Source organism: Cellulomonas sp. PSBB021 (genome assembly GCF_002240455.1).
GTDB classification, from domain to species: domain Bacteria; phylum Actinomycetota; class Actinomycetes; order Actinomycetales; family Cellulomonadaceae; genus Cellulomonas; species Cellulomonas uda.
In genome coordinates this window covers 2,582,853-3,036,648 of the sequence record NZ_CP021430.1, presented here as the reverse complement: position 1 = coordinate 3,036,648, position 453,796 = coordinate 2,582,853, and the positions used below count along the sequence as shown (strand labels likewise).

The 453,796-nt window shown below is 73.7% G+C and carries 413 protein-coding genes, 3 tRNA genes, 12 pseudogenes and 2 riboswitches (2 of these 430 only partly in view); of the genes and pseudogenes, 226 read left to right on the top strand and 202 right to left on the bottom strand.

Annotated features, from left to right (window positions below; translation table 11 throughout):
- Window positions 1-868, top strand: the 3' portion of a protein-coding gene (locus CBP52_RS13965; protein ID WP_094181457.1) for an MATE family efflux transporter. Its footprint begins 494 nt before the window's first position; the window shows 868 of its 1,362 coding nt (coding positions 495-1,362); its start codon lies beyond the left edge, outside the window; its stop codon occupies window positions 866-868.
- A gap of 111 nt (window positions 869-979) precedes the next feature.
- Here the strand turns inward: CBP52_RS13965 and rplI are convergent, their stop codons facing one another.
- The 5 genes from rplI to CBP52_RS13940 all read right to left on the bottom strand — a co-directional run bounded on the left by rplI (window position 980) and on the right by CBP52_RS13940 (window position 5,332).
- A complete protein-coding gene (gene rplI / locus CBP52_RS13960; protein WP_094181456.1) occupies window positions 980-1,429 on the bottom strand; it encodes a 50S ribosomal protein L9 in 450 nt (149 codons plus the stop codon).
- A 15-nt stretch (window positions 1,430-1,444) separates the two neighbouring features.
- Window positions 1,445-1,681 (bottom strand): 30S ribosomal protein S18, encoded by a 237-nt coding sequence (gene rpsR, locus CBP52_RS13955; protein ID WP_013885186.1) that lies wholly within the window; start codon window positions 1,679-1,681, stop codon window positions 1,445-1,447.
- A 116-nt stretch (window positions 1,682-1,797) separates the two neighbouring features.
- Window positions 1,798-2,286, bottom strand: a complete 489-nt coding sequence (locus CBP52_RS13950) for a single-stranded DNA-binding protein (protein WP_094181455.1) — start codon at window positions 2,284-2,286, stop codon at window positions 1,798-1,800.
- Between the two features lie 81 nt (window positions 2,287-2,367).
- Entirely contained in the window at window positions 2,368-2,661 is a 294-nt protein-coding gene (gene rpsF, locus CBP52_RS13945) for a 30S ribosomal protein S6 (protein WP_094181454.1), read from the bottom strand.
- Between the two features lie 205 nt (window positions 2,662-2,866).
- Window positions 2,867-5,332, bottom strand: coding sequence for a penicillin-binding protein (locus CBP52_RS13940; protein ID WP_094181453.1), 2,466 nt, complete (start codon window positions 5,330-5,332; stop codon window positions 2,867-2,869).
- A gap of 371 nt (window positions 5,333-5,703) precedes the next feature.
- Between CBP52_RS13940 and CBP52_RS13935 the strand changes: the two genes are divergently transcribed.
- The 3 genes from CBP52_RS13935 to CBP52_RS13925 all read left to right on the top strand — a co-directional run bounded on the left by CBP52_RS13935 (window position 5,704) and on the right by CBP52_RS13925 (window position 8,690).
- Entirely contained in the window at window positions 5,704-6,354 is a 651-nt protein-coding gene (locus tag CBP52_RS13935; RefSeq protein ID WP_094181452.1) for a PadR family transcriptional regulator, read from the top strand.
- The gene (locus CBP52_RS13930; RefSeq protein WP_094181451.1) at window positions 6,351-7,445 is read left to right on the top strand and encodes an inositol-3-phosphate synthase; all 1,095 of its coding nucleotides are present in this window, start codon (window positions 6,351-6,353) and stop codon (window positions 7,443-7,445) included. Before CBP52_RS13935 ends, CBP52_RS13930 begins: the two co-directional genes overlap by 4 nt.
- A 225-nt stretch (window positions 7,446-7,670) precedes the next feature.
- Entirely contained in the window at window positions 7,671-8,690 is a 1,020-nt protein-coding gene (locus tag CBP52_RS13925; RefSeq protein ID WP_232514509.1) for a hypothetical protein, read from the top strand.
- Between the two features lie 81 nt (window positions 8,691-8,771).
- Here the strand turns inward: CBP52_RS13925 and CBP52_RS13920 are convergent, their stop codons facing one another.
- Both CBP52_RS13920 and CBP52_RS13915 read right to left on the bottom strand, forming a co-directional pair.
- Window positions 8,772-10,115 carry a hypothetical protein gene (locus CBP52_RS13920; protein WP_094181450.1) on the bottom strand — a complete coding sequence of 448 codons (1,344 nt, stop codon included), beginning with the start codon at window positions 10,113-10,115 and terminating at the stop codon, window positions 8,772-8,774.
- Window positions 10,100-10,651: a sigma factor gene (locus tag CBP52_RS13915; protein WP_232514508.1), complete on the bottom strand. Its 552-nt coding sequence runs from the start codon at window positions 10,649-10,651 to the stop codon at window positions 10,100-10,102. The genes CBP52_RS13920 and CBP52_RS13915 overlap by 16 nt, the downstream gene beginning before the upstream one ends.
- A gap of 191 nt (window positions 10,652-10,842) precedes the next feature.
- On the opposite strand from CBP52_RS13915, the gene CBP52_RS13910 reads away from it, so the two are divergent.
- Both CBP52_RS13910 and CBP52_RS13905 read left to right on the top strand, forming a co-directional pair.
- Window positions 10,843-12,144 (top strand): MFS transporter, encoded by a 1,302-nt coding sequence (locus tag CBP52_RS13910; protein ID WP_094182401.1) that lies wholly within the window; start codon window positions 10,843-10,845, stop codon window positions 12,142-12,144.
- 61 nt (window positions 12,145-12,205) lie between these two features.
- Window positions 12,206-12,640, top strand: a complete 435-nt coding sequence (locus CBP52_RS13905; RefSeq protein WP_094181449.1) for a hypothetical protein — start codon at window positions 12,206-12,208, stop codon at window positions 12,638-12,640.
- Here the strand turns inward: CBP52_RS13905 and CBP52_RS13900 are convergent.
- On the bottom strand, window positions 12,637-14,106 hold the full coding sequence (locus CBP52_RS13900; protein WP_198303463.1) for a CCA tRNA nucleotidyltransferase: 1,470 nt from the start codon (window positions 14,104-14,106) through the stop codon (window positions 12,637-12,639). The genes CBP52_RS13905 and CBP52_RS13900 overlap by 4 nt on opposite strands.
- 81 nt (window positions 14,107-14,187) lie before the next feature.
- On the opposite strand from CBP52_RS13900, the gene CBP52_RS13895 reads away from it, so the two are divergent.
- The 8 genes from CBP52_RS13895 (at window position 14,188) to CBP52_RS13860 (ending at window position 25,524) form a co-directional block, all read left to right on the top strand.
- The gene (locus tag CBP52_RS13895; protein WP_174773851.1) at window positions 14,188-14,751 is read left to right on the top strand and encodes an NUDIX hydrolase; all 564 of its coding nucleotides are present in this window, start codon (window positions 14,188-14,190) and stop codon (window positions 14,749-14,751) included.
- The gene (locus CBP52_RS13890) at window positions 14,748-17,114 is read left to right on the top strand and encodes a DUF6049 family protein (protein WP_094181448.1); all 2,367 of its coding nucleotides are present in this window, start codon (window positions 14,748-14,750) and stop codon (window positions 17,112-17,114) included. Before CBP52_RS13895 ends, CBP52_RS13890 begins: the two co-directional genes overlap by 4 nt.
- Window positions 17,111-19,228 carry a murein biosynthesis integral membrane protein MurJ gene (gene murJ, locus CBP52_RS13885; protein WP_232514507.1) on the top strand — a complete coding sequence of 706 codons (2,118 nt, stop codon included), beginning with the start codon at window positions 17,111-17,113 and terminating at the stop codon, window positions 19,226-19,228. The genes CBP52_RS13890 and murJ overlap by 4 nt, the downstream gene beginning before the upstream one ends.
- A gap of 61 nt (window positions 19,229-19,289) precedes the next feature.
- A complete protein-coding gene (locus tag CBP52_RS13880; RefSeq protein ID WP_157732640.1) occupies window positions 19,290-21,539 on the top strand; it encodes a protein kinase family protein in 2,250 nt (749 codons plus the stop codon).
- 149 nt (window positions 21,540-21,688) lie between these two features.
- Entirely contained in the window at window positions 21,689-22,684 is a 996-nt protein-coding gene (gene trxB / locus CBP52_RS13875) for a thioredoxin-disulfide reductase (protein WP_094181446.1), read from the top strand.
- Entirely contained in the window at window positions 22,681-23,001 is a 321-nt protein-coding gene (trxA, locus tag CBP52_RS13870; RefSeq protein WP_094181445.1) for a thioredoxin, read from the top strand. Before trxB ends, trxA begins: the two co-directional genes overlap by 4 nt.
- A gap of 106 nt (window positions 23,002-23,107) precedes the next feature.
- On the top strand, window positions 23,108-24,451 hold the full coding sequence (locus CBP52_RS13865) for a PLP-dependent aminotransferase family protein (protein WP_094181444.1): 1,344 nt from the start codon (window positions 23,108-23,110) through the stop codon (window positions 24,449-24,451).
- A gap of 41 nt (window positions 24,452-24,492) precedes the next feature.
- Window positions 24,493-25,524, top strand: coding sequence for a D-alanine--D-alanine ligase (locus tag CBP52_RS13860; RefSeq protein WP_094182397.1), 1,032 nt, complete (start codon window positions 24,493-24,495; stop codon window positions 25,522-25,524).
- A 31-nt stretch (window positions 25,525-25,555) separates the two neighbouring features.
- On the opposite strand, the gene CBP52_RS13855 is transcribed toward CBP52_RS13860, so the two are convergent.
- The 3 genes from CBP52_RS13855 to rsmG form a co-directional block, all read right to left on the bottom strand.
- On the bottom strand, window positions 25,556-26,782 hold the full coding sequence (locus tag CBP52_RS13855) for a ParB/RepB/Spo0J family partition protein (RefSeq protein ID WP_094181443.1): 1,227 nt from the start codon (window positions 26,780-26,782) through the stop codon (window positions 25,556-25,558).
- A complete protein-coding gene (locus tag CBP52_RS13850) occupies window positions 26,779-28,080 on the bottom strand; it encodes a ParA family protein (protein ID WP_369826231.1) in 1,302 nt (433 codons plus the stop codon). The genes CBP52_RS13855 and CBP52_RS13850 overlap by 4 nt, the downstream gene beginning before the upstream one ends.
- A 295-nt stretch (window positions 28,081-28,375) precedes the next feature.
- Window positions 28,376-29,191, bottom strand: coding sequence for a 16S rRNA (guanine(527)-N(7))-methyltransferase RsmG (gene rsmG, locus CBP52_RS18015; protein ID WP_232514506.1), 816 nt, complete (start codon window positions 29,189-29,191; stop codon window positions 28,376-28,378).
- Here rsmG and CBP52_RS18770 point away from each other — a divergent pair.
- On the top strand, window positions 29,072-29,413 hold the full coding sequence (locus CBP52_RS18770) for a pentapeptide repeat-containing protein (RefSeq protein WP_369826356.1): 342 nt from the start codon (window positions 29,072-29,074) through the stop codon (window positions 29,411-29,413). The two genes, rsmG and CBP52_RS18770, sit on opposite strands and share 120 nt — an antisense overlap.
- A 4,729-nt stretch (window positions 29,414-34,142) precedes the next feature.
- On the opposite strand, the gene CBP52_RS13840 is transcribed toward CBP52_RS18770, so the two are convergent.
- The 5 genes from CBP52_RS13840 to rpmH are packed head-to-tail and all read right to left on the bottom strand — an operon-like array spanning window position 34,143 to window position 36,674.
- A complete protein-coding gene (locus CBP52_RS13840; RefSeq protein ID WP_094181442.1) occupies window positions 34,143-34,646 on the bottom strand; it encodes a R3H domain-containing nucleic acid-binding protein in 504 nt (167 codons plus the stop codon).
- 47 nt (window positions 34,647-34,693) lie between these two features.
- Window positions 34,694-35,848, bottom strand: coding sequence for a membrane protein insertase YidC (yidC, locus tag CBP52_RS13835; protein ID WP_094181441.1), 1,155 nt, complete (start codon window positions 35,846-35,848; stop codon window positions 34,694-34,696).
- Window positions 35,849-35,872: 24 nt separating this feature from the next.
- Window positions 35,873-36,169: a membrane protein insertion efficiency factor YidD gene (gene yidD, locus CBP52_RS13830; RefSeq protein ID WP_094181440.1), complete on the bottom strand. Its 297-nt coding sequence runs from the start codon at window positions 36,167-36,169 to the stop codon at window positions 35,873-35,875.
- Window positions 36,166-36,525, bottom strand: coding sequence for a ribonuclease P protein component (gene rnpA / locus CBP52_RS13825; RefSeq protein ID WP_094181439.1), 360 nt, complete (start codon window positions 36,523-36,525; stop codon window positions 36,166-36,168). The genes yidD and rnpA overlap by 4 nt, the downstream gene beginning before the upstream one ends.
- 11 nt (window positions 36,526-36,536) lie before the next feature.
- Entirely contained in the window at window positions 36,537-36,674 is a 138-nt protein-coding gene (gene rpmH, locus CBP52_RS13820; RefSeq protein ID WP_013885212.1) for a 50S ribosomal protein L34, read from the bottom strand.
- Between the two features lie 617 nt (window positions 36,675-37,291).
- Here rpmH and dnaA point away from each other — a divergent pair.
- The 11 genes from dnaA to CBP52_RS13770 all read left to right on the top strand — a co-directional run bounded on the left by dnaA (window position 37,292) and on the right by CBP52_RS13770 (window position 49,738).
- Window positions 37,292-38,830, top strand: coding sequence for a chromosomal replication initiator protein DnaA (gene dnaA, locus CBP52_RS13815; protein ID WP_094181438.1), 1,539 nt, complete (start codon window positions 37,292-37,294; stop codon window positions 38,828-38,830).
- A gap of 700 nt (window positions 38,831-39,530) precedes the next feature.
- Window positions 39,531-40,661: a DNA polymerase III subunit beta gene (dnaN, locus tag CBP52_RS13810; protein WP_094181437.1), complete on the top strand. Its 1,131-nt coding sequence runs from the start codon at window positions 39,531-39,533 to the stop codon at window positions 40,659-40,661.
- Between the two features lie 136 nt (window positions 40,662-40,797).
- Window positions 40,798-41,748 carry a phosphogluconate dehydrogenase (NAD(+)-dependent, decarboxylating) gene (gene gnd / locus CBP52_RS13805; protein WP_094181436.1) on the top strand — a complete coding sequence of 317 codons (951 nt, stop codon included), beginning with the start codon at window positions 40,798-40,800 and terminating at the stop codon, window positions 41,746-41,748.
- A 36-nt stretch (window positions 41,749-41,784) separates the two neighbouring features.
- Window positions 41,785-42,975, top strand: a complete 1,191-nt coding sequence (gene recF, locus CBP52_RS13800) for a DNA replication/repair protein RecF (protein ID WP_094181435.1) — start codon at window positions 41,785-41,787, stop codon at window positions 42,973-42,975.
- On the top strand, window positions 42,965-43,513 hold the full coding sequence (locus CBP52_RS13795) for a DUF721 domain-containing protein (RefSeq protein ID WP_232514505.1): 549 nt from the start codon (window positions 42,965-42,967) through the stop codon (window positions 43,511-43,513). The genes recF and CBP52_RS13795 overlap by 11 nt, the downstream gene beginning before the upstream one ends.
- A gap of 211 nt (window positions 43,514-43,724) precedes the next feature.
- Window positions 43,725-45,755, top strand: a complete 2,031-nt coding sequence (gyrB, locus tag CBP52_RS13790) for a DNA topoisomerase (ATP-hydrolyzing) subunit B (RefSeq protein ID WP_094181433.1) — start codon at window positions 43,725-43,727, stop codon at window positions 45,753-45,755.
- A gap of 50 nt (window positions 45,756-45,805) precedes the next feature.
- On the top strand, window positions 45,806-48,412 hold the full coding sequence (gene gyrA / locus CBP52_RS13785; protein ID WP_094181432.1) for a DNA gyrase subunit A: 2,607 nt from the start codon (window positions 45,806-45,808) through the stop codon (window positions 48,410-48,412).
- Window positions 48,409-49,326 carry a DUF3566 domain-containing protein gene (locus CBP52_RS13780; protein ID WP_094181431.1) on the top strand — a complete coding sequence of 306 codons (918 nt, stop codon included), beginning with the start codon at window positions 48,409-48,411 and terminating at the stop codon, window positions 49,324-49,326. Before gyrA ends, CBP52_RS13780 begins: the two co-directional genes overlap by 4 nt.
- 95 nt (window positions 49,327-49,421) lie before the next feature.
- Window positions 49,422-49,495 (top strand) — tRNA-Ile (locus tag CBP52_RS13775).
- Window positions 49,496-49,518: 23 nt separating this feature from the next.
- A complete protein-coding gene (locus CBP52_RS18355; RefSeq protein ID WP_013882073.1) occupies window positions 49,519-49,638 on the top strand; it encodes a DLW-39 family protein in 120 nt (39 codons plus the stop codon).
- 27 nt (window positions 49,639-49,665) lie between these two features.
- Window positions 49,666-49,738 (top strand) — tRNA-Ala (locus CBP52_RS13770).
- Window positions 49,739-49,872: 134 nt separating this feature from the next.
- Here the strand turns inward: CBP52_RS13770 and CBP52_RS13765 are convergent.
- The 3 genes from CBP52_RS13765 to CBP52_RS13750 form a co-directional block, all read right to left on the bottom strand.
- Complete coding sequence (locus CBP52_RS13765) at window positions 49,873-51,303, bottom strand: hypothetical protein (protein WP_094181430.1); 1,431 nt, start codon at window positions 51,301-51,303, stop codon at window positions 49,873-49,875.
- Entirely contained in the window at window positions 51,296-52,474 is a 1,179-nt protein-coding gene (locus tag CBP52_RS18350) for a SigE family RNA polymerase sigma factor (RefSeq protein ID WP_232514504.1), read from the bottom strand. Before CBP52_RS18350 ends, CBP52_RS13765 begins: the two co-directional genes overlap by 8 nt.
- Before the next feature lie 127 nt (window positions 52,475-52,601).
- Window positions 52,602-52,874, bottom strand: a complete 273-nt coding sequence (locus CBP52_RS13750; RefSeq protein WP_094181428.1) for a GlsB/YeaQ/YmgE family stress response membrane protein — start codon at window positions 52,872-52,874, stop codon at window positions 52,602-52,604.
- Window positions 52,875-53,004: 130 nt separating this feature from the next.
- On the opposite strand from CBP52_RS13750, the gene CBP52_RS13745 reads away from it, so the two are divergent.
- The 3 genes from CBP52_RS13745 to CBP52_RS13735 are packed head-to-tail and all read left to right on the top strand — an operon-like array spanning window position 53,005 to window position 55,636.
- Window positions 53,005-53,946: an ABC transporter ATP-binding protein gene (locus CBP52_RS13745; RefSeq protein WP_232514503.1), complete on the top strand. Its 942-nt coding sequence runs from the start codon at window positions 53,005-53,007 to the stop codon at window positions 53,944-53,946.
- Between the two features lie 47 nt (window positions 53,947-53,993).
- Window positions 53,994-54,815: an ABC transporter permease gene (locus CBP52_RS13740; RefSeq protein ID WP_094182393.1), complete on the top strand. Its 822-nt coding sequence runs from the start codon at window positions 53,994-53,996 to the stop codon at window positions 54,813-54,815.
- Window positions 54,812-55,636 carry an ABC transporter permease gene (locus tag CBP52_RS13735; RefSeq protein ID WP_094181427.1) on the top strand — a complete coding sequence of 275 codons (825 nt, stop codon included), beginning with the start codon at window positions 54,812-54,814 and terminating at the stop codon, window positions 55,634-55,636. The genes CBP52_RS13740 and CBP52_RS13735 overlap by 4 nt, the downstream gene beginning before the upstream one ends.
- Before the next feature lie 90 nt (window positions 55,637-55,726).
- On the opposite strand, the gene CBP52_RS13730 is transcribed toward CBP52_RS13735, so the two are convergent.
- The 4 genes from CBP52_RS13730 to CBP52_RS13715 form a co-directional block, all read right to left on the bottom strand.
- On the bottom strand, window positions 55,727-56,446 hold the full coding sequence (locus CBP52_RS13730) for a hypothetical protein (protein WP_094181426.1): 720 nt from the start codon (window positions 56,444-56,446) through the stop codon (window positions 55,727-55,729).
- 71 nt (window positions 56,447-56,517) lie between these two features.
- On the bottom strand, window positions 56,518-57,177 hold the full coding sequence (locus CBP52_RS13725; RefSeq protein ID WP_232514501.1) for a GNAT family N-acetyltransferase: 660 nt from the start codon (window positions 57,175-57,177) through the stop codon (window positions 56,518-56,520).
- Between the two features lie 156 nt (window positions 57,178-57,333).
- Entirely contained in the window at window positions 57,334-60,234 is a 2,901-nt protein-coding gene (locus CBP52_RS13720) for a glycoside hydrolase family 9 protein (RefSeq protein ID WP_094181424.1), read from the bottom strand.
- Window positions 60,235-60,466: 232 nt separating this feature from the next.
- Entirely contained in the window at window positions 60,467-61,381 is a 915-nt protein-coding gene (locus CBP52_RS13715; RefSeq protein ID WP_094182392.1) for a hypothetical protein, read from the bottom strand.
- Window positions 61,382-61,480: 99 nt separating this feature from the next.
- Between CBP52_RS13715 and CBP52_RS13710 the strand changes: the two genes are divergently transcribed.
- Window positions 61,481-62,020 carry a peptidylprolyl isomerase gene (locus CBP52_RS13710; protein WP_094181423.1) on the top strand — a complete coding sequence of 180 codons (540 nt, stop codon included), beginning with the start codon at window positions 61,481-61,483 and terminating at the stop codon, window positions 62,018-62,020.
- Window positions 62,017-62,931: a rhomboid family intramembrane serine protease gene (locus CBP52_RS13705; protein WP_198303612.1), complete on the top strand. Its 915-nt coding sequence runs from the start codon at window positions 62,017-62,019 to the stop codon at window positions 62,929-62,931. The genes CBP52_RS13710 and CBP52_RS13705 overlap by 4 nt, the downstream gene beginning before the upstream one ends.
- 197 nt (window positions 62,932-63,128) lie before the next feature.
- On the opposite strand, the gene CBP52_RS13700 is transcribed toward CBP52_RS13705, so the two are convergent.
- The gene (locus tag CBP52_RS13700; protein ID WP_094182391.1) at window positions 63,129-63,383 is read right to left on the bottom strand and encodes a cell division protein CrgA; all 255 of its coding nucleotides are present in this window, start codon (window positions 63,381-63,383) and stop codon (window positions 63,129-63,131) included.
- A gap of 260 nt (window positions 63,384-63,643) precedes the next feature.
- On the opposite strand from CBP52_RS13700, the gene CBP52_RS13695 reads away from it, so the two are divergent.
- From CBP52_RS13695 to CBP52_RS13685, 4 genes are read left to right on the top strand one after another with little or no spacing between them, the layout of a single operon-like run.
- Window positions 63,644-64,519, top strand: coding sequence for a DUF881 domain-containing protein (locus CBP52_RS13695; protein WP_094181421.1), 876 nt, complete (start codon window positions 63,644-63,646; stop codon window positions 64,517-64,519).
- Entirely contained in the window at window positions 64,516-65,307 is a 792-nt protein-coding gene (locus CBP52_RS13690; RefSeq protein ID WP_094181420.1) for a class E sortase, read from the top strand. The genes CBP52_RS13695 and CBP52_RS13690 overlap by 4 nt, the downstream gene beginning before the upstream one ends.
- Window positions 65,308-65,344: 37 nt before the next feature.
- Window positions 65,345-65,503: a hypothetical protein gene (locus CBP52_RS17655; protein WP_166772060.1), complete on the top strand. Its 159-nt coding sequence runs from the start codon at window positions 65,345-65,347 to the stop codon at window positions 65,501-65,503.
- 2 nt (window positions 65,504-65,505) lie between these two features.
- Window positions 65,506-66,129 (top strand): aminodeoxychorismate/anthranilate synthase component II, encoded by a 624-nt coding sequence (locus tag CBP52_RS13685; RefSeq protein ID WP_094182390.1) that lies wholly within the window; start codon window positions 65,506-65,508, stop codon window positions 66,127-66,129.
- A gap of 57 nt (window positions 66,130-66,186) precedes the next feature.
- Here the strand turns inward: CBP52_RS13685 and pknB are convergent, their stop codons facing one another.
- From pknB to CBP52_RS13645, 8 genes are all read right to left on the bottom strand, one after another.
- Window positions 66,187-68,238 (bottom strand): Stk1 family PASTA domain-containing Ser/Thr kinase, encoded by a 2,052-nt coding sequence (pknB, locus tag CBP52_RS13680; protein WP_094181419.1) that lies wholly within the window; start codon window positions 68,236-68,238, stop codon window positions 66,187-66,189.
- Complete coding sequence (locus tag CBP52_RS13675) at window positions 68,238-69,599, bottom strand: serine/threonine-protein kinase (protein ID WP_094181418.1); 1,362 nt, start codon at window positions 69,597-69,599, stop codon at window positions 68,238-68,240. The genes pknB and CBP52_RS13675 overlap by 1 nt, the downstream gene beginning before the upstream one ends.
- Before the next feature lie 10 nt (window positions 69,600-69,609).
- Window positions 69,610-71,061, bottom strand: coding sequence for a penicillin-binding protein 2 (locus CBP52_RS13670; protein ID WP_094181417.1), 1,452 nt, complete (start codon window positions 71,059-71,061; stop codon window positions 69,610-69,612).
- Complete coding sequence (locus CBP52_RS13665) at window positions 71,058-72,560, bottom strand: FtsW/RodA/SpoVE family cell cycle protein (RefSeq protein WP_094182389.1); 1,503 nt, start codon at window positions 72,558-72,560, stop codon at window positions 71,058-71,060. The genes CBP52_RS13670 and CBP52_RS13665 overlap by 4 nt, the downstream gene beginning before the upstream one ends.
- 5 nt (window positions 72,561-72,565) lie before the next feature.
- A complete protein-coding gene (locus CBP52_RS13660) occupies window positions 72,566-74,056 on the bottom strand; it encodes a PP2C family serine/threonine-protein phosphatase (RefSeq protein ID WP_094181416.1) in 1,491 nt (496 codons plus the stop codon).
- 5 nt (window positions 74,057-74,061) lie between these two features.
- A complete protein-coding gene (locus CBP52_RS13655; protein WP_094181415.1) occupies window positions 74,062-74,622 on the bottom strand; it encodes an FHA domain-containing protein in 561 nt (186 codons plus the stop codon).
- Between the two features lie 21 nt (window positions 74,623-74,643).
- Window positions 74,644-75,351 (bottom strand): DUF3662 and FHA domain-containing protein, encoded by a 708-nt coding sequence (locus CBP52_RS13650; protein WP_094181414.1) that lies wholly within the window; start codon window positions 75,349-75,351, stop codon window positions 74,644-74,646.
- Window positions 75,352-75,520: 169 nt separating this feature from the next.
- A complete protein-coding gene (locus CBP52_RS13645) occupies window positions 75,521-75,706 on the bottom strand; it encodes an Rv0909 family putative TA system antitoxin (protein WP_094181413.1) in 186 nt (61 codons plus the stop codon).
- A gap of 277 nt (window positions 75,707-75,983) precedes the next feature.
- Between CBP52_RS13645 and CBP52_RS13640 the strand changes: the two genes are divergently transcribed.
- From CBP52_RS13640 to CBP52_RS13610, 8 genes and pseudogenes are all read left to right on the top strand, one after another.
- Window positions 75,984-76,562, top strand: a complete 579-nt coding sequence (locus CBP52_RS13640; protein ID WP_094181412.1) for a hypothetical protein — start codon at window positions 75,984-75,986, stop codon at window positions 76,560-76,562.
- 134 nt (window positions 76,563-76,696) lie between these two features.
- Window positions 76,697-77,323 (top strand): ScbR family autoregulator-binding transcription factor, encoded by a 627-nt coding sequence (locus tag CBP52_RS13635; RefSeq protein ID WP_198303461.1) that lies wholly within the window; start codon window positions 76,697-76,699, stop codon window positions 77,321-77,323.
- A 193-nt stretch (window positions 77,324-77,516) separates the two neighbouring features.
- Window positions 77,517-77,762: pseudogene (locus tag CBP52_RS18765) on the top strand (hypothetical protein); the annotation flags it as partial.
- Window positions 77,743-78,756, top strand: a pseudogene (locus tag CBP52_RS13630) (ISL3 family transposase); the annotation flags it as partial. The pseudogenes CBP52_RS18765 and CBP52_RS13630, both read left to right, overlap by 20 nt.
- A 220-nt stretch (window positions 78,757-78,976) precedes the next feature.
- Entirely contained in the window at window positions 78,977-79,420 is a 444-nt protein-coding gene (locus tag CBP52_RS13625; RefSeq protein WP_094181410.1) for an HD domain-containing protein, read from the top strand.
- A gap of 110 nt (window positions 79,421-79,530) precedes the next feature.
- The gene (locus CBP52_RS13620; protein WP_232514793.1) at window positions 79,531-80,220 is read left to right on the top strand and encodes a hypothetical protein; all 690 of its coding nucleotides are present in this window, start codon (window positions 79,531-79,533) and stop codon (window positions 80,218-80,220) included.
- Between the two features lie 57 nt (window positions 80,221-80,277).
- Window positions 80,278-80,823, top strand: coding sequence for a hypothetical protein (locus CBP52_RS13615; RefSeq protein WP_157732638.1), 546 nt, complete (start codon window positions 80,278-80,280; stop codon window positions 80,821-80,823).
- A gap of 1 nt (window position 80,824) precedes the next feature.
- Window positions 80,825-81,721: a hypothetical protein gene (locus CBP52_RS13610; RefSeq protein WP_094181407.1), complete on the top strand. Its 897-nt coding sequence runs from the start codon at window positions 80,825-80,827 to the stop codon at window positions 81,719-81,721.
- Here the strand turns inward: CBP52_RS13610 and CBP52_RS17650 are convergent.
- Complete coding sequence (locus CBP52_RS17650) at window positions 81,624-81,944, bottom strand: hypothetical protein (RefSeq protein ID WP_157732637.1); 321 nt, start codon at window positions 81,942-81,944, stop codon at window positions 81,624-81,626. The genes CBP52_RS13610 and CBP52_RS17650 overlap by 98 nt on opposite strands.
- A gap of 436 nt (window positions 81,945-82,380) precedes the next feature.
- Between CBP52_RS17650 and CBP52_RS13605 the strand changes: the two genes are divergently transcribed.
- From CBP52_RS13605 to CBP52_RS13590, 4 genes are read left to right on the top strand one after another with little or no spacing between them, the layout of a single operon-like run.
- Window positions 82,381-83,085 (top strand): SOS response-associated peptidase, encoded by a 705-nt coding sequence (locus CBP52_RS13605; RefSeq protein WP_094181406.1) that lies wholly within the window; start codon window positions 82,381-82,383, stop codon window positions 83,083-83,085.
- 50 nt (window positions 83,086-83,135) lie between these two features.
- Window positions 83,136-84,272, top strand: a complete 1,137-nt coding sequence (locus CBP52_RS13600) for a type IV toxin-antitoxin system AbiEi family antitoxin domain-containing protein (protein ID WP_094181405.1) — start codon at window positions 83,136-83,138, stop codon at window positions 84,270-84,272.
- On the top strand, window positions 84,269-85,183 hold the full coding sequence (locus tag CBP52_RS13595) for a nucleotidyl transferase AbiEii/AbiGii toxin family protein (protein WP_094181404.1): 915 nt from the start codon (window positions 84,269-84,271) through the stop codon (window positions 85,181-85,183). Before CBP52_RS13600 ends, CBP52_RS13595 begins: the two co-directional genes overlap by 4 nt.
- Before the next feature lie 33 nt (window positions 85,184-85,216).
- Window positions 85,217-86,083 carry a helix-turn-helix domain-containing protein gene (locus tag CBP52_RS13590; RefSeq protein ID WP_198303460.1) on the top strand — a complete coding sequence of 289 codons (867 nt, stop codon included), beginning with the start codon at window positions 85,217-85,219 and terminating at the stop codon, window positions 86,081-86,083.
- Between the two features lie 35 nt (window positions 86,084-86,118).
- Here CBP52_RS13590 and CBP52_RS13585 read toward each other — a convergent pair whose 3' ends face one another.
- The 4 genes and pseudogenes from CBP52_RS13585 to CBP52_RS13570 form a co-directional block, all read right to left on the bottom strand.
- Window positions 86,119-86,646: a helix-turn-helix domain-containing protein gene (locus CBP52_RS13585; protein ID WP_157732636.1), complete on the bottom strand. Its 528-nt coding sequence runs from the start codon at window positions 86,644-86,646 to the stop codon at window positions 86,119-86,121.
- Between the two features lie 84 nt (window positions 86,647-86,730).
- Window positions 86,731-87,701 (bottom strand): annotated as a pseudogene (locus CBP52_RS13580) (IS481 family transposase).
- A gap of 139 nt (window positions 87,702-87,840) precedes the next feature.
- The gene (locus tag CBP52_RS13575; protein WP_232514423.1) at window positions 87,841-89,187 is read right to left on the bottom strand and encodes an IS30 family transposase; all 1,347 of its coding nucleotides are present in this window, start codon (window positions 89,185-89,187) and stop codon (window positions 87,841-87,843) included.
- A gap of 94 nt (window positions 89,188-89,281) precedes the next feature.
- Window positions 89,282-90,501, bottom strand: a pseudogene (locus tag CBP52_RS13570) (IS3 family transposase); the annotation flags it as partial.
- A gap of 234 nt (window positions 90,502-90,735) precedes the next feature.
- On the opposite strand from CBP52_RS13570, the gene CBP52_RS13565 reads away from it, so the two are divergent.
- Entirely contained in the window at window positions 90,736-92,202 is a 1,467-nt protein-coding gene (locus tag CBP52_RS13565) for a hypothetical protein (RefSeq protein ID WP_094181401.1), read from the top strand.
- A gap of 7 nt (window positions 92,203-92,209) precedes the next feature.
- Window positions 92,210-92,665: a hypothetical protein gene (locus CBP52_RS13560; protein ID WP_094181400.1), complete on the top strand. Its 456-nt coding sequence runs from the start codon at window positions 92,210-92,212 to the stop codon at window positions 92,663-92,665.
- Between the two features lie 28 nt (window positions 92,666-92,693).
- Here the strand turns inward: CBP52_RS13560 and CBP52_RS13555 are convergent, their stop codons facing one another.
- On the bottom strand, window positions 92,694-93,599 hold the full coding sequence (locus CBP52_RS13555) for an AfsA-related hotdog domain-containing protein (RefSeq protein ID WP_094181399.1): 906 nt from the start codon (window positions 93,597-93,599) through the stop codon (window positions 92,694-92,696).
- A gap of 296 nt (window positions 93,600-93,895) precedes the next feature.
- On the opposite strand from CBP52_RS13555, the gene CBP52_RS13550 reads away from it, so the two are divergent.
- From CBP52_RS13550 to CBP52_RS13530, 5 genes are all read left to right on the top strand, one after another.
- A complete protein-coding gene (locus CBP52_RS13550) occupies window positions 93,896-95,665 on the top strand; it encodes a hypothetical protein (RefSeq protein ID WP_157732635.1) in 1,770 nt (589 codons plus the stop codon).
- Complete coding sequence (locus CBP52_RS13545) at window positions 95,656-97,407, top strand: YcaO-like family protein (protein WP_157732634.1); 1,752 nt, start codon at window positions 95,656-95,658, stop codon at window positions 97,405-97,407. The genes CBP52_RS13550 and CBP52_RS13545 overlap by 10 nt, the downstream gene beginning before the upstream one ends.
- Before the next feature lie 91 nt (window positions 97,408-97,498).
- The gene (locus tag CBP52_RS13540; protein WP_094181396.1) at window positions 97,499-98,743 is read left to right on the top strand and encodes a M20/M25/M40 family metallo-hydrolase; all 1,245 of its coding nucleotides are present in this window, start codon (window positions 97,499-97,501) and stop codon (window positions 98,741-98,743) included.
- 121 nt (window positions 98,744-98,864) lie between these two features.
- The gene (locus CBP52_RS13535; RefSeq protein ID WP_157732633.1) at window positions 98,865-99,557 is read left to right on the top strand and encodes an HAD family phosphatase; all 693 of its coding nucleotides are present in this window, start codon (window positions 98,865-98,867) and stop codon (window positions 99,555-99,557) included.
- A 384-nt stretch (window positions 99,558-99,941) separates the two neighbouring features.
- On the top strand, window positions 99,942-101,630 hold the full coding sequence (locus CBP52_RS13530; RefSeq protein WP_157732632.1) for an HNH endonuclease signature motif containing protein: 1,689 nt from the start codon (window positions 99,942-99,944) through the stop codon (window positions 101,628-101,630).
- Between the two features lie 235 nt (window positions 101,631-101,865).
- Here the strand turns inward: CBP52_RS13530 and CBP52_RS13525 are convergent, their stop codons facing one another.
- The 3 genes from CBP52_RS13525 to CBP52_RS13515 all read right to left on the bottom strand — a co-directional run bounded on the left by CBP52_RS13525 (window position 101,866) and on the right by CBP52_RS13515 (window position 106,523).
- Window positions 101,866-104,646, bottom strand: coding sequence for a cellulose-binding domain-containing protein (locus tag CBP52_RS13525; protein ID WP_094181394.1), 2,781 nt, complete (start codon window positions 104,644-104,646; stop codon window positions 101,866-101,868).
- Between the two features lie 271 nt (window positions 104,647-104,917).
- The gene (locus tag CBP52_RS13520) at window positions 104,918-105,730 is read right to left on the bottom strand and encodes a YqgE/AlgH family protein (RefSeq protein ID WP_094181393.1); all 813 of its coding nucleotides are present in this window, start codon (window positions 105,728-105,730) and stop codon (window positions 104,918-104,920) included.
- Window positions 105,731-105,797: 67 nt separating this feature from the next.
- On the bottom strand, window positions 105,798-106,523 hold the full coding sequence (locus CBP52_RS13515; protein WP_094181392.1) for a M50 family metallopeptidase: 726 nt from the start codon (window positions 106,521-106,523) through the stop codon (window positions 105,798-105,800).
- A gap of 57 nt (window positions 106,524-106,580) precedes the next feature.
- On the opposite strand from CBP52_RS13515, the gene CBP52_RS13510 reads away from it, so the two are divergent.
- A complete protein-coding gene (locus CBP52_RS13510) occupies window positions 106,581-107,378 on the top strand; it encodes a VOC family protein (protein WP_094181391.1) in 798 nt (265 codons plus the stop codon).
- Window positions 107,379-107,494: 116 nt separating this feature from the next.
- Here the strand turns inward: CBP52_RS13510 and CBP52_RS13505 are convergent, their stop codons facing one another.
- A complete protein-coding gene (locus CBP52_RS13505; protein WP_232514500.1) occupies window positions 107,495-108,325 on the bottom strand; it encodes a DUF5701 family protein in 831 nt (276 codons plus the stop codon).
- 583 nt (window positions 108,326-108,908) lie between these two features.
- Between CBP52_RS13505 and CBP52_RS13495 the strand changes: the two genes are divergently transcribed.
- From CBP52_RS13495 to CBP52_RS17645, 3 genes are all read left to right on the top strand, one after another.
- Entirely contained in the window at window positions 108,909-111,050 is a 2,142-nt protein-coding gene (locus CBP52_RS13495; RefSeq protein WP_232514499.1) for a penicillin-binding transpeptidase domain-containing protein, read from the top strand.
- A 78-nt stretch (window positions 111,051-111,128) separates the two neighbouring features.
- Window positions 111,129-112,112 (top strand): aldo/keto reductase, encoded by a 984-nt coding sequence (locus CBP52_RS13490; protein WP_094181388.1) that lies wholly within the window; start codon window positions 111,129-111,131, stop codon window positions 112,110-112,112.
- 192 nt (window positions 112,113-112,304) lie between these two features.
- Window positions 112,305-112,380, top strand: a riboswitch (cyclic di-GMP riboswitch).
- A 15-nt stretch (window positions 112,381-112,395) separates the two neighbouring features.
- Window positions 112,396-112,551, top strand: a complete 156-nt coding sequence (locus CBP52_RS17645; RefSeq protein WP_157732631.1) for a hypothetical protein — start codon at window positions 112,396-112,398, stop codon at window positions 112,549-112,551.
- A 95-nt stretch (window positions 112,552-112,646) separates the two neighbouring features.
- Here CBP52_RS17645 and CBP52_RS13485 read toward each other — a convergent pair whose 3' ends face one another.
- Window positions 112,647-115,361, bottom strand: a complete 2,715-nt coding sequence (locus CBP52_RS13485) for a flippase-like domain-containing protein (protein WP_094181387.1) — start codon at window positions 115,359-115,361, stop codon at window positions 112,647-112,649.
- A 213-nt stretch (window positions 115,362-115,574) separates the two neighbouring features.
- Between CBP52_RS13485 and CBP52_RS13480 the strand changes: the two genes are divergently transcribed.
- The gene (locus CBP52_RS13480; RefSeq protein ID WP_232514498.1) at window positions 115,575-116,159 is read left to right on the top strand and encodes an HdeD family acid-resistance protein; all 585 of its coding nucleotides are present in this window, start codon (window positions 115,575-115,577) and stop codon (window positions 116,157-116,159) included.
- Here CBP52_RS13480 and CBP52_RS13475 read toward each other — a convergent pair whose 3' ends face one another.
- Window positions 116,160-116,966, bottom strand: coding sequence for a CPBP family intramembrane glutamic endopeptidase (locus CBP52_RS13475; protein WP_094181386.1), 807 nt, complete (start codon window positions 116,964-116,966; stop codon window positions 116,160-116,162).
- A gap of 134 nt (window positions 116,967-117,100) precedes the next feature.
- On the opposite strand from CBP52_RS13475, the gene CBP52_RS13470 reads away from it, so the two are divergent.
- The 4 genes from CBP52_RS13470 to CBP52_RS13455 are packed head-to-tail and all read left to right on the top strand — an operon-like array spanning window position 117,101 to window position 119,685.
- Entirely contained in the window at window positions 117,101-117,730 is a 630-nt protein-coding gene (locus tag CBP52_RS13470) for a hypothetical protein (protein ID WP_094181385.1), read from the top strand.
- Complete coding sequence (locus CBP52_RS13465) at window positions 117,723-118,025, top strand: transcriptional regulator (RefSeq protein ID WP_094181384.1); 303 nt, start codon at window positions 117,723-117,725, stop codon at window positions 118,023-118,025. Before CBP52_RS13470 ends, CBP52_RS13465 begins: the two co-directional genes overlap by 8 nt.
- Window positions 118,022-118,981, top strand: a complete 960-nt coding sequence (locus tag CBP52_RS13460) for an ABC transporter ATP-binding protein (protein ID WP_094181383.1) — start codon at window positions 118,022-118,024, stop codon at window positions 118,979-118,981. Before CBP52_RS13465 ends, CBP52_RS13460 begins: the two co-directional genes overlap by 4 nt.
- The gene (locus CBP52_RS13455; protein WP_094181382.1) at window positions 118,978-119,685 is read left to right on the top strand and encodes an ABC transporter permease; all 708 of its coding nucleotides are present in this window, start codon (window positions 118,978-118,980) and stop codon (window positions 119,683-119,685) included. The genes CBP52_RS13460 and CBP52_RS13455 overlap by 4 nt, the downstream gene beginning before the upstream one ends.
- A 4-nt stretch (window positions 119,686-119,689) precedes the next feature.
- On the opposite strand, the gene CBP52_RS13450 is transcribed toward CBP52_RS13455, so the two are convergent.
- Window positions 119,690-120,709, bottom strand: a complete 1,020-nt coding sequence (locus CBP52_RS13450) for an IS30 family transposase (RefSeq protein WP_198303555.1) — start codon at window positions 120,707-120,709, stop codon at window positions 119,690-119,692.
- Window positions 120,710-121,117: 408 nt separating this feature from the next.
- Here CBP52_RS13450 and CBP52_RS17640 point away from each other — a divergent pair.
- Window positions 121,118-121,270: pseudogene (locus tag CBP52_RS17640) on the top strand (ABC transporter permease); the annotation flags it as partial.
- A 40-nt stretch (window positions 121,271-121,310) separates the two neighbouring features.
- Here the strand turns inward: CBP52_RS17640 and CBP52_RS13445 are convergent.
- The 3 genes from CBP52_RS13445 to CBP52_RS13435 form a co-directional block, all read right to left on the bottom strand.
- The gene (locus CBP52_RS13445) at window positions 121,311-123,914 is read right to left on the bottom strand and encodes a cation-translocating P-type ATPase (protein ID WP_094181381.1); all 2,604 of its coding nucleotides are present in this window, start codon (window positions 123,912-123,914) and stop codon (window positions 121,311-121,313) included.
- Between the two features lie 76 nt (window positions 123,915-123,990).
- Window positions 123,991-124,221 (bottom strand): heavy-metal-associated domain-containing protein, encoded by a 231-nt coding sequence (locus CBP52_RS13440; RefSeq protein ID WP_094181380.1) that lies wholly within the window; start codon window positions 124,219-124,221, stop codon window positions 123,991-123,993.
- Between the two features lie 63 nt (window positions 124,222-124,284).
- Window positions 124,285-124,566, bottom strand: coding sequence for a metal-sensitive transcriptional regulator (locus CBP52_RS13435; RefSeq protein ID WP_094181379.1), 282 nt, complete (start codon window positions 124,564-124,566; stop codon window positions 124,285-124,287).
- 90 nt (window positions 124,567-124,656) lie between these two features.
- On the opposite strand from CBP52_RS13435, the gene CBP52_RS17635 reads away from it, so the two are divergent.
- The 4 genes from CBP52_RS17635 to CBP52_RS13415 all read left to right on the top strand — a co-directional run bounded on the left by CBP52_RS17635 (window position 124,657) and on the right by CBP52_RS13415 (window position 127,891).
- Window positions 124,657-124,824 (top strand): hypothetical protein, encoded by a 168-nt coding sequence (locus tag CBP52_RS17635; RefSeq protein WP_198303459.1) that lies wholly within the window; start codon window positions 124,657-124,659, stop codon window positions 124,822-124,824.
- 64 nt (window positions 124,825-124,888) lie between these two features.
- Complete coding sequence (locus tag CBP52_RS13430) at window positions 124,889-125,347, top strand: Rrf2 family transcriptional regulator (protein ID WP_094181378.1); 459 nt, start codon at window positions 124,889-124,891, stop codon at window positions 125,345-125,347.
- A gap of 149 nt (window positions 125,348-125,496) precedes the next feature.
- Window positions 125,497-126,423, top strand: a complete 927-nt coding sequence (locus CBP52_RS13425; protein WP_094181377.1) for a sulfite exporter TauE/SafE family protein — start codon at window positions 125,497-125,499, stop codon at window positions 126,421-126,423.
- Window positions 126,424-126,649: 226 nt separating this feature from the next.
- A complete protein-coding gene (locus CBP52_RS13415) occupies window positions 126,650-127,891 on the top strand; it encodes a hypothetical protein (RefSeq protein WP_157732630.1) in 1,242 nt (413 codons plus the stop codon).
- Between the two features lie 95 nt (window positions 127,892-127,986).
- Here the strand turns inward: CBP52_RS13415 and hemL are convergent, their stop codons facing one another.
- The 7 genes and pseudogenes from hemL to hemE form a co-directional block, all read right to left on the bottom strand.
- A complete protein-coding gene (gene hemL / locus CBP52_RS13410) occupies window positions 127,987-129,309 on the bottom strand; it encodes a glutamate-1-semialdehyde 2,1-aminomutase (protein ID WP_094181374.1) in 1,323 nt (440 codons plus the stop codon).
- Window positions 129,306-130,261 (bottom strand): annotated as a pseudogene (hemB, locus tag CBP52_RS13405) (porphobilinogen synthase). The gene hemL and the pseudogene hemB overlap by 4 nt, the downstream one beginning before the upstream one ends.
- Before the next feature lie 143 nt (window positions 130,262-130,404).
- Window positions 130,405-131,439 (bottom strand): uroporphyrinogen-III synthase, encoded by a 1,035-nt coding sequence (locus tag CBP52_RS13400; protein ID WP_094181373.1) that lies wholly within the window; start codon window positions 131,437-131,439, stop codon window positions 130,405-130,407.
- On the bottom strand, window positions 131,436-132,536 hold the full coding sequence (gene hemC, locus CBP52_RS13395) for a hydroxymethylbilane synthase (RefSeq protein WP_094181372.1): 1,101 nt from the start codon (window positions 132,534-132,536) through the stop codon (window positions 131,436-131,438). The genes CBP52_RS13400 and hemC overlap by 4 nt, the downstream gene beginning before the upstream one ends.
- 234 nt (window positions 132,537-132,770) lie before the next feature.
- Window positions 132,771-133,973, bottom strand: a complete 1,203-nt coding sequence (locus CBP52_RS13390) for an NAD(P)/FAD-dependent oxidoreductase (protein WP_369826362.1) — start codon at window positions 133,971-133,973, stop codon at window positions 132,771-132,773.
- A 107-nt stretch (window positions 133,974-134,080) separates the two neighbouring features.
- Window positions 134,081-134,140 (bottom strand): annotated as a pseudogene (locus CBP52_RS18760) (hypothetical protein); the annotation flags it as partial.
- A 101-nt stretch (window positions 134,141-134,241) separates the two neighbouring features.
- Entirely contained in the window at window positions 134,242-135,300 is a 1,059-nt protein-coding gene (gene hemE, locus CBP52_RS13385; RefSeq protein ID WP_094181371.1) for a uroporphyrinogen decarboxylase, read from the bottom strand.
- A gap of 57 nt (window positions 135,301-135,357) precedes the next feature.
- On the opposite strand from hemE, the gene CBP52_RS13380 reads away from it, so the two are divergent.
- A complete protein-coding gene (locus CBP52_RS13380) occupies window positions 135,358-136,614 on the top strand; it encodes a glutamyl-tRNA reductase (protein ID WP_094181370.1) in 1,257 nt (418 codons plus the stop codon).
- Between the two features lie 326 nt (window positions 136,615-136,940).
- Here the strand turns inward: CBP52_RS13380 and CBP52_RS13375 are convergent, their stop codons facing one another.
- Both CBP52_RS13375 and purB read right to left on the bottom strand, forming a co-directional pair.
- Entirely contained in the window at window positions 136,941-137,810 is an 870-nt protein-coding gene (locus CBP52_RS13375) for a hypothetical protein (RefSeq protein ID WP_094181369.1), read from the bottom strand.
- Between the two features lie 256 nt (window positions 137,811-138,066).
- Entirely contained in the window at window positions 138,067-139,515 is a 1,449-nt protein-coding gene (gene purB / locus CBP52_RS13370) for an adenylosuccinate lyase (RefSeq protein ID WP_094182386.1), read from the bottom strand.
- 216 nt (window positions 139,516-139,731) lie between these two features.
- Here purB and CBP52_RS13365 point away from each other — a divergent pair, with 216 nt between their 5' ends.
- From CBP52_RS13365 to CBP52_RS13345, 5 genes are read left to right on the top strand one after another with little or no spacing between them, the layout of a single operon-like run.
- The gene (locus tag CBP52_RS13365; RefSeq protein WP_094181368.1) at window positions 139,732-140,493 is read left to right on the top strand and encodes a DUF4129 domain-containing protein; all 762 of its coding nucleotides are present in this window, start codon (window positions 139,732-139,734) and stop codon (window positions 140,491-140,493) included.
- Entirely contained in the window at window positions 140,490-141,131 is a 642-nt protein-coding gene (locus CBP52_RS13360; protein WP_094181367.1) for a hypothetical protein, read from the top strand. Before CBP52_RS13365 ends, CBP52_RS13360 begins: the two co-directional genes overlap by 4 nt.
- Window positions 141,128-142,114: a MoxR family ATPase gene (locus CBP52_RS13355; RefSeq protein ID WP_094181366.1), complete on the top strand. Its 987-nt coding sequence runs from the start codon at window positions 141,128-141,130 to the stop codon at window positions 142,112-142,114. The genes CBP52_RS13360 and CBP52_RS13355 overlap by 4 nt, the downstream gene beginning before the upstream one ends.
- The gene (locus tag CBP52_RS13350) at window positions 142,111-143,457 is read left to right on the top strand and encodes a DUF58 domain-containing protein (protein WP_094181365.1); all 1,347 of its coding nucleotides are present in this window, start codon (window positions 142,111-142,113) and stop codon (window positions 143,455-143,457) included. The genes CBP52_RS13355 and CBP52_RS13350 overlap by 4 nt, the downstream gene beginning before the upstream one ends.
- Entirely contained in the window at window positions 143,454-144,032 is a 579-nt protein-coding gene (locus tag CBP52_RS13345) for a hypothetical protein (protein WP_157732629.1), read from the top strand. Before CBP52_RS13350 ends, CBP52_RS13345 begins: the two co-directional genes overlap by 4 nt.
- A gap of 35 nt (window positions 144,033-144,067) precedes the next feature.
- Here CBP52_RS13345 and CBP52_RS13340 read toward each other — a convergent pair whose 3' ends face one another.
- A complete protein-coding gene (locus tag CBP52_RS13340) occupies window positions 144,068-144,451 on the bottom strand; it encodes a phage holin family protein (protein ID WP_094181363.1) in 384 nt (127 codons plus the stop codon).
- A 112-nt stretch (window positions 144,452-144,563) separates the two neighbouring features.
- On the opposite strand from CBP52_RS13340, the gene CBP52_RS13335 reads away from it, so the two are divergent.
- From CBP52_RS13335 to CBP52_RS13315, 5 genes are all read left to right on the top strand, one after another.
- Window positions 144,564-145,700 carry an endo-1,4-beta-xylanase gene (locus CBP52_RS13335; protein WP_094181362.1) on the top strand — a complete coding sequence of 379 codons (1,137 nt, stop codon included), beginning with the start codon at window positions 144,564-144,566 and terminating at the stop codon, window positions 145,698-145,700.
- Window positions 145,701-145,767: 67 nt separating this feature from the next.
- Complete coding sequence (gene hisC, locus CBP52_RS13330) at window positions 145,768-146,835, top strand: histidinol-phosphate transaminase (RefSeq protein WP_094181361.1); 1,068 nt, start codon at window positions 145,768-145,770, stop codon at window positions 146,833-146,835.
- Between the two features lie 298 nt (window positions 146,836-147,133).
- On the top strand, window positions 147,134-148,369 hold the full coding sequence (pdhA, locus tag CBP52_RS13325) for a pyruvate dehydrogenase (acetyl-transferring) E1 component subunit alpha (protein ID WP_094182385.1): 1,236 nt from the start codon (window positions 147,134-147,136) through the stop codon (window positions 148,367-148,369).
- Window positions 148,366-149,514, top strand: coding sequence for an alpha-ketoacid dehydrogenase subunit beta (locus tag CBP52_RS13320; RefSeq protein WP_232514497.1), 1,149 nt, complete (start codon window positions 148,366-148,368; stop codon window positions 149,512-149,514). Before pdhA ends, CBP52_RS13320 begins: the two co-directional genes overlap by 4 nt.
- 17 nt (window positions 149,515-149,531) lie before the next feature.
- The gene (locus CBP52_RS13315) at window positions 149,532-151,088 is read left to right on the top strand and encodes a dihydrolipoamide acetyltransferase family protein (RefSeq protein WP_094181360.1); all 1,557 of its coding nucleotides are present in this window, start codon (window positions 149,532-149,534) and stop codon (window positions 151,086-151,088) included.
- Between the two features lie 6 nt (window positions 151,089-151,094).
- On the opposite strand, the gene CBP52_RS13310 is transcribed toward CBP52_RS13315, so the two are convergent.
- From CBP52_RS13310 to CBP52_RS13300, 3 genes are all read right to left on the bottom strand, one after another.
- The gene (locus tag CBP52_RS13310; protein ID WP_094181359.1) at window positions 151,095-151,994 is read right to left on the bottom strand and encodes a hypothetical protein; all 900 of its coding nucleotides are present in this window, start codon (window positions 151,992-151,994) and stop codon (window positions 151,095-151,097) included.
- Window positions 151,995-152,091: 97 nt separating this feature from the next.
- Window positions 152,092-152,490 carry a hypothetical protein gene (locus CBP52_RS13305; protein ID WP_094182383.1) on the bottom strand — a complete coding sequence of 133 codons (399 nt, stop codon included), beginning with the start codon at window positions 152,488-152,490 and terminating at the stop codon, window positions 152,092-152,094.
- Between the two features lie 16 nt (window positions 152,491-152,506).
- Window positions 152,507-153,052 (bottom strand): ubiquinol-cytochrome c reductase iron-sulfur subunit, encoded by a 546-nt coding sequence (locus CBP52_RS13300; RefSeq protein ID WP_094181358.1) that lies wholly within the window; start codon window positions 153,050-153,052, stop codon window positions 152,507-152,509.
- Between the two features lie 329 nt (window positions 153,053-153,381).
- On the opposite strand from CBP52_RS13300, the gene CBP52_RS13295 reads away from it, so the two are divergent.
- A complete protein-coding gene (locus tag CBP52_RS13295; RefSeq protein ID WP_094181357.1) occupies window positions 153,382-155,463 on the top strand; it encodes a cytochrome c oxidase assembly protein in 2,082 nt (693 codons plus the stop codon).
- Window positions 155,464-156,039: 576 nt separating this feature from the next.
- Here the strand turns inward: CBP52_RS13295 and CBP52_RS13285 are convergent.
- The gene (locus CBP52_RS13285; RefSeq protein WP_157732627.1) at window positions 156,040-156,969 is read right to left on the bottom strand and encodes a type IV toxin-antitoxin system AbiEi family antitoxin domain-containing protein; all 930 of its coding nucleotides are present in this window, start codon (window positions 156,967-156,969) and stop codon (window positions 156,040-156,042) included.
- Between the two features lie 454 nt (window positions 156,970-157,423).
- Between CBP52_RS13285 and CBP52_RS13280 the strand changes: the two genes are divergently transcribed.
- The 4 genes from CBP52_RS13280 to CBP52_RS13265 all read left to right on the top strand — a co-directional run bounded on the left by CBP52_RS13280 (window position 157,424) and on the right by CBP52_RS13265 (window position 162,223).
- Window positions 157,424-159,514 carry an alpha/beta fold hydrolase gene (locus CBP52_RS13280; RefSeq protein WP_094181355.1) on the top strand — a complete coding sequence of 697 codons (2,091 nt, stop codon included), beginning with the start codon at window positions 157,424-157,426 and terminating at the stop codon, window positions 159,512-159,514.
- A 102-nt stretch (window positions 159,515-159,616) separates the two neighbouring features.
- Window positions 159,617-159,838: a DUF6458 family protein gene (locus CBP52_RS13275; protein ID WP_094181354.1), complete on the top strand. Its 222-nt coding sequence runs from the start codon at window positions 159,617-159,619 to the stop codon at window positions 159,836-159,838.
- Between the two features lie 184 nt (window positions 159,839-160,022).
- Window positions 160,023-160,703 (top strand): heme oxygenase (biliverdin-producing), encoded by a 681-nt coding sequence (locus tag CBP52_RS13270; RefSeq protein ID WP_232514496.1) that lies wholly within the window; start codon window positions 160,023-160,025, stop codon window positions 160,701-160,703.
- 110 nt (window positions 160,704-160,813) lie between these two features.
- Window positions 160,814-162,223 (top strand): diguanylate cyclase, encoded by a 1,410-nt coding sequence (locus tag CBP52_RS13265; RefSeq protein ID WP_232514495.1) that lies wholly within the window; start codon window positions 160,814-160,816, stop codon window positions 162,221-162,223.
- A gap of 21 nt (window positions 162,224-162,244) precedes the next feature.
- On the opposite strand, the gene CBP52_RS13260 is transcribed toward CBP52_RS13265, so the two are convergent.
- A complete protein-coding gene (locus CBP52_RS13260; protein ID WP_232514494.1) occupies window positions 162,245-164,170 on the bottom strand; it encodes an NHL domain-containing thioredoxin family protein in 1,926 nt (641 codons plus the stop codon).
- Between the two features lie 229 nt (window positions 164,171-164,399).
- Between CBP52_RS13260 and CBP52_RS13255 the strand changes: the two genes are divergently transcribed.
- The 4 genes from CBP52_RS13255 to CBP52_RS13245 all read left to right on the top strand — a co-directional run bounded on the left by CBP52_RS13255 (window position 164,400) and on the right by CBP52_RS13245 (window position 167,545).
- Window positions 164,400-165,218 carry a patatin-like phospholipase family protein gene (locus tag CBP52_RS13255; protein WP_094181352.1) on the top strand — a complete coding sequence of 273 codons (819 nt, stop codon included), beginning with the start codon at window positions 164,400-164,402 and terminating at the stop codon, window positions 165,216-165,218.
- Complete coding sequence (locus CBP52_RS18340) at window positions 165,215-165,727, top strand: hypothetical protein (RefSeq protein WP_232514493.1); 513 nt, start codon at window positions 165,215-165,217, stop codon at window positions 165,725-165,727. The genes CBP52_RS13255 and CBP52_RS18340 overlap by 4 nt, the downstream gene beginning before the upstream one ends.
- Window positions 165,673-166,260 carry a hypothetical protein gene (locus CBP52_RS18335; protein WP_369826355.1) on the top strand — a complete coding sequence of 196 codons (588 nt, stop codon included), beginning with the start codon at window positions 165,673-165,675 and terminating at the stop codon, window positions 166,258-166,260. The genes CBP52_RS18340 and CBP52_RS18335 overlap by 55 nt, the downstream gene beginning before the upstream one ends.
- 163 nt (window positions 166,261-166,423) lie before the next feature.
- Entirely contained in the window at window positions 166,424-167,545 is a 1,122-nt protein-coding gene (locus tag CBP52_RS13245; RefSeq protein WP_094181351.1) for a cutinase family protein, read from the top strand.
- Between the two features lie 13 nt (window positions 167,546-167,558).
- Here CBP52_RS13245 and CBP52_RS13240 read toward each other — a convergent pair whose 3' ends face one another.
- Both CBP52_RS13240 and CBP52_RS13235 read right to left on the bottom strand, forming a co-directional pair.
- Complete coding sequence (locus tag CBP52_RS13240) at window positions 167,559-168,770, bottom strand: RsmD family RNA methyltransferase (RefSeq protein WP_094181350.1); 1,212 nt, start codon at window positions 168,768-168,770, stop codon at window positions 167,559-167,561.
- Between the two features lie 5 nt (window positions 168,771-168,775).
- Complete coding sequence (locus CBP52_RS13235; protein WP_232514491.1) at window positions 168,776-169,465, bottom strand: TetR/AcrR family transcriptional regulator; 690 nt, start codon at window positions 169,463-169,465, stop codon at window positions 168,776-168,778.
- 169 nt (window positions 169,466-169,634) lie between these two features.
- Here CBP52_RS13235 and CBP52_RS13230 point away from each other — a divergent pair, with 169 nt between their 5' ends.
- From CBP52_RS13230 to CBP52_RS13220, 3 genes are all read left to right on the top strand, one after another.
- Window positions 169,635-170,396: a deoxyribonuclease IV gene (locus tag CBP52_RS13230; RefSeq protein ID WP_094182380.1), complete on the top strand. Its 762-nt coding sequence runs from the start codon at window positions 169,635-169,637 to the stop codon at window positions 170,394-170,396.
- A gap of 106 nt (window positions 170,397-170,502) precedes the next feature.
- Complete coding sequence (locus CBP52_RS13225; RefSeq protein WP_094181349.1) at window positions 170,503-171,033, top strand: DinB family protein; 531 nt, start codon at window positions 170,503-170,505, stop codon at window positions 171,031-171,033.
- Between the two features lie 210 nt (window positions 171,034-171,243).
- Window positions 171,244-172,122 (top strand): hypothetical protein, encoded by an 879-nt coding sequence (locus CBP52_RS13220; RefSeq protein ID WP_094181348.1) that lies wholly within the window; start codon window positions 171,244-171,246, stop codon window positions 172,120-172,122.
- Here CBP52_RS13220 and CBP52_RS13215 read toward each other — a convergent pair whose 3' ends face one another.
- From CBP52_RS13215 to CBP52_RS13150, 14 genes are all read right to left on the bottom strand, one after another.
- Complete coding sequence (locus CBP52_RS13215) at window positions 172,123-173,043, bottom strand: transglutaminase family protein (protein ID WP_094181347.1); 921 nt, start codon at window positions 173,041-173,043, stop codon at window positions 172,123-172,125.
- Window positions 173,040-175,538 (bottom strand): circularly permuted type 2 ATP-grasp protein, encoded by a 2,499-nt coding sequence (locus CBP52_RS13210; RefSeq protein ID WP_232514490.1) that lies wholly within the window; start codon window positions 175,536-175,538, stop codon window positions 173,040-173,042. Before CBP52_RS13210 ends, CBP52_RS13215 begins: the two co-directional genes overlap by 4 nt.
- Before the next feature lie 795 nt (window positions 175,539-176,333).
- Entirely contained in the window at window positions 176,334-179,069 is a 2,736-nt protein-coding gene (locus CBP52_RS13205; protein ID WP_157732626.1) for a helix-turn-helix transcriptional regulator, read from the bottom strand.
- Between the two features lie 87 nt (window positions 179,070-179,156).
- Window positions 179,157-180,077, bottom strand: coding sequence for a bifunctional 5,10-methylenetetrahydrofolate dehydrogenase/5,10-methenyltetrahydrofolate cyclohydrolase (locus tag CBP52_RS13200; protein WP_094181344.1), 921 nt, complete (start codon window positions 180,075-180,077; stop codon window positions 179,157-179,159).
- A 46-nt stretch (window positions 180,078-180,123) separates the two neighbouring features.
- The gene (locus CBP52_RS13195; RefSeq protein ID WP_094181343.1) at window positions 180,124-180,612 is read right to left on the bottom strand and encodes an HXXEE domain-containing protein; all 489 of its coding nucleotides are present in this window, start codon (window positions 180,610-180,612) and stop codon (window positions 180,124-180,126) included.
- Window positions 180,609-183,242 carry a beta-ketoacyl synthase N-terminal-like domain-containing protein gene (locus tag CBP52_RS13190; RefSeq protein ID WP_094181342.1) on the bottom strand — a complete coding sequence of 878 codons (2,634 nt, stop codon included), beginning with the start codon at window positions 183,240-183,242 and terminating at the stop codon, window positions 180,609-180,611. Before CBP52_RS13190 ends, CBP52_RS13195 begins: the two co-directional genes overlap by 4 nt.
- A 26-nt stretch (window positions 183,243-183,268) precedes the next feature.
- On the bottom strand, window positions 183,269-186,427 hold the full coding sequence (locus tag CBP52_RS13185; RefSeq protein WP_094181341.1) for a non-ribosomal peptide synthetase: 3,159 nt from the start codon (window positions 186,425-186,427) through the stop codon (window positions 183,269-183,271).
- Window positions 186,428-186,472: 45 nt separating this feature from the next.
- Window positions 186,473-188,038 (bottom strand): MFS transporter, encoded by a 1,566-nt coding sequence (locus CBP52_RS13180; RefSeq protein ID WP_094181340.1) that lies wholly within the window; start codon window positions 188,036-188,038, stop codon window positions 186,473-186,475.
- Between the two features lie 443 nt (window positions 188,039-188,481).
- Window positions 188,482-188,555: transfer RNA gene (locus CBP52_RS13175), tRNA-Gly, on the bottom strand.
- A gap of 316 nt (window positions 188,556-188,871) precedes the next feature.
- On the bottom strand, window positions 188,872-189,639 hold the full coding sequence (locus tag CBP52_RS13170) for a hypothetical protein (protein ID WP_094181339.1): 768 nt from the start codon (window positions 189,637-189,639) through the stop codon (window positions 188,872-188,874).
- A gap of 88 nt (window positions 189,640-189,727) precedes the next feature.
- On the bottom strand, window positions 189,728-191,392 hold the full coding sequence (locus tag CBP52_RS13165; protein WP_094181338.1) for a collagen binding domain-containing protein: 1,665 nt from the start codon (window positions 191,390-191,392) through the stop codon (window positions 189,728-189,730).
- 66 nt (window positions 191,393-191,458) lie between these two features.
- A complete protein-coding gene (locus CBP52_RS13160; RefSeq protein ID WP_094181337.1) occupies window positions 191,459-193,132 on the bottom strand; it encodes a collagen binding domain-containing protein in 1,674 nt (557 codons plus the stop codon).
- An 87-nt stretch (window positions 193,133-193,219) separates the two neighbouring features.
- Window positions 193,220-194,911 (bottom strand): carboxypeptidase-like regulatory domain-containing protein, encoded by a 1,692-nt coding sequence (locus CBP52_RS13155; RefSeq protein ID WP_094181336.1) that lies wholly within the window; start codon window positions 194,909-194,911, stop codon window positions 193,220-193,222.
- Window positions 194,912-194,973: 62 nt separating this feature from the next.
- On the bottom strand, window positions 194,974-196,707 hold the full coding sequence (locus tag CBP52_RS13150) for an AMP-binding protein (RefSeq protein WP_094181335.1): 1,734 nt from the start codon (window positions 196,705-196,707) through the stop codon (window positions 194,974-194,976).
- A 274-nt stretch (window positions 196,708-196,981) separates the two neighbouring features.
- Here CBP52_RS13150 and CBP52_RS13145 point away from each other — a divergent pair, with 274 nt between their 5' ends.
- A complete protein-coding gene (locus tag CBP52_RS13145) occupies window positions 196,982-197,584 on the top strand; it encodes an N-acetyltransferase (protein WP_094181334.1) in 603 nt (200 codons plus the stop codon).
- A gap of 91 nt (window positions 197,585-197,675) precedes the next feature.
- On the opposite strand, the gene CBP52_RS13140 is transcribed toward CBP52_RS13145, so the two are convergent.
- Both CBP52_RS13140 and CBP52_RS13135 read right to left on the bottom strand, forming a co-directional pair.
- Window positions 197,676-198,518, bottom strand: coding sequence for a hypothetical protein (locus CBP52_RS13140; RefSeq protein ID WP_094181333.1), 843 nt, complete (start codon window positions 198,516-198,518; stop codon window positions 197,676-197,678).
- Window positions 198,519-198,618: 100 nt separating this feature from the next.
- On the bottom strand, window positions 198,619-201,087 hold the full coding sequence (locus tag CBP52_RS13135; protein ID WP_094181332.1) for a GH36-type glycosyl hydrolase domain-containing protein: 2,469 nt from the start codon (window positions 201,085-201,087) through the stop codon (window positions 198,619-198,621).
- Window positions 201,088-201,328: 241 nt separating this feature from the next.
- On the opposite strand from CBP52_RS13135, the gene dcd reads away from it, so the two are divergent.
- The gene (dcd, locus tag CBP52_RS13130) at window positions 201,329-201,904 is read left to right on the top strand and encodes a dCTP deaminase (protein ID WP_198303458.1); all 576 of its coding nucleotides are present in this window, start codon (window positions 201,329-201,331) and stop codon (window positions 201,902-201,904) included.
- 4 nt (window positions 201,905-201,908) lie between these two features.
- Window positions 201,909-203,045: a hypothetical protein gene (locus CBP52_RS13125; RefSeq protein ID WP_094181331.1), complete on the top strand. Its 1,137-nt coding sequence runs from the start codon at window positions 201,909-201,911 to the stop codon at window positions 203,043-203,045.
- A gap of 498 nt (window positions 203,046-203,543) precedes the next feature.
- Here CBP52_RS13125 and CBP52_RS13120 read toward each other — a convergent pair whose 3' ends face one another.
- Window positions 203,544-204,401 carry a TIR domain-containing protein gene (locus CBP52_RS13120; protein WP_094181330.1) on the bottom strand — a complete coding sequence of 286 codons (858 nt, stop codon included), beginning with the start codon at window positions 204,399-204,401 and terminating at the stop codon, window positions 203,544-203,546.
- A 109-nt stretch (window positions 204,402-204,510) separates the two neighbouring features.
- Entirely contained in the window at window positions 204,511-206,700 is a 2,190-nt protein-coding gene (locus CBP52_RS13115) for a (Fe-S)-binding protein (RefSeq protein ID WP_094181329.1), read from the bottom strand.
- Window positions 206,701-206,889: 189 nt separating this feature from the next.
- Here CBP52_RS13115 and CBP52_RS13110 point away from each other — a divergent pair, with 189 nt between their 5' ends.
- From CBP52_RS13110 to mnhG, 6 genes are read left to right on the top strand one after another with little or no spacing between them, the layout of a single operon-like run.
- Window positions 206,890-209,922, top strand: coding sequence for a Na+/H+ antiporter subunit A (locus CBP52_RS13110; RefSeq protein ID WP_094182378.1), 3,033 nt, complete (start codon window positions 206,890-206,892; stop codon window positions 209,920-209,922).
- Between the two features lie 5 nt (window positions 209,923-209,927).
- Window positions 209,928-210,428 carry a Na(+)/H(+) antiporter subunit C gene (locus CBP52_RS13105; protein ID WP_094182377.1) on the top strand — a complete coding sequence of 167 codons (501 nt, stop codon included), beginning with the start codon at window positions 209,928-209,930 and terminating at the stop codon, window positions 210,426-210,428.
- The gene (locus CBP52_RS13100; RefSeq protein ID WP_094181328.1) at window positions 210,425-212,014 is read left to right on the top strand and encodes a Na+/H+ antiporter subunit D; all 1,590 of its coding nucleotides are present in this window, start codon (window positions 210,425-210,427) and stop codon (window positions 212,012-212,014) included. Before CBP52_RS13105 ends, CBP52_RS13100 begins: the two co-directional genes overlap by 4 nt.
- Window positions 212,011-212,577: a Na+/H+ antiporter subunit E gene (locus CBP52_RS13095; protein WP_094181327.1), complete on the top strand. Its 567-nt coding sequence runs from the start codon at window positions 212,011-212,013 to the stop codon at window positions 212,575-212,577. The genes CBP52_RS13100 and CBP52_RS13095 overlap by 4 nt, the downstream gene beginning before the upstream one ends.
- Complete coding sequence (locus tag CBP52_RS13090) at window positions 212,574-212,969, top strand: monovalent cation/H+ antiporter complex subunit F (protein WP_094181326.1); 396 nt, start codon at window positions 212,574-212,576, stop codon at window positions 212,967-212,969. Before CBP52_RS13095 ends, CBP52_RS13090 begins: the two co-directional genes overlap by 4 nt.
- Complete coding sequence (gene mnhG / locus CBP52_RS13085; RefSeq protein WP_094181325.1) at window positions 212,966-213,343, top strand: monovalent cation/H(+) antiporter subunit G; 378 nt, start codon at window positions 212,966-212,968, stop codon at window positions 213,341-213,343. The genes CBP52_RS13090 and mnhG overlap by 4 nt, the downstream gene beginning before the upstream one ends.
- Before the next feature lie 36 nt (window positions 213,344-213,379).
- On the opposite strand, the gene CBP52_RS13080 is transcribed toward mnhG, so the two are convergent.
- From CBP52_RS13080 to CBP52_RS13070, 3 genes are all read right to left on the bottom strand, one after another.
- The gene (locus CBP52_RS13080; protein ID WP_094181324.1) at window positions 213,380-214,066 is read right to left on the bottom strand and encodes an ABC transporter ATP-binding protein; all 687 of its coding nucleotides are present in this window, start codon (window positions 214,064-214,066) and stop codon (window positions 213,380-213,382) included.
- A gap of 132 nt (window positions 214,067-214,198) precedes the next feature.
- Window positions 214,199-215,122 carry a hypothetical protein gene (locus CBP52_RS13075; RefSeq protein ID WP_232514489.1) on the bottom strand — a complete coding sequence of 308 codons (924 nt, stop codon included), beginning with the start codon at window positions 215,120-215,122 and terminating at the stop codon, window positions 214,199-214,201.
- Window positions 215,119-215,637 carry a hypothetical protein gene (locus tag CBP52_RS13070; protein ID WP_157732625.1) on the bottom strand — a complete coding sequence of 173 codons (519 nt, stop codon included), beginning with the start codon at window positions 215,635-215,637 and terminating at the stop codon, window positions 215,119-215,121. Before CBP52_RS13070 ends, CBP52_RS13075 begins: the two co-directional genes overlap by 4 nt.
- Before the next feature lie 155 nt (window positions 215,638-215,792).
- On the opposite strand from CBP52_RS13070, the gene CBP52_RS13065 reads away from it, so the two are divergent.
- A complete protein-coding gene (locus CBP52_RS13065) occupies window positions 215,793-217,319 on the top strand; it encodes an NAD(P)/FAD-dependent oxidoreductase (protein ID WP_094181322.1) in 1,527 nt (508 codons plus the stop codon).
- Window positions 217,320-217,353: 34 nt separating this feature from the next.
- Here the strand turns inward: CBP52_RS13065 and CBP52_RS13060 are convergent, their stop codons facing one another.
- The gene (locus CBP52_RS13060) at window positions 217,354-217,623 is read right to left on the bottom strand and encodes a DUF4235 domain-containing protein (RefSeq protein ID WP_094181321.1); all 270 of its coding nucleotides are present in this window, start codon (window positions 217,621-217,623) and stop codon (window positions 217,354-217,356) included.
- Window positions 217,624-217,694: 71 nt separating this feature from the next.
- Window positions 217,695-217,809, top strand: a riboswitch (TPP riboswitch).
- 78 nt (window positions 217,810-217,887) lie between these two features.
- On the opposite strand from CBP52_RS13060, the gene CBP52_RS13055 reads away from it, so the two are divergent.
- The 3 genes from CBP52_RS13055 (at window position 217,888) to CBP52_RS13045 (ending at window position 222,045) form a co-directional block, all read left to right on the top strand.
- Window positions 217,888-219,042, top strand: coding sequence for a thiamine ABC transporter substrate binding subunit (locus tag CBP52_RS13055; RefSeq protein ID WP_094181320.1), 1,155 nt, complete (start codon window positions 217,888-217,890; stop codon window positions 219,040-219,042).
- A 1-nt stretch (window position 219,043) separates the two neighbouring features.
- Entirely contained in the window at window positions 219,044-220,825 is a 1,782-nt protein-coding gene (locus tag CBP52_RS13050) for an iron ABC transporter permease (protein WP_094181319.1), read from the top strand.
- A 119-nt stretch (window positions 220,826-220,944) separates the two neighbouring features.
- Window positions 220,945-222,045 carry an ABC transporter ATP-binding protein gene (locus CBP52_RS13045; protein WP_369826354.1) on the top strand — a complete coding sequence of 367 codons (1,101 nt, stop codon included), beginning with the start codon at window positions 220,945-220,947 and terminating at the stop codon, window positions 222,043-222,045.
- Between the two features lie 321 nt (window positions 222,046-222,366).
- Here CBP52_RS13045 and CBP52_RS18330 read toward each other — a convergent pair whose 3' ends face one another.
- The gene (locus CBP52_RS18330) at window positions 222,367-222,615 is read right to left on the bottom strand and encodes a hypothetical protein (RefSeq protein ID WP_232514488.1); all 249 of its coding nucleotides are present in this window, start codon (window positions 222,613-222,615) and stop codon (window positions 222,367-222,369) included.
- A gap of 56 nt (window positions 222,616-222,671) precedes the next feature.
- On the opposite strand from CBP52_RS18330, the gene CBP52_RS18325 reads away from it, so the two are divergent.
- The gene (locus CBP52_RS18325; protein WP_232514487.1) at window positions 222,672-222,914 is read left to right on the top strand and encodes a hypothetical protein; all 243 of its coding nucleotides are present in this window, start codon (window positions 222,672-222,674) and stop codon (window positions 222,912-222,914) included.
- A gap of 37 nt (window positions 222,915-222,951) precedes the next feature.
- Here the strand turns inward: CBP52_RS18325 and CBP52_RS13035 are convergent, their stop codons facing one another.
- On the bottom strand, window positions 222,952-223,218 hold the full coding sequence (locus tag CBP52_RS13035) for a hypothetical protein (RefSeq protein WP_157732623.1): 267 nt from the start codon (window positions 223,216-223,218) through the stop codon (window positions 222,952-222,954).
- A gap of 492 nt (window positions 223,219-223,710) precedes the next feature.
- Here CBP52_RS13035 and CBP52_RS13030 point away from each other — a divergent pair, with 492 nt between their 5' ends.
- Entirely contained in the window at window positions 223,711-224,535 is an 825-nt protein-coding gene (locus tag CBP52_RS13030) for a PadR family transcriptional regulator (RefSeq protein ID WP_094181317.1), read from the top strand.
- Window positions 224,536-224,599: 64 nt separating this feature from the next.
- Here the strand turns inward: CBP52_RS13030 and CBP52_RS13025 are convergent, their stop codons facing one another.
- Window positions 224,600-225,706, bottom strand: coding sequence for a GNAT family N-acetyltransferase (locus CBP52_RS13025; RefSeq protein ID WP_094181316.1), 1,107 nt, complete (start codon window positions 225,704-225,706; stop codon window positions 224,600-224,602).
- A gap of 62 nt (window positions 225,707-225,768) precedes the next feature.
- Between CBP52_RS13025 and CBP52_RS13020 the strand changes: the two genes are divergently transcribed.
- Both CBP52_RS13020 and CBP52_RS13015 read left to right on the top strand, forming a co-directional pair.
- Complete coding sequence (locus CBP52_RS13020; protein WP_094181315.1) at window positions 225,769-226,419, top strand: hypothetical protein; 651 nt, start codon at window positions 225,769-225,771, stop codon at window positions 226,417-226,419.
- Between the two features lie 94 nt (window positions 226,420-226,513).
- Entirely contained in the window at window positions 226,514-227,773 is a 1,260-nt protein-coding gene (locus CBP52_RS13015) for an Nramp family divalent metal transporter (RefSeq protein WP_369826352.1), read from the top strand.
- Window positions 227,774-227,820: 47 nt separating this feature from the next.
- Here the strand turns inward: CBP52_RS13015 and CBP52_RS13010 are convergent, their stop codons facing one another.
- From CBP52_RS13010 to CBP52_RS13000, 3 genes are read right to left on the bottom strand one after another with little or no spacing between them, the layout of a single operon-like run.
- Window positions 227,821-228,732 carry a hypothetical protein gene (locus tag CBP52_RS13010; protein ID WP_094181314.1) on the bottom strand — a complete coding sequence of 304 codons (912 nt, stop codon included), beginning with the start codon at window positions 228,730-228,732 and terminating at the stop codon, window positions 227,821-227,823.
- Between the two features lies 1 nt (window position 228,733).
- On the bottom strand, window positions 228,734-229,309 hold the full coding sequence (locus CBP52_RS13005; protein ID WP_094181313.1) for an RNA polymerase sigma factor: 576 nt from the start codon (window positions 229,307-229,309) through the stop codon (window positions 228,734-228,736).
- 29 nt (window positions 229,310-229,338) lie between these two features.
- Window positions 229,339-230,610, bottom strand: a complete 1,272-nt coding sequence (locus CBP52_RS13000; RefSeq protein ID WP_094182373.1) for an MFS transporter — start codon at window positions 230,608-230,610, stop codon at window positions 229,339-229,341.
- A gap of 122 nt (window positions 230,611-230,732) precedes the next feature.
- On the opposite strand from CBP52_RS13000, the gene CBP52_RS12995 reads away from it, so the two are divergent.
- Window positions 230,733-230,960, top strand: a complete 228-nt coding sequence (locus CBP52_RS12995; protein ID WP_232514485.1) for a chemotaxis protein CheW — start codon at window positions 230,733-230,735, stop codon at window positions 230,958-230,960.
- 15 nt (window positions 230,961-230,975) lie between these two features.
- On the opposite strand, the gene CBP52_RS12990 is transcribed toward CBP52_RS12995, so the two are convergent.
- The 3 genes from CBP52_RS12990 to CBP52_RS12980 all read right to left on the bottom strand — a co-directional run bounded on the left by CBP52_RS12990 (window position 230,976) and on the right by CBP52_RS12980 (window position 234,891).
- Window positions 230,976-231,653 carry a uridine kinase gene (locus tag CBP52_RS12990; RefSeq protein WP_157732622.1) on the bottom strand — a complete coding sequence of 226 codons (678 nt, stop codon included), beginning with the start codon at window positions 231,651-231,653 and terminating at the stop codon, window positions 230,976-230,978.
- Between the two features lie 145 nt (window positions 231,654-231,798).
- Window positions 231,799-232,746 carry a hypothetical protein gene (locus CBP52_RS12985; RefSeq protein ID WP_157732621.1) on the bottom strand — a complete coding sequence of 316 codons (948 nt, stop codon included), beginning with the start codon at window positions 232,744-232,746 and terminating at the stop codon, window positions 231,799-231,801.
- Between the two features lie 222 nt (window positions 232,747-232,968).
- On the bottom strand, window positions 232,969-234,891 hold the full coding sequence (locus CBP52_RS12980; RefSeq protein WP_094181310.1) for a M3 family metallopeptidase: 1,923 nt from the start codon (window positions 234,889-234,891) through the stop codon (window positions 232,969-232,971).
- A gap of 184 nt (window positions 234,892-235,075) precedes the next feature.
- Between CBP52_RS12980 and CBP52_RS12975 the strand changes: the two genes are divergently transcribed.
- From CBP52_RS12975 to CBP52_RS12945, 8 genes are all read left to right on the top strand, one after another.
- A complete protein-coding gene (locus CBP52_RS12975) occupies window positions 235,076-238,822 on the top strand; it encodes a nitrate reductase subunit alpha (protein WP_094181309.1) in 3,747 nt (1,248 codons plus the stop codon).
- A gap of 13 nt (window positions 238,823-238,835) precedes the next feature.
- Entirely contained in the window at window positions 238,836-240,581 is a 1,746-nt protein-coding gene (gene narH, locus CBP52_RS12970; protein WP_232514484.1) for a nitrate reductase subunit beta, read from the top strand.
- Window positions 240,578-241,261: a nitrate reductase molybdenum cofactor assembly chaperone gene (gene narJ / locus CBP52_RS12965; RefSeq protein ID WP_094181308.1), complete on the top strand. Its 684-nt coding sequence runs from the start codon at window positions 240,578-240,580 to the stop codon at window positions 241,259-241,261. Before narH ends, narJ begins: the two co-directional genes overlap by 4 nt.
- The gene (gene narI, locus CBP52_RS12960) at window positions 241,261-242,019 is read left to right on the top strand and encodes a respiratory nitrate reductase subunit gamma (protein WP_094181307.1); all 759 of its coding nucleotides are present in this window, start codon (window positions 241,261-241,263) and stop codon (window positions 242,017-242,019) included. Before narJ ends, narI begins: the two co-directional genes overlap by 1 nt.
- A gap of 26 nt (window positions 242,020-242,045) precedes the next feature.
- Window positions 242,046-243,269, top strand: a complete 1,224-nt coding sequence (locus tag CBP52_RS12955; protein WP_094181306.1) for a nitrate/nitrite transporter — start codon at window positions 242,046-242,048, stop codon at window positions 243,267-243,269.
- A gap of 103 nt (window positions 243,270-243,372) precedes the next feature.
- A complete protein-coding gene (locus tag CBP52_RS17630) occupies window positions 243,373-243,531 on the top strand; it encodes a hypothetical protein (RefSeq protein WP_198303457.1) in 159 nt (52 codons plus the stop codon).
- A 129-nt stretch (window positions 243,532-243,660) separates the two neighbouring features.
- Entirely contained in the window at window positions 243,661-244,164 is a 504-nt protein-coding gene (locus CBP52_RS12950) for a hypothetical protein (RefSeq protein ID WP_094181305.1), read from the top strand.
- The gene (locus CBP52_RS12945; protein WP_094181304.1) at window positions 244,155-244,952 is read left to right on the top strand and encodes a polysaccharide pyruvyl transferase family protein; all 798 of its coding nucleotides are present in this window, start codon (window positions 244,155-244,157) and stop codon (window positions 244,950-244,952) included. Before CBP52_RS12950 ends, CBP52_RS12945 begins: the two co-directional genes overlap by 10 nt.
- A 6-nt stretch (window positions 244,953-244,958) precedes the next feature.
- Here the strand turns inward: CBP52_RS12945 and CBP52_RS12940 are convergent, their stop codons facing one another.
- The 3 genes from CBP52_RS12940 to CBP52_RS12930 form a co-directional block, all read right to left on the bottom strand.
- Window positions 244,959-245,897, bottom strand: coding sequence for a cation diffusion facilitator family transporter (locus CBP52_RS12940; protein WP_094181303.1), 939 nt, complete (start codon window positions 245,895-245,897; stop codon window positions 244,959-244,961).
- Between the two features lie 64 nt (window positions 245,898-245,961).
- Window positions 245,962-246,921 (bottom strand): LLM class flavin-dependent oxidoreductase, encoded by a 960-nt coding sequence (locus CBP52_RS12935; protein WP_094181302.1) that lies wholly within the window; start codon window positions 246,919-246,921, stop codon window positions 245,962-245,964.
- A gap of 18 nt (window positions 246,922-246,939) precedes the next feature.
- Window positions 246,940-247,233, bottom strand: coding sequence for a hypothetical protein (locus CBP52_RS12930; protein ID WP_094181301.1), 294 nt, complete (start codon window positions 247,231-247,233; stop codon window positions 246,940-246,942).
- 48 nt (window positions 247,234-247,281) lie between these two features.
- On the opposite strand from CBP52_RS12930, the gene CBP52_RS12925 reads away from it, so the two are divergent.
- The 4 genes from CBP52_RS12925 to CBP52_RS12910 all read left to right on the top strand — a co-directional run bounded on the left by CBP52_RS12925 (window position 247,282) and on the right by CBP52_RS12910 (window position 250,056).
- A complete protein-coding gene (locus CBP52_RS12925) occupies window positions 247,282-247,587 on the top strand; it encodes a sulfurtransferase TusA family protein (protein ID WP_094182371.1) in 306 nt (101 codons plus the stop codon).
- Window positions 247,584-248,057 (top strand): CrcB family protein, encoded by a 474-nt coding sequence (locus CBP52_RS12920; RefSeq protein ID WP_232514483.1) that lies wholly within the window; start codon window positions 247,584-247,586, stop codon window positions 248,055-248,057. The genes CBP52_RS12925 and CBP52_RS12920 overlap by 4 nt, the downstream gene beginning before the upstream one ends.
- A complete protein-coding gene (locus tag CBP52_RS12915) occupies window positions 248,054-248,410 on the top strand; it encodes a CrcB family protein (protein ID WP_094181300.1) in 357 nt (118 codons plus the stop codon). Before CBP52_RS12920 ends, CBP52_RS12915 begins: the two co-directional genes overlap by 4 nt.
- A 158-nt stretch (window positions 248,411-248,568) precedes the next feature.
- A complete protein-coding gene (locus tag CBP52_RS12910; protein WP_094181299.1) occupies window positions 248,569-250,056 on the top strand; it encodes an AAA family ATPase in 1,488 nt (495 codons plus the stop codon).
- 228 nt (window positions 250,057-250,284) lie between these two features.
- Here CBP52_RS12910 and map read toward each other — a convergent pair whose 3' ends face one another.
- Window positions 250,285-251,061 (bottom strand): type I methionyl aminopeptidase, encoded by a 777-nt coding sequence (gene map / locus CBP52_RS12905; protein WP_094181298.1) that lies wholly within the window; start codon window positions 251,059-251,061, stop codon window positions 250,285-250,287.
- Between the two features lie 210 nt (window positions 251,062-251,271).
- Between map and CBP52_RS12900 the strand changes: the two genes are divergently transcribed.
- Entirely contained in the window at window positions 251,272-252,780 is a 1,509-nt protein-coding gene (locus CBP52_RS12900) for an aldehyde dehydrogenase family protein (protein WP_094181297.1), read from the top strand.
- A 154-nt stretch (window positions 252,781-252,934) separates the two neighbouring features.
- Here the strand turns inward: CBP52_RS12900 and CBP52_RS12895 are convergent, their stop codons facing one another.
- On the bottom strand, window positions 252,935-253,468 hold the full coding sequence (locus CBP52_RS12895) for a DinB family protein (RefSeq protein WP_232514482.1): 534 nt from the start codon (window positions 253,466-253,468) through the stop codon (window positions 252,935-252,937).
- An 89-nt stretch (window positions 253,469-253,557) separates the two neighbouring features.
- Here CBP52_RS12895 and CBP52_RS12890 point away from each other — a divergent pair, with 89 nt between their 5' ends.
- Window positions 253,558-253,758, top strand: a complete 201-nt coding sequence (locus tag CBP52_RS12890; RefSeq protein ID WP_094181295.1) for an ABC transporter ATP-binding protein/permease — start codon at window positions 253,558-253,560, stop codon at window positions 253,756-253,758.
- Window positions 253,759-253,892: 134 nt separating this feature from the next.
- Here CBP52_RS12890 and CBP52_RS12885 read toward each other — a convergent pair whose 3' ends face one another.
- The 4 genes from CBP52_RS12885 to CBP52_RS18595 all read right to left on the bottom strand — a co-directional run bounded on the left by CBP52_RS12885 (window position 253,893) and on the right by CBP52_RS18595 (window position 259,088).
- On the bottom strand, window positions 253,893-254,165 hold the full coding sequence (locus tag CBP52_RS12885) for a Rho termination factor N-terminal domain-containing protein (protein ID WP_094181294.1): 273 nt from the start codon (window positions 254,163-254,165) through the stop codon (window positions 253,893-253,895).
- Between the two features lie 66 nt (window positions 254,166-254,231).
- The gene (locus tag CBP52_RS12880) at window positions 254,232-255,284 is read right to left on the bottom strand and encodes a zinc-dependent alcohol dehydrogenase family protein (protein WP_094181293.1); all 1,053 of its coding nucleotides are present in this window, start codon (window positions 255,282-255,284) and stop codon (window positions 254,232-254,234) included.
- Window positions 255,285-255,336: 52 nt separating this feature from the next.
- A complete protein-coding gene (locus CBP52_RS18755) occupies window positions 255,337-256,500 on the bottom strand; it encodes a GNAT family N-acetyltransferase (RefSeq protein WP_094181292.1) in 1,164 nt (387 codons plus the stop codon).
- Window positions 256,501-257,183: 683 nt separating this feature from the next.
- Window positions 257,184-259,088: a glycoside hydrolase family 11 protein gene (locus CBP52_RS18595; RefSeq protein WP_304441720.1), complete on the bottom strand. Its 1,905-nt coding sequence runs from the start codon at window positions 259,086-259,088 to the stop codon at window positions 257,184-257,186.
- Between the two features lie 472 nt (window positions 259,089-259,560).
- Here CBP52_RS18595 and CBP52_RS12865 point away from each other — a divergent pair, with 472 nt between their 5' ends.
- A complete protein-coding gene (locus CBP52_RS12865) occupies window positions 259,561-259,986 on the top strand; it encodes an NUDIX domain-containing protein (protein WP_198303456.1) in 426 nt (141 codons plus the stop codon).
- 561 nt (window positions 259,987-260,547) lie between these two features.
- Window positions 260,548-261,924 (top strand): Tat pathway signal sequence domain protein, encoded by a 1,377-nt coding sequence (locus CBP52_RS12860; RefSeq protein ID WP_232514481.1) that lies wholly within the window; start codon window positions 260,548-260,550, stop codon window positions 261,922-261,924.
- A gap of 58 nt (window positions 261,925-261,982) precedes the next feature.
- Here the strand turns inward: CBP52_RS12860 and CBP52_RS12855 are convergent, their stop codons facing one another.
- Complete coding sequence (locus CBP52_RS12855; RefSeq protein ID WP_157732619.1) at window positions 261,983-262,648, bottom strand: DUF6518 family protein; 666 nt, start codon at window positions 262,646-262,648, stop codon at window positions 261,983-261,985.
- A gap of 162 nt (window positions 262,649-262,810) precedes the next feature.
- On the opposite strand from CBP52_RS12855, the gene CBP52_RS12850 reads away from it, so the two are divergent.
- Complete coding sequence (locus CBP52_RS12850) at window positions 262,811-263,647, top strand: alpha/beta fold hydrolase (protein WP_232514480.1); 837 nt, start codon at window positions 262,811-262,813, stop codon at window positions 263,645-263,647.
- Window positions 263,648-263,686: 39 nt separating this feature from the next.
- Here CBP52_RS12850 and CBP52_RS12845 read toward each other — a convergent pair whose 3' ends face one another.
- Window positions 263,687-264,859: a hypothetical protein gene (locus CBP52_RS12845; RefSeq protein ID WP_157732618.1), complete on the bottom strand. Its 1,173-nt coding sequence runs from the start codon at window positions 264,857-264,859 to the stop codon at window positions 263,687-263,689.
- Between the two features lie 278 nt (window positions 264,860-265,137).
- On the opposite strand from CBP52_RS12845, the gene CBP52_RS17625 reads away from it, so the two are divergent.
- On the top strand, window positions 265,138-265,287 hold the full coding sequence (locus CBP52_RS17625) for a hypothetical protein (protein ID WP_157732617.1): 150 nt from the start codon (window positions 265,138-265,140) through the stop codon (window positions 265,285-265,287).
- Between the two features lie 98 nt (window positions 265,288-265,385).
- Here the strand turns inward: CBP52_RS17625 and CBP52_RS12840 are convergent, their stop codons facing one another.
- Together CBP52_RS12840 and CBP52_RS12835 are read right to left on the bottom strand one after the other, a co-directional pair.
- On the bottom strand, window positions 265,386-265,580 hold the full coding sequence (locus CBP52_RS12840; protein WP_094181287.1) for a hypothetical protein: 195 nt from the start codon (window positions 265,578-265,580) through the stop codon (window positions 265,386-265,388).
- 163 nt (window positions 265,581-265,743) lie between these two features.
- The gene (locus CBP52_RS12835) at window positions 265,744-265,953 is read right to left on the bottom strand and encodes a hypothetical protein (RefSeq protein WP_094181286.1); all 210 of its coding nucleotides are present in this window, start codon (window positions 265,951-265,953) and stop codon (window positions 265,744-265,746) included.
- A 176-nt stretch (window positions 265,954-266,129) separates the two neighbouring features.
- Here CBP52_RS12835 and CBP52_RS12830 point away from each other — a divergent pair, with 176 nt between their 5' ends.
- From CBP52_RS12830 to CBP52_RS12820, 3 genes are read left to right on the top strand one after another with little or no spacing between them, the layout of a single operon-like run.
- A complete protein-coding gene (locus CBP52_RS12830) occupies window positions 266,130-266,765 on the top strand; it encodes a DUF6318 family protein (RefSeq protein ID WP_157732616.1) in 636 nt (211 codons plus the stop codon).
- 32 nt (window positions 266,766-266,797) lie between these two features.
- A complete protein-coding gene (locus CBP52_RS12825; RefSeq protein WP_157732615.1) occupies window positions 266,798-267,577 on the top strand; it encodes a hypothetical protein in 780 nt (259 codons plus the stop codon).
- Window positions 267,578-267,618: 41 nt separating this feature from the next.
- Window positions 267,619-268,125 carry an ATP-binding protein gene (locus tag CBP52_RS12820; protein WP_232514479.1) on the top strand — a complete coding sequence of 169 codons (507 nt, stop codon included), beginning with the start codon at window positions 267,619-267,621 and terminating at the stop codon, window positions 268,123-268,125.
- Between the two features lie 62 nt (window positions 268,126-268,187).
- On the opposite strand, the gene CBP52_RS12815 is transcribed toward CBP52_RS12820, so the two are convergent.
- Window positions 268,188-268,523, bottom strand: coding sequence for a type II toxin-antitoxin system PemK/MazF family toxin (locus CBP52_RS12815; RefSeq protein ID WP_094181282.1), 336 nt, complete (start codon window positions 268,521-268,523; stop codon window positions 268,188-268,190).
- A complete protein-coding gene (locus CBP52_RS12810; protein ID WP_198303455.1) occupies window positions 268,520-268,759 on the bottom strand; it encodes a hypothetical protein in 240 nt (79 codons plus the stop codon). The genes CBP52_RS12815 and CBP52_RS12810 overlap by 4 nt, the downstream gene beginning before the upstream one ends.
- Window positions 268,760-268,777: 18 nt before the next feature.
- Between CBP52_RS12810 and CBP52_RS17620 the strand changes: the two genes are divergently transcribed.
- The gene (locus CBP52_RS17620; RefSeq protein WP_157732614.1) at window positions 268,778-268,915 is read left to right on the top strand and encodes a hypothetical protein; all 138 of its coding nucleotides are present in this window, start codon (window positions 268,778-268,780) and stop codon (window positions 268,913-268,915) included.
- Window positions 268,916-268,966: 51 nt separating this feature from the next.
- On the opposite strand, the gene CBP52_RS12805 is transcribed toward CBP52_RS17620, so the two are convergent.
- Window positions 268,967-272,260, bottom strand: a complete 3,294-nt coding sequence (locus tag CBP52_RS12805; RefSeq protein WP_157732613.1) for a DEAD/DEAH box helicase — start codon at window positions 272,258-272,260, stop codon at window positions 268,967-268,969.
- A gap of 159 nt (window positions 272,261-272,419) precedes the next feature.
- Here CBP52_RS12805 and CBP52_RS12800 point away from each other — a divergent pair, with 159 nt between their 5' ends.
- From CBP52_RS12800 to CBP52_RS12775, 6 genes are all read left to right on the top strand, one after another.
- Window positions 272,420-273,019, top strand: coding sequence for a DUF6318 family protein (locus CBP52_RS12800; RefSeq protein WP_157732612.1), 600 nt, complete (start codon window positions 272,420-272,422; stop codon window positions 273,017-273,019).
- Window positions 273,001-273,834: a hypothetical protein gene (locus CBP52_RS12795; RefSeq protein ID WP_094181278.1), complete on the top strand. Its 834-nt coding sequence runs from the start codon at window positions 273,001-273,003 to the stop codon at window positions 273,832-273,834. Before CBP52_RS12800 ends, CBP52_RS12795 begins: the two co-directional genes overlap by 19 nt.
- Before the next feature lie 2 nt (window positions 273,835-273,836).
- Complete coding sequence (locus CBP52_RS12790; RefSeq protein WP_094181277.1) at window positions 273,837-274,046, top strand: hypothetical protein; 210 nt, start codon at window positions 273,837-273,839, stop codon at window positions 274,044-274,046.
- Window positions 274,047-274,100: 54 nt separating this feature from the next.
- On the top strand, window positions 274,101-275,777 hold the full coding sequence (locus CBP52_RS12785; RefSeq protein WP_094181276.1) for a nuclease-related domain-containing DEAD/DEAH box helicase: 1,677 nt from the start codon (window positions 274,101-274,103) through the stop codon (window positions 275,775-275,777).
- A gap of 180 nt (window positions 275,778-275,957) precedes the next feature.
- A complete protein-coding gene (locus tag CBP52_RS12780) occupies window positions 275,958-280,793 on the top strand; it encodes a type ISP restriction/modification enzyme (RefSeq protein WP_094181275.1) in 4,836 nt (1,611 codons plus the stop codon).
- 29 nt (window positions 280,794-280,822) lie between these two features.
- Window positions 280,823-282,853, top strand: a complete 2,031-nt coding sequence (locus CBP52_RS12775; protein ID WP_198303454.1) for a DUF262 domain-containing protein — start codon at window positions 280,823-280,825, stop codon at window positions 282,851-282,853.
- 84 nt (window positions 282,854-282,937) lie between these two features.
- On the opposite strand, the gene CBP52_RS12770 is transcribed toward CBP52_RS12775, so the two are convergent.
- The 3 genes from CBP52_RS12770 to CBP52_RS12760 all read right to left on the bottom strand — a co-directional run bounded on the left by CBP52_RS12770 (window position 282,938) and on the right by CBP52_RS12760 (window position 285,134).
- Window positions 282,938-283,336, bottom strand: a complete 399-nt coding sequence (locus CBP52_RS12770) for a hypothetical protein (protein ID WP_094181273.1) — start codon at window positions 283,334-283,336, stop codon at window positions 282,938-282,940.
- An 11-nt stretch (window positions 283,337-283,347) separates the two neighbouring features.
- Window positions 283,348-284,025 carry a DUF433 domain-containing protein gene (locus CBP52_RS12765; RefSeq protein ID WP_094181272.1) on the bottom strand — a complete coding sequence of 226 codons (678 nt, stop codon included), beginning with the start codon at window positions 284,023-284,025 and terminating at the stop codon, window positions 283,348-283,350.
- Between the two features lie 86 nt (window positions 284,026-284,111).
- On the bottom strand, window positions 284,112-285,134 hold the full coding sequence (locus CBP52_RS12760; protein ID WP_094181271.1) for a glycosyltransferase family 4 protein: 1,023 nt from the start codon (window positions 285,132-285,134) through the stop codon (window positions 284,112-284,114).
- Window positions 285,135-285,338: 204 nt separating this feature from the next.
- On the opposite strand from CBP52_RS12760, the gene CBP52_RS12755 reads away from it, so the two are divergent.
- The 7 genes from CBP52_RS12755 (at window position 285,339) to CBP52_RS12725 (ending at window position 291,625) form a co-directional block, all read left to right on the top strand.
- Window positions 285,339-286,472 (top strand): glycosyltransferase, encoded by a 1,134-nt coding sequence (locus CBP52_RS12755; protein ID WP_094181270.1) that lies wholly within the window; start codon window positions 285,339-285,341, stop codon window positions 286,470-286,472.
- The gene (locus CBP52_RS12750; protein ID WP_094181269.1) at window positions 286,472-287,530 is read left to right on the top strand and encodes a hypothetical protein; all 1,059 of its coding nucleotides are present in this window, start codon (window positions 286,472-286,474) and stop codon (window positions 287,528-287,530) included. The genes CBP52_RS12755 and CBP52_RS12750 overlap by 1 nt, the downstream gene beginning before the upstream one ends.
- Entirely contained in the window at window positions 287,527-289,065 is a 1,539-nt protein-coding gene (locus tag CBP52_RS12745; protein ID WP_198303453.1) for a glycoside hydrolase family 130 protein, read from the top strand. The genes CBP52_RS12750 and CBP52_RS12745 overlap by 4 nt, the downstream gene beginning before the upstream one ends.
- On the top strand, window positions 289,062-289,469 hold the full coding sequence (locus tag CBP52_RS12740) for a cupin domain-containing protein (protein ID WP_094181268.1): 408 nt from the start codon (window positions 289,062-289,064) through the stop codon (window positions 289,467-289,469). The genes CBP52_RS12745 and CBP52_RS12740 overlap by 4 nt, the downstream gene beginning before the upstream one ends.
- 139 nt (window positions 289,470-289,608) lie before the next feature.
- Complete coding sequence (locus tag CBP52_RS12735; protein WP_094181267.1) at window positions 289,609-290,001, top strand: lipopolysaccharide assembly LapA domain-containing protein; 393 nt, start codon at window positions 289,609-289,611, stop codon at window positions 289,999-290,001.
- Between the two features lie 55 nt (window positions 290,002-290,056).
- A complete protein-coding gene (locus tag CBP52_RS12730) occupies window positions 290,057-290,518 on the top strand; it encodes a hypothetical protein (protein WP_094181266.1) in 462 nt (153 codons plus the stop codon).
- Between the two features lie 6 nt (window positions 290,519-290,524).
- Window positions 290,525-291,625, top strand: coding sequence for an acyl-CoA desaturase (locus tag CBP52_RS12725; RefSeq protein ID WP_094181265.1), 1,101 nt, complete (start codon window positions 290,525-290,527; stop codon window positions 291,623-291,625).
- 10 nt (window positions 291,626-291,635) lie between these two features.
- Here the strand turns inward: CBP52_RS12725 and CBP52_RS12720 are convergent, their stop codons facing one another.
- A complete protein-coding gene (locus CBP52_RS12720; RefSeq protein ID WP_094181264.1) occupies window positions 291,636-292,574 on the bottom strand; it encodes a hypothetical protein in 939 nt (312 codons plus the stop codon).
- Window positions 292,575-292,640: 66 nt separating this feature from the next.
- On the opposite strand from CBP52_RS12720, the gene CBP52_RS12715 reads away from it, so the two are divergent.
- Entirely contained in the window at window positions 292,641-293,699 is a 1,059-nt protein-coding gene (locus CBP52_RS12715; RefSeq protein ID WP_094181263.1) for a hypothetical protein, read from the top strand.
- Here the strand turns inward: CBP52_RS12715 and CBP52_RS17990 are convergent.
- From CBP52_RS17990 to CBP52_RS12655, 14 genes and pseudogenes are all read right to left on the bottom strand, one after another.
- Window positions 293,687-294,088 (bottom strand): DUF2510 domain-containing protein, encoded by a 402-nt coding sequence (locus CBP52_RS17990; protein ID WP_198303452.1) that lies wholly within the window; start codon window positions 294,086-294,088, stop codon window positions 293,687-293,689. The genes CBP52_RS12715 and CBP52_RS17990 overlap by 13 nt on opposite strands.
- On the bottom strand, window positions 294,085-294,303 hold the full coding sequence (locus tag CBP52_RS18310; protein WP_232514478.1) for a hypothetical protein: 219 nt from the start codon (window positions 294,301-294,303) through the stop codon (window positions 294,085-294,087). Before CBP52_RS18310 ends, CBP52_RS17990 begins: the two co-directional genes overlap by 4 nt.
- 147 nt (window positions 294,304-294,450) lie before the next feature.
- Window positions 294,451-294,555 (bottom strand): annotated as a pseudogene (locus tag CBP52_RS18750) (DUF2510 domain-containing protein); the annotation flags it as partial.
- Window positions 294,552-295,322 (bottom strand): hypothetical protein, encoded by a 771-nt coding sequence (locus CBP52_RS17980; RefSeq protein WP_198303450.1) that lies wholly within the window; start codon window positions 295,320-295,322, stop codon window positions 294,552-294,554. The pseudogene CBP52_RS18750 and the gene CBP52_RS17980, both read right to left, overlap by 4 nt.
- Window positions 295,323-295,338: 16 nt before the next feature.
- On the bottom strand, window positions 295,339-295,653 hold the full coding sequence (locus tag CBP52_RS12700) for a hypothetical protein (RefSeq protein WP_094181262.1): 315 nt from the start codon (window positions 295,651-295,653) through the stop codon (window positions 295,339-295,341).
- A gap of 1 nt (window position 295,654) precedes the next feature.
- A complete protein-coding gene (locus tag CBP52_RS12695) occupies window positions 295,655-296,212 on the bottom strand; it encodes a hypothetical protein (protein WP_157732609.1) in 558 nt (185 codons plus the stop codon).
- Complete coding sequence (locus CBP52_RS12690; protein WP_094181260.1) at window positions 296,212-296,499, bottom strand: WXG100 family type VII secretion target; 288 nt, start codon at window positions 296,497-296,499, stop codon at window positions 296,212-296,214. The genes CBP52_RS12695 and CBP52_RS12690 overlap by 1 nt, the downstream gene beginning before the upstream one ends.
- A 79-nt stretch (window positions 296,500-296,578) precedes the next feature.
- Window positions 296,579-297,283 carry a DUF2510 domain-containing protein gene (locus tag CBP52_RS12685; protein ID WP_094181259.1) on the bottom strand — a complete coding sequence of 235 codons (705 nt, stop codon included), beginning with the start codon at window positions 297,281-297,283 and terminating at the stop codon, window positions 296,579-296,581.
- Window positions 297,280-298,221 carry a hypothetical protein gene (locus CBP52_RS12680; protein ID WP_094181258.1) on the bottom strand — a complete coding sequence of 314 codons (942 nt, stop codon included), beginning with the start codon at window positions 298,219-298,221 and terminating at the stop codon, window positions 297,280-297,282. Before CBP52_RS12680 ends, CBP52_RS12685 begins: the two co-directional genes overlap by 4 nt.
- 58 nt (window positions 298,222-298,279) lie before the next feature.
- On the bottom strand, window positions 298,280-298,981 hold the full coding sequence (locus CBP52_RS12675) for an anti-sigma factor (protein ID WP_232514477.1): 702 nt from the start codon (window positions 298,979-298,981) through the stop codon (window positions 298,280-298,282).
- Window positions 298,982-298,988: 7 nt separating this feature from the next.
- Window positions 298,989-299,669 carry an RNA polymerase sigma factor gene (locus CBP52_RS12670; RefSeq protein WP_094181256.1) on the bottom strand — a complete coding sequence of 227 codons (681 nt, stop codon included), beginning with the start codon at window positions 299,667-299,669 and terminating at the stop codon, window positions 298,989-298,991.
- On the bottom strand, window positions 299,666-300,343 hold the full coding sequence (locus tag CBP52_RS12665) for a class F sortase (protein WP_094181255.1): 678 nt from the start codon (window positions 300,341-300,343) through the stop codon (window positions 299,666-299,668). The genes CBP52_RS12670 and CBP52_RS12665 overlap by 4 nt, the downstream gene beginning before the upstream one ends.
- 3 nt (window positions 300,344-300,346) lie before the next feature.
- Entirely contained in the window at window positions 300,347-301,180 is an 834-nt protein-coding gene (locus CBP52_RS12660) for a DUF4397 domain-containing protein (protein ID WP_094181254.1), read from the bottom strand.
- A gap of 103 nt (window positions 301,181-301,283) precedes the next feature.
- Entirely contained in the window at window positions 301,284-301,907 is a 624-nt protein-coding gene (locus CBP52_RS12655; RefSeq protein WP_157732608.1) for a TetR/AcrR family transcriptional regulator, read from the bottom strand.
- 73 nt (window positions 301,908-301,980) lie between these two features.
- Between CBP52_RS12655 and CBP52_RS12650 the strand changes: the two genes are divergently transcribed.
- Window positions 301,981-302,925, top strand: coding sequence for an ABC transporter ATP-binding protein (locus CBP52_RS12650; RefSeq protein ID WP_094181252.1), 945 nt, complete (start codon window positions 301,981-301,983; stop codon window positions 302,923-302,925).
- 5 nt (window positions 302,926-302,930) lie between these two features.
- Window positions 302,931-304,535 carry an ABC transporter permease gene (locus CBP52_RS12645; RefSeq protein ID WP_369826228.1) on the top strand — a complete coding sequence of 535 codons (1,605 nt, stop codon included), beginning with the start codon at window positions 302,931-302,933 and terminating at the stop codon, window positions 304,533-304,535.
- Window positions 304,536-304,741: 206 nt separating this feature from the next.
- On the opposite strand, the gene CBP52_RS12640 is transcribed toward CBP52_RS12645, so the two are convergent.
- The 7 genes from CBP52_RS12640 to CBP52_RS12610 form a co-directional block, all read right to left on the bottom strand.
- Window positions 304,742-305,188, bottom strand: a complete 447-nt coding sequence (locus tag CBP52_RS12640) for an SRPBCC family protein (protein WP_094181250.1) — start codon at window positions 305,186-305,188, stop codon at window positions 304,742-304,744.
- A gap of 77 nt (window positions 305,189-305,265) precedes the next feature.
- Window positions 305,266-306,708, bottom strand: coding sequence for a cellulase family glycosylhydrolase (locus CBP52_RS12635; RefSeq protein WP_094181249.1), 1,443 nt, complete (start codon window positions 306,706-306,708; stop codon window positions 305,266-305,268).
- Window positions 306,709-306,853: 145 nt separating this feature from the next.
- The gene (locus CBP52_RS12630) at window positions 306,854-307,897 is read right to left on the bottom strand and encodes an NAD(P)/FAD-dependent oxidoreductase (protein ID WP_094181248.1); all 1,044 of its coding nucleotides are present in this window, start codon (window positions 307,895-307,897) and stop codon (window positions 306,854-306,856) included.
- A 3-nt stretch (window positions 307,898-307,900) separates the two neighbouring features.
- Window positions 307,901-308,425 carry an isoprenylcysteine carboxyl methyltransferase family protein gene (locus CBP52_RS12625; protein ID WP_094181247.1) on the bottom strand — a complete coding sequence of 175 codons (525 nt, stop codon included), beginning with the start codon at window positions 308,423-308,425 and terminating at the stop codon, window positions 307,901-307,903.
- A complete protein-coding gene (locus tag CBP52_RS12620; RefSeq protein WP_094181246.1) occupies window positions 308,422-309,570 on the bottom strand; it encodes a type III polyketide synthase in 1,149 nt (382 codons plus the stop codon). The genes CBP52_RS12625 and CBP52_RS12620 overlap by 4 nt, the downstream gene beginning before the upstream one ends.
- Before the next feature lie 79 nt (window positions 309,571-309,649).
- On the bottom strand, window positions 309,650-310,465 hold the full coding sequence (locus tag CBP52_RS12615) for a UbiA family prenyltransferase (RefSeq protein WP_094181245.1): 816 nt from the start codon (window positions 310,463-310,465) through the stop codon (window positions 309,650-309,652).
- A 56-nt stretch (window positions 310,466-310,521) separates the two neighbouring features.
- Window positions 310,522-311,346 carry a tryptophan-rich sensory protein gene (locus CBP52_RS12610; protein WP_094181244.1) on the bottom strand — a complete coding sequence of 275 codons (825 nt, stop codon included), beginning with the start codon at window positions 311,344-311,346 and terminating at the stop codon, window positions 310,522-310,524.
- 129 nt (window positions 311,347-311,475) lie between these two features.
- Here CBP52_RS12610 and CBP52_RS12605 point away from each other — a divergent pair, with 129 nt between their 5' ends.
- From CBP52_RS12605 to CBP52_RS12590, 4 genes are all read left to right on the top strand, one after another.
- Window positions 311,476-311,868 (top strand): cupin domain-containing protein, encoded by a 393-nt coding sequence (locus CBP52_RS12605; protein ID WP_094181243.1) that lies wholly within the window; start codon window positions 311,476-311,478, stop codon window positions 311,866-311,868.
- A gap of 108 nt (window positions 311,869-311,976) precedes the next feature.
- Window positions 311,977-312,219 (top strand): FeoA family protein, encoded by a 243-nt coding sequence (locus CBP52_RS12600; RefSeq protein ID WP_094181242.1) that lies wholly within the window; start codon window positions 311,977-311,979, stop codon window positions 312,217-312,219.
- Window positions 312,216-314,111, top strand: a complete 1,896-nt coding sequence (locus CBP52_RS12595) for a ferrous iron transporter B (protein ID WP_094181241.1) — start codon at window positions 312,216-312,218, stop codon at window positions 314,109-314,111. The genes CBP52_RS12600 and CBP52_RS12595 overlap by 4 nt, the downstream gene beginning before the upstream one ends.
- Window positions 314,108-314,347, top strand: coding sequence for a hypothetical protein (locus tag CBP52_RS12590; RefSeq protein ID WP_157732607.1), 240 nt, complete (start codon window positions 314,108-314,110; stop codon window positions 314,345-314,347). Before CBP52_RS12595 ends, CBP52_RS12590 begins: the two co-directional genes overlap by 4 nt.
- A 97-nt stretch (window positions 314,348-314,444) precedes the next feature.
- Here CBP52_RS12590 and CBP52_RS12585 read toward each other — a convergent pair whose 3' ends face one another.
- The 3 genes from CBP52_RS12585 to CBP52_RS12575 all read right to left on the bottom strand — a co-directional run bounded on the left by CBP52_RS12585 (window position 314,445) and on the right by CBP52_RS12575 (window position 317,083).
- Window positions 314,445-315,857, bottom strand: coding sequence for an endo-1,4-beta-xylanase (locus CBP52_RS12585; protein ID WP_094181239.1), 1,413 nt, complete (start codon window positions 315,855-315,857; stop codon window positions 314,445-314,447).
- A 90-nt stretch (window positions 315,858-315,947) separates the two neighbouring features.
- Window positions 315,948-316,643, bottom strand: coding sequence for a sigma factor (locus tag CBP52_RS18745; protein ID WP_369826227.1), 696 nt, complete (start codon window positions 316,641-316,643; stop codon window positions 315,948-315,950).
- 53 nt (window positions 316,644-316,696) lie between these two features.
- Window positions 316,697-317,083 (bottom strand): YciI family protein, encoded by a 387-nt coding sequence (locus CBP52_RS12575; protein WP_094181237.1) that lies wholly within the window; start codon window positions 317,081-317,083, stop codon window positions 316,697-316,699.
- Between the two features lie 159 nt (window positions 317,084-317,242).
- On the opposite strand from CBP52_RS12575, the gene CBP52_RS12570 reads away from it, so the two are divergent.
- The gene (locus tag CBP52_RS12570) at window positions 317,243-317,665 is read left to right on the top strand and encodes an NUDIX hydrolase (RefSeq protein WP_094182365.1); all 423 of its coding nucleotides are present in this window, start codon (window positions 317,243-317,245) and stop codon (window positions 317,663-317,665) included.
- 93 nt (window positions 317,666-317,758) lie between these two features.
- Here the strand turns inward: CBP52_RS12570 and CBP52_RS12565 are convergent, their stop codons facing one another.
- Window positions 317,759-318,571 (bottom strand): lipase maturation factor family protein, encoded by an 813-nt coding sequence (locus CBP52_RS12565; protein WP_094182364.1) that lies wholly within the window; start codon window positions 318,569-318,571, stop codon window positions 317,759-317,761.
- Between the two features lie 89 nt (window positions 318,572-318,660).
- Between CBP52_RS12565 and CBP52_RS12560 the strand changes: the two genes are divergently transcribed.
- The 5 genes from CBP52_RS12560 (at window position 318,661) to CBP52_RS12540 (ending at window position 324,696) form a co-directional block, all read left to right on the top strand.
- The gene (locus CBP52_RS12560; RefSeq protein ID WP_094181236.1) at window positions 318,661-319,719 is read left to right on the top strand and encodes a phosphotransferase family protein; all 1,059 of its coding nucleotides are present in this window, start codon (window positions 318,661-318,663) and stop codon (window positions 319,717-319,719) included.
- A gap of 382 nt (window positions 319,720-320,101) precedes the next feature.
- Window positions 320,102-321,259 carry a hypothetical protein gene (locus CBP52_RS12555; RefSeq protein ID WP_094181235.1) on the top strand — a complete coding sequence of 386 codons (1,158 nt, stop codon included), beginning with the start codon at window positions 320,102-320,104 and terminating at the stop codon, window positions 321,257-321,259.
- 182 nt (window positions 321,260-321,441) lie between these two features.
- The gene (locus CBP52_RS12550; RefSeq protein ID WP_198303449.1) at window positions 321,442-322,125 is read left to right on the top strand and encodes a uridine kinase; all 684 of its coding nucleotides are present in this window, start codon (window positions 321,442-321,444) and stop codon (window positions 322,123-322,125) included.
- A 38-nt stretch (window positions 322,126-322,163) separates the two neighbouring features.
- Window positions 322,164-323,375 carry an MFS transporter gene (locus CBP52_RS12545; protein ID WP_174773790.1) on the top strand — a complete coding sequence of 404 codons (1,212 nt, stop codon included), beginning with the start codon at window positions 322,164-322,166 and terminating at the stop codon, window positions 323,373-323,375.
- 64 nt (window positions 323,376-323,439) lie between these two features.
- On the top strand, window positions 323,440-324,696 hold the full coding sequence (locus tag CBP52_RS12540) for an APC family permease (RefSeq protein WP_369826226.1): 1,257 nt from the start codon (window positions 323,440-323,442) through the stop codon (window positions 324,694-324,696).
- Here CBP52_RS12540 and CBP52_RS12535 read toward each other — a convergent pair.
- The 8 genes from CBP52_RS12535 to CBP52_RS12500 all read right to left on the bottom strand — a co-directional run bounded on the left by CBP52_RS12535 (window position 324,685) and on the right by CBP52_RS12500 (window position 332,874).
- Window positions 324,685-326,583, bottom strand: a complete 1,899-nt coding sequence (locus CBP52_RS12535; protein ID WP_094181233.1) for a heavy metal translocating P-type ATPase — start codon at window positions 326,581-326,583, stop codon at window positions 324,685-324,687. The genes CBP52_RS12540 and CBP52_RS12535 overlap by 12 nt on opposite strands.
- A 70-nt stretch (window positions 326,584-326,653) precedes the next feature.
- Window positions 326,654-326,926, bottom strand: coding sequence for a metal-sensitive transcriptional regulator (locus CBP52_RS12530; RefSeq protein WP_094181232.1), 273 nt, complete (start codon window positions 326,924-326,926; stop codon window positions 326,654-326,656).
- Between the two features lie 22 nt (window positions 326,927-326,948).
- Window positions 326,949-327,080, bottom strand: a complete 132-nt coding sequence (locus CBP52_RS18520) for a hypothetical protein (protein ID WP_255407174.1) — start codon at window positions 327,078-327,080, stop codon at window positions 326,949-326,951.
- Window positions 327,081-327,114: 34 nt separating this feature from the next.
- Window positions 327,115-328,818: an FAD-dependent oxidoreductase gene (locus CBP52_RS12525; protein WP_094181231.1), complete on the bottom strand. Its 1,704-nt coding sequence runs from the start codon at window positions 328,816-328,818 to the stop codon at window positions 327,115-327,117.
- Between the two features lie 322 nt (window positions 328,819-329,140).
- Window positions 329,141-330,433, bottom strand: coding sequence for a flavin-dependent oxidoreductase (locus CBP52_RS12515; RefSeq protein WP_094181229.1), 1,293 nt, complete (start codon window positions 330,431-330,433; stop codon window positions 329,141-329,143).
- Window positions 330,434-330,471: 38 nt separating this feature from the next.
- On the bottom strand, window positions 330,472-330,936 hold the full coding sequence (locus CBP52_RS12510; RefSeq protein ID WP_094181228.1) for a DUF3237 family protein: 465 nt from the start codon (window positions 330,934-330,936) through the stop codon (window positions 330,472-330,474).
- 144 nt (window positions 330,937-331,080) lie between these two features.
- Window positions 331,081-331,923, bottom strand: coding sequence for a tetratricopeptide repeat protein (locus CBP52_RS12505; protein WP_157732606.1), 843 nt, complete (start codon window positions 331,921-331,923; stop codon window positions 331,081-331,083).
- Window positions 331,924-332,067: 144 nt separating this feature from the next.
- On the bottom strand, window positions 332,068-332,874 hold the full coding sequence (locus CBP52_RS12500) for a Nif3-like dinuclear metal center hexameric protein (protein ID WP_094182361.1): 807 nt from the start codon (window positions 332,872-332,874) through the stop codon (window positions 332,068-332,070).
- 91 nt (window positions 332,875-332,965) lie between these two features.
- Between CBP52_RS12500 and CBP52_RS18590 the strand changes: the two genes are divergently transcribed.
- Window positions 332,966-333,928 carry a cold-shock protein gene (locus CBP52_RS18590; protein WP_094181226.1) on the top strand — a complete coding sequence of 321 codons (963 nt, stop codon included), beginning with the start codon at window positions 332,966-332,968 and terminating at the stop codon, window positions 333,926-333,928.
- 8 nt (window positions 333,929-333,936) lie between these two features.
- On the opposite strand, the gene CBP52_RS12490 is transcribed toward CBP52_RS18590, so the two are convergent.
- Window positions 333,937-334,914 carry a DUF5692 family protein gene (locus CBP52_RS12490; protein ID WP_094182360.1) on the bottom strand — a complete coding sequence of 326 codons (978 nt, stop codon included), beginning with the start codon at window positions 334,912-334,914 and terminating at the stop codon, window positions 333,937-333,939.
- 203 nt (window positions 334,915-335,117) lie between these two features.
- On the opposite strand from CBP52_RS12490, the gene CBP52_RS12485 reads away from it, so the two are divergent.
- Window positions 335,118-335,792 carry a TetR/AcrR family transcriptional regulator gene (locus tag CBP52_RS12485; RefSeq protein WP_232514476.1) on the top strand — a complete coding sequence of 225 codons (675 nt, stop codon included), beginning with the start codon at window positions 335,118-335,120 and terminating at the stop codon, window positions 335,790-335,792.
- Window positions 335,793-335,847: 55 nt separating this feature from the next.
- Here the strand turns inward: CBP52_RS12485 and CBP52_RS12480 are convergent.
- The 3 genes and pseudogenes from CBP52_RS12480 to CBP52_RS12470 all read right to left on the bottom strand — a co-directional run.
- Window positions 335,848-336,039: pseudogene (locus CBP52_RS12480) on the bottom strand (AAA family ATPase); the annotation flags it as partial.
- Window positions 336,040-336,057: 18 nt separating this feature from the next.
- Window positions 336,058-336,723 carry an SDR family oxidoreductase gene (locus tag CBP52_RS12475; RefSeq protein WP_094181225.1) on the bottom strand — a complete coding sequence of 222 codons (666 nt, stop codon included), beginning with the start codon at window positions 336,721-336,723 and terminating at the stop codon, window positions 336,058-336,060.
- Window positions 336,724-336,776: 53 nt separating this feature from the next.
- On the bottom strand, window positions 336,777-337,295 hold the full coding sequence (locus CBP52_RS12470) for an AAA family ATPase (RefSeq protein ID WP_094181224.1): 519 nt from the start codon (window positions 337,293-337,295) through the stop codon (window positions 336,777-336,779).
- A gap of 67 nt (window positions 337,296-337,362) precedes the next feature.
- Between CBP52_RS12470 and CBP52_RS12465 the strand changes: the two genes are divergently transcribed.
- On the top strand, window positions 337,363-337,740 hold the full coding sequence (locus CBP52_RS12465) for an HNH endonuclease (RefSeq protein ID WP_094181223.1): 378 nt from the start codon (window positions 337,363-337,365) through the stop codon (window positions 337,738-337,740).
- Here the strand turns inward: CBP52_RS12465 and CBP52_RS12460 are convergent, their stop codons facing one another.
- Entirely contained in the window at window positions 337,741-338,217 is a 477-nt protein-coding gene (locus CBP52_RS12460) for a GNAT family N-acetyltransferase (protein ID WP_094181222.1), read from the bottom strand.
- A gap of 82 nt (window positions 338,218-338,299) precedes the next feature.
- Here CBP52_RS12460 and CBP52_RS12455 point away from each other — a divergent pair, with 82 nt between their 5' ends.
- The 3 genes from CBP52_RS12455 (at window position 338,300) to CBP52_RS12445 (ending at window position 341,931) form a co-directional block, all read left to right on the top strand.
- Window positions 338,300-339,400 carry a LacI family DNA-binding transcriptional regulator gene (locus CBP52_RS12455; protein WP_157732605.1) on the top strand — a complete coding sequence of 367 codons (1,101 nt, stop codon included), beginning with the start codon at window positions 338,300-338,302 and terminating at the stop codon, window positions 339,398-339,400.
- A gap of 117 nt (window positions 339,401-339,517) precedes the next feature.
- On the top strand, window positions 339,518-341,002 hold the full coding sequence (locus CBP52_RS18285) for a cellulose binding domain-containing protein (protein ID WP_232514475.1): 1,485 nt from the start codon (window positions 339,518-339,520) through the stop codon (window positions 341,000-341,002).
- 218 nt (window positions 341,003-341,220) lie between these two features.
- Entirely contained in the window at window positions 341,221-341,931 is a 711-nt protein-coding gene (locus tag CBP52_RS12445; RefSeq protein ID WP_369826225.1) for a VOC family protein, read from the top strand.
- Window positions 341,932-341,943: 12 nt separating this feature from the next.
- Here the strand turns inward: CBP52_RS12445 and CBP52_RS12440 are convergent, their stop codons facing one another.
- A complete protein-coding gene (locus tag CBP52_RS12440; protein WP_157732604.1) occupies window positions 341,944-342,510 on the bottom strand; it encodes a hypothetical protein in 567 nt (188 codons plus the stop codon).
- A gap of 178 nt (window positions 342,511-342,688) precedes the next feature.
- Here CBP52_RS12440 and CBP52_RS12435 point away from each other — a divergent pair, with 178 nt between their 5' ends.
- From CBP52_RS12435 to CBP52_RS12420, 4 genes are all read left to right on the top strand, one after another.
- Window positions 342,689-343,096, top strand: coding sequence for a molybdopterin-binding protein (locus CBP52_RS12435; RefSeq protein WP_094181218.1), 408 nt, complete (start codon window positions 342,689-342,691; stop codon window positions 343,094-343,096).
- 65 nt (window positions 343,097-343,161) lie between these two features.
- Complete coding sequence (modA, locus tag CBP52_RS12430) at window positions 343,162-343,920, top strand: molybdate ABC transporter substrate-binding protein (RefSeq protein ID WP_232514474.1); 759 nt, start codon at window positions 343,162-343,164, stop codon at window positions 343,918-343,920.
- A gap of 19 nt (window positions 343,921-343,939) precedes the next feature.
- The gene (locus CBP52_RS12425) at window positions 343,940-344,785 is read left to right on the top strand and encodes an ABC transporter permease (protein WP_094181216.1); all 846 of its coding nucleotides are present in this window, start codon (window positions 343,940-343,942) and stop codon (window positions 344,783-344,785) included.
- On the top strand, window positions 344,782-345,879 hold the full coding sequence (locus tag CBP52_RS12420; RefSeq protein ID WP_094181215.1) for an ABC transporter ATP-binding protein: 1,098 nt from the start codon (window positions 344,782-344,784) through the stop codon (window positions 345,877-345,879). The genes CBP52_RS12425 and CBP52_RS12420 overlap by 4 nt, the downstream gene beginning before the upstream one ends.
- 4 nt (window positions 345,880-345,883) lie before the next feature.
- On the opposite strand, the gene CBP52_RS12415 is transcribed toward CBP52_RS12420, so the two are convergent.
- The 3 genes from CBP52_RS12415 to CBP52_RS12405 form a co-directional block, all read right to left on the bottom strand.
- Entirely contained in the window at window positions 345,884-346,624 is a 741-nt protein-coding gene (locus CBP52_RS12415; protein ID WP_094181214.1) for a YqjF family protein, read from the bottom strand.
- Between the two features lie 40 nt (window positions 346,625-346,664).
- Window positions 346,665-347,456 (bottom strand): TlpA disulfide reductase family protein, encoded by a 792-nt coding sequence (locus CBP52_RS12410; RefSeq protein ID WP_094181213.1) that lies wholly within the window; start codon window positions 347,454-347,456, stop codon window positions 346,665-346,667.
- A 114-nt stretch (window positions 347,457-347,570) separates the two neighbouring features.
- The gene (locus tag CBP52_RS12405; RefSeq protein ID WP_094181212.1) at window positions 347,571-348,164 is read right to left on the bottom strand and encodes a TetR/AcrR family transcriptional regulator; all 594 of its coding nucleotides are present in this window, start codon (window positions 348,162-348,164) and stop codon (window positions 347,571-347,573) included.
- Window positions 348,165-348,287: 123 nt separating this feature from the next.
- Between CBP52_RS12405 and CBP52_RS12400 the strand changes: the two genes are divergently transcribed.
- On the top strand, window positions 348,288-348,878 hold the full coding sequence (locus CBP52_RS12400) for a maltose acetyltransferase domain-containing protein (RefSeq protein ID WP_094181211.1): 591 nt from the start codon (window positions 348,288-348,290) through the stop codon (window positions 348,876-348,878).
- Window positions 348,879-348,914: 36 nt separating this feature from the next.
- Here CBP52_RS12400 and CBP52_RS12395 read toward each other — a convergent pair whose 3' ends face one another.
- Entirely contained in the window at window positions 348,915-349,328 is a 414-nt protein-coding gene (locus CBP52_RS12395; RefSeq protein WP_094181210.1) for a GNAT family N-acetyltransferase, read from the bottom strand.
- 7 nt (window positions 349,329-349,335) lie between these two features.
- A complete protein-coding gene (locus CBP52_RS12390; protein ID WP_094181209.1) occupies window positions 349,336-349,902 on the bottom strand; it encodes a dihydrofolate reductase family protein in 567 nt (188 codons plus the stop codon).
- Between the two features lie 113 nt (window positions 349,903-350,015).
- Here CBP52_RS12390 and CBP52_RS12385 point away from each other — a divergent pair, with 113 nt between their 5' ends.
- On the top strand, window positions 350,016-350,636 hold the full coding sequence (locus CBP52_RS12385) for a GNAT family N-acetyltransferase (protein ID WP_094181208.1): 621 nt from the start codon (window positions 350,016-350,018) through the stop codon (window positions 350,634-350,636).
- An 80-nt stretch (window positions 350,637-350,716) separates the two neighbouring features.
- On the opposite strand, the gene CBP52_RS12380 is transcribed toward CBP52_RS12385, so the two are convergent.
- From CBP52_RS12380 to CBP52_RS12365, 4 genes are all read right to left on the bottom strand, one after another.
- The gene (locus CBP52_RS12380; RefSeq protein ID WP_094181207.1) at window positions 350,717-352,105 is read right to left on the bottom strand and encodes a cellulose binding domain-containing protein; all 1,389 of its coding nucleotides are present in this window, start codon (window positions 352,103-352,105) and stop codon (window positions 350,717-350,719) included.
- A 111-nt stretch (window positions 352,106-352,216) separates the two neighbouring features.
- On the bottom strand, window positions 352,217-352,588 hold the full coding sequence (locus CBP52_RS12375) for a VOC family protein (protein ID WP_094181206.1): 372 nt from the start codon (window positions 352,586-352,588) through the stop codon (window positions 352,217-352,219).
- A 94-nt stretch (window positions 352,589-352,682) separates the two neighbouring features.
- On the bottom strand, window positions 352,683-353,384 hold the full coding sequence (locus CBP52_RS12370) for a YafY family protein (protein ID WP_094181205.1): 702 nt from the start codon (window positions 353,382-353,384) through the stop codon (window positions 352,683-352,685).
- Window positions 353,381-353,836, bottom strand: coding sequence for a MarR family winged helix-turn-helix transcriptional regulator (locus CBP52_RS12365; protein WP_094181204.1), 456 nt, complete (start codon window positions 353,834-353,836; stop codon window positions 353,381-353,383). Before CBP52_RS12365 ends, CBP52_RS12370 begins: the two co-directional genes overlap by 4 nt.
- Before the next feature lie 111 nt (window positions 353,837-353,947).
- Here CBP52_RS12365 and CBP52_RS12360 point away from each other — a divergent pair, with 111 nt between their 5' ends.
- The 4 genes from CBP52_RS12360 (at window position 353,948) to CBP52_RS12345 (ending at window position 355,551) form a co-directional block, all read left to right on the top strand.
- Entirely contained in the window at window positions 353,948-354,517 is a 570-nt protein-coding gene (locus tag CBP52_RS12360) for an isochorismatase family protein (RefSeq protein ID WP_094181203.1), read from the top strand.
- Window positions 354,518-354,581: 64 nt separating this feature from the next.
- Window positions 354,582-354,950 (top strand): co-chaperone YbbN, encoded by a 369-nt coding sequence (locus CBP52_RS12355; RefSeq protein WP_094181202.1) that lies wholly within the window; start codon window positions 354,582-354,584, stop codon window positions 354,948-354,950.
- 32 nt (window positions 354,951-354,982) lie between these two features.
- Window positions 354,983-355,147: a hypothetical protein gene (locus tag CBP52_RS17975; RefSeq protein ID WP_094181201.1), complete on the top strand. Its 165-nt coding sequence runs from the start codon at window positions 354,983-354,985 to the stop codon at window positions 355,145-355,147.
- A gap of 29 nt (window positions 355,148-355,176) precedes the next feature.
- Complete coding sequence (locus CBP52_RS12345; RefSeq protein WP_232514473.1) at window positions 355,177-355,551, top strand: rhodanese-like domain-containing protein; 375 nt, start codon at window positions 355,177-355,179, stop codon at window positions 355,549-355,551.
- A gap of 27 nt (window positions 355,552-355,578) precedes the next feature.
- Here the strand turns inward: CBP52_RS12345 and CBP52_RS12340 are convergent, their stop codons facing one another.
- On the bottom strand, window positions 355,579-357,288 hold the full coding sequence (locus CBP52_RS12340) for a glycoside hydrolase family 27 protein (protein ID WP_094181200.1): 1,710 nt from the start codon (window positions 357,286-357,288) through the stop codon (window positions 355,579-355,581).
- A 198-nt stretch (window positions 357,289-357,486) separates the two neighbouring features.
- Between CBP52_RS12340 and CBP52_RS12335 the strand changes: the two are divergent.
- A pseudogene (locus CBP52_RS12335) lies at window positions 357,487-358,200 on the top strand (GyrI-like domain-containing protein); the annotation flags it as partial.
- On the opposite strand, the gene CBP52_RS12330 reads toward CBP52_RS12335, so the two are convergent.
- Together CBP52_RS12330 and CBP52_RS12325 are read right to left on the bottom strand one after the other, a co-directional pair.
- Complete coding sequence (locus tag CBP52_RS12330; protein ID WP_094181198.1) at window positions 358,180-358,986, bottom strand: SRPBCC domain-containing protein; 807 nt, start codon at window positions 358,984-358,986, stop codon at window positions 358,180-358,182. The pseudogene CBP52_RS12335 and the gene CBP52_RS12330 sit on opposite strands and share 21 nt — an antisense overlap.
- Window positions 358,983-359,561, bottom strand: a complete 579-nt coding sequence (locus CBP52_RS12325; RefSeq protein ID WP_094181197.1) for a helix-turn-helix domain-containing protein — start codon at window positions 359,559-359,561, stop codon at window positions 358,983-358,985. Before CBP52_RS12325 ends, CBP52_RS12330 begins: the two co-directional genes overlap by 4 nt.
- A gap of 135 nt (window positions 359,562-359,696) precedes the next feature.
- Between CBP52_RS12325 and CBP52_RS12320 the strand changes: the two genes are divergently transcribed.
- The 3 genes from CBP52_RS12320 to CBP52_RS12310 are packed head-to-tail and all read left to right on the top strand — an operon-like array spanning window position 359,697 to window position 362,128.
- Window positions 359,697-360,890, top strand: coding sequence for an NAD(P)/FAD-dependent oxidoreductase (locus CBP52_RS12320; RefSeq protein ID WP_094181196.1), 1,194 nt, complete (start codon window positions 359,697-359,699; stop codon window positions 360,888-360,890).
- Between the two features lie 43 nt (window positions 360,891-360,933).
- The gene (locus tag CBP52_RS12315) at window positions 360,934-361,527 is read left to right on the top strand and encodes a sugar O-acetyltransferase (protein ID WP_094181195.1); all 594 of its coding nucleotides are present in this window, start codon (window positions 360,934-360,936) and stop codon (window positions 361,525-361,527) included.
- Between the two features lies 1 nt (window position 361,528).
- Complete coding sequence (locus CBP52_RS12310) at window positions 361,529-362,128, top strand: TetR/AcrR family transcriptional regulator (protein ID WP_094181194.1); 600 nt, start codon at window positions 361,529-361,531, stop codon at window positions 362,126-362,128.
- A gap of 13 nt (window positions 362,129-362,141) precedes the next feature.
- Here CBP52_RS12310 and CBP52_RS12305 read toward each other — a convergent pair whose 3' ends face one another.
- From CBP52_RS12305 to CBP52_RS12295, 3 genes are all read right to left on the bottom strand, one after another.
- Window positions 362,142-362,741 (bottom strand): hypothetical protein, encoded by a 600-nt coding sequence (locus CBP52_RS12305; protein WP_094181193.1) that lies wholly within the window; start codon window positions 362,739-362,741, stop codon window positions 362,142-362,144.
- 91 nt (window positions 362,742-362,832) lie between these two features.
- A complete protein-coding gene (locus tag CBP52_RS12300) occupies window positions 362,833-363,036 on the bottom strand; it encodes a hypothetical protein (protein ID WP_232514472.1) in 204 nt (67 codons plus the stop codon).
- 72 nt (window positions 363,037-363,108) lie between these two features.
- Entirely contained in the window at window positions 363,109-364,287 is a 1,179-nt protein-coding gene (locus CBP52_RS12295) for an RICIN domain-containing protein (protein WP_094181192.1), read from the bottom strand.
- A 396-nt stretch (window positions 364,288-364,683) separates the two neighbouring features.
- Here CBP52_RS12295 and CBP52_RS12290 point away from each other — a divergent pair, with 396 nt between their 5' ends.
- A complete protein-coding gene (locus CBP52_RS12290) occupies window positions 364,684-366,336 on the top strand; it encodes a cellulose binding domain-containing protein (protein WP_232514471.1) in 1,653 nt (550 codons plus the stop codon).
- A 147-nt stretch (window positions 366,337-366,483) separates the two neighbouring features.
- Here CBP52_RS12290 and CBP52_RS12285 read toward each other — a convergent pair whose 3' ends face one another.
- Complete coding sequence (locus tag CBP52_RS12285; protein ID WP_094181190.1) at window positions 366,484-367,365, bottom strand: alpha/beta fold hydrolase; 882 nt, start codon at window positions 367,363-367,365, stop codon at window positions 366,484-366,486.
- A gap of 88 nt (window positions 367,366-367,453) precedes the next feature.
- On the opposite strand from CBP52_RS12285, the gene CBP52_RS12280 reads away from it, so the two are divergent.
- A complete protein-coding gene (locus CBP52_RS12280) occupies window positions 367,454-367,939 on the top strand; it encodes a MarR family winged helix-turn-helix transcriptional regulator (protein ID WP_094181189.1) in 486 nt (161 codons plus the stop codon).
- A gap of 14 nt (window positions 367,940-367,953) precedes the next feature.
- Window positions 367,954-368,622, top strand: coding sequence for a pyridoxamine 5'-phosphate oxidase (gene pdxH, locus CBP52_RS12275; RefSeq protein WP_232514470.1), 669 nt, complete (start codon window positions 367,954-367,956; stop codon window positions 368,620-368,622).
- Between the two features lie 42 nt (window positions 368,623-368,664).
- On the opposite strand, the gene CBP52_RS12270 is transcribed toward pdxH, so the two are convergent.
- Both CBP52_RS12270 and CBP52_RS12265 read right to left on the bottom strand, forming a co-directional pair.
- Window positions 368,665-369,027 (bottom strand): hypothetical protein, encoded by a 363-nt coding sequence (locus tag CBP52_RS12270; protein WP_157732603.1) that lies wholly within the window; start codon window positions 369,025-369,027, stop codon window positions 368,665-368,667.
- A gap of 72 nt (window positions 369,028-369,099) precedes the next feature.
- Window positions 369,100-369,747 carry an HAD family hydrolase gene (locus CBP52_RS12265; protein ID WP_094181186.1) on the bottom strand — a complete coding sequence of 216 codons (648 nt, stop codon included), beginning with the start codon at window positions 369,745-369,747 and terminating at the stop codon, window positions 369,100-369,102.
- A gap of 94 nt (window positions 369,748-369,841) precedes the next feature.
- Here CBP52_RS12265 and CBP52_RS17970 point away from each other — a divergent pair, with 94 nt between their 5' ends.
- Entirely contained in the window at window positions 369,842-370,408 is a 567-nt protein-coding gene (locus tag CBP52_RS17970) for a hypothetical protein (protein ID WP_198303447.1), read from the top strand.
- 439 nt (window positions 370,409-370,847) lie between these two features.
- On the opposite strand, the gene CBP52_RS12255 is transcribed toward CBP52_RS17970, so the two are convergent.
- Together CBP52_RS12255 and CBP52_RS12250 are read right to left on the bottom strand one after the other, a co-directional pair.
- Window positions 370,848-371,081: a hypothetical protein gene (locus CBP52_RS12255; RefSeq protein ID WP_094181185.1), complete on the bottom strand. Its 234-nt coding sequence runs from the start codon at window positions 371,079-371,081 to the stop codon at window positions 370,848-370,850.
- Window positions 371,082-371,201: 120 nt separating this feature from the next.
- Complete coding sequence (locus CBP52_RS12250; protein WP_157732602.1) at window positions 371,202-371,456, bottom strand: hypothetical protein; 255 nt, start codon at window positions 371,454-371,456, stop codon at window positions 371,202-371,204.
- Between the two features lie 163 nt (window positions 371,457-371,619).
- Here CBP52_RS12250 and CBP52_RS12245 point away from each other — a divergent pair, with 163 nt between their 5' ends.
- A complete protein-coding gene (locus CBP52_RS12245) occupies window positions 371,620-372,069 on the top strand; it encodes a hypothetical protein (RefSeq protein WP_157732601.1) in 450 nt (149 codons plus the stop codon).
- Between the two features lie 429 nt (window positions 372,070-372,498).
- Here the strand turns inward: CBP52_RS12245 and CBP52_RS17965 are convergent, their stop codons facing one another.
- The 5 genes from CBP52_RS17965 to CBP52_RS12220 all read right to left on the bottom strand — a co-directional run bounded on the left by CBP52_RS17965 (window position 372,499) and on the right by CBP52_RS12220 (window position 375,525).
- Window positions 372,499-373,101, bottom strand: a complete 603-nt coding sequence (locus CBP52_RS17965) for an FAD-dependent monooxygenase (protein WP_094181182.1) — start codon at window positions 373,099-373,101, stop codon at window positions 372,499-372,501.
- Entirely contained in the window at window positions 372,992-373,666 is a 675-nt protein-coding gene (locus CBP52_RS17960; RefSeq protein ID WP_198303445.1) for an NAD(P)/FAD-dependent oxidoreductase, read from the bottom strand. Before CBP52_RS17960 ends, CBP52_RS17965 begins: the two co-directional genes overlap by 110 nt.
- A 366-nt stretch (window positions 373,667-374,032) precedes the next feature.
- Entirely contained in the window at window positions 374,033-374,371 is a 339-nt protein-coding gene (locus tag CBP52_RS12230; protein ID WP_094181180.1) for a rhodanese-like domain-containing protein, read from the bottom strand.
- Window positions 374,368-374,676: a hypothetical protein gene (locus CBP52_RS12225; RefSeq protein ID WP_094181179.1), complete on the bottom strand. Its 309-nt coding sequence runs from the start codon at window positions 374,674-374,676 to the stop codon at window positions 374,368-374,370. The genes CBP52_RS12230 and CBP52_RS12225 overlap by 4 nt, the downstream gene beginning before the upstream one ends.
- An 81-nt stretch (window positions 374,677-374,757) precedes the next feature.
- On the bottom strand, window positions 374,758-375,525 hold the full coding sequence (locus tag CBP52_RS12220) for a MerR family transcriptional regulator (protein ID WP_094181178.1): 768 nt from the start codon (window positions 375,523-375,525) through the stop codon (window positions 374,758-374,760).
- A 149-nt stretch (window positions 375,526-375,674) separates the two neighbouring features.
- On the opposite strand from CBP52_RS12220, the gene CBP52_RS12215 reads away from it, so the two are divergent.
- Both CBP52_RS12215 and CBP52_RS12210 read left to right on the top strand, forming a co-directional pair.
- Window positions 375,675-376,679, top strand: coding sequence for a bile acid:sodium symporter (locus CBP52_RS12215; RefSeq protein ID WP_094181177.1), 1,005 nt, complete (start codon window positions 375,675-375,677; stop codon window positions 376,677-376,679).
- A gap of 163 nt (window positions 376,680-376,842) precedes the next feature.
- Window positions 376,843-377,442 carry an AAA family ATPase gene (locus CBP52_RS12210; RefSeq protein ID WP_232514469.1) on the top strand — a complete coding sequence of 200 codons (600 nt, stop codon included), beginning with the start codon at window positions 376,843-376,845 and terminating at the stop codon, window positions 377,440-377,442.
- Between the two features lie 139 nt (window positions 377,443-377,581).
- Here CBP52_RS12210 and CBP52_RS12205 read toward each other — a convergent pair whose 3' ends face one another.
- Window positions 377,582-378,664, bottom strand: a complete 1,083-nt coding sequence (locus CBP52_RS12205; protein ID WP_094181175.1) for a DMT family transporter — start codon at window positions 378,662-378,664, stop codon at window positions 377,582-377,584.
- A gap of 207 nt (window positions 378,665-378,871) precedes the next feature.
- Between CBP52_RS12205 and CBP52_RS12200 the strand changes: the two genes are divergently transcribed.
- Complete coding sequence (locus tag CBP52_RS12200; protein ID WP_094181174.1) at window positions 378,872-380,116, top strand: IS256 family transposase; 1,245 nt, start codon at window positions 378,872-378,874, stop codon at window positions 380,114-380,116.
- 267 nt (window positions 380,117-380,383) lie between these two features.
- Here the strand turns inward: CBP52_RS12200 and CBP52_RS12195 are convergent, their stop codons facing one another.
- The 3 genes from CBP52_RS12195 to CBP52_RS12185 form a co-directional block, all read right to left on the bottom strand.
- Window positions 380,384-381,025, bottom strand: a complete 642-nt coding sequence (locus CBP52_RS12195; RefSeq protein WP_157732600.1) for a hypothetical protein — start codon at window positions 381,023-381,025, stop codon at window positions 380,384-380,386.
- Between the two features lie 550 nt (window positions 381,026-381,575).
- Entirely contained in the window at window positions 381,576-382,064 is a 489-nt protein-coding gene (locus tag CBP52_RS12190) for a nucleotidyltransferase domain-containing protein (RefSeq protein ID WP_232514468.1), read from the bottom strand.
- A gap of 189 nt (window positions 382,065-382,253) precedes the next feature.
- Window positions 382,254-382,613: a DUF2511 domain-containing protein gene (locus CBP52_RS12185; RefSeq protein WP_157732599.1), complete on the bottom strand. Its 360-nt coding sequence runs from the start codon at window positions 382,611-382,613 to the stop codon at window positions 382,254-382,256.
- A 181-nt stretch (window positions 382,614-382,794) separates the two neighbouring features.
- Between CBP52_RS12185 and CBP52_RS12180 the strand changes: the two genes are divergently transcribed.
- Window positions 382,795-385,740, top strand: coding sequence for an NACHT domain-containing NTPase (locus tag CBP52_RS12180; protein WP_157732598.1), 2,946 nt, complete (start codon window positions 382,795-382,797; stop codon window positions 385,738-385,740).
- Window positions 385,741-385,807: 67 nt separating this feature from the next.
- Here CBP52_RS12180 and CBP52_RS12175 read toward each other — a convergent pair whose 3' ends face one another.
- Window positions 385,808-387,118 (bottom strand): ISL3 family transposase, encoded by a 1,311-nt coding sequence (locus tag CBP52_RS12175; RefSeq protein ID WP_094181170.1) that lies wholly within the window; start codon window positions 387,116-387,118, stop codon window positions 385,808-385,810.
- Window positions 387,119-387,417: 299 nt separating this feature from the next.
- Here CBP52_RS12175 and CBP52_RS12170 point away from each other — a divergent pair, with 299 nt between their 5' ends.
- The 4 genes and pseudogenes from CBP52_RS12170 to CBP52_RS12155 all read left to right on the top strand — a co-directional run.
- Window positions 387,418-387,702 carry a transposase gene (locus tag CBP52_RS12170; RefSeq protein WP_013769347.1) on the top strand — a complete coding sequence of 95 codons (285 nt, stop codon included), beginning with the start codon at window positions 387,418-387,420 and terminating at the stop codon, window positions 387,700-387,702.
- Entirely contained in the window at window positions 387,699-388,487 is a 789-nt protein-coding gene (locus CBP52_RS12165; RefSeq protein ID WP_094181169.1) for an IS3 family transposase, read from the top strand. The genes CBP52_RS12170 and CBP52_RS12165 overlap by 4 nt, the downstream gene beginning before the upstream one ends.
- An 89-nt stretch (window positions 388,488-388,576) precedes the next feature.
- Window positions 388,577-389,779, top strand: a complete 1,203-nt coding sequence (locus tag CBP52_RS12160; RefSeq protein ID WP_157732731.1) for an IS30 family transposase — start codon at window positions 388,577-388,579, stop codon at window positions 389,777-389,779.
- Window positions 389,780-389,783: 4 nt separating this feature from the next.
- A pseudogene (locus CBP52_RS12155) lies at window positions 389,784-390,080 on the top strand (integrase core domain-containing protein); the annotation flags it as partial.
- 7 nt (window positions 390,081-390,087) lie between these two features.
- On the opposite strand, the gene CBP52_RS12150 reads toward CBP52_RS12155, so the two are convergent.
- On the bottom strand, window positions 390,088-390,492 hold the full coding sequence (locus tag CBP52_RS12150; RefSeq protein ID WP_094181167.1) for a hypothetical protein: 405 nt from the start codon (window positions 390,490-390,492) through the stop codon (window positions 390,088-390,090).
- Window positions 390,493-390,540: 48 nt separating this feature from the next.
- Here CBP52_RS12150 and CBP52_RS12145 point away from each other — a divergent pair, with 48 nt between their 5' ends.
- The 6 genes from CBP52_RS12145 to CBP52_RS12120 all read left to right on the top strand — a co-directional run bounded on the left by CBP52_RS12145 (window position 390,541) and on the right by CBP52_RS12120 (window position 398,695).
- Entirely contained in the window at window positions 390,541-392,625 is a 2,085-nt protein-coding gene (locus CBP52_RS12145) for a hypothetical protein (RefSeq protein ID WP_094181166.1), read from the top strand.
- Between the two features lie 595 nt (window positions 392,626-393,220).
- Window positions 393,221-395,077: a molecular chaperone DnaK gene (gene dnaK / locus CBP52_RS12140; RefSeq protein ID WP_094181165.1), complete on the top strand. Its 1,857-nt coding sequence runs from the start codon at window positions 393,221-393,223 to the stop codon at window positions 395,075-395,077.
- On the top strand, window positions 395,074-395,706 hold the full coding sequence (locus CBP52_RS12135; RefSeq protein WP_094181164.1) for a nucleotide exchange factor GrpE: 633 nt from the start codon (window positions 395,074-395,076) through the stop codon (window positions 395,704-395,706). Before dnaK ends, CBP52_RS12135 begins: the two co-directional genes overlap by 4 nt.
- 37 nt (window positions 395,707-395,743) lie before the next feature.
- On the top strand, window positions 395,744-396,712 hold the full coding sequence (locus tag CBP52_RS12130; protein WP_094181163.1) for a DnaJ C-terminal domain-containing protein: 969 nt from the start codon (window positions 395,744-395,746) through the stop codon (window positions 396,710-396,712).
- 49 nt (window positions 396,713-396,761) lie between these two features.
- Window positions 396,762-397,172, top strand: coding sequence for a heat shock protein transcriptional repressor HspR (locus CBP52_RS12125; RefSeq protein ID WP_094182355.1), 411 nt, complete (start codon window positions 396,762-396,764; stop codon window positions 397,170-397,172).
- A 35-nt stretch (window positions 397,173-397,207) separates the two neighbouring features.
- Window positions 397,208-398,695, top strand: coding sequence for an L-fuculokinase (locus tag CBP52_RS12120; protein WP_094181162.1), 1,488 nt, complete (start codon window positions 397,208-397,210; stop codon window positions 398,693-398,695).
- 61 nt (window positions 398,696-398,756) lie between these two features.
- Here CBP52_RS12120 and CBP52_RS12115 read toward each other — a convergent pair whose 3' ends face one another.
- Window positions 398,757-399,716: a GlxA family transcriptional regulator gene (locus CBP52_RS12115; protein ID WP_094181161.1), complete on the bottom strand. Its 960-nt coding sequence runs from the start codon at window positions 399,714-399,716 to the stop codon at window positions 398,757-398,759.
- A gap of 71 nt (window positions 399,717-399,787) precedes the next feature.
- Between CBP52_RS12115 and CBP52_RS12110 the strand changes: the two genes are divergently transcribed.
- From CBP52_RS12110 to CBP52_RS12090, 5 genes are all read left to right on the top strand, one after another.
- Complete coding sequence (locus CBP52_RS12110; RefSeq protein WP_157732597.1) at window positions 399,788-401,008, top strand: MFS transporter; 1,221 nt, start codon at window positions 399,788-399,790, stop codon at window positions 401,006-401,008.
- A gap of 54 nt (window positions 401,009-401,062) precedes the next feature.
- Window positions 401,063-403,339, top strand: a complete 2,277-nt coding sequence (locus CBP52_RS12105; RefSeq protein WP_094181159.1) for a SpoIIE family protein phosphatase — start codon at window positions 401,063-401,065, stop codon at window positions 403,337-403,339.
- 92 nt (window positions 403,340-403,431) lie between these two features.
- On the top strand, window positions 403,432-403,560 hold the full coding sequence (locus CBP52_RS18515) for a hypothetical protein (protein ID WP_255407173.1): 129 nt from the start codon (window positions 403,432-403,434) through the stop codon (window positions 403,558-403,560).
- A 356-nt stretch (window positions 403,561-403,916) separates the two neighbouring features.
- Complete coding sequence (locus tag CBP52_RS12095; protein ID WP_094182354.1) at window positions 403,917-404,900, top strand: ATP-binding cassette domain-containing protein; 984 nt, start codon at window positions 403,917-403,919, stop codon at window positions 404,898-404,900.
- Window positions 404,897-405,727, top strand: coding sequence for an ABC transporter permease (locus CBP52_RS12090; RefSeq protein WP_094181157.1), 831 nt, complete (start codon window positions 404,897-404,899; stop codon window positions 405,725-405,727). The genes CBP52_RS12095 and CBP52_RS12090 overlap by 4 nt, the downstream gene beginning before the upstream one ends.
- A 4-nt stretch (window positions 405,728-405,731) precedes the next feature.
- Here the strand turns inward: CBP52_RS12090 and CBP52_RS12085 are convergent, their stop codons facing one another.
- Window positions 405,732-408,980 carry an AAA family ATPase gene (locus tag CBP52_RS12085; protein WP_094181156.1) on the bottom strand — a complete coding sequence of 1,083 codons (3,249 nt, stop codon included), beginning with the start codon at window positions 408,978-408,980 and terminating at the stop codon, window positions 405,732-405,734.
- A 173-nt stretch (window positions 408,981-409,153) separates the two neighbouring features.
- On the opposite strand from CBP52_RS12085, the gene CBP52_RS12080 reads away from it, so the two are divergent.
- The 6 genes from CBP52_RS12080 (at window position 409,154) to nrdF (ending at window position 415,111) form a co-directional block, all read left to right on the top strand.
- Window positions 409,154-410,029, top strand: coding sequence for an SDR family oxidoreductase (locus CBP52_RS12080; protein WP_094181155.1), 876 nt, complete (start codon window positions 409,154-409,156; stop codon window positions 410,027-410,029).
- Between the two features lie 419 nt (window positions 410,030-410,448).
- Window positions 410,449-410,697 carry a glutaredoxin-like protein NrdH gene (nrdH, locus tag CBP52_RS12075; RefSeq protein WP_094181154.1) on the top strand — a complete coding sequence of 83 codons (249 nt, stop codon included), beginning with the start codon at window positions 410,449-410,451 and terminating at the stop codon, window positions 410,695-410,697.
- Between the two features lie 83 nt (window positions 410,698-410,780).
- Entirely contained in the window at window positions 410,781-411,197 is a 417-nt protein-coding gene (gene nrdI / locus CBP52_RS12070; RefSeq protein WP_094181153.1) for a class Ib ribonucleoside-diphosphate reductase assembly flavoprotein NrdI, read from the top strand.
- An 11-nt stretch (window positions 411,198-411,208) separates the two neighbouring features.
- A complete protein-coding gene (nrdE, locus tag CBP52_RS12065) occupies window positions 411,209-413,314 on the top strand; it encodes a class 1b ribonucleoside-diphosphate reductase subunit alpha (protein WP_208405296.1) in 2,106 nt (701 codons plus the stop codon).
- Window positions 413,315-413,324: 10 nt separating this feature from the next.
- Window positions 413,325-414,134 carry an NUMOD3 domain-containing DNA-binding protein gene (locus tag CBP52_RS12060; RefSeq protein WP_094182353.1) on the top strand — a complete coding sequence of 270 codons (810 nt, stop codon included), beginning with the start codon at window positions 413,325-413,327 and terminating at the stop codon, window positions 414,132-414,134.
- Window positions 414,131-415,111, top strand: coding sequence for a class 1b ribonucleoside-diphosphate reductase subunit beta (gene nrdF / locus CBP52_RS12055; protein WP_094181151.1), 981 nt, complete (start codon window positions 414,131-414,133; stop codon window positions 415,109-415,111). Before CBP52_RS12060 ends, nrdF begins: the two co-directional genes overlap by 4 nt.
- A 132-nt stretch (window positions 415,112-415,243) precedes the next feature.
- Here the strand turns inward: nrdF and CBP52_RS12050 are convergent, their stop codons facing one another.
- The 3 genes from CBP52_RS12050 to CBP52_RS12040 all read right to left on the bottom strand — a co-directional run bounded on the left by CBP52_RS12050 (window position 415,244) and on the right by CBP52_RS12040 (window position 418,138).
- On the bottom strand, window positions 415,244-415,816 hold the full coding sequence (locus tag CBP52_RS12050; protein ID WP_094181150.1) for an NADPH-dependent F420 reductase: 573 nt from the start codon (window positions 415,814-415,816) through the stop codon (window positions 415,244-415,246).
- 114 nt (window positions 415,817-415,930) lie between these two features.
- Window positions 415,931-417,007 carry a hypothetical protein gene (locus tag CBP52_RS12045; protein ID WP_094181149.1) on the bottom strand — a complete coding sequence of 359 codons (1,077 nt, stop codon included), beginning with the start codon at window positions 417,005-417,007 and terminating at the stop codon, window positions 415,931-415,933.
- A gap of 108 nt (window positions 417,008-417,115) precedes the next feature.
- Window positions 417,116-418,138 (bottom strand): zinc-binding dehydrogenase, encoded by a 1,023-nt coding sequence (locus CBP52_RS12040; protein WP_094181148.1) that lies wholly within the window; start codon window positions 418,136-418,138, stop codon window positions 417,116-417,118.
- Window positions 418,139-418,314: 176 nt separating this feature from the next.
- On the opposite strand from CBP52_RS12040, the gene CBP52_RS12035 reads away from it, so the two are divergent.
- The 4 genes from CBP52_RS12035 to CBP52_RS12020 are packed head-to-tail and all read left to right on the top strand — an operon-like array spanning window position 418,315 to window position 423,044.
- On the top strand, window positions 418,315-418,872 hold the full coding sequence (locus CBP52_RS12035; RefSeq protein ID WP_094181147.1) for an SRPBCC family protein: 558 nt from the start codon (window positions 418,315-418,317) through the stop codon (window positions 418,870-418,872).
- Window positions 418,869-420,410, top strand: a complete 1,542-nt coding sequence (locus CBP52_RS12030; protein ID WP_094181146.1) for a class I adenylate-forming enzyme family protein — start codon at window positions 418,869-418,871, stop codon at window positions 420,408-420,410. Before CBP52_RS12035 ends, CBP52_RS12030 begins: the two co-directional genes overlap by 4 nt.
- 1 nt (window position 420,411) lies before the next feature.
- Window positions 420,412-421,035, top strand: a complete 624-nt coding sequence (locus CBP52_RS12025; protein WP_094181145.1) for an isochorismatase family protein — start codon at window positions 420,412-420,414, stop codon at window positions 421,033-421,035.
- Complete coding sequence (locus CBP52_RS12020; RefSeq protein WP_094181144.1) at window positions 421,032-423,044, top strand: anthranilate synthase family protein; 2,013 nt, start codon at window positions 421,032-421,034, stop codon at window positions 423,042-423,044. The genes CBP52_RS12025 and CBP52_RS12020 overlap by 4 nt, the downstream gene beginning before the upstream one ends.
- Here the strand turns inward: CBP52_RS12020 and CBP52_RS12015 are convergent.
- Window positions 422,982-424,124: a glycosyltransferase gene (locus CBP52_RS12015; RefSeq protein WP_094181143.1), complete on the bottom strand. Its 1,143-nt coding sequence runs from the start codon at window positions 424,122-424,124 to the stop codon at window positions 422,982-422,984. The two genes, CBP52_RS12020 and CBP52_RS12015, sit on opposite strands and share 63 nt — an antisense overlap.
- A 203-nt stretch (window positions 424,125-424,327) precedes the next feature.
- Between CBP52_RS12015 and CBP52_RS12010 the strand changes: the two genes are divergently transcribed.
- The 7 genes and pseudogenes from CBP52_RS12010 to CBP52_RS18740 all read left to right on the top strand — a co-directional run.
- Window positions 424,328-425,386, top strand: a complete 1,059-nt coding sequence (locus CBP52_RS12010; protein ID WP_198303444.1) for a LacI family DNA-binding transcriptional regulator — start codon at window positions 424,328-424,330, stop codon at window positions 425,384-425,386.
- A gap of 37 nt (window positions 425,387-425,423) precedes the next feature.
- A complete protein-coding gene (locus CBP52_RS12005) occupies window positions 425,424-425,984 on the top strand; it encodes an NADPH-dependent FMN reductase (RefSeq protein WP_094181141.1) in 561 nt (186 codons plus the stop codon).
- Between the two features lie 36 nt (window positions 425,985-426,020).
- Window positions 426,021-427,265 (top strand): MFS transporter, encoded by a 1,245-nt coding sequence (locus CBP52_RS12000; RefSeq protein WP_094181140.1) that lies wholly within the window; start codon window positions 426,021-426,023, stop codon window positions 427,263-427,265.
- A 14-nt stretch (window positions 427,266-427,279) separates the two neighbouring features.
- The gene (locus CBP52_RS11995) at window positions 427,280-428,176 is read left to right on the top strand and encodes a glycosyltransferase (RefSeq protein WP_198303443.1); all 897 of its coding nucleotides are present in this window, start codon (window positions 427,280-427,282) and stop codon (window positions 428,174-428,176) included.
- 77 nt (window positions 428,177-428,253) lie between these two features.
- Complete coding sequence (locus CBP52_RS11990) at window positions 428,254-429,489, top strand: transposase (protein ID WP_094181139.1); 1,236 nt, start codon at window positions 428,254-428,256, stop codon at window positions 429,487-429,489.
- A 478-nt stretch (window positions 429,490-429,967) separates the two neighbouring features.
- A complete protein-coding gene (locus CBP52_RS11985; protein ID WP_157732596.1) occupies window positions 429,968-432,088 on the top strand; it encodes a polymorphic toxin-type HINT domain-containing protein in 2,121 nt (706 codons plus the stop codon).
- Between the two features lie 277 nt (window positions 432,089-432,365).
- Window positions 432,366-432,968, top strand: a pseudogene (locus CBP52_RS18740) (barstar family protein); the annotation flags it as partial.
- Between the two features lie 92 nt (window positions 432,969-433,060).
- Here CBP52_RS18740 and CBP52_RS11970 read toward each other — a convergent pair.
- The 3 genes from CBP52_RS11970 to CBP52_RS11960 all read right to left on the bottom strand — a co-directional run bounded on the left by CBP52_RS11970 (window position 433,061) and on the right by CBP52_RS11960 (window position 435,449).
- Window positions 433,061-433,711 carry a helix-turn-helix domain-containing protein gene (locus CBP52_RS11970; RefSeq protein ID WP_094181136.1) on the bottom strand — a complete coding sequence of 217 codons (651 nt, stop codon included), beginning with the start codon at window positions 433,709-433,711 and terminating at the stop codon, window positions 433,061-433,063.
- A gap of 6 nt (window positions 433,712-433,717) precedes the next feature.
- The gene (locus tag CBP52_RS11965; RefSeq protein ID WP_094181135.1) at window positions 433,718-434,152 is read right to left on the bottom strand and encodes a VOC family protein; all 435 of its coding nucleotides are present in this window, start codon (window positions 434,150-434,152) and stop codon (window positions 433,718-433,720) included.
- Between the two features lie 115 nt (window positions 434,153-434,267).
- A complete protein-coding gene (locus tag CBP52_RS11960; protein WP_094181134.1) occupies window positions 434,268-435,449 on the bottom strand; it encodes an ROK family transcriptional regulator in 1,182 nt (393 codons plus the stop codon).
- 151 nt (window positions 435,450-435,600) lie between these two features.
- Here CBP52_RS11960 and CBP52_RS11955 point away from each other — a divergent pair, with 151 nt between their 5' ends.
- The 5 genes from CBP52_RS11955 (at window position 435,601) to CBP52_RS11935 (ending at window position 441,565) form a co-directional block, all read left to right on the top strand.
- Entirely contained in the window at window positions 435,601-437,124 is a 1,524-nt protein-coding gene (locus CBP52_RS11955; RefSeq protein WP_198303442.1) for a sugar ABC transporter ATP-binding protein, read from the top strand.
- On the top strand, window positions 437,121-438,167 hold the full coding sequence (locus tag CBP52_RS11950) for an ABC transporter permease (protein WP_094181133.1): 1,047 nt from the start codon (window positions 437,121-437,123) through the stop codon (window positions 438,165-438,167). Before CBP52_RS11955 ends, CBP52_RS11950 begins: the two co-directional genes overlap by 4 nt.
- Window positions 438,168-438,256: 89 nt before the next feature.
- Window positions 438,257-439,309 carry a substrate-binding domain-containing protein gene (locus CBP52_RS11945; RefSeq protein ID WP_094181132.1) on the top strand — a complete coding sequence of 351 codons (1,053 nt, stop codon included), beginning with the start codon at window positions 438,257-438,259 and terminating at the stop codon, window positions 439,307-439,309.
- Between the two features lie 67 nt (window positions 439,310-439,376).
- Window positions 439,377-440,567, top strand: coding sequence for a Gfo/Idh/MocA family protein (locus CBP52_RS11940; RefSeq protein WP_094182350.1), 1,191 nt, complete (start codon window positions 439,377-439,379; stop codon window positions 440,565-440,567).
- Window positions 440,564-441,565: a sugar phosphate isomerase/epimerase gene (locus tag CBP52_RS11935; protein WP_094181131.1), complete on the top strand. Its 1,002-nt coding sequence runs from the start codon at window positions 440,564-440,566 to the stop codon at window positions 441,563-441,565. The genes CBP52_RS11940 and CBP52_RS11935 overlap by 4 nt, the downstream gene beginning before the upstream one ends.
- On the opposite strand, the gene CBP52_RS11930 is transcribed toward CBP52_RS11935, so the two are convergent.
- The 5 genes from CBP52_RS11930 to CBP52_RS11910 form a co-directional block, all read right to left on the bottom strand.
- Complete coding sequence (locus CBP52_RS11930) at window positions 441,552-442,115, bottom strand: TetR-like C-terminal domain-containing protein (RefSeq protein WP_094181130.1); 564 nt, start codon at window positions 442,113-442,115, stop codon at window positions 441,552-441,554. The two genes, CBP52_RS11935 and CBP52_RS11930, sit on opposite strands and share 14 nt — an antisense overlap.
- A complete protein-coding gene (locus CBP52_RS11925; RefSeq protein ID WP_094181129.1) occupies window positions 442,108-442,950 on the bottom strand; it encodes an alpha/beta fold hydrolase in 843 nt (280 codons plus the stop codon). Before CBP52_RS11925 ends, CBP52_RS11930 begins: the two co-directional genes overlap by 8 nt.
- 64 nt (window positions 442,951-443,014) lie before the next feature.
- Entirely contained in the window at window positions 443,015-443,587 is a 573-nt protein-coding gene (locus CBP52_RS11920) for a TetR/AcrR family transcriptional regulator (RefSeq protein WP_094181128.1), read from the bottom strand.
- Window positions 443,588-443,604: 17 nt separating this feature from the next.
- Window positions 443,605-445,800 carry an RNA polymerase recycling motor ATPase HelR gene (gene helR / locus CBP52_RS11915; protein ID WP_094182349.1) on the bottom strand — a complete coding sequence of 732 codons (2,196 nt, stop codon included), beginning with the start codon at window positions 445,798-445,800 and terminating at the stop codon, window positions 443,605-443,607.
- Between the two features lie 246 nt (window positions 445,801-446,046).
- Window positions 446,047-446,511, bottom strand: a complete 465-nt coding sequence (locus CBP52_RS11910; protein WP_094181127.1) for a hypothetical protein — start codon at window positions 446,509-446,511, stop codon at window positions 446,047-446,049.
- Window positions 446,512-446,911: 400 nt separating this feature from the next.
- Here CBP52_RS11910 and CBP52_RS11905 point away from each other — a divergent pair, with 400 nt between their 5' ends.
- A complete protein-coding gene (locus tag CBP52_RS11905) occupies window positions 446,912-447,544 on the top strand; it encodes an N-acetyltransferase (RefSeq protein WP_094181126.1) in 633 nt (210 codons plus the stop codon).
- A gap of 185 nt (window positions 447,545-447,729) precedes the next feature.
- A complete protein-coding gene (locus CBP52_RS11900) occupies window positions 447,730-448,029 on the top strand; it encodes a DUF1540 domain-containing protein (RefSeq protein ID WP_094181125.1) in 300 nt (99 codons plus the stop codon).
- 10 nt (window positions 448,030-448,039) lie between these two features.
- On the opposite strand, the gene CBP52_RS11895 is transcribed toward CBP52_RS11900, so the two are convergent.
- The gene (locus CBP52_RS11895) at window positions 448,040-448,786 is read right to left on the bottom strand and encodes an aminoglycoside phosphotransferase family protein (protein ID WP_232514467.1); all 747 of its coding nucleotides are present in this window, start codon (window positions 448,784-448,786) and stop codon (window positions 448,040-448,042) included.
- 341 nt (window positions 448,787-449,127) lie between these two features.
- Window positions 449,128-449,883 (bottom strand): hypothetical protein, encoded by a 756-nt coding sequence (locus CBP52_RS11890; protein ID WP_094181123.1) that lies wholly within the window; start codon window positions 449,881-449,883, stop codon window positions 449,128-449,130.
- Between the two features lie 143 nt (window positions 449,884-450,026).
- Here CBP52_RS11890 and CBP52_RS11885 point away from each other — a divergent pair, with 143 nt between their 5' ends.
- On the top strand, window positions 450,027-453,796 hold the 5' portion of the coding sequence (locus tag CBP52_RS11885; protein WP_198303441.1) for a sigma-70 family RNA polymerase sigma factor. The gene runs 160 nt beyond the window's last position; only the first 3,770 of its 3,930 coding nucleotides appear in the window; the start codon lies at window positions 450,027-450,029; its stop codon lies off the right edge, out of view.

The window sequence follows — 453,796 nt, the reverse complement described above, 5'->3', positions numbered from 1 at the left end:
CGGGCTGCAGGACACCCGCACCCCGCTCGGCGTCGCGGTCGTCGGCGCGGTCGTCAACACGGCCCTCAACGTCACGCTCGTGTGGGGCCTGCACCTCGGGATCGCCGGCTCCGGCGCGGGCACGGCCCTGACCCAGCTCGGCATGGGCGTGGTGCTCGCCCTCGTCGTCGTGCGCGGCGCCCGTGCCGCCGGCTCGTCCCTGCGCCCGGCCGCGGGCGGCATCTGGGCCAGCGCACGGCACGGCCTGCCCCTGCTCGCGCGCACGGCCACCCTGCGCGGCGCGATCCTGCTCACCACCTGGGTCGCCACCGGGCTCGGCGCCGTGACGCTCGCGGGGCACCAGGTCGTCAGCTCCGTCTGGGGGCTCGCCGCGTTCGCGCTCGACGCCCTCGCGATCGCCGCCCAGGCGCTCGTCGGGCACGCGCTCGGCGCAGGTGACGTGCCGCGCACGCGCGGTGTCCTGCGCCGGACCCTGCAGTGGGGCGTCGGGGCCGGCGTCGTCCTGGGTGCGGCCCTCGGCGGTGCAGCCGCGCTGTACGCACCGCTGTTCACGCCGGACGACGAGGTGCGCCACGCGATCGTCGTCGGGATGCTCGTCGCGGGCGTGTGCATGCCGATCGCCGGCTGGGTGTTCGTGCTCGACGGCGTGCTGATCGGCGCGGGCGACGGGCGGTTCCTCGCGTGGGCCGGCCTCGCGACGCTCGTCGTCTACGTGCCGTTCGCCCTCGCGGTCCGCGCCTACGCCCCACCCGGTGCGCAGGGTCTGCTCTGGCTGACCGCGGCGTTCAGCGGCGTCTTCATGCTCGCCCGCGCCGTGACCACCGGCTACCGCGCGCGCGGCACCGCCTGGATGGTCACCGGCACCTGACCGTCCGGTCCGCACTCGGCGGCTGAGGGTGGCGCGGTGGGCAGGTGGGTGCGTGGGCATGCGGAAGGCCCCCGTCCCGTCGGGGACGAGGGCCTTCCGGCGAGCGTCAGCTCAGGCAGCCACGACCTTGACGGTCACCGTGGCGGCGACCTCCGGGTGGAGGCGGACCGAGACGGTGTACTCGCCCAGGGCCTTGATCGGCTGCGCGATCTCGACCTTGCGCTTGTCGATCGCCGGGGCGCCCGACGCCTTGACCGCGTCCGCGATCTCGGCGGTCGTCACGGCACCGAACAGACGACCGGCGTCGCCGGCCTTCGCCGACACGACGACCGGCTTCGACTGCAGCGAGTCGCGGATGGCCTTCGCGTCGTCGAGCGAGGCGATCTCGCGCGCCTTGCGAGCCTTGCGGATCGCCGTGATGTCCTTCTCCGCACCCTTGGTCCAGGGGGCGGCAAGGTTGCGCGGGATCAGGTAGTTACGGGCGTACCCGTCCTTGACCTCGACCACGTCGCCGGGGGCGCCGAGGCCGGTGACCTCGTGCGTGAGGATGATCTTCGCCATCGTCAGGCCTCCTTCTCAGCGCGCCGACGACGAGTACGGCAGGAGAGCCATCTCGCGGGCGTTCTTGACGGCGCGAGCGATCGCGCGCTGCTCCTGCACGGACACACCGGTCACCCGACGCGCGCGGATCTTGCCGCGGTCGGAGATGAACTTGCGCAGCAGCGCGGTGTCCTTGTAGTCGACAACCTCGATCTTGGCTGCCTTGAGCGGGTTCTGCTTCTTCTTGGGCTTACGAACAACGGCCTTGGCCATCGCGGTGCTCCTGTCTCTGGAGCCCCGGGCGTTGCCATGCCCGGGGATGTGGTGTCTGGGGGTTCGAGGGACCTCGTGCGGGACCGTGCGTCAGACGCGCGGGACCGCGGGGCCGGTCAGAACGGGGGCTCGTCCGAGTAGCCGCCGCCAGCGGGCGTGGCCCACGGGTCGTCGCCGGCCGAGCCGGACGACTGGCCGCCACCGGAGTAGCCGCCGAAGCCACCGCCGCCACCACCCGAACGCTGGGTCCGGGTGACCTTGGCCGTGGCGTAGCGCAGCGACGGGCCGACCTCGTCGACCTGCAGCTCGACGACCGTGCGCTTCTCGCCCTCACGCGTCTCGTACGAGCGCTGGACGAGGCGACCGGTCACGATGACGCGGGTGCCCTTGGTGAGCGACTCCGCCACCGACTCCGCCGCCTCCCGCCAGATCGAGCAGCGCAGGAACAGCGTCTCGCCGTCCTTCCACTCGTTGCTCTGACGGTCGAACGTGCGCGGCGTCGACGCGACGGTGAAGTTGGCCACGGCCGCACCCGACGGGGTGAAGCGCAGCTCCGGGTCCCCGGTCAGGTTCCCGATCACCGTGATGACGGTCTCACCAGCCATGCCAGCTCCTCGCTCGATTCCGAACTGCTTCGACGTAGGTCCTTCGAGGTGGTGAGCACGCTAGGCGCGCCCACCCACAGGTCACGCCTCGCGGCGGAGGACCTTGGTGCGCAGGACGACCTCGTTGAGGCCGAGCTGACGGTCGAGCTCCTTGGCCGTCGCCGGCTCCGCGGTGAAGTCGACCACCGCGTAGATGCCCTCGGACTTCTTCTTGATGTCGTACGCCAGGCGGCGGCGACCCCAGACGTCCACCTTGTCGACCGAGCCACCGTCGGTCTTGACGACCGTCAGGTACTTGTCGAGCGACGGGGCGACGGTGCGCTCCTCGATCTCGGGGTCGAGGATGATCATGATCTCGTACTGACGCAGGCTCATACCCACCTCCTCTGGTCTCAGCGGTCACGGTCGTTCCGTGACAGGAGGGTTCTCGTGCGTCGCTGCGGCGGCCCGGTCCTCGTCGGACCCGGTCGCCGTCCCGCGTCCCCGCCGATGGCGGCAGGGGTGAGCGGGCACAGCAATGTTCTAGCCTACCGGCCCGGCTCCGCGGCGGCGAAATCGTCGGGCTGTGGACGACGAGGCGTCACGCACCCCCACCGTCTCCCCCGCCCTCCTCCTCCTGCGCCGGCGGTGCCTCCGTCGGGGCAGGCGTCTGCGTCGGCGTCGGGTCCGGCTTCGGGTCCGGCTTCTTCGTCGGCTGGGGCTTCGGGCCAGACGAGACGACGAGCGTCACCTGCGACCCGACCGGCAGCCGCGTGCCCGCCGCCGGGTCGACCGAGATGACCCGGCCCGCCGCGACGTCGTCGGACGGCTTGGTCACGATCACCGGCTCCAGGCCCACCGCGAGCAGCGCGGCCGTCGCGTCGCCCTGCGTCTTGCCCTGCAGTCGGTACGGCACCTTCGCGGTCGCGTCCTGCGTCGGCTCGGTCGTCGGCGCGGTCGTCGGCGTCGGGGTGGGCGAGGGCGTCGTCGTCGGACGCTGCGTGGGCTTGTCGCCCACGTCCGCGCGCGGCGGGAAGTCCCGCTCCTTCGCGAACTGCTCCATCTGCAGCACCGGGCCCATGTAGTCGGCCCACAGGTGAGCGGGGATCGACGCACCCGTCACCTCGACGAGCTTGCCGCCCCACGGGCTCGGCCCGAACGGCGTGATGCTGTTCCACGACCTGCCGTCGTCACCGACCTGGCTGAGCGCGACCGACGTCGCGAGCGTCGGGGTGTACCCCACGAACCACGCCGAGATGTTGCCGGTCGAGGTGCCCGTCTTGCCGGCCACCGGGACGCCCAGCGGCTTGATGTACGGCTCGCCGGAGCCCCGCTCGACGACCTGCGTCATGGCGTACGTCGCGTCCGCCATGACGTCCTGCTCGAAGCGGCGCTCGGGGTTGCCGTCGGTCTCGTAGTTGACCGAGCCGTTGGCGTTGAGGACCTTCGCGACGACGTGCGCGTCGTGGTGCACGCCCTGCGCCGCGAACGTGGCGTACGCGCTCGCCATGTCGAGCGGGTGCACGGTCGCGGAGCCCAGCACGTTCGCGGGGTTGTCCTGGACGGGGGTCGTGACGCCCGCCGCGTTCGCCACCGCGGCCGTCTTGTCGGCCCCGACCTCGAGGTTGAGCTGCGCGTACACCGTGTTGACGGAGTCCGCGGTCGCGTCGACGAGGTCCATCGTGCCGTAGGACGTCCCGCCGAAGTTCGTGACCTGCTTGTCGCCGTCGCCCCAGCCGTCGAGCGTCATCGGCGAGCGGCCGGAGTAGCGCTTGTCCAGCGAGATCCCGCTCTGCAGCGCCGCGACGAGCGTGAACGGCTTGAACGTCGAGCCGGCCTGGACGCCGTCGCCGTACGTCGCCCAGTTGATCTGGTCGGTCAGGAAGTCCGGACCGCCGTACAGCGCGACGACGCCGCCCGTGGCCGGGTCGACCGACGAGGCGGCGATCTTCAGGTTCGGCGACGGCGGGGTCTCACCGTCGGTGAGCTCGCCCTTCAGGAGCCGACCGACCGACGTGAGGAGCTGGTCCTGCACGGGCTTCTGGATGGTCGTGACGACCTTGTACCCGCCGCGGTCGAGCTTCTCCTTGGAGATGTTGATGGCCTCGCCGGCCATCTCGTCCTCGACCATCTTCAGCAGGTGACCGTCGGGGCCCTCGTACTTCGACGAGCGCACGTACTCGACCGTCTCGGGGAACGCGGCCTCGTCGTGCTGCTTCTTGGTGATGTGGCCGTCCTCGAGCATCCGGTCGATGACGATCTGCCAGCGCGCCTGCGCCTGCTGCGGACGGACCGCCGGGTCCCAGTTGTTGGGCGACGGGATGATCGCGGCGAGCATCGCGGCCTGCGAGATCGTCAGGTCCTTGGCGTCGACGCCGAAGTACGACTGCGCCGCCGCCTGGATGCCGTACGAGTCGCGGCCGAAGTAGATGGTGTTGAGGTAGCGGCCGAGGATCTCCGGCTTCGACTCCTGGTTGGTGATCTTCACGGCCAGGAGGACCTCGCGGAACTTGCCGACGTAGTCCGTCGTCGTCTTGTCCACGTAGTACCGCTCGACGTACTGCTGCGTGAGCGTCGAGCCACCCTGCTTGTCGCCCCCGCGCACGTTGTTGAGGAACGCGCGCGCCATACCGGTCAGCGACACGCCCTTGTTGTCGTAGAACGTGCGGTCCTCGGCGGCGACCACCGCGTTGCCGACCCACTCCGGCAGCGTGTCGAGCTCGACGATCTCGCGCTTCTGCACGGCGAACGTGCCCAGGACGGTGGACCCGTCCGCGTAGTACACGGTCGTCGTCTGCGCCTGCACGTCCTCGCCCGGCTTGGGCACGTCGATCGTCGCGTAGGCGGCGACGACGGCACCGGCGACCAGGAACACGCCGCTGAGGAACGAGCCCAGCATGAACCGCCACGACGGCAGCCAGCGGTGCAGGCCGGTGTACCCCGAGCGCGGGTAGTCGAAGAACTTGCGCTTGCGGGTGCCTGCGGAGCCGGCGCTGGTCGAGCGGGCGCGGGAGCCACGCGGCGTGCTGCGGCGCGACCGGGAGGACGCGCGGGAGGAGCCGGCCAACGTGATGCCTTCCTGACGACGACGAGGGGCGTGCGCTGCGGCGACGCGCGTCGGCCGGGGGGCTCGACGGGGTGCGCAGCGGACGCGCCGCCCAGTATGCGCGAGAAGGCCTGGCGTGGGACGCCTCGTCGGGAGTCGTCCCAGGACCTTTCACAGGATCGGCACGCCGGCCGCGCGGCAGCGGGCCCGGGGTGCGGCCGGGGTGTGGGGCGGGTCACGCGGGGCGCCGGGCGCGGGCGACTTGTGTCCGGCGAGCGGCGCGGCATAGTCTGCGCGATGTATCGAGTTGATACATCGCTTCAGTAGATCGCCCCGGATACATCGGACGGACGTCCGTGAGCGGGAGCCCCAGCCTAGAGGAGGTGCCAGGAGTGCGCGGTCGTTCCGACGTGCTCGAGCCGGCGATCCTCGGGCTGCTGCACGAGTCGCCCATGCACGGGTACGAGCTGCGCAAGCGGCTCAACCTCGTCCTCGGCTCGTTCCGGGCGTTGTCGTACGGGTCGCTGTACCCGTGCCTGAAGTCGCTCGCCGAACGCGGCTGGATCGTGGGGACCGAGTCCCCGGCGGACCCGCACGCGGTCGGGAGCAAGCGCGCCCGGATCGTCTACCAGATCACCGCGGACGGCAAGGAGCACCTGCAGTCGGTGCTCGCCACGTCCGGCCCCGCGGCCTGGGAGGACGAGAACTTCGACGTGCGGTTCGCGTTCTTCGCGCAGACCGACGCCGAGACCCGGCTGCGGATCCTCGAAGGTCGGCGCACCCGCCTGACCGAACGCCTCGAGACGATCCGCCAGTCCGTCGCCCGCACCCGCGAGCGCATGGACGAGTACACGCTCGAGCTGCAGCGCCACGGCCTGGAGCAGGCCGAGCGCGAGGTCCGTTGGCTCGACGGGCTCATCGACAACGAGCGTGGCGTCCGCCGCGCGCGTCCCGCCGGCACCGGTCACCGCGCCGGCGCCACGTCCACCGCCGACGGCGAGCACGCCGCTCCGGCCAGATCCACCGAGAAGGAGCGAGGATGACCTCCATCCGCGTCGCCATCGTCGGCGTCGGCAACTGCGCCGCGTCGCTCGTCCAGGGCGTTCACTACTACGCCGACACGCCGGCCGACGGCAAGGTCCCCGGGCTCATGCACGTGCAGTTCGGCGACTACCACGTCAAGGACATCGAGTTCGTCGCTGCCTTCGACGTCGACGCGAAGAAGGTCGGCTTCGACCTGTCCGAGGCGATCGTCGCGTCGGAGAACAACACCATCAAGATCACGGACGTCCCGCCGCTCGGCGTGACCGTCCAGCGCGGCCACACGCTCGACGGCCTCGGCAAGTACTACTCCGAGACCATCGAGGAGTCGGACGCCGAGCCGGTCGACATCGTCCAGACGCTCAAGGACAACAAGGTCGACGTCCTGATCTGCTACCTGCCCGTCGGGTCCGAGGCCGCCGCGAAGTTCTACGCGCAGTGCGCCATCGACGCGAACGTGGCGTTCGTCAACGCGCTGCCCGTGTTCATCGCGTCCGACCCGGAGTGGGCCGCGAAGTTCGAGGCCGCCGGTGTCCCGATCGTCGGCGACGACATCAAGTCGCAGGTCGGCGCGACCATCACGCACCGCGTGCTCGCCCGCCTGTTCGAGGACCGCGGCGTCATCCTGGACCGCACGTACCAGCTGAACGTCGGCGGCAACATGGACTTCAAGAACATGCTCGAGCGCGAGCGCCTGGAGTCCAAGAAGATCTCCAAGACGCAGGCCGTGACGTCGAACCTCGAGGACGGCCCGCTGGCCGGCAAGAAGGAGGACCGCAACGTCCACATCGGCCCGTCGGACTACGTCGCGTGGCTCGACGACCGCAAGTGGGCGTACGTCCGCCTCGAGGGCCGCGCGTTCGGCGAGGTGCCCCTGAACCTCGAGTACAAGCTCGAGGTGTGGGACTCCCCGAACTCGGCCGGCATCATCATCGACGCGCTGCGCGCGGCGAAGATCGCCAAGGACCGCGGCATCGGCGGTCCCATCCTGTCCGCCGCGACGTACTTCATGAAGTCGCCGCCGGTGCAGATGGAGGACGGCAAGGGCCGTGCCCAGCTCGAGGCGTTCATCCGCGGCGAGATCGAGCGCTGACCTGCGCCTGACCTCCGCCTGACGGACCTGCGGGAGGGCCCCGACGCACCGCGTCGGGGCCCTCCCGCTGTCTGCCTCCGGTCCTCCGTGCCAGGCCGCGACGACGTCCGGGCCCTCAATGGGTGGAGAAGCGCTCGCCAGGTGAGCGTTTCTCCACCCGTTGGCGTCCCCGGGGGCTGTGGATGGGGCCGACGCGCGTGGGGTGTCGTCGGGCAGGGTCGGGGCGTGGAGCGCGGGGGGCGGGTCGCCGGGCTGCCTGCCGTGCGGGGCATGGCGCCCGAGGTGCGCCGCACCGTCGTGCGGCAGGACGCCGTGGTCACCACCGCACAGCTCGTCGGCTGGGGGTACGCGTCCGCGACCGTGCGGCGGCGGGTCGCCTCCGGGGACTGGCAGCGACCGTTCCGCGGCGTCGTCGTGCTGCAGTCGGGTCCGACGAGCTGGCGGCAACGGGCGCGCGCGGCGCTGCTGTACGCAGGGCCGGGTGCCGCCCTGACGCACCGGTCCGCCGCGTACCACCACGGTGTGGTGCGCGACCCGGGTCCCGTCGTGCACGTCGTCGTGCCGCACGCGCGCGCCGTGACCGCCCAGCGCGGGCTCGTCGTCCACCGCACGCGACGCACCCGCTGGTCCGGAGGTGTCCTGCCCGCCGTCGAGCCCGCCGAGGCCGTCCTCGACATGCTCGCCGACGCGGCCACCCCACCCGGGGCCGGGACGACAGCCGTGCGGCGGGACGTGACGGACGCGGTCGTCGGGCTGATCTGCGACGCGGTGCGCGGCGGCGTGCGGCCCGAGGCGCTGCTGTCGCACGCGCGGCGGCGCGGACGGCTGCCGGGACGGGCGCTGCTGCTCGCGATGCTCGACGAGGTGCGCGCGGGGGTCGAGTCACCGCTCGAGCACCGGTTCACGCGGGACGTGGAGCGCGCGCACGGGCTGCCGCGGGGCGTGGCGCAGCGGTGGGAACGCGTCGACGGGCGCTGGATCCGCGCGGACCGCGTGTACGTCGGGCTCGGGGTGCGGGCCGAGCTCGACGGGAGCCTGGCGCACCCCTTCGGCGCGACCGACGACGACGTGTGGCGCGACAACGCCGTGCTGCTGACCAGCGGTGACACCACGCTGCGCTACCGCTGGCGCCACGTGGCCGTGACCCCCTGCGCCACGGCCGCCCAGCTCGCCACGGCGCTGCGCGCCCGGGCCTGGCGAGGCCACCCCCGCCCCTGCTCCCCCGCCTGCCCGCTGGCGGCCTGAGGCCGGCCTGACGGCGCAACGGGTGGAGAAACGCTCGTGTGGTGAGCGTTTCTCCACCCGTCGGGGGCGCCCGGGGGTGGGTCAGCGGGCGACGATCCAGCTGAGCATGCCCGGGCGGTCGCCGCGGTTGTCGACCGGGAAGCCGAGCAGCGCCCGCGCGTCGCCCGTGGCCGGGTCGTGCACGGTCAGCGTCGAGGGGGCCTGCTCGCCGTTGCAGCCCTGCTCGCCCTTGACGTACACGAGCCCGCCCGCGACCTGCGGCGTCGTCGCGAGGAACAGCCCGCTGCGGGTCTCCTCGACCGGGGTGAGGGACCCGTCCCGCTCGCGCAGGTACGTCCCCGCGCTGCCGCACGCCTCGACGTCGCCCGGCTGGAACGTGTCGCCGACGAGCACGCCGTCGGACAGCCACTGCGGCGAGTTCAGGTACGGGTCGCGGGGGCCGACGGCGGCGGCCGCGGTCCGCTGCGGCTCGTCGCCGGACAGGTCGATCTCGACCTCGTCGAACCCGGCGTCCCAGGCGGTGCCCTCGGCGCAGCGCGCCAGCAGCGTCGACGCGTCGAGCCACGCCGCGACGTCGCAGTTCTCGTCCCCGTGGACCAGCGGGTACGGCCCGTCCACGTCGCCGGTGTCCAGGTCCACGACGTCGTACGAGTGACGCTCGGAGGACATGAGGTCGTCGCGGCTGCCGATCATGCGGTGACCGGTCGGGTCGACGAGCCGCAGGCTGTCACGCGGCGCGTCGTACACGTCCCGGCTGCCGCCGTCGTCCTCGAGCACGACGAAGCCGTCGTCGAACCAGAGCTCGCCGTCCGCGACGCGGCCCACGAAGTCGGAGTCCGGCGCCAGACCCCGGGCGTCGGCGGTGACCGTGCCGTCCGCGAGGTCGAGCAGCGCACGCTGCGCGGACCCGTCGACGACCCGCCGCACCACCGCGGTCGCGTCGGGGGCGTCCCAGTCCAGCACCTCGAGCTGCGACCCGGCCCGGACACCCGGGACCCGGTAGGAGTCGCCCTCGGGCGAGGTCAGGAGCACCACGTCGCCGCCCGGGTCGCGCACGCCCTCGGGGTCGGACGTCTCGGCGAGGTGCACGCTCAGCACCCAGCCCTCGTCGGCGTCGGACAGCACGCCCGGGGTGAGCTCGCGGTACGGCGGGATGCCGGGGGTCTCGACGAGCGGGCCCTGGGTCACGCCGTGCGTGGCCGGGTCGACCGGGCCGCCGCGGTGCGCACCCGCGAGCAGCGCACCACCCGCGAACGCGGCGACCGCGGCGACGCACAGCGCGGCGGTCTGCGTGTGCCGCACGGCGCGGCGGCGCCGGACCCCGCGCCGGGCGCGCTCGAGCGGCCCGTCGGCGGTCAGACCGTCGAGCGCACGCTCGTCGGCGTCCGCCACGGCCTGCAGGAACTCGTTCAGGTCACGCACCACGGCGCGCCTCCTTCGGCTGGACGTTCGGCTGGACGTTCGGCTGGACGACGATCGACTCGGCGTCCGCGGACGTGGTCCCGAGCGCCGCGTTGAGCAGCGAGACCCCGTCGGAGGTGTAGCGCTTCACGGCGCCCTCGGAGATGCCGAGGGACTGCGGTCTCGCGGATGGTCATGTCGTCGAGGTAGCGCAGCACCACGCACGCCCGGACCCGCGGGGCGAGCACGGACAGCGCGTCGACGAGCTCACGCGTCAGACCCGGCAGGTCGATCTCGACGACCGTGGCGCGCTCCCCCGCGAGCCGGCGGTGCACGTCACGCTCCCGGCCGAGCCGCCGTGCACGGTCGACGTACTTGGTCGCGATCGCGCGGCGCACGTAGTGCTCGGCCTCCGCGACCGACTCGAAGCGCGCGCGGCCGCCGAACGTGGCGACCAGCGCGTCCTGCACCAGGTCCTCCGCGTCGTGGCGTGTGCCGCACAGCAGCGTCGCCCGCGACAGCAGGCGCGGGTATCGCTCCCGCACCAGCTGGTCGAGCATCGGTTCCCACCGACGGATCATGGGTCCCCCCGGTCGTCTTGGTCCGTCCCTCGGACAGTGTGAAGAACGCCGGGTGCGCCGTGCGGGTTGGGGTCGAGGGTCGGCCGGTCACGTGACGTGGCCCACGGCGGCACGACGACGAGCGCGCGGGCGTCGCGACCGGCGGTCCCGCGGGTGCGAGGATGACGCGCGTGCAGGTGATCGCGGACCTCAAGGCGCTGTGGCCGCTGCGGGGGTTCCGCAGGCTCCTGTCGGTGCGGCTCGTCAGCCAGTGCGCCGACGGCATGTTCCAGGTGGGCCTCGCGACGCTGTTCTTCTTCTCCCCCGAGAACGCGACGACCGCCGGGGGCGTCGCGGCCGCGTTCGCGGTGCTGCTGGCGCCGTTCACGATCGTCGGACCGTGGGCGGGGGTGCTGCTCGACCGGTGGCCACGCCGCCAGGTGCTGCTCGTCGGGAACGTGGTGCGGCTCGTGCTGACGCTCGCGACCGCCGCCGTGATGGTGACCGCCGGCGTCGGGCCCGCGGTCTACGTGCTCGCGCTCGTCGTGCTGTCCGTCAACCGGTTCCTGCTGTCCGCGCTGTCCGCGTCGCTGCCGCACGTCGTCGAGGGGCGGCTGCTGCTCACCGCGAACTCCGTGACGCCGACGCTCGGCACCGCCGCGAACGGCGTCGGCAGCGCCGTCGGGCTGGTGCTCGGCTGGGTGCTCCCGGCGGGCTCGACGCGAGACGGTGCGGCGCTCGTCCTCGCCGCGCTCACCATGGGCGCGGCCGCCGTCGTCGCCGCCGGCTTCGCGCGGGACCGGCTCGGTCCCGACGAGGAGTCCGACGCCGCCCGGATGACGGCCGCGCTGCTCGTCCTGCTGCACGGTCTCGTCGAGGGCGCCCGCTACCTCGTCGCGCGCCGCACCCCCGGGCTGGCGCTCGGTGTCATGGCGTACCACCGGTTCCTGTACGGCGTCGTGTTCATCGCGAGCATCCTCATCTCCCGCAACCTGCTCGCCGACCCGGCCGACGCCGCGCAGGGGCTCGCCACGTTCGCGACCGTGCTCGGCGCGACAGCCGTCGGGTTCGCGCTCGCGATCGTCCTGACGCCCACGCTCTCCCCGCGCACCGGCCTGCACGTGTGGATCACCGGCTGCCTGCTGCTCGCGGCGGTCAGCCAGGGGGTGCTCGCGTTCACCTACGCCCGTGGTCCCGTGCTCGCCGCCGCCGCCCTGCTCGGCCTCGCCGCGCAGGGCACCAAGATCGCCGTCGACACCATCGTCCAGCGCGACACCGGCGACGCGTACCGCGGGCGGGCGTTCGCGCTGTACGACGTGCTCTACAACGCGGCCTTCGTCGGGGCCGCCGCGCTCGCCGCCGCGACCCTGCCCGACACCGGATGGTCCGCCGGGCTGTTCGTCGTCCTGGCGCTCGGCTACGTCGTCGGCGCGCTGGGGTACGGCCTCGCGACCCGCCGCCACCCCGTCCCCGTACCCGTCCCTGCCGCGTAGTCGCACGTCAGAACGTTTCGGACGCCCCCACGGACGTCCGGTATCGCTACGGTTGCGGTCCGTGCCCCGCAGACACCGGATCATCCCCCTCGTCCCGGTCCTCGCGACGCTCCTGGCCGCCGGCTGCGGCACCGCCGCCGCCCCCGGCTCCGCGGACATCGCCCTCACCTACGCCGACGAGAGCGGCCGGCAGCAGGAGCTCAGCATCCAGGCCGACGCGACCGTGTGCACCGACGACATCACCCCCGACCGTCGGCGCCTCGCCACCGCCGACGGCACGGTCGCCGCGCTGGTCGACCCGCTCGGCGAGGCGCAGGTCCGGGTGCGGATCGACGACGAGCTGACGTTCCAGTCGACGACCGCCGGCCGCGGCGACCGCGACGGGCTCCGGCTCGAGGACGTGGAGGGCATCGTGGTGCGCATCCCCGTGTCCGGGATCCAGAAGAAGATCAGCGAGGGCGCCCGCATCACCGGAACCCTCGACTGCCCCGCCTAGGAGCGGGCGGACCACCAGGCGCGCAGCTCGGACTCGGCGCGCTCGGGGCCGAGCGGGCCGTGCTCCATGCGCTGCGCGAGGAGGAACTTGTACGCCTCGCCGACCTCGCGCCCGGGCTTCAGACCCAGGATCGCCATGATCTGCGTGCCGTCGAGGTCGGGGCGGATGGAGTCGAGCTCCTCCTGGTCCTTCAGGCGTGCGATGCGCTCCTCGAGGTCGTCGTACGCGGCGGACAGGCGCTGCGCCTTGCGGACGTTGCGCGTGGTGCAGTCCGACCGCGTGAGCCGGTGCAGCCGCTCGAGCAGCGGGCCGGCGTCGGTGACGTAGCGGCGCACCGCGGAGTCGGTCCACCCGCCCTCGCCGTACCCGTGGAACCGCAGGTGCAGCTCGGTGAGCCGCGCGACGGCCTGCACGGTCGCCTTGTCGTAGCGCAGGGCCTTGAGCCGCTTCGCGACGAGCTTGGCGCCGACCATCTCGTGGTGGTGGAACGAGACACCGCCGCCCGGCTCGAACTTGCGGGTGCGGGGCTTGCCGATGTCGTGCAGCAGCGCGGCGAGCCGCAGCACCAGGTCCGGGCCGGGGACGGCGCCGTCGGGACCGGTCTCCAGCGCGATGGCCTTGTCGAGCACGGTCAGCGAGTGCTCGTACACGTCCTTGTGGCGGTGGTGCTCGTCGATCTCCAGGCGCAGCGCCGGCAGCTCGGGCAGCACGTGGTCGGCCAGGCCCGTCTCGACGAGCACCTGCAGGCCGAGGCGCGGCTGCGCGGACAGCAGCAGCTTGGACAGCTCGTCACGCACACGCTCGGCGGAGACGATCGCGATGCGCTCGGCCTGCTCGACGACCGCCGCGAGCGCCGCGTCGTCGACCGTGAAGCCGAGCTGGGCGGCGAACCGTGCGGCGCGCATCATGCGCAGCGGGTCGTCGTCGAACGACTGCCGCGGGTCCACCGGTGTGCGCAGCGTGCGGCGCGCGAGGTCCTCGAGCCCGCCGAACGGGTCGACGAACGTCAGCTCGGGCAGCCGCACGGCCATCGAGTTGACCGTGAAGTCGCGGCGCGACAGGTCGCCCTCGAGCGAGTCGCCGAACACGACCTCGGGCTTGCGCGACGTCGGGTCGTACGCGTCGGTGCGGTAGGTGGTGACCTCGACGACGACGTCCTCACCCCCGCGCCGCCTGCCGAACCGCCGCGCGCCGATCGTGCCGAACTCCCGGCCGATGTCCCAGTGCGCGTCACCCCAGCGCGCGAGCAGCGCCTGCGTCTCGTCGGGCGTCGCCGACGTCGTGAAGTCCAGGTCCGACGACGCGCGCCCCAGGAACGCGTCCCGCACGGGCCCCCCGACGAGCGCGAGCTCGTGACCCGCGTCCCGGAACAGCTCGCCGAGCTCGAGGGCGTCGGCCGGCAGCGTGGCGAGCACGCCGAGGGCGCGCTTCTGCAGCGCGAGGAGGGAGGGCGTGTCGTCGGGCACCCGCCCGATTCTAGGTGGCGCGAGCGCCCACCCCGCCGGTGGGTTCGGGTCCGACCGGAGCAAGTCGTTACAGTGGCACGCATGTCCGGCGCCGCGCACCCGTCCCCTCAGCGGGGCGTCCCGGCGCCGCCCGGAGGGCACCGGCTGCACGCCCCGCGGCCCGTCACGCCCCCGCGGCCGTCCGGCCCCGCCGCGGCACCGCTGCCCGTGGTGGACGAGACGTCGGCGGGCGGGCTCGTCGTGCAGCTGCGCGACGGCGTCTACCACGCGGCCGTGATCGCCCGCCGCAACCGCGGCGGACGGCTCGAGTGGTGCCTGCCGAAGGGCCACCTCGAGGGCGAGGAGACGCCCGAGGAGGCCGCGGTCCGCGAGATCGCCGAGGAGACCGGCATCCGTGGGCAGGTGCTGCGCCGGCTCGGCGTGATCGACTACTGGTTCTCCGGCGACGACCGCCGCGTCCACAAGGTGGTGCACCACTTCCTGCTCGGCGCGGTCGGCGGCACGCTGACCGTCGAGGGGGACCCGGACGGCGAGGCCGAGGACGCGGCGTGGGTGCCCGTCTCGATGCTGCCGGACCGGCTGGCGTACCCGAACGAGCGCCGGCTCGCCGAGGCCGCGCTCGTGGTGCTCGTCGGCGAGGCATGACCGGCGTCGAACCCCGGCCGGCACGCACGCGGGCGCCGTCGCCGGGCCGGGTCCGCGCGGCCCTGGCCGCGGTGCTGGCGCTCGCCGCCGCGCTCGTCGTCGCCCCCGCCGTGGCGCGCACCTCGAGCGCGCGCGCGGCCGACGAGGCGGTCGTCGACGTGCGCATCGTCTCGATCGCCCCGCAGGTGCTCGAGCCCGGTGAGGACCTGCGGGTGACGGTCGAGGTCACCAACACGACGAGCGCCCCCGTCGAGGACGCCCGCGCCGTGCTGTGGCTCAACCGGTTCCGCATGGGCTCGCGCGACGAGGTCGCCGCGTGGGCGGACCGCGGGCTCGACGAACCCGCGGGGCAGTCCGAGATCTCGGTGGACCTCACCGAGCCGCTCCTGCCCGACGCGGCGCGCACCGTGACGCTGACGCTGCCCGCGGACCAGGTCCACCTGACGAACCTGCCCGGCCTGTGGGGTGCGCGCGGCATGGCCGTCGAGGTCGCCGCGCGCGGCGACCGGCTGGGGCTCGAGCGGACGTACATCCTGTGGAACCCGACCGACGACCAGCCGCCGCGCGTGCCCGTGTCGGTCGTCCTGCCGTTCGTCGGCCCCGCGAACGCCCCCGTCGCGGCGCCCGCGCCCGACGACCTGCCCGGCAAGGACCCGTCCGACGCGCCCACCGCGACCGAGGGCGCCGCCGAGCCGACGTCCGCCGCCGCAGCCGCGGCCCGCGCGGCCGACGACGACCTCGACGCGCTCACCGCACCGGGCGGACGCCTGCGCGCGATGCTCGAGGCCGCGACCGTCGACGAGGACGTCACGGTCGTCGTCGACCCGTCGCTCCTGCCGCTCGCGGAGTCCGGCAGCGCGTCCTCGCAGCGGTTCGCGCAGCGCCTGCGCGCCGCGATCGCGAGCCACGACTCCTACGGCCTGCCCTGGGCGGACCCGGACGTCGCCGCGGTGCAGCACGCGGGCCAGGGCGCGTTGCTGCAGGTCGCCGCGGACCGCACGCAGGCCGAGCTCGAGAGCAGCGAGCACCTGCTGCTGTGGGCGGCGGACGCGGGCACGCCCGACGACGTGACGCTGGCCGCGGTCTCCGGCGCGGGCGCCGCGGCGATCCTGGCGCCGCCGGCCCCGACCGCGGGCGCGTCCGGCTCGTCGTCCGAGGTCGCGCCCGACCGCTCGTCCGCCGCGTCCGGGGTGTCGTCCGACGACGCCTCCGACTCCGTGCGGACGTTCGAGGCGGGCGTCGGGCCCGTGACGACCGTCGTGCCGGACGCGGTGCTCTCGCGGCTCGTCGTGGGCGGCACCGCCACGGGCGACGGCACGTCCGGGAGCACGTCCGGGAGCACGCCCGCGAGCATCGCGCAGCGCGTGCTCGCCGAGCTCGCGGTCGTCTCGCACGAGGAACCCTCACCCGCGGGCGTCGTCGTCGCCACCGACCGCCTGACCGCGCCCGACAGCGCGGTCCTGGGCGCCGTGACGAGCGCGCTCGGCGCCGCGCCCTGGACCCGCACCGCCACCCTGTCCGAGGTGCTCGCGGAGCCGCGCGACGCGCGCGCCGACCGCGCCCCGGCCAGCACCACCGACCGCGACGAGCTCGACCCCGCCGCCGTGACGGCCCTCGCCGACGCGCGCGAGGCCGCGCGCTCGTTCAGCGAGGTGCTCGACGACCCCGACGCGTTCCTCGCCGGCATCGACGACCAGGTGCTCGCCCCCCTCGCGGTCGCCTGGCGGGCCGCACCCCGCGAGCGCGCCGAGCTGGTCGAGCAGACCGTCGAGCAGGTGCTCGCCCGGACCACCGGGCTGTCGATCGTCGAGACCAGCGACCTCAACGTCATCGCGACGACGAGCGACCTGCGCCTCACGGTGCGCAACGAGCTCGCCGTGCCCGTGCGCGCCCGGCTCGTCGTCGACCCCCGCAAGGCGTGCCTCACGGTCGGCGGGTTCGCCACGCCCGTCCTCGAGCCCGGCGACACGTCGGTCACGGTGCCGCTGGAGGCGCACGCCAACTGCGACGTGCTCGTCGAGGTGCAGCTGGTCGGCCCCGCCGGGCAGGACGTCGCCGAGCCCATCGCGTTCTCCGCGCGCGTCTCGCCCACGATCGAGAGCGTCGGCACGGTCGTCGTCGGCATCCTGCTGGCGCTCGGGCTCGCGCTCGGCATCGCGCGCACGGTCCGGCGCGGGCAGAGCGCCCGCCGCGGGGCACGCACCGTCTCGGAGTCGACCGGTCCCGTGACGCTGCCCGTCCTGGGCGGCACCCCCGCCGACGACGAGAGCCTCGCCGAGGGCACCGGCCCCGACGACGCGCCTGCCGGGGCCGACGACGACGCGCGCGAGGGCGAGGCGTCCGACGAGGGTGCCGCACGGTGAGCGACGCACCGGCCGACGACGGGCGCATGCGCCGCGGTGCGGCGCTCATGGCGTCCGGCACCGCCGTCTCCCGCCTGCTCGGGCTCCTGCGGTCGATGGTGCTGTTCGCCGCGATCGGCGCGACCGGCCAGGCCGCGGACGCCTTCGCCGTCGCCAACAAGCTCCCCAACGTCATGTACATGCTGCTCGTCGGCGGCGTCCTCAACGCGGTCCTCGTGCCGCAGGTGGTGCGCGCCTACAAGAGCGGCGCGGGTCAGGTCTACGTCGACAAGCTGCTGACCTTCGGGTTCGTCGTCCTCGCCGGCCTCACCGCCGTGCTCACGCTCGCCGCCCCGCTGCTCGTGCGGCTCTACGCGGACGCGGCCAGCCCGGCACAGATGGACCTGGCCGTCACGTTCGCGTACTGGTGCGTGCCGCAGGTCTTCTTCTACGGCGTGTACGCGCTGCTCGGGCAGGTGCTCAACGCACGGTCCTCGTTCGGGCCGTACATGTGGGCGCCCGTCGTCAACAACGTCGTGTCGATCGTCGGGTTCCTCGTGTTCATCGTCGCGTTCGGCGCGGTGCCCGAGTCCGGGTACGGCACCGCGCAGGCGTGGGGCACCTCGCAGGTCGTCGTGCTCGCCGGCGCCGCGACCCTCGGCGTCATGGCGCAGGCGCTCGTGCTGTTCCCCGCGCTGCGCGCCGCCGGCGTGCGCTACCGGCCCCGGTGGGGCGTGCGGGACGCCGGGCTGGGCCAGGCCGGCCGGGTCGCGACGTGGACGCTCGTCGGGCTCGCCGTCGGGCAGCTCGCGTACGTCGTCGTCTCGCGCGTCGTCTCGCAGGCGCCCGGTGCCGCCGACCGCGCCACCGACGTCGCGTCCAACGCCGCGTACGACGCGGCCTTCCTCATCTTCATGCTGCCGCACTCGCTCGTCACCGTGTCGCTCGCGACCGCGCTGTTCACGCGCCTCGCCGAGCAGGCGCACGACGGGGACTCGCGCGCCGTGCGCGCCACGCTGTCCTACGGCATGCGCGTCGTCGGCGTGTTCACCGTGCTCGCCGCCGCCGTCCTCGCGGTGCTCGCGATCCCCGTCACGCAGCTGATCCTTCCCTCCGCGACCGCCCAGGCCACCGACGCGGTCGCCCAGGTCGTCGTCGCGATGGTCGTCGGGCTGCCCGCGTTCGGCGCGTGGTCCATGTGCCAGCGCGTGTACTACGCGTACGAGGACACCCGGTCGATGGTGCCCGTGCAGGTCGTCATGGCGATCGTCGTCGTGCTCGGCGCGCTCGTCGGACGCGTCGTGCTGCCCGCGACCACCTGGGTCGTCGGCGTGGGCGTCGCGATGAGCGTGTCCTACCTCGTCGGGTCCGTCGTCGCGCTGCGGCACCTGCACCAACGGCTGCACGGCGTCGACGGCGGGCGCGTGCTGCGCCTGCACCTGCGGGCCGTGCTCGCCGCGGTCCCCGCGACCGTCGTCGGCCTCGGCCTCCTGCTGCTGCTGTCCTGGCTGCTCCCGGCGGGCTTCGTCACCGCGGCCGTGAAGTGCCTGCTCGTCGGGCTCGTCATGGTCCTCGTCTACGTCAAGGTCCTGCGCGCCCTGCGCGTCCGCGAGCTCGACGACCTGCTGCGACCCGTCGTCGGGCGGCTCGCCGGCGTGCGCCCGCTGCGCCCCCTGCTGCGGATCCTCACCCCCGCCGCCCCGCCCGCCCCCGAGCCGGAGCCCGACGACGCCGGCGCCCCCGCGCGCACCCCGCGCCGCGCGACCTCCCAGCCGCACTACCCGCTCACCCCGTGGGCCGCGTGGCCCGACGGCGGCGGGGGCGTGCCGATGGTCGCCGAGGCCCCGCCCGGGGCGGCGCCGCTCGTGCCCGAGCTGCCGCCCGCTCCACGTCCCCCGCGCACCGCGCGGTCGCGCCCGCACTACCCGCCCGGGCACCCGCTGTACCGGCCGAGCCGGCCCCTGTCCGACTGGCTGGGCGAGCAGGGCGACCCGGGGTCCTTCCCCGGCCCCGACCGTGGCCCCGCCCCGGGCTCCGGGCCGGGTTCCGGGCCGGGTTCCGACCCGCAGTCCGGGCCGTGGGACGACGGGCGTCCGTCCCCAGGTGGACCGCGGACCCCCGGGGGCCCCGTCTAGAGTGCTGGCAGGGCCCCGACCAGGGGTCGATGCGACGACGACGCAGCGCACGGAGGTGCACGTGAGCGAGGTGGTCGGACCCGGCACCGTGCTGTCCGGGCGGTACCGGGTGCGCGAGCAGGGCACCTGCGACGTGCCCGGGGTGTCCGTCTGGCACGCCACCGACCAGATCCTCGACCGGCCCGTGCGGGCCGTCGTGCTCTCCTCCGGAGCGGTCTCCGCCGCGCTCGACGGCGCCCGACGCGCCGCGCTCGTCTCCGACCCGCGGCTCGCGCGCGTCCTCGACGTCGGCACGCACGACCGGCTCGGCTACATCGTCACCGAGGACGTCGCCGGCCCGACGCTCGCCGAGCTCGTCGCGCGCGCCCCCCTCACGCCCGAGCAGGCCCGCGCGGTCGTCGGCGAGGCCGCCGCCGCGCTCGAGGTCGCCCGCCGGCGCGGGCTGCACCACCTCGCGCTGCGCCCGCGCTGCCTGCACCTCGTCGGCCCCGGGCGGGTCATGATCACCGGCCTCGGCATCGACGCGGCCGTCCTCGGCGTCGCGGACGGCGACGCCCGCACGACGAGCCGGCGGGACGCCGTCGACCTCGTCCGGCTCCTCTACACCGCGCTCACCGGCCGCTGGCCGGCGACGTCGAGCGACGCGATCGCACCCGGCGTGGCCTCCGCGCCCGGGAACGCCGGCGTGCCCGTGCCGCCGGTCGAGCTCGTCGCCTCCGTCACCAACGACCTGGACACGCTGTGCGCCGTCACGCTCGGGCCGCACGACGACGGGCCGCACACGCCCGGCGACCTCGTGCGTGAGCTCGAGCCGTGGGGTGCGATCCGTGCGGTGCAGGGCGGCGCCGACGCACCGACCGTCGCCTTGCCACCGGCCGTGCCGCCTGCCGTGCCGCCTGCCGTGCCGCCCGCTGTGCGAGGCGCCGGTGCGCCAGCCGTCGCGCCCGCCGGGACGGCGGTCGAGACTGGTCCGGGACACGCCCACGAGGGAGCCGCTGTGACCGACGACCGCGACACGACGAGCACGCCGCCGACCGGCACACCGGTGGGCTCGACCGACCCGACCCAGGTGCTCGGCAGCGCTGCGGCCCTCGCCGAGGCCGCCGGGGCTGCCGCATCCGGCGACGACGCGGCGGCGCACGGCATGCGGGAGGCCACCCCCGAGGACGACCTGCAGGACACCGCGCCCATCCGCGTGCAGCGGCAGTCCGTGCGGGACGCGTTCGGCGACGACTCGTCGCCCGCCGTGAACCGGCCCGGCACTCCCCCGCCCGCCGCACCGCTGCGCACCTCGGCGTTCGGCGGCTCCGCGGTCGCCCCGCCCGTCGGCTCGGGTCCCGCGCGCATCTCGACGCGGCCGGGCGCACCCGTCACGGAGGTGTCCGGCCCGGGCGCCACGATCCCGCTCGGCTCGATCCGCGCGTCCGTGTCCCCGTCGGGTCCCGCCTCGCCTCCGCCGTCGGTGCCGCCGGGCGGCCACCAGGGTCCCGGGGCCGGGCCCGGCGGCGGAGCTGTCGGCGGGGCGGGCGCCGGCTCGGGTGGGTCGCAGCCTCCCGTCGTGCCGCCGGGTGGCGGCTCTCCGTGGCCGGGTCCGTCGTCGGGCGACGACGACTTCTCGTCCGTGATGGGCGAGGTGGGCGACGAGCCGCCGCGTCGACGCGCGTTCGACCCGACCGCGCTCGTGCTCGCGGTCGTCGGCATCGGCGTGGTGATCGGCGTGGTGCTCGCGTTCAAGGCGCTGTTCTCGTCGCTCGACACGGGTGCCCCCGAACCGCGGCCCCAGGCCACGGCGTCCGAGCAGACCACCTCGGGTGAGCAGGAGCCGACCGGCGAGGCGACGGGAGAGCCGACGGGCGAGGAGTCGACGCCGCCCGCCTCCGGGGCGAAGCCCGTGATCGCGTCCGCGCGCAGCGTCGACCCGTCCGACGACGACGGCGAGCACGAGGAGGCCGTCGGCCGCGCGTTCGACGGCGACACGTCCACGTACTGGTACACGATGACGTACCAGCAGGCGAACTTCTCCGGCTTCAAGGACGGCGTCGGGTACGTGATGAAGCTCGAGGAGCCCGCGCTGGTCTCGACCGTCACGCTCAAGACCGGCTCGGAGGGCGGGAAGTTCCAGATCACCACCGGCGGGGCCGACGACCCGAGCGGCGGCGAGGTGCTCGGCTCCGGGTCGTTCGGTCCGGAGGTGACCGTGGATCTCGACAAGCCGACGGAGACCGACGTCGTCACGCTGTGGATCAGCGAGCTGCCGGCCGCGGCGGACGGGTCGTTCCGGCTCGAGCTCAACGAGATCTCGCTCGGCTGACGTTCCGCACGCGGTGCGGTGACGCCTCGACGCACCACCTCGTCCACAGCGAGGGGCGCGGCGGTGGCGGGGAACAGATCCGGCCTACGATCGGTTGACTGCGACAGCCCGCCACACCCGGCGACCCCTGCGACCCCGAGGACCGTCCTGTGACCGACCAGCCCATCCGCGAGCTCGTCATCGTCGGCTCCGGCCCTGCCGGCTACACCGCCGCGATCTACGCCGGACGCGCCGGCCTCGCACCGCTCGTCGTCGCCGGCTCCGTCACCGCGGGCGGCGCCCTCATGAACACCACCGAGGTCGAGAACTTCCCGGGCTTCCCCGCGGGCATCCAGGGCCCCGAGCTCATGGAGAACCTCCAGGGCCAGGCCGAGCGGTTCGGCGCCGAGGTGCTGTGGGACGACGCGACGTCGCTGTCCCTGACCGGCCCGGTCAAGGAGGTCACGGTGTCCGACGGCACGACGTACCGCGCGAAGGCCGTCATCCTGGCGACCGGCTCCGCGTACCGCGAGCTCGGCCTGGACGACGAGAAGCGCCTGTCCGGCCGCGGCGTCTCGTGGTGCGCGACGTGCGACGGCTTCTTCTTCAAGGACCAGGACATCCTGGTGGTCGGCGGCGGTGACTCCGCCGTCGAGGAGGCGACGTTCCTCACGCGGTTCGGCCGCTCGGTCACGCTCGTGCACCGCCGCGACCAGCTGCGCGCCTCGAAGATCATGGCCGACCGCGCCGCGGCCGACCCCAAGATCCAGTTCGCGTGGAACAGCGAGATCGTCGGGATCCACGGCGAGGAGAAGGTGTCCGGCGTGACGCTGCGCGACACCGTCACCGGCGAGACGCGCGAGCAGGACGCGGGCGCGGTCTTCGTCGCGATCGGGCACGTGCCGCGCACCGAGCTGCTGCTCGGCCAGGTGGACCTCGACGAGAACGGCTACATCGAGGTCCAGGGCCGCAGCACGCGGACCAACCTCGAGGGCGTCTTCGCGTGCGGTGACGTGGTCGACCACACGTACCGTCAGGCGATCACGGCCGCAGGCTCCGGCTGCGCAGCCGCGCTCGACGCGCAGCACTTCCTCGCGTCGCTCGGCGACGCGGTCGACCCGATGGTGCCCACCGAGGTGCCGGTCCTGGTGGAGGATGCCCGATGATCGACGTCACCGACGAGACGTTCCGCGCCGAGGTGCTCGAGTCCGAGATCCCGGTCGTCGTCGACTTCTGGGCGCCCTGGTGCGGCCCGTGCCGCATGGTCGCGCCCGTGCTCGCCGAGCTCGCGACGCAGTACGAAGGTCGCGTCAAGATCGTCAAGGTGAACTCCGACGAGAACCCGGTCGTCGTCGGCGACTACGGCATCGTCTCGATTCCGACGCTCAACATCTACTCCGGCGGCGAGCTGGTGAAGCAGGTCATCGGCGCCCGCCCCAAGGCCGCTTACGCCCAGGAGATCGAGGCGCTGCTCGCGGGCTGACCACCCGCGAGGTCCGCCCGGCATCACCGGGGCCTTCACACGACTCGTCCGTACGCGGGCCGTTTTTCCGTCCTGGGCACCCGACCCGGCGTGCAAGACTGCCAAGATGACCTCGCAGCCCTCGCCCCGGCCGGAGACGTCGGGCACCCCCACGTCCGCCGCCGCGGGTACGCGGCTCGACCCCTGGCTCGACGCGTACGCCGACCGCACGCACGGCATGCGCGCCTCGGAGATCCGGGCACTGTTCGCCGTGGCGAACCGGCCCGAGGTCGTCTCGCTCGCCGGCGGCATGCCGTTCCTCGACGGCCTCCCGCTGGACTCGCTCGCTCAGGTCGCCGCCCAGGTGGTGGCGCAGCGCGGGCTGCAGGCCCTGCAGTACGGCTCCGGTCAGGGCGACGAGACCCTGCGCGAGCAGATCCTCGAGGTGATGGCGCTCGAGGGGATCAGCGCCCACCCCGACGACGTCGTCGTCACCACCGGGTCGCAGCAGGCGCTCGACCTGGTCACGCGCGTCTTCATCAACCCAGGCGACGTCGTCGTCGCCGAGGCCCCCTCCTACGTCGGTGCGCTCGGTGTGTTCCGCGCCTACCAGGCCGACGTCGTGCACGTGCCGATCGACGAGCACGGGCTCATCCCTGCCGCGCTCGAGGAGACGCTGACCTCACTGGCCGCCGCGGGCCGGCAGACCAAGTTCCTCTACACCGTGCCGAACTTCCACAACCCCGCCGGGGTCTCGGTGTCGCTCGAACGGCGACCGCAGATCGTCGAGATCGCCCGCCGGCACGGCGTCCTCGTCCTCGAGGACAACCCGTACGGCCTGCTCGGCTTCGACCGCGACCCGTGGCCCGCGCTGCGCTCGTACGACGAGGACGGCGTCATCTACCTCGGCTCGTTCTCCAAGACGTTCGCCCCCGGCTACCGGGTCGGCTGGGCCGTCGCGCCGCACGCCGTGCGCGAGAAGCTCGTGCTGGCCTCCGAGTCCGCGATCCTGTGCCCCTCCAACGCGTCGCAGATCGCGATCTCGTCGTACCTGTCCACGTGCGACTGGCGGTCCCAGGTCAAGAGCTACCGCGAGCTGTACCGCGAGCGACGCGACGCGATGGTCGGCGCGCTCGCCGAGCACCTGCCCGAGGCGTCCTGGACCGTCCCCGACGGCGGCTTCTACACCTGGGTGCGGCTCCCCGAGGGCCTCGACGCGAAGGACATGCTCCCGCGCGCCGTCACCGCCCGAGTCGCCTACGTGCCCGGCACCGCGTTCTACTTCGACGGCACCGGCCGCGACCACATGCGGTTGTCCTTCTGCTACCCCACGCCCGAGCGGATCCGCGAGGGCGTGCGCCGCCTCGCGTCCGTCGTCTCCGCCGAGCGCGAGCTCGTCGAGATGTTCGGCACCGGCACCACGGACGAGCCCGCCGACGACGTCGTCGCGCCCGCACCCGACGTCCTGTGACGCAGCCTCCTGCCACCGCCTCGTCCTCGGAGCACGCACCCGTGACCTCGTCGTCAGCCCCCGCCCCGTCCGCGCCCGCGCCGCTCGTCCCCGGCTCGTCGGCCGCTCCCCGCGTCGCCCTCCTCGCCGGGGGTCTCTCGCACGAGCGCGACGTGTCGATCCGCTCCGGGCGGCGCGTCGCCGAGGCGCTGCGGTCGGCCGGCGTCGAGGTGAGTCTGCACGACGTCGACGCCGACCTCGTGCCCGCGCTCACCGAGCTCGCGCCCGACCTCGTCTGGCCCCTGCTGCACGGCGCGAGCGGCGAGGACGGCTCCGTGCGCGACGTCGTCCAGCTGCTCGGCCTGCGCCTGCTCGGCACCGGACCCCGCGCGAGCCGCGTCGCGTGGAGCAAGCCCATCGCCAAGACCGTCGTGTCCCGCGCCGGCATCGTCACGCCCGAGTTCGTGACCCTCCCGCAGTCTCTGTTCCGCGAGCTCGGGGCGGGGCGGGTGCTCGACGCGATCGTCGGCCGGCTCGGGCTGCCCGTCGTCGTGAAGCCGTCGCGCGGCGGGTCCGCCCTCGGGGTGAGCGTCGTGCGGTCCGCCGACGAGCTGCCCCGCGCGATGGTCGAGTGCTTCGCCTACGGCGGCACCGCCCTCATCGAGCGAGCGGTCAACGGCGTCGAGGTCGCGGTCTCCGTGGTCGACCTCGGCGACGGACCCGTGGCACTCCCCCCGATCGAGATCGTGACCGACGGGCCCTACGACTACGACGCGCGCTACAACCCCGGTCGCGTCGAGTACTTCGCGCCCGCGCGGCTCGCGCCCGAGACGCGCGCCGCCGTCGAGGACGTCGCCATCACCGCTCACCGCGCGCTCGGCCTCGCCCGGCTCTCCCGGGCGGACCTCATCATCGACGAGGACGGTGTCGTGCACTTCCTCGAGGTCAACGTGACCCCAGGGATGACGGAGACGTCGCTGTTGCCGCAGGCAGCAGAGGCCGCCGGGCACAACCTCGGGGCCTTGTACCGCGCGCTCGTGGAGGCGTCGCTCGCCGCCGAGCCGACCGGCCTGGCGGGCGTCGCGGCCCTCTGACCCGCTCGGCGCGCCGGGCCCACGCCGGCCGTCAGCCCTTCAGGAGGCCCGGGTCGTCGGGGGCGAGCGTCGAGAGGATCCGGTTCAGGTCCTGGACCGACGCGAACTCGACCGTGAGTCGCCCGCGCGACTTGCCGAGCTGCACCTTGACCCGCGTGTCGAGCCGGTCCGAGAGCCGGGTCGCCAGCTCGTCGAGCGCCTCGTTCCGCTGACCCGCCCGCGGCGCCGCACGACGCTGCCCCGGCGCCGCGTCGTCGCCACCGAGCGCGACGATCTCCTCCACGGCACGGACCGAGAGGCCCTCGGCGACGATCCGCTGCGCCAGCCGCTCGATCGCGGCGCCGTCCGCGAGCCCGAGGAGCGCTCGCGCGTGCCCCGCGGAGAGCACGCCCGCCGCGACGCGGCGCTGGACGAGCGGCGGCAGCTTGAGCAGGCGCAACGTGTTCGAGATCTGCGGCCGCGAGCGGTGGATACGCGTCGCGAGCTGCTCGTGGGTGCAGCCGAAGTCGTCGAGCAGCTGCTGGTATGCCGCCGCCTCCTCGAGCGGGTTGAGCTGCGAGCGGTGGAGGTTCTCCAGCAGCGCATCGCGCAGCAGGTCCCCGTCCTCCGTCTCACGGATGATCGCCGGGATCGTCTCCAGGCCCGCTGCCTGCGTCGCCCGCCAGCGCCGCTCACCCATGATGAGCTCGTAGCCGTCGTCGACCTGGCGCACGACGACGGGCTGCAGCACACCGATCTCGCGGATCGACCCGACGAGCTCGTCGAGCGCCTCTTCCTCGAAGACCGTGCGCGGCTGCTTCGGGTTCGGCCGGATCGAACCGACCGGGAGCTCGGCGAACCGCGCGCCCGGCACCGGCACGAGCCCGTCCCCGTCGTCGACGGCCGGGTACGCGTCCGGCACCGCTGCGGCCGTGGCGTCCGACGCGACGCCGGCGTCCGACTCGCTCGTGCCGTCCGACGTGGCCGTGCGGTTCGACGCGGCCGGCGCGGCATCCACGGCGGCGCTCGTCACGTCGTCGGTCACGGTGCTCGCCGGGACGGTACCGGTCGGCGAGGCATCGCTCGTCGGCGTCGTGGCGACCGCGTCGTCGACCACGGCCGTCGCCGTCGCGATAGGTCCGGACTCGGCGTGCTGGTCCCCGAGGTCCGGGAAGAAGACGTCGACCGGACGGTCCTTGGGGGCGGGGCGCTGTCCGTCGAGCCCTGCGGGGATCAGCGCGCCCAGGCCGCGGCCCAGTCCACGTCGCTTCTCGCTCATCGGTCCTCCTCCGTGCCGCTGGTCGCGGTCACGCTGGTCGGTGTGGTGTCGGTGCCGGCCGCGGCGCCCCGCTCGGCGATCTCGCGCGCCGCCTCGAGGTACGCCAGCGCGCCGGACGAGCCGGCGTCGTACGTCATGACGGTCTGTCCGTAGCTCGGTGCCTCCGAGATCCGCACCGAGCGCGGCACGGTGGTCCGCAGCGTGCGCTCCGGGAAGTGCTCACGGACCTCGGCGGCCACCTGCTGTGCGAGGTTCGTGCGAGCGTCGTACATGGTGAGCAGGATCGTGGAGACATGCAGGTCCGGGTTCAGATGAGCCTGGATGAGCTGGATCGTCTTGAGCAGCTGGCTCAGACCCTCGAGCGCGTAGTACTCGCACTGGATCGGGATGAGCACCTCGCGTGCGACGACGAACGCGTTGACCGTGAGCAGGCCGAGGCTCGGGGGGCAGTCGACGAAGACGTAGTCGATGCGCTCCATGCCGTTGTCTATGCGCCACTGCAGGTACGCGTCGAGCGCACTGCGCAGCCGTGTCTCCCGAGCCACCATCGAGACGAGCTCGATCTCGGCGCCCGAGAGGTCGATGGTCGCCGGCAGGCACCACAGGCGGGGCACGTCCGGGCTCTCCTGCACCGCCTCCGCGATGGGGGCGCCCTCGACCAGCACCTCGTAGATGGAGGGAGTTCCCGCGCGGTGCTCGATGCCCAGCGCCGTCGACGCGTTCCCCTGCGGGTCGTTGTCGAGCACCAGGACGTTCAGCCCCGACTGCGCGAGTGCCGCGGCGAGGTTCACCGTGGTCGTCGTCTTGCCGACGCCACCCTTCTGGTTCGCCACTGTCACCACTCGCGTCTCGGCGGGTCGCGGGAACTGCCGACCCCGCAGCTCGATGCGCCGACGCGCGTCCAGCTGGAGCTCGGCCATCAGCGGGGTGTCGGGCGTCGCCGTCGGCAGGCTCTCCACCAGTGCCGCGCGGCGCTGCTCCTCGGGGTCCAGGTCAGCCAGCGGTGCCGGCGTCTCCGGACGCGCGAGCGACTCCCCCGCTCCCGTTTCACGTGAAACGGGAGCGGTCGGGTTCAGGGTCGAGGCGTGCTCCACGGGGGCAGCCGCTCCGTTCAGGTGGTCGTCGGCGCCGTCGTGCGTCGCCGTGTCGTCGCGGCCGTCCGACGAGTCGTCGTGGATCTCGACGCTCTCGACCAGCTCAGCCGTCGCGGTCTCCCCCTGCGCCTGGATCCCCCAGGTCGCGGCCCACGTCGCGGCGCGCCCTTCACTCTCCTGGCGCTCGTCGCCATCCGCAGGCACGTCCGGCCCGGGTCCACCGTGGTGCTCGGGAGCCAGCCCGTCCTGGGCCGCGGGAAGCTCACCGGCCGCCGTAGGCGCGGTCGCCTGCTCGTCGCGCGACTCATCCGGGACGGGCGACGGTGCGCCGTCGCTCCGCGGTGCCGACGCGGGCGCTTCCACGTGAGCGACCCGCTCGACGTCGGCCGCCGCCGGGGGCGAGGGCTGCGCCACGGGCGCCGGTTCGGCGCGTGCCGCCTCGACGGGAGTCGCGGGCCACGCCGCGGTCGCGGGAACAGGCTGGGGCGCGCGCCCCTGCTTACGCCTTCCGAACACTCTTCCGCCCTTCGTGCACGGCGACGACGACGCGGGTCGGCTCGACGCCGACCAGCGTGCTGACCTCGTGCAGCTCCACGGCCCCCACCTGCGCGCGACGCGCCGCGCGGCGGCCGTTCTCGATCTCTTCCGCGGCACGGGCGCCCTTGAGCGCCACCAACATGCCGCCGGGCCGGATGAGCGGCGTCGCCCACCCGTACAGCTTCTCCATCGCGGCGACCGCGCGGGTCGTGACCGCGTCGACCTGCAGGTCGAGAGCCTCCTGCGCCCGTGCTCTGCGCACCTCGGCGTTCGAGAGGCCGAGGTGTGCGACGACCTCGTTCAGCCAGTCGGTCCGCCGCTCCATCGGCTCGAGGAGCACCACGTGGGCATCCGGGAGCATCGCGGCGACCACGACCCCGGGCAGGCCCGCGCCGCTCCCCAGATCGACGATCGAGCCGCTCCTCGGGAGGAACGGCACAGCGGCCGCCGAGTTGAGCAGGTGCCGCTCCCAGAGCCGGCCCACCTCACGCGGACCGATCAGGCCGCGGAGGACTCCCTGCTCGGTGAGCATCGCGTGGAAGGCGTCGACCTGGTCCCACGCATCAGCGAAGAGCTCGGGAAGCCGGGGGTCGCCCTCGAGGGCGTCGCGGACCGGCTCGGACTCAGGCTCGAGGACCTGCTCTCGCTCGAGCGCCTGATCTCCTGCAACCTGATCTCCTGCAACCTGATCTCCTGCAACCTGATCTCCTGCAACCTGGTCTCCTGCAACCTGGTCTCCGTCGACCTCGTGGCTCTCGGCCGCGCCGCTCTCACCCACCGACGCCACCTCTCGTTCCACGTGAAACCCTCCTGCAGGCCGCCAGAACGCGGACCGCCGCGCGACAACCCACCGTACCGGCTGGACGGGTCCAGCCAGACGCGCCGCACGCTGATGTGCACAACCTCTCGTGCCGAGTTTCGGCAGGTCGCGCGCCGCGTCCCCCCGGCCCCACCAGTACGCAGCCACTCCCCGTCCCGGCCGCGCCGGCCTGTGCGCTGAGGATCCCGCCTCGCGCTCACACCGTTCCAGCCGTGTAGGTGCTCGCCCGCGCCGTTCTGTGTCGTCCGCGTCCGCCGTTCCAGCCGTTCGACGACCGTCCGGCGTACGCCTCCCCGGTGGCTCGCGCGCTCTGCGTTGCTCCAGGCGGTGCTGGGACGGTCCTCCCGACGTGCCCGCCAGTTCGCCCGCCCGTTGCTGCCCCGGTGTCTCTGCGCGGTGGCACTCCCATGTTCTCTGCGCGGTGGCACTCCCATGTGCCTTCGGCGAGCCGGCTGCGCCGCCCCGCCCTGCCGCCGGACCCCGCTCGCGTCGCAGGTCTGACACGCGCGCCGAGGGCGCGGACCTGCACGAGTCGGCGGTGCCCGTGTCGCTGCCGCCTGACCATGCACTTCCCGGTCGGCGACACCCACCGACCATCCGGTTCACGGCCCTGGGCCGCGCACCTGGTGAGGGCGTCACGGTGTTCCACGTGAAACAGGCCTCGTGGGGACCGGACCGTCCGTTGCTCGCTGTGGGTGCACCGACTCCTCTGCCTGCGGCGAGCCCTTTGCCGACCCCCGCCGGGGCCCTCTCCTGTGCGAGGCGGCTGACCCGCCGGAACACCGGCATTCGTGTCATCAGGCGGCGTGCCTCCACACCGGGGGGCCCCGGCGCTCGCCTCCCGTTGGGATGCGATCGTCGCGCCTGCTCGACGATCGTGCGGGTGCGGCGTCCAGGCAGCTGCGCGACCCAGACAGTGGCGCAATGCAGATCGTGGCGGCGACGCCACCGGCTGGGCCAGGCCGGGCGGGCCGCCACAGCCGTCCCCCGCGCGCCGGAGCGCAAGCCCGTCATCTCTCGGACCCCGCGCTGCGATCCGCTAGAACGGAGGTCGGTTGCACCGTACGCGGCGGCACACACCGGTGACTGTGGGTCGCCGTCGTCTGCGGCGGGTCGCGGCGCCGATACCGATCTGCAGCGGAGGCGCCCCGCGCAACTGCTTGCCGCGGAGGTGAGCGGTGCCTTCGGTCCTCAGACCTCCCTCATGGCTTCGTTTCACGTGAAACTCGTTCCACTTCCCCTAGGTGCGGGCGGCCGCCTGCCTCCGCCCCGTTGCGGGACTCAAGGCACGGGGAGATCCACCCGCCTCCACAGCCGCTCCGTCGCGCGTCCACAGCCGCTCCGTCGCGCGTCCACGGCCGCTCCATCGCGCGCGTGCCCGCCGCAGCGCGCCCACGCCCCCGCGCACGGATCCCGGACCTCTCTGCCATGCCGCGCGTCTGCGCCCGGCCTGCCGCCGCTACCGGGCGACGCATGTCTTCACTGCGCGGCGAGTGCTTGACGTCCCCGCACCTTGGTGGCCCGCACGGGGTGGCGATCAGACTGGCGCACCCTCTGAGCTCGACTGTGGCGATCCAGCCCGCGTCGCGTGAGGCCTCCCTGCCGCCTGCACCGCTGGCGCCGTTCGCGTGCACGAGGCCCGGTGCCTGACGTGGTGGGTATTTGCGTTGCGTGCGTCCGGCGCTGACCTCGGGATCGCGAGCGGATCCGCTCATGCGCCCGACCTGCCTCCCGGACGAGTCGGCGCGGCACGTGTGTGCGCTTGGGGAGGCATCCTGGCTTGGCGATGCGAGCATGCCGCTCCGGCTCGCGGGGGCCGGATTGAGCGCGCGCTCCGCAACCGCCGTTGTTTCACGTGGAACAGTGATCGCGCTCGAGCACTCGGTCCCACCGTCCTGCTCTCCGGAGGTCGCCCTCCTCACGGCGCCCCGGCGATCTGACAACCTGCTGGGCGCGCTGACGACCTGCATGACGCGCATCGATCCCTTCGCTATCGCACTGCTCGGGCGGCAGGCGGGCGGAGCATACCGGTCGGCAGTAGCTGAATGAAGGGGCTGCCGACCGCCGACACCCCCACACAGGGACCCACCCTCGCATTGGTCACCGCTGGCTGATCCGCGCCTCGGTTCCGCCGACGACGGCGATACACCGTCGGTCTACGCGGGCGCGTAACCCTCGCGCCTTCAACCCTCGCGCCTTCTGCGCTCCCACACTTCTGCTCAGCAGAGCCGCAGACCCCGCACGCGGTCTATCCGCGCCACATGCCCGCACCTGGGGCGCCCTTTCCGCTCGCAGTCCCTTCCCCCGTGCTCGCCCAGCCCACCATGCATCGCGCCTCGCCTCCCGCCGGTACCCGCGCCTCTCCTCCCCGGGTATCGCATGGCTCGCCTCCACCCGCGAGCACCGCGGGCCGCCTAACCCCGCGCACCCCGGTCCTCGCGTCCCGCCGAGAAGTCCGGCCCTCGCCACCCCCTGGACATCCCGGTCCTCGCCACCTTCGCGTACCCAGTAGGCGCCGCCCCCGCAGGTAGACCGCTCCTCGCCGCCCTGTGTGTACCGCGCTCCTCGCCACCCCACGCGCGCCGCCAAGTCCGCGGCCCCATGCGCACCGCGCATCCGCCGCGCGTCGTGCGCCGCCCAGCTCGCCGCCCCTCGCGCACTGCGCACCCCGCCACCCCACGCGCACCGCGCTCCCCGCCACCCCACGCGCACCCCGCTCCTCACCACCACCAAGCCCGAACCCCGCCTCCCTCGCGCCGGCCTTCGCCTCGCGCCGTCCGGTACTCCGGTTTCCACTCGCGCGCGTCGTGCCCGCGCCTGGTGCACCGGTCCACGGTTGATCGCGCTGTTCCACGTGAAACACGTCGCGTCTCGCGACAGACCTCGGAACGCCACGCTTCGCGCTACCCCCACTGGCGGGGCGCGTGATCGCGACCGCGATAGCGCGTGGATCATGTGCCGAGGCGCGCTGCACGCCGCGCGCCCTCGCGGGCAGCGCACCCGGCCCTCCATGGCTCGCGATGCCGGACATCACGAGCGACCGCCTCCACGCACCTGCTGGCCTACGTGGGCCCGAGTGAGTCGGCCCCGCTACCGGCTCGACGACGCTGGCACCGCGCCGTTCCACGTAAAGCACAGCGCACAGCAGGCTGCGCGGGCCGATTCCCCGCAACCCGACGACGGTGCTCGCCGGTGACGCAATCGGGGCTTGAACCCACTGGTCCTCGGCGGCCTTCGGCTGGAGACGGTCGCCGCCGCGCCCAGACCACTCAACGGACGCCCGAGTGCTTTGCGATCGCAGTCGCGGGCAGAAGTCGCGCAGCTCCGAAGAAGAGCCGTGCGCTTGGTGCCGCGTGCAGCCATCCGACCCCGGGCGGCAGACCACCGGGTGCCGCACCGCGACCAGACTCGGCGCCCGATGCTGTCGCAGCCCGGCCGCGCGCCGGAACCGTGAGCTTGCGTGCGGTGTCGAGCGCCCCGCGCCCCCGAGACGCGAGCGCGATCTGGCCTCACGGCTGGTGGAATGTCGCCGGACAATCGCGAGGCCATCGGTCTCGGCGGGGCTCGTGTTTCACGTGGAACACACCGGCCGAAATGCCACGCGGGTGGCGCCCCGGCGTAGGCGAGCAGCCGTCGCTTGTCATCTCATTGAGTCCGCTTGATGCCAGTGCGCACTCTGGGCGGCAGGACTCTTCGGGGTGGAGCCCCAGAGAGACTCACGTGGTGTGGCTCGGTCGACACGCTCCCGGCCTCGGGGCCACCGCACACGTGCTCTCTCCGCGTCTCACTCCAGCACCTCAGTCCGGCGGCCGCTGGTCGACAACCCTCAGGCGGTGCACGGTGCCACCCGGGCACTGCACACTCTTCGCTGACGCCGGTCCGGTCGGCCGGCGGGCAACTCCACCTCCTCATGGCCGCCGGGCGCCATCGCCGCCTTGAGCCCGACCCGGCGTGGGCCGAGGCCGAGTCTCGCGTGCTGCGGCTGCGACCGGCCACACCAGTGTCGGCGGTCTCGTGCAGGAACCGGCGCGCAGTGCGGCCCCCACATCGGTGGATGGTGAATCGGGCGCTCTTCCGCCGCCAGACGAAGCGCATATAGCCGCGAATCGGGCGGCCCTGCGCTCGCCGAGTCGGCCTCGGCGGGACCTCACGGTCGCGCCCCGCGACCTCATACAAAACTGCATCCTTGTGTGCGCCATGTCCGAATGGGGCGATTCTGACGCCAGCGAACATCTGCTCACCTGCGCGCCACCCGGCGAGGCGCCGAGGCTCCGAGGTCGTACCGGCGCGGGCCCCGGCGCAGCTTCGCCTACCGCACGGCTCATCGTGCGCTGCCGTCGCGTCGGGTGAGGGAAGCGGGTGAGGCGTCACGGTCACAGCGAGTTCGCCACCATCGTCATCCACTGACGCGCATGCGCGGACGCCTGCGGCGAGGCCTCACGCTCGAGGTCGGCCTTCCCCTGGACTCGGCGGGGTGCTCATCGTCCCTCCAGACGGCGACCCGCTTCCCGCCCGGGTGCCTCAACCCCTCCGGGGAGCCCGAGGCCGGCTGTAACCGGCGGGGGAAGCGCATCTGCCTACCCGACCGATAGTGTCGCACTTCGGCGCTGCGCCGATGGGCGCGTTCTGGCCCCCTGCGTGGCGCGCCGGATCCGCGTCGACAGCGCTCCGCCGTCGGCGCACGTGTTGCACGTGGAACCGCGCGCAGCCTCGGCCGGCCTCACCGACGGCCAGCTGGAGCGTGCCCACGCGGATCGTCACATGCAGTCGCGTGAGACTGCAGTTCCAGTGGCAACGGCCAAACTGGTCTCTGTTTCACGTGGAACACGCCGCCGCAGAGGCAGTTCCACACATGACGAACGGGGCGGCCCCGAGGGAACCGCCCCGTTCGTGGAACGAGTGACCGCTGTCAGGCCGGGCGCACGACCACGTAGCGGGTCGGCTCGACGCCCTCGGAGTCGCTGACGAGACCGGCAGCCGCCACGGCGTCGTGGACGACCTTCCGCTCGAACGGGTTCATGGGCTCGAGCGACACCGGCTCACCGCTCGCCTGCACCCGCGCGACCGCCTCGTTCGCGACCTCGGCCAGAGCGGCACGCCGGCCGGCGCGGTAGCCCGCCACGTCGAGCATGAGCCGGCTGCGCTCCCCCGTCTTCGCCTGCACGGCGAGGCGCGTCAGCTCCTGCAGGGCGTCGAGCACCTCACCGTCACGGCCGGCGAGCCGGCGCAGCGACCGATCGGCGGGGTCCTCGGACACGATCTCCACCGCGGCGCGCCCGTGGTCGACGTCGATGTCGATGTCACCGTCGAGGTCAGCGATGTCGAGGAGCTCCTCGAGGTAGTCCGCTGCGATCTCGCCCTCTTCCTCGAGGCGCGAGGCCGATCCGGTGTCTGCGTCGTTCTGAGTCGTCATGAGGTCTCCGTTCGAAGAGCTGCCGAAGTTCCGCGTGCGAGTCGCGATCAGTTCTTGGGGCGCGGCTTCTTGCCGCCCTGCCCGGTCTTCTTGGGCGTCCCGGACCCGCCGGCGGCCTTGGAGCCCGCGCTCGGGGTGCCGCCGGCCGGGCGGGGCTTGGCGGGGGGCGCGTCGGCGACGGGAGCGTCGGTCACGGGAGAGTCGCTGGCCGTCGCACCCACGGCACCGCTGGCGGCCGTGCCGGCAGGGCGGGTCGCCGGCTTCTGCCGGTCCTTGCGCTTCGGCTGCTGGCGCTGGCCCCGCGGCTTCTCGTCGACGACCGTCGCGGGGACCTCGATGACGGGGCCCTTGCCCTTGCGGGCGCGGCGCTCGAGCATGAGCCGCTCGGCCTCCGAGCCCGGGGCCGGCATGCGCCGGATGGTGTAGAACTGCTGGCCCATGGACCAGAGGTTCGTCGTGGTCCAGTAGACGAGGACACCGATCGGGAAGTTGACGCCCGAGAACGCGAAGATCAGCGGCAGGACGTAGAGCAGCACCTTCTGCTGCTGCGCCATGGGGCCCTCGAGAGCCGACGGCGGCATGTTCTTGCGGGTCAGCTGACGCTGGGTGAAGAACGTGGTCGCGGACATCGCGACGATGAGCAGGATCGTGACGACCTGGATGTGGATGTCGCCGCCGGCCTGCATGAACGTCCCGGACAGCGGCGCTCCGAACACCGTCGCGCCCTCGGCGGACGACGCGAGCTCCTGCGTCATGGGGCCGATGTGGTCGCCGCGGGCGTAGGTGCCCTCGGAGAGCGGCTTGAGCGAGTTGAGCACGCGGAACAGCGCGAAGAAGATCGGCGACTGCAGCAGGATCGGCAGGCAGGACGCGAACGGGTTGGTCCCGTGCTTCCGGTAGAGCTCCATCGTCTCGCGGCTCATCGCCTCGCGGGACGCGGGGTCCGTCTTGCCCTTGTACTTCTTCTGGATCGCCTGCATCTCGGGCGCGAGCAGCTGCATGCCGCGCGACGCCTTGATCTGCTTGAAGAAGAGCGGGATCAGCAGGATCCGGATCACGACCACGAGGCCGACGATGGACAGCGTCCACGCGAGACCGCCGTCCTTGTCCAGGCCCATCGCGGTCAGCAGCGAGTGGAACTGGACCATGATCCAGGCCACCGCGACCATGATCGGGTTCAGCAGGCCGTCGAACCAACCCATGAGGGCAGAGCTCCTGTCGGGGTGTCAGTGGGCGCCGTGCGCCACGTGAAGTCGGCGGGACGGGCGTGCCGGTGGCACGTCGTCGACGCCACCGGGCGTCCAAGGGTGGCAGCGCAGCAGCCGACGGCCGGCGAGCCAGGTCCCGCGCAGTGCGCCGTGGCGACGGATCGCGACCACGGCGTACTGGGAGCAGGACGGGAAGTACCGGCACGTGGCCGGGGTCAGCGGCGACACCAGGTGCTGGTACAACCAGAGAAGACCAAGAAGTACACGTCCGGGGACGCGAGCGAGACAGACCAGCACGGAACGCACGGTGCTCATCGGCCGGCCTCCGCTCGCCGCGCCGCCGTGCGCAGCGCACCGTCCAGGTCCGAGCCGAGACGGTCGTACGTGGCGGTCGCCGCCGGCACCTGCGCTCGCACGACAAGCGACGTCGAGGCAGGCAGCGCTGCGATCCGCTCCCCCACGAGCGCCCGGAGACGACGCTTGACCCGGTTGCGCACCACCGCGTTGCCCACGGCCTTGGACACGACGAAACCGACCACCGGGCCAGGGGGCCCGGGGTCGGTTCGCGTCGTCAGATGCACCACCAACGTCTCCCGCCCGGCTCGCGCACCACGTCGCACCGCCTGCTCGAAGTCGGCGGAGTGACGCATCCGGTGCGCGGCCGGCAGCACCGACGCTGGGGTCAGGCCGAGAGCTCGGAGCGACCCTTGCGCCGACGAGCGGCGAGGATCGCGCGGCCCGCGCGGGTCCGCATGCGCAGACGGAAGCCGTGCGTCTTGGCGCGGCGCCGGTTGTTCGGCTGGAACGTGCGCTTGCTCACGAGAGTTCTCCCACTGGTCCATCGGATGGGCGCGCGGAACGCGCGTCCAAGACTGTCTGCCGGGCTCGACTGCTCCTCAAGGACACACACGTACGTGCGTGCGGCGTCTGGGCGCGCCAGCAGGAGCCATCAAAAGGCTGCACAACGGTACGCCGACGACCTCGGAGCGGTCAAATGCCGACGCCGAGGCGACCGCGGGCAGTGCCGTGGCCCCGGAGACCGGGTTGTGGGGTCCGCCTGCGGTGAGGACGGCGAGGGACACGGCGCTCACACCCGGCCACCTCACGTACGAGCCCCTGACCTGCGGACGTACGAGGGCGACGGCCGGCGCCGAACCGCACGGGGGCGGCATACCTCACCCTCCAGGGCACTGCCCTCGGGCGGTCGCCGACACTAGCATCGACCCTCGTCGTCCCCTGTGGACGACACGATCCTCACCCCCGGTGCGCCGGACGGACGCGGTTCGACGAGGAACCGCGTCGTCACGCGGATCCAGGCCGCCCCGAGAGCTCGACCTCCCCCGTCGGGCGTGGCACACAGGTGTGGACAAGTGTGTGGACAGCCGGGCTCCGTGCGAGACTCGGTGGTCGAACGGACGAGACGACTCGAGGTAGGACGTGGCACAGGACGAAGAGCTGACTCGAGTCTGGGGTCACGTCGTGACGACGCTCGAGGCCAGCCCGGACATCACGCAGCGCCAGCTCGCGTTCGTCCGCCTCGCGCAGCCGCTCGGCCTGCTGGACGGCACGCTGATCCTCGCGGTCGGCAACGAGTACACCAAGGAGTACCTCGAGACGAAGGTGCGCACCGAGGTGACGGACGCGCTCACGGACGCGCTCGGGCGCGACGGGCGCTTCGCGATCACGGTCGACCCGCAGCTCGTGGACGACGCGCCGCCCGCGGTGCGCGCGATGACCTCGGCGCCGGTGTCGTCGGGCGGATTCACGACGACCGCGCACGAGCCCGGCCGCTCCGACCACGGTGGACCGGACCTCGACACGGACGTGCACGGCACCGCTCCCCTCGTCGTCGCGGACGCGCACCCGCGCGCGCACGACCTGCCCGACCAGCGCGACCAGCCGCGCCGCGAGGTGCCCTCGACGCGGCGGCAGGCGGCCGAGCCCGCCCGGCTCAACCCGCACTACCTGTTCGAGACCTTCGTCATCGGCTCGTCCAACCGGTTCGCGCACGCCGCGGCGGTCGCGGTGGCGGAGGCGCCCGCCAAGGCGTACAACCCGCTGTTCATCTACGGCGACTCGGGCCTCGGCAAGACCCACCTGCTACACGCGATCGGGCACTACGCGCAGAACCTCTACCCGAGCGTGCGGGTGCGGTACGTGAACTCGGAGGAGTTCACGAACGACTTCATCAACTCGATCTCGGAGGGCAAGGCGGGGGCGTTCCAGCGCCGCTACCGCGAGGTCGACGTGCTCCTCATCGACGACATCCAGTTCCTGCAGGGCAAGGAACAGACGATGGAGGAGTTCTTCCACACGTTCAACACGCTCCACAACGCGAACAAGCAGGTCGTGATCACGTCCGACCTGCCGCCCAAGCAGCTCAACGGCTTCGAGGACCGGATGCGTTCGCGATTCGAGTGGGGCCTGATCACCGACGTGCAGCCGCCGGACCTCGAGACCCGCATCGCGATCCTGCGCAAGAAGGCCGGCGGCGACAACATGCAGGCGCCGCCGGACGTGCTGGAGTACATCGCGTCGAAGATCTCGACGAACATCCGTGAGCTCGAGGGTGCGCTCATCCGCGTGACGGCGTTCGCGAGCCTGAACCGCCAGCAGGTCGACCTGTCACTCGCCGAGATCGTCCTGAAGGACCTCATCACCGACGACCAGACCACGGAGATCACCGCGACCCAGGTGATCGGGCAGACCGCGGCGTACTTCGGCCTGACGATCGACGACCTGTGCGGCTCGTCGCGATCGCGCGTGCTGGTGACGGCGCGGCAGATCGCCATGTACCTGTGCCGCGAGCTGACGGACCTGTCGCTGCCGAAGATCGGCCAGGCGTTCGGTGGCCGTGACCACACGACGGTCATGCACGCGAACCGCAAGATCCGCGAGCTGATGGCGGAGCGCCGGTCGATCTACAACCAGGTCACGGAGCTCACGAACCGCATCAAGCAGCAGAGCCGCAGCTGACGCGGTCCCACCTGGTGCGACGCCGGTCACATCGCTCCGTCCCCATGGTTTTCCACAGGCCGGGACGGGCGTCTGTGGACGATGTGCAGAACATCACCCGGTCGACCGCCGAGCGGTATGCCCGGTTCGCACACACGGTCCTGACCTGCGCGTTTGCGCTCAACGAGAGATCCCACCTTCCGTCGACGCCGAAGATCGGGACAGAGTCGGACATCTCGGGACCCACGGGCCCACACCTTCATCCCCAGATGGAGACATGCATGGGACGAATACACACACCTGTGCACAGTCCTGTGGACAACGGTGGACGACGGGCCGTGCGATGTGGACGGCGGACGGCGGACCGGTGGACACGGAATGACGAGAATCTGGCCGTCCACGTCCGCCCACAGCCGGCGCCTCGTCGTCCACACCCCACCTGCACACGGCCCACCGCCGCCCGACCTGCGACGAAACCGGGTTGTCCACACCGTGCACAAGGGCGATGACGACGACGACAGATTCCTATGACGATGATCCACACACCTTCGCTGCGAGCAGGACGGCGCACGACGAGGGCACGACGAGGGCACGACGAGGGCACGGACGCGCCGTGAAGGCCCACGGCGAATGACACGAACGGCGGGACTCGCCGCGTCGGACCACTCGCGTAGTGTTCGCGTGACGACTGAGCAGTGAGAACGACGAGAGGTTGTGATCCATGAGGTTCCGGGTCGAGCGGGACGTTCTCGCCGAGGCCGTCACCTGGACGGCGCGCAGCTTGCCGACCCGTCCTCCGGTGCCGGTCCTGGCGGGCGTGCGCATCGAGGCCGACGCGACCGGTGTCATCCAGCTCTCGAGCTTCGACTACGAGGTCTCCGCACGGTCGCAGATCCCCGCCGACGTCTCGGAGCCCGGCACGGTGCTGGTCTCGGGTCGTCTGCTCGCGGAGATCTCGCGCGCGCTGCCCGACAAGCCGGTCGACGTGACGCTCGACGGCACGAAGGTCGTCGTGACGTGCGGGGCGAGCCGCTTCACGCTCCTGACGATGCCGGTCGAGGACTACCCGAACCTCCCGGTGATGCCGCCGGTGACGGGCACGGTCGACGGCGACGCGCTGACGCACGCCGTCGCGCAGGTCTCGGTCGCCGCGAGCCGCGACGACACGCTCCCCCTGCTCACGGGCGTGCGCGTGGAGATCGAGGGCGAGAAGGTCACGCTGCTCGCGACCGACCGCTACCGCCTGGCGCTGCGTGAGCTCACGTGGCACCCGGCCGCGCCGGACATCTCGACCGTCGCGCTCGTGCGGGCGCGCACGCTCAACGACGCCGCGAAGTCGCTCGGCAGCGCGGGTGCGGTCACGGTGAGCCTGTCGACGGGTGCGGGCGTGGACCTCATCGGCTTCGAGGCCGGCGGGCGCCAGAGCACGAGCCTGCTGGTGGACGGCGACTACCCGCCGGTGCGTCGTCTGTTCCCCGACGAGACGCCGATCCACGCGGTCGTCGCGACGTCGCCGCTGGTCGAGGCGGCCAAGCGTGTCGCGCTCGTCGCGGAGCGCAACACCCCGATCCGGCTGACGTTCTCGCAGGGCCAGGTGGTGCTCGACGCGGGTCAGGGTGACGACGCGCAGGCGTCCGAGGCGCTCGAGGCGACGCTCGAGGGTGACGACATCTCGGTCGCGTTCAACCCGCAGTTCCTGGCCGACGGCCTGGGCGCGCTGGACACGCCGTTCGTGCGGATGTCGTTCACGCACCCGAACAAGCCGGTCGAGTTCACGGGTCAGGGCTCGCTCGAGGGCGAGGACGACAAGACGTACCGCTACCTGCTGGTGCCCATCCGCTTCGCGAGCTGAGCGGGGCCTGCGTCCCGAGAGCGTCGGACGTCCGGTCCGACGCGCACCCGCGCGCGAGGGCGGGCACAGTGGGCCTGGTGCGGTCCGGGAGTGAGGGCGCGGGCCACCGCGGCGGAGCGAGGAAAGGACGACCGTCATGAGGATCGGTCTGGTCGGGCTGGGCAAGATGGGCGCGAACATGCGCGAGCGCATCCGTCGGTCCGGGATCGAGGTCGTCGGGTACGACCGCAACGCCGACGTCACGGACGTGCCGTCGCTGGAGGCGCTCGTCGACGCGCTGCCCGCAGGTGAGCGCATCGTGTGGGTCATGGTGCCGTCGGGCGCGATCACGGACGGGGTGGTCACGGAGCTCGCGGGGCTGCTGACCGCGGGTGACCTGGTGATCGACGGTGGGAACTCGTACTACCAGGACGACGAGCCGCACGCGGCCCTGCTGCGTGAGCACGGGATCGGCTTCGTCGACGCGGGGGTCTCGGGCGGTGTCTGGGGCCTGGAGAACGGGTACGGCCTGATGGTCGGGGGTGACGCGGAGCTCGTGCAGCGCGCCATGCCGGTCTTCGACGCGCTGCGGCCGCAGGGTGACCGGGCGGACGGGTTCGTGCACGCCGGGACGGTGGGTGCGGGTCACTACTCGAAGATGGTGCACAACGGCATCGAGTACGGCCTGATGCAGGCGTACGCGGAGGGTTACGAGCTGCTCGCGGCGAAGGACCTGGTCACGGACGTGCACGGGACGATGCGCGCCTGGACGCAGGGCACGGTCGTGCGCTCGTGGTTGCTGGAGCTGCTGGTGCGCGCGCTCGAGCAGGACCCGGGCCTCGCGGCGATCGACGACTGGGTCGAGGACTCGGGTGAGGGCCGGTGGACGGTCGACGAGGCGATCGACCTCGCGGTGCCGGCGCCGGTGATCTCGGCGGCGCTGTTCGCGCGGTTCGCGTCGCGCCAGGGCGAGTCCCCGGCGATGAAGGCGGTCGCCGCGCTGCGTCAGCAGTTCGGCGGGCACGCGGTGAAGCCGGCGGGGACCACCGGGCCGATGCGCAGCGACAGCACCCCGGCGCCCCGGGCGGCCGTCCCGCCGTCCGCCTGACCGCGCACTCCCCCGGCCCCCGGACGAGACCACACGATGCACGTCGCCCACCTGCAGCTGACCGACTTCCGGTCCTACGCGCACGCGGACGTCGAGCTCGACCCCGGCATCACGGCGTTCGTCGGCCCGAACGGCCAGGGCAAGACGAACCTCGTCGAGGCGATCGGGTACGTGGCGACGCTCGCCAGCCACCGGGTCCCGACGGACGCGGCGCTCATCCGTGCGGGTCAGCAGCGCGCGGTCGTCGGCGCGAAGGTGGTGCGCGAGCTCGAGCCGGGGCGGCCGCGCGCGACGGTGGTCGAGGTCGAGATCACCGCGGGCAAGGCGAACCGTGCGCGGGTCAACGGCGGCAGTCCGGTGCGGGCGCGTGACGTGCTCGGCATCTTGCACACGGTGCTGTTCGCGCCCGAGGACCTGGCGCTGGTCAAGGGCGACCCGGACGGCCGGCGCCGGTTCCTCGACGCGCTGCTCGTGCAGCTCGCGCCGCGCACGGCTGCGACGGTGGCGGACTACGAGCGTGTGCTGCGGCAGCGCTCGGCGCTGCTGAAGTCGGCGGGCGCGGCGGCGCGGTCGCGCCAGGGCGGTGCGGACCTGCGCACGCTCGACGTGTGGGACGGCAAGCTCGCGCAGCTGGGTGCGCAGATCGTCGTGGAGCGTCGAAGGCTGGTGGCCGAGCTCGCGCCGCACGTGGCGGACGCGTACGAGCAGGTCAGCGCGGGGCAGGGGGAGGCGCGGATCGCGTACAAGGCGTCGCTCGACGGCGCGCTGGAGCAGGCCGCGGCCGCGCCGAGCACGGACGCGGCGCCGGTGGAGCTCGTCGAGGCGCAGCTCCTGGAGGCGATGGGACGCCTGCGGCCCAAGGAGATCGAGCGCGGGGTGTGCCTCGTCGGGCCGCACCGTGACGACCTGATCCTCACGTTGGCGGACCTGCCGGCGAAGGGGTACGCGAGCCACGGCGAGTCGTGGTCGTTCGCGCTCGCGCTGCGGCTCGCGTCGTGGCGCGTGCTCACGGCGGGCGGGCCGCAGGGTGGGCCGGACGACGAGCCGGTGCTCATCCTGGACGACGTGTTCGCCGAGCTCGACGCCCGCCGCCGCGAGCGGCTCGCGGAGCTCGTCGCGCCCGCGCGGCAGGTGCTCATCACGGCGGCCGTCGCGGCGGACGTGCCGCAGCCGCTGGCCGGCGGGCGGGTCGATGTCATGGCGGGCGAGGTGTCGCGTGTCCTCTGACCAGACGGCGGGGCCGGCGGGCACGCGTGCGCTGCGTGAGCTCGTGGAGCTCACCCCTGAGCGGCAGGTCGCGGCGGCGGCGCTGGGCCGCGCGAAGGAGAGCGCCCGTCGGCGCGGCCTGCGCCCCGGTGATGCGGCGCGGGTGCGTCGTGAGGTGCAGCTCGGGGACGCGCGTCCGGGCGGTCGGGACCCGCGGACGGTCGGCGAGGCGCTGGACCAGCTGATCGGGCAGCTCGCGTGGTCGCCGGGTGTCACGGCGGGCACGATCCAGGCGCGGTGGTCGCAGATCCTCGGCGACGAGGTCGCGTCGCACACGCAGTACGTGTCGTTCGACGGCGGCGTGCTGACGATGCGGGCGGACTCGACGGCGTGGGCGACCAACCTGCGCTGGGCGGTGCCGACGATGCTGCGTATGCTCGCGGAGGCGGTCGGCGAGGGTGTCGTCGTCGAGATCGAGGTCCAGGGACCGGGCGGCCCGGGGTTCGGCCGGGGTCCGCGCAGCGTCAAGGGCAGGGGCGTGCGGGACACGTACGGGTGAGCGTGCGCACGCGGTCGTCGGACCTTCACGGAACCCGCCGCCCGAGGACGGGCCGTTCAGCGGGGTCAGGGCCCCTGGTGCGGGTAGACTTCTAGGGTCATTCCTGGCGCCCTGGTGCCCGGAACTCCAACGTCACGGAGTGATCTGCCCTCCTCGCGGTCGGGCGGCCCGCTCCGGCGCGTTTCGCAGATCTCGAGGAGCACCCCCGCCCGTGGCCGAGCAGCCCAGCCCCAAGCCCGAGTCCGGCGGCAGCTACGACGCCGACGCGATCACCGTCCTCGAAGGGCTGGAGGCGGTCCGCAAGCGCCCCGGCATGTACATCGGGTCGACGGGTGAGCGCGGACTGCACCACCTCGTCTACGAGGTCGTCGACAACTCGGTCGACGAGGCCCTCGCCGGCTACTGCGACCACATCGAGGTGACGCTGCTGGCGGACGGCGGCGTGCGCGTCGTCGACAACGGCCGTGGCATCCCCGTCGCGATCCACCCGACCGAGGGCAAGCCGACGCTCGAGGTCGTGATGACGATCCTGCACGCGGGCGGCAAGTTCGGCGGCGGCGGCTACGCCGTGTCGGGCGGTCTGCACGGCGTCGGCGTGTCCGTGGTGAACGCGCTGTCGAAGCGCGTGGAGTCGGTCGTCCGGCGTGACGGCTTCACGTGGGAGATGGACTTCGAGAACGGTGGCCACCCGGTGGGCGGCATCCGCAAGGGTGAGCCGACGCAGGAGACGGGCACCCAGCAGACGTTCTGGGCGGACGACACGATCTTCGAGACGGTCGAGTACGACTTCGAGACGCTGCGCAGCCGGTTCCAGCAGATGGCGTTCCTGAACAAGGGCCTGCAGATCACGCTGACCGACGAGCGTCCGCAGCACCTGGGCACCGAGGACGAGGTCGCGGGTGAGGCGGACGCGCCCGACGCCGACGACAAGCCGGCCGCGCGCACGGTCACGTACCGGTACGACGACGGCCTGCTCGACTACGTCAAGCACCTGAACTCGGCGAAGAAGGTCGAGCTCGTGCACCCCGACGTCATCGACTTCGAGTCGGAGGACACGGACAAGCGCATCTCGGTGGAGATCGCGATGCAGTGGACCACGGCCTACTCGGAGTCGGTCCACACGTACGCGAACACGATCTCGACGACCGAGGGCGGCACGCACGAGGAGGGCTTCCGTGCGGCGATGACCGGTCTGATCAACCGGTACGCGCGGGACAAGAACCTGCTCAAGGACAAGGACGAGAACCTCACGGGTGACGACATCCGCGAGGGCCTGACGGCGGTCATCTCGGTCAAGCTGGGCGAGCCGCAGTTCGAGGGCCAGACGAAGACGAAGCTCGGCAACACCGAGGCGAAGACGTTCGTGCAGCGTGTGGTCACCGATCAGCTCGGCGACTGGCTCGACTCGCACCCGAACGAGGCGCGCGACGTGATCCGCAAGTCGATCCAGGCGTCGGCCGCGCGCATGGCGGCGCGCAAGGCGCGGGAGGCGACGCGGCGCAAGGGCCTGCTCGAGTCGGGCGGCATGCCCGGCAAGCTCAAGGACTGCCAGTCGAACCGGCCCGAGGAGTGCGAGGTCTTCATCGTCGAGGGCGACTCGGCCGGCGGCTCGGCGGTGCGCGGACGCAACCCGCGCACGCAGGCGATCCTGCCGATCCGAGGCAAGATCCTCAACGTCGAGCGCGCGCGCCTCGACCGTGCGCTCAGCAACCTCGAGGTGCAGGCGCTGATCACCGCGTTCGGCACGGGCATCGGCGAGGACTTCGACCTCGCCAAGCTGCGGTACCACAAGATCGTCCTCATGGCCGACGCCGACGTGGACGGCCAGCACATCCGCACGCTGCTGCTCACGCTGCTGTTCCGGTACATGCCGGACCTCATCAAGAACGGCCACGTGTACATGGCGCAGCCGCCGCTGTACCGGATCAAGTGGTCCAACGCGGAGCACGACTACGTGTACTCGGACCGCGAGCGGGACGCGTTCATCGTCGAGGGTCAGGCCGCGGGCAAGCGGCTGCCCAAGGAGAACTCGATCCAGCGGTACAAGGGTCTGGGCGAGATGGACTACTCGGAGCTGTGGGAGACGACCATGTCGCCCGAGCACCGCACGCTCCTGCAGGTCACGCTCGACGAGGCCGCGGCGGCCGACGAGATCTTCTCGGTCCTCATGGGCGAGGACGTCGAGGCACGCCGCTCGTTCATCCAGCGCAACGCCAAGGACGTGCGGTTCCTGGACATCTAGTCGACGACGAGCAGCGCGCACCGCACGACACGAACTGACGAAGGACTGACGTGACCGACATCCCGAACGACGACGGCATCGAGCACGGCCGGATCGACCAGGTCGACCTGCAGCTCGAGATGCAGCGGTCGTACCTGGACTACGCGATGGCGGTCATCGTCGGGCGTGCGCTGCCCGACGTGCGCGACGGCCTCAAGCCGGTGCACCGTCGCGTGCTGTACGCGATGTACGACGGCGGCTACCGCCCGGACCGCCAGTTCTCGAAGTGCAGCCGCGTCGTCGGCGACGTCATGGGCAAGTACCACCCGCACGGTGACAGCGCGATCTACGACGCGCTCGTCCGCCTGGTGCAGGACTGGTCGCTGCGCTACCCGCTGGTCGCGGGCCAGGGGAACTTCGGCTCGCCCGGTGACGACCCGGCGGCCGCGCCCCGGTACACCGAGTGCAAGATGGCCCCGCTCGCCATGGAGATGGTGCGGGACATCGACGAGGACACGGTCGAGTTCGGCGACAACTACGACGGCCGCACGCAGGAGCCGCAGGTCCTGCCGAGCCGCTTCCCGAACCTGCTGGTCAACGGCTCGGCGGGCATCGCGGTGGGCATGGCGACGAACATCCCGCCGCACAACCTGCGCGAGGTCGCCGCGGGCGTGCAGTGGCACCTGGAGCACCCGGACGCGAGCCGCGAGGAGCTGCTCGAGGCGCTCATGCAGCGCATCAAGGGCCCGGACTTCCCGACGGCGGCGACGATCCTGGGCCGCAAGGGCATCGAGGAGGCGTACCGGACGGGCCGCGGCTCGATCACGATGCGCGCGGTCGTCGAGGTCGAGGAGATCCAGGGCCGGATCTGCCTGGTCGTGACGGAGCTGCCGTACCAGGTGAACCCGGACGCGCTCGCGAAGAAGATCGCGGACCTGGTGCGCGAGAACCGCGTCGGCGGGATCGCGGACATCCGCGACGAGACGTCGGGCCGTACGGGTCAGCGCCTGGTCATCGTGCTCAAGCGCGACGCGGTCGCGAAGGTCGTGCTCAACAACCTGTACAAGCACACGCAGCTGCAGGACACGTTCGGCGCGAACATGCTGGCGCTCGTCGACGGCGTGCCGCGCACGCTCAGCATCGACGCGTTCGTGCGGCACTGGGTGACGCACCAGATCGACGTCATCCGCCGGCGCACCGCGTACCGCCTGCGCAAGGCGGAGGAGCAGATCCACATCTACCGCGGCTACCTCAAGGCGCTCGACGCGCTCGACGAGGTCATCGCGCTGATCCGCCGCTCCCCCGACGCCGACGAGGCCCGCACGGGCCTCATGGAGCTGCTGGACGTCGACGAGGTCCAGGCGAACGCGATCCTCAACCTGCAGCTGCGCCGACTGGCCGCGCTGCAGCGCCAGGAGATCCTGGACCGGTACGCGGTCCTCGAGGCGGAGATCGCCGAGTACAACGCGATCCTCGCCTCGGAGCAGCGCCAGCGCGACATCGTCTCGACCGAGCTCGCGGAGATCGTCGACAAGTACGGCGACGAGCGCCGCACGCAGATCCTGCCGTTCGACGGCGAGGTCTCCGTGGAGGACCTCATCGCCGAGGAGGAGATGGTCGTCACCATCACACGCGGCGGGTACGCGAAGCGCACGCGCAGCGACAACTACCGCGCGCAGCGACGCGGCGGCAAGGGCGTCAAGGGCGCCCAGCTGCGCGAGGACGACATCGTCGACCACTTCTTCGTCACGACGACGCACCACTGGCTGCTGTTCTTCACGAACCTCGGCCGCGTGTACCGCGCCAAGGCCTACGAGCTGCCGGAGGGCGGCCGGGACGCGAAGGGCCAGCACGTCGCGAACCTGCTGGCGTTCCAGCCCGACGAGAAGATCGCCCAGGTCCTCGCGCTGCGCGACTACGAGCAGGCCGAGTACCTGGTGCTCGCCACCAAGCGCGGCCTGGTCAAGAAGACCCGCCTGACGGACTACGACTCGAACCGGACCGGCGGTGTCATCGCGATCAACCTGCGCGAGGACGACGAGGGCCGGCCGGACGAGCTCGTCTCGGCACGCCTGGTCGACTCCGATCAGGACATGATCCTGGTCTCGCGCCAGGGCCAGTCGATCCGCTTCACGGCCGACGACGAGCAGCTGCGCCCCATGGGCCGCGCGACGAGCGGTGTCACGGGCATGAAGTTCCGCGGCGACGACGAGCTGCTGGCCGCGGACGTCGTCCGGGAGGACGCGTTCCTGTTCACGGTGACGGAGGGCGGCATCGCCAAGCGCACCGCGCTGTCGGTCGACAACTACCGTCAGCAGGGCCGCAACGGCTTCGGCATCCGGGTCGCGAACCTGCCCGAGCAGAACGGCGACCTCGTCGGCGCGCTCGTCGTCGACGCGAACGACGAGGTGCTGGTCATCATGGAACGCGGCAAGGTGGTGCGTTCCGCGGTCGCGGAGGTGCACGCCACGGGCCGCGCGACGCAGGGCGTCATCTTCGCGAAGCCCGACTCGGGTGACCGGATCATCGCGGTCGCACGCAACACCGAGCGCCAGGAGCAGGACGATGCCGGTACCGTGGTCGGCGAGAGCGACGCGTCCGGCGTCGCCACCGACCCTGACCCGGCGGCTGACGCGAGCGCGAACGACGCGCCCGAGACGCCCACGGAGGACGCATGACGGACCCCGCTCCCCCCTCGATCCCGCCCCGCAACCGTCCCGGCCAGGCGTCGTCGTCGGCGCGTACGGTGGCGTCGCCCGGCGGCCGGGACTCGAGCGGGAACGGGCCGTCGAACGGCACGGCGGTCCGGCCGGACCCCGTGCCCTCTCCCCCGCGGGACGACGAGCACGCGGCACCGGACCACACCGGCCCGGACCGTGCCACGCCGGATCCCGTGCGTGCCGAGCAGACGACCGCGGCGACGACGAGCGCGAGCTCGTCGGGCACGTCGCCCCAGGACCCGCCCACCCCGCTCATGGCGGCCGTGGACAAGACCTCCGCCTGGCTCAAGAAGGCGGCCGGCGCCACCAGCGCCAAGATCTCCACGGCTACCCGGCCCCGGAACGAGGACCTCGCCATGACGACCACCCCCACGGCGCCGCCGGCGTCCGCGGGCGCGACCGGCACCAACCCGCCGTCGGTCCCGCCGCGCACGTCCACCACCGCCCCCTCGTCGGGCACGGGTGCGCGCCCGGCGACCGGCCGGATCCCGACGGTCGCGGCCGCGGGCGGCCCGCGCCGCGTGCGGCTCGCGATCTCCCGGATCGACCCGTGGTCGGTCATGAAGCTGTCGTTCCTGCTGTCCGTGGCGTTCGGCATCCTGCTCGTCGTCGCCGTCGCGGTCGTCTGGTACACGCTCAACGGCCTGCACGTGTTCACGAACATCAACGACCTGGTCACCCAGGTCACGGGCACCGAGTCCAACGTCGACGTGCTGCAGTACGTCGAGTTCAAGCGCGTGATCTCCGGCGCGACGCTCGTGGCCGTGGTCGACGTGTTCCTGCTGACCGCGCTCGCCACGATCGGCGCGTTCCTCTACAACATCGTCGCGGCGCTCGTCGGCGGGCTGCATGTGACCATGACGGACGAGTGACCTCACGAGGCACCCCGGCGTGGCCGTCGCCGGTTTGGGCGGCGGGGCAGCGCTGGGGTAGTCTCATCCGGCGCGCTGCGCTTGCCGCGTGCGACGGGCCTATAGCTCAGACGGTTAGAGCGCTTCCCTGATAAGGAAGAGGTCACAGGTTCAAGTCCTGTTAGGCCCACTCCCGACCACGTGGGGGACCCGATGAAGAAGCTCCTGCTCCTGGCGGCCCTGGCCGCCGTCGGATACGTCGTGTACCAGAAGGTCGCCCAGGACCGCGACGAGCGGGACCTGTGGTCGGAGGTCACCGACACGTTCGAGTGACCGACCCCTCGGCCCCTGGCCGAGCCGGGGGCCATGGCGCAATTGGTAGCGCACCTGCTTTGCAAGCAGGGGGTTAGGGGTTCGAGTCCCCTTGGCTCCACCCAGCATGCCGCCGGCAGTCCAGCGGACGACCTCATCCCGCCGACCGCGGATGTCCGTGCGCGGTCGACGTGCCGGGGTGACGACGAAGGGTCCCCGACCACGTGCTGTCGGGGACCCTTCGTGCGTCCGCGGTCAGTCCGCCCACTCCACGAGCGTCCAGACCTCCTGGTCGTCGGTCGCGTCAACGACGCCCGTGCGCGTCGCCCAGGCGCGTGGGGCCGCGGCGCGGCGCAGCACGTCGTGGGCGACGTCGTAGTGCATCAGCGCCTCCTCCCCCTCGGTCGTGCTCGTCGTCCAGCCCACGTGGTCGGCGTCGGCACCGATTCCCCACGTGATGTCTGCGCCGGGGAGCGAGATCCGGCCCAGCGTGGGTTCGTCGAGGCCGAGGACGTACAGGTCGCTCTCGTGGTCGAACGCGAGGAAGCCGTCACCCAGCGCCACCTCGGCGCCGCCGTTGGCGACGACCGGCCGCAGGTGGCCGTCCTCGAGGAGCCCCACCACGAACCCCTCCACCTCGGGATCGATCATCTGCACGGCGAGACGGCCGAACCCGCCGGCGACGAGCGTGGCGCCGACCGCCTCGACGCGGATCTCGCCCGTGCCGTCGATCGCACGGGAGACGACGACCGTGTCGGTCTCGTCCGGGGTGTCGCCCGGGCGCAGGTCGGGCCGGACGGTCGACCAGTAGACGCGGCCGTCGAGGATCGCGACCGTCGAGTCGGGCACCGTCTCGTCGAGCGCGGGGTCGAGGAAGTCCTCGGAGCGTGCGACGAGGTGCAGGTCGCTGCCGTCCTCGCGGGCCGCGAACACCCGCCACCGGCCGATCCACCAGTCGTGACCGGTGCTCTCGAGCCACGCGACCCAGCCGTCCGCGACGGTGAGCGGCCCGACCATGCGGAGCTCGTCCTCGTCCACGATCGTCATGGTGCTGGTCCAGGGCCGGAACGTCGACCCGTCCCACGTGCCCACGTCGCTGCCCGGGTAGGGGTTGTCCTCGTCGCTGTCCTGGTACCGCGACGCGACGTACACGCCCTCGGTGGAGGTCGCAGCCACGTTTCCCGGACGGTCGGCGAACCCGGGCACCTGGGCGCGGAAGTCGTCGGTGCCGGCGGCGACCGGTCCGGACGCGGCGAGCTCGACGGCGTCGAGGACGGACCCGTCGGGGCCGTAGACCTGCAGTGCGGTGCCCGCGGTCGCGAGGACGGACGCCGGGTCGGCCGTCGGGACGGTGCGCGCGCCCGGGTCTGGGGTGCCGGACGGGGTCGGTGCCTGGGTCGGGGTCGGCATGGTCGGGGTGGGTGCGGGGCTCGTCGTCTCGTGCGGCGTGCCGGTCTGTGCCGGGTTCGGCTGCGGCTCGTCGCTGCCTGCCAGCGCGTACGCACCGACCGCGACGAGCCCGACGGCAGCCGCGGACGACACCGAGGTGGTAGCGGTCCGCACGACCCGGCGCCGGCGCGTGCGGCGTCGGACGTCGGTCAGCAGGTCCTCGAGGTCCAGCACCCGGGTCAGGGCGTCCTCGTCGGCGTCGAGCGCCTCGTTCACCACAGCGTCCAGCTCACGCATCGCGCACCTCCTTCATCCGCACGACGACGTGCTCGTCGTCGCCGGCCGTGGTCCCGAGCAGCGCGTTGAGCGCCTGGAGCCCGTCGGCCGTGTACCTCTTGACCGCTCCCTCGCTGAGACCCAGGGCCTCGGCGGTCGAGCGCAGGGACATGTCCTCCACGTGGCGCAGGACGACGCACGCACGCTCGCGCGCCGGGAGGGTGGCGAGCGCGTCGACGAGCTCACGCGCGACGCCCGTGGGCTCGAGCTCGACCGGTCGGACCGGTCGGGAGCCGACGACACGCAGTGCCCGCCGCTCGGAGTCGCGGCGTCGTACGGCGTCGATGTACCGAGACGTGACCGCTCGTCGTACATAGGCCTCGGCCTCGGCGACGGTCGCGAACCGCGCGCGTCCCGAGAACGTCGCGACGAGCGCGTCCTGCAGCACGTCCTGCGCGTCCGCGCGGTTGCCGGTCAGCAGCGTCGCGTGTGCGAGCAGCCGTGGGTAGCGCTCACGCACCACCCGGTCGAGCATCTGTTGCCATGCCACGGGTCCTGTCCCCCTCTGTCGGTCCGACCTGTCGCGCACAGAACGGAGCCGGGCGGGATTCGGTTGGGCGGACCGGTCGGTGGGGAGGTCAGTCGCCTGCTCGCCGGGCGCGCTCGGTGATCTCGGCCAGGACCCGGTCGGTGTAGACGGGTGCGGGCTCGGGGCGCTCGGGCCGTGCTCGAGCGTGGTCCACTGCCAGTAGGGCGTGACGGACGCGCGTCGGCCCTCGGTGTGCAGGCGCAGGTCGAGGAGCATCGCGTAGCGGTAGCCGAACCGCTGCTGCAGGGCCAGGGCGGTCTCGATGCCGGGGCCCTCGTGGGCGTCCGACGCCGAGTCGACGGCGACGTGGACGAGCAGGAGGTTGTGCTCGGGACCGAGCATGCCGCGGTGGTGGACGATCAGGTTGGGCACGTGGCCGTCGTACTGCACCGACTGCTCGAGGACCATGCCGGAGCGGTCGTACTCGGAGTCGACGTCCCAGGAGCGGTCGACGGTCTGGCGCAGGTACCAGCCGAGGTGGAACGCGATGGTCCGCTCGCTCGGTCGGCTCGTCCCGGTCGTCGGGGTGAACAGCGTCCACTCCTCGACGAGCGTGTTCGTCAGCGCGATGCGCACACGGGACTGCAGGTCGGCCAGGATCATGGCTGGACGCTACAGGCGTCCGGAGCCGGCGGGCAGGGCCCAAGGGCTCCCACCCGCCGGCTCCGGGACGTGCACGTCGTCGGGGGACGACGACGCGGCGGTGCGTGTCCGACGCGAGAGCGTCGGGTCAGAGCAGGGCGCGGCGGCGCCGGCTGCCGGACACGGCGCTGACGAACAGCACCGCGAGGCCGATCTGGAGGGCGAGCTCGATCCAGTCGACGCCGGGGGTCTCCTTGACGCCGATGAGGGAGGCGAGGAACGTGCCGACGAGTGCGGCGACGATCCCGACGAGGATCGTGCCGAGCACGCCGATGCGCTGCCGGCCGCGGGCGAAGAGCCGCCCGAGGACGCCGATGATGGCGCCGATGATGATCGCGCTGATGATGCCGGTGATGGTCATGTCGAACTCCTTGACATCGAGGGGTTCTGGCAGGTAATGGACCATACGGGCGATATGTGCGGTCCGCACGGCGAGAGCGGAGCCGAAAGGGTTCGGCAGGTGTCGGTGCGCGCGGCTACCGTGGCCGACTGTGACCGCACCGAGCTCCCTGTCCCCCGTCATCTCCGCGCGCGGGCTGACCAAGCGGTTCGGGGAGTTCTCGGCCGTCGACGGCATCGACTTCGAGGTCCCGCCGGGGGAGTCCTTCGGGCTGCTCGGGCCGAACGGCGCGGGCAAGTCGACGACGATGCGGATGATCGGGGCGGTGTCCCAGCGCACCGCCGGCGAGCTGCGGGTCGTCGGGCTGGACCCGGACACGCACGGGCCGGAGATCCGCTCGCAGCTGGGCGTGGTGCCGCAGGAGGACAACCTCGACACCGAGCTCAAGGTGCGCGACAACCTCATCGTGTACGGCCGGTACTTCGGCATCCCGCGCGCGGAGTGCGCGCGCCGGGCCGACGAGCTGCTGACGTTCGCGCAGCTCGAGGACAAGGCGAGGGCGCGGGTCGACGACCTGTCGGGCGGCATGAAGCGACGTCTGACGATCGCCCGCGCGCTCATCAACGAGCCCCGCATCCTCATGCTCGACGAGCCGACGACGGGCCTCGACCCGCAGGCGCGGCACGTGCTGTGGGACCGGCTGTTCCGGCTCAAGGAGCGCGGCACCACGCTCGTGCTGACCACGCACTACATGGACGAGGCCGAGCAGCTGTGCGACCGGCTGATCGTGGTGGACCACGGCCGGATCATGGCCGAGGGCTCTCCGTCGGCGCTGATCCGCGAGTACTCGACGCGCGAGGTGGTGGAGCTGCGGTTCGGCTCCGACCGCAACGCGTCGGCTGCCGAGCAGCTCGCGCACCTGGTAGACCGGCACGAGGTACTTCCGGACCGGGTGCTCTTGTACACCGACGACGGTGAGGCTCTCCTCGAGCGCGTGACGCTCCTCGGGCTGCACCCGACGACGAGCCTCGTGCGGCGGTCCTCGCTCGAGGACGTGTTCCTGCGCCTGACCGGGCGGAGCCTGGTCGAGTGAGCCCGAGCACGAGCGAGACGACGAGCCGCAGCCCGGGTACGGACGAGATGGTCGGCGCCGCGCGGGCCGGTGCGTCGCGGCCGCGCCGGTTCGGCGCGTGGTACATCGCCGAGCACCAGCTCAAGCAGATGCGCTCCTACGGCTGGACCGTGGTGATGACGGGCATCGGCAGCCCGCTGCTCTACCTGCTGGGCATCGGCCTCGGCCTCGCGGCGTTCCTGGACGTGCCGGTCGCGAGCGGCCCGGACGGCCCGATCGACTACCTGTGGTTCGTCGCGCCCGCGCTGCTCGCGACCGCCGCGGTCTCGGTGACGACCGAGGAGTTCACGTACACCGTCATGGGCGGCTTCCGGTGGCGCCGCGTGTTCTGGGGCATGAACGCCTCGCCGGTGTCGCCGCAGCAGATCTGCACGGGCCTGGTCATCGCGGTGACGCTGCGCATGGTGTTCGTCTCGGCCGCCTACTACCTGCTCATCGTGGCGTTCGGCGCGGTAGGGGACCCGCTCGCGGGTGCGCTCATGGTGCCGGTGGGCGTGCTCGCCGGCCTGGCCTTCGGGCTGCCGCTGCTCGCGTTCTCCGCGAGCCTGAAGGAGGACAAGGGCCAGTTCGCGATGGTCCAGCGGTTCGTCTTCACGCCGTTGTTCCTGTTCAGCGGCACGTTCTACCCGCTCGACACGCTCCCGGTCGGCCTGCAGTGGGTCGGGTGGGTCTCGCCCATCTGGCACGCGAGCGAGCTCGGCCGCCTCGCGTCGTACGGCCCGGGGCCGGGCGCATGGCCGTGGGCCGCGCACGTCGCGGTGCTGCTCGTGCTGGCCACGGTCGGCTGGTTCGTGGCGCGACGCGTGTTCACAGGGAGGTTGCGCGGATGACGACCACCACCGTCCCCACCGACGAGCGGCGTGCCGGCAGCGTGCGCGCGCTGTACGCCGGCAACGTGCGCGCGGTCGTCGAGCGAGCGCTGTCGGCCACGAAGGCGAGCAACTGGACCGTCGTCGTCTCGGGCTTCTTCGAGCCCGTGTTCTACCTGCTCGCGATGGGCTGGGGTCTCGGCTCGTTCATCGGCGACGTCACGCTGGGCACGGGGGAGCAGGTGCCGTACGCGGCGTACATCGCCCCCGCGCTGCTCGCGGTGTCCGCGATGAACGGCGCGATCTACGACTCGACGTGGAACGTCTTCTTCAAGATGCACTTCGGCAAGCTGTACGACGCGATGCTCGCCACGTCGATCGGCCCGCTGGACGTCGCGCTGGGGGAGATCGTGTACGCCCTGCTGCGCGGCGGGGTCTACGCGGTCGGGTTCATGACCGTCATGCAGGTGCTCGGGCTCAACCTGTCATGGACCGCGGTGCTCGCGATCCCCGCGGTCCTGCTGATCGCGTTCGGCTTCGCGTCGTTGGGCATGGCCGTCACGAGCTACATGAAGACCTTCCAGCAGATGGACTGGATCAACTTCGTGATGCTGCCGATGTTCCTGTTCTCGGCGACGTTCTACCCGCTGTCGGTCTACGCCGAGCCCATCCAGTGGCTCATCAAGGCGCTGCCGCTGTGGCACGCGGTCGAGCTGGTCCGCGGCCTCACCACGGGTGCGCTGCACGTCGGCATGCTCGTGCACGTGGGGTACTTCGCGGCGATGATCGCGGTCGGCGTCGCGTTCACGACGAGCCGGCTGCGCGCTCTGTTCCTGTCCTGACCGGGGGAGGGCCGACCGCTCAGGACGCGCGTCCCAGGAAGTACATCGCGACCACGCCGAGCACCACGGCGGCGACGAGCGGGACCGAGCTCAGCCACAGCCAGCGGTGCTGCGGGGTGTCGTGCTCGGCGAGCCACACGGGGTCCTCGGGACGCGCGCGGCGCGGACGATGCCGAGCGTCGTCGCACCCAGGAACAGGACGCAGCCGACGACGAGCGCGACAGGCGCCCGCACCGTGAACGCCGCCGCGGTGAGCAGGAGCGTCGGGAGCACGACGAGCAGCACGGCGACGACCATCGCGACGACCAGCGCAGAGACCAGCACAGAGACCAGCAGCCGGCGCGCGCGGGACCGCACCACCGCGCGCAGCACACGCTCGCCGTGCCGCAGGAGCAGCGCCGTCGCGCCGGTCGCCAGGAGCGCCGAGCACAGCATCCCCCAGGTCAGCACGGCGTCCTCGCCGCGACCGAGCGCGGACGCGCCCTCGAACAGCACGATCACGCCGACGATCTGCGCCGCGCTCTGCAGGACGTCGACGCCCCGGGCGTCCTGCCCGTCACCGGGCTCCACCGGCAGCGCGAGCGAGCGCGCGTAGTCGACGGGGTCGCCGAAGGCCGCCGCGGCGGCCTCACCGGTCGCGACGACGTGCACCTCGACGTCGGACAGCACGCGGGCGATGTCGGTGCCGTCGACGCCGAGCACCCTCAGCTCGACCAGCACGTCCTGGGCCCACTGCGGGTCGACGTGCGGCGCGAGCGCCCGCTCGACCGCGAACCGGCGCGCGCCACGCGCGTGGTCGGTCCTCGCCAACTCCTCACCCCCCTCGGTGGTGCGTCCCTCGCGCGGGACGCACCACGACCCCAGCCTGGCCGAACCCGCCGTCAGCGGGAAGAGCCCTCGGCCTCGTCGAGCCCGAGGAACGTCCGCAGCGCGGGCACGCCGTGCAGCACGACGTCGGGCCGCTGCTCCGGCCCGCGGCCCGCCCAGGCCGCGCGGTGCATGACGTAGCGCAGCGACCGCGCGGGTGCGCCCTCGCGTGCGACGAGCGACTCGCCGTTGGCCTCGTAGCCGAGCCTGCGGGTGACGCCGTTCGACGGGCCGTTGTCCGCGAACGCGGACGTCGTCGCACGCTCGGCGTCGAGGCCCTCGAACAGCAGGTGCAGGATCGCCAGCCGCATGCGCGTCCCCACGCCGCGGCCGTGGTGCCGCAGGCCGAGCCACGAGCCGGTCTCGGCCTCGCGCGTGACCGCGAAGTCCTGCGCGTACAGACCCTGGATGCCGAGCACCTCGCCGTCGCGCAGCACCGCGAGTTCGAGCGACCACTTCTCGCGCGAGAACGACCCGCGCAGCCCCCACTGGTGCTGCAGGATCGAGCGCCGCACCTCCTCGGGGGTGCCGCGGGTCCAGGAGCGCGTGAACGGCATCGTCGCGGGGTCGTGGATCCCCTCGCCGCCGAGCGCGGCGAGCCGGGTGAGCAGCTCGTCGTCCAGGTACCGCAGCTCCAGGTCGCCGCACTGCACGCGCACGCCCGCGGGGGCCACATCTCGACGAGGTCCATCGCCCCACCCAACCGACCCCGGCACCCCGGCGGCAAGAGCATTCTGGCCCGCCCACCTGCGCCCGGACAGGTCGGCGCCGGACACGGCGAGGGCCGGCACCCGTGGTGGGGTGCCGGCCCTCGCCGGTGCGGTGCAGCGTCAGCTGCAGGCCGTGCCGTTGACGGTGAACGTCGTCGGGCTCGGGTTCTGGCCGTTGTGCGTGCCCTGGAAGCCGATCTCGGTGCTCGCGCCCGGGGCCAGCGTCGCGTTCCACGACTGCCCGGTCGCGGTCACGGTCGTCCCCGACTGCGCCCACGTCGCGCTCCAGCCGCTGGACAGCTTCTGGCCCGCGGTCAGGTCGAACGCGAGCGACCACGTCAGGGGCGACGTGCCGGTGTTCGCGACCTTGATCGAGGCGGTGAAGCCGGTGTTCCAGCTGTTGGGCGTGTACGTGACCTTGCACGTGCCCGGGGGCGTCGTCGTCTCCTCGAGCGTCCGGAACGTGACGGCCGTGGAGGCGGCGGACGTGTTGCCCGCGGCGTCGACCGCGCGCACCGCGTACGAGTACGAGGTGTCGGGCGTCAGCCCCGTGAGCGTGAACGACGGCGTGGTGGGCGAGCCGACGAGCGTGCTCGTCGTGCCGGACACCCGCAGCACCTCGTACTTCGCGACGCCGGAGCCGGAGTCGGTCGACGCGGCCCAGGTGAGCAGCGCGCCGGTCGTCGTGACCGCGGTCGCCGCGGGCGTGCCCGGGACGGTCGGTGCGGTCGTGTCGGCCGGAGCGGTCGTCGTCGTGAACGTGACCGACGGCGACGACGCCGAGACGTTGCCCGCGGCGTCACGCGCCTTGACGGAGTACGTGTACGCCGTGCCCGCGGTCAGGCCCGTGAGCGACGTCGTCGCGGCCGTCGGGGAGGCGACGAGCGTGCTCGTCGTGCCCTGGACGCGGTAGACGTCGTAGCCCACGACGCCCGTGTCGTCGCTCGACGCGGGCCAGGTGAGCGTCGCGCTGGTCGACGTCACGGCCGAGGCGACCGGCAGGCCGGGCGCCGTGGGTGCCGTGGTGTCGTCCGGCACCTGGGTGCCCGTGGGCTCGGTGCCCCAGATGAGCGTGGTGCCGTCGTACATCGTGATGTTCTTCGTCTTGGCGAGGCCCGTCTGGGTCAGGCCGGTGAACGACGGGTCGTCGGTCGCGTCCCACCCGGCCGGGCCGGTGAGGCGGAACTGGATCTCGCGGCGGTGCTGCGACTGGCCGCCCGGGTGGATGTTCTGGCCGACGCACGACAGCTCGACGTACGCCAGGTCGCCGCCCGCGGAGACGCCCTTGCCGGACTGCGGACCGCACTCGGAGTAGTTGGCCGCGAGCGTCACGTCGGACGCGGCGAAGCCGTCGGTGCGGAACCAGTAGCGCAGCTTGCCGTTGGTGAGCGACCGTGCCGGGAACGCCGACTGGTTGCGGATCATGGCCTTGACCTCGGTGAACGTGCTTCCGGGGGCCTGGTTGAGCTGCGCCTCGACGAAGATCTCGTCACCGTCGGGCGTCTCGGCCACGGGGAAGTTCGTCAGCGCCGTGCCGCCGTACCGGTCCACCAGGTAGGCGAGCGCCGAGGTGAAGCCGGCGTTGTAGTCGGTCGCGACCTCGTTGGCGACGTAGTCCTGCCGGTCGTCCTTGTACGCGTCGTTGGCCGCGGACGGTCCGCCGACGAGCGCGCCGTACAGCACGTGGCGCGAGGCGGCGGGCGTCGTGATCGAGTCGAGCCACGAGCCGTGCGCGGTGCGGTGGTGCGGCATCGTCGGCGGGTTGGTGCCGAAGCCCACGACGTACGACGACTTGCGCGGGTTGTCGCCCAGCGCGTAGTTGATCTGCTTGACGCCGAAGTCCTGGTAGCGGGCCTTGCGCGTCGAGTCGGTGATCCAGTCGGAGTAGACGAGCGCGACGAACGAGGTGTTCGCGGCGTACCGCAGCGCGCCCCACGAGTCGAGCACGGCCATGCCGCCCGGCGAGTAGGCGATCCGCTGCCCCTCGGCGCCGACGGTCCAGTAGTCGAGCCAGCGGTTCGCGTCGTCGACGTACTTCTGCTTGCCGGTCTCCATGGCGAGCAGCGCGTACGTCGCGAACTGCTTGTTGTCCCACGCGACGGTCCACTTGAAGGACTTCGTCGTCGACTGGTTCTCGGTGCCGAGCTTGTCGTACTCGGCCTCCGCCTTGGCGAGGTACGTCGCGTCACCCGTGGCCTTGTACAGCCAGTACGCGCCCCAGACGAGCTCGTCCTGGTAGCCCGACCACGACTTGTAGTACGCCTGCGCGTCCTTGACGCAGTCGGAGTACGCGCCGCGGTACGTGTCCGCGAACGAGTACAGCTGCTTGGCGTGCGTGACGAGCGTCGCCGCGTACGACGGGTCGGAGTCCGCGAAGACGAGCGACGACGACGCCATCGCGGCGGCCGTCTCGGCCGCGGCGTCGGAGCCCGGGCAGGACGCGGTGATCTTGTACGCCGGGCGGGCCATCGTCATGACCTCGGCCGGGCCCCACCACTTGTGGTCGGCCTCGCCGCCGCCCACCTGCACGTACAGCTCGTTGGGCTTGGTGTGGGCCTTGATGAAGTAGTCGTTGACCCACTTCAGGTTGCCCTTGAGCTCGTCGAGCTGACCCGACTTGGTGTAGCCGGCGGGGGACTCGACGGCGCCCCACGCGAGCATCGTGGTCGTGAAGGCCATGGGGAAGCCGAACTTCACGTGGTCACCCGCGTCGTACCAGCCGCCCGTGAGGTCGACGCCGACGTCGGAGCCGTCCGACATGCCGGAGTCGCCGCGCCAGGAGACGGGGTAGTTCGCCGGCAGGTCGCCGGACGCCTGGGCCTGGTAGAAGAACATCGACTTCTGCAGGGCCTCCGCGTAGTTGTACGCGGGGGCGGCGCTCGCGGACGTCGCCAGGGGGACGACGAGCGCGCTCGCCGCGACGGCGAGGCTCAGACCGGCGGCGAGGCGGGTGCGCCCGCGGCCGCGGTGGGTGCCGGTGACCCGGCGGGATGGATAGGGGGACTGGGTTCGGCGACGCATGGCTCCTCTTCCCGACGCGCGGACACTGGCGGTCGCGGCCGAGACGTCGCCCCGGTGCGACACGCCAGGCGAATCGTCGGATCGGGGGACGAACCACCACAACGAACTAAACGATTCATCGCCGAGCGTCCCCCGCACGCACGACGAGGCCCGGCGCACCGTGACGGTGGCCGGGCCCCGAGGAGTCGTGCGTCGGGCTCGTGCGTCAGGCTCGAGCCTCAGCGGGTGCGGCTCACACCTCGCCGCCGGCGGGCTCGTCGGTCGTCGGCTTCTTCGGTGCCGCGCGCCGCGTCGCCTTGCGCGCCGTGCCGGCCGCCGCGTCCTTGGCCTCGCCGAGCTTCTCGCCCAGCTCCTCCTTGGCCTCGGAGAACTTCTCCCCGAGCTCCTCCTTGGCCTCGGCGATGCTGTGGCCGGCCTTGCTCGCGGCGTCGCGGCCCTTGGCGACGGCCGCACCGGCCGCCTCGCCCAGCGCGTCCGCGGCGTCACCCGCGGCGTCGGCCGTGCGCTCGCGGAGCGTGTCGCCGTGCGCGGCGGGCGCGCTCGACGAGCCGAGCCCGTCGGTCGGCTCCCACGGCTCGGCCCACGGGTCGGTGGTGTCCTGCGACCGCTTCCACGCGGCGAACGCGGCACCGAGCCCGACGAGGCCCAGGAGCGTCCAGAACACCTTCGCCCCGGTGTGCTTCTTCTCCTTCTTGGCCGCCGCGGCGGCCGCAGCGCTCGCGACGCCGGCCGCGGCCTTCGCCGACGCGGCGTCGACCGCCTTCTCCGCGGCCGCGCCCGCCCGCTCGGCGGCGTCGTTGACGGCCTGCACGAGCCGCGGCAGGACCTCGTCCACGAGCTTGTCGTGCGCGGTGTCGATGGCCGGGGAGACCTTCTCGGCGGCCTGCTCGACCTTGGGTGCCGCGGCCTTCACGCTCTCCTTGTACAGGTGGTCGACGCGCGGCAGCAGCCAGTCGACGAAGGCCTCGACGCGCGGCGCGGTCCACTCCTTGGCGAGGACGGCCGCGTCCGCGGCCTTCGACGCCGCCGTCGAGCTCGCGTCCTTGAGCGTGCCCGCCGCGGCCTTGGCCTGGTCGGCTGCCAGACCTGCCTGCTTCTTGAGCTGCTCGGTGTCGACCTCGATGTTGGGCCGGCTCTTCAAAGGCATGTCCACTCCCCACGGGTCCGGGTGCTGACCTCCCACTCTGCCACCGCGAGGGCGCGCGTGCAGCGGACCGGCGACGAGTGCCGTGCCAGACTTGGCCGCATGTTCGCGACCCTGCACACGACGGCCGGTGACATCCGGATCGAGCTCTACCCCAACCACGCACCCACGACCGTGGCGAACTTCGTCGGCCTGGCGAAGGGCACCAAGGAGTGGACGGACCCGGCGACGGGTGCCAAGCGCACCGACTCCCTCTACGCGGGAACGGTGTTCCACCGCGTCATCGAGGGCTTCATGATCCAGGGCGGTGACCCGCTCGGCACGGGCCGCGGCGGCCCGGGCTACAACTTCGACGACGAGATCCACCCGGAGCTCGGCTTCTCGGAGCCCTACCTGCTGGCCATGGCGAACGCCGGCAAGCGCCTCGACCCGGTCACGGGCAAGGTCGGCGGCACCAACGGCTCGCAGTTCTTCATCTCGGTGGCCCCGACCACGTGGCTCAACGGCAAGCACACGATCTTCGGCAAGGTCGCCGACGACGCGAGCCGCGCCGTGGTCGACGCGATCGCGACGAGCCCCACGCGTCCCGGTGACCGCCCGGTGCAGGACGTCGTGATCGAGTCGGTCGAGATCGAGGACTGACGCTGAGCGAGCAGCCAGAGCAGCCACCGGTCTGCCCGCGCCACCCGGACCGCGTCGCGTACGTGCGGTGCCAGCGGTGCGGGCGGCCGGTGTGCCCCGACTGCCAGCGTCCCGCGGCCGTCGGCGTGCAGTGCGTCGACTGCGTGCGGGACGCCGCGTCGACGCAGCGCACCGCGCGCACGCAGTTCGGCGGCGTGGTGCGCCCGGGCATCCGGCCCGTCGTGACGCTCACGATCATCGCGGTGTGCGTCGTCGCGTTCATCGCGCAACGGACGGTCCCCGACTTCACGAACCGTTGGTACTACTCGCCGTTCTGGGGCCACGAGGAGCCGTGGCGCTTCCTCACGGCCGCGTTCCTGCACTCCGAGGGCTCGTTCTTCCACATCCTGCTCAACATGGTCGCGCTGTGGGCCGTCGGCCCGTACCTCGAGCTGCAGCTCGGCCGCGCGCGGTACGTGACGCTCTACCTGCTGAGCGCGCTCGGCGGGTCGGTCGTGGTGCTGCTGTCCGCCGCGTTGGGCTGGTCGAGCTGGTACGGCGGGGTGGTGGGCGCGTCCGGGGCGATCTTCGGGCTGTTCGGGGCCGCGTTCGTCGTCATGTGGCGGTCGGGCCATCCCGCGCAGAGCATCCTCGGGATCATCGCGGTCAACATGGTGTTCAGCTTCGTGGTGCCCGGGATCTCCTGGCAGGGGCACCTGGGCGGGCTCGTCGTCGGCGCGCTCGTGGCCGCCGGGTACGCGTTCGCGCCCCGGGACCGCCGCCGCCTCGTCGCGGTCGCGCTGCCCGTGGTGACGCTCGTTCTGCTCGTCGCGGTGACGACGTGGGCGTACGGGCAGGCGCCGGCGGAGGTCCGCGAGCTGTGGACACTGCCGCGTGACGTCCTGTGGACGGCGTTCTTCGGCCAGGGCTGACGACCGCCGTGGCGCGCCTGCGGACGAGTCACACGGGTGGAACTACACGCGTGTAGTTATCCACAGCTGTGTCCACCGCTGGGGATGACGGGCGTGGTCCCGGATCCGTCGTCAGGACGCGACGAGAGACGACGAGAGGCGCCGACCCCGGTCCGGGGCGGCGCCTCTCGTACGTGCGGCGGCGTCAGGGGCGCGCGTCAGCGCCAGCGCGTCGTCATGCTGAAGCCGGCGATGATCAGCGCTGCGCCGACCGCGAGGTTCCAGCTCCCGATCGGCAGGGGGAGGTCCGCGCCGTTCGTCGAGCGGGCGATGTAGAACGTCACGATCCACACCAGGCCCACGAGCATCAGCCCCAGCATCACGGGGACCCACCAGCGCGGGCTGGGCTTGGGCGCGGCCTTCGCCGGCGGCGGCGTGTACGTGGCCTTCTTGCGCGACTTCGACTCGGGCACCGAGATCTCCTGCTCTGCGACGAGGGACGCACCCGCGGATGCGTACCCCCACCGGGTGGGGTCGGACGGGGCCTGCGCACGGGGCCGGGCTCGGCGGCCCACGGGGGACCGGGATCGAGACCAGGCCGAAACCGGACGGTCGGCACCATCGCCTAGCGTAGTGGGCGACAATACCGTGCCGGCGCGGACCGTCGGCCAGCAGGACACCAGCAGCACGCCGGCCCCGGCGACGTCCGGGGCGCAGCCCGAGGGAGGAGCGCGTGATCGAGCGCACGCACCGCGCGAACCGTCGCGTCGCGCGCGGCACCGCCTCGGTGACGATCGTGCTCGCGCTGTCCGGTGCGCTGTTCGCCGCGAACGCCAAGTTCGCGCGCGCGTCCGACGCCGAGCGCCACCCCCAGGACCTGCGCGAGCTCGCGATCGCCGAGGTCGACCGCGTCGCGGGGCTCACGTCCGAGGTCGACGCGCTGCGCGGCCAGGTGGACGCGCTCACCGAGTCGGCCGCGGCCGCCGCGGGCACCGAGATCGCCGACCCGCCGACCGCGTTCCGTGTCGAGTCGGGCGTCCTGCCCGTCGCCGGTCCCGGGCTCACCGTCACGCTCGACGACGCCCCGCAGGACCAGCCGGGCCTCGAGGACATCAGCCCCGACGTGCTCGTCGTGCACCAGCAGGACATCCAGGCCGTCATGAACGCGCTGTGGGCCGGCGGCGCCGAGGCGATGTCGCTCATGGACCAGCGGGTCATCTCGACCAGCGCGTTCCGCTGCGTCGGCAACGTGCTGCGCCTGCAGGGGCAGGTGTACTCACCGCCCTACGTCATCCGCGCCGTGGGCGACCCCGACCTCCTGCGCGCCGCTCTTGCCGACTCGCCCGAGGTCACCGCGTACCGTGCCGACGCGGCGTCGGTCGGCCTCGGCTGGTCGGTCGAGGCCGACGACGATCTGCTGATCGACGCGTACTCCGGCCCCACCGACCTGCGGCACGCAACGGTGCCCGAGGGCACGGAGGTGCTGCCCGGTCTCGACGAGGCCGCCGCGTCCGTGGCCGAGCAGAAGGTCACGTCCCTCCGCGGCACCGCCGGCACCGACGGGTCCGGCACCCGGGCGGCCGAGAGCGGGGGACCCACGCCCGGATGACCACACCGACCCATGTCCGCGCACGTCGCCGACCCTCGCGCGGTGCGCGCGTGGCGTACGGCGCGCTCGGCGTGCTGGGCGAGCTGCTCATCACCGCCGGTGTGCTCGTCCTCGCGTTCCTGGTCTGGCAGCTGTGGTGGACGGACGTCGAGGGCAACCGGGCGCAGGCCGAGGTGGTCCGGGAGCTGCCGCGCGTCGAGGTGCCCACGCCCGCGCCCAGCGCGCCCGGCGGACCGCTCGTCGCGAGCCCCCGGCGCGACGACCCGCCCGTCATGGCCGAGGTCCCGCACGCGACCACGTTCGCGACGATCCAGGTGCCGCGCTGGGACGGCGAGCCGGAGCGTCCCGTGAGCGAGGGCGTCGACCGGGCGACGGTGCTCGACGTCCTGGGCGTCGGCCACTACCCGGGGACCGCGATGCCGGGCGGTGTGGGCAACCTCGCGCTCGCCGCGCACCGCACCACGTTCGCCAAGCCGTTCAACCGGATCGCGGAGCTGCGGGAGGGTGACGCGCTCGTCGTGCGCACGGCGACCGTCGACGGCGGCCCCGGCTCGGACACCTGGTACGTGTACCGCGTGACGTCGTGGCAGGTCGTGCGCCCGTCGCAGACCGAGGTCATCGCGCCCGTGCCGGACCGGCCCGGCGAGTCGCCCACCGAGCGCTTCATCACCCTGACGACGTGCCACCCGATGTTCTCCGCGCGCGAGCGGTACGTGGTGCACGGCGTGCTCGACTACTGGGCCCCGGTCGCGGACGGCACGCCCGCCGAGCTGCTCGGGGACGCATGATGAATGCCCGCGACGTGCCGGCCGACGGGAGGCGATGATGTACGCATGGCTCTGGCGGCACCTGCCCGGGCCGGCCGCGGTGCGCGTGCTGGTGCTCGCGGTGCTCGCGGTGGCGGTGCTCGCGGCCTGCTTCGTGTGGGTCTTCCCGGCGGTCGCGCCGTACATGCCCTTCAACGACACCACGGTGGGTGAGTGACGATGACCCGGATTCTCGTGATCGACAACTACGACTCGTTCGTCTACACGATCGTCGGGTACCTCGACCAGCTCGGCGCGCAGACCGTCGTCGTGCGCAACGACGCGGTGCCGCCGCTCGAGGAGCGCACCGGGTTCGACGGCGTGCTCGTGTCGCCCGGGCCCGGGACGCCGGCCGAGGCGGGCCGCAGCATGGACGTCATCCGCGAGTGCGCGGCGACCGGCACCCCGATGCTGGGGGTGTGCCTCGGGCACCAGGCCCTCGGGGAGGTGTTCGGCGGGACCGTCACGCACGCGCCCGAGCTCATGCACGGCAAGACGAGCGAGGTCACGCACGACGGTGTGGGCGTGCTCGCGGACCTGCCGAGCCCGTTCACCGCGACGCGCTACCACTCGCTCGCGGTGGTCGACGGGACGGTGTCCGACGAGCTCGTGGTCACCGCGCGCACGGGCGACGTGATCATGGGCCTGCAGCACCGCACGCTGCCGCTGTACGGCGTCCAGTTCCACCCCGAGTCGGTGCTGACGGAGGGCGGTCACCGGCTCCTCGCGAACTGGCTGGAGCTGTGCGGCGACGAGCAGGCCGTCGCCCGGTCGGCGGGTCTGCACCCGCTCGTGCGCCTCTAGCCCCGGGCCCGCGTGCGGGCCGGCCCGTCATCGACTGCCGGGGCCGGCCCCCGCGAGTCAGCCGTCCTTGCTGCCCCGGCTGTTGCCGCCGCCGTTGCCGGGACCCGGCGACTGCGTGTCGCCCGGGTCCGGCTGCTGCGTCTGCTCCGGCGGGCCGGACGAGACGTAGATGACGATCAGGTCGTCGAGCTGCAGCTCGGTGCCCGGGCCCGGCTCGGTCCACAGGACGCTGTCGCGCTCCTCGTCGGACGCCTGCTCCTCACGACGGATGTTCGAGAAGCCGAGCGCGCCGAGCGCCTGCGTCGCCTCCGAGAACGTCATGTCGTTGATGTTGTCCGGGATGCGCGCCGTCTCCGGGGCCACGGCGACCTGGATGGTCACCTGCGTGCCCTGCGGCACCAGGCCCGCGGGACGGTCCTGCTCGAACACCTTGCCGGCCTCGTGCTCGGTCGTCGTGACCTTGTTGACCGTCGCGACGAGCTTGAGCTCGGCGAGCTTGGCGAGCGCGTCCTTCTCGCTCATGCCGACCAGGTCGGGCAGGTCGACGTTGCCCGTGGAGACGTACAGCGTCACCGAGCTGCCCGCCTTGACCTGCTCACCCGCGGGCGGGTCGGTCTTGGTGACCTGGCCCTTGGGGAAGCTCGGGTTGTTGTCCTCCTTGCGGTCCCCGTTGACCGTCAGGCCCTGGCCCTCCAGGACCTGCTCGGCCTGCGACTCGGTCCGCCCGGAGACGTCCTCGACCTCGACCGAGTCGGGCCCGGAGGACACGACGTAGTCGACGACGCTCTCGAGCTCCACCTCGGTGCCCTCGGCGGGGTTCGAGCTGATGACCTGGCCCGCGGGCACCGTGGTCGAGCCCTCCTGGGTGCGCTGGCCCGGTACCAGGTCGGCAGCCTGGAGCGCGGCCACGGCCTCGTCCTCGGTCAGCCCGACGACGGTCGGCACGGCCACGGTCTTCGGGTCGTCCGAGCCGGAGTTGGCGACGAGCAGCGCGACGATCCCGGCGACGGCGAGCACGGCGATCCCCACGAGCACCCAGATGAGCCAGGGCCGCTTGTTCTCGTCGTCGTCCTCGTCGGAGCCGGCCGCGGCGAGGTCGTTGCCGATGCCGGTCGAGCCCCAGGGCGTCGCGGGCGGGAACGCCTGCGTCGGGGCGATGGTCGTCGCGGTCGGGGACATCACCTGCGTGGCGTCGGTCGCGGGGACGGCCGACACCGCGGCCATGCCGACCGGGGGAGCGCTGACGACGCCGCCGCGCAGCACGGCCTCGAGGTCGGCGCGGAACTCCGCGGCGTTCGAGTAGCGGGCGTCGCGGTCCTTGGTGAGCGCCTTCATGGTGATGCGGTCGAGCGACTCGGGCACGTCGGACGCGAACGAGCTCGGCACGGGCGCGGCCTCGCGCACGTGCTGGTACGCCACCGACACGAGCGAGTCGCCCGTGAACGGCGGCCGCCCCGTGAGCAGCTCGAACAGCAGGCAGCCCGTGGAGTACAGGTCGGAGCGAGCGTCGACCTGCTCGCCGCGCGCCTGCTCGGGCGACAGGTACTGCGCGGTGCCGATCACGGCCTGCGTGGCCGTCATGGTCGCCGCGGAGTCGGCGACGGCGCGCGCGATGCCGAAGTCCATGACCTTGACCGCGCCCGTGGGCGTGAGCATGACGTTCGCGGGCTTGATGTCGCGGTGCACGATGCCCGCGTGGTGCGAGTACTCGAGCGCGGAGAGCACGCCGATCGTGATCTCGACGGCCTCCTCGATCGGCACCGCGGACCCGTCGCGCAGGATGTCGCGGACCGTGTGGCCCTCGACGTACTCCATGACGATGAACGGCACGTGCGCGACGACGCCCGTCGGCTCGGTGACGATGTCCTCGCCCGTGTCGTACACGGCGACGATCGCCGGGTGGTTCAGCGCGGCGGCGGCCTGCGCCTCGCGGCGGAACCGGTTCTGGAACGACGGGTCGCGGGCCAGGTCGGAGCGCAGGATCTTGATCGCGACCGTCCGGCCCAGCCGCGTGTCGTGGCCGATGTGCACCTCGGCCATGCCGCCGCGGCCGATGAGCTCACCGACCTCGTACCGGCCGGCGAGGAGGCGGGGTCCGCTGTCCACCACTAGGCGTCCTTCACTTCCGTCTGGGGTCCCTGGTCGACGCGCGCAGGGCTGACATCCGGGCCGATCATCCCACCTGGTGGGGCCTGAGCGACGGACGTCCAGGTCACGATACGGGCGAGAGCGGCACCGGAGGGTGCGGAGTCCGCCTTGGTGAGCTGTCCGGCGAGCGCCGCGCCGAGCAGCGCGCCGAGCAGGAGGACGAGCGCGAGCAGCGGCCAGCTCATCCGGCCGAACCGGCCGAGCCGGGGTCCGGACCCCTGGAGCGTGCCCCGTCCGGTGGCCGGCGGGCGCGGCGGCACCGAGTCCGGGCGCAGGTCGCGCCGCGGGGGGTAGGAGGGCGGCTGCGCGCCGGACCCCGCGGGTGCGGCGGTGCCGGGAGTGGCGGTGCCGGGAGTGGCGGTGCCGGGAGTGGCAGGGCCGGGAGTGGCAGGGCCGGGCGGTGGCGGGGTGCCCGGCGGCACGCCGACGGGGGTCGGCGCACGCGGAGGCGTGAGCGGCCGCGGGGTGGGCCGGGACACGATCACGGGCACACCGCCCGCGGGGGTGCGCGGCAGCAGCCGGTCGAGCTCGCGCGCGAGCGCGGCGCCCGAGGTCGGCCGCTGCGCGGGGTCCTTCGACAGCAGGCGCACGACGAGGTCGGCGAGCTTCGGGTCGACCGCCTTGGGCAGCGGCGGGACGGGCGTGTTGACGTGCGCGACCGCGATGTCCACCGCGGTGGGGCCGGTGAACGGGCGGTGCCCGACGAGCGACTCGTACGCGATGATCCCCAGCGAGTACAGGTCCGACAACGGGGTCGCCGGGCGCCCCACGGCCTGCTCGGGCGACAGGTACTGCGCGGTGCCCATGACCATGCCCGTGGCCGTCATGGTCATCTGGTTGCGCGCGAGCGAGACGCCGAAGTCGGTGATCTTCACGCGCCCGCCGCGGCCCAGCAGGATGTTGCCCGGCTTGACGTCACGGTGCACCACGCCGGCCTCGTGCGCGGCGTGCAGCCCCCGCGCGGTCTGGGCGAGTATCGGCAGGAGCCGACGCACGGGCAGCACGGGTTCGCGCTCGAGCAGGTCGGACAGCGGCTCGCCGGTGACGAGCTCCATGACCAGGTACGACGAGCCGTCCTGCTCGCCGTAGTCGAACAGCTGCGCGATGTTCGCGTGCGACAGCGCCGCGGAGTTGCGCGCCTCGGTGCGGAACCGCTCGAGGAAGCCCTGGTCCCCCGCGAACTCCTCCTTGAGCACCTTGACCGCCACGGGCCGCGCGAGCGACTCGTCGTACCCCTCCCACACCTCGCCCATGCCGCCGACGGCGATCTGCCGCACCAGCCGGTAGCGGTTGCCGAGCGCCTGGCCCGCCGTGGTCCTCATGACGCCGTCCTCATGAGCCGAGCACCGCCTGGATGACGGCCCTCGCGATCGGCGCGGCCACCCGCCCGCCCGTCGCCTCGGAACCGGCCGAGCCGCCGTGCTCGACGAGGACCGCGACGGCCACCTGCGGGTCGTCCGCCGGGGCGAAGGCGGTGAACCACGCGTGCGGCGCGGCGTCGTCGGAGGTCTGCGCGGTGCCGGTCTTGCCCGCGACCTGCACCCCGGGGATCTGCGCGGAGGTGCCCGAGCCGTTCGCGACGACGCCGACCATCATGTCCGTGAGCTGCGCCGCGGTGCCGGGCGAGACCGCCGTCGACAGCACCTCGGGCTTCGTCTGCGACACGACCGACAGGTTCGCGGCCCGGACCCGCTCGACGACGTACGGGCGCATGACCTTGCCGTCGTTCGCGATGCCCGCGGACACCATCGCCATCTGCAGCGGGGTCGCGGCGACGTCGAACTGCCCGATCGCGGACTGCGCGGTCTGCGGCGCGTTCGCCTCCGCGGGGAACCGGCTCGCCGTCACGGACATCGGGATCGTGAGCGACGCGTCGTCGAACCCGAACCGCTCGGCCTGCTCCCGCAGCGCGTCGTCACCCAGGTCCATGCCGAGCTGCGCGAACGCCGTGTTGCAGGAGACGCGCAGCGCGTCGGCGAGCGTGATCGGGTTCGCGCCGCACCCTCCGCCGCCGAAGTTGCCGATCGTCGCGCTCGTCTGCGGCAGGTCCAGCCGCACCGGGGCGGGCAGCGTGCTCGACGCGTCGTACTCGCCGCTCTCGAGCGCGGCCGCGGCCGTGACCAGCTTGAACGTCGAGCCCGGCGGGTAGATCTCGAGCGTCGCGTTGGAGCGCAGCGGGTTGCCGTCGGCCGCCGCGAGCTCGGCGTAGGCGGTATTGGCGGCGGACACGTCGTGCGACGCGAGCGCGTTCGGGTCGAAGCCCGGGGTCGAGACCATCGCCAGGATGCGGCCCGTGCTCGGCTCGATCGCGACCACCGCGCCCTGCTGGTCGCCCTGGCCCTCGAGCGCGGCCCGCTGCGCGGCCTCGACGATCGTCGTCTCCACGGCGGCGCCCTCGGGCTTGCGGCCGGTGACCAGGTCCCGCAGGCGGGAGAAGAACAGCTGGTCGCCGCGGCCGGTGAGCTGGTCGTTGGCGGCGCGCTCGAGCTGCGAGCTGCCGTGCACCACCGAGTAGAACCCCGTGACGGCGGAGTACAGCTCGCCGTCGGTGTACTCGCGCTGGTAGCCGAACGGGTCGTCGACCTTGACCGACCGCGCGACCGCGCCGCCCGCGACGACGATCGGCCCGCGCGCGTTGCCGAACTCGCGGTACAGCGTGCGCACGTTGCGCGAGTCGGCGTTGAGGTCGGGCGCCTGGACGAACTGCACCCACGTGGCCGAGCCCATGAGGGCCAGGAACATCACGAGCATCACGGTCGCCAGGTGGCGCAGGGGGGTGTTCACGCCAGGCCCCCGATCCGCTCGGTCGGGTGCTCGTCGTCGGGCTCGGCACCCACGCCCGCGCCCGTCCCCGGCGCACGGGTCGCGGAGGCGGCCGGGACGCGCGTCGGGCCCGCCTCGACCTCGCCTGGCAGCGGCTCGTCGGGACGCACGCCGCGCGCGGCCGGCGCGGGACGACGCGCGTCGTCGGACACGCGCAGCAGCAGGGCGACGATGATCCAGTTCGCGAGCAGGCTCGACCCGCCGTACGCGAGGAACGGCGTCGTCAGACCCGTCAGCGGGATGAGCCGCGTGACGCCGCCGACGACGACGAAGCACTGCCACGCCACGACGAACGCCAGACCGCCCGCGAGCAGCTTGCCGAACCCGTCGCGCACGCCGACCGCGGCGCGCATGCCGCGCTGCGTGAGCACCACGTACAGCATGAGGATCGCGAGCAGGCCCGTCAGGCCCAGCTCCTCGCCGAGCGACGGCACGATGAAGTCCGACTCGGCGTACGTCACCAGGTCGGGACGGCCCTGGCCCCATCCCGTGCCGAACAGACCGCCGCTCGCCATGCCGAACAACCCGCGCACGAGCTGGCCCGAGCCCCCGTACAGGCGGTCGAAGATCTCCGGGTCCATCGCGTGCAGCCACGCGTCGAACCGCGCCGCGACGTGGCTGAACACGCTGCTCGCGACCACCGCGCCGCCGACGAACATCAGCAGGCCGATGACGACCCAGCTCACGCGCTCGGTCGCGAGGTACAGCATCGCGACGAACAGGCCGAACAGCAGCAGCGACGTCCCGAGGTCCCGCTCGAACACGAGCACCGCGATCGAGCCGGCCCACACGACGAGGATCGGGCCGAGGTCCCGCGCGCGCGGCAGCTGCAGCCCCGCGAACCGCGGGCCGGCCAGCGCGAGCGTGTCGCGGTGCGTCACCAGGTACCCCGCGAAGAACACGGCCAGCGCGAGCTTGGCGAACTCCGCGGGCTGCATGCCGACCGAGCCCACGTTCACCCAGATCCGCGCGCCGTTGATCGACGTCCCCAGCACCGGCAGCAGCGGCAGGCCGAGCAGCACCAGACCGACGACCATCGCGGTGTAGGTGTAGCGGCGCAGCGTGCGGTGGTCGCGCAGGCAGACCAGGACGGCCGCGGCGAGCACCACCGAGATCGTGGTCCACAGCAGCTGGCGGCCCGCGAACCCGTGGTCCTTGCCCGCACCCTCGTACGCGACGTCGATCCGGTAGATCATCGCCAGCCCGATGCCGTTCAGCGCGACCGTCACCGGCAGGATCACCGGGTCCGCGAACGGTGCGCGCCAGCGCAGCACGAGGTGCATCCCGAGGGCGAGCGCCGCCAGCCCCGTGCCGTACCCCAGCACGTCGGCGGGGACCTCGTCGGACGTGCCCAGCCCGACCAGCGCGTACGCGCCGACGGCGAGCGCGAGCGCGAGCACCAGGAGCCCGAGCTCGACGCCCCGTCCGGCGCGCACGCGGTGCGGCTCGACGGTGGCCACCGCGCTCACCCCTGCTCGCCGGCGCCGGCCGCCTGCGTCGCGAGACGCGTGGACGTCGCAGTCGGCTCGCCGGTCGGGTCGGTCGCGGGCTGCGTGGGGTCGGGGGTGCGCGTCGGGCTCGGCTCGGCGGTCGTGCCCGGGTCGGGCTCGTCGTCGGCGTCCTCCAGCAGGACGATCTCGTCGACGAGCGTGCCGGCGGACGCGCGGTCGTCGGCGTGGATGGTCTGCACGACGCGCTCGCGGACGTACTGCGACGCGATGTCGTCGACCGCGATGCCGGTGCGCTCGACGACGGTCGACAGCGTCACGGGTCCGAGCGACTCGGGCACACCCCGGAAGATCGCGACCTCGTCGCCGTCCACGCCCACGAACCACTGCGTGCGGGTCCATGCGTAACCGCCGGCGACGAGCGCCACGACGACCGCGAGCACCCCCGCGCCCGCGACGAGCGTGCGGGTCCGGCGCGAGCGCGCTGGCTCGTCGCCGTCCTCGTCGTCGTCCTCGGCGGCGGGACGCGCGTCGTCCGCCGCGTCCCCGAGGTCCGCGTCGTCGTCCGGGTCGCCGTCGGGGCCGCTCCCGTCCGGTGCGTCGTCGTCCGCGGGCCGGGCGCCCGCCAGGCCCGCCTTCTGCGCGCGGGCCGCGGCCTGCGCGAGCCCCGCGGCGCGGGCCGCGGGCCCGTCGGCCGCGACCGTCGGGTCGTCCCGCGTCGTGGCGGCCGCGCCGACGACCTGCGGGGCCGTGCCGGGGGCCGCGCCGTCGGGCAGGTCGTCGAGCTCGACGACGTCGGCGATCACGACCGTGACGTTGTCACCGCCACCGCCGCGCAGCGCGAGCTGCACGAGCCGGTCCGCGCACGAGTCGATGTCCCCGAGCTCGCGCATCGTGGTCTCGATCGTCTCGGCGCTCACGAAGCCCGACAGTCCGTCGGAGCACAGCAGCCAGCGGTCCCCCGCGCGCGCCTCACGCACCGACAGGTCCGGCGTGAGGTCGGTGTCGAAGTCGCCCAGCACGCGCATGACGACCGAGCGCTGCGGGTGGTGCTCGGCCTCCTGCGGGGTGATCCGGCCGATGTCGACCAGGTGCTGCACGAACGTGTGGTCGGTGGTGACCTGGGTGAGCACGCCGTCGCGCAGCAGGTAGCCGCGCGAGTCGCCCAGGTGGACCATCGCGAGCTTGTTGCCCGCGCGCAGGATCGCCGTGACGGTCGTGCCCATGCCCGCGAGCTCGGGCTCGGCGCCCGAGCGGGCCTTGATCTCCTCACGCGCCTCGTCGAGCGCGGACTCGAGCTCGTCGAGCGCGTCGTCGGGCCCGTGGGACTCGTCGTCGAGCGGCGCGAACGTGGCCACCGCGACCGACGACGCGACGTCGCCGCCCGCGTGGCCGCCCATGCCGTCCGCGACCATGAGCAGGTGCGGGCCCGCGTACGCGGAGTCCTGGTTGTTGCTCCGCACGAGTCCCACGTCGGACCTGGCGGCGTAGCGCAGCGCGACCGTCATCCGCCCTACCCCTGCAGCTCGATCACGCTGCGGCCCACCCGGACCGACTGGCCGGGGGTGAGCGGCGTCGGGCCGGAGATCTTGTGGTCACCCGACTGGTCGTGCACGAACGTCCCGTTGGTGGAGCCCATGTCCTCGACGTACCAGGCGCCGCCCTGCGGGAAGATCCGCGCGTGGCGCGACGACGAGTAGTCGTCCTCGAGCACGAGCGTGCAGCCGGGCGCACGCCCGACGACGACCGCCGACTGCGTCAGGGGCAGGATCGTCCCGGTGAGCGGTCCCTGCGTCACGACGAGGCGAGCGCCGCGCTGGGCTCCGCGCTGCGCGCGCTGGCCGCGCGCCGAGCGCGGCGCGGTCACGGGCGTGGGCGCGGTCGGCGGGCCCGTGGTCGCGACGGCCGGGCCGGCGGCGGCCGGCACCGGGGCCGGCGCGCCCGTGCGCGAGCGGCGCTTGGTGATGCGGGTGCCGTACAGGTCGCGGCGCAGCACGGCGATGGACGAGAGCACGAGGACCCACAGCAGGGCCAGGTAGCCCAGCCGCAGCAGGGTGATGGTCAGCTCGCTCATCGTGTGGGCGTCACCGGCCGGTCACTCGTCGACGTCCTGGTCGCCACCCGTCCAGAACAGGATCCGCGTGCGGCCGATGGTCAGGGTGTTGCCGTCGAGCAGCGTCGCCGCGGGGACCTTGTGGCCCTCGACGAACAGCCCGTTGGTCGAGCCCATGTCGGTCGCGACGACCGAGTCGGGGCCCACCCGGATCTCGAGGTGTCGGCGGGAGACGCCGGGGTCGTCGACGATGATGTCGGCCTCCGAGCCACGGCCGATGACCGTGACGGGGCCGGTGAGCAGGTAGCGCTGGCCGTCGATGTCGAGCAGCGGGTGGCGCGGGCTCGGTGCGGCGCTCGTCGCGGGCGCGACGGCGCCGCGCACGGTCGCCGAGTGCACCTCGAAGCGACCGGCCTCGAGCTCGGTGTTCTCCGCGAAGCTCACGGTCACCGGGCCGACGAACGCGTAGCGCTGACCCGCGGCGTAGTCGGTCACGTTCGCCGCGAACTCGTCGGCGAGCGTCTCCGCACCCCAGGCCTCCACCTGGTCGTAGTCCGGGGTGGAGAGCTCGATCGTGAACTCGTTCGGCACGACGGTGCGGTCGCGCCCGACGACGGCGGCGCGCTCGTCGACCTCCCGGCGCAGCCGGCTGGCCATGTCGACGGGCTTGAGCTCGCTGCGGAACGTCTTCGCGAACACGTTGTTCACGGCTCGTTCGACCCCGTTCTCGAATCGGTCGAGGAAACCCAACACCCACCTCCTTCCGGCTCACTCGGCTCGCTCGGCGACCCGACCGCTCTCGTGGCGATCGGCGTCGGTCCGCCTCGATGGTATCCGCGCCCCGTCGTCGCACGTCGGCGCCGTGCGGGACGGACCCGCGACGGCGCCCGGCGCGACGGTGCGCGCACGCCCGGACGGGTCAGGACCGCTTCTGCTCGTCGAGGAACTCCTTGGCCTTGTCCACGACGTCGTCGACGGTCTTGTCGGCGTTGTCGTCGGTGCGCGACTTGACCACGTCCGCGGCCTTGTCGAGCGCGGCCTTCGCCTGCTCCTCGTGGCCCTCGAGGGCGCCCTTCGCCTTCGAGACCAGGTCGTCGAGACCCATGTCATGCCTCCTTCACGTTGACCTTCACGTCGACGCGCGCCCGACGAGGCGCGCGTGCTGCCCCCACTCTGGTGGCCCGACGCGTCCGTGGGTAGGACCGCCGCACGGTCAGTCTCGTCCCGCCGCACGTTCGGCGCACCCGAACCGCCACGAACCCGGGCGTGACGGGCTGGGGCGACACCGCGCGGCACCGTACGGCACGGTGCGGCACCGTGCGGATCCGCGTGGGCCCGGCGTGGACGGTGGCCCGTGTGGGTGGTGGGGTCCACCCTGGGGCATGGTGACCATCTCGTGCTCGTGCGGTGCCGTGACCACCTCCCGTCGCAACCCTCTGCGGGGGCTCCCGCTCGAGGAGCGGATGGAGACGGTGCGCACCGCGTACAGCGCGCACGACGGGTTCCTCACGCTCGAGGTGGACTGCTCGTGGCACCCGGGCGCGCACGACGAGGACGACGAGCCGGGCACCGGCTGCGTGGTGCTGGTCGACATGGACGCGCTCGACGCGTGCGAGGGCCTGCCCGACGACGAGCGGCGCGGCCTGACGGCGCTGCTGGGCATCTCGCACGTGCGCGGCCGGGTGCTGCCCGCACCCGTCGAGGTGGGGTCGGTGCGGTTCCGGGTGTCCCCGTCGTTCGGGTTCGACTCCGAGGTCACGTACGTCGTGCACGACGGCCCGACGACGCTGCTCGAGCTGACGTGCCCGTTCGGCGGCCGCGACGAGCTGCGCTCGCTCGTCGAGCTGTACCGCGCCCATGGCCCGGCCGCGGTGGTCCAGGTCGACGGCCTGGCGCCCCGGATCGGGCTCGCCGCGGCGGTCGCCGGGGTGACACGTGCTCGGACCCCGTCGGTCGCCTGACGGACACGTGTCTCGTCTTTCGGTTCTCCCTGCCAGAATCGTCCCGCCGTCCGCCTAAAAAAAGACGGATGGCCGGTATGCTTTGTCCGGTTGCGCGGGTATATTGCCGCTGCACCGACAGCAGGGAGGGCGACGTGGCGCAGCAGGCGCGCGCGGTGGCGACCAGGAATGCGATCGTCGAGGCGGCCGCGGCCGAGTTCATCGAGCACGGGTTCGCCGGCGCTAGCATCGCGGACATCGCGCAGCGCGCGGGCGCGACCAAGGGCGCGATGTACTTCCACTTCCGCTCCAAGGACCTGCTCGCGCAGGCCGTGATCGACCGGCAGCGCGAGCTCAACGACGAGCTGCAGGACAAGTTCGCCTCGAGCGACCTGTCCGCGCTCGCGATCCTCGTCTCCATGGTCCACGCGCTCGGCGACCTCATGCGCGACGACGTCGTGGCGCTCGCGGCCATGCGGCTCGCGGTCGAGGTCCCGGAGGGCGGCGACGACCGCGGCCCCACGTACGACGCGTGGGCGGCGCCCACCTCCGCCGTCATCAGCCACGCCATCGCGCAGGGCGACGTGCGCGACACGATCGACCCCGAGGTGCTGTCCCGGTTCCTGGTCGCGGCGTTCACGGGCGTCCAGACCGCGTCGTTCGCGTCCACGCGGCTCGAGGACCTCATGGACCGGCTCCACGAGATGTGGACCGTGCTCCTGCCGGGCATCGTCGCGCCCGGCCGCGAGCACGTGATCCCGGACATCCTGCAGCGGGCCTGACCGGGCAGGCGCACGCCACCCGGTCGTCCCGCACCCCTCCGTCGGTGAGCCGGGTCGTCCGTGAGCCCGGTCGTCGGTGAGCCCGGTCGTCGGTGAGCCCGGTCGTCGGTGAGCGCTAGGGCGTGTCTCCTATACCGGCTCTTCACGGTTCGTGGTGGAGCGGGTCGTCGCGTCGGTGAGACGTTGAAGGCTCGTGGCCTGCTGGGATGGGTGTTGTCGAGACATCCAGTTCCTGCGAGGACCACGAGCCGTGATCGAGCCTACGGGTTCGCGGCGTGATGCTGCGAGCACGCTGTTCAACCTGCCCGACTTCCGTGTGATCGACGCGGCCGACGACGACGCCGGTGGGCGTCGGGTGCTCGTCGAGTCGTTGGCGCCGCCGGGTTGCCCGTCGTGCGGGGTGATCGCGACGAGGGTTCATGCCCGTCGTGAGCAGGTCGTGCGTGACGTGCCGGTCGCCGGGCCGGTCACGGTGGTGTGGGCCAAGCGGCGGGTGGGTCTGCGCCGAGGCTCGCTGCGGGCGGGGCACGTTCTGGGAGCGCGCGGTGCAGGTCCCGGCCCGGGCGCGTTCGACGGCGCGTCTGAAGGACGCGCTGGTCGCGGCGGTGACCGCCTCGGGACGTTCCGCGCGGGAGACAGCCGCCGCGCACGGGGTGTCGTGGTGGCTGGTGCAGGCCGCGATCAACGCCGTCGTAGTGCTGCGGCCCGCGGTCGACGACGCCGCGGTGCGCCGCCTCGGGATCGACGAGCACCGCTACCGGTCCGTGCGCTGGTTCCGCGACGAGGACGGCGCCTGGCGGCTGTTCGAGCCGTGGATGACCACGTTCGTGGACCTGGACACCGGGATCGTGCTCGGCGTCGTCGAGGGCCGTGACAGCAGGTGCGTCGGCGACTGGCTCACGGAACGCGACCCGTCCTGGCGCGAGGGCGTCGAGGTCGTCGCGATTGACCCGTCGGCCGTGTTCCGCAAGGCGATCACCGAACACCTGCCGACCGCCGCCGTCAGCGTCGACGCGTTCCACCTCGTGCAGCTCGCCAACCAGATGCTCACCGCGGTGCGCCAGCGTCGCGCCCGCGAGGTGCACGACCGTCGCGGGCGGGCGCGCGACCCGGCCTGGGCGAACCGTCGGCTGCTGCTGCGCGCCGCGGACACAATCGGTGAGCGGGCCTGGGCGCGGCTCGAGCGCGTGTTCGCGGCCGACGACCCGACCGGGCAGCTGGAGTGGGCATGGGCCGTCAAGGAGCACCTGCGGATGCTGCTGGCCACGACCTCGCTGAACGCGGCCGCCGAGGCGATGCAGACCCTGCGCGCCGTCGCGGCCGTCGCCGCGATGCCCGAGACCGACCGGCTCGTCGCGACCCTGGAGGCCTGGTGGCCCGCCATCGAGGTCCTGGTCGTCACCGGCGTCACCAACGCCCGCACCGAAGCAGCGAACACAGGCATCAAGAACATCAAGCGCACCGGCCGCGGCTTCCGCAACGAGAACAACTCTACCGCGCTCGTATCCTGCTCACCAGCGCCGGCAAGACCGCCGCGTGAACACCCCTTACCGCGCCGTGTTCACCACGAACCGCGAAGAGCCCGGTTACTGCCGTCGAGGGGGTCGGGCGATAGCCTGATGTCAGGAAATCGGCAGATAGGACGGGCAGGCTGTGACGGATCTGGTCACCACGGCGAGGCAGATCGCGACGGCAGCGCACCGCGGCCAGGTCGACAAGTCCGGGGCTCCGTACATCGGGCACCCGACCCGGGTCGCCGAGCATGCCGCGGCCGCCGGCGGCGACGAGCGGGTCGTGGCCGCGGCCTGGCTGCACGACGTCGTCGAGGACACCACCGTCACGCCCGAGCAGCTGGGCTCCTCCGGGATCCCCGAGGAGGTCGTGGCCGCGGTCGTCGCCGTCACGAAGGTGCCCGGCGAGCCGGTCGAGGAGTACTTCGGCCGCGTCAACGCCAACCCGATCGCGGTGGCGGTCAAGACCGCGGACCTGGCGGACAACACCGACCCGCGGCGCCTGGCCCTGCTCGAGGAAGCAACTCGCACGCGGCTGCAGGCCAAGTACGCGCGCGCCCGCCAGCTGCTGGCGGCCGCGCGCTGATGTGCCAGTCGTGCGCCGAGGGCGGGCGGCGGTGTCGCGACCGCCGACAGCTCGAGGGATTCACCGTCGACGAGCTGCGCCCTGAGCAGGCCGAGGACCGGCCTGACGTCGTGTGGCCTGACGAGCCGGCTCCGGCGACCCTGTGGGACCGGTACCCGACGGCCGTCGCCGGCGAGGCGGTGGCCACGATCCTGGAGGCCTGCGCCGAGGAGTCCGGCATCACGACCGACCACCTGCAGGTCGTGCCGAACGGAGCGCGCATGCACGCGCTGGAGTTCCGGGTGAAGAGCCCGTCGTCGTTGGCCCGCAAGATCCTGTCGCGGCTGCGCCGAGACCGCGCCGCCATCGGTGAGGGCACCGCACGCGACATCGCGGTCCGGTTGACCGACGTCGTGCGCTACACCGCGGTGTGCGTGCATCACGACGACCTGGCCAGCACGGCCCGCTCGATGGTGGCGGCCCTGCAGTCGCGCTCGTACCGGCTCGTCGAGGCCGAGCATTCGTACGTCGACGGCAACCCGTACAAGGGCCTGCACCTGCTGGTCGCCGCACCCCTGGGGCGGGTGTTCGAGCTGCAGATCCACTCCGAGCTCAGCCAGACCGTCAAGGACGAGCTGCACGTCGACTACGAGCTCGAGCGGGACATGGACCTCGACTGGGAAGAGCGCGCGGCCGCGCGCGAGCGGATGGAGAAGCTCTCGGCCAGCGTGCCCGCCCCTGCCGGTCTGGATGAGCTCACCCACCTGGGCGACGTGCCGGTGCGCGCACGCGCCTACCCCAACCCTTACGCGCGTGGGTAGTCGCTGATAACCTGGAGGTGTAAGGAAAAGTGGCGATAGGACGAAGGGGTGGGCCTGATGGCGACGGAGTTCTTCCGCGTGCTTGACGAGCAGGGCCGGACCAACGCCCCCGTGGCGTGGACGGACGACCACCGCATGTTCGTCTGGGTCCCCAACACTCGCGCCTGGCACCGCTCGCGCGAGCTGGAGACCGACTTCCTCGTGGAGCGTGAGCTGACCTTCGAGCCGCTGCCCGCCGCCGACGTCCCGGACGCGATGAGCGGCGCGCAGCGCATCGACGAGCGCTCCGCCGGCTGGCTGGTCGAGGAGTACCGCAACCAGCCCGCCGACGACCGCCGCACGAGCGCCGACCTCGGCCTGCGTATCGCGGGCGAGCGCTCGACGACCTCGAGCGTGCTCGTCGAGCGCCTGGCGTCGACCTCGGGCTGGGTGGTGGTCAAGACCTACGCCAACGGCGGCCGCGCCGCCGAGCGCTCGGCCGCCTCGCTGGCTAGCGACATCCGTCGCGGTCAGCGCAAGGCGCTGTCGAAGCTCGGACCCCTCGAGGCCCGAGTCGCGCCGGCTGGCGGCGATCTGGTCGTCGAGGCCCGTCGCGCGCTCTGACGTGCAGACCGCCGTCGACCCCAGCACGGGCCGCGCCTGGTCGGCCGAGCTGTACGCCCGCACGCCGGTGGCCCGCCGCCCCGCTGCGCTCGAGTGCGACGGGACCGGCGCGGCAGGTCCCTGCCGGGCGGTGACGTTCTTCCGGCGGGCGTCGGTCGACGGGCGCCGGCCATGCTTCTTCAGCCGCGACCACGTGCCCGACTGCTCGTCTGGATCTCTGGCCACCGAGGAGGACGAGGCCGGCCTCGCCCGGCCCACCGCCGCTGTGGCCAGCCGGGTGCGGTGGGTGGCGATCAACCTCGACCCGCCCGCACCGACCCCGGGGCCCGACGGGCGCCGGCGCGCGAGCGAGGACCCGACGGCGCCGAGCACCGTGCGCCACACGCTCGCGGCCGGCACGTCGACGAGCGACGCCACGCTGCGGCCGCGGCTGCGCACGGTCCTGGCCACCCTGCAGGGCAACGGGTACCCGCTCGGGGCGATCGTGCGGCTCGACGGCTTCCCCCGGCTGCCCGTCGAGCGGTTCTTCGTGCGGCTCGACGGCGACCTCGACGTCGCGGCGATGAAGGGCTTGAGCCGCGGCTACTACGGGCGGGTGCGCAGCATCCGCGTGGACCCCAAGGACCACAGCTGGCTGGTGCGCGCGCACGACAGCAACCTCTCCGTCGCGGTCACGGGCGCCGCGATGAGCCGGTCACCCCTGGCAGCCGTGGACCCGGCCACGCTGGTCGACGGGCTGCTGCTCGTCCTGGGTCATCCGCGGCCGTCGACCCGCTCCCCGGGCCGGTTCTACGTGAAGGTCAGCGACCCGTCGCTGCTGGAGATCCAGCCGCCGGCTCGACCAGGCGCAGGTGCCCCCGTGCCGTCGCCCGGGACCCCGGCTCCCGCTCGGCCGTGATCGCCTCGACGATCAGCGAGGCCGTGCTCTGCGGCAGGTCCTGCGGTGCGTAGCGCAACGACGTGCGGGCCGTGACGCCCATCTGCGTCGCAGCCTGCTCGATGCGGTAGTTGATCACCGCATCGACCTGCTCACCGGCCACTTGCACGCCGCGCTCCTGGAGCAGCTGCTCCGTGCGCTGCGCGAGGAGCGCGAACGCCGGCGTCCGGCGGGTCAGGGCCACGTCCTCGAGCGTGCCACACCCTCAGTGACCGTTCCGCGGCGCAGGTGTCGATGCCTCCTGCCGAGGCCCCGCACATCTACCCGGTGCGGGCCGCCGGCCCACTGGAGGTGCGAGATGACCTGTCCCGAGTGCATGACCCCGCCGTCTACGACGTCGACTGCTGGAGGTGTGCTCAGGTCGACTGCCACGCGGCCAACCGGCCGATCCGCCCGGCGCGGCGGAGCTGAGATGCTGGCGCCTTCCCCCGCGCGGGGCAGAGGGGGACGACGCCGGCACCACCATCGTGCACCGCGCGGCACGCGCTCGTGGCGATCTCGGCGGGTTGTCCAGGCAACGATGCGGACGAGCGCCGCCACGGCCGCGTCCATGACCGTTGGCGCACGTCGGCGCGCTCGGGCCACCCTGGAGCCCTCGATCGAGGAGAGGTGGGAGCCAGATGTGCGGCCGGTACGCCCAGACGCGCAACGCCGACCGGATCGCGCGGGACTTCCTCGTCGACCAGGTCGTCGACGAGCTCGCCGGCCCGTCGTGGAACGTCGCACCCACCCAGGTCGTGCCCGCGGTCCTCGAGCGGGCCGAGGACGACGACGTCGCCCGCCAGCTGCGGGTGCTCCACTGGGGCCTGGTGTCCTCCTGGGCGAAGGACACCAAGGTCGGCGCCCGCATGATCAACGCCCGATCCGAGACAGTGCTCGACAAGCCCGCGTTCCGCCGCGCCGCCGCCCACCGCCGAGCCCTGGTCCCGATGGACGGCTACTACGAGTGGCAACAGCCGGCGCAGCCCGGCACCCGCAAGACCCCCTACTACCTGCACGCCGACGACCCGCTCGCCGCCGCCGGCCTGTACGAGCTGTGGCGCGATCCGAGCAAGAGCGACGACGACCCGGAGCGGTGGCTGTGGTCGCTCACGATCATCACGCGCCCCGCGCACGACGAGCTCGGCCACATCCACGACCGCTGCCCGCTGCTGCTGCCACCGGATCGCTGGGACGACTGGCTCAACCCGCGCATCACCGCCCCCGACGAGGTAGGCGCCATGCTGGCCCACGTCCCCGAGCCTCACTTGCAGCCGCGCGAGGTCTCCCCCGCCGTCGGCAACGTCCGCAACAACGGGCCGGAGCTCGCCGCCCCCTTGAGGTGACCCGGCCAAGGGCGCTGGAACTGTCACATCCAGAGCGTTACATTTGCAGCATGCGGAAGTCCGACCTGGCGAGGCTCACCGAGCTTGCCGCTGGCCAGTGGGGGCTGGTGACGGCTGCCCAGGCGCTGCAGGTCGGGATCTCTCGGATGCAACTGTCGCGCCTGGTCGAGGCCGGGCTTCTCGAGCGCGTCGCACACGGCGTCTACGCCAACCCTGCTGTCGCGGGCGACGAGCTGCTCGGAGTGCGGACCGCCTGGATCGCGCTGCAGCCAACACGGCTCGTTGAGGAGCGTCTCGCGGATCCCGTCGGAGCCGGCGTCGTCTCGCACACCTCCGCCGCACAGCTGCTTGGCGTGGGCGACCTGCTCGCCGACGTGCACGAGCTGACGCTCCCCACTCGGTACCAGTCGACCCGGACGGGCGTTCGAGTGCACCGCGGCACCCTGGTGCCGACGGACGTCACCCTCGTCGCGGGCCTTCCCACCACGACCGCAGCTCGTACCGTCGCCGATCTGCTCGCCGACGGGCACGACCCCGACCACGTGGGGCACGTCGCCGCCGACGCGGTCCGCAACGGCTCGGCCGACGGCCGCTCGCTCGTGCGCGCACTCGAGCCCCTCGCCCATCGCCACGGTGCCCCCGACGCGGCGACGCTCGCTACGCGACTGCTCCAGGACGGCGGCCTCGGGCCAAGTGAGCTCGGCCAGCGGCTCATCGGCTCCGACGCCGGCGTCGAGCTCGTCGCACGGTCCCTCGACGACCGCCTGGCCCTGTCTCCGGAGAACGCGAAGCTCGTGCAGGACCTCGTCACGCTCGTCAACGCTGCGGCCGCCAGCCCCGAGCTGCGCGCAGGCCTGGCCGCCGTCGCCGAGCGCACCCGCGCGATCGTCGGACCGATCAACGAGTCCGTCGCGCGGACGCTCACGCCAGCGCTCAACGCGGCGCGCGCCCGGATCGCCGCCGCACTGCCTGGCCCCGAGACCCGGCAGCGGATCGCGACCTGGTTCGACGACCCAGAAAACCAGGCCGCCCTGCAGCAGCTGCTGCTCACACTGCAGACCCATGCACAGGCCATCTCCGCGGCCGCGGCTGTCGACGTCGTCGACGACGACGTTGACGACGACGTCGTTGACGACGACGACGATCTGCGCGCCACCGGGGCTGAGGACCTGGAGGGGCGCTCGTGAACGTCACCGGCTACCGCGACGGCGTCGCGATGTGGCGAGCCGTCGCAGATCGCGCCCGAGCCACCGCCAAGGTGACCGGCATCCCCGCGAACGAGCTCGTGCGCAGGTTCGTCTACGACCGCTTCCTCGCGCGAGTCTTCGCCGATCCCACCTCACCCTGGGTCCTCAAGGGCGGCACCGCCGTGCTCGCTCGGGTCAACGACGCGCGCCACAGCAAGGACGTCGACCTCCTTCGCAGCCTCGGCAGCATCGATGACGCGCTCGACGCGCTGCGCACCGCCGTCGCGGTGGACCTCGCCGACTACTTCCGGTTCGCGATCGCCACGGTGCGTCCGGCCGGAGGAGCTGCCCAACAGCCGGACGTCACCGGCTACAGGATCCGGATCGACGCCTTCTGCGGCCCGCGCCGCTGCGAGACCTTCGGCGTCGACCTGGTCACGGGATCGCTGATGACGACCGAGCCCGAAGCGGTGCGCTCCACCCTCCCCCTCAAGATCCCCGGAGTACCTGGGCCGACCGTGCGGGCCTACCCGGTCGTGGACCACATCGCCGACAAGCTCGCCGCCACCGAAGCGACCTACGCCGACGGGTCGCGCTCCAGCCGAGTCCGCGACCTGGTCGACCTCATCGTGTTCGCGCGCACGCAGACCGTGAACGGTGAGGACCTGCACGCGGCGATCACCGCGGAGCGTCTGCACCGTGGCCTCCCACACACCGACAGGTTCTCCACGCCGGACGGCTGGGCGAAGTCGTACCCAGCCGTCGCGGCCACCACCACCCACTGCGAGGGCCTGCACGACCTCGAGACCGCCACCAGGTTCGTCGCGGCCTTCCTCGAGCCGGCCATGACCGGATCAGTCTCGGCGCACCGCTGGATTCCGCCCGAGGAGCGCTGGAGAGGGCGGGGCTGACGCGCTCAGTTGGCGAGTGTCACCATGCGTCATGTGAGGACTTCCGCGCCGGCACTCGTGCCGATCTTCCGCTCGGCACTACAGGCGCGCCTCCTGCTCCGCGTCCTGACCAGCACCCAGCCCCCGACGGCCGCTGACCTCGCACGAGAGCTCGACGCTCCCGAACCCACCGTCTCCCGCGAGATCCGCCGCCTCCTCGAGGCCGGGCTGATCACGGGCCGGCGCATCGGACGAGCCACCCTGCTCAGCGCGGCCGAGGACAACCCGGCGACCGCTCCCCTGCGCCAGCTGCTCGTCGTCACCTACGGCCCCACCCAGCTCCTCGAGCAAACCCTGGTCGACGTGGCAGGCATCGTCGCCGCCTACGTCCACGGCTCCTGGGCCGCCCGCTACCACGGCGAGCACGGCCGACCGCCCGGCGACGTCGACGTCCTGATCGTCGGCAGCCCTGACCGCGGCGATGTCGACGCCGCGCTCGACGGACTCGAGCGTCAGCTCGGCCGCGAGATCCACCTCACCTACGCCAGCACCGAGCGCTGGCACGACCCCACGGACCCATACATCGCGTCCCTGCGGCAGCGGCCCCTCGTCGAGCTCCGACTCCACCGACCCGACCCACCCCGCGAGCCCTGCCGGCACACTGTTCCCGGCCGGAAGGAGACCGACGTGGCGATGCGACTCGACGTCGAGGACCGCTGGCCCGAGCTGTTCGCGCAGCTCGACGAGACCCAGCGCCGGGCCGTCGTGCAGGCACTGGCCAGCGCATGGCACGAGGGCTGGGAACCGAACCGCGAGGACGTGGTGAACCTGATCGACGAGGCGCGCGGAGCGATCGACGCCGCGGAGTACCGCCGCCGCGCGCACGCGGCCGCTTACCGACGGTCGGACGCCGCCCGCTGAGCGGCGAGCCTTGCGCAATGCCGCGTTGCACACGCTCAAGCACCTCGCACACCCTGCCGACGATCTAGGAGCGGCCCGATCCCAGGCCTCCCGTCCCGCCGCGACCGCCGTGCCGGAGCGGTGAGGCGCTGGTGGTAGCGGTCGAACGCGGCGTCGAGTGCCCGCAGGGCGGACGAGACGGCGAAGCGGTTCACGCCGTGGCGCTCGGCCTGCCACCACGCGAAGCGGGACTCGAGGTCGCGGGTCTCAGCGGTGAACGCGCGGCCGAGCGCGATCGCGCGCGGGGTCCGGCCGAGTTCGGCGCGCGCCGCGGCGTACGCGCGTCGACGCCAGCCGAGATCGGCCAACAGCTCGTTGGCCGAGTCGTCGTCGATCTTCGCGACCGCCTGGCCTTGGACGTGTGCGCGCACGGCGTCCTCGTGGGCGTTGACGGCGGCCAAGGCCCAGTTCCAGACCGCGCGGGCGGTGCCGGCGTGCCGGGCGAGTAGGGCGGTCTGGTCGTCGGTGAGGGCGCGGGTGTCCAGGCACAGGCGCACGACGCGTGTCGTAGTCTGCTCCCCCACCGCGCACCCCCTCATCGTTCGGCTCGGCGTGACCGTAGCGACCCGCACCGACACTGCCCTGGAACGCCTAGGTGTACTGAGCCATCACGTTGGTGACAGTCTGCTGGTCGGTGGGAGCCGCCGAGGGCGGTGTGGCGTCGTCGAGTGTTGTAGTACTCGAGCCAGGGGGCAAGGGCGGCGGTGCGCTCGGCGGTGCTGGCGAAGACCTGCCGGTAGGCCCACTCGGTGGCCAGGGTCCTGTTGAGTCGTTCGACCTTCCCGTTCTGCCAGGGGCAGTGCGGGCGGATGAACACCTGTCGGGCGCCCAGGACGGTGGCCGCTTCGCGCAGTGACCAGCGGTAGGCCCAGGCGTTGTCGGTCATGATCCGTTCGATGCGGGCGATGCCGTGCGCGGCGAAGTAGGCCGCGCCGCGCAGCAGGAAGGCGGCGCAGGTCGGGCCCTTCTCGTCGGGCAGGACCTCGCAGTAGGCCAGCCGGGAGTGGTCGTCGACCAGGGCGTGGACGTAGTCGTAGCCGATCGGGGTCTTGTCGACGCGCGACTGGTGGTTCGCGCTCGTCCAGCCGCTCGCGCGCCAACCGCCGCCCGGTGGGATCCGTCCGATCTTCTTGACGTCCATGTGGACCAGCTCGCCGGGACGTTCGCGCTCGTAGCGGATCGCGGTGACCCGCGAGGCACGGATCGGTTGACCGGTCAGCGGGTCGCAGTCGGCCAGCCTCGGGATCTGGTGGCGGGCCAGGATCCGCGAGACGGTCCGGGCTGGAACTCCCGTGTGCTCGGCGAGCCAGTCCGGCCCGCGCCGCTCGGCCTGACGCAGCCGGACCACGGCCCGCTCGACGTCCTGGTTGGTGCGGGTCGGGCAGCGGTGCGGGCGTGAAGAACGATCGATCAGCCCGGCCGGTCCCTCGGCGCGGAACCGGTTGACCCATCGATGGGCGCACTGGCGCGAGACGCCGAGCTCCTTGGCGACGTGCGCGACCGGGCGATGGTCCTCGATCACCCGCCGGACCAGCAGGGCCCGGCCGTGGACAGTCAGACGCGCATTACCGTGAGACACGAGAACCTCCGGCGGGACGTGGGCCTTCGACAAGCCACACGGGCCCTACCCCCGGATCTTGGACACGGGGTGTGATTACGCAGCGGTGGGCAGCGTAGTGGCCCGGCGGGCCTCGTAGTTGGAGGGGGACAGACTGGGTTCAACCGGTCGATGCAACACCTGCCCGTTGGAGCGACCGTAGCTGCTCATCGAGGACCTCGGCCGGTGTTCTCCAGCCGAGGACCTTGCGGGGTCTGCTGTTGATCGCGGCCTGGACGGCCAGGAGGTCCTCGGCCGGCCAGCGGGACAGGTCGGTGCCCTTGGGGAAGTACTGGCGCAGCAGCCCGTTGGTGTTCTCGTTCGTGCCGCGCTGCCAGGGTGAGTGCGGGTCGGCGAAGTAGACGGCGATCCCGGTGTCGATCGTGAACTGCGCGTGGGCGGACAGCTCCTTGCCGCGGTCCCAAGTCAACGACCGCAACAGCTCGGACGGCATCGTGGTCATCGTCGCGGTCAGGGCGTCCTTCATCGCGATGGCGCCGTAGCCGCCAAGCGCGGGCCCGTTCTTGACCGGTGGGACTGTCCCGTAGCCCTCGAGACGTGGCAGGTGGACCAGCAGGGTGTAGCGGCTCGTGCGTTCCACGACGGTGCCGATCGCGGACCGGTTCAGCCCGATCATCAAGTCGCCCTCCCAGTGCCCGGGCACTGCCCGGTCCTCGGCCTCGGCGGGCCGCTCGGCCAGGACGACGTCAGCCGTGACGTGCCCCTGGGGCCTGTTGCGGGCCCGCTCCCGGGGCTTGCGCAGCGCCCGGCCGGTCCGCAGGCAGGCCACCAGCTCGCGCTGCAGCGCCCCGCGTCCCTGGATGTAGAGCGCCTGGTAGATCGCCTCGTGGCTGATGCGCATGTCCTCATCGTCGGGGAAGTCGATGACCAGCCGCCGCGAGATCTGCTCCGGGCTCCAGGCCGTCGCCCACCGCCGGTCGCTGCGGTGCGGCTTGTTCAGGCCCTTCCAGGTCGTCGCCGGCCCTGCCGCCAGCGTCCCGTCCGGTCGGCGCAACTGGCCGCTCAGCCGGACCTGGACGTACTCCTGCAGACGAGCGTTGATGACGAGCTTGGCTGGCTTGGGGCGCCGGGCGGCGGTCTGCGCCTTCCACTGCGCGACCGTCGCCCGGTACTCGGGCTTGCCGCCCCGGGTCGCCGCGTTGCGTCGCAGCTCCCGCGAGATCGTCCCCGGATCACGCCCCAGCTCGCGGGCGATCGCGCGAACACCAAGCCCGCGCGCTTTGAGAAGTGCGAGCTCCTCGCGCTCGTGGAACGACAGGTAGCGGCCGGTCGGCTCGGCCAGCGGCAACGGCGCCATCCCGCCAGCGTGACGAAACCACCGCGACCCGACCGGCCACGACACACCAACCCCGGCCGCGGCCTCCTCGGAACTCTTGCCCGCCGCGATCAACCGCCAGAACTCCCGCTCCACATGCCGAGCGGGAATCGGCCGCCCCGGTGAACGCATCGCCGGTCGCAACGCCCGGTCCGCCTGCTGCTGCCGTCGCACCACCTGACACCTCCGTGATCACGAGGTGTTGCGACGACCGGTTGAGTCCGCCCAGGTAGCCGCACCAGGAGTGACGGCGGCGGGTGTTGTAGCGGACGAGCCACGTGAAGACCTGTCGGCGGCAGGTCAGCTCGTCGGGCCAGCAGGCGGCGTCTTGGAGGACCTCGCGCTTGATCGTGGCGTTGAACGATTCCGCCAGTGCGTTGTCGGCCGAGGAGCCGACGGCGCCCATGGACTGGGTGAGACCGAGCTTGCGGCACAGCTTGGCGTAGGCCTTGGAGCAGTAGACCGACCCGTGGTCGCTGTGGAACACGGCGCCCTTGAGGCTGCCCCGGGTTGCGGCGGCGGCCTTCAGGGCGTCCTCGACCAGCTCGGTGCGCATGTGGTCGGCGATCGCCCAGCCGACGAGCCGTCGGCTGTAGCAGTCGATCACGGTCGCCAGGTACAGGTTCGTGCCGTCCGCGATCGGGAGGTAGGTGATGTCCCCGACGTAGCGCTCGTTGGGGCGCTCGGCGGTGAAGTCGCGGTTGACCAGGTCGGGGTACTTCTGTCCCGACGGCTCGGGGATCGTGGTCCGCGCCCGGCGCTTCTTCACATAGCCCCGGATGCCCTCGACCCGCATCACCCGCGCGACGCGCTTGTGGTTCACCCGCTCACCGCCAGGACCGCTGTCGCCGAGCTGAGCGTTGAGCTCGACGGTGATCCGCGGCGCGCCCTGGGTGTTGTCGACGGCATGAATGGCCCTGATCCGCTCGGCCAGCGCGGCGTCCGCGGCCGCCTTGGCTCCGCGGGCAGGGGCCGCCTTGAGCCAGGCGTAGTAGGACGAGCGCTCGATCTCGACGAGCTCGCACAGTCGCTTCACCTCGAAGGTGGTGGAGTTGTCGGCGACGAACTGGAAGCGACTCACCAGCGCGTCTCCCCGGCGAAATACTTGGCCGCCCGCTGCAGGATCTCCCGCTCGGTCGTGAGCTTGGTGGTCTCGACCTCGAGCTCGTTCACCCTGGCCTCGAGCCGGGCGATCTTCTGCTCCGGCGTCTCCCCGGCCGGCGCGGACGACCTCGCCGGGGACGTCTTGGACTGCAGCGGGCTGGAGGTCAACGTCCCGTCAGCGGCGGTCTTCTTGCCGGTCCCGTAGACCTCGAGCCAGTGCCGCAGCGTGCCGCGCACAATGCCGAGATCCTCGGCGATGCCGCGGACCGTGGCGCCCGGGATGGACTCGTACAAGTCGACAGCCTGACGACGGAACTCCTCGGAGTAGTTCTTCCTGGCCATGGTTCCTGAATCATCTCGCTTCCCCAGCAGATGCTGGATTCAGCGTGTCCAAGAACCGGGGTCAAGCCCCCACCCCAGCCGGAGGTTCTCCTCACGTCAACGGCCTCGGACTGTCACCAACGTCCTGGCTGAGTACACCTAGGCGCCGCCGGCGCCCCGTTGCCGTCGTCGTGCGCTGGCTATGCTCCTGGCTGGAGCGCGCCCCGGGGCCGCTGCAGCGATAGGAGTGAAGGGGTGACCGAGCGCATCGATCTCGACGGCCATGGGATGTCGGCGTCCCTGCTCGATGGCGTGTTGCAGGTGAAGGCCCGCAACTTCGCCGCGAAGGGAGCCCTGGGCGCCGCGGAGCGGTCGATCCCAGTCGAAGAGATCTCGGCCGTGGAGTTCACAGCGCCGACGATGCTGAAGAACGGCGCCGTGATCGTCCAGAGCCGGGTTGGAAAGACGATCATCCACTTCCTGCGCAAGCAGGCCGCGGCAGGTCAGGCGCTGTACCAAGCACTCCTGGAGTCCTCGGGAGCGTCGCCAGAGGCCAAGGTCACCGCGGGCTTCGCCAACGAGAAGTGGGATGCCTACGACGCCCTCGCAGCCGAACGTAGAGAGGCACTCCAGTCGCGCCTCGCACAGCGGGCCGCCGAGGCGCGAGCAGCACGGGAGCGCGCACAAGAGGAGCTAGCGGCTGCGCGTGCTGCGGCGCAGGCGGCCCGCGCGGAGACCCAGGCGGCCTGGAGCGAGACGCGTGGAGCGTGGCGCGAGCTGAAGCAGGCGATGGCTGGGGCGGGCGGTGACGCGCGCAGCTCCTGGCGTGCGGTGCTTCACGCAAGCAGCGCCGGACGCGTGACTGAGCTGTCGGCGCTCCTGGACAAGGCGGAGGCGCCGGAGGAGTTCGACGTCACGGTAGAGATCGCGGCGGTCGAAGAGCAGGTTGGCGCTGGCACGGGCGGTCCGGCCCGGACCGCCACGGACTTAGCGATGTTCGCTCTCCAGGAGGCCGAGGCTGCCGCTGAGATCGGGGACATCGCGCGAGAAGAGGAGATGCTCCTGACCGCGCTCGCCGTGGGGCGGATCAGGGCTGATCGAGCCGAACGCAAGGAGATCAACGCTCAGATCGACCGGCGCATCGCCGACGGCAAGCTCAGGCGCGGAGCCCAGATGCTCGGCAAGATCCACGGCGAAGGGGCCATCGGTCGATGGGCTCGCACCAACACACTCCTCCCGATCAGCAGCGGCGAGAAGTGGATCGAGATCTGGAGCGATCGGGTCCTCACCGCAGATGCCGCCTACCCGATCTCACCCGAGACCAGCGCACAGGTGTACATGGACGGCCAGGAAGTCGTCACCCAGCGCCCCACCCTGACGCGCATGGCGCTCCTGTCGCCCCTACCCGGCTCCGCGCTCATCCCCGGCATGGCGCTACAGAAGCAAGAGTTGCGCGACCGCCGCAACGCAGAGATACAGATCCGCGACGTCAACTGGGCGCTGAGGACGGCACTCGACCCCAACACCCTCTCCGGCCCCCGCCAGCTGGCAGAGCAGGTGAACGCCATCGCCGGCCGCACGGCCCGGCAAGCTCCTCAAACCGCCCAGGCGAACGACCTCCTGAGCCAGCTCGAGCGCCTCGCCTTCCTCATCGACAAGGGAGTGATCTCCCCCGAGGAAGCAGAGGGCATAAAGGCCGCGATGCTCACTGCACAGGGCTGAACCTCTCGTGACCACGCCCGACAGCACCACCTCCGGCGACAATCCCCGCCGACGAGGCGGCTGCCTGCCACTCGTCGGCGGCCTCACGGCGCTGATCGCGGGCTTCGGGGTGATCTCGTCGATGAGCGCCGAGGGAGAGCACCGCGACGACGGCGAGGTCATCGTCGAGGACGTGATCAAGGCTGGCGGAGACGAAACCTACGAGCTCGCCGGTCCTGCGCGGGCGCTGAATCTCACAGGCGAAGGCTGGCTCGAGATCCTCGCGCGCGACGTCGGTTGGGCCAACAACCAGACCCCCATGCTCACCGCAACGGTCCGCTACGACGAGTTCGACACGGAGACGACGTGCGAGACGCCCCGCACATGGATGTGGAGCAGCCGGTCCGAACCGATGGATCTCACCTTCGAATGTCCCTCGATCCTCCTGCTCGACTCCATCACCAGCATCACCGTGACCGACTGACGATTCCTCCTCGCCGAGTCGTACGGACCTAGACGAGTGCGTCCCGCACGGGTTCGTCGGTGCGGCTGGACGTCTCGCCCGGCTCGTCGGCCGGGAGCGTCCCGCTCGCGCACGTGATGACCGCGGCCGGGGTGCCCCCCTGCAGCACCTCGGTCCGGGTCGTCGAGCCCTCCCGCACGGCGCGCACGTCCGCGACGGTGTCGAGCTCGACGTACCGCGTGCACCGCACGTCGATCGCGGTGACGTTCTCGGCGGCGGTGAGCAGGTGGTGCGCGGTCATGGCCGCGCGCGCCAGGTGCATCGCCGGCACGTGGTCCACGCCGTGGTCGAAGACCATGCGGTCGTCGGCCTCCCAGCCGAGCCAGGCCTCGAGCGCGTCCGTCGTCGTGCGCACGTCGCCCAGCGCGGCGGGGTCGTGGCGGTGCTCGACGTCCTGCCACGCGGGTGCGCCGCCCCGCAGGCGTGCGTGCACGCGCGGGTCGACGCACTGCAGGTCGCCCGACGCGTGCGCGACGAGCTCGCCGTCGATCGTGACCTCGGCGTCGAACACGTGCCGCACGAGCGTGCCGCGGCGGTGGTCCGCGGAGCGCGTGAGGAACCTGAAACGCGCCGGGACGTCGCCGACGAACGCGGTCGGGTCGACCACCCAGCTCATCGCGACGCGCGACGCGATGAACGCGAACCCGAGCGGGACGCCGCCCGCGACGTGCGCGAGCGCGGTGCCCGCCTGCCGGAACCCCTCGAGCGCGAGCAGCACCGCGCTCTGGTGCGCGTACACGGGGTGCGGGATGCCCAGCGGGAGCACCACGTCGACGTCCCACACGGTCTGCGGGTCGAGCCGGGCGTCGTCGCCCGGTCCCGTCACGTCGGTGACGAGCATCGCCCACGGGTCGAGCTTGTGGACGTACCGCTGGTCGAAGGTGCTGCGCTGCATGGCTGCCTCCACGTCTCGGGCGTCCGGCACGCCCTCCCGTGCAAGTGAACGCTAGACCCCGGCGACGGTCATAACAAGACGGGCGGTCGGTTTCGTTTGTCACGGCAGCCGCCTTGGTCTTGCCCGTTGACGTCGTGCGGCCGGGCGGTGCATCCTGAACCAAGCCGGACGTTCGGTTTGTTTTGCACTCGCCGCCGGGTGACCACCGGCAGGTCGCCCGGCGGCGGGGTGCGGGCCCACGTCCGGTGCCGGCCGACGACCGTCGGGCGGGCGCCCGGACGGTCGAGAGGGAGCAGATGGACACGATCGCCACGCGAGACCCGCGGGGGGAGGTGCGGCTGCGCAGCGGCACCCGCTCACGCGAGCTCGACGGCCGCATCGCCGTCAGCGCGGGTGAGAGCGCGGTGATCGTCGACGGCGCCGACGAGCAGGCGTTGTGGACCGCGATCGAGCCCGTGCTGCGCGCGGGCGTGCGCCCCGACCGGCTGCTCGCGGCGGTGCCCGAGCACGGGCGCGCCGTCGTCGCACGGATCCTCGCGCGGCTCGACGAGCACCACCTGCTGCGCGAGGTCGAGGCGGCGACCGAGCCGTTGCCCGCGCTCGACCACCTCGAGACCGTGACGCGCCGGCCCGCGGCCGCCGCCCGGCTGGTGGCCACGACGACGCTGCGCGTGCGGGGCTCGGGGCCCGTCGTCCGGAGCGTCGTGGCGCACCTCAACGCCGCGGGGTACGCCCGCGTCGTCGAGCAGCGTGAGCCCGCGGCGCGCGCGCTCGCCCGGGTCGAGCGGCAGGCCGCGGACCTCACGTGGCGGCCGGTCGCGTTCGCCGCGGGCGACGCACGCACCGTCGTCGTCGGCCCGTGCGACCGGGACGCGGACGCCGAGCTCGAGGCGGCCGTGCTCGCGCGGGTCGCGCGCGGCAGCGCCCTCGAGCCGGTCGTCGAGCCGGACACCACGGCGGGTTCGGGGACGGGAACGGGTACGGGGACGGGCATCGAGACCGGCATCGAGGCAGGCACACATACAGGCACCCATCCAGGCACCGACACGGGCGTCCGCACCGGCACGGCGGACGCCGGGGGCGCACCGGTGCCGTCCGTCCCGGAGACGCTGCTCGCGGAGCTCGTCGGCGCGCAGCTCGCGCTCGCGGCCCTCGACTCGAGCGCGCGCGAGGTGGAGCCCGCGCCGCCCGCACCCGCGGCGCACTACCTGGTGACGACGAGCGGGCTCGTCAGCGAGCGGCACCCGCACGTCACGCTCCCGCGCCTGGGCCGCGACGGCCGCGTCCTGGACGTCGACGCGTGGGCCGTGCGGGACGTCGTCGCGGACCCCGTCGCGCTCGCCCGGCTCGAGCCCGTGTGGGACCCGGTGCTCGGTGTCGTCGGCGAGCCGCTCCCGCTCGACCTGTCGCAGGCCCCCGTGGGGCTCGCGGCGCTCGTCGACGACGAGGGACGCACGCTCGGCGGCGTCGGCACGACGACGGCAGCCGCGCGCGTGGACGTGCTGCTCGACGCGCTGCGCGTCGCGACGGGACCCGCAGTGCACCGCGCGGGCAGCCTCGGGCTCGGGGTCGCCGCCGCGGCCGCACGCGCCGACGCGGTCGCGCGGCTCGTCGAGCGCTCGGACCTGGGCTGGCGGCCCGCGCCGCTCGACCGCACACGGCTCGACGCGCAGGCGCACCGGCTGCACACCTCGCTCACACGTCGCCTCGGGGAGCGCGCGGCCGTGGGGCTCGCGGTGTCGGGGACCGGGCTGTGCCGCGTCGACGTGCGGGACGCGGACGGCGACCTGCTCGGGCGTGCGGTCGCGACGAGCCCGGCCGCCGCAGCGGCCGGTGCGCTGCTGCGCGCGGTGGGGCGCGTGCAGTGGCACGAGTCGCAGGTCACGCTCGTGCCGACCGACCCCGTGCTCGACGTGCTCGACACGCGCACGGCGTCCGTGCGCACCGAGGTCGACGCATGGGCGCGGGCGGCGGTCGCGGCGGGCGCGGTGCAGCTCGTCGAACCGGACCACGCCGACGGCTGGGGGGGCGTCGGCGTGCACGCGGCGGTGGCGTCATGGACGTGACGAGCGACGTCGCGGACGCCGTCGCTGTCGCGCTCGCGCAGGGGCGAGCGCGGCTCACCGCCGCGGGAGGGTCGCTCGCGGTGCGGGCGCACGGGAGCCACGTGCTCGTCGGCCCGCTCGTCGTGCCGGACGGGCAGGGCGGGTGCGCGGACTGCGCGCTCGCCTGGTGGACCGACGTGTCGCCGGGCACCGCGGGCGGCCCTCCCTGCCCCGTGGGGCTGGACTGGTCGCGCGTCGTGCGCGCGATGGTCGCGCGCGTCCTGGGCGACGAGCCCGCGGTGTGGCGGCGTGCGGTCCTCGCGCTCGACCGCGGGACGGGCCAGCTCACCGTGCACCACTTCCTGACGCATCCCGCCTGCGTGGTGTGCGCGCAGCCGCCCGGCCCGCCGGGGGCGCTCGACCTGCGTACGCCGCAGCCCGCGCTCGCCGCACCGCTGCGCACGCGCGCCGCGACGCGCGAGACGTTGCGCACGCACCTCATGGACCCGCGGTTCGGCCCCGTCACGCACGTGCAGCGCGACGAGGAGTCGCCGTTCGCGCGCGTGTCGGCGACCGCCGTCGTCCCGGGCCGCGCGCGGTTCGAGACGGGCTACGGGCGGGCCGTGTCCTACGCGGACAGCGAGGTGCCCGCGGTGCTCGAGAGCCTCGAGCGTGCGCTCGGCGGGTACCGCAGGCCGGCCGTGCCGGTCGTCGTCGCCGCGTTCGACGAGGTCGCGGCGCACGCGCTCGACCCGCGGCGGCTCGGTGAGCACGAGGTCGTCGGGCCCGGACCGGCGTACGAGCCGTTCGCGCGCGGGCGCACGACGAGCTGGGTGTGGGCGCGCTCGACGCGCGAGGACCGCGCGGTCCTGGTGCCCGAGCACGTCGCGTACGCATCCGAGCAGGGTGTGGGGGCGCGGTTCCTGCACGCGACGTCGAACGGCTGCGCGGTCGGCGCGACGCGCGAGGAGGCCGTGCTGCACGGGCTGCTCGAGGTCGTCGAGCGCGACGCGGCGCTGCTCGCCTGGTACACCCGCGCCCGGCTGGTCGAGGTGGTGCCCGCCGCGGGCGGTGCGCTCGCGGTGCAGCGCGACCAGCTCGCGCAGCGCGGCCTGCGGCTGCGGGTCCTGGACGGCACGTCCGACCTGCGGGTCCCGGCCGCGCTGGCGGTCGTCACGGCCGACGAGCAGGCGGTGCGCTCCGGCCGCGCGCCCGCGCTGGCGGTCGCCTCGGCGGTGGGCCCGGACGGGCGCACCGCGGTGCGGGTCGCGGTCGAGCGGTGCGTGACGCGGCTGCGGGAGCACAGCCCGTCGGCCGCGGAGCGTCGCCGCGCGATGCTCGACGACCTCGACCTGGTGCGCACGCGGGAGGACCACGCCGGGCTGTACGCGTTGTGGGAGGCGCGTCACCTGTGGCGCTTCCTCGACGAGCCCGCCGGCGCGGTCGCCGAGGCCGAGCACCACGCGCGGCACGCGCTGCCGACCGGGGACGTCGCCCGCACGCTGCGTCTGCTGCTCGAGCGTGCGCACGCGCTGCAGCTCGACGTCGTCGTGGTCGACCAGAGTGCGCCCGAGCTGCTGGACGGGCTCGGCGTGCACGCCGTGAAGGTGCTGGTCCCGGGCACGGTGCCGCTGACCTACGGGCACCGCAACCGTCGCGTCCTGGGCATCCCGCGCCTCGCGCGGGGCGCCGCGATCCTGGAGGGAGCACAGCCGTGGGACGACGACCCTCGACCACACCCGGCCCCGCACCCGTTCCCGTGAGCCCGCAGCCGTACCTCGGACCGGCTCGTGCGCTCGCTCGTCGCAGGGGGGCGAGCGAGCGCACGGGGCCGACGACGCGGCGGGGGCGACGGTGACCACCACGACGGCACCCGACCTGGCCACGCTGTCCGACGACCGCGCCGAGCACGCGCGCGAGCTGTACCGCTCGCTGCACGCGGCTCCCGAGCTGTCGCGGCGTGAGCGGGAGACCTCGGCGCGTGCGCTCGCGCACCTGCGGGCCGCGGGCGCGGGCGTGCGGGCGCGCGTCGGCGGGCACGGGGTGGTCGGGGTGCTGCGCAACGGCGAGGGGCCGGTGGTCGCGGTCCGGGCGGAGCTGGACGCGCTCGCGGTCCTCGAGTCCACCGGGCTGCCGTACGCGTCGAGCCGCCGCACGACGCTCGGCGGCCGGCAGGTGGGTGTGTCCCACGCGTGCGGGCACGACGTGCACGTCGCGGCGCTGCTCACCGCGGTGGAGCATCTCGCGGCGGCGCGGGACGCGTGGGCGGGCACGCTCGTCGCGATCCTGGAGCCCGACGAGGAGTCCGGCCGGGGTGCCGCGGCGATGCTCGCCGACGGGCTCGCGCGGACCGTGCCGCGCCCGGACGTGCTGCTCGCGCAGCACGTGAGCCCCGACCCGCTCGGTGCGGTCACCATCGGAGCCGGCGCGGTGCTCTCGTCGTCTGTCGCCCTCGCGCTCACGCTGCACGGCACGGGCGGGCACGTCGCGTTCGCGGACGAGGGCGTCGACACGGTCGCGGTGCTGCTCGACGTGCTCGCCGCGGCGGGGGACCTGGCGCGGGAGGCGGGCGCCGAGCTCACGGTCAGCGCGGTGCACGGCGGCGCGTCGCACAACACGTTGCCGCACGTGGTGCGGGCCGACCTCGTGCTGCGCGGCGCGGACGCGCACGTGCTGGGCGTCGTCGCCGACGAGGTGGGGGTGCTCGCGCGGCACCTCGCGGACCGCGCGGGCTGCCCGCGGCCCGCGGAGGTCGAGCGGGTTGCGTCGTTCGGCGACGTGCGCAACGAGCCGCGCGCCGCGCAGCGCGTGCACCGGGCGCTCGTCGGCCGCCGCGTGCCGACGTACGTGCTCACCCGCCCGTCGCCCGCGAGCGACGACGTGGGGGCGCTCGCGCGCGGCCTGCGCTGCCCGCTCGTGTACTGGTTCCTGGGGGTCAGCGACCCGGCGCTCGTCGCGGAGGCGGCGCTCGACCCGCGCGCGTCGGCCGCGCCCGCGCTGCCCGGCAACCACGCGCCCGACTTCGCACCGCACCCCGACGCGGTGGTCCACGCGACGCGTGCGCTGCTCGTCGCCGCGGGGGCGTGGCTCGCCCGGTGACCACCGTCACGCCGCTGCGCACCGGCTGAAATCGGGACGAACCACGCCCCCGCACGCCCCGGACCGGACTAGGTTGGCGCGCGACGCGCGTCGCACGGCGCGGGACCGGTGGGACACGGGGGTGGGCGAGCTGCACGCGATCGTGTTCGTCGACGTCGACGAGACGCTGCTGACGATCAACTCGATGTCGAGCTTCCTCGTGGCGCACCTGCGGGCGCGCGGGCGCTCGTCGGACGAGGTCCGCGCGGTCGTCGGGCACCTGGCCGCGCTCGACCGGGGCCCCGACCGTGGTGCGGTGAGCCGCGCCTACTACGCGACGTTCGCGGGCGAGAGCGCCGACGAGCTGGGCGCGCTGGGCGAGCGCTGGTTCGCGGGCCTGGGCCCGGACGTGTGGCACGCGCCGGTGGCCGACGAGGTCGCGGCGGCGCGGGACGCGGGCGCGCTCGTCGTGCTCGTGTCGGGCGCGCCACCGGCGACGGTCGCACCCGTCGCGCGGGCGGTCGGGGCGCACGCGTGGTTCGCGACCCTGCAGGAGCAGCGTGACGGCGTGCTCACCGGTGCGGCGACGGACGTGGTCGTCGGCGAGAGCAAGGCGCGCGTGGTGCGTGCGGTGCTGCGGGACCGCGGCGTGCGGGGTGAGGACTGCGTGGCGTACGGCGACCACGCGAGCGACCTGCCGATGCTCGAGGCGGTCGGCACGGGCGTCGTCGTGGGCGACGACCCGGTGCTCGCGGCCGCTGCGGCCCGGCACGGCTGGCGGCTGCTGCCGTCGGCGCGCGCGGGGGCGCTCACGTCCCCCACACCGCCGGGATGAGCGCGACCGCCACCGCGGTGCGTCGCGACCTGCGTCAGTGCGACGATGCAGCCCGCACCGCCCCCGCGCGCCACCACGTCCTCGAGCAGGTCCGCGTTCGCCGCCCCCAACGCCTGCAGCAGCGGCAGCTCCGCCGTCGCCTCCGCACGCAGCGTCGTGACCGCCGCGACCCGACCCGCCGCCTGGCCGCCCGCCCCGATGTACGTGGTGCACGCCGCCTGCAACGCCTGCAGCGCCGGGGGATGCCTGTGACGCCAGCAGCGCCGCGCCTCGTCGTCAGCGGCCTGCGTGGGGTTTGGTGCGGGTGATCCCGGGCCGCGGCGCAGGCGTCAGGGGCTGTGGACGAGCGGGGTGCATGTCGGTGCAGACCCGTACGATTCGAACATGCATTCGAACGGGGTGGCGCAGGTCGTGCGCGGTGGCGTGCCGTCCGACGAGGCGCCCCCGCCGTCCGACGAGGCCGCGGGGCTCGGCGTCGTCGCGCACCGGGTCGCGGCGCGTGCGCGGGCAGCCGAGCAGTGGTCCGCGCACGAGCGGCAGACGGTGCTCGCCCGCATCGACGAGGCCGTCGCGGTGCTCACCTCAGCCCGCGCGCACCTGCTCGGGGCCGAGGCGCGCGCGGGCTCGTGGCAGGGCCACGGGGACCGGGACGTGGTCGCCTGGCGCGGCCGCACCTCCCGCGCCGGCGTGTCCGCCGCGGGCGCGGAGCTGCGCGGCGCGCACGTCATCACCACGATGCCGTCGGTCGAGCGGGCGTTCACCGCAGCGGAGCTCTCCGCCCAGCACGTCGACGTGCTCGGCCGCGCCGTGTCCCGGGCGACGCCGAGCGTCTCCGCCGCGCTCGCGGACCCGCGCACGCAGGACGAGCTCGTGGCGCTCGGCCGGCGCCTGGACGGGCGGGAGTTCGCCAAGGCGGTGGACCGCTTCGTCGCGCAGGTCGACCCGGTGACGGTCGAGCGTGAGCACGCCGCACAGCGCGCGCGCCGGCACCTGTTCGTCACCGACCTGCCCGGTGGCACGCAGGTGCGGGGCATGCTCGACCACCGCGCGGGCCACCGCCTGCGCCTCGCGCTCGAGAGCGCGCAGGGGCGTCCCACGCAGGACGACGATCGCACCAGCGAGCAGCGCCGCGCCGACGGCCTCGTCGCGCTGGCCGAGCTGGCGCTGTCCGAGCCGGAGGCCACCACCGCTGTCGCGCGACCGCACGTGTCGGTCGTGCTGGGCGAGCAGACCTTCCGCACCCTCGTCGGAGCGCTGCGCGCAGGCGACGGGGCCGTCGGCGCTCGGCGGGTGGAGCGGCCGGCGGGTGCGCGGTCGGCGAGCGCGACTCTCCCGGACACCGGCTGGTCGTCCGCCGCTACCGGTGGCTCCGGGGACGTCGAGCGGCTCGCGGAGGCGATGCGCGGGGTCCCCGCACCGGTCGACGAGGACGGTGCACCGGTCCCGGTGAGCGAGGTGGCCCGGCTGCTGTGCGACTGCGCGCTCACGCGAGTCGTGGTCGACGCCGAGAGCCGACCGGTCGACGTCGGGCGGACGCAGCGCCTCTACTCCGGTCACCTGCGTCGCGCGGTCGTCGCACGGGACGGCGGGTGCGTCTGGCCGGGCTGCGGCCGGCCCGCCCGGTGGTGCGAGGTCCACCACATCCGCTGGTGGGACCGGGACGGCGGGGAGACGTCCGTCGAGAACGGCGTCGTGCTGTGCGGCTTCCACCACCACGTGGTGCACGAGCGGGACCTCACGATCGAGCGCCATCCACCCGCGCCGCCGCCCCGAGGGGTGTCGTCGCGCCTCGCTGCGGGGGCCCTCCCACCCGTCACGTACACCTTCCGGACGCGCGGTGGGACCGTCGTGCGGTCGGCACGCGAGCCGGCGGCGCTCGGGACTGCAGCCGTGACCGGGGACGCGGCCGCGCCGCGAGGGGGTGCGACGCAAGGGCCGGGCCCGCCGGAACGGCGCGGGGTGAGTGACCCCGGCCGCCGGGCAGGTCCCGGGTTCCCGAGCGCCGGACAGGTGCCGGGGCGGGAGCGGGAGTCGGACCAGGCGGCGTTGTTCGCGATGGCACGTCCGGGCTGAGACGCGCCGGTCGCCGGTCGGCGACGGCGAGGGGTGTGACGGCGGGGGTGCGAGGGGTGTCCGCGTCCCCCGCACCCCCGCCCGGCCGGGACATGGCCCGGCCGCCGGCCCGGCGACGCGGACGTCGCGGGCCAGGTCCGGCGTCGGGTGGGACCGAGGTGCGGCCTCAGGTCCCACCCGACGCGGTCCCACCCGACGCGGTCCCACCAGACGTGGTCACGCCGGTGTCATGGGGTCAGGACACCGTGCAGGTCGTGCCGTTGAGCGTGAAGCTCGTCGGCCTGGGGTTCGAGCCGGTGAAGGAACCGTTGAACCCGATCTCGACCGACGACCCCGCGGCGATCGAGCCGTTCCACGGCGCGTTCGTCACCGTCACGGCCTTGCCGCTCTGCGTGTACGTGCCGGACCAGCCGCTCACGACCTTCTGGTCCCCGGGGAACGAGAACCCGAGCGACCACGAGCTGACCGCGCTCGCGGACGTGAGCCTCACCGACGCCGTGAAGCCACCGGGCCAGTCGTTGGTGGCGTACTTCACCGTGCACGCCCCCGTCGGCGTCGGTGTACCGGTCGGCGTCGGGGTGGGGGTGGGCGTCGGGGTCGGCGTGGGCGTGGGTGTCACCGTCGGCGTCGGCGTCGGCGTCGGCGTGGGTGTCACCGTGGGTGTCACGGTGGGTGTGGGCGTCACCGTGGGTGTGGTGCCGGTGTTGCCGACCACGATCCCGCGGCCGTTGGTGGCCACGTACACGCGCCCGAACACGTCGGGGTCGCCGGTGATGGCGGCACCTGTCCAGGCGTACTGGTGCTCGTCGTCGTTGATGCGGGTCCAGGTGCTGCCGCCGTCGAGCGAGCGGAAGAACCCACGCACCCCCTCGTACTCGGAGGTCGAGTAGACCGCCGGGTACGACGCACCGGGCGCCGCCTTGCCGAAGCCGACGGCACCGCCGTCGGTGAAGCCCGGGAGCTTCGTGAACGTCGTGCCGTAGTCCGTCGAGCGGTACAGACCGTTCTCGGCGGCGAGCCAGACGTGGCCCGCCTTGCCGGGCACGGCGCCGAACCGGACGTTGCCGGTCGTCGGGAACCCGGAGGCCGACGACGCGGTGAAGGTGACGCCCGCGTCGCGCGAGACGTAGAGCTTCCCGGCGGAGTAGGCGTAGAACGCCTTCGGGTCCTCACGGTCGGACTCGACCTGCGCCTGGGCGGGCACGCCGGTCGAGGCGGTCCACGACGAGCCGAGCGTCGTCGAGCGGTGCACGCCGGCGCCCTCGGGCGACCAGACGATCGCGGTGCCGTCGGCGTTGACCGCCACGGTGCCGGACTTCGTCACGCCCGCGGGCTCCTGCCCGGCCCACCACGTCGAGCCGGACGAGGTCGAGATGCCGATGTGCGACTCGACGGCGCCGTCGACGGCGTGCCCGACGCGCACCATCGTCGCGGGCTTCTTCTCGGCGAAGTCGACGGAGGTCCCCGTCCCGAAGAACGGCTGGGTGAACTGCTTGGCGGGCACCTTGGTGATGTCGGTGTGCACGAACCCACCGAGGTCCCCGAGCGCGGACACGAGCTCGACGGGGCCGGGAGGTGCGGCGAGGTCCTGCACGGAGGTCTCCTCGATGCCCTGGGCCTTGACGGTGATGTCGATCGTGCCGCCGGTGTCCCACGCGGTGAGGTTGTCGGTGCCGTAGATGGTCGCGCCGGTGCCGTAGAGCATCGTGTCGGAGTCGAAGGGGTCGATCTCGAGCGACTCGGTCATCCACCCGAGCTTGACCGGCGGCTCCGGCGGCTGCGGGTTCGTCGCGTTGAAGCCGAGCCAGGGCGCTGCGGAGATGTCCTGCGTGTAGCGCAGCGTGCGGTCCGGGTAGCCGGCCCACTCCCAGATGGGCGACCAGGTGGCGCCGCGGTCGGTGGACCGGAAGATGATGACGTCGGGCCACCAGGAGACCTGCGTGGCGACCATGATCGTGTCGGGGTCCTGCCGGTCGATCGTCAGGCCGGAGTAGCCGTAGTAGAGGTCGGAGCTCGTCGACGGGACGGGCGAGATCCGGGTCCACGCGCCGGTCGTCGTGTCGAGGCGCCAGACGTCACCCTTGCCGCCGTCGTACGGGCCGCCGGTGTCGCTCGTCGCGATGTAGAGCTGCTTGCCGACCTTGTCGAACACGCCCTTGTGCGGGAGGTAGCCGGTGGGCTGGCCGGGGACGCGCGCCCACGTCGCCCCGCCGTCGGTCGAGCGGTAGACGTTGTTCTCCTTGTCGGCCACGCCGACGTAGATCGTCTTGCTGGCCACACCGGCGGAGCCGCTCGTGGGGTCGAACGTCACCCACACGACGCCCTGGTTGGACGTGAGGTAGGAGTTCGACGAGGTGGGGTCCTGCACGTAGTTGCCGGGGTTGGGGAAGCTCGTGACCTCAGCCCAGGTGGCGCCGTAGTCGGTGGAGCGCCACAGGCCGTTGCCGCCCTCGGTGCCGAGGTACAGGACGCGGTTGTCGTTGGGGTCGATCTGGAGGCGCTCACCCATGCCGCGGCCCGGCATGTTGCCGCCCACCTTGAACGGCAGCATGGTCCGCTGCCACGTCTCGCCGCGGTCCGTGGAGCGCAGGATCGCCCCGTTCTGGGGGTCCCACTCGTTGGTGTAGGTGCCGACGGCGGCGTAGACGCGGTTCGGGTCGCGCGCGTCGGTGGCGAGGGACAGCACGCCGGTGTGGGACCACTCGTCCCAGCCGATGTGGTCGAGCAGCGGGATCCAGCGCTCGGTGCGGGGGTCGAGGCGGTACGCGCCGCCGATGTCGGTGCGGGCGTAGACGAGGTCCTTCTCGCCCTGGTTGTAGATGATCCCGGGGACGAAGCCGCCGCCGACGATCTCGACGTTGCCCCAGGTGTAGCCGGCGGGCGGGTCGGCGGCGTCGGCGGGGCCGGTGGCGAGGGCGATGCCGGTCGCGGTCAGCGCGAGTGCGAGCACCCCGGCGGCGGCGCGTCTCGCGGTCGTCGTGGGACGGGGTGTCGCGAGCAGGGTCGGAACACGCATCCGCTCACTCCTTCGTGGCGTGGTGTGGGCCCGCCGCGAGGGTCGCGACGGGGCCGACGACCCGTCGCGCCGGGCTGCGGGGTGCGCGGAGGTCTAGGGCAGGCGCGACGCTAGTTGAAGCGCTTCGACGACTGAATCGGGCGAATCGTTTACGACGATCAGCGAGGCCGATCAGCCCGACAGATCAGCCCGACCGATCAGCCAGGCCGATCAGCCAGGCCGATCAACTCGGTCGATCAGCCCGGCCGCCTGCGGACCCTGGTCCGGACGGTCAGTTCAGCCGCACGTCCGGCGGGTAGTGCGCCAGCATCGCCAGGTCCCCGCCCTGCCGCTGCAGCACGCGGCTCCAGAGCGTCTCGGGGTCGTCGGTGAACACGTCCGACGGCTCGGACGGCACCACGAACCACGCACCCTCGGCGATCTCCTCCTCCAGCTGACCCAGGCCCCAGCCGGAGTGCCCCGCGAAGATCCGCAGCCCGCTGAACCGCCCGACGACGCTCGTCGGGTCCGCGTCGAGGTCGACCAGACCGTAGACGCCGGTCAGCCGGTCGACGACGGGCTCGTCGCTCCCCGGCCCGCTCGCGGCCTGACCGCTCAGGCCGTCCCGGCCGGCACCTGACGCACCGAGCACGTCACCCGCGTCCCCCGTGCCACCCCTGCCACCCGTGTCACCCGTGGCACCCGGCTCGCCCCTGTCGCCCGGCTCGCCCCTGTCTCCCGGCGAGCCCGGCCGGCCCAGGCTGCCCGGGTCGTCGAGGCCGCCGCCGCGCAGACCCTCGAGCAGCTGGTCGCGCGAGCCCGCGGGGTCGTCGCGCAGGTCGCGGCCCGGCGGGGCGGGCGCAGCGACCGCGACGCCGATCGCGCCGTCTAGCCCCACCGGGCCGCCCTGGAACAGCCCGTCCGGGCGGCTCACCACGTCCTGCCAGCCCGGCAGCACCGCGTCGACCTCCACGGGGAGCAGCCGGTTGAGCACCACGCCGAACGCACCCTCGTCGTTGTGGTCGAGCAGCAGCACGACGGTGCGGTGGAAGTTGGGGTCGAGCAGCTGTGGTGCCGCCACCAGCAGCCGTCCGCTCAGGGTCATGGCTCCATCATCGGCTCGAAGGGCCGCGCACGGCACCCCGGACGCGCATGTGTCAGACGCGCGTGGCTCAGACCTGGAGCCCGACGAGCCAGACGGCGCCCAGCGCGAGCCCGGCGACCGTGACGAGCGCGAGCACCCCCACCCAGAACGCCCCGGGCAGGTGCGTGAGCCCGCCGAGCAGCCCGGCGTCGGACGTGTCGCGGGCCCGGCGTCGGCGCGCGTCTCGTCGTCCCGCCTGCATCTCGAGCACGGCGCGCGGTGCGCCGAGCAGGAAGAACCACGTCACGGCGTACGCGAACACGGCCTGGACCTGCGCGGACGCCCACCCGGTCACGACGACGAGCACGGCGAGCGTCACGAGCACGGCCCAGAGCCCGTACCAGTTGCGGATCCCGACGAGCACGCCGACGACGAGCACGAGCAGCGCCCACAGCAGTGCGACGTCGTAGCCGCGTACCAGCAGCCACGCGGCGCCCACGCCCACGACGGTCGGCGCGGGGTACCCCGCGAACGCGGTCGCGATCATGCCCGGCCCGCGCGGGCGGCCGCGCGAGAGCGTCAGGCCCGAGGTGTCCGAGTGCACACGGATGCCCGACAGGCGCCGTCCGACGAGCACCGCGACCGTCGCGTGACCGGCCTCGTGCACGATCGTCAGCGCGTGCCGCGCGACCCGCCACGCGACCGGCACCGCCAGCACGACGAGCACGCCCAGGGCGGTCGCCACGACGACCCAGGTCTCGGGCACGGGGTTCGCCGTCGTCACGTCCGACCAGGTCTCTCGCAGCCAGTCCACGCGCGCGAGCGTACGGGTCGCGGGCGACCCGCGGGGCGGACGGGCTAGCGTCACCCCATGCCGATCCGGTGGACGACCGCGATGCTCGACCTGCCGCCCGACACGCTCGACGAGACGCTCGCGTTCTGGCTGCGCGTGACGGGCTCGACGCTCTCGCCGTGGCGCGGCGAGGACGACGAGTACGCGACGCTCGTGCCGCCCGACGGCGACGACTACCTGCGCGTGCAGCGGTTCGCCGACGGCCCGCGCGTCCACCTCGACCTGCACGTGACCGCCGAGGGGCGGGACCCGGACGAGGCGGTGCGCGCCGAGCTGGTGCGCGCGCTCGCGCTCGGGGCCGCGCTCGAGCACGACGCGGGCGGGCACGTCGTGCTCTCGTCGCCCGGCGGGTACGTGTTCTGCCTGGTCCGGCACACGGGGCACGCGCGTCGACCCGGGGCCGTCCCCGTGGCCGAGCGCGTGCGCGACGGCGACGGTGCGGCGTGCGCGCTGGTCGACCAGGTCTGCCTCGACGTCCCGGCGGACCGGTTCGACGACGAGGCCGCGTTCTGGCCCGCGTTCACCGGCTGGCCGCTCGCCCCCCGCGCGACGGGCGAGCTGGTGCCGCTCGAGCGGCCCGCGGGGATGCCGTTGCGCCTCCTGCTGCAACGGCTCGGTGCCGACGACCCGCGCCGCGAGACCAGCGCGCACCTCGACCTCGCGACGGTCGCACGCCCGGCCGTCGAGCGCGCGCACGTGCAGGCGGGGGCGCGGCTGGTCGCGCGCCGCGAGCGGTGGACGACGCTCCTCGACCCGTCGGGCTCCCCCTACTGCCTCACGGCGCGCGACCCGTCGACCGGCCGCGTCCCCGGCTGAGCCACCCCGTCTGAGCCGCCCCCGCCTGAGCATCCCGGGCCTGAGCCACCCGGGCCCGAGCGACGTCGGCCTGAGCGACGTCCGTGTGGACGACCCGGTCCCGACGACGCCGGCGCTCAGCGCGTGAGCGTCTCCCGCGACGTGGCCGAGGCGAAGCCGAGCCAGGTGTGCCGGTTGCGCGCCCAGCACCAGCCGACCTTCGGCGCGTCGCGGCGCTCGCGACCGTCGCGGCCCGTGCCGTTGGAGATCCACACCGCGGGCGTCCGCGCGTCGAGCCCGCCGCGCGGCGTGACGCGCCGTGAGCCGATCGTCATGAAGCAGTGGTTGCGCTCGAGCACGTCGGGCGCCTGCAGCACCCACTGCACGCCCTCGCTCAGGGTGAGCGGGGTCCGCGCGCGGCGCGCGAGCTCGTCGGCGGCCTCGTCGGGCGACCAGCTCGCGAGGTCGTCGCCGCGGTCGAGCCCGACGAGCACGTACGGCTCGGCGGGCACGTCGAGGCCCGCGATCGGCGCGAACTCGTCGACGTCCGTCATGTCCTCGACGACGAACCCGGCGCGCTCGCCGCGGCGCAGCAGCGGTGCGAGCGCCGAGACCGGGACGAGTGTCGGGGGCAGGACGAGCAGGCCGCCCGGCCGGGCCTCGCCGGGCTCACGGTGGCGGGAGTCATCGGGGTTGCCGGGGCTGGCGGGGCCGGTGGGTTCGGTCGGGTCGGTGCGGTCCGCGGCGTGCGCGAGCGCGCGCAGGTCGTCGGGCGCGATGCCCGCGAGGTCGGCGACGCCGAGCGCGACGAGCCGTTCGGCCTGCTCGCGGAGTGACGGCAGCTCGTGAGCCGCACGGGCCGGGTGGGCCGCGGGAGTCGCCGGGGCGGGCGATGCGGGCGGTACGGGAGATGCGGACGGGCTCGTCGGGCTCGTCGTCGGGGTCGTCGTCGGGGTGGGTGCGGGCACGGTGACCTCCACGGGACGGTCGGGCGTCCGGGGCGTCGGACGCGCGGGATGGAGAACGCGCGGGACGTCCGGTTCGTGCCCGCGTCGCGGGTGATCCCGGGCCCTTGGTCACGTCCCTCGTCGCCCGCCGGGCCGTGCGGGTGGGGAGGTCCTGTGCAGGGGAGCAATTGCCGCGCACCGTGTCAGGGCGGACGGATAGAGTGCCGACGTCCCTGCGGTGGACGCCCGTCTCACACGTTGATCTGCACGGCTGCCCCGGTGGCCTGACCGGCTGCGAGCCCGAGCGGCCGCCCGCGGGTCGGCGGACGCGTTGCCGCGGTCCGGTCGCCGGTGTCGGCGACGGGACGCGACGCCGTCCGGTCCGGGCGGGGTCGCGACCGCTCGCGCGGCCCGTGCGCCGTCCCGGTCGGCGCGTCCGCCCGGTGTACGCCGTGCGGTCGCACGAGCTCTGCGGCGACGTGCACGAGTGCCCGGCGAGGGTGCCCGGCGCGGGCGCGCGAGGGGCACGACGGTCGCGAGGCGCGACGAGACGACGACACGACGGAGGCCCGGACTGATGGACGGTGGGACGAGGCGCACGACGGTGCGGACCGCGCGTGGTGTCGCGGCGGTGGGCGTCGCGGCGCTCCTGGCGTCGGCCGGGCTGACGGCGTGCACGGCCTCGCCGCCGGGACCGCAGGACGCCGCTCAGGCGCTGGCCACCGCGCTGCAGGGCGGTGACCTGGCGGACGTCACGCTCGACGGCGCGACGCCCCAGCAGGCGCGCCAGCAGCGCGAGGAGGCGTTCGAGCAGGTGGTGGACGCGTTCGGGAAGGACGCGCTGACCGTCACGCTCGTGAGCGCGCAGGAGCACGAGGACGACGACGCGGTCGCGGACGCGGTGCTGCGATGGACGTGGCGCGCGGGCGGCCGGGCTCCCGGTGGCGAGCCGACGGGCGACGCGGACGAGCCGGACGCGGCGACCACGCCGGCCGGGCCGGACGGGCCGGACGGCGACGCGGTCGCCGGTGCGGCGCGGGACTGGACCTACGAGACGACCGCACGCCTCCAGCGCGACGACGAGGACGTCTGGCACACCACGTGGGCGCCCGCGCTGCTCGCGCCGAACCTCGCGGCCGACGAGCAGATCGTCGTGACGCGCGAGGCGCCAGAGCGGGCGGACGTCCTGGGGGCGGGCGACGAGGTTCTCGTCGAGGCCCGTGACGTCTACCGGATCGGCATCGACAAGACGTTCCTGCCGGCGGACGAGGCCGGCGCGGCGGCACGCGGCCTGGCCGCGGCGCTCGACCTCGACGCCGACGCGTACGCCGCGCGCGTCGAGTCCGCGGGCGAGCGGGCGTTCGTCGAGGCGATCGTCGTGCGCGCGGACGACGGCTACTACGACGTGTCGGCCCTGCGGGAGCTGCCGGGCGTGAACGCGGTGGCCGACTCGATCCCGCTCGCGCCGACGCGCACGTTCGCACGGCCGATCCTCGGCACGGTGGGCGCGGCGACCGCGGAGATCATCGAGAAGTCCGACGGCGCGGTCCAGGCGGGCGACCTGACGGGGCTGTCGGGCCTGCAGCGCCAGCACGAGCAGCAGCTGCGCGGCACGCCGGGGCTGCGGATCGAGGCGCGCGCGGTCGAGGGCAGCCCGCGCGAGGGGGAGGTGCGCGCGCTGTTCACCGTGCCGCCCGTGCCGGGCGAGCCGCTGCGCACGACGCTCGACTCGCTCGTGCAGCAGTCGGCGGAGAGCATCCTGGCGGACGTGGGGCCGGCGTCCGCGATCGTCGCGATCCGCCCGTCGACGGGTGAGGTGATCGCCGCCGCGAGCGGCCCGGGCGGTGGGGGCATGTCGACGGCCACGCTCGGGCAGTACGCGCCCGGGTCCACGTTCAAGGTCGTGAGCGCGCTCGCGCTGCTGCGCGCGGGGATGACCCCGAACAGCGAGTTGACCTGCGCGGACGGGGTGACCGTTGACGGTCGGCGGTTCGACAACTTTCCCGACTACCCGGCCGACGCGCTGGGCGAGGTGCCGCTGCGCACGGCGTTCGCGCACTCGTGCAACACGGCGTTCATCGGCGCGCGCGACGAGGCGCCGCAGGACGCGGTCGTCGACGCCGCGGGCTCGCTGGGCCTGCTGCCGGCGCAGTCGCTGGGCTTCGCCTCGTTCCTGGGTGCGGTCCCGTCCGAGTCGGACGGGACGGACCACGCGGCGACCATGATCGGCCAGGGCCGCGTGCTCGCGTCTCCGCTGGGGATGGCGGTCGTCGCGGCGTCGGTCGCGGCGGGGCGCACGGTCACGCCGGTGCTCGTCGTGGACGGCGCGACCGGTGCGGCAGGTGGGTCCGGCTCGGCCGACGACGCCGACACCGCGGCGGACGCGACCCACGACGAGGCGACCTCGGGTGACGAGGAGTCGGGGAGCGCGAGCGAGGAGCCGCGCCCGCACGTGGACCTCACCGCCGACGAGGGTGCCGCGCTGCGCGCGCTCATGCGCGGGGTCGTCACCGAGGGCGGTGCGGGGTTCCTCGAGGACGTGGCGGGGCCGGACGTGCTGGCCAAGACGGGCACCGCGCAGTTCGGCCCGGTCGACGCGCTCAAGAACCACGTGTGGATGATCGCGGTCCAGGGCGACCTGGCGGTCGCGGTCTTCGTCGACGAGGGCGAGTACGGCTCGACGACGGCAGGTCCGCTGCTCACCCGGTTCCTCACGTCCCCCCCGGTCGTCGCGCTCGAGCGCTGACGCCGTGTCCCGCTCGCCCGGTGGCGGGGGTGGGTGGCACGCTGCGGGCAGCCCCGACGCGCACGACCGGAGGACCTCATGACACGCCCGCCTGTACAGCCCCCCTACGCGCCCGGTGGCCCGACGTGGCTGCGTCCCCTGCCCGGTACGGACCTCACGGTGTCGGCGGTGACGCTGGGGGGCGGACCGCTGGGGAGCATGCCGGGCCTGTTCGGCCGCGAGGTGAGCGCCGAGGAGGGCGTGGCGACGGTGCTCGCGGCGTTCGACTCGCCGATCCGCACGATCGACACGTCGAACGGCTACTCGGACGGGGAGAGCGAGCGGCGGATCGGTGCCGCGATCGGCCTCGCGGACGGGCTGCCCGAGGGCGTCGTCGTGATCACGAAGGTCGACCCGCGCGGCTCCGACTACTCGGGTGCGCGGGTGCGCGCGTCGGTCGCGGAGAGCAGGCAGCGGCTCGGGCTCGACACGCTGCCGCTCGTGCACCTGCACGACCCGGAGGGGCACGACTTCGACGCGATGACGGCCCCGGGCGGCGCGGTGGACGCGCTCGTCGAGCTGCGGGAGAGCGGGCAGATCGGCCGGATCGGGCTCGCGGGCGGTCAGGTGCAGGAGATCGCGCGGTACCTGGAGCTGGGGGTGTTCGACGTCCTGCTGGTGCACAACCGGTGGACGTTGCTGGACCGCAGCGCGGGTCCGTTGGTCGACGAGGCGCGCCGGCGCGGGATGGGTGTGCTCAACGCGGCGGCGTACGGCGGGGGGATCCTCGCGGCGCAGCAGGGCGGGCCGACGACGTACGGGTACCGGCCGGCCCCGCCGGAGGCGCTCGACGCGGCGGCGCGCATGCGGGAGGCGTGCGCGGCGCACGGCACGGACATCGCGACCGCGGCGCTGCAGTTCTCGCTGCGCGACGAGCGGTTCGCCTCGACGGTCGTCGGGATGAGCCGGCCGGCGCGGGTGACGGCGACGGTCGAGGCGGCGGCGCGGGCCCTGCCGGACGCGCTGTGGCCCGAGCTCGAGGCGCTGCTGCCGCCGGCGCACGTGTGGCTGGACGCCCGGTAGGCAGCGCGCGCAGCGCCGGGTGTGCGCGCGCACGCGACACGTGACACCGGCTGCCACGGGGGACGATCCTGGACGAAGCGGGCGGACGGGGCGGCTTGCGGTGGGCCGAACGGGTGATTTATCGGTGTGCCCGTATTTTCGCGGTTCGGGGCACTTGGCCCCGGAAGTCTTCTGAACTACCTTCGGTGCTGTCAGCGATAACGGCAAACCCTCCGCGAGGAGGGGACGCAAAGCCACGGGACCCTCGACGGTCAGCCGGGCTACCGAACAGACAGGACCGCAGATGGATCAGATCGGCTTTCCCCCCGCCGAGTCCTCGCAGTCTCCCGCCCTCCAGCCCGCCACCCCCCTGGTCCGAGTCCAGGCGTGGGCCGCGCTGGCCGCCACCCGCGGGGGTCTGACGACCGTCCCGACGCAGCTCGAGCGCACCGCCGCCTGAGACGTCGACGAAGAGCCGGTACGCGCTGCTGCGTGCCGGCTCTCGTCATGCCCGGCGGTCGGCGCGAGCCCGGGTGGGCTCAGGGCTGGGTGGGCTCAGAGCTCGCCGACGCGCTGCAGGTGGCGCATCGCGACCCACCCGATCGGGATGCGCACCCAGTAGGTGACGACGCGGAACAGCACCGCGATGGACAGCGCGACACCGGGGTTGGTGCCGGTCACGGCGGACAGGGACGCGGCGAGCGCGGCCTCGATGGCCCCCATGCCGCCGGGGGTCGGGACGAGCGCACCGGCGGTGTTGCCGGTGAGGTAGATGATCGCGACCTGGATGAGGCTCGCCTGCTGCCCGAACGCGGCGAGGCAGGCGTCGAACGCGAGCACGAACCCGAGCGTCATGATGAGGTTCCCGGCGACGGCGACGGCGAGCCGCCACGGCCGGCCGAGGATGTCGACGAGGCGCGGCCAGATCTGGCGCAGCGTGGGGCGGATCTTCGCCATGACCCACTGCCGGACCTTGGGCACCAGCAGCGACGCGGCGACGAGCACGGCGACGAGCGCGACGATCAGCAGCACCTCGGGTGACACGGGCAGCGCCGACCCGCTGCTGCCGCCGGACAGCACGGACAGCACGACGAGCATCACGACGGTGACGACGAGCTGGCTGACCTGCACCATCGTCACGGTCGCGGCGGCCAGGGTCGTGGAGACGCCGCGCCTGGTGAGCATGCGCAGGTTGAGCGCGGCGGGGCCGATGCCGGCGGGGGCGGCGAGCGCGACGAAGTTGGACGCGGCCTGCACCTGCAGCGTGCGCCAGAACGGCAGGCGCACGGGGGAGAACGCGGTGAGGGCGAGCCCGGCGCCGACGATGGTCAGCAGGCCGAGCGCGAACGCGATGGCGGTCCAGCGCCAGTCGCTCGTCGAGAGCGCGCTCGTGATCTGGTCGATGTTGATGCGGGTGACGAGCAGCAGCACGACGAGGATCGGCAGGACGATCGTGAGGATCGACCGCGCGCCGAACCGGACGAGCTGCTGGGGCTCGACGTCGGCCTCGGGGATCCGCGCGACGATCGCGGCGCGCAGGTCGGACAGCACCTTGCGGTGGCGGCGCACCTGGGTGCGGGTGCGTTCGGGCAGCGTGATGCCCTGCAGCAGCGGGCCGACGGCGGCGACGTCGTCGTCGTCGAGGGAGTCGGCCGCGGACTGCAGCGCGCGCTCGACCCCGACGCGCAGGGCGAGCAGCGCGAGCATCTGGGTGAGGTCCATGCGCCGCGCGAGCTCGGACGACGCGACGTAGCCGTTCTCCCAGCCGACGACCCACACGATGGGGGTGCCGAGCAGGTCCTCGACGAGCACGGTGTCGGACGTGAGCGCGCGGTGCGCGATCCCGGCCTCGTGCGCGGTGCGCAGCTGCGCCCAGATCTCGCGGAGCACGTCGTCGGTGAGCGCCTCGTCGGGCAGCTCGGTGAGGGGCACGGCGGTGCCGGGGTGCGCCTGGACCAGGAGCATGGAGTCCTGGGCCTCGGCGACGCGCAGCAGCTCGGGGGTGCGCACGCCCGCGGCGCGGGCGGCGTAGCTGAGCAGCGCGGTGCGCTCGGCGGTCTGCCGCAGCGACTGCACGGACCGGCCCTCGAGGCCGCGCAGGCGCACGGACCGCCACACGCGCGAGACCATGCCCGCGACCTGGCGGTCGCCGTCGATGACGACGAGGTCGAGGCGGGGTCCGTCGTCGGTCGTCAGCTCGTAGGTGCGGTAGCCCGTGGAGCGGACGAGCGCACGGGCGGCCGCGTCGTCGGGTGCGGGGGGCGGCGCGACCGAGTGCACCCCGTCGGTGGTCGCGTCGGCGGACTCGGCTGCCGTCAGGCCGGCTGCCTGGTGGGCGGTCTCGTCGTCGCGCTCCGGGTCGTCGTCGGCGGCGATGCGCCGCAGCCGCACGGGCTCGTAGCCGGCCCGCCGCACGCCCGCGACGAGGCTCGCGCCGTACGCGCGCTCGCTGCGCACGCCGGAGACGTACCGCACGACGAGCCCGCACAGCCGCCCGAGCAGGAGCGCCACGGCGAGCCCCGCGAGCGAGACCTGCGCGGTGATGAGGAGCACGCCCACGGCGATCCACACGGCCCGCCACGACCACGCGACGGAGCGTCGGCGCTGGCGCGGGCCGCTGACGGTGAGCAGGCTCGCGAGCATCGCGACGTACGCGGGGATGGTGAGCTCCCACGTCCCGCCGATCCGCACGGACAGGCCGCGCACGAGCTCGTCGGACCCGACGCCCTGGACGACGAGCACGACGCCCGCGGTGACGGCGACGGCGAGGGCCGCCGCGATGATCGCCTCGATGAGCTGGCGGCCGAGCCGGCGCAGCGCGAGCTCGATGCCGACCGCGAGCGGCACGACGAGCGTCACGAACCCCTCGAGCACCTGCACGGGCACGAACAGGATGCGGCGCAGCAGCGTGGCGAACCCCTGCACGTCCTCCGCGACGCCCGTGGTGGTGTGCTGCGCGTAGGTCGCGAGCACCATGACGACGGCGACGCCGAGCGCGGACAGGATCGTGGAGATCAGGTCGCTGGGGTGGTGCACGCGGACGGTCGGCTGGTCGTCGACGACGATCGTCGCCGCCTCGGCCTCGGCGCGGGCGCGGGTCGCGCGGTCGTCGTCGGGGTCGGGCAGGCCGGGGATGCCGGGCTCGTCGTCGGGCGTCGCGGCCGGCCGGCCGGCACCGTGCGCGGTCGCGACGGGCAGCGGCGTGACGAGGTCGTCCGCCGCCGCGGCGGGTCGCGACGACGCGGACCCGGCCGACTCCCGCGAAGACATGACCGCGAGTCTAAGGCGGTGGTGCGCCGCCGCCCGCGGTTCGGGGCGGTTGTCGCCCGTTCGTCCCGGTACGGGTCTACGGTGGCGACAAGGCGGTCGGTGGCGAGGGCGGTCGGGTGGTGACCGGGACCTGCGGCGACCGGCGGCTCGACGGCCGGGGGCCGGCGGGGTGGGCCAGGTCGTGGCGCACGTCGCCACGGGAGGGGAGCGCTCGTGAGCACCGTGATCGTCCAGAGCGGCCGTTCGACGGACCCGGGGCTGCGCCGGGTCTGGTGGTTGCCCCTGCTGCGGGGTGTGGTCCTGCTCGCGCTGGGCCTGCTGATGGTGTTCCACCCGCTCGAGACGCTGACCGCAGTCGCCTGGACCATCGGGGTGTTCGCCGTGGTCGACGGCGTGCTGCTCGTCCTGCAGGCGCTCGTGGAGCGCCCGCCGGGTGCGACGGGGTGGCAGGTCCTGGTGGGGCTGGTCGTGGTGGGGCTGGGCGTCCTGGTGATGGCGTGGCCGCATCCGACGGTGCTCGTGCTGTTCTACGTGGTGACCGCGTGGATCCTCGTGGTCGGGATCGTGGGGGTGGTCGCGGCCGTGGTGCTGCGCCGGCAGGACGACGACTCCGCGTTCCCGGCGCTCGCGGTCGGCCTGGTGAACCTGGCGATCGGTCTGCTGCTCGCGTTCAACCCGCAGCAGTCGCTCGCGGTGGGCATGGTCCTGTTCGGGGTGTTCGCGCTGGTCGCGGGCGTGCTGCTGGTGGTGAGCGCGTTCGCGGTGCGCTCGTGGTCCCGCCGCGTCGTGCTCGACTAGCTAGTCGAGGCCCAGGCTCGTGAGCCATGCGCCGGGGATGAGCGCGTACCCGACGAACACGACGAGGTCCATGACGGTGTGGGCGACGACGAGCGGCATGACGCGTCGTCGGCGCCGGTAGTACTCGGCGAACACCAGGCCCATCACGACGTTGCCGACGAACGGCCCCCACCCCTGGTACAGGTGGTAGGAGCCGCGCAGGAGCGCGCTCGCGGCGACGACGAGCGGCGCGCTCCAGCGCAGCTCGCGCAGGCGCTCCATGAGGTAGGCGACGGCGACGACCTCCTCGAGCAGCGCGTTCTTGAGCGCGAGCGCGACGAGCAGCGGGATGGTCCACCAGTGGTCGTCGATCGTCGTCGGCTGGACCTGCACGGTGATGCCGACGGCGCGGCCGACGGCGTACAGCCCGAGGCCGGGGATGCCGATGAGCGCCGCGAGGCCGACCCCGACGCCGAGGTCGCGCCAGGGGCGGGCGGCCGTGAGGCCGATGCGCCGTGTCGCGGAGCGGCCGCCGGCAGAGAGCAGGTAGAGCGCGAGGGCGACGGGCACGAGCGCGAAGCCGATGGACAGCACCTGGTAGAGCACGTCGAGCCAGGGGCGTGGGTTCAGCGGTCCGTTGATGGTGGTGCTCTGGTCGGCGAGCGGGGGGCCCGCGGTCATGCGGTCGAGGATCGCGACGAGCGCGTACACCCCCGATCGGCCGAGCGAGAGACCGAGCACGATCCAGATCTCGACCGTGAGCCGGCGCCGCACCGCGCGCTCGGAGACGGGTGGCGTCCCGGGCGTCGGGGCGGTGGTGGCGGGCATGGGGGCACGGTAGCCGCCGCGGCCGTGCGGGACGACGACGAGGGGGTCTTGCGCGGATTGGCTGGATACGCGCAAACTGGTTTGCGACACAAACCACGGGTCCCGACGACGGGACCGGGCGCAGGGGAGGGGCGATGGACGACGACGACACCACCGGGACACCGCTGGGCACCGAGGAGGCGCTCGCGATCATCGCGGACCAGCGCGCGGCCGCGGCCCGCACGCAACCGTCCGCCCCGTTGCTGTTCGGCGTGTGGGGCACCGCGTGGGTGCTCGGCTACGGCCTGCTGTGGCTCCCGGTCGGCGAGGACGAGCTGTGGGCCGCGTGGGCGGCGGTCGTCGCCGGTCTGGTGATCGTCGCCGCGATGGTCGTCACGGCGTGGCACAGCGTCACGCGCACGCACGGCATCCGGGGCCGCAGCGCGCAGCAGGGCGCGATGTACGGCTGGGGCTGGTTCCTCGGCTTCCTCGGCCAGGGCGTGACCGTCGCGGCCCTGGCCGACGCCGGTGCCTCGCGCGAGGTCGTCGGCCTCGCCGCCAACGCGATCGCGTCGCTCGTCGTCGGCCTGCTCTACATCGCGGGCGGTCTGATGTGGCGCGCGACCGCGATGTACGCGCTCGGCGCCTGGATCCTCCTGGCCGGCGCGGCCAGCGCCTTCGCGGGGATCCCCGGCTCGTACGCGGTGCTCGCGCTCGCGGGCGGCGGCGGGATGCTCGTCGCGGCGCTCGTGACGCGCGTGCGGGACGGGCGGTCCCGTGCCTGACGACGAGCTCGACCCGGTCATCCACGCACCGGCCCGGCTGCGGGTCGTCGCGACCCTCGTGGGCCTCGGCGACGGCGACCGCATCTCGTTCCCCCGCCTGCGCGACATGCTCGACATGACCGCGGGGAACCTGTCCACCCACCTGCGACGCCTCGAGGAGGCGGGCTACGTGACCATCACCAAGACCTACGAGGGCCGGTCCCCCGCGACGTACGTCGCGCTCACCCCGGCCGGGCGCCTCGCGTTCGACGTCTACGCGCAGCGGCTGCGCGAGCTCCTCGGGAGCGGACGGTGACGCGCGACGAGCACGTCGTCGTCGCCGACCACGTCACGCGCCGGTTCGGCGCGGTCGTCGCGCTCGACGACGTGTCGCTGAGCGTCGGCCAGGGCGAGCTCGTCGGGCTGCTCGGCCCCAACGGTGCGGGCAAGACCACGCTGCTCAGCCTCGTGGCCGGGCTGCGCAAGCCCGACGCGGGCACGGTCCGGCTGTTCGGCGGGGACCCGCGCGACGCGCGCTCGCGGCTCTCGCTCGGCACCACGCCGCAGGAGACCGGGCTGCCGTCGACGCTGCGCGTGCAGGAGGTCGTCGCGCTCGTCGCGGGCCACTACGCCGCGCCCATGCCCACGGGTGAGCTGCTCGAGCGGTTCGGGCTCCAGGACCTCGCGCGGCGGCAGACGGGCGGGCTGTCGGGCGGGCAGAAGCGACGGCTCGCGGTCGCGCTCGCGCTCGTGGGCCGCCCCCGGCTCGTGCTGCTCGACGAGCCCACCACGGGCCTCGACGTCGAGGGCCGGCACGTGCTGTGGCAGGCGCTGCGCGACTACCACGCCGACGGCGCGACCGTGCTGCTCACGAGCCACTACCTCGAGGAGGTCGAGGCGCTCGCGCACCGCGTGGTGGTCGTCGGGCACGGGCGTGTGCTCGCGGACGGCGGGCTGGCGGACGTGGTCGCGCTCGTCGCGCGGCGCCGCGTGCTGGTGACCGTGCCGGCCGACGCGCTGCCCCGCCTCGAGCGGCTGCCCGGGGTCGAGGTGCTCGAGGCTGCGGGCCGGCCCGAGGGCGTGCGGGTCACGCTGCTCGCGGCCGATGCCGACGAGCTCGTGCGCACGCTCGTCGGGCAGGACGTGCCGTTCCGTGACCTCGAGGTGCGCGGCGCGTCCCTCGAGGAGGCGTTCCTCGCGCTCACCGCGAGCGACGGGGTGCTCGAGCCCGCACGCGCCGCCGCCGAGCCCGTCCAGGAGGTCCGGTCATGACCGTCACCCACGCCCACGCCTACGCCCACGTCCCCGGCCCGGCGCCCGTGCGCGCCGCGCGTCGGCCCGCGCTGTGGCGGCTCGTCTGGCTGCACGCACGGCTCGGCTTCGTCGAGACGGTGCGCATCCCGATCGCCGTGATCGGCAACCTGCTGTTCCCCGCGCTCGCGCTGCTGTTCTTCGTGGTCCCCCAGCGCGAGGTCGCGCAGGACCCGGTCGGCGCGCTCGTCGCGGTCGCGCAGCTCGGCACGTTCGCGGTGATGTCGACGTGCTTGTTCTCGTTCGGCGCGGGCGTCTCGGAGGACCGCGCGCAGCCGTTCGACCCGTACCTGCGCACGCTGCCGGCCGGTCCGGGGGCGCGGCTGACGGGCCGTGTGCTCAACGGTCTGCTGTGGTCGTACTGCGCGCTCGCGCCGGTCGTGCTCGTCGGGTGGCTGCTCACCGCGGCCGAGCTGCGGTGGGAGCAGGCGCTGCAGTGCGTCGCGCTCGTCGTCGGCGTCGCGGTGCCGTTCCTGCTGCTGGGCCTCGCGATCGGGTACCGGCTGTCCGCGAAGGCCGCGATCGCGGTCGTGCAGGCGGTGCTGTTCCCGCTCGCGTTCGCCGGCGGGCTGTTCATGCCGCCGCAGGTGTTCCCCGACTGGCTCGACACGCTGTCGACGGCCCTGCCGTCGCGGGCGGATTCTCGGGGTCCTCGCAACACCTGATGGCTTATGTGGTTGTCAGTAGATCACGCAGACGCTCGGCTGGGGTTCTCCAGCCGAGCGTCTTGCGTGGTCGGCCGTTGAGTTGTTGGGCGACGTGTTCGAGGTCGGCCGGGGAGTGGATCGACAGGTCTGTGCCCTTGGGGAAGTACTGGCGCAGCAGCCCGTTGGTGTTCTCGTTCGAGCCGCGCTGCCAGGGCGAGTGCGGGTCGCAGAAGTAGACCGGCACCCCGGTCGCGATCGTGAACTGCTTGTGGGCGGCCATCTCGCAGCCCTGGTCCCAGGTCAGCGATCCGCGCAGGTGGTCTGGCAGGGTTGTGATCAGCGGGACCAGGACGTCGCGGACCTCCTCGGCGCTGTGCCCGCCGGGCAGGTGCCCGAGCATCACGTAGCGGGTCGAGCGTTCGACCAGGGTCACGATCGCGGAGGCCGACCCGGTGCCGACGATCAGGTCGCCCTCCCAGTGCCCGGGCACCGCTCGGTCCTCGACCTCGGCGGGGCGTTCACAGATCATCACCATCTCGTCAACGAACCGGGACGTGCGCTGGTCCGGGCTCGTGTGGGGTTTGCGGCGGGTCCGCCCGGTGCGCAGCGCGTCGGCGACCTCACGGCGCAGCCCACCGCGGGCCTGGACGTAGATCGCCTGGTAGATCGTCTCGGTGCTCACCCGCATGCTCTCGTCGTGGGGGAAGTCCTCGACCAGAGCGTGGCAGACCTGCTCGGGTGACCACCGCTGCGCGAGCTTCGCGGCGACGAACTCACGCAGCGGACCGTCGGCGGCGAGCTTGGCCGCCTTGGGACGGGCGCGGCTCTTAGCCCACGCCCGCTGGGCGGCATACGGGCGGTAGACGCCGTCGACGGACCGCCGGTCCAGCTCTCGTTTGATCGTCGACGCCGGCCGACCCAGTTGGCGACCGATCTCACGCAGCGAGGCATTCTGCCGGCGTAGGTCGGCGATCGTCTCCCGCTCGGCCAACGTCAAGAACCGCCGATCCAGCTCGGCCTCCAGTGCCGCGAGCGACACCATCTCGTGCGCTCGGACAAGGGTGGTCACGCCCGTCTTATAGTCCACCCGGCGCCCGTCGGGGTAGATCCGAGCCCCGCGGGTCTTACGAACGCCGCCGTCCCAGTCGCGTGCGGTGCGCTCGTTGACCCCCACCTGCTCAGCAGCGCGACGCCGGGATACACCCGCACGCCGCAGCCGCTGGTACTCACCCTTGCCCGGATGCGGCCCCCACCCCCCAACGCCCACGGAACGCAGACCGGCCTGGCGCACCCACCCCGCCGCCGTGTGCCGGCTCAGGCCGACCTCCCGAGCGGCGAGCGTCGCACTCCCGACACGGTCGAAGACCTCGAAGAACCTCATCTTGAGCTCTGGTGAAAGCACGATCCCCGCAACTCCCTGAAAACAGGGCGTTGCGGGGATCGCTAGAACCCGCCGCGGGCCGTGCGGGACCTCGTCGTGCAGGTCACCGCGGGTGTCGAGGCCTACCCGCTAGCGCTGCCCGTGCTGCTCGGGTGGACCGCGCTGTTCGCGGCCCTCGCCGTGCTGGCGTACCGGGCCGACGAGGGCCGCCGGTTCCGCTGACCCGCGGTGCGGGCAGGCGGGCCGGCGGCCCGGGCGGGCGTCAGGAGAACGTGCGCAGGCGCAGCGAGTTCGTCACCACGAGCACCGACGAGGCCGCCATCGCGGCACCGGCGATCATCGGGTTGAGCAGGCCGAGCGCCGCGAGCGGGATCGCCGCGACGTTGTAGGCGAACGCCCAGAACAGGTTCTGCTTGATGATCCGCAGCGTGCGGCGCGACAGCCGGATCGCCTGCGCCGCGGACCGCAGGTCGCCGCGCACGAGCGTGACGTCCGCGGCCTCGATCGCGACGTCCGTCCCCGTGCCCATCGCGAGGCCCAGGTCGGCGGTCGCCAGGGCGGCCGCGTCGTTGACCCCGTCGCCCACCATCGCGACCTGGCGGCCCTCGGCCTGCAGGCGGCGCACCACCTCGACCTTGTCCTCGGGCAGCACGTGCGCCACCACCTCGTCGATGCCGACCTCCCGCGCGACCGCGTGGGCGGCGCCCGCGTTGTCGCCCGTGAGCAGGACGGGCCGCAGGCCGAGCGCCCGCAGCTCGTCGACCGCGTCGCGTGAGGTGTCCTTGAGCGGGTCGCGGACGACGAGCGTCGCGCGGGCGCGGCCGTCCCACGCCACCATGACGGCGGTGGCGCCGTCGGCCTCGGCCGCGTCGAAGCCCGCGGTCAGCTCGGCGGTGTCGACGCCCTGCTCGGCGAGCCACGCCGGGCGTCCGACGAGCACGCGACGCCCGAGCCCGACGCCCGCGTGGGCGGTGCGGACCACGCCCACGACGCCCCGCCCGGCGACCGCGGCGAAGTCGTACACCTCGTCCGACCCGATCTGTACACCGTCCGCGCCGACGCCCTGCGGCTGCGCGCCCAGCCCGTGCGCCCCCGCGCCCTGAGCGTCCGCGTCGCTGGGTGCCGGCGAGACCTCGCGCGCGTCCCACGCCGCCACGACCGCCTGGCCGATCGGGTGCTCGGCCTGCCGCTCGACCGCCGCGGCGAGCCGCAGCGCCTCGTCGGCCGCGCGCTCGTCGTGACCCGCCGGGAGCAGGACGTCCGTCAGCGCCATCCGGCCCTGCGTCACGGTCCCGGTCTTGTCGAGCACCACGGTGTCGACCCGACGCGTGCGCTCGAGCACCTGGGGACCCTTGATGAGGATGCCGAGCTGCGCCCCGCGGCCCGTGCCGACCAGCAGCGCGGTCGGCGTCGCGAGGCCCAGCGCGCACGGGCACGCGATGATCAGCACCGCGACCGCGGCGGTGAACGCCGCCTGGGCGCCCGCACCCGTCGCCAGCCACACCACGAGCGTGCCGAGCGCGAGCACCAGCACCACGGGCACGAACACGGCCGAGATCCGGTCCGCCAGGCGCTGCACCGGCGCCTTGCCGGTCTGCGCCTGCGCGACGAGCCGGCCGATCTGCGCGAGCCGCGTGTCCGCACCCACGCGCGTCGCCCGCACGACCAGCGCGCCCGAGGAGTTCACCGTCGCGCCCGTGACCTCGTCGCCCGGCCCGACCTCGACCGGCACGGGCTCGCCGGTGAGCAGCGACGTGTCCAGCGCGGACGTCCCGGACACGACCACGCCGTCGGTCGCGACCTTCTCGCCCGGCCGCACCGCGAACTCGTCGCCCACGCGCAGCCGGTCCACCGGCACGCGCTGCTCGGTGCGGCGCCCGTCCGGGCCGGTCACGACGAGCGCGACGTCCTTCGCGCCCAGGTCGAGCAGCGCGCGCAGCGCGTCACCGGCGCGGCGGCGCGAGCGGTGCTCGGCGAACCGACCCGCGAGCAGGAACGTCGTCACGACCGCCGCGACCTCGAAGTACAGCTCGGGCACCTCGCCCATGTCCATGCCCGAGGCCGCACGCGGCCACAGCGTCGGCGTCATCGTGATGCCGAGCTCGCCCGTGCCGCCGAGCAGCAGCGCCCACAGCGACCAGGACGTGGCCGCGATGATCCCGATGCTCACGAGCGTGTCCATGGTCGACGCGCCGTGCCGGGCCGCGCGGGCCGCGGCACGGTGGAACGGCCACGCGGCCCACGTCGCCACGGGCAGCGCGAGCGCCGCCACCACCCACTGCCAGCCGCGGAACTGCGTCACGGGGACCATCGACAGCACGACGACCGGGACGGTCAGGACCGCCGCGACGACGAGCCGTCGCCGCAGGTCCGCGCCGCGCGCGTCGGTGGGTGCCGACGTGTCCTCGTCGGCGGACATGTCGTGACCCGGCGCCATCGCGTGCGCCGACAGCGCGTGCTCGGCGAGCATCGCGTCGCTCGTCGACCCGTGCCCGTCGTGCTCGCCGGACATGTGCTCGCCGGGCGCGTGCTCGTCGGACACGCGCTCGCGGGACGGGTGCTCGTCGGGCGCGTGCCCGTGCGCCGGGTGACCCGTCACTGTCGGCGAGTCGACCGGCGACGTCACGCGCGCGTCGTAGCCCGCGGCGCGCACCGCGGCCACGAGGTCGTCGGGTGTGACGGACGGGTCGACGCCCTCGACGTGCGCGGACTCGAGCGGCAGGTTCACGCTCGCGGTGACCCCGGGCAGGCGCTGGAGACGCTTCTCGACGCGTGCGACGCACGACGCGCACGTCATGCCCTCCACGGCGAGGTCCACCACGAGGGTCGGTGCCCCGCGGGTGCCGGGCTGCTGGTCGGTGCTCATGCTCCGCCTCCGGGTTCGTGCGGTCTGTTCGTGCGGTCGGGTCGTGCGGTCGATCAGCGCCGTCGCGGCGCGGGGCTCACAGCAGCGAGCGCCGCGGGGTCAGCGCGTAGCCGGCCTCGTCGACGGCCGCGGCCACGGCCTCGTCGGGCAGCGGAGCCTCGGACGTCACGGTGACCTGCGACGAGCCGCCGACGACGAGGTCGACCGCGACGTCGCTCACGCCGGGGATGGCCTGGAGCTCGGTGGTGACGTGCTGGACGCAGTGCGCGCAGGTCATGCCGTCGACGCCGAACGTGGTGGTGGTCATGGGGTCTCTCCTCGGTGCGGTGGAGCGTGCGGTGGGGGTGGTGCGGGGGGTGCAGCCGGTGTCTCAGCTGCGCACGAGGCGGGCGATCGCGTCGGCCGCCTCCTTGACCTTGGCCTGCCCCTCGTCGGGGTCGCGCCGGGCGGCGTCGACGACGCAGTGGCCGAGGTGGTCCTCGACGAGCCCGATGCTCACGGCCTGCAGCGCCTTGGTCACGGCCGCGATCTGCGTGAGCACGTCGATGCAGTAGACGTCCTCGTCGACCATGCGGGCGATGCCCCGGACCTGCCCCTCGATGCGGCGCAGACGCTTGAGGTAGTCGTCCTTGTCAGTGGTGTAGCCGTGCATGCGTGCCTCCTCGTCGACGCCAACCACCATACCCCCATGGGGTATTCCCGAGGCGATCCGAAGGTCCCGACCTGCCCGGAATGTGGACTGGTGCGCGCGGCCCCGCCCGACCGCCTCGAGTACCGCGGCGTCGCGCAGCACCTGCCCACCCTGTGGGGCGCGATCGACGAGACGCTGCACGGCGTGCTCGACCACGTGACGCTCGCGGACCTGCTCGCGGGCCCGGTGCTCGACGTCCGCGAGGGCGCCGCGGGCTGACCGCGCAGGTGAGCCGGGCGCGGCGGCGTGCGGGCCCGGGACCCGCGGACGGCACAATGGGCGCATGCGGGTCTCGGCGAAGGCGGACTATGCGGTGCGCGCGTGCGCGGAGCTGGCGGCGAGCCCGCAGGGGCACCCGGTCGCGGTCGAGACCCTCGCGGCGGGTCAGGGGCTGCCGACGAGCTTCCTCGAGCGGATCCTGGGCGACCTGCGCCGCGGCGGCGTGGTGGTGAGCGTCCGCGGGCGCTCGGGCGGGTACCGGCTCGCGCGGCCCGCGGACCAGATCACGCTCGCGGACGTCATGCGCGCCGCCGAGGGGCCGCTCGTCACGGTGCGCGACGAGCGTCCGCCGTCGCTGACGTACGAGGGGTCGGCGGCGGCGCTGCTGGACGTGTGGGTCGCGCTGCGGGTCGCGGTGCGGGACGTGCTCGACGAGGTGACGATCGCGGCGCTCGTCGCGGGCGACCTCCCGGCGCCGGTGCGGGAGATGCTCGGCCGCGCCGACGCGTGGGAGAACCCCTGACCTGAGACGCGTGCGCGGGCGTGCCGCGGGCGTGCGACGGCGCGCGTCTTGCATGATGGACGGGTCTTGAATATCGAGTTCCCGGGTCGGGATTATCGAGATGTCGGTTCCACCCGCCTCGTCGCCTCACGCCCCGAAGGACCCCGCTCATGCCGCAGCTCCTGCTCCTGGCCGTCGTCGGCCTCGCGGCGCAGCTCGTCGACGGCGCGCTCGGCATGGCGTACGGCGTGACCTCCAGCACCCTCCTGCTCGCGATCGGCACCAACCCCGCCGCGGCGTCCGCCACCGTGCACCTCGCCGAGATCGGCACCACGCTCGCGTCGGGCGTCTCGCACTGGAAGTTCGGCAACGTCGACTGGAAGGTCGTGCGGCGCGTCGGCATCCCCGGTGCGATCGGCGCGTTCCTCGGCGCGACCGTCCTGTCCCGCGTCGCGACCGACCAGGCCGCACCCGTGATGTCGGGCATCCTGCTCGCGCTCGGCACCTACATCCTGGTGCGCTTCACGTTCAAGGGGCTGCGCAAGGACCGGCTCGGCCAGCCCGTGCGCAAGCGGTTCCTCGCACCGCTCGGCCTGTTCGCGGGCTTCGTCGACGCCACCGGCGGCGGCGGCTGGGGACCGGTCGGCACGCCCGCACTGCTCGCGTCCGGGCGCATGGAGCCGCGCAAGGTCATCGGCTCGATCGACACGTCCGAGTTCCTCGTGGCGCTCGCCGCCTCGCTCGGCTTCCTGTTCTCGCTCGGCTCGCAGGGCATCGACGTGCGCTGGGTGCTCGCGCTGCTCGTCGGCGGGCTGATCGCCGCGCCCATCGCCGCTTGGCTCGTGCGGATCATCCCGCCGCGCCTGCTCGGGTCGGCCGTCGGCGGCATGATCGTCCTGACCAACACCCGCACGATCCTGCGCTCCGACCTCGTCGGCCTCGGCGGTACCCCCGCGCAGGCGTGGGTGCTCGGTGCGATCGCCGTGGTCTGGGCCGCCGCGGTCGCGTGGTCCGTGCGCGCCTACCGCGCCGAGCGCGCGGCCGAGCGCGCCGCCGCGACCGACCCCACCCCGGCCCCCGAGCTCGTCGAGGCCTGACCCGCCCCCGCCCCCGCCCCCGCCCCCGCCCCCGCCCCCGCCCCCGCCCCCGCCCCCGCCCCCGCGCTGGCCGCGGTCCGCGGCCGTGCGCCGCAGCGTGGTACGGGTGGAGATCCGCTCACCTGGCGAGCGTTTCTCCACCCGTCGAGCAACGACCGGGCGCTCACCGGGGGAACTACCCGGGCCGTGACTCAACTGTGACCTTCGGGGTGCCGAGAACACCCGTGTGGAAGCGGTGGAGGTCGCCTTCCGGTACGCGGGGCGTTCCGGCCTCCGCGTCGACCGCACCGGCGCGCACCTCGGGCTCGCGACCGGCGAGCGCCGCACCTTCGTCGACGGCTCCGCGCAGCGCGCCGACGTCGTCGCCGCCGCCCTCCTGCTCGTCGCCCGTGTCGCCGCCTCCCGCTTCGACGAGCCCGCCGCACAGCCGGGCCCGGGCGTGCACACCGGCGCCGGGCGGACCTCGCGCGACGACCGCACCGCCCACGGCGACCTCGCCGACCTCGTCGAGCACGCCGACCCGTTCCTGACCACCGGCGACGGGCTCGTGCGGTTCGAGAGCCTCGCCGCGTGCGGGGGCGTCGCCGCGCGCCTCGACCTGCTGCCCGCCGGGCTCGACGTCACGCCGCGTGCGCCGGGCACGACGACGGTCGACCTCGGTCCCCGTGTCCGCGAGCTGCTCGCCGGCCTGCTCCCGCGTGACCCGCTGCGCGTGAGCGCGAGCGCCGCGGGGCTCGAGGAGCGCTCGATCGTCGGACGCGTGCAGGAACGCCGCGTGGTCCTGGCCGACCGGTGGGTCCGCTCGCTCACCGCGCTGCCCGTGCTTGCGTCGACCATGCAGCCCCGCGCGCGGCTGTCCGCACGCCACGCCCGCGCGTTCGTGCGGGGCGTGCCCGCCGACGGAACGGCCTGGCTGCTGCCCGCGCGCGACGGTCTGCGCACCCTGCCCGCACCGGCCGGCGACGCGTTCCGCCTCGACGGCGCGTGGCGCCTGCGCGTGCTCGAGCCGCTCGTGCGGCATGCGACCGGCCTGCGCGTGCACGAGCACCGGCCCACCGGCACGACCTGGTGGGAGCTCGAGCTGCCGCACGCCCGGCTGGGCCTCGCGCTCAGCGCGCACCCCGGCCGCGCGTTCGCGGACGAGACGCTCACGCAGGCACCGTCCGTCGCCGACGAGGAGCGGGCCGCCGACGAGCGCGCCACCGGCCAGCAAGCCGCGGACCAGCGAGCCGCCGACCAGCAAGCCGCCGACCAGCGCGCCGCCGCCGCGGCCGGTCGGCTCGCCTACGACCTGGCCGACGGCCGCTGGTTCGAGCGCACGATCCCCTTCGCCCGCGACCTGCTCACCCCTGACGACCAGGCACCCCCGGAGGACCAGACACCCCCGGAGGGCAAGGGCACGCCCGATGCCCCACCTCGTCTCGACGAGCACGGCGCCCTCGCCCCTCGCGGCCGCCTCCTGGGCTGACCGAGCGGACCGCCGGCCGGGCGGACCGCCGGCCGGGTGAAGCGCCCGCCGGGTGGTCGCCCGCCGGGCCGCGCGCCCAGCGGCGGACGGGGTGGTCAGGCGGGCGGCGTCGCCTCGGCGGCGGCCTGCGCGGCGGCCGGCAGCGCGTCCTCGATGCGCGCGAGCGCCTCGTCGTCGTGCGCGGCCGAGACGAACCATGCCTCGAACGCGGACGGCGGCGCGCTGACGCCCGCGTCGAGCAGCGCGTGGAAGAACGGGGCGTACCGCCAGTGCTCGGACCCCTGCACGTCGGCGTAGTCGCGCACGCCGTGCTCGGCGACCTCGTCGCCGAACGCGACGGAGAACAGCGAGCCCGCCCACTGCAGCGCGTGCGGCACGCCGGCGTTCGCGAGGGCCTTGGTCACGGACTCGCGCAGGCGCGCGGCGGTCTCGTCGAGGTGACGGTAGACGTCGGCGTCGGCGAGCCGCAGCGTCGCGAGTCCCGCGGCGGTCGCGACAGGGTTCCCGGACAGCGTGCCGGCCTGGTAGACGGGCCCGAGCGGCGCGAGCTGACGCATGACGTCGCGCCGGCCGCCGACCGCGGCGACGGGCAGCCCGCCGCCGACGACCTTGCCGAACGTGAACAGGTCGGGCGACCACCCCTCGCGCAGGCCCTCGAGCCCCCACCAGCCGGAGTAGCCGACGCGGAAGCCGGTGAGCACCTCGTCCTGGACCAGCAGGGCGCCGTGCTCGTGCGTGAGCGCGCGCAGCTCGGCGTTGAAGCCGGGCGCGGGCGGCACGACGCCCATGTTGGCGGGCGCGGCCTCGGTGATGACGGCCGCGATGCGGGGCCCGTGCTGGGCGAACGCGTCACGGACCGCGTCGACGTCGTTGTAGGGCAGCACGATCGTCTCGGCCGCGACGGCCGACGAGACGCCCGCGGACCCGGGCAGCGCGAGCGTCGCGACGCCGGAGCCGGCCTGCGCGAGCAGCGCGTCGACGTGCCCGTGGTAGCAGCCCGCGAACTTCACGACGAGGTCGCGCCCGGTGTAGCCGCGCGCGAGCCGCAGCGCGGTCATGGTCGCCTCGGTGCCGGTCGAGACGAGGCGGACGAGCTCGGCGGCGGGCACGCGGTAGCGGATGGCGTCGACGAGCTCGACCTCGGTCGTCGTCGGCGCCCCGAAGCTCAGGCCGCGCGCGGCGGCCTCCTGCACGGCGGCGACGACCTCGGGGTGCGCGTGGCCGAGCAGCGCCGGCCCCCACGACCCGACGAGGTCGACGTACTCGCGGCCCTCGACGTCGGTGACGTACGCGCCGCGGGCCGACGCGACGAACGGCGGCGTGCCGCCGACCGACCCGTACGCACGCACGGGCGAGCTGACCCCTCCCGGGATCACGGCCTGCGCATGCGCGAACACCTCGGCGTTCGTCGGGCTCATCGGTACTCCTCCGCCAGCCATCCGGCCAGCTCCGTCGCGTGGTACGTGAGGACAGAATCGGCACCCGCGCGGCGGATGCTGAGCACGGACTCGGCTATCGCCCGTTCGCGCTCGATCCACCCGGCCGCTGCGGCAGCCTCGATCATGGCGTACTCGCCGGACACGGCATAGGCCGCGACCGGTACGGGGCTGCTCGCCGCGACGTCGGCCAGCACATCGAGGTAGGACATCGCCGGCTTCACCATGACGACGTCGGCGCCCTCGGCCACGTCGATGGCCACCTCGCGGGCGGCCTCGCGGCGGTTCGCGGGTCCATCTGGTAGGTCCGGCGGTCGCCGACGAGCTGCGACTCGACCGCGTCACGGAAGGGCCCGTAGAACGCGCTCGCGTACTTCGCCGCGTAGGCGAGCACGGCGACCTCGTCGTACCCGGCGGCGTCGAGCGCGTCGCGCACGACCGCGACCTGGCCGTCCATCATCCCGGACAGCCCGACGAGGTGGGCGCCCGCGGCGGCCTGCGCGAGCGCCATGTCCGCATACCGCACGAGCGTCGCGTCGTTGTCGACGCGCCCGTCCGGGGTCAGCACGCCGCAGTGGCCGTGGTCGGTGAACTCGTCGAGGCACAGGTCCGCCTGCACGACGAGCGCGTCGCCCACCTCCGCCGCCGCGACCGCGATCGCGCGGTTGAGGATGCCGTCCGGGTCGGTCGCCCGGCTGCCGACCGCGTCGCGCACCTCGGGCACCGCGAACAGCATGACGCCACCCAGACGGGCGTCGGCCGCCCGGGCGAGCGCGCCCTTGAGCGAGTCGAGCGTGTGCTGCTGGACGCCCGGCATCGACGTGATCGGGCGGGGCTCGTCGAGCCCCTCGCGGACGAACACCGGCAGCACGAGGTGGCGCGGCAGCACGTCGACCTCGCGCACGAGCCGGCGGACGGCGGGCGTCGCGCGCAGCCGGCGGGGCCGGACGCGGCCGGGGCCGGCGACGGCGGCCGGGCCGGGGGGCTGCCCGGTGGATCGACCGGTCGGCTGCCGGGTGGGCTGCTGGGTGGGCTGCTCGGTGGGGTGGTGGGTGAGCTGCTCGGTGGGGTCGGGGGTCACGGGGTCTCCTGGTGTCCGGTTCGTCCATCCTCCCGGACGGGCGGGGCGGCGACGAGGCCGTCCGACGGGTGAGCGGCGGCCACGAGAGCGGCGACGAGGCCGGCCATGGTCTGCTCGTCGGCGGTCGCGGCGAGCGGCAGGCCGAGGCGGCGGACCTCGGCGGCGGTGGTCGGCCCGATCGCGACGAGCAGCGTGCCGGGCGGCGGCGGGCCGAGGTGCTCGACGAGCGCGCGCACCGTGCTCGCGGAGGTGAGCAACGCGGCGTGCAGCGCGCCCGTCCGCCACGCGTCGCGCACGTCGTCCGGCGGGGGCGGTGCCGGGACGGTGCGGTACGCGACGACCTCGTCGACCTGCCACCCGCGCGCCCGCAGGCCGTCGGCGACGGTCGACGCGGCGAGGTCGCCGCGGGCGAACAGGACGCGTGCGGGCCGGGCGCCGTCGGCGGGGTGGTCGGCGGGGTGGTCGGTGGGGTGGTCGGTGGGGTGGTCGGCGGTGGACGGGTGGCCGGCGGTCGGGGCGCGGTGCCGGGGCCCGTGCTGCAGGTACCCGTCGTGCGGGTCCGTCCACCCGTGCTGCCCGGGGGCCGGTGGCCACTGGGCAGCGAGGTTCGCGCCGGTCGACGGTCCGCGCGGCGTGAGGTCCGTGCCGACGCCCGCGTCGCGCAGCGCCCGGGCGGTGCCCGGGCCGACCGCGGCGACCTGCACCGCGCCGTCCGCGACGAGCGTCGCCAGCGGCCGTCCGCTGGCGGTGGCGCGGGTGTCGAGCACGGGCACGGCGGCACCGCTCGTCACGACGAGCCAGCGGTACCAGCCCGCGCCGAGCGCGAGCAGCGCGTCGTCGACGCGTCCGGTGTCGGCGGGCGGTTCGATCGCGATCAGGGGGACGAGCACCGGCTCGGCCCCGGCGGCGGCGAGCGCCACCGCGGCACCGGACTGCCCGGCGGTCGGGCGCGGCACGAGCACGCGCCACCCGGCGAGCGGTGCGGCGAGCGGTGCGGCGGGCGTCGCGCGCCCGTCGTCGGGCGCGGTCACGAGCGCGGGCCGACGGGGGCGAGGTCCGCGGCACCCCTCTCGAGCAGCAGGTCGGCGAGGTCCGCACCGGCGGCGGCGGCGTCCTGCTCACGGTGGCCGCCCCCGGCCGCCCCGGCCGGCTCGTCGTGCGGGCCGCTGTGCGTGCCGCCGTGCGCGCCGTCGTTCGGGGCGTCCTGCGGGCCGTCGTGCGGCTCGTCGTCGGGCTCGGCACCCTCCCGGACGACGACGGCCGTGCTCGTCAGACCGTGCCGCAGGAGCCGGGTGCCGTCGGTGCGGGCCACCACGGCCTCGAGCTCGAGGCGCGGCCCGTCGACGAGCGCGAGGGCGCCGACCGGTGCGGCGCACCCCGCCTCGAGGCGCGCGAGCAGCGCGCGCTCGGCGGCGACCGCGAGGCGCGTGGGCCGGTGGTCGAGCGCGGCGAGCGCGGTCGCGAGCGCGGCGAGCACGGGCGTGGGCGGGTCGTCGAGGTCGGCGGTGCGCACCTCGACGGCGAGCGCGCCCTGCCCGGGCGCAGGGAGCATGACGTGCGGGTCGAGCGCCTCGGTGACGGCCTCGAGCCGGCCGAGCCGGGCGAGGCCGGCCCGCGCGAGCACCACCGCGTCGAGGTCGCCGGGCCCCGACGACGAGCCCGCGACCCGGCCCAGGCGCGTGTCGACGTTGCCGCGGATGTCGACGACCTCGAGGTCGGGCCGTGCGGCGAGCAGCTGTGCCGCGCGGCGCGGCGACCCGGTGCCGACGCGTGCGCCCGCGGGCAGCTCGTGCAGCCGCAGGCCGTCGCGCGCGCACAGCACGTCCCGCGGGTCCTCGCGCAGCGGGACCGCGGCGATGGTCAGGCCCGGTGCGGGCGCGGTGGGCAGGTCCTTCAGGGAGTGCACCGCGACGTCGCAGCGGCCGTCGAGCAGCGCGTCCCGCAGCGCGGTGACGAACACGCCCGTGCCGCCGAGGGTCGCGAGGCTGCCGGTGAGCCGGTCGCCCTCGGTGCGCACGTGCACGGTCTCGACCTCGAAGCCGCCGAGGCGGGTGAGCGCGTCGGCCACGTGGCCCGTCTGCGTGCGCGCGAGCGTCGACGCTCGAGTACCGATCCGGACCACCGACATGCCAGCAGTGTCCCCCGTCGTGCGCGCGGATGTCGAAATCCGAGCGTTCGTCCGGGCGTGATGACGGAGTGTCAGAAAATGGCGCGTCGTGCATTTTCGCGCGCTCTCCAGGAATTGTCAGGACACCCTCACCGGGAGCCACGGGGAAATGTGTGACGTGGACCCGACAAAGTGTCAGAACAATGCCACAGGCGACGACCGCGACACCGCCCCGCACGGCAGCGTCCGGGGACGTCAGTGCGGCAGCGACCCCAGTGCTCGGCGGCCCGCCGCGACCGCGTCCGGGATCACCGACGCGAGCCCGTTGCCCGCGAGCCACGCCCCGCACGCCACCACCCGGGCGCCGTCGGTCCGCGGCGCGTCCAGCGCAGCCCGCACGGCCGCGACCGCCTCGCGGTGGCGCGCGCTCGGCCGCGGGAGCGCCTGCGTCCAGCGCACCACCGCCGACGCCACCACCTGCTCGTCGCGCACCGGCACCCCCAGCAGGACCGACGCGTCCACGAGCGCCTGAGCGACGAGCGCGTCGGTGTCGCCGAGCCCGGCGCGTCCGGCAGCGCGGCCCGCGCCCTCGGCCGGGTCCGACTCGTCGGCCCGGCCGTACGACAGGCGCACGACGTGCCGTCCGGCGGGCGCGCGCCCGGCCAGCCACGGCCACTTCGCCGTCGCGTGCGTCAGCGCCTTCGCGCGCACGTCGTCCGCCTCGCGCGCGACCAGCACGCCCGTGCCGCGCGGCGCGGCGTCGAGCGCCGGGGCGTCGAGCACGAGCGTCACGAGCCGCACGTCCGCGCCCTCGTCCAGCGCGACGTCGCCGAGGTCCAGCACGTGCGTGAGCAGCTCGACCTGCGGGCCCGCGACGACGAGCCGTCCGGTCCGCACGCTGCTGCCGTCGCCGAGCGTCACCACCACCGTGCCGGGCTCGTCGTCGGCGGGGCGTGCGCCCGTCGCCCGCGTCCGCGTGCGGATCGTGCCGCCACCCTGCGTGACCTGCGCGGCGAGCGTGTCGACGAGCACGTGCACACCGCCGTCGAGCCCCTGCACCGCCGAGCCCGCGGGCGCCGCGGCACGCAGCGAGCGCACCGCGCGCGCGAGCGACCGTGACGTCTTCAGCGTTCCGGGCAGGCCGGGCGCGACCGCGTCCACCGCGAGCTCGTCGGGCTCCGCCGCGTGCACGCCGCCCACGACGGGCCGTACCAGCCGGTCCACCACACGTGCCCCCATGCGCGCCCGCACGAGCGCGCCGAGCGTCGTCGCCCCCGCACCCACGCGCGCCGGCAGGACCAGGTCGAGCGCCGCGCGCGCCGCGCCGAGCACCCCGAGCGTGCGCCGCACGTCCGGCGCCCACGGCTGCGACGGGATGCCGAGCAGGCCCGTCTGCGGCAGCGGGCCGTCGCCCGACGGCAGGTGCACCCACGAGCCGAGCCCGCTCGGCGCGACCACGCGGTCCGCGATCCCCAGCTCGGCCAGGTACGCGGCGACCGTGCCCCGCGGGTCGCGAACGACTCCGCGCCCGCGTCGAGCTCGAGACCGGCGACGACGTGCCCGCGCACCGCGCCGCCGACCGCGTCGCGGCCCTCGACGACGAGCGGCCTCAGCCCGCCGCGCACCAGCTCACGCGCCGCCACCAGACCCGCGACCCCACCGCCGACGACCACGGCGTCCCAGCGCTCGTCGGCGCGCTCGGTCCCCGGACCCTCGGCGGCGGCGGTCACAGCGAGTGGACCAGCTCGACGACGCGCGTGAGCACCGCCGGGTCCGTGCTCGGCGGCACGCCGTGCCCGAGGTTCACCACGTGCGCGGGGGCCGACCGGCCGCGCTGGACGACGTCACGGACGTGCGCCTCGAGCACCGGCCACGGCGCCGCGAGCAGCGCGGGGTCGATGTTGCCCTGCAGCGGCGTGGTGCCGCCCAGCCGGCGCGAGGCCTCGTCGAGCGGGATCCGGTAGTCCACGCCGACGACGTCCGCACCCACGTCGCGCATCGCCGCGAGCAGCTCGCCCGTCCCGGTGCCGAAGTGCACGGTGCGCACGCCCAGGTCCCGCACCGCGTCCAGCGCGCGCTCCGACGAGGGTGCGACGTGCCCCGTGTAGTCAGCGAGCGACAGCGCGCCCGCCCACGAGTCGAACAGCTGCGCGGCGGACGCCCCCGCGAGCACCTGGGCCCGCAGGAACGCGCCGGTGACGTCCGCGGCCCACGTCATGAGCGCGCGCCACGTCGACGGGTCGGAGTGCATGAGCCCGCGGGCCGCCAGGTGGTCACGCGACGGCCCGCCCTCGACCAGGTACGCGGCGAGCGTGAACGGCGCCCCCGCGAAGCCGATGAGCGGCGTGCTCCCGAGCTCGGCGACCGTGCGCGCCACGCCCTCGGTGACCGGCGCGAGCGCCTCGTCGGACAGCGTCAGCTCCGCGAGCCGCGCCACGTCGTCCGCGGTGCGCACCGGCGCACCCATGACCGGCCCGACGCCCGGCTTGATCTCCACGTCGACGCCCGCGAGCCGCAGCGGCACCACGATGTCCGAGAAGAAGATCGCCGCGTCCACGCCGTGCCGCCGCACGGGCTGCAGCGTGATCTCGGACGCGAGGGCCGGGTCGAGGCACGCGTCGAGCATCGCGGTGCCCACCCGCAGCGCGCGGTACTCGGGCAGCGAGCGACCGGCCTGGCGCATGAACCACACCGGAAGGCGCTCGGGGCGCTCTTTCGAATACGCGCGGACGAGGGAGGAATGTGACGTACGCCCGTCGACGAGCGGATGACCAGCAGAAAGCACGGGTCGATTGTGCCTGACATTTCCGGGCACCGTCGGACGGGTGGTTGAATCGGGCGCGTGGTGCTGCTCTCCCTCGTCGCGTCGCACCGCGATCTCGACCTCGGGGTGCTCGAGCGTCTCTCCTCGGACGTGCACGCCGTGGGCCGCGAGCTCGTCGGCGCGTCGCCCTCGATCGCCGGTGCCGTCGTGCTCGCGACGTGCAACCGCTTCGAGCTGTACCTCGACGTCGCCGACGCCGAGCACGCACCCGAGGCCCGTGCCGCGGTCGCCGCGACCGTGGCCGCCCGCTCGGGCTACGACCCGACGCGCGTCGCCGAGCACCTCGCCGTGCACACGGGCACCGACTCGGCCGCGCACCTGTTCGCGGTCGCGAGCGGGCTCGAGTCGATGGTCGTCGGGGAGCGCGAGATCGCCGGGCAGGTGCGCCGCGCGCTCACGACGGCCCGCAAGGACGGCACGACGACGAGCGCGCTCGAGAGCCTGTTCCAGGCGGCGTCCCGCGTCTCGCGCAAGGTCGAGGGCCGCACCGGGCTCGGCGCGGCCGGCCGGTCCGTCGTCGGCGTCGCGCTGGACATCGCCGAGCGCGACCTGGTCGCGTGGCCGCAGGTGCGGTGCGTGCTCATCGGCACCGGCTCGTACGCGGGCGCGTCGCTCGCCGCGCTCAAGGCCCGCGGCTGCCGCGACGTGCGCGTCTACTCCCCGAGCGGTCGCGCGACGACGTTCGCGTCCGCACGCGGTGTCACGGCCGTGCCCGCGGGTGCCGACCTGGCCGCCGAGCTCGCCTGCGTCGACCTGGTGGTCGCGTGCTCCGGTGCTGCCGGCGCCGTCCTCACGGTCGACGCGCTCGCCGAGGCCCGCTCCGCGACGTCGCACCCGCTCACGGTCGTGGACCTTGCGCTGCGCCACGACGTCGACCCGGGCGTGCGGGAGCTGCCCGGTGTCCGCCTCGTGTCGCTGACCACCGTCGCCGAGCACGCGCCCGCCGAGCACGGTGCCGTGCTCGAGGCACGCGAGCTCGTCGGGAAGGCCGCGGCCGCGTACGAGGCCGAGCGCCGCGTGCGCGAGTGGAACCCCGCCGTGCTCGCGGAGCGGTCGCGCGTGCTCGGCGGGCTCGAGGCGGCCCTGTCCGCGCTGGCCGACGACGAGCGCGACGAGCGCACGGCGCGGGCTCTGCGCCGCCGCACCCGCGCCGCGCTGCACGGCCCGACGGTTCGTGCCCGCGAGGCCGCGCGCGCCGGGGACACGGCCGCCTACGCGGCCGCCCTCGCCGAGCTCGCGGCGATCAGCCCCCCACAGGTCCCCGTCCCCGCCTGACCCCCGTCCCCTTTCCGCCGACCCCGCGTCTCCTCCGGCTTCGGCGGCTCGTACCCGGAGCAACCGCGGTCTCGGCGGGGTGGTGGGACGTCGACCCTGCGGTTGCGCTGGGTGTGGTGGAGCAGAGCCGGAGGAAGGGCGGTGTCAGCGGGAGGAGCAGACGCGCGAACGGCCGTCCCGCGGGGGACGGCCGTTCTGTGGCGGTGGCTCGGGCGGGGAAGGGTGCCGCGAGCCGGTCAGCCCGGTGGGACTGCTCTGGCGGGACCGGGCTGGCTCGACCGCTCCGGCTCGACCGGTCTCCTGGAACTGCTCGGTGCCGGGCCGGGTCAGTAGGACTGCGTGGTGACCGGGCGGCGCAGCGCGCGGGACGGCCCGGGCGACCAGGTGTGGGGCACGACCTGGTTGGTCTGGATGTCGGTCAGCTCGGCGGCGTAGACCACGGCCTCGTAGACGCCGGCCTCGACGCGGTCGAGCCGCAGGTGCTCGGCGTGGTCGAGGTCGTCGCCGAGGTGCGAGATGCGCGCGACGACGTACCGCTGCGCGTCCTGCCACTGGTCGACGACGCGCACGGCGAGCCCGTTCCAGCGCGCGGTGAGGTCGAGCTCGAACAGCTCGGAGACGTCCTCGCGCGGGACGCGGCGGAACCAGCGGCCGGACGGCGCCTGGTGGAAGCCGGTCTCGGCGAGCGGCGGGTTGGCGAGCGCGAGGACCACGGTCTGCCCGCCGTCGACCACGTCGGCCTCGAGGTAGGCGCTGTGCCACTTGGCGACGGGGCCGACGCAGCGGGACAGCGACGCGAGCGCGGGCCGGTGGCCCAGGTGCGTGGCGGACCAGCCGGTCCCGACGTCGCCGTAGCGGGCGAGCAGCGTCGCGGAGCCGTCGGCGAACACGCGGACGAGCTCGGCGCCGGGGGTGACGCGCGAGTGGCGCAGCCACCACAGCGGCACGATGTACCCGGGGACGTCGCGGTACTGCAGCTGGGGGCCGGACTCGAAGCGGAGCAGGTCGATGTAGTGCGCGTCCGGGCGGAACGGCGAGCCGGGGTAGCCGAGGCCGTGGACCTCGAAGAGCTGCGCGGGCGTCGTCGCGAACGCGACGTCCTCGGCACGCACGACGTACCCGGCCATGCGGTCGTAGCCGTCCTCGAGGTGAGCCCGAGAGAGCGCGGGTGTGATCGCCTTCTGCATGAGGGTCATGGCGGCCTCGCCTACCGACTGGGGGGATGACGGTGCCCGTCAGAGCCCGGTCGGACCGGGCCGCAGAACGGGTAATTCGGACGGATCGGGCCCGATTCTGCAAGGAATCCGATCACATGTCCAGGTCGTCCCACCCGGAAGTGGCGGCGCGACCACGCGCGCAACCGTTTCGTTCCCCGAAAGTGTGACGATCACCACAATCCACCACACATCGGACCGCCGGGCCGCGGCCGCATGTGCCGCCCGGGCGACGGGGTCAGTCGTCGAGGTGCGCGACGAGCGCCGCGGCGAGCCCCGTGTAGGTGCCCGGCGTGAGCCGCGCGAGCCGCTCGGCCACGTCCGCGGGCAGCCCCAGTCCGCCGATGAACTCGCGCATGTCGTCGGCCGTGAGCCGGCGCCCGCGGGTGAGCTCCTTGAGCCGCTCGTACGGGTTCTCCATGCCGGTGACGCCCGCGACCGACGCCGCGCGCATCGCGGACTGCACGGGCTCGCCGAGCACCTCCCAGTTCTGGTCGAGCTCACGCTCGAGCAGCGCCGCGTCCACCGACAAGGCGCGCAGGCCTCGTCGGACGTTGTCGATCGCCAGCAGGCTGTGCCCGAACGCGGGGCCGATGTTGCGCTGCGTGGTCGAGTCCGTCAGGTCCCGCTGCAGGCGCGACGTGACCAGGGTCGAGGCGAGCGTGTCGAGCAGGGCCGACGAGATCTCGAGGTTGGCCTCGGCGTTCTCGAACCGGATCGGGTTGACCTTGTGCGGCATGGTCGACGAGCCGGTCGCACCCGCCACGGGGATCTGGATGAACACCCCGCGAGAGATGTACGTCCACACGTCGGTCGCCAGGTTGTGCAGCACGCGGTTGAAGCGCGCGACGTCGGCGTACAGCTCGGCCTGCCAGTCGTGCGACTCGATCTGCGTGGTCAGCGGGTTCCACGTCAGGCCCAGGTGCTCGACGAACGTGCGCGAGACCTCCTGCCAGTCGGCGCCCGGCACGGCGACCACGTGCGCCCCGTACGTGCCCGTCGCGCCGTTGATCTTGCCGAGGAACTCGTCGGCGCCGATGCGGCGCAGCTGGCGGCGCAGGCGGTGCGCGAGCACCGCGAGCTCCTTGCCGAGCGTGGTGGGCGTCGCGGGCTGACCGTGGGTGAGGGCCAGCAGGGGCTGCTCCGCGTGCTCGCGCGCGAGCTCCGCGACCTCGTCGGCCAGCGCGGTCGCGGCCGGGAGCCAGACCTCCTGCACCGCACCGCGCACCATGAGCGCGTACGACAGGTTGTTGACGTCCTCGCTGGTGCACGCGAAGTGCACGAGCTCGCCGACCGTCGGCAGCACCGTCTCGCCGAGCACGCCGGGCGCGGCCTCGAGCCGCCGCTTGAGGAAGTACTCGACCGCCTTCACGTCGTGCACCGTGACGCGCTCGATCTCGGCGAGCTCGGCGACCTCGTCGGGCCCGAACGTCGTCACCACGCCGCGCAGGTACGCCTGCTCCGCGTCGTTCAGCACGGGCGCGCCGGGCACCACGCGGTGCGTCGTCAGGTGGATGAGCCACTCGACCTCGACGTGCACGCGAGCCCGGTTGAGCGCGGCCTCCGACAGGTGGTCGACCAGCGGCGCGACCGTGGGACGGTAGCGGCCGTCGAGCGGGCCGAGCGCGATCGGGGGGGTGACGTCGGCGAGGCTCACGCGCGCGGGAGCCGGGGTGGCGGAGGTCATGGCGCCCATCATCCCAGCCGGTGCGCACGCTCGTCGTCGCGTCCGCGGTGCGGTCCGCAGGTCCGGTCGCGGGCCTGCGGCACGCGGGCGACCCACACCGGGGTGAACCGCCCAGCGCGCGGGCCGGTCCTCCCCACCGGGCGGGCCGGTCAGTACGGTGGTGCGGGCGCACGGCACGTGTGCGAGACGACAGACCTGCACGACGATCGGAGCCCGGTGGCACGTCAGGACGCGACGCGGGTGGCGGTCGTCGCCGGCGGCCTCGTGTCCGTGGCGGTGCTGGCCGCGGCGCTCGCCGGACCGTGGCGGCCCGCGACGCGCCCCGACTACCGCCTCGACCTCGGCCTCGACCTGCCCACCCGCACCCCCGAGCCGGAGTCGACGCCCGACGCGGTGCTGGACGGCGCGCAGCAGGCCGGCGACACGGCCACGTGGCTGAAGATCGGGTTCTTCGTGCTGCTGCTGGTCGCGCTCGCGGTGCTGGGTGCCTACCTCGCGCGGGCGGCGCGTCGATGGATGAACGCGAACCGCCCGCCGGACGTCGACCGCAGCGACCCGGGTGACGTGCTGCTCGGCGACATCGCGGACCTGGTGCGGCCCGCGCTCGCGGAGGGCGTCGAGGCGGCGGGTGACGCGCTGGACCGGCGCGTGCCGCCCGGTGACGCGGTGATCGCGGCATGGGTCGCGCTCGAGGACGCCGCCGAGGGCTCGGGCGTGGTGCGCGAGGCGGCGCAGACCGCGACGGAGTTCACGCTCGAGCTGCTCGACGCGACGCAGGCGGACGCGGACGCGAGCCGTGCGCTGCTGGGGCTGTACCTGGCCGCGCGGTTCTCGGAGCACGAGATCACGCCCGACGACGTGACGCGGGCGCGCGGCGCGCTCGAGGCGATCGGGGCGGGCGTCGGGCACCGCCGCGACGAGCACGCGGACGACGAGCACGATGACGACGAGCGCGCGCGCGGCGAGGCGGGCGCGTGAGCACCGCACGGACCCCGGGGCCGGCCGACCCGCCCGAGACCGCCGCGCCGCGGCCCGCCACCGCCCGGGCCGCGCTGCGCCGCTGGTGGGGCGTGCTGCTCGGCCTGGTGCTGGGCGGGGCGGTGGCCTACGCGGTGGGGATGGACACGTGGTCGTCGGTGGTCATGGCCGTGGGCGTCGCGGCGCTCGTCGTCGTCGCCCGCAGGCTGTCCGTGGGCATCGAGCCGGAGTGGGGCACGGAGCTGCGCCGCCGGCAGGCGGGTGCGCGCGGTGACCTGCAGGACCTCGCGTGGTCGATGGCGGGCCGCGACGGGCGTGCGGGCGAGCGGGCCATGCGCCGGCTGCGGGACGTGGCCGCGGTCCGGCTCGCCCGGCACGGCCTGGACCTGACGTCGGCCGACGACACGCCCGCGCTGCGCGCGCTGCTCGGCGACCGCGTGCTCGGGACGCTGCGCCGCCGCTCGTCGCCGCTGCCCACCGTGCGCGAGCTGCAGGACGCGCTCACCGCGCTCGAGGCGCTCGGCCCGCGCCCGGCCGACTCCCGCACCCCCGGCCTGCTGCTGCCCGAGCAGCCCGACGCCACCGCCGGGCCTGCCCCGCAGACCCACGAGAACCCCGATCCCGGGAGGAACCGATGACCGACCCGCAGCTGTCCGTCCCCGAGGTCGCGCAGCGCGGCCGGGCCGTGCTCGACGAGGTCGCCACGGCCGTCGTCGGGATGCGTGAGCCCCTGACCGTGGCGCTCGCGGCCATCCTGGCGAGCGGCCACGTGCTGTTCGAGGACGTGCCCGGCCTGGGCAAGACGCTCGCGGCGCGCTCGCTGGCGACCGCGCTGGGCCTGGACTTCCGGCGTGTGCAGTGCACGCCCGACCTGCTGCCCTCCGACATCACGGGCTCGTCGGTGTTCGACCCGGCGACGACGTCGTTCGAGTTCCGGCCCGGTCCGGTGTTCGCGGGTCTGCTGCTGGCGGACGAGATCAACCGCACCGCGCCGAAGACGCAGTCGGCGCTGCTCGAGGCGATGGCGGAGCGCCAGGTCACGGTGGACGGGGTGACGCGGCCGCTGCCGGACCCGTTCCACGTGGTCGCGACGTCGAACCCGGTGGAGTACGAGGGCACGTACCCGCTCCCGGAGGCGCAGCTCGACCGGTTCATGGTGCGGCTCGCGGTCGGGTACCCGGTCCGGGACGCGGAGGTCGACGTGCTCGCGCGGCGGCTCGAGCGGCGGCAGGAGGCCGCGCCCTTGCGCCAGGTGGTGGACCCGGCGACGCTGCGCGCGATGCAGCGCGGCGTCGAGGCGGTCGTGGTCGACGAGGACGTGCTGCGCTACTGCGTGGACCTCGCCGCGGCCACGCGCCGGCACGAGGCGGTCGAGGTCGGGGCGTCGCCGCGCGGGTCGCAGGCGCTCGTGCTGGTCGCGCGGGCGGTCGCGGTGCTCGCGGGCCGGGACTTCGTGGCGCCGGAGGACGTCAAGGCGGTCGCGGTCGCGACGCTCGCGCACCGGCTGTCGCTGACACCGCAGGCGTGGGCGTCGGGCCTCGCGCCGCAGCGTGTGGTCGAGGAGGTCCTGCGCGCGGTCGCGGGCCCGACGACGGCGAGGCGGGTGGACCCCGCGCGATGACCGGTCCGGTGCCCTCGTCGTCGGCCGGCGCGCCCGCCGTGGCCGAGCAGCCCGACGCACCCGCGTGGATGCGGGTGCGCGCGGTGACGTGGGGTGCGCTCGTGGGGCTCGTGCTCGTGCTCCTGGGCGCGTGGGCCGGGCGGGCGGACCTCGCGGTGATCGGTGCGCCGGTCGTCGTGTGGGCGGTGTGGTGCTGGACGGCGCGGCCGGTCGGGGACCTGCGGGTCGAGGTGGTCACGGACGCGACGACGACGCCGGGCGAGCTGAGCACGTCGGTGCGGGTCGCGGCGCCGGACGGCACGGCCGCAGTCGCGCTCGGGGTGCGGCGCGGGAACCGCACGCACGCGCGTGCGCTCGTCGCGGTGCGCGGCGGCGTGCGTGACGTGCCGTTCGTGGTGCGCACCGTGCGCACGGGCCCGCAGACGGTCGCCGAGGTCGACGCGCTGGGGCTCGGCGTGGGTGCCGCGAGCGTCTCGGAGGCGGCGGACCCGGCGGCGGGCGAGGCGCTCGTGCTGCCGGGCGTGCGTCCGCTCGCGGCGCTGCCCCTGCCGCCGCGCCTGCGCGGCCTGTCCGGCGGGCACGAGTCGCGGCGCCCCGGCGAGGGCGGTGGGCTGCGCGACGTGCACCCCTACACGCCCGGTGACCGGCTGCGGCGCATCGACTGGCGGGTCACGGCGCGCCGCTCGCCCCAGCTGCGCGAGCTGTACGTGCGGCGCGAGCACGCGCTCGCGGAGGCCGTGGTCATGCTCGTGGTCGACTCGCGCGACGAGGTCGGCCCCGACCCGCGCACGTGGGGCGGGTGGATGCGCCCGCGCGGCGCCGACCCGACGTCGCTCGACCTGGCGCGCACGGCCGCCTCCTCGCTCGCGCAGGCGTACCTCGACCAGGGCGACCGGGTGGGCCTCGACGACCTGGGTGCGCTGCGCCGGCCGTTGCCGCCGGGCGGAGGCCGCCGTCAGCTGGACCGGATCCGCAACGCGCTCGCGCTCACGCGGCCCGAGGGCGACCCGGTGCGCCGCACGCGCGCACCGCAGCTCCCCTCGGGGGCGCTCGTGCTGGTGTTCTCGACGTTCCTCGACGACCAGGCGGCCCACGCGGCCGCGCAGTGGCGGGCCGCGGGGCACCGGGTGGTGGCGGTGGACGTGCTGCCGACCGTGCGCGAGCACCTGCTGGACCGCCGTGAGCTGCTCGCGCTGCGGTTCGTGCGGCTCGCGCGCACGGACCGGCTCGCGGCGCTCGAGGACGCGGACGTGGAGATCGTGACGTGGCGCGACGAGCCGCAGGTCGCGCTCGCGGGCCTCGCGCGGCGCGCGCAGCGGCGGGCGGGGGCGGGGGCGCGATGAGGTCTACGACGAGGCGCCCGGGCGCGTTCGGGGCGTTCTTCCAGGGTCAGGAGCCGCCCGAGGCGGAGCCGGTGCTCGTCCGGCCGGTGCCCGGCTCGGTGCTGCAGGCCGGGTGCGCGGCGGTCGTCGCGGCGATGCTGCTGGTCGCGTGGTCCGTGGTCGGGCCGGTGTCGCTGCTCGCGGTGGGGCTGAGCGCGCTGGGCGGTGCGCTGGTCGCGGCCGTGCCGGGCGGCGCGCGGGTCGGGCTCGCGGTGCTCGCGGCGGGCGCGTTCGTGCTGGTCGGACCGCCCGCGTCGGTGGTGCAGACGATGCTGCTCGTGCTGCTGGTGCACCTCGCGGTGTGGGCGTGCGCGACGACGACGCGCGTGACGTGGCGGATGCGCGTCGAGCTCGACGTGGTGCTGGACGGGCTCGCGGGGGTCGCGCGGGTCCAGCTGCCCGCGCAGGTGCTCGTGGTGGTCGCGCTCGTCCTCGCCGGCCGGGACGTGACGAGCGACGCGTGGCGGCTGGTCGCGCTGCTCGCGGCCGCGCTGGTGGCGGCGGTGGTCCTGCCGCGCACGCGCGTGCGCGACTGACCGCGGGTCAGCGTCGGCGGGTCAGCGTCGGACGGTCAGCGTCGGCGGCTCTCCGGGATGGCGAGCGACAGCGCGAACGAGACGACCGAGACGACCAGCGCGCCGCCGACCGCCCACCAGAACCCGTCGATGCGCAGGCCCCAGTCGGTGAACTCGGTGACCCACTCGGTGAGCAGCAGCATGAGCGCGTTGACGACGAGCGTGAACAGCCCGAGCGTGAGGATGTAGAGCGGGATCGACAGCACCTGCACGATCGGCTTCACGACCGCGTTGACGACCCCGAAGATGAGCGCGATGAGCGCGATGATGCCGATCTTCTGACCCGTGGAGTCCGCGCCGACGATCTCGAGCCCGGACAGGATCACGGTCGCGAGCCAGATCGCGACGCCGTTGATGAGGACGCGCAGCAGGAAGGCCATGGGTCGATCGTGCCAGGTGCGTCGCGGGTCGGGGCCGTGACGGCGCACGGGTTCGCGCGCTAGCATCCGGCGCAGTTTCGGCGACGACGCCGAAAGCTCGATCGGAGAGTCGATGTCGCCTGCCGTCCCCGCGCGCCCCGGCCGCTCGCGCGCCACCGTGCGTCGCGCCCGCTCCCGCGCCGCCGTCCTGCTGCCGCTGCTGCTCGCCCTCCCGCTCGCCGCGTGCAGCGGCACGAGCGAGCCCGGCCCCGACGCGACCACCGCGCCAGCGCCGGCCCCGCTCGAGCCCGTGCTCGCGGAGATCGCGGGCGGGAGCGCGCTCGACATCGGCTTCGCGGTCGCGCCCGAGCGGCTCGACGAGCCCGAGTACCGCGAGATCGTCGACAAGCACGCCTCGCTCGTCGTCGCCGAGAACGTCATGAAGTGGGAGACCACGGAGGCCGCCGACGACGAGTGGGACTTCGCCGAGGGGGACCGCCTCGCCGAGTACGCGCGCAGCACGGGCAAGAAGCTGTACGGCCACACGCTCGTGTGGCACTCGCAGCTCCCCGCATGGGTCAAGGCGCTCGACGAGGACGCCATGCAGGAGGCCATGGAGGACCACGTCCGCACCCAGGCCGAGCACTTCCGCGGGCAGGTGTTCGCGTGGGACGTCGTCAACGAGGCGGTCGACGAGGACGGCTCGCGCCGCTCCGACTCGCCGTTCCAGGCCACGCTCGGCGACGACTACATCGCGGACGCGTTCGAGGTCGCGCACGAGGCCGACCCCGACGCGCAGCTCTGCTACAACGACTACGACATCGAGGGCGTCAACGCGAAGTCCGACGGCGTGTACGCGCTCGTCGAGGACCTGCTCGCCCGCGACGTGCCGATCGACTGCCTCGGCATCCAGGGGCACCTCACGGCCGGGAAGCTGCCCGACGACCTGCAGGAGAACATCCAGCGGTTCGTCGACCTCGGGCTGACCGTGCGGATCACCGAGCTCGACATCCGCGTCGAGACCCCCGCGAGCGACGAGGCCCTCGCGCAGCAGGCCGAGGACTACGCGAGCGTGGCGACCGCGTGCCTCGCGGTCGAGGGCTGCCTGGGCCTGACGGTGTGGGGCGTGACCGACCGGTACTCGTGGATCCCGATGTGGTTCGAGGGGTTCGGCGACGCGCTGCTGTGGGACGCGGACTACGAGCCGAAGCCCGCGTTCGACGCCCTGGTCGAGGCGGTCGGCAAGGGCCGGCCGGGCCGCACCGGCTGACGCGCCGACTCGGGCCGGCCGCGGACGTCCGACGGGCGAGGCGCCGGTCGGTGGCATCCTGGGCGCCGTGAGTCGCCCCGTGCTGCGCCGTGCCCTCGCCGAGCTGCCCGCCTACGTCCCCGGGGCGCGGTCCCCGGTCGGTGCCGCGGCGTTCAAGCTCTCGTCGAACGAGAATCCGTTCCCACCGCTGCCGTCCGTCATGGCGGCGATCGCGGACGCGGCGGTCGACGTCAACCGCTACCCGGACATGTACGCGACCGAGCTCACCGAGGCCGTCGCGCAGCAGCTGGGTGTCCCGGCGGAGTCGGTCGTCATGGGCTGCGGGTCCGTCGCGGTGCTCGGGCACGTGCTCACCGCGTTCTGCGAGGCGGGCGACGAGGTCGTCCTGCCGTGGCGTTCCTTCGAGGCGTACCCCATCGCGGTGACGCTCGCGGGCGCGGTGGCCGTCCCGGTCCCGGTGGCCGACGACGGGCGGCTCGACCTGCCCGCGCTCGCGGCCGCGGTCACGGACCGCACGCGCGTCGTGCTGGTGTGCACGCCCAACAACCCGACGGGCCCGGCGGTGCGCGCCGACGAGCTCGAGACGTTCCTGGACGCGGTGCCCGAGCACGTGCTCGTCGTGCTCGACGAGGCGTACGTCGAGTTCGTGCGCGACCCGCAGGCAGCCGACGGCCTCGCGGTGTTCGAGGCGCGGCGCAACGTGGTGCTGCTGCGCACGTTCTCCAAGGCGTACGGGCTCGCGGGCCTGCGCGTGGGGTACGCGGTCGCGCGGCCCCGGCACGCCGCGGGGATCCGTGCGGCGTCCACGCCGTTCGGCGTCTCGCACGTCGCTCAGCTCGCGGCGCTCGCGTCGCTGCGGGCGCGCGACGAGCTGCTGGCGCGCGTCGAGTCGATCGTCAAGGAGCGGGCGCGCATGCTCGACGGGCTGCGCGCGCAGGGCTGGACGGTGCCGGACTCGCAGGCGAACTTCGTGTGGCTGCCGGTCGGGGACCAGGCGAGCGCGCTCGCGGAGCGGTGCTCGCGCGCGGGCGTCGTCGTGCGGCCGTTCGCGGGCGACGGCGTGCGCGTGAGCGTCGGTGAGCGCGAGGCCACGGACCTGCTGCTCGGGGCGACCGCGGAGTGGCTCGCGCGCTGAGCGGGCTGGCGCCGGGTGGTGCGACGGGTGGTGCGACGGGCGGTGCACCTGGTGTGCACCGGGTGGTGCGGCGGCCGCTGTGGGGTCGCGACAAGTCGGGCGACGGATCGTTGTCGCAGGGGTTGCCTGGAACCTACGGATGCGTAGGCTACGGTGACGTAGGTTGGGCGATCCGCCCCTCCCCACGACGTCCCGGAGCGGCTGACCGCCGCCGCACGCGAAGGAGAACCGCGTGAGCTCGTCCGGCCTCCCGTACGCCTCGGCAGCCGCCCCTGCGGCCCCCTCGTCCCCCGCCGCCATCCCCGGCGGGTCGGCCGCGGCCCCCGTCCCCACCACGGACGGCCGGGCCGCGGCCCTTTCCTCGCCCGCACGGGCGTCGGCCCCCGGCGTCCTGCCCGCCGTCGAGGGCGGACCGCTCGCGGACGAGGGGCTCGTCCAGCTCCTCACGCCGTCCGGCGAGCGCGTCAGCCACCCCGAGTACGACGCGTACGTCGCGCACCTCACCGACGACGACCTGCGCGCGATGTACCGCGACATGGTGCTGACCCGCCGCTTCGACACCGAGGCCACCGCGCTGCAGCGCCAGGGCGAGCTCGCGCTGTTCGCGCAGGCGCTCGGCCAGGAGGCCGCGCAGGTCGGCTCCGGCCGCGCGCTCAAGCCGCAGGACCACGTCTTCCCGAGCTACCGCGAGCACGGCGTCGCGCACGTGCGGGGCGTCGAGCTCACGCAGGTGCTGCGCCTGTTCCGCGGCGTCGACCACGGCGGCTGGGACCCGGTCGCGCACGGCTTCCACCTGTACACGCTGGTCATCGGCTCGCACGCGCTGCACGCGACCGGCTACGCGATGGGCGTGCAGCGCGACGGCCTCGTCGGGACCGGCGACGACGAGCGGGACACCGCGGTCGTCGCGTACTTCGGCGACGGCGCGACCTCGCAGGGCGACGTGAGCGAGGCGCTCGTGTTCGCCGCGGTCAACCAGGCGCCCGTCGTCCTGTTCTGCCAGAACAACCAGTGGGCGATCTCCGAGCCGACCACGCGCCAGGCCGCCGCACCGATCGCGGCCCGCGCCCCCGGCTTCGGGATCCCCGCGGTGCGGGTCGACGGGAACGACGTGCTCGCCAGCTACGCCGTCACCGCCGCCGCGCTCGAGCGCGCACGCCGCGGCGACGGCCCGACGTTCGTCGAGGCGTTCACCTACCGGATGGGCGCGCACACCACGTCCGACGACCCGTCCCGCTACCGCAGCTCCGAGCAGGAGGAGCACTGGCGCCGACGCGACCCGATCGACCGCCTGCGCACGCACCTCGAGGCGCGCGGCGCACTGCCGGCCGCGTTCGTCGACGGCCTGCAGGCGGAGGCCGACGCGTTCGGCGAGCACCTGCGCACCGCGGTGCGCGCCATGGGCCACCCGTCGTCCGCGTCGATGTTCGAGCACGTCTACGCGACGCCGCACGCGGGCGTCGAGGCCGACCGCACGTGGTTCGAGACGTACGAGTCCTCGTTCCTGGACGCCCGCGAGGGGAGCCACCGATGACGACGACGATCTTCGACGCGATGACCGGCAGCGCGCAGCCCCGCGCCGCGGCGGCCGGGGCGTCCGCACCGGCGGCCCCCGCGGACTCGTCGGCCCCCGCGACACCCGCGCGCGCCGCCTCGTCGGCCGCACCCGTCCCCACCGGGACCCAGCGCCTGACGTTCGCCAAGGCCATCACGCTCGGCCTGCGGCGCGCGCTCGCCGACGACCCGAAGGTCCTGCTCATGGGCGAGGACATCGGGCGGCTCGGCGGCGTCTTCCGCGTGACCGACGGGCTGCAGGCCGAGTTCGGCGAGGACCGCGTGGTCGACACCCCGCTCGCCGAGTCGGGCATCGTCGGGACCGCGATCGGGCTCGCCATGCGCGGCTACCGGCCGGTCGTCGAGATCCAGTTCGACGGGTTCATCTTCCCCGCGTACGACCAGATCACGACGCAGCTCGCCAAGATGCACTACCGGTCCAAGGGCGCGCTGCAGCTGCCCGTCGTCATCCGCGTGCCCTACGGCGGCGGGATCGGCGCGGTCGAGCACCACAGCGAGTCGCCCGAGGTGCTGTTCGCGCACACCGCCGGCCTGCGCGTGGTGACGCCGTCCAGCCCCGCCGAGGCCTACGCGCTGATCCAGCAGGCCGTCGCGTCGCCCGACCCCGTGCTGTTCTTCGAGCCCAAGGGCCGCTACTGGGAGAAGGGCGACGTCGACCTCGACGCCGCCGCCCCCGCGCCGCACGGCGCCGCCGCGACCGGCATGGACCGCGCGCGCGTCGTGCGGACCGGGACCGACCTGACGCTCGTCGCGTACGGGCCGACCGTGGCGACCGCCGTCAAGGCCGCCGAGGCCGCCGCCGCCGAGGGGACCAGCATCGAGGTGGTCGACCTGCGCACGCTGTCGCCGCTCGACACCGCGACCGTCGCCGAGTCGGTGCGCCGCACCGGCCGCTGCGTCGTCGTGCACGAGGCACCCGTCACCTACGGCAGCGGCGCCGAGGTCGCGGCCCGCATCACCGAGGACTGCTTCTTCCACCTCGAGGCCCCCGTGCTGCGCGTCGGCGGGTTCCACACGCCGTACCCCGTCGCGAAGATCGAGCACGACTACCTGCCCGGCCTGGACCGCGTGCTCGACGCCGTGGACCGCGCGCTCGCGTTCTGACCCCCAGGAGACCTCACGTGCCGACGTACCAGCAGTTCCCCCTGCCCGACGCGGGCGAGGGCCTCACCGAGGCGGAGATCGTCACGTGGCTCGTCGCCGTCGGTGACACCGTCGAGGTCAACCAGACGATCGTCGAGATCGAGACCGCGAAGTCGCTCGTGGACCTGCCGAGCCCGTGGGCCGGTGTGGTGACGCGGCTGCTGGTGGAGACCGGCACGACCGTGGACGTGGGCACGCCGATCATCGAGATCGACACCGACCCCGACGGCACGGCACCGGCCGACCGGCCGGGAGGTGCGTCCGACCAGCGCGCGTCCGACGAGCGTGCGTCCGACGAGCGTGCGTCCACGCGGGCCGACGAGCCCGCGCCGACGACCGGCGCGGTCCGGCACGTCGGCGGCGGGCTGCGGCGCAGCGGCGTCGAGCCGGGCGGTGCGGACGAGATCGAGGCGGCCCGCGAGGCGCGCGCAGCCGCGTCCGAGCCCGCTGCCTCTGGACCCGCTGCCTCTGGACCCGCTGCCCCCGAGGCGCGCGAGTCGGTGCTCGTCGGGTACGGGCTCGCCGAGGGCACCGGGGCGCGCCGCGCGCGGGGTGACGCCGGCGCCGCATCGGCCGTGACACCGGCCGTCGCGCCCGCCGCGACACCCGTGGCCGCGCCGTCACGCCCCACGCACGCGCTCGCCAAGCCCCCCGTGCGCAAGCTCGCGCGCGAGCTCGGCGTCGACCTCGACTCGCTGACCCCCACCGGCCCGGGCGGGATCGTCACGCGTGAGGACGTGCTCGCGCACGCCGCACAGGCCGAGGCCCGCACGCTCGCGACCTACCCGGGCGACGACCAGCCGTGGCTCGCGTCCGGCACCGTGTCGTCCGACGGGCGCCAGACGCGCGTCCCGGTGAAGTCCGTCCGCAAGCGCACCGCGGAGGCCATGGTCACCTCGGCGTTCACGGCGCCGCACGTCACGGTGTTCCACACGGTCGACGTGACGCGCACCATGAAGCTCGTCGAGAAGCTGCGCGGCGACAAGGAGTTCGCGGACGTGCGTGTCACGCCGCTGCTGATCGCCGCGAAGGCGCTGCTGCTCGCGGTCCGCCGTCACCCGGAGATCAACGCGAGCTGGGACGAGGACTCGCGCGAGATCGTCTACAAGCACTACGTGAACCTCGGCATCGCGGCGGCCACGCCGCGCGGTCTCGTCGTGCCGAACGTCAAGGACGCGCACCGCCTCGGCCTGCACGAGCTCGCGGCCGCGCTCGGCGAGCTGACGTCCACCGCCCGCGCCGGCCGCACGTCGCCCGCGGACATGACCGACGGCACGATCACCATCACCAACGTCGGGGTGTTCGGCATCGACACGGGGACGCCGATCCTCAACCCGGGTGAGGCGGCGATCCTCGCGTTCGGCGCGATCCGCGAGCAGCCGTGGGTGCACAAGGGCAAGATCAAGGTCCGCTCCGTGACGCAGCTCGCGCTGAGCTTCGACCACCGCCTCGTCGACGGTGAGCTCGGCTCGCGCGTGCTCGCGGACGTCGCGTCCGTGCTCGCCGACCCGGCGCAGGGCCTCGTCTGGGGCTGAGCCCCGTCAGTCCCGACGCTCGGGCGACGAGCCTGCGCCCAGGTCCAGGCCGGCGAGCTCGGCGAGCTCGGTGAGGTCCGGGCGCTGGCCCCACCGCGTGAAGAACGTCGTCGACGTGCCCTGACCCGCCCCCGGGGTGGTGGACGTGATGTCGATCCGCGCGGTCGGGCCGGGCGTCGCGGTCCACACGACGAGCTCGTCGGTGGTGCTCTGCGCGAGCGACGCGAACGGTGCGTCCGCGCGGATCGCCCACAGCGTCGTCGTCGTCCCGTCGGCGAGCTCGACCTCCTCGCGGCCCGCGACGGTGAAGCCCGGTGCGAGCCGGATCATCGCGGCGAGGAACTCCGGCTCGAGGGACGTTCGCAGGATGTCGACGCCCTGCGCGACCAGCGCGGCCTCGGAGTCGCCGCCCGGGTCGCCCTCGACCCAGCCCGTCCCGTCCTGCTGCCACCCGCGGTCCGGCGTGAACGCGACACGGCCGCCCGGGTCGCGGTCCAGCACCCCGTGCAGGCCCTCCGGCGTCAGCACCCAGTCGACGAGCGTGGTGGTGCCCGCCAGGCGGATCTCCTCGTGCCCGCTGCCGGCCCAGCGCATGTGGTCGGCCAGGCACGTCGCGAGCGCGTCGCTCGTCACGGCGGTGCCCTCGACCAGCTCGATCGCGGTGCACGACGCGGGTGCGACCGGCGCCGGGTCCGCGGGGTTCGCACCCGTCGCCTCCGGGCCCGGCGGGGTGCCCGCGCCGGCGGGGCCCGTCGTGGTGACGGTCGGCGCCGGGCGGGTCGCGTCCGCCCCGTCCGGGGACGACGAGCACGCGGCCAGGAGGGAGCCCGAGCCGAGCGTGACGAGCCCGACGAGCGACGCGAGGAGCCGGGGCGCGGCGGCCGCGCGGGTCGAGGTGGAGGTCATGACGTCGAGACCCTCGACGAGAGGGGACCGAACGGTCAAACCGGGCCCGGCACCTGAGACGGCCCGGCCTGACGGGCTCGCACCCGCGGCGGACGGGTCAGACGGGCCGACGCCGCTCGGCCAGCAGCGCCGCGGCGCCCGCGACCACCGCGAGCACCTCCGTGACCGCCGACACCGTCTCGGGCCAGCCGCCCCACACCGACTGCACCCCGAACAGGCCGTCCGGCAGGTACACCGCGAGCAGGAAGCCGACGAGCGTCGACAGCCCGTACGCCACCGCGCCCAGCAGCGGCAGCGGCGAGCGCCACACCAGCACCAGCACCGCGAGCACGAGCCCGCCGACGCCCTGCAGCCAGAACGCCGTCTCGAGCCAGTTCCCCGTCCCGCCGCCGTACCCCTGCGAGCCCACCAGGTACAGGTGCACCGCGCCCGAGGCGGCCACCGCGAGCGCGGTCAGCAGCCGCCAGGGCCAGGCCACCGGGCGCGTCGCGGCCACCGGTCCGCCGGCCACCTCACGCCGTCCCGGAGAAGACCGCGCCGTCCTTGACGTGCACCGCGACCGCCGGCAGCGGCTCCTTCGCCGGACCCGAGACAGGCGTGCCGTCCAGCTGGAACGTCGAGCCGTGGCACGGGCAGTCCAGCTCACCCTCCGCAGGCTGCACCGTGCACCCCTGGTGCGTGCAGATCGCGCTCAGCGCCGTGACCGTGCCCGCCGTCTCCTGCACGAGCAGCAGCTTCTGCCCGCCGGCCTCGACGAGGAGCGCGCCCCCGACGGGCACGTCCGCGACCTGCGCGAGCGCACCGTCCGCGCCCGACCCCGTGCCTCCGCCGGCTCCCGGGGTCGTCGCGCCGCCGGCGTCCGCCGTGCCGCCGCACGCGGCGAGCACCACGACACCCGCCGCGGCCAGGGTCACGCCGCCCGCGCCGCGCAGGACCTGGCGTCGGTCGAGGCAGCCGGTACAGCCGTTCGTGTGCTCGTCGTGCGGCGCGTCCTGATGCGGTGCGTCCTGCTCGGCACCCTGCTCTGCGGGTGCGGGTCGGGTCGTCGTGCGGGTCATCTGCGCCTCCGGACGCTCGCGTGCGTGGCTCGGGACTTCCTGCCGTGCTCTGCGCGGGCTCGTGACCGGGTGCGCAGTGACGACGACCGCCGGTCGGCAGCCGCTGGTGGAGACGCTAGGGCGGATGGCTGTGCGTCACCTGCCGGTGAGCAACAATCGCTGCCCATGGATGTGTTCCCCGCCACACCGGAGTGCTCCGCGGGGGGTCCCCCGGCGCGGGTGGGGGATCCTGAGGGCGTGCAGTGCGTGAGACGTCGGAGCGTGAGCGGTCGGGCGGTGGCCGGTCGCGCCGTCGTCGGTGGTGCGGTCGTCGGTCGCAGGGGCGCGTGATGTCCGTCGGGCGTGCCGCCGGGCCCGGGCCGTGGCGGACCACCGTGCTCGTCGTCGTGGCCGTCGCCGCGGCCGTCGTCGGGATCGCGTTCTCGGGTGCCGCGCTGCCCGCGCTCGTGCTCGACCCCGGACCCGTCGTCCGGTGGGGGCTGCCCGTCGCGGAGACGCTCGGCGAGGTCCTGGCGGCGACGACGATCGGCGCGCTCGTCCTCGCGGTCTGCGTCCTGCCCCGGCGCGAGGAGCGCGCCGCCGGCGCCCGCCGCCCCGCCCGCGCGACGCCCGCCGCCGACGGAGCCGCCTACCCGCACAGCCCGCTCGTCGCCGCGTGGGCCGCGGGCGGGTGGACGCTCGCCGCGACCGCGCAGCTCGTCCTGTCCTACGCCAACGTCGCCGGGACCTCGCTCACCGACCCGCAGTTCGGCGACGAGCTGTGGCTGTTCGCCACGCAGATCGAGCTGGGCCGCACGCTCGGCACCGTCGTCGTGCTGGCCGCCGTCACCACCGCGCTCGCCATGGTCGTGCGCACCCCCACGGGCGCCGCCTGGACCCTGCTGCTCGGCGTCGTCGCGCTCTGGCAGCTCGCGCAGCTCGGGCACGCCGCCGGCGCCGCGGGGCACGACCTCGCGACCTCCGCGCTGTTCGTGCACCTCGTCGGCGCCGCCGTGTGGATCGGGGCGCTCGCCGCGCTGGCCGTGCTCGTGCGTGTCGTCGGGCGCGACCTCGCCCCGGCCGTCGCCCGGTACTCCGTGATCGCCGGGTGGTGCGTGGCCGCCGTGGCCGTGTCCGGGCTCGTGAGCGCGTGGCTGCGCATCGGGTCGCTCGCCGGGCTCGACAGCCGGTACGGCGTGCTGCTCGTGGTGAAGGTCGCCCTGCTCGCCGCGCTCGCCGGGCTGGGGCTGCTGCACCGTCGTCGGACCGTGAGCGCGCTCGCCGACCGCACCACGGCCTCGTCGGCCGGCGCATCTGCCCCCCGGCTCGGTGCGACGGGCCTGTTCTGGCGGCTCGTGCTCGTCGAGCTCGTCGTCATGGGCGCCGTGTCCGGTGTCGCGGTCGCGCTCGCGTCGAGCCCGCCGCCCGTGCCCGAGGAGCCCCCCGCCGCGCCCACGCCCGCCTACCAGGTCACCGGGCACCCGCTCCCGCCCGAGCCCACGTTCGCGCGGTGGTTCACCGAGTGGCGCTGGGACCTGCTGCTCGCGTTCGCGACCGTCGCCGGGATCGTCGTGTACCTGCGCTGGGTCCGGCGGCTGCGGCGACGCGGCGACGCGTGGCCGTGGGCGCGCACCGCCTCGTGGACCGTCGGCCTGCTGCTGTTCGGCTGGACGACGAACAGCGGACCCGCGACCTACGGGCACGTGCTGTTCAGCGCCCACATGATCCAGCACATGGTGCTCGCGATGGTCGTGCCCGTGTTCATCGCGCTCTCCGCACCCGTCACGCTCGCGCTGCGCGCCCTGCCCGTGCGCTCCGCTGCCCTCGCCGGCGACGTGTCCCGCGGACCCCGCGAGTGGCTGCTCGTGCTGGTGCACAGCCGCCTCGGCTCGTTCTTCGCGCACCCCGTCGTCGCCGCGGTGAACTTCGTCGTGTCGATGCTGCTCTTCTACTACACCGGGCTGTTCGAGTGGTCGCTGCGCAGCAGCGTCGGGCACCTGTTCATGGTCGTGCACTTCTCGCTCGCCGGGTACCTGTTCGTCAACTCGCTCGTCGGGATCGACCCCGGCCCCCGGCGCCTGGGCTACCCGCAGCGGCTGCTCACGCTGTTCGCCACCATGGCGTTCCACGCCTTCTTCGGTGTCTCGCTCGTCTCGAGCGAGTCGCTGCTCGTCGCGGACTGGTTCGGCCTGCTCGGCCGCCCCTGGGGCGCGTCCGCGATCGCCGACCAGCAGACCGGCGGTGCGATCACGTGGGGCATCGGCGAGCTCCCCACGCTCGCGCTCGCCATCGGCGTGGCCCTGGCCTGGTCCCGGGACGACGACCGCCGCGCACGTCGGCGCGACCGCCGCACGCGCGACGAGGACCCCGAGCTCGACGCGTACAACGCGATGCTCCAGTCCCTCGAGGCCCGCAACCCCACCACCCCCTGACCCCCCACCCCCTGACCCCCCACCCCCTGACCCCCCACCCCCTGACCCACCACCCCCTGACCCACCACCCCCTGACCCACCACCCCCTGACCCACCACCCCCTGACCCCCGCCCCGGCCCACCCCACCCCCGACCCCGCGGTTGCTCCGGCTCTGCCGCGCCATACCCGGACCAGCGACGGTCTCGTCGTCGACCGGACTGCCGACCCCGTCGTTGCTCCGGCTCTGCTGCCCCATACCTGGCGCAACGACGGTCTCGTCGCCCGCGCGTCTGCCGACCGTCCTCCCGTCGACCCCGTCCTCCCGTCGACCCCGTTCTCCCGTCGACCTCGTCCTCCCGTCGACCTCGCGCTCCCATCGACTTCGCGCTCCCGCCGACCCTGCGGTTGCTCCGGCTCTGGCCCGCGGTAGCCGGAGCAACGACGGTCTCGTCGTCGACCGGTCTGCCGACCCCGTGCTTGCGCCGGCTCTGCTGCGCCATACCCGGAGCTACGACGGTCTCGTCGGTCGGACGTGGGGCGCAGACCTCGGGGTGGTCGGGGCGGTCCGGGTCAGCGAGGTCTGCTCGTCCGGATGGTCAGCGGGTGAGGGCGCGGCGGACGTGGTTCGGGATGCGCAGCGTGCCGAGGTCCGGCCACGCGAAGCGCAGCAGGTCCACCCACCCGACCGACGCGATCCGGTTCTGGCGCGTGCGGTCGGCGAGCACGGCGTCCGGTGACGTGTGGAACTCCTCCCCGTCGAGCTCGACGACGAGCCACCGCCCCCCACGCAGCCGCCACGCCAGGTCGCCGCGCACCACTCCCGCGTCGTCGGGTGGGCGGATCTCGAGCTGCAGCTCGTCGGGCGCAAGACCCTCGTCGATGCACTCGAGGCGTGCGAAGCTCTCGAACGGCGACTCGGCCCGTCCGTCGACGTACGGCCACCAGGTCCGCACCCGCTGCACACCGCGGCGGCGCCCCATCCGGCCGAGCAGCGACGCGACCTCGTCGGGCTCGAGCAGGCGGCGGTGCAGGACGTCGTCCACCACCGCGAGCCCGTTCCGGCGCGGGAGCTCCGGGAGCGTCCTGACGAGGGCGTCGGCCAGGCCGGCGATCCGTCGGTCGCCGACGGGGACCGTGGCGACCGGGTCGAAGCACCGGGCACGGGCGCCGTCGCGTGCGCGTCGGGCGGACCCCTCCGGCAGCGCCGCCTCCGGGCGGATCGTCGCGGGCAGACCCCGCACGCCGTGCAGCGCGAGCGCACTCGCGCCGACCGCCACCGCCGCGTCCGGACCGTAGGCGAGCATCGCCAGCCACGCGGCTCGTCGTCGGCGTCCGTCGGGTGTGGTCGGGCTCACCGGGCTCACGTCGTAGACGCCGCGTGTCACCCGAGCCCACCGCCCGTCCGCGACGAGGCGGCTCCGGGTGTCCCGGCGCAGCCCGAGGTCGTCGCACTGGCGGCTGCTGAGCAGCCCCTCCTGCCGGAGCGCGAGCGCCCGGGCGTCGTCGGGGAGTGTGATGGTCCGCACGGTCACAGGACACCGCGTCGCGCGGCCGGGACGGTCGGCGCTGCGCGCGACCTGTGGATGCACCTGCCCCGTCGAGGGGCTGTGGTCGGGTGGCGACGAAGGCGTCACGGCCGCGACACCGGCCGATCGTGCGGCCGATCCCGCCATCCCTCCGGCTCGCGCCGCCCAGACCCTGCGCAACCGCGGGGTCGCGGAGGACGGTCCGGCCGAGACCGGGGTTGTTCCGGGTGTGGCGGGGCTGAGCCTGAGCAACCACGGGGTCGTGGGGGACGGTCCGGTCGAGACCGGGGTTGTTCCGGGTGTGGCGGGGCTGGGGCGGAGTAAGCGCGGGGTCGCGGGGAGCGGGCCGTCGAGACCGGGGTTGTTCCGGGATCCGGCGCGGTGGGGTCGGCCGAGGCGTCGGGGGCGGGATGGGGTGGGGGGTGGTGTGGGGGTGGGGTGGTAGGACGGGGGGATGAGGATCGCTGAGCTGGAGGAGTACGTCGGGATCCCGCGGGTCGGTGGGCTCGCGCTGTCACCCGACGGGGAGCGGCTCGTCGTCGGCGTCTCGACGCTCGACGCGAAGAAGACCGCGTACGTGACCGCGCTGTGGGAGGTCGACCCGGCGGGCGAGAGGCCCGCGCGCAGGCTGACCCGGTCGGCGAAGTCGGAGGGCGGGGCGGCGTTCACGGCCGCCGGTGACCTGCTGTTCACGAGCGCCCGCCCGGACCCGGCGGCGAAGGACGGGGACGACGAGAACCCGCCGGCGCTGTGGCTGCTGCCGCGGGACGGTGCGGAGGCGCGGGTGGTCGCGGCGCGCAAGGGCGGGCTCGGTGGCCCGACGACGGCGGATGCGGCTGACGTCGTGCTGCTCACGGGTGACGTGCTGACGCGCGCCGCCGACGAGGAGCAGGACGAGAGGCTGCGCAAGGACCGTAAGGAGAAGAAGGTCGGCGCGATCCTGCACGACGGGTACCCCGTGCGGTTCTGGGACCACGACCTGGGCCCCGGCTTCCCGCACCTGTTCACCGCGGACGTCTCCGCGCTGGTCACGGGCGCCGACGACGCGCCGCTGGCGGGTCAGGACGAGCCCCGGCTGACGCTCGCCGACCGCACCCCGCAGGTGGGTGCGGCGCTGGTCGAGCAGCACGCGGCGATCTCCCCGGACGGCACGACGCTCGTCACGGGCTGGAACCGGCCGCGGGCGCGCGGTGACCAGCGCAGCGTGCTCGTCGTGGTCGACGTGGCGTCCGGTGAGCGCCGCACGCTCGTCGAGGACGACGCGTTCGACGCGTTCTCGCCGGTGGTGTCGCCCGACGGCCGGTGGGTCGTGTTCGGGTACGAGACGATCTCGACGCCGCACCTGGCGCCGCGCGTCGGGCTGCGGCTGGTGCCGCTCGCGGGTGGCGACTCGCGGGTGGTCGCGGCGGACTGGGACCGGTGGCCGGGAAGCCCGGTGTGGCTCCCGGACTCGTCGGGGCTGCTGGTCGTCGCGGACGACGAGGGCCGCGCGCCGGTGTTCCGGGTGGACCTGGGCGACGCCGGTGCGCCGGACACGGTCACGCGCGTGACCAGCGACGACGCGGCGTTCACGGACGTGCGGGTGGCTCCCGACGGGCGCACGGCGTACGCGCTGCGCTCGTCGTACCTCGCGCCCGCGCACCCGGTGCGGATCGACCTGACGAGCGTCCCGACGCAGGCCGTGGCGCTGCGGTCGCCGGCGCCGACACCCGAGCTGCCGGGGCGTCTCGAGGAGGTCACGGCCACGGTCGCGGACGGGCGTCGGGTGAGGGCGTGGCTCGCGCTGCCCGAGGGTGCGGACGCCGCGAGCCCGGCGCCGCTGCTGCTGTGGATCCACGGCGGGCCGCTCGGCTCGTGGAACGCGTGGTCGTGGCGCTGGAACCCGTGGCTGCTGGTCGCCCGGGGGTACGCGGTGCTGCTGCCGGACCCGGCGCTGTCGACGGGGTACGGGCAGGACTTCGTGCAGGCGGGATGGGGTGCGTGGGGCGAGGCGCCGTTCACCGACCTCATGGCGGTCACGGACGTCGCGGAGCAGCACGAGGCGGTCGACGAGACGCGCACGGCGGCGATGGGCGGCTCGTTCGGCGGGTACATGGCGAACTGGGTCGCGGGGCACACGGACCGGTTCCGGGCGATCGTGACGCACGCGAGCCTGTGGGCGCTGGACCAGTTCGGCCCGACGACGGACGCGGCGTTCTACTGGCAGCGGGAGATGACGGAGCAGATGGCGTCGGAGGCGTCGCCGCACCGGTTCGTCGAGCGGATCCGCACGCCGATGCTCGTCATCCACGGGGACCGGGACTACCGGGTGCCCATCGGCGAGGGGCTGCGGCTGTGGTACGAGCTGCTCGCGAAGTCGGGTCTGCCGGCCGACGACGAGGGGCGCTCGCCGCACCGGTTCCTGTACTTCCCGGACGAGAACCACTGGGTGCTGCAGCCGCAGCACGCGGTGGTCTGGTACGCGACGGTCGAGGCGTTCCTGGCCGAGCACGTGCTCGCTCGGACGGGTGACGACGCGGTGGCGTACCCGGACGTCCTGGGCTGAGAACCGGGACGAAAGGGACGTTCGGCGAGCGGTTCGTGCCGGCGCGGGCGAGACTCCGAGATCTGGGCGCGGCCTGACGGCCGTCGACGAAGGGAGTCACGCATGGGTATCGGTGGCGGCATCGGGCTGCTCGTGATCGGCGCGATCCTGGCCTTCGGGGTGAGGGACGCGATCGACGGCGTCAACCTGACGGTGATCGGGTACATCTGCATGGGTGCGGGCGCGCTCATGCTCATCCTCGCGCTGGTGCTGAACTCGCAGCGCACCAGGACGTCGCACACGGCCGTGGTGGAGCACCGGGAGGTGCCGCCGCCGACGGTGTGACCAGTGCTGGTCCGACGACGGGCGCCGCGTGGCCGACGGGCTGCGCGGCGCCTTCGTCGTCCCGGGCGCGGCTCGCGTCCCGGCATCTGGACGGCGGTCGAGTGAGCATAGGCATCCTTACTTCGTGGCGTACTGTTCCTGACAGCACGTCATCACCGTGCGACCACGACCGAGAGAGACGCCCGTGACGACGACCTCCGTGCCTGGAGGCAGCACCCACCTCCCGCTGGACCAGCCGCTGTCCCACGCACTGCGCGAGGGCACCCGCGAGGTGCACGGCGAGGCCGAGGGCATGGCGTTCATCGAGGCGCTCATGGGCGGCCGGCTCGGGCAGGACGCCTACACCGCGCTCGCGGTCCAGCAGCTCGCGATCTACGCGGCGCTCGAGAACGCGGGCGCCACGCTGCGGGCGGCGGGCGGCGACCACGGCCTCGTGTTCGACGAGCTGACGCGACTGCCCGCGATCGAGTCGGACCTCGCGCACCTGATCGGCCCGGACTGGGCGGCGCGGGTCGAGCTGCTGCCCGCGACCCGGGCCTACGCTCAGCGGCTCACCGCGTGCTCGTCGGACCTCACGCTGTACGCGGCGCACGCCTACACGCGCTACCTCGGCGACCTCTCGGGCGGCCAGGTGGTCAAGCGCATGGTGCAACGCCACTACGGCGTGCCGGACCAGGGCGTCTCGTTCTACGACTTCCCCGAGATCCACCGGCTCAAGCCGTTCAAGGACGTGTACCGCGAGCGCCTCGACGCGCTGCCCCTCGACGACGAGCGGCGCGCCGCGACCGTCGCGGAGGCGCGGGTGGCCTTCCGGCTGAACCAGGCGGTCTTCGCGGGTCTCGGCGAGCGGTTCGTCGCCGCCTGACCCTCTGTCGCGGCCTCGTCGGGCGGTCCGACGCGGGCGATTTGTGCGGAACGAGTGATTCGGGTGCCGCGAGGTGTCCGCGAGGCGTCCCGGCACGCGATGATGTCCCCGTGACGCCACGGGTGACGGCCGGAGCGCGCGCGGACCGACGAGCCGCGGCGGCTCTCAGCGGTGTCCGCGGCTTCGCCATGGCCGCCCGCAGGCTCGAGCACGCGCGTTCGCTCGACGAGGTCGTGCAGACCGCGGCGGCCGTCGCGGCCGAGGTGCTCCAGGCCCGGCTGGCGGCCACGTGCCGCATCGAGCAGGAGACGCTGCACGTGCTGCACACCGAGCCGGCCACGGACCCGCGCCAGGTCTGGCGGCTGCGCGGCTCGTACCGCGCGGAGGACCGGCCCGCGCTGCGCCGGCTCATCCGGGAGCGGGAGTCGTGGATCGCGCACGCGCAGGACGTCACCGGGGCACCCACGCAGCCGGGCGACCCGGACGCGGGTGACCCGGTCGAGATCGAGATGCTGCAGCAGGTCGGCGCCGCGAGCTCGCTGGCCGCGCCGATCGTCGTGAACGGTGCCGTGTGGGGCGAGCTGTTCGCGATGCGCGGGCCGGAGAACGGGCTCTTCACGATCGACGACCTCGCCCGTGCCGAGGTCGTCGCGGCGCTGGCGGCGGGTGCGATCGCGCGTGTCGACCTCGAGGAGCAGATCCGCCACCTCGTCGCCGACGACCCGCTGACCGGGCTGTCGAACCGCCGCGTCGCCGACACGGCCGCGGAGGCCGCGCTCGAGTCGGGCGAGGAGGTCTGCATCGTCATGTGCGACGTGGACGGCCTCAAGCGCGTGAACGACGAGCTGGGCCACGACACGGGTGACGACCTGCTGCGCTCGGTCGCGGACGTGCTGCGCCGCGCCGCGGACCGTCTGCCGGGCTCGACGGCCGCCCGCCTCGGCGGCGACGAGTTCTGCCTGGTCACGGTGGGCCACCACCGGGCCGAGGTCGCGGAGGTCATGTCCAGCACCACGTCGGACTTCCCGCTGCCGCACGGCGCCGCGATCTCCTACGGCCTCGCGTCGACCGCGATCACGGGGGAGATCTCGGCGCGCAACCTGTTCCGGCGGGCGGACATCGCGCAGTACCGCGTGAAGCGCGCGCGGGCCCGGGCACGTGCGTCGGCGGTGCCGATCGCGGACCCGTCGGTCACGGCCGAGCGGGTCGTCGTCGCGGGTGCCGCCGCGATCACCGCGGCGCAGTCCGGCGCGGTGCCGCGCCTGTGCGCGATGGCCGCGGCGACCACCGAGACGCTCGGCGGGTCGGCGTGGGCCGTGCTCATGCAGCGGGACGGGGCCGCGTCCGCGATCGCGCGGGGTGGGAGCCCCGCCGACGGGGAGAGCGAGCAGCTCGTCACGCAGGTGGTGCACGGGTCGTGGCTCGTCGAGATCGGCTCGTCCCCCAACGCCGCGCAGGGTCCGGTGGTCACGACCGCGCTGCACGCCCTGACGGCGGTCGCCATCGAGGGCGCCTCCTGACGGACGGGCCGGTCCCGTGCGTCAGCCGTGCAGCGGGAGCGTCAGGGCTGCGTCGCCGTCGGCGGTGACACGGACCGGGACGCCCCAGTCCTGCGCGTTGAGGTGGCACGCCGGGTACTCCACCGCGGGGTCGTCGTCGCACGACGCGGCGTGGGCCGTGACGTGCAGGACCCCCTCGCCGACCGCCGGGTCGAGCACCAGGGTGCGCTCGAACGGCACGTCGTCGCCCGCACCCTCGAGCAGCAGCGTCGGTGGGGTCGACGAGACCTGCAGGCGCGTCGAGGGGCCGAACCGGTCGTCGTACTTCTGCCCCGTCGCGGGCGTGAACACCACGTCGAGGCGCACCCGCGGCGCGAGGTCCGTGACGGGCCGCTGCGTGCGGTGCGAGCCGCCGTCGACGGTCGCGTCGACCACGCCCGTCAGCGCGACCCGCGTGACCCGGTGGGCTGCGGACTCGACGACGAGCAGCACCGCGTCGGTACCCTCGTCCAGCACGACGAGGCCGCTCGGCTCGGCCAGGCCCGTGGCGATCGTCGTGACCTCGCCCGGCTCGTCGTCGGTGCGCGACGGGACGTAGCGGCGGACCGCGCCGTTGTACGTGTCGGCCACGGCCACCGAGCCGTCGGGCAGCACGGCGACGCCGAGCGGGTGCTGGAGCCGTGCCTCGTCGGCCCGCCCGTCGCGGTGGCCGAAGTCGAACAGGCCTTCGCCGACGACCGTGCGCACGGTGCCGTCGCCGATCGTCGCGTGCGTGGGTGTGACGACGCGCAGCGCGGAGGTCTCGGAGTCCGCGAGCCAGATCCGCCGGTCCGGGCCTACGGCGAGGCCCGACGGCTGCGCGAACCACGCCTCCGGCAGCGGGCCGTCGAGCAGGCCCTCGTTCATGGTGCCGCCGACGTGCGCGATCGAGCCCTCCTTGTCGTCGAACGCCCACAGCGTGTGGTTGCCGGCCATCGCGACGACGAACGCGCCCCACTCCTGCGACCACGCGACGTCCCACGGCGACGAGAGCCGCACGGCTCGCGCGGGCCCGGCGAAGCCCGCCCCGGTGCCGCCGCCGAGCTCCGCCGACACGTTGTCCGACGCACCGACCATCAGCTGCTCACCGGTCCCCGCGACGGTCGTCACCGTGCCGTCGTCGAGCCGCACGCCGCGCAGCGCGTGGTTGACGGTGTCCGCGACCAGCACGTCGTACCCGAGCCACGGCCGCAGCTCGTCGGGCACGAGGCACAGGCCGTTCGGCTCGCTGAACCGCGCCTCGTCGGGGCCGCCGTCGACGAGCCCGCGCTCGCCCGCGCCGATGCGCCGCACGAGCGTCTCGCCGTCGGCCTCGAGCTCGGCCAGCGAGTGGTGGCCCGCGTCGGCCACGAGCAGGTGCCCGTTCGGCAGCGCGACCGCCTTCGCGGGGAACCGCAGCGTCCCCGGCGTGGCCTGGGGCGGGACGTACGGTCCGGACCCGCGGTGCAGCGTGCCCTTCGCGTCGTGCTCCGCGACGAGCTCGCGGACCAGCACCTCGAGGTTGTGCCGGTGCCCCTCGCCCGCCATCTGCGCGACGACGTACCCCTCCGGGTCGATCACGACGAGGGTCGGCCAGGCCCGCGCGGCGTACGCCTGCCAGGTGTGCAGCTGCGGGTCGTCCAGGACGGGGTGGTGCACCTCGTACCGCTCGACCGCCGCCGCGAGCGCGACCGGGTCCGCCTCGTGCACGAACTTCGGAGAGTGCACGCCGATCACGACGAGCACGTCGGAGAACTCGGCCTCGAGCTCGCGCATCTCGTCGAGAACGTGCAGGCAGTTGATGCAGCAGAACGTCCAGAAGTCGAGGACGACGACCTTGCCGCGCAGGTCCGCGAGCGTCACGTCCCGCCCACCGGTGTTGAGCCACCCGCGGCCGACGAGCTCCGACGCACGCACCCGGGGCAGCCGCCCCGCCTTCACCTCAGTCACCCCCCCATTCTCACCGCTCCCACGGCTGCCCCCCGCCGACCCCGCCGACCCCGTCGTTCCTCCGGCTCTGACACGTCGATCCCGGAGCGACCACGGTCTCGTCGTCCGTCCCCGCCCCGACCCCGCGGTTGCTCCGGCTCAGCGGTCGCACACCCGGAGGAAGCGCGGGGTCGCGGACCACCCGTGGGGAGGGATCGCGGGGCGGGGGTGGTCTGCCACGATCGGCTGCATGAGCGTGGGCTTCGTGCTCGGCGGCGGTGGCGTGCGCGGCGCGGTGCAGGTCGGGATGCTGCGGGCGCTGTTCGAGCGCGGGATCGTTCCCCAGGTCGTCGTCGGGACGTCGATCGGCGCGATCAACGGCTCCGCGGTGGCGGCGGACCCGACGCCGGCGGTGGTCGAGCGGCTCGCGGAGGCGTGGGCGTCACCCGCGGCCGCGGCGGTCTACGGGGACTCGTGGCCCAAGCAGCTCGCGCGCCTCGCGCGCTCCCGCACGCACCTGAACGACCCGAGCCCGCTGCGTGAGCTGGTCGCGGGCATGATCGGCGCGGACACGCGGTTCGAGGACCTCACGGTGCCGCTCGCGGTCGCGGCGGCGTGCATCGAGCGGGCGGCCGAGAAGTGGTTCGACTCGGGCCCGGTGCTGCCCGCCGTGATGGCGTCCGCGTCGGTGCCGGGGATCCTGCCGGCCACCGAGATCGACGGCGAGCACTACGTCGACGGCGGGCTCGTGAACTCGATCCCCCTGTCGGAGGCGTGGCGGCGGGGTGCGACCGCGGTGTACGTGCTGCAGGTCGGGCGGATCGAGGAGCCGCTGACCAACCCGGACCGGCCGTCGGACGTCGCCCGCGTCAGCTTCGAGATCGCGCGGCGGCACCGGTTCTCCCGCGAGGTCGACGAGGCCCCGGAGGGCGTCACGGTGCACGTGCTGCCGAGCGGCGGTCCGACGAAGGGCGACGACAAGCTCTCGTCGTACAAGCGGATGGACACGGTCCGTGCGCGGATGGACGCGGCCTACGCGGCGAGCGGCGCCTACCTGGACGGGCGATGACCGACCAGGGCGGTGCGCCGATCTGGCGGCTCCCGCCCCGCTGGGTGCGCCGCGTGGTGCTCGCCCCGCTCGTCGTGCTGCTCGCGCTCGTCGTCCTGCCCGTGGGCGTCCTGCTCGCGGCGTTCGTCGGAGCGGTGATGACGTGGCTCCTGCCCGGCCGGCTGCGCCTCGTGCGGGCCGTGTGGATGGCGGTGTTCTACCTGTACTGGGACGCGGTGGCGCTCGTCGTCGCGTTCGCCCTCTGGGTGGGCAGCGGGTTCGGGTGGCAGCTGCGGGCGCCCGCGCTCCAGCGCGCGCACTACGTGTTCGCCGCGCGGATGCTCGACGTGCTGTTCTGGCAGGTGCGCTGGACGTTGCGGCTGCGCATCGTGGTCGAGGACGCGGACCTCGGGCACCTGCTCGAGGGCGGCCGGTCGTCGTCGCGAGCCGCCACGCAGGGCCGGGGGACTCGTTCATCCTCGTGCACGCCCTGCTCACCCGGTTCGACCGCGAGCCCCGCATCGTCCTGAAGGACACCCTGCAGTGGGACCCCGCGATCGACGTGCTGCTCAACCGCCTGCCCACGCAGTTCGTCACGCCCCGCAGCGCGCGCCCCGCGGCCGGACCGGGCATGTCCGACCTCGTCGGTGACCTCGCGCGCGGGCTGGACCACGACGACGCGCTGCTGATCTTCCCCGAGGGCGGCAACGTGACCCCGCGTCGCAGGCTCGGCCGCATCGAGGCGCTGCGCCGCGCCGGCCGCACCGAGCTCGCCGCGCAGGCCGAGCAGATGGCGCACGTCATGGCCCCGCACGCCGGCGGCCTGCTGTCGGCGCTCGACGCGGCCCCGCAGGCAGGTGTCGTGTTCATCGCGCACACCGGCCTCGACCGGCTCGTCACCGTCGCGGACATCTGGCGCGAGCTGCCGATGGACAAGGAGATCGTCATGAAGGGCTGGTCGGTGCAGCCGGACGACGTCCCGCGCACGACCACCGACCAGGAGGCCTGGCTGTTCGACCACTGGCGCCGCATCGACGAGTGGATTGCCGGCCGTCAGCAGTAGCGCTGCCGCGGCAGGGCAGTCCGGTCCGGTCCGTTCGAGGGACAGGTGCACGGCGGGCGTCGCACGCCCCACCCGTTCGGGCGCCCGCATCACCCGAATGCCGCCCGGCGCGGGGGTCCCAGGGCGATAACTTCCGACCAACCGACCCAACCAGGGGGAAATCATGGTCTACCGCCCACGTCTCCGCGCCGGCATCGCCGCGCTCGCCGCCACGATCCTGGGGCTGACCGTCCTCGCCTCGCCAGCTCAGGCAGCCGCTCCTGCGAAGCCGACGTCGCTGACGGTGACCCGGTCGGCGTCCGGCGGCTACCAGCTCTCGTGGCCGACGGTGTCGGGCGCCACCGGCTACACCGTGTACCGCCAGACGCCCGTGCGGCAGGAGCAGTCCGGGCATGGCTGGCTCGTGGTCGGCTCGACGTGGACGACGGTGGCGACGCTCGGGAAGGTGACGTCCTACCGCACTTCGGACCTGCTGACGTCCGAGGTCAACGCCACGTACGCGTCCGGTCAGTTCGCTGTCGCCGCGCGGAACGCGTCGGGGACGGGCGCGAAGCGCGCGGGCATCGCCGGCTGTGCGTCCGGGTACTTCATCTCGGCACGCGGCTCCAACCAGAACCCGACCTCGCCGTCGACGAACCCGTCGGCCTACGCGAGCGGTCTGGGTTCACGGGGCCTGGCGGTCTACGAGGACGCGCGCAAGCGCCTCGGCCTGACGCGCAGCCAGTTCCAGGCGAACATGGTCAACTACCCCGCGGTGAACCCCGCGAACTGGCGCTCGCTGGACCTCTCGTCGTACTACGGGACTTCGGTCACCATCGGGACGAACGACACGTCGAACCAGGTCAACCGGATCATCGGCGCGTGTCCGAGCGCGCGCATCGTCCTGTTCGGCTACTCGCAGGGCGGTCAGGTGGTCGGCAACGCGTTCCAGGGCCTCACGACCGCCGCGAAGAAGCGGGTCACGCAGGTCCATCTGTTCGCCGACGCCCGCCGCAACTCGGCGGACGCCGGGATCTTCCACCGCCCCATCATGGCGGCGGGTGACAACGGGATCGCCGGTAAGCGAACGACCTTCACGGGCCTCACCGACAAGCTGCAGGTGAACAGCTGGTGCTGGAGCGCGGACGACATCTGCAGCTGGGACAAGGTCGGGCTCACCGTCCACGGGAGCGCGTACGACTGCTACGAGGACTGGGTGGCGCACCACATCGCCGCGCGTGCGAAGAACAAGGGCTGGCGCTCCGCGGCGAGCACGACACAGCCGACCTGCTCGATGAAGATCTGAGCCGGGCGCGCCGTCAGGCGCGGTCGAGGAGCCAGATGCGGGGGTGGTGGCCCTTGGCGTAGACGCGCACCGGGGGGTGCGCGCGCCACAGGGCCGCCGCCTCGCGCACGGCGGCCTCCATGACCTTGACCTCGTGCGTGAGCACGACGAGCCGCGCGCCGGGTGCGGAGGCGGCGTGCGCGGCGCGCAGCAGGCCCGCGTGCACCGCCCGTGCGTCGGCGTGCGAGCCGTGCAGCGTGCCCCACGGCGGGTCGGCGAGCACCAGGTCGGCGGGCTCGGTCGCGGGGCCGGTGGGCCACACCGACGGGTCGAGCGCGTCGGCCCGCACGAGCGTGACCTGGCGGGTCAGCCCCGCGGCCTCGAGGTTCTCACGCGAGGCGGCCAGCGCGTGCTCGTCGAGGTCGATGCCGACGGCCCCCGCGGCTCCCCCCGCGAGCAGGCGCTCGACGAGGAGCGTCCCCGAGCCGCACATGAGGTTGAGCACGCGGTCCTCGTCCCGCACGCCCGCGAGCCGCACCATCGCGGCGGCGATGGTCGCGTTCGCGGCGCCCGGGAAGTCCGCCACGCGCCAGGACCGGGCGGACAGCGGGCGCGGGCCGACGCGCACGAGCACGTCCCAGCCCGGGTCGGTCCGCTCGTCGCGCCGCGCACCGCGCCGGACCTTGACGACGAGCTCGCCGTCGGTCGCGTCGTGCTTGAGGCCCGTCGCGCGCGCGAGCTCGTCACCGAGCCGCGCGAACACCGCCGAGTCCGCGCCCGCGGCCTCGAACCGGAATGTCGACGACCCCGCGACGCGCAGCGACGCGTACGCCGCGTCGACGATCCTCTGCAGGTGCTCGCCCGACAGCAGGGACTTGGGGCGCGGCACGTCGTGGTGCAGGACGACGAACGCCGCGACGGCGGTGCGCAGGCGGCGCACCTGGGCGAGCCGGTCGCCGGGGAGGTCGACGACGAGGGCGTCGTCCCGCCCCGGCACGGGGCGCGGGTCGACGGCGAGGACCTCGCGCACCTCGTCGGCCAGGACGTCGCCCAGCCCGCCGAGGAACGTCAGCTCGACGCGCGTGCGGCGCGGCGACGGAGGGCTCGCGACGCGCGCGGGCGCGGGACGGCGGCGGCCCGACGAGCCCGCGCGGCCCGACGAGGGTGCGCGGTCCGACGAGCCCGCGCGGCCCGACGAGCCCGCGCGGCCTGCGGAGGCGTGCGGGCGGCGGCCTTGCTGCGGCACGCGGGTCAGGCCGTGAGCGCGGCGGGCACGCGCTCGTCGGACGAGGTGGTGACGTCGTCGTCGGAGGCGGTGGCGGCCTCGTCGGCCACCGGGGTGCCCGGCAGGACCTGCACGCCGACCGCCCGCAGCACGAACGACTCGGTCTGCACGATCGCGCGCTCGCGCTCGGGCCCGTCGTCGGGGACGCCACGGCCCGACAGGCACGCGTTGACCAGCGGGACCGTGGTGTCGAGGTCCTGGTCCGGGAAGACGCCGGACGCGATGCCGTCGGAGAGGATCTCGCGCAGGATCCGCTCGACGACGACGACGTGCTCGCGCACGCGCGCCTGCGTCTGGCGGGACAGGACGCTGCGCAGCTCGGGTCCGGGCGCCAGGTGGTAGATGCGCTTGAGCTGGATCTGCTGGCTGACGTAGGTGCGCAGCCGCTCGACCGGGTCGTCCAGGTCGTCGAGCGCGCGCTGCAGCGTCGCGGCGTACTCCTCGGTCTCGTTCGTGATGAACCCGACGAGCAGCGCCTCCTTGTCGGGGAAGTGGTTGTAGACGGCGGTGCGGCCGACGCCGGCGGCCTGGGCGATCTCGGCGAGGGTGATGGCGTCGAAGCCGCGCTCGGCCATCAGGGTCGACAGCGCTGCGAACAGCTTCTGCCGGGTCTGCTCGCGGTGCTCGTGCAGGGACCCGCCGATGATCTTGGGCATGCTGACAGCATGACACAACATGTCAGATCCGCTTCACGCGCCCTGTGCGCGAGCGCGTAGCCGCGGCGTCCTGGGGTGGATGCGTGTCGGGGGTCGCATCTAGCGTCGGGGGTCGAGCGACGTGGCGCGGCACGGGCCGGCACGACGAGACGAGGACGAGGGTGACGACGTGGTGCTGATCGGTGCGCACACGCGCGGTGACGACCCGGTGGCGGCCGCCGCCGAGACCGGCGCGCAGGCGGTGCAGGTGTTCCTCGCGGACCCGCAGGGCTGGAGGAAGCCCGTCCCGCGCGAGGACGCCGACGCGATCGTCGCGAGCGGTCTCGGGGTGTACGTGCACGCTCCCTACCTGGTCAACGTCGCGTCGACCAACAACCGCATCCGGATCCCGAGCCGCACCATGATCGCGCAGCACAGCGCTGCGGCCGCGACGCTGGGCGCGCGCGGGCTGATCGTGCACGGCGGGCACGTCGGCGCGGGGGACGACCTCGCCGTGGGCGTCGAGAACTGGCGCAAGACGTTCGAGCGCGCCACGTTCCCGGTGCGCGTGCTCGTCGAGAACACCGCGGGCGGCGAGAACGCGTGCGCGCGCACGCTCGACGCCATCGCGCGGCTGTGGGACGCGATCGGGCAGTACGACGTGGGCTTCTGCCTCGACACGTGCCACGCGTGGGCGTCGGGCCTGGACCTGGAGACCGTGGTCGAGCAGGTCACCGCGATCACCGGCCGGATCGACCTGGTGCACGCGAACAGCTCGCGCGACGAGGCGGGGTCCAACCGGGACCGGCACGCGAGCTTCGCGCACGGCACCATCCCGCCGGAGCTCATCGCGCACGTGGTGCGCGAGGCGGGCTGCGACGCCGTCGTCGAGACCCCGGCCGAGGGCCAGGCCGAGGACATCGCGTTCCTCAAGGCCGCCCTCGCCGGCTGACCCGCGCGACCGACCGGGGGCGGACCGGCACCGTGGCAGAGAAGGGTGCGAGAACGGCGGTGGACCCTCTCGTCGTCGAGAGGTCGCGTTGCTAGCGTGCGGGGGCATGAGCGAACCCGACACGATCGTGCCCGACGAGAAGGACTGGACCTGGGTGCTGTACGAGCGGTGCGGCGAGTGCGGGTTCACCGCCGCGGACGTCGACCCGCGGCACATCGGGCCGACCGTGCGGGACCTGCTGCCGCGCTACGTCTCCGCGCTCAGCCGCACGGACGCGCGGGAGCGCCCGGCGCCTGCGGTGTGGTCGGTGCTCGAGTACGGCGCGCACGTGCGGGACGTGTTCCGCATCTTCGGTGAGCGCCTCGCGCTCATGCTCGAGCATGACGACCCGCTGTTCGAGAACTGGGACCAGGACGCCACGGCCCTCGCGGACCGGTACGACCTGCAGGACCCGTCGGTCGTGGCCGACGAGCTGGTCGAGGCGGGCGAGGCGACGGCGGCGGCGTTCGACGAGGTGCCGCACGACGCCTGGGAGCGGACGGGCCGCCGGTCGAACGGCTCGTTCTTCACGGTCGGGACGCTCGGGCAGTACTTTCTGCACGACGTGGTGCACCACCTGCACGACGTCCGCGCCTGACGCGCGTCGTCGCCGGGCGCGCGTTATCCACAGGCTTACCCACACCCGTGGGTATCCGCGCGTACGGGCTGTGGACGAGCGCGCGCCGACCGGTGGACGAGACGCTCCGGAGGGTGGACGGCCGGTGGACGACCGGGCGAAACGTGTCACTCGCACCAAGTGACACGGACGAAACACAAGCGCAGCATCCGTGCCCTAGCGTCCGCTCCCATGAACGTCACGCTGCCCGTCGAGCTCACCGACCAGCACGTTCTCGCCCTGCCCCAGGGCACCGACCTCCTCGCGCTCGCGCGCGCGTGGTTCGCGGACGCCGCATGGGAGCGCGAGCCCGCGACCGCGGCGCCCGTCGCCCGGCCGATGACGGGTGCGCGGTTCCGCGGGATCGTCGTGCAGGACGCCCCGAGCGCGGTGCCCGGCCGGCTCGCCGTGGGCGGCGCGGTGTTCGTCGGGCCGCGTCCCCTCACGTCCGACGAGGTGCGCGCGACCGGACTGCGCGCCGGCGAGGCGCTCGACCTCTACGGCGTCGAGGGGCCCGCCTCGCCCCAGCTGAGCGCGTGGTGCACGGCCGCCGCGCGGCACGCCGGCGGTCTGCTCGTGCCCGCGTCGCGCACCGACGTCGTCGTCCCCGACCCGCAGGGCGCCCCCGGGCTGACCCTGTGGTCGCCGGTCCCGCTCGCGCCGCGCGACGTCCTGCCGCTCGTGCGTCCGGCGATGGTCGGGGCGCGCGTCTCGCCCACGGAGGTCCCGACGCAGGTGGGCGGCGGGCCGCAGGAGTGCGCGGTCACGGCCGTCTTCGACTACGACGGCACGGTGACGCTGCGCTCGGCGCGGTCCGACGACGTGCCCGCGGTGCTCGCGACCCTCGACTGGCGCGAGTACGGGCCGTGGGCGTACCACGTGCGCTGGCGGCCCGCGGACGGCGAGGACCCCGACTCGTCGCTGTCCGCGATCGCACGTCAGCGCGTCGCACCGACGATCGCGCGCGTCACGGCGGCGCTGTGGCGTGCCGCGGGCGGGACGGTCGTCGACGAGGGGGGCTTCGTCGTGCGGTCCGACGAGGTCACCCGCCGCGCGGTCCCCCCGCGCTGATCACTCGAACGCGGGCGACCCCGCCGGCACCAGGTCGACCTGCACGGACAGCTTCGAGCCGCGACCCTCGGTGAAGATCACGCCCCGCAGCGGCGGGACGTCGTGATAGTCGCGGCCCCAGCCCAGCACCACGTAGCGGTCGTCGACGAGCTGGTCGTTCGTCGGGTCCGCGTCGACCCACCCGGCCCCCGGGACCCACACCGAGACCCACGCGTGCGACGCGTCCGCGCCGCGCAGCTTCTCGCGCCCCGGCGGCGGGAGCGTCTCGATGTACCCGCTGACGTACCGCGCGGGCACCCCGTGCAGCCGCAGCGCCGCGATCATCAGGTGCGCGAAGTCCTGGCACACGCCCGCACCCTGCGCGAGGAGCTGCCGCTGCGTGGTGTGCACGGTCGTCGACCCGGTGCGGTACGTGAGCTCGTGGCGGATCCGGTGGCACAGGTCGACGAGGACGTGCGCGAGCGGCCGACCGGGCACGAACGACGGCTCGGCCCACGCCCGCACCTCGTCGACGAACGTGACGTGCGTCGACGGGAGCACCATCTCGCGGACCTGCACGAGCACGTCGGAGGAGAACGCGGCGGCGGCCGAGCCGGTCGCCACGGCCTCGGCCGCGTCGTCCCACGCGACCTGCGGGAGCGCGCCGGCGTCGGGGCGGCCGCGCGTGATCTCGATGGTCGAACGGGCGGTCACGACGAGCGTCGTGTGCGGCTGCGTGACCGCGTAGAACGTGGTGCGGTTGCCGAAGTAGTCGTGCTGGACCGCCGTGTCCGCGGGGGCGGGGTCCACCTCGACGTGGCTGGTCAGGACGGTCTGACCGGGCAGGTCCCGGGGCGTCATGACGGTCCGGCCGTAGGAGTCCGTGACCTCCTGCGGGTAGGTGTAGGTCGTGCGGTGCACGAGGTCGTACGTGCGGCTCACGGCACCTCCTCCTCGTCGCCCGCGTCCCACGGGTCGTCGAGGGCGCGCGCCGCGACGGGCCGCGCGAAGTGCACCGCCTCGATCTCCTCGGCGAGCGCGAGCAGGCGCCAGTGCATCGAGTCGAGGAGCTCGGCGAGACGCGTGCGGCGCCCGTCGTCGTCGGTCGTGGCGGCGGCCGCCGGGTCGAGCTCGGCGACCAGGTCCCGCACCTGCGCGAGGAGCCGGTCGCGCTCGTCCGTCGGCCGCGCGCGCATCGGGATGCCCGCGAGGTCGCGCTCGAGGCGGTCGAGCTGGAACGCCAACGAGCGCGGGTTGCTCTCGTCGAGCAGCAGCAGGTCGAGCACCGCGGGGACGCCCGTGTGGTCCCCGTAGCGGCGGCGGAACGTGATCGAGGAGTCGTGCGCGAGCACCACCGAGTCGACCAGGTGCGCCTCCACGGTGCGGGTGAGGGGCCCGACGAGCGTGCGGCGCAGCGACGCGACCACGTGCTGCGCGCGCTCGAGCCGACGGCCCGCGTCGAGCAGGTGCCAGCCGACGTCGCGCACGAGCCCCTCGGCGACCGTGCCCGCGACCGCGAGCAGCCCCTCGAGCGTCCGGTCGAGCACCGGGCGCAGGCCCGCGGTGGCGGCGCGCGCGTCGTCGACACCCAGGTCGAGCCCACCCTCGGGCACCCGCTGGCGCGCACGTTCCGCGCGCAGCGCGCGCTCGATGCGCGCGAGCGGGCCGAACGTGTCCGTGGAGAGCTGGTCGCGCACCGCGGCAGCCGCCTGGCCCAGGCCGCGCACCGACGCGGCGATCGAGCCGTCGAGGCCGCGCTCGAGCGTGAGCTCCCGCAGGGTCGGTGCGGGGGCGTCCGGGTCGCGCAGCGCGACGACGAGCACGGCGAGCGCGCGGCCGCCGGCCGAGCGCGGCCGGCCGTGGAAGTCGTCCCACCGGTCGACGACGACCCGCAGGTCGCGCGCCTGGTCCTCGGCGCGCTCGGCGTAGCGGCCCATCCAGAACAGGTTCTCGGCGGTGCGGGAGGACACACCCAGTCGCGTGCGCCGCGCGGCGTCGACCTCGGTGACGCCCTCGGCCGCGTCCGGTGCCGCATCGCCCACCGAGCCGGAGAGCACCCACACGTCCTTCGCGACCGCGCCCGTGCGTGAGGACACCACCGGTCCGTGCGCCACCCGCGCGAGCCCGCCCGCCATGACCGTGTACGAGCCGCGGTGCGCGACCGCGAACGTGCGCAGCACCCCGACGCCCGGACCGTCCGGCCGCGCGACCTCGTCGGACGACACGGGCTCGACGACCGCGCCGCCGCCCACGCGCGCCTGCCCCGCCCACTGCCACGGCTCCGCGGCGATCCGCGCCGCGAGCTGCTCACGTGCCGCGGCGTCGAGCGTCCAGCCGAGCACCGCGTCCTGCTCGCGGGACAGCGGCAGCACGACGAGCTCGTCGAGGTGCGCGAGCACGTGCGACAACGACGACGCCTCGCCGCACCACCACGTGGGCGCGGACGGCAGCAGCAGGTCCTGGTCGAGCACCGTGCGCGCGAGCCGCGGCAGCGCCGCCAGCACCGCGGGGTTCTCCAGCACGCCCGAGCCCAGCGGGTTCACCACCGACAACGCACCGCCGCGCACCGCGCGGACCAGGCCGGGGACGCCGAGCCGTGAGCCGGAGCGCAGGTCGAGCGGGTCGCACCACGCGGCGTCGACGCGGCGCAGCAGCACGTCCACGGGCTCCGTGCCGCCCAGCGCGCGCACCCACAGCCGCCCGTCGCGAACCACCAGGTCGGACGCCTCGACCAGCGGCAGGCCGAGCATCGAGGCGAGGTAGGCCTGGTCGAACGCCGTCTGCGAGCCCGGTCCGGGCGTGAGCAGCGCGATGCGTGGCGCGCTCGCGGACGGCGGCGCGACGTCGTGGAGCGTCTGACGCAGCGCGCGGAAGAACGGTCCGAGCCGGGCGATCGGGGTCGCGCGGTAGACGCCGGCGAGCACCTGCGCGACGACGCGCCGTCCCTCCATCGTGTACCCCGCGCCGGAGGGCGCCTGCGTGCGGTCGGCCAGCGACAGCCACGTGCCGTCGTCGTCGCGTGCGAGGTCCGTCGAGGCGAGCACGAGCTCGCGACCGCCCGGCAGGCGCAGGCCGTCGACCGCGCGCAGGAACCCGGGGTGCGCGACGACGGCCGTGGGCGGAAGGACCGTGTCCGTCAGCAGCCGGCGTGCGCCGTACAGGTCCTGCAGCACGGCGTCGAGCAGCTCGGCGCGCTGCGTGATGCCGGCCTCGAGGCCGGCCCAGTCGTCCTCGTCGAGAACGACGGGTGCCGGGTCGAGGCGCCAGGGCTCGTGCTCGTCGGCTGCGCCGTACGTGACGCCGTGGTCCGCGAGCAGCGCCTCGGCCTCGGTGCGCGCCCGCTCCAGGTCCGCCGTCGAGGGCGCGTCGGCCTGCTCGGGCAGCCAGTGCCACGCCGGCGCGCCGGGGGGACCGGCGGAGGAGAGCGCGTCGATCACCTGTCGAGTCTGACGTACGCCCAGGCAGACCGGCCGTCGTCTCGCATCGTGAACGCGCCGAGGTGATTACTTGACTGGTTCCGTCTGGATTACGCAAGGTTGCCCCGTGGGGCCGGCCGTCGGGGGACGGGCCGGCCCCTCATCACATCCCGCCCCGCCACAGCCCCGACGCCACCGCAGCACCCCACCCACCCCCGGCCAACCCCCACCCGCCGACCCCGCGCGTGCTCCGGTCATGAGCGACCTGACCCGGAGCAACGACGGCCTCGCGGGGGCGGGGTCTGCCGACCCCGTGGTTGCTCCGGCTATGAACGGGCTGACCCGGAGTAACGACGGTCTCGCGGGGGGCGGGGCGGGTTGCGCCGACCCCACCGGCCGATCCGTGCCGGCCGACCCCGCGCTTGCTCCGGTTATGAGCGACCTGATCCGGAGCAACGACGGTCTCGCGGGGGTGGGGTGCGCCGAGCCCGTGGTTGCTCCGGCTATGAACGGGCTGACCCGGAGCGATGGCGGGCTCGCAGGGGGTGGGGTCGGCCGAGCCCGGGGTGGGATCCGCCGGCCCACACCGGCGCCGAGCCCGTGGTTGCTCCGGTTATGAACGGGCTGACGCGGAGCAATGACGGTCTCGCGGGGGTGGGGTCCGCCGACCCCGCGGTTGCTCCGGTTCTGAGCGGCCTGATCCGGAGCAATGACGGTCTCGCGGGGGTGGGGTCTGCCGAGCCGGTGGTTGCTCCGGTTATGAACGGGCTGACCCGGCGTGATGGCGGGGTCGCGGGGGGGGGGGGGGGGTGGGGGTCAGGGGTGGGGCAGGAGGGAGACGAGCTGGGCGCGGGAGCGGACGCCGACCTTGCGGTAGATCGCCGTGAGCCGCGACTCCACCGCGCGCACGGACAGGAACAGCCGCGCGGCGATCTCCCGGTTGCGCAGGCCGGCGACGACGAGCTCGACGACGTCCCGCTCGGCATCGGACAGCGCCGCGACGAGGTCGGACGAGCGTGCGTCCGACGAGCGTGCGCCCGACGAGTGTGCGCCCGACGAGTGTGCGACCGACGAGCGTGCGCCCGGCTGGCCGGGCGACGACGAGCCCGGCCCGGCGGGCGACGGGCCGGCCGGTGCGCCGGGGGCGAGGGACGCGTCGTCGTCGGCCCCGACGAGGTCCCCGGCCCACCACGGCAGACCGATGCGCCGGTAGGTCGCGGCCGCGTCGTCGCGCACGCGCTCGGCGCGCTCGCCCGCCCCCATCGCGTCGAGCCGCGCGGCGAACGCGGACAGCGTGCGGGCGAGCTCGTAGTCGCTGTCCCGCGGCCCGAACATCACGGCGGCGTCCTCGAACGCGCGCACGGCCTCGTCGTCGGGCGCGAGCAGGGCCCGGCACCTCGCGAGCGCGAGCGCGGACCAGCGGGACGACGCGGCCGCGGACCGGCGCGCGAGGTCGTCGACGATGGTGCGCGCGGCGGCGGTGTTGCCGGTGCGCACGAGCACCTCGACGAGGTCGGCGTCGCACCGGTAGAGGTGGGGGCCGGGCGGGCCGGCGGAGACCATGCGGCACCGCATGAGGGCGCGGGCGGCCTCGTCGAGGTCGCCGGCGTGCAGCGCGCGCGCCCCGAGGTAGGCGTCGACGCGCGCGGAGATCGCGGGGTTGCGGCTGCCGCGGGAGATGTCGAGCAGCTCGTCCTCGCAGGCGCGTGCGCGGTCGGGACGGCCGGTCTCGTGGAAGTACCACAGCTCGTGGAACAGCCGGTAGGGCCGGTGCACGTGGGGCAGCTCGTCCTGCTCGACGAGCGCGGCGACGGTCGCGGTCGCGGCGCGCAGGTCACCGGCGAGGCGGTCGTTGTCGGCGTCGTAGAGCCGCGTGGTGACGACCCACAGCGGGTCGACGGCCGCGGGTGACGCGAGCAGGGTGCGGAACAGGTCGCGCGCCTCGTCGTACCGCTCGGCGTAGGTCAGGGCGCGGGCGCGGGTCATGAGCGCGGTGGTCGACGACGGGTTGGGGCCCACCTGGACGGCGACGGCGGTGCTGCGCGAGCGGGCGCGCGCGCTGGACATCGCGTCGAACAGGATCGCGGCGCTCTCGGCGACGGTGTGCGCGGGCTCGTGCGCGACACCGAGGAGGGCGTCCATGCGGGCGAGGTACTCGGCGGCACGCACGAGCTCCCACCGCTCGGTGCTGTACGTCGCGAGCAGCGCGAGCAGCAGCACGGACTCGTCGGGCGCGGAGGCGCCGTGCAGCTCGAGCGCGCGCTCGGCGAGCGCGGTGAGCAGGCTCTGTGTCGCGACGTACTCGATGCGCACGCGCAGGCTCGCGACGACGAGGCGGGAGTGCGGCGACGCCTCCTCGACGGACTCGGCGATGTCGACGTAGCGCCGCGCGATCTCCAGGTGCCCGCGGTAGAAGTACGCGGCGGCGACGACGAGCAGGTGGTCGGCCGCGCGGGCGCCGGGCTGCGCGAGCAGCAGGGAGCGCTCGACGTACTCGAACGCGACGTCGGGAGAGCCCTCGGCGAGCAGCCCGAGCGCGGCGCGGCGCAGCGCCTCGGCCGCGCGCGGGCCGGGGTCGACGAAGCTCGCGTGCCAGTCGCTCGCGTACGGGTCGCTCACGTGCTCGACGGCGCGGCGGTGGTGCTCGCGGCGGCGGCGCGCGCTCGTCGAGTGGAACACCGCGGAGCGCACGGGCTCGCGCGTGAGGCTCAGCCACGCGCCGTCGCGCGCGACCCAGCCGGCCGCGACGAGCTCGTCGACGACCTCGAGCTCGTCACCGCCGCCCAGGTCGTCGGCATGCGTGCGGGGTGCGAGCGCGAGCCGCTCGACGAGCGCGGCCTGCGCGGGTGGGAGCTGCGCGAACCGGCGCACGACGTGCTCGACGCGGCCGGGCCGCAGCGGCAGCTCGAGCGGTGCGCTGCCCGCCGCCTGCGCGGGCGTGAGGCCGGCGAGCAGGTCCACCGCGTCGGCGGGTGAGCCGCCGCTGCGGTGGGCGACGACGTCCAGCACCGCGGGGTGGTGCCGCGCGGGCGCGAGGTGCCCGACGAGCGCGCGGGTGCGGCGCGCGTCGAGCGGCCCGAGCACGACCTCGTCGAGACCCCCGAGCTCGGGCGGGACGCTCTCGACGAGGAGCACGAGCCGCAGCCCGGTCCCCGCGAGCCGGCGCGCCAGGAACCCGACGACGGCACGGCTGCGCGGGTCGAGCAGGTCGGCGTCGTCGACGAGCAGCACGGTCGCGGGGGCGTCGTGCTCGTGCAGGAGCGTCAGGATGCGGTGGGCGACCACGACGACCTCGAGGTCCGGTGCGGAGCCGAGGCTCAGCGCGAGGTGCCGCCAGCGTTCGTCGTCGATCGCGTACAGCAGCGACGAGATCCCCGCGAAGGGCCACGACGACTCGGTCGGGTTCGCGCGCACGTCGAAAGCGCGCGGCAACCGCTCGACGGCCTCGCGCACGAACGTCGACCGTCCGGACCCGCGTGGGCCCCGGACGACGATCGCGATCTCCGAGGCGTCGCACGCACGTTGCACGCGCGCCAGCTCCTGCTCGCGCACGAACACGACGATCCCCCCTCGACGTCGGCCTCAGACTAGCCCGCGAAGCGGGCCCGTCCGGGGCCGACGCCGGGGTGAAACGCGTGCTCAGACCGGCACGGCGGCGGTGCGCGTGGCCGCGCGGGCGGCGTTGCGCATGAGCAGGCCGAGCATCACGGGACCGATCCCGCCGGGGACGGGCATGATCGCGCCGGCCACGCGGGCCACGTCGTCGGTGTCGACGCCGCCGCGCAGCACGGGCACCACGGTGCCGTCGTCGCGCGTGGTCGTGCCGACGAGCATCGGGTTGAAGTCGATCACGGTGGCGCCCGGGCGCACCCAGTCGGCCGTGACGACCTGCGGGTGCTCGAGGCTCACGACGAGCACGTCGGCGGTGCGGGCCAGCTCGCGCGCCTGCGGGTGGTCGACGGGCACGAGCGAGAACGGCGCGGACAGCGGCAGCAACGCGGGGGCGGCGACGCGCGCGACGACGTTCGCGACGGGGTTGCTCGCCATGAGCGGCGTCTCCGTGAGCAGCACGATGGTGCTGCCCTCGACGGGGATGTCGGACGCGGCGAGCGCGAGCAGCACGGCCTCGCCGACGAGCGGCAGCACCGCGTCGTCCTCGCGGACGTTGGACGCGAGCAGCCCCGCGGAGTGCCGCGGGTGCAGGCCCTCGAGCTCCTTCTCCGGGGCGATCGCCGGCAGCACGTCGCGCACGCCGATGTGCGCGGGCAGCGGCATGAGCACCATGATCCCGTGCACGTCCGGGTCGGCGTTGGCGAGCGAGATCGTGGCGAGCAGCGTCTCGAGCGAGGTGTCCGGGCCGAGCGTCACGTCCTCGCAGTCGATGCCGTACGCGGTCAGCGTGCGCACGTGCAGGCCGCGGTTGACGGCCAGCATGGGGTTGGGGTTCTCGACGCTGACGAGCGTGACGCGCGGCCGGACGCCGGCGGCCGCCGCGGCGGCGACGGCGGGGGCGACGAGGCTGCGCTGGAGCGAGCGCCCGTCGATGAGGGTGGCGGTCATGGGACTTCCTCTCGGTGGGTGTGGGTGGCGGGGCGACGGAGGGGCGTCAGCGGCGCAGGAGCCGGGCGAGGCGCAGCGAGCCGACGATCACGGGCAGCGTCACGACGGCGCCCGCGGCGACGCACGCCGCCGTGGTGCCGGGCCGCAGGCCGCCGGCGCGCGCGGCGGACCGGGCGGCCCGTGCGGACGCGACGAGCAGGGCGGGCGCGGTGACGAGCCCCGGGTTGTACTCGCGCAGGCGCACGGCGCGCCCGACATGGCTGGCACCGTTGAGCGCGAGCGCACCGGCCGCGGCGACCGCGGCGCCCGCCCGCACCGGTCCGGGTGAGTCCTCGAGCCCGCGGGTCAGGGCCGCGACCGCGGCGGTGATCACGGCGGTCGCGAGCGCCATCCGCCGCGGCCCGTAGTCCTCCGGCTCGAGGCCGACGCGCGCGAGCACGGCCGGGTCGAACGGTGTCCCGCGGTCGCCGAACGCGATCTCCTCGGCGTTGTGGACCGCGAACACCGCGAGCATCGTCGCGCGCTCGCCGCTCATCGGGTGCCGGCCAGGGCCGCGTCGTGGTGCGCGTCGGGTGCCGCGTCGAGCACCGACGACAGCGCGCGGGCGATCGTCGCGAGCGCGTCGTCGTCGCGGAAGATCGAGTAGTGGTCGCCGTCGACGGGCGCGTACGCGACGAGGCTGCTCGCGTACCGCTGCCACTCGCGCACGCTGGTGTGCGCGATGCCGAGCCGGTCGAGCACCTCGGGCGGCTCGGGCCGGGACGCCTCGACGACGAGCACGGGGCACGTGAGGTCCGCGTCGGGGGTCCACCGCTTGAGCGCGCGGTGGTTCTCCTGCCACATCGCGAAGAACCGCGCGAGCTCGTCGCGCACGCTCGTCGGCCACGCGGGCTCGACGACCCGCTCGAGGACCTCCCGCGGGTCGCGTGCGTGCTCGACGCCGGGCCGCAGGCGCAGGCCGGGGACGAGCGCGTGCAGCAGCGCGGGGAACGCGGCCAGGTAGTCCTCGGGGCCGCAGTCGCCCGAGGTGTACGCGTGCGGGGGGTGCGAGTCGACCATCACGAGGTGCTCGACCTGCTCGCCCGCCTGCTCGAGCTGCAGCGCCATCTCCGCCGCGAGGTTCCCGCCGAACGAGTACCCGCCGATGAGGTACGGGCCGTGCGGCTGCGCGGTGCGGATCGCGTCCAGGTACGTCGCGGCGAGCGCGCGCATGCTCGGGCCCTGCCCGACGAGCTCGGGTGGGTAGCCGATCGCGACGATGCCGAGCCGCGGGTCGACGTGCGGGGCCAGGCCGGCGTAGCAGGTCGTCGTGCCGCCCGCGGGGTGGACCAGGTAGACGGTCCGCTCGCGCGGCGCGGTGACCCGCACGAGCCCCACGGGTGCGAGCACGTCCGCGCGGGTGGCGGCGGGCGTGCGCGCCGGCGCCGCGGCGGGGGCGTCCGACGAGGCGCGGCGCGACACGACGGTCGCCGCGAGCGCCGCGACCGTGCGTGCCTGCTCGAGGTCGGCGAACTCGAGCGTCGGGTCGACGTCGTCGCGCAGCGTCGCGAGCAGGTCGACGAGCGTGAGGGAGTCGGCGCCCGCGTCGACGAGGTCGTCGTGCGGGGCGAGCGTCGGGTGCACCAGGAGCCGGCGCGCGATGGCGAGCACCTGCTCCTGCACCGGGCCGGCGAGCTCCCCGGACGGCGCGGACGGCCCGGACGTCGCGGCCACCGCCGGCGCCGGCACCGCGGCCGCCGTGGGCGCCGCGTCGTCGAGCCAGTGCCGCGTGCGCGCCAGCGTGCGTCCGCCCCACGGCGCGGGCCGCCGTGCGCGGTCGGCGCGGCGACGCAGCACCACGTGCACGTTCGTGCCGCCCATGCCGAACGAGCTGACGCCAGCGGCGTCGAGCCACGGCGCGTCCACGGCGCTCGTCGGGAACGCGAAGCCGTCCGTGGCGAGCAGCGGGTTCGGCGTCGTGAAGCCCGCGAGGGGCGGGACCACGCCGCGCTCCAGCACGAGCGCCGCCTTGATGACGCCCGTGACGCCGGCCGCGGCGTCGAGGTGGCCGAGGTTGCCCTTGACCGCGCCGAGGTAGCAGGGCGCGCTCGTCGTCCCCGTACCGGCGTCCCGGGCCAGGGCCAGCGCCCGCAGCTCGATCGGGTCGCCGATCGCGGTGCCCGTGCCGTGCGTCTCGACGTACCGCACGTCGTCGGCGGTCAGGCCCGCGTCACGCAGCGCGGCCGCGACCACGGCGCTCTGCCCGGGGACGCTGGGCGCGGGGTACCCGACCTTGTCCGCGCCGTCGTTGTTCACGGCCGAGCCCGCGACCTCGGCGTACACGCGGTCGGCGGGTGCGTGCGACGTCCGCGTGAGGACCACCGCCGCGGCACCGTGCGCCTTGACCGTCCCGTCGGCGGCCGCGTCGAACGGCCGGCACGTGCCGCGTGCGCTGAAGATGCTGCCCGCGCGGTGCAGGTACCCGCCCAGGTGCGGCAGGGACACGGACACGCCGCCGACCACCGCGACGTCGCACTCGCCCGCGAGCAGCGCGGCGCGGGCGAGGTGCACCGCGAGCAGCGAGCTCGAGCACGCGGACTGCACGACGACGGAGGGTCCGGTCAGGCCGAGCGCGTAGCTCGTCCGCGTGCACAGGAAGTCCTTGTCGTTCGCGAGCATCGCGGAGAAGTTCAGGTCGGTGGCGTCCCACAGCCCGGCGCGGGTCACGGGCCCCGGCAGGTACGTGCTGCTGCTGGACGAGCCGAACACGCCCACGCGCAGCGCGCGCAGGTCGCCGTCGAGGCCCGCGTCGTCCAGCGCCTGCCGCACGGTCTCGAGGAACACGCGCTGCTGCGGGTCCATGAGCGCGGCGTCGCGTGCGCTGATGCCGAACGCGTCGGCGTCGAACGCGGCGACGTCACGCAGCGCCGACCGCACGGGCACGAACGCGGAGTCGGCGAGCTGCTCGTCGCGGTACCCCGCCTGGTGCGAGTCCTCGCGGGGCACCTGCTCGAACGTCGTGCGCCCGTGCACGGTGAGGTCCCAGAACGCGTCGGGGTGGTCGGCGCCGGGCACGCGCAGCGCGACGCCGACGACGCTCACCGTGTCTCGGTGCTGCTCGCGGTGGTCCCGCTGCTCGGGCCGGGCGTGGTCGCGGGGTGTGGGCTGCGTGGGCTGCGTGGTCATGGCGGGCTCCCGTTCGTGTGGTCGGGTCAGCGGGTCGCGCGGCTCGAGACGAAGTCCGCGAGCTCGGCGGGCGTGGCGTGCTCGAACAGGTCGACGAGCGTGACGTCGGCGAGCCCGAGGCCGGTGCGCAGGCGCTCGTGCACCTGCATGACGTGCATCGAGGTGCCCCCGACGTCCATGAACCGGTCGTGCGGGCGCACCCGCCCGGCGCCGATGACGTCCTCCCACACGCGGGCGATGCGGTGCGCCAGGTCGTCGGCGTCCTCGTCGGCGGCCGTGCCTGTTTCAGCGCCGGCGCCCGCACCCGCCGTCCCGGGGTGTGCCGCGTCGGCGCGGGACGCGGCCGGCGCGGGCAGGCGGTCCAGGTCGGGCTTGCCGTTCTGGTTCGTCGGGATCGCCGCCACGGGCACGATCGCGGCGGGCACCATGTACGCGGGCAGGCGCTCGGCGAGCGCGCGACGCAGCACGCCGACCGCGTCGTCGTCGAGCGAGCGACCCGGCGCGGGCACCACCCACGCCGCGAGGAACGGCTCGGTGCCCGCGGGGGCGAGCAGCCGCACGACGGCCGCGCCGACGCCCGCGTCCGCGGTGAGCGCGGACGTCACCTCGCCGAGCTCGATGCGGTACCCGCGCAGCTGCACCTGGTCGTCGACGCGGCCCACGTAGACGAGCTCGCCGTCACCGTCGCGCCGCACCCGGTCGCCCGTGACGTACGCGCGCTCGCGGCGGCCGTCGACGACGACCGCGCGGAAGCGCTCCGCGGTCAGGTCGGGCCGGCCCAGGTACCCCTGCGCCAGGCCCGCGCCAGTGACCAGCAGCTCGCCGCTCACCCCGGGCGGGCACAGGCGGCCGAACGGGTCGACGACCACGGCGCCCAGGTGCGCGAGCGGCTCGCCGATGAGGCTGCGCACCTGCGTGCGCGCCTCGGTGGGGGTGATCTCCCGAGCCGTGACGTGCACGGTCGTCTCGGTGATGCCGTACATGTTGACGAACCGCGTGCCGGCGCCGACGTGGTCGAGCCACGGGCGCAGGTCCTGCGGGTACAGGGCCTCGCCGCCGAACACCGCGAGCCGCACGTCCGGCAGCGTCGTACCGGCACGGACGAGCACGTCGGACAGGCGGCGGAACGCGGACGGGGTCTGGTTGAGCACCGTGATGCGCTCGCGGGCGAGGAACGCGGCGAACGCCTCGGGGTTGGCGACCTCGTCCCCCTGCGGCACGACGAGGCACCCGCCGCGGGTCAGCGGGCCGAGCACCTCCCACACGCTGAAGTCGAACGCGAGGGAGTGGAACAGGCACCACCGGTCGCTCGGCTCGTGCGGGACGGCGTCGAGCGCCGCGTCCAGGAGCGCGGTCACGTTGTCGTGCCGCACGACGACGCCCTTCGGCTCACCCGTGGAGCCCGACGTGAAGATCACGTACGCGAGGTCGGTGCCGCGCCGGGGGGCGGGTGGCAGCTGCGCACCGTCGCCGCGGGTCAGCGCGAACCCGTCGAGCAGGTGGACGTCCGCGCGGCGCGCGAGCGTGTGCTGCGCGCCGGGCTCGGCGAGCACGGTCACGCGGCCGTCGAGCTCGCGGGCGACGCGCGCGTGGATGAGCTCGGCGCGCCGCGGCGGCGCGGCCGGGTCGACCGGCACGTACGTGCGGCCGGACGCCATGACGCCGAGCATCGCGACGACCGCCTCGACGCTGCGGGGGAGCGTCACGACGACGAACGGCGAGGCGCCGGCCGCGTCGAGCGCGGCCGCGGTGGCGCGCACCCGTGCGACGAGCGTCGCGTAGTCCACGTCGAGCCCACCGGCCCGCAGCGCGACCGCGTGCGGCGTGCGCCGCGCGACGTCCTCGAGGTCGTCGACGACCGTGCGGCGCGTGCCCGGGCTCGCGGGCTGCTCGTCGGCGTCCGTGAGGACCACGTCGCCGATCACCGGGGCGTCGGGCGTGCGGGTCAGGGCGTCGAGCGCGGCGCGCAGCAGGCCGGGTGCGTCCGCGGCCTCGAGGTGGTCGGCCACCGCGACGTCGAGCTCCATGCGCTCGCCGTCGTCGGACGCGGTGACGGTGAGCGGGTAGGGCAGCGCGTCGCGGCGCAGCGGGACGGACGTGACGCGCGTGCCGGGCAGCCGCAGCACGAGGTTCTGCTTGTAGAACGTCACGGCGTTGTCGACGCCGTGGAACGCCCCGCCCAGCAGGTCCGCGCCGTCGGGCCCGGACAGGTCCAGGCCCTGGTTCGCCTGCAGCAGCCGGATCCCGGTGCGCACCTGCGCGGCGAGCTCGCGCCACGTCGTGGTCGCGTCGATCCGCACGGGCAGCGGGAGCGTGTTGACGAAGAACCCGATCGCGTTCTTCGCGCGGTGGCCGGCGCGGCCCGCGAGGGGGACGCCCAGCGCGACGGTCTCGCGGCCCGCGAGGCGCTGCAGCGTCGCGGCGTACGCGGTGAAGAACGTCGTCGCGGCGCCGTGCTCGGTCCACGTCTCGCTCGCGCGGATGCGCGCCGCGGTCGCCGGGTCCGGGGACCAGCGGTGGTGCGTGCCCGTGACGGGCCCGTCGCCGCGCCGCGGCTCGAGCTCGGGGTGCCGCAGGTCGTCCGCGGTCGCCAGCAGCTCGCCGTACCGGGCGACCGCCCCGGGCGACGTGGGCGTGGGCGGCACCGTGCCGGGGTGGTCGCGCAGCCCGTCGAGGACCTGCGGCCAGGCCTCGCCGGGCAGCGTGCACAGCGTCGAGATCGCGTCGACGACCCGGTAGAACGAGTACGCGTCCCCGACGAGGTGGGATGCCACCAGGCTCAGGTGGTGCACGCCCTCGCCCGGGTAGACCCGGACCGTGAGCTGTTCCGGCGCGCCCGGCGGGATCGGGCCGGCCGCGATGATCGCCTCGGTCTCCAGCGCGATGCGCGCGTCGCGGTCGAGGTCGGCCACCGGGTCAGGCGCCAGCTCGACGACGCGGACCCCGGCGCTGCCCGGCCGCACGACGGCGGTCACGCCCTCGGGGCCGTGCTCGAACGACGTGCTCGCGCCGACCGCCGCGGTGAACACCGCGCGGGTCGCCTCGACGAGCAGCCCCAGGTCGACCGGCTCCTCGATGCGGAACACGAACGCGAGGTCGAACGCCGTGTCGGTGGGGTTCGCCGCGTGGTGCAGGAACATGCCGCGCTGCGCGGGGGTGGCGGGGTAGCGGGACGTCACGGTCACGGTGGTGCCTCCTGGGTCGAGGGGGGTGCGTGTGCGGACGAGAGGTCAGGCGGTGGCCTCGACGAGGTCGTCGGTGCGGCTGCCCCGGCCGCCGTGCCGGCGGTCCGCGGCGAACACGGCGACGACCGCGAGGGCGACCCCGGCGCAGATCAGCGCCAGGACGGTCAGGCCGGTGCTGTAGGCGGAGATCTCGGCGGACCGCGCGGCCTGCGCGACGAGCTGGTCGCGGATCGCCGCGGCCTGCGCGGAGCCGGGCTCGGCACCCGCGGCGGCGACGGCCGACGCGATGCTCGCGCGCAGCTCGTCGGCGCCGGAGGTCAGGGTGCGGGTCATCGCGTCGGCCGCGACGGTGGACAGGAACGCGACGCCGAGCGACGCCCCGAGCTGCTGGCTCGTGTTCGCGAACGCCGACGCGATGGACGAGTGCGCGGGCCCGATGCCGTGCGTCGCGGACGACATCGCGGGCGCCATGACGAGCCCGAGGCCGATCCCGGCGACGACCATGGGCGCCACGAGGGGGCCCGCGTCGGTCGTCGTGACGTCGACGCGCGTCGCGATCCACGCGAAGCCGGCCGCCTGCACCGCGGCGCCCGTGACGAACGTCGCGGCGAGCCCCACGCGCGGCACGAGCACGCGCGTCGAGACGACGGCCGCGACGACGAGCCCGCCGACCATCGGCAGGAACGCGACACCGGTGCGCAGCGGCGTGTACCCGAGGTCGCGCTGCAGGTAGAACGTCAGGTAGAGCGAGCTGCCCATCTGCGCGAGCCCGACGAGCCCGATCGTGAGGTACGAGCTCGCGCGGCGCGCGTCGGTCACGATCGACAGCGGCACCAGCGGCGAGGGCGCGACGCGCTCGCGGGCCAGGAACCCGGCTCCCAGCAGCACGCCCGCGCTGAGCAGGCCGACCGTGAGCGGGTGCCCCCAGCCGAGGGTCTCCGCGCGGGAGAAGCCGAGCACCACGCAGAACACGGCGCTCGACCCGAGCAGCAGACCCGCGGCGTCCTCGAGCACCACGCCGCGGCGGGCGGGTGACGTGCCGCGCAGCCCGCGCGTCGCGAGCAGCACCGTCACGAGCGCGAGCGGCACGTTGACGAAGAAGCACCAGCGCCAGCTCCCCGCCTGCGTGAGCGCACCACCGAGCACGAGCCCCAGCGCGGCACCCGCGCCGGCGACCGCGCCGAAGATCGCGAACGCCTTGGCCCGCTCGTCCTTGCCGGGGAACGCGGTGTTCATCAGCGAGAGGTTCGTCGGGGCCATGAGCGCCGCGAACACGCCCTGCGCCACGCGCGCCGCGACCAGCAGGCCGAAGCTCGTCGCGAACCCGCCCGCGAGGCTCACCGCGCCGAACCCCGCGACGCCCAGCATGAACGCGCGGCGCGCGCCGAGGACCTGCGAGATGCGCCCGCCGACGAGCAGCAGCGAGCCGAACGCGAGCGTGTACGCGGTGATCGCCCACTGCCGGTCGGCGTCGCCGAAGCCGAGCTCGGCCTGCGCGTCGGGCAGGGCCACGGCGATGATCGTCGTGTCGAGCACGACGACCACCTGGGCCAGGCAGGCGCACAGCACGAGGGACCTGGACGACGTGCGCTGCGGTGCGGTGATGCTCATGCCTCGCTCCTGGCGTCGGGACGGGTGGGAACGCCTCGACGCTAGGAGCAGGACGGACCGGACGGAACGCCCGCGGGCCCGCTCTGTGGTCGCCGTGTGGTCGGTCTGTGGGTTGCCACATCCCCGCAGTCAGCGCGTCCGCAGCGGCCTCGCGCCGACCAGCGCGTCCAGCTCGGGGGCCACGTCCACGCCGAGCTCGCGGCGCAGCAGGGTGCGGTGCTCGTCGAGAGCGCGGTGCGTGCTTCACGACTCACGCTGGCTCGATCGCGGACCGACCTCCCCCGCGGATCACGGGCACTGCGCGTAGGAGCTCCGGCAGGATGCTCGTGCGGACGTGACCTTCGTGAGAGCCAAGGACGGTGCTCCGTACGCGCGTCTCGGGCCGGCACGGGTCCAAGAGATGCCCGACAGGGCGTCTGCAAGTCTCTGACCTGCGGAGTTGATGGAGCGGGTGACGGGAATCGAACCCGCGCTGTCAGCTTGGGAAGCTGAAGTTCTACCATTGAACTACACCCGCGCGAACCGTCCTCGGACGCCCGGAGGCGCCGAGCCGCGGTCGGCATCCGACAGCATAGCGGCCGCTCGCGACGAGTCGAACCGCGTCCCGCCCGGCACCGCCGCCCCGCGGCACACCCCCGCTCCGACCTCCCCACGACGACGACCCCGCGGTTGCTCCGTCTCCGGCCGCTCATACCCGGAGCGACGACGGGGTCGTCGTCGTGGTGGCGGCCGAGACCGTGGTTGCTCCGGGTAGGGGAGAGCGGAGCCGGAGGAACCGCGGGGTCGTCGGGCGGCGGGCCGGCCGGGGGGCGCGGGTCAGGGGCCGGGACGGGTCAGGGGCGGGGGGTGAGCTCGGTGACCTCGTCCGGGGGGTCGATCCGCACCTCGGTGTTCCAGCCCGTCAGGTCGGCCTCGACTGTGCCGGCGGGCTCGGCGTAGCGGCGGACCAGACCGTCCGGGCCGATCCACAGCCGCAGCATCCAGTACGGGTTGGCGACGGCGCCGCTGGTGAACCGCTCACCGGTCGCCCCGGTCGCCCGTCGGAGGTCGACGACGACGTCGAACGGCTGCGCGGTCACGCCGTCGACGGAGATCGACGCACCACCCGGGGCGACGGACGCGACCGCGTCGCGGACCTCCTCGAACCGGCGGGACAGGTCGACCACCGCGAGGTAGTCGACGTACGCGCCGACGAGCAGGTCGGCCGGGTCCTCGCGGGACGTGCGGGCGAAGCCGTCGGTCAGGCCGGGCAGGGAGGCGTACGCGTCGTCGTCGACGAGCCGCAGCTCGCTCACCGCGCCGTCCTCGTCGATCCGCCCGACGAGGTCCCAGCGGTCGCGGTGACGCTCGGCGCCGCCGGTGACGACCGGAGCCTGCGGATCGAGCCGCAGCTCGAACGTGTACGTGTCGACCGCCCGCAGCGCGTCGGCGAGGTCGGCGACCACGTGCTCGGTGTCGTACCGCACGGCGACGTCCGGGAGCGGCCTCGGACCGCCCTCGTCGGCGAGGGCACCGCCGGCGAGCGCACCGGTGACGCCGCCCGCGAGCAGCCCGGTGACGGCGACGAGCGCCGGGACCCGGGACAGCGGCGGAAGGTGCACGGCCGAACTCTGTCAGCACCGGGCACGTTCGCGCAGCACCCCGACGAGGGACGGCGCGCGGGCAGGCGACGACGCGGCGCCGGCCCGGTCAGCGGTTCAGCACGAGCTCCACGTCACCGAGGTCGAGGTTCTTGCCCCGCTCGACGGTGATGACGCGGTAGGCGGCGGGCAGCGTGTACCAGTAGGGCACCTCGTCGTCGCGGGTGTGCCCGATGGAGGGTGAGAGCGTGAGGCGGTAGGTGCCGGGGTCGACCGCAGCCCCGGTGTAGAGCCCGTGGGCGGGGTGGTCCCACGAGGACGTGACCGAGCCGTGCTGCATCAGGTTGACGTTGCCGTCGAACGGGACGCCCCGGTAGTACAGGCGTACCCGCACGCTCCCCTGCCTCTCGGTCAGGCGCAGCGCGATCCTCGACCCCCCGTCGTCGATCTGCGTGTCGGTCTCCGTGGAGACCCACCCCTTCTGCCTGACGGTGACGCGCGCCGCTCCGGGTACGAGACCCCTCGCCACGAAGTCGCCGTTCCTCCCGACGGCAGCACCATGGGTGTAGTCGACGCAGTCGACGCCGCACACGACGACCTCCCGCCGCGGGTCCTGCCAGGTCCCCTTGTCGCCGCCCGTCACGTTGCCGGCCAGGGCCACGGCCGTCCTGTTCCCGCGCAGGTGCCCGGTGGTGGTGACCTTGCCCGCGCGGACCGTGACGGGCTTGCGGATCCAGAGGTCGCCTATCGAGTACACGTAGTACCGGCCGGGCGGGACGGTGAACCGGGACCGGAGGGGCTGGCGGATCCCCTTGGCGTTCGCGTCGGCCAGGTAGACGGTCCCGTCCGCCGAGGGGACGTAGATCGTCCCCTCGCGCGTGAGCGTCAGGTGGCGTGTCGTCGTCGCACCCGAGGTGACCTTCAGCAGCGCGGAGCCCGAGGACCAGCCGTTGTCGTCCGCGCTCTCGGCGAGGCGGTAGGTGCCCACGGGCACCCGCGTGAAGCGGTAGCGACCGGTCGCGTCGCTCGTGGTGCTCCGGAGGTAGCGGCCGTCGGCGTCGGCCGACTGCAGGGTGACCTCGACGCCGGGTCGGGGCGCGTCGGACCCGACGAGGCGGCCCGTGACCGTCCCCGGAGGTGTCGCGGGCAGGCTCGTCGTGGAGCGCTCGCCCGCCCGGACCGTCACCACGTCCGACGTGATCTCGACGCCGCTCTTGAGCCACGCCTGGATGCGGTAGCGCCCGGGGACGAGATACCGGAACTGGACCTTGCCGTCCTCGATCCCCTTGGCGTGCTGGCCGCGGATCGGCGTCCCGTCGAGCCGCTGGATCCACGCGTGGGCGCTGGTGCTCTCGGCGCCTGCGACCGTGGCGCCGACCGACCCGGTCCGGTCGAGGTCGATGTCGACGGTCGCGTCGGCCGTGGCCGCGGGGCGCAGCGGGACGCCCTGCCAGGCGCAGTCCGTCCGGCCTCCCGCCCCGACGTACGCGGGCGCGAACGTCCGCGGGTCGTCGGCGCCGGTGTTGGCGGTGAGCACCCAGGCCGTCGCGTCCGTGGGCACCGGGAGCGCGTAGGTGCCGTCGGCCGAGGTGGTCGTGGTGCCGGTCCGGCCGGTGGCGGGCTCCCGCCAGGAGACCTGCACCGGACGCGGCGGGGCCTCGCCCTCCGCGGTGACGCGTCCGCTGTAGACGACGTCGTCAGCGGCCGTGGCGGGGGTCAGCCCGCCCAGCAGGAGCGCTGTGGTGGCGAGCAGGGCGCCGGAGGGTCGCAGCATGTCAGGAGTGTGGCAGCGGCAGCACGCTCCGCGCCACCATCGTGGGGTCGACCGCGGCGGGTCCCGCTACCGGCGGAACGCGACCTCGACGGTGCCCAGGTCGAGGGTCTGGCCGGGCTTCACGGTCACCGTGGTCAGCGCGCTCGGCAGGTCGTACCAGAACGGCGCGCCGACGAGCACGTTGCCCGCGGAGGCGTTCAGCGTCATGCGGTACGTGCCGGGCGCGAGGCGTGCGGCGCCCGTGTCGAGCGTGCCGCCCGTGAGCTCGCGCATCAGACCGGGCGCGTCGTTGCGGGAGAACGTCACGGTGCCCGTGACCGGCGCACCGCGGTAGCGCAGCACGCCGCGCACCCGGGCGTTCTCGGTCGTCAGGCTCAGCTGCAGGTTCGTCGTCGACGCCGTGCCGATGCGGGCGGTGACCCGGCCGGGCTGCCAGCCGGTCTGCTCGGCCTGCACGTGCGCGATGCCGGGCACGAGCCCGGTCACCCGGTAGGTCCCGTCGGCGCGGACGGTGGCCGCGCGGCCGTCGGTGCCGCCGCACAGGACGTCGCACACGGCGACGGTCCGCTTCTTCGCGCCGTCGCCCGTGTCGCCGCCCGTGACCGCGCCACGCAGGCTGACGAACGCCTTGTCCGGCCGCATGGTCCCGGCGTCGGTGACCTTGCCCGCGCGGATCGTGACGAGCGTGCGGGTCCAGCGCAGGCCGCTCGCCGCGTACACGTAGTACGTGCCGGGCGCGGCCGTGATGCGCGTGCGGTCGAGCTCGCGCACCCGGGTGCCGTCCGCCCGCGCCAGGACGACGAGCTGGTCGGGGGCGCGCACCACCAGGGCCCCTTCGCGCTCGAGCGTGAGGTCGCGCGTCGTCGTCGCACCCACCGTCACCTTGACGAGCCCGCTGCCCGAGCGCCACCCGTTGTCCTGGCCGCTCTCCGCGACCCGGTAGGTGCCGGCCGGCAGGCCCGAGAACCGGTACCGGCCCTGGGCGTCGGTCGTCGTGTCGGCCGGGGCGCCGTCACCGCTGATGGTGACGCGCACGCCGGCGACGGGCTTGCCGAACCCGAGCAGGCGCCCGGTGACGGTGCCACCCTTCGACCCGACCATCGACAGCGTGGCCTCCTGCCCCGGCCGAACCGTCACGACGTCGGACGTCGTCGCCGTGCGACCACCGCGGCTCGGCTGCAGGATCACGCGGTAGCGGCCGGGCACGAGGTCGCGGAACTGGAACGTGCCGTCGTCCTGGACGTCGCGCTGCGCGTCGTACAGGTACCCCTTGCCGTCGGCGCGCTTGAGGTCGACCCACGCGCGTCCGGGCGTGAACCCGGCCGCGGTCCCGACGATCGAGCCGCGCAGGTCGAGGTCGATGTCGACCGTCGCGTCCTGCGCCGCGTCGGGGCGCAGGTCGAGCGGCTGCCACGCGTAGTCGCTCTGCCCGTCGGCGCCGACGAACTCCGGCGCGTACGTGCGCGGGTCGCCGTACTCGTCGTTCGCGACGAGCACCCACTCGGACGCGGTCACCGGGACCGGCAGCGAGTAGGTGCCGTCCGGCGCGGTGACCACCGAGTGGTAGTCCCCGCTCGCGGGCTCGAACCAGCCCACGTGCGTCTGACCGGTGAGGGCGGCACCGGCGGCGGTCACGCGGCCGGTGTAGGTCACGTCGTCCTCGGCCGCGGCGGCGGGCGCCGTCGCAGCCGTCACCAGGGCGAACGTGACGACGCCGACGACGGCGGACTTCGAGAGCATCCGCCGATTGTTGCACTCGTCGCGTCCGCTGCGGTGCGGTTCGGCCGGGTCTGTGGACGGGAGGGCGTCAGCACGGTCACACGCTTCCTATCGCTGCAGCACGGTCCGCACGGTGCCCAGGTCCAACCTCTCGCCCGGCCGCACGGTGAACGTGCCGGGCACGTCGAGCCAGAACGGCGTGGCCGCGCCGCGCGAGCCCAGGATCCTGTCGGACGTGATCCGGTACGTCCCGGGCGCGATCCGGCCGTCCCACGTGTCGATGGAGCCGTTCTCGAGCCAGAAGGACTCGGTCACGGTGTCGCTCGTCAGGCTGACCCAGCCGGTCAACGGGACGCCGTTCGGCGTCACCAACTTCACGCGCAGCGCGCCGCCCTGCGTGGTCAGGCGCACGTCGACCCTCGTCGACGACCCTCCCGTGACGGTCTTCTTCGTCACGGGCTGCCAGCCCTTCTGGCTCGCGGTGACCGAGACCGCCCCCGGGATGACCGAGGTGGCCACGAACGTCCCGTCCGCAGCGACGCTGACGGGCGCGGGGGTGAAGCCCGTCGGCGGGACGTCGCACATGAGGTCGCAGACGCGGACCGTCTTGGGCCGGGAGGTCGTGGACGCGCCGCCGCCCGTGATCTTCCCGCGGACGGTCACGAACGGGTGGTCCGCACGCAGCTTCCCGGTCTGCGTCAGCTTGCCGGAGCGGATCGTCACGGCGGTGCGCGACCAGCCGCTCTTCGCCTTCGTCCAGACGAGGTACTGACCGGGCGGCAGCGTCAGGCTGTGGTCGCTGAAGAGCCATCGCCGCCAGGTGCCGTCGGCGTCGGCGAGCGCGACGTCCTGCCCGCCTGCGTCGACCGTGAGCCGGCCCTCACGCACCAGCGTGAGGTCGCGGGTCGTCGTCGCGTTCGACGTGACCTTGAGCAGGCCGGAGCCCGACGTCCACCCGTTCTCGTCGCCGGACTCGCTGATGCGGTACGTGCCGGGCGGCACGTCGTCCGCGCGGTAGCGGCCCTGCGCGTCGCTCGTGAGCCTGCGGGCGAAGTACGTGCCCGCCAGGGTGACCTCGACGCCGGCGACCGGACGGCCGGACCGCAGCAGGCGACCCGTGACCGTCCCGCCGGCGCGCAGGTCGGTGCGGACCGGGATCTCGTCACCGCCGAGCACCGTCACGGTCGTCGTGTGCACCGGGGTCCAGGTCCCACCCCGGTGTACGAGGATGCGGTACCGGCCCGGGATCAGGAACCGGAACACGTAGGAGCCGTCGCGCACCCGCTTGCCGTCGACGAACGTCCGGCCGCCGTCGGCGCGCTCCAGGAAAACTTCCGTCCCCTCACCTCCGCCGGTGACCGTCCCGACGACGGTCCCCGCCGGCACGAGGTCGATGTCGACCGTGGCGTCTTCCGTGGGCGCCGGACGCAGCTCGAGGCCCTCCCAGGCGTGGTCGGTGGCGCCGTCCGCGCCCACGTACTGCGGCGCGAACGTGCGCAGGTCCTGGTAGTTGTCGTAGTACGAGCGCTCGGCCTCGTACGGGTTGGCCACCAGCACCCACTGCGACACGCGCCCCGGCACGAGGAGCGAGTACGTGCCGTCGGCCCGTGTGAGCGTCGAGGCGTTGAGCCCCGTCGCGGGCTCGTACCAGCGCACGTGCACGGGCTTGGGCAGGGCCTTGCCCGCGGCGGTGACGCGTCCGGTGTAGGTGACGGTCGTGGTGGCCGCGGTGGCGGGGGCCAGCGAGCCGGCGACGAGGGCGAGTGCGAGCGTGCCGATGACGGCGAACCTCGAGAACATCCGTGCAGTCTGGCACCCGTCCCGCCCGCCAGGGGCCGGTTGCGGCCGATCTGCGCAGAACGTCACACGGGCAGCGCGAGCACCTGGTCTCGCACGACGCGCCGGAGTACCTTGCCGACCTGCGAGCGCGGCAGGTCGGGCAGCACGACGATCCGCCGCGGCACGGCGTAGCGCGCGAGGCGCCGCCCGCACCACTCGCGCACCGCCGCGAGGTCGACCTCGTGCCCCTCGCGCAGCACGACGGCCGCGACGACGGACTCGCCCAGGTCACCGCCCGGCACGCCGACCACGGCGACGTCCGCGACGCCCGGCATGGTGCGCAGGTGGTCCTCGACCTGCGACGGGTACACCTTGAACCCGCCGGTCACGATCATCTCCTTGATGCGGTCGACGAGCAGGACGAACCCGTCGTCGTCGACGCGCACCACGTCGCCGGTCCGCAGCCAGCCGTCCGCCAGGAGCTGCCCCGCGGTCTCGTCGGGCCGGTTCCAGTAGCCCGCGAAGACCTGCGGGCCGCGCACGAGCAGCTCACCGGCCTCGCCGCGCGCGACGTCGAGCGTCGGGTCCTCCTGCGAGACGACGCGCACCTCGGTGCCCGGGAACGGCAGGCCGAGCGCACCCGGCCGCCGCGTCGCGTCGAACGGGTTGCCGAGCGCGACGGGGGACGTCTCGGTCATGCCGTAGCCCTCGACGACGAGCCCGCCGGTCGCCTCCTCCCAGCGTCGCGCGGTCGCGGCCGGCAGCGCCATCGCCCCCGAGATCGCGCGCGTGAACGAGCGCAGCGAGACGCCCTGCTGCTCGGCGGCGGTGACGAGGCGGTCGAGCATGGGCGGCACGGCCGGGATGAAGGTTCCGGGCCGGCGGCGCTGCGCCGCGAGGACGAGCGTCGGGTCGAACGACGGGAGCACGACGAGCGTCGCGGCGATCCGCATCGAGTACGTCAGGCACAGTGTCAGGCCGAACGCGTGGAAGAACGGCAGCACGCCGTAGACGACCTCGCGCCCGCGCTCGTGCCGCGTCCACGCGTGCCCCTGCTCGGCGTTCGCGACGAGGTTGGCGTGCGTGAGCACCGCGGCCTTGGGGGTCCCGGTGGTCCCGCCGGTGTACTGCAGCAGGGCGATGCCCGACGAGGTGGGCTCGGGGTGCGACGCGGGCAGCGGGTCCGCGGCGCGCACGAGCCGGTGCCACAGCGGGACCTCGTCGGGCACGGGCCCACGCATCGCGGCGGCCGTGCGGCGGGCCTTGGCGACGGGCAACCGCAGCGCGAGCCGGTCGCGCGCGCGCAGGTCGTGCGCGAGGTCCACGGCGACGACCCGCAGGTCGGCCAGGGCCGCCGTCCGCTCACGGGCATCGAGCACCGCGGGCACGGCCTTGGTCCAGGTCAGCGCGACGGTCGCGCCGGAGTCCGCGAGCTGGTGCGCGAGCTCGTCGGCGGAGTAGGTGGGGTTGTGCTCGACGACGACGCCGCCGACGCGCAGCACCGCGTAGAACGCGACGAGGTGCTGCGGGCAGTTGGGCAGCGCGATCGCGACGCGGTCCCCGGCGCGTACGCCGAGCGCGACGAGCGCACCGGCGGCGCGGGCGACCTCGTCGGCCAGGGCGCGGTACGTCGTCGTCGCGCCGAGGAAGTCGACGGCGATACGGTCGCCGTGGTCGGCGGCGGCGCGCGCGAGGCCCGCGGTGAGCGGCTCGTCGGGCAGCGGGGGGAGGGTCACGGGTGAGGTCGCGGCGGGGGCCGCGGGTCGGCGGGCCGCGTCGTCAGGCGTGCGGTCGGTCGCCGGGCCGTTCCAGGTCATGCCTCAGCGTAACCTACGCCACCGTAAGTTACTACCCCGTAACCTCCGCCGCCCATGGCGCCCCCCGCCCGCACGGCCGCCCCCGCCCCACCCTCCGTGAGCCCGTGGTTGCTCCGGGACCCGCGCCGCAGAGCCGGAGCGAGCGCGGGCTCGGCGCCGCCTACTCCCGCGAGCCCGTGGTTGCTCCGGGAACCGGGCCGTGCAGCCGGAGCGCGGGCGGGGTCAGGGGGTGGACGGGGGCGTGCGTCGCGGCGGGACGTGGTGGGATCGGGGCATGGCGCCGACGATCCGTCCGTTCCACCCGGTCGACCTCGCAGGGCTCTACCGGCTGTGCCTGCTCACCGGGGACGCCGGCGGCGACGCGAGCGCGCTGTACCGCAACCCCGACCTGCTCGGTCACGTCTACGCCGGTCCCTACCCGGTCGCCGACCCGGGCCTGACGTTCGTCCTGGCCGACGAGCACGGCGTCGGCGGGTACGTCGTCGCGACCGCCGACTCCCGCGAGTTCCTGCGCTGGCTCGACGCGCACTGGTGGCCGACGCTGCGCGCGCAGTACCCCCGCGTCCCGGACCCGGGCGACGGCACGCAGGACCACGTCCTCGTCGACCGCATCCACGGCTGGCCCACCGCACCCGAGCCGTGCTACGACGAGTTCCCCGCGCACCTGCACATCGACCTCGCACCGCGGCTGCAGGGACAGGGCTGGGGCCGCCAGCTCGTCGCGACGCTCGCCGACGCGCTGCGCAGCCGCGGCGTGCACGGCCTGCACCTGGGCGTCAGCGAGCGCAACACCGGCGGCATCGCGTTCTACGACCGTCTCGGGTTCGAGACGTACGCGCGGCACGCCTGGGGCCGCACCCTCACGCTGCGGTTCTGAGGCTCGCGCCGAGGGCGTCCACGCTCGCCGGACAGCACGAGGGCCGGGACGCGCGCTGCGTCCCGGCCCTCGTGGCGTCCGTGCCGGTGGGTCAGCCGCCGAGGCCGCCCGCGCCCGACATGAGCTCCTCCCACGTCAGCGGCGAGAGCTCGTCACCGCTCGGCGCGACGACCGTGAGGCTCGAGTCGTTCCAGTCGGTGTACGTGGTGGTCATCTTCTCGCCCGCGATGTCGATGACCATCTTGGCGGGGCGGTTCTCGTCGTCGAGCCACAGGTCGTACGCGACGTCCTCGAGCGCCGAGGCCGCGTCGGTCGGGACCGTCCCGTCGCCCATGGCGGCGACCGCGGCGGACGGGTCGACCGTCACGACGTAGTGCGTCGTCGAGACCCCGTCGAGGTCCTCCTCGCCGACCTTCTTGATGGACTCCACGGAGTCCTTGAAGCCCGCGAAGCTCTTCGACAGGTCGCCCATGTCCTCGATCGGGCCGAGCATCGCGCCGAACGGGTTCGTCTCGTCGGACAGGTCGATCTTGATGAACTTGTTGTCGCTCATCTCGCCGAGGTCCATGTAGTACGCGCCGTCGGTGAGGACGATGCGCGTCTTGGCGCCGGCGGCCTCGCTGACGATCGACATGCTGGTCTTGCCGCCCTTGACGACGACGACACCCTCGAACGTCCCCGCCGCGCCGGGCGTGGTCGAGGTCATCCGGTAGGACGTGTCCTTACCGACCTGGCTGGCCAGGGCCGAGTACAGCGTCTCGGCGGTGATCTCCTCACCGCCGTCGTCGTCCTTCTCCGGCGCGGGCGTGGCGGAGGTCCCCACGGGGGCCTTCGTCTCCTGCTCCGACGGGCCCGAGTCCGAGCCGCAGGCGGCGAGCGAGAGCGTGAGGACCGCCGCAGCCCCCGTGCCGACGATCCGTGTGATGGCGCGCATGTGTGTTCTCCCGTGGATCCGTGTTGTGGCACGCCATGGTGGCACGCGGGACGAACCGGACGGGCCGGTTGTCCACGGCGAGCCGATGGTGCGGTGCCGGCTAGAGGGTCACGTCGACGCGGACCGTCGACCCGGCGGGGGCGTACGGCACGAGGTTGCCCTCGACCGGCGTGCCGTCCACGACCAGCCGGCCGCGCGAGCCGTCGGTGCCCGAGTTCGTCACCGTGATCTCGTACGTCGCGCCGCGCGCGACGCGCGTGACGGTGAACGACGGCACGTCCGGGCCGATCTGCGGGTCGACGACGAGCCCGTCGTACTCGGGCCGCACGCCCAGCAGGTACTGCGAGACCGTGACGAAGTTCCACGCCGCCGTGCCCGTGAGCCAGGAGTTCTTGGCCTCGCCGTGACGGACGGCCTCCTTGCCCGCGATCATCTGCGCGTACACGTACGGCTCGAGGCGGTGGACGTCGGAGATGTCCTCGCGGTAGGCGGGCGTGATGCGCTTGTAGTAGTCGAACGCGCGCGCACCGCGGCCCACGACCGTCTCGGCGATGATCACCCACGGGTTGTTGTGGCAGAAGATGCCGCCGTTCTCCTTGTACCCCGGCGGGTACGTGGAGACCTCGCCCATGTGCACCTGGTACGTGGTGTACGCGGGGTACTGGAGCACCATGCCGTGGTCGGTCGCGAGCATCTCGTTGACCGAGTCGAGCGCCTTGATCGCGGGGGCGTCCGTGTCCTGCGGGCCCTCGCCGACGCCGACGCCCGCCATGACGGCGAAGCCCTGCGGCTCGATCCAGATCTTGCCCTCGTCGTGCGCGTCGGTCCCGATCGGGTTGCCGTAGTAGTCGTACGCGCGCAGGAACCAGGAGCCGTCCCAGCCGTCGGTGAGCAGCGCGTCACGCATCTCGGCGACGTGGCCGCGCGCCCGGTCGGCGACGTCGGCCAGGCCGCGGCGCGCCGCGAGCTCGGCGTACTGCTCGCCGTACAGGACGAACTGCGCGGCGATGAACGTGGACTCCGCGACCCCGCCCGCCTGGTTCTCGGTGGTCTGGAAGGACTCACCGGGCGTCGTGGAGAAGCAGTTGAGGTTGAGGCAGTCGTTCCAGTCGGCGCGGCCGATCAGCGGCAGGCCGTGCGGGCCGCGGTGCGTGACCGTGAACTCGAACGAGCGCGTCAGGTGCTCGAACAGCGGGACCTCGGAGCCGGGCTCGTTGTCGAACGGCACCGGCTCGTCGAGGATCGAGAAGTCGCCGGTCTCCTTGATGTACGCCGCGGTGCCCGCGATCAGCCACAGCGGGTCGTCGTTGAAGCCCGAGCCGATGTCGTTGTTCCCGCGCTTCGTCAGCGGCTGGTACTGGTGGTACGCCGAGCCGTCCGCGAACTGCGTCGAGGCGATGTCGATGATGCGCTCGCGCGCCCGCTCCGGGATCAGGTGGACGAAGCCCAGCAGGTCCTGGTTGGAGTCGCGGAAGCCCATGCCGCGGCCGATCCCGGTCTCGAAGAACGACGCCGAGCGGGACATGTTGAACGTGACCATGCACTGGTACTGGTTCCAGATGTTGACCATCCGGTCGAGCTTCTCGTCGTTCGAGCTCACCGAGTACGTCGACAGCAGGTCGGTCCAGTAGTCCTTGAGCGCCGCGAACGCCGCGTCCGTCTGCTCGGAGGTCGCGAACCGGGACAGCAGCGCGTGCGCGCGCTCCTTGTTGACGACCTGCTTGGCGTCGTCGGCCCACTTCTCCTCGTCGGGGTTCTCGACGTAGCCGAGGACGTAGACGAGCTCGCGCGACTCGCCGGGGGCGAGGGACACCGCGACGGAGTGCGAGCCGATCGGGTACCAGCCGGACGCGACCGAGTTCGCGGACTCGCCCTTGAGCGGCACCGCGGCCTCGCCGAGCGAGTTGTACGCGCCGACGAACGTGTCGCGGTCGGTGTCGAAGCCCTCGGCCTGGGTGTTCACGGCGAACACCGCGTAGTGGTCGCGCCGCTCGCGGTACTCGGTGCGGTGGTAGATCGCGGAGCCGTGCGGGCTCTCCTGCTCGACCTCGACCTCGCCGATCGACAGGTTGCGCTGGTAGTTCGTCTGGTCGTCCTGCGCGTTCCACAGGCAGAACTCGACGAACGAGAACAGCGTGAGCGACTTGTAGGAGTCGGACGTGTTGGTGACGGTGACCTTCTGCACCTCGGCGTTCTCGCCGACCGGCACGAAGAACAGCGTCTCGACGCGCACGCCGCCGCGCTCACCCGTGATCGTCGAGTAGCCCAGGCCGTGGCGCGCCTCGAAGTGGTCGAGGTCCGCCTTGACCGGCAGCCACGACGGGGTCCACACGTCGCCGCCGTCGTTGACGTACAGGTAGCGGCCGCCCGCGTCGGCGGGGATGTTGTTGTAGCGGTACCGCGTCAGGCGGCGCATCTTGGCGTCGCGGTAGAACGAGTACCCGCCGGCCTGGTGCGACAGCAGCGAGAAGAACTGCTCGGAGCCCAGGTAGTTGATCCACGGGTACGGGGTGTGCGGCGTCGTGATGACGTACTCGCGTGCCTCGTCGTCGAAGTGCCCGTAACGCATGGAGGTGCCTCTCGCCGTGCTGGTCGCAGTGCTCGTCGCAGTGCTGCGTGGCGGGCCGCGCGGACCGGTGCTGCCGTGCCTCCGGTGCCGCCGACGACCCGTGGATGGTCAGGTGTGGAGCGGGGTGGTGCAGGGGCGGAACGTGTGCGAGAGCGCTCCCATGCGTCTCACGAGACAGGACTATAGCGGGGCGTGCACCGCCCTGACACCATGCCCGCGCGCGGGGCACTACCGTGGGCGCGTGCTGCTCTCCGACCGCGACATCACCGCCGAGCTCGACGCAGGCCGCGTGGCACTCGAGCCCTACGAGCCCGCGATGATCCAGCCGTCGAGCATCGACGTGCGGCTCGACCGGTTCTTCCGGTTGTTCGACAACCACAAGTACCCGTACATCGACCCCGCCGCCGAGCAGCCGGACCTCACGCGCCTCGTCGAGGTGCCGGCGGGCGAGACGTTCGTCCTGCACCCCGGCGAGTTCGTCCTCGGGTCGACGTTCGAGCGGGTCACGCTGCCCGACGACATCGCGGCGCGCCTCGAGGGCAAGTCGTCGCTCGGCCGCCTCGGCCTGCTCACGCACTCCACGGCGGGCTTCGTCGACCCCGGCTTCAGCGGTCACGTGACGCTCGAGCTCTCGAACGTCGCGACCCTGCCGATCGTGCTCTACCCGGGCATGAAGATCGGCCAGCTGTGCTTCTTCCGGCTGTCGTCGGCCGCGCAGCACCCGTACGGCTCGCAGCGCTACGGCTCGCGCTACCAGGGCCAGCGCGGCCCGACGGCGTCCCGCTCCTGGCAGAGCTTCCACCGCACGGAGGTGTGACGCGATGACGCGTGACCTGCCGCGTCTTCCCCTGTCCGACGAGGGCCTGCGCGGACGCCACCTGCTCGCGCTGCCCGAGGGCGTCGAGCCCGACGAGGTCGAGGTGCTGGCCGCCAGCAGGTTCCTCAACGCGCGCTGGGAGGAGCCCGACGCGGACCCGACCGGCCAGCGCGCCCGGCCCCTGACCGCCGCGCTCGGCATCCGCATCGGCGCCGCCCGGCCGCAGGCGCGCGTCCTGCGGCTCAACCGGCACTCCACGCTGACCGGCCCGTACACCGTCACGCAGGCCGACGCGGTCGCGCTCGGCCTGCCCGTCACGACCGTCACCGCGTTCGACGTCGCGTGCCCCCGCGACCGCGGCGTCCGGCCCGCACCCGGTGGCGACCGGCACGGGCTCAAGCGCGCGTTCCCGGACGGTTACCCGAACCGCGAGGAGGAGCGCGTCCTGCTGTGGCTCGTCGCCGCCGCGCGGCGGCTCGGCGGTGCCGTGCGCACCGGCCAGAACGGTGTGGTCCTGCAGCCCGACATGGAGTCCGCGATCGACCTCACCGTGTTCTCCGACCGGTGGGTCGAGCCCGACGAGGCGCTCGCCGTGGTCCAGCGCGCCGCGCCGCGGGCGCGGCTGTCGGTCCCGACGAGCGAGTGGTCCGGTCCCATGGCGGGAGCCGGACGCGCCGAGCGGCACACCCTGGCCGGCATGCCCGAGCCGGGCGGGTCCGGGCTGCGCGACGCGCTCCTCGAGCACGGGGTCCTGGACCCCGACGAGCGTCGGCGCCTCGCGCAGGAGGCCGCCGCGTTCGACGAGCTCATGCTGGCCGCGCCGCCCGCCGCCGAGTCGTACGGCGTGCTCGTCGAGCTCGGCGTGGACGGGATGGTCGCCGTCGAGGCGTCCGAGGAGACCGCGCTGCCGCCGCTGCTCCAGGGGCTGCCGTGGACCGAGCAGGGCGTGGTGGCGTACCGCGTGCGCTGGGAGCCGATGCTCGTCGAGGAGCTCGAGCTCGAGAAGCCGTCGTTCGAGCACCGCGTCGCCCGCACCCGCAGCGCCCCGGTGGTCCAGGCGATCGCCCGCGCGCTGCACGCGGCGGTCGGCGGCGAGATCGCCGACGAGGACGACTTCCTCATCGCCCCCGACGACCTCTGACCCCGGTCTCCACCCTCACCGACCCCGCACTTCCTCCGGCTCCTACCGGCCATACCGGGAGCAGTCGCGGGCTCGCGGATGGTGCGTCCGCCGAGACCGTGGTTGCTCCGGGTGCGGGCCGTCGGAGCCGGAGGAAGGGCGGGGTCGCGGAAGGGGGCGGGACCTCGGTTGCGGTACGCGGGGTGGTCCGTGGGGGTCCGGCCGAACTGCGGCTTTGCCGTCCGCATGGCGGATCTGGTGACCGGAGAGTGGACGGTGCCGGGATGGAATGGGGCCGACCCGAGGACAGGATGAACCGCGGACCAGCAGAGCGCGCACCGCGCGACCCGCGGGCTCGCCTGCCTGCGCGCCACGAGCGCTCGCGCCGCCGTCGACGAGCGCGCGCCGAGCGGCTCGCGCCCCGCCACCTGCCTGACCTCGGCGTGCCGGATGTCGGGCGCGGCCGACGCCCCCGCGCCGAACCGCCTAGCTCGGTTCCCGGGTGGCTGGCTGACAGGCTTATGGCCGCCCAAACTCACGCCGTAGGACGGCAAGAACATCTCCGAAGGCCGCGCGAATCTGGCCGCGGGGGAAAGGTATGTGCTGTACGCCCGCCGCGTTCGAGAACTCCTCGACACCATCCTCAATGAGCAAGATGGCTCGGCTATACCCCAAGCGCCCCTGAAAAAGGCCGGCCTCGTGGACAACGTTCTGTCTGGCGCGCATTGCCCCGTCAGCCTGTTCGTCCTCCGCGGTCAACACGAGCAGCGCAAGGCTCGACACATCGAGCATCCTCTCAAGGACATCCCGGATGTGGTGTCCGGCCCTGGCGCCGGTCTCGAATGCCTCCACGGAGTAGGAGTGGAGGTGCTCGAGATGGTTTTGCAGATCCATCCACTGTTTGCTGCTACCCCCGTGCCCGATGAATACGCGAGGGGCGGGCGGTTCGACGAGCGGAGGTTTCGGCACTGCGCAGTCTGAGGCGTGCGAATCGAACACCTCCATCAGTTCAAGGACGGTGTCGACTTCGGGGGCCCTTACGAGAACGCTGGAAGCGAACTCTCCGAGATCAACTCGGAGACCGAACTTCGGGGTGTACCAACAGGTGGCTTCTAGGATGGCCGTGGATGCTGGCTTTCGTACGTCGGCAAAGAACGCGCTGAGTGAGTCATGGACCCAACGCTCCCCGCTCGCGAGTGTCACGGCCAGGTGACTGGCTGAGGTCCAGGGCCCGTTCCGGTCCTGCTCGTCCCAGTTCGTCTTGTTGACGTTGTGGTCGGACCAGTCGGCCGCCAGATGCTCGAGCTTATCGAGTGCCTCGCGCACGACTTCGGGCGTGAATCTCGCCTGCGGGAAGTCCTTCTCTAGCGTCGTCACGGCGTGAGACTAGCCGTCAAGAGCACGCGCCGTGAATGTTGCCAGGCGAAACAGGATCGGAGCACGCCATGCCGTGTCAGCGGTCGCCACCGCTGACACCTAGAGGTGTTCAGGGCGCGGGGGCGGCGAGGCGGTCGCGGAGGAGGACGGCGATGTCGGCGACCTCCGGGACGCCCACCTGGGTGCCGGACTGCGCGCCCGACGACGAGCCCGCGTCGGAGGCGCGGGCGGCGGCGACGCCGTCGGTGAGCATGACCGTGCAGTAGGGGCACGCGGTGGCGATGATGTCCGCGCCGGTGCCGAGCGCCTCGGTCGCGCGGGTGGTCGAGATGCGCGTGCCGATGGACTCCTCCATCCACACGCGCGCGCCGCCCGCGCCGCAGCAGAACGAGTCCGCACCGGAGCGCGGCATCTCCGCCACGGTGACGCCGGGGATCGCCCCGAGCAGCTCGCGCGGCGGGGAGTAGACCTGGTTGTGCCGGCCCAGGAAGCAGGGGTCGTGGTAGGTCACGGTGCGCTCGTCGTCGGCGGGCAGCAGCGTCAGGCGGCCGTCGGAGACGAGCCGGTCCAGCAGCACGGTGTGGTGCACGACCTCGTACCGGCCGCCGAGCTGCGGGTACTCGCGGCTGATGGTGTTGAAGCAGTGGGCGCAGGTCACGACGATGCGCGTCGCGCCCACCTCGTTGAGCACCTCGACGTTCTGCGCGGCGAGCATCTGGTAGAGCAGCTCGTTGCCCGCGCGCCGGGCGGGGTCGCCCGTGCAGGTCTCGCCGTCGCCGAGCACCGCGAACGACACCCCCGCGGCGTGCAGGAGCTCGACCACGGCCCTCGTCGTGCGCTTGGCGCGGTCCTCGTACGCCCCGGCGCACCCGACCCAGAACAGGTAGTCGACGTCCGCGGCGGACTCGACGTCCGCCCCGACGACGGGCACCGAGAAGTCGAGTCCCTTGGCCCAGTCGAGGCGTGCGCGGGCGGGCAGACCCCACGGGTTGCCCTGGCGCTCGAGCTTGGTGAACGTGCCGCCGAGCTCCTTGGGGAACGCGGACTCCATGAGCACCTGGTAGCGCCGCATGTCGACGATCGCGTCGACGTGCTCGATGTCCACCGGGCACTGCTGGACGCACGCGCCGCACGAGGTGCACGCCCACAGCGCGTCGGGGTCGATCACGCCCGTGCCGATGAGGTCGAGGCCCGCGTGCTCGTCGTCGGTGGTGCGCGTGCCGTCCGGTGCGCGCAGGTACGGGGCGGTCGCGGCGGCGTGGTCGCGCAGTGCGAGCGTCACGAGCTTGGGGGACAGCGGCTTGCCCGTGGCCCACGCGGGGCACTGGTCCTGGCAGCGGCCGCACTCCGTGCACGTCGAGAAGTCGAGCAGGCCCTTCCACGTGAAGTCCTCGATCGCGCCGACGCCCAGGCGCGCGTCGTCGGGCAGGTCCTCGAGGGCCGCGAGGTCCACCGGGGTGCCGTCGGCCAGCGTGAGCGGCTGCAGCGGGCCGAGCGCGGGCGTGCCGTCGGGCTCGCGGCGCGCGTACACGTTGACGAGCGCGAGGAACCGGTGCCACGCGACGCCCATGGTCGGCTGCAGGCCGATGACCACGAGCCACGCCATCGAGACCAGGATCTTCACGGTGGCCAGCACGACGACCGCGGTCTCCAGCGCGCTCGTCGACGCGCCCTGCCACAGCTGCCCGAGCCAGGCGGTGAGCGGGAAGTGCAGCGCGCTCGCCGTGCCCTCGCCGGCCGCCGCCTGCAGCGCGTACTCCAGGCCGCGCAACGCGATCACGGCGACGACGACCGCGGCGATCGTGGCCTCGACGTAGAACGCCTGCCACTGCGTCGAGCCGAAGAACCGCGAGCGACGCTGCTGGGCGAGCGGCTGCGTGGTGCGCGGCCGGATCCGCAGGCGCAGGACGAACAGCGCGACGATCCCGACGAGCGACGTCCACGCGAGCGCCTCGACCGCCCACTCGAGCGGCCACAGGTGCCCGACGAGCGGGAGCGCGCCGGAAGGGTCGACGACCTGCACGTACGCGGTCGCGACCGTCACGAACAGGACGGGGAACGAGACCATGACGACCCAGTGCGCCGCGCGCACCACGGGCCGGTGCTGGAAGCGCCCGTGCCCGAGCACCTCGCGCGCCAGGGTCACCAGGCGGGTGCCGACGGGCGCCAGGCGCCCCGGTGCGGGCCGCCCCACGCCCACCGTGCGCACGATCGTCGTGACCCCGCGCGCGAACGACCACACGCCGGCGACGGTCGCCACCACGACGACCACGACCCCCACCCACTGCACCCCGTTCACGCCGCACAACCTACCGACCGCCCCCGGGGCGCGCGGGGAGGGTCCATGTCACACGGCTGCCCGGCCGTCCGCCAGCCACTCGGGGGCGAGGCGTTGGTAGAGTCTTGACCGATCCCCTGCCCACGCACGGCGTCGTCCGAAACGATCCGGACGGCGGTGATGCGCCCCGACAGGACGGAGCCCGCCCGCGTGCTGCTGCTGCTCGTCATCCACCTCGCAGCAGCCCTCGCCGCGCCCACGCTCGTCCGGCTGTGGGGTCGCAAGGCGTTCTGGGCCCTCGCGCTCGCCCCGGCGTCCGCCGCGGTGTGGGCGCTCAGCTGGACGTCGCAGGTGCGGGCGGGCAAAGGGCCCGTGGAGAGCGTCGAGTGGGTCGGCCAGCTCGGGCTCGAGCTGACGTTCCGCCTCGACACGCTGTCCTGGCTCATGACGCTCGTCGTCGGCGGCGTCGGTGCGCTCGTGCTCGTCTACTGCGCGGCGTACTTCTCGGCGTCCGCGCAGGGGCTCGGCCGGTTCGGCGGCATGTTCCTCGCGTTCGCCGGCGCGATGCTCGGGCTCGTCACGTCCGACGACATGATCCTGCTGTTCATCTTCTGGGAGCTGACCACGGTCACCTCCTACCTGCTGATCGGGCACTACAGCGACCGCAAGGCGAGCCGTCGCGCCGCGATGCAGGCGATCGTCATCACCACCGCGGGCGGGCTCGCGATGCTCGTCGGCGTGGTCCTGCTGGGCGAGACCGCGGGGACGTACCGGCTGAGCGAGGTGATCACGGACCCGCCGGGCGGCACGGTCGCCACCGCGGCGATCGCGTGCCTGCTCGCGGGTGCCGCGACGAAGTCCGCGCTGATCCCGTTCCACTTCTGGCTGCCCGCCGCGATGGCCGCACCCACCCCCGTCTCGGCGTACCTGCACGCCGCGGCCATGGTGAAGGCCGGGGTGTACCTGGTCGCACGGTTCGCGCCCGCGTACTCCCACCACACGCTGTGGCGCTGGACGATCGTCGTGCTCGGCTGCGGCACGCTCCTGCTGGGCGGCTACCGCGCGCTGCGCCAGCACGACCTCAAGCTCGTGCTCGCGTTCGGCACCGTCTCGCAGCTCGGCCTCATCACGCTGCTCGTCGGGCTCGGCACGCAGGCGACCGCGCTCGCGGGCCTGGCGATGCTCGGCGCGCACGCGATGTTCAAGGCGACGCTGTTCCTCGTCGTCGGCGTGGTCGACGCCGCGACCGGCACGCGTGACCTGCGGCGGCTGTCCGGGGTGGGGCGCGAGCTCAAGCTCACGGCGCTCGCGGGCGCGCTCGGCACCGCGAGCATGATCGGCCTGCCGCCGTTCGCGGGGTACGTCGCCAAGGAGGCCGGGCTCGAGGGGATCGAGCACCTCGAGGACGGCACGGTCGGCGTGGTGGTGCTCGTCAGCGTCGCGATCGGCTCGGCCCTGACGGTCGCGTACGGGTTGCGGCTGTGGTGGGGCGCGTTCGCGACGAAGAAGGCCGTCATCCCCGAGTCCGCGCTCGCGGCCGCCGCCGCCGCGAAGGACGCGGACGGTGCGCGTGGGCCGGGTGCGACGAGCCGGGTCGCGACCCAGCCGGACGCCGAGCCCGCCGCGATCTCCCACCCGTCGCTGCTGCTCGTGTGGCCCGCGATGGTCCTGGCGCTGCTCGGCCTCGTCGCAGCGCTCCTGCCGCACCTCGGTGAGCACCTGCTCCAGCCGTACGCGGCGACGCTGCCCGCGGGCGAGCCGGGGCACCTCGCGCTGTGGGCCGGGTTCACACCCACGTTCGTCCTCACGCTCGTGATCCTCGGCTCGGGCGCCGCGCTGTTCGCGGTGCGCGAGCGCGTCGAGGTGCTGCAGAGCCGCCTCACCTACCGCGGCCCGGACGCGGACCACCTCTACCGACGCTCGATGCGCCGCCTCGACGACGTGGCGGCCGACGTCACCGCGACCACGCAGCGCGGGTCGCTGCCGCTCTACCTCGGCATCGTGCTGGTCGTGTTCGTCGTCGGCGTGGGCGCGAGCCTGCTCGCGGGCGGCCGGTGGCCGCAGGCCGTGCGTGCGTGGGACCACCCCGGGCAGGTCCTGTTCGCGGCGGCCGCGGTCGTGTCCGCGGTGCTCGTCGCGCGGGCGCGCCGCCGGCTCAAGGCCGTGATCCTGCTCGGCATCGGCGGCTACGCCGTCGCCGGCCTGTTCCTGCTGCAGGGTGCGCCGGACCTCGCGCTCACGCAGGTGCTCACCGAGACCGTCACGCTCGTCGTGTTCGTGCTCGTGCTGCGCCGCATCCCGCCGTACTTCTCCGACCGGCCGCTCGCCGCGTCGCGCTGGCTGCGGCTCGCGCTGGGCCTCGCGGTCGGGCTGACCGTCGCGGGTGTCGCGCTCGTCGCACCGTGGGCCCGCGTGCACGCGCCCGTGACCGAGCACTTCGCCGACGAGGCCGTCAGCTGGGGCGGCGGCAAGAACATCGTCAACGTCACGCTGGTGGACATCCGCGCGTGGGACACCATGGGCGAGATCTCGGTGCTGCTGGTGGCCGCGACGGGCGTCGCGTCGCTCGTGTTCCTCTCGCGCCGCACGGGGCAGATCTTCCGCGCCAAGGAGGCCATCAACGAGCACAAGGTGTGGGCGGGCACCGACCCGATGGCCGCGCTGCGCCGCGGCACCGACCAGGCGCGGGTCGACGCGCCCGCGACCAACCGGGTGTGGCTGAGCGCGGTCGCGACGCTCGCGCCCCAGCGCCGGTCGGTGATCTTCGAGGTCGTCGTGCGGCTGCTGTTCCACACGATGGTCGTCTACTCGGTGTTCCTGCTGTTCAGCGGGCACAACGCACCGGGTGGCGGGTTCGCCGCGGGCCTCGTGACGGGCATCGCGCTGATCGTGCGCTACCTCGCCGGCGGGCGGTACGAGCTCGGCGAGGCCGCGCCCGTGCAGCCGGGTCTGCTGCTCGGCACCGGGCTGTTCCTGTCCGCGGGCGTGGGGCTGGTCGGGCTCGTCGTCGGCGGGTCCGTGCTGCGGTCCTGGATCATCGACTTCCACGTGCCGGTGATCGGGCACGTGCACCTGGTGACCAGCCTGTTCTTCGACATCGGCGTGTACCTCGTCGTCGTCGGGCTCGTCCTGGACATCCTGCGCTCGCTCGGCGCGGAGCTGGACCGCCGGGCCGAGACCGGCGAGGACCCCGCGTTCGCCGAGGGCACGGACCTGCTCAGCGAGGCGGGTGAGCGCCGGTGATCGACATGACCCCCAACCTGACGCTCGTCGTCGCGATCGGCGTGCTGTTCGCGGCGGGCGTGTACCTGCTGCTCGAACGGTCGCTGTCGCGCGTCCTGATCGGCGTGATCCTGCTCGGCAACGGCGCGAACCTGCTGTTCCTCGTCGCGGGTGGCCGCGCGGGACGGCCGCCGATCGTGGGGACGGCCGCCGAGGGGCAGATGAGCGACCCGCTCCCGCAGGCGATGGTCCTCACCGCGATCGTCATCACGCTCGGCATGACCGCGTTCCTGCTCGCGATGGCGTACCGGTCGTGGCAGCTGCAGCGGCACGACGAGGTGCAGGACGACGTCGAGGACCGGCGCATCGCGCGCCTCGCGGCGATCGACGAACGCGCGGTCACCGACGCCGACACCGAGGCGACCGCGCAGTCGCTCGACGAGGAGGCCGAGGAGGCCCGCGACGAGACCGACGAGGGAGCCGCGCCCGGCCAGGAACCGCGCCGCGAACAGGGGGTGACACCGTGACCGACTGGACCTGGATCGTGCCGCTGCCGGTCGTCATCCCGCTGTTCAGCGCGGGCCTGACGCTCGCGATGTACCGCCGCCCGCGAGTGCAGCCCGTGGTCTCGGTGACCGCGCTCGCGCTCGTGCTCCTCGCGTCCGTCGCGCTGCTCGTGCTCGCGGACGACGGCCCGCTCGTGGTCGACGTCGGCGGGTGGGCCGCGCCCGTGGGCATCAACCTGGTGGCCGACCGGCTCTCGTCGCTCATGCTGACGATCTCGTCGGCCGTGACGCTGTGCGTCCTGCTGTACTCGCTCGCGCAGGGCCGGGACGACGACGAGGAGTCCGCACCCGTCTCGATCTACCACCCGACGTTCCTCGTGCTCGCGGCGGGCGTCGCGAACGCGTTCCTCTCGGGCGACCTGTTCAACATCTACGTCGGCTTCGAGATCCTGCTCGCGGCGTCGTTCGTGCTCATCACGCTCGGCGGCACGCGCGACCGGATCCGCGCGGGCACCATCTACGTCGTCGTCGCGCTGCTGTCGTCGGTGCTGTTCCTCGTCGCGCTCGCGGCGATCTACGCCGCGACGGGCACCGTCAACCTCGCGCAGCTGTCGCTGCGCCTGCCGCACATCGACCCGGACGTGCGCCTCACGCTGCAGGTGCTGCTGCTGCTCGCGTTCGCGGTCAAGGCGGCCGTGTTCCCGCTCTCGGCCTGGCTGCCGGACTCGTACCCGACCGCGCCCGCACCGGTCACCGCGGTGTTCGCGGGCCTGCTCACCAAGGTCGGCGTGTACGCGATCATCCGCACGCAGACGCTGCTGTTCCCGGGCGGCAGGCTCGACGACGTCCTCATGTGGGCGGCGCTCGCGACGATGGTCGTCGGGATCCTGGGCGCGGTCGCGCAGGACGACATCAAACGTCTGCTGTCGTTCACGCTCGTCAGCCACATCGGCTACATGATCTTCGGCATCGCGCTGTCCACCGAGGCGGGGTGGACCGCGGCCGTGTACTACGTGGCGCACCACATCACCGTGCAGACCGCGTTGTTCCTCGTCGTCGGCCTCGTCGAGCGGGTGGGCGGGTCCACGTCGCTGACCCGGCTCGGCGGCCTGGCGAAGCTCGCCCCGGTGCTCGCGATCCTGTTCTTCGTGCCCGCGATGAACCTCGCGGGGATCCCACCGCTGTCGGGGTTCCTCGGCAAGCTCGGGCTCCTGCAGGCCGGCGTCGACGCCGGCACACCGCTCGCGTACCTGCTCGTGGTCGGGTCCGTCGTCACGTCGCTGCTCACGCTGTACGCGCTGGTCAAGGCGTGGAACAAGGCGTTCTGGCAGTCGCCGCAGGACGAGCCCCGCCCGGGGCGCCTGCCGTTCGGGATGGTCGGACCGACCGCCGCGCTCGTGCTCGTCGGGCTCGGGCTGACGTTCGCGGCCGGGCCGCTGTACGCGTACACCGAGCGCGCGGCCAACGCGTTCGCGCTGCGCACCACGTACATCCGCGCGGTGCTGCCCGACGGCGAGCGGGGCGAGGGCGAGTCCGCGGACGTGGCCGACGAGGACGCGCGACGCCAGGGCGCCGACGAGGACGCGCGGACGGGGGCGGAGCCGTGAGCCTGCACCCGCGGCGCGCGCGCCGCCTGCCCTGGGGCACGGTCGTCTGGCTGACGGTCGTGTGGGTGTTCCTGTGGGGCGACCTCAGCGCCGCGAACGTCGTCGCGGGCGGCACGCTCGCGCTGCTCGTCACGCTGGGTCTGCGCATGGCGTCGGTCGACTTCCACGGCACGGTGCACCCGTGGGGCGTGGTCCGGCTGTTCGCGCGGTTCGCGTGGGACCTGCTGCGCGCGTCGTTCGAGGTCGCGTTCCTGGCCCTGCGCCCGCGGTACACCCCGCACGGCGCGGTGATCGGCGTGCAGCTGCGCAGCCACTCGGACCTCTACCTGACGATGACCGCGGAGCTGTGCTCGCTCGTGCCCGGCTCGCTCGTCGTCGAGGCGCACCGGCTCACCGGCCGGCTGTACCTGCACGTGCTCGACGTGCGCGCGGCGGGCGGGATCGAGGCGGCGCGGCAGGCCGTGCTCGACCAGGAGGAGCGCGTGCTGCGGGCGTTCGCGTCACGTGCCGAGCTCCGGTCGGCGGGTCTGCTGGCCCCCGAGACGGCGGGGGTGCGCGGATGACGTGGGTGGTGCTCGTCTGCGCGGCCATGATCACGGTGGGTGCGGCGCTCGCGATCGTGCGGGCCGAGCGGGGTCCCTCGATGCTGAACCGGACCATCGCGCTCGACATCACGGTGACCGCGGTCATCGCGGCGTTCGCGCTGTACGCGGCCGCGCAGCGGCGCACCGACGTGGTGCCCGTGCTCGTCGTGCTGTCGCTGGTCGGCTTCGTGGGATCGGTGACGGTCGCGCGGTTCGCGGCCGTCGAGCCCGAGGGTGAGGGCCGGGTGCGCACGCGCGAGGAGGTCGCGGCCGAGGAGGCCGCCCGGCGCGAGGCCGAGGAGGCCGAGATGCGGCCCGCGGCGGAGCCCGAGGAGCACCACGGCGGCGGCGCGGAGGGAGAGGTGCGATGACCGCAGGTTCGGGCTGGGACACCCTCGCGGACGTGGTGTCGGTCGTGGCGCTGCTGGGCGGCTCGTTCCTCGTGCTCGCGGCGGGGGTGGGGGCGCTGCGGTTCCCCGACCTGCTCGCGCGGATGCACGCCGGGACCAAGCCGCAGGTGCTGGGGCTCGTCCTCGTGCTCGTCGGGCTCGGGCTGCGGCTGCGCTCGGGCGGTGCCGTGTGGGCGCTCGTGCTGGTCGCGGTGTTCGGGCTGCTCACGGCGCCCGTCGCGGCGCACATGGTGGGACGCGCGGGGTACCGGACGGGCAAGGTCCGCAACGACCTGCTGGTGGCCGACGAGCTGACCCGCGACCTGCGCGAGGCGCGCACGCGCGACGACGTCTGAGCCGCGCCTCGTCGTCGGGGTGCCGACGACGAGCGGTCAGCGCGTGTAGGTGCGGGCCACGGGACGCTCGACGAGCAGGCCGTCGCGCAGCTCGACCACGCGGTCGGCGAGGCACGCGAGCTCCGGGTCCTGCGTCGCGACGACGACCGCCGTGCCGCAGTCGCGCGCGACGGCGACGAGCAGCCCGAACAGCGCGAGCGCGCGCCACGAGTCGAGGCCCGCGGTCGGGTCCTCGGCGAGCACGACGCGGGGGCGGTGGACGAGCGCGCGCGCGACCGCGGCGCGCTGGCGCTGACCGAACGAGACGGCCTCGGGCAGGTGGTCCGCACCGGCACCGACGAAGAGCCGGCCGAGCAGGGTCGCGGCGCGCTGGCGGGCCTCGGTGCCGGGCACGCCCATGCGCAGCAGGGGCAGCTCGACGTTCTGCACGAGCGTGAGCTCGGGGAGCAGGTCGTCGTCGGGGAAGACGAGGCCGAGCGCGCTCAGCCGCGTGGCGGCGAGCTCGTGCGGGCGCAGCGTCGCGAGGTCGCGGCCGTCGAGGCGGACGCGGCCGCGCAGGGGGTGCACGAGGCCGGCGAGCGCCTGGAGCATCGTGGTGGTGCCGGAGCGGGCGGGCCCGAGCAGGGCGACGGCCTCGCCGTCGTGGACCTCGAGGTGGGCACCGCGCAGCTCGGCCGGGGATCCGGTGCGTGCGACGAGGTCGCAGGCGGACAGCACGGACATGGCGCCTCGCAGCGTTGCGTCGGGGGTGGCCGGGGATCGTGGGGAGAGCCGGCCGCGGGGTGCCGAGGTCCGGCGACCCGCTTGGGTGGCATCTTGGCGGGCGACGCGCGGAGATTTGTCCGAATGAAACGATTAACTGCGTCCGATCGCGGCGCGCACCGGTCTCACGTCCTCCAGGCGGCGGCCCGTGGCGAGGCTCATCGGCACCGCGACGGCCACCGCCGTGAGCACCCACGCCGAGTAGTCGATCCCCAGGAACAGCCAGATGCTGGCGTGCATCACCGCGACCGCGAGCGCGAACAGTGCGCGCGTGCGGCGCCACAGCAGCCACACGGGCGCGGTCAGCTCGAGCAGCAGCGCACCCGTCGCGAGCCCGCTCGCCAGCACCGCGTGGTCCGCGACCCACTGCGCGACCCCGGCCGCGTGCGGCGACGTGCCCTGCCGCAGCACCCACGTCATATTGTCGGACAGCGCCCACCCGATCCCCGAGTGCCGCAGCTTCTGCACGCCCGTGAGCCAGTAGACGAGCGCCAGCACCGCGAGCGCCGCGCGCGGCGGCCACCCCCACACCACCGCACGCTCGTCGTCCTGGTCGCGGCGCGGCACGCGCGCGAACAGCAGCGGCACCGCGACCCACACCGTCAGCACGTCGTTGTGCAGCACCTTGCCCGACGAGCCCCACGACGCGCACAGCACCGCGTAGCAGACCCACGCGAGCACGAACCCGGCGTGCGCGCGGCGCCGCGCGAGCACCAGCGCGACCCCCGCCGTGCCGAGCACCGCGAGCGTCACGGGCAGCCACGCGGGCAGCGCCGCCGGCAGCCACGACACGAACGTCAGGCCGTCGGTCAGCGCGGCCGGCCGCTCGGCGATCGCGGCCCAGTCGCGCGCGACGAGACGCAGCCCGATCACGAGCGCGACGAGCGTGTGGACCTCGCGGAGCCGGTAGCCCGGCCCGGGCGCGGTCAGCCGGGCGTCGAGCGTCCCGACGAGCGCGCGCACGCGGCCGTCACGGCTGCGCACGGCTGGACGGCGCTCCGGCGCCGAGACGCTCACAGCGTCACCTGCGCGAGCACCGTCGTCGGCCCGTGCTCGTGCCGTTCACGCGTCTCGCCGTCCATGGTCCACGCGGTCCGCTCGACCGCCGCCGAGGTGAACGCCGCGGGGTCGAGACCCGCGAGGCGCAGCCACGCGACGACCTTCTCGCGGCGGGCGCCCGTGGGCAGGTCGCGCAGCTCGGCGAGCTGGTGGGACGTCGCCGCGAGCGGCGCGTCGGCCGGCATCGGGACGGTCACGCGCACGCCGTCCGTCCCCGTCACGACGAGCCGCAGCGACGCGCCGTCCGCGGTTCGCACCGTGCTGAACAGGCGGAACGCGGTCACCGGCCACGCCTCGGCCTCCACCAGCGCACCCAGCGCGATGACGCCCAGCACGGTCCACGTGACCGCTCGGGCGCGGCGCCGTGCCCGCGCGTCCTCGCGCAGGTCCTCGCGCAGGTCCTCCCGCACCGTCGCCGCGGTGGGCTCCCGGCCCACGCCGTCCGCCGCCCCGCTCAACCCGTCCCCCCGCACGTCACCGTCCGCCCCCTCGGCCGACGGGACGAACTCTGCCAGACGCCGCGCACCGGACGGGCGGCTTTCGCGCCTCGACTTCGCGCGCCGCTCGCGCGCCCACGCGCTCGCCCTCGCGCACGCCCACCGCTCGCGGGTCGCGCCGTGGTGGTTGGATGGCGGGGTTCCTGGACGGGCGAGGCGAGGGGTCGCAGGTGCGCGGGCGCGGCGAGGGTCACACCGAGGTCGTCGTCGTGGGCGCCGGACCCAACGGCCTCGCGGCCGCGGTCACGTGCGCGCGCGCCGGGCTCCAGGTCACGGTGCTCGAGGCGCAGCCCGACGCGGGCGGTGGTGCGCGCACGCTCGACCTGGGCCTCGCGCCGGGCGTGGTGCACGACGTGTGCTCGGCGGTGCAGGCGATGGCGTGGGCGTCGCCGTTCTTCCGCGGTTTCGACCTGGCCGCGCGCGGCGTCGAGCTCCTGACCCCCGAGGTCTCGTACGCGCAGCCCCTGCCCGGCGGGCGGTCGGGCCTCGCGTACCGCGACCTGGACCGCACGGTGGAGGCGCTCGGCGAGGACGGGCCCGCGTGGCGTGCTCTCGTCGGGCGGCTGTCGGAGCACTGGCCGCACGTGGTGCGGCTCGCGCTCGGTGACAAGCGCTCGGTCCCGCCCGGCCTGCTCCCCGGCGGCGTGCCGACCGCGGCGGCGTTCGGGTTCGCCGTGCTCGAGCAGGGCACCCGTGCGTGGGACCGGCGGTTCTCCGGGGACCTCGCACCCGCGCTGCTCACGGGTGTCGCGGCGCACGCGAGCACCCCGCTGCCGTCGCTCGCCGCGGCCGGGACCGCGCTGCTGCTCGCGTCGCTCGCGCACGCCGGGTCCGGCTGGTCCATCCCGCGCGGCGGCTCGCGCGCCATCACCGACGCGCTGCGCGCCGACCTCGAGGCGCACGGCGGCCAGGTCGTCACGGACCACCCGGTGCGCACCGCGGCCGACCTGCCGGGCGCGCACGCCTACCTGTTCGACACGACGCCGCGCACGGTCGTCGAGGTGCTGGGCGACGAGCTGCCCGCTCGCGCTCGGCGGGCGTTGAGCGCGTTCCGGTACGGCGACGGCGCCAGCAAGGTCGACTTCGTGCTCTCCGGGCCGGTGCCGTGGACGGACCCCGAGGTCGCGCTCGCGGGCACCGTGCACCTGGGTGGGACGCGCCGGGAGATGGCCGACGCCGAGGCGCAGGTCGCGCGCGGGCAGCACCCCGAGCGGCCCATGACGTTGCTGAGCGACCCCGCGGTGGTCGACGAGACGCGCGTCGTCGACGGCCTGCGTCCCCTGTGGACGTACGCGCACGTGCCCGCCGGGTCGGACGTCGACGTGACCGAGGCGGTCACCGCGCACGTCGAGCGGTACGCGCCCGGGTTCCGCGACCTCGTCGTCGCGAGCCGGTGCGTCCCCGCCGCGCGGATGTCCGGCCACAACGCGAACTACGTCGGCGGGGACATCGCGTCCGGCGCGGTCACCATGTGGCAGATGGTCGCGCGGCCCACCCCGCGGCTCGACCCGTACGCCGTGGGGCTCGACGGCGTGTACCTGTGCTCGGCCTCGACCCCGCCCGGACCCGGCGTGCACGGGCTCGGCGGCTGGTTCGCGGCGCGGCGCGCGCTGCGGGACGTCTTCGGCATCACGCAGGCGCCCGACCTGCACCCCTGACGCCGGGGCGCCGGGCGACGGGACGGGGGCCGGCTCAGTCGGTGATGTCGGTCTTCACCGCGAAGCGCGCCGTGCCGCGCGTCGCGAGCGCACGAGCGACCGCGACCGCCGCACCGGACAGCGCCGCGGCCACGAGGATCTCCGCGAGCTGCGAGTCGCCCGGGTCCTCCGCCTTCGGCGGCTTGTGGCCGCGCGCGGCCTGCCAGGACTGGGTGATCACCTGGTTCGCCGCCCACGCCGCCGCGGCGGCCGCGGCGAGTCCGACGAGCTTCGCGAGGACGGGGGTCGAGGGCTTGCCTGCCATGGACGCCGACGCTACCGCCCACGGGCGGTCCGCGCGCGCCGCTCGGCGTCCGGGCGCGGGTAGCATCGACCCCTGAACGACAGGGGAGCGCCGGGCTGACACCAGGGCGCTGAGAGTGCGGGACAGCCGCAGACCCTCGAACCTGATCCGGGTGATACCGGCGTAGGGAGTCGGGACTTCTCACCTCCGCCTCGTCGTGCCGGGGTCCTCGGTGCGACGAGGCGGTGGACCCCTCCTCGCAGACGACGCCAGGAGGCAGAACGCATGACCGGTCCGACGGTGCGCGGCACCCGCGCATCCCGACCCACCCGCCGCACGGCCGCGCTGCTCGGCGGCCTGCTGGTCCCCGCGCTCGTCCTCGCGGGCTGCGCGATCGCGGACGAGAGCACGCGGCCGGGCAGCACCCCCACCGCGGGCACGACGGGGACGGCAGGCGCCGACCCGTCCGCCGAGCTCGGCGGCACCGTCACCCTCGTGACGCACGACTCGTTCGCGCTGTCCGACGGCCTGCTCGAGAAGTTCACCGACGCCACGGGCGTCGAGGTCCAGGTGGTCCAGCCCGGCGACGCCGGCGCGCTCGTCAACCAGCTCGTCCTCACCAAGGACGCGCCGCTGGGTGACCTCGTGTACGGGATCGACAACGCGTTCGCGTCCCGCGCCCTCACCGAGGGCGTGCTCGAGCCGTACCGGTCGCAGGGCGACGCGGCGGACGACGCGATCGGCTTCGCGGTCGAGGGCGACGACGCGGGCGCGCTCACCGCTGTCGACTTCGGCGACGTGTGCCTCAACGTCGACGAGCAGTGGTTCGCGAAGCACGACCTGCAGCCGCCGACGACGCTCGACGACCTCACGAAGCCCGCGTACGAGGACCTGCTCGTCGTCCCCAACGCGGTGACCTCCTCACCCGGGTTCGCCTTCCTGCTCGCGACCATCGGCGCCAAGGGCGACGAGTGGCCGCAGTACTGGCAGGCGCTCGTCGACAACGGGCTCAAGGTCGCCGACGGCTGGTCCGACGCGTACTTCACCGACTTCTCCGGCGGGGGCGGCGGCGGGCCGCGGCCCATCGTGCTGTCCTACGCGTCGTCGCCGCCGTCGACCGTCCCCGAGGGCGGCGACGAGCCGACGACCTCGGCGCTGCTCGACACGTGCTTCCGGCAGGTCGAGTACGCGGGCGTGCTCGCGGGCGCCGAGAACCCCGCGGGTGCGCGCGCGCTGCTCGACTACCTGCTGTCCTACGAGGTGCAGGTCGACATCCCCGGCTCGATGTACATGTACCCCGTGAGCTCGCAGGTCGTGCTGCCCGCGCAGTGGACGCTGTGGGCGCCGCTGGCCGAGCACCCGTTCGAGGTCGCACCGGGCGACATCGCCGCGAACCGCGACGTGTGGCTCTCGACGTGGTCGCAGACCGTGATCGGCTGACATGACCGCGACGACCGAGCTCCCGCGCCCCGTGCGCGACGCACCGACCGGCGGGCCCGCGCGCCCGACGGCCCGCGTGCGCGTGCGGGGAGCGGGGCTCGGTCGGGGCGCGGCCTGGACCGTCGCGGTCCTCGTGCCGCTCGCGTTCCTCGTCGTCTTCTTCGCCTACCCCGTCGCCGTCATGGCCGGACGGGGGTTCGTGAGCGACGGGCGGCTCGACCTGTCGGGGTTCGCGGACGTGTTCGCGCGTCCTCGCACGTGGCGGATCATCGGGCAGACGCTCGCGCAGGCCGGCCTCGCCACGACCGTCAGCGTGCTGCTCGGCGTGCCCGGTGCGTACGTGCTGTACCGGCGGCGGTTCGCGGGCCGCGCCGCGGTGCGCGCGCTCGTCACCGTGCCGTTCGTGCTGCCGACCGTCGTCGTCGGCGTCGCGTTCCGGTCGCTGCTCGTCGAGAACGGGCCGCTCGGGTTCCTGCACCTCGACGGCACGTTCGCCGCCGTCGTCGCGGCGCTCGTGTTCTTCAACTACGCGATCGTCGTGCGCGGCGTCGGCGGCATGTGGGAGCGCCTGGACCCGCGCGCCGAGCAGGCCGCGCGCGCGCTCGGCGCGACACCGTGGCGTGCCTTCCGCACCGTCACCCTGCCCGCGCTGACGCCCGCGATCGCGTCCGCCGCGTCGCTCGTCTTCCTGTTCTGCGCGACAGCGTTCGGCACCGTGCTGGTGCTCGGCGGGCTGCGCTACGGCACCGTCGAGACCGAGATCTGGGTGCAGACCACCCAGTTCCTCGACCTGCGCGCCGCCGCCGTGCTGTCCGTGGTGCAGCTCCTCGTCGTCGTGGTCGCGCTGCTCGCCGCGAACCGGGCCCGCGCACGGCGTGAGCGCGCGCTCCCGCTCGCGAGCACGGAGACCGCCGTACGGCCCCTGCGGCTGCGCCGCCGCGTCGGCGAGCCCCGCGACGACGGGCTGGGGCTCGAGCGTGCCGCGGCCCTCGTCACCGCGCTCGTCGTCGTGCTCCTCGCGCTGCCGCTGGTGAACCTCGTCGTCCGCTCGCTGCGCGTCGGCGACCGCTGGGGGCTCGACCACTACGTCGCGCTGTCCAGCGTGCGCGGCGGCGTCACCGTGACCGTCTGGCAGGCCGCGCTCACGTCGCTGCGCACCGCCGTCGACGCGACGCTCCTCGCGCTGCTCGTCGGCGGGCTCGTCGCGCTCGTCGTGTCCCGCCGCCCGCGCCGGCCGGCCGCGCGCCGCGCCGTGGCCGGGATGGACGCGCTGTTCATGCTGCCGCTCGGGGTGTCCGCCGTGACCGTCGGGTTCGGGTTCCTGCTCGCGATGCACCAGCCGTTCGGGCTGGACCTGGACCTGCGCCGGTCGCCGCTGCTCGTGCCGGTCGCGCAGGCCGTCGTCGCCGTCCCGCTCGTCGTGCGGACCGTGCTGCCCGTGCTGCGCGCCATCGACCCGCGGCTGCGCGAGGCCGCCGCGACGCTCGGCGCCGCACCCGGACGCGTGCTGCGCTCGGTCGACCTCGCCCTGGCCGGGCGGGCGCTCGGGCTCGCCGTGGGGTTCGCGTTCGCCGCATCACTCGGGGAGTTCGGCGCGACGTCGTTCCTCGCGCGGCCCGACCGGCCCACGCTGCCCGTCGTGATCTTCCGGCTCATCGGCCGGCCCGGGCCCGAGTCGTACGGTGCGGCGCTGGCCGCGTCGGTTGTGCTCGCGGTGCTGACGGCGGGCGTCGTCGCGGTGTGCGAGCGGCTGCGCCGCGCGGGAGAGGGAGGCGAGTGGTGACCACGGGGAGCACGAGGACGACGGGCGTCCCGACGACGGGCGTCCCGACGACGGGCGTCCCGACGACGGCGGCGAGCGTCGCTCCGGCGCCGGCAGCCCCGAGGCCCGCCTCGAGCGGGCTGGGCGTGCGCGACGTCGTCGTGCGCTACCCGTCCGCGCGCCGCCGGCTGCCCGGCACCACCGCCGTCGACGGGGTGAGCCTCGACGTCGCGCGCGGCGAGGTGCTCGCGCTGCTCGGCCCGTCCGGGTGCGGCAAGTCGTCGTTGCTGCGCGTGGTGGCGGGGCTCGAGCCGCTCGCGGGCGGCGACGTCACGTGGGACGGGCGGTCCGTCGCCGACGAGCCCGTGCACCGGCGCGACTTCGGCCTGATGTTCCAGGACGGCCAGCTGTTCGCGCACCGCGACGTCGCGGGGAACATCGCCTACGGGCTGGCCGGCCGGCCGCGCGCGGAGGTCGCGGCGCGGGTCGAGCGGCTGCTCGAGCTGGTCGGGCTGCCCGGTGCGGGGGCACGGTCGGTCGCGACGCTGTCCGGTGGTGAGCGTCAGCGCGTCGCCCTGGCCCGCGCGCTCGCCCCCGCACCGCGCCTGCTGCTGCTCGACGAGCCGCTGTCCGCGCTGGACCGTTCGCTGCGCGAGCGCCTCGCGCTCGACCTGCGCGCCGCACTGCTCGCCACGGGCACGACCGCGCTGTTCGTGACGCACGACCAGGACGAGGCGTTCGTCGTCGCCGACCGCGTCGCCGTGATGTCCGCCGGGCGTCTGCTGCAGGTCGCCGCGCCCGCCGAGCTGTGGCGCGCGCCGGCAAGCGAGGACGTCGCCCGGTTCCTGGGGTACGAGGCGTTCGTCGTCGCCGCGGACGCGCCGGCCACCGTGCGCGCGGCCGCCGGGGACGTGCCCGACGAGGCGTCGACGCTCGCGCTCGCGCCGGGCGCCCTCGTCGTCGTCCCGCCCGCGACGCCGTCCCCGACCTCGGCAGCCGGTTCACCCACGACCTCGCGCTCGACCGCGCCCGCTGCGCCGGTGGACGGCGTCGTGCTCGCGGTCCGCACGCGGCGCGGCACACCCGCGCTGCACGTCGAGGTCCCCGGCGTCGGCGAGGTCACCGCCACCGCACCGGCCGGTCTGCTCCCGGCTCCGGGCACCGCGGTGCACCTGCAGGCGACGCCCGGCGCGGTCGTCGTCCTCCCCCCGGCTCCTGCCCCGTCCCCGCCGGCGGGCTGACGCCCGACCCGTCCGTCGCCCGGCGGCCGGGCCGACGTGCGCGCACCTGATCGCGGGGCTAGCGTCCGAGACGACGAACCAGACGGGCAGGTGAGCGCCATGACGTTGGACCGTCGAGAGGTCGTGTCCCTCGAGATCCCCGCAGGTCTCGCCACGGTGTGGGAGCACCTACGCGAGCCCGCGCTCGTCGGCCGGTGGTACGGCCCGGACGCCGGCGGCCAGGACCCCGGTGCGCGCGCGTTCGTCGACACCGCGCTCGAGCGGTGCGACGTCGAGCACGACTCCACCACCCACACGCTCACCTGGCCCAACCACGACGTCCTACGGGTGAGCGCGGCCGCGCACGCGCCGCACCGCACGCGCGTCGTCGTCACGCGGCGCAGCCACGACGCCCTGCCCGTGCGGTTCGACGGCAACATGGACGAGGTCGACGAGCGGTGGATCGCCGACGTCCACCAGCTCCAGTTCGCGCTCACGCACCAGCCCGGCCAGGACCGCCGCACGCTCGTCGTGCAGGACGCCGACGCCGGTGAGCGCCGCACGCGCCTGCTCGACCGGCTCGGGCTGCACGGCGTGCGCGGTGTGCCCGTCGGGGGCACCTGCAGGCGCAGCGTCCGGACGGGTCGATGCTCGGCGGCACGCTGCTCTACAAGACCGACCACCAGGTGGGGGTGCGGCTGCACGGGCCGAGCGACTCGTTGCTCGTCGTGCTCGAGACGCCCATCGGGGCCCACCCGCCGCACGGCACGGTGACCGCCGTGCTGTCCGTGTACGGGGTGCAGGACGACGAGTTCGCCGAGGTCGCCGCGCGCTGGCAGGCGTGGTGGCGGTCGGTCGGCGTGCACGAGCCGCTGGTCACCACGGGCTGACGCGGCGGTCGTCGGCGACCCGGCAGTCGCCGGTCGGTCAACCGTCAGCCGGGGGTGGGGCGTCGGCGCCCGGCTGCTCGTCGGGGCGGCCCAGGATCGTCGCGACGACGAACGCGAGGACGAGCGTGAGGTACGCCGCGCGGCCCTGCTGCCAGTGCCACGCCCCGACGCCGAGCGCGACGAGGCCGACGACGAGCGCGCCCGACGTGAGCAGCAGCACGCCGCGCTCACCGCGCCGGCGCAACCGCCGCACGTGCCAGGCGGCCACCACGCCGGCGGCCAGCGCCACCCCGAACGGAATCACGCCCCCGAAGTCTAGGCCGCCCCCGCCACCGACCCCGCCCGCCTCCGACCCCGCCCGCCTCCGACCCCGCCCACCCCCACCCCGCCCGCCCCCACCCCGCCCCGCTCCACGACCCCGGGGTTGCTCCGGCTCAGCGCCGCGATACCGCGAGCGATGACGGTCTCGCGACAGGGCGACGGTCGACCCCGGGGTTGCTCCGGCTCAGCGCCGCGATACCGCGAGCGATGGCGGTCTCGCGACAGGGCGACGGTCGACCCCGGGGTTGCTCCGGGTCAGCGCCGCGATACCGCGAGCGATGGCGGTCTCGCGACAGGGCGACGGTCGACCCCGTGGTTGCTCCGGGTCAGGGGTGTGAGAGGCGGAGGAAGGGCGGGGTCGTCGTCGGTCGCGGGGGCGATGGCGCGGGAGGGGTTGTGGACGATGTATTGGCGATATATCGTTAGCGCGTCGCCGCAACACCGGCGCATCCACGAACCTCCAGGAGGCACCCCGATGCGACACGATCACGCAGGGTGCGGGCGGCGCGACGAGCGCCCCGACCCGATCGAGAACATCACCGGCCGCGAGCGCGGCGAACGGCGACGCCGTCCCGAGGGCGGGCCCTGGGCGGCCGTCCCGGACGGCTGGGACGGGCCGCGGCGCGGGCGTCGCGGCGGTCGCGGCTTCGGTCCGCGCGGCGGCTGGCCCGAGGGCCCGGGCGGGCCGGGCTTCGGCTTCGGGCCCGGCGGTCCGCACGGCTTCGGCGGCCCCCGCGGCCACCGCGGCCGGGCCGGGCGCGGCGACACGCGCGCGGCGATCCTGCTGCTCCTCGCGGAGCAGCCCATGCACGGCTACCAGCTCATCCAGGAGATCGCCCAGCGCACCGAGGGGCGGTGGCGGCCCAGCCCGGGCGCGGTCTACCCCGCGCTGTCGGCGCTCGAGGACGAGGGTCTGGTGAGCATCGAGCGTGAGTCGGGCCGCAAGCTGGCCCGGCTCACCGAGGCGGGCGGCACGTACGTGACGCAGCGCGCCGACGAGCTCGGCGACCCGTGGCAGGCCGCGAGCGAGCGGCCCGAGCACCCCGGCCGGGAGCTGCACCGCGCGGTCGGCACCCTCGCGGGCGCGGCGGAGCAGGTCGCCCGCGCGGGCACGCCGCACCAGGTGGAGCGCGCGGTCGCCGCGATCGACGCGGCCCGTCGCGAGCTCTACCGTCTGCTGGCCGACGATCCCACGGGTGAGCCCGCACGCGACCCTGGGACCGGCCCGGGCGGCAGCACCCCGACCGACGCCGGCACCGACGCCGGCACCGACGAGGGCACAGACTCCCCGCGGCCGTGACCCGGCCGGGGCAGGCGCGACGGTCGGCACGCGAACCCCGCGTCGCCGACCGTCGTCGGGAGGGTCAGCCCGACTTGAGCTGCCACTCGCCCGAGCAGCCGGCCGGCCGGAAGCCGAGCGCGACGTTGATCGCGAGCATGTGGTCGTTCTCCTCGGCGTTCCAGGTGGCGACGCGCCGGGCGTCGGGCCGGGCGGCCGCGAGCCGCTGCAGGTTCACGGCCTTGAGCAGCATGCCCAGGCGGTGCCCGCGGTGGCCCTGCGCGACGAGCGTGTCCTCCTGGTGCACGAGGTCCCGCACGGGCGGGATCTGCTGCAGCGTCGTGTAGCCGACGAGCCGGCCGGTGGGCACGTGCTGCACGGCGGTCGTCCAGGAGCGGGTGCCGCGGTCCCGGTGGGTGTCCTCGTGGTCGCGGACCCGCGCGGCGTCCCAGAGGTCCTGCTCGTAGTCCAGCCCGCCCAGGGGCGGCGCGACGCTCATCTCGGTGTAGAGCGCGGCGGCCTCGTCGAGCCACTCGTCGGGAACGCGGTCGTCCCACGTGACGACGCGGTAGTCGGCGCCCGCGGCCCGCGCGGCGTCGGCGCGGAACCGCTCGACCGTGCCGGCGGCCACGGGCAGCGCGAGCACGGAGCGTCGGGCGACCTGCTCGAGCGTCCACCCGCGCGCGGCGAGGAACCGCACGCCCGCGTCGTCGACGGGGATGCGGCCGGACCCGGTGGTGGCGGTCCGGGCACCCGGGCCCGGCGCCGGCTCGGCGCGGTGGTCGGTCTCCGCCATGAGCGTGCTGCGGCCGTCGGCGCGGGCGAGCCGCAGCGCCTCGTCGTACAGGGCGGTGCCGACCCCGTGGCGCCGGTGCGCGGGGCGCACGGTGACACCGACGTACGCCCAGGCGGTGTTGTCCTGCAGCGGCATGACGACGACGGCGCAGCCGAGCACGTCGTCGGGCCGCACGTCCTCGTCGGGCGTCCGGTGGTCCACGGCGACGAGCCGGACGACCCGCTCGTACGGCCGGGGGCGCATGCCGGCGAGCATCTCGGCGGCGTCGCGCTCGTAGTCGTCCGTGCCCCAGACGTCGCGGCTGACCTCGTTGGACGCGGCGACGTACCCGCGCAGGAGCGCGCCCGCCGGCTCCGTCGCCGTGGCCGTGACCGGTACCTCCCGGATGCTCACCACGCGTTCAGCGTGCGCGCGTCGGGTCCGGCGCGTCACGTGATTTCCCCGCTTACCCTCGGGTCATGAACTGGCTCGAGGTCATCGGGTGGATCGGCTCGGTGCTCGTCGTCGTGTCGCTGATGCAGGCGCGCGTGCTGCGCTTCCGGGTGCTGAACCTGGTGGGTGCGGCGATCGCGACGGGGTACAACGTGGCGATCGGGGTGTGGCCGTTCGCGGCGATGAACGGCGCGATCGCGGTCATCGACGTGTACTGGCTGTGGCGGCTGCTGCGCGAGCGGCACGACGAGGCCGCGTACGAGGTCGTCGAGGTCGCGCCCGACGACGCGTACCTGCAGCGTGTGCTGGACGTGCACGCGGCGGACATCGCGCGGTTCGCGTCGTCGCCGGTGGTGCGTCCGACGAGCGCGGCGGGCGCGGCGGGTGCGGGGGCGACGGCCGCGTTCCTCGTCGTGCGCGGCGACGAGACCGTGGGGGTGGTGCAGCTGCGCGACGAGGGCGCGCGCACCGCGCGGGTGCTGCTCGACTACGTGACGCCGCGGTTCCGTGACTTCACGCCGGGGGAGTTCGTGTACCGGCGCAGCGGGGTGTTCCGTGAGCGGGGGTTCGACCGGCTGGTGGTGGAGCCGCTCGCGACGAACCGGGACTACTTCCGGCGGGTGGGGTTCGCGCCGGGCGCGGACGGGACGTGGACGCGGGCGGTCGCCGCGGCGTAGCCCGTCCGGGCGGAACGCGTCGGAGTACAGGGGTGCGCGCCCGGCTGTCCGCGCTAGAGTTCGGATGACCGAACTTCTGGACGAGGAGAGCCGGATGGCCGACGCGCCCACCGTCGCGCGCACGCCGCACGAGCGGCCCCGCGTGCCGCGCCGCCGCGGCGGTGCCGTGCTCCTGGGGCCCGCGTTCGTCGCCGCCATCGCGTACGTCGACCCGGGCAACGTCGCCGCGAACCTCACCGCCGGGGCGCGCTACGGCTACGTGCTGCTGTGGGTGCTCGTCGCCGCCAACGCCATGGCGGTGCTCGTGCAGTACCAGTCCGCCAAGCTCGGCCTCGTCACCGGCCGGTCGCTGCCCGACGTGCTCGGCGCGCGCCTGCGCCGCGGACCGCGCCTCGCGTACTGGGGGCAGGCCGAGCTGGTCGCCGCCGCGACCGACGTCGCCGAGGTCGTCGGCGGCGCGATCGCGCTGCACCTGCTGTTCGGGCTCCCGCTGTGGCTCGGCGGCGTGATGGTCGGCGCCGTGTCGCTCGTCCTGCTCGCGACGCAGGACCGCTACGGGCAGCGGCGGTTCGAGCACGTCGTCGTCGCGCTGCTCGCCGTCATCACCATCGGGTTCCTCGCCGGGCTCGTCGTCTCGCCACCCGACGCGCGCGGCATGCTGTCCGGCCTCGTGCCGCGGTTCGAGGGCAGCGACTCCGTGCTGCTCGCCGCCTCGATGCTCGGCGCCACCGTCATGCCCCACGCGATCTACGTGCACTCCGCGCTCGCACGGGACCGGCACGGGCACGCCGAGCCCGGGCCGTGGCGCGACCGGCTGCTGCGCGCGACTCGCTGGGACGTCGGCATCGCGCTCGTCGTCGCCGGCATCGTCAACATCGGCCTGCTGCTGCTCGCCGCCGCGGGCCTGCGGGGCGAGCCGGGCACCGACTCGATCGAGGGTGCGCACGCCGCGATCACCGACGCGCTCGGGCCCGTCGTCGGGCTCGCGTTCGCGGTCGGGCTGCTCGCCTCCGGCCTCGCGTCCACGTCGGTGGGGGCCTACGCCGGCGCGACGATCATGGCCGGTCTCCTGCACCGGCGGATCCCCGTCCTCGTGCGGCGCGTCGTGACGATCATCCCCGCCGTGCTGCTGCTCGCGCTCGGTGCCGACCCGACGTGGACGCTCGTCGTCTCCCAGGTGGTGCTCAGCTTCGGCATCCCGTTCGCCGTGATCCCGCTCGTGCGGTTCACGCGCAGCCGTGACGTCATGGGCGAGGCGCGCACACGCACGCCGCTGCACGTGGCGCTCGTGCTGGTCGTCGCGCTCGTCGTCGTCCTCAACGCGACGCTGCTGGTGCTGCTCGTCGCGCCCTGACGGGAGGCGCGGGTCACGTCGGCCGCCCGTGACCCGCGCCCCGCGGGTCAGTCCTCCGCGACCTCCGTGACGACGTCCTCGGCGGGCGGCTCCTCGCCCGCGCGACGCACGTCCACCGTGAAGCGGTCCAGCTCCGCCGCCGTGCCGGCGGTCCCGTCCGCGAGCGTCGGTCGCACCTCCCGCGCGGTCACCTCCGACGGCCACCACGCGGCCCACACGCCGTCCGCGACGCTCGCCTCGAGCGTCGACCCGTCGCTCAGCCGCACCTCGACGGCCGCCACGTCACCCCCGACGCGCCCGAGGGCGAAGGCCCACGGCTCGTCCGACCCGACGTTCTGCACACCGCCCGAGACGAACGACGCACCGTCGTCACCCGGCGGCGTGTCCTCACCGACGAAGCCCAGCCCCACCCGCTCGCCGTCCGACGACCCCGCGCCGTCCACGAACGCCGAGCCACCCGCGTCGGTCGCGGTCACCGACGTGCGCACGCGCGGGCCGATCAGGCACGACTGGAGGCCCGCGTCGGAGCTCAGGACGGCGAACGTGGTGGCGCCCCGGCGGTCGGCGACCACGGGGCGCGCGCCGTCGAGGTTGCGCGGCAGGTCCGTACCGGAGGCACCCGCGGCGGCGTCGGTGCGCAGCGCCAGGCACGCGCCGCCCGCCGCCGCGAGCTCGTCGGGGCCGAGCGTGGCCGGCACCGCGGTCCAACCCGCGAACGCTGCGGAGTCGGTCGGGTTCGGGACGAGCAGCGGCACGGCGGCCACCGCGGCGGCCGCGACGCCGACGAGCGCCAGGCGTGCGGCGCGGGGCCGGCGGCGCGGCGCGCGGTCGGCGAGCGTGGGCACGTCGTCGGCCGCGATGCGTTCGGTCACCAGGCGGTGCGCATCGCTCAGCCCGTCCGGGTCGATCGGGTCCGTGGGGCGGAGCGCGGCGAGGCGGTCCGTGGTCGAGGAGGTCATGTCAGCCTTCCGGGGAGACGAGGGTCAGTGCGGAGCGCGCGGCGGGCCGGGGCGCCGGGTCGTCGGCGTCGCTCTGCGAGGCGAGCGAGCCGTCGAGACGGCGACGGGCGCGGTGCAGGCGCACCTTGAACGCCGAGACCGAGCAACCGGCCATGCGGGCCGCCTGCGCGGGGGACAACCCGTCCCACGCGACGAGCAGAAGGGCCTCCCGCTCGACCGGGGTGAGGGCCGCCAGGGCCCGCAGCAACGCGTCACGCTCGGAGACGACCTCGTCCGCGGAGGACGAGGCGGGGGCCACGACGGCGTGCAGACGAGCGAGCTCGTCGGACAGCACACGCGCGCGGTGGCGCGAACGGCGGTGGGACGCGACGGTGTTGCGGGCGACGACGAGGAGCCACGGGAGCGGCTCGCCGGGCACGTCCGCGAGCCGCCGCCAGGCGACCAGGAACGTCTCGGCGACGATCTCGGGCGCCTCGTCACGGTCGACGTGGCGCAGCGCGTACGCCTGGATGCGGGGGGCGTAGCGGTCCCACAGGTCGGAGAACCGCTGCGCGTCGCTCGGCTGTGCTGTGCTCACACCTGGAAGTGTCCCGGGCGGGGCCAGGGTTACGTCGGTGGGCGTCCCGGTTCCGCGTCGGCGACCGGCGCGGGCTGCTCGTCGGCGTGCGCGACGTGCCGCAGCTGCCCCCAGATGAGGACGACGAACACGGCGGACCCCACGAACGCGAACCAGAACGGCGCGGTCACGCCCCACTCGCGCGCGAGCACACCGCCGATCGCCGAGCCGATGACCAGGCCGCCGAACACGCCCACGAGGTTCACCGACCCGACGCGCCCCTGCAGCTCGGTCGGTACCGCGCGCTGGCGCACCGTGATGCTCGTCGTCCCCCACACGAACGCGTGCGCGCCGAACACGAAGAAGATGACGAGCGCGACCCACGGGGTCGACGTGAGCGCGAGCGCGAGGTGCGTGAGCGTCTCGATGACCAGGCCGATGCGCATGAGGTTCGCGAGCGACACCCGCCGCGTGATCCAGCCGTACGCCGAGGTCCCGACGAGCCCGCCGACGGCCTGCACGGTCGTGATGACGCCGAAGCCGACCGCGCCCATCCCCAGGTGCTCGCGCGCGTACAGCACGAGCACGGCCCAGGCGGCGCCGAACGTGACGTTGAAGATGAGGATCGTCAGCACGAGCGTGCGCACCGCCGCGTGGTGCACCACCCAGCGCACGCCCTCCGCGATGTCCGCGCGGATGTGCGTGCGCTCCGCCCGTGCACGCCCGTGCGGCGGGAGCCGCAGCCGCGAGATGAGCACCGCGCCCGCGAGCACCAGCACGCCGTACGCCGCGAACGGGGCCGCCTGACCGGCCGCGAACATCGCCGCGCCGATCGGCGGGGCCGCCATCTGGTTGACCGTCAGGAACCCCGTCTGGATGCGCTGGTTCGCCGCCGCGAGGTGGTCGCGGTGCACCAGCATCGGCACGAGCGTGCTGGACGCGTTGTCCGCGAACGTCTCCGTGGTGCCCAGCACGAACAGCGCCGCGAGCACGAGCGCGATGGGCGCCGCGTCCACCGCCACGGCCACCGCGAGCGCCGCGACGACGAGCGCCCGCAGCACGTCGACCGTGATGACCAGCCGTCGCCGGTCCAGCCGGTCCGTCAGCGCACCGGCCCACAGCCCGAACACCAGCGGCGGCAGCCACTGCACCGTCGCGGCGAGCGCCACGAGGAACGCGTCGTCGGTGCGCGACGCCACGAGCAGCGGTCCCGCCGCGAGCACCAGCCCGTCCGCGAGGTTCGTCGTCCACGACGACGCGAGCACCCAGCGGAACGGGACGCCCAGCCGGCGGGGCACGAGCAGTTCCACGGTCCGGCGCAGCACCGTGCGACGATACCCGGCGCCGGGGACCCAAGGCCCTGGTCGGCCCGCCGGACCCGTGGGACGATCACGAGAGCCGGAGACCCCGGCCCCTGGTCAGAACATCCCACGAGGAGCTCGTCGTGTCCGCCGTCACCCTGTCCCCTGCTGCCCGTCCCCCCCGCCCGTCCGTCGCCCCCTCGGTCCGGGTGCGCCGCTTCGTCGAGACCGTCCGGTGGGCGCCCGCCCCGCGGTTCGAGGGCTCGGCCGGCCGCCGCGCGGCGTTCGTCGGCTACCTCGTCGGCAGCATGGTCGCGTGGGTGCTCCTGGGCGTGGGGGTCTCGGCGCTGCTCGGCGCGCTCGTCGCCTGACGCCCGGCGCCCTGGCTACCGTCCCGGACTCGCGTCCGGCAGGGGCGTGCGGAGCACCGGTGCGGTGGGGTCGGTGTTGTCGACGACGAGCGTGGCGCGCTGCGCGGGCGCGCACGTGCTCAGGTAGAGCCGCTGCCCCTCGACGTACCGGCGGTTGCGGGCGTCCTGCGGGTCGGGCGGGCAGCCGTCGCGCACCGCCATGCGGCGGAACGTCTCCGTGAACGGCACGTCGAGGAACAGCGAGAGGTCCCACTGGTCGGCGAGCTCGTCGCGGTGCAGGAAGATCCCGTCGACGACGAGCACCGCGTCGTCCGGTGCGATGCGCTGCGGGGTGTCGACGCGCTCGTCGGACCGGTGGTCGAACACCGCGGTGCGGTACCGCCGGTCGCCGCCCGGGCCGAGCGGCACCAGCACCTCGCGGCGCAGCGCGGCGTAGTCGTACGAGTCGAGGAAGAACCCTTCCGGGGAGGTCCGCCCTCGCCGGTACCGCTCGCGCGCGGGCCGGTGGAACCCGTCGACCGACACGCGCACCACGGTGACGCCCGCCGCGCGCAGCGCGTCGGCGAGCCCGTCGGCGAACCATGTCTTCCCGGCCCCGTCGACCCCGTCGACCCCGACCCGCACGGGCCGCCCGCCCCCGCGCTCACCGATCTGCCGCACGACCCCGACCACGTGCCGCACGACATCCCCCACCGGCCCAACGTACCCGCCGCCCCCACCGGCCCGCCCCTCCCCCCGGCGTGGTCGCGGGTCCGGTGGTCGGTCGCGCAGTCATCCGCGCGTCCCACCATCAGATGCCCGAACCACCACCAGACGCGCGACTCCCCTGGGCGGCAGGTCAGCGGCGGCCCGTGAGGGGGGACAGCAGGGGGTGAGGGCGGGGCGTCGGCGGGAGGGCGCCGGGCGGTAGGACGCGGCGGGTGCGGTCGAGGATCGTCGTGAGCGTGTCCGCCGCGGTGACGTGCACCGTCTGCCAGCCGGCCTCCGCGAACGCGTCGCGCCGCAGCTTCTCCTCGAGGAGCTTGTGACGCGGGGCGTCGGCGTACTTGCCGATTCCGTCGTACTCGACCGCCACGCGCCAGTCCGGCCAGCCGAGGTCCGCCCAGTACACGGCGCGCGGTGTCGCGACACGCACCTGGGTCAGCGGCGGTGGCCAGCCGGCACGCAGGAACGCGAACCGGGTCATGCTCTCGCGCGCCGACTCCGCCCCGTCGTCGGCGAGCGCGGCGAGCAGTCGCGCCCGCGCGCTGCCCGGCCCGCGCGCCGCGGTGACGAGCTCCTCGAGCCGGGACCGGGGGAGCCCGGCGCGCAGCGCGCTGTCCGCCACCACCAGACCCGCGAGCGGGGGCAGTGCCGCCAGGCAGTCACGCACCGTGAGGGCCAGGTCGGTCACCGGTAGGCCGATCACGTCCGTGACGTGCTCGTCCGGGGGCAGTGGCCGGTGGTGCCGGACCGACGGGTCCGCGCTCCCGCTGCCCCGGTGCGCGTGGCGCAGGTGCGTGACGGGCTCGACCTCCCACAGCGCCAGCCCGTGCAGCACGGCGGCGGTGGTGTGGCTGAGCACGTGGCGCGCACGCGTCCTGCGGTGCACCCCCGCGGCGCGGGCGACGACGAGCGCGCGCGGGTCGCTCACGCCCGCCGGCACGTACACGCCGCACCCGGCCCGGGTCCACGCGCCGGCGGCGACCTGTCGCGCGACGACCCACGAGGGGTGCTCGTCGGCGTGCACGACGACGGGCCGGGGGACGGGAAGGACTGCGCTGCTGGATCCGGGACGTCGCGGCATGCGGGTCACGGTGCACCGTCCGTCGCCACGGTGCGGCGCCGCACCCCCGGGGCTGTGGACGGCCCGTCGTCGGCGCGGCCCTGTGGTCGGCTGGCGGTGTCCCGCCGCGCCACCTTGTCGGGCGTCTCCAGGTGGGTCGCGCCTTCGTCGGTGAGTCGTGCGGATGACTGCGCGACCTACCGAGAGATGCGCGACCCACCTGGGGAGGCGCGAGCGGCGGGGTCAGGGGGTGGTGGGGGTGAGCCAGGTGGTGAAGGGGTCGAAGGAGCGGGGGCGGGACAGGAAGTCCTCGACCAGGTCCGCGGCGTCGCGGCTGCCGCCCGGCGCGAGGACCAGGTCCCGGTAGCGGCGGCCCACGGCCTCGTCCATCAGCGCGCCGTCGAACGCGGTGAGCAGGTCCTTCGCGATCACGAGCGACCACAGGTACGTGTAGTACGCCGAGCCGTACCCGTCGAGGTGACCGAAGCCCGTGAACTGGTGGGTGTCCGGCAGCGACGCGTACGGGCCGAACCGCTCGTCGACCTGCGCGGTGAACGCGTCGAGGTCCTCCGGCGGTGTGGCGTGCAGGCCGTAGGACAGCGCGGTGAAGTTGAGCTGACGGCGGGTCCACGCACCGCGGCCGAACCGGTCGGCGCGGTTCATCCGTGCGACGAGCGACGCGGGGATCGGGGTGCCGTCGTCGTCGGTCGCGAACGACGCGAGCACGTCCGCGTCCCACGCCCACTCCTCGAGCAGCTGCGACGGCGCCTCGACGAAGTCCCACTCGGTCGCGACGCCCGTGAACGCGGCGTACCGCTGGTGGCCGCCGACGATCTCGTGGACCAGGTGGCCGAACTCGTGGAAGAAGGTGCACACGTCGTCGTGCTCCATGCTCCCGGTGGGGAAGTTGCACACCAGCACGCCCTCGGGCAGGCGTGAGCCCCGCGCCCCCGGCACGAGCGTGAACTGCGCGGCGTGGTTGAACTTGCCTGCGCGGGGGTGCATGTCGAGGTAGAAGCGGCCGAGCAGCGACTCGTCGGCGTCCACGGACCGCACGTCGTACACCTCGACCGACCCGTGCCAGGACGGTGCGTCGACGCGCGTGAACGCCAGCCCGAGCAGGCGGCCGACGGTCGCCATGACGCCGTCGCGGACCTTGTCGTAGCGGAAGTACCGGCGCACCTCCTGCGCGTCCACGTCGTACGTCTCACGGCGCACGACCTGGTCGTAGTACAGCGAGTCCGCGGGGGTCACCGCGGCGGCGGACGGGTCGTCGGCGCGCAGGCGCTCGAGCAGGACCGCGACGTCGCGCGCGGCGGGCTCGGCGGTGAGGGCGTCGAGCCGCTCCACGAACTCGGCGACCGCCGCGCCGGAGCCGATCATCTTGACCTCGGCGTCGTACGTCGGCCAGTCCGGGTAGCCGAGCAGGTGCGCGCGCTCGTCGCGCAGGCGCAGCAGCTCGGCGAGCACGGGCTCGTTGTCCGGGTACGCGATGCGCAGGTACTCGGTGGTCAGGGCGCGGCGCACCGACGCGTCGTGCGCGTACGTCCGCACCGGGATGAGGTCGGGGTACTCGGTGGTGAGCGTGACCAGCCCGTCGTCGTCGGCGGGATGGGCGGCGACGAAGTCCTCGGGCAGCCCCGCGAGCTGCTCGGGTCGCACCCGGATCGAGCGCGCGCCCTCCCGGATGTTGCGTGCGAACTCCAGCCCGAGCTCGGTGCAGCGCTGCGCGAGCGCTCGCAGCCGCTCGCGCTCCTCGGCGGAGCGATCGACGCCCGCGCGGCGGAAGTCGCGCAGCACGTGCGCGTGCAGGCGGACCGAGTCGTCGTCGAGGCCCGCCGGGTCGGTCGCGCTGAACGCCTCGAACAGCGCACGGTCGAGGCCGCGCTCGGTCGCCAGGTCCTCGGCGGCCTGCGCGCGCGCCTCGGCGGCCTCGCGCAGCTCGGCGGCGGGGTGCACCTCGGCGAGGAGGTGGGCGGCGGCGGAGGCCCGCGCGAGCGCGTCGTCGGACGCGTTCCACAGGGAGAGCACCTCGGCGGCGGTGCGCGGTGAGCCGTCCTTGAGCGTCGCGAGGTGCGTGCGCGCCTCGTCGAGCGCACCGTCGACGGTCGTCGTGAGGAACGACGCCCAGCCGGCGTCGTCGGAGGGCAGCGTCGTGGGCGTCATGGCGGCAACGTACCCGCGGGCCGCGCGTCTGCCCACGCGTTTGCGGCGGGCATCGCCACGGTCGCGTCGGACGGCCCGGGCGCGCACCGTCCCACCCCGGCGTGGGCGACCCGTTCCGAACGCGGTGCTTTTCCACGGTGCGTCCCGGGTGGTGCGGATCACACCGATCACTACATTCGAACCCATGGCAGAGCCGCACACCCCTGGCCTCGACGGACCGGCGTCCGACGTGCTGCTGCGCGCCGGCCGGTTCTTCTCGCGCTGGGACGAGACCGACGACGGCCGGGCCGTGTTCCGCGAGGGCGGACGACGCGGCGACGTGTTCTACCGGGACCGCTGGCGCCACGACAAGGTGGTCAGGTCCACGCACGGCGTGAACTGCACGGGCTCGTGCTCGTGGAAGGTCTACGTCAAGGACGGGATCATCACGTGGGAGGCGCAGCAGACCGACTACCCGTCGGTCGGGCCGGACCGCCCCGAGTACGAGCCGCGCGGCTGCCCCCGCGGCGCCGCGTTCTCCTGGTACACGTACTCGCCGACGCGCGTGCGCTACCCGTACGCGCGCGGTGTGCTCGTCGAGATGTACCGCGAGGCGAAGGCGCGCCTGGGCGACCCGGTCGAGGCGTGGGCGCAGATCACGGGCGACCCGGACAGGCGCCGCCGCTACCAGCAGGCCCGCGGCAAGGGCGGCCTGGTGCGCGTGAGCTGGGACGAGGCGGTCGAGATGGTGGCCGCCGCGCACGTGCACACGATCAAGACGTACGGACCCGACCGGTGCGCGGGGTTCTCGCCGATCCCCGCGATGTCGATGGTGTCGCACGCGGTGGGCACGCGGTTCATCCAGCTCATCGGCGGCGTCATGACGAGCTTCTACGACTGGTACGCGGACCTCCCGGTCGCCTCCCCGCAGATGTTCGGCGACCAGACGGACGTCCCCGAGTCGGGTGACTGGTGGGACGCGACGTACCTCATGATGTGGGGCTCGAACGTGCCGGTCACCCGCACACCCGACGCGCACTGGATGGCGGAGGTGCGCTACCGCGGCACCAAGGTCGTCTCCGTCTCGCCGGACTACGCGGACAACACGAAGTTCGCCGACGAGTGGCTGCCGGCCGCGGCCGGCACGGACGGCGCGCTCGCGATGGCGATGGGTCACGTGGTGCTGCGGGAGTACCTCGTCGACCGTCAGGTGCCGTTCTTCCGCGACTACGTCTCGCGCTACACCGACCTGCCGTTCCTGGTGACGCTCGAGGAGCGTGACGGCGCGTACGTCCCGGGCCGGTTCCTGCGCGCCACGGACCTGTCCGACGAGCACGCGACCGACCCGGTGACCGCGCCCGACGCGGAGGGCGCGGCGTGGCAGACCGTGCTGCTGGACGCGACCACCGGGCGGCCGGTCGTGCCCAACGGCTCGCTGGGCTTCCGTTACACGGACTCCGGCGAGGGCCGGTGGAACCTCGACCTCGAGGGCGTCACGCCCGCGCTGAGCATCCGCGACGCGGCCTCGTCTGACGCAGGCTCGTCGCAGACCGCCGTCGAGGTGCTGCTGCCCCGGTTCGACGACCCCGGCGGCGCGGGCGCGGTGCAGCGCCGCGGCGTGCCGGTGACGCGCGTGGACGGCCACCTGGTCACGACGGTGTACGACCTGACGCTCGCGCACTACGGCGTGGGCCGCGACGGTCTGCCGGGCGAGTGGCCCGCGGGCTACGACGACCCGACGCAGGGCTGCACGCCCGCGTGGCAGGAGCAGCACACGTCGGTCCCGGCGGACGCGTGCACCCGCATCGCGCGCGAGTTCGCGACGAACGCCGAGAAGTCGGGCGGCCGCTCGATGATCATCATGGGCGCGGGTGTCTGCCAGTGGTTCCACGGTGACGCGACGTACCGCGCGATCCTCGCGCTCCTGGCGTTCACGGGCTGCTTCGGCCGCAACGGCGGCGGGTGGGCGCACTACGTGGGCCAGGAGAAGTGCCGTCCGCTGACGGGGTGGATCTCGCTCGCGAACGCGCTGGACTGGTCGCGCCCGCCGCGCACGATGACGGGCACGTCGTACTGGTACATGCACACCGACCAGTGGCGGTTCGACGGGTACGCGGCCGACGAGCTCGCGTGGCCGATGGCGGACGGCCACCTGACGGGCATGCACACCGCGGACACGATCGCTGCGTCGGCGCGGGCCGGCTGGATGCCGTTCTACCCGCAGTTCGACCGCAACCCGCTGGACCTGGCCGACGAGGCGCGCGCGGCCGCGGAGCAGGGCGCGGCGCCGGACCCGGCGGCGCACGTCGCGGGGCAGCTCAAGGACGGTGCGCTGCGGTTCGCGGTGGAGGACGTCGACGCGCCGGAGAACTGGCCGCGGACGCTGGTGCTGTGGCGCTCGAACCTGCTGGGCTCGAGCGCGAAGGGTGACGAGTACTTCCTGAAGTACCTGCTGGGCACGCACTCGAACGTCGCGGCGCCGGAGCCGACGGCGCGGCCGAGCGACGTGACGTGGCGTGACGACATCCCGGAGGGCAAGCTCGACCTGCTGGTCAGCGCGGACTTCCGGATGACGTCGACGACGATGCTCTCGGACGTCGTGCTGCCGGCCGCGACCTGGTACGAGAAGCACGACCTGTCCTCGACGGACATGCACCCGTTCGTGCACGCGTTCTCCCCGGCGATCGACCCGCCGTGGGAGGCGCGCAGCGACTTCGACGCGTTCCACCTGGTGGCGCGCCGGTTCTCGGAGCTGGCGCGTACGCACCTGGGGGTGCGGCACGACCTGGTGAGCGTGCCGATGCAGCACGACACCCCGGGCGAGGCGCCGCGAGACGGCGGGGTCGGCGGGGACTGGCGGCGGGGGGACGCGCCCGCGGTGCCGGGCGTGACGATGCCGGTGCTCCAGGTGGTCGAGCGCGACTACACGGCGATCGCGGACAAGCTCGGGTCGCTGGGCCCGCTGGCGTCCACGCTGGGCTTCACGGTGAAGAACGTGACGTTCCGGCTCGAGCACGAGGTGGAGCGGCTGGCCCGTGCGAACGGCGTGATGCTCGGCGGTGCGGGTGACGGACGCCCGGCGCTGGACACGGACGTCAAGCTCGCGGAGGCGATCCTGGCGCTGTCCGGGACGACGAACGGCGAGCTCGCGACGCAGGGCTTCCGCTCGCTCGAGCGGCGGGTCGGCAAGGAGCTGCACGACCTGGCGGAGGGCTCGGAGGAGAAGCGGATCACGTTCCCGGACACGCAGGCGCGCCCGGTGCCGGTGATCACGTCGCCCGAGTGGTCGGGCTCGGAGACGGGCGGGCGGCGGTACGCGCCGTTCACGCTCAACGTCGAGCGGCTCAAGCCGTGGCACACGCTCACGGGCCGGATGCACCTGTTCCTGGACCACGGCTGGATGAAGGACCTGGGCGAGGCGCTGCCGGTCTACCGCCCTCCGCTCGACCTGCACCGCCTGCTGGGCGAGCCCGAGCTGGGCCCGGACGGCGCGAAGCAGGTCACGGTGCGCTTCCTGACGCCGCACAACAAGTGGTCGATCCACTCGGAGTACCAGGACAACCTGCTGATGCTCTCGTTGTCCCGCGGTGGCCCGACGTGCTGGATGAGCCCCGCGGACGCCGACGCGATCGGCGCGAAGGACAACGAGTGGGTGGAGTGCTCGAACGCGAACGGCATCTTCGTCGCGCGGGCGATCGTGTCGCACCGCATGCCCGAGGGGGTGGTGTTCGTGCACCACGCGCAGGAGCGCACGATCGACGTCCCGAAGACGGAGAAGACGCGCCGGCGCGGCGGCATCCACAACTCGGTGACCCGGCTGCTGGTCAAGCCGACGCACCTGATCGGGGGGTACGCGCAGCTGTCGTACGCGTTCAACTACCTCGGTCCGACGGGCAACCAGCGGGACATCGTCGCGACGATCCGTCGTCGTTCGCAGGACGTCGAGTACTGAGGAGGACGACGACATGCGCGTGATGGCCCAGGTCGCCATGGTGATGAACCTCGACAAGTGCATCGGGTGCCACACCTGCTCGGTGACGTGCAAGCAGGCGTGGACGAACCGTGCCGGCGTCGAGTACGTGTGGTTCAACAACGTCGAGACCCGCCCCGGGCAGGGGTACCCGCGCCGGTACGAGGACCAGGACCGCTGGCGCGGCGGGTGGACGCTCAACAAGCGCGGACGTCTGACGCTGCGCACGGGCTCGCGCGGCAGGCGCCTCCTGTCGATCTTCGCCTCGCCCGTGCAGCCCGAGCTGAACGACTACTACGAGCCGTGGACGTACGACTACGAGCGTCTGGTCGAGGCGCCGCTGGGCGACGACTTCCCCGTGGCGCGGCCGAAGTCGTTGATCACGGGCGAGGACACCAAGATCACGTGGTCGGCCAACTGGGACGACAACCTGGGCGGCACGCACGAGATGGGCCACCTCGACCCGATCGTCGAGAAGGTGCGGCGCGAGTCGGAGGACAAGATCCGCTTCGAGCTCGAGCGGACGTTCATGTTCTACCTGCCGCGCATCTGCGAGCACTGCCTCAACCCGTCGTGCATGGCGTCGTGCCCGTCGGGTGCGATCTACAAGCGCGCCGAGGACGGCATCGTGCTCGTCGACCAGGACCGCTGCCGCGGCTGGCGCCAGTGCGTCACGGGCTGCCCGTACAAGAAGATCTACTTCAACCACAAGACCGGCAAGGCCGAGAAGTGCACGTTCTGCTACCCGCGGCTCGAGGTCGGTCTGCCGACGGTGTGCGCGGAGACGTGCGTGGGCCGGCTGCGGTACATCGGGGTGTTCCTGTACGACGCGGACCGCGTGACGCAGGCCGCGTCGGTGCCCGACGAGAAGGACCTGTACGAGGCGCAGCTCGACCTGATGCTCGACCCGCAGGACCCCGCGGTCGTCGCGGCGGCGCGCGAGCAGGGCATCCCGGCGGACTGGATCGACGCGGCGCGGCGCAGCCCGGTGTACGCGCTCGCCAAGACGTACCGCGTGGCGCTGCCGCTGCACCCCGAGTACCGCACGATGCCGATGGTCTGGTACGTCCCGCCGCTGTCGCCGGTGGTCGACCTGCTGCGTGAGCAGGGGCACGACGCCGAGGACCCGGGCACCCTGTTCGGCGCGATCGAGGCGCTGCGCATCCCGGTGGAGTACCTCGCGGAGCTGTTCACGGCGGGCGACACCGAGGTCGTCACGGGCGTGCTCCGGCGCCTCGCGGCGATGCGGTCCTACCTGCGCGGCATCACGCTCGACGAGGGTGCCGACGAGTCGATCCCGAACGCGGTGGGCATGACCGGGCAGGCGATGTACGCGATGTACCGGCTGCTCGCGATCGCGAAGTACGACGAGCGCTACGTCATCCCCAAGGCGCACGAGGAGCGCGGACACGAGCTCGAGGAGCTGGGCTGCTCGCTCGACTACGACGAGGGCCCGGGCATGTACGAGTCGGCGGCGTTCGGCGAGGCGTCGGGCCGGCCGGTCCCGGTCGCGGTCGAGACGTTCCACGCGCTGCGCCAGCGCCAGACGTCGGAGGGCATCGCGCCGTCCGACGAGATGCGCGGCCGGGTCAACCTCCTGAACTGGGACGGCGTCGGGACCCCGCCCGGGCTGTTCCCCCGCAAGGACGGACCGCCGGAGAGCGCCGACGAGGCCATCGCCACCGAGGGTCGCGACGACCCGACGGACCACCCGGTGCGCGACGAGGAGGACGCGCGATGAGGCTGCGCACCCGCCGCTCGTCGGCCACGTCGACGAGCGCGCTCCCGGGCGCGGCCACGCGCGTCGTGCACCAGGTGGCGTCCTGGTGCCTCGCGTACCCGGACGAGGCGCTCGTCGAGCGCCTGCCGCTGCTCGCCGCCGCGGTCGACGAGCTGGGCGGCGGGCGGGCGCGCGACGGGCTGCGCACGTTCCTGGACCACGCGACCACGACGCCCCTGCCGCGCCTGCAGTCGGACTACGTGCACCTGTTCGACCTGTCCCGCAAGCAGGCCCTGTACCTGTCGTACTGGACGGACGGCGACACGCGCCGTCGCGGTGAGGTGCTCGCCGCGTTCAAGGAGCGCTACCGCGCGTCGGGCTTCCTGGTGGACACCCGCGGGGAGCTGCCCGACCACCTGCCGCTCGTGCTGGAGTACGCGGCGCTCGCGGACCCCGACGACGGTGCGGCGCTGCTGCAGGAGTACCGCGCGAGCCTCGAGCTCACCCGGTTCGCGCTGATCGAGGCGGGCACGCCGTACGCGGGCCTGCTCGAGGCGGTGTGCGCCACGCTGCCCGGCCCGTCGCCCGCCGACAAGGCGGCCGTGCACCGCATGGCGTCGGCGGGCCCACCCACCGAGAGCGTCGGTCTCGACGCGGCCGACCCGCGGCTGCTGCCGCTCACCGAGTCCGGGAGGTCCTGATGGACGTCGTCCTGTGGGGTGTGCTGCCCTACCTCGTCGTCGTGACGTTCGTCGGCGGCCTCGTCTGGCGGTACCGGTACGACCAGTTCGGCTGGACCACGCGCTCCTCGCAGCTGTACGAGTCGCGGCTGCTGCGCATCGGCTCGCCCCTGTTCCACTTCGGTCTGCTGTTCGTGATCGTCGGGCACGTCGTCGGGCTGCTGATCCCCGAGTCCTGGACCGACGCGGTCGGTGTGAGCGAGGGCATGTACCACGCGGGCGCGCTGGGTATCGGCACCCTGGCCGGCATCGGCACGCTCGCAGGGATCGTCATCCTGATCGTGCGGCGGCGCCGCACGGGCCCGGTGTTCATGGCCACGACGCGCAACGACAAGCTCATGTACGCGGTGCTGACGACGGCGATCGTCACGGGGCTCGTGGTCACGACGATCGCGTTCACCGCGGGGCACGACGCGCACAACTACCGCGAGTCCGTCTCGCCGTGGTTCCGCTCGCTGTTCACGCTGCGGCCCGACGTCGACGCCATGGCGGCCGCGCCGCTGCAGTTCCACGTGCACGTGCTCCTCGGGCTCGCGCTGATCCTGCTGTTCCCGTTCACGCGGCTCGTGCACGCGTTCACCGCACCCCTGCACTACCTGTTCCGCCCGTACGTGGTCTACCGCAGCCGTGACCGCCGTCCCACGCCCGGTGCGTCCGCGCCGCGGCGCGGGTGGGACCCCGTCGGCACGCGCGACCGCGACACCTCCACCCACCGCTGACGACCCCTGCGACCGGGAGCCGGCTCATGAGCACCTCGACGACGAGTGCCGCCACGACCTCGACCACCCGCGGCCGCGCGCGCAACCTCGCGCTCGCGACCTGGGCGTTCGCCATCACGTTCTGGGCCTGGGCGGTCGTCGGACCGCTCGCGGTCCGGTACACCGAGCAGCTCGGGCTCTCGGCGAGCCAGAAGTCGCTGCTCGTCGCGACGCCCGTGCTCGTGGGTGCGGTGGGGCGGATCCCGGTCGGCGCGCTCACCGACCGCTACGGCGGGCGCGTCATGCTCTCGGTGCTGTGCGTCGCGTCGGTGCCGCCCGTGCTGCTCGTCGCGTGGGCCGGTGAGCGCGAGTCCTACGCGCTGCTGCTCGTGTTCGGCTTCCTGCTCGGCATCGCGGGCACGTCGTTCGCGGCGGGCGTGCCCTTCGTCAACGCCTGGTACGAGCCCGCGCGGCGCGGCTTCGCGACGGGCGTGTTCGGTGCGGGCATGGGCGGCACGGCGCTGTCGGCGTTCTTCACGCCGCGGTTCGTCGAGTGGTTCGGGTACGTCACCGCGCACGTGATCCTCGCGGTCGCGCTCGCGGTCACGGGCGCGGTGGTCTGGCTGCTCGCGCGGGACGCGCCGGGCTGGACCCCCAGCACGCAGGCGGTCCTGCCGAAGCTCGCGGCGGCCGTGCGGCTCGGTGTCACGTGGCAGATGTCGTTCTTGTACGCCGTGACGTTCGGCGGGTTCGTCGCGTTCTCCACCTACCTGCCGACGTACCTCAAGGACGTCTACGACTTCGACCTCGCGGGCGCGGGCACGCGGACCGCGGGGTTCGCGATCGCGGCCGTGGTCGCCCGCCCGATCGGCGGGGTGCTCTCGGACCGCACGCACCCCAAGCTCGTCGTCGTCACGTCCCTCGCGGGTGCCGCCGCGTGCGCGGTCGTCATGGCGCTGAAGCCCGCCCCGGAGATCCCCGCGGGTGCCGTCGTCGTCCTCATGGCGTTCTTCCTGGGCCTCGGTGCGGGTGGCGTGTTCGCGTGGGTCGCACGGCGGGCACCCGCCGACCGCGTCGGTGCGGTCACGGGCGTCGTCGGCGCCGCCGGCGGGCTGGGCGGGTACTTCCCGCCGCTCGTCATGGGGGCGACGTACGACGAGGCCGCGCACTCCTACACCGTCGGGCTGGTGCTGCTCGTGCTGACCGCGCTGCTCGCGCTCGGCTACACGCTGTGGCGGCTGCCGCGCGAGGACCGCACGCCTCCGGCGTGACCTGACGCGGCTCCCGGACACCCCTCGGGGGCCGCTCGGCCGCCCGGTAGTCTGACCCCGCTCGGGCGGTGCGGGCCTCCACGGTGGACAGGAATCTCACGGCGTGCCCTCCCTACGCGCGATGCGCAACCTTCACTTCGTCGGTCGACGGACGGACTCCGACCGCGTCGGCTGGTTGCGGGAGCTGACGGCCGGCGCGGGCCAGAGCAACGTCTTCAACGTCTCGGTGGTCCGCATCGGCTCGCGGCTGCACGTCGCGTAGCGTGCGCTGCCGCACCCCGAGGCGCAGCGGCCGTTCCGTTCGTACTACACGTCGGTCGACCTGGACGGCGCGAACCCGGCCGAGATCGTCGACCTCACCGCGCACGGCGCCGCGCACGGCGTCACGGTCGTGGCCGACCCCAAGCTGTTCGTCGTGAGCGGCCGTGCGTACGTCACGTTCAACACCGGCTCGGTCAAGGGCGAGGCGAAGAACGACATCTACGTCATGCGCGTCGCGCCCGAGCTGTGCCCGCCGCAGCGCTGCGTCGTGCACAAGCGCCCCCGGCAGGAGAAGAACTGGGTGTTCTTCGTGCACCCCGACGGCGGGATCGGCGTGGTCTACCAGGTCGAGCCGCTCATCCTGCTCAAGCACACGGGCCGCCTGCTCTACATGGGCCGCCCCGCGACGTTCACCGACCTGGGCCGGCCCGAGGCGACTGTCCGCCTGGGCCGCCGCCGGTTCGTCCACTCGTGGTCGTCGCTGCTCCCGCACCGCCGCCGGCACAACCCGCGCCTGTTCTCCGCCACGTACTTCTCCGGCATCACCAAGGTCGGCGGCGAGTTCCTGCTCGGGTACGGCATCAACGACAAGAAGCCCGGAATCGTGAAGGCGAGCCAGAAGCTGTGGAGCTGAGGACGTTCTACTGGGACGCGACCAAGAACGGCACGAGCACCGCGTGGCGTGCCGGCAACGCGGGGGACGTGTTCAACCGGGACCTCGCGGAGTACCTGTACGGGGCGCAGCTGCGCAACGCCGCGCACAACGGCGGCCGTCTGCTGCTCGTGGGGTCGATCGTGCACCGCGTGCTGCCGGGCGACGTCGTCTCCGGCGTCGGGCACAAGGGCTCGCCCATCCCGCTCGCGAGCGAGAACCCCGGGGTGCGGTTCCTCGGCGTGCGCGGCCCGCTGACGTTCGAGGCGGTCCGCGAGGCCGGGTACGACGTGAGCGGCATCCGCTACCAGTACGACCCGGGCCTGCTGGTGCGCGTCATGTACGCCGACCTCGTCGCGTCCGTGCCGGCCGAGCCGGGGCGCGTCGTGTTCGTGCCGCACTACCGCGAGCGCCCGCAGTACGCGGACCGCACGGACGTCGCCGTCATCGACATCGACTGCACGCCGCGCGAGCTGGTGCGCGAGATCCTGCGCGCCGAGCACGTGTACTCGTCCTCGCTGCACGGCCTGATCTTCGCGCACGCGCTGGGCCGCCCCTGCACGCTCGTCGCGCCGCTGACGCCGGAGCCCGAGCTCAAGTACCGCGACTACGTCGCGTCCGTCGGGCTGCCGTGGACGACGCCGCCGGACCTCGACGGTGCGATCCGCGCCGCCAAGCCGACGAGCCCGTTCGAGGTCGCGCTCACGCTCGACGACTTCGCGTTCCCGACGGCCGACGAGCTGCGGGCGATCGGCGCGCTCGTCGGCTGACGCCCGCTACGGGTGGCCGGGGGCCTCGTGCTCCGCGTGCGCCGCCGGCTCGATCTGGAACGTCGAGTGCTCGACCGACACGTCGAAGTGCGACGCGACGCACTCCTGCAGCGTGTCCAGGATGTGCGGCACGTGCCCTGAGGTGAAGCACGGCGCGTCGACGACGACGTGCGCGGACAGCACCGGAAGGCCGGTCGCGATGAGCGACGCGTGCAGGTCGTGCACCTCGAGCACGTGGTCCACGTCGAGCAGGTGGCGGCGCACGTCGTCGAGGTCGAGGCCCGGCGGGGTCGTCTCGAGCAGCACCGACGTCGCCTCGCGCAGGATCGTCACCGCGCGCGGCACGATCAGCGCGCCGATGAGCAGACCCGCGACCGCGTCGGCCTGCAGCCACCCGGTCGTCGCGATGACGACCGCCGCGACGATCACGCCGACCGACCCGAGCGCGTCGTTGAGGACCTCGAGGAACGCCGCGCGCAGGTTGAGGTTCGCCGAGCGGGCGCCCGCGAGCACCGCGAGCGACACGAGGTTCCCGACGAGACCGATCACGCCGAACACGACGAGCTCGCGCGCCGGGATCTCGGGCGGCTCGACCAGCCGCTGCACGCCCTCGACCAGCACGTACACGCCCACCGCGAGCAGGACCGCGGACTGGGCGAGCGCCGCGAGCACCTCCGCGCGCCGGAACCCCCACGTGCGGCGCGGCGTGGGCGGCCGGGCCGCGAGCGTCGCGGCGACGAGCGCGATCGCGAGGCCCGCCGCGTCGGTCAGCATGTGCGCGGTGTCGACGAGCAGCGCGAGCGAGCCGGTCAGCAGCGCGCCCACGGCCTGCGCGACGAGGATCGTCGCGGTGATGGCGAACGCGACCGCGAGGCGCGTGCGGTTCGCGTCCTCGTGGTGGTGGTGGTGACCGTGGCTCGCAGGCCCGGGAGCCGAGCCCGTCATGCGGCCGATGCTAGGCCGGGGCCGCCGCTGGCCGGAAGCCCGGCACCGCCGCACGTCGCCGACGTCACAGCACGCGGGCGAGCGGCTCCAGCATCGCGACGGGGTCCGGGCCGGCGGGGAACATCACCGCGGACGTCAGCCCCTGCGCGCCGAGCTCCGCGATCCTCCCGCGGACCTGCTGCGGCGTGCCCGCGAGCGCGAGCTGCGCGACCCACGCGTCGGGCAGCGCGGCCGCGAACGCCGTCGGGCTGCCCGTGCGGCGGCGCAGGTCCGCGAGCTCGTCGGCGAACGGCAGGCCGACGAGGTGCGGCGCCCAGTCCGGCTCGCCGATCCACGCGAGGCCCGGGCGCGCCGTGGCGATCGCGGTCGCCTCGTCGTCGTCGACCGCGCCCACGTTGTACCCGACGGCCCGGTGCGCGCCGGTCGGCGCGGCCTGCGCGAGCGCCGTGCGCACGTACTGCGGGGTCGTCGGCTCCGCGAGGATCGTGCCCTCGGACGCCCGGCCCGACAGCGCGAGCGACCGCGGCCCGCGCACACCGAGCAGCACGTCCGGCACCACGTCCGGCAGCGACGACGGCTCGAGGGCCAGGTCGCGCACGCCCAGCACGTCGTCGGTCACCGTGCCGCCCCGCAGGAGCGTGCGTACCGCGCTCGTGTACGCGGCGAGGAACGTCAGCGGCCGCTGCGGCCACACGCCGGCGGCGCGCATCCAGTCCGGCATGCCGTGCCCGAGGCCCACCGTCACGCGCCCGGGGAAGAGCTGCGCGAGCGATGCCACCTCCATCGCGGCGAACGCCACGGACCGCACCGCCGCGGGCAGGATGCCGATGCCGACGTGGATGCGCGTCGTGGCGGCGAGCACCGCCGCGGCCTGCGCGATCCCGCCGCGGAAGGCGAGGTCCTCGACGACCCACAGCTCGGCGAACCCGAGCTCGTCGGCGCGGCGCGCGAACGGCAGGACGTCGCGAGCGGTCAGGTCACGGGGCAGGATCACGCCGACGGACGGCGAACGGTGCTCGGTCATGCGGTCCAGTGTGACCGCTCACACGGAGTCGGGCCGGGCGCGACGCGCGAGCGTCAGACCGCCGAACAGCCCGGTCAGCGCACCGCCCGCACCGACGAGCGCAACGCCCACCCAGACCCACGGGTCGAGGCCGAGGACGGCGGAGCCGTCGGCGTGCTGGGCGTACATGTTCCCGTCCGAGACGACCCCCGGCATGGGGCTGTACGCGAACCAGGCGCCGTCGAGGTCCGTGGTGTCGACGTGCACCGCGGACCACACCACCACCGCCCCGACGAGCGCGACGACCAGCCCGAACGCCGCCGCCGCCACCATCGCCCGCGCCTGCCCCGATCGCTCATGCGCCACAGCATGGCGGGGCGCATGCGTGATGGGAAGATCGGGGCCGTGGCGGACGTGGTGGTGGTCGAGGGCGGGGACCTGGGGTGCGCGCGCCTGCTCGTCCTGCTGCGCGCGCGGGTCGCCGAGCTGGCCGAGGGCACGGTCGTCCACCTGTCGACGCGCGACCCGATCGCCCCGATCGACCTGCCGGTGTGGTGCCGCATGACCGGCCACGAGTACCTGGGCACCGTCGAGGCCGCGGTGCCCACGTACGCGGTCCGGGTCACCGCCGCACCCGCCGCGACCGACCCCGCCAACCCCTGGCGGCGCGCGCGGGACGCCTCGTGACGCACCACCCCGTCCCGTCCTCGGGCGCGCCCATGAGCCGCCGGGAGCACCTGGGGCTCGTCGGGCTCGTGCTCGTCGGCGGCGCGCTCGGCACGTCCGCGCGCGCCGCGCTCGAGCACGCGCTCGCCGCACCGACCGGGTGGCCGTGGGTCACGTTCGTCATCAACGTGGTCGGGTCCTTCGCGCTCGGGCTGCTCCTGGGCGCGCTCGCGGGACGCGGCGCCGACGAGGGCTGGCGGCGGGCCGTGCGGCTCGGCTGCGGCACCGGGGTGCTCGGCGGGTTCACCACGTACAGCACGTTCGTGCTCGAGGTGCACCGGCTGGCCGACGACGGCGAGTCGCTGCCGGCGCTCGCGTACCCGCTGGTCAGCGTGGTCGTGGGGGTGCTGGTCGCGGCGCTGGGCCTGGCCCTCGCCGACCGCGCGCACCGTCGTGCCCGGGCCCGGCGCGCGCAGGAGGGCGCGGCGTGACCGCACTGCTGCTGGCCCTCGCGGGCGGGCTGGGGGCGGTCGCGCGGTTCGAGGTCGACTCGTTCGTCGCCCGGCGCAGCCGCCGGCTGCCGGTCCCGGCGGGCACGTTCGTCGTGAACGTGACGGCGTGCTTCCTGCTGGGCCTGGTGGTCGGGGGGCTCACGTCCGGCAGCGAGGTGGGTGAGGTGCTCGGCGTCGGCTTCCTGGGCGGCTACTCGACGTTCTCGACCGCGAGCGTCGAGGCCGCGCGCCTGCTGCGCGCCGGCCGCGCCCGCGTCGCCGTCCTGCACGCCGCAGCCATGCTCGCAGCAAGCCTCACCACCGCCTACCTAGGCCTCACCCTCGCCACCTGACCCCGCCACCCCCACTCCACCCCCGCCCACCCCCACCCACTCGCGCCTCCCTCGCTGGGTCGTGCGTTTCTCGGTAGGTCGCGCGGTCATCTGCGCGACCCACCGAGAAACGCACGACCCCACCGGGGATGTGGAGGGCGGGGCGCTATCGTCGCCGCGTGGTCCCGGACGGAACGCGCGACGACGTCGCGGCCCTCATCGCAGCGCGCACGCCCGTCGTCGTGCTGGAGACCGCCGACGAGGAGGCCGCCGTCGCGCTCGTCGTGCGCAGCGCGGCGGCCGGTCCGGGCAGCCGCCCGGTGTTCCGGTGGAGCGTGACCGAGGGGCTGCGCCGGCTCGACGTGGACCTCGGCTCGGTGCAGCGGCACAACGCGGACGCGACGACGATGCTGCGCGGCATCGTCGAGAGCGGCGCGACCGCCACCTACGTGCTGCTCGACCTGCACCCCTGGTTCGACGACCCGGTCGTCGTGCGGCTGCTCAAGGACGTCGCGCAGGCCCCGGCCGAGCACCGCAGCACGATCGTGCTCGTGTCCCGCGCGCTCGACCTGCCGCGCGAGCTCGAGCACCTCGCGGTGCGCGTCCCCGTCGCGTTCCCCACGGCTGCCGAGCGGGCCGCGATCGTCGACGAGACCGTGCACGCCTGGTCGCGCGCCGTCGGGGCGTTCCCGCAGGTCGACCCGCACGCGCGGGACCTGCTCGTGCGGCGGCTCGCCGGGCTGTCCCGCAGCGACGTGGCCCGGCTCGCGCGCGGCGCGGTGGTCGACGACGGAGCGATCACGCACCGCGACGTGCCGGTCGTCGAGCGCGCGCGGTTCGACGCGCTCGCGGCGGACGGTGTGCTGTCCTACGAGTACGCGACGGTGGGTCCCGACGACGTCGTCGGGCTCGACCGCGTGGTCACGTGGCTCACGCTGCGCCGCCCCGCCGTCGACGGCTCGGCGCCGCACCTCGAGGCTCCGCGCGGCGTGCTGCTCGTCGGGGTGCAGGGGTGCGGCAAGTCGCTCGCGGCGCGCGCCGCGGCGTCGATCCTCGGGGTGCCGCTGCTGCGGCTCGACCTCGCGGGCGTGCACGACAAGTACGTCGGCGAGTCCGAGCGCCGGCTGCGGGACGCGCTCGCGACGGCGGACGCGCTCGCGCCGTGCGTGCTGTGGGTCGACGAGATCGAGAAGGCCGTCGCGTCGTCCGACGGCGACGGCGGCTCGGCGCGGCGCGTGCTCGGCACGTTCCTCACGTGGCTCGCGGAGCGGCGTTCACCGGTGTTCGTCACCGCGACCGCCAACGACATCTCCGCGCTCCCGCCCGAGCTGGTCCGCAAGGGCCGCTTCGACGAGCTGTTCTTCGTCGACCTGCCCGATGCGCGGGCGCGCGCCGCGCTGCTGCGGCTGCACGCGTCGCGCCGCGGGCTGGAGCTGCGTGACGAGGACGTGGTGCCGCTCGTCGGGGCGTCCGAGGCATTCTCGGGGGCGGAGATCGAGCAGGCGGTGGTGTCCGCGACGTACGTGGCGCACGCGCGCGGCGTGCCGATGGACGCGGCCGCGGTGCTCGCCGAGCTGCGCGCGACCCGCCCGCTCGCGGTGGTCATGGCCGAGCGGGTCGCCGAGCTGCGCGCGTGGGCGTCCGTGCGGGCGGTCCCGGCGCGCTGACCGTGCCTGGAGTGCCTGGGGTGCCTGGCGTGGCTGGGCGAGCGCCGAGGTGCCGACCCCGTGGCGTCAGCCGACCGACGAGGCTCGCGCTGGTCGCCGAGCCGAGCGCGGCGCCGCCCCCGACGAGCACGAGCAGGACCACGAGCACGAGCACGCCGACGAGCAGGTCCTGCCAGAACCCGCGCGCGGTGTCGCGGACGGCCGGCCCCGGGCGATCGGGAGGGCGTGTCACGCGACCGGCGGGAGGGTGAGGATCTCGGCGCCGGTGTCGGTGATCGCGATGGTGTGCTCGGTGTGGGCGGTGCGGCAGCCGGTCGCGCTGCGCAGCGTCCAGCCGTCGTCGTCGACCACGAGCTCGTCGGTGTCGACCATGACCCACGGCTCGAGCGCGAGCAGCAGACCCGGTCGCAGCGTGTAGCCCCGGCCGGGGCGGCCGACGTTCGTCACGTGCGGGTCCTGGTGCATGGTCGAGCCGATGCCGTGCCCGCCGAACTCGGTGTTCACGGGGTAGCCGGCGCCGGTCAGCACGGTGCCGATCGCGTGCGACAGGTCGCCGATCCGCGCGCCCGGCCGGGCCGCGGCGATGCCCGCCCGCAGCGCACGCTCGGTGACCTCGACGAGCGCGAGGTCGTCGGCCGACCGCGGGGTGCCGACCACGAAGCTCACGGCGGCGTCGGCGGCGATCCCGTCGAGCAGCACGGCCAGGTCGAGCGTGAGCAGGTCGCCGTCGGCGAGGCGGTAGTCGTGCGGCAGGCCGTGCAGGACCGCGTCGTTGACCGACGTGCAGATGTAGTGCCCGAACGGCCCGCGCCCGAACGACGGCGCGTAGTCGACGTAGCAGGACTCCGCACCCGCGGCGACGATGAGGTCCCGCGCCCAGCGGTCGATCTCCAGCAGGTTGGTACCGACCGTGGCGCGGTGCCGGATCGTGTGCAGGATCGACCCGACGAGCGCGCCCGTGGCGCGCGCACGGTCGACCTCGGCGGGGGTCAGGATCTCGATCACGGGGAGCCTCCGGGTGCGGGACGAGGGACGGGACCCATCCTCGTCCCTCCCGGGCAGCACAATGGACACGACGACGGACGCCCACCGCACGGACGCCCACCGCACGGACGCCCACCGCACGGACGACGACGAGCAGGGCAGGCTGTGACCGCGGCAGCCACCAGGTGACCGCGTCCGACGATCAGGCACACGCGACCCGAAGGCCAGACGATGACCACGACAGGACAGCTCACGCAGCTCACCGCGGGCACGCTCGTGCCGTTCGGCGGGGACCGGTTCACGACGGTCGACGAGGCGCTCGCGGCCGCGTTCCAGCCCGGTGACCGGCTGTACGTGGTGCACGACGACGGTGCGCTCCTGCACGTGCCCGCGGCCGTGTCCGCTGCGGTGACGACGAGCGTCGACGCGGCGGTGACCGCTGCGGCCGCGATGCGCACGGTCGCCGCGGACCGGGTCGCCGCGTTCTACCGCGCGTTCGCCGACGGGCTGGTCGCCGCGTGGGACGCGATCGCGGCCGCCAACGCCGCGGACGTGGCCCGCGCCGAGTCGCTGGGCCGCTCGACGACGCGCCTGAAGGTCGACGAGAAGGTGCGCGACCAGATGGCCGAGGGCCTGCGGGGCTGGGCGGACCTCGTCGAGAAGGCCGCGAGCGACCAGGCCGCGCCGCCGCGCGTGACGCACCCCGACTGGCACGTCGACGTGGTCACGGCGCCGCTCGGCGTCATCGGCTTCGTGTTCGAGGGCCGGCCCAACGTGCTCGCCGACGCGGCGGGCGTGCTCGCGACCGGCAACACCGCGGTGCTGCGGATCGGCGGCGACGCGCTCGGCACGGCCACCGCGATCGTCGAGAACGCGCTCGACCCGGCCCTGCGCACCTCGGGCCTGCCGGTCGGTGCGATCAGCCTGGTCACGAGCCGTGAGCGGTCGGCCGGGTGGGCGCTGTTCTCCGACCGTCGCCTGTCGCTCGCGGTCGTGCGCGGCTCGGGTGCGGCGGTCGCGCAGCTCGCGGCGGTCGCGCGGCAGGCCGGCACGCCGGTCAGCGCGCACGGCACGGGCGGCGCGTGGCTCGTCGCCGACCCGAGCGCGGACACCGAGCGGTTCGCCGCGGTGGTGCGCCACTCGCTCGACCGCAAGGTCTGCAACACGTTGAACGTCGCCGCGGTCCCCGCGTCCCGTGCGGCCGAGCTGGTACCCGTGCTCCTGGGCGCGGCCGACGAGGCCGCCGCCGCGCGCGGGAGCGTCGCGCGCGTGCACGTGGTGCGCGGCAGCGAGCAGTGGCTGCCCGCCGGTGAGCTCGAGCGCACCATCGACGTGCACCGCGCCGAGGGCGTCGTCGCCGAGCCGCGCGCCTCGCTGCTGGACGCCGACGAGCTGGGCCGCGAGTGGGAGTGGGAGAACACCCCGGAGCTCTCGCTCGTCGTCGTCGAGGACGTGGCCGAGGCCGTGGCGCTGTTCAACGCGCACTCGCCGCGGTTCGTCGCCTCGCTCGTCGGGCAGGACGCCGACGCGTGGCGCGAGTTCCTCGACGCGGTCGACGCGCCGTTCGTCGGCGACGGGTTCACGCGCTGGGTGGACGGTCAGTACGCCCTGAACCAGCCCGAGCTCGGCCTGTCGAACTGGGAGCACGGCCGCCTGCTGGGCCGCGCGGGCGTCCTCACGGGCGCGGACCTCACGACGCGCCGCCTCGTCGCGAGCACCGCGACCGACCAGCACCGCTGACGCGCGCGCGCTCGTCGGAAAGCCGTTGACCCCGCCCGTGGCCGGGATCGACCACTCGGCGGCGATGGTCGAGGTGTCGCTGGTCTACGCCGACTCGACCTCGCACGTCTCGGTCTACCGCCTCACCGCCTGACCCGTCGGGCCGGGCGAGGGCTCACTCGCCCGTCAGGCCGTCGACCGACTCCCGGATGAGGTCCGCGTGGCCGTTGTGCCGCGCGTACTCCTCGACCAGGTGCACCAGGATCCACCGCAGGCTCACCGGCTCACCGGTGTGCCGGTCCCGCCGCGCGGCCACCGTGTCGAGCCCGTCCGCGGACAGGGCGGCCGCGATCCGCTCGTCGCTGCGCGCCGCCGTCGTCACGAACCGGTGCCGCAGCTCCTCGGGCGTCAGCGTGCGCGCGGCCGTCCACTCCCAGTCCCGGTCCGCGGCCCAGTCGGCGTCCGCCCACCACTCGCCCGGTGCGTCCCCGTGCAGCACCACGCCGCACCAGTGGTCCTCGACGTACGCGAGGTGGTGCAGCAGCCCGCCGAGCGTCATCGTCGACGGCGGCAGCGTCGCCGCGAGCCCCGCGGCGTCCAGGCCGTCGACCTTCTGCAGCAGCGTGCGGCGGTGGAAGTCGAGGAACGTCAGGAGCGTCGTCGGTCCGTCGGCGGACGTCGGCGGGTCGGTGCGGTCGGTCGTGAGCACCGCCCGAGCGTAGAGGGCGACGTCGGGGACGGGCGCCGCTGCACGGCGGCTGTCCGACATGCGGGTTTGTGCTGGCGTCCGCGCAGGATGTGCGGGAGCGTTCCCAGCGCGACGACGAGGGGACGGGCGGGCGAGCGTCGGGCAGGCTGTCCACGGTGCGCCTCGCGGACCAGGTCGTGGTGCTCGACGCCGGGCGCGTGGTCGAGCAGGGCTCGCACGCGGACCTCGTCGCGACCGACGGCCCGTACGCCCGCCTCTGGACCCTCCAGTCCCGCGCCGACACCACCTGACCCCCGGCTCGCGGCTCGCCGCGGCCCGCCGCGGCCCGCGAGGTCGTGCGTCGCTCGGTCGTTCGTGCGTTCGTCTGCACGACTCGGCGCCAGACGCACGACCTCGCGAGAGAGGCGCGACCTCACGCCGGGGGTCAGTGGTGGCGCAGCGCGTCGACCAGCTCGGCCTTCGTCATGCTCGAGCGGCCCTCGATGTCGAGCTCGCTCGCGCGCTTGCGCAGGTCCTTGACGGTCCAGTCGTCGTACGAGCCGGACTCGCCGCCCTTGCGCCCCACCGACGACCGCCCGCGCGCGGCGGCGGCGTTGGCGATGCGCGCCGACTTCTCCTTGCTGTTGCCCTCGTCGCGGAGCTCCTCGTACAGCTCCTTGTCCTTGACGCTCGGGCCGGGATCGCGTCGACCAGGCATGCGGACCTCCTCGGGGATGGTCCGTCCACGCTAGGCACGTCCGGGTCCCGGCCGCATCCGCACGCGTCAGGGACGCAGCAGCACCTTCGTCGCGCGGCGCTCGTCCATCGCCGCGTACGCCTCCGCGACCTGCGCGAGCGGCAGCTCGAGGTCGAACACCGCCCCGGGGCGCAGGCGACCGTCGAGCACCTCGGGCAGCAGCTCGTCGATGTAGCTGCGCACGGGCGCCACCCCGCCCCGCACACCCACGTTCGTCGAGAACATCCGCCCGACGGGCAGCTCCGGCCCGCCCGCGGGGACGCCGACGAACCCGACCTGCCCACCCGGGCGCGCCGAGCGCAACGCCTGGTCCATCGACTCCTTGGTGCCCACGCACTCGAGCACGACGTCCGGGCCGATGCCGTCGAACAGCTCCTTGAGCCGCGCGACGCCCTCGTCGCCGCGCTCCGGCACCACGTCGGTCGCGCCGAACGAGCGCGCGAGCGCCTGACGCGCCTCGTGCCGCGACATCGCGACCACGCGCGACGCCCCGAGTCGTACGGACGCGAGCACCGCGCACAGCCCCACCGCGCCGTCGCCGACGACCGCGACCGTCGACCCGGGCCGCACGCCCCCGGACACCGCCGCGTGGTGCCCGGTGCCCATCACGTCGGACAGCGTCAGCAGGTCCGGGACCAGGTCCTCGGACGGGAGGCCGCCGGGCACGACGACGAGCGTGCCGTCCGCCAGCGGCACGCGCAGCCGCTCGCCCTGCCCGCCGTCGGCCGAGCTCCCGGTGCCGTCCTCGCTGCCCCACCACCCGCCGTGCAGGCACGACGTGCTCACACCGTTGCGGCAGTTCACGCACGTCGAGTCGCACACGTAGAACGGCGCGACGACGAAGTCGCCGACGGCCACGTCCCGCACCTCGTCGCCGACCTGCTCGACGACGCCGACGAACTCGTGACCCATGCGCGTCGGCTCGGTGACGCCCTGCACGCCCCGGTACTTCCACAGGTCCGAGCCGCACACGCACGCCGCGACCACGCGCACCAGCGCGTCGGTCGGGTGCTGCAGCACCGGGTCGGCGACGTCCTCGAGCCGCACGTCCCGCTCACCGTGGATCACCGTCGCCCGCATCGCGCACTCCTTCTCGTCCCAGGTCCGCGGGCCAATCTACGGCGCCCGCGGGTCAGGGCGCGCGGCGCTCGAGCAGGACCACGTCGCGCCACCGTCCCGCGTGCGGGCCGTGCGTCATGAGCCCGACGCGCTCGCGCGAGCCGATCACCCGGAACCCCGCCGCGGCGTGCAGCGCGAGGCTCCCGGCGTTCTCCGGGAAGACGCCCGACTGCACGGTCCACACCTCGCCCGCCTCGGCCGACTCCAGGAACGCCCGCATCAGCGCGGTACCGACGCCCCGCCCGCGGGCCTCCTGCGCCACGTAGAGCGAGAGCTCGACGACCCCGCGGTACACCGCTCGCGTCGACGTCGGCGTCGCGGCCGCCCAGCCGAGCACGCGGTCGTCGGCGACGGCGACGAGCCGGTGCGCGGGCAGCCACTTCGCGTCGAGCTCGGGCCACGTGGGCGTGCGTGACTCGAACGTCGCGTCGCCGGTCGCGATCCCCTCGCCGTAGATCCGCACCACGTCGTCCCCGTGCTCACCGGTCATCCCGACGACCCGGACCCCCTCCGCACGGCCGCCGCGAGCGGCGGACGCCGGGGCGGCCGCGGGGTCGGTGGGGGTGGTGAGCCAGGTCAGGACCGGGTCCGTCAGGATCGCGGCCAGGCGCTCGTAGCCCGCCGAGCGGGGGTGGAAGCCGTCGCCCGCGCGCACGGCCGCGCGCCACACCTCGTCGCGCTCCGTCGCGGTCAGGCAGCCGACGAACGGCACGCCCAGCGCCGCGGCCTCGTCGGACAACGCCCGCTCGCGCTCGTGCAGCCGCGCGACGTGCGCGTCGTCGTCCACCGCCGGCGGCCCGACGACGAGCAGCGCGGCACCCGGCACCGCGGACCTGACCTCGTCGTGCAGACGCCGCAGCGCGGCCCGCGTCTCGGCGGGCGTGGTGCGCGGGCGGCCGTCCTCGAGGACGGTGTCGTTGACCCCCACGGCGACGACGACGCGCGCGTCCTGCGCCGGTCGCAGCCGGGGCCCGCACTCGGCGGCGGCGCGACGAGCGACGTCGACGCTCGTGTCGCGGCGGATGCCCAGGTTGTACGCGGTGAGCTCGACGCCGAGCTCGTCGGCCCGTCCCGCCGCGGCGACCACGCGCCCGACCCACCCGAGCCCTGTCTCGTCGCCGACCCCGGCGACGTACGAGTCCCCGACGAAGCACACCCGCAGATCCCGCCGCTCCACCCGGCCACCCTAAAGGCCCCCACCCCACACCCGACCGCCCCACCCCGCGCCCGACTCCCCGCCCCGACCTGCCCCGCTCGACCCCGTCATTCCTCCGGCTCTGCCACGCCGAAGCCGGAGCAACCGCGGGGTCGGCCCGACGATGCCGCGCGACCCCGTTGTTGCTCCGGGTATCGGGAGCCGAAGCCGGAGCAACCGCGGGGTCGGCGGGTGGATGTCGCGCGGGAGCTGGGGTGACCGCGGTCGACCGGTCGATGCGCGCGACCCCGTCATTGCTCCGGCTATGGCGGGCTGAAGCCGGAGCAACCGCGGGGTCGGCCCGACGATGCGCGCGAGACCGTTGTTGCTCCGGGTGTGGCGGGCCATAGCCGGAGCAATCGCGGGGTCGGCGGGTCGGTGTCGCGGGGGGGGGGGGGGGGGGGGGGGGACGGTGGCCCGGCGGCCTCGTGGTTGCTCCGGTTGAAGGGGCGGTGGACCGGAGCAACCGCGGGGTCGTCGGGAGAGCAGGGCCGGGAGGGGAGGCCGGCGTCGCCGGGAAGGAGGCCGGCGGCGGCGGGAACGGGTCCGGCCGGTGTCGGCGAACGGGGCCGGCGGGAACGGGACGGGGTCAGACGAGTGGGAGGGCGGGGACGTCCGCGTGTCCCCGCCCTCCCGTGCCCTACCCGAGGGCCGACCCCGTCAGGTCAGCCCGCCGTGCAGGACGCCGTGGGCGTCGTGCTGCTGCCGTTCTTGTAGAGCGTGATGCCGAAGCTGTTCCCGGCACCGTTCGGACGTGCGGTCAGCGTGCCGCTGCTGCCGCTCACGCTCGCGTTCCACGAGTTCTGCAGGCTCTGCGAGCCGTTGAGCCGGATCGTCGTGACCCAGGAGTTCGTCCCGCTCACCGTGAAGGTCACGTTGAAGCGGTCGCTCCAGTCCTCGGCCTTGGTCACCGACACCGTGCAGGAGCCGGTGCTCCCACCGCCGGTGTTGCCACCGGTGTCCCCGCCGCCGGTGTTGCCACCCGTGTTGCCGCCCGTCGCGGGAGCCACGGCGCGGCCGGTGCTCGGCGAGATCGTGCCGGTGCACAGGTTGCGCGACTTGAGGTCCTGCAGGATGCCCGGCAGGGCCTGGACCGTCGCGGCCGGCCAGTCGTGCATGAGGATGATCTGGCCGTTGGTGAGACGGCCGGCGGCGCTGCGGATGGTCGACGACGACGCGTTGTTCCAGTCGGTCGAGTCGACGTCCCAGATGATCTCCCGCAGGCCGAGCTGCGACTCGATCTGCTTGAGCGTGCTGTTCGACTCGCCGTACGGCGGGCGGAACAGCTGCGGCGTGACACCCGCGGTCTGCTGGATGACCTGCTGCGACCGCGAGAGCTGCGACTGGATCTCCGACGCGCTCATGTTGATCAGGTGCGGGTGGTCCCACGAGTGGTTGCCGATGGTGAACCCGGCGTTCTTGTAGGCCTGCATGAGCGACGCGTTGTTCTGCGCGTTCTGGCCGGTCGGGAAGACGACCGCGGTGGCACCGTTGCCCGTGAGGGTGTTGATGATCTGGTTGGTGGTGCTCGAGGTGGGGCCGTCGTCGAACGTCAGGGCGACGTACCCGGCCGAGCAGTTCCAGCCGTTGTTCGTCCCGCCGCCGGTGTTTCCACCGGTGTTGCCGCCACCGGTGTTGCCACCGCCCGTGTTCCCGCCGGTCGAGCCGGTGGCGGTGCAGCTGGCGGACGGGATGTTCGTGTTCCCGCCGGAGTAGTACGTGACCCCGAAGGTGTTGTTGCCGCTCGAGGTGAACGTGTTGCCGTTGCGCGTCGCGTTCCAGGAGTTCTGGATGGACTGGCCGGAGCCGGGGTTGACGGTGACGGACCAGCTGGACGCGCCGGACACGGTGTAGTTCACGTTGAACCGGTCGCTCCACGAATCGGAGCGGGTGGCCGTGACGGTGCAGCCGTTCGACGTGCCGCCGCCGGTGTTGCCACCGCCGGTGTCACCGCCGCCGCCGGTGTTGCCGCCGCCGGAGGTGCCCTCGGACACCGTCACGTTCGACGAGCCGGACGACTGGTAGCCCTCGGTCGCGAGGATCTGGTAGTCGTGCGTGCCCAGGTTCATGCCCTTCGACGCCCACGCGTCGAAGTGGTTCCCGGCGGTGATGGTGCCGCCCGTGCGCTTCTGCTGGCGCACCGACCAGTACTGGTAGAACGTCGACGTGCCCTCGATCGACGGCTGGTTGACGCGCTGGGTGCGGTAGATGTCATAGGTGCCGCCGTCGGAGTTGACGGTCCCCATGAACGTGCCGGTGGGCCGGTACGTCCCCCAGTTGTCGACGATGTAGTACTCGACCAGCGGGCCGCGCGTCCACCCGTAGAGGGTCAGGTACGCGTTGCCCGACGGATTGAACTGACCGGAGTAGCTCACGGCCCGGCGCGAGCCGGTCTGCCAGCCCTTTCCGGCGACGAAGTTGCCGGTGTTGCGCCAGGAGGTCGAGTAGTTGCCGCCGGAGCCGAGGTCCATGGAGACCGAGCCCTGCGTGTCGGTCCAGAACGAGTAGAAGTACCCGTTGTTGGTGCCGGTGGTGTTCGACGTGACCGCCGCGGAGGCGGGGGTGGCCACGGCCAGGCGGCGGCCGTGGTGACGACGGCCGCGAGGGCCACCCAGGCGCGCAGTGACCGCCGTGGCGATCGCCTACGCATCGTGAAACTTTCGGACACGGTGCACTCCTTCGTGCGGATCAGGCCAGGCGTCTCCACCCCGCACGGTGGTGGCGCCCGGGCGCGGCCGGTGTGGCCGCGCTCCGGCCTCCAGCGAGGCATCCCGAGCTCGGGACGCGTTGGAAACCGTTATCGAACGAGTGTGGGCGGGGTCGCCGCGCGCGTGAACAGGTCCGTTGCGCGGTGAAATGGTTAACGTCGTCCGAAACCGGTGCCATCTGCGGCGTCAGGGCCCACGGGTGCTCCGGCCGGTGTGCCCGTGGCCGTGAGGCACCGATACTTGCGGGCTTCGTCGGGCCGATGAGGGTGGGCGCGCGCGCTCGTCGGCCCGACGAGCAGCCGTCGTCGAGCCGCCGTGAACCTACGATGTGCCCGTGACGGACGAGGACGTGATCGAGGTCAGCGCGGTCGTCCTGCGCTCCGCGGCCGGGCACGTGCTGACCGTGCGCAAGCGCGGCACGGCGCGCTTCATGCTCCCCGGCGGCAAGCCCGAGCCGGGCGAGTCGCCGGCCCGCACGGCGGTGCGCGAGTGCGCCGAGGAGATCGGCGTCGACCTCGACCCCGCCGCGCTGCGTGAGCTCGGGGTGTTCACCGATGCCGCCGCGAACGAGGCTGACCGGCTGGTGCGCGGCACGGTCTACGTGCACCCGGCCGTGCCGGTCGTCGCCGCGGCGCGGGAGATCGCCGAGCTGCGCTGGCTCGACCCCGAGGGTGACCCGCTCCCGCCGGACCTCGCCCCCATGCTCGAGCACCAGGTGCTGCCGGCGCTGCGCCGGGACGGGCCGGACGGCCGCCCCTGATCCTCGAGCACGCGGTGGACGTCGTCCCCCGCACGCCGGACGAGGACGAAGCGCCCACGCGCTGGTCGCGCGTCTGACGCCAGGTCGTGCCTTTCTCGCCAGGTCGCGCAGATGACCGCGCGACCTGGCGAGAAACGCGCGACTCGCGGGGGTGCGGGAGGGGCGGCGGGTCGGGTTTGTCCTGGTCTTTTCTCGGATGACACGTGTCAGTAGGCTCGGCCGGGGCTGCATCGTCGCAGCCCGGACGCCGTCGGAGGGATCCGCGATGACGCACCACCTGGACGCACGCCGCGACGAGACCGGCCCCGCCGGCCGCAGCCCGGCCACCGGCACCCCCACATCCGCCACCGCCATCCCGGCTCCGGCCCCCGCCGCCGGCAGCTCCGCCACCGGCAGCTCCGCCACCCCTGCCATCGCCACCGCCGCCACCGGCGGCCTCGTCACCCCGGACAGGGTCGGGCCCGACGCCGGCGGCGGTGCGGTCCGCGACGCCGCTCGCCGGATGGCGGACGGGGGCTCGGCCGGCGGTCGTTCCTCGCGCTGTCCGGGGCGGCGATCGCCGTGGCCGTCGGGGCGAGCAGTGCCGCCGCAGGCGGAGCACGCCCGGGCCCCGGTGTCCCGCCGCACCACCTGCACCCCCGGCCGCACCCCCACCCGCACCCCGGGCCGGCCAAGCCCGGCTCGTCGTCGTTGCGCTCCGCCGTGGCGTTCCTGCGGGCGGCCGCCGACGCGTACCCGGAGCTCAACACCGGCCCGCGGCTCGCGCAGTCCTACGCCGACGAGCTGGGCCTGTTCTCCACCGCGTTCGTGTACGACAACGCGTTGGCGATCCTGGCGCTGCTCGCCGACGGCTCGCGCGCGAGCCTCGCCACGGCGACGAGGCTCGGCGACGGTCTGGTCCACGCGCAGGAGCACGACCCTGCGTACGACGACGGCCGGTTGCGCCAGGGCTACAACGTGGGGCCGTACACGTTCTACGACGGCAACCCGCAGCCGTACGGGTTCGTCCTGCCGGACGGGAACGCGAACATCGGCTGGCAGTTCGGCTTCCTGGGCACGGCGGTCGGCGACATGGCGTGGCCCGGCCTGGCGCTCGCGCACCTGTACGGCGTGACGCGTGACGCGCGCTACCGGGACGCGGCCGTGCGGATCGGGGAGTGGATCACGACGAACACGTGGTCGACGAGGCCGCTGGGCGGGTTCTCGTTCGGGGTCGACGGCGGCAACAACCCGGTGCCGAACGGCTCGACCGAGCACAACGTGGACTGCGTGGCGTTCTTCACGGTCCTGCGCACCATCACCGGGGCCAAGGCGTGGACGAGGGCGGCCGAGCACGCGCGCGCGTTCGTCGAGCGGATGTGGTCCCGGGCCGACGGCTGGTTCTGGACCGGGACGAACGACGGCGTGGAGATCAACCGCTCGCCGGTCCCGCTCGACCCCGCGACGTGGAGCTGGCTCGCGCTGCGCGAGCGGCGGTACGGCGGTGCGCTGGACTGGGCGGCGCGTGCGCTGGCGGTCACCGACCGCTCGTCGGACGAGACCTCGCAGCTCCCCGACGGCCTGTCGGTCTCGGGCGTGACGTTCTCCACGGCGAGCCTCACCTCGACCGCGCAGTACAACGGCATCACGGTGCACCCGCAGGGCGTGTGGCTCGAGGGGACGGCCCAGCTCGCGACGTCGCTGCTCGACCGCGGTACGCGCCGGGACCGCCTGCGCGCGCGTGCGCTGCTCGACCAGGTCCGCCACGCGCAGGCGAGCCTGGGCGGCGGTCAGCACCTGGGCGGCGCGGAGGTCACGGGGGGTGTGGTCGCGGCGTCGTCGCTGCTCGACTCGGGCTTCGGGTTCGGGTACTTCCAGGTGCAGCACGTGGGGGCGACGTCCTGGTACGTGTTCGGTGCGACCGGCACCAACCCGATGCGGTGGGGCGGCCTGCGCTGACCCGCGGCTGCGCGCGGTCGTCGTCGGCGTGCGTCGGTGCTCGTCGTCCCCGTGGGCGTCAGCCGGCGACGCGGGGGAGGACGACGACGAGCGCGGCCGCCGCCGCGAGCGTGCCGACCGTCGCGAGGAGCACGGTCCCGCGCTCGCGCAGGCGGCGGACCGCCATGCCGACGAGCAGCGCGACCCCCGCCGCGCCGATCGTCACCCAGTACGTGACGCCCGTGGTGTCGGCGACGTGCGTCAGCCCGAACACCCCGTCCCCGACGAGGATGCCGGCGACCGCCGCGGTGCCGAGCGCCGCGGTGCGTCCGGTGGTGCGCAGCCAGGCGGCCGCGAGCCCGACGAACGGGCCGGTGACGAGCCCGACCGTGCCCCACAGGACCGGGCTGTACGCGAGCCCGCGCAGGTGCGACGCCGCGGTGTAGCCGAGCACCAGCAGCACGAAGCTCGCCGCACCCAGCGCCGCGGCGCGCCACCCGCCGGTCCGGGAGAGGACGACCAGCGCGACGGTCAGCACCGCCCACCCGCTCGCCGAGTTGGCGAACGGTGCCGCCTGCTGAGGCAGGACCCCTTGCGCCCAGGACGTGAGGCCGCCGAGCAGGACGCTCGCGGCGAGCACCACCCCGACGCGCAGCGCCTTGCCCGTCCGCAGTGTCGTCGCGGGCGTCCGGGCGGCGGTCGGTCCCGTCGTCGTCGGGCTCGTCGTCATGGCGGCCGTGTTCACGTCCGCGACGCTAACGACCGCGCGCCGCACCCGGCGTCCACCCATCGGCGGGCCGGCCGGGCGCGAGCCCCCGCCCCTGGGATGACACGGGTGCCTCGCAGGTCCACCGGTCGCCGCTCCCGGCCGCTCCTGGCCTGACGGCCGGCGGGTACGGTCGGCGGTGTGGACGTGACGGGCGTGGACGGGGCTGCGCTGACCTGGCACCGGGAGGGTGGTGCGGGCGAGCCGGCGATGGTGCTGCCCGGCGGGCCGTGCCGCGGTGTCGAGTACCTGGAGGACCTCGCGGGCCTCGCCGACGACCGCCCGCTCGTCGTGCTGCACCCGCGAGGGGCGCCGACGACGACCGCGCGCTCACGCGGGTGGTGGCAGGACGCCGACGACGTGGTGGCGCTCGCCGACCACCTGGGGCTGCCCACGGTCGACGTGGTCGCGCACTCGGCCGGGACGCGGCTCGCGCTCGCGCTGCTGGCCCGGCACCCCGCGCGCGTGCGGTCGTTGCTGCTGGTCACACCGTCCGCGTCCTGGCTCACCGGCACACCGCCCGACGGTGACGAGTTGCTCCTCGCACGCCGGGACCCGGACGCGACCGCCGCGCTGGACGCGCTGCTCGCGCCCGCGCCCACCCACCAGGCGCAGTTCCAGCGGCAGCGTGACCTGGTCGCCGCGGGTTCCTACGCGCGGTGGACCGACCGTGAGCAGCGGCACGCGGCCGTCGGAGAGCAGTCGCTCGACGCCGTGCGCGCCTGGTTGCAGGGCGTGCCCGACGACGCCGCCGCGCAGGTGCTCGCCGCACCGCACCCGCCGACGCTCGTCGTCGCCGGCGCCGACGACGCGCTGTCCGGCCGCGCGCCCGTCACCGCGTACGCCGCCGCGCTGTCCGCGGCGCTGACGTGGCTCCCGGACTGCGGCCACTACCCGTGGGTCGAGCAGCCGCAGGCGTTCCGCGCGATCGCCGCGGACTGGCTCGCCGCGGCCAACGGGACCCCTCCGGGCCGATGACACGCCCGCCCCGCGGGGCACGGCACGTCCCGCGCGAGGTCAGGCCCCGGTCGCGCGGAGCCGGGTGATCGTCGCGCGGACCTCGGCAGCCGCCACCGCAGGGTCGTCCGCGCTGGACAGGAGGCAGAACACCGCGTGCGCCGCGGCACGGCCGTCGTGCGGGGTCGCCGCGCCCCGCAGCGCCTCGATCGCCGCGACGTCGGTCGCCATCGGGATGTGCGGTGGCCGCTCGTCGTCGGTGAAAGCGACCATGGAGAACACCGTCTCGCCCTCGTCGGGCCGGTCGTCGTCGGTGTCCGGCGCGAAGATCCGCGCCGCCGACTCCCAGTTCTGCCACACCTCCGGCAGCGTGCCGCCCCGCGCGACGACCTCGAGCGCCTCGAGGACGAGCGGACGGTGCAGACCGCCCGCCTGCTCCACGAGCGTGCGTGTGGCCTGCACCGCGAGCGCACGTAGGACGGCCGGGCTCAGGTCCGTGAGCTCGTCGAGCAGTGCGCGGTCCAGGCGTGCGAGCAGGACCGTCTGGGTGCCCCACTCGCGCAGCGTCGGGCTCGGGGGAGGGTCGCCCCACGCCACATCGAGCATGAGCGACTCCCGCTCGGCGACCTCCTCGTCGGTGAGCTCCCACGCGTCGGCCAGGTCGTCGACCTCGGCTCCCCAGCCCTGCTCGCGCAGTGCCTCCAGGTCGGGAGGCGGGGTCGTCGTAGCGGCACCCGCCCAGTACGCCGCCAGCTCGCTGCCCTGCCGCACGACGACCTCCGGCGCCGCCGGTTGCGGCCACAGCTGCAGGAGGTAACGGTCCGGTGCCTCGTCGCGACCCGCGTGGTCCTGGTCGCGCCCTGCGTCCATGCCCGCCGCGCACCACCGCGCGCGGTACTCTCCCGGCGCGAGCGCGGCGAGCCACTCCGTGGCCTCGAACGCCGTGACCGCGTACTGCGCGTCGAGGAGCGTCACGGACACCTCGACGACGTCCTCCCACTCGTCGGCGACGTCCGGGCGCTCGTCGTGCCGCTCGACCCGCACCGGCACGTGGCCTGTGTGCAGCCCCGTCAGCATCCGCAGCGCGTGGGGGACCTGCGCCCCGCAGATCCCGTTGGCCTGCCCGCCGATCGACACGAAACCCGGGTCCACCAGTCGGTATGCAGACTCCGGCGCCTCGAACGCCAGGAAGCCGTAGTCCACGAACACGGCATCGTCGAACAGGACGTCCACGTCACTCCCCCACCCGCAGCGCCGGGCGCACCCGCGACCCGCGATGCGATCGTGCCAGAGCAGCGCACCCGGCCGGGGCGAGACCGGGCACAGGTGCATCGCCGCGCGTGACGACCGTTCCGGTTGCGGCCCTCGCGCACCCGGGTGAGGGTGGGTCAGCCGGTCACGTTCGACGAGGAGCGGGCCGGTGCCGGATGCCGGGCGGTCCCCCGCCGCTCGCGCCGGGACCGCGACCGACCCGCTTCACCCGCTTCGCCGGGCACCGACCAGGAGGACCGATGACCGCGACGGCAGCCACCACGCCCGCCACGACCCGTCCGCGCTCCGCCGTCGCCGACGTGCTCGCGCACCGCACGCTCGCAGTCGCCGCCGTGCTCGTCGGAGCCGGTGCAGGTGTGCTCACCGCGATCGCGACCACCGTCGGCTGACCGGCCCTTCACACCGGCGTTCCCTCCCGGCCCTCGTGCGTCGTGCCGGCGTCCGGGCCGACCCGGGGTGAGGGGGAAGGGTCGGCGCCGGACGCCCGTCAGCGCGAGGAGGTGAGCTCGCGCTGGTCGTCGGGAACGGCCCAACCCGTCGCCTCCAGCGGCGAACGGCCCGGGACCACCCGCTGCGTCATGGGCGGCATCCGCACGGCCGGCGGGGTCGCGGGCGCGATGCCGAGCATCACAGCGAGGGACCGTTCACCGGTGCCCACCGTCTGCTGCTGGATGCCGTACATCGTGCGTCCTCTCGACCGAACCGGGTGCGTGGTCGCTCCCTCTGCTTCCATGATCGGAAACCACGCGCCGATCCTGGAGCGATCCGGGCGCGATGGTCCACGACTTGGTCCACGCCCACGCCCCACGCCCGCGGACGCGCTCCCGCTCGCTGCGCGACGAGCCTCAGCGGCCGGTGCCCGAACCCTGCGCCGTGAGCTCGTCGGGCGCGGCCCACCCCGTCGCCTCGAGCGGCGAGCGGCCGGGCACCCGGCGCTGCGCCAGCGACGGCAGGTGGATCGCCGGAGGCGCCGCATGCGCCACACCCAGCGCGACCGCCAGGGACCGACCACCGGACGGCGTGCCCGCGTCGGCGAGCTCGCGGCTGCTGGACATCGGTGACTCTCCTCGGCGTTCACGGACGCCGTGTGCTGAGCGGCGTCGCTCTGCTTGTCTGATCGTCAGGAGCGTCCGCCTGGTTGAGGGATACCGGCTGCGACGCCCATGTGAGTTGTCCACAGGCGTGAGATGACCGGTGATGCGGCCTGTCCGATCTGTGTAGGTTCGGCGCCATGCGCCTCCCGAAGATCGCCGCGGCCGCCTCTGTCGTCTGTGCCGTCCTATTCCTCGCAGGCTGCGACGGCAGCACCTCGACTGTCGACCCGACGACACCAGCGCCGAGCGCCAGCGCGAGCCCCGCGCCCGAGCCAACCCCGACGCCAACGGTGACCAAGACGCCCAGCGCTGACGACTTCGACGCGACGGTGCCGCCCGAGCGGCCCCAAGCTCTCGACGGGCCGCCTTCGGAGGACACTGCCAAGGAAGTCGCGATCTACTTCATGTCGCTGTCCCCGTATGTGTTCGCCACTGGCGACTTCAAGGAATGGAATGCGCTGAGCGGCAAGTCGTGCAAGTACTGCGCGTCGACCGTCGCGCAGGTCAACGACGAGCGGGGCGCGGGAAAGCAGAGGACGGGCAACCGCCTGGAGATGCGTGACTCCCAGTCCGTGGAAATGCACCAGAAGAACAACCAGTACATCGTGGGCATCACGATGAAGGAGCACGAGGGGCAATTGCTCCGCGCTGACGGCACGGTGGAGGAAGATACAAACTACGTGCTAGATGTGCGCGTGGAACTTCTGGTGACGTGGACCGGTGCCCGATGGTCGATCGACGGCGTGGACATCAAGTGGTCCGGGAAAGCGTGAGTGCGACCGCTTCGGTCGCGCTTGCAGTCGCTGTGGCCGTTGCCGCCGTGGCCGCGGTGGCTCCTGTGGCGATGGCGGCCATCCCTGCAAAGGTCACCGTCGAAGGTGACGAAGACCGCTTGGCGGCCGGGGCGTTCCAGGCTGAGCACGATCGCCGCCTGGATGCCGCGCGCGGCATCTACGAGTATGAGCGCACGTCCCAGTGCAAGGTGCCCCGGCCCGAAGGCACTGAGTGCCCCGCGCCGATCCCGCCGATCGACCTGGTCTGTGAGGAAGGAGCACCCGTATCGCCGCTGTGGCGGCGCTTACGCAGTGACTCGGCGGACGAATGGCACCTGCGCTGGGGATGGTCCTGCCCGGAGGACCTGCAACCTCCTTTCACCGAGAACGACCTGCGCCAGCTCAAGGTCAAGGCTGTCGAGGTGCAGCATCAGCCTGTCGATGGACCGATGCTGATCACCAAGCCTGTCATCGTGTATGCCGAGCCCACGGCGCAGGAGTTCCGCGTCCGGCTGATGGACTTCTACGACGTCGACGTCGTCGTGACCCCGCGTGAGTACACGTGGGAGTTCGGCGACGGCGGAACCTTGACGACCGCCGATCCTGGACGGCCCTATCCCGCTTTCGACCTGACTCACGTGTACGAGAGCCTCGGGAAGGCTCGGATCACGCTGAGAACAGCGTGGTCCGCCAAGTACCGGGTGGACACTGACCAGCTCAGGCGATGGCGAGACGCCGAGGGCTCCGTCTTCACCGTGGACGAGGGCGAGGAGTTCGAGGTGATCGAGCTGCGGTCGACGCTCGTCGACTGAAAGGTCGTGCGGTGTCGTCGTCCGGCTTGGATCATGCGGGGATGGTCTCTGGGATGGACGGTGCCGCGCGGGTGGTGCTCGTGTGCGGGCCGGCCGGGGCGGGCAAGACGACGCATGCTCGGGCGCTCGAGCGTGAAGGGTATGAGCGGCTCTCCTTCGACGAAGAGGCGTGGCAGCGCGGGTACCGCTCGCATCCACTGCCGGACGAAGCGGCTGCCGAGGTGCATGCCGTGCTCGCCGGGCGGCTCGTCGGCCTCGTCGAAGAAGGCCGGGACGTCGTCGTCGACACGTCGTTCTGGTCACGGGCGTCGCGCGACCGGTACCGCGCGCTCGTCGCGCCGTTGGGGGTCGCGGCGGTCGTGCACTACCTCGATACGCCCCGCGAGGTGGTCCTTGGTCGGCTCTGGCACCGTTCGGGCGGCGGACCGCACGACGTCATCGTTCCGCCCGACCAGGCGGACGCGTACCTCGCGGGGTTCGAGGTGCCGACGGTCGACGAGGGCCCGCTCGTCGTCGTGAGACCCGATGCGGCAGACGGACGGGGGTGACCGCCGCGCGATCGGGTGACATCGGGCTGGCGACCGGCTCGACAGGCCAGTGACTGCGCGCGTCAGGACAAGCCGAGCAGGCGCTTCGTGATGAGCTCGATTCGGGTCATGACGACGTCATCTGCGATCCCGAAGTGGCGCCCCAACCGCTCTGGGGAGATCGCCCGCAGGTCCTCGCACTTGGCGTAGCTGGTCGCGGCGAGCCCGGAACCGCCGGGCTCGATCTCGACATGAGTGGGCGACTCTCCGGGGGTGCGGGTGATCGGGACCACCGCCACCACCGGAGGGCGCGAGTCCAGCCACGGCTGCGCTGAGAGAACCAGGACCGGGCGCGCGAGAGCCTGCTCGTCGCCTACCGGGTCGCCCAGGTCGGCGAGGTGGATCTCCCCTCGTCTCACCAGCCGTCCGTCCCGAGTGCGTCGTCAGCCGAGTCCTCGAGGTCGTCGCGGAGCGCCACCGACGCGAGCGGGTCGGCGTCAGTGCGCTGGTTGCTGATGCGAACGGCGGTCCAGAACTCCTGCTCCTCCGCCGCGTCCAACGCCTGCTCCAATGCACCCGCGAGTGTCGTGTGGCTCGCGCGAGCGCGTTGCGCCAGGCGGTCGCGCAGGTGGCGGGGCACCTTGATGGTGGTCACTGACGACATACCTCAAGCATGCCCAATCGGTGGACGAGCGAACCAGAGATTGCGGCCGAGTCACCGGAGTTCACGCTGCTCATGGGCGCGCTCGAGGACCGGGTCGCGGGCCGGTACTACTCGCCCCCGCCCGACGATGCGGCCACGGCTGAGTGATCCCCGACGACGTCGCGCGTCGGTGCGCACCAGAGCTCGGCGCCGAGAGGATCAGGACGGGGTGAGCAACGCGCGCACGTCGTCCGCGGTGATCGCCCGGGCGAAAGCCTGCTCGTCGTCCCCCAGGACGGCGTCGAAGACCGCCCGCTTGCGCGCGGCCAGTGCCATGACCTTCTCCTCGATGGTGCCGCGTGCGACGAGCCGGTTCACCATCACCTTGCGGTCCTGCCCGATCCGGTGCGTGCGGTCGATGGCCTGCTGCTCCACGGCCGGGTTCCACCACGGGTCGAGCAGGTACACGTAGTCGGCCTCGGTGAGGTTCAGACCGAACCCGCCGGCGCGCAGGCTCACGAGGAACAGCGGCGCGGAGCCCGCCCGGAAACGCTCGACGACGTCGGCGCGCCGCCGCGTCCGCCCGTCGAGGTACTCGTACGCGAGGCCCTCGGCGCGGCACCGGTCGGCCACGAGCCGCAGGTAGCCGGTGAACTGCGAGAACACCAGGGCACGGTGCCCCTCGGCGGCGACGGGCACGAGCTGGTCGACCAGCGCGTCGAGCTTGCTCGACGGCACGCTCGCGTACCGGGCGGGGTCGACGAGCGACGCGTCGAGGGCCATGCGACGCAGCGTGGTCAACGAGCGGAAGATCGCGAGACGGTTCGCGTCGAAGTCGTCGAGCAGGCCCAGCAGGCGGGATCGCTCGCGGTGCAGGTGCGTGTCGTACGTGCGGCGGTGCGCGGGTGCCAGGTCCACGAGGTGGACCTGCTCCTGGCGGTCGGGCAGGTCGGGGGCGACCTGCTCCTTGGTGCGCCGCAGCAGCACCGGACGCATCCGGCGGCGCAGGTGCGCCAGGGCGAGCGCGGCCTGCGCACGGGTCGCGTCGTCGGCGGTCGGGCGTGCCGCGGCCTCCACGGGCCGGGCCACGTCCTCGCGGAACTTCGCCGCGGACGCGAAGAGCCCCGGCGCGACGATCGCGAGCATCGCCCACAGCTCCATGACGTCGTTCTCCAGCGGGGTGCCGGTGATCGCGAGCTTGAACGGCACCCGCAGGGCCCGTGCGTGCGCGTTGGCCTTGGTCGCGTGGTTCTTCACGAACTGCGCCTCGTCGAGCACCAGCCCCGCCCAGTCCAGGGCGCGCACGTCGTCGTGCTCGATGCGGAACAGGGCGTACGACGTCACGACGACGTCCGCGCCCGCGACCGCGTCGGCCAGGGGGACACCGGACCGGCGTGCGGTCTCGCTGAGCGTGACGACGCGCAGCGTCGGTGTGAAGCGCGCGGCCTCCGCAGCCCAGTTGCCGACGACCGACGCGGGCGCGACCACGAGGAACGGCGGCGCGTCGGGCTGCCGCTCGCGCGCGTGGGCGACCAGGGCGAGCGTCTGCAGGGTCTTGCCCAGGCCCATGTCGTCGGCGAGCACCCCGCCCCGCCCGTGCTCCCAGCACATCGCCAACCAGGCGAAGCCCTCGCGCTGGTAGGGGCGCAGGTCCGCCTGCACGCTCGCCGGCACGGGCCGGTCGGTCGCCGGCCCCGGCCCGTCACGCAGCAGCCGGACGAACCCGTCGACCTTCTGCTGCCACGTCGCCGACTGCTCGACCTCGTCGGCAAGGTCCGTCAGGTCCGCCCACAGGCTGGTGCGGTAGGGGTTGAGCCGCAGGCGGCCGGGCCGGTCCTCGAGGCGCGCGGCCTCCTCGATGAGCCGCCGCAGCTCGTCGAGCGCCGGGTGGTCCAGACGCAGCCACGCGCCGTCCGCGAGCAGCAGACGGTCGTCCCCGATCGCCAGGGCGCGGAACAGGTCGGCGAACGGCACGTCGCGCCCCTCGACGCTCACGGCGACGGACAGGTCGAACCAGTCGGCGTCGGCCGAGTCCCGGACCGCGACGGTGACGCGCGGCGCGCCGTCGAGCGCGACGTACGCGGGCACGTCCCCGGCCTCCGTACGGACACCCTCGATGCCGGCCAGCAGCGGCAGCATCGTCTCGGCGACGTCGAGCGCCGACAACCCCGCGAACTCGTGCTGCGGGGTGACGCGGAACGCCCCCAGCCGCGGCAGGCCGCGCACCGCGTCCTGCACCCGGCGCACCGTGTCCGCCTCGACGTCCAGGTCCCGGACGGCGGCGTCCTGCGGAGTCGCGACGAGCGGGCGCCGCGTGCTCGCCGCGCCCAGCGCGTACTCCCAGTCCCACTGCAGCCGCACCGCGGCCGGCGACGTGAAGTCGCAGGTCACGACGAGCACGGGCCGGTCCGGCTCGGGCAGGTCCACACTCCCGTCGCTACTGGTCACGACGACCGCACGGCGCAGCCGCGGGTACTCCTCGGCCATGAGAGCGGGCACGTCGGGGGCAGGCACGACGAGGGTGGGCAGGTCGAGCAGGGCGAGCGCGTGCTCCGTCAGGGGCTCGGCCACCGGACCCAGCGTCAGCACCCGCGGCGTGCCGTCGTGCCACGTGAACAGGCCCGACGTGCCGACGGCGCCGCGCACCGGAGTCGTGACCGCCTCGCCGGCGAGCTCGAGGCGCGGACCGACGCGCACCGCGCCGCCCTCGTCCGCGACGACGTCCAGGCGCAGCGCGGCGTCGTCGACCAGGCGCACCACGTCGGCCGTCCCCGTCCCCACCAGCTCGATCCCCAGACGCGCCGCCGACACGAGGTGCGGCCACACGTACCGCGAGCACGCCCCGAGGTCGAGCCACGCGCCGGACATGTACCGGTCCTCGAGGCGCATCGCGGCCAGCTCACGGAACCATGCACGCGCGGCCGGGTCGATCGGCGTCCGCGACCAGCCGTAGGAGTACCGCATCACGTCCCACGACACGTCGGTCCCGGCCGTCCACGTGCCCCTCGCCGTGCCCCGCACCGGACGCGCCGACAACGACAAGGCACCGGGTGACCAGGGGTCCGCCGGATGCTTCGGCAGGCCGTTCACACGGAGCTGGAGCGCGAGAGCGGGGGCCTCCAGCGCGGCCGGGCTGTGCGCGGCAGGCTGTGTTAGCACGCCCAGGGCGTGCCGCCACGGAGCGACCGTGCGCCGGGCCGCACGTCCGTCGGACGGGTCGCCCGCGCTCGTCTGGAGCAACGTCGCCGCGACGTGCTTGCACGCGACCCGCACCGGGCACGAGCAGTGGCCGTGCACGACCCCGAGGCGCATGTCGAGGACGACGTAGCACCGGTAGGCATGTGACCCGCTGCCGCGGACCAGCGACGTCAGGACCCGGTCCTCCGGGTCCCAGTCGAGCGTGACGACCCGCCCCTCGCGCTGGTACCCCACGCCACGCTCGAACGACGGGGCGTCGACCGCGTCCCGGATCGCCCGCAGCGGGACGGCGGGGACGTCGGTCGCGAAGGTCACGCGACGCATGGTGCCACGCGCGATCTGTCGCCACGGCGAGGTCGGGGCCCGAACCGTCGTCCACAGGTGTGAGACGGCGGGTGATGCGGTCTGTCCGATCTGGGTAGGTTCGGCGCCATGCGTATTCGCAGAACTGCCGCCGTTGCCGCGCTCGCGGGGATGGTCGTCGTCGGTACGGCGGCGTGTGACAGCGCGACACCTGTGGCGCAGGCGACGGTGACGCCTCCGGTGACCTCCCGTGCGACAGTGACGCCCAGGCCGACCGGCAAGCCGACCCCGATCCCTTCACCGACGTCGACGGCCGAGGACTTCGACGCAACGATCCCGCCGAAGCGGCCGACCGCACTGGATGGTCCGCCCTCGGAGGAGAGTGCTGCCGAGGCTGCGAAGTACTTCCTCGCGCTGTTCCCCTATGTGTTCGCCACGGGTGACTTGGCGGAGTGGCGCGCGATGAGCGGCGAGTCGTGCAAGTACTGCGCAGGCACCGTCGAGCAGGTCGAGACCGAGCAAGCGGCGGGGAAGCGGCGCACCGGCGGACGCATCGAGATCGACTACGCAGACTCGGTGCTCGTCGACGGTCGGCAGTACGGGGTCGGTGTGACGTTCCGGGAGCACGAAGGGAAGCTGTTCCGTTCCGACGGCTCCGTGGAGAAGGACATCGACTACGTGCTCGAGGCCCGTATGGAGTTCCTCGTGTCCTGGACTGAGCACGGGTGGCGGGTCGACGGGGTGGATATCAAGTGGTCCAACCCCGTCTGAGAATTCTCGCGGCAGCGTGGGGCGCCGCACTGGCGTCTGGGATGTTGGGCTCGGCGCACGCGTACGCGACAACTCTTCCTGGTGACATCAAGGTGATCGGTGAGGAAGACGGCGTCGATGCGAGCGCGTTCCAGAGAGAGCACGAGCGTCGTCTTGAAGAGGCACGCCCCGTGAGCCAACGGAAGTTCAGGTACCAACGTACGGGGGAGTGCCAGGCCCCCGCCGGCTCCCAACACCTTTGTCCGTCGCCCATACCCCCGCCCGGCCTCGCTTGCGAGGACGCGCCGCCGCTCGCTCCACTCTGGCGGCAGGCGCTCGAGGGCGACAACCAGTGGTACCGGCTCGGGGACTGGGTGTGCCCCGAGGACCTGCAGCCGCCGCTCACCGGGGAGGACCTTCGCCGGTTGAAGGTCGAGCCGGTGCGGGTGCGGCACCAGCCTGCGTCGGGGCCGATGCTGGTGACGAAGCCTGTGATCGTGTACGCCGAGCCGAACGAGCAGCGGTTCGACGTCAGGCTCCTGGACTTCTACGACGTCGAGGTGCTCGTGACACCGGCCGAGTACGCCTGGGACTTCGGCGATGGCGCTTCGCTCACGAGTGTCGTGCCCGGGCGTCCGTACCCGGCCTTCGACCTCACGCACGTGTACGGCGAGCTGGGGCGAGCGCGCATCACGCTGCACACGACGTGGGCTGCGAGGTACCGGGTCGCGACGGACCCCGCCCACAGGTGGCGTGATGCGGATGGGACCGTGCAGACGGTGGACGAGGGCGAGCCGTTCGAGGTGATCGAGCTGCGGTCGACGCTCGTCGACTGAAGGTGGTCTTCGGCCTCGTCGGGCTGGGCAGCGCGGGGATCGCGATGTGTGCCGACGGCCGCGACGAGGAGTGCTCCGCACCGCGCAACTGCTGCGCGGGCGACGACCCGGCGGGGGCGGATGCGGCGAGACGCCTCGTCGACGCCGCAGGCGCAGCCGTCGCGCTGCAGGCTGAGGCGGGCTCGCCGCTGGCTCCGATCCGAGCGGCTTGAGGGCGGACGTGCGCGTGTCGATGTCTCGGTGGAGAGTCGACGCGAGGAGGCCCGGTGGCGCGTAGCTATCCCGAGCACCCGTCGTTCCCCGAGGACGGCGGGGCAGAGCAGCGCGTCTGGGAGGCGCTGTGCGAGCACCTTCCCGACGACGCCGTGGTGCTCGCCGGGACGCTGCTCCAGGACGGCGCGATCGAGCGGGAGATCGACCTGCTCGTCGTCTGGTCCGGTCTGGGTGTCGCGGCGATCGAGGTCAAGGGCGGGCACGTCACGCGCGCGGACGGGCAGTGGTGGCAGGGGTCCGGCGAGCACCGGCACTCGATCGACCCGGTGAGCCAGGTGCAGTCGGCGAAGCACACGCTGCTGCGGCTGCTCGACCGACAGGGTCTGGCCGCGGCCCGGACCAGGACAGCGCACCTCGTCGCGCTGCCGCACGTCTACGTCCCGGCGTCGTGGGACGCTCCGGAGCTCCCGCGGACGATGCTCCTGGACCGCGACGCCGTCACCGACGGGTCGGCTGCCGTGCACGTCATCCGGCGGGCGATCGAGGACCACGGGACGGGGCACGCCCCGCTCGACGAGGTCGCGGCCGAAGCGCTCGTCGGATGGCTGACCGGCGGGTTCCCGTCGCAGGCCGAGACGCTCGCGGACGCCGCGCAGTACGAAGACCACCTCGACCGGCTGACGCGCGAGCAGGCGCACGCGATGCGGTACCTCGATGCGCTGCCGCGCGTGCACGTCGTCGGCGGGGCGGGGACGGGCAAGACGTGGCTCGCGCTCGAGCACGCGCGTCGTCGCGCCCGGGCCGGAGATCGCGTGGCCCTCATGTGCTACTCCCGCGGGCTGGCGCGCTACCTCGAACGCGCGACCGCCACCTGGCCCGCGCGTGAGCGGCCCGCGTACGTCGGGCTGTTCCACGAGCTGCCCGTCCGGTGGGGTGCCACGCCGGGCGACGACAGAGACCCCGCCGACTGGGAGGAGCGCCTCCCGCGCGAGCTCGGCGACCTCGCGGCGCAGCGCCCGGCAGGCGAGCTGTTCGACGCGGTCGTCGTCGACGAGGCCCAGGACTTCGGCGACGCCTGGTGGCCCGCCCTCCTGCGCTGCCTGCGCGACCCCGACGCCGGCCGGCTCGCCGTGTTCTCGGACGACGGCCAGCGCGTGTTCCCGCGCTCCGGGACCGCGCCCGTCGAGCTGACCGTGATCACGCTCGACGAGAACCTGCGCTCCACCAAGCAGATCGCGCAGCTCTGCGGCGCGCTGCACACCGGCATCACCCGGCCGCGGGGGTGGGCAGGCGCACCAGTACGAGTGGTCGACGTGCCGGCCGACGAGGCCGTGGGGGCGGGCGACGACGCGGTCGACGCGCTGCTCGCCGAGGGGTGGGAGCCCGGGCAGATCGCGCTGCTCACCACCGGGCGGCGGCACCCGCTGCAGGTCGAGACCGTCGAGCTGGCGGGGCACCGGGAGTACTGGGACGGCTTCTTCGGCAGGCAGGACGTGTTCTACGGGCACGTGCTCGGGTTCAAGGGGCTCGAGCGGACCGTGGTCGTGCTGGCCGTGAACGGGGTCCGGGACGTGGAGCGTGCGCGGACGATGCTCTACACGGGGCTGTCGCGTGCGCGGGTGCTGCTCGTCGTCGTCGGGCCTCGCGGGTACGTGGAAGAGGTGGGCGGGGAGGCGGTGCGCATGAGGCTGCGCGACGCGTGGGAGTGGGTGCCAAGTGATCCACTCTGACGCCGCCGAGGCCGCGCGGTCGCGTATGCGGCGTGCGCTCGTCGGGCTCGGGGCTCAGATGGCCGATCGGCCGGGTGAGGAGCTCAGAACTGGACCGCCTGCCAGGGCCGTCCGGGTCGAACCTCGAGCCGTCGCTCCCGGCTCGTCCCCGAGCGCTGCATTCTTTGCCAGGATGCAGTCGTGAGCACCCTTGAAGACGTTCTTGATCAGCTGTACTTCTCCGCCGTCAACGAGCGGGACAAGGGCGACAAGTTCGAGCGGCTCATGCTCCAGTTCTTCAAGACCGACCTGCAGTGGGCGGACCGGTTCTCCGACGTGTGGATGTGGTCGGACTGGCCCGGCCGCGCCGGGCGCCCCGACACGGGCATCGACCTGGTCGCCACGGATGCCGTGACGGGCGAGGCGGTCGCGATCCAGTGCAAGTTCTACGACCCGACGCACTACCTGCAGAAGGAGCACATCGACTCCTTCCTCGCGGCGTCGGGCAAGCAGCCCTTCGCCCAGCGACTGATCGTGTCGACGACCGACAAGTGGGGTAGGAACGCCGAGGCCACGATCGAGGACCAGCAGGTCCCCGTGCAGCGTCTCCGGTTCATGGACCTCGCCGAGTCATCCATCGACTGGTCGCAGTTCGACCTCTCCACGCCCGAGGTCATGACGCTGCGGGACCGCAAGCAACTGCGACCGCACCAGAAGGCCGCGCTCGCGAAGGTCCGTGCCGGGCTGGCCGAGCACGACCGCGGCAAGCTGATCATGGCGTGCGGCACCGGCAAGACGTTCACGTCCCTGCGCATCGCCGAGGACCTCCTGCCTGACGGCGGCACCGTGCTGTTCCTGGTGCCGTCCATCTCGCTGCTGTCGCAGTCGCTGCGCGAGTGGTCGATCGAGACGGTTGCTGAGCTGCGGCCGCTCGCGGTGTGTTCGGACGTCAAGGTCGGCAAGCGCACCAGGGCGCAGTCCGACGAGGACATCTCGGTGGTGGACCTGGCCATTCCGGCCACGACCAATGCGACCCGACTGCACGCCCAGCTCGCCGATGCTCAGGCAGCGGCGGGCAAGCTCACGGTGGTCTTCTCCACCTACCAGTCGATCGCCGTCGTCGCCGAGGCGCAGTCCAGGGGTCTGGCTGACTTCGACCTGGTGATCTGCGACGAGGCGCACCGCACGACAGGTGCCACATTGGCGGGCATCGACGAGTCGGCGTTCGTCAAGGTGCACGACGCATCGTTCATCCGCGCCTCCAAGCGCCTCTACATGACCGCCACTCCGCGCATCTACGACGACACGTCGAAGGCCAAGGCAAAGTCCAGGCAGGCGCAGGTGGTTCTGGCCTCGATGGACGACGAGGCCCTCTACGGCCCCGAGCTGCACCGCCTGGGGTTCGGCGAGGCGGTCAGCGCCGGCCTCCTCACCGATTACAAGGTTCTCGTCCTCGCCGTCGACGAGAAGTCGGTGTCCCGGACGTTCCAGGCGCAGATGGCCGACGAGCACTCCGAGCTCAAGCTCGACGACGTCGCCAAGATCGTCGGATGCTGGAACGGGCTGGCGAAGCGCGGCCAGCTTGAGACGGGGTTCTCCGTCGACCCGGAACCGATGACCCGCGCCGTCGCCTTCGCCAGGTCGATCAAGGACTCGCAGAAGTTCGCCAAGATGTTCAAGGGCATCGTCGCGGACTACATCGCCCAGACAGGCATCACCGACAGCGACCCGGACGTCGACCACCCGCTGGTGTGCGACGTCGAGCACGTCGACGGCACCTTCAATGTGCTTGCCCGCAACGAGAAGCTCGACTGGCTCAAGGGTGAACTCGGCGAGCGTGAGTGTCGCGTGCTGTCCAACGCGCGATGCCTGTCCGAAGGCGTGGACGTCCCCGCCCTCGACGCGGTGATGTTCCTCAACCCGCGCAAGTCCGTCGTGGACGTCGTGCAGTCCGTCGGACGCGTCATGCGCCTGGCGCCGGGCAAGAAGTACGGCTACATCATCCTGCCCATCGGCATCCCCGCCGATGTCACCCCCGAGCAGGCGCTGCGCGACAACGAGCGGTTCGCGGTCGTGTGGGAGGTGCTGCAGGCGCTTCGCGCTCACGACGAGCGCTTCGATGCCATGGTCAACAAGATCGAGCTCAACCGCGGCTCCGACGACCGCATCCAGATCATCGGAGTCGGCGGCGGCGACACCGGGGATCGCGATGGCTCCAGCGACCCGGGCGGCGCCAAGGCGGTGCAAGGCGAGTTCGTTTTCCCCGACCTCGGCGAATGGCGCGAGTCCATCTACGCCAAGATCGTGCAGAAGGTCGGCTCCCGCCGCTACTGGGAGGACTGGGCCAAGGACGTCGCGCTCATCGCCGAACGCCACACCACCCGCATCACAGCCCTGCTCGACGACCCCGACCTGCCGGTCCACGACCAGTTCGACGCGTTCCTCACCGGTTTGCGCGGCAACCTCAACGACTCCATCAGCCGCGCCGACGCGATCGACATGCTCGCCCAGCACCTGATCACCCGACCGGTGTTCGATGCCCTGTTCGAGGGCTACTCCTTCGCCGAGCACAACCCGGTCTCCCAGGTCATGCAGGCCATGCTCGACACCCTCGACGCGTACAACCTCGAGCCCGAGAACGAGACCCTGGCCAAGTTCTACGAGTCCGTCCGGCTGCGCGCCGCGGGGATCGACAACGCCGCCGGCAAGCAGCAGATCGTCCACGAGCTCTACGAGAAGTTCTTCAAGCTCGCCTTCCCCAAGACCGCCGAGGCCTTCGGCATCGTCTACACCCCGGTCCAGGTCGTCGATTTCATCCTGCGCTCCGTCGAGCACCTGCTCGCCACCGAGTTCGGAGCATCCCTGTCCGACGAGGGCGTGCACATCCTCGACCCGTTCACCGGTACCGGCTCCTTCGTCGTGCGGCTCCTGCAGTCCGGGCTGATTCGCCCCCACGACCTCGCCCGCAAGTACGCCTCCGAGATCCACGCCAACGAGATCCTGCTGCTGGCGTACTACATCGCCGCCATCAACATCGAGGCGACGTACCACGGGGTCCGTGTCGCCCATGACCCCGACGCCGGGTACGAGCCGTTCAACGGCATCGTCCTCGCCGACACCTTCCAGATGACCGAGGACGGCGACACCCTCGACACCGCCGTGTTCCCCGCGAACCACGAACGTGCCGCCCACCAGCTCGACCTCGACATCCGTGTCATCGTCGGCAACCCGCCCTACTCCGTGGGGCAGACCAGCGCCAACGACAACAACGCCAACCTCAAGTACCCCACCCTCGACGGCGCCATCGAGTCCACGTACGCCGCCCGGTCGACGGCGAAGAACAAGAACAGCCTCTACGACTCCTACATCCGCGCGATCCGGTGGGCCTCCGATCGGATCAAGGACGCCGGCATCATCGGGTTCGTCACCAACGGCGGCTTCATCGACTCCAACACCGCCGACGGCCTGCGCAAGACCCTCACTGGCGAGTTCGCCACCATCTATGTCTACAACCTGCGCGGCAACCAGCGCACCGCGGGCGACCTCTCCAAGCGCGAAGGCGGCAAGATCTTCGACTCGGGCTCGCGCAGCACCGTCGCCGTCACCTTCCTCGTCAAGAAGCCCGGGCACAACCGTCCCGCGACGATCCATTACCGCGACATCGGCGACTACCTCTCTCGTGACGAGAAGCTCGACATCGTGGCTTCCGCCGACCTTGCGCTAATCGACTGGCAGCCCATCACTCCAAACGACGCTGGCGACTGGATCAACCAGCGCGGCAGCGTGTTCGTCGCCTACCGCCCACTCGGCGACAGGGGCAACCCGGCCGCGATCTTCCAGACCTACTCAGGCGGCCTCAAGACCAATCGCGATGCGTGGGTCTACAACTCCTCTCGCGCGTCGCTCGAGGCGAACGTGCGCGGCACCATCCGCTTCTTCAACTCGGCCATCGACGCCCGCGCGGTCGACGAAGCCGTAGGTGTGCCAACCGACCCGGCACGGATCAGTTGGGGTGGAACGATCGACGCTGACTTCCGGGCCGGGAGGCGCCTCGTGTTCGAAGCGTCGCACGTCGGCGTCGCCTCCTACAGACCGTTCTCGAAGCAGTACGTCTATTACGATGCTCGACTGAATGAGCGGCGATACCAACTTCCGCGCATCTTCCCAACGCCTGCGCATGAGAACCTCGGAATCGTGCTTACCGGCGTCAGTTCCCATTACGTCTTCACGCCTTTTATGTCGGCGCAACTGCCCGATCTTCACCTTCTCGACACCGGCCAGTTCTTCCCGCGCTGGACTTTCGAGCCTTGCACGGATGACACCTCCATGCAGGGCGCATTCGCACTGGATACAGATTCAGCGACGGATGTGGTCGACGGGTATCGCCGGGTCGACAATGTCAGCCCGTCCGCTCTCGCCGACTATCGCTCCACATACGGCTCGGACGTCACTTCCGACGACGTGTTCTTCTACGTCTATGGCCTGCTGCATTCAGCGGACTATCGCGCCGAGTTCGCCGCGGACCTCAAGAAGATGCTCCCGCGCATCCCGAAGGTTGCGTCCGTCGACGACTTCCGCACCTTCGCCGCCGCTGGCAGAGCCCTCACGGACCTTCATGTCGATTACGAGACTGTCGATCCCTACCCGTTGGCTGTCACCGGCGGCCAGCCGGCGGGGCCGGGGTCTGCCGATCTCTACGAGTGGTTCCGGGTCGAGAAGATGCGCTGGGGTGGGACCAGCAAGACGAGGGACCGGTCGACGATCCACTACAACTCCCACATCACTGTCGCCGGTATCCCCGACGAGGCGCACGAGTATCTGCTGGGCTCGCGTTCTGGGATCGAGTGGGTGATGGAGCGCTACCAGGTCCGCACGGACAAGGCATCCGGCATCGTGAACGACCCGAACGACTGGTCCCGCGAGCAGGGCAACCCGCGGTACATCCTCGATCTGCTCGCCCGTGTCGTCACGGTGAGCGTCGAGACAGTCCGCATCGTGCGAGGCCTCCCCCGCCTCGACCTGGAGGCTCTGAGCTGATGGAGGCACATCCGCGGCGGCTGAAGGCGGTGTTCGGGCGCGACGTGCGTCTGGTCGTCCCGCTGTTCCAACGTGCGTACGTCTGGAACGAGGAGAAGCAGTGGGCACCGCTGTGGCAGGACGTCCTGGCCACGTATGAGCGGTCGGCGGACGACGACCCGGCCGCGCACTTCCTCGGTGCGGTCGTGCTGCAACTGCGCCCGGGCGCCCTGGGCGCCATCGAGCAACGGGAGATCATCGACGGCCAGCAGCGGCTGACGACGCTGCAGCTGCTCATCGCGGCAGTGTCGGACGCGTTCACGCGTCGCGGACTGGACACGAAGGCATCGCGTCGGCTCCGTCGCCTGATCGCGAACGACCCGGACGCGGTCGACGACGAGGCGGACATCCACAAGCTCTGGCCGACGAACCGCGACCGCTCCGGCTACGTCGAGGTCATGGACGGCCGCCTGCTGGAAGCGAACGTCGGCGAGGTCGAGGGCCAGATCCGCCGCGGCTACCTGTGGTTCCGCGATGCCGTGGACGCGTGGCTCGTGGATGTCGGCGAGGACGACCATGAGGTCGCGCTGTCTCGTCTCGCGGAAGTGATCAGCGACCTGCTAGAGCTGGTCGTGATCGACCTGGGGGAGCAGGATGACGCCCAGATGATCTTCGAGACGCTCAACGCACGCGGCACTCCGCTTCGCGCGTCGGACCTGATCAAGAACCTCATCTTCCGCACGCTGCAGGACTCGGGCCGGCCCGTCGACCGGCTGTACGAGAAGTACTGGAAGCCGCTGGAGGACCCGTACTGGGAGCAGGGGGATCGCATCGGGCGGCTCGTGCGCGAGCGCCTCGACGTGTTCATGGGGCACTTCCTCGTCGTGCTGCTCAACGCGGAGGTGCAGTCGCACAGCCTGTTCGACGCCGCGCGCCGGTACGTCAGCGGCGACGCCCACCGCGCCGAGTCCTTGCTCATCGAGATCGACCGGTACGCGGCGATCTTCCGGTCGGTCCAGGACCGCCAGGTCGGCGACGACACGCTCGCAACCGGGCTCGAGCGCCTGGCCATCGCGGACACCCAGACGCTCCAGCCGCTCCTGCTGTGGCTCTTCGCACACGCCGAGGGCGACGATCGGCGACAGGCGGTTCTCGCGTTGGAGTCGTACGTGGTGCGCCGGGTGATGTGCCGGATGACGCCGAAGAACTACAACAGGATGTTCCTGGAGCTGCTGCGGCGACTGAGCGAGGATGACGCACCAGTCGGCAAGGTTGTCGAGGAGTTCCTGGCCGCGCAGCGCGCCGAGTCGGCCGTCTGGCCGACCGACGCCGACGTGCGCCGGGCGGTGACGACGTTCCCGCTGTACCGCCTCCTGCGACGGGACCAGGTGCAGCGGATTCTCCGGATCCTCGATGCCGAGGCGGCAGGCCCGAAGTCGGAGCGGCTGGTCGTCCAAGGCTCTCTCAGTGTCGAGCACCTGATGCCTCAGAGCTGGCGCGAGCACTGGCCACTTCCACTCGACGAGAATGCCGCCGCGCGTGAGGAGGAGACTCGCGCCGAGCTGCTCCACACCTTCGGAAACCTGACCGTCTTGACGTCGGCGCTGAACAGCTCGCTGTCGAACGGGTCGTGGTCGACCAAACGGCACGAGATCCTCCGCCACTCGGCGCTCCATCTCAACCGCGAGCTCCCGGGCGACTGGGGGACGGCCCGCATCGTCGAGCGCGGCGAGCGTCTGGCCGACCTGGCGGTCAGGGTATGGCCGCGTCCCGCGTCGGATCAGCCGGAGTCGTCGTGGCTGCCCGAGGGGCCGGACGGCGAGGAGAAGCCACTGCGACGCGGGGGTGGACCACGCGGAGACATCGCCGCGCACATCGTCGAGGTCTTTGCAGGTCTCCCAGCGGGGAGCTTCATGACGATCTCGCAGATCTCGAAGTGCTCGTCCGCCGCGTATCCCGACGGTCCGCCGTCCCAGGGTGCGATCTCGGCTCGCCTCTTTCCCCGGGATGGGCGACCGTCCACCGTCCCGGGGGTACGACCCGACACCGAGCGGGGGGTGCGCGGCGCGCGCCGACTGTGATGAACAGCCCGTGCTCCTCCGCCTTGCAGCGAGGAAGACCGACGGCCTCGGTTGGGCCCGGCGTCGGGCTGAGTTGTCGCGTCGTTAGCCGTCGGCGAGGCGCAGCGGGCGTACGCCGGCCTCGCCGAGCGCCAACGCCCACGGGCCGGGCCCGCGCTTGACCATCTCGCGCTGGAGCCGAGTCTCGTGGCGGAGGAACAGTTCGAGCTGTTCGTGCGGTCCCAGGTCCCGCTTCGCCCCGATCCACACCGACCTGATGCCGAACTCGCGGTACGCGAGGAGCTCGGCGGGACGGGTCCGGATCCGCTTGTCCCGGGTGACCACCACCAGGTCCCGTGCTGCGATCACGGGCATCCAGTCGAGGTCGAGGGTCCCGAGCGGGACCTCAGGAAGCGACGGGTGCCCTGGGTAGACGACGTCATCGCGCCCGCTGCGACGCAGGAGCTTGCCGAGCCCGAGCGTGTTCTCGTCGGCGAAGTACAACTCAGCGTCCGTCAGGCCGCCTGGTCGCCGACGATCATCTCGAACCGCAGCGCCGCATCCACCTGGTCGTTGGTGAGGTCGAACAGGTCAGCGATGCCCTCGCGGCTCGTGCCGGCGCGGTACGCCTCCGCGATGGTCTCGGTGCGGACGTTCCGTACCGCGGGCTGCCCGAACGCTCGCCGCGCGTCCATGAACACGTCCGGTGTGCGCGCCTCAGGGCGGAGCCGGCTGACGACGCCGTCCTCGTAGTCGACGGCAGCGCGGAATCGTTCGGTGGTCTCGGTGAGCACGAACTGGTTGTTCCGCACGACGACGAGTCGAAGCCGGCTGTCGAGGCCGACCTCCTCCTCGACGTAGCGCACCAGCTCGCGACCCTCGACATCGAGGAGCGTGTGCGAGTGGGCGAGTGGGTAGGGGCCGAACTCGGCCCGGAGCCGCACGATCGCCGGCCGCATCCGCTGCACCGGCACGTCGCGGCTGCGGAACTCGGCGAGCAGTCGGGCCTCGACCATCTCACCCCAGGTGACGCTGTCCGCACCGGTGGGCTCGGCCCGCAGGACGGGCTCGTAGAAGTGCCCGCCACGGGTGTAGCCCTCGAGCCAACGGCGGGCGGTGCCCGTGTGGACGCCGACGAGTCGATCGACGTCCGCGTAGGAGTAGATCGCCCTGTCCAGCAGCGAGGTGGCCATGGGCGCATCCTTCCACGGCCCGCTGCCGTGCGGTGGTTCTCCCCTGCGACTCGTCGGCGTGGTGGCAGGGAGCGGGGCCGGTTGGCTCACGCCGTGTGCGCGCGCCCGCCTTGCTCGCTGGTGATGCGGGTGAAGAGGCGTTCGTAGTCGTCGACCATACGGTCGGCGGAGAACCGGGCGACGGCGTCGGCGCGCACGGCTGCGCGGTCCAGCCGAGCAGCCTCCGGCACGGCCGTGACGGCACTGGTCACGTCGTCGACCAGGACCCCGGACACCCCCGGCCGGATCAGCTCCGGCATCGACCCCAGCGGGTACGCGATCACCGGCGTCCCGGCCGTCATCGACTCCACCACCGAGAGCCCGAACGGCTCGGGGAAGTCGATCAGGTGCAGCAGCGCGACGGCCCCGCCGAGCAGCCGGTCACGTTCAGCAGGCCCGACAGGCCCCACGTACCGCACACGAGAACCGTCGACGTGCGGCAGGACGAACCGCTCGTGGTACTCGCCGTCGTGCACCACCCCCGCGATCACCAGCGGCAGCCCCGCGCGCGCGGCGACCGAGATCGCCGTCGCGGTGCCCTTGTCCGGGTCGATCCGCCCGAGGAACAGCAGGTACCCGCCGTCCCCGGCGCCGAGGGTGAACGACGACGAGGCGATGCCGTGATGGATGGTCGCGGCGTAGGTCAACGACGGGTGCCGGTCGGCGTCGCTGATCGCGACGTAGTGCGCGACGTCGTCGTACGCGCGGTAGACGGGCACGATCTTCTCGGACGAGAACCCGTGGATCGTCGTCACCACGGGCGTGGCGGTGAGCCGGCTGAAGACCAGCGGCAGGAAGTCGAACTGGTTGCTGATGACGTCGAACTCGTCGGCGCGCTCGAAGACGGCGGCGATGTGCAGGGCCTCGCAGACTTTCGCGTCGATCGACGGGTCCTCCTCGTACCCGGCGGGTGCTTCGGCGTGCAGGCGTCCGGCGGTCACGGAGTCGGCGGTGGCGAAGAGGGTGACGTCGTGCCCGCGGGCGACGAGGCCCTCGGCGAGCGTGGACGCGACCTGCTCCCACGGCCCGTAGCCGCGCGGCGGGACGCGGTGGGCGATCGAGGCGAGCACGGCGACTCTGACGGTGGACCTCCCGGGGTCGGGCCGAGCGTACGCCGCGCTGTTAGGCTCGGGGTGTTCTCGTCGGGTGTCAGCTCTCCGGCAAGGACGACTCGGCGCCGGCACCCAGGCGCCCCCGGGGACGCGGCCTTCTCCTTCTCCCACCGTGGACGGCAGCACTCACGCTGCGCGCAGGTACAGGGAAGTAGCCCCCTCATGATCGTCCGTCTCGGAGTTCTGTCGACCTACCCGACCACCCAGTGCGGCATCGCGACGTTCAGCGCGGCGCTCGTGCGGCACCTGCTCGCGGCGGGTGCGGACGTGGGGGTCGTGCGGTTGGTCGACGAGCCGCAGGGTGCGGCGCCGCTCGTCGTGCACGAGTGGGCCGCGGGGGACGACGAGGGTGCGCGGCGGGCCGCGGCGGCGCTCGACGAGTTCGACGTGGCGCTCGTCCAGCACGAGTACGGGATCTACGGCGGGCCGGACGGGCAGGACGTGCTGGACCTGGTCGCGCGGGTGCGAGTGCCGGTCGTGACGGTGCTGCACACGGTGCTGACCCGCCCGACGCCGAACCAGCACCGCGTGCTGGCCGAGCTCGTCGAGCGGTCCGCGGCGCTCGTCACGATGACCGCGACCGCACGGGACCGCCTGGTCGCGGGCTGGGGCGTCGACCCGGCGCGCGTCACGGTCGTCCCGCACGGTGCGGAGGACAACCGCGCCACGGCGGGGACGGGGTGCACGACGAGCGCGCGGCCGCGGACCGTCCTCACGTGGGGGCTGCTCTCGCAGGGCAAGGGGATCGAGTGGGCGCTGCTGGCGCTCGCGGAGCTGCGCGGCCGCGCGCCGCTGCCCACGTACCGCGTCGTCGGGCAGACGCACCCGCGCGTGCTCGAACGTGACGGTGAGGCGTACCGCGACCGGCTGACGGCCCTGACCGAGGACCTGGGACTGACCGGGTCGGTGCGGTTCGACGGTCGGTACCTGCCTGCTGCGGACCTGCGCGCGGTGGTCCGCAGCGCGGACGTCGTCCTGCTCCCGTACGACTCCAACGAGCAGGTCACGTCCGGCGTGCTCACCGAGGCCGTCGCCGCGGGCAAGCCCGTGATCTCCACGCGGTTCCCGCACGCCGTCGAGCTGCTCTCGAGCGGGGCGGGGATCCTGGTGCCGCAGCGTGACCCGTCCGCGATGGCCGCCGCGCTCGAGCGGGTGCTGACCGTCGACGGCGTCGCCGACGCGATGGCGGCCGAGGCGCGACGCCTCACCGCCGCGCTGCTGTGGCCCGCGGTCGCCGCGCAGTACCTCGACGTCGCCGCCGGCGTGCGGCACGTCGCGCTCCCGGCAGCCGTCTGATGGCGCCCACCACCGTCCTCGCGACGGTGCCCGACCGGCGGGTGCGGTTCGACCACCTCGCCCGCCTCACCACGCCGACCGGGCTGTACGAGCACGCCCTCGGCACGCAGCCGCGCGTCGAGCACGGCATGTGCGTCGACGACGTCGCGCGCGCGCTCGTCGTGACGTCCCGCGCCCTGCGGCAGGACGGGACGCGCGAGGACGACGAGACGCTCGCGCTGACCCGCGTCTACCTACGGTTCGTGCGGTCGGCGGTGCGCCGGGGCGGCCTGCTGCACAACCGCCGCAGCCCGGACGGCGCGTGGCTCGACACACCGTCGTCGGGTGACCACTGGGGGCGCGCGCTGTGGGCGATGGGCACCGCGGCGGCCCGTGTGCCGGACGCGGAGCTCGCCGACGACGCGCGTCGTGGGGCGTCGGCCGCGACGTGCGCCCGCTCGTCGTACCCGCGGGCCACCGCGTACGCGGCGCTCGGCGCGGTCGAGCTCCTGCGCGCCACCCCGGACCACGCGGGTGCGCTGCGCCTGCTGCAGAACGCCCGTCGCCGGTTCGCGCGTCCCGTGCGGGACGCGCGCTGGCCGTGGCCCGAGAGCCGCCTCACCTACGCGAACCCCGTGCTGCCGGAAGCGATGATCGCGGTCGGGGACGCGCTCGCGGACGACGGCCTGATCGCGGACGGGATCCGGCTGCTCGACTGGCTGGTGGCCGAGCAGACGGTCGACGACCGCCTCTCGGTGGTCCCCGCGGGCGGGCGCGGGCGCGGCGACGCGCGTCCCGGCTTCGACCAGCAGCCCATCGAAGCCGCCGCGCTCGCCGAGGCCGCCGCGACGGCGCTGCGGGTCACCGGCGACCCCGGCTGGTCCGTGGTCCTCGAGCGCTGCGTCGCGTGGTTCGAGGGCGCGAACGACACGGGCGTCCCCGTGCGGGACCCCGCGACCGGCGGCGGTTTCGACGGGCTCGAGCGCGACGGGGTCAACCGGAACCAGGGTGCCGAGTCGACGCTCGCGTGGCTCGCGTGCGCGCAGCTCGTCGGGGCGGGTCCCACGGTCGCACCGTGACCGCCACCGGCAACCCGCCCTGGGTGCGCCGCACCGCGCACGTGCTGCGCCCGGACCCCGACCGTGTCGTGACGCGGCTGTTCCTGCCTGGCCAGGAGATGGTGACGTCCGGCGAGTCGCGCTCGGCCGCCGTCCTCGCGCGGGTCCTGGCGCTCGACGACGACGAGGTCGAGCGTGAGCTGCGTGAGCTGACGGCCGACTTCGGGCACCGCCACCACGACCTCGCCGGGACGTGGGACGCGCACTTCGCGCTCGTGCGGCACCGGCTCGCGCACGCCGACGAGCTGCCTGCGCACCGGCGCCGGCTCGTGGGCGCGTACCTCACGCAGGAGTACGCCGTCGAGTCGGCCGCGCTGTTCAACCCCTCGATGGTGCCGCACCCCGACCAGCGCGGGCTGCCCGCGGGCGCGACGCGCTTCGTGCTGACACTGCGCGCGCTCGGCGAGGGGCACGTGTCGAGCCTCGAGCTGCGCACCGGGGTGATCGACGCCGCGGGCACCCTCACGCTCGACGCGACACCGGCGCACACCCGGCAGCCGGTGGTCGCCGAACCCCGGTACGCGCGCGCCGCGTTCGCGCACGAGATCGACGAGGACCTCGACGACGACCACGCGAACGCGGACTTCGTGCTCGGCGCGCTCGGCCGCGAGTTCGGCCGCGCGGACCTGGACCGCGCGTACGGCGAGCTGCGCGCGCAGCGGCTCACGCGCGGGTCCGCGTCGCGCACGGTCGAGCGGTTCGAGCGGATCGCCCGACGCAGCTACGACGTCACGTTCCCGCCGGACTCCGCCCTGCCCGAGCGTGTCCTGATGCCGCAGACCTCGACCGAGAGCCACGGCATCGAGGACGTGCGCCTGGTGCGCTTCACGGCGCCCGACGGCACCGTCACCTACCTCGGCACCTACACCGCGTTCGACGGCCACGAGATCACGATGCAGCTCCTGGCGACGACCGACCTCGCGCACGTGTCGAGCCGGCCGCTCGGCGGCCCGGGTGCACGCAACAAGGGCCTGGCCCTGTTCCCGCGGCAGGTGGGCGGGCGGTACGTCGCCCTGTCGCGCGCCGACCGGGAGAGCAACGCGGTCACGACGTCCGACGACCTGCTCCGGTGGGGACCACCCGTCGTCGTGCAACGCCCCGAGCGCGGCTGGGAGCTGGTGCAGCTCGGCAACTGCGGGCCTCCGGTCGAGACCGAGCGCGGCTGGCTCGTGCTCACGCACGGGGTCGGGCCGATGCGCACCTACAGCATCGGCGCGCTCCTGCTCGACCTCGACGACCCGACGCGCGTCGTCGGACGGCTCGATCACCCGCTCCTGACGGGCACGGACGACGAGCGCTCCGGCTACGTCCCGAACGTCGTCTACTCGTGCGGCGCGATGCTGCACGGCCGCACGCTCGTCGTGCCGTACGGCAGCAGCGACACCGCCACACGGTTCGCGCTCGTCGACCTCGACCCGCTGCTCGACGCGCTGCGTCCCGCAGCGGCCGCCACCACCCTGCAGGACCCCGCACGACCGATCGAGGGAGCATCATGACCGTCAGCACCGGACCGCATGCCCGGTTCTCCGCCGGGTCCGTGCAGGTCAAGCCGTGGGGGCACGAGCACATCTACGCCGAGGGCGAGCACGGCTACGTCGGCAAGCTCCTCGTGGTGCGGGCCGGCGAGCAGCTCAGCCTGCAGTACCACGTCGACAAGGACGAGACGATGGTCGTGGTGTCCGGCGACGCGCTGATCGAGCACGGCGCGGCGGCCGAGCTCCTGGTGCCGCAGCAGCTGGGCGCCGGCGACGTCGTGCACCTGCCCGCCGGCGTGCTGCACCGCCTCACGGCGGTGACCGACGTGCTGCTCGCGGAGTCCTCGACCGCGGCCCCGGGGTGGCGCGACGACGTCGTGCGGCTCGCGGACCGGTACGGACGGGCGGACACCACCCACCCCTGACGCGAGCAGCGACGACGGCCCCGAGGAGCTCACGCCCGAACCGGGCGAATTCGCTCGAACGGGCGTACGATGGGAGAAGTTCCGAGATGACCTGCCCTCAGTCGATGGCCCGCCTCCCGGCACGTCGAAGGAGGGCGTCATGCCCGTCCAGCGCAACACCCCCACCTCTCGCCCCCACTCCTCCCCGCTCGACGTGCCGATGCGTCCGCTGCCTGACGGCCACCGACCGTCGAAGGTGACGCAAGGGTCGCCCACGGACCGGCCCCTGCGCTCGCGGACCGGCGCCGCCTGGGTCGGCGTGTGCGTCGGCGTCGCCGTCCTGATCGCCCTCGTGGTGTTCATGATGCAGAACACGACGCCCGTCGAGGTCACCTTCCTCGGGATGTCCGGTTCGGCCCCGCTGTCGCTCGTCCTGCTCATCGCCGGGATCGGTGTCGGCCTGATCGCCCTGGTCATCGGAAGCCTGCGCATCGGCCAGCTGCGCCGCCGCATCCGCACGGACCGGCAGGCCACGACGGCATCGACCGTCTGAGCCGTGATCGGCGCGCACCCGCGCCGTCCGCATCCAGCTGAACAGAGGCACCACCATGACCACCACCACCAGCCTCCCGACCGATCCCGCCGCGGCGAGCGACCTGCATCTGCTCTCCGTGCTCGAGACCGGACTCCCGCTGCAGATCGGCACACCCGACGAGCCCGCGGCCTACACGGTCCCGGCCGTCTTCTCCCGACAGGTCAGCCACACCGAGCGGGCCCGGATCGAGGACCCCGCGACGGCTCGTGCCCTCTGTGCGCAGATCGGTGCCCCCACGGACGGGCCCGTGCTGCGGCTCGTCGTCGCCGACCGCCGCCTGCTGATCGAGAACACGACCCTCGCCCAGCTCCGCGACGGCCTCGCCGCGGCGCTGGCCGCGATGCTCCGTGACCTCGGCCGGGACCTGCGGACCCGTGCCTCGGAACGGGCGGCCGTCGCCGAGGCACTCGCGGGCGACGAGCGTGCGCGGGCCGCCGCGACGCACGCGGCCGTCGAGTCGATCCGGTTCGAGTAGGCCGCCGTGCCCTCCTCGACGAGCCCCGACGGCGCTGCGACGCCCACGGCCGCCGGTGCGGTCTCGGTCCGTGAACGGCAGGTCAGCGACTTCGCGGAGCTGAGCCGTGCCGTGCACGACTCCGGGCTGATGCGCCGACGCCACGCCTACTACTGGGTGCGTTTCCTGGTGCTGACCGCCCTGCTGGCGCTGACGTTCGCCGCGTTCGTCGTGATCGGGCCCTCGTGGTGGCAGCTCGTGATCGCCGCGGTGCTCGCGGTGCTGCTCGGGCAGGTGATGTTCCTGGGCCACGACGCCGCGCACCGGCAGATCTTCGACTCCGGACGGTGGAACGACTGGTCGAGCCTGGTGATCGCGAACCTGTACGCCGGGATGAGCTACGGCTGGTGGCAGCACAAGCACTCCCGGCACCACGCCAAGCCCAACCAGGTCGGCGCGGACCCGGACATCGCGACCGGGTTCCTCGTGTTCCACACGCAGGAGCTGCGGGCTGCCCGGACCGGCGTGAAGGGGTGGTTCGCGAGGCGGCAGGGCTGGCTGTTCTTCCCGCTGCTCCTGCTGGAGGGCCTGAACCTGCACGTCTCCGGGGTCAAGACGGTCTTCGGGCGCGGCACGGTCAAGCGCCGTCCGGTCGAGATCGCGTTCATGACGCTGCGGGTCGGCGGCTACCTCGGTGTGGTCTTCTGGCTGCTGCCGGTGGGGATGGCGTTCGCGTTCCTCGGCGTCCAGCTCGGGCTGTTCGGCGTCTACATGGGTGCGGTCTTCGCGCCCAACCACAAGGGGATGCCTCTGGTGCCGCGCGACGCGCGCCTCGACTTCCTGCGCCGGCAGGTGGTCGCGAGCCGCAACGTCCACGGCGGTCCGGCGACCGACCTGTTCATGGGCGGTCTGAACTACCAGATCGAGCACCACCTGTTCCCGAGCATGCCCCGGCCGAACCTACGGCGCCTGCAGCCCACGGTCCGGGCGTTCTGCGCCGAGCGGGGCATCACCTACACCGAGACGAGCCTGCCGCGGTCGTGGGGGATCGTCGTGCGACACCTCAACGCCGTGGGGCTGGCCGCGCGTGACCCCTTCCAGTGCCCGCTCGTGACGCAGTACCGCTGACGCGCTCGCGTCAGGCGTCCCACCAGCGCAGCACGCGCAGCGCGCGCAACGTCACCCAGCGGCTCGGGAAGCCCTCGCCCTCCTGTTCCATGTCGAACAGGGTCGGCCCCTCGTGGCGGTTCTCGTACGGGAACAGGCCGTGCTCGTCGGCCTTGGAGCGGACGAGCTCGACGGCCTCGGTGAGCCGCTCGTCGCGGCGGTCGGCGAGCCGGAAGTGGTCGAGCCCGCGCAGCACGTCGTAGTACCAGCGGACCGGGTAGGAGAGCATCGCGAACCGCGGGTCGACGATCTCGCCGGTGGTCAACCGCCGCAGCAGCCCTCGCTCGAGCAGGTACTCCTCCCCGGCCGACCGGGCGGCGCGCGACGCCGCGGTGCCCCCGGTCGCGGTCTCGTACTCGAGCAGCCCTTCGAGCGCGCAGATGGTGGAGTGGAACGACGACACGGCGTTGGCGTTCTCCGCCCAGCAGTTCCACCCGCCGTCGGCCAGCTGCCGCTCGAGCAGCTTCTCGACGAGACGGTCGACGGGCTCCCCGAAGTACGCCCCCACCGCCAGGGCGGTGCCGTTGATGCACGGCTCGACCTCGCCCTCGAAGTAGGGCGACCCGTCGTACTCCCACCGCACGTTCTCCCGCACGCGGCTGATCGCGAGCTGCGCGGCTGGCGCGGCGGGGTCGAGCCCGTAGTCGCGCAGCGACTGCAGCGAGAAGTGGGTCGCGGTCCACGCGTCGAAGAACGGGCGCGACTCGTCGGCCCATCCCGGCCGGTAGGTCCCGCCGTCCCAGGTCCCGTCCTCGGCCTGGAGCGCGAGCATCTGCGCACCCCAGCCGGAGGTCGCGACGAGCGCACGCGCGGCCGCGACCTCGTCGGGCGGCGCCCCGACCAGGTCACGCACGACCTGCCAGCGGATCGCAGGGTCTCCCGAGAGCAGGTACTCGACCACCTCGTCCATGGCTCGCGACGCTAGACCCGCCCACCGACACCCACCATGTCCGGATCGTCACGTAACGTTCCGCGCATGACGGCTGGTCGGCGTGCGCTGGTCCTGGGCGGGACGAAGTTCCTGGGTGTCCACGTGGTCGAGTCGCTGCTGCGCGAGGGGTGGGACGTCACGACCTTCACGCGCGGCCGCACCAACCCGGACCTGTTCCCGCAGGTCACGGCCCTGCACGGGGATCGGGACGAGGACGTCGGCGCGCTCGCCGACGGCGAGTGGGACGTCGTGCACGACCTCACGGCGTACCACCCGGCGCAGGTCCACCGCACCGCGGACGCCCTCGTCGGCCGGGTCGGTCACTACGTGCTCGTCTCGTCCATCTCCGTCTACGCGGACGTGCGCGAGCCGGGCGTCACGGAGGACGCACCGGTCGCGACGATCGACGGACCCGTCCCGGACGCCTTCGACATGGAGCTCTACGGTCCGCTCAAGGCCCTGTGCGAGCGGGCGGTCGCCGAGCGGTTCCCCGGGAGCACGGTCGTGCGCCCGTCGATCATCGCGGGCCCGCACGACCCGACCGACCGCTTCACCGCGTGGGTGGTGCGGATGAGTGAGCCGGGCCCGCACATCACCCCGCCGCTGGACGCGCCGGTGCAGTGGGTCGACGCGCGCGACCTGGCGGACTGGCTCGTGCGGCTGGGCGCGGACCGCACGGCCGGCACGTTCAACGCCGCGACCCCCGCGGTGCCGTTCGAGGTGCTGCTGCGCACGGTCGCCGACGAGGCCGGGGTCGCGTTCGAGCCCGTCGTCCTGTCCGACGAGCAGCGCGCGGCCGAGGGCGTGCGCGCGTGGGCCGACCTGCCGCTGTGGCTCGACGACCCGAGCATGCGCGGCCTGCTCGACGTCGACATCACGCGCGCGCTCGCCGCGGGGCTCCGCGCCCGACCGCTGGCCGCCACGGTCCGGGACACGCTCGCGTGGGTCCGCGCGCGCGGTTCCGACGAGCGCGGTTCCGACGAGCGCGGTTCCGACGAGCGCCGTCCCGACGAGCGCCGTCCCGACGAGCAGCCGGCCGACGACCTGCGCGCGGGTCTGACCCGCGCCCGTGACGCCGAGCTCGCCGCCCGCTACGGAGCCTGAACCTCCGTCGGCGGGCCGGAGGGGTCGGGCGTCCACTGCCGTCGCTGCGCGATGAGGCGGCAGAAGTGGGCGTTGACCAGCATGAGCACGCCGGCGATGACCAGGGTGGACGCGAGCAGCAGTCCCATGGCCCGAGCCGAGGACGAGCGCGCCTGCACGGCGACGAGCGTGGGCAGCAGTGCGAGGACGACGTACACGCCCGCGATCACGAGCTGGGTCGTCGGCCCGCCGGGGCCTCCCCACGGGATGCCGGCCCACCGGATCCGGTCGTGGGCGAGCGTGGGCCGGGTGTGCGCGGTCCACCGGGTCCCGTCCCACCAGCGCTCGGTCCGGGGCTCTGCCGGGTACCAGCCGGCGGGTGGGGGCGGAGGTGCGCTCTGCCCGATCACGGCGCCCGCCCGCTTCCGGGCTGAGGCCCACCGGTCCATCGGGCACGGCGCCGGCGTTCGAGGATCAGGCAGAAGTGCGCGTTGACGAAGAGCACGGCCGCCATGAACAGCACGAGGAGCGACATGAGCAGCGGGAAGATCGACTGCCAGTCGCCGAGCCCCACGAGCGAGACCACCAGGATCGGCAGCGCGACCAGCACGCAGAGCGCACCCATGCCGATGGACAGGCCGCTGCCGGCGACGCCCCAGGAGACACCGGCCCACCGGATCCGCTCGAGCTGGACCAGCTCGGTCGGCCGCCCCTGCGGACCCCCTCCTCGACCTCCCGACGGACCGGCAGGCGCGGCGCCAGGCGGTCCGCAGGGCGCGGGGCGTACGTGCCCCGTCCACCGCGCACCGTCCCACCAGCGCTCGGTCCCGGGTTGGTCGCCCGGGTACCACCCGGGCGGTGGAGTCGGCCCGCTCACGCGAACGCGGATGTCGGCCAGGACAGCGCGGCGCCCGCGTTGAGCCGTTCGGCGTTCTCGGCGTTGTGGTCCGAGGCGCCCGTGAACGCCGAGACGAGGCCCCACACACCGGTGACGACACCCAGCACGGCGACCACGAGACCCACGATGGCGCCCACCCCCAGCGTCGGGCCGGCCGTCGCGATCGCGACGGCGAGCCCGGCGGCGGAGACCGCGAACGAGATGTACGCGGCCTGCAGCGTGGAGAAGAACTCCTCGATGTCGGTCGCCAAGGAGTTGAGGGCGTCGCGCAGCCCCCGGGCGACGTCGTCGACCGAGCTCACGGCCACCCTTTGCTCGCTGATGGCCGTGTGGTAGTTGTCGGCGCCGACGGAGTCCCAGTTCGTGCGGTCGTCGGCCATGAGGTTGGCCGCCACCATGGCGTTGTCCAAGGTGGTGGCGCGGTTCATGACGTCCTGCTCGAGGCGGGTCGCTGCGGCGCGCAGCGCGGTGGGCCGCCCGACGCTCCGGGCGAGCAGCCGGAACGCGTCGATCGCGTCGTAGATGACCTGGGCGCACTCGCGCACGGCCTCCATGATGAGGGCACGGATGGCCCGCTTGGCGGGCTCCGGCAGGGGCACGCGGACGGGCCACCCGACGCGCACCGAGTCGAGCGCGGCGTCGATCACCGCGGGAGCGTTCGCGACGCAGGTGCGGACCTGCTGCTCGGCGAGGTCGCATCCGGCGAGGATCGCGCTGGCGATCTGCTCAGCGGACGGTCCGATCATGGGGAGTACCTCCGGGTCACCGGCTGCGGAACGACTGGGCGATCTCGTCCTCGACCTCGTCGTACAGGTCGGCGACGGCGGTCAGGGTGGTGGCGATGCTCTCGAACTGGTCGGCACCGGTGGCGACCTCGGCGGCGAGTGCCATGGAGGTGGTCATGTAGGCGGCCAGGACCCGGTCGGCGCCGGGTAGCACCGAGAACGCGAGCGGGTCGAGGTCGGAGCCCACGGTCGGGACCGCCTTGCTGATGTCGGTGAGCGTGTCGTGCCAGCCGAGCCACGTGGACGCGTCGGTGCGCAGCGCCCCGGTCTCGACGGTGAACTCGTCGGCCATGTCAGCTCCTCCCGGTCGAGGCGGTGACCGCCTCGTTGACGGTGGTCAGGACCTCGGCGGCGACCATGTGCCGTGATGTCGTGGACAACCAGGTGTGGTCGCACCGGATGCGCAGCACCACACCGGTCCGGGCACTGACCTCGACGGTGTTGCGCGCGTTGCGGTGCGCGGGCGGTGCGGCAGTGAGGTCCTGCTGGCCGGAGAAGAGCTGCGCGAGGATGCCGCCGAGGTCGAGGGTCCCGGCGGTGGCCTGGTCCCGGAAGCGGTCCTGCAGCCGGTTCGCGTCGGGCGTGGGTCGGCGGCGGGCCGCGTCCGTGATCGCCAGGCCGATCTCGTGCTCGAGCTCGTCGGCCGGGAGGTCCTGCTCGATGGTGAGCTCGGTGAGCAGCCCGTCGGCGTCCATCTCGGCGTGCACGGCGTGCGGGAGCTGCGGCGGCACGATGGCGTCGATCTGGCTCTGGATGTCGCGCAGCCGCGCGAGCGAGGCCTCCGCACGCCGGGAGAAGGCCTCGAGCCCGGCGACGACGTCGGGCGTGGGGCCGCCGGCGGGAGAGCTCATCAGGCGCACCTCTCGATCACGGCGGCCTCGGTCTCCGCGTAGGACAGCGACGCCTGGTAGAGCAGGTCACCGATGATCCTCAGGTCCGCCACGGCCAGGGACATGTCCGAGTCCCACGCGCGGTACCTGGCCTGGAACGCGTCGGACGCGTCGCCGGTCCAGGCCGCGGCGAGGACCTTCATGTCCGCGTCGAGCCCGTCGAGCGACGCCTCGAGGTTCGCGGCGGACGTCCGGATGTCCGACACCGCGTCCTCCAGGTCGTCGGGGTCGACCGTGAGCTGGATCATGCGTGGCAGCGTAGCGGTGGACCGCCCGCTTCGTACCGTTCGCTCGCCCGCCTGTGGACGACGACCGGGCTGCGCGGGCTCAGGCGTCGTCTCGTCTCGGCATCGGGATGCCTGCGGCCCGGCGGCGGCGTTCGAGGACCAGGCGGAACCAGCCGTCGGCCAGGCACATCGCGCCGAGCAGCGCGAGGACGAGCGCGACCGTCCCGCCGACGGCCGCGTCGCCCCATGCAGAGTCGGGCCAGGTCAGGAGCGTGACGACGACGGCGAACAGTGCCGCGAGCGTCACGACGGAGCCGACGACGAACGAGCGCTGCGACCAGCCGCGTCCCACGCCCCACAGCACCCCGAGCCACCGCACGTGCGCGAGTTGCGCCTCGGGCGGCGGACCCGCGACCCCGGCGGGCCGTCGTCGGCTCTCGAGGCGCCAGCAGAAGGACGCGTTGACCAGCAGCATCGCACCGCCGGTGAGGGCGACGAGCGTCACGGCCGCCGCCGGCAGACGCAACGCCCCGCCCTCGAGCGCGACGAGCAGCGAGACCCGCCCGCCGAGCAGCAGCAGCGTCCCGGTGACCACCTGGAGGACCGGTCCGCCGGTGCCGCCCCAGCGCAACCCCGCCCAGCGGACCCGGGTGGGGTGCGGCGTGGGCCGCACGTGCGACGACCACCGGTGCCCGTCCCACCAGCGTTCGCTCGCGGGGTCCTCGGCCGGGAACCACCCGGCGAGCGCCTCGTCCGGCGAGGGGACCGCGTCGTGCACCGCCCGCCCCGGTTCGCCGCCGCTCATGTCTCCAGGCTGCGTGACGCCGGGCTCGTCGGGAGGTCCGACGCACGGACGCCGTGCGCGATCGACGCCATCGCAGGGTGCTGCAGCAGCGCCTGCGGGCCGTACGCGGCGGCGACGACGACCACGGCGACGAGCGGCGCGTGCTCGCCCCAGAGCATGACCGGCGCGCAGTCCCGGTACTGGCAGACGATGCCGCGGCGATCGGGGTCGGGGTACACGGCGGTCAGGCCGCCATGGTCGAAGCTCAGCCACTCGCCGTGACGCTGCACGACGAGGCGCCGGTCGCTGACGACCAGGCGCACGCTCTGGTGCTCGCGCCACTGGGCGACGGCCTGGCGCAGCGCGGCCGCGCGTGCACCGGCGTCGAGCAGGGCGGTCGTGGCCAGCCCCGCGGCGACGAACGCGGGCCGCCCCGCGTACGCGGCGACCGTCTGCGGGACCTGGACGGCGGTGCCGTAATACCGGGCGTACCCGATCGGCACGTCGGCGTGGAAGGACTCGTCGTGCCACGGGACGACGTCCCACACCGTCAACGCAGGTGGTCGACCGCCGTGGACGATCGCCCGTGCGGCACCGACCGCCTGGTGCCAGGTCGCGGCCGCGCTCGCCTCGACCTGCGCTCGACGCTCCTGCTCCGCGAGCTCCCTGCGGGTGAAGCGCCCCGCCCGTCGCCGGGCCTCGCGCTTCAGGCGCGCCGCCTGGACCACGGCGGTCACCAGGAGCGCGAGCGGCGCCAGGAACGTGACCGCGATCAGCGTGAGCACCCCGAGCGCGTACGGCAGGCTCGGGTCCTCGGGCGCCCCCGTGCTGATCGGCTCGACGACGGCGAGCATGACGACGAACAGGACGGGCGCGCCGAGCAGCGGCAGGAGCCAGCGCAGATGACGGCGACGGCGCGTCCCCCCACGGGGTGCCTGGTCCTGCGGCGTCTGTCGCATGCCGGGGAGCGTACCCGCCCGGTATGCCCGGGTCCGGGCGCCTGTGGACGGGCGGGCGTCAGGCCTTGAGGGCGCCGCGGACGATCGAGTCGCCCGAGTGGGCCGGGTCGCCGTCGAACTGCTCGAGCGACACGTCGACCACCGAGAACTCGTCGAGGTCGAGCCCCGCGGGCAGGTCGAACCGGCCCGTCGAGCCGGTGAGCGTCCCGAGGCTGACGAGCCCGCTCACGTCCGGCCGCAGCAGCCACACCTCGCGGAAGCCGTCCTCGTCGTCGCCGTCCTGCACGTCCACGACGAGGACGCGCTCACCGTCCTGGCCGACCTCGACGCGTGCGGTGCCCTCCGCGGACCAGCCGGGCAGCGGGTCGAGCGCGGCGGACGCGACGACGGTCTCACCGCCGCCGGTCCGCGACTGCGTCCACGCGACCCCCACGCCGCCGATCAGCACACCCGCGGCCGCGGCCCCGGCGACCCAGCCCCACGCGAGGCGGCGCCGCGGCAGGGGCACGACGACGTCGGCGTCACCGGATGCCCCGGCGTCCGACGAGGCGGGCGTCAGGCCGAGCTCGGCCTCGATGCGGTCCCACACCTGCGGCGCGGGCGCGACGAGCGGCCCCTGCGACACCCGCGCGAGCGACACGACGCCACCGAGCGCCGCGACCTCGGCCGCGCACCGCTCGCACTGCTCGACGTGCGCACGCTCGTCGGGCGACGCGGCGTCCTCCCCGAGGGCGAGGAGGGCCAGCACGTCGTCGTCCACGTGCGACTCATCCCACGGCACCGTCCACCTCCCATCGGTTGCGCAGCCGGGCGAGACTACGCCGCACGTGGCTCTTCACGGTGCCGAGCGGCAGGTCCAGCCGGGTCGCGATCTGGTCGTGCGTCAGGTCCTCGTAGAACGCGAGGCGCAGGATCGTGCGTTGCGGGTCGCCGAGCCTCTCGAGCTCGTCGGCGACGACCACGGCGTCGACCACGCGGTCGTCGTCGCCGCCCACGGTCGCGGGGGCGACGGGTGCGGCGGCGGCCAGGCGCTGGTCGCGCGAGCGCCGCTCGTGCGCATCGGCGACGGCGTGCCGGGTGATCCCGAGGAGCCAGGCGGGCAGCCGCGCGCGGGTGGGGTCGAACCGGTGCCGGCCGCGCCACGCCTCGACGAACACCTGCTGGGTGACCTCCTCGGCGTCCGCGACGGTGCCGAGCGAGCGCAGCGCGACGGTGTGCACGAGCGTCGCCCACCGCCGGTAGGCCTCACGGATCGCGTCCTCGTCGCCCGCGGCGAACGCGGCGCCGAGCTCGTCGACGCCCTCACCGTCGGGGTCGGGTGGCGACGGGACGGCGCGCAGCGGTGCGCCCGTGCGCTCCTGACCGCCACCTGCCACGCAGCTCTCCCGGTACGTCGTCGTCCCCGTGGGCGCGTGCCGCACGGCCGTGGGCACCGCCGTCGTCGTCATGGTCGGTCGGCCACCGGTTCGGCGGTGACCACGACGTTGTCGCTGTAGTGCCCGATGTCAGCCTGCCACGTCCCGCCGCAGGTGACGAGGACGAGGCGGGGCGGTCCGCTGCGGGCGAACCACACGTCGAGCGGCGCGGAGTCCTTGGGGATCTTCTCGACGCCCGTGACGCGGTACCGGTGCGCGGTCCCGTCGGCGTCGGTCACGGTGACCGTCGCGCCCGGCGGGACGTCCCGCAGCCGGGCGAACGGGCCGATCCCGGTGAGGCGGGAGTCGACGTGCGCGGCGACGAGCGTGTTGCCGTCGTCGTCCGCGGGGACGGGGCCGAACCGGTACCAGCCGGCCTCGCCCGCGTCCTCGGGGATCTCCATGGTCCCGTCGTCGAGGACCCCGACCGGCACGACCGGCATGTCGAGGTCGACGTCGGGGACCGCGAGCCGCACCGGCGCCGCGCGGACCTCGGGCGCCGGTGCGGTCGCGTCCCGGACCGGGACGTCGGACAGCGCTGGGGACGGCGCTGCCGTGGTCGGTCCGGGTGGCGCCGACGACACCGGGCGCGCGACGGGCTCGGGCACGGGCGGCTCGGAGGTGCAGCCCGCGAGCAGCCCCGCGGCGAGCACGCCGGCCAGGGCGCCGGGGAGGACCCCGGCCGGCGTGCGGTGTCGTCGTGCCATGGGTCAGCGCGTGGCGGTCGCGTGCCGGCGGACGGCGACGAGGCCCGTGGCGCCGAGGACGGCGATGCCGGCCAGCGCGTACGGCCACACGGCCGCACCCGGCTCGTCGGCCGCGAGGCCGAGCTCACCGGCCTGGACGGCGCCCGGGTCGCTGTGCAGCCCGTCGATGGTCTGCGTGGCGAGCGCGAGCGTCGCCGGGTCGGACGTCGCCGAGCCCCACGCGTAGACGATCGTGTTGGTGCCCTCGGTGACGTTCACGTCGGCCGGGCCGAGCAGCGCGGGCTCCGTGGTGCCGGCGGCGACGACGCTCGCGGAGACCGTCCCGGCGGGCAGGTCGAGGACCTTCTCGTCGGGGTTCTCGAGGCCGGAGATGACGGCGTCGCCGCCCGCGAGGACGTCGACCGCGGGTGCGGCGGCCACGTGGCGCACCGTGAGGCGGCCCTCGCCGGCCTTGGTCGCGGACGTGTCGTTGGTGAACAGCGTCGCGGTCGGCTCGCCCGACGCGTCGAGGTGCGCGACGGCCGTGTAATTGGTGCCGGCGGCGAGCTCGAGGTCGACGGGGCCGATCGCGGGGTCGCTGTCGTCGGCCGCGTCGGCCGCCGTGATCGCGACCGTGTACGTCCCGGCGGGCAGGTCGAGCGGCCCGGCGAGCTTGCCCGGCTCGAAGTCGTCGAGCGTCAGCTCACCGTTGACGTACACGTCGACGGTGAGGTCCGGGACGCCGTGCAGCACGGACAGCGCCGCGTCGTCGGCGGCGGAGGCGGGACCTGCGGTGAGGGCGACGGCGGCGAGACCGAGGGCACCGGCTGCGGTGCCGGCGAGGAGTCGAGTGCGCATGGTGCGTCCTTCCGGGAGCGGGCGCCGGGTTGGCGCCTGACACCCCTTCTTCCGGCCGAGGTCCGGGTTCGGATGCACCTCGCGCGGATTTCTTCCCGACGAGTCACGCCGGGCGAGGCGCGGGCGGCGGTGTCACCCGGCCGCGCTCGAGGCTCGCCGCGACCGACGGCACGAGCTGCGCGGTGAACTCGTCACGCGTCAGCGCGTCGAACGCGGGCATCCGCACGACGTACCGGATCAAGGCCGCGCCCAGGAGCTGGCTCATCGCGGTGACGACCGCGACCGGCTCGAACCGGTCGCCGAGCGCACCGGCGATCCGCTGCTCGAACGCGGTGCGCAGCGCGTCGGCGGCCGAGTCGGTGGTGGCGATCGACATGAGCATGGCGCGCACCTGGGGGCCCGTCAGGGGGGACTCCCACATCTCGACGTAGGCGCGCGTGAGCCGCTCGGGCACCTCGTCGACCGGTGCCTGCAGCGCGCCCAGCAGCGTGCGCAGGCCCTCGACGGGGAGCTCGAGCGACGCGGCGAACAGGTCGTCCTTGCTCGAGAAGAAGTGCATGACGAGCTTGGGGTCGACGCCCGCGGCCTGGGCGATGCCGCGGATGGTCGCGCCCGCGAAGCCGCGTTCGGCGAACTGGTCGCGGGCCGCCGCGAGGATCGCGTCGCGGCCGCCGGGGAACTTCTCGCCGCGACCGCGTCGGCGGGGGGTCGAGGCGTCGGTCGTCACGTCCGCAGGGTACGCGCGGCGCCGCATATCCACACCTGTTGATTTGCGGCGGCGGCGTGGGTACGTTCGGCTCATGGGCGCTGAGGCAGTCATCGAGATCGAGGGACTCACCAAGTCCTTCGGGCGGTTCCCCGCGCTGCGCGGGTTGGACCTGCGCGTCGAGCGGGGCGAGGTGCACGGCTTCCTCGGCCCCAACGGCGCGGGGAAGTCGACGACGATCCGCGTGCTGCTGGGCCTGCTGCGCGCGGACTCCGGCACCGTGCGGCTGCTCGGCGGGGACCCGTGGGCGGACGTCGTCGCGCTGCACCGCCGCCTGGCGTACGTCCCCGGCGACGTGTCGCTGTGGCCCGGCATGACGGGCGGCGAGGCGATCGACCTGCTCGGGTCCCTGCGCGGCGGCCTCGACGAGCGGCGCCGCGCCGAGCTCGTCGAGCGGTTCGAGCTCGACCCGACCAAGCGCGGCCGGCAGTACTCCAAGGGCAACCGGCAGAAGGTCGCGATCGTCGCCGCGCTCGCCTCGGACGTCGAGCTGCTCGTGCTCGACGAGCCGACCAGCGGCCTCGACCCGCTCATGGAGAACGTGTTCCAGGAGGCCGTCGGGGAGGCGACGCAGCGCGGCGCCACCGTGCTGCTGTCCAGCCACATCCTCGCCGAGGCGGAGGCGCTCGCGGACCGCATCAGCATCATCCGCGACGGGCGCGTCGTGCGGTCCGGCACGCTCGCGGACCTGCGCGGCCAGACGCGCACGACCATCCACGCGACGCTCGCGCGCGCGCCCGGGCACGACGAGCTCGCCGGGCTCGGGGACGTGCGCGTCGACGGGGACCGGCTCACCGCGACCGTCGAGTCCACGCGCGTCGGCGCGGCGATGGCCCTGCTCACACCGCTCGGGCTGACGTCGCTGACGGTCGCGCCACCGTCCCTCGAGAGCCTGTTCCTGCGGCTGTACGGCGACGACGAGCGCGCGTCCGACGAAGCCGCGTCCGACGAGGCCGTGCCCGACGAGCGCGCACGATGACCGCGGTGAGCGCACCGCGCGCGGGCAGCCTCGTCGGGACGCGTCCGCTGCTGCACGCGACCATGCGCCACGACGGACGGCTGTTCGCGCCGTGGGTCCTGGTCGCGACCCTGCTGTCGACCTCGTCCGTCGTCGTCTACCCGTGGGTGTTCCCCGACCAGGCGTCCCGCGAGGCGCTCGCGGTGGCGATCGGCGCGAACCCCGCGCTGGGGCTCATCTTCGGCCCGGCGTACGACCTGTCGACCGCCGACGGGTTCAACGCGTGGCGCACGCTCGCGCTCGGCGGCTTCCTCGTCGCGCTCGGTGCGGTCTTCGCGGTCACGCGCGCCACCCGCGCGCAGGAGGACTCGGGGCAGGCGGAGCTGCTCGCGTCCGGTGTGCTGGGCCGCTCGTCGCGTCTCATGGCGGGTGTCGCGCTCGCGCTCGTCGGGTCGCTCGCGGCCGGGCTCGTCGCGGGGGTGGCCACCGGGCTGTGCGGCGGTGCGTGGTCGTCGTCGCTGCTGCTGGGCGCGACGTACACCGCGACAGGCTGGATGTTCGCGGGGGTCGCGGCCGTCACCGCGCAGGTCGGCTCGGACGCACGCACGGCGAGCGCGCTCGCGGTCGGCACGCTCGGGACGCTGTTCCTGCTGCGAGGCTTGAGCACCTCGCTCGACGCGCCCGCGTGGACCACGTGGGCCAACCCGCTGGGCTGGACGCTGGAGACCCGCCCTGCGACCGGCGACCACTGGGCGCCGCTGCTGCTGACGGTCGCGTTCACGGTGGCCGCCGTCGGTGCCGCGTTCGCGCTGCAGGCCCGGCGTGACTTCGGGCAGGGGATGCTCGCGCAGCGGCCCGGCCCGGCGCGCGGCACCGCACGCACCCCCTGGCGGCTCGCGGTCCGGGTCAACCGCCCGTCGCTGCTGACGTGGACGTGCGTGTTCGTCGTGCTGGGCGTCGTGTTCGGGCACTTCACGACGTCGATCGAGGACCTGCTCGCGGGCGAGCCGGCCGTGCAGCGCATCCTCGCCGCCGGGGCCGCGAGCCCCGCCCAGCTCACGGGCGCCTTCGTCCGGACCGTGCTCAGCCTCGTCGGGATCATCGCGTGCGTGCCCGGCGTGCAGGTGCTGCTCCGGGTCCGCGCGGAGGAGCTCGAGGACCGCGTCGAGCCCGTGCTCGCGGGCGCCGTCGCGCGCACCCGGTTCTACGCGAGCCACGTCCTGCTCGCGCTCGGCACCGTCGCGGTGCTGGTGCTGCTCGCCGGGACGGTCGTCGCCGTGCTCGCGGGCGGGGCGGACATCGGGGTGAGCACCCGCGACGTGCTGGTGCAGGCCGCGGCGACCGTGCCCGCGGTGTGGACCGTGGTGGCCCTCGCGACGGCGCTGGTCGGCGCGCGACCCGCGGCCAGCCGTGCCGCGTGGGCGGGGGTGCTCGTCTCGTTCCTGCTCACGCTGCTCGGGCCCACGTTCGGGCTGGACGACTGGGTGCTCGGCATCAGCCCGTTCTGGCACGTCCCCACCGTCACCGCCGGCGACCCGGACTGGACGGGCCTGGGTTGGCTCGCCCTCGTCACCGCGGGCCTGGTGACGGTCGGCCTCGCCGGCTTCCGCCACCGCGACCTCGCCCGCTGACCGCGCCGGAGCTCGTCCGGGGCCCAGCGCGTGCGGGGCTCAGGGCGTGCGGAACGGGGCGAGCGTCGCGCGGATCGCGTCCGCCGTGCCCCAGTCGGGATCGAACTGCGCCACCACGGCCAGCGCTCATGGTCGTGCCGAGCAGCCCCCACGCACGACGGTGGGGCCGACCGTGCGGTCGACCCCACCGTGACGTGCGCCGGTCCTCAGACGGTGCCGCGCCAGGCGCCCGTCTCGACGCCGCGCGACTCGATGAACTCCTTGAACCGCTTGAGGTCCGCCTTCACCTGACGGTCGTCGGCGCCGACGACCGCACCCGCCTTCTCGACGAGCGTCTCCGGCTCCCACGCGGTCTGCACGCGGACGCGGGTCTGCGTCGGGCCGAGCGGCTCGAACGTCACCTGCCCGACGTGCGTCGTGCCGTCGATGCTCTGCCAGGCGACGCGCGTGTCGGGCGTCTGCTCGACGATCTGCGCGTCGAACTCGCGCTCGACGCCACCGATGGACGTACGCCAGTGGGTGAGGGTGTCGTCGACCTGCCGGACCTCCTCGACACCTCCCATGAACTCCGGGAAGTCCTCGAACTGCGTCCACTGGTTGTACGCGGTGCTGATCGGGACGTCGACCTCGACGGACTCGTCGATCGTGGCCATGGCGTGCTCCTTCCGTGGTTCGCACAGGGGGACCCGACCACGCTAGGTCGGGTCCCCCGATCGCGCGCGGCGAGCCGTCAGCTCGTCGGGAAGCTGTCCGCCGTCATCACCCGGCTGCGCACGAACTGGCCGGACTGCGACAGCCGCGAGGTGCCGTAGTCGGAGCCCGAGCAGGTGCCCGCCTGGAACGCCGCGCTGGACTCCGGGGCGTCGGAGAACGTCCAGTTCACGTGGCTGATCTTCAGCGAGTCGAGCAGGTCGAGCCACGTGCGCGAGCTCGCGAGGTCCACCGTGCCGCCGCCGGTCGCGCTCGTCGTGCCCCACTCGCTCACGAACAGCGGGAGCTTGCCGGCCGCGGTGCGCACCTCGTTGCGGTGGTTGTCCTGGTGGGACGCCGCGTAGAAGTGGAACGTGTACATGATGTTGTCGAACGGCACCGGGTTGGCCACGATCTCCGCGGAGCTCGAGCCCTCCGAGACGCCGAGCGACGACCAGGCGCGGGTCCCGACGAGGATCACCGCGTCGGGGTCGGCGGCCCGGATGATCGGGATGACCTGGCTCGCGTAGCTGCGGATGCCCTGCCAGGAGACGCCGTTCGGCTCGTTGGCGAGTTCGTAGATGACGTTCTTCTTCGCGGCGTTGCGGGCGGCGACGCTGCGGAAGAACGTCTTGGCGTTGTCCAGGTTGACGTTGGGGTCACCGGGCGTGAGCGTGTGGAAGTCGACGATCGCGTACATCCCGCGCTGCTCGGCCGCGTCCACCAGGCTGTTCACCTGCGACGTGAAGCCGGACGGGTTGGTGACGTAGCCGTCCTCGTTGACGTACATCGCGATGCGCAGCACGTCGGCCTTCCAGTCCTCCGCGAGCGTGGTGAGCGACGCGTTGTTGTAGCAGCCGGGGAACCACTGCAGGCCGTGCGTGCTCACGCCGCGCAGCTGGATCGGCTTGCCGTACTGGTTGCACAGGTTCACGCCGCAGACCCGCAGCTGGCCGTTGACCGCCAGGGGCGTCGTGCCCGTGGGCGGCGGCGGGGTCGTCGTCGTGGGGGTGGGCGTCGGTGTGGGGGTCCGCGTGGGGGTCGGCGTGGGCGTGGCGGTCGGGGTGGTGGTCGCGCCCGTGCACGCGACGCCGTTCACGGTGAACGCCGTGGGCTTCGGGTTGGCGCCGGACCACGACCCGTTGAAGCCGAAGCTCGTCGACGCACCGGTGGCGAGCGTGCCGTTGTAGCTCGCGTTGCGGGCGGTGACGGCGGTCCCGGACTGCGTGACGGTGGCGTTCCACGCCTGCGTGACCTGCTGGCCGGACGCGTACGTCCAGCCGACGGTCCACGAGTCGAGGCGGTCGCCGAGGTTCGTGACCGTGACGGCGGCCCCGAACCCCCCGCCCCACTCGCTGGTGACGGCGTAGTCGACCCTGCAGCCCACGGCCGCCTGGGCCGAGGACGCGGTGACCGCCCCGATGCCGGCCGTCGCGAGCAGGGACGAGAGCACCAGGGAAGCTGACTTGAGACGCGCGGACATCGATCTCCTCGTCGTTGAAGGACGTGCCGGGCGGCGGGGGTGCCGCCACGACACTCGTCGCCCCGCGAGTGTGGTCCTGCGCCGGGGTGGCAGGCTCGCCGAGCGGGGGGTCTCGAATCGATTTGGGCGGCGAGGTCGGACCGGCTCAGCGGGCGAGGCGGTCGACGATCGCGCCGTAGACGCGGGGCAGGTGGGCGGCCGCCGGGACGATCGTGCGGCGGGCCGGGGACGTCGCGGCGGCGACGAGGCCCGTGGTGAGCACGCGGTAGTCGCGGGTGGCGCGCGCCCACGCGCGCTCGTAGCCCGCGGGGTCGTCGAGGTGGCGGACCGCGGCGGCCGCCTGCGCGAGCCCGACGCGCAGGCCCTCGCCCGTGAGCGCGTCCACGTAGCCGGACGCGTCCCCGACGAGCAGCACCCGTCCGGCCGTGCGCGCGGTGGTGCGCTGCAGCAGCGGGCCCGCGCCGCGCACCGGACCGTCCGGCTCGGCACCGGCGAGGCGGTGCGCGAGCGCGGGGAGCGCGGCCAGGGTCGCGTCGAGGTCCGTGCGGGCGGGCCCGAGGACCGCGACGCCGACCAGCCCGGCGCCCACGGGCGTCACGTACGCCTCCGCGTGGGGCGCCCAGTGCACCTCGACCAGGTGGCTCCACGGCGCGACCCGGTAGTGCCGGCGCAGCCCGAACCGCCGACGCCCGTCCGCGCCCGCTCGTCGGACCGGGGCCTCGAGGCCCAGCAGCCGCCGGACGGTCGAGTGCAGCCCGTCGCACGCGAGCACGTGCCCGGCCCGCAGACCGTCGACCGTGACGCCGTGCGCGTCCTGCCGCACGCTCGACGCGCGCCCGACGACCACCTCGGCGCCCAGCGCCGCCGCGCGGCGGGCCAACGCGTCGTGCAGCACGGTGCGCCGGACGCCACGGCCCGTCCCGCGCGGGAAGCGGTGCTCCACGCGGCGCGTCGCGTCCACGTACGCGATGCCGGTCAGCTCGTACCCCTCGGGGTCCACCCCGAGCCGACGCACGGCCGTGAGCGCACCCGGCATGAGCCCTTCGCCGCACGCCTTGTCGACGGGCCCGGTGCGCGGCTCCAGCACCAGCACCGACAGCCCGGCGAGGCGCGCCTCGACGGCCGCGGCGAGCCCCACCGGTCCGCCCCCGACGACGAGCACGTCCGCGTCGAGACCTCCCGCGGGCACCGCTCAGGCCTGCCGCGCGTCCGCGAGCGCGCGCTCCTCGGCCGGGATCCGGAACCCCAGCAGGAGCACGGCGTTGAGCACGGTGAACGCGAGGGCCGTGACCCACGCGGTGTGCACGAGCGGCAGGGCGACGCCCTCCGCGACGACCGCGACGTAGTTCGGGTGGCGCAGGAACCGGTACGGGCCGCGCGCCACCAGGCCGCTGCCGGGCACGACGATCACGCGCGTGTTCCACTGGGGGCCGAGCGTCGCGATGCACCACCAGCGCAGCGCCTGCGCCGCGAGCACGACGACGAGCATGGGCCAGCCCAGCCACGGCAGGAACGGCCGGTCGGCGAGCGTGGCCTCCGCGACGCACGCGACGAGCAGACCGGTGTGCAGCGCGACCATCGCGGGGAAGTGCCCGCGCCCGCTCTCGCGCCCGCCGCGCTCGAACGACCAGCGCGCGTGCCGCGCCGACACGACGAGCTCGACGAGCCGTTCCACGCCCGTCGCCAGGACGAGCACCGTGTACAGCGCGAGGCTCATGCGGTTCCTCTCTCGTGGTCGTGGTCGTGGTCGTGGCCGTCGGACGGCCAGCGCAGCGCGACCAGCTCGACCCCCACGCCCGGCCCGAACGCGGCGGCCACGCCCAGCGCGCCCGGTGGCGGCGCGTCGGCCATGTCGTCGGCCATCGCGTCGGCCAGCACGTGCAGCACCGAGGCCGAGGACAGGTTCCCGGCCCGCGCGAGGTTCGCCCACGAGCGGGCGAGTGCGTCGCGCGGCAGCCCGAGGGCGTCCTGCACGGCCTCGAGGATCTTGGGGCCGCCGGGGTGCACGACCCACGCGCGCACGTCGTCGGGCACCGCGCCCTGCGCGGTGAGCAGCGCCTTCACGTCGTCGGCGACGTGCTCGCGCACCACCTCGGGTAGGCCGCCGGACAGCACGATCCGCAGCCCCGACGCCCCGACCTGCCACCCGAGCGCGTCGGCCGACCCGGGGTACAGCACGCTGCGCGTCCCGACGACGGTCGGCGCCCCGGCCCACGCGCGGCGCACCGCCTCCGACGCCCCGCGGGGCGCCCGGCGCCCGGCACCGGCCAGCACCACCGCCGCGCCGCCGTCGCCGAACAGCCCGCTCGCGACGAGGTTCGCGGTCGAGGTGTCGTCGCGCTGCAGCGTCAGGGAGCACAGCTCCACCGAGACGAGCAGCGCGACCTGGTCCGGGTGGCCCGCCAGGTGGTCGTGCACCCGTGCGAGGCCCGCGGCGCCGCCCGCGCAGCCCAGCCCGAAGCTCGGCAGCCGCGTGACGTCCGGCCGCAGGCCGAGCCGGGCGACGAGCATCGCGTCGATCGAGGGCGCGCCGACCGCGGTGACGGTCGTGAGCATCAGGTGGTCCACGTCGGTCGGCTCGAGGCCCGCGGTCGCGAGCGCTTCACGCGCGGCGCGCTCGGCCAGGTCGAGGCCGCTCGTGAGCGCGAGCGCGTTGGTCTCGTCGAAGCCGGTGAACGTGCGGTAGCGCTCGAGCGGCACCACCAGGTGCCGGGTGTCGATGCCCGACGAGGTGTGCAGCCGGCGCAGGACGGCGCGGCGCGCGGGGTCGTCGGTGAGGAGGTCCGCGAGCTCGTCGGCGATCCGTCCCTGCGGGTAGACGTGGTCCGGCAGCACGGGTGCGACCGCCACGATCCGGGACATGCCGGGATCGTCGCACGCATGTGCGCTGCCCGCGCGAGGGGGCGTGGCGGGGGTGGGCGCGCAGGTGCTCAGCCCGGGCTCAGCCCGTGGTCACCAGCACCGCGACGGTCACCGCGGCCACCCCGATCGCCGCGAGGAACGGGTACCGCCGGGAGGGCCGGCGGGCCGCCACCCAGGCGGCGCTCGCGGCGAGGGCCGCGGCGACGACGAGCGCGACGACGCCGAGCGCGGTCGCGCCGCCGGGCGTGCCGAGCACGACGAGGGCGGTGGCCGCCAGCAGCAGCGCGACCGCGCCGAGCGTGGTGCGGCGGCGGCCGAGCCGGTGCGGCAGGCCGACGACGCCGGTGGCCGCGTCGTCCTCGAGGTCGGGCAGCACGTTCGCCAGGTGCGCGCCCACGCCGAGCAGCGCCGCCGCGACCGTCGTGGTGACGGGCGCTGCGCGCGGCGGGTCGAGCGCGAGCGTCGCGACCGACGGCAGCAGCCCGAACGACAGCGCGTACGGCACCCAGGACCAGCGCGTGGCCTTGAGCCACAGGTTGTACGACCACGCGGACGCGACCGTCACCAGGTGCACGACGCCCGCGGCGGCACCCAGCGTGAACGACAGCACCACGCACGCGACGAGCGCGACGAGCGCGGCCGTGCGCACCGCGCGGACCGTGATGGCGCCGGTGGCGAGCGGCTTGTCCGTGCGGCCGACCGCCTGGTCGCGTGCGGCGTCGACCCAGTCGTTCGACCAGCCGATCGACAGCTGACCGGCCAGCACCGCCGCGGTGACCAGCGCGACGGGTGCGCCCACGGCCCACGAGTACGCCGCAGCGAACGCCGTCACGGCGAACGCGGGCGCGGCGTGCGCGGCACGCACGAGCGCCAGCACGCCCCGCGCCCCGACCATGCCCCACCCTGACACGCGCCCCACCACCCCCGCATCCGTGGAGTGGCAGGGGTTCGTCAGGGGCGGCGGGCGGTGAGGGTGGCGGCCAGGGTGGCGACGAGGGCGACGGCTGCGGCGACGAAGGCCGCCGTGGCGACCGTCTCGTCGACGAGCTCGCCGCTCGTGCGACCGATCCCGATCCACAGCAGCCCCCACGCCATGGCCAGGCCGACGGGGACGACGACCGTGGGCCGCCGGCGCCCGTACACGCCGTACGCGGCGGCCAGCAGCGCGGCGAGCGCGACCAGCACCACGGACCACCCGGTCGCGCCGAGGCCCAGGTCGCCGACCTCGGACACGGCGAGGAACGCGGCGGTGTTGGCGAGCGTCGCGACGCTCACCCACCCGGTGTAGAGCCCCATGGTCACGTCCGTGACGACCGAGGGCAGGGGTGCGGTCCGCTCGAGCCGCACCAGCCGCACGTACACCGCGGCCAGGACGACGAGCAGCGCGACGATCACGACGACGCTCGCACCGACCGACCCGGCCTGCACGACCCCGATCCACACCGCGTTGAGCAGCATGGTCGCGAGCACCCACCACGCGACGGCCCGCAGCCGCGCGTCGGCGGCGTACCTGGGAAGCGCCTGGACCACGGCGAACACCGCGAGGCCGGTGTAGATCACCGACCAGATCGCGAACGCGGGGCTGTCGGGCGCGACGGGCGTGGCGGTCGCCGACAGCGCGCCGTCCGCGGCCTCGGCGACGGGCTGCCCGCCGAACGCGCCGGACCCGAGCATCGCGCCGACGATCGCGACCACGGCCCCGACGAGCACCGTGATCTGACGGAAGCGGTCGCGCGACGTGGCGGCGCCGGCGGGTGCTGCGGTCATCGTCTCCATGGCGTCCAGACTCGCCGCTGACGGCGGGCGCGGCATCTCGAGCGGCGGGCGTCGTCTCGGCGCGCGGGCCGACGACGAGCGCTGCAGGATGACCAGGACCGACGACCGCCGACCGAGAGGTGAGGAACCGTGGAGCACTGGACGATCGCGACGACCGCGGAGCAGAGCCCGGACTTCCGCCGGGTGCTGTGGACCGGTCAGCACACGCAGCTCGTCATCATGACGATCCCGCCGGGCGGTGAGATCGGCGAGGAGGTCCACGAGGACACCGACCAGGTGCTGACGTTCGTCTCCGGCACGGGCCGGGCGATCGTCTCGGGTCAGGAGCGGAACGTCGCGCAGGGCGATCTCGTCGTCGTCCCCGCCGGGCGGACGCACAACTTCGTCAACACGGGCGAGAACCCGCTGATCCTCTACACGGTCTACGGCCCGCCCGAGCACGCGGACGGTGCGGTGCACGCGACCAAGGAGGAGGCGGACGCGGCGGAGGAGTCGGGCCAGGACGAGCCGCCGACCCAGTAGGCCGACCCATGAGGCCGACCTATGAGGCCGACGGCTAGGTCGTCGGGCGGGCAGGGTCGGGACCGAGGTCCCATGAGGTAAGGCTGCCCTGATCACTAGCGTCGGGGCATGGACCTGGCCGCGTGCGACCCCGGGTCGAGCGTCCGGGTGGTCCACGTGGACCTCGACGAGACCGCGCGGCGTCGGCTGCGCACGTTCGGCCTGGCCGTCGGTGCGGTGCTGCACGTGACGCATCGCGGCGGGTTCGGCGGCCGGGTGGTCGGCGTGGGTGCCGACCGGCTCGCGCTCGACGCGGGGACGTGCCGGCGCGTGAGCGTCGAGCCCGTGGCCCGGTCGGTGGCCGGCGCATGAGCTGCCACGACGACGGCCCGGCGCCGGCCGTCGCGGCGGGCGTCCTCGACGCGCCGCGGGTCGTGCTCGTCGGGAACCCGAACGTCGGCAAGTCGACGCTGTTCAACGCGCTCACGGGCGCCCGGCAGCGCGTCGTCAACGCACCCGGCACGACCGTCGAGCTGCACGAGGGCCGCTGGCGCGCGGGGGACGTGGACGTACGGCTCGTCGACCTGCCCGGCACGTACGCGCTGGACGCCGCGTCGCCCGACGAGCAGGTGGTGGCCGACGAGCTCGGGGACGGCGCCGCGGACCTCGTCGTGCTCGTCGCGGACGCGAGCGCGCTCGCGCGGTCCCTGCTGCTCGCGGGGCAGGTGGCGCGTGGCGCGGGACGCGACGGCGGGGGCGTGCCGGTGGTCGTCGCGCTGACGATGGGTGACGTCGCGCGGGCGCGGGGGCTCGGGCGGGCGGCCGGCCACCTGCGGGCGCGCCTGGGCGTCCCGGTGGTCGAGGTCGACCCGCGCACGGGCGCGGGTATGCGCGACCTGGCGGAGGTCGTCACTGCCGCGGTGCGCACGCGCCCGACCGTCACGCCGGTGGCGGGTGACGACGACGCGCTCTACGACTGGGTCGCGGACGTCCTGGCGGGACTGCCCGGGCCGGACCGCCCCGTGCGCACCTGGTCGGACCGCATCGACCGCGTCCTGCTCGACCCGCGGCTCGGCATCCCCGTGTTCCTCGCCGTCATGTGGGCGCTGTTCCAGCTCACGACGACGGTCGCGGCGCCCCTGGTCGACGGTGTGAGCGCGTTCGTCGACGGCGTGGTCGCGGACGCGGTGCGCAGCCGGCTGCCCGCCGAGTGGCTGCAAGGGCTCCTCGTCGACGGCGTGCTCGCGGGCGTCGGGACCGTGCTGTCGTTCGTCCCGCTGATGGCGCTGATGTTCGTCGCGGTCGCCCTGCTCGAGGACTGCGGGTACCTCGCGCGCGCGGCCTTCGTCGCCGACCGCGCGATGCGGGCGCTCGGGCTCGACGGGCGCGCGGTGCTGCCGCTCGTCGTCGGCTTCGGGTGCAACCTGCCGGCGTTGTCGGCCACGCGCACGCTGCCGCACGCGCGGGCGCGCCTGCTCGTCGGGCTGCTCGTGCCGTTCACGTCCTGCACCGCGCGGCTCACGGTGTACGTGCTGCTCGCCTCGGTGTTCTTCCCCGGTCACGCGGGCACGGCGATCTTCGTCATGTACCTCGCGTCGGTGCTGCTGGTCGTGCTCGGTGGCGCGGCCCTGCGGCACACCGTGTTCCGGGACCTCGTGCGCGAGCCGCTGGTGCTCGTGCTGCCCGCCTACCAGCGTCCCGGGCTGCGGGCCATCGCGGTGTCCGGCTGGGTGCGGGTGCTGGCGTTCGTGCGCAAGGCCGGGTCGATCATCGTGGTGACGTTGACCGTCGTGTGGCTGCTGCTGGCCGTGCCCGTGACGGGCGGGCACGCGTTCGGCGCGGTGCCCGTCGCGGACTCGCTGTACGGCCGCGCGGCGCACGCCGCCGCCCCGGTGCTCGGACCCACGGGCTTCGGGTCGTGGGAGGCGACCGCGGCGCTGGTCACCGGGTTCGTCGCCAAGGAGGTCGTCGTCGGGTCGTTCGCGCAGACCGCCGCCGTCGCCGAGCCCGACGACCCCGCGGCGCCCGGCCTGCTCGGCGAGCGGCTGCGCGCGACGTTCGACGCCTCGTCGGGCGGGCACGCCGCGGCCGCGGCCGCCGCGTTCATGTGGTTCGTGCTCGCGTACAGCCCGTGCCTCGCGACCCTCGCCGAGCAGCGCCGGCTCCTCGGCACGCGGTGGGCGGCGTTCGCGCTCGTCACCGGGCTGGTCGTCGCGTGGGTGGGCGCGGTGCTGGTGCTCACGGTCGGGAAGGCGCTCGCATGAGCGTGCTCGACGACGTCCTGACCGCCGCGCGCGCGGGTGCGACGCCCGACGCGATCGCCCGCGACCTGCACCTCGACCGCGGGCTCGTGGACGCCGCGATCGCACGGCTCGTGGCGCGCGGGGACGCGACCGCCGCGCGCCCCGCGCGGACCGGTCCGTCCGCCGCAGCGTCGGCGTGCTCGTCGTGCCGCCCGTCGCCCGCGTGCGCGGGTTGCCCCCTGGCACCCGCCCGCTGAACACCCCGCCCGCTGAGCATTCTGGACGCGACGACGGCGCCGCACCCGCAGGTGCGACGCCGTCGTGGGTCCGGCCCGTCGGCCGGGGGTCAGCGGCTCAGGCGCAGGTCACGGAGCCTGCGCTAGGAGCGCTGCCGTTGCCTACGAACCCGAAGGTCGTCGACTGGCCGGCGCCGACCGAGCCGTTGTACGGCGCGTTGGTCACCACACCGTTGGCGAGCACGCCGTTCCAGAGGTTGCTCGTGCTGACACCGCTGGGCAGCGTGACGCGCCAGCCGTTGATCGACGACGAGCCCGCCTTGACGGTCACGGTCGCCTGGTACCCGCCGGGCCACGCGTTCGCGATCGCCAGGCTCGCCGTGCACCGGCCCGTCGGGTCGGTCGGAGGCGTGGTGGGGTCGGTCGGCGGGGTGGTCGGGTCCGTGGGCGGGGTCGTCGGGTCCGTGGGCGGCGTGGTCGGGTCCGTGGGCGGCGTCGTCGGGTCCGTCGGGACGCCGCCGCGGTTCAGCGCGTCGAGCGTGGAGGTGTACGCGGCCTTCTTGTTGCCCGAGCCGTCGAACAGCAGCGGGGTACCCGAGGAGCGCCACGAGTCGGAGTCGCGCACGCCCCACACCGTGATGCCGGTGCAGGCCTTCACGGCGAGGCAGTCGGCGACCACGTTGGCGTACGTCTGGGCCTGCTGCTGGCCCGAGCCCTCGATGTCGAGCTCGGTGATCTGCACCTCGACGCCGAGCGCGGCGAAGTTCTGCAGCGTGGTCCGGTAGTTGCTCGGGTACGGGCTGCCCGAGTTGAAGTGTGACTGGAAACCGACGCAGTCGATCGGCACCCCACGGGCCTTGAAGTCCTTGACCATGTTGTAGACGCCCTGCGTCTTGGCCCAGGTCCAGTTGTCCGTGTTGTAGTCGTTGTAGCAGAGCTTGGCGCCCGGGTCCGCGGCGCGGGCCGCGCGGAACGCCGCCTCGATCCAGTCGTCGCCGGTGCGCTGCAGGTTCGAGTCGCGACGGCCGCCGCCGCTGTCCGCGTACGCCTCGTTCACGACGTCCCAGGCGTAGATCTTGCCCTTGTAGTGCGTCGCGACCTGAGTGACGTGGTTGAGCATCGCGTTGCGCAGCTGGGTGCCGGACATGTTCTGCATCCAGCCCGGCTGCTGCGAGTGCCACGCGAGCGCGTGCCCACGAACCCGCTTGCCGTTGTTGCGCGCCCAGTTCAGGATCTGGTCGCCGCTGGAGTAGCTGAAGTTGTTCTGCGACGGCTCCGTCGCGTCCATCTTCATCTCGTTCTCGGCCGTGATCATGTTGAACTCACGGTTCGCGATGGACGAGTACGTGCTGTCGTTGAGCTTGAACGCCGCGATGGCGGTACCGAAGTACCGGCCGCTCTCGGAGGCCGCGGCCTGCAGCGTGCTGCCGGCGGCCTGGGCGGGGATCGTCGTCGCGATGGTCGCGCCGAGCGTCACGATCGCGAGCGCGGACGCGATGCGCGCGCGTCTGGACATGGATGAGGGGGTCATCGTCTCTCCTAGGTCGGCCGTGGCCCGGATCCACGGTGAGCCGGTCGGCGAGGGTCACTCTTCGCCGGGACAATCCGACCGTCAACGAACCTAATCGTTTGCCGATTTCGCGCGGCTTTCCGATATCGAACCGCTTCGAGAGACCGTTCGACGACGTCTGTTCAGATCAGCGCGGGGAGGACGGCCGGGGCCGACGACGCCGCGCGCGCCACGTCCTTCGACGCGCGCCCGGGCAGCGACCGACGCGGCGATAGTGTCGCCGCCGCCCGTCAGGGCCGCGGCGCGGCGCCGCCCAGCTGGTCGCGCCGCCGGGTCAGGTGCGCCACCTCCGCGGTGTTGCCCGCCAGCTCGATCGCCCGCCCGTACGCCTCGCGCGCCTGCGCGCTGCGACCCAGTGGTCGTCTCCTGCACCAGGAAGGCGCGCGCGATCTCCGGCACGGTCAGCCCGCCCAGCCTCCGCAGCGTGAGCGCCACGCGCGCGTCCGGCGACAGCGCCGGGTGGCAGCACGTGAACACCAGCCGCAGGCGGTCGTCGTCCACCGCACCGAGCGGTGCGCGCTCGTCGTCGTCGAACAACAGCCGCGCCTCCTCGTGCTTGGCGTCGCGGTGCGACTCGCGCCGGACGCGGTCGAGCGCCTTGCGGGTCGCCGTCGTCGTCAGCCAGGCACCGGGCGTCGTCGGGACCCCGTCGCGCGGCCAGCGCTCGACGGCCGCCGCGAACGCCTCCGCGGCCGCGTCCTCGGCGACCCCCAGGTCGCCGAACCTGCGCGTGAGGGTGGCGACCACCCGCGCCCACTCCTGGTGGTGGGCGCGGGTGACCGCCGCCTCGACCTCGGGCGTCACGACCCGAGCAGGTCCTTGATCGACTCCTCGGTCTGGAACGGGCGGACCTCGACCTTGCCGCGGCACGCCTTCGAGCCCTCGGCCGCGAGGCGCAGCGCCACGTCCAGGTCCGGCGCGTCGACGATCCAGAACCCGCCGATGTGCTCCGTCGACTCGAGGTACGGGCCGTCGGTGATCACCGGCTGGTCGCCCTGGCCGTCGACGACGGTGGCCGTCGTCGCCTCGGCGAGACCGTCGGCGTAGACGAAGTAGCCCTCGGCGACGAGCTTGTCGTTGAACGCGCCGGTGTCGGCGAACGCCTCGAGCATCGCCTCCTTGGACGCGTAGTTGCCGTACGGGGTGCGCTCGGCGGGGCCGAACACGGACAGCAGGTACTTGGGCATCTCGGGTCTCCTCGGTGCACGGGTGGTCCCACGACGCGGTCCGGATGACCGCCTCGCACCTTCCCGACGAACGGGCCTGACGGAATTCGACACCAGATTCGACACCCGCAGGGAGGAGCTTCGCGACCCGGCCACGACGACGCGGCTAGCGTGGCAGGCGTGCAGCAGCGGGTGGGGGCGTACGCGGTGGTCGTCGACGGCGGACAGGTGCTGCTCGCGCACTGGGCGTCGCGCGGCATCTGGACCGTGCCGGGCGGCGGCATCGACCCCGGCGAGGACCCGCGGGACGCCGCGGTGCGCGAGGTGGCCGAGGAGACGGGCTACGACGTCGCGCTCGACGCGCTGCTCGGCGTCGACTCCGAGGTCGTGCCGTCCGTGCGCGCCGGTGCGCCGGACTGGCACGCGTTGCGCGTCGTGTACCGCGCGCACGTCACGGGCGGCGCGCTGCGCGACGAGGTCGACGGCTCGACCGACCGCGCCGCCTGGTTCCCGCTGGACGCGGTTGCGGACCTGCCCCGCCACGGCTTCGTCGACGAGGCCCTGCACCTCGCGGGCCTGCTGGGCGACGCGCGGTCCCGGTGAGGTCGTGAGTTCCTCGGTCAGTCGTGCAGATGACTGCACGACCTGGCGAGAAACTCACGACTTGCCGAGGGACGCGCGACCCGCGGGGCCGGGTCAGCGCAGGGAGCGCACCGCCGCCGGGTCCAGCGCGTCCGTCAGCAGGCCCTGGTCCTCGCGCAGCCAGCGGTGACCGGTCGCGCGCCGTTGCAAGCGCGTGGCGAACCGGTAGCCGTACAGGTGGGCTCGCACGAACCGCGGCCGGGCACCGTCGAACGGGTCGACGCGCAGCAGCCGCAGCGTCGCGGGGTCCGCCTCGAGCAGACGGCCCAGGAACGGCACGAACCAGCGCAGCTGCGCCGAGGACCCGAGCCCCAGGAACCACATGCCCCAGTCGAGGCGCAGGTGGTACGGCGCGACCTGGCGCGGCAGCCGCCGCACGTCACCCGGCTTCCCGTGGAGCTGGTACTCCCGCCAGGTCGCGTGGGCGGGGTCGTCGTCGGACGTCCCCTCGACGACGACCTCGGTGCGTCGCCGCGTGATGCTGCCGAACGCGCCGTACGTGTTGACCAGGTGGAACACGTTGAACGACGCGTTCATCACCTGGTGCTTCGAGACGAGGTTCCGCGCCGGGTGCCGGCTGAGCACCACGCACACGGCGGTCACGACGAGCGCGACGACGACGAACCAGCCCGGCGCTGACGTGGACGCGGCCTCGACCCGGACGCCCAGCAGCCACGACCACGTGCGATCGTCGACCGCCGCGCACGCCAGCACGATCGTCAGCCAGTTCAGCCACGCGAAGTTCCCCGACAGCACCAGCCACAGCTGCGTCACGACGACCACGCACGCCGCGACGCCGTGCTGCACCACCGCGCGGCCCACCGTGTACTGCTCGGCCGCGAACCACGGCACGTCCACCCAGCCCATGCCCGACCCGTCCCCGCTCGACCAGCCCGTCACCGCCAGCCGACCACGCCTGCCCGCGACCCGCCACCCGCCTCCGGTACGTTCGCCGCGTGAGTCTCGATCCCGACACCGTCGACACCGACACCGTCGACACTGACACCGTCGACACTGACACCGACACCGTCGACGGCGACACCCTGCGCCGCCTGGCGGCGGTCCTCACGGACGTCGGCGAGCTCGCGGGCGCGACGCGCCTGACGGGCGGCTTCTTCGCGACCACCTACCGGGCGCGGCTGACCGACGGGCGGTCCGTCGTGGTGAAGACGGCCCCGGCGGACGAGTCGCGCCTGCTCACCTACGAGGCCGACCTGCTGCGCGCGGAGGCCCTGGTCTACGGCGTCGGCGCCGACCGGCCCGACCTGCTGCTGCCGAGCGTGGTGACCACCGACTTCTCCCGGAGCGTGTTCCCCGGTGACGTGGTCGTGGCCTCGTGGCTCCCCGGCGTGCCGTGGGACCGCGCCGGCTTCGGCGCCCCGGGCGACGATCCGCGCGCCGCCCGCGCCCAGCGCGAGCTCGGTGCGCTGATGGCACGATTCCACCGCGTCGCAGGGCCGCGGTTCGGGTACCTGGTGGACGCCTCGGGGCTCGTCGGCGACACGTGGCCGCAGGCGTTCGGCCGCATGGTCGACGCGCTGCTCGCCGACGCCGTGCGGTGGGGCGTCGACGTGCCGGACCAGCGGGTCCGGGCCGCGGTCGCCGCGCACCAGGACGCGTTGGCGCAGGTGACGAGCCCGGTGCTCGTGCACCACGACCTGTGGCCGGGGAACCTGTTCGCCGACCCCGGGACGGGCGAGCTGCTCGGCGTGATCGACCCCGAGCGCGCGCTGTGGGGCGACCCGCTGCTCGACCTGCTCGGCGCGGACCAGGCCGGCAGCGACGCCCTCCCGGCCGGCCTGCTCGCCGGGTATGCCGAGCAAGCCGGGGCGCCGCTGGACGTCGGCTCACCGGGCGCCGTCACCCGGCTCGGCCTCTACCGGGTGCTGTGGAGCCTGATCTGGATCATCGAGGCCGCACCGCGCGGGTACGACGCCGAGTTCGCCACCTGGTACGTCGGCACCGCCCGCACCCACCTGGACGCCGCGCTCGCCCGGCTCGTCCCCGCGAGCTGAGCCGTCCCAGGGACGTCGTCGAGCCCCACGACGCGGTCCACACCCGCCGCCCGCGCCGTTGACCAGCACGCGTCGCTGAGGTGCACGGACGTCGCCGCCACCCGCACGAGCACCTGACCCGGTGCTGGGCGTGGGCGGGCACCTCCGCGACGCGCTGGACCTCCGGACCGCCGGTCGTAGACCACGGCCTTCATCGCCGGGCTCCTCGAGTCGCGGCGGGTTCGCGGGCCGGCGTCGGGGCGGGCCCGGCCGCGGCGTCCTGCGGGACGGGTGAACCTCGGGTCTCACCCGCGCCGCTCCTTGTCGCGCCGCGGCCCGGACCCTAGAACGGACGAACCGGACGTCGCAGGGTGCGGCGTCGCAGGTCCCAGGGGGTTGCCCGATGACCGCACGACTTCGTCCTGCCCTGACCGCGGCGGCGCTCGCCGCCGCGCTCGCACTGACCGCCGTGCCCGCGAGCGCGGCGCCCGGGCGCCCGTGCCCGCCGCCCACGTGGAAGGCCGTCGAGCTCGGCACGCTCGGTGGCGAGCGCACCACACCGACCGCCGTCAACGACAGGGGCCAGGTGGTCGGCCGCTCGCAGGTCGCCGACGGCCGGTGGCACGCGTTCCTGTGGGTGAACGGCGTGATGACCGACCTGACGCCCGACGCGCAGGACAGCACCGCGACGGACATCTCCGACCGCGGCCACGTCAGCGGCTGGGTGCAGCCGCAGCCGGGCGAGGACTCGGACGCGTTCGTCTGGCGCCGCGGCACCACGACCGTGGTGGCCGAGGGCGCCTACGGCACGGTCGTCAACGAGCGCGGGCAGGTCGGTGGCGTCGTCGCGAAGCCCGAGACGTGGTCGGAGAACCCGTTCGTGTGGACCGCGGGCACGCGCGTCGACCTGCCGCCCCCGCCGTTCCCGGGCGCGCGTTCGGTCGCGTCGATCAAGGACCTCAACGACAAGGGCGTGGTGCTGGGCGACGGCGAGTACGACGACGACTCCGACCTGGCGTACGTGTGGTCGAAGGGCACGTTCACCGAGCTGCGCGACGACGGCGCCGTGCTGCGCGGCGTCGACCTCAGCAACCGCGGCCGGGTCGCGGGGTCGGTCGGGCTCGGCGGCGGGCTGCGCGAGGCGGCGCTGTGGCGCGGCGGCGGGATCGTCCGGCTCGGCGCGCTGCCCGGGACCGCGTCGTCGCAGGCGTACGCGCTGAACGACAAGGACGTGGTGGTCGGCGTGAGCGCGGCGGCGCCGGGGCAGCGGGGGACCGGGTTCGTGTGGCGTGCGGGGGTGCTCACACCGGTCACGACGAGCGGGTGGAGCGTCGCGACCGACGTGAACGAGCGTGGCCAGGTGGCCGGTGCGCTCGGTTCGACGAGCGCCGACCTCACGCAGCCGTTCGTCTGGCAGGGCGGGCACCTCCAGCGGCTCGGGAGGCCGACGTCCGACGACGTGGACGTGGTCGACCTCAGCGACAAGGGCCACGTGCTCACGGTCACGGGCGACTTCCTCGCCGAGCGCGGCGTCCTCTGGACCCCGACACCCGCCCGCTGACCCGCAGCACCCCGCCGACCACGTCCCCACCCGCCCCGGTCCCCCCGCCCCCCTCGCCGAGTGCGCACGTCCCGACCCGAGTGCGCACGCCGGGCATGCGCACTCGCGCACGACCGTGCGCACTCGGCGGCGAAGGGGGAGGGGTGGGGGGAGGGGCGGGGGCGGGGGGCAGGATGGGCGGCGTGGTGACGGGTGGGCGGGGCGACGTGCTCGAGGGCGTGCTGGGCGACGTGCTCGATGGCGTGCTCGACGGCGTGCTCGACGGCGTGCCGGTGGGTGGGCGCGCGCTCGTCGCGGTCGACGGGCGGGGCGCGAGCGGGAAGAGCACGTTCGCCGCGCTGCTCGCCGCACGCGCCCGCCCGCGGCCCGTCGTGCTGCTGCACGTCGACGACTTCTTCCACCCCCCGCACGTCCGGCACGCGCGCGGACGGATGTCGCCCGAGGGCTTCTGGCTCGACACGTACGACTACGGCGCGCTCGTCGCGACCGCGCTCGAACCGCTGACGCGCGCCGGCTCGGGGTCGTTCCGGCGCACGTCCTCGACCCCGCCCGACGGCGCCGAACGGGCGCCCGACGACGCGCTCGTCGTCGTGGAGGGCACGTTCCTGCTGCGTGACGAGCTCGTGCGGTTCTGGGACGTGGCGGTCTTCCTCGACGTGCCGCAGGACGAGGCCGAGCGCCGGATGCGGGCGCGCGGCCGGCTCGACGAGGCGCTCGCGGACCAGCTGCTGGCGCGGTACGACGGTGCGCAGCGGCTGTACTTCGCGCACGCGCGCCCCTGGGAGCGCGCCACGCTCGTCGTCGACACCACGGACCCGACCGCGCCGGTCGTCGTCGACGCGGGGCAGGCGCACGCGGCACGCTGACGAGCACCGCGGGGGTGGGCGCGGTCTACCGTCCTGGTGTGACGACGGATGCGGCGGCGCGGTCCGCGGCCTGGCGCGTGGTGCTGGGCCTCGGCGTGGTGTCGCTCGCCGCGGACATGGTCTACGAGGGCGCGCGGTCCGTCACCGGACCGCTGCTCGCGTCGCTCGGCGTGCCGATGGTCGTCGCGGGCCTGGTCACCGGGCTCGGTGAGGCGGTCGCCCTGGTGCTGCGGCTGCCGTTCGGCGCGCGGGCGGACCGGGCGGGACGGTACTGGCCGACGACGATCGCCGGGTACGGGCTGACGGCGGTCGGCGTGCCGCTGCTCGCGCTCACCCCGGTGCTCGCGTCGGGCGGGGCCGCCGTGGCGTGCGTGCTGCTGCTGCTCGAGCGGTTCGGCAAGGCCGTGCGCAGCCCGTCGAAGTCGGTGCTGCTGGCGCGTGCCGCCGAGCACGTCGGGATGGGCCGCGGGTTCGGCGTGCACAAGGCGCTGGACCAGGTCGGTGCGTTCGTCGGGCCGTTGCTCGTCGCGGCCGTGCTCGCCACGACCGGGTCGCTCGTCCCGTCGCTGGCCGTCCTCGCGGTGCCGGGGGCGCTGGCGATGGTGCTGCTGCTCGTCATGCGCCGCCTCGCCCCCGACGACGAGCCGCCGGCCGACGAGCTCCCGCACGCGGCCGCCGGACCGCGCGGGTGGCTCGCACCCGCACGGGACCTGCCGCGTGAGTTCTGGGTGTTCGCCGCGGGCGCGGCCGCGGTCGGTGCGGGCCTGGCCACGTTCGCCGTCATCTCCTACCACCTCGTCGACGACGCGCTGCTGCGACCCGCGGCCGTGCCCGTCGTCTACGCCGGCGCGATGGCCGCCGCGGCCGTGGGGGCGCTCGTCGTCGGTGCGTTGCACGACAGGCTCGGACCGCGCGTCGTCCTCGTCGTGCCCCTGCTCGTCGCCGCCGTCCCGCCGCTCGCGTTCGGCGCGACGCTGCCCGCCGTGCTCGTGGGCGTGGCGGTGTGGGGGCTCGCGGGCGGGATCCTCGACTCGACCGTCAAGGCGCGCGTCGCCGAGCTCGTCCAGCCCGGCCGCCGGGGCACGGCCTACGGCTGGTTCGCCGCGGTACAGGGTGTCGCCGCCGTGGTCGGCGGCGGGCTCGCGGGCGCGTTGGCGGCGGACGCGCTCGGCGTGCTCGTGGCGGTGGTCGCCGGGCTCCAGGCGGTCGCGTTCGCCCTGCTGGCGGGCGCCGACCGCCGGGTACCCTGACCGCATGCCGGGATCCGCGGACCACCGACCCGGCGAGCCGCATTCCGCGCGTGACGAGGGCCCGGTGAGCGGTGCGCAGCCCGCGCTCGCGCGGCGGCTGGGCACGGGCGACGCGGTGGTCGTCGGGCTCGGGTCGATGATCGGCGCGGGCGTGTTCGCGGCGTTCGCACCCGCCGCGCGCGCCGCGGGGTCGGCGCTCCTCGTCGGGCTGCTCGTCGCGGCGGTCGTCGCGTACGCCAACGCGACCGCCTCCGCACAGCTCGCGGCGCAGTACCCCACGTCGGGCGGCACGTACGTGTACGGCCGGGAGCGGCTCGGCCCGTGGTGGGGGTTCCTCGCCGGGTGGGGCTTCGTCATCGGGAAGACCGCGTCGTGCGCCGCGATGGCGCTCACGTTCGCCGCGTACGTCGCGCCGAGCGCGCAGCGGCCGGTCGCGGCGGCCGCGGTGCTGCTCCTGACGGCCGTGAGCTACCGGGGGGTCACGCGCACCGCACGGCTCGCTCGCGTCGTGGTGGCCGTGGTGCTCGTGGCGCTGACCGCGGTGGTCGTAGCGACGCTCGTCGGCGGCGACCCCGACTGGTCGCGCGTGGAGCCGTGGGGTGGGGCGAGCGGCGGCTGGTACGGGACGGTGCAGTCCGCGGGGCTGCTGTTCTTCGCGTTCGCGGGGTACGCGCGGGTCGCGACGCTCGGCGAGGAGGTGCGCGACCCGGCCCGGACCATCCCCCGGGCGATCCAGCTCGCGCTCGCGATCACGCTCGTCGTGTACGCGACCGTCGCGGTGACGCTGCTGGCGACGTTGGGTGCCGACGGGACCGCAGCCTCGTCGGCGCCGGTGGCCGACGCCGCGGCGACCAGCGGGTGGGCGTGGACCGGTCCCGTCGTCCGCGTCGCGGGGGCGGCCGCGTCGCTCGGCGCGCTGCTCGCGCTCGTCGCGGGGGTGGGGCGCACGGGCCTGGCGATGGCGCGCGAGGGTGACCTGCCGCGCTGGCTGGCCGCCGTGCACCCGCGCTACCGCGTGCCGCACCGGGCGGAGGTCGCGCTCGCGGTGGTGGTGTGCGCGCTGGTGCTGACCGTGGACCTGCGCGGGGCGATCGGGTTCTCGTCGTTCGGGGTGCTGCTGTACTACCTCGTGGCGAACCTGGCCGCGTGGACGCAGCCGCGCGAGCACCGCCGGTTCCCGCGCGCGTGGCAGGTGGTCGGCGCGGTCGGCTGCACGGTGCTCGTCGTGACGCTCCCCGCGACGGCGGTGCTGGTCGGGGCGGCCGTGCTGGTCGTGGGCGTCGTGTGGCGGGCTGCGCGACGACGCGCGTCACGCGCCTGAGCGCACCCGCTCGTCCTCGCGCGGCGGCACGGGGGACGGCCCGGCCCCCGCGACCGCGGTCCGCTCGGCCCGGCTGGGCCGGACCGCGAGCAGCGCCCACAGGATCGTCGCGAGGTCCACGACCTCCTGCAGCCACGCGCCGGCCAGCGCCGGCAGCCGCCCGGCGGCCGCGACGAGCATGAGCCCCACCGACATGACGAGGCCGATCCCGATCGACTGCCACGCGACGCGCAGCGTGCGCTGCCCCACCTGCACGGCACGTGCGGCGCGCGACAGGTCGTCGACCATGACGACGACGTCGGCGGACTCCGAGGCCGCGCTCGAGCCGCGCGCGCCCATCGCGATCCCCACGTCCGCGGACGCGAGCACGGGGGCGTCGTTCACGCCGTCGCCGATCATGAGCACGGGGCGCAGCGGTGCCGTGCGGATCGCGGTGACCTTGTCCTGCGGCAGGAGCGCCGCTCGCACGTCGTCCACGCCGGCCTGCGCGGCGATGCGCCGGGCGACCGGCTCGCTGTCCCCGGTGAGCATCATGGTGGTGCGCACGCCCGCCCGGTGCAGGGCGGCGATCGTGCCCGCGGCCTCGGGGCGCAGCTCGTCGGCCAGCGTGAGGTGACCGGCCGGCCGGCCGTCCACCGCGACGTGCACCCCCGTGCCGGCGCCGGGCTCGCTCGGCGTCGCCCCCGTCTCGTGCGCGACGAACCGCGCGCTGCCGACGACGACGACACGCCCGTCCACCGTCCCGCGCACCCCGTGCGCGGGCACCTCGAGCACGTCGTCGGCGGCCGGGACCGCGCGCCCGGTGGCGCGAGCGTGCTCGACGACGGCCTGCGCGAGCGGGTGGCTCGAGTACTGCTCGACGGCCGCGGCGAGCAGCAGCAGCTCCTGCGGTGCGACGCCGTCGGCGTGCACGTCCGTCACGCGCGGCTGCCCGAACGTGAGCGTGCCGGTCTTGTCGAACGCGGCCGTCCGGGCGCGCGCGAGCTGCTCGAGCGTCCCGCTGGACTTCACGATGACGCCCGCGCGGGCGGCGCGTGACATGCCGCCGAGGAACGCGACGGGTGCCGCGATGATCAGCGGGCACGGCGTCGCCACGACGAGGACCTCGGCGATGCGGGCGGGCTCGCCGGACACGAGCCACGCGGCGACCGCGAGGCCGAGCGCGAAGAGCGTGAACGGCACCGCCACGCGGTCCGCGAGCCGGACGAACGGCGCCTTGGAGTCCTGCGCCTCACGGACGAGGGCGACGATGCGCTGGTACTGCGAGTCGGCCGCGAGCGCCGTGGCGCGCAGGTCGAGCGCCTCGCCGCCGTTGACCGCACCCGAGAGCAGCTCGTCGCCTTGCACGTGGTCGACGGGCAGCGACTCACCCGTCAGTGACGACTCGTCGAGCGTCGCGCGGTCCGACTCCAGCACGCCGTCGACGGGCACGACCTCGAACGGCCGCACGACGAGCACGTCACCCACCGCGACCTCGTCGACCGGCACCTCGGTGACCGAGCCGTCGGCGTCCTTGCGGCGTGCGGTGCGGGGCGCGTTCTGCAGCAGACCCGTGAGCTCGCGGCGCGCGCGGCCGGCCGCGTAGTCCTCGAGCGCCTCGCCGCCGCTGAGCATGAGGCACACGACGAGCGCGGCCCAGTACTCGCCGACCGCCACGGTCGAGACGATCGCCGTGACGGCGAGCAGGTCCACGCCGTACCGGCCCGCGCGCAGGTCGGCGACCATGCCCCGCGCCTGGATCCCCGCGACGACGAGAGCGAACGCGGACACGACCACCTGCGCGGCACCGGGCAGCCCGGCGGCCTCGAGCACACCGCCGACCGACCCGACCACGAGGGTGGCGAGCACGACGGGGTAGGCGACCAGGCGCCCGAGGACGGTGCGCATGATCCACTTGTACGCCCGACGCGCCGGTCCCGGCCACGTTGGACAGGCTCGCCTGACCTCGCGCGGGCGGTCAGGCGAGCGAGAGGAACAGCTTCTCGAGCTTCGCGACGTCCAGGGTGGGCGCCTCGTCGGCGTCGTCGGGCTGCGTGAGGCACTGCCGCATGCCGGACGCGATGATCGCGAAGCCGGCGCGGTCGAGCGCACGCGACACGGCCGACAGCTGCGTGACGACGTCCTCGCAGCCCTTGCCTTCGTCGAGCATGCGGATGACGGCGGCGAGCTGGCCCTGCGCGCGCTTGAGCCGGTTGCTGACCTTGGTCATCTCGGTGGGGTCGAGGTCCACGGTTCCTCCTGGGTCGGGGGTGTCAGGCGCGGGAGGTCGCCTGGCACGTGCACTGCTGATCCTGGGGCACGCCGGCCATGACGTCGTCGACGTGCATGCCGCAGCCGGTCCAGGTGACCTTGCCGCAGCGGGGGCACAGAGCGGGGCTGCACATGGTGGTACTCCTTCAGGGGGTCGGGTTCAGGGGGTCAGCGGGTGGGGGTGAGGTCGGGGCGGGCGGTCGTCAGGCTGATCCAGCCGCCGGACAGGTTGCTCGCGTCGAACCCCGACTGCACCAGGACGCGCGTCGCGATGTTCGAGCGGACGCCGCTCGCGCAGTGCACGGCCACGTGCCGGCCCGCGGCCGCCTCACGCACCTCGTCGAGCCGCTCGCGCAGCTCGGTGTGCGGGATGTTGAGCGCGTCCGCGAGGTGACCGCGCGCGAACTCGGCGCGCGAGCGCACGTCGAGCACGAGGCTGGAGGCGAGCACGTCGTCCAGCTCGGTGGGGTGCCACTGCGGCAGGGTGCCGTCGAGCACGTTCTGCGCGACGAACCCGAGCATGTTGACCGGGTCCTTCGCGGAGCCGTAGGGCGGCGCGTACGCGAGCTCGAGCTCGGCGAGGTCGTCGGCGGTCATGCCGGCGCGCAGCGCGGTCGCGAGCACGTCGATGCGCTTGTCGACGCCGTCACGGCCGACGGCCTGGGCCCCGAGGAGCCGCCCGTCGGGTGCGAAGCTCGCGACGACGTGCACCTGCTCGGCACCCGGGAAGTACCCGGCGTGGTGCCCGGCGTGCGTGCGGACCACCTCGTGCGGGATGCCCGCGCGCTGCAGCGTCGCCTGGCTCGCGCCCGTCACCGCGGCCGTGAGCCCGAACACGCGCACGATCGCGGTGCCGAGCACGGACGCCTGCGGCGTGGTGCGGTGGCTGAGCATCGAGTCGGCCGCGCGGCGGCCCTGGCGGTTCGCGGGGCCCGCGAGCGGCACGGGGCCGGTCAGGCCGGTGACCGCCTGGACCACCTCGACCGCGTCGCCGACCGCCCAGATGTGCGGGTCGGAGGTGCGCTGGTCGTGGTCCACGCGGATGCCGCCGCGCTCCCCGAGCTCGAGGCCGGCCTCGCGGGCGAGGGCGCTCGCGGGGCGCACGCCGACGTTCACGACGACGAGGTCGGCCGGCAACCGCGTGCCGTCGGACAGCGTGACGAGCGCGGAGCCGTCGTCGGCGGACGCGACGGCGCTCGCGGACACGCCGAGGTGCAGCGCGACGCCGTGCGTGCGCAGCTCGTCGGCGAGCAGGGGCGCGAGCTCGGCGTCCAGGGGCGGGAGCACGTGGTCGGCGAGCTCGACGAGCGCGACGTCCAGGCCGCGCCCGGCGAGCGCCTCGACGGCCTCGAGGCCGATGAACCCGGCGCCGACGACGACCGCGCGGCGCGGCCCGTCGGCGGGCAGCCGGTCGACGCTCGCGATGATCGCGTCGAGGTCCGGGACGGTGCGCAGCTGGTGAACGGCGGGGTGGTCGAGGCCCTCGACGGGCGGGCGGACGGCGACCGCGCCGGGCGCGAGCAGGAGCGCGTCGTACGGGAGGTCGTACGTGCCGTCGGCGGTCTCGACGGTCACGGTGCGTGCCGCGCGGTCGATCGCGGTGGCGCGGCTGCCGGTGCGCACGTCGAGCGCGAGCGCGGCGCGCAGCGACTGCGGCGTGTGCAGGAGCAGGGAGTCGCGGTCCTCGATCTCGCCGGACAGGTGGTAGGGCAGCCCGCAGTTGGCGAACGAGACGTACTGCGACTGCTCGAGGACGACGATCGAGGCGGACTCGTCGAGGCGGCGGGCGCGGGCGGCTGCGCTCATGCCGCCGGCCACCCCGCCGACGACGACGATGCGTCGGGGCGTGCTGGGTGCGTCAGTGGGGGACATGGCTCCACTATACCCCCGGGGGTATCCAGTCACGCAAGCGTGCAGGTCCCGCTCGCTCCCACCGTCTCACTGCGCGGCCGGGTCGTAGTAGTCGTCGTCGTCCGCCGGGTCGTGCTGCGGCCGTCCGCGCGGCGGAGCCCCACCCGTAGGTCACGTGCGTCGCGACGGCCCGCAGGCGCGCGGCCTCGTCGTCCGGGAGCGCGACGAAGTGGAACGGCGCCGGCCCGCGCCACCAGATGACCTCACCGCCGAACCGCAGCTCCACCCGTCGAGCATGACAGCGACCACCGACGCGGCCACCCCACGCCGGTCCCGCACGCCCTCAGCCGGCGACGACCGCGCGGGCTCCGGGCGGGATCGTCGGCGGGGCGGCGTTGAGCCGGTCGACCGCGAAGCCCGCGGCGGCCTTGTACCCGGCCATGAACGCCGCGCGCTCGGCCTCCGGGACCACGTCGTCGATGTCGTCGAACTGCCCGCCGCAGCGCTGGTCGACCAGGTCCAGCAGCCCGAACGGCCCGTCGCCGCGGTTGCGCAGCACCAGCTCGGACACCGGCCCGCACAGCTCGGCGTCGAACGCCCCCAGCGCCTCGACGCTCACGCCGTGGCGCAGCATCGCGGCGCCCAGCAGGCGCGCGTCCATGATCGCCTGGCTCGCGCCGTTGGACCCCGTCGGGTACATCGCGTGGGCCGCGTCGCCGACCAGCAGCACGGGCCCGTCCTGCCAGGTCGGCACCGGGTCACGGTCGATCATCGGGTTCTCGTAGGCGACCTCGGCGCGGCGCAGCAGGTCCGGCACGTCGAGCCAGTCGTAGCGCCAGTCGTCGAAGTGGTGCGCGAAGTCCGCGACGTCCACCGCCCGGAACCAGCCGGTGCCCTGCCAGTCGTGCGCGGCGTCCACCCGGAGCTCGGCGATCCAGTTGACCGTCGCGAGCCCGGTCGCGGGGTCCGGCGGGGAGATCGGGTAGAGCACCACGCGGTGCCGCGCGGACCCGAGCCCGACGAACGACGAGCCCGTGCGCACCGGCGGGGCCTGCGTCGTCCCGCGCCACATGATCGTGCCGCCCCAGTGGATCGGCGGCTGGTCGGGGTGCATCTGCGCACGCACCGCCGAGTGGATGCCGTCGGCGCCGACGAGCAGCGTCCCCTCCTCACGGAACGCGGTGCCGTCCGCGCGCGTCCCGAGCGCCGCGACCGTCCCGTCCGCGTTCTTCTCGTAGCCCGTGACGCGGTGCCCGAGCCGGACCGCGTCCGCGCCCGCGCGCTCCCGCAGGGTGTCCGCGAGCAGGAGCTGCAGCCGGCCGCGGTGCAGCGCGTACTGCGGCCAGCGGTAGCCGGCGGGCAGACCGCGGGGCTCGCTGTGGATGTCGTGACCGTTGCGCCCGACGAGCGCCCACTCGCGCACGCCCACGCCGATCGTGCCGAGCGCGTCCGTCCCGATGCCCAGGTCACCGAGCTCGCGCACCGCGTTGGGCTGCAGGTTGATCCCCACACCCAGCGGCGCGAGCTCGCGTGCGCCCTCGAGCACCGTGAACGGCACGCCGAGCTGGTGCAGCGTCAGCCCCACGGCGAGCCCGCCGATGCCGCCGCCGCAGACGAGCACCCGCGGTCCCGTCACTGCCGTCCCCACTCCAGCCGTCCCCACTCCAGCCGTCCTCACTCCACGCTGTACAGGTCGACCTGTACGCGGCCGCCGTCGCGCGCACCTGTGCCGACGAACACCATCCGGTTGAGCCACCGGTAGTCCGGGTGGCCGCTCTCGAGCCGCGCGACCGAGCGCATCGAGTACTGCTCGGGCGGCGTCGGCTCACCCGCCGCCAGGCGCGCGATGACCTCCGGCGGGCCGTGCCGCGTGCCTTGGTTGACGATCTCGACGAGCGCGCCGTCGTCGGTGCGGAACGCGTACCGCGCGTCGAGCTCCGCGACACCGTCGGGGCCGACCGTCTGCCAGTCCGCGCCGACGTCGAGGATCGTCCCGCTGATCCGCCCGGTCACCCGGCCGCCGACGACCGGCACGACACGGCGCTGCCCGGTCCGGCCGCCGCCGAGGTCGAGAACGGGCGCGAGCTCGACCTCGAGCGTGCAGAACGGCCGCACCACCGGCGGTGGCAGCACCAGCACGTCGACCTCCCGTCGTCGGGTGCCCGCACCCTACCGGCGACACGTGGCCCGCAGGACGAGCGGTCCGACGTGACCATCACCGATGTCACTATCACCGATGTCCCTATCACCGATGTCACTATCACCAGTGACAGTCGGACCCCGTCAGCCCGCGCGACGGACGGCCGAGAGCAGGGAGTCCGCTGCCGACGGGCGGCCCGCGAGCGCCGCGGCGGCCCGGACGTCGCCGTCCGACAGGCCGTGCTCCCGCACGACGCCGATCGCCTCGTGCACGCCGTCGCCGTCGCCGTGGGCCAGGAGCGTCAGGTACCAGCGGACGGCGGAGGTGGGGTCGGGCCGGCCGCCGAACCCCTCGCGGTACCAGTCGGCGGCGGCGCGCATCGAGCCGGCGTGCCCGCGCTCGGCGGCCCACACGTACCAGCGCAGCGCGGCCTCGTCCTGGTCCCGCTCGGAGAGCCGGTCGCCCAGCCGCGCGCCCGCGCGCTCGACGCCGAGCCCCGCGGCGAGGGCGAGCAGCATGTCGCCCTCGCGCTGCGGCACGGAGCCGGCGAGGTTGAGCAGGGCGATCGGGTCGCCCTGGTCGGCGGCGCGACGCGTCCACCGTGTGCCGGCGTCCTCGTCGCGCTCGACGCCCTGGCCCTCGCACAGCAGGAACCCCCAGATCCGCTGCCCGAGCGGGTCCCCGCCCTCGGCGGCGACGCGGGCGTAGTCCGCCGCCGCGGGCAGGTCGCCGATGAACTCGGCGACCATGAGCGCCAGGACGCCGGCCGCGGCGGCGTCGCCCGCGTCCGCGCGGTCGTCGAGGTGCGAGGCCGCGTGCTCGAGGCCCGCGCTCACGTCCGCACCGTGCCGCCCGCCGGCCTCGAGCCACGCGCGGGCGGCTGCGGTCCAGTGGCCTGCGCGTGCGGCGGTGTCGGCCCGGCGCAGGAGCTCGTCGAGCGTGGGCGGGTGCGGGGCGTCCTGCGGCGGCGTGAGGAGGGGGTCCACCCGGCCGACACTAGGGCAAATCGGACAGATGTCCATGACGGTGCGCGGTGCGGCACCCGGTCGGCGGTCACCCGGCGGCGGGATGGTGCGGTGCTCACCGACCGCCGCACGCGCCACGAGGCGAGCTCCTGACCCGCTACCCGCCTACGCGCCGACGGTCCGGAACGGGTCGGCGGCGGCGACGAGCTCCACGGGCAGCTCGGGCACCAGCCCGGCGAGCCAGCGCGCGGCCTCGGCCATGCCCTCCTGCTCGGACGGCACGTGCCCGACGACGACGACACCCGCGCACACCCCGGCGGTCACGGCGTCGGCCGCGTACTCGCCGGTCTCCCACTCGTGCCCCTCGCCGATCACCAGCACGTCGACGTCCGGCCGCGCGAGCAGGTGCCGGTTGCGCGCGAACCCGACGAACCCCGGCTGCAGCCCCACGACGGACACGGGCGCCCCGGGGTCACCCACGTACCGCAGCGCGCGCGCCCCGAGCGACCGTGCGACGTGCGCGGCGAGCACGCCGAGCGTCGTCGTCGGCAGGTCGTACACGCCGGGCTCGTCGGGCCGCGCGGCGTCCAGCCAGCCCAGCGCACGCGCGGTACCGGTGAGGATGCCGTCGGGGCGCCGGTCGTGCCACGCGTCGTGCGCGCGCAGCACGACGAGCCCGTGCTCGGCGACGAACGCGGCCTTCGCGGCGTGCACGGGGTCGCGCTCGGCGGCGAGGACCTCGTCGGACGCGCCCTGGTGGTCGAAGTACAGAGGCTCGTGCGACACGACCAGGTCGAGCCCTCGCGCGGCCGCGCGCTGCAGGACGTCGAACGTCGCCATCATCGTGACCGCGACTCCCCGCACCTCGGCGTCCGGATCGCCGGCGAGGAAGCCGTCCACCGTGCTCGGCCGGGGCGCCGCGCCCACGTCCGCACTCATCCGCTGCGCCACCTGCCGTGCCGTCGTCGCCACGGCGGCCACCCTAACGAGCGCGCGTGGCTCGCGTCGCGCGCGCGGCGGGGGACACTGGAGGGAGCAACCCACCTTCCGACGAGGAGACGACGTGCCCCAGGGAACTGTCCGATGGTTCGACGCCGAGCGAGGGTTCGGCTTCCTGGCGCTGGGTGACGACGCGCCGGACCTGTTCGTGCACGCGTCCGAGGTACTGGGCGACGAGCGTGTGCTCCGCGAGGGGCAGGAGGTCGAGTTCGAGCTCGGCGAGGGGGACCGCGGCCCGCAGGCGCGGCGCGTGCGTGTCACCGGCGACGTCGCGGCGGACGCCCCGCTCGGGCGGCTCGGCACGGTCTCCTGGTACGAGCCCGCGAAGGGCTACGGCTTCCTGACGCCCGACGAGGGCGGCGCGGAGATCTTCGTGCACTCCTCCGCGATCGTCGGCGGCGGGGTCGTCCACGAGGGCCAGCGGGTCGCGTTCCTCGTCGTGCCCGGTGAGCGTGGCCCGCAGGCGGACCACCTGCTGCCGCTGGGCCCGTCGGCCGGTGGTGGCGGCGGGGAGGACGACGGCGCGAACGGCACCGTGACCTGGTACGACCCCGACAAGGGCTTCGGCTTCGCGACCGCCGACTCCGGCGGCGACGTGTTCGTCCACGCGTCCGCGCTGCTCGGCGGGGTGCGCGAGCTGGCCGAGGGCGACCGGATCGCGTTCGACGTGGTCGAGGGGGACCGCGGGCTGCAGGCGCGCGACGTCGAGCTCGTCGGCGGCCGTCCCCGGCGCCCCGCCCCGCGTCCGGCCGGCCGCGGCCGCCCCGACTCGCACCGTTCCGACTCGCACCGTTCCGACTCGCACCGCGGCTCGGGGGCGCCCGCGCGCGGCGGCGAGGGCGTCGTCGCGCGGTACGACGCCGACCGCGGCTTCGGCTTCATCCGGCCCGACTCGGGCGGTGACGACCTGTTCGTGCACGTCTCCGTCGTGCGCGGCGGCGAGGTGCTGGCCGAGGGCGACCGCGTGCGCTACCAGGTGCGCCAGAGCGACCGCGGCCCCCAGGCGGACCGCGTCGAGCTGGTCTGACCCGACGGTCAGGCGTGCACCGGCGTCGGGGTGGGCCCGACGGCCGGGACGCCGACCGCAGCGGTGGTCGGCGCGTTCGCCTCGACGACCTCGCGGTACTGCGGCAGGTGCGTGAACAGCTCCTCGCGCAGCGGGTTGCGCCGGCGGGTCACGATCACGCGCACCTGGTAGACGGCGACGGCCACGTTCACGACGAGCGACAGCGCGGACACGACGAACAGCGCGGTGGTGTCGTGCGACGACGCGACGGCGAACGACGACGACGAGACGAACGTCGGGACCGCCATCGTGAACATCATCCACAGCGCGAGCGTGTGCGCACGGTGCTGGAGCCAGGCGCCCTTCTTGATGAAGAACGCGGGGATGGTGCAGGAGATGAGCAGCGCGGCACCCGCGTAGAACGCGTGGTCACCCACGCAGTTGTAGACGTACGCGAAGTTCCACAGGTCGTACGCGACGATCCAGAACCACATCATGTCCGGCCAGATCATGTCCTTGGACCGGTCACGCGAGACGAAGATCCCCATCCACCCGCAGATGGTCAGGGCGTTGAGGATGCCCGCGACGCCGTTCATGTAGTTCCACACGCCGCCGACCATGAAGACGCCGTCGTGCATGCCCTGCAGGCCCGCGACCTGGAAGTCACGGATCACGGCCTCGCCGATGTTGACCGCGAGGATCAGCGCGGGGAACAGCAGCATCCAGCGGTTCTTGGACAGCTTGTCGACGTACCGCAGCAGCATGAACCCGAGGCACCCGGCGAGCGCCGAGTACACCTTGACCCAGTGGAACCACGTGCCGGTCGAGGACCCCTCGCCGGCGGTCGAGGGCCACACGAACACCGTCAGGACGAGCGGCAGGGCGACGAAGAACGCGATGCCTGCCCACTTCCAGCGGCGCGTGACCTCGTTGAGGGCGATCAGAGCGCCCAGGACGACGAACCACATCACCCAGGACTGCCAGGGGATGGACTCGAACAGGAACACCACGGCCTCCTCTGCACGGCCCGCGGCCGGTCGGCCCCGGGGGACGTGGGAAACGTAGGCACGCACCGCGGCGGCGGTCACTGGACACCGGGCGCGGTCTGTCCAGACGGGGGCGCTCGGCGGCGTCGTCGGGCCGCGGTCCGGGGCGTCCGGGGGGACCTTGGGCCCACGGGAAACGCGCGTCGGCGGTCGTTGCACAGGACGTGACCCTCGACGCGACCCTCGACGTGACTCTCGACGCGACCCTGGACCGCTCCGTCGACGCGGGGCCGGACCTCGCCCTCGACCCGCCCCGCGACGAGCGCCGCCCCGACGCCCGGGTCGCGCTCGCCGCCGCCCTCAAGGAGCGCCTGCGGACGCAGCCGCTGGCCCGCGTCACGGTCACGCAGCTCGTCCGCGACCGCGGCCTGACGCGCCAGGCGTTCTACTACCACTTCCACGACGTGCAGGACCTGGCGGCGTGGGTGTTCGAGACCGAGGTCGCGCAGCTCGTGCACGCGGAGGCGCGCCACGACTCGTGGGCCGACGGGCTCGTGCGGCTCCTGGCGTACCTGCGCGCGAACCGCACGTCGACCGAGGCGGTGCTCGACGGCCTCGGCCGTGCCCGGCTCGCGGACTTCCTGTTCCGGCAGATGCGGCCCGTCACCGACGCCGTGGTGCGTGAGGTCGGCGGCGGCGGGCCGGCCCAGGCGGCGGACCACGCGCTCGTCGTGGACTTCTACACCTCGGCCGTCGTGGCGGTCGTGCTGCGGTGGGTCGTGGACGGCATGGTCGACGACCCGTACCGCCTGGTCGGTGACGTCGAGCTGATCCTGCACAGCTCGGTGCGCGAGTCCGTCGAGCGGCTCGACGCGCGGGCCCGCCCCCGAGCGCGGTGACCGCGGCCCACGCCGCGAGCTCGTCGCGGCTCCACAGCCCGAAGTCGAGCACCACGTCGACGCCCAGGGCGAGGGCGCGCAGTGCGACCGCGACCAGCCGCCCCTCGATGACCGCCGTCGCGGCGCGCGGGTTCTCGTCGCCGAACAGCGCCTTGACCCACTCGTCCTTCGTCAGCCGCAGCGCGCCGCACCCGGCCTCGAGACGCCGTGCCCCGGTCGTCTTGCCCGTCCCCGGCAGGCCGACCATGAGGTGCAGCGTCGCCATCTAGAACCGGGCCGAGAACGCGCCGTCGGACTGCAGGAGCTGGCCCGAGACCCAGCGGCCCTCCGGCGAGACCAGGAACGCGACGACCGCCGCGATGTCCGTCGGCGTGCCGAGGCGCCCGAGCGGGTGCGCCGCGGTGAGCGCCGCGCGCGTCTCGTCGTCCATCCAGCCGGTGTCGACGGGTCCGGGGTTCAGGACGTTCGCCGAGATGCCGCGCGGTCCGAGCTCGCGGGCGGCGGAGATGACGATCCGGTCGAGCGCGCCCTTCGACGCGCCGTACGGCAGGTTCCCGGTGGTGTGGTCGCTGGTCAGCGCGACGACCACGCCGCCGTCGTCCGGTGCCTGCCGCGCGAACGCCGCGATGAGCAGCAGGCTCGCGCGCGCGTTGACCGCGACGTGCAGGTCGAAGCTCTCCGCGGTCGTGTCGAGGATCCCGGTGTTCACGTCGTGCGCGTGGCTCAGGACGAGTGCGGTGACGGGTCCGTGGTCGCGCGTCACGGCGGCGAGCAGCTCGTCGGGGCCGGTGGGCGTCGACAGGTCGCACGGGTAGTCGGCGTCGGCGAGGTCGCTGGTGACGACCGTCCACCCGTCGGCGCGCAGGCGCGGCACGATTCCCGCGGCGATGCTGTTCGCGCGCGCGGCGCCGGTCACGAGAGCGAGAGGCATGGGTCGATGCTCTCGCATCTCGCCGGGCCCTGCCGGGTCCGTTCGGCGGGCGGTCAGGGCAGCGCGGCGACGACCTGCGCGGCGACCTCGGCGGCCGTGCGGTCGGTGGTGTCGACGACCTGCGCGTCGGCATGCAGCCACGTGTGCGCGGCGCGGGCGTACGCGTCGACGTACGCGAGGCGGAAGGGGGAGGGGCCGAGGACGGTGTCGCCCAGGATCCGCGCCCGCAGCGTGTCCGGCTCGGCGTGCAGGACCAGGTGCCGCACGGGGATGCCGTGCGCCGCGAGGCCGCCGCTGATCTCGCGCCAGTACTCCTCGACGAGCACGGTCATGGGCATGACCAGCGTCCCGCCGACGAAGTCCAGGACGTGCCGGGCGGTCTCGACGACGAGCGGTCGCCACGGCGCCCAGTCCTGGAAGTTGCCGGTCGGCGGGAGCGCGGGCCGCACGTCCATGAGCGTCTCGCCGACCTTCTCCGCGTCGAGGACGTGCGAGCCGGGGAGCAGCTCCTGCACGAGCGCGGCGGTGGTCGTCTTGCCCACGCCGTGGGTGCCGTTCAACCAGACGATCATGAGGCGTGACCGTACAGGTCGGAGCGTCGCGGCCGGCCCCCGCCCGGCCGGTGCCTACGCTCGGCCCATGGCCACGCCCACGCGTCGCGCGCGGTACGCCCGCCGCCGGGCGCGCCGGCTCTCGCTCGTCGACAACGACCTCACGACGGCGCAGTGGGACGCGCTGCTCGCCGCGTGGGGCGGGTGCGCGTACTGCGGGGCAGCGGACCGCTCGCTGCAGCGTGACTGCGTCCTGCCGATCTCCCGGGGCGGCCGGTACACGGTCGAGAACGTGGTGCCGGCGTGCGGGCCGTGCAACGCGAGCAAGTGCAACGCCGAGGTCGTGTCGTGGCTGCGCCGCAAGAAGCTCGACGAGCGGGCGTTCCTGCTGCGGCACGCGGAGCTCGTGCTCGCCCTGCGTGCGGCGGCTTCCGACGCTGCGGGGGCCGCGCCGGTCGCACCCTGATCAGGCGCGCGGCGCCATGTCGTACGTGACCCACGGGGTCGCGGTCGCGTGCGTGTCGTACACCGCGCGGGCGGTCGTGTTGTCGGTCGCGGTGATCCACCGAACGACGGTCGCGCCGCGTTGCGCGGCGAGCGCCGCGGCGGCCTCGAGCAGCGCGCCGCCAGCCCCGGTGCGCCGGGCCGACGGGTCGGTGAACAGGTCGTCGAGGTAAAGGCCCATGGTGCCGGTGGTCGGGCGCGCGAACGTGCGCAGGTTGGCCAGGCCGAGCAGCGTGCCGTCCGGTGCCGTCGCGACGAGCCCGGTCATCCCGTGCTGCTCGCCGAGCACCCAGCTCCACGCGGTCGCGACGACGCCGGGCTCCGCGGGCATCGCGTAGAACTCGCGGTACGCGGCGTACAGGCGTGCCCACTGCGGTGCGTCGTCGGCCGTGACCCGGCGGACGGTCGGTGCGGGGCGGGCGGTCTCGTCGCTGCTCATGGGCGACAGCGTGGTCCAGACCGGGGCGCCCCGGTTCGCGCGACCGCCACCTGGACGACGAGCCGGCGGTCAGCCCGGCGCCGTGGCCCGGGCGGCGGCCCGCAGCCGCCGCGGGCCGGTCGGCGGTACGTTCTCGTCGACCCGTACCTCGTCGGACCCGCGCCAGGAGGCCACGATCGCCATCACGCTGCGGGACGTGGCCGAGCTGGCCGGCGTCTCGATCAAGACGGTCTCCGAGGTGGTCAACCGCACCGGCCGGGTGGCGCCCGCGACGACCGCGCGCGTCGAGGAGGCCGTGGCACGGCTCGGGTACCGGCCCAACCTGAGCGCGCGACGGCTGCGCTCGGGGCGGGCGGGGGCGATCGGGCTCGTGGTGCCCGAGCTCGGCACGTCCGGGTACTTCGCGGAGCTCGCCGAGCTCGTGGTGTCGCAGGCGGCCCGCCGCGGGATGGCCGTGCTCATCGAGGAGACCGAGGGCGTGCGCGAGCGTGAGCGTGAGGCACTGCTCGGTCCCCGGCGCTCGCAGCTCGACGGCATGCTGCTCAACGCGCTGCGCCTCACGGACGACGACCTGCCCGACGTCCCCGACGGCTTCCCCGTGGTGCTCCTGGGGGAGCGTCAGGTGGGCGGCTTCGACCGCGTCGCGTTCGACAACGCGGCCGCGGCGCGGCTCGCGACCGCGCACCTGCTCGACGCCGGCGCGCGCCGGATCCTCGTGGTCGGTGGCGACCCCGCGGTGAGCGACAGCGCGACGCAGCGGCTCGCGGGCCACCGGGCCGCGCTCGAGGCGGCGGGCCGGCCGGCCGCGGGTGCGATGCACGTGGTCACGACGCAGTGGGACCACGAGAGCGGGCTGGCCGCGGTGGCCAGGGCGCTCGCGGCGGGCACGGACTTCGACGCGGTGCTCGGCCTCAACGACGCCCTCGCGATCGGCGCGGTGCGTGGGCTGCTCGACGCGGGTCGTCGGACCCCGCAGGACGTGCTGGTCGCGGGGATCGACGGTCTGCACACCACGGGCTTCACCACGCCGCGCCTCACGACCGTCGACGCGCGGCGCCCGGACATCGTCGCGCGCGCGCTCGCGCTGCTCCTGGCGCGCATCGCGGGCGGCGACGACGAGGGCGGCCTCGTCGAGCTCGAGCCCGCGCTCGTCGTGCGGGAGAGCACCACCCGCACCTCTTAAGGGTTTAGGCCGGCGTCCGCCCCCTGGTGGCGCGTCGCCCCGGGCCGTCACCATGAGCCCGATCACAACGTTTACCTCCGGGCTGTGGGCCCGACCCCGACCTCGATGGAGACAGTCATGGTGCACACGTCACGGCGCCGCGCCGGGGCCTGGCTGACGTCGGCGCTCGTCGCGCTCGGCGCGCTCGGCCTCGGCGCCGCGAGCGCGCAGTCCGCCACCGCCGCCACGTCCGCGGCCGACGACGGCACGTTCGTCGGCGTCTTCCGGGAGACCAGGCCGCTCACGGCGATCGTCGACGGGTACCAGGCCGACACGGGCCTCGGGCTCGCGTCCGCGCTGTGGTTCGAGGCGTGGAGCAACAAGCGGGCGTTCCCCGTCCAGGAGGCCAAGGACCTGTGGGCGCGCGGCGTCCTGCCGCACTGGACGTGGGAGCCGTGGGACCCGTCGCTCGGCGTCAGCGCCCCCGGCCAGATCACGCTGCAGGACATCGTCGACGGCGACTGGGACTCCTACATCCGCGCGCGCGGCGCCGAGCTCGCGTCCGTCGGGTCGCCCGTGATGGTGCGCTGGGGCCACGAGTTCAACGGGAACTGGTACCCCTGGTCGACGAGCGTCAACGGCGCCTCCGGCGCGCTCTACGTCCAGGCGTACCGGCACGTGCACGACCTCGTGGTCGCGCAGGGTGCGACGAACGTGCAGTGGATCTGGGCGTTCAACAACTCCTCGACGGGCACCGACGCCGCGAGCATGCCGGCGGGCGCCTACCCGGGGGACGAGTACGTCGACTGGGTCGGCATCGACGGCTACAACTGGGGCTTCGACCCGACGTGGGACCCGGGCGTGAACCACTGGACGACGTTCGACCAGACCATCGGCGACGCCTACCGCACCGCGCTGCGCATCGCGCCGTCCAAGCCGATCGCGGTCTCCGAGTACGCCAGTGCGCAGGAGGGCGGGGACAAGGCCGAGTGGTTCCGCGCGATGTTCGCGGACCTCGACGCGGGCCGCTACCCCGGCATCCGGCTCATCACGTACTTCGACACGGTCAAGGAGAAGCCGTGGGCGATCACGTCGTCCGCGTCCGCGCTGCAGGCCTGGGTGGCGGGCGCGTCGAAGCCGGGCTTCCGCGGCACGGGCGCGCAGCTCGCGGCGATCGCGGGTGACCCGACGCCCACGCCCACCCCGACCCCCACCCCGACTCCGACGCCGACCCCCACCCCGACTCCCACGCCGACCCCGACCCCCACGCCGACGCCCACGCCCACCCCGACGCCCCCGCCGGCCCGCGGCTGCACCGTGCGGTACACGACCAACGACTGGCCGGGCGGGTTCACGGCGTCGGTCCGCATCACCAACACCTCGAGCGCGAGCCTGTCGGCCTGGTCGCTCGGGTTCACGTTCCCCGGTGACCAGCGCGTCACCAACGGCTGGTCCGGCACGTACGGCCAGGCCGGCCAGGCCGTCACGGTCACCCACGCACCGTGGAACGGCACGATCCCCGCGGGTGCCTCGACGGAGATCGGCTTCAACGGCTCGTTCACCGGCGCGAACCCGAGACCCGCGGGCTTCACGCTGAACGGCACGCCGTGCGAGGTCGGCTGACCCGACGAGCGCCCCGGCAGGCCGCCTGAGCTCAGCCCACGAGGTGGCCCGGGCGACCGGGGGGACGACGAGGCCGCGCTCGTCGTCCCCCCGGTCGCGTCTTGGCCGGACCGCTCGCCGGGGTCATGGGCGGACCCTGGACGGGCCGGTTCGCCCGGCCGTAGCGTCGGGCAGGTCGACGACGATCGGGCGACCACCGATGGGGGCTGACGATGGACATGCTCTTCGACGACGAGATCGCGGCGGCGCGGCCGCCCGACTGGCGCAAGCTCGCCCAGGCCCTGCACGCCCGCTACCTCGTGGGTGACCTGCGCGCGGCGGCGCGGTTCCTCGCGGCGGTCGCCGAGCTGGACGGCGAGCTGGACGGCACGGTGGGCACTCACCTGACGGCGACGCTCGGTCCGGGGCGGGTCGACCTGAGGCTCGTCAGCCCGGACGCGATCTACCGCGACGAGGGCGTCGAGCACGTCGTCGAGTACGTGACGCGCCAGGACCTCGACCTGGCGGGGCGGATCTCGCAGGTCGCCGCCGAGCACGGGCTCGTGGCGGACCCGGCGTCGGTCGTCGCGGTCGAGCTCGGCCTCGACACCGCACGGTCCGGGGTCGTCGCGCCGGTGTGGGCTGCGGTGCTCACGGGCGACGCGGACTCCCAGGGCCGCGGCTCGCCGAGCGACGAGGTCCGCGACGGGACGGGCCGGGTGCCGAACCTGTGGTTCGGCGACCTCGACGCCGCGGACCCGCCCGCGCAGCGTCTGCACGTCGAGGTGTACGTCGCGCCCGAGGCGGCGCAGCAGCGGGTCGACGCCGCGCTCGCCGCGGGTGGCACGCTCGTCGCGGCCGGCAACCCGCCCGCGCTCACGGTGATCGCCGACCCGGAGGGCAACCGGGTCACGCTGTGCGTCGCCGAACCGGCGGCGCCGGGCTCCTGACGCGGCGAGGGGTCAGGGGAGGTCGTCCGTGAAGGGACGGCCCGCGTTGGTCACCGCGCGCTTGATGATGGTCTTCTGCGACGGGAGCAGGTCGAGCACGGGCACGAGGTGCGTGAAGTCGTGCGCGGGGTTCCCGGAGTTCTGCGTGCCCGTGAACGCGAGCTTCTTGCCGCCGCCGTCGCCGGGGACGCCGTTGGCGTTGAGCACCGCCGGGTCACGGTAGGGGAACGTCTCGACGACCCCGCCCAGGCGGGTCTGGATCCACCAGTGCTCCCACGAGATGTTCGTCTGGCGCTCGTGCATCCCGATGAACCACCGGCTCGGCGTGCCGGGCGGCAGGACCGTGAAACCCGACCCCTGGACCATCAGCTCCATCATCGCCCGTTGTGCGTCGCGCTCGCGGTGCGGGCTCGCGCCCGTCATGAACCGGGTGACGATCCCCTGGAGCACGCCCGCCTGGTTGTCGAGCCAGCCGCGCATGCCGACGTCGTCCGTCGCCGCGTCGCGCGCCTGCGTGTGCGGGAGCGGGACCCCGTACAGGGGCGGGTAGTTGGTGCGCAGGCCCAGGTACGTCCACATGAAGGTCTCGGTCCCCGGGTTGCGTGCGTCGAACCCCTGGGTGGCCCAGGAGCTCGGAGCGGTGCTCGGGAATCGGAGGCGCAGATGCGGCTTCACACTCCCGTCAGACCCGCATCTTCGGATATCCTGCGTACGTCACGACGACGAAGGGGGTCCGATGGGGGCGGGACGGCGTCACGTGCCGACGTTCCGGATCCGGGAGGCGGCGGACCTCCTGGGGGTGAGCGACGACACCGTGCGCCGCTGGGCGGACAGCGGCCGCATCGCGACGACCACCGACGCGTCCGGGCGGGCCGCGGTCGACGGCGCGGAGCTCGCACGGTTCGCGCAGGAGCTCGCACGGGAGGCTGCGCCCCCGCCGGGAGACCTGAGCGCCGCGTCCGTCCGCAACCGGTTCACCGGGCTCGTCACGCGCGTCGTCAAGGACACCGTGATGGCGCAGGTGGAGATCCAGGTGGGCCCGCACCGGGTCGTCTCCCTGCTGAGCCGGGAGGCGGTCGACGAGCTCGGGCTCGAGCCGGGCGTGCTGGCGGTTGCCGCGGTCAAGGCGACGAACGTGTCCGTCGAGATCCCGCGCTCGCGATGAGACGACCGGCTCGGCCCCGGTCGCCGCGCGTCCGCCCGGTCACGGCGGCGCTCGCGGTGGCGGTCGTGACGGGCCTCGGTCTCGTCGCGTGCGCACCGGGTGCCGCGGACGCCTCGGGCTCGACGGCGGAGCCGACCGGTGGCGCGACGCTGCGCGGCGACCTGACGGTGCTCGCCGCCGCGTCGCTCACCGAGGCGTTCACGGCCCTCGGGGAGCGGTTCGAGGCCGCCCACGCCGGCGTGCACGTGACGTTCGTCTTCGCGGGCAGCTCCGCGCTCGCCGCGCAGGTCGCCGACGGCGCGCCCGCGGACGTGCTCGCCTCCGCCAACCCCGCCACGATGGACGAGGTCGTCGCCGCCGGCCACGCGCACGCACCGGTCGTGTTCGCGACGAACACGCTGCGGATCGCCGTCCCGCGCGGCAACCCCGGCGCGGTGACCGGGCTCGACGACCTGGCGGACCCCGCGGTGAAGGTCGCGCTGTGCCAGCCGGAGGTGCCGTGCGGGACGGCGGCCGCCGCGGTGCTCGCGCGGGCCGGGCTCGAGGTCACGCCGGTCACGCTCGAGCCGGACGTCAAGGCGGTGCTCGCCAAGGTCCGCCTCGGCGAGGTCGACGCGGGCCTGGTGTACGTGACCGACGTGGTCGCCGCGGGTGACGACGTCGAGGGCGTCGACCTCCCGCCCGGCTCCGACGCGACGACGGACTACCCCGTCGCGACCCTGACCGCCGCGCCCCACCCCGACGCCGCCGCGGCGTTCGTCGACCTCGTGCTGTCCCCGACCGGCACCGAGGTGCTCTCGGCCGCCGGCTTCGGGCGACCGTGAGCCCGACCGGAGCGTCCACGTGGCCTCGACGCTGAGCGCACGGGAACGGGCACGCCGCACGACGAGCGGCGGCGGTCCGCGGTCCGCGCCCGCGCCGCTGCTCGTCCCCGCGCTCGTCGGCATCGCGTTCCTCGCGGTGCCGGTCCTCGGCCTGCTCGTGCGCGCGCCCTGGGGCCAGGCATGGGAGGTCCTCCGGGCGCCCGCGACCGGGGAGGCGCTGCGGCTGTCGCTGTGGACGTCGCTCGTGGCGACCGGGATCAGCCTCGTGATCGGGGTGCCGCTCGCCTGGCTCCTCGCCCGCGCTCGCCTGCCCGGTCTGCGGCTCGTGCGCGCGCTGGTCACCCTGCCGCTCGTGCTGCCGCCCGTCGTCGGGGGCGTCGCGCTGCTGCTGGCGTTCGGGCGGCGCGGCGTCGTCGGGCAGTACCTGGACCAGTGGTTTGGGCTCACGCTGCCGTTCACGCCCGCCGCGGTGGTCCTCGCGCAGACGTTCGTCGCGATGCCGTTCCTCGTCGTGACCGTCGAGGGTGCGCTGCGTACCGCGGACCGTGGCCTCGAGGAGGCCGCCGCGACGCTCGGTGCGACGCGGACGGCGGTGTTCCGCCGCGTCACGCTCCCGCTCGTCGGGCCGTCGCTCGTCGCCGGCGCGGTCCTGTGCTGGGCGCGGGCGCTCGGCGAGTTCGGCGCGACCATCACGTTCGCGGGCAGCTTCCCGGGGCGCACCCAGACCATGCCCGTCGCCGTCTACCAGGCGCTCGAACGCGACCCGGACGCGGCGATCCTGCTCAGCCTCGTCCTGCTCCTCGTGTCCGTCGGCGTGCTCGTCGCGCTGCGCGACCGCTGGTTGCGCACCGGGGCGGCGCCATGAGCGGCCCGCGCACGGACGCACTCGTCGGGCCCCCCGGGCTCGTCCTCGACGCGCGCGTCACCCGCGGCGCGTTCACCCTCGACGCGGACGTGCGCGTCGCGCCGGGCGAGGTGGTCGCGGTGCTCGGCCCGAACGGGGCGGGCAAGTCCACGCTGCTCAGCGCCGCCGCCGGGCTCGTCCCGCTCACCGCGGGCCGCGCCGTGCTCGACGGCCGCGTGCTCGACGACGCACGCACCGGAACGTTCCTCGAGCCCGCGGACCGGCCCGTCGGCGTCGTGTTCCAGAGCTACCGTCTGTTCCCGCACCTGAGCGTGCTCGACAACGTCGCGTTCTCGCCGCGCGCACGCGGCGCGGGGCGCACGCGGGCCCGGGCGGTCGCCCGCGACTGGCTCGACCGGCTCGGGCTGGCCGATCTCGCGTCGCGTCGGCCGGGCGACCTGTCCGGTGGGCAGGCGCAGCGCGTCGCGCTCGCCCGCGCGCTCGCCGGCGCCCCGGACCTGCTGCTGCTCGACGAGCCGCTCGCCGCGCTCGACGCCCGGACGCGGCTCGACGTCCAGTCCGAGCTCAAGCGGCACCTCGCGGGCTTCGCCGGCCCCTGCCTCGTCGTGACGCACGACCCGCTCGAGGCCCTCGTGCTGGCCGACCGGCTCCTCGTCCTCGAGGGCGGGCGCGTGGTGCAGGAGGGCGCGCCCGCGCACGTCGCCCGGCGCCCGGCCACGGAGTACGTCGCCCGGCTGGTCGGGCTGAACCTCTACGCGGGCGTCGCCGACGGCGACGCGGTGCACCTCGACGGCGGCGGCACGCTCGTCGTCCCGGACCACGGCGAGCGCGGGCCGGTGCTCGTCGCGCTGCGTCCGTCCGCGGTCGTCGTCAGCCCGTACCGGCCCGACGTCTCGAGCGTCCGGAACACGTGGCCCGCGACCGTCGTCGGCCTGACCATGCTCACCGACCGCGTGCGCCTGGACCTCGCGGGCGAGCCGTCCGCGCTCGTCGACGTCACGCCCGCCGCGGTCGCCGAGCTCGGGCTCGCGCCCGGCGACCGGGTGTGGCTGTCCGCCAAGGCCACCGAGCTCGAGGTGTACGCCCGCGGGTAGCGCGTCAGGCGCCCGCGTCCGCGGGCGTGCCGAACACCGTGCGGACGCCGCGGGAGAACAGGACCGAGTCCGGCGGGCGGTCCGCGACGCCCGGAAGCCCGCACGCGGCGAGGAGCCGCTCGTCGAGCGTCAGCAGCTCGGCGGTGCGCAGCGGCCAGGGCTCGTGGTGGTTGCGCAGGTAGAGGGTGCGGCCGTACGCCCGCGTGTGCAGTGCCCAGCGCGCGGTGAGGAAGTCGGCCAGCGGGTCGCCCGGCGGGAGCGGCTCGCCCGGCCGCACGACGACGCGCGTCGTCGCCTCCCGCGGACCGGGCCACCGCCGCCGCGAGGTGTACGTGAGCACGCCGTCCTGCTCGGTCACGCGCATCCGGGCCCACGTGTACGGAAGGGCGAGCGCCGCACGCGAGCCGAGGACGAACGCCAGCCGGGCCGCCTCGAGCGTCAGGAAGACGACCGCTCGGCGCCCCTGCGCGTCGACCGAGTAGAGGCGGACGTTCGTCTCGGGGAACGTGCCGAACCAGGGGATGTGCGGACCGGCCGCCGCGCCCGCGCCGACCATGCGGAACGGGACCAGCCCGACCCAGCTCGACCCGCCGTGCACGTCCGGCCGCGTCCCGGGCGGCAGGAGCGGCGCGACGACGTCCTCGTCGACCCGCCAGTGCACGAACGTCAGGTCCCGCCACGACTGCCGCAGGACTGCTCGCCCGCGCAGCGGGGGTGGGCTCGCCGTGACGGGCTCGGGCTGCATGCGCCCATCGTGCCTTCTCGCCCCCGTTCCCGGCCCTCCGTCAGAGGGCCACGAGGAGGCCCACCGCGGCCGCGAGGGCGACACACGTGAGAGCCGCCGCGGCGGCGGGTCCCCGCCGGTCGAGGGGCAGGTCACGCAGGAGCCCGGCGGCCCGCCCGAGCAGGGCCAGGGGCGGGACCGCGCGCCACACGTCGCGTTCGGCCTTGCTGCCCGCGCGGCGGACGACCTCGGGCAGGTGCCCGATCGCCTCGAGCAGAGGGCGGGCCGTGCTGCCGCGCCGGCGGCGCGGCGCCGTCCCGCGCAGGACGTGCTCGACGCCCGCCCGCACCGCGGCCGCGTCGTTGGCCCAGTGGACGCGAGCGGTGATGGTCCCGTCGGGCCGCAGGACGTACGCCGAGTTGGGCTTGGGCCCGACGGCGCGGTGGAGCGTGCCCGCCACGTCGTCGACCGCGACCTCGAACGGGACGTGCAGGTCGTCGCGCATCGCGGCTGCGTGCGCGGCCTTCTGCTCGTCGGTGCGCGGCTGCGGCAGGAGCTCGCCGGGGTGCGCCTCGCGGGTCTGCACGAGCACGAAGCGGACCCGGTCGGCGTACTCGTCGTGCAGGTCGCGCAGCTGCGGCACGGAGCTGCGGGTCACGGGGCAGGTCTGTGACCCGAACACGAGCAGCACGGGACGGTGGCCGAGCGCGTCGCTGCGGAACCGGGTGCCGTCGAGCGTCGGGAGGTCGAACGCGGGGATGCGGTCGCCGGGTGCGGGGTCGGTCGGGAGGTAGCGCATGTCGGCGAGCACGTCGCGCGTGCGCAGGTCGTCGAACAGGTAGGTGGTCGCCATGGTGGTCCCTTCGATGGAGTTGACCGATCGGTCAACTGAGTGGATACGGGTCGGCGTCGGCCTGGGGCGGAGGGTCAGCGAGGGAGGGTCAGCGAGGGGGTGAGCGAGGGCGGGTCAGCGAGGGAGAAGCAGGAGGGTCCGGACGAGGGGGCGCAGCGGGTCGAGCGCCTCCGGGTCGTCCTCGGCCTTCGCCAGGACGCTGTAGCCCTGGATGCAGGCCACGACGGCGCGCGCGGCCGACGTCGCGTCGAGGGTCGGCTCGACGTCGCCCCGGGCCTGCGCCTCACGGACGACGTCGGCGATGCGGTCGGTCCACGCCGCGAGCACCTCGGTGATGCGCGCGCGCATCACCGGCTCGTGGGCCGAGAGCTCGGCCGCGAGGTTGCCCAGCGGGCAGCCGGGCACCACGCCCAGGTGCTCGCGCATGGTGCGCATCATCGACGCGTAGCCGGCGAGGAACGCGTCCAGGCGGTCGAGCGGTGGGCCCTGCACCCCCAGCGTCTGGTCGAGCAGCGCGCGCATGAGCTCCCAGTTGCGGTCGAGGACCGCGAGGCCGAGCGCCTGCTTCGACGGGAAGAAGTGGTACAGGCTGCCCTTGTTGACCCGGGCCGCCCGGCACACGTCGTCGACGCCGACGTCGGCGTACGTCGACGCGTGCACGAGGTCGCGCGCGGTCGTGAGCAGCCGCTCCCGGGTGTCCCTCGCCATGCCGCCACGCTAGAGGCGATTTGACAGATCGGTCAACTACGTGGGCCGCGGAACCGAAGGTCACGCGGGGAGACGGGCGTGGGCTGGGAGACTGGCCGGGACGACGAGCGAGCGGGAGCGTGCATGGACCTGGACGTCGCGGCGGCCCTCGAGGACGCCCGCACCGAGTACGACAAGATGGTCGCGGGCGACTGGTACCGCTACCGCCACGGGCCCGAGCTGGCCGACCTGACGACGACGACGCAGCGCACCTGCCGTCGGATCACGGCGCTGTACGACGAGGACCGCGCCGCCGCGCACGCGCTGTTCCGCGAGCTGCTCGGCACCGTCGGCGAGGGAGTCGACTTCCGCCCGCCGTTCTACCTGGACTACGGGCACCGCCTGCACGTCGGCGACCGGACGTTCATCAACGCCGACTTCCTCACGCTCGGCGGTGGCGAGATCCGCATCGGTGCCGACGTGCTGATCGGCCCGAGCGTGCGCCTGTACACCCCGACGCACGTGCTCGACCCGGAGCTGCGCCCGCAGGGCTGGGAGCGGGTCTCGCCCGTCACGATCGAGGACGGTGCCTGGCTGGGTGGCAGCGTCGTCGTCTGCCCGGGCGTGACCATCGGTGCGCGCTCGGTCGTCGGCGCCGGGTCGGTCGTCACCAAGGACGTCCCGCCCGACGTCGTCGTCGCCGGCAACCCCGCGCGCGTGGTCCGGGGGCTCTAGCCGGACGCGCCACCAGGCGACCGGTCGCGGGGGGCCTCAGCCCTCCGGGTCCCACTCGGTGTCGAGGACCGCGTACAGGTAGGCGTCGTGCCACACCGGTCGGCCGGCGTCGTCGGTGCGGAACGACGCCGCCTGCCGGACGTGCCCCTCGCGGCGCAGGCCGAGGCGTTCGAGCAGCCGCCAGGACGCCTCGTTGCGAGGATCGCACCGCGCGGACACCCGGTGCGCGCCCCACTGCCGGAAGCAGACGTCCAGCAACGCGCGGCACGCCTCGGTGGCGTAGCCCTGGTGCCACTCGTCGGGGTGGAACACGTACCCGAGGCTGTAGCCGTGCCAGCCGCGCGGCTCGTCGTGGTGCAGGTAGAGCGTGCCGACGAGCGTGCCGTCGCTGCCCCCCGCAGCGTCCCGCGCGGCGGTGCCGTCCGCCGCGGACCTTCGTCCGCGGCTCAGGCGTCCGTCACGCGACGCCGCGGACCGCGTGGTGCACGGCGACCACGCCGCCGGCGAAGCGGCGTTCGTCGAGCAGCTCCAGCTCCAGGCGGACCCCTCGCGGCAGCGCCGGCTTGCCGCCGCCGACCGTCACCGGGCACAGGAGCAGCACGCACTCGTCGACGAGCCCGTGCCGGAACGCCTCGGCCGCCAGGATCGCGCCGCCGATGCTCAGGTCCCCGGGTGAGGCCGCCTTGAGCTCCCGGACCGCGTCCGGGTCGAACCGCCGCTCGATGCGCGTGCGCGCCGTCGAGACCGCGTCGAGGCTGCTGGAGTAGACGATCTTGTCGGTGTCGCGCCAGATCCCCGCGTACTCACGGACGACCGCCGGCTCGTCGGCGAGCCAGTCGTCGTCCTCCCAGACGCGCATCGTCTCGTACATGCGGCGGCCGTAGAGCGACGTGCCGATCTGCCGCTCGTGCTCGTTCCAGAACGCGTGGACCTCCTCGTCGGGCATCGAGAAGTCGAACGCGCCGTGCTCGTCCTCCAGGTAGCCGTCGAGCGAGGTGTTGGCCGCGTAGATCAGCTTGCCCATGAGTGCCTCCGGCTCGACGAGGTCTCCAGCCTGCAGGTGTCCCGGCCGCACCAGCAAGAGCGTGAGGACGACGAGGTCTGGTCCCGCGCGGTCGGGCCGGGCAGGCTGGTGCCGTGCCGCTCACCTCTGTGCCCGTCGTCCCCGCCGGCTGGTTCCGTGACCGCACCCAGCCCACGCTCGCCGCCGACGGCCTCGTCCTGCGCCCGTGGCGCGCGCACGACGCCGCTGCGGTGTGTGCCGCCTACGACGACAGCGCGATCCGCCGCTGGCACGCACGCACGATGGCCGACCACGACGAGGCCCGTGCGTGGATCGCCGGCAAGCGTGCCGCGTGGCAGGAGGAGCGCGCCGCGGAGTGGGCCGTCGTCGTCACGCCCGGCGACACCGACGGCCCTGGTGCGGCGACGACGCTCGGCCCTGACCGGCTCGTCGGCCGCGTCGCGCTCACGCACCTGGACCTGCACGAGGGGTACGGCGCGCTGGCGTACTGGGTCGTCCCGGAGTCGCGGGGGCGGCGCGTCGCCGTCCGTGCGGGCACGGAGGTGCTGCGCTGGGCGTTCGAGGACGTCGGGCTGCACCGCGTTGAGGTCGAGCACTCCACCGCGAACCCCGCGTCCTGCCGCGTCGCGCACCTGCTCGGCTGCCGCCCCGAGGGTGTGCGACGAGCTCACGCCCTGCACGCGGACGGGCATCACGACATGCACCTGCACGCGCGGCTGCGCACCGACGACTGACCGGCGGGCCCGTCACCCACGCTGGGGTGTCGGACCCGCCGGGGCAGGCTTGTCGACGCTGGGCGTCGGCGTCGGGGACGTCAGGCCGCGCAGGTCAGCTGCGGGGTGCCGGGGGAGCCGGAGCCGATGAATCCGAAGCTCGTCGTCCCACTGGCGACCACGGTGCCGTTGTACGGCGCGTTGGCGACGGTCGTCGTCGAGCCGGACGTCGTCACGGTCCCGTTCCAGAGGCTGCTCACGGACGCGCCGGAGAGCGTGACAGTCCAGGACGAGATCGCCGAGGCGCCGGCCGTCACCGTGACCTCGCCTTGGTACCCGCCGGGCCAGGTGCTCACGGCGCGGAACGTCGCGGTGCAGGTGGCCGGGCCACTGGTCGGGGTGGGCGTCGGGGTCGGCGTCGGCGTCGGGGTCGGCGTCGCAGTGGGAGTGGGAGTGGGGGTCGGCGTCGGGGTCGGCGTGACCGTCGGGTCGGGGGTCGGCGTCGTCGTCGGCGTGGGCGTCGGGGTGGGGGTCGAGTCGTCCCCGCCCTTCGTCGTGTACGGGACGACCGTCCGCGGCGCGGAGCACTTGCCGCCGCAGCTCGTCGGCAGGGAGAAGGAGTACTCGCGGCCACCGAACAGGTACTGGTCGTCGACGTCCTTGACGCGGATCCGGTAGTCGGTGCCGCCGGTCGTCGTCGGCTTCACCAGGAACGACTGGCCCATGTCGACGTTCATCGCCGCGCTCACCCAGGCGCCGCCGGTGAAGTTCTCCACGCCGTGGATGCCGTTGGGCAGGTGGTTGATCGACACCCCGGCCCACCACTTCTCCGAGCCCTGGATGAACCCGATCTCGATGTCGCCGGAGTAGTTCGGCGCCTCGATGAACTGCCAGGTCACGTGCCGGTTGCCCCAGTGCGCAGGCTCCAGGTCACCGACCGGTGCGCCGTTCTTGACGAACGTGTTGATCGCCGCGTGCGCGAGGTCCAGGTGGTACGGGTCGTCGCGGCACCACGCATTGGGGTCGCCGCAGGAGTCCGCGACGAGCATGTCGAGCGTGGCGCCGTTGTACTTGTCCGCGACCCACGAGCCGTTGCGGCAGAACGCCTGCCCGGCGGCGCCGTCGTTGATCCCGGTGCAGTAGTCGTCGATCGAGACGCGCACCCAGCGGCCGCAGTTGCGGCCGTTGTCGAACAGGCCGAGCTTCGGGTCGTCCGCGGCCATCGGGCGCGGGTACATCGCGTAGTCGCCGGGGGTGTTGAACACGTTGAGCGCGATCCAGCTCTGCGTCTCGAGCTGGTCCTGCGGCAGCCCGCAGCCCCCGTACGGCGCGCCGAGGTTGTCGAACCACGTCGCGTTGCCCGTCACCGGGCCGGTCTCGCCGCCGGGCGGCACGGCGTGCGCCTGGGCCTGCACCCCGACGAGCGCGCCACCCGCCAGCAGCACGGCGAGCAGTCGGCTCCACGAACGGATCTTCCCGGGCGACGACATGACGAGCTCCTCTGGTGGTCAGCGATCGGCCCGAGTCTTCACCTCCGCGCGGGCCCCGGGCGGCGGGGCCGTCGCACCGGCCCGGGGCGCAAATCGATTACGCGCGGCCGGTCAGGCAGGCGGACGGCTGAAGAGGTTCACGACGTTCCCGTCCGGGTCCCGGAGCAGGGCGGACCGGTTGCCCCACGGCATGGTCGACGGCGGCAGGACGACGTCCTGCGGGTCGGGCTGGAGCCGGGCGAGCTCGGCGTCGACGTCGGCGACCTCGAACTCGACGATCACCGAGCGGTTGGCCCCGGGTTCCACCGCGCCGCCGAGCATCGCGACGGTCTGCGTGCTCGCGATGGCGAGGGCCGCGCCCGGGCCGCCGAGCTGGGCGAAGACCGGGGCGGGACGGGCCGCGACCTCCCCGGTGAGGCGCTCGTAGAACGCGACCAGGCGGTCGACGTCGTCGGTGACGAGACGGATCGATGCGAACGGCACGGGAGAACCTCCAGGTCGGGGATCGGTCGTCCCAGCGTCCCGCCGGTCCGCGACAGCGTCCTGTCGGTGTTTGTGCGCGGGTGTGCCCGACGTGTCAGGAGGGGTGGTCGACGACGGGCCGCAGCACCCCGGTCGGGATCCGGAGGTCCTGCGGCCGCAGCGCACGCGGGGTGGGGCGCTCGTCCGTGAGCTCGACGCGGACCATCCGGTCGCCGCGGAACGCGCGCACCCCGTCGCGCAACCGGCACCAGGCGACCAGGTACCACGTGCCGTCCCTGCCGACCGACCCGAGCGGTTCCACCTCGCGCCGGGTCTCGACGCCGTCCCGGTCCCGGTAGACCAGGCGGACCACGCGTCCTGCGCGCAGCGCGGCGGCGAACTGAGTCGGGACGGTGTCCTCCTCCTCGGGCTCGAGCAGGTGGACCCTGCCCGCGAGCGCGGCGGCCCGGCGGGCGTCCTCGCGGGGCAGCACCGCGAGGAACTTGGTGAGGGCCGTCCCCGCCGACTCCCGGAACGGTCCTCGACGCAGCGTGCCGAGCCCGACGAGCACCGCCAGCGCCTCGTCGCGCGTGAAGGCCATCGGTCCGAGCGTCGCGGACGCGTCGATCGCGTACCCGCCCGTGCGTCCCGGCTCGGCCCAGATCGGCACGCCCGCCTGCTGGAGTGCGGACAGGTCCCGCTCGACGGTCCGCACCGAGACCTCGAAGCGCGCGGCGAGCCAGCGCGCGCTCCGGCGTCGGGGCGAGACGGCGCGCAGCTCGTCCACGAGCGCGTAGAGGCGATCCGTCCGGTTCACGGGGCGGATGCCTCGTCGCGTCCGTCCGCACGGTGCTCGTCCCAGGCGACGATGCGGGCGAGCAGCGGGACGGCGGCCTCGATCGTCTGCTTCTCCCGGGGGTCGAGTGCCTCGGCCAGCGCGAGCGTGAGCCAGTCCGTCCGGCGCCGCCGCTCCTGCTCGAGCGCGACGCGGCCGTGCGCGGTGAGCACCAGCGGCGACTTGCGGCCGTCCGTCGGGTCCGTGGAGCGCTCGACGAGGCCCTCGTCCTCGAGCGCGCGGACCGTGCGCGCCATCGACTGGGGGCGGACGCGCTGGGCGCCGGCGAGCTCGCTGGTGGTCAGCGCACCCTCGCGTGCGAGCAGCCCGAGGACCGCGGTCAGGGCCTGGGGGCGGGGGTCCTCGGCGCGTCCTCGTCTCACGAGCCGGCCCAGCTGCAGGCGGAGCTCGGCGGCCAGCAATGCGTCGTCCATGCTCGCAGCGTACCCAGACGAGCAGCAGAACTGTGCAGTCTTGCTTGACATCGAGCGTCACGGCGATAGACAGTCTTGCTGTCTTTCTCGTCCCGAGTCAGGAGCCACCCCATGCCCGTCGACGCACTCGACCCCGCCACCGCCCTCGTCCTCGTCGACCTCCAGAAGGGCATCACCGCGCTCCCGACGGTCCACGACCCGGCGGTCGTCGTCGCCCGCGGCGCCCTGCTCGCAGGTGCCGCGCACCGGGCCGGGCGCCCGGTCGTCCGCGTGCGCACCGAGTTCTCGCCGGACGGCGGCGACCTGCTGCGCGGCCGCACCGACTCGCCCGGCCCCGCCGTCGCGCAGCCCGCCGACTTCTCCGAACTGGACCCCCGCGTCCCCGTCTCGCCGTCCGACCTGCACGTCGCCAAGCGCGGGTGGGACGCGTTCACCGGCACCGAGCTCGACTCGCGGCTGCGCCGCCGGGGCGTGCGCTCGGTGGTCGTCGCCGGGATCGCGACGAGCATCGGCGTGGAGTCCACCGCGCGGACCGCGCGCGAGCTCGGGTACGAGGTGGTCGTCGCGCACGACGCCGTCACGGACCTCGTCGCCGCCGCGCACGTGAACAGCCTGGAGGTGATCCTCCCGCGCATCGCGCGGCTGGACGCGGCGGCGACGCTCGCCGGCCTGCTGGGCTGACGCGCGCTCGTCGTGCGCCTGCCTCGACGTGACAGTGATACCCCCAGGGGTATATGGTCGGGACATGGCAACGCGAGAGATCACCCTCGAGAACCTCCAGGAGACCGTCGCCGGGAACGGGATCGTCCTCCTGGACTTCTGGGCGCAGTGGTGCGGACCGTGCCGGTCGTTCGGCCCGATCTTCGAGGCCGCGTCCGAGCGGTACCCGGACGTCGTGTTCGGCAAGGTCGACACCGAGGCGCAGCCCCAGCTCGCCGCAGGCTTCTCCATCACGTCCATCCCGACGCTCATGGCGTTCCGCGACGGCGTGATCCTGTTCGCCGAGCCCGGCGCTCTGCGCGCGAACGACCTGGACCAGCTCGTCGACGCGATCAAGGCCGTCGACATGGACACGGTCCGCGAGCAGCTCGCCGCCGAGCGCGCCGCCGTCTGACCCCGCACCCCCACCACCTCGAGGAGAACCCCATGTGCTACCCCGCCACCTGCAAGACCTGCGGCAAGACGACCTGGAAGGGCTGCGGCCAGCACGTCGCCGACGTCAAGCGTTCCGTCCCCGCGTCCCAGTGGTGCCCCGGGCACCCCGACGCGCCCTCGTCGGGCGGCTTCCTCGCACGCCTCTTCGGCCGCTGACCCCCCGGCCTGACGAAGGAGAGCGACGAGTGACGAGGAACCGACGGACCGCGCTGGTCCCCGGCGCGGTCGTCCTGGCCGGCGCCCTCGCGCTGGCGGGCTGCACGAGCACGCCGGCGGGCATCGAGATGGACGCGGACACGGTCGTGATCGACGTGCGCACGGCCGCCGAGTACGACGCCGGGCACCTCGAGGACGCCGTGAACTACGACGTCCAGAGCCCCGACTTCGCCGCCCAGGTCGCCACGCTCGACCCCGAGGGCAGCTACGTCGTGTACTGCCGCACGGGGAACCGCGCGGGTGTCGCCGTCGACCGCCTGGAGGACCTCGGCTTCGACGACGTCCAGAACGCCGGTGGTCTCGACGACGCCGCGCGGGCGACCGGCCTCGACGTCGTCTCCTGACCCCTCGCCCGACGAGCCTGCCCGCCCCTACCGGCGCGACCAGACCTGGTTGGCCGAGCCCGTGCACGTCCAGAGCAGCACCGCGGTGTTGTTGGCCGTGAGGTTGTGGTCGACGTCGAGGCACAGCCCGGACCGGACCCCGCGGATCGTGCCGTTGCCCTCGAGCGTCCACTGCTGGTTGGTGCCGCCGTTGCAGTCCCACAGCTGCACACGCGTGCCGGCGGTGGCGCTCGGGGCCGCGTCGAGGCACTTGCCCAGCGAGCGCAGCGTGCCGTCCGTGCCCGCGGTCCACGTCTGGTTGGCCGCGGAGTGGCAGTCCCAGATCACCAAGCCCGTGCCGTTCGTCGTCGCGCTGTTCGGCACGTCGAGGCAGCGTCCCGACGAGGCGCTGACCAGGCCCGTGCCGGTCGGCGGCGGCGGAGGCGGCGGGGTCGAGCCGTCGCTGGTGCTCACGCGGAACAGCGCGACGCCGTGCTGGGCGACCTGCGCGGAGATGTGCCCCGTCGTCGTGCCCGTCGCCCCCGTCCAGACCTCGCGGTACTGGTACGTGCCGGAGCCCAGCCCGACCTGGCCGAGCGTCGTCGAGATCTGCCTGCTGCCGTTGCCGCGGTTGAGCAGCGCGACGGCCACCGAGCCGTCCGCGAGCGGCTTCGCCCACACCTCGGCGTCACCGTCGTCGCGCACCCGGTCCGCCTGGCGGACCAGCGGGTCCTGGTCGATCGCGAGGACGTCGCGGTTGGTGAGGACCGCACGGACGTCGGAGCTCATGTTCCGCAGGTCGTTGCCCGCGACGAGCGGTGCGCTGAGCATCGCCCACATGCTCATGTGGGCGCGGTTCTCGGTCGGGCTGAGGGCGCCCCGCACCCCGACCATCAGCATGTCGGGGTCGTTGTACTGGCCCGGCTTGGTCCACTCGCGCATGGGCTCGACGATGTCGAGGGCCTCGGTGATGCCGACGAAGCAGTCGGCGGACGGCGAGCAGCCGGTCGACCAGGAGGCGGACAGGTCCTCCGACGTGCGCCACATGTCCGCGAACGCGCCCCAGCCCGAGTAGGTCGGGGCGGTGTTGGAGTGCGCGCTGTTCGGGTTGATCGAGTAGACGATCGGGCGGCCGGTGGCCTTGAGCGCGTCGCCGAACCGCTTGAAGACGGTGGCCTGCTCGCTCACGTTGCCGCGCGGGTCGCACCAGTCGTGCTTGACGTAGTCGACGCCCCAGGACGCGAACAGGTTCGCGTCCTGCTGCTCGCGCCCGTACGACGACGTGCCGGGCAGGTTGGCGAAATACTGGTTGCAGGTCTTCTCGCGGGGCGCGTGGTAGATCCCGAACTTCAGCCCCTTGCCGTGGATGTAGTCGCCGAGCGCCTTCATCCCCGACGGGAACCGGTCGGTGCGCGCCCGCAGGTTGCCGTTCGCGTCGCGCGTGTCCTGCATCCAGCAGTCGTCGACGACGACGTACTGGTACCCGGCGGCCGCCATGCCCGAGCTGACCATCGCGTCCGCGGTCTGCCGGATCATCTGCTCGTTGATGTTGCAGTAGAACGTGTTCCAGCTGTTCCAGCCGAGGGGCGGCAGCGGCGCGGGCTCCGCGACCGTGGGTGCGGCGGCCCGGGCCAGTGGCGCGGCCTGGGCCAGTGGCGCGGCGGCCTGCGCGCCGCCCGTGCCGAGCGCGAGGCCGGACACCGTCAGGGCGGCCGTGGCCAGCGCGGCGCACCAGCGGCGACGACGAGACGTTCTCATGGGGCACTCCCTTGTGCGGTGGGGTCGCGGCCGGCTGCCGCGAGGTCGTGGTGCAGGCGCTCCGCCCGGTCGGAGCTGCATGAGAGCGCTCACATCACTTCGCATCGTCGCAGCGGCGTCCCCGTCCGCAACCCGCTGGGCGCGGCCTGAAACAGTTACGGCAGGACCTCGGGGCGCCGCCCGGCCGCACGCGCGGGAGCTCGCCGGCGGATGACGGCGGCGGCGGCGGACCTCGTCGCCGGGGCCGACGACCTGCTGACCCTCGCCGTGCGCCACGGCTACGGGTCGGCCGAGGCGTTCGGGCGGGCGTTCCAGTCGGTGCACGGGCTGACTCCCGGTCAGGCCCGGCGTGACGGCGGACCCTTCCGCACCCAGCCCCGCCTCAGGTTCCGCCTGACCGTCGAAGGAGCGGCACCCATGGACGTCCGCCTCGTCACCCGACCCGCCTTCCACCTCGTCGGCCACGCCGCGCGCGTGCCGCTCGTGCACCAGGGCGTCAACCCGGCGATCGCCCAGCACGTCGCGTCGCTGGCACCCCAGGAGCACGAGCGGCTCAGGTCGCTGGGCGACACCGAACCGCGCGGCCTGCTCGCCGTCAGCGCCGACCTGGACCCGGACCGGCGCGAGGGAGCCGAGCTCACCTACCTGCACGGCGTCGCGGTCGCGGACGCCGGCACCGTCCCCGACGACCTCGACACCCTGCCGGTCGAGCCGGGCGCGTGGGCGGTGTTCCGTGCGTCCGGCCCCTACCCGGACGCGCTGCAGCGCCTGTGGGCCGCGACCGCGACCGAGTGGTTCCCCTCCAACCCGTGGCGGCTGCGGCCCGGACCGGAGGTCGTCGCGGTCGTCGACCGCGCTGACGACTTCAGCACCGCCACGGTCGAGCTGTGGCTACCGGTCGAGCCGGGCTGAGCCGACGGGCAGCGCGTCGAGCCACGCCTGCCAGGCGGGCTCGGCGCGACGCCCGTGCTCGGGCGCGTCGTCGGAGAACCACGAGGCCCGCACGATCGCGAGCGCGTCACCGTCCTCGCCCGGCCACACCCCGACGCTCAGCAGGCCGGGGACGGGCGCGTCGAGCAGCACGACCGCATGCCGCTCGGCGACGTGCTCGACGCTGCCCGTGGCGCCGTTCGCCGCCACGGCGGCGCCCGCACGGGTCAGGCCCAGCTCGTCGCGCACCACGGTCCACAGCGCCGCCTCGTCGGCCGGGAACGACGCGCTGACGTCCATGCGCGTGGCGGCCTGCCCCGCGAAGTGCCGCAGGTAGGCGCGCAGGGTGTCGAACGACGGGAGCCAGCCCGGTCCCAGCGTGTCCCACCACTCCTGCTCCCAGTCGGCCCCGACCCCGAACCCGCTGGTGGTGACCCGCACGACGCACGTGCCGCCCGAGCGTGCCTCGACGAGGAACTCCGAGGTCAGCGGGCTCAGCTCGGCCGGGTCCTTGCCCATGAGGGCGGCCCAGTCCTCCTCGTACTCGAGGCGCCGCGGCGGGTCCCAGCCGGTGACCCGGCCGTCCGAGCCCATGTCGGGACCCATCGCGAAGTGCAGCGACCCGCCCTCGTGCTCGTCGAGGTCGGTGGGCAGGAACCAGGCGCTCATGCCGGTGGCGGTGGCGATCGCGTCCCACACCTGGTCCGGCGTGCCGGGCACCTCGACGCTGAACTCCAGGCGGTACGGGACGTCGGGGTTCGGGCTCATGTCTCCTCCTCGGGGACGGGGTGGGCGGCGACGACGAGGCGGTGCGGCCGTCCGTCGTCGTGGTGGTAGCGCGCGGCCAGGTCGAGCACGGCCGCGGTGAGGTCCTCGGCGAACGCCGCACGGTCGGCGGCCGAGCGGAAGCCGATCGTGGTGTCGACCGTCATCGTCGGGAGCCGGCCGCCCGACGAGCCGGCCCGCCGCGCGAGCGACCCGACCTCGCGGACCAGGCGGCCGGCGAGCGCGAGCAGGTAGGTGGCCGAGAGGTGGTCGGCGGTGGCGGCCGGGTCGGCCGCGGACGGGCTGACGGCCGCCGGCGAGACGACGTACGCCTGCGCGGAGGCCTGCAGCACGCGTTCGGTGATGCCGCCGTGGCGGCGCTCGTCGGCGAGCTCCACGAGGCCGTGGGCCTCGAGCGAGCGGAGGTGGTAGTTGACCTTCTGGCGGGCCATGCCCACCCGGGCTGCCAGCCCCGCGGCCGACGCCGGCACCCGGAGCTCACCCAGCAGCCGGGCACGCACGGGGTCCAGCGCGGTCGCCGCCGCGCTCGCGTCCTCGATGACCTCGACGTCCTGCATGACTCCACCGTGCGCCTTGACAAACATTCCTGTCAATACCTCGACGGCGGACGGTCGGACCTCTCCCCGCGCGTCCGGCGGGCGGGTCGCCTAGCGTGGCCGGTCCGGGCGTCGATCGGTGAGGGGGCACGGCCCATGGGCGGTCCGACGCATCACGACGTGCTGGTCATCGGCGGCGGCAACGCCGGCATCTCGCTCGCGGCCAAGCTGCGGCGCGACGGGTGCCGTGACGTCGCGGTGGTCGACCCCCGCGACACGCACCACTACCGCCCACTGCTGTCCTACGTCGCGTCGGGCATGGCGACGCTCGACGACCTGCGCCGACCCGAGCGCGACGTCGTCCCGGACGGCGTGCGGTGGTACCGCGACGAGGTCACGGGCGTCGACCCGCAGGCGTCGCACGTGCGGCTCGCGAGCGGCCAGGTGCTCCACGGCACCGACGTCGTGGTGTGCCCGGGGTCGCAGGTCGACTGGGACGCGGTGCCGGGCGCCGAGGCGGCCATGGCGACGCCGGCCGCGGCGACCAGCTACCTGCCCGAGCTCGCCGCCAAGACCTGGACAATGCTCTCGTCGCTCACGAGCGGGACCGCGGTCTTCGCGGTCTGCGACCGCCACGTGCCGTGCAGCCCCGTGGCGCTCAAGCCCATGCTCACGCTCGCCGGCCACTGGCGCCGCACGGGCGTGCTCGACGCGATCGACATCCGGCTGGTCCACGAGGGTGACGCGCTCGTCGGGCAGGAGCGGGCGGACCGTGAGCTGCGCGCGGCCGCGCGGCGGTTCGGCGTCGACGTGCGGATGCGGACCAGGGTCGAGAGCGTCGACCCACAGCGCCGCGTGGTCCGCGTCTCGGGACCGGACGGGCCCGACGAGGTGCACTACGACGCGTTCTACCTCGCGCCGCCGCACCGCGCGCCCGCGTGGATCGCCGGGTCCGGTCTCGCCACGGCGGCGAGCGACGGCTTCGTCGCGGTGGACCCGTACACGCTGCAGCACGTCGAGCACCCCACGGTCTGGGGCCTCGGCGACGCCGCCGACGTGCGGACCCCGCCGTCGGGCGGTGCGCTGCGCAAGCAGGTGCCCGTCGTCGCGCACAACATCGCCGCACGCCGCACGGGCGCACCGATGCGGCGGTACGAGGGCTACACCGTCGCCCCGGTGACCACCGACCGGCGGCGGCTGCTGCTCGGTGAGTTCGACCGCGACGGCACGCCCGACCCGACGTTCCGGTTCCCTGACCTGGTGCGCCCGCGGCGGTCGCTGCTCGCCTTCGACCGGTACCTCGAACCGGCGGTCTACTGGCACCGCCTGCTCAAGGGCAAGGTGTCCTGACTGCTCGTCGGGACACCGGGTCGCGATGCGTACGATCGAACACATGAGCCCCGACTACTTCGCCGACGACCCCCGAACCAACCGCGAGCGCATGCTCGCCGGCGACCTGTACATCGCCGACGACGCCGAGAGCGAGCGCATCGCACGCGAGGCGCTCCGGCTGACGTACGAGTACCACCGCGCCGAGGCGGCCGGCGAGCCGGATGCGCGCCGGCACCTCGTCGCACTGCTCGGCGACCTGGGCGAGGGCGCCTACGTCAAGCCGCCGCTGTCCGTCGACTACGGCGAGAACATCCGCATCGGCGCGCGCACGTTCGTCAACTCGAACCTCACGGCCCTCGACGTCGCCGCCATCACGATCGGCGCCGACTGCCAGATCGGCCCGAACGTGCAGCTGCTCACGCCCACCCACCCCGTCGAACCCCAGCCGCGCCGTGACAAGCTCGAGGCCGCACGGCCGATCACGCTCGGCGACAACGTCTGGCTCGGCGGCGGCGTGATCGTCTGCCCCGGCGTGACCATCGGGGACAACACGGTCGTCGGGGCGGGTGCCGTCGTCACCAAGGACCTGCCCGCGGACGTCGTCGCGGTCGGCAACCCCGCACGCGTCGTGCGCGGGATCGGGGACGACGCCTGACGTGGGACCACAGGGAGCCCCACCCCGGCGCCGCCGGTTCGATCCCGAGCGCCGTGACCGCATCATCGACGCGTGCCTCCAGGTGATCGGCGAGGTCGGCGTCGCGGGAGCCTCGACCCGCCGCGTCGCCGCGGCCGCGGACGTCCCCCTGGGCTCGATCACGTACCACTTCACCGACGTCGACGAGCTGCTGCACGAGGCCTTCGCACGCTTCTCGCGGCAGGTCAGCGACCGGTTCGAGCAGCGCATGGCCCACGCGGCGAGCGTCGACGACGCCCGTCGCGCGGTCGTGGACCTCATCGGCCACGACGTGCTCGTCGACCCCCGCGAGCTCGTGCTGACCCACGAGCTGTACACGCTCGCGGCACGCGACGCGCGGTACCGCGAGCTGACCCATGCGTGGATGGCACGCAGCCGCCACGCCCTCGAGCGTCACTTCGACCCGACGACCGCCCGCGTGCTGGACGCCCTCATCGAGGGACTGACGATCCACCGCGCACTCGACACCGAGCCGCACGACGAGGACGAGGTCCGACGAGCGGTCGACGCGGTCACCCGGCGCCCGCCCGCCGGGGGGAGGCGGGCTCCAGGGACCTCCTGACGACGCCGGCCGGTCAGGGCTGCATGTCCCCGAGCTGGCCGACGCCCGTGACGGCCAGGACGAACAGGACCGCGCCGACGACGACGGCGACGACGTGCGGCAGCACCACGTGCGGCATGTGCCAGGACCGTCGGACCAGCCGCCGCACGGTCGCGGGGTCGAGCCGCCACGGAGGGTCACCGCGCCAGTCGGGCTCGTCGCCCTTGTACGACCACGAGACGTCGATCCGCGGTGAGGAGAAGCCCTTGAGCCCGGTCGGCAGGTCGACGCGGTTCAGGTGGAAGGACGCGACCTCGAGGTCGCGCATGCGCGAGTAGTAGCGCACCTGGTGGACCTTGGTCAGCGCGTCGATGGTCCAGAACCCCAGCGCACTCACGGCCGCGAGGCCGAACAGCGCGTAGTGGTCGTGCTGGAACCCGAGGACGAGAGCGGCGAGGGAGAGCGTGACGGACCAGCCCTTGATCGTGAGCAGACGACCGTCGAAGTCGGACACCACCTTGACCAGCAGCTCGTACTCGCTGCGCATGCCGGCGGCGAGCGCTGCCGCGTCACGGCGGGGCGGTGGGTTCTCGTCGGAGGCCTGGTAGCCGGAGAGGTCTGGAGTGCCGGACATGTCACCGATTCTTCAGCCGCCGGCTCGTCGGCGGAAGTGCGGCGCCCCGGTCGGCGCCCGCCCGGGGTGGTACCGGGCGGGCGCCTGGGCGTCACAGGTCGGCGGGGCGCAGCACGAACGAGATGCCGTGGGCGATCTGCGCGTTGCCGGCGTTGATGTCGAGCTTGCTCCGCACGAGCAGCGGGTTGACGTCGTTGCGGTCGGCGTCCCGCAGCACGACGATCGGGATCCGCAGGGCGTCCTCGTCGGCGCCCTTGTCCTCCTTCCGCCCGGAAGGTGCGCTCGGATGCACCAACCGGGAGGAAGTTCGGGTTCCGCACCTACCGGGCGCCGCGGCCCACGCCGTCGCGCCGCCCGCTCGTCGGGCTCAGCCCACCTTGACGAGCTGCCACTGCTGGTTGGCGCCGTTCCAGTCGGTGTACTGGACGATGTTCCCGCCGTCGGCCGTGGACGCGCCCTGCACCTCGACGGCCTTGCCGCTGTTGCGGGCGATCAGCTGGACGTACCCGCCGATCGTCTGGAGGCTGAACTGCTGGTTGGCGGCGTTGTTGTCGCTCCACTGGATGATCGCCGCACCGTCGGCTGTGGACCTGGCGGACACGTCCAGCACCTTGCCCGAGAGCCGCGACCTCACCTTGTAGAACCCGTTGCCGGCGTTGACGAACTGCCACTGCTGCTGGTTGCCGTTGTTGCGCGACCACTGGGTGATGCGCGCGCCGTCGGCGGTGGACAGGTTGTACACGTCGAGCGCCTTGCCGCTGTTGCGGTTGACGAGCACGTACCACGCGGAGGAGTCCACGGGGCCGGTGCTGCCGCCGGGGTCCGTGCCTCCGCCGCTGGGGTTCCCGATGCTCCCCGGTACGGCGCGCAGCGCGGTGAACCAGGCGGCGGCCATCTTGTCGTAGCCCGTGGCGTTGGGGTGCACGCCGTCGCCGAGGTCGGCGGTGGTCAGGGCCCGGTACATGTCGACGAGGTGGACCTTCTTCCCGGCGGCCGCCCTGCTCGACACGATGCCGGGGATGGCGGAGTTGTACGCGCGGACCTGCGAGTCCGCGAACGAGATCGGGATGAGGGTCGCGACGAAGACGTCGGTCTGCGGGGAGGTGCTGGTGATCTTGTCGATGACCCCCGCGAGCCGGTTCGGGGCGTTGGCCAGGTCACGGTTCTGGGTGATGTCGTTGGTGCCGATGTGCAGGAGCACGGTGCGGGGCTGGTAGGTGCGCACCCAGTTCACGACGTTGGCGTCGATCTGGTCGATCCGCCAGCCGCCGTGACCCTCGTGGTCGTGGTCCCACAGGCTGCCCGGCCCGTTGAAGGCGGACCCGACGAAGTCGGTGGTGTAGCCGTTCTGCGCGAGGCGCTGCCACAGCCCGACGCGGTAGCCGCCGCCTCCCGGGTAGCCCTCCGTGATCGAGTCGCCCAGGGGCATCACGCGGGTGCCCCCGTTGCTCTCGGCGGTGGCGGGCGCGGACGTCGCCGCGGCACCGCCCGCCAGTGCGATGCAGAGGGTGACGGCGAGCAGCAGCCGTCGGCCGATTCCGTGCATGTCTGCCTCCTGAGGGTGGCCGTGCGCCGTCCGTCCGGGCCCCGGGCCGCGTCGTCGCGGTGGGGAGCACGTCGTGCGAGCCCTGGCCGGCGCCGGGTCCGCCTGTCGATGTGAGCGCTCACAGAGCGGGATCCGCCCACTTTTGCACGGACTTCGCGAGCCTCGCGATCGGCCCAAACGGTTAGGGGAAGGGGCGGTGGACAAGGCCGATCCGGCCCGAGATAGTCGCGCCATCCGGGCACCCCGGCCCCGTCCGCCCACCGCCGACGAGGGCCGTCGGCGCGCATCGAACGACCAACAGCGATTGGACGAATCATGCGAGGAACTCAATGGCGGCGCCGAACGTGGCCGGCGGCTCTGGCGCTGGCCACGCTGCTCACCGGGGGGACGGTCGCCGTGGCGCCCGCGGCATCCGCCGCGACCGGCTGCCGCGTCGACTACGTCGTCCCGTCCCAGTGGAACGGCGGGTTCACGGCGAACGTCAAGGTCACCAACCTCGGTGACGCCGTGAGCAGCTGGCTGCTCACCTGGACCTTCCCCGCGGGGCAGACCGTGACCCAGGCGTGGAACACCAGCCTCACGCAGAGCGGCGCCACGGTGTCCGCGAGGAACGCGTCGTACAACGGCTCCCTGGGCACCGGCGCCTCGGCGGAGATCGGCTTCAACGGCACCTCCGGCGCCTCCAACCCGTCGCCCACCACGTTCGCGCTCAACGGGACCACGTGCACGGGGTCGACCACCGGCACCCCGACGCCGACCCCCACCCCGACCCCGACGCCCACCCCGTCGCCCTCCGTGAGCCAGACGCCGCGCCCCGGCTCACCCGCGGACCTCACGGTGAACACCGGCACCAAGTACCAGACGATCGACGGCTTCGGCGCCGCCGTGTCGATCTGGGGAGGTGCCTGGTCCACGGCCGACACCCAGACGCTCGTCGGGATGGGTGACAACCAGCTCGGCCTGTCCATCGTGCGCACGGGCATCTCGCCCGTGTCGAGCGAGTGGGGAGCGCAGGTCAGCGCCCTGAAGACGGCGAAGACGTACGGGTCGAACGTCAAGATCCTCGCCTCGCCGTGGACCGCGCCCGCGGCGTGGAAGACGAACAACAGCCGCACCGGCGGCGGGTCGCTCAAGACCGACTACTACGACGACTACGCCAACCACCTCAACAGCTACGTGCAGTACATGCGCAACCAGGGCGTGGCCATCGACGTGACGTCCGTGCAGAACGAGCCCGACTGGCACCCCGACTACGACTCCATGGCCTGGACCGGGGACCAGCTGCGCACCTTCGTGCGCGACCAGGGCGCCAAGGTCCAGAACACCAAGCTCATGGTGGCCGAGTCGCTCGGCTTCAACCGCTCCTACAGCGACCCGACGCTCAACGACGCCACTGCCCGCAACAACATCGGGTACGTCGGCGGCCACATCTACGGCCAGGAGAACGGGCCCAACCTCTCCCCGTACCCGCTGGCCGCGCAGTACGGCAAGAACCAGTGGATGACCGAGTGGAACTACCACCAGGCCGACGGCAACGGCTCGAACATCTGGGGCGACCCGTCGAACGCCGCAGCCTGGAACGAGACCCTCGACAAGGTCATGTACACCGTGGACCGCTCGATGCAGGCCAACTGGAGCGCGTACGTCTGGTGGTACGGGCGGCGCTACTACTCGTTCATCGGCGACGGCGAGTCGGCGTACGGCACCACCGGCGGCGCGGTCCTCAAGCGCGGCTGGGCGTTCTCGCAGTACTCCAAGTACGTCCGCCCCGGCTACCAGCGCGTCGGTCTGACGAAGAGCTCGAAGGCCTCCCCGCTCGAGGTCACGGCCTACCAGGGTGACGGCAAGGTCACGCTCGTCATCCTCAACCGCTCGACGAGCGCGGTGAACGGCGCCGTCATCCAGGCACCGCAGGACATCCGGTCCGCGCTCCAGACGATGACGTCGCAGTACTCGAGCCGCGCGCCCCGGACGACGAGCGTCAACGGCAGCCAGGTGACGGTCGACGTCCCCGCGCGGAGCATCTCGACCGTCGTCATCACGCTCTGAGCTCCTGAGCGTCCGCGGACGCGACCGTCCGACGACGGTGCCCCACACCGAGCTGGCGTGGGGCACCGTCGTCGTTGTTGTCGTCGTCGTGGGTGCCAGTCCGACGAGCGGCTGCGGCGAGGCGGGCGGCCGCGCCGGCCCCCCGAATCAGGCCGCGTCGACCGAGCTGGTGAAGTCGAGGATCGCCGCCGCGAGCGCCTCGGGAGCCTCCAGCGCTGTGTAGTGACCGACGCCGTCGAGCTGGACGGCGGTGACCTCACCCGCCGTGACCTGGCCGAGCGTCGCGGCGGTGAACGGCCCGCCGCCGGCGCCGACGGCGAGCACGGGCACGGTCACCGGCCTCGACTCCGCCAGGGCCCTGAGGTCGTCGCCCTCGGTCAGCATCGAGCGGTAGAGGCCGACGGCCCCGCGCCAGCCGCCGGGCCGGGCGTACGTGCGGGCGAACTCGTCGACGTCGGCGTCGGTGACGGCCCCGGCGACGGCAGTCATGCTCGGGAAGGCCCACTGGCCGAGCAGCTCGCGCTCGCGGCCGGCGAGCAGCAGCTCCGGGATGCCGGCCGCCGTCAGGGCGCCGATGTGCCAGGAGCCGCCGCGCGTGACGTCGGCCAGCCCTTCCAGGCCGAACCCGGCCAGGCCCATCTCGATCCCCGTGAGGCTCAGGACGTCCCGCGGGTGCGCGGCCACGAGCCGGAACACGGTTCCGCCGCTGATGTCCTGCGCGGTCACGTGCACGGGTCCCCAGCCGAGGTGCTCGATCAGGCCGTGCAGGTCCTCCGCGGCGGTCGCGCTGTCGTGGCCGTCCTCGGCGGTGCTGGAGTCGCCGAAGCCGCGCAGGTCCACGGCGATGACCTGGTGGGTCCGGGCGAGGAGCGGGATGACCTTGTGGAACGTCCACCAGGTCTCGGGGAACCCGTGCACGAGCAGGAGGGGCGACCCGGTGGTGCCTGCGGTCACGTAGTGGATCTGGGCACCGTTGATCGGTGCGGTGTGGTGGGTGACGGCGGGGATGGTCGCCTTGGTGGTGCTCATCGTCGACTCCTGAGATAGACAACTAGATTGTCCATCACAGTAGACAACCTAGTTGTCCATGTCCATCGGAGTGTCTAGGCTCGTCGTCATGTCCCGGTCCGGCGCCGACCTCGCCCTGCTGCTGCTCGGCGGCTTCCGCACGCTCGTCGACGGCGCGATGGTCGAGCTCGCCGCCCGCGGCTACGACGACTTCCGCCCGACCCACGAGTTCGCGATGCGCGCGATCATCGCCGGCGCCGACAGCGCGTCCGACGTCGCACGTCGTCTGTCCGTCTCCAAGCAGGCGGCCGCGAAGACCGTCGCGGTCCTCGTCGCGCGCGGCTACGTGTCGAGCGAACCGGACCCGTCCGACGCGCGACGCAACCGCCTCCAGGTCACCGCGCGCGGGTGCGACGTCCTGCGCGAGGGGGAGGCGGTCTTCGAGGACCTGCGCGCCCGGTGGGAGGAGAAGCTAGGTGCCGCGGAGCTCGCGCACCTCGAGGCCAGCCTGGCGACGCTCGTCGGGGACGCCGCGGTGGACCCGGGCGCGCCCGGCTGGGCCGGCCAGGACGCGGTCGCGATCGAGCACGAGTGAGCGAGGATGGCGGCGTGCGCAGCGAGTACGCGGGTGAGGGGCTGAGCGAGGACGGCGTGGCGCCGACGCCGCTGCGGCAGGTCCGGGCGTGGGTGGCCGACGCGCAGGCGCGGCAGGCCGAGCGCGGGGACGTCGTCGAGCCCACCGCGCTGTCCGTCGCGACGGTCGACTCCGACGGGCACGCGAACGTCCGCACCGTGCTCATGCGCTTCCTCGACGAGCGCGGGCCCGGCTTCGTCACCGACCTGGGGTCGGCCAAGAGCCGGGAGATCGTCGCCACCGGGTCGGTCGCCGCGTCGCTCACGTGGCCGGCGATGTACCGCGCGGTCCGGTTCCGCGGGCGGGCGGTCCCCGTGGGCCGCGACGAGATCGCCGCCTACTTCGCGACGCGACCCTGGGGGTCGCGGATCAGCGCCTGGGCGTCGGACCAGTCGCAGCCGGTCGCGGACCGGGCGACGCTGGTCGCCGCCTACGAGCGGTACGCCGCGCTCTACCCGGACACCGGGTCCCCCGACGACGTCCCGGTCCCCGACGGGTGGGGCGGCTGGCGCATCGCGTGCGACGAGGTCGAGTTCTGGGCGGGCCGACGCGACCGGCTGCACGACCGGCTCGTCTTCACCCGCGTGACCGACGGGGACCTCGACACCGCCGACGCGTGGACGCTCCACCGCCGCCAGCCCTGACCGCAGCAAGCCCGCGAAGGGCGGGCCCGCCGCGATCGTCGCCTATCCCTCCGCTACCGACCACGACGCTGCGCGGGCTCCGAGCGGCCCGCCGTCCGGGACGGCCGTGCAGGTCAACGTCAGCTTCGGGTCCGCGCCGCGCGTCGCGGCGACGACCGCCCACCAGCCCTGACTGTCGACGTCGACACTGATGTCGAGGCCGTCGCCGTCGTCGGCCGGAAGCTCGAGCTGGCTCTGCTCCTGCGCGGCCGTGAGGCACGCGCTGATCGCGCCGGCGACCGGACTCGACGGCTCGACCTCGTCGTCCGCGCACCCGGTGAGCGCGACGAGGGGGATGCCGAACGACACGGCGGCGACGATGCCCCGTCGAAGCCCTCGACGGGCACGGTCCTGGTAGCGATGCACGGACCGACGCTAGCGCGGCCGGACCGCCGGCCACGCGGGTTCCGCGTCTCGACGACGCCCGGGCCGGTCGACTCAGCGTGCCGTGCTCATGACCAGGCCCTCGGCAGTCACCTCGACGATGCAGGCCGTGAGGTCGGGTACCACCACGTGCGCTGCGCTCAGGTCGTGGGCCTGGTGGGATGTCGCCACCCCGAGCACGTGCGCCCCCGCTGCACGTCCCGCCTCCAGGCCAGCGGGTGCGTCTTCCACGACGAGGCACCGGCGAGGGTCGAAGCCGAGCTGCCGGGCCGCGTTCAGATATCCCTGCGGATCGGGCTTGCCCAGCACGACATCCTCGGCCGCTACCAAGATGTCGGGCACCGGTAGCCCGGCGGCGGCCAGCCGCGCGCGCATCAGCAGCTGCGACCCCGATGTCACCGCGGCCCATCGCTCGGATGGGAGGCGCGACAAGAGGTCCCGCGTGGCGGGGAGCGCGGTCACGTCACCGAGTTCTGCCATCTCCAGCCGCTCGAGCTCAGCGACCGCCGCGGCGCGCTGGTCGCTCGGCAGAAACTCGGCCACGGTGTCCTCCGAGCGGCGCCCGTGACAGACCCGGAGAACCTCCAAGGCGTCGGTCCCGCGGGCAGCGGACCACTTCCGCCACGCGCGCTCGACAGCAGCGGTCGAGTCCACCAATGTCCCGTCGATGTCGAACAGGATCGCGTCGACCTCCAAGCGCATGCGCAGCAACCTACAAGGGCAGGGCCGAAGGGCCGCCGTGCCAGGATCCTGCTACCGGCGCTGCCGGGAGGAGCGACCAGGAGGAGCGTCGGGAGTGGCCCTGCGATTGATCGGGTACTGGCGCAACGGCCAGCATCCCGAGTACCCCGATCCGTACGACATGGTCGACCCGACCTGGGACGAGGACGAGCGTTACGTCGTCGTCGGCTATCTCAATGCGGGCACGTACCTCCGGCACTTCATGGGCCTGTCGCCGTGCAGGTTCTGCGGCCAGCACAACGGAGCCAGCGAATACACCGACGGCGTCCTCGTGTGGCCTGAGGGGCTGTCCCACTACATCGAAGACCATGACGTCCGACTCCCACGAGCGATCGAGGACTACGTGCTCGGCCGTGTGGCAAGGCTCGAGGGCGCTTCGGTGTCGGTGGACTGGTGGCAAACCGGCGCGCATGAACAGCCCGAGCCTTTGGCGCCCTTGGAGCGCCTCGTATGGAACGGCAACGCTCAGTTGGTCATCCAACCGGGCCGCAGGTTCCCCGGGCTCTTCGTCCGGGACACGCTCTCGAACCACATCGATGGCCCACGCTCCGCGGAACTGCTGGCGTGGTACGAGCAGATGGTGGCCGCGGCCGGACTCGAACGGCTTCCGTACTCGCGCTGAGTGATGCACGCGCCGCCATCGGGCGCGCTCGCGCATGGATCTGCAGTTCGAGGTGAACGACGACGGCGGGCCTGGCCAGTCGCGAGAGTCCTGGTCGACGGTGCCCGGTCCTTCGATGGAGTCGAACGAAACGTCTGGAGTCGGCCTCAAGTGCTGGGGCTGTTCCGTCCGTCCGAGGGCGCTGCGGCTCGACCCCGGGCCGGCTTCGCCGTGGGGGCGGAGGCACCTGGCGCAGAACGCTTCACGCCATAAGGACGCCAGCGCTGTCCGCTCCGCAGTTCCCCGAAGACCGCGATGCAGTCGCCGGCATTCCTGTCTCTCGGCTCGAAGGTGCGCCCGTCGGTGAGGAACTGGATCTCGTCGCTCACCCGGGGATCGAAGGGCATGGGCCGAGCATCGGGTCTCGCTGCGTCTGAGGTAGCGGGCAGGCGTCGATCAGTTACCAGCCCATGTCTCGGGCGACCTCGACCCGGGCTGCATCGATCTGTTCCTGAGTCACACAGGGCACATCGGTCTCGTGCTCCAGTCGGGTGAGCAGATCCATCAGCGCCTGCTTCTCGGCTGGGTGAGTGATCGGCACCGTGTTCAGATCGACGGTCATCAGCCAGTCGAAGAGGACGATGGCGTCGGACCTCCAGAGTTCGATCGCGACCTTCGGAAGGGCTTCACTCATCGGCCCATGGTCGCAGCCTTCGCTCGACACCCACTACATCGCTCGATCACTGCTCGAGACCGGCGGCTTCAGGCCACGCCTGCGCTCTGGACCGCGCAGATCCGCGGCAGGCGACGCGGCCTAGCGTCCGCGAGTCCGGAGATCGAGCGCCTTCCCCAGAGCACGGGCAATGACAGCCACCGAGATCTCACCGTCGTCATCGCCAGGCAAGTCGTCCAGCTCCGACGCCAGCCCCTGCACGAACGCCTCCGCGGTGAATGCCTCACACCTCAGGAGTGTCGTAGGCCGAGTCCCGCAGGTCCCACAGAGATCCACGAGCTGGAACTTCGTCTGCGCGGCATTCAGCCGCTGCAGCCCGATCGAGAGTCCGTCCACGCGCCGGTCGTAGGAGCCGGGCACCAGGTCTGCGACGCCCTCTGCTACACCGACAACCGCGAAGAGCCCTCAAACTCGAGGGGCGTGGGCCGGGGGTGTAGGAACTTGTCCCGCCCACCTGTCGGACTCCTCGGGCTGGTCGCCCCGGGGTACCGTCGTCGACGTGCTCAGTGGCTCGGGAGAGATTCGACCGATCTGTCGTCGCTGCCGCAAGGAAGTCGTGGCCAACGCAGGCTCGTTCGGCGTTTTCGAGCAGATGCACTACACGTGCTTCCACTACGAGTTCGAGCACCCCGGCGATCCCGACATCGAGTGCACAGCAGGTGGCTGCCCAGCGGCGGGCATCTCGTTCGACTCCGTCCATGGGCGGCTCGGCCCCGTCGAGATCGCAGCCGCGAGCGACACGGCCGTCCCGGCGATCCTCGCCCTGAAAGGGCTGCACCTCGATGTGAGCCAGGACTCGGGTCGCTGGGTGGCCCGACTTGGACAGGCGCGGTTCGTGGCAGACGACCCGGTCGCCCTCCTCGGGCTCGTCAAGCTGGCCGAGACCCGGAGACCGTGGCGCGCAACGGACAGCGAGATCGACGACGTGCTGGCGGAATTCGACCTGTAGTACGTCAAGAGCGTCTATCGCCAGAGCCGGGCGACCGACTCCCATTGGCAGTCTGGTTGTCACCTACACGGCTCGAGCTGATCTCGGCTCCTCCTCTCGAGCGTCCGGCATGGCCACGTCGGTGAGCTTCGAGACGCGCAATGGCCGACGCTGTGAGATCTGGCCGACTCGGATGAGATCCCACGGCGGCGGCAGATGTAGGAACTCATCGAAGCTGTCCGGAGCGTGACGCTCTGGACTGTGGTGGGACAACTGAGTGAGACGCGCCTTGTCTCACCTGGCTGTCCGAGTCCTCGGTGGACGATCGCGGAGGCGGTGCCGTCGGTTTCTGGAACCGCGTTCCGGCTCGGGCGTCATGTTTGCCGCGGGCGGGGCCGACTCGCCCGGCTGGTCCAGGTCCTCGAACTCTGCGACGCGGGTGAGCCGGACTCAGTAGGTCGGTGATGCCGGCTGGGGCGGGGTCCAGCCCATCGCGGCGTGAGAGCCACGCAGGACTGCGCTGGTCGGGGTGAGGCGCATGAGACTGTTCCGGACGCTCTGCTGCCAACCTCCCCCCGGGTGCGACCCGAAGCGGCCGGACGCGACTGATGAGCGAGCCAGAGCGCGGCATCGCGGCCGACGGGCGGCGTCGAAGCCGTCGAGGGCGGGAGCGAGGCGTCCGCCCGCCGCGACCGGTGCGCCCACGAGCAGACCAACACAGGGGCCGTCCTCCAGTGCGGTGGCTGCGCCTTGCCCCATCGTCGGAAGAGTGCCGTGGGCAGCGTCCCCGATCATCACGACCCGACCGGTGGTGTAGCGCCGCAGCCCACCCGGCAGCTGGTGGACGTCGTGCCGCATCACCACGTCAGGCGCCGTGGCAGCGAGCACCTCGTGCACCGGCGCGGCCCACCCGGCGAACCGTTCGCGGGCCGCGCCGAGCTCGTCATCCAGAACGGTGCGCTCCGGCATGGCCGCGTACCCGTACCAGTACGTCTGGTCGTCGGCGACGCGCAGGATGCCGAACTCGGCATGGGGCCCCCAGTACTGGCGCATCGTCCCCGAAGGTGCCAGGCGTGATCGCGCGCCAGCTCGAGTATCCGCTGTAGAGGGGGCGGCTGGCCGGGAACAGTGCCGCGCGCACGGCGCTGTTCATGCCGTCGGCACCGACGACGAGGTCGGCCTCGCGGTCGGCGACGACGGCCGGAGCGCCGTCCGGCTCCCCGGGCTCGACCGAGGTGACGGCCGCACCTGTGACGATGTCCACGCCGCAGTCGACGGCCTGTCGGTGCAGCGTGGCGTGCAGCCGTCGGCGGTGCACCCCGATCAGCGCGACCGCCTCCCGCACGACGGGTGTGTCCGGCAGGGGGAGGATCGGGCGGCCGTGGAGGTCCCAGGTGCCACCGGCCCACGTCTGGTGGCCGAGCGCGGCGACGCTGTCGTCGTCGAAACCGAGCCCACGGAACGCCGCGACCGCGTTGCGCGACATGGCGAAGCCCGCCCCGACCTCGGCGAGCTCGGGCGAGCGTTCCAGCACCGTGACCTTCCACCCGGTCCGGGCGAGGGAGATCGCTGAGGCCAGGCCCGCGCCCGCTCCGACGACGATCGCCGTCTGTTCCATGTCGAGCTCCTCTGGGCGGCTGTGGCCATTCCGTCAATACTCCTGCGCTCGTTGTACGACGAGTGTTGCCAACTGCGCCATGCCGCGGACCAACCCTGCCCGCCGCGCGGTCCTCGCCGACGCGGCCATCAGACTGCTCGCCCGCGAGGCGCCCGCCGTCACCAGGTCGCGTGAGCGGTACTGACCATCGGGCTGTAGGAACTCACCCGATCTGCCCGGTGCTCGACACCGTGACCTGCTCGGTGACACGAACGCGAGACGGCCGGATTCTCATGTTCCTGTCCGAACCCTCGTAGATCTCCGGAGCGCGGCGGACAGGCCCCAGGATCGCTGCAGCGTGACGGACCGAGTCCCCCGCGGGTCCGGTCAGCTGGCCGCGGCGGTGCGCTCGAGTGGAAGGCCGGCGGCCAGCCAGTCGGCCTTGCCGCCGGTGTAGACCCGGACGTCGCTGTAGCCCAGGCGCTGGAGCGCGGCGGCGGTGACCTTCGAGCGCCCGCAGCCGGGCCCGGAGCAGTAGACGACGACGGTCCGTCGCGGGTCCGGGGCGATGCGCGATGCCTCGGCGGGTGTGAGCTCACCGGGCACGTTCATCGCGCTGGGCAGGTGCTCGCGGTCGTAGTGAGCTGCGGGCAGCGCCTCGACGAGGACCGCGGCGTCGTCCTCGAGGAGCTGGACGAGCTCGTCGCGCGTGACGGTGCCGGTCATCCGCAGTCACCACCGCAGCCGCAGCCGGTGCCGCAGGCGCTGGCGGCCGCGGAGCGCCGCCGACGCAGCCACAGCCCGACGCCGATCACGGCGCCGACGAGGAGCACGACCCCGAGCGCGACGGCCTCGCCGCCGGCGAGGAAGGCGCCGAGGCTCGCGACGAGCCCGCCGGCGGCGATCAGTGGCAGCGAGCAGGCGATCGCACAGGCCAGGACCACGCCGATCCCGGCCAGCGCGCCCTTCTTCGTCATCATCGAGCTCTTCGGGGTGGCGGTGTCGTGGTCGTGCAGGGGCGGGGTGCTCATGGCTCTCCTTCTCGGGCTCGGGCAAGGGGCATCGCGGCCAGAACCCAGGACGGGTGGCCGGTCGTTGTGGATCCAGGGCGACTAGGGGACGGTGCCGAACATGGCGGCGGCGACGTCTGCGGCGTCGGGCGGCGTCTGAACCTCGAGGCGGACCCGGCCAGTGGTCATCTGGACGGTGAAGGTGAAGAAGGTGCAGCAGTCCTGTTCCGCCGCGGCCAGCCGGGCGATCTCCGCGACGAGAGCCGGCGACGACAGGAACGTCAGCGCGATGCCACCAACGACGGCCTCCCGCGACGTGGCCCGGGCGACGAGCGCTTGCCAGTCCGAGATCCGCTCCGGGACCGACGCGGCGTCCAACGAGCAGGCGATCATCGGCTCGTCCGGCGCGGCGGCCGGCCCCCGCGTGAGCGGCACGAGCGTGCGCCGGTCGGCCAGGGGCGCCGGTGCGGCGGTCGCGCACGGGCACCCGTCACCGCACGGGCCGGCCGCGGGAGCGTCGGCCAGGCGAGCAGAGACCGTCTGCAGCCGCGCCGCCAGCGCCACGAGCTCCCCGATCCGCGCCTGAGTCTGCGCCAGGCGCTGGGCGACCATCTCCACGACCTGGTGGGCGACCGTCGAGCAGTCCTCGACGTCGTAGGCCTTCACCAGCTCCGCGACGTCGGTCAGCGGGATGCCCAGGTTCTTCGTCGCCGTGATGAAGCGCAGCCGCGCCAGGTCGGCATCGTCGTAGGTCCGGTACCCGTTCGCGCCGCGCGCCGGCCGCTCGACCAGACCGATGTCCTCGTAGTAGCGCAGCGTCGTCGCCGGCACCCCGACCAGCTCGGCTGCTGCAGCGATGCGGTAGGTCATGCGGTGACCGTAAACCTTCGACCTGGATCGAAGGTCAAGTGCCGCATCGGCCGCTGTCCGCCGGCGCCGCGACCGGACTCAGGCATGCTGTGAGCGCGCCCCGCTCTCGTGGGTGCATGAACACCTGGGACCGTCGGAGGACGCTGGCGATGGGCCGTGCCGTGCAGTGGTGGGACGAGAAGCAGATCCCGCTGTACGTGGCGGCGATCGCTGCCGGCGCCGTCCTCGGCCTGGCCGCCCCCGGCCTCGCGCTCACGCTCGAGCGCTCGATCAACCCGGTCCTGGCGCTGCTGCTGTTCGCCACGTTCCTCGGCGTGCCGCTGATCGAGGTCGGACGCGCCTTCCGCGACGTCCGCTTCCTCGCCACGGTCCTCGTGGCGAACTTCGTCGTCGTGCCGGCCATCGTCTACGGGCTGTCCCGGTTCGTCGCCGACGACCGTGGCCTGCTGCTCGGTGTGCTGCTCGTGCTGCTCACCCCGTGCATCGACTACGTCATCGTCTTCACCGGCCTCGCCGGCGGAGCGCGGGCCCGCCTGCTCGCGGCCGCGCCCCTGCTCATGGTCGCCCAGATCCTGCTGCTGCCCGGCTACCTGTACCTGTTCGCCGGCGGGGATGTCCTGGCCGTCGTCGACATCGCCCCGTTCGTCGAGGCGTTCCTCGTGCTCATCGTCCTGCCCCTGGCAGCGGCCGCTGCCGTCCAGGCGCTCGCTCGCCGGCACCGGGCCGGGCAGGTGACCGAGACCGTCATGGCGGGAGCGATGGTGCCGCTGATGATGGCCACCCTCGCCGTCGTGATCGGATCCCAGATCGCCGCCGTCGGCGACCGGGTCACCGAGCTCGTGCGCGTCGTGCCGCTCTACGTGGCGTTCGTCGTGCTGGCCGTCGCCGTCGGTCTGCTCGCCGGCTGGCTGACCCGGCTCGACGTCCCCGCCACTCGCGCGGTCATGTTCGCCACCGCGACCCGCAACTCCCTGGTCGTCCTCCCGCTCGCCCTCGCACTGCCCGCCTCCCTCGCGATCGCGCCACTCGCCGTCGTCACTCAGACCCTCGTCGAGCTCGTCGCGATGGTCGTCCTGGTCCGCCTCGTCCCACGACTGACACCTACCCGGCACCCGACGCCGACGGTGCTGACCGCAACGCCCGACCTACCGTGACCGCGCTGCGCAGTTCTTCACTTCGACAACCTCCCGTCCGACGACTACCCGCACCCCGTCGACGTCGGTCGACGTCCACCACGACCACCCGCTCACGCGACTGCCGGCTGTCCGCCCCGTCATGGACCGGGCACGCCAGGCCCCTGCGCCGGGTAGGTCGAGCATGGACTTCCATCTGGCGCGGACGGAGCACGGACCGCCCAGGGGACTGCGCCTCGTTAGGGTCCCGGGCATGATCCTGTGGCTCAACGGGCCTTTCGGCGTGGGCAAGTCGACGTGCACCCGCCTGCTGCTCCAGCAGGACTCGCAGGCTCGCCAGTACGACCCTGAACGACTCGGCTGGTTGATCCAGCGCACGGTGGGTCTCGTTCGGCCGGGCGACTTCCAGGACCGTCCCGCCTGGCGCCGAGGCGTGGTCCACGGTGCCCACCGAGCAGCCCGGCGGACGCCGACGCTCATCGTTCCCATGACCCTGCTTCGCGCGGACTTCACGGACGAGGTCCTCGGCGGTCTGCGCGCGGCGGGTCATGACGTCGTCCACGTGACGCTGCACTCCTCGCACGAGACGCTGGTCACGCGTATCGAGAACGACACGGACGATCCCGCGGCCCGGAACTGGCGACTCGACCAGGCGTCCCGCTACTTCGAGGTCGCCGACCGCCTGGCGACGCTCGGCCCGCGGGTCGACACCGAGAACCGCTCGGCGCACGAGGTGGCCGCAGCGGTCCTGGCGGTCCGCGACGCTCAGGCGTCCGGAGCGTGACCGCCCGCGGCGCGAGACGACTGGCCCGGGTGCAGGAACTCAGCCGACTTGTCCGGCGGCCGACCCTCTGACCTGCGAGTGGACAACTTCGGGGACGGTCGTCGTCTCACGAAGTTGTCTGATCCCTCAGCGGAGCCGGTCAGTGGTCGTGGCGGTGGTGGGCGTCGGGGTAGTGCTCGTGCGTGTGGGTCACCGGCTCGTGAGTGTGCACGTGGCGGTGCCTGACACCTGCCGAGACCAACTCACCAGGGGAGTGCTGATGGTCGTGGTGCCCGTCGTCGTGGGTGTGCCAGTGCTCATGCGTGACCGCGTGGTGGGTGTGCTCGTGTCCGTGCTGCTCGCTCAGGTGCAGCCACGTCCCGACGGCCATCAGCGCACCGGCGATCAGCAGCTGCCAGGTCACCGTGTCACCCAGCGCGACGGCCAGCAGGGCGCCGAAGAAGGGCGCGAGCGAGAAGTAGGCGCCTGCGCGTGCGGTGCCGACGTGGCGCAGGCCGACGATGAACAGCACGAGGCTCAACCCGTAGGAGACGAAGCCCAGCGCCAGCGCGGCCGCCGTCGTCGTCACCGCTGGCAGCTGCGCGCCCAGCAGGAGCGCCACGACCAGGTTCGTCGGGCCCGCGACGCCACCCTTCACCATCGCCAGCCAGCTCGCGTCCGTCAGCGAGACCTTGCGGGTCAGGTTGTTGTCCAAGGCCCAGCAGGCGCACGCCCCGATGATCGCCACCGCAGGCCAGACGCTGCTCACGTCGGCCTGCCCGGTCGGCACCGCGATCAGGACAGCACCAGTCACGATCGCCAGCATCCCGAGGACCACCCGCCGGTCAGCGGGCTCCCGGAACACCACCCAGGCGATCACGGCTGTCAGGACGCCCTCGGCGTTCAACAGCAACGACGCACCCGAAGCCGGCATCGACGACAGCCCGAACATCAGAAGCACGGGGCCGGCGACGCCGCCGGCGGCCACCGCACCGACGAGCCACGGAACCTCGTGGCGAGGGAGGCGAACCTGTGGCGCGCGTCGCACGAGCCTCCAGATCCACATGCCCACGCCAGCGCCGACATACAGCAGACCGGCCAGCAGCCACGGGCTGACCTCGCCGAGGAGGATCTTCGCGAGCGGAGCACTCGCACCGAACAGCACCGCAGCTAACAGCGCAGCCTGAACTCCCACGTTGCGGAGACCCCGCGCAGACTCGATCACTCCACCATCGTCGCCCATGCGCCGACCTCGCGACCGCCCGACCTCGCTAGGTGCGGGTGGACGCGGCCGGGCCTCGCCTGAACGGTCGATGCCGCGCTGATTCGACGCAGCGGCGTCCCTGATAGTGGTGTAGGCGCGGGGCCCGTGCTCGTCGTAGACGACAGCACGGTCACCGCGTGATCCTTCGAGTGAACCTCTCACAGCACTCTCGAACGGAGCATCACGATGACCGCACCTCGCATTGTCGACCCTTCGGCCGTCCTGGGCCAGGCCCTCGCGGAGGCGTCCCCGGACCTGATGAGGCACCTGCTCGGCACGGTGATCAACTCGCTGTTGTCCGCCGAGGCCGACGCGGTCTGCGGCGCCGAGTGGGGCCAGCCGTCGCCCGCGCGGACGAACCAGCGCAACGGCTACCGGCACCGGGACCTGGACACCCGCCTCGGCACGATCGACGTCGCGATCCCCAAGCTGCGCACGGGGTCCTACTTCCCCGACTGGCTCCTCGAGCGCAGGAAGCGCGCCGAGGCCGCCCTGATCTCGGTCGTGGCGACCTGCTACCTGCTCGGGGTGAGCACCCGCCGGATGGACAAGCTGGTCGAGTCGTTGGGGATCACGTCGTTGTCGAAGTCGCAGGTCTCACGCATGGCCACCGACCTCGACGGGCAGGTCGCCGCGTTCCGCACCCGGTCGTTGCTCGACGCCGGCCCGTTCACGTTCGTCGCCGCGGACGCGTTGACGATGAAGGTCCGCGAGGCCGGACGTGTCATCAACGCCGTCGTGCTGGTCGCCACCGGCGTCAACGGTGACGGGCACCGCGAGGTCCTGGGCTGCACCGTCACCACAGCTGAGACCAAGGAGGCGTGGAACGTGTTCTTCGCCGACCTGGTCGCCCGCGGACTTGCCGGGGTCCGGCTGGTGACCTCCGATGCTCACCGCGGCCTGGTCGAAGCCATCGCGGCGAACCTGCCCGGAGCCGCCTGGCAACGCTGCCGCACCCACTACGCCGCCAACCTCATGAGCACCTGCCCGAAGAACTCGTGGCCAGCGGTGAAGGCGATGCTCCATTCCGTCTATGACCAGCCCGACGCCGACTCCGTGAACGCGCAGTTCGACAAGCTCCTGGACCAGGTCACCGCGCCCCTGCCGGCCGTGGCCGAGCACCTCGACGACGCCCGGGCGGACCTGCTCGCGTTCACCGCGTTCCCCAAGGAGATCTGGCGGCAGATCTGGTCGAACAACCCTCAGGAGCGGCTGAACAAGGAGATCCGCCGGCGCACCGACGTCGTGGGGATCTTCCCCGACCGGGACTCCATCACCCGCCTGGTCGGCGCGGTCCTGGCCGAGCAGCACGACGAATGGGCCGAAGGCCGACGCTACTTCGCCCTGGACGTCCTGCACCGCGCCCGCCTGAACCTCATCACCACCACCGACCCCGACCCCCAGGAGCAGCCCCTCGCACTGTCCGCCTGAACCTCCGAGGATCACGCCCGACGGCTACACCACTCCCAGGGACTTGACCTTCGACGCCAGACGGCCCCGGCAACGTGGCCAAAGCGGTGGGATTCGGACACGCCGTGGCCAACTACGTGGGATCTGGCCAACTCAGACGGGATCCCACACACGGGGTGTAGGAACTCAGCGGAGTTGTCCGCCGGCCGGGCCTTTGACCTGCGGCCGGACAGGTACGCACCGCCGAGTGCGTCTCACGTTCTTGTCCGAACTTGCGGCGCGTTGCGTCTAGGGAGCCGTGCAGCGCTGGTCGAACAGGCTCCATCCACGCCGCAGTAGCGTGAACGCCGCGGAGAAGCCCTCCGCGATCTCGAAGAGGTCGGCGCCAGAGCTGAAGGTGGCCATCGGGGCTGGGTAGTCGGGGAGCCGTCCAACTGACTGCACGGAGGTGCTCGAGCGGGTCAGCATCGGCCAACTGAGCCCGTGAGCGTCGCCGCTGAGCTGCATCCAGAGCGCCGGCAGCGCGATCTGCTGCTTCGGGTCGGCGAAGACGGCCAGCGCGGCCAGCCGGACGATCTTCCCTTCCTCTGGCTTCTCCTTCGCGGTGAGGGTTGGTGTCGCAGTCCAAAGCGCCTTGATCGCGTCCAGCCGCGAGTCGAGTTCCGACAGCGCCTGCGCCACGGCGTCCGGCTCAAGGCCGGTCGCGCCGGAGTCCATGTACTGGCGCATCCGACGGTGCACTTCGTAGATCGTGCGCAGGGCGTGCTGCTGCCGCTCATGCCGATCATCGGGACTGAGGAGCCACACTCCGCGGGAGGCCCCAAGAAGCGCACCGCGGATGACTGTGGGATGCGCGATCGGGAAGCCCTCTCGCTGCTCGATCGCCACTCGCGCGAGGTTGAGGTGTTGGACCCCTGCGATCAGGCTCACCCGCGCCACCTGGTGTGCGGGATATCCGGGCCAGATAGCGGCGTCCCCGTGCAGCTCGCTGCCGGGTTGAGGCTCCTCCACTGTCTTGGACCGCTCGCGCCAACGGTCGAGCGACTCGTACGTCTCGCGAATGCGATGCATCGCAACGGCAGCGCGCAGTTGGTCCGGAGTGGGACTTGTCGTCACTGCATCCTCCCTGCGTGGCTGTGACCTGGAGGATGACAACTTCCCGCGAGACGCGCCACGTCGACGACAACTTCGCGCGAAAGTGACAATGTAGGAACTCGTGCGAGCTGTCCAACGGCTGCACGCGCGACGTGCTGAGGGACAGATGGGCGAGAGCCGGTTTGTCTCACGCACCTGTCCGAATCCTCGGAATCGGCGCTAGGTCGCACGGAGCGGCGATCTTGAGATGCTCGTCCTGCCGCCGGTGGTCACCAACGCCGGCATCGTCCTGTCCCGCCGAGACGTCACTGCCGACGTCCAGTGGCCGAGGACGAGCGCGCAACCTCGGCCCGTCCGAGACCAGTCCCGCGCCCGGGCGTGGCCGTCAGCGTCCGGGCAAGGCACTGGCGAGTGCGGCAAGGTCCGCGTGGTCGATCTCGCGCAGCTCGTATCCCGAGTGGAAGAGGCGTTGCTGCTCGGCGGACAGGCAGCCGACGCGCCGGCCGTCGATCGTGCCGTGGACGAATGCCGAGGCGGGGTACTCGAAGCGGGCTCCGTCCAGTCCTGCCTGCGTGGCGCTGCCGTCGGGTGCGAAGTCCAGCGGGTGCACGTCGACGTAGGACGGGCCGCGGAACTCGACGCGCACCGGCCACCAGTCGGTCTCGGCGACGTACCCGGTGGCGCTCAGCACCTCACGGATCTGCGGGTCGTCGTCGATCCGGTACATCAGGTCGAGGTCGCGGTGCTCGCGCGTCTGGCGTCCGACCAGCGCGTCGATGCCCCACCCGCCACCAATCCACACGGCGACGCCCGCGCGGTCGAAGGAGTCAAGCGCCACGTGCACCAGCTCGATCGTCATGGGCCCCGTGTCCACGGCGGACACGGTAGTCGGCTAGCTGCTTGAGGTCCTTGCCGACTCAGGTGAGATCCCATTGCGGGTGCGGGCACTCGTCGAAGTTGCCCCGATGCCTTGATGCCCCGATGCGCTGCCCTGGAGCGGGACAACCTGGTGGGACGTTCGTGGCCTCGGCCCGGGGCGCCCCGGTCCATTAGGCGCTTCGGCCTAGCAGAAGTTCGTCGCGTAGGACACGAAGTCGAGCAAGTCGAGCGTGCTCCCGTTGACCCCCTCGCCCGGCAGCGCGATGTCGGTGATATCCGCCCAGTCGGCGTGTTCGTCGAGCTGTCCACGGGCGCGACCGTTCACGGCATAGATCCGATCGTCCACGGTGAACGTCACCGACTGGTCCGGCCAGCACTCCAGCAGGCCTTCCTCGACTGTGAGCGGCCACACCTCCAGGATCTTGGCCGCGACCAGGTCCTTGCCGTTGGTGCTGATGCTGTCCGTTGGGGCGGACTCGCTCGCGCATGAGGTCAGCGCGAGTACCGCGACGGCGGCGAACACTGTGGTGCTGGATCGGCTCACGCCCCCACCTTCCTCCGTCCGCCCGGTGCCGCCGGCGGAGCACCTGCGCATCGCCTGACGGGGGCCAGGATTGCGGGTGAGATCTGACCGCGCCTGTTCGCGTGATACGTAACAGACGATAGCGTCCATGGGGCCGACGCGCAGATGGCGGCGGCGTAGGTACCTTCAGGAGAGGCTGGCGATGGCCGCTGTCGAGTCGATAGCAGCGACAACTGCTCTCGGGATCGTTTCAGAAATTGTTGCAAGCGTTGTGGCTCAGTGCTATAGCGACGCACAAAATGCGACCAGTAAGGCGTCCGTCAAGCGTCTCATAGGCGCAATCCAAGAGGCAGACAGTCCCATACGACGGCTGCCCCTGTCCATCGTGCCGCACCTCCCGGCGGGCAAGAGCATCCGTGATCTGGATGCCGCTATGCGGAGTCTCCCATGTCAGGCGGCACTCAAGGACGTGATCGCAGTCGAGTTGTGCGACGATGTGTCATACCGACCTGTCGCTGTCGACAATCTGATGGCCGCGCTGGCTGCCGAATGGCTCGACACACCAAACGAGCGTATCGAGCCGATTTCGTCACATATTGCCGATAGTGTGCGAACTGGCGTGGGAAAGACGGTCGGCGCACTCTCGACAAGAGACCCGGCCGCCGCCGCCCAGCTCAGGCAGGAAGCCCAACAGTCGCGAATCCGCAGTTCCGTCGCTTCTGCGCATCGACACCGGGCATCCTGGACGAATTTCGCTTCCGCCGAACGCCTAGGGGAACTTCATCGTTGGCGGACAGCCTTCCGCCGCCAGATCGTTGCGCGCCATGGACATATCGTGCCCCCGGATTACGACCAGAAGCGCCGCGTGCCTATTCGAGAACTGTACGTACCGCCGCGAATCTCCGCACAGTCAGATGAAATCGACACTGTCATCGATGTTGCAGAATTCGCACAGCGGCTGGATAGAACCGTCCTGCTCGGCGACCCCGGCGGAGGAAAATCGACAGCCGCAGACTATATCGCTTCCGAGTTGGCCCGCGAAGTGGGTGCTCGAACACCTTTCGTCGTTCTCTTGAGAGAGTATGCTCAAACTACGCCAATTATCTCCTCTGTGGTTCAGCACATCACTGACCAGTGCGCCGCGCTATATCAGTGCGAACCGCCGGACGGCGCCGTAGAGCACACGCTTCTGTCCGGACAGGCCCTCGTCATCTTCGATGGGCTGGACGAGCTGCTGGACCCGAGTCGGCGGAGGGATGTGGCGGAACGCGTTGAACTATTCGCTGAGGCATATCCTCACGCGCGAATTTTGGTCACATCTCGGCGCGTTGGGTACGCTCAGGCACGATTGGACCCCGGCATATTCGACGTGTGGGAACTGGCGGGCTTCAATTCTTCCGACGTCAACAACTACGTCGCTCGGTGGTTTTCCTATGTTGAGGAACTGCCAACAGAGGCGGCGCGCAAGAAGGCCGCCGAGTTCGCGGCCGAATCTGAAGCTATCGCGGACTTGGCGGCGACCCCTCTGATGCTGTCACTGATGTGCATCATCTACAGGGGGCAAGGATACCTCCCGAGAAACCGGCCGGAAGTCTACCGACGTTGCGCTACGCTGCTTTTTGAAACGTGGGATCGCAGTCGGCAGATTCGCGTAGAATTGCGAACGTCAAGTCAGATGGACAACGCGATCAAGCACCTCGCGCTCTGGATATTCACGAATGAGGACCGTGCTGAGGCGGTGCTCGAGTCGGAGATCAAGGCTGAGGTTGCCAGGTTCCTGCAGACCACGTTCGACGATGATGCTGAACGCGAGTCGGCAGCGCAGGAATTCGTCGATTTCTGCCGCGGGCGGGCGTGGGTCCTTTCGGAGACGGGCCTTGACCCCTCGGGGCAGCCTCTGTTCAAATTCACGCACCGGACGTTCCTCGAGTACTTCGCGGCATATGAACTGACTCGCCGTTCGGATGGGCCGGAGGCTCTCGCTCGGGAACTCGGGCCACGCATTATGGTTCAGGAGTGGGATGTCGTTTCCCAACTAGCTGTGCAGATCATTGATAGCCACAGCGTTCGCGGTGCTCAGCGCTTCTTCGACGAACTTCTCGGCATGTTGCCGGCGACCGACGCCAAAGCCGTAAACTACGGATGCGCGTTTATATGGCGATGCCTCACCTTTACTCCAACGAATGCGGCACTGATTCGTACGTTGCTCGCCACATCCATGGAGTCGGCATTCGTCTTATCGGAGAACGACACGGGCGGCGAATTTCGCGAATCGCTCGCCCTGTTCGAGGCGATGGGCGTCATGCAGGAATCGAGCCATATCCTACTGCGGGAACTGGAGTCCGTCGTCGCCGATTGGGTGGCCAGTGTCGACGCGGATCGGCGTGCATTCGCTCGCTTCGCGGTGGCCTCGTGGGGCGTTCCTGCCGCCCGCGGAGCGCGGAAGGATATTGATCGGGAGCATGTTGGTTGGGCCAGTGACCAGCTCCGCCACCTGGCGCAGTCGCTCAGTCCGGACGACCGTCATTATCGTGACCTCTGGACAATGGCGCTAATGCGCCGATCCGTGACCATCGACGAGTTTCTTCTGGCACTGGAGGCGGATGGCGCGGACCTACTCGAACTTCTGTTCACACCTCAGGCGCACCGCCCGTTCGGGTGGGGCTATGTGGACTGGGCGCAAGGATCGCTCAGGCTTCTGGAGAAGACTGCCGCAGGCGAAGTAGATGAGAACCAACAACGCGTGTGGCTTCAGATGTCGACCGTGGGCCGGGTTGTCAGCGTTCCGAAGACCTTCCCTGGTGTCCTTGGGACTGCCGGTGACTGGCTCCGCGGTGCTATAGGCGAGGCGTGGCAGGCGAACGACGCCGACGAGGAGGCTTGGTGGGCCGCCTGGGTACTGTTGGCCTGCCATGTTGAGTTGCGCATTGCGCGGGAAGGTGGCGCGCCGGCCGGGCGACAACGTGACGCGAAGTCTTTCACAGACGCCCTCGTCGACGCTCGAAAAGGGCGTCGGTTCGACTTGTCGCTATTCCAAGGGACGGGTTTCATGTTCACCGATGGCGAGAGGCGCCAACTCCGTGACGATTGGTTCAAGAATGCGATCGATTACGTTGTGCTCGCCCCGGGCGGCGGTGTGTCCCCGTAGCGCGGTGGGCGGCGGTTCGGTGGCGGTGACGTCTCGAGGCCGTTGGATCGATAGGACCTTTGGCGGCTCATCGCAGATGAGGGTGTAGCACCGGTCTGAAGCCGCCGGCTTCGAGCAGGCTGCGGGTGATGTAGTTGGCGATGTTGCGGAAGCCCAGTGCGGTCCCGCGCAGGTGCTCGAGGCGGCCGTTGATCGCCTCGGTCGGGCCGTTGGAGGTCCCGGGTCGCTCGAAGTAGGCCAGGACGTCGGCGGCCCGCTTCTTCAACGTCCGGCCCAGGGTCCGCAGCTCGATCAGGGCAGCCGGGACGCCCTGGCGCAGCGAGTCGATCGGGGCGGTCATCTGCTGCTTGCCTCGGGCGCGGTCGGGGTCGCGGTAGGCGCCGATCATGCCCTGGTAGATCCCCCAGGTCGCCTCGACCTGGACGTGGTCCTCGCCGTCGAACAGTGCGGTCAGGCGCTGTCGTTGCCGCTCGGTGAGCAGGTCGGCGCCGGTGTGCAGGGTCCGCCGGGCATGGTAGAGCGGGTCGTTCTTGCGTCCGCGGTGACCGTGCATGTCCTGCTGGACTCGGCGCCGGCAGCGGTCCAACGCGTCCCCGGCCAGGCGGATGACGTGGAAGGGGTCCATGACCGCGACCGCCTCGGGCAGCTCTTCGGTGGTGGCGGTCTTGAAGCCGGTGAACCCGTCCATCGCGACCACCTCCAGCCGGTCACGCCAGGGCAGCGGCCGCTTCGCGAGCCAGGTCTTGAAGGCCTGCTTTGAGCGCCCCTCGACCACGTCCAGCAGCCGCGCCGGCCCGGTGCCGGCACGCACCGGGGTCAGGTCGATGATGACCGTGACGTACTTCCCGCCGGTGCGCGCGTGGCGCCACACGTGCTCGTCGACCCCCAGGACGTGCACGTCGTCGAACCGGTGCGGGTCGCTGATCAGCAACTGCGCGCCCTCGGCCAGGACCGCGGTGTTCGCCGTGTGCCACGCGACTCCCAGCGCCTGGGCGGTCCGGGCCATCGACAGGTGCGCGACCACCAGAGCCTCCAGCGCCCACCGCAACGCGCCGCGAGTCAGCTTCGCGCGCGGTGCCGCGGCCGCGCTCATGTCCTGGCGCCACACGTGCCCGCAGCCGTCGCAGCGGTAGCGCCGGACCCGCACCTGCAGGATCGTGGGGCGCCATCCCGACGGCTCGTGCGCGAGCTGACGGACCACGCTGCCACGCGGCACTCCCTGCGCGCCGCAACGCCGGCACCACGGATCCTCGGCGACGATCGTGCAGGCCAGCACCGTGCGATCCGGCTCGAGGCGCTGGCCGGTGACCCGCAAGCCATGCTCGTCCAGGCGTGTGAACGTGGTCAGGTCCGGGCGCGCGAAGGTACCGTCAGGCATGTCGAGGTCTTCCGGGTGGCTGGCGTCAGAACCGCCATCATCGGAGGACCTCGACGCCGTTCAACAGCGACCCGCCGCTCAGGCCAGACCCACCCGCTACACCCTCATCCGCGAAGAGCCCCAAATCTCTCGGGGCTGACCACCCGCGATGCGAGAGACGAGGGTGCGCAAGGCACAGGTCCGGACGCATCTACTCGCTCGCCTGTCGCGCCGCGTGCAGATCGTAAGCCAGAGGGGACTGCTGCAGGGCTGGTTGACACTCCATCTGTGGGACGAGGTCCCGCTGGAAGGATGTCGCTGTGCCCAAGAAGTTCCCGCCTGAGTTCAAGCGTGACGTCGTGCGGGTCGCCCGCCGTGGCGATCTGACGCACGCCGAGGTCGCTGCCGACTTCGACATCTCGATCGAGTCGGTGCGGCGCTGGGTGCGTCAGGCCGACATCGACGACGGCGTCGTGGACGGCAAGACCACCAGCGAGCAGAACGAGCTGGTCCAGCTGCGCCGCGAGAAGCGCCGCCTGGAGCAGGAGAACGAGATCCTGCGCCGCGCGGCGGCCTACTTCGCTGCCGGCTCGCTCCCAAAATGAGCTACCCGCTGGTCCGTGACCTGGCCGCCGAGGGCATCCCGGTGCGGCTGACCTGCGGGGTGCTCGGCCACTCGCGACAGGCGTACTACGCCTGGCTCACCGAGCCGGTCAGTCAGCGCGAGCTGGACGACGCCTACCTGACCAACGCCCTGATCGACGCGCACAGCGACGACCCGGAGTTCGGCTATCGGTTTCTGGCCGACGAGCTCGAACGCGCAGGTCACGACGTCGGCGAGCGGCGGGTTTGGCGACTGTGCTCCCAGCAGCGACTGTGGTCGTCAACGGTCCGCAAGGGCCGCCGCGCAGCCGGGAAGTCCCCGGGCCCAGCGGTTCACGACGACCACCTCCAGCGCGACTTCACCGCTCAGCGGCCCGACCAGGTGTGGGTCACCGACATCACCGAGCACCCGACCGGCGAGGGCAAGCTCTACTGCTGCGCGATCAAGGACCTGTTCAGCAACCGGATCGTCGGCTACGCCATCGACGAGCGGATGACCGCGCAGCTCGCCGTCACCGCGTTGCGCACCGCCGTCGCCCGGCGCGCCCCGACCGGCGTTGTGGTGGTGCATTCGGACAGAGGATCGCAAGGCGGATTCAACTGGTCGTCGCAACACCTTGATCCCGGAGGTGTGGTGTGGCCAAGGCGGACTGGCGGAAGAAGACGAGCGATGTTCCCGAGGGCGCGCGCCGGCAGTGGCGGGCTGACCGCGCGCTTCGGCCGGCGATGCGCTCGCCCGGTCGGCCGGATCCGTCGCGGGTGGTGCAGCGTCAGTTCTGGCGGGTGATCGCCACCGGGGTCACGACGGTGGAGGCGTCGTTGACGGTCGGCGTGTCATGGCCGGTGGGCACTCGTTGGTTTAGGCACGCTGGCGGCATGCCGCCGATCTCGCTGGCCGAGCCCACGGGCCGCTATCTGACGTTCGAAGAGCGTGAGGAGATCGCGCTGTGCCAGGTCATGGGCTACGGGGTGCGGGAGACCGCCGCCCGCCTGGGGCGTTCCCCGTCGACGATCTCCCGCGAGCTACGCCGCAACGCTGCGACCCGGGGCGGGAAGCCGGAGTACCGGGCGACGGTCGCTCAGTGGAAGGCGCAGGAGGCCGCCAAGCGCCCAAAGGTCGCCAAGCTCGCCGTCAACGACGCGCTGCGCGAGGACGTCCAGGAACGCCTGGACGGCACAGTGCGCCGCTCCGACGGCACGGTCGTGACGGGACCGGACACGCCCGGGTGGAAGGGCCGCAAGATGAAGCCACACCGGGCGGACCGGCGCTGGGCGACGGCCTGGAGCCCGCAGCAGATCAGCCACCGGCTGCGCCTGGACTTCCCCGATGATGAGTCCATGCGGATCAGCCACGAGGCGATCTACCAGGCGCTGTTCATCGAGGGGCGCGGCGCGCTCAAGCGTGAGCTCGTGGCGTGCCTGCGCACCGGACGGGCGCTGCGCGAACCGCGCGCCCGGACCCGCAACAAGCCGCAGGGACACGTCACCGCCGACGTGCTCTTGTCCGAGCGGCCCGCCGAGGCCGCCGACCGGGCGACGCCCGGGCACTGGGAAGGCGACCTGATCATCGGGACCGGCCGCTCCGCGATCGGCACGCTCGTCGAGCGCGCCAGCCGCGCCACGATCCTGGTGCACCTGCCACGCCTCGAGGGCTGGGGAGACAAGCCCGTCGTGAAGAACGGCACGTCGCTCGGCGGATACGGGGCCCTCGCGATGAACGCCGCGCTGACCGAGTCCATCACCACCCTGCCCGTGCAACTGCGTCAGACGCTGACGTGGGACCGCGGCAAGGAGCTGTCCGGACACGTGGACCTGACGCTCGCCACGGGCACGAAGGTTTACTTCGCCGACCCGCACTCGCCCTGGCAGCGCCCCACGAACGAGAACACCAACGGGCTGCTTCGCCAATACTTCCCCAAGGGCACCGACCTGTCGCGATGGAGCGCCGGCGACCTCGAAGCCGTCGCGCTAACCCTCAACAACCGCCCCCGCAAAGTCCTCGGCTGGCGCACCCCCGCCGAGGTCTTCGCCGAGCAACTACGCTCCCTCGAACAGGCCGGTGTTGCAACGACTGGTTGAACCCGCCCAATTTCGGGCGCGGAGCTTCCGGGCGGTCCTGACCGCCGCCGGGCTGCAGGGCTCGATGGGCCGCGTCGCCTCGGCCGGTGACAACGCCGCCATGGAGTCCTGGAACGCGCTGCTACAGAAGAACGTCCTCAACCGTCGACGCTGGCGCACCCGCGACGAGCTGCACGCCGCGATCGTGTTCTGGATCGAACGGACCTACAACCGTCGTCGACGCCAGCGCGCCCTCGGCAAGCTCACCCCGGTCGAGTTCGAACTCGCCTTCACGACCCAGGACGCCGCCCTCGCGGCATGATCAGGACTCACCCGGTGTCAATCGATCCTGCAGCAGTCCCGAGAGCCAGTTCCGGATCAGGGACGAGCCGAGCGAGGGTCGCAGTCGCCTCGACGAGGCTGATCCCGCTGTCATCGTCGAACTGCGGGGTGCCACCGGTGGCGTTGTGCATCACCTTGCAGGCGAGTTCCGAGAGGCGCGCGATCGCCGCGCGAAGACCGTCGACGTGGTGCTGCAGCGAGAACTGCCGGATCTCGTCGAACAGGTCGTCGAGGGCTCGGCCCCTTAGGACTCCCGGGGTGCTTCGCCACCGACTCGAGCGATGGCCGAAGTGGGAGTTGCGTCCAGCCTCCGCCGAGTCCCCGACGGCGTCTACGCTGCTCGACGGGAGACCGGGCCCCGGTCGCCATCCGATGGCCCGAGCCTCCTTCACACCCCGAGCGACTCGGACCGCCTCGCCACCAGTGCTCCGGGGGTTCAGGTGCTGATCGATCAATTTCTGACGGACGAGGCTGCCTCGCGGGCGGAGGCGTGGCTCTCCGGCAACGCCCCACCGATCGACACCGTGCTGTGCGGAGCCGGTATCTCGATGGGACCCCCGACCTGCGCGCCGAGTGGCGAGCAGCTCGCGGCGTACGGCGTGCGCGCACTTCTGCAGTCTCTCGGCTTGAGCGCCCGGACGATTGACGTGGCGTGCGCGCGGATCGAGCCAGCTCGCGTCCGGCTCGAGACGATCATGCAGACGTGGCATGACCACTCGCACACGAGGTCTCTGGCCGCCGCCTACACGTCCGTGGGCGGACTGCCACCTAACCCCACACATCAGCTGCTGGCCGCTCGACGGCAGCTCCGGATTCTGACCCTCAACATGGACACGTGCATCGAGGCTGCTGCCGGTGACGACGTACCGGTGCACGTCACGCACCTCCACGGGGTGTGGCATGACGCCGACTCGATCGTGACCACGATCGAGGACAGCGTCCGCGGTCCGAGCGCGGCCGCCCTGGCCAGTCTGCGCAAGGCCGGCACGCGGCGGCACGTCCTCGTGCTCGGATACTCAGGACGCGATGAGGTACTCGGTCTCCTGATCGATACCGGACCCGCCTCCATCACCTGGGTGCAGTACGACGCATCGGAGGACCTGTGGCCGGAGGCGGCCGCGTCGCTGCGCGAGGCCGAGCGACGGGGAATACCTGTCTGGGTTCACACCGGCGCGTCGGAGCCCTTCCTGTGCTCCCTTCCTTTCGGTCGCCTCTCGACGGACGCGCCGGTCCCGTCGCCGCCGCCGCCTCCGCCGGAGACCACGGAGCTCGTCACCTCGCTCAGGTCGACCCCGTACGCCCGGCGACGGTTGGCCGCGGCCGCGATCCTCGGTGACCTCTTCATGTGGAGGGAGGCCGCCGCCCTTCTCCAACCGCTCGTGGCGGACGGCGACGTCGAGGCTGCGAAGCTGAGTGGACGTTTCCTGCGGCAAGACGACCAGCCTCGCGCCGCGCTGCACCGCATGGGCTGGCCGCCAGTCACGCCCCGGCGTGCGCACACCCTCCTGCACTGCGCCAACGAGGTCCTAGCAGCGGGGAAGTCTGCTCGTTCGGTACCGCTTCTGCTTCTCGACATGGTCGTTGCCACGGCCCCCGCCCAGGTCTGGCGGAGCCCGAGGGCACGGCGGCTCGCGGATGGGTCACGCACGCGCACGGCCGACTTTCTGGCGATGCGGGGATTCAGTCGCCAGGCCCAACGGCTGTTGGAGCGAGCCCCGCTCGCCCTCCGCGAAGCGGCGGGGAGCTACGTTCTCGACACGCATGACACCTCGTCGCTCGCGGACGCCCTCAAGTCGCAAGGCCGGTACCGCGAGGCACTGGCGGTGCTGGACGAGACGCCGCCCAACCCTGCTCTGCTCGGCGCTCGGTTCCACGGCGAGTTCGTGTGGCGGCGCCTGGAGATCCTCGTGCTCCTCGGGCGCAACGACGAGGCCGCGGAGGCAGGTGACTGGTTGTCCGAGCTCGTCTCGCTGAGCGCAGCCGGAGGTTCGCCGCTGGGCGACGACGCGTGTACCTGGTTCGTGTCGACGATCGCCTACTACCGCGCCGCCGTGGGGGATCTCGACGGCGCAGCAGGCATTGCAGGGCAGCTGCCGCGCGACCGCGGTCAGGTCTCCACGTCAGCACGCGCGTACGCGGCCCTCATGCGAGCAGAGTTGGCCCTCGCGGCTGGGGACGGCGATGCGGCGTCGCACTGGGTGGGGGCGGCGGGCCGCGCGCTCCGCGAGCATCGAGGGCTGTGGAGTCTGCCCACCTACAGTCTCGCCGTGCGGTACGAGCGCGCCCGTTTACGGACAGCGGTCGAGCCACGTGGAGGTGCTCGAGATTTGCACGTCGTCGCCCGTGGTTTCGACCGCTGGCACCTGCCCTCGATGGCGCTCCGGTGCCGTGCGCTGGCATGGGCCGCTGAAGGGGTCACCCCGCCCGCGGCTCTCGTCCACCGGGCGCGGGACCGCCATTGGAAGGCTGAGTCTGCGTTGCTCGCGGGTGCAGCGACCGACGTGCCGATGCTTGTCGTGGTGTGAAGTCGGCCATCAGACGGGACTCTCTCGACTCGGTTCCTCCTGGCCAGCGAGGTCGTGGTCTTCGTGGGCAGCGTCAGATTTTTGCGTCCCGCCTACCGGCCGAAGTTCCGCCCGGACGCGGTCGCTCGAGACCGCCCGGGGAGCGGATGGCTTATTGGCGGATCGGCAGGTGCGCGTCTGAGGATTCGGACAACTACGTGAGACGAGCGCCATCTCACACACATGTCCGATCACAGGTCAGGAGGCCGGGTAACGGACAACTGGGGTGCGCTGCACGACTAGGTGACAGCGGATCTCAGGCGTGCCCACCTTGACATGAAGGCGCGCGACACGCTAACGCGACGCCGGACACGCACCGGACACGCACCGGACACGCTGACGCGAATCGGACAACCTGGATGCGACCCCACACGGGGAGTCGTCGGTCCAAGTCTTGCGCTGAGGGAATGGCGCGGCGGCGTCCGGAGTTGAGCCTGGCAGACTCAAGTTTTCTGGTTCGGACTTGCGGCGGCCCTGCGGTCGGATGCAAGGTTGAGCGCAGCGGACTCAAGAGCGTCCAGTGCACCAGCACCACGATCGAAAGAAGGCATCACACATGGCACGAGCAGTCGGCATCGACCTGGGCACGACGAACTCCGTCGTCGCCGTCCTCGAGGGTGGCGAGCCCACGGTCATCGCCAACGCGGAGGGGTCGCGCACGACTCCGTCGGTCGTGGCGTTCTCGAAGACGGGCGAGGTGCTCGTCGGCGAGATCGCCAAGCGCCAGGCCGTCACCAACGTCGACCGCACGATCTCGTCCGTCAAGCGTCACATGGGCACGGACTGGACCGTCGACATCGACGACAAGAAGTACACCGCGCAGGAGATCTCGGCGCGTGTGCTCGGCAAGCTCAAGCGTGACGCGGAGGCGTACCTGGGCGAGCCCGTCACCGAGGCCGTCATCACGGTCCCGGCGTACTTCAACGACGCCGAGCGCCAGGCGACCAAGGACGCGGGCGCGATCGCGGGCCTCAACGTCCTGCGCATCATCAACGAGCCCACGGCGGCGGCGCTCGCGTACGGCCTGGAGAAGGGCAAGGAGGACGAGCTCATCCTCGTCTTCGACCTCGGCGGTGGCACGTTCGACGTGTCCCTCCTGGAGGTCGGCAAGGACGACGACGGCTTCTCGACGATCGAGGTCCGCGCGACGTCCGGCGACAACCGCCTGGGCGGCGACGACTGGGACAACCGGATCGTCGACTTCCTGGTCACCGAGGTGAAGAACTCGTCCGGCGTGGACCTGTCGAAGGACAAGATCGCGCTGCAGCGTCTGCGTGAGGCGGCGGAGCAGGCCAAGAAGGAGCTCTCGTCGGCCACCAGCACCAACATCTCGCTGCAGTACCTGTCGATGAGCGAGAACGGCCCCATCCACCTGGACACCAAGCTCACGCGCGCGCAGTTCCAGCAGATGACGCAGGACCTGATCGACCGGACCAAGGCGCCGTTCCACGCGGTCATCCGCGACGCGGGCATCCAGCTGTCCGACATCGACCACGTCGTGCTCGTCGGCGGCTCGACCCGCATGCCCGCGGTCACCGAGGTCGTCAAGGAGCTCACGGGCGGCCGCGAGCCGAACAAGGGCGTGAACCCCGACGAGGTCGTCGCCGTGGGTGCCGCGCTGCAGGCCGGTGTCATGAAGGGCGACCGCAAGGACGTCCTGCTGATCGACGTCACCCCGCTGAGCCTCGGCATCGAGACCAAGGGGGGCGTGATGACCAAGCTCATCGAGCGCAACACGGCCATCCCGACGAAGCGCTCGGAGATCTTCTCCACCGCGGAGGACAACCAGCCGTCGGTGCTCATCCAGGTGTTCCAGGGCGAGCGTGAGTTCGCGCGGGACAACAAGCCGCTGGGCACGTTCGAGCTGACCGGCATCGCGCCGGCGCCGCGCGGGCTGCCGCAAATCGAGGTCACGTTCGACATCGATGCGAACGGCATCGTGCACGTGTCCGCCAAGGACCGCGGCACGGGCAAGGAGCAGTCGATGACGATCACCGGTGGCTCGGCCCTCCCCAAGGAGGACATCGAGCGCATGGTGCGCGAGGCCGAGGAGCACGCGGCGGAGGACAAGAAGCGCCGCGAGGACGCCGAGGCGCGCAACAGCGCCGAGCAGCTCGTCTACTCGACGGAGAAGCTGCTCGTCGACAACGCCGACAAGCTGCCGGAGGACGTCAAGACCGAGGTGCAGTCCAAGGTCGACGACCTGAAGAAGGCGCTCGAGGGCACCGACACCGACGCGGTGAAGTCCGCGACGACGGCGCTGTCCACGTCCGCGCAGAAGATCGGCGAGGCCATCTACTCGCAGGCCCAGGCGGAGACCCCGGCCGACGCCCCGACGGGTGACGCGGGCTCGTCGTCCGACGATGACGTGGTCGACGCCGAGATCGTCGACGACGAGGACGACAAGAAGTGACGGACCAGCCGACGACCCCCGGGCCCGAGCAGGGCCCGGGGGACACCCCCGAGAACGAGGCGCCCCGGTTCACGGACAAGCGCCGCATCGATCCGGAGACCGGCCAGGTGCGTGAGCCCACGCCCGAGGAGGCCGTGATCGCGGAGGCCGAGGCCGCCGCGGCCGGCGGTGGCGAGGCGTCGGACGCGCAGCGGCTGGCCGACGAGCGGCTCGAGGAGCTGCAGCGCGCCCAGGCGGCGCACTACAACCTCGAGCAGCAGTACAACGCGTACGTGAAGCGCTCGAAGACCGAGGTGCTCGCCGCGCACGAGCGCGGTGTCGCGGCGGTCGCCGAGGCGCTCATCCCGGTGCTCGACGACATCGAGCTGGCCCGCCAGCACGGTGACCTCGCCGAGGGGCCGTTCGCGTCGATCGCCGAGAAGCTCGAGGCGACTCTCGGGCGGTTCGGCGTCGAGCGGTACGGCGCCGCGGGCGAGGAGTTCGACCCGGCGGTGCACGAGGCGCTCATGCACTCGCACTCGGCCGACGTGACGACGTCGACCGTGCAGATGGTCCTGCAGCCGGGCTACCGGACCAAGGACCGGGTGCTGCGCGCGGCACGCGTCGCGGTGGTGGACCCGGAGGCCTGACGACGAGCACGCACGACATCACGAGGAGGGAGGCGCCGTGACCGGGCAGGACTGGCTCGAGAAGGACTTCTACTCGGTCCTCGGCGTCCCCAAGGACGCCGACGCGGCCACGATCAAGAAGGCGTACCGCAAGCTCGCGCGGGAGAAGCACCCGGACCACAACCCGGGTGACGCGAAGGCCGAGGCGCAGTTCAAGGACATCGGCGAGGCGTACTCGGTGCTGTCCGACCCCGAGCAGCGCCAGCAGTACGACCAGCTGCGCGCGATGGCCGGCGGTGCCCGCTTCACGGCGGGCGGCCGCGGTGGCGGCGGCGGGTTCGAGGACATCCTGGGCGGCATGTTCGGGGGCGGCGGCGGCAACACCCGCGTCCGCTACTCGAGCGGCGGTGCGGGTGGCTTCGAGGACATCCTCGGGGGCATGTTCGGTGGCGGGTTCCAGCGCGGACCGCAGCCGGGTGCGGACCTCGCGGCGGCCGTCGAGCTGCCGTTCCGGCAGGCCGTCGAGGGGTCGACCGTGTCGTTGCAGGTCGGCGGCCGCACCGTCAACGCCCGCATCCCGTCCGGGGTGCGCGACGGGCAGAAGATCCGGCTGCGTGGCAAGGGGCGGCCCGGTGAGCCCGGGGCCCCCGCGGGCGACCTCGTCGTGACCGTGCACGTCGCGCCGCACCCGGTGTTCACGCTCGACGGGCGCAACCTCAAGGTCACCGTGCCGGTGGCGTTCGACGAGGCCGCGCTGGGCGCGACGATCGACGTGCCGACGCTCGACGGCGAGAGCGTGCGGGTCAAGGTCCCGGCGGGCACGCCGTCGGGGCGCACGCTGCGCGTCAAGGGCAAGGGCGTGCCCGCGTCCGGGTCGGCGAAGGCCCCCGGCGACCTCATGGTGACCGTGCAGGTCGTCGTGCCCCAGCGCCTGTCCGACGCGGCACGCGAGGCGGTCCAGGCGTTCGGCATCGCGACCAGCGGCGAGGACCCCCGCGCGTCCCTCATGGAGCAGGCGCGCGCGTGACCCGGCGCGACCGGCCGGCGGGAGGTGCGAAGTGAACGAGGACACGCCCATGTTCGTGATCTCGCGCGCCGCCGAGCTCGCCGGCATGCACCCGCAGACCCTGCGGCAGTACGACCGGCTCGGCCTGGTCTCGCCGCGGCGCACCGCGGGACGCGGGCGGCGCTACTCCCTGCGGGACGTCGCGACGCTGCGCGAGGTGCAGCGGCTGTCGCAGGACGAGGGCATCAACCTCGCGGGCATCAAGCGCATCCTCGAGCTCGAGGCGCAGGTGCTGCGGCTCGAGCGGCAGGTCGACTACCTGCGCTCGTTCGTCGAGCCCGGGCGTCGCGTGTTCACCGCGGACCCCCGCGGGGACGTGGTCGCGACGAGGCGCGCGCCCCGCACCCCGCGCGTCGCCCAGCCGCCCCGCGCGATCACCGCCTCGACGTCCGCTGTCGTCCTCTGGCGCCCCACCCGCTGACCCACCCGCCGGCCAGGAGGCGGCAGGATGGCGGGGTGGGGACCGCGCTGGGGGTCGATGTCGGGACGACGCACATCAAGGTCGCGGTGGTCGACGTCGCCGTGCCGCGCACGCTCGCGGTCGCGTCCGCGCCGACGCCCGCGCCGGCCGACCTGCTGCGTGTCGTCGCCGACCTCACGCGTCAGGTGCTCGACGCCTCGCCGGGCACGCCGGTCCCCGCTGCGGTCGGCGTCGCGTCGATGGCGGAGACGGGCGTGCCCGTGGGGCCCGACGACGAGCCGCGCGGGGACTGGCTGCGCTGGGACGGGCACCGCGCGGGCCGGCAGTCCGACGAGCTCGCGGCACGGCTCGGCCGCGCCGAGCTGTTCGCCACGACGGGGGTCCGTGCCTCGGCGAAGGTGCCCCTCGCGACGTGGGCGTGGCTGCGCGACGAGCACGCGCGCACCGGCGCGGGCGGGCCGCTGCACGGCGACGGCCGCTGGGCGGGTGCTGCGGACCTCGTCGTGCTGGGCCTGACGGGCCGGCTCGTCACCGACCACACGCTCGCGGGCCGGACCATGGCGTACCGGCTGGGCGTCCCGGGGGAGGTGCCGACCGGGTTCGACGCCGAGCTGCTCGCGGAGGTCGGGCTCGCGCCGCGGCACCTGCCGCGCGTCCTGCGGCCCGGTGAGACGGTCCCGCTGCGGACCGGGCCCCTCACCGACGCCGGGCTGCCGGCGGGTACGCCCGTGACGGTCGCGGGGCACGACCACGCCGTCGGGGCGTTCGCCGCGGGTGTCCGGTCGGCCGGTGACGTCGCGAACTCCGTCGGCACGTCGGAGGTCGTCTGCACGGTGCTGGCGCACGACCCCGAGCCGGGCCCCGTCGCGGCGGCGGGCATGAGCCTGGTGCGCACGGTCCGCGGGGACCGGCCCGCGCTCGTGGCGGGGTCGTCGAGCGCCGGGGGCGCGGTCGCGGCGTGGCTCGCGAGCCTCGCGCCCGACGACGAGCGTGCGCACCTGCTCGAGCGTGCGTCGGTGGTCGACGACGCGCTCGTCGCCCAGCTCACCGCCGACGGGCCGGCGGCGTTCGTCGTGCTGCCCTACGTGCACGGACGGCAGACCCCGGCACCCGACGCGACGGCGACCCTCCGCGCGGTCGGCCGCGTGCCGGACGACCCGGTCGCGGCGGTGCGCGGCGTCCTGCTGGGCGCGGTGCTGCACGCGCGCTGGATGCTCGACGCGCAGGCCGCGCTCGCGGGCGCGCCGCCGGCACGGGTGCTCGCGCTCGGCCGCCCGGTCGCGGCGAACCCGGCGTGGGCGGCGCTGAAACGCTGGTGCACACCGGTCCCGGTGCACGTGGTGGCCGACGAGGAGGCGGTCGCCGCCGGCGCGGCGCTCCTGGCCGCGGAGCGCGCCGCCCTGGTCGCCTCCGCCCCGGTGCTCGCGGCCCACCCGGCACCCGAGAGCCCCACGAACCTGGACCCTGCCCTCGTCGCACACCGGCTCGCGGACTTCGTCGTCGCCGCCACCGCCCCGCGCTAGACCCCCGGCCCTGCACGCATCGGCGAGGAACGCACGGCTTCGCGCGAGAGTGGCCGGGCGGTCATGTGGGGGCGTTCGCGAAGGTGCGGCGGTAGTCCGAGGGGCTGACGCCCACCTGGCGGTGGAAGTGCAGGCGCATGTTCGCGGCGGTGCCCAGGCCCGACTCGTGCGCGACGCGGTCCGTGCTCCACGCGGTGCGTTCGAGCAGGTCACGCGCGCGGTCGACGCGCGCGGCGGTGAGCCAGCGCAGCGGTGACCGGCCGGTCTCGGCGTCGAACGCGCGCGCGAGGGTGCGTGCCGACATGCGTGCGTGGCGCGCGAGGTCCGCGACGGTGAGCGGCTCGTGCAGGTGCTCGAGCGCCCAGGCGCGGGTCGCGGCGAGCGCGCTCGCGGTGTGCGTGGGGGTGTCGCGCGCGATGAACTGCGCCTGCCCGCCGTCGCGGTGCGGTGCGGCGACGATGGCGCGAGCGACCCGGTTGGCGACGGCGGCCCCGAGGTCGGTGCGCACCAGGTGCAGGCACGCGTCGATCCCGGAGGCGACGCCCGCGGAGGTGATGACGTCACCCTCGTCGACGAACAGCACGTCGGCGTCGACGCGCACCAGCGGGTACTGCGCCGCGAGCTGGTCGGCGTGCGCCCAGTGGGTGGTGGCGCGGCGGCCGTCGAGCAGCCCGGCCGCGGCGAGCGCGAACGCCCCGACGCAGATGGACATGATGCGCGCGCCGCGGGCGTGCGCGGTGCGCAGTGCGTCGAGCACGTCGTCGGGCGGCGGTTCGGGGGCCGTCCGGTACGCGGGGACGATCACGGTGTCGGCGGCGACGACGGCCTCGAGCCCGGCCTGCGCGACCACGGGGAACCCGCCGGTGGTGGGCACGGGCCCGGGGCGACGGCCGCAGAGCGTGACGCGGTAGTGCTCGGCGGTCCTGCTCGTGAGCACCTGGAACGGCATGCCGACCTCCATCGGCAGCGCCTGGGGCAGCGCGAGGACGGCGACGTCCTGCGCGTCGACCGTCGGGCTCATGGCGAAAATCTAGCGCACGGTGGCAATCCTGCCGCTCGTCGGCCATGTCCTGTCCCGCCAGGGTGTGGAACGTGACCACGACCTCGACCACGCAAGCCGCGTCCGTCGACCTGCCCGGCGTCGACGGCCCGCGCCTCCTGCGCCGCCTCGTGCCCGCGCAGTCGCTCTACACCTTCGGCATCTCGATCGACCTGACGCTCACGGGCATCGTCGGCGCGCACCTCGCCCCCACGCGCGCACTCGCGACGGTCCCGTTCAGCCTGATGCCGGTGGTGGCCGCGCTCGCGACCTTCGGGCTGTCGCGGTGGATCGGCCGCAGCGGCTACCGGCGCGTGTTCACGGTCGCGCCGCTGGCAGCCGTGGCCGCCGGGCTCGTCTGCGCCTACGCGGTGCACGTGGGATCGTTCGCGCTGTTCTGCGTGGGCACCGCGCTCGTCGGGGTCTACCAGGCCGGCGCCGGCTACTACCGGTACGCCGTCGCCGAGGCGAACCCCGACGCGCGTGCGCGCGCCATCACCACCCTGCTCGCGGGCGGTCTGGTCGCGGCGCTCGTCGGACCGCTCCTCGCGACCGCGGTGCGGGACCTCGGCCCACGTCCGTACGTCGCGTCCTACCTGCTCGTCGCGGTCTTCGCCGCGCTCGCGGCGGCGTGGAACGCGCGGCTGCCACGTGACCTCGCGCACCTCACCCGAACCGCGCGGCACGACGAGGGTGCGCCGGACCCGCTCGCGCGCACCCGGCGCGCGCTGTGGCGCCAACCCGCGCTGCTGCTCGGCGTGCTGGTCACCGCGCTCGCGGCCGTCTCGATGAGCTCGCTGATGACCGCGGGCCCCGTCGCGGGCACCCACATGGGGCACACCGAGCAGCACGCGGCGTTCTCGGTGCAGCTGCACATGATCGGGATGTACGCGCCGGGGCTGCTGGTCGCCCGGTGGATCGGGCGGCTGGGCGAGCGGCGGGTCGCGGCGCTCGGTGCGCTGGTCCTCGCGGGAGCGGGCCTGGCGACGCTGCGCCCCGACATCGTCGCGTTCGTCGTCGCCATGACGCTCGCGGGCGTCGGGTGGAACCTCGCGGCCAGCGGCGGAGCGGCCATGGTCGCAGCGTCCTACCGCCCGGCCGAGCGCGGACGCGTGCAGCCTTTCGCCGAGGTCGTCGTGACGGTCGCGGCGGTCGTCGGGTCGCTCGGTGCGGCGTTCGCGACGACGACGACCACGTGGCCGGTGCTCGGCGCACTCGTCACGGTCGCCGCGGTGGCCGTCGGGGCGGTGCTGGTCCGCCCGCGTCGACGATGATGTGGGCCGCGTCAGCTAGGTTGCACCCCGGAGCAGCCGACGAGGAGGTGCCCCATGCCCGAGTCCGGGTCCACCACGGAGCTGCTGCCGCCCGGCGAGCCCGTCGATCTCGACAACTGCGCACGCGAACCCATCCACGTTCCCGGGTCGGTGCAGCCGCACGGCGTGCTGCTCGCGGTGACCGAGCCGGACCTCGTCGTCGAGCACGCCTCGCAGAACGTCGCCGACCTGCTGGGCCGCACCGCCGCGGAGGCGCTCGGCTCGGACCTGTCGGCGCTGCTCGGCGCCGAGGCCGCGGACCAGCTGCGCCAGCACCTGCGCACGTTCGGCAACCTGCGGATGCGCAACCCGCTCGTCGTCGTCGCCGCGACACCCACGGGTCCGGTCGAGGTCGACGCGGTGCTGCACCGGGTCGCGGTCGGCACGCGCACGCTGCTGGTCGTCGAGCTCGAGGTGTCGACGGGGCCGCGGCCGTTCTCCTTCCCGAACACGTACCAGGCGGTGCGTGGCGCGGTCGAGCGGCTCAACGGCACGCACTCGCTCGCGGACCTGTACGACGTGGCGGCGCGCGAGGTCCGCGCGCTGACCGGGTTCGACCGCGTGATGATCTACCGGTTCGACGCCGAGTACAACGGCGAGGTGGTCGCGGAGGCGAAGCGCGCGGACCTCAACCCCTTCCTCGGTCTGCGCTACCCCGCATCCGACATCCCGCCGCAGGCCCGGGCGCTGTACGAGCAGAACTGGGTCCGCCTCATCGCGGACGTGCGCTACCGGCCCGCACCGATCCTGCCGGGCCTCGACACGGTCACGGGCGAGCCGCTCGACCTCACGCACTCGGTGCTGCGGTCGGTCTCGCCCATCCACCTCGAGTACCTGGGCAACATGGGTGTCGCGGCGTCGATGTCGATCTCGCTCCTGCGCGACGGGCGCCTGTGGGGCCTGATCGCGTGCCACCACTACTCCGGCCCGCACCACCCGCCGTACGGCGTACGCGCCGCCGCGGAGTTCCTCGGGTCGTCGCTGTCGCTGCGGCTGGTCGCGCGCGCCGAGGAGGACGAGCTGCAGGCCGCCCTGGCCGCCGACGCGACGCTCGTGCGCCTGCTCATCGCGTCCCGCGACGCGGACCGGACGCTCGGCGAGTCGCTCGTCGGGCGGACCGAGTCGGGGGCGTCCCTGCTCGAGCTCGTCCCCGCGCGCGGTGTCGTGGTGCTCGACGACGGCACGTGGGTGAGCGACGGCGAGGTCCCGCCCGACCCGACCGCGCTGCTCGCGTGGCTCGCGGACCAGCCCGAGGACGTCACGGAACGCACCGCGCTCGGCACGCAGGAGCCCGCGCTCGCAGCGGCGCTGCCGGGCGTCGCCGGTGTGCTGGGCGTGCGGCTGCCCGACGACCGCGCGATCGTCTGGCTGCGCAGCGAGGCGGTCCAGGAGGTCGCCTGGGGTGGCGATCCGCACAACAAGGCCATCGCGCGGCGCGAGGGCGACGACGTGCGGCTCAGCCCGCGCAAGTCGTTCGAGAAGTGGACCGAGGTGGTCCGTGGGCGGTGCGCGCCGTGGACCCCGCAGGAGCGTCGGTCGGTGACGGACCTGCGCCGACGCCTGCTCGAGACGCTGCTGCTGCGCTCGCGGTGGGCGCTCGGCGCCGCGCAGACCGTGCAGCGCTCGCTGCTGCCCGAGGCGCTGCCCGTCCTGGCGGGGTGGGACCTGCAGGCGCGGTACGTGCCCGCGCCCGGCGGCCGCGTCGGCGGCGACTGGTACGACGCGTTCGAGCTGCCCGACGGCCGGCTCGCGGTCGCGGTCGGGGACGTCGCGGGGCACGGCCTGTCGGCGGCGGCCGCGATGGGTCAGCTGCGCAACGCGTTGCGCGCGTTCCTGCTGCGCGGCGACGGCCCGGCGGACGCGCTGCGCTGGACCGACGTGGTCGCGCGCCGCACGATGGCGACCGACATGGCGACCGTGGTGGTCGCGGCGGTCGACCCCGCGACGGGTGACGTCGAGCTGTCCGTCGCGGGTCATCCCCGCCCGCTGCTGCTGGGACCCCGGGGTGACGCGACGCTGCAGGACGTGCCGGTCGACCGGCCTGTGGGTGTCGGGTCGGGCGAGCCGCCCACGCACCACCTGCACATCGAGCCGGGCGGTGGCCTGGTGCTCTACAGCGACGGGCTGGTCGACTCGCGGTCGACGAACCTGCGCGCGGGGCTCCAGCGACTGGCCGGGGCGTTCCAGCGCCAGGGCGGCGGTGCGGTCGACGTCGACCAGGTGGTGCGCGAGTGCACGGACCCGTCGTCGGTCGACGACGTCACGATCCTGGTCCTGCGCCGCTGCAGCTGAGCCGAGGTCTCGCGATCCTGCTCAGCGGTGTGCTGCTCGGGACCATCGCGGCGTTGGTCGGGGGCGGGGCCTCGGCGGGGACGCTGCCGCTGGTGCTCGAGATCCTGTCGTGGGTGCTCGCCGTCGTGGGTCTCGCGCTCGTCGCCGTCGCCCTGGTGCGGCTCGCGGGCGCGGTGGACCACCTGATAACGAGCTCGTCGCAGCCCGACGACGCCCGCTGACCACGCGGGCCGGGTGACGCCGACGCCCGGCGCGCGGGCCGGGTACGGCTCGCGGGCGACCTCGCGGGTGTGCGTGTCGTCGACCGTCGGACCTCGGGTGCAGCGACGGGCTGGACGGTCGCCGCGCAGGTGTCGGACCTGACGGGCCCCGGTCGAGGAGGTGGTCGAGGACACGTGGCCGATGGGTCGGCTCAACACGCGGCTCGACGCCTACACCGAGTCGGTGGGCCACGACGCGTTCCCGGGCGACCTGCCGGTGGTCGGCCGGCGTCCCCTGAGGGTCCGTCGCACGCGTGTCGGCACCTTGTCGGCGCCGTGTCAGGGCCGCGTCAGCCGGACCCCGCAGGGTGGTCGACATGACCACAGACCTGGTGATCGAGGCCGAGGGCCTCGTCAAGCGATTCGGCGCGACGAAGGCGCTCGACGGCGTCGACCTCGTCGTCCCCCGGGGCACCGTGCTCGGTGTGCTCGGCCCGAACGGCGCGGGCAAGACGACGACCGTCCGGATCCTGTCCACCCTCCTGACCCCCGACGCGGGCACGGCCCGCATCAACGGCCTCGACGTCGTGCGCGACGCGGAGAAGGTCCGCCACGGCATCGGCCTCACGGGGCAGTACGCGTCCGTGGACGAGGACCTCACGGGCCGGCAGAACCTCGTGCTGTTCGGCACGCTGCTCGAGCTCGGCCGCACGGGCGCGCGCGAGCGCGCCGCGGAGCTGCTCGAGTGGTTCGACCTCGCGGACGCCGCCGACCGGCCCGCGAAGACGTACTCCGGCGGCATGCGCCGCCGCCTCGACCTCGCGGCGTCGCTCGTCGGGCGGCCCGACGTGATCTTCCTCGACGAGCCGACGACGGGCCTCGACCCGGCCAAGCGTGAGCAGATGTGGGACGTGGTGCGCTCGCTCGTCGCGGACGGCTCGACCGTGCTGCTCACGACGCAGTACCTCGAGGAGGCGGACGCGCTGGCCGACGAGATCACGGTCGTCGACCACGGCCGCGTGATCGCGCACGACACCCCGGACGGGCTCAAGCGCGTCGTCGGGGGACTCACGCTCGAGGTCCGCCCGAGCGACGCCACGCGCCTGGAGCACACCGCGCAGATCCTGTCCGAGGTCAGCACGGGCGCGGCGGCCGACGAGATCCGCCGCGGCGTCCTGGCGGTCCCGGTGGCCGACGACGAGGCGCTCACCGCCACCGTGGCGCGCCTGAGCGGCGCGGGGATCGCGGTGACCGAGCTGTCCCTGCACCTGCCGAGCCTCGACGAGGTGTTCTTCACGCTGACCGGCCGCACCACGTCGCCCGACGACGCACCCGAGAGCTCGAAGGAGGTGGCGGCATGACCACCACGACCCTGGACCGTCCCGCGACGCAGGGCGCGCCGCGCGGTGCGGCGATCCGTCAGTCCCGCCCGTTCCCGCTCGTGCGGCACTCCGCGGCGCTCACCAAGCGTTCGCTCATCAAGACGTGGCGCACGCCCGAGGCGCTCATCGACGTGACGTTGCAGCCGATCATCTTCCTCGCGATCTTCGTGACGATCTTCGGCAACGCGGTCGCGGGCAGCACGGGCAGCTACCTGCAGTTCCTGCTGCCCGGGATCCTCGCGCAGACCATCGCGCAGGGCGCCATCGCGATCGGCGTGAACCTCAACACGGACCTGTCCAAGGGGATCTTCGACCGGTTCAAGTCGCTGCCGATCCCGCGCAGCGCGCCGCTGCTCGGCGCCGTGCTGGGCGACGTGGTGCGCTACGTGATCGTCGCGGTCGTGACGATCCTGACGGGCTACGCCATGGGCTTCCGCATCGAGACGAGCCCGCTCGAGGCGGTCGCGGGCTGCCTGCTCGCGGTGCTGTTCGCGGTGTGCCTGAGCTGGGTGTCGGTGTGGGTCGGGATGCTCGTGCGCACGTCCGGTGCGGTGCAGGGCGTGATGTTCCTGATCGTCATGCCGCTCAGCTTCGGCTCGAACGTGTTCGTCCGGACCGACGACCTGCCCGGGTGGATGCGTGGGTTCGTGAACGTCAACCCGCTCACGCACCTCGTGGACTCGATGCGCGGGCTGTTCCTCGGCACGCCGGTCGGCAGCCACGTGTGGTGGACGCTCGCGTGGTGCGTGGGGCTCGTCGCGGTGTTCATGCCGCTCGCGCTGCGCGCCTACCGCCGCAAGGTCTGACGCGTCAGGGCGCGAGCCCGAGGACCCGGTCCGCGGTGGCGACGACCAGCCGGTCGACCTCCGCCGCGGGCCGGGTGCGCAGCGTGTCCAGGCACCGCTCACCGGCCTCGCCCGCGGTGCGGCCCGCGAGCGAGTGCGGCTGGCCGAGCGGCAGCGCGGCGTTCGCGACGTTCGCGCCCATGCGTCGGCCGAGTGCCCACAGCGTCGTCGCGTGCTCGTCGTCCCCGCGCCACGCCGCGAGCTCCGCGCAGCCGAGCGCGAACGTCCCGACGACCGGCATGTCCGCGAGCGTGCGCGCATGGGCCGCCGCGTCGCTCAGGACCGCGACGACGTGCCGTTCGATGCGTGCGCGCTCGTCGTCGTCCGTCCCGGGCGGCGTCGCCTGCAGCAGCACCACCGCGGCCGAGACGAGGAACACGACGCGGGCCTGCGCGACGGGGTCCCGCCGCTGCCTGACGACGGCAGCGGCCCGCAGCGCGCGCGCCACGGCCGTGGGCCGGTCACCGCCGGCGAGCGCGACCATCGCGAGCCCCAGCAGGGCGTGCGCGACGTCGATGCCGTCGGCGCGCGGCGCGTCGGCGGTCTCGTGCAGTGCGTCGAGCGCCTCGGTCGAGCCGTCGAGCGCGCGCTGCACGTCGAGCAGGACGCGCAGGCTGCGTGCGTCCTGCGCGGCGCCGACGAGCTCGAGGTGCTGCACGCCGCGCTCGAGCCACTGCACGGCCTGCGCGGCGTCCTGCGCGGCGGACCACTGCGCGACGCCCTGCGCGGCCATGCCCATGCCCCAGTGGTCGCCGAGCTGCTCGAACAGCGCGAACGCCGCACGCGCGTCCTGCGCGGAGTCGAGCGGCTCGCCGGCGTTCTCGCGCACCGCACCGCGCAGGAACAGCCCGAGCGCGCGTACGTAGTCGTCGTCGTGCGCGACGAGCGCGTGCGCCGCCGCGTCGAGCTCGGCGGTCGCCGACGACGCGAGCGCCGGCACCACCTGGCCGAGCGCGCGCATCCGGTCGCTCACCTCGTCGGGCTGCTCGCGCAGCACGCGGCGCAGCACGCGCGACGCCAGGGCGGTCGCCCGCCAGGACGCCGCCGCGCCCGCGTTCATCGCGCTCTGCAGCACCACGGTCGCGGTGCGGTCGCCGTCCGGCAGGTGCGCGCCGGCTGCGAGTCCGGGGCGCCCGACCAGCAACGGGCACGCGCGCCGTGCGGCGGGGTCGTCCGCGTGCAGCAGCCGCTCGGCCCAGGTGACGACCTCGGCGTGCATGCCGCGCACGGACCACCACTGGAACAGCGTCGAGGCGAGGTCGACGGCCGCGGTGTCGTCGGCGGTCTCGACCGCCCGCCGCAGGGCCACGACGAACGTCTCCGCCTCGTCGTCGCAGCGCGCGAGCGCGGCGAGCTGCCCCGCGCCGACGAACCGCGGTGCGAGGTCCGCGCACTCGCGTGCCGCCCACGTGACGAGCCCCGCCAGCGCGTCGTCCCGTGCGCCGGCGGCGGCGAGGCGCGCCTCGCCGTACTCGCGGACCGTCTCGAGCATCCGGTACCGCGCGGGCCCCGAGCCCGCGTCCTCGAGCGCCAGCAGCGACTGGTCGACGAGGTCCGCGAGCCCGCGGCGCACGTCGTCGACCCCCGCGACGGCCGCGGCGAGCGACGCGGGGAACGCGCCGGGGACCACGGCGAGACGCTCGAGCAGGTCGCGCTCGTCGTCGGGCAGCAGCTCACGGCTCCAGTCGACCAGCGCCCACAGGCTCGCGTGCCGCTCGGGCAGCCCGCGCAGCGCGTCGTCGAGCAGCGCGAACCGGTCCGCGAGCCCGTGCAGCAGGTCCTCCACGGGCATCGATCGCAGCCGGGCCGCGGCGAGCTCGAGCGCGAGCGGCAGGTTGTCGAGCCGGCGGCACAGCTCGAGCGCGCGCTCGTCGTCCCACACCAGGCCGGGGCGCGCGTCCTGGGCGCGCGCGTGCAGCAGCGCGAGCGCGTCGTCGTCGGGCAGGGCAGCCAGGCGGTGCACGCGTTCGCCGACGAGCCCCAGCGGCGCGCGGGACGTCGCGAGAACCGTCACGTCGGGCGGTGCGACCGCCAGCAGGTCCGCGACCGTGCGGGCGGCGTCCGCGAGCACGTGCTCGCAGTTGTCGAGCACGACGAGGCCGCGCAGGTCGTGCGCAGCCGCGCGCAGCCGCTCGAGCCGGGGCAGCACGCGCCGCTCGGTGACGTCCGGGAGCGTCGGGGCGGTCTCCGCCCCACCGAGCTCGCCGAGCAGCGCGGGCAGCACGTCGTCACCCGACCGCAGACCCGCGAGCTCGACCACGTGGACCGACTCGCCGCGCTCGGCGGCGAGCCGCGCGACCTCGGCCGCGAGGCGCGTCTTGCCGGCCCCGCCCGTCGCGACGACCGTGACCACCGGGCCCGCCCCGAGCGCGGCGGTCACGGCGGCGACGTCCGCCTCGCGCCCGACGAGGGGCGTCGCCGGGCGTCGCCACGCGCGTGGCAGTCGGACCGGCCCGCGCTGCGACGCGTCCGGCGACGACTCGCCCGGCGGCGTCGGCGACGCGTCGGGCACGGCGGGCGTCGTGGTCGCGGACGGGCGCCTCAGCTCGCCGCGCAGCAGCGCGAGGTGCGCGTCCTGCACCACCGGGGAGGGGTCGGTGCCGTAGCGCTCGGCCAGGTCGCGGCGCAGCGCCTCGACCACCTCCAGCGCCTCGGCGTCCCGCCCCTGCGCTGCCAGCACGTGCACCAGCAGGGCGGTGGCGGGCTCGTCGGGCGGCGTGCGGGTGGCGAGCAGGCGCAGGTCGTCGTCGTCGAACGGCCCGCCGGCACGCAGCGCGGCGCGGGCCGCGACGTCGGCGGTGTCCGCGAGCAGGCGCACGGCCGTCGCGTCCTGCGGGGTCGCCGGCAGCAGGGCCCGGGCCGCGGTGGCGTGCGCACGCGCGGCCGCGGTGTCGTCGGCGGCGAGCGCGGTCCGCGCGGCGACGACGAGCGCGCGCACCTCGTCGGCGTCCACCACGAGCCCCTCGCGCGGCACCCGGTACCCGCCGGGGACCGACTCGACGGCCAGGCCGAGCCGCCGCACGCGCGAGACGAGCGCCTGCACGGCCCCGGTCTCGTCGTCGGGCGGCGCGCCGTCCCACACGGCCTCGACCAGCGCGCGCACGGACACCGCGTGACCGCGCGCCGCGACGAGCTCGCGGACCACGGCCGCGAGCCGCTCGCCGCGCACGGGCCGGCCGTCGAGCGCGAGCGGTCCGAGCGTGGTCACCTGCACGCGCCCAGCATCCCCCACGGCGCGTGGGGATCCGCGCAGCGTCCGGCGGGAATGCGCCGCGCGCGCGATGGTTGACATGTGCGGCGCAGCCGTGCGCCGCCACCGCCGCCGAGCCCGTCGTCGGTTCGCTCGTCGGGTCCGCCGGCGCGGTGCCCCGTCCTGAGGAGGAGCTCATGTCCGTCGTCGTCACCGGTGCCACCGGTCACCTGGGCCGTCTGGTCGTCGAAGGTCTGCTGGACGCGGGGGTCGCCCCGGACGAGGTCGTCGCGGGAGGCCGGCGCACCGAGCGCCTCGCGGACCTGGCCGCGCGCGGCGTGCGCGTCGCGGAGGTGGACTACGGGCGCCCGGAGACGCTCGCCGGCGCGTTCGCGGGGGCGGACACGCTCGTGCTCGTCTCGGGCTCGGAGGTGGGGCAGCGCGTCCCGCAGCACCGCGCGGCGATCGAGGCGGCGCGGGCGGCCGGCGTCCGGCGCGTCGTCTACACGAGCGCGCCGCACGCGGACACCAGCACGCTCGTCCTGGTGCCCGAGCACCGCGCGACGGAGGAGCTGCTCGCCGCGTCGGGGCTCGTCGTGACCGTGCTGCGCAACAACTGGTACACGGAGAACTACGTGGCGACGCTGCAGCAGGCGGCGGGGACGGGCGAGGTCGTCGCGTCGGCCGGTGACGGGCGTGTCGCGTCCGCGTCGCGCGCGGACTTCGCGGCGGGCATCGTGGCCGTCGTCACCGGGTCGGGGCACGACGGGCGCACGTACGAGCTCTCGGGCGACCACGCGTGGACGTTCGACGAGCTCGCGGCGGCCGCCGCCGAGATCCTCGGCCGGCCGGTGACGTACCGCCGGGTCACGCCCGACGAGCAGCGCGCGGCCCTGCTCGCCGCAGGTCTCGACGAGGGCACCGTGGGCTTCCTGGTGACGTTGGACCAGGACATCGCCGGCGGTGCGCTCGCGGACGCGACCGACACGCTGCGCACGCTGATCGGGCGGCCGACCACCCCGCTCGTCGAGGGTCTGCGCGCGGCCTGGCAGGAGTCGTCGCGGCAGTCGTGACGGACATCTCGGGAGCATCCCGGACATAGCGGCTGTGGACGGTCCTGGGGACGACACGGGGCGTGGTGTGGACGGCCTGTGGGCCGCCTGTGCGTCGAACCACACCCGTGTCGTTCGAGCACCGCAAACGTGCAGTTCAGGGGCCGTGTCGGTGGGTCGTCGTACTGTGGAGAAGTCATCCACGGGGTGAAAAACGACACGCGTGTAACACAACACCTAGTGGTTGGTTGCGGTGTCAGACACTAGGTGTAGTGTCTTCACCACGCGGTCGGCCGGGGAGCCGAGCGGTCGTCGGAGCCCCGGACAGGGCCTCACGAGCGCTCGAGAGAAGGCAGCTCCCGAGGCCGTCACCGGGGCCTGACAAGGCCCCGCGCGGCACGGTTCCACCAGAGTTTCTGAGCTTCCAGGAGAGAGTCACGATGACGATCACGGTCTACAGCAAGCCCGCGTGCGTGCAGTGCAACGCGACCTACCGTGCTCTCGACAAGCTGGGTGCGGACTACACGGTCGTCGACATCAGCGAGGACGCGGACGCCCGCGACTACGTCATGTCGCTCGGGCACCTGCAGGCGCCGGTCGTGATCGCGGACGGTGACCACTGGTCCGGTTACCGTCCCGACCGGATCAAGGCGCTCGCGGAGCGTCTCGAGGCCGTCACCGTCGCCTGAACCGCCGCCCCCTTCGAGGGTGGCCACGCCGGTGGCCTGCGAGCCACCGGACACGTCAGCTTCCGGACCCGGGGAGGGCAACGATGAGCGCGCTCGTCTACTTCTCCTCGGCGTCCAACAACACGCACCGCTTCGTGGAGAAGCTGGGCCTGCCGGCCCAGCGGATCCCGTTGCGCCCCGCCGAGCCCTTCCTGCACGTCACGGAGCCGTACGTGCTGGTGGTGCCGACGTACGGGGGCGGTAACGAGGGCGGTGCGGTCCCGCGCCAGGTCGTGAGGTTCCTCAACGACGCGGCCAACCGCGCCCTGATCCGCGGGGTGGTCGCAGCGGGCAACACCAACTTCGGCGAGGCGTACTGCATCGCGGGGGACATCGTCGCGGCCAAGTGCCGCGTCCCCTACCTGTACGGCTTCGAGCTCATGGGAACGAACGAGGACGTGCAGCGCGTCCGCGAGGGATTGGAACGGTTTTGGCAGCGACAGTCACTGATTTCCGCGTAGACACGTCGGGGATGGACTACCACGCCCTCAACGCGATGCTCAACCTGTACAGCGCGGACGGGAAGATCCAGTTCGACAAGGACCGCGAGGCGGCCCGCGCGTACTTCCTGCAACACGTCAACCAGAACACGGTCTTCTTCCACGACCTCGAGGAGAAGCTCGAGTACCTGGTCGAGAACAAGTACTACGACCCGGCGGTGCTCGCGCAGTACGACCGCGCGTTCGTCAAGACGCTGTTCCAGTACGCGTACTCCAAGAAGTTCCGGTTCCAGACGTTCCTCGGCGCGTTCAAGTACTACACGTCGTACACGCTCAAGACGTTCGACGGGAAGCGGTACCTGGAGCGGTTCGAGGACCGCGTGTGCATGGTCGCGCTCGCGCTGGCGGAGGGCGACGAGGACTTCGCGACCTCGCTCGTCGACGAGATCATCTCGGGGCGGTTCCAGCCGGCGACCCCCACGTTCCTCAACCTCGGCAAGGCGCAGCGCGGCGAGCCCGTGTCCTGCTTCCTGCTGCGCATCGAGGACAACATGGAGTCGATCGCGCGCGGCATCAACTCCGCGCTGCAGCTCTCCAAGCGCGGCGGCGGCGTGGCCCTGCTGCTGTCGAACATCCGTGAGCACGGTGCGCCGATCAAGCACATCGAGAACCAGAGCTCGGGCGTCATCCCCGTGATGAAGCTCCTCGAGGACTCGTTCTCCTACGCCAACCAGCTCGGTGCGCGCCAGGGCGCCGGCGCGGTGTACCTGCACGCGCACCACCCGGACATCTACCGCTTCCTCGACACCAAGCGCGAGAACGCGGACGAGAAGATCCGCATCAAGACGCTCTCGCTCGGCGTCGTCATCCCGGACATCACGTTCGAGCTCGCCCGCAAGAACGAGCCCATGTACCTGTTCTCGCCGTACGACGTCGAGCGCGTGTACGGCAAGCCGTTCGCGGACATCGACGTGACCGAGAAGTACTACGAGATGGTCGAGAACGCGTCGATCCGCAAGACCAAGATCAACGCACGCGAGTTCTTCCAGACGCTCGCCGAGATCCAGTTCGAGTCGGGCTACCCGTACATCATGTTCGAGGACACGGTGAACCGGGCCAACCCGATCGAGGGCAAGGTCACGCACTCGAACCTGTGCTCGGAGATCCTGCAGGTCTCGACCCCGTCGACGTTCAACGAGGACCTCTCGTACGACCACGTGGGCCGCGACATCTCCTGCAACCTCGGCTCGATGAACATCGCGCTGTCGATGGACTCGCCCGACCTGGGCAAGACCGTCGAGACCGCGATCCGTGCGCTCACGGCCGTGTCCGACCAGACGGACATCGAGTCGGTCCCGTCGGTCAAGCGCGCCAACCGGGGCGGTCACGCCATCGGCCTCGGCCAGATGAACCTGCACGGGTACCTGGCGCGCGAGCGGATCTTCTACGGCTCCGACGAGGGCCTCGACTTCACGAACATCTACTTCTACACGGTCGCGTACCACGCGATCCGTGCGTCGAACCTGCTCGCGCAGGAGCGCGGCTCGTCGTTCTACGGGTTCGAGAAGTCGAAGTACGCGACGGGCGAGTACTTCACCAAGTACCTCGAGAAAGAGTGGGCGCCGCGCACCGAGCGCGTGGCCCGGCTCTTCGCCGACGCCGGCGTGCACATCCCGACGCAGGACGACTGGCGCGAGCTCGCCGAGCTCGTCCGCGTCCACGGCCTGTACAACCAGAACCTGCAGGCGGTCCCGCCGACCGGCTCGATCTCCTACATCAACCACTCGACGAGCTCGATCCACCCGATCGCGTCGAAGATCGAGATCCGCAAGGAAGGCAAGATCGGCCGCGTCTACTACCCGGCGCCGTTCATGACGAACGACAACCTGGAGTACTACCAGGACGCGTACGAGATCGGCTACGAGAAGATCATCGACACCTACGCCGAGGCCACGCAGCACGTGGACCAGGGCCTGTCGCTGACGCTGTTCTTCAAGGACACCGCCACCACGCGTGACCTGAACAAGGCGCAGATCTACGCCTGGAAGAAGGGCATCAAGACCATCTACTACATCCGCCTCCGTCAGATGGCCCTCCAGGGGACGGAAGTGGAGAACTGCGTCTCCTGCATGTTGTGACGCCGTGACCATGGAGAAGAGCACCGCATCGGGGCCGGACGTCGTAGGACGCATCTACGGCGTCCGGCTCGCGGACAGCGCTGAGTACCGCTACATCGGTCTGACCGAGTCCACGGTGGCTCGCCGGTTCGCCCGGCACCGCGCCAACGCGCGCGCCGGCCGCCGCACCCCGTTCTACGACTGGCTGAGCAAGCATGACGACGAGGCGGTGGTCGACGAGCTCGAGCTCGTCCGCACCACGCGGATCGACCTCGGCGACGCAGAGGTCAGGTGGATCGCGGCGCGGCGCGCGGCGGGGGATCGTCTCCTGAACCTGACCGACGGCGGCCTCGGTCCTCTCGGCATGGTCTGGACCGACGAGCAGCGCGAGGCGGCTCGCGTGCGGTCGACAGGTCGCAAGGGAGTGAGCAGGCCGGGGGAGCTGAACCCGTTCTACGGCGCGAAGCACTCCGCCGAGCAGCGGGCTCGGTGGTCGCAGCAGCGCGCCGGTACGAACGCGGGTGAGGCGAACCCGAACTACGGGAAGTTCGGCCCTGAGCACCCGAGCTATGGACAAACGATGAGCGAAGCGGCTCGTCAGACGCTCTCGGAGGCCCGGAGCGGAGAGGGGAACCCCAACTTCGGCAGGACGGCGAGCGCCGAGACCCGCGCGAAGATGTCTGCAGCCCGCCGGGGCCGGCCGATGCCGTCGAGCCGTCGGAGCGCGCACACTCGATACCACGTCAACGGAGGCGGCTGGAGTCCCCGATGCCTCTATTGCGACTCGACAGTCGAGCGGCAGTTCGCGCTGCTCGTCCTTCAGGGAGATGAGAAGGCATGAGCCCCACGGGGAAGCTGAAGCTGGTCGACCGGGTCTCGGCGATCAACTGGAACCGGCTGCAGGACGAGAAGGACCTCGAGGTCTGGGACCGCCTGGTCGGCAACTTCTGGCTGCCGGAGAAGGTGCCGGTCTCCAACGACATCCAGTCGTGGGCGACCCTGACCGAGGCCGAGAAGACGATGACGACCCGCGTCTTCACCGGCCTGACGCTCCTGGACACCATCCAGGGCACGGTCGGCGCGGTCAGCCTCATCCCCGACGCGCTCACGCCGCACGAGGAGGCCGTCTACACGAACATCGCGTTCATGGAGTCGGTGCACGCGAAGTCGTACTCCTCGATCTTCTCCACGCTGATCTCCACCAAGGAGATCGACGAGGCGTTCCGCTGGTCGGAGGAGAACCCGAACCTGCAGCGCAAGGCCGAGATCGTCCTGAACTACTACCGGGGCGACGAGCCGCTCAAGCGCAAGGTCGCCTCGACCATGCTCGAGTCGTTCCTGTTCTACTCGGGCTTCTACGCGCCCATGTACTGGGCGTCGCGCGCCAAGCTCACGAACACGGCCGACCTGATCCGCCTGATCATCCGTGACGAGGCGGTGCACGGGTACTACATCGGCTACAAGTTCCAGAAGGGCCTCGAGCTCATCTCGCCGGCCGAGCGCGCGGAGCTCAAGGACTACACGTTCGAGCTGCTCTTCGAGCTCTACGACAACGAGGTCGAGTACACGCAGGACCTGTACGACGAGCTCGGCCTCACCGAGGACGTCAAGAAGTTCCTGCGCTACAACGCCAACAAGGCCCTCATGAACCTGGGCTACGAGGCGCTGTTCCCGCGCGACGAGACCGACGTCAACCCGGCGATCCTGTCCGCGCTGTCCCCGAACGCCGACGAGAACCACGACTTCTTCTCCGGCTCGGGCTCGTCCTACGTCATCGGCAAGGCCGTCAACACCGAGGACGAGGACTGGGAGTTCTGACCTCCTGCTGACCGACACCCGACTGTTCACCGACACCCGACTGTGGGGACCGCGCACGACACCGCGCGGTCCCCACAGTCGTCGTCGGGCGCGCGCCTCGGGGCCATCGGCGGCCGGGCGCGCGACCGCAGGTCAGGGGGCCAGGGTGAAGCCGCCCGTCCAGGCGATCTTCTCGCCCGCCGCCAGGGTGAGCTGGACGAAGCCGAGCGCCTCGAGCTCACGCGCGCGGCGCAACGAGCCGGCGTCGACTCCGCGCAGGCCCGCGTCGGTGACGACCTGCAGGAGCAGCGCCTTCGCGTCGGCGTCGTCACCCGCGACGAGCACCGTCGTCGTCTGGTCGCCGACCTGGCCCGACGCGAGCGTCGCGGCGAAGTTCGTGTTGAACGCCTTGAGGACGCGTGACTGCGGCAGCGCGGCCGCGAGCTCCGCAGCGGCGGAGGCGTCGGGCGGCACGACGAGCGAGTCGAACGTCTGGAAGTCGAGCGGGTTCGTGATGTCGACGACGACCTTGCCCGCGAGCTCGTCGCGGCGCGCGTCGGCGATGGCGGACAGCGCCGGGTAGGGGACGGCGAGCACGACGAGCTCACCGTCGACGGCGGAGTCGTCGTCGTGCCCGATGGTCTGGGCCTGGTGCCCGCCCTTCGTGACCATGCCCGCGATCGCCTGGCCCATGTTCCCGGTGCCGATGATGCTGACGTGCGTCATGATGCCGATCTCCCCACGCGTGTGCCGGCGGCACCTCCTGACGGGAACGGGACGTCCCGTCGGTGCCGTCATCAGCGTGGCCCCGCCGGCGCCGACCCGCGCGCCGACGGCGCGTCAGGGGCGGTGCAGGGTGAAGACCTCGTACTCGTCGCGCACGGGCCGGTTCGCGACGAGCTCGCGGCCGCCGCCGTGGTAGGCGGACACGTAGTGGCCGTTGAACGCGCGCAGGGCGATCCGGTCGGTCATGACCTCCTCGACGCGGAAGGTCTCCCACTCGCCGATGCGGTCGCCCACGGCGAGCACCTCGCGGCCCCCGCCGCCCGCGGCGGACACGTAGTCCCCGTTGGGCGCGAGCAGCGCGACCCGGTCCCCGCCGAGGCGGACGAGGCCGAACGTCTCCCAGTCGCTGGGCCGGGGGCGGTTCGCGACGAGGGTCTGGCGGCCGCCGGCCTCGGCGACGACGAAGTCGCCGTAGTGCACCTGCAGGTGCAGGACGTCGTCGGCGACGGGGAGGTGGCGGATGCGCCACTCGACGCGCAGGCGGTAGGTGTCCTGCGCGGGGCCGGTGACGACGAGCTCCTGGGCGAGGGCTCCGGCGTCGGCGCCGGCGGGGACGAGCAGGGACGTCTGGACGAGCGCGAAGTCCTCCCGGGGCCAGGACGCGAGGGTGTCCCGCAGCCCGGCGATGCTGCCTCCGAGGACCGCTCCGCCGGTCAGGCCCTGCGGCTCGTCGTCCTTGAGGCGCGCCCGCACGGTCGTGCCGACCGCGTCGGCGAGGGTCGGGGCGAGCTCGTCGATGACGTCCTGCGCGACGGCGTCGCGCGTCGTGCCGTCCCAGTCCTCGACGGCGAGCAGCAGCGCGGCGTGCACGGCGGTGGGGCCCTGGGTCGCGGCGGGGACGAACACGCGGTGCAGCTCGCGCTCGAGCGTGCCGGCGGGACGCTCGACGATCGCGGGGGCGAGGTCCTGCGCGACGAGCGTGCGCACCTCGGCGGTGCCGTCGGCGCCGACCTGCGCGGTGAGCGCACCGGTGAGCCGCAGCGCGTCGGGGCCGACGGGGGGCGCGCCGTACGGCCAGGGCGCGCGCAGGCCGGTGCCGTCCTCGCGGGTCAGCGCGGTGACGTGCAGCGAGACGATCGTCCCGCCGCGGTGGTCGATGATCGGCTGACGGCAGATGGGCATGACGGGCATCGCGGGGCCTCTCGGGTGGGGTCGTGGTGCGCTCGGACGTGGGGACGGGCGGGGCGTCGCCGGTGACGCCCCGTGCAGCTGGCGGGTGTGCCGGGCGTCGGCTGCCGGTCAGGTCGGGACGGCACGTGCCCCCTCGATCGGGGTGGTGCGCGGTGCGGGCGGGTGGTGCGCGGCGACGGCGACGACGACCTTGCCGCGCACCTCGCCGCGCTCGAGCCGGGCGTGCGCGTCGGCGACGAGCTCGAGGGGCACGGAGGACAGGCGGCGGGGACGCAGTCCGGTGCGCTCGACGGCGTCGACGACGTGCCGTGCGGCGAGCGCGAGGTCCTCGACGGACGCCTGCGAGATCGCGAAGCCCGTGACGGTGGCGGCGTTGAGGTACAGCGCGCCGACGGGGAACGACGCGCGGGTCGCCATGCCGGCGAGCAGGACGACGCGCCCGCCGGGGGCGAGCACGTCGAGGTAGGCCTCGAGGTCGTTGCGTCCCGCGGTGTCGACGACGAGGTCCACGGCGCCGCCGAGCGTGGACCGGTCGAGCCGGGCGGCGCGGTCGACGGGCGTCGCGCCGGCGCGGTCGAGGTCGAACGCGTCGTCGGTGCCGCAGGTCGTCACGACGACGGCACCCGCGGCGACCGCGAGGTGCACGGCGGACCAGCCGACGTTGCCGCCGCCGCCGACGACGAGCACGCGCATCCCGGCGCGCAGGTGGCCGTGCCGGAACAGGGCGAGCCACGCGGTGCTCGCGGGGTGCGCGAGCGCGACCAGCTCGGACGCGGGCAGGCCGGCGGGGCACCGGTAGAGGCGCGCGCGGGGGACCCGCACGAGCTCGGCGAGCGCACCGTCGCGCCCGTCGTAGCCGAGCGAGCTGGTCCAGACCTCGTCGCCCGCCCGGAACTCCGCCGCGGCGGCGTCCCCGGCCTCGACGACGGTGCCGACGGCGTCGCGGCCGACGACGAACGGGAACGCCAGAGGGGTCCGCCAGGCACCGCTGCGGACGAACGTGTCGACGTGGTTCACGGAGCCGAAGGCGACGCGCACGAGCACCTCGTCGGGACCCGGGGTCGGGACGGGGAGCTCGCGCAGCGTGATGCACTGCGGCGGACCGTGACGGTCGATGACTGCGGCTCTCATCGCGGCCGAGCATGCCGACCGGCGGGGCCCGCGCGGGTGCGGCGGGGTGCGGGTCTGTCAGGTCGGCGCGGCGCGCGTGTCAGGTCGGGGCGGCGCGCCGGGGACGACGACCCGACCTGACATGCGGCGTGCGGGTGTCTTGCCGCGCACAGGTGGCGTCCGCACGATCGGGCGCCATGACGATCATCGACAGCAGCCCGCTCTTCACGGCGGCGGAGTCCATCGAGCTCGACCTGTCCCCGGACGAGGTGTACGACGCGGTGTCCGACCTGGCGCGCAGCGGCGACTGGAGCCCCGAGTGCCGGGGCGGCGTCTGGACGGGCGAGCCCGGCGCGGTGGGCTCGGTGTTCCGGGGTGAGAACTACCGGGCGGAGGACGTCGTCGGCTGGGCCCCGCTCGTGCGCGGCACCTGGTACACCGAGGCGGAGGTCGTGGAGGCCGAGCGTCCGGTGCGGTTCGCGTGGGCGATGCGCACGCACGCCGGGACGACGCAGGACAGCATCTGGGGCTTCCGCGTGGAGCCGGGGGCGACGGGGTGCGTGCTGACGCACGACTACGTGATGACGCGGGCCACGGAGGGCATCCACAAGATCGTCGCCGACCTCGACGAGGAGGCGCGCGTGCGGTTCGTGCGGGAGTGGGGCGACAAGATCGTCGACGACGTGCGCCGCACCCTGGAGAGCATCAAGGCGGTCCTGGAGGCGCAGCCGGCGCGGGCGGGGTCGGGCGCGTGATCTACCAGCGCCTCGGGAACCGGGGGATCCGGCTCGGCACGCTGTTCGCGCGCGGTCACCGCGCGAACCCGCGCGCCCGTGTCGTCACGGACCACGACCTGGACCTGGCACCCGGCCGTCGGGAGTTCTCGATGGCGGACCTGCAGGCCCTCGTCGAGGACTTCTCGGCCCGGCTGTGGTCCGCGGGCCTGCGCACGGGTGACCAGATCGTCGTCTACAAGAGCGACAACGTCGACGTGACGCTCCTGGCCTGCGCGTGCGCGCGGATCGGCGTCGTCCCCGTGCTGCTGTCGCCCAAGCTCGAGCCGGCGACGGCGTTCGCGCTCGTGCAGCGGCTCGGTCGCCCGCACCTGCTGACCGACCCGCGCAAGCTCTCGACGCCGGCGCTGGCCGACGTCGCCGGGCACGTCGCGACGCTGCTGACGGTCGGGGCGTGGCACGAGGGCGTGGACCTGGTGGCCCTGACGGACCGGCCGCCCGTCCCGGAGGTCGAGGTCTCGCCCGACGCGCCGCTGTTCGTCACGCACACGTCGGGCACGACCGGGCTGCCGAAGCTCGCGGTCCACACGCGCCGCACGATGCAGTCGCGCTACCGCCCGCAGTCGCTGTTCGCGCGGCTCGTGCCGCGCCGCGAGGCGGTCGCGATCCACGTGTCGTTCGTGCACTCGCGGATCTTCACCGCGCTGCCGATCGCGGTGCTGCACGGGCACGACGTCGCGCTGCTGCGCGAGGACGACCCGGCGGCGGCCGCCGACCTGCTCGCGCGCGTGCGCCCCGGCCTGGTCGAGGCGCACCCGAACACGTTCACGTCGTGGGAGGTGCTCGCGGACCACCCCGCCCGGCCGCTCGCCGACGTGCGCGTGTTCTCGAGCACGTTCGACGCGGCGCACCCGCGGACCGTCGAGGCGATGCTGCACGCCTCGCGCCGGCGCCGGCCCGTGTACGTGCAGATGTACGGGCAGAGCGAGGTGGGCCCGATCGCGTGGAAGGTGTACGACCGGCGGCGCGGCATGCCCGAGGGGCGCGACGTGGGCCGCGGTTTCCCGCTGTCCACCGCGATCCGGGTGGTGCCGCGGGACGGCCGTCGGCCGAGCCGTGAGCACCCGGGCGACATCGAGGTCCGCAGCGACGGGCGCATCGTGACGTACCTCGCCGAGCACGAGCGCTGGCTCGCGCAGGTCCACGACGGCTGGTGGCGCATGGGCGACGTCGGTTACAAGGACGCGCGCGGCCACCTGCACCTGCAGGACCGCGAGATCGACCTGATCGACGGCGTGCCGAGCACGCTCGAGGTCGAGGACCGGCTGCTGGTGCGGCTGCCCGAGGTCGCCGAGATCGTCGTCGTCGAGCTCAGTGAGGGCCCCACCGCGGTGCTGTGCACGCGCGACGGCCGACCGCTCGACCCGACGCGCTGGTCCCTCGCGTCGCAGGACCTGCCCGTGACGCGTCGCGTGCAGCTCCCGCGCGAGCAGATGCCGACGACGTCGACGACGAAGGTGCGGCGCCGCGAGCTCGTCGCCCTCCTGGAAGGGCGCTGACGTGCCGGGACTGCCGACGATGGAGCCGTACACGCTGCCGACGCGCGGCGAGCTCCCCGTCTCGACGATGCCGTGGCGGGTGGAGGAGGGGCGCGCGGTGCTGCTCGTCCACGACATGCAGCGGTACTTCGTGCGCGGGCTGCCGCAGCCGTTGGCCGACACGCTCGTCGACCGGGTCGCCGCGCTGCTCGCCTGGGCGCGGCGCAGCGGTGTCCCGGTGGCGTACACCGCGCAGCCGGGCTCGATGAGCCCGCAGGAGCGCGGCCTGCTCGCGGACGTGTGGGGTCCGGGCATGCGCGCCGTGCCGGACGATCGCGCGGTGGTCGACGCGCTCGCGCCGCGGGCGCAGGACTGGGTGCTCACGAAGTGGCGCTACAGCGCGTTCGTGCGCTCACCGCTGCTCGACCGGATGCGCGAGGCGCGGCGTGACCAGCTCGTGGTGTGCGGCGTGTACGCGCACGTCGGTGTGCTCATGACCGCCGCCGACGCGTTCCAGCACGACATCCAGCCGTTCGTCGTCGGGGACGCGATCGCGGACTTCTCGCTCGCGTACCACCGGCTCGCCCTGGACTGGGCGGCGGACCGGTGCGCGGTCGTGACGACCACCGCGGACGTGGTCGGATGACCGCAGCCGAGCTCCTGGGTGCGCTCCTGGCGGACGGCACCCGCCCGTTCGCGCTCGTGCACCGGCCCGCGCACGGCGAGGACGTCGTCGACCTGCTCGTCGGCGACGTCCTCGAGGCGCGGCGGCTGCACGACCTCCCGCTGCACGGCACGGCGTGCAGCCGCCGCGGCCCGGGCGAGTCGCTCGAGTCGCTGGTCGTCGTCCCGTACCGCCAGGTCACCGAGCGCGGCTTCGCGGCGGTCGACGACGACGAGCCGGTCCTGTGCCTGACGGTCCAGGAGCACCACCGGCTCGCCTGGGCCGACGTGGTGGGCGCGCTGCCGGGCAGGCCCGCGGTCGTCGTCGGGGACTTCGACGTCACCGACGAGCAGTACGCCGACCTCGTCTCGACGGTCCTGCGCGACGAGATCGACACGGGGTCCGGCGCGAACTTCGTCGTGCACCGCTCGTGGGAGGGCCACGTCTCGGACGGTCGCACCCCGGTGGTCGCCGCCGCGGCCGCGCTGCGCCGGCTGCTTCTGCGCGAGGCGGGTGCGTACTGGACGTTCGTGATCCACACGGGCCCGCGCACGTTCGTCGGCGCGAGCCCCGAGCGGCACGTGACGCTGCGTGCGGGCACGGCCACCATGAACCCGATCAGCGGCACGTACCGCTACCCCTCGTCGGGGCCCACGTTGGAGGGCGTGCTCGGCTTCCTGGGCGACACCAAGGAGACCGACGAGCTCAACATGGTGCTCGACGAGGAGATCAAGATGATGTCGCGGCTGTGCCGCGACGTGCACGTGCGCGGCCCGTACCTGCGGGAGATGGCGAGCCTCGCGCACACCGAGTACCTCGTGGAGGGCACGGCCGAGGTGGACGTGCCGACGCTGCTGCGCGAGACGATGCTCGCGCCCACGGTCACGGGCAGCCCGATCGAGAACGCGTGCCGGGTGATCGCGGCGCACGAGCGACGCGGCCGGGGCTACTACAGCGGCTTCGCGGCGCTCGTCGGGCGGGACGCCACGGGCGACGCGAGCGTCGACTCGGCCATCCTCATCCGGACGGCGGACGTGCGTGCCGACGGTCGCATGACGATCGGGGTGGGTGCGACGCTCGTGCGTCACTCCGACCCGTGCGCGGAGGCCGCGGAGACCCGCACCAAGGTCGCGGGCGTGCTCGGCGGGTTCGACGTGGGGGCCGCGGGCCCGCTCGCGTCGCACCCCGACGTGCTCGCCGCCCTCGACCGCCGTGGGCGGCGGATCGCGGACTTCTGGCGGCCGGCCGGCGGCGGTCGCCGTGCGAGCACGCGCTCGTCGGCGGCGGGCAGGGCGGGCCGCGCGCCCGGGCGGGTACTGGTGCTGGACGCGGAGGACACGTTCACGCACATGCTCGCCTGCCTGCTCACCGACGGCGGGTGGGACACCCGGATCGTGCCCGCGGCCCAGGTCGCGGGGCCCGGGCGGGACCTGGACGCGGCGCTCGCGGACGCGGACGTCGTCCTGCTCGGGCCGGGCCCGGGTGACCCGCGCGCGGACGACGACGAGCGCGTGCGTGCGCTGCGTGCCGCGGGTTCCCGGCTGCTGGCGCGCCGCTCGCCGTTCGTCGCGGTGTGCCTGGGGCACCAGGTCACGGCGGGGCTGCTCGGGCTGCGGGTCGTGGCGCACGACTGCGCGCGCCAGGGTCTGCAGAGCGAGGTCGACCTGTTCGGTGCGCGCGAGACGGTCGGGTTCTACAACAGCTACGTGGCGCAGTCCCATGTCGACTCGTTCGAGGTGCCGGACGTCGGGTACGTCGAGGTGGCGCGCCGCGGGGCGGAGGTGCACGCGCTGCGCGGCCCGTTCTTCTCGACGCTGCAGTTCCACCCCGAGTCGGTGCTGACCCTCGACGGCGGCCGGCTGCTGCGCGACGCCGTGGCGTGGGCGTACGGGGGCCGGGACGGCGACGCCGGCCCGCGGGGCCGACGATCAGGTGGTCAGGAGCCCCTCGAGCCGGTCGGCGGCCTCCGCGGCTCCGTCGCGGGTCTGTAGCGCGGCGGCCAGCCGGCGGGCGGCCGCCGCGTAGGACGCCTCGGTCAGCACCGCGCCGGCCGCGGCGGCGACGTCCTGCGCCGGGGCGTCGGCCGGCAGCGAGCGCCCGGCGCCCCGCTCCTCGAGGAACGCGGCGACGCGCGGCTGGTCGAGCGCGGCGACGCCCTCCTGGTCCTCGGCGCGCCCCGTCAGGCAGACGACCGGCACCGCGTGCCGCAGCGCGCGCATCGCGGTCCCGTGCCCGCCGTGCGTGACGACGAGAGCGGCGTCCTGCATGAGGCGGCCGTGGTCGGCGAACGCGACCGCCGTGGCGTTGGGCGGCACGACGAGCGACTCGGGCGGGACGGCGCCGACGGTCGCGGTCACCCGGACCGGCAGGCCGGCCAGGCCGTCCAGCGTGCGCTGGAGCTTGCCGACCGACGACTGCGCGACCGCGGTGCTGAAGCTCACGACGACGTGCGGGCGGTCGTCGTGCGCGGTGCCCAGGGGCTTGGCGCGCGAGTCCAGTGCGAGCACGGGCGCGCCGTGGCGCGCGTTGGGCCACGGCGAGCGGGCGGGGGAGTCGAACTCCTCGAGCGCGTTGACGTGCAGCGCGTCGGCGCGTCCCCACAGCGTGCGCACGTCGGCCATGGCGCCCAGACCGGCGCGGTGCCGCGCCGCGGCCTGGTCGCCCATGAGCGTCTCCCAGCCGTCGATCGTGCGGTGCAGGAACGTGTGGAGCATGACGGCCACCGGGACCCCGGCTCGGGGTGCGGCGTCGAGCGCGGCGCCGAACATCGCGTCGACGACGAGCACGTCGGCGTGCTCGTCCGCGCCGACCGCGAGCACCTCGTCGCCGACCGCCGGGTCGGTGAGGTAGCTGAACAGGCGGCCCCGCGGGTGCCACGCGTAGGCCTCGGCGTGCGCGTAGGACGACTCGAGGACCGTCGCCGGCAGCCCCGCGGCCGTCACGCGCGGCGCCATCTCGGGCCGACCGGCGAACACGACCCGGTGCCCGCGCGCGGTGAGCGCGTGCGCGATCCCCACGCTCGGCGGCACGTTCCCGCCGCCGTCGAAGCACGCCCACACGAACGTCGCCACGTCGTCCCCCTGACCTCGCCGTTCGGACGGGCCGCCACAGTAGCGGCGCCGCCGTGCGGTACGGCGGGGCTCCGGACGCGTCTGTCAGGTCGCGTGCCGGACGGGTGTTGACCCTGCCGGGGTGCCGGTGCAACGATCCAGTAATACGATCTACTAGAACGATCCAGCAGACGAGCGGCCGAGTGCGGACAGGGGAGGTCACGGTGGGCGAGCGTCCCAGCATCAAGACCGTCGCCGCCGCGGCCGGGGTCTCGCCGTCGACGGTGTCGAACGCCTACCGTCGGCCCGAGCAGATGACCCCCGCGGTGCGCGAGCGCGTGCTCGACGCCGCCGACCGCCTCGGCTACCCGGGTCCCAACCCGATCGCGAGCTCGCTGCGCAGCCGCCGCACCGGGTCGGTCGGCGTGCTGTTCGCGCAGGACCTCACGTACGCGTTCAGCGACCCGTACTGCCTCGACCTGCTCACCGGCATCGCGCAGGTCGCGAGCGAGCAGGCGACCAACGTGCTGCTCATGCCCGTCGGTCCGCACGTCGTGTCGCGCACCTACTCGCGCGACGAGGAGCTGCGGCTGCTGCAGTCCGTGCGCCAGGCCGCGCTGGACGGCGTGATCGCCGACGGCGTCGACCCCACGCACCCGGTGCTGCGCGTCCTCGCCGAGCGCGGCGTCCCGGTCGTCGGGACCGTCGACGGCGACGGGCCGTGCGTGCTCGTCGACGACCACGACGCCGCGGTCGTCGTCGGGGCGCACCTGCGCGGCCTCGGGCACCGGCGCGTCGTCGTCGTCGCGGACAGCATGGACGACGACGACGTCGCGCTCGCCGACCCCGACGACCCGCGGATCTTCCCGTACGCGCGGCTGCGGGCGCGCGGCGCCGAGGTCGGTCTGGGCGCCGGCGCGCAGGTCGCCACGGTCTCCGCGGGCCAGAACACGCCCGCGGCCGGCCGCGCCGCGGCCGCGCTCGCGCTCGGGCTCCCGCTCGCCCCGACCGCGATCGTCGCGACCACCGACGTGCTCGCCCTCGGCGTGCTCGACGAGCTGCGTGAGCGGGGCCTCGTCGCCGGTCGGGACGTCTCCGTCACGGGCTTCGACGACGTGCCGCGCGCGGCCGGGCTCGGCCTCACGACCGTGCGTCAGCCGGTCCAGGACAAGGGCCGCCTCATGGCCCGCATGCTCGTCGACCCGCTCGTCGAGGCCGCGCGCGTGACGCTGCCGACCGATCTCGTCGTCCGGACCAGCACAGGGCCCGCCCCGCAGGGGTAGCCGTACCGAACCAGCAGGAGCACCAGGGGGAAGTCGCATGTCCAGTCAGCTCAAGGTCGCCCTCGTCGTCGCGAGCGTGCGCGAGCAGCGGTTCGGCCCGGTCGTCGCCGGGTGGGTGCGCGAGCAGCTCGAGGCGCACGGCGGGTTCGAGGTCGACGTGCTCGACCTCGTCGACGTGCACGTGCCCGTGACGCTCGACGGCTCGGGGGACACCGAGGCGCTGCGCGCCCGCATCGGCGCGGCCGACGCGTTCGTCGTCGTCACGCCCGAGTACAACCACGGCTACCCGGGGTACCTGAAGATCGTCGTCGACACCGTGCTCGAGGAGTGGGCGGGCAAGGCGCTCGGCTTCGTCTCCTACGGCGGGTCCGCGGGCGGGTCGCGCAGCGTCGAGCAGCTGCGGCAGGTGTTCACCGAGCTCCAGGTCCACACGATCCGCAAGCAGGTCGTGTTCTCCGGCGTCTGGGACCGGTTCGACGACGAGGGCCGGCTCGTCGAGGGCGCCCGCTACGAGGGTGCCGCCAAGTCGATGTTCGACCAGCTCGTGTGGTGGGCGGCGGCGCTGCGCGAGGCGCGCCGCACGCCCGTGGTCGCCTGACGCGACCGTCACCCCACCACCGACCAAGGAGCCGTCATGTCCTCCCCGAGTGCCGCCGCGCCGCCGGCGCCCCTGACCTCACCGCGACGCGCGGTGCTCGCCCTGACGGTGCTCGCCGCCGGCGCGTTCTGCTTCGTGACGTCGGAGACGCTGCCCAGCGGCCTGCTGACCATGATCTCCGACTCGCTCGGCGTGGAGCAGTCGACGACCGGCCAGCTCGTCACGGTGTACGCGGTCGTCGTCGTGCTGTTCTCGCTGCCGCTGACCCGCGTGACCGCCCGCGTTCCCCGGCGCGGGCTGCTCACGGTCACGCTGGTCGTGTTCGCCACCGCGTCCCTGCTCGCGGCGCTCGCCCCGTCGTTCGGCGTGCTCGCCGCGGCCCGTGTGCTCGCGGGCGTCAGCCACGCCCTGTTCTGGTCGATCGCCGCCGCGGCCGCGACCGGGCTGTTCCCGCCCGAGGTCCGTGGGCGCATGGTCGCGCGGCTGTCGATCGGCAGCGCGCTCGGCCCCGTGCTCGGCGTCCCGCTCGGGACGTGGCTCGGGCAGCAGCTCGACTGGCGGGTCCCGTTCGCGGCGATCGGCGCCGTCAGCGTCGTCCTCGCGGTCGCCGTGCTCGCGCTCGTGCCGCGCTACGCGCCCGAGGAGGGTGGTGCGGCGCGCGGGCTGACGCCCAGCGTCTCGCGGTTCGTCGTGCTGCTCGTCACGACGTGCCTCGCCGTCGCGGGCGGCATGGCCGTCCTCACCTACATCGCGCCGTACGTGCTCGACCACGCCGGCTTCGCCGAGAAGTCGCTGAGCCTGGTCCTCGCGGTCTCGGGCGGTGCCGGGGTGGTGGGCACGACGGTCGTCGGCCGGTTCCTCGACTCGCACGCGCGGGCGTGCCGGGTCGTCGTGCTCATCGGGCTCGCCGTCGCGCACGCCGGGCTGTGGGCGTTCGGGCACCGGCCCGCGGTCGTCGTCGCGTGCGTGGCGCTCACCGGGGCGTGCTTCGGTGCGCTCGCGGCGACGCTCATGCACCGCGGCCTGCAGGTCGCACCGGGGAACACCGACATCGCGATGGCTGCGGTGAGCACCGCGTTCAACATCGGCATCGCCGCGGGCGCGTTCCTCGGCGGCCGCGTCCTGGCCGCGGGCGGCCCGCACCTCGTGCCCCTCATGGGGGCCGGGCTCGTGACCCTGGCGCTCGTCGTCGTGCTGGCCGAGCCGCTGCTGGTCGCCCGCCGCGGCTCGGGACCGGCGCCGCGCCCCGCCGAGCCCGCCCTGACCTCGACCACCCACTGACACCGGAGGCCGCCGTGCGCACCGACCACCCGCTGACGGCCACCGTCGTCGTCCCGACCTACAACCGCGCCGACCTGCTCGCGGCGACCCTCACGTCGCTCGTCGCGCAGGACCTGGCGGCGGACCGGTTCGAGGTCGCCGTCTGCGACGACGGGTCGACCGACGGCACGCCGGACGTCGTGGCCGACTTCGCGACCCGGCTGCGGATGCGCTACCTCTACCAGGAGGACGACGGCTACCGCGTCGCGGCGGCCCGCAACGCGGGCATCACCGCCGCCGCCGGTGGCATCTGCGTGTTCGTCGACTGCGGGGTGGTGCTGACCAGCGGGGCCGTGCGGGCGCACCTCGAGGCGCACGAGCGCACCGACGGGCCCGCGGCCGTGATCGGGTACGTCCACGGCTTCGAGCAGGACGACGACGACGCGGAGCAGCTGCGCGCCGAGACCGACCTCGCGGACCTCGACGCGACGCTCGCGGACTTCGTCGCCCGGGGCGTGTGGCCCGACATGCGGGAGCGCTCCTACGCCCGCTACGACGACGCGCTCGCGGGCCTGCCGGCGCCGTGGGTCCTGTACTGGACGTGCAACGTGTCCGCGTCGACGGAGCAGCTGCGGCGCGTCGGGATGTTCGACGAGGCGTTCCGGACCTGGGGCGGTGAGGACATCGACCTCGCGTACCGGCTGTTCCAGGACGGTGCGACGTTCGCGCTCGCGCGCGCGGCCACCGCGCTGCACCTGCCGCACCCGAAGAGCTACGCCGAGCGCGAGGAAGGCGCCATCGCGAACTACCGCTACATGGCGGGCAAGTACCGGGACCCGATCGTCGACCTGATCACCGAGCTGCCGCCGCTCGACTTCCGGGAGCTGAACGACGAGGTCGTCGAGCGTGGCCTGGCGGTCGCCACGACGTGAGCAAGGACCCGTGCGTGAGACCCACGTGACGGGACGACGGTGCCGGGCACCCGCCCGGCGAGCTGCAGGGGGCAGTCATGACTTCCACGACATCGCACGTCTCGGCCCAGCTGATCGGCAGACCGGACTTCGAGGAGTTCTGCGCCAGCGTGTTCGGTGCGCTGCCGCGCCGCGACCAGCAGCGCAAGGCAGCCGCATACGTCGCCGGGCTGCTGCGCGCGAGCGGCCGCAAGTCGCTGCGCAACATCGCCGCGGCCGCCGGGGCCGACGTCAACGAGCAGAGCCTGCACCACTTCGTCAGCGAGTCCACGTGGCCGTGGCGGACCGTGCGCCGCGCGCTGGCGCAGCACGTGGTGCCGACGAGCAGCCCGCGGGCGTTCGTCGTGCGGCACCGGGACACGCCCGCCCGCCCCGCCCGCCGCGGCAGCGGCGACGTGCCGCAGCCGCGCCGCACCTACGGGCTGTGGGTCGCGACCGACGGCACGGCCCTCCCGCTGTCCTGGTGGCTGCACGAGGACCCGCGCACCGGCCGCACGTCCGCGCGGGTGCCGGAGGCGGTCGTCGTCGAGGCCTACCGCGACGCGGTCGGCGCCGGCCGCGGCGGTGTCCCGCTCGTCGCCGACGCGCGCGGGATCTCCGTCTCCTCGATGCTGCGCGGCCTCGAGGCCGCCGTCCCCGGCGCCCCGGTGGCCCTGCGGATCGGCGCAGGGCAGGCCGTTCAGGTCACGGACGCGCGTTGCGCGCCCGCCGCCGGGGCGTGGATGCCCGCGCAGCAGGTCGCGGCGTGGACGCGGGACCTGCGGCGAGCGAGCGGGACGGCCGTGTCCGTCGCGCCCGGCCGCCTGGCCGTCGCGCGCATCGGCGTCCAGGTCCCCGAGCGCACGGGTGGCGTGGGCGCTCGCGGGCTGCCGCCCCTGCTCGCCGAGCTCGTGTGCCTCGGCGACCCGCGGCGGCCGTGGCCGCAGCAGCTCTGGCTCGTCGCGGGCGGGCCCGCCGACACGGACCTCGCGCAGCACCTCGCCAGCTGGCTCGACCGCGCCCCGGCCAGCGCCGAGCCGACCAGCGGCTCCCTGGGTCTCGACGACTACCGCGGGCGGTCCGAGGACGGCTTCCACCGGCACGCCGCGCTCGTCGGGGTCGCGCAGGCGTTCCTCGCACACCAGTCCGCGGCCCGCGCGATCCGCCTCCGCGAGACCGCCCGCGCCGCCGCCGACCGCTCCGCGGTCTGCTCCTCCCGCCTGCCGACGGCCCGCCCCCCGCGCTCCGCGCTGGCCCGCCGCCTCCACCCCCGCCCGGACGCCGCCCACGCCTGACCCGCCCCGCAAGGCCCAGCCCGCGTCCGACGAGAGCGCGGTGCTCGTGGGTGGAGAAGCGCTCGCCAGACGAGCGTTTCTCCACCCACAGACCGGTGGGGCCGACTCGTCCGGCACGACGTGGTCGTCGCGTCCGGGGCTGCGTCGGTCATCTCGGTCGTCCGTTCACGTGAACGTCGAGCCGTTCGTACCGGTAGCGACCCGTATGACCACTAGTGTCCCCTCGCGCCCTCGATGGGGCCCGACTACGACGCGGGTGCCGCCTGAGACGGCACGACCAGCAGGGGGCTGCCGCGGCTGTCTCCTGCTCTGCCTGGGACGGGGTGGCATAGGGGCAGCGAAGCGGGCGCCGGGGCGTCGCGTCACGGGTGCGATCGTCGCGGCCGCTCTCGCGGGGGGAGTGGCGGTCGGTGTCGTCGCCGCGTCCCGCGAGCCGAGCATCGAGGCGCAGCGGTGCGCCGCGGGTGAGGCGCCGACGGTGGCCGAGGCTGTCGCCGCGGCCCACGGGTGCGACGACGACGTCGTCGTGACGGGTGCGCTCGACCCGTGGACGGCCCTCGTCGCGACCCCTCGTGGCACACTGCGCCAGGAGGTGACTGCCGGGGCGGTCCGGACGGACGTGAACGGGGCGTGGGAGCCGGTCGATCCGCGCGTCGTCGTCGCCCCGGGCACGGGCGTGCTGCGCGTGGCCGCCCCGGTCACGCCCATCACGTTCTCGCGCGCCAGTCGCGGCCGCGCGGTGACGTTCGAGACCGAGGCGGGCGATGTCGCGCTCACGGTTCCTGTGAGTTTGGGTGCCCCGCGCGTCGACGGCACGCACGTCGTGTATCCGCTCCTCGCGGCGACCGGGCAGCCGGTCGACGGGGCGGTCCTCACGGTCGAGGTGCACGCGGACGGCTCGGGCGTGACGCCCGCGATCGAGCTGCGGGACCGCGAGGCCTACGAGCAGGTGCGCGCCGCGGCGGGCGCGGACGGACTGGGCTTCGAGGTCGTCGCCGAAGACGGTCTGTCGGTGCATCCCGCGGACGTGGGGTTCACCGTGGTGGACGGCACCGGCGCGACCGTGCTCGCAGGCGGGGCTGCGTACCAGTGGGACAGCGCCGGGGCCGGAGAGCCCGGCGCGCTCGAGTACTCGGGCCTCGCGCTCGCAGACGGCACCGCCCGTCCGACGAGCGACGACGAGGGTCACGAAGGTGCGGTGCTGTCGCCCGCGCCGGGGGACTCCCGCGCCGAGCTGCACGCCACGGCCACGGAGCGCGGCACCGCCTTCCTCGCCGCCGACCAAGCCATGCTCGAGGACGCATCGACCACGTGGCCCGTCGTGATCGACCCGCCGATCTCCGGGATCGTCCGCAACGACTGGACGGTGCTGCGGTCGTCGTTCCCGCCGCTGCACCGGACGTCCGCCTCCGAGGGCGTCGGTCGCTGCCGGCCCGCCGACGACGCGAGCTGCACCGGGGACTTCTCTTCCCGCATGTTCTGGCGGTTCACGTCGATGTCGGTGCTCAAGGAGCTCAAGGACGACGACGTGGTCGCCGCCTTCGACTCGGTCGTCGGTGGCGCGTCGGGTCTGCTGGGCGCGGGCCTGGGCAAGGCAGCGGCGAAGTTCGCCGCCCCTGCTGCGAGGCGTCTGGGCTCGTCGTTGTCGTCGGCGGTCAAGAGCGTGTCGGCGAAGACGTCGTCGGCGGCGGCGCCTGCTGCGCGAGGTGCGGCCAAGGCGGGGTCGGCGGCGAAGGCGAAGCCGTCGGGCTCGTCGCCGAGGGTGCCGGAGGGTGCCGCGTGCCGGTTGTCGTTCTCGGGTGACACGCGTGTGCTGCTGGCCAGTGGGGCGAGCGTGCGGATCGACGAGCTGAAGGTCGGCGACGAGGTCATGGCCGCAGACCCGCAGGCCGGCAAGCAGCGCGGGGAGCAGGTCGAGGCGGTCCACGAGCATCAGGACGCGCTGATCGTGCTGGTGATCGACGGTGCGCAGCTGCGCACCACCGAGGACCACCCGTTCTGGTCGGTGAGCGACCAGCGCTACGAGCGTGCCGACCACCTGAGCCCTGGTGAGCTGGTGCTCACGTCCGACGGTCGCACGGCCACGGTCGACGCGGTCGTGGACGACGAGCCACTGCTGGCCCCGGCGTACACGCTGACGGTCTCCGACCTGCACACCTACTTCGTGCTCGCCAGCACCCCGACCACCACCGACCCGGCCCGCGGCCCACCGGCCTCGAGCACCCCTATCCTCGTCCACAACTGCGACGTCGCCGCCAACACTGGGACTACGTCCGAGCGGATCAGCTCCCCGCTTTGGACCGCCGGGAAGAGCGACTCCGCTCCGGCAAACGCGCTCCGACACTTCAACGACCACGGCGCGGACTTCCCTGGGATCAACAACTCCCTCGAGTACGTCGCCGACGCTCAGAGTTTCCTGCGGTCGCCACCGTCGGGCACGCTTACGCGGCTTCGCACGAACGGCGATGTCGTGCGCTACAACCCGGGCTCCAACACGTTCGGCGTGATGGACTCCTCGGGCGCGCCTCGGACCTACTTCCGCCCCGACCCGGCTCAGCACGGGTACCCGACCAACCTGGACTACTTCAATGCCCAGTGACGACTTCATGCGCTGTCGCGTGTGCGGGCTCGAACTCCGTGAGCCGCCGTGGGGGCCCGACGGCACCACGCCCCTCTACGACTACTGCCCATGCTGTGGAGTCGAGTTCGGATACCAGGACGCGACGCCTGCGGGTGCACGGCGATTCCGAGAGGCGTGGGTCACGAGCGGTGCAGAGTGGGCAAGCCCCGACGAGCGCCCGGCCGGCTGGGACCTTGGCGCCCAGCTGGGACATGTTCCCGCCCCGTTTCGCTGAGCGCTGGCGGACGGTGGAAGCATGATCGTCAGTTCTATGTCGGTCCGCGCGCTCTACGTGGCGCGCCTTGATCATCGGCGCGATCTCAGCGCTCGGGCTCGTCCTTCTCGCAGCGTCGCCCGCTACGGCCACACCGTCGGGGTTCGCCTACGACGCCGCCGCGTACGCCTACGACGGCCCTGCGCTGTTGTCGTCGCCGGACAGTGTGGCGGCGGTCGGGCGGGGTTCACCGCCGGGGTCGGGAGCGGCGTCGTGGGGGAGGTCCGCGTCCGCTCCGGGCGACGTAGTTGCCGCAAACACCGCAGACGATCTCCGGAGCCTGACCCTCAGTCGATCGGGTCCGCCGTGATGGGCTGGGTCGAGTCCGGCTTGACCGCACGGGTGGTCCGCGGCCGCAAGATGCGGACGCTCGGCGGCGTGTTCGACGAGTTCGCCGCGGCGATGCAGTTCCCGCTCTACTTCGGAGAGAACGAGGACGCGTTCAGTGAATGCATCGCCGAGCTCGAGAGCCTGCCGGCGGGCGAGGGGTACGTCGTCACGATCACGGAGCCCGACCAGGTCCTCGCAGAAGAGGACTCTGCAGTGCTCGGCTGGCTCGTGCGTTCCCTGGCGTCGGCTGCCGAGGAGTGGGCCCAGCCAGTTGAGCTCGGCGAGTGGCGGACGTGCGCGCTCTGTGCGGGACGTGCGCACTCGGCGGGGGGTATGCGGTCAGGCGGTCAGGCGGCCAGGTGGAAGGTGGTGGCGAAGCGGGTCAGGAGGGTCTCGGGGCCCGAGAGGACCTGGACGACGCCTGTCGCCAGGGCGTGGTCGGGGGTGAGCTCGCCGGAGATGAGGTGGCGGATCTGCGGGCCGGCGGAGAACGCGAGGTCGGCGGCGGTGAGGTCGCCATCGGCCCGCACGACGTCGAGCCGGGGGCCGTCGACGTGGACGAGCAGCTCGGCGGGGCCGAGCTGGGTGCCGTACGTCGTCGCGGGCAGGTCGGCGGCGACGTCGGGGCGGAACGCGGTGCGCAGCGCCATGGTCATGGAGTCGGGGGTGACGACCTGCTCGGGGCGCGGCTCGCCCATGGCCTTGAACCCCCACGCCCCGAGCGCGAGCACCACGGGCTCGAGCTCGCGGCCGTAGCCGGTGAGCTCGTAGACGACGACGCGCGAGTGCGGGACGCGTCGGATGATGCCCGCTCCCTGCAGCTCCTTGAGCCGCGTCGCCAGGATGTTGCTCGGGATGCGGGGCAGGCCCGCGGCGAGCTCGCCGTAGCGACGCGGCCCGACGAGCAGGTCGCGCACGATGAGCAGCGCCCAGCGTTCACCGACGAGCTCGAGGGCTCGGGTGAGGCCGCAGTACTGCCCGTAGTCGCGTGCAGCCACGGAGCCTCAGGCCTGCTGGGCGGCGTAGGCCTCGGGGCCTTGCGCGGCGGCGACGGGGTCCATCCAGCCGAGCTCGATGAGGTTGCCGTCGGGGTCGGTGAGCTGGCGCTGGTACATGAAGCCCAGGTCGGTCGCGGGCTGGTCCTCGGTGCCGCCCGCGGCGAGCCCGGCGGCGGCGGTCGCGTCGACGTCCTCGCGGGAGTCGAAGAAGATCGCGGTCGCGCTGCAGGGCGCCTCGCGCGGGTCGCCGAGGGGCTTGTCCGTGAAGGTCTGGAAGAACTCGCGGACCAGGATCATGAAGTAGCTGTGGCCCTCCTCGACGACGACGCACGCGGCGTTGTGGTCGGTGAACTGCGGGTTGATGGTGAACCCGAGGGCCTCGTAGAACGCCTTGGCGCGCTCGAGGTCGGTCACGGGCAGGTTGACGAACATCCCGGTCATCGTGGGCTCCCCTGGCTTCGGACATACGTGGACGAAGCCACACTTGCAAATAGCAAGCGGAGCGTCAAGAGGGACGACGCGACCCGTCGGGCTCTCGGGGCGCAGGACGGGGTGGTCAGCCGACGAGCGTGTCGATCGCGGACGCCGACAGCACGTGCTCGGCGGCCATCGCGCTCGCGCCGAGCACGCCCGCCTCGGTGCCGGTGCGGGTCCCCGCGATGCGCAGGTGCTGCGTCGCGAGCGGCAGCGAGCGGCTGTAGACGACCTCGCGGATGCCCGCGATGAGGTGCTCCCCGGCGCCGGCGACCTGGCCGCCGACCACGATCACCGACGGGTTGAGCATGCTCACGCACGCCGCGAGCACCCCGCCGATGCTGCGGCCCGCGTCGCGCACGGCGCGGTTCGCCTCGACGTTCCCAGAGCGCACGAGCGCGACGACGTCGCTGCTGGTCGAGGCGGGGACGCCGGCGGCCGTGAGGTCGGCGGCGATCGCCGGCCCGCTCGCGACGGCCTCGAGGCACCCGGTGTTGCCGCAGCGGCACTGCCGGTCCACGCCGCCGGGCACGGCGATGTGCCCGAGGTCGCCCGCCGAGCCCTGCGCGCCGCGCGCCAGCGACCCGTCGAGGATGATGCCCGCGCCGATGCCGGTGGCGACCTTGACGTAGAGCAGGTGGTCCACGGTGCGCCAGCGCGCGGTGTGCTCGCCGAGCGCCATGAGGTTGACGTCGTTGTCGACGAGCACGGGCGCGTCGAGCCGCGCGGACAGGATCCCGGGCACGTCCGCGTCGTCCCAGCCGGGCATGATCGGCGGGTTGATCGGGCGTCCTGTGGAGTGCTCGACGGGTCCGGGCAGCCCGACGCCGACGCTCGCGAGGTCGCCCGGCACGCGCCCGGCCTGCGTCAGCAGCGTGCGGCCGATCTCGACGACACGCGTGAGCACGGGCTCGGGGCCGGCGTCGATCGAGATCGCCTCGCCGTGCTCGGCGAGGACGGTGCCCGCGAGGTCGGTGACGGCGAGTCGCGCGTGCGTCGCGCCCAGGTCGACGGCGAGGACGACGCGCGCTGCGGGGTTGAACGCGAACGTCGCGGGCGGGCGGCCCCCGGTCGAGGTCGCCTCGCCGGCGGGTGCGACGAGGCCCGAGGCGAGCAGCGCGTCGACGCGCGCCGCGATCGTCGAGCGGGACTGACCGGTCACGGTCGCGAGGTCGGAGCGCGTGCGCGGACGGCCGTCGCGCAGGAGCTGGAACAGCTCGCCGACGCCCGCGGGTCGCGGCGCGGCTCTCGTCGGCTCGGCCATGCGCACAGTGAACCATCCCGTTCCGGCTGGTCGCGGCGCTGTTCGTCCCAGTTGCCCGCGCCACCCTTTTGTTGGTCGCGATCCTGTAACGACACCACGCGCTCGTCAACTTTTGCTTGACGAACAGCAGAAGTATCCCTAGGTTCGGCGCATGGTCAACGAGGACCGAACGGAAACAGCGCCGCTGCTGTCCATGCGCGGCATCGTCAAGCATTTCCCGGGCGCCCGCGCCCTCGACGGCGTGGACCTCGAGGTGCGCCGCGGCGAGGTGCACTGCCTGCTCGGCCAGAACGGCGCGGGCAAGTCCACGCTCATCAAGGTGCTCGCGGGCGCGCACCAGCCGGACGCCGGAGAGGTCCTCATCGACGGCAGCCCGGTCACCATCGCCGACCCCGTGAGCGGCCTGCGCCTCGGCATCGCGACCATGTACCAGGAGCTCGACGTCGTCGACGGGCTGTCGGTCGCCGAGAACATCTACCTCGGCCACGAGCTGTCGAGCGGCGGGTTCACCCGGCGCCGCGAGGTCGCGCAGCGCACGCGCGAGCTCATGGCGCGCCTCGGGCACGCGTCGATCCCGCCGCACCGCGAGGTCGGCCGGCTGTCCGCCGCGGGCAAGCAGATCGTCAGCATGGCGCGCGCCCTGTCGCACGACGCGCGCGTGATCGTCATGGACGAGCCCTCGGCGGTCCTCGACTCCGAGGAGGTCGCCAACCTGTTCCGGGTCGTGCGCGACCTCACCGCCCAGGGCGTGTCCGTCGTCTACATCTCGCACCGCCTCGAGGAGATCCGCCAGATCGGCGACCGGATCACCGTCCTCAAGGACGGCCGGACGGTCGCGACCGGCCTGCCGGCGACCACCCCGACGCCCGACCTCATCCGCCTCATGACGGGCCGCACGGTCGAGTACGCGATCCCGCGTCGCGAGCCGGTGGCCGACGACGCGCCCGTCGTGCTCGAGGTCGCTGACCTCGGCCTGAAGGGCGCGTTCGAGGACGTCTCGTTCTCGGTGCGCGCAGGCGAGGTCGTCGGTCTCGCGGGACTCGTCGGCTCGGGCCGCTCCGAGATCCTCGAGACGGTGTTCGGCGCGCGTCGCGCGACGAGCGGGACCGTGCGTGTCGGCGAGCGGCGCGTGCGCACCGGCTCGGTGGCCGACGCGGTCGCCGCCGGGATCGGGCTGTGCCCCGAGGAGCGCAAGAGCCAGGGGCTGCTGCTCGACGAGCCCGTCTACCGCAACATCACGCTCTCGACGTTCGCGCGCACCGCGCGCGGCGGGCTGCTCGACGAGGCCACCGAGCGCGAGCAGGCACGCGCCCAGGTCGAGGCGCTCGAGGTGCGGCCCGCCGACGTGGCCCGGCACGCGCGCACGCTCTCCGGCGGCAACCAGCAGAAGGTCGTGCTCGCGCGCTGGCTCGTGCACGGCTGCAAGGTCCTGCTCCTCGACGAGCCCACGCGCGGCGTGGACGTGGGGGCCCGCGCCGAGATCTACGCGCTCGTGGCCGAGCTGACCGCGGCGGGTGCCGCCGTGGTCGTCGTCTCGAGCGAGATCGACGAGGTGCTCGGCCTGGCCGACCGCGTGCTCGTCGTCTCCGAAGGGCGGGTGGTCCACTCCGGACCCGCCGCCGACATCGACGAGCACCGCGTGCTCGACCTCGTGATGGAAGGAAGTGCCGCATGAGCGAGCACGACGTCGCCAGCGACGCGCCCGCCCCGGGCAGCGTCGACGCACCCCCGGCGCCGGCCCGTCGCCGAGGCGCCGGGCTCCTGCACGGGCCGGCAGGCCGCAACCTCGGGCTGGTCATCGCGCTCGCGGCGATCTGCGTCGTCGGGGTCGTCACCGCCGGCGACCGGTTCGCGAACGTCGACAACCTGCTGACGATCCTGCGCCTCGCCTCGGTGCTCGGCGTGCTGTCGATCGGCATGACGTTCGTCATCACCGGCGGCGGCATCGACCTGTCGGTCGGCTCGGTGCTCGGGCTCGCGTCGGTGTGGGCGTCCACTCTCGCGACCCAGACGATGGCCGAGGACACGCACTGGATCGTCATGGTGCTCGTCGCGCTCGGCGTGGGCGTCGGCGCGGGGCTGATCAACGGGATCCTCGTCGCGTACGGCAAGGTCGTCTCGTTCATCGCGACGCTCGCCATGATGGTCGCCGCGCGCGGCCTGGCCGAGGTCATCGCGAACCGCCGCACGCAGGTGGTCCGGGTGCGCGACTTCCTCGACTTCTTCCGCGCGGACTTGCTGGGCATCCCGATGCTCGTGTGGATCTTCGCCGTGGTGTCGGTGGCCGGGTGGGTGCTGCTCAACCGGACGACGTTCGGCCGCCGCACCGTCGCGGTCGGCGGCAACGCCGAGGCGGCCCGCCTCGCGGGCATCAAGGTGCAGCGCCACACCATGTACCTGTTCGCGCTGTCCGGCCTGGCCGCGGGCATCGCCGGCGTCATGATGCTCGGCCGCACCACCGCGGGCAGCTCGACCAACGGGATGCTCTACGAGCTCGACGCGATCGCGGCCGTCGTCGTCGGCGGCACGCTCCTGGCGGGTGGCCGCGGCAGCATCGTCGGCACCGTCTTCGGCGTCCTGATCTTCACGACGCTGACCAACGTGTTCACGCAGAACAACCTGTCGATCTCCGCCCAGTCCGTGTTCAAGGGCGCGATCATCGTCGGCGCCGTGCTGCTGCAGCAGCGGCTCGCCGACCGTTCCCGGGCCGGCACGTAGCCGCCCCTCGCCACGACGAGAACACCCCCGCACCCGCCGGTCCCGACTCCGGCACGTCACTCGCGCACCACCGATCAAGGAGGATCGTCATGTCCGCACGCAAGAGCCGTCGTCGCTGGCTCGCCGCCGCCGGGGCGCTCGCTGCCGCGTCGCTGCTCGTCACCGGCTGCACGTCCAACGAGCCCACGAAGTCCGACGACGACACGCAGGCCGCTCCGGTCGCGGCCGGCGAGAACGACGAGAAGGGCGACACGGTCGTCATCGGCTTCTCCGCCCCGGCCGCGGACCACGGCTGGATGGGCTCGATCACGAAGTCCGCGAAGGACCTCGCCGCGCAGTACGACGACATCGACCTCAAGGTCGCCGACGGCACGAACGACGTGAACCTGCAGATCAGCCAGGTCGAGCAGTTCATCAACGACAAGGTCGACGCGATCGTCCTGCTGCCGTTCGACGGCGCGGCGCTCACCGAGGTGGCCATCAAGGCCATGCAGGCGGGCATCGTCGTCGTGAACGTCGACCGTGAGTTCGACGACCCGACCGCCGCCCGCACCACCGTGCTCGGCGACAACTACGGCATGGGCATCAGCGCGGGCCGGTACATCTGCGAGCAGCTCGGCGGCAAGGCGGGCGCGAAGGTCGCGGAGATCGCCGGCATCGACTCGCTGCCGCTCACGCAGGACCGCAGCCAGGGCTTCGCCGACGCGCTCGCGGAGTGCGGCCTCAAGGTCGACAACCGGGTCGCCGCGGACTTCACGGTCCAGGGCGGCGAGGCCGCCGCGGCGAACCTGCTGCAGGCCGCGCCGCAGCTCGACGCGATCTGGAACCACGACGACGACCAGGGCGTCGGCGTGCTCGCGGCGATCGAGGCCGCGGGCCGCGACGAGTTCTTCATGGTCGGCGGTGCGGGCTCGAAGAACGTCATGGAGGCCATCAAGGCCGACGACTCCGTGCTCAAGGCGACGGTCGTCTACCCGTCCACGCAGGCGGCCGACGGCATCAAGCTCGCCCGGCTCCTGGTGCAGGGCAAGTCGATGAGCGACCTCGTCGAGGTGGAGGTGCCGCGCACCATCCAGCTGTACGCGCCCGTCGTTACCAAGGCGAACGTCGACCAGTACCTGCCGACGGCCTTCGAGTCCTGAGAACCACACCGGGTGGGGCGGCCCGACGGTCGCCCCACCCGGGTCCCGAGGAGGGGACGTGACCGAGATGCGACGACCGCGCCTGGGCGTGGGGATGGTGGGCTACGCCTTCATGGGGGCCGCCCACTCGCACGCGTGGCGGACCGCACCGCGCTTCTTCGACCTGCCGGCGGAGGTCGACATGGCGGTGGTCGCGGGGCGTGACGAGACGAAGGTGCGCGCGGCGGCCGAGCGGCTGGGGTGGCGTGCGGCGGTGACCGACTGGCGCGCGCTCGTCGGGCACGACGACGTCGACCTGGTGGACGTCTGCACGCCGGGCGACACGCACCCCCAGATCGCCGTGGCGGCGCTGGAGGCCGGCAAGCACGTCCTGTGCGAGAAGCCGCTCGCCAACACCGTCGAGGACGCGCGGGTCATGGCGGCCGCCGCCGCGGCGCGTCCCGACCTGGTGGCGATGGTCGGCTTCACGTACCGCCGCGTGCCGGCGATCCAGCTCGCGCGGCAGCTCGTCGTCGACGGGCGGATCGGGCAGGTGCGGCACGTGCGTGCGCAGTACCTGCAGGACTGGATCGCGGACCCGCAGGTGCCGTTGTCCTGGCGGCTCGACCGGCAGAAGGCCGGGTCGGGTGCGCTCGGGGACATCGGCGCGCACGTGGTCGACCTCGCGCAGTTCATCACGGGCGAGTCGGTGACGGGCGTGAGCGCGGTCCTCGAGACGTTCGTGCACGAGCGTCCGGTGGCCGACGAGTTCACGGGCCTGTCCGGAGCGTCGTCGGGGAGCGGCGCGACCGGACCCGTGACCGTGGACGACGCCGCGGCGTTCCTCGGCCGGCTGTCGGGCGGTGGCCTGGCGACGTTCGAGGCGACGCGCTTCGCGTACGGCCGCAAGAACGCGATCCGACTGGAGGTCAACGGCTCGACCGGGTCGCTCGCGTTCGACTTCGAGGACATGAACGTCCTGCACTTCTTCGACGCGACCGAGCCCGCCGCGACGGCCGGGTTCCGCCGCATCGTCGTGACCGAGCCCGAGCACGCGTACGTCGCGGCGTGGTGGCCTGCGGGCCACGGCCTGGGCTACGAGCACGCGTTCACGCACCAGGCCGTGGACCTGGTGCGCGGCATCGTCGCGGGCGAGCACCCGCGGCCCACGTTCGCCGACGGGCTGCAGGTGCAGCTCGTCCTGGACGCCGTCGAGCGGTCCGCCGCCGACGAGTCCCGCTGGACCCCCGTCCCGACGTCTCAGGAGGATGTGCGATGACCCGCCCCGTCACCCTGTTCACCGGCCAGTGGGCCGACCTGCCGTTCGAGGAGGTGGCGCGGCTCGCGTCCGGCTGGGGCTACGACGGCCTCGAGATCGCGTGCTGGGGCGACCACCTGGACCCGTGGCGCTGGGACGACGACGACTACGTCGCCGACCGCCTCGCGATTCTGGAGCGCTACGGCCTCAAGGTGTGGGCGATCTCCAACCATCTCAAGGGCCAGGCCGTGTGCGACGACCCGATCGACCAGCGGCACCGCGACATCCTGCCCGACGTGGTGTGGGGCGACGGCGACCCCGAGGGCGTGCGGCAGCGGGCCGCGGAGGAGATGAAGCACACCGCGCGCCTGGCCGCGAAGCTGGGTGTGAAGACGGTCGTCGGGTTCACGGGCTCGTCGATCTGGAAGTACGTCGCGATGTTCCCGCCGGCCTCGGCCGAGATGGTGGACGCGGGCTACCAGGACTTCGCGGACCGGTGGAACCCGATCCTCGACGTGTACGACGAGGTGGGCGTGCGGTTCGCGCACGAGGTCCACCCCTCGGAGATCGCGTACGACTACTGGACGACGCAGCGCACGCTCGAGGCGATCGGCCACCGCGAGGCGTTCGGGCTCAACTGGGACCCGAGCCACTTCATGTGGCAGGACCTCGACCCGGTGGACTTCATCCTCGAGCACCGCGACCGGATCTACCACGTCGACTGCAAGGACGTGAAGCTCCGGCTCGGCAACGGCCGCAACGGCCGCCTCGGCTCGCACCTGCCGTGGGCGGACCTGCGCCGCGGGTGGGACTTCGTGTCGACGGGTCGCGGGGACGTGCCGTGGGAGGCGGCGTTCCGCGCGCTCAACTCGATCGGCTACGACGGGCCCATCTCGGTGGAGTGGGAGGACGCCGGGATGGACCGCCTCGTCGGCGCGCCGGAGGCGCTGGAGTTCGTGCGGCGCAACGCGTTCGACGCGCCCGCGGCGGCGTTCGACGCGGCGTTCAGCGCCCGCTGAGCCCCCGGTCGACGAAGTCGACGAACCACTCGACGCTCGCGTCCCGGTCGGTGTCGAGCTGGAACCCGCCGGCGACCTCGATGACGGCGAAGCCGTGGAACAGGCTGCGGACCATGCGCAGCACGTGCACGGTGTCGGCCGGGTCCACCGGGTAGGCCGCGACGGCGGCCGCGAGCGACTCGAGCACGCGGTCGCCCGCGGCCACCAGCGGCGCCTCCGTCTCGTCGGCGTCCACCCGGACCGTCGCCGCGTACCTGCCGGGGTGCGCGGCGGCGTACCGGCGCAGCGTGTGCGCGGCGGCGGCGAGCGCGTCGCGTCCCGAACGGCCCTGCAGGGCGTCCCGCAGGGCCGCGCCGAGCTCCGTCAAGGCGAGTGTCGCGATGCGGCGCTGGAGGTCGGCCTGCCCCTCGACGTGCTTGTAGAGCGACGGTGCGCGCACGCCCAGGCGCTGCGCGAGCAGGCTCATGGTGACGTCCGGCAGGCCGACCTCGTCGGCCAGGTCCGCGGCGGCCGCGACGACGACGTCCGGGTCGAGCCCCGCCCTAGGCACGCGGCTGTCCCGCGAGCGTGCTGGCGAGGAACGGCAGCAGCAGCGCGAGCGTCTCGTCGGGCAGCTGAGTGTGCGGGTAGTGCCCGGCGCCCTCGATGACCGCGACCTGGCCGATCCCGTCGGGCATGGCCGCGACGACGGCCTCCGCCTCGGCGCGCGGGTCCGCCCAGTCGGGGTCGAGCGTCCCGGCGACGACGAGCGCGGGGCGGGTCAGGCGGCCCAGGTGCTCGCCCGCGTCGGCCGGGCTGGACGAGCCCATGCGCCGCAACGCGCGCATCCGGCCCGGGCGGCGCAGCTCGTCGGCGTTGCCGCGCAGCTGCTCGGCCCAGTCGGCGGGCCTGGTGGGGTAGGCCAGGTCGAGGTACCGGTGCCACCACGTGACCGAGCCGAGCGCGGCGGTCAGGGCCAGGCGCGTCATGCCGCGGCGGTACCGGGCGACGCGCAGGTCGCGCAGGCTCGTCGTCTGGCGGCGCGTGAACGGCGCGAGCTCGACGACGCCCGCGACGAGGTCGGGCGCCTGCGCGGCGGCGATCGTCACGGCGCCGCCCGCGAGCGAGTGCCCGACGAGGACCGCGGGGCCACCCAGGTGGCGCACGAGGGCCAGCAGGTCGCCGGCCACGGCGGTGCGGGAGTAGTCGGGCCAGTCGGCGCTGGACTCGCCGCAGCCGCGCAGGTCGAGGCTCGCGACGCGGTAGCCCGCCGCGACGAGGCGGGGCGCGACGAACCGGTAGGCGGCGCGCGAGTCGCCCATGCCGTGCGCGAGCACGACGAGCGGCCCGGTGCCGGCGACGTCGTAGGCGAGGGTCCCGCCGTCGACGCTGAGCTGGTGGGTCATGACGTCTCCTTGGCTAATGTCGTTAGCCCTAAAGCTACGGGCATTAGCCGAACTCGTCAAGCGGTCACTCCGCGCGCAGCTCCGGAGCGGGCAGCTCGTGCGTCTGCGCACCCCGGCGCAGACCGTTGAAGCAGATCGCCAGTGCGCGCGACACGTCGTCCTCGGTCGTCAGCGGGTTCGTCATCAGCGCGCCGGCCATGACCGCGACCAGGAGGACGTCCTCGAGCGTCGTGCCCTCGCGCACCACCCCGGTCGCGACCGCCTGGGCCAGCGCGCGCGAGAGCAGCGCGTTCGACCGCTCGGTGACCTCCGCGAGGTGCACGTCGTCGATCACCGACGCCTCGATCGCCGTCATCAGCCCGTGCATGTCCGCCATGTACCAGCACATCTCCACGACGAGCAGGTCCGGCCCGCCGCGCTCGGCCTCGTAGCGCTCCAGGGTGGCGATCCGGTCGTGCAGCACCGCCGCAAGCAGCGAACCACGGTCGGGGAAGTGCCGGTACAGCGTGGCGCGCCCGACGCCCGCCTGGACGGCGACCGTGTCGAGCGGCGCGTCGACCCCGTCCCGGCGGAACACGGTCGCGGCGGCCTCGACGAGCCGCGCGTGGTTGCGCGCGGCGTCCTTCCTGGGGGACATGAGGCGGACGTTAGCGCTCACCGGCTCCACCCACCCGCCGGCGCGCTCGCGGGTGTCAGGACGACGAGCGTGTGCGTCGCGCGGGTCATCGCGACGTAGCGGTCGACCGCGGCCGCGACCTCGTCGTCCCCGTCGCCCCACGCGCCCGGGTCGACCAGCACGACGAGGTCGAATTCCAGCCCCTTGGCGGTCCGCGGCGTGAGCGCGCGGACCCGGTCGGCGAGCACGCCGCGCAGCGTGCCCGGCAGTGCGGGCGCCGGCGCCCCGATCACGCACGCCACCCCCTCGTGCCGCCTCAGCCAGCCCGTCAGGACCGCCGTCAGCTCGTCGACCGACCCGTGCTCCACCGGCCGGCGCGTGCTGCGGATCGACGTCGGGACGTTCGCGTCGGGCAGCACCGCGCGGATCACCGGCTCCGCGGCCGCCATGACCTCCGCGGGCGTGCGGTAGTTGACGCCCAGCGTCGCGAGCCTCGCCCCGCCCAGCCCCACGCGCTCCAGCCGCTCCTGCCACGGCTCGGCGAACCCCCGCCACGCCTGCGCCCGGTCCCCGACCACCGTCATCGACCGCGACGGGCACCGTCGCGCGAGCATCAGCCACTCGGCGTCGGTCAGCTCCTGCGCCTCGTCGACGACGACGTGCGCGAACGGCCCCGCGAACGCGTCCACCGGCGCCTGCGGCAGCGGCGCACGATCCACGAGCGCGTCGCGCAGGTCGTCGACGCGCAGCATCGTCATGACCTGCAGCTCGGAGTCGTCGCTCGCGACGAGGTGGTCCACCACCTCGGCCATCGTCGCCCGGTCCGCGGCCTCCCGCGCCGCCGACGCCCGGCGCCGGCGGGACGCCGTCGCGTCGCCGAGCCGGGCCCGGGCCGCGTCGAGCAGCGGCAGGTCCGCGACCGTCCACGCGGTCGGGTCCGTGCGCTGCAGCAGCGCCACCTCGTCGGGCGTCAGCGACGGCGCGCACAACCGCAGGTACGCCGGCGCCGACCACAGGTCCGCGACGAGGTCCGTCGGCTCGATCAGCGGCCACGCGCGGTTCAGCGCGTGCAGCAGGTCCGCGTCCGCCGCGAGCGACGCACGCACCCGGTCCACGGGCACGTCGTCCACCTTGGCCGCGAGGATCTCCACGAGCTCGGCGAGCACGTCGTCGCGCGCCTCGTTGTGCGGTGTGCCGTCCTCGGGCGCCGCGAACGCGCCCGCCCAGTCCGCGGGCGTCACGGGCACGTCCGCCCACGGGGTCTCGACGAGCAGGCTCGTCGTCGGCGGGCGCTCCGAGAACCGCACCGCCGGCTCGACGGCCTCGACGAGCGCGCGCGAACCCTTGAGCCGCGCGACCCGCGGGTCGGCCTCGGGGACGGCCGCCGCGCCCTCGGGCACCAGGTCCCGCAGCGTGCACGTGCGCACCCCGTCCTCACCCAGGCTCGGCAGCACGTCCGACACGTAGTCGAGGTACGGCTCGTGCGGCCCGACGAACAGCAGCCCGCCGCGCCGGTGCCCCAGCCGCGGGTCCGCGTACAGCAGGTACGCCGCGCGGTGCAGCGCCACGACCGTCTTGCCCGTGCCCGGACCGCCGTCGACGACGAGCGGGCCCGCCGACCCCGCGCGGACGATCGCGTCCTGGTCCGCCTGGATCGTCGTCAGCACGTCCCGCATCCGCGCGGACCGGCTCGCTCCGAGCGACGCGAGCAGCGCCGAGTCGTCGTCCGGCGCGACCCTGCCCGCCGGCACCGCGTCCGGCACCAGGACCTCGTCCCAGTAGTCCGTGACCCGCCCGCGCGTCCACCGGTACCGGCGCCGCGCGACCGCCCCCATCGGCCGCGCGGGCGTCGCCGCGAAGAACGGCTCCGCCGTGGGGGACCGCCAGTCCACGAGCAGGCGCGTGTCGTCGGCGTCCGTCAGCCCCACCCCGCCCACGTACACCGCCTGCCCGTCCGCGGCCAGCGTGCGCCCGAGGCACAGGTCCAGCCCGTACCGGCGCAGGGTCCGCAGCCGCGCCGAGAGCCGGTGCACCTCCTGGTCACGCTCCAGCGCCGCGGTGCCCGACCCACCCGGCGCGCGCCGGGCCTCCGCCAGGCGGTCGGTGAGCTCGGCGACCTGCTGCTCGAGCCGCGCCGCGACGCGCGCCAGGTGCGCGTCGTCGTCGGCGATCAGGCGCGGCTCGGACTTGGCGGCGTGGGGGACGTCGAAGACGGTCAGGGGAAGGGTGGGCACGCTCGGCTCCCGGGGGTTCACGGCGCCCGGGGACGGCTCGGCGGGCGCGACGAGCGCCGATCATCCGCCTCGACGGGGGCCTTGCCGCAAGACCCCCTGTGCTCTATACGTTGAAGAGGGAGAGCACCGCACGGATGCTCTCCCTCGTCGTGCCCGGCCCGTCAGGTCCGGCCCGCCAAGTCCGGCCTATCCAGTCCGGCGGGACACTCCGGCGTGTCACGTCGGGCACGCCACCGCCCGTGCGGGTCAGGCGCAGTAGTCGCACACGCCCGTCGCGGGCAGCGTCATCGAGCACGTCGGGCAGATGGCCGCGACGGGCTCGGGGGCCGCGGTGCGGCGCGTGGGGGTGGCCCGCGGGGTCGTCGTGCGTGGTGCGCGGGGCGCACGCGTCGTGGTGCGCGACGACGAGCGTGCCCCGGCCGCCGACGAGCCGCCCGGCTCCGTGACCTCGAACCCACGCTTGCGCAGGATCGCCGCCGCGGACCCGATGCTGCCCACGACCTCGTCGGACGGTGCGAGGCGCCCGGTGGCGAAGCGGTGCGCGACCCCCAGGACCGCCGGCAGGTCGTAGCTCGAGCCCTCGTGCACGATCGCGTAGCCCGGCGTCGGCGCGTAGCCGTAGACCCCGAGGAAGCCGTCACGACCGCGGGAGTCGTACTCCGCGATCGCCTGGAGGACGTGCTGGCGCGTCACGCCGGAGAAGGTAGCCACGACGTCCCACCCTACGTCTCCCTCCCCCCTCCCCCCTGGCCCCCGCCCCCCGACCCCCACCCCCCGACCCCCACCACCCGACCCCCACCACCCGACCCCGCGATTCCTCCGGCTCCCAGCCCCGATACCCGGAGCAACCGCAGTCTCGTCGAGCGCCCGCCCACCGAGACCGTCGTCGCTCCGGGTTCGCTGGCTGATAGCCGGAGGAACCGCGGGGTCGTCGTGCCGGCCGACGAGACCGTCGTTGGTCTGGGTCTGGCGGGTGAGAGCCGGAGCGATCGCGGGGTCGTCGGGGAGGGGGTGAACGTGAGGAGGCGGGGCAGACAGGGACCGAGGGCCCAGGGCGGACGAACCACCGGAAGGAAAGATTGGACAGTCGTCCAGGAGGGGGGAGCAGGGGATGTTCGACGTCGGGGCTGCCTCGCGCGCCGAGCTCGCGGCCGTGGCAGGCGTGCTCGGCGAGGCGTTCGCCGACGACCCGGTCGTCGTCGGCATGATCGGCACCGCCGACGGCCGCTGCGAGCGCGCGACCGCGCTGTACGCGGCACTCCTGCGCGCGCAGGACCCCGACGGGATCGAGGTCGACGTCGCACGCGACGAGACGGGCCTGATCGTCGGCGCCGCGGTCTGGGAGCGTCCCGACGCGCGTGGCGCGACCGCCCGTCGCCTGCTGCGCGAGGCGCCCGGCTTCCTGCAGGCGCTCGGTCCGCTGCGGGTCCCGCTCGCGCTGCGCGGGTGGAACGCGTTCGTCCGGCACCGGCCCGCGGAGCCGCACTGGTACCTCGGCGAGATCGGCGTGCGGGCCGCGCAGCGCGGCACGGGCGTGGGCTCGCGGTTGCTGGCGCACCGGCTGCGGCACGTGGACGACCACGCGCACGGGGCGTACCTGGAGTCGTCGACGCCGCGCAACCGTGCGCTCTACGTCCGGCACGGGTTCGAGTCCCGGGGCGAGATCCGCGGCGTGCACGCCGCGCGGCCCACCGCGATGTGGCGCCCGCCCGTCGACGCGCCCGGACGGCCCGCGGCGCGCTGACCTCGCACTCGTCGTCCCGAGCGCCATTTCCGCAACACGCCTGTGCGCAAAAAGCGGGTCTGACCTGCGGTGTTGATCCGGCTGGCGTGCTGGCGCGCGGGCCCGGGCGGGTCTACCGTCGACGAAGGAGCCCCTGCGGCTCCGGAGCTCGCAGGTTCGCAACGGCCCACCTTCGGAGGCGCGAGATGACCGACCTCATGGAGCTGCCCGCCATCGCCGAGTGCTCGGTGGCCGGCTGCTCGTACAACGACCACTCGCACTGCCACGCGGCCGCCATCACGGTCGGCGGCACCGGCGGCGACGCCCAGTGCGCGACGTTCATCCCGCTCACGGTCAAGGGCGGTCTGGACAAGGTGCTCAGCCACGTCGGCGCATGCCAGCGCCAGGACTGCTCGCACAACGATCATCTGGAGTGCACCGCGGACTCGATCCGGGTGGGCAGCGGTCAGGACGTCGCCGACTGCCTGACGTTCGCCCCGCGCTGACGGGCGTCCCTCAGGACGCGACGCGCACCATCTCCTGCACCAGCTCGACGGCGCCGCCGACCAGCTCCTTCTCGCCGGTGAGCAGGCCGGGGTCGCTGCGCCGGGCGGCGGCGGCCTGGTCGAGCGCGGGGACGGGCGAGACCCGGCTCGCGGCGAGGAACGCCGCGAGGAACGCGCGCGCGGCCAGGGAGTAGTCACCCCCGGCGTCCACGGCGACCTCGGCGACCATCAGGGCCGAGAGCGCGACGTCGAGCTCCGCGGTCGCGGCGCGCGCGTTCGCCCAGTCGACCACGCAGGGCCCGTGCGTCTCCGTCAGCACGATGTTGCCGGGGTGCAGGTCGAGGTGCGCGACGACCGGCCCGGCGGGCACGTGCGGCCACTGCGTCTCGTCGTGCGGGACGTCCTGCGGTGCGGGGATCGCGTGCAGCCGCTCGTGCAGTTCGACGACGAGCCGCGCGCCGTCCGCGATGGACACCTCGCCCGCCGCGAGGGCCTGCAGGAGGGTCGGGCCGTGCAGCCGCTCCATGAGCAGGTTCGGGCCCTGCGCGACGTACACCGCCGGTGCCGGGAATCCCCGCGCGGACACGTGCTGCAGGAACCGGGCCTCGTGCGTCGCGTCCCGGCCGCAGCGGTAGCGGCGCACCACGTAGTCCTCGTCGAGCGCGTACACGTCGGCGCTCGACCCGGACGCGAGCACCGGTCCGGGGTCGTCGAGCGTCAGGACGTCGGCGGGCGGGACCGGGCCCGGGGTCCGCACCGGCGGACGGGGGCCGACGTGCAGACCATGCGGTTGCGGGAGCGAACCGTGGAGCGCCGTGGGGGCGCCGGCGGGTGCCGGAGGGTCGTCGGAGCGCTCCGAGCCCTGAGGTGCGGGGTCGTGCGGGGCGGCGAGTCCGGACGGGGTCATACCTCGAAAGTAACCCCGCGGAGCGGGTTTGCACCCCTCGAGACCCGCCCGATGTGCGACACACCGGGCACATCACGAGACAGCGGGACGAAAGGACCGCTCATGGACCGATCGTCCGGACCGGCGGGCTGGAGTCGCCCGAAGGGGTGAAGCGGCGTGCGTCGAAGCAGGGGCGCCGGCGCACGCCGCGGTCAGGGACGTGCCAGCTGGGTGAGGCGCCGCACCGCGCACTCGTGCGTCGGCGGCAGAGGCTCGACCCAGCACCGCAGCGGGTGCCGCGTCACGCGCTCGACACCGAGTGCGAGGACACGCTCGTCCACGCGCCGCCGCAGCCGCGCCACGGCCTCGTCCGTGTCCTCGTCGTCACCGACCAGCACGACGAACGCGCCGCCGCCGATGCTCGCCATCGCCCGCGCCGCACCGAACACCTCCCGCAGCGCCGCGCCCACGGCCGCGGACCGGGCGAGGCGGCTGAGCGCGTCGGGCACGCCCGCCGCGACGTCGACGACGAGCAGCCGGCCCGTGGGCACGTCGTCGGGGTAGCACTCCATGAGCCGCAGACGCAGGTAGTCCGCCGAGGGCAGCCCCGAGCCCGCGTCGAGGCCGAGGGGCAGCGTCACGCCGCCGGCCTGCGCGTCCGCCCAGCCCGTGCACAGTGCCCGCAGGACGTCCAGCGGCGGCTGCGACCGCGACGTCGCGCGGTACAGGCACGCGAGGTCGTCGATGGTCTCGGCGATCCCCACCCCGCACTCGCCGCGGGCGCCACCCAGGCGGGCGGCGGCGGGCACGGGGTCGTCGTCGAGGAGCAGCGCGACCGCGAGGTCGTCGGCGGCGGGGTGGTACCAGTCGGAGGGGCGGCGCCAGACGGACGCGACGCTCTCGTGGCGCCAGCGCTCGAGCAGTCGCGACGGCTGGGCGGGCAGCAGAGGTCCGGTCTCGGTCGTCACGCGGGATGAGAGAGGGCTTCGGTGCAGGTGTGACGGCACTTCTGGGTGTTTTCACCCGGAGGCTGCCGCAAGCCCGTGACCCGGTTGTTTCCTGTGGGTCCGGCCGATATGTCACCCTGGTACCGATTTCGCGCGGATCAACCGTGCCACGAGCAAGCCGGGACGAGGTCGAGGTGGAGGCGCTGGCGGCTGTCGTGCGCAGCGACGCGGAGCTCATCTCCGCGGTGCGCGCAGGCGACGAGTCGGGCTTCGCCGCGCTCTACGAGCGGCACTCGGCCGCCGCGGCCGTCGTCGCACGGCAGTACACCGACAGCGCCGCGGACGCCGACGACGTCGTCGCGGACGCGTTCACCGCCGTCTACGCAACGCTGCGCAACGGCAACGGTCCCGACGAGGCGTTCCGCGCCTACCTGTTCACGGTGGTCCGCCGGACCGCGGGCGTGCGGCGCGAGGGTGCGCGGCGCGTGCAGCCGACCGACGACCTCGCCACGCTCGAGGCCGGGACGGCGCTCGCGGGCACCGCGGAGGAGCCCGCGCTCGAGGGGTTCGAACGCGGTGTCGTCGCGCGCGCGTTCCACTCCCTGCCCGAGCGGTGGCAGGCCGTGCTGTGGCACACCGAGGTCGAGGGGCTGCCGCCCGCCGAGATCGCACCCGCGCTCGGGCTGACCGCCAACGGCGTGGCCGCGCTCGCGTACCGCGCGCGCGAAGGGCTGCGCCAGGCGTACCTGCAGCAGCACCTGCGCGACCCGCTCGACGAGGGGTGCCGCGCCGTGGCGGGGTCGCTCGGCGCGTACGTGCGCGGTGGCCTGGGCACGCGTGAGAGCACCAAGGTGGCCCGGCACCTCGACGACTGCGACGAGTGCCGCGCGCTCGTGCTCGAGCTGGGTGACGTCAACCACGGTCTGCGCGCGGTCGTCGCGCCGCTCGTGCTCGGCCTCGCGGGGCTCGGTGCGCTCTCGCACACGCTGCCGCTCGGGGCGGCCGCCGTCGGGGCCGCGGGTGCGGCCGGCGCGGGCGCGGGTGCGGCCGGGTCCGGTCACCTTGCGGAGGTCGAGGGCGGTGCGGGTGCCGGGGCGGTGGGCGGTGGTGTCGCAGCGCTGTCCGGTGGCGGCGCGGCGGCCGGTGCCGGCGGGGTCGCGGCGTTCCTCGCGAGCGTGCCTGCGGCCGTCGTCGCGACGGTCGCCGGTGCCGTGGCCGTCGCCGCGGTCGCGGCGGCGGTGGTGCTGGGGCTCGGTGCCGACCAGCAGGTCATCGAGGCGGACCCGCCCGTGGTGCTGACCACGCCCACGCCGACGACGTCCCCGGGCGCCTCCGCGAGCCCGACGAGCACACCCACCGGACCGGCCTCGCCCGGACCGACCTCCTCGGCCGACCCCGCGGTCCCCCCGGGCGCCCCCGACGTGCCCGACCCCGCCGACGAGCCGACGGCCGGGCCGTCGCTCGGCCCGACACCCGACCCGACGGGTGGGCCGACCGCAGAGCCGACCTCGGGACCCACCGCCGAGCCGACGAGCGCGCCGTCGCCGGAACCGACCGCCGGACCGACCGCCGGACCGACCACCGAACCGACCCCGCCACCGCGCGCGCCCGACGTGGTCGTCGCGCTGCCCGACGGCGGGCTGGTGCTCGCCGCGGGCGTCGGCCCGCAGGACCTCGCGATCACGCTGCGCAACGCGGGTGGGCGGGCCGCGACGGACCTGCGCGCCGAGCTGGGGCTGCCCGAGGGTGTCTCCGTCGAGGGTGTGCTGGGCGTCGCGCCCGCCCGGACGGCCTCACCTGCGGTGACCGGCGGGAGCGCGACGGTCGCGGCGCTGCGCGACCGTCTGCAGGCGACCGACTGGACGTGCCACGGCGCGCAGACGCGGCACGCGAGCTGCGAGCTGCCCTCGCTGCCCGCGGGTGAGGCGGCGCGGCTCGTCGTGCGCGTCGCGGTCGACGAGGCGTTCGACGCCGACGACGCGCAGGTCGAGCTCGTCGTGACCGGCAGCGACATCGACTACCGCCCCGCGCCGCTGCCCGTGCGCGTCACCCCGAGCCCGGCGCGGCTCGCGGTCGCGTCCTCGCAGGAGCCGCTCGCGCTCGTCGCGGGCCGCGTGCGGGACGTGACGTTCGACCTGCGCAACGCCGGCCGGTCGGCCGCCGGGCAGGCGCGCGCCGAGCTCGTGCTGCCGGACGGTGTCACCTGGGCCGGTGCGCCACCCGCCCAGGGCTGGCGCTGCGAGGCCGGTGCCACGGTCGTGTGCACGCGCGACGAGCTGCCCGGGCGGGGTCAGGTGCCGCTCACGCTCGGCCTGCGCACGGCGCGGGACGCCGCGGCGGCCCCCGTCGAGGTGCAGCTGAGCCCGGCGCCCACCACCGCGCGCCACGCGGGGGTGCCCGTCACGGTGCAGGCGCCAGCGACCCTCGTCGTGACGGCCCGGCCGGACGCACTGACCGTCGCCGGCGGGCGCACGAGCGTCGCGGACGTCGCGGTGCGGAACACCGGGGACCTGCCGGCCGCCGCGGTGACGCTCGACCTGACGACCCCCGCCGGGCTCGCATGGGCGGGTGGTGCGCCCGACGGCTGGGCCTGCCTCGCCGACGGGCCGCGCGTGCGGTGCACCGGACCCGGACTCGCGCCGGGGGAGAGCGTGAACGCGGGGCTGCCGTTCGTCGCGGAGCCCGGCGCCGTGGGAGCGCTCGGCGCTCTCGTCGTCGGGGCGGCGGCCGACGACGCCGACGGCGCGAGCGTGACGGTCGAGGTCCAGGGGCGTGCGCCCGGGCTCGAGCTGCGTACCGCGGACGTGGTGCTGCAGTACGACGACCTCGGCCAGCTCGCGTTCGGGGTACGTGTCGCCGACGGCGACGACCCCGCGGCGGACGCCGCGCAGGTCGTGGTGCGCGCGGCGCTGCCCGGCAACCTCGTCGTGCAGGAGCGGACCGGGCTGCCGGTGCCCGACGCGTGCCACGTGGACCGCTCCGGGCGGACCGCCGAGTGCACCTGGCCGGTGCTCGCGGCGGGCGCGACGGGCGAGGTCCTGCTCCCGGTGCGCTCGACGTACTCGGCGGCCGGGACGGTCACGCTCACCGCGACCGCCACCGGCGTCGACGTGCCCGTGACCGGGCACGCCGCCGTGCCGGGCCGCTCCGGCGGGCTGGCGCAGCGCTTCACCACCGCCACCGGTGGCTGGGACGTGACCGAGGCCGGTGCGGCGGTGCTCTCGTGCGACCCGGACGTCCCGGCGTGCCAGGCCGCGCTGCGCGGCGCCCAGGACAACAACTCCCAGGACATGCTTCCCCTCGACGAGGCGCGGCCGGACGGGCAGCGCACCAAGGTGCCCGTGTCGTCGAGCACCGAGGTGGACGTGCCGCGGGGCAGCGAGATCGCGTTCGCGGGGCTCTACTGGTCAGCCGTGCGGGGTAGCCGCGACGGGTGGAGCGCGCCCCTCGACGAGGTGCTCCTGCGGGGGCCCGGCGGTGCGTACGTGCCGGTGTCCGGTGAGGCCTCCCGGCGCACCGACAGCACCTACCGCGAGTACTACTCGTCGTTCGCCGACGTGACCGACCTCGTGCGCGCCCAGGGCGGTGGGACGTGGTCGCTCGCCGACATGGCGGTGAGCACTACGCGCACCGACAAGGACCCGACGTACTACGGCGGGTGGTCGCTCGTCGTCGTGCACTCCGCGCCCGGGGACGCGCGCGTGACGGTCTACGACGGGTCGCTGTGGGTCGGCACCGGTGCGCAGCCTGCCGCGTTCCGGTTCGCCGCACCCGCCGGGTCGACCGCGCGGATCGGCGTCGTCGGGTGGGAGGGCGACCGGAACCTCACCGGCGACCGGCTGCGCCTGGGGGGCCTGTGCACCGCGGCGACCACCGACCTCACGCCGTTGCGCGCCGACGGGACGCGTGGCAGCGCCGAGAACGCGTTCGACTC

What these genes read in the sequence shown, in the direction of transcription:
- CBP52_RS17645 (WP_157732631.1), top strand. Translation starts at nt 112,396, where the DNA reads ATGGATCAGATCGGCTTTCCCCCCGCCGAGTCCTCGCAGTCTCCCGCC.
- CBP52_RS12595 (WP_094181241.1), top strand. Translation starts at nt 312,216, where the DNA reads ATGAGCTGCCACGACGACGGCCCGGCGCCGGCCGTCGCGGCGGGCGTC.
- CBP52_RS12660 (WP_094181254.1), bottom strand. Translation starts at nt 301,180, where the DNA reads ATGCGCACTCGACTCCTCGCCGGCACCGCAGCCGGTGCCCTCGGTCTC.
- CBP52_RS11925 (WP_094181129.1), bottom strand. Translation starts at nt 442,950, where the DNA reads ATGACCCACCAGCTCAGCGTCGACGGCGGGACCCTCGCCTACGACGTC.
- CBP52_RS12265 (WP_094181186.1), bottom strand. Translation starts at nt 369,747, where the DNA reads ATGCGCTTGGAGGTCGACGCGATCCTGTTCGACATCGACGGGACATTG.
- CBP52_RS13345 (WP_157732629.1), top strand. Translation starts at nt 143,454, where the DNA reads ATGAGGTCTACGACGAGGCGCCCGGGCGCGTTCGGGGCGTTCTTCCAG.
- CBP52_RS13915 (WP_232514508.1), bottom strand. Translation starts at nt 10,651, where the DNA reads ATGCTCGACCAGCTGGTGCGGGAGCGATACCCGCGCCTGCTGTCGCGG.
- CBP52_RS18285 (WP_232514475.1), top strand. Translation starts at nt 339,518, where the DNA reads ATGGTGCACACGTCACGGCGCCGCGCCGGGGCCTGGCTGACGTCGGCG.
- dnaK (WP_094181165.1), top strand. Translation starts at nt 393,221, where the DNA reads ATGGCACGAGCAGTCGGCATCGACCTGGGCACGACGAACTCCGTCGTC.
- CBP52_RS12050 (WP_094181150.1), bottom strand. Translation starts at nt 415,816, where the DNA reads ATGACGCACGTCAGCATCATCGGCACCGGGAACATGGGCCAGGCGATC.
- CBP52_RS12410 (WP_094181213.1), bottom strand. Translation starts at nt 347,456, where the DNA reads ATGGCGACCACCTACCTGTTCGACGACCTGCGCACGCGCGACGTGCTC.
- CBP52_RS12575 (WP_094181237.1), bottom strand. Translation starts at nt 317,083, where the DNA reads ATGCCCAAGTACCTGCTGTCCGTGTTCGGCCCCGCCGAGCGCACCCCG.
- CBP52_RS12440 (WP_157732604.1), bottom strand. Translation starts at nt 342,510, where the DNA reads ATGTGGACGTACCTGGGCCTGCGCACCAACTACCCGCCCCTGTACGGG.
- CBP52_RS18325 (WP_232514487.1), top strand. Translation starts at nt 222,672, where the DNA reads ATGCTCGGCGGCACGCTGCTCTACAAGACCGACCACCAGGTGGGGGTG.
- CBP52_RS12800 (WP_157732612.1), top strand. Translation starts at nt 272,420, where the DNA reads ATGGTCGTCGTCGGTACGGCGGCGTGTGACAGCGCGACACCTGTGGCG.
- CBP52_RS18310 (WP_232514478.1), bottom strand. Translation starts at nt 294,303, where the DNA reads ATGGGTGCGCTCTGCGTGCTGGTCGCGCTGCCGATCCTGGTGGTCTCG.
- CBP52_RS13335 (WP_094181362.1), top strand. Translation starts at nt 144,564, where the DNA reads ATGTCGCCTGCCGTCCCCGCGCGCCCCGGCCGCTCGCGCGCCACCGTG.
- CBP52_RS13645 (WP_094181413.1), bottom strand. Translation starts at nt 75,706, where the DNA reads ATGGGTCTCGACGACCTGGTCTCGAAGGCGAAGGGCGCCCTCGAGGGC.
- CBP52_RS12620 (WP_094181246.1), bottom strand. Translation starts at nt 309,570, where the DNA reads ATGTCCCGGATCGTGGCGGTCGCACCCGTGCTGCCGGACCACGTCTAC.
- CBP52_RS12040 (WP_094181148.1), bottom strand. Translation starts at nt 418,138, where the DNA reads ATGAGAGCCGCAGTCATCGACCGTCACGGTCCGCCGCAGTGCATCACG.
- rplI (WP_094181456.1), bottom strand. Translation starts at nt 1,429, where the DNA reads ATGGCGAAGATCATCCTCACGCACGAGGTCACCGGCCTCGGCGCCCCC.
- CBP52_RS13690 (WP_094181420.1), top strand. Translation starts at nt 64,516, where the DNA reads ATGACCACACCGACCCATGTCCGCGCACGTCGCCGACCCTCGCGCGGT.
- CBP52_RS11965 (WP_094181135.1), bottom strand. Translation starts at nt 434,152, where the DNA reads ATGACCGGGATGTTCGTCAACCTGCCCGTGACCGACCTCGAGCGCGCC.
- CBP52_RS12340 (WP_094181200.1), bottom strand. Translation starts at nt 357,288, where the DNA reads ATGAGAACGTCTCGTCGTCGCCGCTGGTGCGCCGCGCTGGCCACGGCC.
- CBP52_RS13180 (WP_094181340.1), bottom strand. Translation starts at nt 188,038, where the DNA reads ATGAGCATCACCGCACCGCAGCGCACGTCGTCCAGGTCCCTCGTGCTG.
- CBP52_RS12180 (WP_157732598.1), top strand. Translation starts at nt 382,795, where the DNA reads ATGGCCGCTGTCGAGTCGATAGCAGCGACAACTGCTCTCGGGATCGTT.
- CBP52_RS12280 (WP_094181189.1), top strand. Translation starts at nt 367,454, where the DNA reads ATGTCCCGGTCCGGCGCCGACCTCGCCCTGCTGCTGCTCGGCGGCTTC.
- CBP52_RS12475 (WP_094181225.1), bottom strand. Translation starts at nt 336,723, where the DNA reads ATGCCTCTCGCTCTCGTGACCGGCGCCGCGCGCGCGAACAGCATCGCC.
- CBP52_RS12125 (WP_094182355.1), top strand. Translation starts at nt 396,762, where the DNA reads ATGTTCGTGATCTCGCGCGCCGCCGAGCTCGCCGGCATGCACCCGCAG.
- CBP52_RS13150 (WP_094181335.1), bottom strand. Translation starts at nt 196,707, where the DNA reads ATGACCTGGAACGGCCCGGCGACCGACCGCACGCCTGACGACGCGGCC.
- CBP52_RS13050 (WP_094181319.1), top strand. Translation starts at nt 219,044, where the DNA reads ATGACCGCGACGACCGAGCTCCCGCGCCCCGTGCGCGACGCACCGACC.
- CBP52_RS12750 (WP_094181269.1), top strand. Translation starts at nt 286,472, where the DNA reads ATGGCGCCCACCACCGTCCTCGCGACGGTGCCCGACCGGCGGGTGCGG.
- CBP52_RS13575 (WP_232514423.1), bottom strand. Translation starts at nt 89,187, where the DNA reads ATGCGTTCACCGGGGCGGCCGATTCCCGCTCGGCATGTGGAGCGGGAG.
- CBP52_RS13550 (WP_157732635.1), top strand. Translation starts at nt 93,896, where the DNA reads ATGGACACGATCGCCACGCGAGACCCGCGGGGGGAGGTGCGGCTGCGC.
- CBP52_RS13320 (WP_232514497.1), top strand. Translation starts at nt 148,366, where the DNA reads ATGACGACGACGATCTTCGACGCGATGACCGGCAGCGCGCAGCCCCGC.
- CBP52_RS13145 (WP_094181334.1), top strand. Translation starts at nt 196,982, where the DNA reads ATGGCGCCGACGATCCGTCCGTTCCACCCGGTCGACCTCGCAGGGCTC.
- CBP52_RS13055 (WP_094181320.1), top strand. Translation starts at nt 217,888, where the DNA reads ATGACCGGTCCGACGGTGCGCGGCACCCGCGCATCCCGACCCACCCGC.
- nrdF (WP_094181151.1), top strand. Translation starts at nt 414,131, where the DNA reads ATGAGCCCCACGGGGAAGCTGAAGCTGGTCGACCGGGTCTCGGCGATC.
- CBP52_RS13750 (WP_094181428.1), bottom strand. Translation starts at nt 52,874, where the DNA reads ATGACCATCACCGGCATCATCAGCGCGATCATCATCGGCGCCATCATC.
- CBP52_RS12765 (WP_094181272.1), bottom strand. Translation starts at nt 284,025, where the DNA reads ATGGCCACCTCGCTGCTGGACAGGGCGATCTACTCCTACGCGGACGTC.
- CBP52_RS12090 (WP_094181157.1), top strand. Translation starts at nt 404,897, where the DNA reads ATGACCACCACGACCCTGGACCGTCCCGCGACGCAGGGCGCGCCGCGC.
- CBP52_RS12665 (WP_094181255.1), bottom strand. Translation starts at nt 300,343, where the DNA reads ATGGCACGACGACACCGCACGCCGGCCGGGGTCCTCCCCGGCGCCCTG.
- CBP52_RS12955 (WP_094181306.1), top strand. Translation starts at nt 242,046, where the DNA reads ATGAGCACCTCGACGACGAGTGCCGCCACGACCTCGACCACCCGCGGC.
- CBP52_RS12220 (WP_094181178.1), bottom strand. Translation starts at nt 375,525, where the DNA reads ATGACCTACCGCATCGCTGCAGCAGCCGAGCTGGTCGGGGTGCCGGCG.
- CBP52_RS12420 (WP_094181215.1), top strand. Translation starts at nt 344,782, where the DNA reads ATGAGCGGCCCGCGCACGGACGCACTCGTCGGGCCCCCCGGGCTCGTC.
- nrdH (WP_094181154.1), top strand. Translation starts at nt 410,449, where the DNA reads ATGACGATCACGGTCTACAGCAAGCCCGCGTGCGTGCAGTGCAACGCG.
- CBP52_RS13855 (WP_094181443.1), bottom strand. Translation starts at nt 26,782, where the DNA reads ATGAGCGAGAAGCGACGTGGACTGGGCCGCGGCCTGGGCGCGCTGATC.
- CBP52_RS13615 (WP_157732638.1), top strand. Translation starts at nt 80,278, where the DNA reads ATGGCGACGGAGTTCTTCCGCGTGCTTGACGAGCAGGGCCGGACCAAC.
- CBP52_RS11935 (WP_094181131.1), top strand. Translation starts at nt 440,564, where the DNA reads ATGACCCGCCCCGTCACCCTGTTCACCGGCCAGTGGGCCGACCTGCCG.
- CBP52_RS13840 (WP_094181442.1), bottom strand. Translation starts at nt 34,646, where the DNA reads ATGACGACTCAGAACGACGCAGACACCGGATCGGCCTCGCGCCTCGAG.
- CBP52_RS12465 (WP_094181223.1), top strand. Translation starts at nt 337,363, where the DNA reads ATGGCCACGCCCACGCGTCGCGCGCGGTACGCCCGCCGCCGGGCGCGC.
- CBP52_RS12695 (WP_157732609.1), bottom strand. Translation starts at nt 296,212, where the DNA reads ATGAGCTCTCCCGCCGGCGGCCCCACGCCCGACGTCGTCGCCGGGCTC.
- CBP52_RS13605 (WP_094181406.1), top strand. Translation starts at nt 82,381, where the DNA reads ATGTGCGGCCGGTACGCCCAGACGCGCAACGCCGACCGGATCGCGCGG.
- narH (WP_232514484.1), top strand. Translation starts at nt 238,836, where the DNA reads ATGCGCGTGATGGCCCAGGTCGCCATGGTGATGAACCTCGACAAGTGC.
- CBP52_RS12830 (WP_157732616.1), top strand. Translation starts at nt 266,130, where the DNA reads ATGCGCCTCCCGAAGATCGCCGCGGCCGCCTCTGTCGTCTGTGCCGTC.
- CBP52_RS13155 (WP_094181336.1), bottom strand. Translation starts at nt 194,911, where the DNA reads ATGTTCTCGAGGTTCGCCGTCATCGGCACGCTCGCACTCGCCCTCGTC.
- dnaN (WP_094181437.1), top strand. Translation starts at nt 39,531, where the DNA reads ATGAGGTTCCGGGTCGAGCGGGACGTTCTCGCCGAGGCCGTCACCTGG.
- CBP52_RS13160 (WP_094181337.1), bottom strand. Translation starts at nt 193,132, where the DNA reads ATGCTCTCGAAGTCCGCCGTCGTCGGCGTCGTCACGTTCGCCCTGGTG.
- CBP52_RS13200 (WP_094181344.1), bottom strand. Translation starts at nt 180,077, where the DNA reads ATGACCGCCACCCTCATCGACGGGCGCTCGCTCCAGCGCAGCCTCGTC.
- CBP52_RS12980 (WP_094181310.1), bottom strand. Translation starts at nt 234,891, where the DNA reads ATGACGCCCACGACGCTGCCCTCCGACGACGCCGGCTGGGCGTCGTTC.
- CBP52_RS12320 (WP_094181196.1), top strand. Translation starts at nt 359,697, where the DNA reads ATGGGCGGTCCGACGCATCACGACGTGCTGGTCATCGGCGGCGGCAAC.
- CBP52_RS13450 (WP_198303555.1), bottom strand. Translation starts at nt 120,709, where the DNA reads ATGGTGTCGCTCGCGGCACTGGAGGCCGAGCTGGATCGGCGGTTCTTG.
- CBP52_RS12925 (WP_094182371.1), top strand. Translation starts at nt 247,282, where the DNA reads ATGCGTGATGGGAAGATCGGGGCCGTGGCGGACGTGGTGGTGGTCGAG.
- CBP52_RS12365 (WP_094181204.1), bottom strand. Translation starts at nt 353,836, where the DNA reads ATGGACGACGCATTGCTGGCCGCCGAGCTCCGCCTGCAGCTGGGCCGG.
- CBP52_RS12740 (WP_094181268.1), top strand. Translation starts at nt 289,062, where the DNA reads ATGACCGTCAGCACCGGACCGCATGCCCGGTTCTCCGCCGGGTCCGTG.
- CBP52_RS12835 (WP_094181286.1), bottom strand. Translation starts at nt 265,953, where the DNA reads ATGTCCAGCAGCCGCGAGCTCGCCGACGCGGGCACGCCGTCCGGTGGT.
- CBP52_RS17965 (WP_094181182.1), bottom strand. Translation starts at nt 373,101, where the DNA reads ATGCGCCAGTACTGGGGGCCCCATGCCGAGTTCGGCATCCTGCGCGTC.
- CBP52_RS13355 (WP_094181366.1), top strand. Translation starts at nt 141,128, where the DNA reads ATGACCGACCCGCAGCTGTCCGTCCCCGAGGTCGCGCAGCGCGGCCGG.
- CBP52_RS12930 (WP_094181301.1), bottom strand. Translation starts at nt 247,233, where the DNA reads ATGGTGGCGGCGGCGGCGTTCGGGCTGGTCGTCGCGCTCGTCGGGGCG.
- CBP52_RS17975 (WP_094181201.1), top strand. Translation starts at nt 354,983, where the DNA reads ATGTGCTACCCCGCCACCTGCAAGACCTGCGGCAAGACGACCTGGAAG.
- CBP52_RS12715 (WP_094181263.1), top strand. Translation starts at nt 292,641, where the DNA reads ATGACGGCTGGTCGGCGTGCGCTGGTCCTGGGCGGGACGAAGTTCCTG.
- CBP52_RS12205 (WP_094181175.1), bottom strand. Translation starts at nt 378,664, where the DNA reads ATGGGCGACGATGGTGGAGTGATCGAGTCTGCGCGGGGTCTCCGCAAC.
- CBP52_RS11960 (WP_094181134.1), bottom strand. Translation starts at nt 435,449, where the DNA reads ATGGCCGAGCCGACGAGAGCCGCGCCGCGACCCGCGGGCGTCGGCGAG.
- CBP52_RS12400 (WP_094181211.1), top strand. Translation starts at nt 348,288, where the DNA reads ATGGACCTGGACGTCGCGGCGGCCCTCGAGGACGCCCGCACCGAGTAC.
- CBP52_RS13510 (WP_094181391.1), top strand. Translation starts at nt 106,581, where the DNA reads ATGCCGATCCGGTGGACGACCGCGATGCTCGACCTGCCGCCCGACACG.
- CBP52_RS11905 (WP_094181126.1), top strand. Translation starts at nt 446,912, where the DNA reads ATGTTCGACGTCGGGGCTGCCTCGCGCGCCGAGCTCGCGGCCGTGGCA.
- CBP52_RS11950 (WP_094181133.1), top strand. Translation starts at nt 437,121, where the DNA reads ATGAGCGAGCACGACGTCGCCAGCGACGCGCCCGCCCCGGGCAGCGTC.
- CBP52_RS11920 (WP_094181128.1), bottom strand. Translation starts at nt 443,587, where the DNA reads ATGTCCCCCAGGAAGGACGCCGCGCGCAACCACGCGCGGCTCGTCGAG.
- CBP52_RS11990 (WP_094181139.1), top strand. Translation starts at nt 428,254, where the DNA reads ATGACTTCCACGACATCGCACGTCTCGGCCCAGCTGATCGGCAGACCG.
- CBP52_RS12355 (WP_094181202.1), top strand. Translation starts at nt 354,582, where the DNA reads ATGGCAACGCGAGAGATCACCCTCGAGAACCTCCAGGAGACCGTCGCC.
- CBP52_RS12755 (WP_094181270.1), top strand. Translation starts at nt 285,339, where the DNA reads ATGATCGTCCGTCTCGGAGTTCTGTCGACCTACCCGACCACCCAGTGC.
- CBP52_RS18350 (WP_232514504.1), bottom strand. Translation starts at nt 52,474, where the DNA reads ATGATCCTGGCCGACCTGCAGTCCCGTGTGCGCATCGCGCTGACGAAC.
- CBP52_RS13190 (WP_094181342.1), bottom strand. Translation starts at nt 183,242, where the DNA reads ATGACCACGCAGCCCACGCAGCCCACACCCCGCGACCACGCCCGGCCC.
- CBP52_RS13235 (WP_232514491.1), bottom strand. Translation starts at nt 169,465, where the DNA reads ATGCCCAAGATCATCGGCGGGTCCCTGCACGAGCACCGCGAGCAGACC.
- CBP52_RS13020 (WP_094181315.1), top strand. Translation starts at nt 225,769, where the DNA reads ATGAACTGGCTCGAGGTCATCGGGTGGATCGGCTCGGTGCTCGTCGTC.
- CBP52_RS12820 (WP_232514479.1), top strand. Translation starts at nt 267,619, where the DNA reads ATGGTCTCTGGGATGGACGGTGCCGCGCGGGTGGTGCTCGTGTGCGGG.
- CBP52_RS13140 (WP_094181333.1), bottom strand. Translation starts at nt 198,518, where the DNA reads ATGCGCGCCATCACACGGATCGTCGGCACGGGGGCTGCGGCGGTCCTC.
- CBP52_RS11900 (WP_094181125.1), top strand. Translation starts at nt 447,730, where the DNA reads ATGACCGACCTCATGGAGCTGCCCGCCATCGCCGAGTGCTCGGTGGCC.
- CBP52_RS13340 (WP_094181363.1), bottom strand. Translation starts at nt 144,451, where the DNA reads ATGGCCTTCCTGCTGCGCGTCCTCATCAACGGCGTCGCGATCTGGCTC.
- CBP52_RS12210 (WP_232514469.1), top strand. Translation starts at nt 376,843, where the DNA reads ATGGACTTCCATCTGGCGCGGACGGAGCACGGACCGCCCAGGGGACTG.
- CBP52_RS12000 (WP_094181140.1), top strand. Translation starts at nt 426,021, where the DNA reads ATGTCCTCCCCGAGTGCCGCCGCGCCGCCGGCGCCCCTGACCTCACCG.
- CBP52_RS13065 (WP_094181322.1), top strand. Translation starts at nt 215,793, where the DNA reads ATGGCGGGGTTCCTGGACGGGCGAGGCGAGGGGTCGCAGGTGCGCGGG.
- narI (WP_094181307.1), top strand. Translation starts at nt 241,261, where the DNA reads ATGGACGTCGTCCTGTGGGGTGTGCTGCCCTACCTCGTCGTCGTGACG.
- recF (WP_094181435.1), top strand. Translation starts at nt 41,785, where the DNA reads ATGCACGTCGCCCACCTGCAGCTGACCGACTTCCGGTCCTACGCGCAC.
- CBP52_RS17655 (WP_166772060.1), top strand. Translation starts at nt 65,345, where the DNA reads ATGTACGCATGGCTCTGGCGGCACCTGCCCGGGCCGGCCGCGGTGCGC.
- CBP52_RS12255 (WP_094181185.1), bottom strand. Translation starts at nt 371,081, where the DNA reads ATGAGTGAAGCCCTTCCGAAGGTCGCGATCGAACTCTGGAGGTCCGAC.
- mnhG (WP_094181325.1), top strand. Translation starts at nt 212,966, where the DNA reads ATGACCGCAGGTTCGGGCTGGGACACCCTCGCGGACGTGGTGTCGGTC.
- CBP52_RS13720 (WP_094181424.1), bottom strand. Translation starts at nt 60,234, where the DNA reads ATGCGTCGCCGAACCCAGTCCCCCTATCCATCCCGCCGGGTCACCGGC.
- CBP52_RS13685 (WP_094182390.1), top strand. Translation starts at nt 65,506, where the DNA reads ATGACCCGGATTCTCGTGATCGACAACTACGACTCGTTCGTCTACACG.
- CBP52_RS13530 (WP_157732632.1), top strand. Translation starts at nt 99,942, where the DNA reads ATGCATTCGAACGGGGTGGCGCAGGTCGTGCGCGGTGGCGTGCCGTCC.
- CBP52_RS17960 (WP_198303445.1), bottom strand. Translation starts at nt 373,666, where the DNA reads ATGGAACAGACGGCGATCGTCGTCGGAGCGGGCGCGGGCCTGGCCTCA.
- CBP52_RS12330 (WP_094181198.1), bottom strand. Translation starts at nt 358,986, where the DNA reads ATGAGCCCGAACCCCGACGTCCCGTACCGCCTGGAGTTCAGCGTCGAG.
- CBP52_RS12390 (WP_094181209.1), bottom strand. Translation starts at nt 349,902, where the DNA reads ATGGGCAAGCTGATCTACGCGGCCAACACCTCGCTCGACGGCTACCTG.
- CBP52_RS13890 (WP_094181448.1), top strand. Translation starts at nt 14,748, where the DNA reads ATGACCGGCGTCGAACCCCGGCCGGCACGCACGCGGGCGCCGTCGCCG.
- CBP52_RS12985 (WP_157732621.1), bottom strand. Translation starts at nt 232,746, where the DNA reads ATGCCGCGACGTCCCGGATCCAGCAGCGCAGTCCTTCCCGTCCCCCGG.
- CBP52_RS12460 (WP_094181222.1), bottom strand. Translation starts at nt 338,217, where the DNA reads ATGAGCAGCGACGAGACCGCCCGCCCCGCACCGACCGTCCGCCGGGTC.
- CBP52_RS12445 (WP_369826225.1), top strand. Translation starts at nt 341,221, where the DNA reads ATGCTCTTCGACGACGAGATCGCGGCGGCGCGGCCGCCCGACTGGCGC.
- narJ (WP_094181308.1), top strand. Translation starts at nt 240,578, where the DNA reads ATGAGGCTGCGCACCCGCCGCTCGTCGGCCACGTCGACGAGCGCGCTC.
- CBP52_RS12200 (WP_094181174.1), top strand. Translation starts at nt 378,872, where the DNA reads ATGACCGCACCTCGCATTGTCGACCCTTCGGCCGTCCTGGGCCAGGCC.
- CBP52_RS12105 (WP_094181159.1), top strand. Translation starts at nt 401,063, where the DNA reads ATGCCCGAGTCCGGGTCCACCACGGAGCTGCTGCCGCCCGGCGAGCCC.
- CBP52_RS17620 (WP_157732614.1), top strand. Translation starts at nt 268,778, where the DNA reads ATGCCCAATCGGTGGACGAGCGAACCAGAGATTGCGGCCGAGTCACCG.
- CBP52_RS18520 (WP_255407174.1), bottom strand. Translation starts at nt 327,080, where the DNA reads ATGTGCAGCCCCGCTCTGTGCCCCCGCTGCGGCAAGGTCACCTGGACC.
- CBP52_RS13525 (WP_094181394.1), bottom strand. Translation starts at nt 104,646, where the DNA reads ATGCGTGTTCCGACCCTGCTCGCGACACCCCGTCCCACGACGACCGCG.
- yidD (WP_094181440.1), bottom strand. Translation starts at nt 36,169, where the DNA reads ATGAGCACCGTGCGTTCCGTGCTGGTCTGTCTCGCTCGCGTCCCCGGA.
- CBP52_RS13950 (WP_094181455.1), bottom strand. Translation starts at nt 2,286, where the DNA reads ATGGCTGGTGAGACCGTCATCACGGTGATCGGGAACCTGACCGGGGAC.
- CBP52_RS13735 (WP_094181427.1), top strand. Translation starts at nt 54,812, where the DNA reads ATGACGACCACCACCGTCCCCACCGACGAGCGGCGTGCCGGCAGCGTG.
- nrdI (WP_094181153.1), top strand. Translation starts at nt 410,781, where the DNA reads ATGAGCGCGCTCGTCTACTTCTCCTCGGCGTCCAACAACACGCACCGC.
- CBP52_RS13555 (WP_094181399.1), bottom strand. Translation starts at nt 93,599, where the DNA reads ATGCAGCGCAGCACCTTCGACCAGCGGTACGTCCACAAGCTCGACCCG.
- CBP52_RS12215 (WP_094181177.1), top strand. Translation starts at nt 375,675, where the DNA reads ATGGGCCGTGCCGTGCAGTGGTGGGACGAGAAGCAGATCCCGCTGTAC.
- CBP52_RS17625 (WP_157732617.1), top strand. Translation starts at nt 265,138, where the DNA reads ATGACCGCGACGGCAGCCACCACGCCCGCCACGACCCGTCCGCGCTCC.
- CBP52_RS13895 (WP_174773851.1), top strand. Translation starts at nt 14,188, where the DNA reads ATGTCCGGCGCCGCGCACCCGTCCCCTCAGCGGGGCGTCCCGGCGCCG.
- CBP52_RS12840 (WP_094181287.1), bottom strand. Translation starts at nt 265,580, where the DNA reads ATGTACGGCATCCAGCAGCAGACGGTGGGCACCGGTGAACGGTCCCTC.
- hemL (WP_094181374.1), bottom strand. Translation starts at nt 129,309, where the DNA reads ATGAGCCCGACGAACGCCGAGGTGTTCGCGCATGCGCAGGCCGTGATC.
- CBP52_RS12305 (WP_094181193.1), bottom strand. Translation starts at nt 362,741, where the DNA reads ATGTCCGGCACTCCAGACCTCTCCGGCTACCAGGCCTCCGACGAGAAC.
- CBP52_RS12115 (WP_094181161.1), bottom strand. Translation starts at nt 399,716, where the DNA reads ATGAGCCCGACGGTCGACGCGCAGGACGTCGCCGTCCTCGCGCTGCCC.
- CBP52_RS13425 (WP_094181377.1), top strand. Translation starts at nt 125,497, where the DNA reads ATGCCGCAGCTCCTGCTCCTGGCCGTCGTCGGCCTCGCGGCGCAGCTC.
- CBP52_RS12615 (WP_094181245.1), bottom strand. Translation starts at nt 310,465, where the DNA reads ATGGTCGGGGCGCGGGGCGTGCTGGCGCTCGTGCGTGCCGCGCACGCC.
- CBP52_RS13090 (WP_094181326.1), top strand. Translation starts at nt 212,574, where the DNA reads ATGACGTGGGTGGTGCTCGTCTGCGCGGCCATGATCACGGTGGGTGCG.
- yidC (WP_094181441.1), bottom strand. Translation starts at nt 35,848, where the DNA reads ATGGGTTGGTTCGACGGCCTGCTGAACCCGATCATGGTCGCGGTGGCC.
- rpsR (WP_013885186.1), bottom strand. Translation starts at nt 1,681, where the DNA reads ATGGCCAAGGCCGTTGTTCGTAAGCCCAAGAAGAAGCAGAACCCGCTC.
- CBP52_RS12315 (WP_094181195.1), top strand. Translation starts at nt 360,934, where the DNA reads ATGAGCCCCGACTACTTCGCCGACGACCCCCGAACCAACCGCGAGCGC.
- CBP52_RS12935 (WP_094181302.1), bottom strand. Translation starts at nt 246,921, where the DNA reads ATGACCGAGCACCGTTCGCCGTCCGTCGGCGTGATCCTGCCCCGTGAC.
- CBP52_RS12080 (WP_094181155.1), top strand. Translation starts at nt 409,154, where the DNA reads ATGTCCGTCGTCGTCACCGGTGCCACCGGTCACCTGGGCCGTCTGGTC.
- CBP52_RS13600 (WP_094181405.1), top strand. Translation starts at nt 83,136, where the DNA reads ATGCGGAAGTCCGACCTGGCGAGGCTCACCGAGCTTGCCGCTGGCCAG.
- CBP52_RS13710 (WP_094181423.1), top strand. Translation starts at nt 61,481, where the DNA reads ATGTTCGCGACCCTGCACACGACGGCCGGTGACATCCGGATCGAGCTC.
- CBP52_RS12060 (WP_094182353.1), top strand. Translation starts at nt 413,325, where the DNA reads ATGGAGAAGAGCACCGCATCGGGGCCGGACGTCGTAGGACGCATCTAC.
- CBP52_RS12690 (WP_094181260.1), bottom strand. Translation starts at nt 296,499, where the DNA reads ATGATCCAGCTCACGGTCGACCCCGACGACCTGGAGGACGCGGTGTCG.
- CBP52_RS13660 (WP_094181416.1), bottom strand. Translation starts at nt 74,056, where the DNA reads ATGACGGTCGCGCTGCGCTACGCCGCCAGGTCCGACGTGGGACTCGTG.
- CBP52_RS12325 (WP_094181197.1), bottom strand. Translation starts at nt 359,561, where the DNA reads ATGCAGGACGTCGAGGTCATCGAGGACGCGAGCGCGGCGGCGACCGCG.
- CBP52_RS12230 (WP_094181180.1), bottom strand. Translation starts at nt 374,371, where the DNA reads ATGACCGGCACCGTCACGCGCGACGAGCTCGTCCAGCTCCTCGAGGAC.
- CBP52_RS13765 (WP_094181430.1), bottom strand. Translation starts at nt 51,303, where the DNA reads ATGCGTGAGCTGGACGCTGTGGTGAACGAGGCGCTCGACGCCGACGAG.
- CBP52_RS12565 (WP_094182364.1), bottom strand. Translation starts at nt 318,571, where the DNA reads ATGGGCTGGGTGGACGTGCCGTGGTTCGCGGCCGAGCAGTACACGGTG.
- CBP52_RS12625 (WP_094181247.1), bottom strand. Translation starts at nt 308,425, where the DNA reads ATGAGCCTCGCGCTGTACACGGTGCTCGTCCTGGCGACGGGCGTGGAA.
- CBP52_RS13030 (WP_094181317.1), top strand. Translation starts at nt 223,711, where the DNA reads ATGCGACACGATCACGCAGGGTGCGGGCGGCGCGACGAGCGCCCCGAC.
- CBP52_RS13255 (WP_094181352.1), top strand. Translation starts at nt 164,400, where the DNA reads ATGAGCGTGGGCTTCGTGCTCGGCGGCGGTGGCGTGCGCGGCGCGGTG.
- CBP52_RS18340 (WP_232514493.1), top strand. Translation starts at nt 165,215, where the DNA reads ATGACCGACCAGGGCGGTGCGCCGATCTGGCGGCTCCCGCCCCGCTGG.
- CBP52_RS13455 (WP_094181382.1), top strand. Translation starts at nt 118,978, where the DNA reads ATGACCGTCACCCACGCCCACGCCTACGCCCACGTCCCCGGCCCGGCG.
- CBP52_RS12885 (WP_094181294.1), bottom strand. Translation starts at nt 254,165, where the DNA reads ATGCCTGGTCGACGCGATCCCGGCCCGAGCGTCAAGGACAAGGAGCTG.
- CBP52_RS13165 (WP_094181338.1), bottom strand. Translation starts at nt 191,392, where the DNA reads ATGCTGCGACCCTCCGGCGCCCTGCTCGCCACCACAGCGCTCCTGCTG.
- CBP52_RS13350 (WP_094181365.1), top strand. Translation starts at nt 142,111, where the DNA reads ATGACCGGTCCGGTGCCCTCGTCGTCGGCCGGCGCGCCCGCCGTGGCC.
- nrdE (WP_208405296.1), top strand. Translation starts at nt 411,209, where the DNA reads ATGGACTACCACGCCCTCAACGCGATGCTCAACCTGTACAGCGCGGAC.
- CBP52_RS12555 (WP_094181235.1), top strand. Translation starts at nt 320,102, where the DNA reads ATGACCGCACGACTTCGTCCTGCCCTGACCGCGGCGGCGCTCGCCGCC.
- CBP52_RS13490 (WP_094181388.1), top strand. Translation starts at nt 111,129, where the DNA reads ATGACACGCCCGCCTGTACAGCCCCCCTACGCGCCCGGTGGCCCGACG.
- CBP52_RS13475 (WP_094181386.1), bottom strand. Translation starts at nt 116,966, where the DNA reads ATGCCCGCCACCACCGCCCCGACGCCCGGGACGCCACCCGTCTCCGAG.
- hemC (WP_094181372.1), bottom strand. Translation starts at nt 132,536, where the DNA reads ATGTCGGTGGTCCGGATCGGTACTCGAGCGTCGACGCTCGCGCGCACG.
- CBP52_RS12295 (WP_094181192.1), bottom strand. Translation starts at nt 364,287, where the DNA reads ATGCACGGAATCGGCCGACGGCTGCTGCTCGCCGTCACCCTCTGCATC.
- rpsF (WP_094181454.1), bottom strand. Translation starts at nt 2,661, where the DNA reads ATGAGCCTGCGTCAGTACGAGATCATGATCATCCTCGACCCCGAGATC.
- CBP52_RS12525 (WP_094181231.1), bottom strand. Translation starts at nt 328,818, where the DNA reads ATGTCCCCCACTGACGCACCCAGCACGCCCCGACGCATCGTCGTCGTC.
- CBP52_RS12600 (WP_094181242.1), top strand. Translation starts at nt 311,977, where the DNA reads ATGGACCTGGCCGCGTGCGACCCCGGGTCGAGCGTCCGGGTGGTCCAC.
- CBP52_RS13715 (WP_094182392.1), bottom strand. Translation starts at nt 61,381, where the DNA reads ATGCCTTTGAAGAGCCGGCCCAACATCGAGGTCGACACCGAGCAGCTC.
- gnd (WP_094181436.1), top strand. Translation starts at nt 40,798, where the DNA reads ATGAGGATCGGTCTGGTCGGGCTGGGCAAGATGGGCGCGAACATGCGC.
- CBP52_RS13445 (WP_094181381.1), bottom strand. Translation starts at nt 123,914, where the DNA reads ATGAGCACCGACCAGCAGCCCGGCACCCGCGGGGCACCGACCCTCGTG.
- CBP52_RS12730 (WP_094181266.1), top strand. Translation starts at nt 290,057, where the DNA reads ATGACCACCACCACCAGCCTCCCGACCGATCCCGCCGCGGCGAGCGAC.
- CBP52_RS12095 (WP_094182354.1), top strand. Translation starts at nt 403,917, where the DNA reads ATGACCACAGACCTGGTGATCGAGGCCGAGGGCCTCGTCAAGCGATTC.
- CBP52_RS12975 (WP_094181309.1), top strand. Translation starts at nt 235,076, where the DNA reads ATGGCAGAGCCGCACACCCCTGGCCTCGACGGACCGGCGTCCGACGTG.
- CBP52_RS12940 (WP_094181303.1), bottom strand. Translation starts at nt 245,897, where the DNA reads ATGACGGGCTCGGCTCCCGGGCCTGCGAGCCACGGTCACCACCACCAC.
- CBP52_RS13060 (WP_094181321.1), bottom strand. Translation starts at nt 217,623, where the DNA reads ATGGCAGGCAAGCCCTCGACCCCCGTCCTCGCGAAGCTCGTCGGACTC.
- CBP52_RS12035 (WP_094181147.1), top strand. Translation starts at nt 418,315, where the DNA reads ATGACGATCATCGACAGCAGCCCGCTCTTCACGGCGGCGGAGTCCATC.
- CBP52_RS12415 (WP_094181214.1), bottom strand. Translation starts at nt 346,624, where the DNA reads ATGCAGCCCGAGCCCGTCACGGCGAGCCCACCCCCGCTGCGCGGGCGA.
- CBP52_RS13300 (WP_094181358.1), bottom strand. Translation starts at nt 153,052, where the DNA reads ATGACCCGCACGACGACCCGACCCGCACCCGCAGAGCAGGGTGCCGAG.
- CBP52_RS12650 (WP_094181252.1), top strand. Translation starts at nt 301,981, where the DNA reads ATGGGCGCTGAGGCAGTCATCGAGATCGAGGGACTCACCAAGTCCTTC.
- CBP52_RS12470 (WP_094181224.1), bottom strand. Translation starts at nt 337,295, where the DNA reads ATGATCGTCTGGTTGAACGGCACCCACGGCGTGGGCAAGACGACCACC.
- CBP52_RS13430 (WP_094181378.1), top strand. Translation starts at nt 124,889, where the DNA reads ATGCGGGTCTCGGCGAAGGCGGACTATGCGGTGCGCGCGTGCGCGGAG.
- CBP52_RS12680 (WP_094181258.1), bottom strand. Translation starts at nt 298,221, where the DNA reads ATGCGACAGACGCCGCAGGACCAGGCACCCCGTGGGGGGACGCGCCGT.
- CBP52_RS12405 (WP_094181212.1), bottom strand. Translation starts at nt 348,164, where the DNA reads ATGGCGAGGGACACCCGGGAGCGGCTGCTCACGACCGCGCGCGACCTC.
- CBP52_RS18355 (WP_013882073.1), top strand. Translation starts at nt 49,519, where the DNA reads ATGAAGAAGCTCCTGCTCCTGGCGGCCCTGGCCGCCGTCGGATACGTC.
- CBP52_RS13310 (WP_094181359.1), bottom strand. Translation starts at nt 151,994, where the DNA reads ATGACCTCCACCTCGACCCGCGCGGCCGCCGCGCCCCGGCTCCTCGCG.
- CBP52_RS13655 (WP_094181415.1), bottom strand. Translation starts at nt 74,622, where the DNA reads ATGAGCGAGCTGACCATCACCCTGCTGCGGCTGGGCTACCTGGCCCTG.
- CBP52_RS12380 (WP_094181207.1), bottom strand. Translation starts at nt 352,105, where the DNA reads ATGTCGTCGCCCGGGAAGATCCGTTCGTGGAGCCGACTGCTCGCCGTG.
- CBP52_RS12360 (WP_094181203.1), top strand. Translation starts at nt 353,948, where the DNA reads ATGCCCGTCGACGCACTCGACCCCGCCACCGCCCTCGTCCTCGTCGAC.
- CBP52_RS13295 (WP_094181357.1), top strand. Translation starts at nt 153,382, where the DNA reads ATGTCCGTCGGGCGTGCCGCCGGGCCCGGGCCGTGGCGGACCACCGTG.
- CBP52_RS12640 (WP_094181250.1), bottom strand. Translation starts at nt 305,188, where the DNA reads ATGGCCACGATCGACGAGTCCGTCGAGGTCGACGTCCCGATCAGCACC.
- trxA (WP_094181445.1), top strand. Translation starts at nt 22,681, where the DNA reads ATGATCGACGTCACCGACGAGACGTTCCGCGCCGAGGTGCTCGAGTCC.
- CBP52_RS11940 (WP_094182350.1), top strand. Translation starts at nt 439,377, where the DNA reads ATGCGACGACCGCGCCTGGGCGTGGGGATGGTGGGCTACGCCTTCATG.
- CBP52_RS13080 (WP_094181324.1), bottom strand. Translation starts at nt 214,066, where the DNA reads ATGTCCGTGCTGTCCGCCTGCGACCTCGTCGCACGCACCGGATCCCCG.
- CBP52_RS12590 (WP_157732607.1), top strand. Translation starts at nt 314,108, where the DNA reads ATGAGCGTGCTCGACGACGTCCTGACCGCCGCGCGCGCGGGTGCGACG.
- CBP52_RS12670 (WP_094181256.1), bottom strand. Translation starts at nt 299,669, where the DNA reads ATGACGACGACGGCGGTGCCCACGGCCGTGCGGCACGCGCCCACGGGG.
- CBP52_RS12225 (WP_094181179.1), bottom strand. Translation starts at nt 374,676, where the DNA reads ATGAGCACCCCGCCCCTGCACGACCACGACACCGCCACCCCGAAGAGC.
- CBP52_RS13640 (WP_094181412.1), top strand. Translation starts at nt 75,984, where the DNA reads ATGGTGACCATCTCGTGCTCGTGCGGTGCCGTGACCACCTCCCGTCGC.
- CBP52_RS12610 (WP_094181244.1), bottom strand. Translation starts at nt 311,346, where the DNA reads ATGGAGACGATGACCGCAGCACCCGCCGGCGCCGCCACGTCGCGCGAC.
- CBP52_RS11955 (WP_198303442.1), top strand. Translation starts at nt 435,601, where the DNA reads ATGGTCAACGAGGACCGAACGGAAACAGCGCCGCTGCTGTCCATGCGC.
- CBP52_RS13125 (WP_094181331.1), top strand. Translation starts at nt 201,909, where the DNA reads ATGACGCGTGACCTGCCGCGTCTTCCCCTGTCCGACGAGGGCCTGCGC.
- CBP52_RS12285 (WP_094181190.1), bottom strand. Translation starts at nt 367,365, where the DNA reads ATGAGCACCACCAAGGCGACCATCCCCGCCGTCACCCACCACACCGCA.
- CBP52_RS13780 (WP_094181431.1), top strand. Translation starts at nt 48,409, where the DNA reads ATGACGGACCCCGCTCCCCCCTCGATCCCGCCCCGCAACCGTCCCGGC.
- CBP52_RS12635 (WP_094181249.1), bottom strand. Translation starts at nt 306,708, where the DNA reads ATGTCCGCGCGTCTCAAGTCAGCTTCCCTGGTGCTCTCGTCCCTGCTC.
- purB (WP_094182386.1), bottom strand. Translation starts at nt 139,515, where the DNA reads ATGACCTCCGCCACCCCGGCTCCCGCGCGCGTGAGCCTCGCCGACGTC.
- CBP52_RS12020 (WP_094181144.1), top strand. Translation starts at nt 421,032, where the DNA reads ATGACCGCAGCCGAGCTCCTGGGTGCGCTCCTGGCGGACGGCACCCGC.
- CBP52_RS13275 (WP_094181354.1), top strand. Translation starts at nt 159,617, where the DNA reads ATGGGTATCGGTGGCGGCATCGGGCTGCTCGTGATCGGCGCGATCCTG.
- CBP52_RS13195 (WP_094181343.1), bottom strand. Translation starts at nt 180,612, where the DNA reads ATGAGCGGCGAGCGCGCGACGATGCTCGCGGTGTTCGCGGTCCACAAC.
- CBP52_RS12045 (WP_094181149.1), bottom strand. Translation starts at nt 417,007, where the DNA reads ATGCCCGTCATGCCCATCTGCCGTCAGCCGATCATCGACCACCGCGGC.
- CBP52_RS12585 (WP_094181239.1), bottom strand. Translation starts at nt 315,857, where the DNA reads ATGACCCCCTCATCCATGTCCAGACGCGCGCGCATCGCGTCCGCGCTC.
- CBP52_RS13280 (WP_094181355.1), top strand. Translation starts at nt 157,424, where the DNA reads ATGAGGATCGCTGAGCTGGAGGAGTACGTCGGGATCCCGCGGGTCGGT.
- CBP52_RS13485 (WP_094181387.1), bottom strand. Translation starts at nt 115,361, where the DNA reads ATGTCTTCGCGGGAGTCGGCCGGGTCCGCGTCGTCGCGACCCGCCGCG.
- CBP52_RS12175 (WP_094181170.1), bottom strand. Translation starts at nt 387,118, where the DNA reads ATGCCTGACGGTACCTTCGCGCGCCCGGACCTGACCACGTTCACACGC.
- CBP52_RS13375 (WP_094181369.1), bottom strand. Translation starts at nt 137,810, where the DNA reads ATGACCCTCATGCAGAAGGCGATCACACCCGCGCTCTCTCGGGCTCAC.
- CBP52_RS13740 (WP_094182393.1), top strand. Translation starts at nt 53,994, where the DNA reads ATGGTCGGCGCCGCGCGGGCCGGTGCGTCGCGGCCGCGCCGGTTCGGC.
- CBP52_RS13440 (WP_094181380.1), bottom strand. Translation starts at nt 124,221, where the DNA reads ATGACCACCACCACGTTCGGCGTCGACGGCATGACCTGCGCGCACTGC.
- CBP52_RS12165 (WP_094181169.1), top strand. Translation starts at nt 387,699, where the DNA reads ATGAGCTACCCGCTGGTCCGTGACCTGGCCGCCGAGGGCATCCCGGTG.
- CBP52_RS12160 (WP_157732731.1), top strand. Translation starts at nt 388,577, where the DNA reads ATGCCGCCGATCTCGCTGGCCGAGCCCACGGGCCGCTATCTGACGTTC.
- CBP52_RS13245 (WP_094181351.1), top strand. Translation starts at nt 166,424, where the DNA reads ATGGTCTACCGCCCACGTCTCCGCGCCGGCATCGCCGCGCTCGCCGCC.
- CBP52_RS12700 (WP_094181262.1), bottom strand. Translation starts at nt 295,653, where the DNA reads ATGGCCGACGAGTTCACCGTCGAGACCGGGGCGCTGCGCACCGACGCG.
- CBP52_RS12720 (WP_094181264.1), bottom strand. Translation starts at nt 292,574, where the DNA reads ATGGACGAGGTGGTCGAGTACCTGCTCTCGGGAGACCCTGCGATCCGC.
- CBP52_RS12900 (WP_094181297.1), top strand. Translation starts at nt 251,272, where the DNA reads ATGACCACGACAGGACAGCTCACGCAGCTCACCGCGGGCACGCTCGTG.
- CBP52_RS13865 (WP_094181444.1), top strand. Translation starts at nt 23,108, where the DNA reads ATGACCTCGCAGCCCTCGCCCCGGCCGGAGACGTCGGGCACCCCCACG.
- CBP52_RS17980 (WP_198303450.1), bottom strand. Translation starts at nt 295,322, where the DNA reads ATGATCGGACCGTCCGCTGAGCAGATCGCCAGCGCGATCCTCGCCGGA.
- CBP52_RS13105 (WP_094182377.1), top strand. Translation starts at nt 209,928, where the DNA reads ATGACCCCCAACCTGACGCTCGTCGTCGCGATCGGCGTGCTGTTCGCG.
- CBP52_RS13225 (WP_094181349.1), top strand. Translation starts at nt 170,503, where the DNA reads ATGAGCGAACCCGACACGATCGTGCCCGACGAGAAGGACTGGACCTGG.
- CBP52_RS12735 (WP_094181267.1), top strand. Translation starts at nt 289,609, where the DNA reads ATGCCCGTCCAGCGCAACACCCCCACCTCTCGCCCCCACTCCTCCCCG.
- CBP52_RS13010 (WP_094181314.1), bottom strand. Translation starts at nt 228,732, where the DNA reads ATGACCTCCTCGACCACGGACCGCCTCGCCGCGCTCCGCCCCACGGAC.
- CBP52_RS13675 (WP_094181418.1), bottom strand. Translation starts at nt 69,599, where the DNA reads ATGAGGACCACGGCGGGCCAGGCGCTCGGCAACCGCTACCGGCTGGTG.
- CBP52_RS13135 (WP_094181332.1), bottom strand. Translation starts at nt 201,087, where the DNA reads ATGCGTTACGGGCACTTCGACGACGAGGCACGCGAGTACGTCATCACG.
- CBP52_RS13545 (WP_157732634.1), top strand. Translation starts at nt 95,656, where the DNA reads ATGGACGTGACGAGCGACGTCGCGGACGCCGTCGCTGTCGCGCTCGCG.
- CBP52_RS13015 (WP_369826352.1), top strand. Translation starts at nt 226,514, where the DNA reads ATGGCCGACGCGCCCACCGTCGCGCGCACGCCGCACGAGCGGCCCCGC.
- CBP52_RS13520 (WP_094181393.1), bottom strand. Translation starts at nt 105,730, where the DNA reads ATGACCCTGAGCGGACGGCTGCTGGTGGCGGCACCACAGCTGCTCGAC.
- CBP52_RS11945 (WP_094181132.1), top strand. Translation starts at nt 438,257, where the DNA reads ATGTCCGCACGCAAGAGCCGTCGTCGCTGGCTCGCCGCCGCCGGGGCG.
- CBP52_RS12535 (WP_094181233.1), bottom strand. Translation starts at nt 326,583, where the DNA reads ATGCGCACCGTCCTCGGGCGCCTGGTCGCCTACCCCGTCGTGCTCGCC.
- CBP52_RS12005 (WP_094181141.1), top strand. Translation starts at nt 425,424, where the DNA reads ATGTCCAGTCAGCTCAAGGTCGCCCTCGTCGTCGCGAGCGTGCGCGAG.
- CBP52_RS13930 (WP_094181451.1), top strand. Translation starts at nt 6,351, where the DNA reads ATGACCTCCATCCGCGTCGCCATCGTCGGCGTCGGCAACTGCGCCGCG.
- CBP52_RS13435 (WP_094181379.1), bottom strand. Translation starts at nt 124,566, where the DNA reads ATGCACGGCTACACCACTGACAAGGACGACTACCTCAAGCGTCTGCGC.
- CBP52_RS13470 (WP_094181385.1), top strand. Translation starts at nt 117,101, where the DNA reads ATGGACGACGACGACACCACCGGGACACCGCTGGGCACCGAGGAGGCG.
- CBP52_RS12685 (WP_094181259.1), bottom strand. Translation starts at nt 297,283, where the DNA reads ATGAGCGGCGGCGAACCGGGGCGGGCGGTGCACGACGCGGTCCCCTCG.
- CBP52_RS12880 (WP_094181293.1), bottom strand. Translation starts at nt 255,284, where the DNA reads ATGCGGGCGACGGTGATCCACGGTGAGCGGGACGTGCGGCTCGAGGAC.
- CBP52_RS13220 (WP_094181348.1), top strand. Translation starts at nt 171,244, where the DNA reads ATGAACGTCACGCTGCCCGTCGAGCTCACCGACCAGCACGTTCTCGCC.